Genomic DNA, 334,657 nt, shown 5'->3' with positions numbered 1-334,657 from the left:
TCATCGACTCCTAGTGCCAAGGCATCCACCGTGCGCCCTTAATAACTTAACCTTCAGCTTTCGATATACATCGCCATCCTGCGTCAGCTACTTTCGCTCATTCAGTCACGTACAGAGGTACGCTCCTTCATTCACTCAAGCTGCTTCCTTGGCTTGCTCGCATCTCGAAACCTTCATTTTCGGCTTCCAATACACATCGTATGACTGCGTCAGCTTCATTCACTCTGTCAGTCACGTACTTAAGTACGCTCCTTCCATCGCTCAATCGCTTCCTTGTCCTACTCGTGTCTTGAAACCTTCATGTTAGTTACAACTTATCTCATAAAAGAAATAAGATTTAAGAACTTACACGATCAATTACTTGATCTATTTAAAACTTGTTACTTTCAATGTCGTTTTATCCAGTTTTCAAAGAACAAATAGGCTACCTGCATTTGCTTCCTCGCGTATTTGCGACGAGTAACCGCAGGAGCACAATAAGAAGTATTCATCCGTTGATGAACCTTCAAAACTGAACAGCAATCCGTGAATGTTATCTCCGTAGGAGATATTCCGAAAATATCCTTAGAAAGGAGGTGATCCAGCCGCACCTTCCGATACGGCTACCTTGTTACGACTTCACCCCAATCATCTATCCCACCTTCGGCGGCTGGCTCCAAAAGGTTACCTCACCGACTTCGGGTGTTACAAACTCTCGTGGTGTGACGGGCGGTGTGTACAAGGCCCGGGAACGTATTCACCGCGGCATGCTGATCCGCGATTACTAGCGATTCCGGCTTCATGTAGGCGAGTTGCAGCCTACAATCCGAACTGAGAACGGTTTTATCGGATTAGCTCCCCCTCGCGGGTTGGCAACCGGTTGTACCGTCCATTGTAGCACGTGTGTAGCCCAGGTCATAAGGGGCATGATGATTTGACGTCATCCCCACCTTCCTCCGGTTTGTCACCGGCAGTCACCTTAGAGTGCCCAACTGAATGATGGCAACTAAGATCAAGGGTTGCGCTCGTTGCGGGACTTAACCCAACATCTCACGACACGAGCTGACGACAACCATGCACCACCTGTCACCGTTGTCCCCGAAGGGAAAACCATGTCTCCATAGTGGGCAACGGGATGTCAAGACCTGGTAAGGTTCTTCGCGTTGCTTCGAATTAAACCACATGCTCCACCGCTTGTGCGGGCCCCCGTCAATTCCTTTGAGTTTCAGTCTTGCGACCGTACTCCCCAGGCGGAGTGCTTAATGCGTTAGCTGCAGCACTAAGGGGCGGAAACCCCCTAACACTTAGCACTCATCGTTTACGGCGTGGACTACCAGGGTATCTAATCCTGTTTGCTCCCCACGCTTTCGCGCCTCAGCGTCAGTTACAGACCAGAAAGTCGCCTTCGCCACTGGTGTTCCTCCAAATCTCTACGCATTTCACCGCTACACTTGGAATTCCACTTTCCTCTTCTGCACTCAAGTTCCCCAGTTTCCAATGACCTTCCCCGGTTGAGCCGGGGGCTTTCACATCAGACTTAAAAAACCGCCTGCGCGCGCTTTACGCCCAATAATTCCGGACAACGCTTGCCACCTACGTATTACCGCGGCTGCTGGCACGTAGTTAGCCGTGGCTTTCTAATAAGGTACCGTCAAGGTGCCGCCAGTTACTACGGCACTTGTTCTTCCCTTACAACAGAGTTTTACGATCCGAAAACCTTCTTCACTCACGCGGCGTTGCTCCATCAGGCTTTCGCCCATTGTGGAAGATTCCCTACTGCTGCCTCCCGTAGGAGTCTGGGCCGTGTCTCAGTCCCAGTGTGGCCGATCACCCTCTCAGGTCGGCTACGCATCGTTGCCTTGGTGAGCCATTACCTCACCAACTAGCTAATGCGCCGCGGGCCCATCCTGTAGCGATAGCAGAACCATCTTTCAACTTTAAAACATGGGTCTCAAAGTATCATTCGGTATTAGCCCCGGTTTCCCGGAGTTATCCCCATCTACAGGGCAGGTTGCCCACGTGTTACTCACCCGTCCGCCGCTAGCGTTATTTCGGTGCAAGCACCAAAATAACGCCCGCTCGACTTGCATGTATTAGGCACGCCGCCAGCGTTCGTCCTGAGCCAGGATCAAACTCTCCATAAAAAGAATTTGAGTAAGCTCAAATTTGTATCTGTCGCTTCGCTTTCGATACATTAAAACATTTGCTGGCATCTTCATTCGATGTCCAAAATTGTGTTTCATCTATTCAATGAAACTTTATTCATTCACGTCTTGCTTGTTCAGTTTTCAAGGTTCATGTTACTATCATCGCATCGCTTTTTGGTAGCGACTTTTATACTATAACTCATCCTTAACTGGCTGTCAACAAAAACTTTATTGTGTTGTTTTCATTTCATTCTGTCGTTAAGGACAAGTAATAATATATACTATACAAAATTATAAATCAATAGTTTTTCTAAAAAAACTTTTAATTTTTTTAAAATCCATTACAAACAGCAGTATTCCTAATAGGACAACAACGCCTCCAATAATTTGAGTCGCAATTAAATATTCTTTAAAAATATAATACGCCAATATAGCCGCACCGATTGGCTCAAATAAAATAGCAATCGATAATACATTTGTGCTGACAAACTTTAATGACCAATTAAATAAGGTATGTCCAAGTAAATTAGGAATAATGGCTAGCAATAAAAACCACATCCACTCCATTCCCGGATACGGACCGAACGATTCTCCCTTAAATAGGACATAAAAGAACAGACAGACTGTGCTACTCATATAAACAACCATTGTATATGTAACAAGTGAAATTCTTTTTCGAACATCTTGGCCAAATAATAAGTAGCCAGTTACTAGCGCACAAGCAATTAATGCCAAGACATCTCCATACAAGGCTGTACCGCTAATTTGAAAGTCACCCCAACTAATTAAAATGCTGCCCGTAATAGCGATTGCTGCAGCAACAATCGTTTTCAATGAGATTTTTTCTCCAAAGAAAAAATACGTCCCTACAAAAGCAAATAAAGGTTGCATTGTCACAAGAACTGTTGAGCTTGCTACAGATGTGTAATTTAATGATTCAAACCATAAAATAAAATGAAACGCTAAAAAAATACCTGCGATGCAAGAAAATAGCCAATCCTTTTTCGTTAATAATTTTATTTCAGCTGTATACTTCCATAAAAAGATTGGGAGCATAAGTATAACTGAAAACAACATACGATAAAAGGCTATGACGCCTGCATCCGCGCTCGCTAATTTTACTAGAATCGCTGATAATGATACCGATATAACGCCAATAACAATTGGAATATAAGGATTAATAATTGGTTTATTCATAGATGGTAATCCTCGCTAAAATTTTTCTTGTACATCCATCCATTTTACAGTAATATAACGCATTATCAATAGATGATTTTGTTTAGAAGGAGGACAACGATTGTTATCCATTCTCACCGAAGCCTTTTCAATGGAAACTCTAATTAAACTAGCTATTGCTGCTGGATTAAGTTTAATTATAGGGATTGAAAGGGAACTAAAAAAGAAACCGGTTGGATTAAAAACAAGTTTAGTTATTGCTACATTTAGCTGTTTGTTAACGATTATTTCTATTGAAACTGCTTATACGACACCTGCTCGTGACGATATTAATATTACGATGGATCCGCTACGGCTAGCGGCGCAGGTTGTTAGTGGAATTGGTTTTTTAGGAGCCGGAGTCATTTTACGAAAAGGGAATGATAGCATTACAGGGCTAACAACTGCCGCTATGATTTGGGGAGCAGCGGGAATTGGGATTGCTGTCGGGGCAGGTTTTTATGCCGAAGCCTTTATGACAGTGCTAATAGTTGTTCTCGGCATTGAGCTACTCGCACCATTTCTAACTAAGATCGGACCTAAACGTTTACGGGCGCATGAATTTTCATTGAAAGTACAATTGAAAAACTACGATGATATTTCGATGCTCCTCACCTATATGCAACAACATGAAATGTATATTGAAAATGTTCGTATAAGTGACAAGTTAGTAGCAAATGATACAACTGAACATGAGGTTGCCATACGCTTTACTACAGTCCAGCAAAATACAATAACGCTCTACAAAGATTTGCATACGCAACATTATATAGAAAAAATCGAAATTGAGTTACTATCTTAAATAATTAAAAGGAGACGCTTATGCGAGAAATTCTCACACTACTTAAAAGTGGTAATAAACCTTCCTTGCTAGCCGCAATTGTCAATGCATTTTTAGGCATTATTAAAGGAATTGCTTTTTTCTTTACAGGAAATGTTGCAATGTTTGCTGAAATGATGCACTCCTTAGGTGATGCGGCAAATCAATTTTTCGTTTTCATTGGATCTGCTCTAGCGAAAAAATCACCTACAGCACAATTTCCTAATGGGTTTGGTCGTCTTATTAATTTAGTTTGTCTAGGAGCGGTCTTAATCGTTGGTATTTTATCTTACGAAACAGTAAAAGAAGGCTGGCATCACTTTTTATCTCCAGCCACAGAATCAAATGGCATGTTCATTGCACTTGGCGTATTAGCAATAGGTGGTGTAATGGAGCTGATAGTATTGCATAAAGCAGCGAAGGAAGTGCTGCATGAAGTCGGTGCCGAAGATGGTGGATTCGCCTCAATTCCAAAATCAGTAAAATATTTAAAGCGTGCCAAACCTGCTACAAAGCTTGTGTGGATGGAGGATTTAGTAGCTACTAGCGGGAATGTTCTTGCATTTAGTGCTATTTTAATTGCTTACTTTACAGGTTTTTATCGACTTGAGGGACTTGTTTCGATGATAATAGGCTTTATGATGTTCTACGTAGTTGGTCGTGTATTTTTAGACAATGCGAGAGGTGTGATTGGAGAAACAGACCAAGAAATGCTTAATCATATAGCCCATTTAGTAATGGCAGAGCCAAATGTAAAAGACATTGTTCGTCTAGAAGTTATTAAGGAAGGAGAGTTTTTACATGTAGAGCTTGAAGCAGAGGCAGACCCGAAACTCTCCCTTGCTTATTTAGATGACGTCCGAGATTATTTAACACATCTTATTTTAAGTCAAAAAGGTGTTACGGAAGTCGTCATTTTATTTGACGAGGATGACGGGCAAGTTAGCTGGCAGCACATCGATGAAAAGCCTACTTCCTAATAGATGTTAAAAACAGACTAGCAAGCACTGTACTTGCTAGTCTGTTTTTTATAATGCATTTTCTAAAATCATACGCACATCTTGCGCTTCAAGCTTTTTAAAGTTGCCAAATGGACCATTAAACATTGTGTGCTCAATTATTTTATCAAAATGAGTGCTATCAATATTGTAGTCTGCTAATTTATTTGGTGCTCCTATAGAAGTCCAAAAAGCAGCTAAGCGATTGATTCCTTCGTGGGCAATCTCCTCAGCTGATTTTCCATTTGCCTCAACATCAAAGACGCGAACTGCTAGCCTTGCAAAGCGCTCCGGATTTTCCGTCACTGCATGGCGCATCCAGTGCGGTTGAAGAATAGCGAGCCCACCTGCGTGCGGTATATCGTACACCGCTGATACGGCATGCTCGATATTATGTGTAGCCCAATCTCCGCGTGAACCCATTGATAAGAAATTGTTTAAGCCGATTGTTCCAGCTAATAAAATCGTTTCGCGTAGTGCAATATTATCCAAATCCTCCACTAATTTTGGCGCCGCCTCCATAATGGCACGCAATACCCCTTCACACATGCCATCCGTTACAGGTGTGTTTGTAGCATTGTGGAAATATTGCTCGAATATATGCGACATCATATCAACAATTCCGTATATTGTATGGTTTTTTGGCACAGTTACAGTATACTTAGGATTTAAAATTGAAAATTTCGGGAATACTGTTGGACTGCCCCAGCCGAATTTCTCTTCTGTTTCAATATTCGTAATAACAGAGCCCGAATTCATTTCAGAGCCTGTCGCAGCTAAAGTTAGCACAACACCTAATGGCAATGCTTGCTCCGCAACCGCCTTTTTGATAACCAAATCCCATGCATCGCCATCGTATTTCGCAGCCGCAACGATTAATTTCGAACAATCAATAACCGAGCCACCTCCTACTGCTAATACGAGGTCAATACCTTCTGTTTTACAAATTTCTGCACCGCGGCGCGCTGTTTCAACGCGTGGATTTGGCTCCACACCTGCTAATTCAAATACTTCCTTATTAGCTTGCTTCAATATTGTTAGCACATCATCGTAAACACCGTTGCTCTTAATGCTACCACCACCGTAGACAACGAGAACCTTGTCACCATGTTTCGCTAGCTCCTGTGGCAATTTTTCCATTGCATCGTTTCCAAAATGAAGCGTTACAGGGTTATAAAATGTAAATGGATTCATTGTTTTCTCTCCTTTCAAAGCTCCTTATATTGTCTCATGTTTTATCAAAAGAGCAAAGAAAGAAACCTTTATCCGTAGTATTTAGCGAATGCCTTGTTAGCAATGTTTCAAGATGGAAAATCAAGATAAAATTTGACTTGTTATGCTAAAAGTAATCGTTATATCTTCATCTAACACTGCCTTTAAACCGTTAGAACGATAATTTATTTTAGAAAACTTTAATGTCACAATGCGATTAGCTAGCGCATATTCTTGTCTATTTGTTAAAGGCAAGCCGTTAATATGACAGCCTAAAATGAACTTGCCATCAATAGAATGGCCGATAACATTTGGATGCATTGATTCATAGTGAACTTCTTCAATTAAACTGCCTTCATTTATTTTCCCTTCGGTAATTAAGTAATTTGCTAGCGCCCCCTTCAAATCAACCGCAACTGCTGTTTCACCTAATATAGTCCTAAAAAAGACAGGTACAACTTGTTTATTTTTTAGATAAGGTGTAATTTCCGTTATTATAGTTCCCGTGTTTTGCACAGTAAGCTTTATAAACGCTTTCTTATCCCCCTCTGCCAATTTAATTGTTGTTGTTCCGGGACATACAGCTTTCAAATAAATTTTTTTATCTACGATATAACCTACAACGACGTCCCTATCTAACACAGTTAATGAAGTTGCTTGAATACCAAATACATCTTGATTATTAACAAGCTCCTTTACATTGTTTTGAAAATGAGCAACCCTTTCCTGCAATAAGCTTTTCAACATTTTTCATTCCTCCAGCCTTTTTCTCTCAGTATAAAAAGTCCAACTAGACAAATACTGAACAAAATTCAACAAATTCCGCTTTTTTTCGTCAAAAAGAAACTGTCCAAAAAGCCGTGCATAGCCGGCATTTTGGACAGTGGCGATGATATTTGACAAAAGTGAACTCACCTAAATAGAGAAGACATCTTTTAAAAATGGGATGAACATTGGCTTTAGCAGTATTCTCCTTCAATAAAAGTGGAGCAATCAAAATCTTTATTTCAATGCGGTGTCAAACTTTTCGGATATCCTACTACCGCACGTATTTATGGCTATTTTATATGAGCTTTTCTATAAAGCTCAAAGCTGCTGTTTTTTCATATAGCCTTCATATAATTTTTCAATTTCTTCTGGTACAGAAACCTTCAAATCCACTTCTAGTTTCGCTTTTATTTCATGATAAAATTTCATGCATTCCATTTTCCGATTGTTCTGCACTAAAAATTGTAAAATTTTAAACATAAATCGTTCATTATATTCATCTAAAAGCAACATTTTTTGTAGGCAGCTCAGCTTTAACAATGTGTTTTCTGAAACTGTATTCTCCACATAACGCTCTAGGACATGTAAAACCTGCTGCTTCATATCATTTTTAATCTTTATTGCCCAATCATAATCTTCATTTTCTAAAAAATCACTTTGATAAATATTTAATATTCGCTGTATCTCTAGTTCATTATGATTCTCTTTATTTAATATGCTTTGTAAATTCTCATAATCACTCTTTACTTGAAGATTTAATTGATAATGGTTGTTGACAAGTTCTATTGGGTTTTCAACTCCCTTGTCTTTAAATAGTTTTCGCAGTTGGTAGACTGTCGTATATAAATTGGCGGAGCCTTTGTCATATTCGCTATTAGGCCATAAAATTTCGATAATCAAGACATTTAAGTTAGGTTTTTGCTGATTCAACCATAAATAGATAAACAATTCCTTTACTTTTTTCGTGCGCCATTTTATCGTCTGGTTGTTTTGGTCTAATAATTGAAAACTATCGAAGGTTTGTACATAAAATACAGGCTGCTCATCTATAACTTTTACCTTTTGCTGTAATTCTCTTTTCTCCTTTGCTTTCGTTAAAGCTTTGAGCAATCTTTTTTCATGTACAGGCTTTAATAAATAATCTGTTGCCTCTATTTCAAAGGCATCTACAGCAAATTGCATATGTGCCGTCACAAAAATAATTGAAATTGATGGCTGCTTTGCAAGTAGCTGTTTTGCTACTTGCAAACCATGCATATCAACCATCTCCATATCAAGTAAAACAACATCTATTGGCTCCCGTTCGAATAGTTTGATAGCATCGCTAACATTTGTAAAGGCACCTTTTATTGAAATTGGGAGTGAATGAATATTTTTCAGCATAATTTGCAATACATCAATCGCCATCTGCTCATCGTCGATTATAGCAATATTCATAGCCCTTCCTCCTTCGGTAATAAAATAATAATCGTTGTTCCATGCCCTTCCTTACTGTGCAAATTTAAACTTACGTTTTTTAGCAAATCGAATTTTTTCCATGGGTTTGTAAAACCAATACGCGAGCCTTTCCCACTTAATAATTGCTGAAGCTTTTTCTCCGACATTCCCGCTCCATTATCCGATACTTTAATGCGGACAAATTGACCCTCACGCTTTACACTCAGCTCAATAATACCGCCTTCTTTTTTCTTTGAAATACCGTGGACAACTGCATTTTCTATTAAAGGCTGAAGCGATAGAGCAGGAATCATTAAATGAATCGATTCATCAATATCATAATGTACAGTAAGCCGCTCGCCAAAGCGCATTTTTTCAATATATAAATAAGCTTTTACTAGCTCAATTTCCTCTTCTAATGGCACTTTGCTATTGCGATAGTGGACATTTAATTTTGCGCGGAAGTAGGTCGCTAAGCAGTAGAGCGCTTCTCTCGTATTCTCTATATTTGTATAGCTTAAACCGATAATCGTATTCAGTGTATTGTAAACAAAATGCGGTGTTACTTGTGCATATAAATAATTCATTTCCGTTTCTATTGCATCAATAGAAGATTGGCGTATTGCCAATAGTGACTCAATGCGAACAAATAATTCATCCATTACGATTGGCTTTTGTAAATAATCGTTTGCGCCAACTTGCAATGTCATTAACAAGTCGGTTTGCTTCATAATTGCCGTTAGTACGATAATCGGCAATTCTAGCATATCGTATCGCTTGCGTACTAGCTTGCAAAGTTCATAGCCGGACATATCCTTCATTAATAAATCTGTCAGCACGCACTCTACTTTGTTTTTCTCAATATAGTGCAATGCATCAAAGCCGTTATCTACTGCAATAGCAGAATAACCTTTTGCTACACATGCATCAAACAGTACTTTAATATTTGTGTGGTCATCATCAACAATCAGAATCGTTTTATCGTTCCCTTTATGGATTAGTGGTAATTGTAATTGTGGTAAAGCTGCATGTCTTGTTGTTAATGCTGTTGTAACCATTAAAGAATGCTGCTGCTCCTCTTTTGCAAAAGGCATTGTAAAAGTAAATGTGGTTCCTTGCCCTACCTTGCTTTCCACATAAATTTCACCATTTAATTTCTCCACAATATTTTTCGCAATACTTAAGCCTAAGCCTAATCCCTCTGCCTTTGATTCATTTGGCGCTTGATAAAACGCATTAAATATATGCTCAATATTTTGTTCTGCAATCCCAGCACCTGTATCACTCACTCGAATAGCTAGTTGCTGCCCCTGAAGAAAGGCAGTAACTGCAATTTCTCCTTCTTTTGTATGCTGGATAGCATTGTGTAGTAAATTATATAATACTTGCTTAAAGCGTAGCTCATCTGTCCACATAGAGGGTAGTGTCGCATCAATTGCCGCTAGCATTTGCACATGTGAATTGTTCGGCATGACACTTTTGATTTCTTCTACCACCTCATTTATTACTTTGACAGACACTACGGTCGGTGTAATTTTTATTTCCCCTGTCATATGATGTGATGAGAACAATAAATCATCTACTAAATGCCCTAAACGATTCGTCACATTATGAATTAAAATCGCTTGCTCCTGTTGCTCCCGCTTTAATGGACCCTCCAAGCCCTCCATTAAAGACTTTGATAAGTTCAATATGCCATTTAACGGCGTCCGTAACTCATGGGACGTTTTTAGTAAAAATTCATCCTTCATTTGATTATGTAAAACGAGCTCCTTCGTTAAATTTTCAACTTTTATTAATGCGGCATTTGCTCGATAATTTAACAATAAAGAAAAACTAATTAGCACTACAATGAATAGCACAAATTCACTATAATCAAACGGAAAATCCGTGATAAAATTGAGAGCCAATAAAAAACTGTAACACCCTACAGCCATCACAACAATTAATACATATTTAGCCTCCTCTAATCGTTGGATAAGTACACGTATTAAAATAATAGCATTATATATAAAGGTAGGAGCTAAAAGAGCAATGTATTGAAGCTTTCTAGAATTCAACTCCGCCCCTGTCGTAGCTCTCCCTTTGTAAAACGGATCATAAATACCGTATTTTACAAAAGCAATGCACAGCAAAAGAAGCAATAAATAAAGGATTGGCTTTTTCGTCATTTGTGGGTACATATTATGAATAAATAATGTCAAGCATATAAGAGCTAATGGGATAATTCCTAGCTGTAATTTCGTTTCCAGTGCCGTGGAATTTATAGATGTCAGCAAGAAAAATATTTTTTCGTTGATAAAGGACATATATATGCCAAATAAAATCGCAAATAAACCAAAGAACAACTCTTCTTTCCGTCTGCGATTCAGTATATAAGCAAAGCTATAAATGATTCCCAGCACAATATAGCCTAAACTAACAAGCGCACTTAATACTAACTTTTTCAAATAGTACGCTTGCACTTTATCCGCAGTGCCAAATTCGATTGGATACAATATACCTGCTCGTGGATAGTTATAAATACTAATATGAATCAAAATATGTAATTCTTTTTCCATACTTTGTGCAAAAACAGTATATTTGTCTGCACTTTCAGATTCATAGTCTTGTAAATTACGCGCAGGCTGCCCTCTTCCTCCTACCTCCACACCATTAATAAATATACGATTAGCTTGACGAATCGTATTAATATATAAGCCATACTGACCATCAGCCGGTACTTCTACTTTTACATAGTACGTCCCAACAGCTAATCCCTCTTTATTTGGCTCCATATAACTACTTAAATCGCTTGGTACCCTAACAGTTATGCGGTTATTTGCATAGTTTTCTAGCGATTCATTCGGTGCAATCAGTTCATTCGGATAAAAAGACCATTCCCCCTCAAGCTTTGTCGTCCTTTTTAATTGCTCAGTCGTTATTGAAGCAGCACCGTTTTCTACAGTTATTTTTTTGTCATCCCAAAAATATTGTTGATTGCCAATAAAAAAGACAAGCACAAATAGCATGATAATACTTACCGCAATTAAAATATATTTTTTCATCATCATGCCTTCCTTCTCCGTATATTTACTCCCTTTCAGTATAGCGGTTGTTTCCTATAAAGCAGTATCTTTCTTTGGATTTTCAGATGATGTTTTGGGCGGATTGGATTTTAATAAAATATCCAGACGCTGTATCATCACCTTCTTCTTTTCACGTCGTAATGCTTTTTGCTTCTGCTTGTATATTAGCCAGCTCAAGACTGCGCAACCTATGCATAACGTAATTATCATCATCATAAACAAACCCTTTTATTATGTATACTACACATATTTTCTTGACAAAAACTAGACAAGTTAATTAGTTAACAATATAAGTAGCTACCAAGAAGGGGCTGTCCGAAAAGATATTCCTTTTCAGACAGCCCTAACTTTTATAACCAACTATGCCTCGTCTAACTCTTGTCGGGATTTATATTATTTAACAAATAGCTCATGCTTATTTTCATCTACAATATAAGAATGCTTACGTGCTGCTTCCTCAATATCCATAAATGCACGATGTGTTTCTGGTACATCAGAGAAACTTGCATTTTGTACACCGTATAACGGTCCTCGCTCTAACATGCGATTCATCATACGCACTGCTTGTACACGTGTAATGGCTTCATTTGGTGCAAAGCGTCCATCTGGATAACCGCTAATAATACCCGCATCGCGATTTGCCTCAATAATCCACTGTGCCCAATGATTTTTTGTATCGCTAAATGTTAATGGAATGTTCTCTTCTACATGTAGCTTTTTGAAATTTGCCACGACTTTCGCCATTTGTGCACGTGTAATATTGTTCGATGCATTAAAGTTCCCTTTTTCATCACCATCCATAATTCCTGCTGCTTTAACAAAGGCAATTTCACTTGCCGCAAAATGCGTGCTTGGGATGTCTTTGAATGGTGCTACATTTATCACTGTATCTTCTTCATAGCCTAAAATACGAGCAATCATACGCGCCACTTGTGCACGTGTAATATTTTCCTCTGGGCGGAATGTACCGTCCTCAAAGCCACGAATATAGGCAGTATGCGTTCCTTCTTCACTTACTTGAATAATTGTAAATGTACTGAATTTCTCTACTGTAAAGCGTAATCCAATGTTGCCGTCATGCATCGTCACGACTTCTGGCTGAACTACTTTCTTTTCGCCATCCGTATGTTCGATAAATACAGCTAAGCTATTTAGATACGCCTGGCGCTCTGCATCTGCTGTTGGTAATGTGATACCACGTAACGGCAATGTTACAATCACTGGGCGGGAAGGTAGATTTGTTTCAATCGTCATCGGACGAGCAACTACATGTACGTTGTTGCTTTGTAAAGCTTCACGTACAACACGCTCCGCACGAGCACGGGCTTCAATTGCCTGACGCTCATCTTCCTTTTTCACAGGCACTAAACGGAAGTAGAAGTTGTCCTCTACCCCTCCCATAGAGCTGTTTGGTATTGCAATATGTGCATTATCTGTAGAAATTTCTAGGTCTAAGCCATTGTCACGTAAAATACGCAATGCATCTTTTGGTACTTCAACTGTCGTTTGGGCAACTACATCCTGTACATCCGGAATTACGATACGTGCAATTGTATTGCCAATTTGCTTCGCTTTCTCTACCGCTTCTAAAGCTTGTTCTGGCGTTAAATTCACAAGATCTGTAATACGTCCATCTGGATGTGTCGTGCGCTCAATTTCCACTGTTGTTTTTTCCAGTGGATTTTCACCATCCACTTCTAAATCAACATGAATAATTGTTTTTGTTTCTGCTGGTGCTTCTAGGCTTGGTGTTGGTGTTGGCGTTGATGTACCTCCACCACCCGTATAAGCAGCACGATATACAATGATTGTATAGCGCTTCACGAAGCCATTGGCATCGGTCACTGTAATAACAATTGTATTCGCCCCAACTTGTAATGGAATTTGCCCTAATGTACCTGGCTGACCATTCACCGTTGTCGTCACTGTCGCACCCGCTTGTACTGGTATTGCGTCAAAACCAATAACAGTCGTTGAATTTCCTACATTCATCATATAATCTGTGACATCTGTTTGGAAGCTCGGGCTTAATATACCTCCTGTTGAAGGTGTTAAACTATTTAACCCTTGCCCCACTGTTGTCACAGGGACAAGTGCATTTTGTGCTGCTGCCAACTCTGCTAATGCTAGATTAACTTCATCCTGTGTTGCATGTGGATTGTCTAACACATTTTGCGCTTGCAATAAGGCCGCTTGATAGTTTGTCCAAGTATTTGGTGTGTACTCACTAGCATTTAAACGAGTGCTTTCATCTACTTTGTTTTGTAATGCCGTTTTGTCTACCGTAATAATTGTAAATGTATGCTCTTTTATTGCCGTATTTGTACCGTCTGTTGCTGTCGCAATAATTGTGTACGTACCGTCTGGCAAATCTGTCGGTGGTGTAAATTCCCAAGTACCGTCCGAATTCACAATGACTGAGGCTGAATCGGCCGTTGCGATTACACGACCACCCGCATCCTTTAATTCAATTGTAACTGTTGATGGTGTCGTTATTGATGTCTGCACTGTACCGCTGATTGTTGGCTTTGAATTATTTATTATTTCAGCAGGTTGTGTAATAGTTAGTGCATCTTCATAGGAAACTGGTGTGATAGTATCTATCTTCAATGTTTTTGTCACTGGTGCAGATGTTTTACCATCTTTCTCAGCTATAATTTCTACATTGTAATCACCGTCAGGAAGGTCTGTATCTGGTGTAACGCTCCATTTTCCATCGCTCCCCGCTGTTACTTCTAACGTAATCTCATCAGAAATTTTCACAGTCACCTTTGCACCAGGGGTTGCTGTTCCTGAAAATTCCGGTCTCGCTGTTATAACTGTGTTGCCAGCTGGTTTTTCCACATTTAAAGCTAGCTGTTTATTGTCAATTGTTTTTTTGAAGTTTTCAACAGCTACACCATTTGTTCCTTGTATATTTCCTTGACTGTCATCATAATCAACAATGATTTCTTTATCAGTCACGTCTGTACCATTAGGCAATGTGATAATGACTTTTGTTGCATCGTCTGGGTCAACCTCAATTGCATTAGCGTCTAATGTAATTTGTTGACCGTCGATTTCTACTGTAAAGCCTTCTTCACCATCCGTTAGTTGAACCTCTTGATCAAATGTTAAAATAATTTGGTTGCCTTCAGCTATTACTTGCTCAAGGTGCGCACTTTCAACTTCAGGTATTGGTGCAGCAATCGTAAAGAATGTTCCATCAGTAAGTAGGCTACTGTTTAGTGTAATTTCCCCATCTATTAATGGATAGAATAAATCATTTTCATCAAACTGATTGTCTGAACTTACAACTAAATATAACGGATACTTTGTTGCATCCTGTACTTTATCTACTGCCAAAGTGATAATTGTATCATGCCAATTCGTCTTTTGAACTTTGTAAATACGCGCAATATGCTTTAGCTTTTCTTCATCTTTCTTTAACGAAGTAACAAAATTAGCTTCAGCACCATTATCACTGAATATGAAGAAAGATTTGTCATTTGCTATCGTATTTTGATTTTTAGCATTAGTTTCCTTAATCTCGCTACCTAATGCAATTGTGACATTCGCGTCGTCAATTTGAGCCTTCGATTGCTTTTGATTCAATGCTCCATTATCGTCACGTCCAATGCCTGTGATTCGGTTGCCGTAACCAATATTACTAGTAGCCTCCCACATTGGTGAGCTATCGCTAGCAAGATAATCTATTAAACTATCATTATCGTCCTTTAATGTAAGACCATATTTTAAAGCCAGATAGCTGTTAACTCTCATTCGTTCATCGACTTCTAATTGACGATTAAATAGAATTACTTCGGCAATCATGCCATTAAAACGACTGGAATGACCTGCACCAATATAGTATCGACTTCCAGAGGTACTAGTAGTAAAACTCGGTGTATTATCTTTTTCTTCATGCAATTTACTTCCATTTAGTGAAAGTGTCCAATCATCTTGCGCACTCCATATGTTTAACATTGCCCCGTTTTTCAAGTCGTAATTATCAACATTAATAGTTAAACTATCTTCTCTACCAAAATATGTTGCTATGCTATTTCCTGTACCATATCTAGCTGTCGATCCTTTTCCACCGAGCTCCCAAGGAAATCCTGTATAATTTTCACTTGCTTGTACAGAAAATACTTCACGCGCTGAATCGTTTACATTAAATTCACTTGCAGAACGAGTATACATTACTTTGTTTGTTTGAAGTCCACCATTAAAATTCATACCATTTTCATTATAAGAAGTGAGCGCTTCTCTTACCCAAGGTTCATTATCAGCTAAATCTGTTACCGCAGTCACGTCATTTCCTTCAAGCTCTGCACTACGCTCCACATCTATCCAAGAGATTAAGCCATTACTTACCCCTCCTGGTGCAAGTACATTGTCAGCCGCCTTTACTTCACTAGTCGGTACTGCTACTGAAAGGCTGCTAGCGACAAGCATAACGGAAAGCGCTGTCGGAAGTGCTTTTTGCCACCAACTTTTTCGTTCTTTGTATGTTTCCATTTTTATCACTCCTACCTTTTTCTATATTCAGTTGTATTTACGTCCCTCCCCTTCATTTTTTATCCCCGACCTTCTCCGACATTACTATAAAGTGACTGAACAAAATCTGAAAAATGAGAGCACTCTCTCATAGTTTCGCTACTGAAAGAATTACCTTAAAAAACACAAAAAAACTGCTGGCAGAGAATTCTCTAGCCAGCAGTCTTTCTTCTATTATATTACACCCAACCACGGAAGCGAGATGCTTCGGCAGTGCGGCGAACACCTACCATGTATGCAGCTAAGCGCATATTAATGTTGCGATTCGTAGCTGTTGTGTAGACGCTGTCAAAAGCATCTACCATTTTGCGAATTAATTTTTCACGTACTTCTTCTTCTGTCCAGTAGTAGCCTTGGTTGTTTTGTACCCATTCGAAGTAAGATACAGTTACACCACCAGCAGATGCTAGTACGTCTGGCACTAAAAGAATACCACGCTCTGTTAAAATTTTTGTTGCTTCTGCAGTCGTTGGTCCGTTAGCAGCTTCTACAACAATGTTTGCTTTAATATCGTGTGCATTATCTGCAGTAATTTGATTTTCAATAGCTGCAGGTACTAAAATATCACATTCTAACTCTAATAGCTCTTTGTTTGTAATCGTATTTTCAAATAGAGTTGTTACAGTACCGAATGAGTCGCGGCGATCTAATAAATAGTCGATATCTAAACCGTTAGGATCATGTAATGCACCATAGGCATCAGAGATACCAATAATTTTTGCACCTAAATCGCTCATGAATTTTGCTAGGAAGCTACCTGCGTTACCGAAACCTTGGATAACAACACGCGCTCCTTCAATATCAATACCACGTTTTTTTGCTGCTTCTTTAATAACAATTGTTACACCTTCCGCTGTTGCACGGTCACGTCCTTGCGAACCACCAAGTACAAGCGGCTTACCAGTGATGAAGCCTGGTGAGTTAAATTCGTCCATGCGGCTATACTCGTCCATCATCCATGCCATAATTTGAGCGTTTGTAAATACGTCTGGCGCTGGAATATCTTTTGTTGGTCCAACGATTTGACTTACTGCACGCACATAACCACGACTTAAGCGTTCGATTTCGCCCATTGACATTTGACGTGGGTCACAAATAACCCCACCTTTACCTCCACCATACGGTAAATCTACAATTCCACATTTCAATGTCATCCACATTGAAAGCGCTTTAACTTCCTCGTCAGTAACAGCTGGGTGGAAACGTACGCCACCTTTAGTTGGTCCTACTGCGTCATTATGCTGTGCACGATAACCTGTGAACACTTTCGTCGTACCATCATCCATTTTAACAGGGATGCGTACTTCTAACATACGAAGTGGTTCCTTTAGTAATTCATACATCGCTTCATCATAACCAAGTTTTTGTAACGCTTCTTGAATGACATCCTGTGTTGATGTAAATAGGTTTAAATTTTCAGCCATTATTAATTCGCCTCTTTAACATTTTTAATTGTTTTTTGATATCGCCAACATTGTAACATATTTCAACATAAATTTGTTTATAAAATTGTCACATTTTAAAAAGTCTTCAAGGAATTTTACGTATTCGCAAACATGACCTATGAATTTTACGCAAAATTCACTAATTTCACTACAAAACTTCGAAATTGAGCTTTACTTTTAAACACTGAAAATAGCGGGCATACCATTGTCTACCCGCCATTTTTCTAATCAATAACGCCTCGGCGTTATTGCGTCCAGATTTTTTCGAGCTTGTCAGTGGAAGTTAACCTAAAACCATCACGTCCTGTGACAACGGTTAACTAATCTGCGACATCCGCCGACACGATGTTGGTTGGTCACTCAGTCGTCGCCACAGAATGTGACGCTCTTAGACTGAGTTCCTCTTTTTCAACGGACATTTGAACACCCGCTAAATTATATTCATCTCACATTTGAAAAAACGGAAGATTTTTCTTGAAAAAAATTAAAGCATTTCTGAAGTTGTTTTCGCTTGCATGTGTAATTGTAAGTAGTCTGGACCACCTGCTTTTGAGTCTGTTCCTGACATGTTGAAACCACCAAATGGTTGGTAACCTACAATTGCACCTGTACAGCCACGGTTGAAGTAAAGGTTTCCTACGTGGAAATCCTCACGTGCTTTTTCTAGGTTAAGGCGATTATTTGTAATAACTGCACCTGTCAAACCGTATTCCGTATCATTCGCAATTTCGATTGCTTGATCGAAATCTTTTGCTTTTGCAATTGCAACAACTGGGCCAAAGATTTCTTCTTTCATAATACGTGCAGACGGATCTACATCTGCAAATACAGTTGGATGTACGAAGTAACCTACAGAATCATCTGCTGTACCGCCAGCAACTAAACGGCCTTCGCCTTTACCAATTTCAATGTACTCTGTTACTTTATTGAATGCTGCTTGGTCAATTACTGTTGCCATGAAGTTCGATGGGTCTGCTGGGTCACCGATTGTTAACGCTTTTGTTAATTCTTCTACACGATTCACAACTTGCTCGTAAACATCTTCTACGATAACCGCACGTGAACATGCTGAACATTTTTGACCAGAGAAACCAAATGCTGATTTCACGATTGATTGAGCTGCTAATTCTAAATCAGCCTCTTTATCTACAACGATTGTATCTTTACCGCCCATTTCTGCGATGACACGTTTAATCCAAATTTGACCTTCGTTTAATTTCGATGCACGTTCGTTAATACGTAAACCTACATCACGTGAACCTGTAAAGCTGATGAAACGTGTACGTGGATGATCTACTAAGTAGTCCCCAACTTCTGCACCGCTACCTGGCACATAGTTAACTACGCCTGCTGGTAAGCCTGCTTCTTCTAATACCTCGATAAATTTATAAGCAACAACTGGTGTTGTTGAAGCTGGTTTTAATAATACTGTATTACCTGTAACAACAGCCGCTACGGTTGTACCAGCCATAATAGCGAATGGGAAGTTCCATGGAGAAATAACAATTCCCACTCCTAATGGAATGTAGTCATAACGGTTGTATTCGCCTGGACGGCTTTCTACTGGTTGACCATTTTTAATGCGTAGCATTTGACGGCCATAATATTCTAGGAAGTCAATCGCTTCAGCAGTATCTGCATCTGCCTCATTCCATGGCTTACCCGCTTCTTTTGTTAATAAAGCTGAGAATTCGAATTTGCGGCGACGGATAATAGCAGCTGCTTTGAATAATACGTCTGCGCGAATGGCAGGATCAACTTTTTTCCATGTTTTGAATGTTTCATCTGCAATTTTCATTGCTTTTTCAGCAAGCTCACGTGAAGCTTTTGATACGCGACCAATCACTTCTGTTTTCTTTGCTGGGTTGTAAGAAACAATCTTGTCTTCTGTTGTGATGCGCTCGCCACCAATAATTAATGGATAGTCTTGACCTAAATAGCTGTCGACTAATTTTAAGCCTGCTAAATATGCATCTTTGTTTTCTTGTTGTGCGAAATCAGTGAATGGCTCGTGCTTATATGGAATCATGAAAAATCCTCCTAAATAATTTTTTTAATTATTAAATGCAATTTCACGCAAAAAAAATTTGCACTCAATCACACTTTATATTTATAATAATGCAAAAGATTATTGCTTTTTTCAAGTATTATCTTTTAAAAAATTTTAAGAAAATTTGAGGTGCTTGCATTGTTTGAACAGCAAAGACAGCTCATTCCCTTTTACATACATGCGATTGAGCATATTTCTGTAGGGATTCACGCGATTGATACTGAGGGGAAAACATTACTTTATAATGCAAAAATGAAAGAAATTGAAGGCTATGCATTTGAAGAAATGACTAGCCATTCCCTTTTTGAGCTTTTTGCATTCCGCAAAAAAGATAGTACATTGTGGCGCGTTATACAAACCGGGCGCAAAGAAATGAATGTGAAACAAACATATCGCAATAAAGATGGGCATGAAATTACAACACTAAACGATACTTTCCCGATTTTTGATCAAGATAAACTTATCGGTGCGATTGAATTTGCACGCGATATTACATCACTTGAGAAGCTGATTTATCAACCTTTAAGAAGATACGGTGAGCCGCTGACATTTGAGACAATTACAGCTGTTTCCGATGCAATGCAGCAAGTAATGACACATGCAAAAAAAGCTGCCCATGCACGTATTCCTGTGTTACTAATCGGTGATTCTGGTACTGGAAAAGATTTAGTTGCTGAAAGCATCCACAATGCATTATTGCCAAATAATGATGATTTTATTACATTTTTCAGCAGACGTGATGAGCGGATTGTCGAAAAAATTCGCAATCATTTGCAAGCTGGCGGCAACTTTACTTTCTTTTTTGAGCGCATTGAATTTTTGTCGATTGAAATGCAGGAGCAGTTACTTCAAATTTTAAAGGAACTATCCGTGACAAAGCATATGATTATTGGCAGTATAGGCAGCGACCCTATTGACTTAATTAGCGAAGGTCAATTATTGAAAGAGCTTTATTATTTTTTCGCCAATTTAGTCATTTCTATTCCGCCCTTATGCGAGCGTAAGGAGGATATTGAGCCATTTGTATCAGATTATTTCGCTCGCCATCGCGCACGTTTTGCTTCCTCTATCCAAGGTTTATCACCTGAAGTAATGAGGCTTTTTATGAGCCATGATTGGCCGGGGAATTTGAAGGAATTAGAGCTATTACTTGATGAAATTGCAGCAGTTATAACGAATGAGGAAATAGTCACATTTGAAATGTTGCCACTCCATTTCCGCTTTAAGGTACAGCAGTCTGGTACGCCGTCAAGTTTGATTTTGAATGATGAGCAATTGCTACCGCTTGATGAATATTTGCGTGATGCCGAAATATTTTACGTGCAAAATGTGTTGAAAATGCATAACGGCAATGTCACAAAAGCCGCTGCCGCACTTGGTATGAGCAGACAAAACTTGCAATATCGTCTGCGTAAATGGAAGCAGCTTGATTGAGACCGCTTTATGATGACCGTGCTGGCTGAAAAGATAAATCTTGTTCGGTCAGCTCCTTTTTATATTGCATCTAGTTAAAAAGTCACAATTCGCTCGTAAACATGTAAAATTCGCTCATAAACACCCTTAATTCGCTCGTAATTTTTTTCTGTAGCAAAAAAACATCATCAAAAACGCCCAAAAAGCCGATTATGCACGGCTTTTTGGGCGCCTTCTTCACTTTGTTATTTTTGTCCTGATTGTTCAATCCATTCCTGTAGCTTATCTTTTAATGGCTGAAAGCCTGCTGCGTCATCCTCATCAAGTCGCTCCTGCAATGTTTTGCGCTGCTCCTTTTTCAGATGGGTAGGCTCTTCTTGCAACGCACGAATGGATAAGCTTATTTTTTGGGATTCGGATTCAATTTCCAAAATCTTCACAGTAATTTCATCGCCAACTTTTAAGAAGTGACTAACATCCTTTACAAATCCATACGTAATTTCTGAGATGTGAACAAGTCCTTGAGTTTGCTCATCTAACGCCACGAATGCTCCGTATGGTTGAATTCCAGTTACTTTTCCAGTTAGCACGTCACCTACTTTGTATTGTTTTTCCATCATACGTTCCTACCTTCTGTGTCTATATACGAAAATGTCATGTTAAATTATAACATAATGCACTACACAGAACAAAGGAACACCCCAAGGAAAGAGGGGTTTTACATGATTTACAAAATCTTAAAAGGCTGTCCAAAAAACAGTTGCCTCTTTCAAAAGAAATCTTTTACTATTTTTAAGTAGTTTTTACTTCAATGAAAGACGAACAAAACGCAGGACTTTTCGAACAGCTCCTCCTTCCATATTCGTTAAAAATACTTGTAGCTGTCGCTTCGCTTTCGAAACAAAAAACATGTGCTCCTGCAAAAGGGACATCCCAAAATGACTTTCCAGACATCTCTTTGTTACATAATTGCGAATATAGTTTTATTTCTGTAAAAAGTATTGTAGAATAGGTACTTGTTTTAAATATTAAGGAGGGTTTTTATTGGCTTCTAGAGAGCATTTTGCATCAAAGATTGGTTTTATTTTAGCTGCAGCCGGTAGCGCTATCGGTATTGGCGCGATATGGAAATTTCCGTATATGGTCGGAACAAACGGAGGCAGTGTTTTTATTTTATTATTTATTATTTGCACATTATTAATAGGGCTCCCTATTCTAATTGCTGAATTTATGATTGGGCGTCGTGGGCAAGCAAGCGCCATTCAATCATTTAAAAAACAAGCACCAAATCGTCCATGGTTTTTAGTTGGATGGCTCGGCGTGATTACAAGCGGTTTAATTTTATCGTTTTATAGCGTTGTTGGTGGCTGGATTTTAAGCTATTTGCTGCGCGCACTAACATTTAGTTTATCCGGTCAAGGTACCGATTTTTCACAACTATTTCAGCAAATCATTGAAAACCCCATTGAAATAATCATTGCGCAAGGTGCATTTATGCTTCTAACATTATTAATTGTGCAGGCTGGTATTAAAGATGGGATTGAGCTAGCGAGCAAATGGATGATGCCGCTGTTATTTATCTTTTTTATTTTGCTTTGTATTCGCTCGCTAACGTTGGATGGTGCGATGGAGGGCGTGCGCTTTATGTTCGTACCAGATTGGTCCTATTTCAATGGCGAAACATTTTTATTGGCGCTCGGCCAAGCATTTTTCTCACTAAGCGTTGGAATTTGTATCATGATTACATATGCTTCATATTTACCGAAGGAAGAAAACATCGTAAGCTCAGGCATTAATGTGGCAACGATGAATATTATTATTTCTTTACTTGCAGGACTCGTTATTTTCCCAGCGGTATTTGCATTAGGCTATTCGCCAACAGAGGGACCAGGTCTTGTTTTCATGATGATTCCCGCCGTTTTTGAACAGCTCCCTTTTGGTCAGGTTCTGCTCATCATTTTCTTTATTTTACTATTATTCGCTACAATAACATCTGCGATTTCATTGCTTGAGGTTGTTATTTCAAACAGCATTGGCGAACGACTCCATTTGCGTAAAAAGGCCTCTTGGTTATTCGCTGCCATTATTTTTATCATTGGCATTCCAAGTGCCCTATCTTTTGGGGTATTGTCGAATATAACAATTTTTAATAAATCAATTTTTAATTTTATTGATTATTTAACGAATAGCATTGCTATGCCAATTGGCGCAATATTAATTTCATTATTTGTCGGCTATCACTACCGAAAGCCAATTGCACAGCAGGAGCTTCAAGCAACACCAGTACTATTTACAGTTTGGTATACAATCGTGCGCTACATCGCCCCAATTGTAATTGCTGTTATTTTAATTCGTGGAATTATAAATTAAAAAGCATAGACAAAGTGGCGCAGTTCAGTTCGCACTTTGTCTATGCTTTTTTATATTATGCATTTCGCTTCAAATTTAATTGCAATTAATTTATAGGCCATTTCCACACAACGCTCAAATGGAATCCATTGTTCATAAGAGTGTTCATAAACAGTTTGAATAACCTTTGCTAAGTCGCTCGGATCATCTATCCCCTGCAAAGCTGCAACTACATCCGCAGTTTCTGTGTCATAGCTGTCAGCACCCAACTGAAATGGGTCCCACTCCTCAAGCACTTTAACAGCCTTTTGATTCATTTCGATATTTTCCAATTTTCCTAGTCCCCTAAATTATTATGTTTATATGATTCGTATGATAACATATAATAAAGTCAAACTAAAATCAACGAGGAAATACTTAATCTTCGATGATTATTAAAAAAGCATGGATAGTTAATGCGAGTCTAAATCGATTGTGATGTGCTTTTACACTTCATCATCTATAGCTTTTTTAGTTTATGCAAAATCAAATTATTACAAAGAAAAGAGTGATTATGTATGTCAAATTTTAATGCAACTATCGATCGCCGTAAATCCCGTTCTTACAAATGGGACCGCATTGAGCAAATTTTTAATATTGAAGATGCTAGCGATATTTTACCAATGTGGATTGCAGATATGGATTTCGCAGCTCCAAAGGAAGTAATTGAGGCAATTGAAGAACGTTTAAAGCACCCGATATTTGGTTATTCATATGTCTGTGATGGCTGTAAAGAAGCGGTTGTTAACTGGTATGAGCGCCGTCATCAATGGACGATTCTTCCTGAAACAATTTTATTCCATCACGGTGTTGTTCCAGCAATCGCAAGTATCATTGAAACATTTACAGCTCCGAATGATAAAGTGGCGATTTCAACACCTGTCTATCCGCCATTTTCGAGCGTTCCAAAAAATCAAGGTCGTGAGCTTGTTTTTTGTGATTTAGTAGAGGTAAATGGCTCTTATACGTATGATTTTGCACAGCTTGAAGAGCTATTTAAGCAAGGAGTGAAGCTATACATACTATGTAATCCTCATAATCCAGCAGGTGTTGTTTGGAGCCGCGCGCAATTAGAGGAGCTAGTAGCACTATGCATTAAGTATGATGTTTATTTATTAGCAGATGAAATTCATGCAGATGTAGTGTTACCTGGTGCAAAATTCGTACCTGCATTATCTGTTGCAGGTAGCGAGCAAGCGAAAATAATTTCGTGTATTGCCCCTACAAAAACGTTCAATTTAGCTGGTATTCAGGCAGCTATGATGGTTGTTCCAAATGAAGATTTACGCAAGCAGCTAGAGGAAAATGCTACCGCACATGGCAAAATGGACTTAAATGCATTTGCTTCCGCTGCTGTACAAGCTGCTTACACATATGGCGATACATGGTTGGATGAATTAATTGATTATTTATCAGTAAATATGGATTACGTCAGCAAGGAATTAAATGCGCTTGATGGTATTTCTGTTGCTAAACCTGAAGGTACTTACTTAATGTGGATTGATTATAGAGGCACAGGCTTATCTGAAAAAGAAATGATGCAACGATTATTAACAATTGGTAAACTTGCTTTAGAGCCCGGCACAAAATATAGCGAGGCAGGACGAGGCTTCTTACGTATGAATGTCGCTTGCCCATTCTCTGTCGTTGAAGATGGCGTTGCCCGCTTTAAAAAGGCACTTGCCACTAATTAAGCTTTGTACAATAAGGGTTTGTCCGAAAGTAGGCTAGCGCGCCGCTTTCAGACAAACCCTTACTTTTTATTGTTGATTTTCTTGTTTCATGCGTTCGTCACGCTCTGCTAATGCACGCGCTTCGAGTTCCTTCGCCGCAAGCTCTTGCTTTTTCGAAAATTTACGTATAAGTTTAACGACAAATACGCAAAACACCATTAAGAGAAGGACTTCGATGGCAGCCGGCAAGTAGGAGGACTTATCCTCTGGGAATTGAATAAAACTAAAATTTAAAATGAATGAAGCCATTTTTTCACACTTCTTTCAATTAATTATTTAATACCGTAATTGATTCGATTTTAATATCTTCAAGTGGCTTATCACGCATATCCTTTTTCACACCTGCAATTTTATCGACAATATCCATACCCTCAACTACATGACCAAATACTGTATGTTTATGGTCTAACCATGGTGTACCGCCATGTTCAGCATAATACTCAATTGCTTCTTTCGGGAAGCTTGCTTGCTCCATTTGACGAATCATATCGCTTGGAATATGAGGCATTTGCACGATGAAAAATTGTGAGCCATTTGTATTTGGACCAGCATTCGCCATTGATAGTGCTCCGCGGAAGTTAAATAAGTCATGGTGGAATTCATCTTCAAAGGAACCGCCCCAAATTGATTCGCCGCCCATACCTGTACCAGTTGGGTCACCGCCCTGAATCATAAAATCAGTAATTACACGATGAAAAACAATCCCGTTATAATACCCTGATTTCGCATGACCTAAAAAGTTTTCAACTGTTTTTGGTGCATGCTCTGGGAATAATTTAATTTTAATTGAACCCATTGTTGTGTTCATTTCTACTAAAATTTCGCCTGCATTTAGCTCTGTCGTTAATTGTGGAAACATGCATGTCTCTCCTTTAAATTTAATCATTAATCTTTCCTATTCTAACATATTTCTTTTTACTTTTCCGCTTTTAGCAATCAAGTTGCTTCCTTCGTGTTACGAAATAAGTTATACTGTATGTCAATATCTTTTCTCAGCTAATTCCCCTATATGTTTAGTTGTCTCGAACTTCTGCTGAGTATTATTACTAAGTTGGAAAGAAAGTGACGCACAATGAAAAATCGGAAACACAATTTTATTATTATTTTAATCGCAAACTTTATCGTTGCAGGATCCACAACAATGATTATGCCATTCCTTTCACTATACATTGATACGCTCGGTAATTTTTCTGAAAGCTATGTGCAAAGATGGGCTGGTCTTATTTTTGCTGCGACCTTTATTACAGCATTTTTAATGTCACCAATATGGGGGCGGATTGCGGATAAATACGGTTATAAGCCTATTATGATTATTAACTGCTTCGGTATTGCAATAAGCATCTTTTTAATGGGCTATGTGCAAGATGTTGGGCAGTTTTTTGTATTGCGCTTATTTATGGGTGTTGTGACAGGATTTATTCCTACATCTATCGCATTTATTAGTAGACATACGCCAAAAGAAATCGCAGGAAAAACACTCGGCACATTACAAATGGGCAGCGTTGGTGGAACTCTATTCGGTCCGGTTATCGGGGGCTTACTTGCGGACACTTTTGGCTTTACGTATACATTTTTATTTACCGCGGCTGCTATCGTTCTTTCGGGCATTATTATTATTTTCGGTATTAAGGAACCTGAAATTATCAAAAAGAAAAAAAGTGCAATTTATTCACGCAAAAATGTTTTGTGGGCTATTTTCCACCACCGCCTTATGTTTAGCGTGATGATTGTCACTAGCTTAATTCAAATTGGCAATTTTAGCATCCAGCCATTACTTTCCTTGTATGTGACCCATTTAACCTCAGCCACCAATGTTGCAATGCTTGCAGGTGTTGCATTTAGTGCGGCTGGCTTAGGCAATATATTATTTGCACGCTTTTGGGGTCATTTAAGCGACCAAATTGGCTACGAGCGTGTGCTGACTGGCTTATTAATTTGCTGCGTTCTTTTTGTCGTACCGCAAGCTTTTGTTACTTCACTTTGGCAGCTTATTTTATTGCGGCTTTTATTCGGCATTGTAGCAGGTGGCTTAATTCCAATTACATCAGCACTTATTCGCCGTGATGCACCTGTTGCTGTTCAAGGAGAAGTAATGGGCTATAGTCAGAGCTTCCGCTTTTTAGGGAATATTATTGGTCCTGTACTTGGTGGAGTTGTAAGTGGATTACTTAATATTCCATCTGTTTTTTTTGTAACAGGTTCTTTATTCCTTATAGCCTTCGTTATTTTATACTTTATCCAAAAAGCACCAAAACAATATATGGATGACATGCTAAAGGAGCATGCCTAGGAGAAGCGCCTGAAAACATGCTAAAGCACTGTTTTTCGGGCGTTTAGCTTGGTTTTTATAAAGTGAAACTTCATTCAGTGGACGCTCTTCCCCACTGATTGTTAGTTGAACCATTCGGGCTTTTACGGGCAGTTGATTTCTCACTTTTCCTTAGGTCGATTTCACTTTATTCTTGAAGTGGGAGGCTTACTGCCCGTTAATGCGGGATAAAAATTAATTTTCTATGTACCAAAGATAGCTCGGTCTTTTTAGATGGCTATTTTATTAACCTTTAGTCATTCCCGAAAAACCCAAATTATGCTATGATAACAGGCGTATTGATTATGTAAATAATGTATATTAATTAGCGTGTTTTATAGGCGGAAATGCTTTTTATTAGGCATACGCTCGTTGATTGTAGTGGGGGCGACTCCATCGTGATAAAGTGTAGGGAGGCTAAAACCGCCGCGTCCTGCGGCAACGCCTCCATGACCAACATCCTGCGGACCTTGAGCTGAAAATCCATTTATTTCGGCGAATGCCGAAATAAATTAGTTGAAGCCGTCCCCCGCAACGGAAATCAACTAATTGCTAGGCTTTCTAAAATAAAGGCTAATAAACACACCTGCTATGATAAGTCATTATCGGAGGCATCATTTATGAAAAATTTTTTTGGCTTTCTTATTATTCTTAGCTGCTTTCCTCTTTTGTTTTATTTAAGCGGCGAAATATTTCAGGAAATTGAAGCAGCAAAAGCGTTTGAAAATCAAATGAAGCAATCTATCGAATTACCGACTATCACTTCTGCCCTACCTATTACATTATTAGATAAGGATAATAATGTATATAGTGAGGAATATGTAGAATGGCGGCAGCCAATGCCGCTTGAAAATATCCCTCAAATCGTCAAGGATATTTTCATCGCTAGTGAGGATAGTGATTTTTACGAGCATATCGGCTTTGATTTAAGTGCGATTGTTCGTGCATTTGTTATTAATACGAATGAACAATCTGTTCAACAAGGCGGTAGTACGATTACACAGCAACTCGTGAGAATGCGCTATCTATCTGAGGAAAAAACATACGAACGAAAATTAATGGAAATATTTTATTCTTATGAGCTCGAAAAACGTTATAGTAAAAAAGAAATTTTAAATATGTATTTAAACGAAATTTATTTTAGCAATCAAGTATATGGCATCGCTAGTGCAGCCACTTATTATTTTGGCAAACCACTAAATGAACTTTCATTAGCGGAAATTGCCTTTATTTCTGCTATTCCCAATAATCCGTCACTATACGACCCATTAAAAAATTTCGAGCAAACAAAGGCACGGCAGGAACGTTTACTTCAAACATTAGCTGAGCATCATATAATTACAAATGCAGAAGCGGAAACGCAAAAAAGCTTACCAATTCAGCTAAATGTTAAGCAAAAAATTCAGGCATATCCCGCATATAGTACATACGTCTTGCAAGAATTGAAATGGCTCATCGCTCAAAACGAAGGATTAGATATTTTAATAGCCAATGCGACGACAGAACAGGAAAAACAGCTGCTACAAACACAGTTACAGGATAAAGTGCAAGCACTGCTTCAGCAAGGTGCTGTTGTACATACTGCGCTCAATCCTACGAAGCAACTAGCTGATGAGCATGCGATTAATAACATCCTATCAATACCAGAGCTACAAGCGAGCGCCATTAGCATTGATAATGCCACACGAGAAATTACAAGCATTTATGGCGGCAAAAATTACAAAAAGTTTGATTTACATCGTGCCTACCAAGCACCACGTCAGCCGGGTTCTGCTTTTAAACCGTTAATCGTTTACGCACCGTATTTCGAAATAACAGATTACGCACCTAGCTCTACTGTAAGCGGCGGAGCATATTGTATTGGTACGTTTTGTCCGCAAAATTATGGTGGAGGGCTTTATGGTCAAGTGTCGTTATCAACAGCTTTTCGTTACAGCTACAATACGAGTGCATTGCGTCTTTATAATACAATTGGTATCGATGCAGCCTTTCATTATTTAGATAAATTTCATTTCCGCTCTCTCGATTCGAAGGACAAAACATATGCTGCAGCACTGGGTGGATTAACATACGGTGTCACAGCACTTGAAATGGCGGATGCTTATACAAGCTTTATCGATGGCTCTTATTCTCAAGTCCATGCCATTCGCAAAATAACGGACACAGAGGGTAATGTTCTTTATAAATGGCCGACTGAGCGCACCGTTATCTGGTCGCCAAAGACTGTGCGTTACATGCGCCAAATGTTAACAGAAGTTGTCACAAACGGAACAGGAATTGGACTTTACACAACAACAAATTATATCGGAGCAAAAACAGGTACAACCAATGATTTTAAAGATTTTTGGCTAGCTGGCTTAACAGATACAGAAACAGCTGCTGTTTGGATTGGCTACGACACGCCCCGCTCCATGGAGGCACTCGAACGCTACCAAATCCATTTTGCCATTTTCAATGCGATTGTCGACTGAAGTTGAGCGTGAAAAGAGCCGTGCAATTGCCGGCATTTTTCACGCTTTTGCTAGTGCTTTGATAAAGTGAACTTCAATCAGTGGGAGGTTTTCCTGCCCGTTAATGCAGGATAAAATATTTGCTCATGGAAATAGCGAGGGCTTCCTTTGAAAATGAAAGAAACATGGAGGCTAGCAATGTTTCCCCTAAGTAAAATAGAGTGGCATGAGGAAGTCGATTTACACCGTATATTGTGGAAAATCGACTTTTTTATTGCTATTTAGTAGGCGTTAGTTGAAGCGCTCCTCCGAACGGAAATCAACGAATTGTTAGGTATTCTTTATGAAACAAAGGCTGACTAAAAAATTTATAACTATAGGTGTATTGATTATGTAAGTAGTGTGTGTTTGGTAGGGAAACGCTTTTTATTAGGCACTTTCTTGTTGATAGAGGGGGGAAGGCGAATCAACACACCTGCCCCTTCCCTTTAATTCGCAAATGGCAAACTTGCTAACACACCATTGTAAAGCTTCATGACAACATAAAAGATTAAAACAATAAATAATGCCCAAACTATAATTTCAAAGAATATTAAACCAATCATCCCACCAATGGACATAAAATTACTCATCTTATATACCGTATAAATGAAGTATATGAAAATTGTCAGCAAAAAGATGACGAGTAATATGACGAAGGATTGTATACCGAATGCGGATAACAATGCACCGAAAAAGAAAATAACATAGCCTCCACGTGCTGCATTCATCATTTCTCCAGCTTTATCACTGGAAAAAAACAACATCCCTAACTCATGAATTGTTTCACCGATTAGCTTAAAAGCGGAAAACATCATAAAAAAAATAAGTGCAAAAACAATTAACAAAAACATACGCAGCTCTAAATCGGATAAAAATTCACGCATTCCAGTATAGACGCCAATCACTTTAAAAAACTCAATCGATTGTGTGACGGTAAAAATACCGAATGTCAAACTAAATAATAAAATGGTGAACAACGGTAAATAACCGTACAAATATGGATTTTTCATAAAAATTTTTTACCCTCAAATTTCGTTATTCTTTCCTATTTATAATAGCGAACAAATAGGTCAGACTGCAAGAGGATAAATACCCTAGAGCGCATGCAATTGCATGAAAAATCAGTTATAATGAATTTTGTTAGCATTTTTACACCGTTATGAAAGGAGGATTTTGATAGATGCAAGTTTTAGCGATTTTTATTCCTTTATTAGCTGCCATCTTTATTCCGTTTTTATTCCGTAATGTTCGAACTATACATACAGGTTGGTTTGTACTTATTGTGCCAATTCTACTTGTTGGCTATTATGCAACATTTATTTCCCGGGTAATGAATGGAAATGATGTTCTTGCTTCTTTTAATTGGATTCCATCTTTAAACATTTCCTTCATCTCGTATTTAGATGGACTTAGCTTATTATTTTCTTTATTAATAACAGGAATTGGTGCACTCGTTGTACTATATTCAATTTTTTATTTAGACAAAACGAAGGAGCAGCTACATAATTTTTATATTTATTTATTAATGTTTATGACAGCTATGCTTGGTGTTGTACAGTCTGATCATATGATTACTTTGTACTTATTTTGGGAGCTAACATCGATTTCTTCATTTTTATTAATCGCTTATTGGTTCCAGCGTGATAAATCACGTTTTGGTGCTTTAAAATCAATGATGATTACAGTAGCAGGCGGTTTACTAATGCTCGGGGGCTTTGTGCTTTTAGCTTTAATGGGCGGTACTTATTCTATTCGCGAGCTTGTTGCTCAGGCACCACAGCTTGTCAACGAATCTTATTTTGTTCTAGCACTTGTGCTTATTTTATTTGGAGCCTTTACAAAATCAGCACAGTTCCCATTTTATATTTGGCTACCAGATGCTATGGAGGCGCCAACACCCGTAAGTGCTTATTTACACTCTGCCACAATGGTAAAGGCAGGAATCTACTTAGTAGCACGCTTTACACCGATTTTCGCCGCATCAGAAGTTTGGATTTGGCTTGTAACAGGCATCGGTTTACTAACCCTTTTCTGGGGCTCATTATTTGCAGTAAAGCAGACGGATTTAAAAGGCATATTAGCCTTTTCAACGGTTAGTCAACTAGGCTTAATTATGGCTTTATTAGGGGCTAGTGCCATCGCCTTTCATGTAGAGGATGCAGCAAATACAGTGTTTAAATATGCAGCATTTGCAGCAATTTTCCATTTAATCAACCATGCAACATTTAAAGGTAGCTTATTTATGATTGCTGGTATTGTTGACCATGAAACTGGGACGCGTGATATACGAAAGCTTGGCGGATTAATGAGCATTATGCCATTAAGCTTTACTGTTGCTTTAATTAGTAGTTTATCTATGGCAGGTTTGCCACCGTTTAATGGCTTTTTAAGTAAAGAGATGTTTTTAACAGCTATGCTCACGCTTAAAGATTTTGAATTATTCGAATTCAGTACTTGGGGCATTTTGCTTCTTGTGATAGCAGTAATTGCAAGTATTTTTACATTTGTCTATAGCTTTTATTTTGTTTTTAAAACGTTTACAGGAAAATTACAAGCTTCGGAGCTACCACAAAAACCGCATGAAGCACCAATTGGCATGCTTGTAGCACCGATGATTTTAGCAGCACTCGTTGTTATTATTTTCTTTATTCCAAATTTAATCGGTGAGGTATTTATTAAGCCCGCTGTTTTTGCGATTCAACCATTTTTATATCAAGACCCATTTTTACAATTTACGCCAGCAGGTATTGATATTACAGTGAAGGCATGGCACGGCTTTACAGCACCTGAATTATGGCTAACAGTTTGCATTGTCATTGTTGGTGCACTTCTTTTTACAACGCTCGGAAAATGGCAGAAACTGTACCGTATCCAGCCTGCGAAGCTTTCATTAAATACATTTTATGATTTTGTGATGGATGGCGTTTTAAATCGCACAATGGTGAATGTATCAAAGCGTGTTATGCATGGCTCTATGCGCCATTATTTGATGTATATGTTTGCAGCAATTTGCTTCATCGTTATAGGTACTTTATTTTATAAAGATGCATTCAAAATATCCTTTGAAGGTGCTGCACCAATCGAATTATATCAATTAATACTAATTATCGTGCTCGTGTTAGGTACATTGACCACTTTAATTGCGAGGTCACGTATTACGGCAATTGTTGGATTAGGAGCTGTTGGCTATACAGTTGCACTGTTTTTCGTTATGTTCAATGCGCCAGACTTAGCATTAACACAGCTTGTTATTGAAACGATTTCAGTTGCGCTATTTTTACTTGTCTTTTATCATTTACCACGTTTAGGTAAAGTCCAAGAATATACACCTTTCCGCTTTAGACGTTTAGCAGTTTCTATCGGAATTGGTGCAATGGTCACACTTGTCGCTTTATCTGCACATTCACAAAAGCTAGTAGACTCTATTAATCAGTATTATAAGGACACTGTCTATTCTTTGGCAGGCGGTGGAAATATCGTCAACGTCATTTTAGTAGATTACCGTGGCTTCGATACATTGTTTGAAATTACAGTGCTTGGTATTGCAGGTATGGGCATTTATGCAATGATCAAATTGCGTTTAAGCAGAAAGGAGAAAACAAATGAAAGCGAATAAACTTAAAACGAATGACCTTATTTTGCAGTTTACAGCAAAAATCGTCTTTTTCATTATTTTCTTCTTCTCTATCCATATTTTCTTTGCAGGGCACTATACACCAGGCGGTGGGTTCGTCGGCGGTCTATTAACGTCCAGCGCCATCGTACTGCTAGTCATTGCGTTCGATTTAAAAACGGTGCGTAAAATCTTGCCAATTAACTATATGTATATGACAGCAACTGGGCTCATTTTAGCTTTAGCTACAGCTGCATTTCCAATATTCGTTGGCAAACCGTTTTTTACGCATTTTTTCGATTATTTCGATTTGCCGCTGTTTGGTAAAACCTCTTTACATACAGCCGCATTATTTGATTTAGGTGTATTTTTGGTTGTTGTCGGTGTAACGATGACCATTATTCAAACGATTGGGGAGGATGAATAATGGAGATTGTCATGGCATTTGTATGTGGCTTTTTATTTATGGCTGCCATTTATTTAATTTTATCGCGTAGCTTGCTGCGCATTATTATTGGGACAGGCTTGCTTAGCCACGGGGCTCATTTGCTTATTTTAACAATGGGTGGTCTTGGTGGTACTGCTCCCCCTGTTTTGGCTGAAGGTGTCACAGATTTTGCTGACCCAATCCCACAAGCTCTTATTTTAACGGCAATCGTAATTGCTTTTGGGGTAACAGCATTTATTTTAGTGCTTGCCTATCGTGCATATCAGGAGCTTCAAACGGACGATACAACGGCAATGAAAGGGAGTGGCATAGATGATTAACTTCCTTCTCTTTCCTATATTAATTACATTCTTCACTGGAATGATTCTGATTTTCTTCCAGAAGAATATTTTTATGCAGCGTAGCATTTCATTAATTTCGTTAGCTGCCGCAACAATCTGCGCCTTTTTAGTTATGTTACAAGTGCAACGCGAGGGCATTCAGTCTGTCACTTTCGGTAATTGGCCTGTACCCTACGGTATTACAATGGTTGCTGATGGTGTATCAACATTGCTCGTTTTTACCTCTTTATTGCTAGCATTTTTCCTTATTTGGTATAGCTTCGGCTCTATCGGTAAAGAGCGTGAGCATTTCTTTTACTATCCAGGTATTATGTTTATTTTAACTGGTGTCAATGGCGCTTTTACAACAGGTGATATTTTTAATATGTTTGTATTTTTTGAGGTATTATTAATGTCCTCTTATTTGCTTATTGTGCTTGGTGGAGAGAAGAAGCAATTACGTGAGTCAATTCAATATCTTTTAGTAAATATTATTTCCTCCGCCTTGTTTGTTATTACTGTAGCTTATTTGTACTCTGTTGTTGGTACATTAAGCATGGCCGATATTTCAGTGAAAATTGCAGAAATTAATCAACCTGGTATTATTACAACAATTGCAGTGCTATTTTTAGTGGTATTTGGCTTAAAAGCAGCCATTTTCCCACTTTACTTCTGGCTACCTAGCTCCTATGCTGCGCCACCAATTCCTGTTTTGGCATTGTTTGGTGCGCTATTAACAAAGGTTGGGGTTTATGCAATTATGCGTACATATACGCTGTTTTTCGTTCATGATATTTCCTTTACACATCAATTGCTATTGATTTTTGCAGTATTAACAATTATTGCAGGCTGTATCGGTGCTTTGGCACATTTCGATGTAAAGCAAATTATTATTTATAATATCGTCATCGCAGTTGGTGTCATTTTATTTGGTGCTGCACAAATGAATTTTGATGGATTAGAGGGTGCGATGTTTTATTTAATCCACGATATGATTATTAAAGCTGCGCTCTTTATGCTTGTCGGTATTATTATTTATATTACTGGCACAAGCGATTTGCGTAAAATGGGCGGCTTGATGAAAAAATATCCTTCGCTTGGCTGGTTTTATTTAATTGCAGCATTTGGCTTAGCAGGTATTCCACCTTTAAGTGGCTTTATTGGGAAATTATTGATTGTACAAGGTGGCTTTGCTGCTGGCAATACAGGAACTAGCATTTTCATTTTGACATCAAGCTTAATTGTTTTACTATCAGTCATTCGCATTTTTCTTTATGCATTTTGGGGTAAAGAAGGACAAACTGTACAAATTCAAGAAAAGACGTATAAGCAACTGTACTATCCAACTGTGATTTTAGTTGTTATTTCAATTGTTTACGGTGTTGGAGCAGAATGGGTAACACCATTTATGGATGCGGCTGCCCATGTATTAACAGACCCTTCTGTCTATATTGAAGCGGTCATGAAAGGAGCGCAACCTTAATGGCATTTCAAATATTATTAAATTTTTCACTTGCCCTATTATGGATGTTCCTTGGGGATAATTTTACAGCTAGCGGTTTTATTATCGGCTACTTACTTGGTTTAGCAGCTGTGCTTTTAATGCGCCGCTTCTTTAATGGGCGCCTATATACAGAGCGTGTTTGGGCTTTCATTAAATTAACGTTTTTATTTTTAAAAGAGCTAATATTAGCTAATGTCGCTGTTCTGCGAGTTGTACTAAAGCCTAATCTTGATATGCAGCCAGCATTTTTCAAATATGATACGACATTAACAGAAGAATGGGAAATTACGCTTTTATCTAGCTTAATTACTTTAACACCGGGCACCGTTGTTGTCCACGTATCAGACGATGCGAAAAGCTTATATATTCATGCAATTGATGCAAAGGATGTGGATGAGACGATTGATTCCATTCGTAACTCCTTTGAAAAAGCGATTTTGGAGGTGAGCCGTTCATGAGCTATTTTATTTGGGGTTCGATTGTCATTGTCATGCTATCGATGATTTTAGTTATTTATCGCTTAATTAAAGGACCAAATCCTTCAGATCGTGTTGTTGCGCTCGACTCAATAGGGGTTTCTCTTATTGCATTAATCGGAATGTTTTCGATAATGGTGGAGACGAGCTTTTATTTAGAAATTATTTTATTGCTCGCGATTTTATCATTTATCGGTACAGTAGCATTTTCGAAATTTATTGAGAAAGGAGACATTATTGAACGTGACAGTTCTCGCTAATATTTTAATTGTTCTCTTTATCTCGATAGGCGTTATTTTTATCGCAGTTGCAGCTATCGGTTTATTCCGATTACCAGATTTATATACGCGCGCGCATGCTGCTTCAAAAAGCGCTACATTAGGTGTTATGAGTGTGTTAATCGGCGTTTTTTTTCACTTCTGGTTAATTGAAGACCACTTCAATCCACGCATATTACTCGGCATTTTGTTTATTTTTATGACCGGCCCTGTAGGTGGACATATTATGAGCCGCTCCTCTTATATTGCAGGTGTCAAACCATGGTCAGGCACTGTCCGTGACGACTTAAAGCCTGAAATTGAACGCATGAAAAAAGAGCAAAACGTACAAGACTAAAAAAGTGTATGAAATCGAAGCTTCGATTTCATACACTTTTATTTTGTGAGCGAATCACGGTGTGTTATGAGCGAATTTTAGCTGTTTACGAGCGAATCATTACTTTTGACCTACTATCATCGATAATATGGTCCGTAAAATGGGCGTCTATACGGTGGGTATGGCGGGTATGGTCGGTATGGCGGATAATAGGGATAGCGTTGAGGATAAAATTGATTACCTAAAAATCCACCGAGAAAGCCACCTAAAAAAGGCGCACCAAAAGTAAACCACGGAAACATGAAAAACCCCTCCTTTGCTTTACTATATGACAAAAGCATAGGAAATGGTGACAAAATAGGATGGAGTTGTCCGAAAAGTCCATTTTGTTTTGCCACCGCATTGAAATAAAGGTTTTCATCGCTTCCCTTTTACTGAAGGAGTACACTGCTAAAGCGAATGTTCATCCCATTTTTAAAAGAGGCGTTCTCTGTTTATAGGAATCAACATTTTGCGAAACATCATCGCTACTGTCCAAAATGCTATGCACGGCTTTTTGGACAGCCCCATTTAATTAAAGTAGTAAATATAGTAAAGCAAAGAGCTACCCTTAAAGACCTCTAAGCTTTTTATTTTTCCTCAGCTAATTGCTCAATAAAGCTTGCTAAAGTTCGTACCATTACACCTGTACCGCCCTTTGGTCCAAGGTCATACGCCGCACCAGCATCTGAAGTGCCTGCAATATCTAAATGAATCCATGGTGTATCCTCTGCAAATTCACCGATAAAGCCCCCACCGAAAATCATATGGCCATCGCGACCAGGTGAGTTGTTTAAATCTGCTAATTCAGAGTTACGAATGCGTTTTTTATCGCTTTCTGTAAGCGGTAAACGCCATACAAATTCATTCGTATCTACAGTCGCTTCCATAAACTCCTCGAAAAATGCCTCATTATTTGTTAATGCGCCTGTCTTATCCTTTCCTAAGGCAACGATTACACCGCCTGTTAAAGTAGCAACATCAATTAAATAATTAGCACCCTGCTGCTTTGCGTATGTTACTGCGTCTGCTAAAACAAGACGACCTTCTGCATCGGTATTAAGCACTTCTACCGTCTTTCCGCTTAATGTTGTAATAACATCGTCTGGCTTCAACGCTTCACCAGAAACCATATTATCTGTAGCCCCAACTACGGCCATTACATTTTTATTCGGTCGTGTTTCACCGATAATTTTCATTGCGCCTAAAACAGCAGCTGCACCACCCATATCGCCCTTCATACCAACCATGCTTTCGCGAGGCTTTAGTGAATAGCCACCTGTATCATATGTTACACCTTTTCCTACTAAGCCAATTACATCTTCCCAAGTATCCTTTGCCTTATACTTTAATGTAATCATGCGTGGCTCTTGCACAGACCCTTTATTAACACTTAAAATAGCACCCATACCTAGCTCTTCCATCTGCGCTTTATTTAAAATTTCTACTTCAAAGCCGTATTGCTTGCCAAGCTCCTCCGCATAATCCGCTAAGTCTGTCGCCGTTAATAAATTTGGCGGCGTATTTACTAACGTGCGTGCCTCATTTGTTGCCTCCGCATAAATATGCCCTACCTCGTAGTTAGCAGCAACTTCCTCCGCTGGGCTAGCTGCTACAAAATGAACATCCTCTAAATATGTATCTGCTTCATTTGATGTTGTTTTGTAGTGTTTTACTTTGTAGAAGCCTAAGCCAATGCCCTCTCCAGCTAAAAATGCTGCTGCTTCTTCCGTAATATTTTCTGTTGTAAAGGACTCTAGCCAAATTGTATAAGCAGTCTTTTTTGACAGTTTTAATTGTTTACCAATTGAACCAAATGCGTTACGTAATACTTCTGCTGTTAAGCTTTTTCCTTCCCCAAGACCAACAAATAAAATATGCTTTACTGCTTTTCCAGCGATAGGTAGCTTTGTAATCGCTTTCGCCTCAAATGAAATTTCCCCACTACTCAACCACTCGTCAATATGGTCTCCAAAAGCACTCGGTAATGCTGACCAATTGTTCATTTGCTCACGGTGCTTTTGTACACCAACGATTAATACGTCTGTCGTCACTTGCTCTAATGTTGTCGATTGTTTTGCGATATTCATTGCATACATCCTCCAATTATTTTCTCTTGCATTAACAGGCTAAAAGCACTGTTGCCTGAAAATGTCTAATTAGCAAAAGCTAACAATCCATATGCTACAAGAGCATTTACTGATTGCAGTTTCAACTATATAGCTCTATTATACAATATTATAATTATTCGAATAGCGAAATATTTGCTTTTTTAAAATTTATAAAGTAAAACTTCAATCAGCGGAAGCTTTCCTGCTGATTATTAGTTGAACCAATCGGGCTTTTATGGGCAGTTCGGCTCCTACTTATCCTTAGGCTGGATTTCATTTAACTTGTGAAGTAGGATTTTTACTGCCCATTAATGCGGGGTAAATATGCTATACTTTAGATATTAGATAATTGGAGAGGTACGGTGAAGGATGGAGCTTTTACAAAACACCCCGCTTATAATCGGTATTTTTGCTATTTTACTGGCGCAATTTTTAAAAGTCCCGATTTATTTTCTTGCGACGAAAAAAGTTAATTGGAGCTTGCTCACATCAACAGGTGGAATGCCAAGCTCGCACTCTGCCGCTGTGGCAAGTATCGCAACCGCAGTAGGCTATGAAACAGGCTTCAACTCACCTATTTTTGCCGTAGCAGCAATGCTTGCTGGTATCGTTATGTACGATGCAAGCCACGTGCGTTTCCAAGCTGGACGACATGCCGCTGCATTAAATGAAATTCGCCATGATCTACAACATTTTTTTCGTGAAATTAAGCGCTGGCCGGAATTAAACGAGGAACAAAAAATTGAAGATTTGAAAACATTACTCGGCCATAAAAAAAGCGAGGTAGCGATTGGAGCACTGTCTGGTATTATACTGAGTGTCATTGTTTATCAATTTCTGTAAAAAAGACGCCTAAAAAGCGTGCTAGAGCACTGCTTTTTGGGCGTTTTGTTGATATTTGATTAAAAGTAAGTAGCTCATTATCAATTACACCGAAGTGTAATTACGTTCAGTTTTTTCAAGCTTGCTTGAAAACTCCTTTCAAAATCTGTGACATCCGCTGTCAGAAGTTGAAAGGTTGGAAACAGTTGAATTTAAGCTGGCATTTAAAACATGCGATAGCCATTTTTGCGTAATAAAATCATGACAATCCCTGCAATAATTGCCCCGACAAAGCCACCTGATAAAATAATAATATCCGCTAGCTGTAGTGCGAAAAATTTATCAACCAATGATGGATAAGCTGTGCCAGCGTTGAAAATATAATCTAAAAAGCTAATTTCATCCGCATCAATAATAAAGACAACGATAACCGGATACACGATTGCCATCAACCATGTCATGCGTAATAACATATTTAATAAAAAGCCGATGCCGAAAAACATCACTAAAAACAATAGTGTTGAAATAATTAATTCTGGAATTGAAACTGTCATTATGTAAACCCTCCGATATTCTCTCCATCAAGTTTACATGATTAAAGAAAGGCTTTCAATGTTAAGTCCTCACACAGCAAAAAGCCGTGTCAAAATCAAAATCATTTTGACACAGCTTGTTCACGATTATATAGCATCAACCGCCTTGCCTTTAACGAAGCGTGGACTGTTCCATAGGTCCTTCCATTTACGCGCTGCCGTCACAACGATAATCAATCCTAAAATCACCATAATAATCGATAAAATACCGTTTAATACGCTATAGCCACCTGCTGCCGAGTTCCAATACACATTTTTCACCATCCAGTATGCGGCTACGTTGACGGTAACATATAAATACGCCAATGGTATCATACAAGTCAAAACGTAAATACGTTTGTCTGCCATTTTCAAAATAATTGTCGCACCACATACTAGACCAATAGAAGCCATCAGCTGATTCGATACACCGAATAATGCCCAAACTGAGCTAATATCACCTGAGTAAAGAAGATAGCCCCACATAAAGCAGGCCAGTGCCGAAGCAAAAATATTCCCCGGTAGCCAATCCGTTTTCTTCAATGGCTTATAAGCTTGCCCTAAGAAATCCTGTATTAAGTAACGTGCCACACGTGTTCCAGCATCAATCGCTGTTAAAATAAACACAGCCTCAAACATAATAACGAATTGATAGAAATATGAAGTTAACTCGGAGAACCATTTAATACCTGTGAAAATATACGTCATGCCGACCGCTAATGTAACAGCTCCGCCCGTACGTCCTTCTAAATCCATACCGATTTGCTCAGATAGCATCGTTAAATTGACCGTATCCATACCAAGCGTTGCAAATACTGCTGGTGCAGAGTTAATAGCAAAATAGTCACCAGGATGTAAAGCCGTCGCAGCGATTAACGCCATAATACCAACTAAACATTCTACTAGCATCGCTCCAAAGCCAACAACGCGAATATCTTCCCATTTATCAATCATTTTAGGCGTAGTACCTGAGCCGACAAAGGCATGGAAGCCAGAAATAGCACCACAGGCTATTGTAATAGATACGAATGGCCAAACGGGACCTGCTACAACAGGACCTCCCCCACCTAAGAAATCAGGAATAATCGCTGGGAATTGAATTGCCGGATTAACGATAAAAACACCAATAATTAATGCAATAAATACACCGATTTTCATAAAGCTACTTAAATAATCACGTGGTGCAAGCAATAGCCAAACAGGCAATGCCGCCGCAAAGAAGGCATAAATCGGTAAAATAAGTGCTAATGTTTGACGGTCTAATGTTAATAAATCACCTAGCCAAGTGCCTTGAATACTCGGTCCTATGAAAACACCAATCATTAATAATATAAAGCCAACTGCTGATGTCATGAGTAAATTGCCTGTTTTCTTATAGGCAATTCCTACAAGCATGGCAATCGGAACCGTAATGGCTACCGCAAATGTCCCCCAAGGGTTTCTTTCCAGTGCGCCTAGTACAACCATTGATAAGCCGGCCATCGTAATTGTAATAATGAACAACATTGCCAGCCCTGTACAAAATCCAGCTACAGGCCCAAGCTCCTCTTTCATTACTTCAGATAATGATTTACCACCGCGTCGCATCGAAGCAAATAAGACGACTGCATCATGTACAGCACCCCCTATTACCGCTCCAATTAACAGCCATAGAAGCCCCGGTAAATAACCAAACTGTGCTGCTAAAACGGGACCAACTAACGGACCAGCCGCCGCAATTGCCGCAAAATGGTGCCCAAAAGCGACCCATTTGTTGGTGGGTACATAATCTTGCCCATCATTCAGCTTATGCGCTGGCGTAGGCTCGTTATCATTGATTTTTAAAACCTTTTTTGTAAAGAAATAACCATAAAGACGATACGCTATAACTAAGATACAGATTGCCCCTATAACAATTGAAATTGCATTCATCTTAACTTTCATCCCCCTTATTCTTTCTTTTTTACAAGAGTAGCAAAAAGATTAGGAAATTGGATAAAATCACATTAAAATGTCAGAATAATCTGTTAAAGCGTCAAATTTTACTGTTCAAATGCATATTAAGTTTCAAATATTTTTCGAATTTCCTTTGCATACATACGGCTCACAGGCACACTATGTCCTCCTTGTAAAATGACATTGTATTTGGACGTGCCCCATGATTCAAGCTCCTGCAAATGCTCTAAGTTAATTAAAAACGCGCGATGAATGCGTATAAAATTAGGGGTAAGTTTTTTTTCTAACATAATTAATGATTCTGCGCTGCTATAGCATTTTTGCTCTGTAATTACTTTTGTTTTACTGCCCTCTGAAGTGAAATACAGTACATCCTGCAATTTAATTAGTGCAATTCTATCCTCATTAGAAACAGCTATTTTCCCCATTTGCTTTATTTTTTCTTTCACCGCTGGTTCCTTGCACTCGCTTTTCTTTGTCATTGTCATTAATTTGAGGATGGTTTGCTCGATTCGCTGCTGCTCAAAGGGCTTTAAAATATAATCAAAGGCATTCATATTAAAAGCATCAATTGCATAATCGTCATATGCAGTAGCAAATACAATTAAAGGCTTGTCCTCTCGCTGTAGCAATTCCTTCGCTTGCTCTATGCCATTTTTATCAGAAAGCTCTATATCTAAAAATAAACAATCAATTTCTTCTATTAAGTTGCCCTCTAGCACTTGCTGTAAATCCTCTGATTCCCCTACTATATCAATTTCAGAAAATTGCGATAATAAATATTTCAGTTCATCACGTGCTAGAGGTTCGTCATCAATAATGAATACTTTATACATTTTTATCACCTAGTCATCTATCGGAACAAAAATCTTTACCGTTGTCCCTCTATTTTCTTTACTTTTAAACTCTACCTTTCCACGGTAATTATATATTTCTTTTAAACGCTCTGATATATTCCATAATGCTGTACCCGTTCCATTAGGCGAATCTATCACTTGATTGCCCAATAAAATTAATTTCGTCTTTTCTATACCGCAGCCGTTATCAGCCACAATAATTTCAAGCATCTCTACATTTTTTCTCGCGGTAATGCTGATTTCACCATTTTTAAGCTTTTTAAAGCCATGATGTATCGCATTTTCAACGAGTGGCTGTAACGTAAAAGGCGGTACAAGCACTTTTAATAAGCGTTCATCTATATCAAATTTCACCGCATATTTATTTGGGAAGCGCGCCTGTTCAATCGTTAAATAGGCTTCGATATGTTCTATTTCTTTTTCTAAAGGTATGCGCATTTGCCGCGCACCTTGCATATTGCTTCTGAAAAAAGAGGCAAGCTGTAATAGTAAATGACGTGCCTGCTCTTGGTCTGTACGGATTAAACTTGATATCGCATTAATGCTATTAAAGAAAAAATGCGGATGAATTTGTGCTTGTAGCGCTTTAATTTCAGCATCCTTTAATAATTTTCGCTGTTTTTCCACTTCTGCATACTCAAGCTGTGTAGAAAATAATTTACTTAGACCTTCAGCTAGCTCCTCCTCTACCGCAGTAATATGGGCTCCATCTGTAAAATACATTTTTAACGTCCCTACCGTTTGCTGGTGCACTTGTAAAGGTAGGACGAGGGCCGCCTGTAATTTACAATCTTTATGAGGGCAACTAATTTCTCCCTTTTTCGTTGCCTTAATAATTTTGCCATGTTTTAGCACATCATATGTTAGCTTTGTCATAATTTTTTGCTTCGTTAGGTGATGGTCTGCCCCTTCGCCAACATGCGCTAAAATACCATGCTGGTCTGTAATGGCAACTGCGACTACACCTGTAGCTTGCTTAATGATTTCCGCAGCCTGATAGCACGATTCCTCATTTAATCCTTGCCTAAAATGGATAACTGTTTTTTGTGCAATTTGAAACGCCTCATGTGTTTGTGTCGCCTTCGTACGTCGCTCCTCAGCAATTGATGTTTTAATAATAAGACAAAATAAAAAAATTCCAAATGCATTCATAAAAATCATCGGCACTGCGATAATTTGCACTAAATTCAATGCCATTTCAAAAGGTCGGGCAATTAGCAAAATGACAAGCATTTGCAGGCACTCCGCCAATATCCCAATGCCCATCGCGTGTCGGTAGGAAAATGTTTTTTCGACATGGAGCTTGCGCCCTAGAAACCCTGTAATAATTCCCGCTAAAATCGTTGAAATACCACAAGCAATTGCTGTATAACCACCTAGAAAAATACGATGGATACCAGCGATTAAACCAGCGCCTATGCCGACTGCTGGTCCGCCGAAAATTCCTGCAATTGCGACTCCTACTAATCTTGTATTGGCAATAGCTGCTGTTTCTTCAACCTGTATTCTTACAATGTTTGCACTAATATTCCCATTGTCAATGCGAATACCTAAATAACTGCTTATTATACCTAATGCGCCGAATACTACGATAAGTATGAGCTTCGATGAAGTATTTTGCTCCCGATACAATATGCTTTGGAACGGTCGCCATTTGGAGATTAAGAATGCAAAAATGACAATGATTCCAATACGCTCCAACATATAGACGGATAATTCAATCATTTATGGTCCTCATAATTGTTAAAAAATAAATGATAAGCTGTATAGCCAAATACTTTTCCGGGGTCAATATCTGTCCATAAGCCTAACTGGTGCTGTTTTACATGATATGTAGACATTTCTGCTAGCATTACAGATGATTTCGGATCTTGCGCCAACTTCTCTGGCGCAATCCAATAGGCTGCCACAATCTCCCCCTTCTGTATTTGTATATGCTCAGTTGTTGCTTTGCCATAAAATATCGCCATATTATCGCTTATATCCTCACGAATAACACCTGTTCGAAAGCCAATAAGTCCCTGTATCGTGCAATCAATGCCCGTCTCTTCCTTTACTTCGCGTCGTGCAGCCATATCTGCTGTTTCAGCCTGTTGCACAAAGCCAGCAGGTAAAGACCAACAGCCTTTTAAGCCACCGTACGATTTCTCCACTACAAGCCATTCCCCATCCCTGTTTTCAATAACGGCTGCGACGCCTAGCCATACTTTCCCACGCTCTTTTGACATACTCATTCCCCTTTCCTATGTACTATTATAAGCTTGCTTCTTTCAATAAGAAAAGCATATAAAGTGAAACTTTAATCAGTCGGAGGTTTTCCGACTGATTATTAGTTGAACCAATCGGGCTTTTACGGGCAGTTGGTCTACTGCCCGTTAATGCGGGATAAAGTGAAACTTTAATCAGTCGGGGGTTTTCCGACTGATTGTTAGTTGAACCAATCGGGCTTTTACGGGCAGTTGGTCTACTGCCCGTTAATGCGGGATAAAGTGAAACTTTAATCAGTCGGGGATTTTCCGACTGATTATTAGTTGAACCAATCGGGCTTTTACGGGCAGTTGGTTTACTGCCCGTTAATGCGGGATAAAAAAACGGCTATCTGAAAAGTTGTGCGTTAGCTCACTTTTCAAACAGCCGCTGTCTTAAAATAATTACATCTCGTCTAACTTTAGTCCAGATTTTTTCGAGCTCGCTCGAAAACGCTTCTTCAAAATCTATGACCTCCGCTGAAATAAATTAGATAAATTTAAACTTCCCTTTTTTCACTGTTAAGCCTACGCCACCTACTAAGTATAGTGCGCGGTTATCTACAATTTTCTTCAATGCAGATGCCGTTTTACCAGTAAGCTTGCGACCTACAGCATCAGCAATCGCATCATCATGCCCTAGAGAACAAACAGCGCCTTTGTCATCATAAACAAATGTTTCTGTTTCTTCACCATTCATCAAATGCTTAATGTTTTTCGCAATTGTAACAGCCTGCTGCATTGCAATTTGTGCAGTTGGTGGATACGGACGTCCAGCCTCTTCATTTAATAGGAAGGCACAGTCACCTACTACGAATACATCATCAAAGCCTGGTGCACGCATATCTTTACGTACAGCGATACGCGCACGATTTGATTCGATGCCAGATGTTTCAACAAGCTTGTTTCCACGTACACCAGCAGCCCAAATTACTGTACCTGCTTTAATGAATTCAAACTCATCTTCACCTTTTTTAATATTAACGCCTTCTTCTGTTGCTTCAACAACAGGTGTACCGATTGAAAACTCGATACCTTTTTTCGCTAATTGTGCTTTTGCATATTCTACTAAGTTTGGATCAAAGCCTGGTAAAACCATTGGTGCTGCTTCGACACATAGTACGCGCACTTTTTCTTGTGGAATATCAAACTCTTTGCAAAGCTCTGGTACACGGTTACCAAGCTCACCTAAAAGCTCAATACCTGTAAACCCTGCTCCACCAACGATAATTGTTAGCTTGCTATCATCCTTCACTTCATCTAATGACCATGAAGCAAATTGATATTCAATATGCTCGCGAATTTGGCGCGCAGCATTTAAGTTTGCTAATGATAAAGCATATTTATCTAAACCTGGAATGCCGAAAGTCTCACCTTCGAATCCTAAGCCTAAAACTAAATAATCATACGTCATTTCACCAGCAGTTGTTTGCACTTTGCGTTCATTAACATCAATGCTTTCTACAGATGCTTGTACAAAGCGAACATTGTTGTTAAGTACATTTGCAATTGGATAACGTGCAGCGTCAGGTGAAATTGTACCTGCTCCTACTTCGTGTAACCAAGTTGTTTCATAGTGGTAATCATTTTTGTTCACTAAAATAATTTCTGCTTGCTCACCACTAACCATTTTTTGAAGATTAACAGCTGTTGTTAATCCGCCATAGCCCGCGCCTAATACTAAAATTGTCGGTCTTTTCACTGAAATCAAAACCCCTTTAATTGTATTATACTAGCGCAAGGCAAATAAAAAAGAAGTACGAAATACTTCACTAATACTTACGCTAGGTCGACATATTTTCGACAAAAATCTCTCCCTACTATATTAGCCCTTTTATGCTACAATTTCAACACCTTAAAAGCAAAGTATTTTCATTTGATATATTGTTGTTTTCCCACTAACTCACAATGTTATTTTCATATAAATAATCGTACGATACATCCATAAACAAATATTCATTTTGAGGCAATGCCATTGAATATGTTCTTGTCAGCTCTGCTGTTTCAATATCGCTATATGTTTCGGAAAACTTGCTTTGACCGTCATGTCGCATTTTAATTAAATTTTGTAAAAAGTATGGTCGCCAGCTCCAATTTTTATGAATGGCATCCTGCTGAATTCGCCAATTTCCTTCTATTAGCATAATATTTGGTGTTGTTTGAAACCCTTCCCCATCACAAATATAGAGTCTAAAAATATACGGACGTAGCTTTTCGGCTAATTGTAATAAGCTATCAATATTTGTGCTTGTCGGCTCGACTTGTTCAACTGCTGCAATAATTTTCCTTTCTAACATTTTCGTTGCTTCATATTTTTGCTCTAATAGCTTCTTTTCCGTCATAATGAACTGCTTACATTCATCATGGAAGCGAGATTTTAGCGTATCTCTTGCGATAAATTCCTTTAAAGGCGGCTCTAAATAAACGCCTTTATAATAGCGTGCTCCATTTTTCCAGCCATGCTGTAGTTGATAAACCGCATCTACATTGCTTACTAGTAAAGATGCGCCAATTTTTAAAGCTAATGCGCGAAGCGTGGAGAATACATGGTTTTGCGCGCTCCAATGATTGTAATCTAATTGCTCCACTTTCATCTTTAATACATAGGGCTCTAATAATAGGATGTGATTCAAGTTGCTATGCGCTCCTATATCATCAAGCGCTATTTTAATTCCGTATGTTTTCATATATTTTACGACATGGTGTAATTGCTCGATATTCCCTTTATAATGGTGCTCGCTAATAACAAGAACAAGTTTTGACAATAACTGCTCTGGCAGCATTTCTTTTAATAATGTAAAATAACTCTCTCCAAAATCAAGCATTAATAAGTTTGGATTACACGGTATATATAAATCGACATCATTTATTTTATCCCCTACGATTTGCAGTGATTCGCGAATAATGAGCTGCTCAATTTCGGCACGAATTTCCTCTGGAATTTCTTCACTAGCTGAAAACATAGTTAAATTGATATTTTCATCCAACTGTCCCAGCACCTCATATGCAGCCACACTATGCTCATCTGCGCTATAAATAGGCTCAAACAATATTTCAATTTGATCGAGTTTATCTAACACATTTAATACATCCATTGCCAAGCCTCCCTATTTAATCTCTGCTCTTATCATAATCTATCTCACTTCTTTGTTCAAAGGTCTGCTATGTGTAAATCTATCAGAAAAAGCTGAGGTATCTTCGTTACCTTTTAAATTCAGTATTTAAGGTCTTTTAAAACAAATTATACATTATTTAATATAGTAATTATTTTAATAAAACACAAACGAAATAACTGAAAAACACTTCTCTGTATTACACTTTTGGCACCTTCAATCGCTATTTTTATCTACTACCATACAACATATTTTTCAATATGAAAATTGTATTGATTGAAGTAATTAAGGAAACCCTCTACCGATTAAAGAATTACAATTAAAAACCAATTTAGTGTTGATTTTGGTAATTACACATTTTATAATTCAATTATCGTTACCGAATTAAAATTAAGAGGTGTTTATAGATTATGAAAAAATCGTTTTTCTATATTTTAATCTTTATGTTTAGCTTAATAATTGGTGATACGATATATGCAAAAGAAACAAAAAAATAGCATTGAATCTTAAATATGACATAGGCGAAGACAGTGTAATATTTACTTGGGACGATTTAGGAAAATCATATGCAATATATGATGATAATGAGGAAATATGGTTTGGCGATGAAACTACCTTTGTTATGAAAAAGCTAACTAAAGATAATTATTCTCTAACTCTTATTGCATATAATGAGATTATCCCTATAGATATGGCTATAGTTAAATTCCAAACTAATTCAGAAAAAAGAAATACCCCATATCAGGTGTGTTGATTAGCCTTTATTTTACAGAGAAAACCTAGTCATTCGTTAATTTCCGCTGCGGGGGACGCTTTCCTCGGGGTGCGGCTTCAACTAATTTATTTCGGCATTCGCCGAAATAAATGGATTTTCAGCTCGCACTGATCCCGATGGAGTCGCCCCCTCCACTCCAATCAACGAGTGTATGCCTAACAAAAGGTGCTTCCTCTAAATAAAACATGCTAATTAATAGACAATATTTACATAATCAACACATCTGACCCCATATATTGATTCTTTAATAAGAGTAGATGAAATTAGCGAATTATCTAATGTCAATTTAGATGTAATTATGAGTAATAATTATGTACAATTAGAATTAAAAGGATCCATTCCAGATGACGATGGCATTTATGAGGTATATCGTGATGATATTTATATAGGTTCGTTGGACAATAAAAAATTAATTGATACAAATGTAATGGAGAAACAAACCTATACTTATAAGATTATAGGTAAAAAAGAGCGCAGTGATGTAGAAAAAGAAGAAGTTCAAAAATATATAAAAGAACATAATATTATAATAGATGCAATTCAATTAAAAGAACTTTATCAAAAACCATATGAAATGATTCGTGTAGTTAATGTTCCAAGTAGCCTGGATGAAACAATAGAGCAATTAACTTTAGAACCATTAGTATCTGCTACTCCACTGTATGTTTTTAGATATAAAACTTTTATTCCTGATTGTATGGTAAGTGCTTTATCAATTGTCCAAGGACTAGCAGGCTATCAATTTGGAGGAGATTGTAGAGGATTTTCGTTTAATGAAACAGAAAAGTATCGCACTTATGTAGAATCACCAATTAGCTTTACAGGAACGGGAAGTTCGTTAGATACAACTGGAAGGTTTGTAGGTTGGACATATTTGTACAATGGAAGCGGGACATTAGTTGAATCACGAAGAGCAAGTAATTCAGGGATTGTATATTCAAATATCACCAAATCATATAATCAACTTTCATATACTTTAACCCATGGTGTTGCAATTCCATTTGGAAATGCTCCGGAAATTAATTATAAGTATACAGTAACAATGAATCGTGGTGGAAGTTTTGTAGTTGAAGGCTCTCGTGACCAAGCACCCAATCATGAATTTTATGTATATAGCCCAACTAATGATATATGGTCTAGAACCTTGATACAAGCGACAAATAAAGGATTCGAGTATCTATTTCCTATATATCCCAATGCCACTTTTAAAATATCATATTGATTTCTAAATTAATTAACGGCTTGATCTAAGGTTAATTTATAGAATACGTTAAATTTCCTATTAGAAAATATTTTAATATTGTTGCCTTAAAATTTGATACGTTGGGGATGAGCACTATATTAAGACCATTTATCGATAAAATATTAACTGCATTTTTTTCAACAATACTTACCTCGTTTGCTTTGGCAAGTATCATGTACCGTCCAAAAGAATTAATGGCTCAGCAGCAAACATATTACGCAAGTTTTATTGAGCTATTTGTGTGGTATAGTATTTATGTATTTGTCATTTATATGACAGTTGGCATAGGCATATCTTTTTTAATTGAGCAGAGGACGTCTAATACATGGTACAGCTTGTTTTTACATGGTATTTTAGGCGGGCTAATAATCACTATTTTTTCTTTATTATCAGGAATACAGACAGATTTAGCTGAACTACTTGGCATCTTTGTAATAGGTGTTAGCGCAGGGGGTATATTTTATAGTGTACAAGCGATATTATTACGAAAGCGAAAAAAATAATGTGAGCGGAGGAGTTTTATGATTCATCAAATTGGACAAATTATGCTTTATGTAAATGACCAAGAGGCAGCAGCAAGGTTTTGGACAGAAAAAATAGGCTTTGTTTTAGTAAAGGATGAAGAAAACCATGGGATGCGCATAATTGAGATTGCCCCTGCAAAAGATGTACAAACATCTTTCGTTTTGCATAATAAAGCTATGATTGCGCAAATGCAGCCTGAGTTAAACTTAGGTACACCTTCCATTATGTTTTATGCAACAGATGTTGAGGCATTGTACGAGGAATTTAAAGCTAAAGGAATTACCGTTGGTGATTTAATTACCATTCCAGCAGGCAAATTATTTAATTTTGCAGATGATGAAAATAATTATTTTGCCCTAATTGAAAAAACGTTATAAACTACTCTTTGATGATTGACATGTAACCAAAAGGTGTTATATATTTATAACACCTTTTGGTTATACTTTTTTAAAAAAGGAGTTAGAATAATGACAAAGGATATTGTTAAAACGGTTTTACTAAACGCACCAATTACGAAAGTATGGGATATTGTATCGACCTCTGAAGGTATTAGCGCATGGTTCATGCCAAATGATTTTCAAGCTATTGAAGGGCATCATTTTACAATTCAATCCCCCTTCGGTCCTTCACCATGTAAAGTAGAAAAAGTGGAAGCCCCACATTTTTTGCGATTTGCTTGGGATGAGGATGGCTGGTATGTAATATTTGAGCTGAAAGAAGTTGATGGGCAAACTGAATTTACGTTAACACATGGCGGTTGGAAAGAAGGCGGTCATATTATTCCAAAGACGAATTTACCTGTTGATGCAGTGCGGAAGAATATGGATGGTGGCTGGACAGCGATTGTTGGTAAAAAATTAAAAGAGGTAGTAGAGGCTTAATGGCACAAACTGCCGAGAAATATGATGTATTCCAAGCCATTGCAGACCCAACAAGACGTCAAATTTTGCAATTGCTGGCGCATGGTAACCAGCCGATTACTAATATTTCCGCACAATTTGCCATAAGCCGCACAGCCGTTGTAAAACATTTAACTGTACTTGAGCAAGCACAGCTCGTAGCTGCCGAAAAAAAAGGACGAGAAAAAATATATACGCTTCATGTAGAGGGCTTAAAGGAAGTCGAGGATTGGCTACAATACTTTGAGCTGTTTTGGGATAATAAACTCCTGCAACTACAGCGTCTAGTAGAAGAATAATTAGAGCTGTCTTTAAAATGGAAAGCGAGCAATTCACTTTCCCGTATTTTAATTTCAAAGGAGGGCGGCTAAACTTAGTGCTTCTCACATTTTCAAAGAAAACTCTTACAAATATTTTACCAAAGCACCATTTTAAACGTTAAAAGAGCTGGCGACTGCACGGCTCTTTTAACGCTCCCCTATCGCTATTTTTTATCCACTACAACGTGCTCAAACTTCGTGCCTGAAGGGTTGACATCAAATGCTTTACCAAAACCAACAACGTAACGCCCTTCTATCGGTGTCAAAGAGAACAGTGAGAAGTCTAATGTTTTTAGGAGGGACATAATTTGATTGCCATGCGTATTTGAAAAGGCTTCAAAAATTGTCTCATGCCCCTCATTTCCTAAATTTTCTGGCGTACACTTAAAGCGTAATCGCTCTGTTGCAAAATGATTATGTGTACTAGCTTCATCTGCAATTAGTAGCATATCGACAACTTTACTATTTTCAATAAAGCGATAGTGGTCTGCTATACGACTAATATAAATATAGAAAGTATCGCCTATTTTCACGACAGGTGAATTGCTAATAAAAGGCTCGCCCTCGTCATTTAACATGCTCATGACACAAGTTTTTCTGCCTTCAATAAAATGTAGATAGTTTTCTTTTTCCTTTTCAATATTAATTGGCTTCATTTTTATTCCTCCTTATTTGACAGCACTTACTAAATGAATGCGCGGCGCTTGATCCCAAGCAACATACTCTACTTCTGATTCCATTTTGTATACTTCACGTATCATGCAAGTTGTCATAACTTCCTTTGGGTTGCCGATACATTTACAGCAGCCCTCTTGTATAACAATAATTTTATCGCTATAAGCCGCGGCCTGGTTTAAATCATGCAATACCATAACAACCGTCATCCCCATATCTTGATTTAATTCACGCACAAGCTGTAATACTTCATGCTGATGCGAAATATCTAAATAAGTTGTTGGCTCATCAAGCAATAGTATTTGAGGTCTTTGTGCTAAAGCCATCGCAATCCAAGCTCGCTGTGATTCACCGCCTGATAGTGCAGAAATCGGACGATCTTTATAATGCAATAAATGCGTCTTCTCTAAAGACCAGTGCACAATTTGCATATCCTCATCGTTTAAACGCTCAAACCACTTTTTATGCGGGTAACGCCCATAGCTTACTAAATTTTCAACTGTAATATCATTCGGTGCTTGGTTTCGCTGACTAAGCATACATAGTTTTTTAGCTATTTCCTTTGAGCTCATCGATTTCATATTTGTATTATTTAATGTAATCTGTCCTCGGTCATATGGATGCATGCGCGCAATCGATTTTAACAACGTCGACTTCCCTGACCCATTCGGTCCGATAATGGAGACAATTTCCCCGTCTGTTACTTGAAAGGAAAAATCTTTTACTACCTGCTTTTGCTCATAACGAATGCATACATTATCAACTGCTAGCATTAGAACGCCCTCCTACGCATTAAATATAAGAAATATGGACCGCCAATTACTGCCATTAAAATACCGGCTGGAATATCTAAAGGGGCAAATAATGTGCGTCCGCCAGTATCAGCTAATAGCAAGACAAGTGCCCCTAACAGCATACTCATCGGTAACATATATTTATAATCTGAGCCAACAAGGATACGAGCCATATGTGGCACGATTAGCCCAACAAAGCCTATCATCCCAATAGCTGCTACAGAAATGGCAGCTAAAAAAACAGCCAGCAATGATAATACGATGCGGATACGTGTGACATTTTCCCCTAAATTGATTGCTACTTGGTCACCCAAGCGGATAATATTCGCTTTACGAATGGCAAAAATGGATAAAATCCAGCCTACTAAGGCATATGGATAAATCATCAGCAAGGCGCCATTGCCTTTAGCTGCTAAGCTACCATTTAACCATTGCACTGCAGACGGCAATCTATCACTATATATAATAGAAAGAAAGCCGACAATTCCCCCACATAAAGCATTCACTGCTACACCTGATAAAATGATGGTAATTGGTGTGATGCCTGTACGACGCCACGCTAATAAATAAACAATAAAAGCAGCAATGACACCACCAATAAAGGCAGCAATCGGAACTAAGTATGTGTATTCTGGATAAACGAGCATAATGACTAGCACACAGGCTGCCGCACCTGCCGTTACACCTGTTAATCCAGGGTCTGCTAGTGGATTTCCCATCACCGCTTGTAGCAATGCACCTGAAATCGCAATATTAGCACCTATAATTAATGCTAGTAATACACGTGGTAAACGAATATCAAAAATAATCGTATGATATTTTGCTTCACCTGATGTTGTAAATAATGTTGATAATATATCTGGTACTGCTATTCGTACACTACCTAAACCGATTGCAATTACGGCAAAAAGCAGTAAGCAGCACAAGGTAATGATAATAATCGCACGACTTTTGGCTGTACTTACCATGTTGCCTCAAACTCCTTTTACTTATTTAACAAAATAATCTGCCACTTTCGTTAATGCATTTTCTACATTCATAATCGAAGTTACACCGAATATGCTGTAATCTAAAATATGAATTTGCTCATTTTTATAAGCGGATAGCTTTGTCCAAGCATCATTTTTCGCTACTTCTTCCTTGAACATTTCCTCACTAGCCCCATGGTCGCCAGAAGCTAATACTAAAATAACATCTGGGTCATATACAACAATGTCTTCTAAGTTGACAGCCGAATATGTCGATTCTACTTTTAATTCTGTTGTTGCAATATTCTCTGCACCTAAACGTTTTACTAAGCTACCTAAATAAGAATTTTCACTCATCACCATAAACGAATCAGATGTACCAATCATTAATAATACGCGAGGTAACTCCTTACCTTCTGCTAGTTTCATTAATTCATTTTCCTTATCAAGAATGGAGCTAAGTACTTCATTCATTTTCTCCTCTTGCCCTAAGTATGTGCCTAATACCTTAAAACTTAATTTCAAATCCTCAAATGAATCTGTCGGCAAGTAGGCTGTCGTTAAATTAAGCCCCTCTAAGCTTTTATCTAGCGAAGATTGCAATGATTTCGCACCAATTAATAAATCTGTTTCTAAATTCGTAATTACCTCTAAATCTGGCGCCATCGGTGAACCGATTTGTGCTATATGATTAAATGCTTCTGGAATTGGATTTGTAGAAGTTGGTACACCAACTGGCTCTACATCTAACAGGTGTAGCATTTCAGTTAACGGCACAGATGTCACGACAATGCGCTCAGGCTTTTCTGCTGGTAAAGCTGCTAATAGCTCTTGGAATTTCGCCTCATCAACCCCGTCATTTTCTAACGTTAGCCCTTCATCTTCAACCTGCTCCTCATTCTCTGTTTCAGTCGCTGCTTGTTCTTGCTCATTTGCTACAGCATCCTCTTTTTCAACTGGCTCTACCTCTTTTTCAGCACATGCGACTAATAAAAGTACGGCAAACATAAATACAACCATTATTTTTTTCAACTCAAAATCCCCCACTTAATTAATAATGAAAATCATTATCAATTATATTTCAAAACGTATGATTGTCAATATGAATTTTAAAAAGAATATTTTTTACGAACGCTCTCCTATGCTAAAATGACTTTACGCAAAGCAATAAAGGAATGAAATAAATGAAGAAAAAAATCCATATTATCGGTAGTGTCGGAAGCGGAAAATCAACTTTGGCAAGGCTGCTGGCAAGCAAATATGATATGTGCTATATCGAGCTAGATAATATCGTGTGGGAGCGCCATCCTAATGGGGATATACGCCGCTCAAATGAAGCAATTTCTCAACTAATTCAGCAAGTGGCGAGTCAAAATAAATGGGTTACAGAAGGCGCACATTATCAGCATTGGGTAACACCGCTTTTCGGACAGGCAGACTATATTATTCACTTACAGCCCCCTTATTTTACAAGGCTATGGCGCATTCATAAACGATTTTTCAAGCAAGTTTTAAGGCTAGAAAAATCGAATTATAAACCTACGTTGAGCATCCTACGCAATATGTATAAGTGGAATAAATCGTATGAAAAAACAGGTCAGTGGAAAATTAAAGAGCAATTACAGCCATTTCACGATAAAGTTGTAACGGTAAAATCACAAAAGGAGATGGAAAGGTTTATATATCAACTAGAGGGAGTAGTAGGATGAATTATCATATAGCAATTTCATTGAAGAAGAACGAAAAATTTTCAACCTTTTTACAGGAGAAAATTAGAGAATTTAATAATCAGCATTCCGTACACCATAAAGCAATAAGAAAAAAAGAAGCAATACAGCCACTTAATATTATCGTATCAGACGACGATAAGAATTGGATTGGTGGTTTAAATGCAGAGGTTTACTGGAATTGGTTAGAAATTAATAATTTTTGGTTTCATGAAAATTATAGAGGCAAAGGCTTAGGCGGAAACCTTCTTTCCCAAGCCGAGGAAATCGCGAAAGAGATGGGGGCAACGAAAGTACTTTTAACCACTTTTGAATTTCAAGCGCGCACATTTTATGAAATGAAAGGCTATCAAGTTGTTGGTGAAATTAAAGATTATCCCCCTGGAAGCGTCTACTACACAATGGTGAAAACGCTTATTTAACGGTTCAACGTCAAATGTTGGGGTGAGGTAAAATTCACGTCACCCCAAATGAACCCCGATATTTCTATACCGAATGTTTAATAAGATTTTTGCTTTGAAGTGATCGAAACGCCGAAAGCCATATGCGTTGCGTTTCATCACTTTTGTTCTGTTGTTAATGCCTTCTAAAAATCCATTGGAATAAGGGAAGTTAAAACTGTTCAAAATCTCTACCTGCCAGTTTCTAAAAGTTTTAATGGCCTTTAAAAACGCATGAATCTGCTTCGTTTCCACTTCCTGATAAAATACTTCTAACCGCCTTTTTACTTCTACTACATTTTCTGCTGTTTTAGCCCAGTCAAACCATTCGCAATAAGCTTCTTTCAGTTCGTATGCCTGCCGTAATTCTTCAGACATCCCCAAATAACGGTCCACATACCAGCGTTCTTTTCGGGTCAGTTTAGATGCCCGTTTATAGAGCACATGACGCATCCGCTTACACTTCTTCCGGTCATATGCGTGCCATTCCTTCTGCACTTTTCGCCGTACCTCATCCAACGCCCAGTAGATGTACCGGCAATAGTGGAACCGGTCTGCAATGATGACGGGCCGACTCAATGCTTTTTTGACTGCTGCTTTGAAGCTTGGATTCATGTCCATCACCACCAGCTCCACGCCCTGACCATATTGGCGCAGATAGTCCTGAATCGTTTCTTTCCGCCGGTTGGGTAGGATATCAAGCGGCTCCCGGGTTTTTGCATCCGCAATGATCAGTTGGAATTTTCCTTCGTCTGTATCTCCTTTATATTCATCAATCGCAATGGCTTTCGGCAGGCGCACGCCTTCTGCCATATGCGTTTTTGCGGCTGACTGAAAGCGGCGGATGATGGTGGAACTAGAGGCACCGAGAACCTCACCGGCTTCTTTAAACGTCTTGGCTTTCACGGAGCGCACCTGTGCCACCTGATTCCATTCCTTTGTGAAGCGCTGATACCTTTCCACAAATGGAGCGTGTTCAGAGAACCTTTTTCCGCAAGAACACGCATAACGGCGCCGTCTGTAAAACAGGCAAGTCAACCGTTCAAACCACTTCAAATGCTTGACTTTCTGCATGCGGTAATCATGGATTTTCTGTGTAGTTTCCCCGCAGTTCGGGCAGCGATGAGGTTTTTTAGGAAGAGACACATAAAGGCAAGTCCGCTCTCCAAGCTCCTCCACCTTCTCGATAATAACTCCTTTTAATCCAGGGATATTCATGATAAAATTCATATGCACGTCTCACCTTTCTCTTACTTGTTTCTCAACAATTCAAGTATAAAAGAAATCGGTGAGTACGTGTCTTTTTTTATCCAAATTGTGTGTACACCCCAACAAATATTATAGAACCTATTTAACTTATTTTCCGTAAATATACAAAAAAGCCACCTCAATTTGTGATGTTCTGTAACACACAAATCAAGAGGGCTCGATAAAACACAACCCTAAATAGGCTAATTTAAGGTTGTGTTTATATATTATTTGGATTGTGTATACTCAATTCACAATCCTACTTTGTCACTCACAAACCTCAGGCGTGCTCTCACGTCCTGCTGCACGGAAAGATGTGCCACAGCCGCATGATGCAAGGGCGTTTGGATTATCGATGGTGAAGCCACCACCCATAAGTGATTGTTTAAAATCGATTTTCGTTCCTTGTAAAATGCCTGCATCTTCCTTTGATACGACGATTTGCAAGCCATATTGCTCATCTAAAAAATCGTCCTCATGCTGTTCTGTATCAAAGGCCATTCCGTATGAAAGACCGCTACAACCGCCACCTTTAACCGCGACGCGCAAATAAGAGCCTTCTTCCTCATTATGTGTCATCATTTCCTTCACCTGAAACGCTGCCGCCTCTGTCAATTCAACAACTTGTTTTGTACTCATCACAGTCACCTTCTTTCTTACTCCTATCATATCAAGAGCGCCTCAATGTGCCAACAAAACTGTTTGTATTTCGACTTATTTCATACTTTCTTCTTAAATAAAAGTGTTATAATAATACTATGTATATAAATGAGGGGCGTGAATATTTGATGGAAATCTCACCTTTTTACGAGAAAAAAGTAGATTGTTTGCATTGTAAAAAAAGTTTTCCTACTTTTAAAATACGAACGAAATTTATTAAAGTCAAATCAACTGAATCCGACTTTCAGCCTATTTATGAGGATGACAATGTAAATGCGCTTTACTATAATGTTTTTGTTTGTGAGCATTGTGGATTTTCCTTTACAGAAGACTATTCAAAGTACTTTGCACCGGGTGTGTCTGAGCAAATAAATGAACAAATATCAAGTAAATGGGTACACCAATCCTTTAAAGGCGAACGCACTGTTTTTCAAGCAATTCAAGCATATAAGCTTGCTTGGCTTAGTGCTACAATCAAAAAAGAGCGCTTTGTCACAGTAGCTGGGCTGACACTTCGTTTAGCTTGGCTCTACCGGTCATTAAACAATAAAGAGCAAGAAGAGCGCTTTTTGCATGTGGCACGCGATCAGTATATGGAATCTTATTCTACTGAGGATTATGCCAATACACAAATGTCTGGCGTAAGAATTATGTATATGGTTGGTGAGCTGTCACGCCGAATAGGTGATTTCGAAATGGCAACACGCTTCTTTTCAAAGGTTATTGAAAGCCAACGTGTTGGTGGTGAAGCAAGGCTTGTTGACATGGCTAAGGAGCAATGGGAAATTATTCGCGAGGAGCGAGCAAAACAGTAAAGGGGTCGTCTGAAAAGTCATTTTTGAGACGACTTCTTTGCGACGTGTAACCGAGTTTAGTGCTGAAAGCGAAGCGACAGGTACAAACATTTAAGATAGAAGCAGGGGCTGTACGAAAAGATATACACTTTTCGTACAGCCCCTTTCTTATGAATTAGCGACAGCGCGAACATAGCGCTGTCGAGACAATCTAAACCCTTTTCAATTTTAAAGAACTATTTATATTTTCCACATAATAAAGCCGTTAAAAATTTAATATACCGATTGCATCTAAAAAGACAATAATAATAGCAATTGGTGCTACATATTTAATCGCTATGAGCCATATGGCAAATAACCTCTTGGCATAGCTTGCCCCATCACTAATTTCTGTTAGCAATGTGTTTCGAGGTATAGCAAAACCCGCGAAAATAGCAATTAATAACGCCCCTAATGGCATTAAAATATTGGAGACCAGATAATCCGCTGCATCGAATATTGTCTTATCAAAAATCGTAAAATCACTTAGCATACCGTAGGATAACGCTGAAGGAATACCAACGATAAAAATCAGCAGACCTGTAATCCATGTCGTGCTTTTTCGTTTTTTTCTATCTTGCTTTGTTACTGCTGCCACGATAATTTCTAGCATCGAAAATGCAGAAGTTAGTGTAGCAAATAGGAAAAGAATTAAAAAGACTAATAAGAAAAATGTCCCAAACGGCATTTGATTGAAAACAGCTGGTAGCACGACGAATAATAAACCAGGCCCCTCAGTCGGCTCAAAGCCAAAGGAAAAGACAGCCGGGAAAATAGCAAGCCCTGCTAATAGTGAAATAAATAAATTCATCAGCACGATTGTTAATGCTGATTTTGGTAAGTCCTCGTTTTTCGATAAATAAGAGCTATACGTTACCATTACAGAAACACCTACACTAATTGAGAAAAACGATTGCCCAAGTGCAAATAAAATTGTTTTCGAGCTCATATTTGAAAAATCCGGATATAAGAAAAAGTGAAGACCTTCTCCAACACCATCTAATGTTAACGAGCGAATAATTAAAATAAGGAAAGAAATAAATAATGCAGGCATCATAATTTTACCTGCTCGTTCAATTCCTTGTTGAACCCCTTTTGCCACGACGAAAATGGTAATTGCCATAAAAATAAATTGGAATAAAATTGCGTAGAGAGGATTCGCAATAAAATCATTAAATAGCGGCGCATACGCAGTTTCAGAAAGTCCAGATAAATTTCCAATTACCGCTTGAACCATGTAAAGAATAATCCAACCACCAACAACACTATAAAATGATAGCAAAATAAAGCATGTAATCATGCCGAGTATTCCAACAAAATGCCATTTTGAATTAGGTGCAAATGTTAAATAAGCTGAAACTGCATCCCTTTGCGAGCCACGACCAATGGCAAACTCCGCTAATAGGATTGGCAGCCCAACGAAAAGCGTAAAAATTAAAAAAATGAGGAAAAATGCTCCTCCACCGGAAACTCCAGCGATATAAGGGAATTTCCAAATAGCTCCCAGCCCTATTGCAGAGCCGGCAGTTGCTAAAATAAATCCTAATCTTGATGTCCATTGTTCTTGCTGTTGACCCATAAATAAACTCCTTTATAAAAAAACATACCTACTTATTATACATGATATTCAAACAAAAAAAGTGGCATTTGGATGCAAATTGCTTCCAATGCCACTTTTTCAGGTAAGCTATATTAGAATACTTGCTCTACTTCAACAATTCCCGGTACTTCCTCTAATAATGCACGTTCAATACCAGCTTTTAATGTAATTGTAGAACTTGGACAGCTACCGCATGCACCTAGTAAACGTAATTTTACGATACCTTCTTCAATATCTACTAATTCACAATCCCCACCGTCACGTAATAAGAACGGGCGTAATTTATCTAAAACTTCCTGTACTTGTTCGCGTTGTTCTAATTCTGTCATTTTTCTCGACTCCTTTCATTAAAATCATTATAATGTGAAGGAGAGAAAAAAGCCAATATTGTATTACGAAAGGTTGGATTTTATATGACAGCATCTAAAGCAGTAATCGAAATATACGGAGCAGATATTATTTGTGCGAGCTGTGTCAATGCACCTTCTTCTAAAGACACATATGAGTGGCTACAAGCAGCTATTGATCGCAAATATCCGAATCAACCATTTACAATTCGCTATATTGATATTGAAGGCGATTTAGGCGATAAACGTGATATCGACTATGCAAATCGCATTCAAGAGGATGAATTTTTCTATCCGCTCGTTTTAATTAATGACGAAGTCGTTGGCGAAGGCTATATCCAAATTAAGCCTGTTTACGCCGCACTCGAAAAACTAGGCTACACATCGGAATAAAAGTTTAGATGTTCAGTCGTACAGTTGCCAGCTAGTTAAACGCTTTTATCGGTATTGAAATAAAGTGAAGCTTCAATCAATCGGGTTTTTACGGGCAGTTGATCTCCCACTTATCCTTAAGCCGATTTTCACTTAAGTCTTGAAGTGAGAGTCTTACTGCCCGTTAATGCGGGATAAAATGTTGACTTAGCAAGACTTCCTTTGAAAGTGTGATAAACACTGGCTTTAACTATGCTTACCTTAAGTAAGGAAGATACGATGAAAACCTTCTTTTAATGCGTTACCACAAGAAAAGACTTTGAATCAACTGTTTTTAGCTTCTCAAAAAGAAGCAAGCCCTTTTTCAACCATCCTCCCTTCAAACTAACAGCAAAAAGGAAAGCGACGCGCCAGCCTGCTTTCCTTTTTGCCTTAATTGTTTTGACGCTTATACATCCAAAGCAAGCCTGATTTCATTAAACGAGCAATACGCCCGGTTACTGTTGTATCTGCTAAATGAACAAAGCCTTGTTTCTTCCCTAGCGAGCCCATAAAGCCCTTTAGTTTAATTTCTGGCATCGTTGCTGGTAGCGGTTCATTATTCCAACGATGGCGTAATACCTTTACAATACGCTCTCCTTGCTCCTCTGCAAGCTGTGCTGTTGGCGGTAAATCAGATGAAGCGCAGTCTCCAACAACAAAAACATGTTCATCATTTAGTAATGTAAAGTAGTTTGTGACAATTGGGCGACCGAATTTATCTTTCTCCACTTCCATGTCTCGTACAATTTTCACAGGCTGCACCCCTGCTGTCCAAACAACAGCATCTACTTCGATTACTTGATCATGATTATAAAGATGATTTTCTTCAACCTTTGTAATATTCGATTCAGCGATTACTTCAACATTATGTTTAATAAACCATGATTTCACATAATTACTTAGCTTTTCAGGAAAATCTCGTAAAATACGTGTTGAACGGTCAAATAATTTAATATTTAAGTCTGCACGGCTTTCACGTAGTTCACTAGCTAATTCAATACCTGACAAACCTGCGCCTACTATAGCTACCGTTGAGCCTGGTGGTAAACCACATAGCTTTTCAAATGTTGTTCGCGATTTAGCAATTGTTTGAATACTGAATGTGTGCTCCTTGGCACCAGGTACTCCGTGATATTTATCTTCACAGCCAAGCCCAATTACTAAATCATCATATTTTACTTCTTGACCGCCCTCCAAATAAACCGTTTTATCCTCTCGGTCAATGCGAATAACTTCACCAAAAATAGTTTTTAAGCGCGGATGCTCTGGGAAGGCTACACGAATCTCTTTATCCGTCGAAGTCCCTGCTGCAAGTGCATAAAATTCTGTTTTTAAGCTGTGGAATGATGTGCGGTCAATTAAAGTAATTTCGGTATCTTGTGGGAAATTATTCGGTAATAGGCGTAGCAGTATACGCATATTTCCATAGCCCCCACCTAATAGTACTAATTTTCTCATATGCTGAGCTCCTTTTACTTATTTTCATTAAAACAGAGTACCCATTTCTCCCCCTCAGTAGAAATGGCGTGCCCCCTTTCCTTCATCCAGCAAATGCCCAAATACCTACTGAACTAAAAGAATGCCTCTGGCAGTTGTCACAAATTTTTCAAAAATGTTAGCCGAGGCGAAATTGATATAAGATTAACTATTCAATAAGAGTATAGCTCATTGTGATATGTTTCACAATATGTTCCGAAATATTTTGTGAAACATTTCACAAAATATGTTGTTTGACGTAATTACTAAAAAAAAGTAGCATACAATTGTGAGGTGACTTGTAGTGAATCCAATGGTTGAATTTTGTATTAGCAATTTAGCAAACGGCGCACAAGAAACATTTGAGGTGCTTGAAAAAGACCCCAATATTGATGTTCTTGAATATGGCTGCCTAAGCTTTTGCACAAAATGCTCTGAATGCTTTTATGCGCTTGTCAATGGAGAGCTTGTTGAGGCTGACACACCTAGCGAGTTGACTCAAAAAATATATGCTTATATTGAAGAAAACCCTCTTTGGTAATAAATAAGAGGCCTAAAATTCAGTGTTTTTAATGATGCTGTTCGAAAACACTGAGGTGTCTTTGTGGTTATGGAGGTATGGACTTTATTTATTTATTTTAAAATGGCTATTCTTTCAATAAAACACAAACAAAACGTCCAAAAAGCAGTGCTATGCACGCTTTTTGGACGCTCTTTATTATTTCATCTGTTTTAACACTTCTTCTTTAATAAATGGCTCTGGACTATAAAAGTTTGGTGACTTAATAATTTTTCCATCTTCACGACATTTCGCGTATTTATTGCCATTCTCATCTGTGAAAAGCTTCGACATATTTGCGCCTTGTACAATATCAAAAACGGGCTCAATATCTACTCCGATTTCTACTGCCGAACCGAATGAAAAATATAATTGGTCTGCTAAAGCATCTGCTTGGGCAATTACTTTTTCTTCAGTGCTTTGAGGAAACTCGCCATTTAATGATTTTTCATATGCCTTTTGAATACCAGCTAAAAAATACTCGTAGCTTGCCGCAAACTCCTCCTTCGTTGAACAAGAAGCTGCAATAAACTCAATCGCCTCCTCGGCTGTCCAAACGCTACGGTTAATTGCTCGCTCTCGCTCCATTGGCACAAGCTGCTCTGGTGCAGGGTGTTTAAACGCGATATGAAAGTCGCGAACATGATTTTGTAATTTGTTTGCAAATTGTTTCATAAAAACTTCTACTCCTCTTTCAATATAATTCTAATCATACACGAACTATATCCAAAGAGGAACCTTATGTGCCAATTTAAAATTTAGGCTATGTGAACAAGGGGACTATTTCAAAAGTCGAACTTCTCCTCAGTGCAGTGAAAGGTTAGCTGTGCCCTTATTTTAAATTCAAAAGAAAGCAGCTAAGCTCTGAATTTAGCTCATTTTCAAAAAGCTCTTCTTTATGATTCCTTTGCTTAAGCATCACAAAAAGCGTCCAAAACATAGCAATGCACTGTTTTTGGACGCTTCTTTTTCATCAAATTACTTCTCTAAAAAATCAAAATTAAACGTTTCATCTGTAATTGGCTGAACTTTTGCTAGTGCATATGTTGAGCCTTTTTGAGAGAAGAAATCGTATGTTGAACCTTCGTTACGAATACCATTCATAACAATTGGGTTTACTTCCTCCTCAGGGAACATCGTATCTAAGCCCAAGTTCATTAACGCTTTATTTGCATTGAAGCGCACATAAGCTTTTACTTCTGGGGAAAGCCCTGTTTCAGCATAGATATCTTCCGTATACTTCATTTCATTTTGGTACAGGTCTAACAATAGCTCATAGCCCCATACTTTTAGCTCGTCTTGCTTTTCTGGAGAGAATTTACGGAAAATATTTTGTGCAAAGAAGCCAATTGCTACACCATGAATTGATTCGTCACGTAAAATGAGGGAAATAACTTCCGCGCTATTACGCAAAGTACCTTGCCCACCTAAATAAAGCGGGTAGAAAAAGCCGGAGTAGAATAAAAAGCTTTCTAGCATAACAGAAGCAAACATCGCTTTCCATAATGACTCATCATCGTTTTCTTTAATTGCTAAATAAACATCGCTAATGCGTTTCGCCTTATATTGTAAAAATTCGTTTTTCTTAACCCACTCGAAGACCGCATCAATTTCATCGTTATTACATAACGTTGTAAAAATATACGAATAGGATTTTGCATGAATCGCTTCAAAAGAGCCGAAAACAGTTAATACGGCTTTTTCCTGCAAATCATTATTATATTTCGCAATTTCGTTCATGCCGATATTCGTTTGCACCGTATCTAACAATGTTAAGCCACCGAATACTTTTTTGTACGTATCTTGGTGCTCAAAGTCTTTCCACTGTTTAATATCCTTTGATACAGCAATCTCCTCTGGCTGCCACATTTGCTTCCATTGCTGGTCCCAAAATACTTTCGCCAAATCGCTTGTCGGCTTATTCCAGTTAACCGCCTCATATGGTTTTAAATTGAGCATGATACACACTCCTCTAAAGTTTGTAATCGTTGACGCACGTAATATACTGTTTTAATGCCCTTCATCCAAGCATAAATATACACTTTCGCTAATTGTTCTGTTGTCCAACGATCAGTTACATATAATGTCATTGAAATTCCTTGATCGACATGCTTTTGTGCTGCTACATATAGGTCGATTAATTTATATGGATCAACTTCATATGCTTCCACATATAAATGACGATTATCATTATTTAAAAACGGCATCGGATAAATTGTACGACTATCTGCATAGTCTCGAATTTCCACGCGCTCTGTACATGGTGCAAGTGATGCTGTGCTGCTGCGAATATAGGAAATACTGCCTGTCGGTGCAACAGCTAGGCGGTAGGCGTTAAATACGCCATGCTCAGCTACCTGCTCTTTTAACTCCTGCCACATTGCAGCAGTAATTAGCGGCACATTACCTAATGCTTCTTTAACCGCTTTCGATGGCTCTCTCTCTTCTTTTGCTATATAAGAGTCAAAGTAATTACCGTTGGCGTATTCGCTCTCCTCATAACGATAGAATGTTTCACCCTTCTCTTTGGCAATTTGCATAGATGCTTGTAATGAATAGTAATTTAATGCTTCCATAAAGTAATCGACAAATTCAATTGACTCTGGTGAACCATATAAAATATTCGATTGCACTAAATGACCATGAAGGTTCATTACCCCAAGACCAACAGAATGCATTAATTTATTCGCCTTCGCTACAGATGGCACATTTTTAATATTTGTCATTAATGATACATTCGTTAAGAGCTGCATACTTGTCGTAATAAGCTCTTCAAAGTTTTCGCTTTTTGTTGCGCGGTAAATGTCGATAGAGCCTAAGTTACACGATACATCTAAGCCGTAAACATTTGGCTGATCCATATCTGTAATATCACTCGTCGTTTGTACTTGTAAAATTTCTGTACACAAATTCGACATTTTCACTCGGCCTAGGCCTTTTAATGCGTGATTTTCGTTGACATTATCATCAAACACCTCGAATGGGTAGCCCGATTCAAATTGTGTCTTTTTAATTTCCGTATAAAGCTTACGTGCATTAATGCGCTTTAGTTTTCGAATGTTCGGATTATCAAGCAATTCATAATACATTTCCGTCATGCTAATTTCGGACATGCGCTTGCCATATTCACGATAAATATCGTATGGGCTAAATAAAATAATATCTTTGTCACGCTTCATTAGCTCAAAGAAAATCGATGGGATAATAACCCCTGTCGATAATGTCGCTAAGCGAATTTTTTCGTCAGCGTTAGGCTTTTTCGATGAAATAAATTCTTCAATATCACCGTGGAAAATATTCAAATAGACAACGCCTGAGCCATTGCGCTGCCCTAGCTGGTTGGAATAGGAGAAAGAGTTTTCTAATAGCTTAGCAACAGGCATAACGCCGCTAGCACGATTTAAAATCCCTTTAATCGGGTCGCCTAATGGGCGTAAATCCGTTAACAATGTTCCTACGCCTCCCCCTAAACGAGAAAGCTCTAGGCAATAACCGATATTTTCTGCGATGGAATTCATCGTATCATCAACCGTCAATTTAAAGCAGCTTACTAGCTCACCACGCGCCTTTTTACCGCTGTTTAGTGCCGTTGGTGTCGCGGGCTGATATGCCTCCATAATACTGCGTACAGCACGCTCTGCAAGGCTTTGGTCTCCCTGTGCTAAATATAACGAAATAATCGTAATGCGATCCTCATATTTCTCTAAAATCTCTTGACCGTCACGGCTTTTCATTGCGTAGCTTTCATAAAATTTGCTGGCACTCATAAAGGATGGAAAACGGAATTTATAAGAATAAGCTATTTTGAATAACCTTTTAATAAATTCCATCGGATACATTTCTAAAAAATCTCTTTCATAGTATCCTTCATCGATTAAATATTTAAGCTTTTCTTCCAAGTCTATATAATAACGCATTTTCACATTGACATTTTCTAAAAAATACTTACGTGTCGCTTCTTTATCCTTGTCCAAATCTAAAATACCTGTCGAGCTATAACTATTCAATAAATCATTATTGAGCTTTAAATACTCTTTCAAATCTTTTCCCCACCTTCAATAACAGTTTGATAATATTCTCGAATTGCTTCATAATCGTGTGCAAATCCCCGAAGCTCTAGTTTGCGAACAATCGGTATTTGATAAGTGGCATTTATTTTATCGGCGGAGCCGCAAAAAACATTGTGCCCAAAATTGGAATTGCCGCTTGCAATCACACCTTTACAAAACGTAGCGTTTTCTTGCAAAAATTCCTCTACTATTTGTGGCACTGTACCAAGTCCATCCGTATAAGTAAATAATAAATAGGGCTCAGAAAGCTTGAGCCCCTTCGTCATCTCAATGTTCGGTAATTGGAGCTGATTGATGATAAAGCGCACATTTCCTGTCCTGCTTGCAAAGACAATCATCCAACTAGCTTGCTAATCTCTTCGTTAATTTGTGAAAAATCATGGATTAGCTGACCGTCGATTTCTAAAATCGGAACCGTTAAGAAACCTGCATTGACGATTTTCTCTTTTGCCGCAGCATCTAAATCTATATTAACTGTTTCGTAGCGCCCCTCTAAACCAGCTTCATTTAACTCCGATTTAACAAACATACATTTTGGACAAACTGTTTTTGTGTACAAGATCATTACGATAACCTCTTTCCATTTATTTTTTCATAGCATGTACCATTGTGCTTTGCCACATATACAAGTGAAACGATTATGTATTAGCATAATTATTGCGAACAATTCTTATTGCTAGAAAACTAAATTTTAATTTTCCATTTTTTTCTCGCCATGTATACTTATAATCTATACAAAATCTGAACAAGGTAACGCGCTAGATGTATGAGGAAAGCCCTTTATATAGCCATCCTCGCTATATTTCCTATATGTAGTGCGTTTTTCAGAAAAACAACACTATATATAGTGTTTATTTTGAACTGCATTTATTGTATCATACTCGATTTTAAAAAAACAACTCTTGCAATTTTTTTATTTTCATGAAAACATATATTCCATTTTGAAAATCATCATAAATACCTATTGCATTTAATTTATGAGTCAACAATTTTGAATAAACAACAAAAAGCTATATCAAAATAATTTTGATATAGCTTTTATTCTTCTGTTTTACAGCCACTCTTCCAACGAGCTCAAGCAATAAGTAGGTCGTTCTTTCTGCAATTGGGCTTGCTCTGTAGGAGTAACACCTGTATTCACATGAACCGTATCACAGCCAAAGCGAATGCCGCATAAAATATCCGTTTGATAATTATCGCCAATCAATACCATTTCATTTTTACAATAATGATGTGTTGAGGCAATCGCTTCTAACATAATTGGTGATGGCTTGCCAATGAAGACAGGCTCTACACCTCCTACGCTTGCTACAAGCCTTACAAAGGAGCCATTGCCAGGCACGAAGCCTTGCTCTGTTGGAAATTTAACATCTTCATTTGTAGCAATTAAATGTGCACCATTCTGCACAGCCAAGCAGGCATTTACTAGCTTTGAATAATTTACCTCTCGATCAATCCCCATCACAAAAACCTTTGCATCCGCTTCATCTGTAATATGTATCCCTTGGGATTGCAGGGCCTCTCGAATACCATCCGAGCCAATAAGCTGCACTTTTTGCTGGGGAAATCGCTCACTTATATATGTCGCCGTCACGACTGCGCTCGAATAAATATGCTCTAAAGGCGCAGCAATGCCTAATGCCGCTAATTTTTGCTGCAATTGCACAGGCGTTTTTGAAGAGTTATTCGTTACATAAAACGGTTCAATGCCCTCCTGTTGCAATTTATGAATAAAGGTAATGGCACTGTCAATCCCTTTGTTTCCACGATAAACCGTTCCGTCTAAATCAAAACAATATGCTTTATAGCGCTTCATTTATTTATCCTCAGGCAAAAATGCGGAAACAGGTCCAAGCTCATTCGTTAAATAATCTTGCACTTTGCCTGAAAACTGTTTTAAGGCCCCTAACGAGCCTGAAAGCACTTTTATGACTTCTTCATCATCCACTTGAATAAATTCGCGTACAAGCATTTTACGCAAGCCTACAACAGCTTTTAGAGACGCGTCCATATCTGGTGAAATGACTTTCTCATCTACTAATATATCGATAATATCTTCATAACTGCCCGGGTCGCGCATAATAAAGCCATCAATCATTAAATTACCAACGTCCATCATCGATTCCATTACATTATGACCGATACGCTCAAGTGCTAGCTTTGTCATATCATTTTCAAGCCAATTTTCTTGCTCTTCAAAAATCGCCAGCAATGTATCTAAATGTTGTAAGTTTAATGAAATTTTATTTCGATCTACGAAATACATTCAAAACGCCTCCTAGTACCTAAATAGTTGATAGTGTTTTCTTATCTATAGTAACATATTCTAGAGATACGAAAAGGAGATAGAAATTCAAATGGAAAGATTTTTCTTATATGATGATGTAGAGGATACGAAAACGCGCTTCGTTAGCTTCGCAGGCAAAACACAGCGTTATGATTTAGCGATATTACAAAGTGGACGCTTTTTTGGTAAAGTACTTGTTTTAGATATTCAGTTCGGTCGCTTTGCGATTATCGGTCCCGACGATGTAGAGGAGCCGGGCTATTTAGAGCACGTCTACAATCGCACCGAGGAAGAGACAGCTGATTTGCGTGCGTATTTGACAGAGCTACTAAGCTAAGGACTCACGCAGCATGCTAAAAGGGCGTGTTTGAAAAGCTTTTTTGAGACAAAGTTAATGACAATTTATTGTGACTACCGCAGGAGCAATTATTTTCTGCGACGAGTAATCGCAGGAGCAATTATTTTCTGCGACGAGTAATCGCAGGAGCAAGTATTTTCTGCGACGAGTAATCGCAGGAGCAAGTATTTTCTGCGACGAGTAACCGCAGGCGCAAGTATTTAGGTTCAACGTCAAATGTTGGGGTGAGGTAAAATTCACGTCACCCCAAATGAACCCCGATATTTCTATACCGAATGTTTAATAAGATTTTTGCTTTGAAGTGATCGAAACGCCGAAAGCCATATGCGTTGCGTTTCATCACTTTTGTTCTGTTGTTAATGCCTTCTAAAAATCCATTGGAATAAGGGAAGTTAAAACTGTTCAAAATCTCTACCTGCCAGTTTCTAAAAGTTTTAATGGCCTTTAAAAACGCATGAATCTGCTTCGTTTCCACTTCCTGATAAAATACTTCTAACCGCCTTTTTACTTCTACTACATTTTCTGCTGTTTTAGCCCAGTCAAACCATTCGCAATAAGCTTCTTTCAGTTCGTATGCCTGCCGTAATTCTTCAGACATCCCCAAATAACGGTCCACATACCAGCGTTCTTTTCGGGTCAGTTTAGATGCCCGTTTATAGAGCACATGACGCATCCGCTTACACTTCTTCCGGTCATATGCGTGCCATTCCTTCTGCACTTTTCGCCGTACCTCATCCAACGCCCAGTAGATGTACCGGCAATAGTGGAACCGGTCTGCAATGATGACGGGCCGACTCAATGCTTTTTTGACTGCTGCTTTGAAGCTTGGATTCATGTCCATCACCACCAGCTCCACGCCCTGACCATATTGGCGCAGATAGTCCTGAATCGTTTCTTTCCGCCGGTTGGGTAGGATATCAAGCGGCTCCCGGGTTTTTGCATCCGCAATGATCAGTTGGAATTTTCCTTCGTCTGTATCTCCTTTATATTCATCAATCGCAATGGCTTTCGGCAGGCGCACGCCTTCTGCCATCTGCGTTTTTGCGGCTGACTGAAAGCGGCGGATGATGGTGGAACTAGAGGCACCGAGAACCTCACCGGCTTCTTTAAACGTCTTGGCTTTCACGGAGCGCACCTGTGCCACCTGATTCCATTCCTTTGTGAAGCGCTGATACCTTTCCACAAATGGAGCGTGTTCAGAGAACCTTTTTCCGCAAGAACACGCATAACGGCGCCGTCTGTAAAACAGGCAAGTCAACCGTTCAAACCACTTCAAATGCTTGACTTTCTGCATGCGGTAATCATGGATTTTCTGTGTAGTTTCCCCGCAGTTCGGGCAGCAATGAGGTTTTTTAGGAAGAGACACATAAAGGCAAGTCCGCTCTCCAAGCTCCTCCACCTTCTCGATAATAACTCCTTTTAATCCAGGGATATTCATGATAAAATTCATATACACGTCTCACCTTTCTCTTACTTGTTTCTCAACAATTCAAGTATAAAAGAAATCGGTGAGTACGTGTCTTTTTTTATCCAAATTGTGTGTACACCCCAACAAATATTATAGAACCAGTATTTAATGTAAAAAATAAGGCTGTCCGAAAAGGAATACCCTTTTGGACAGCCTTATTTTTTAGACTGTGAAACTTAGTTACTTTATAGTTCTTCTATCAATTCCTCTGTATCAACTGCAACTTCCTGCTGTGGTGCTCGCCCTATTTTTTGAACGATAAAATAAGCGCAGCCAAAATTACAGTATTCAAATAAATAATCCTCAAATGTACTGATTTTTGTATCAAAGGTAGATTTGTGATTGCGATCATCAAAAAATCCTTTTAGACGAAGCTGACCATATCCCCAATCTCCTACGATATAATCATATTTCGTCAAAATATCTGAGAATCGCTCTAAAAATACTTCTTCATTAAAGCCTTCTCGCACATTTTCGATTACTTCATAAATATAACCTTCTGCAACAATCATTGAAATACCACCTATCTATTTGCACATGGCTATGCTTTCGCCTGTGCCTGACGTTCTTTTGTTGCTGCATTTACTTGCTCATCTGCATGGTAGCTACTGCGCACTAATGGACCTGCCTCACAGTGACTAAAGCCTTTTTCCATTGCAATTTTGCGAAGCTTCCCGAATTCTAGCGGAGAATAATATTTTTTAACCGACAAATGCTTTTTCGTCGGCTGCAAATATTGACCAATTGTCATAATATCTACATTATTTGCACGCAAATCATCCATCACTTCTAAAATTTCATCCCATGTTTCACCTAGACCAATCATTAATGAGGATTTTGTCGGGATATCTGGCTGCATTTCCTTTGAGCGACGTAAAAACTCTAAAGAGCGATCATATTTTGCTCGTGCACGAACTCTCGGTGTTAAGCGACGCACCGTTTCGATATTATGATTTAAAATATCCGGTTTCGCATCCATAACCATCTGTAAATTTTCTTCTATCCCACCTAAATCAGATGGCAATACTTCAACAGATGTCGCTGGACTTTTACGACGAATCGCACGAATTGTTTCCGCTAATACGCCCGCGCCACCATCCTTTAAATCATCACGTGCTACCATTGTAATAACAACATGCTTTAAATCCATAATTTTTACTGAGTCTGCTACGCGCTCTGGCTCTGCTAAATCGAGCTCTGTCGGTAAACCTGTTTTAACCGCACAAAAACGGCATGCACGCGTGCATACTGAACCTAAAATCATCATCGTTGCCGTACGACGCTCTCCCCAACACTCATGAATATTTGGACAACGCGCTTCCTCACAAACTGTATGCAAGTTGTTATCGCGCATTAATTTTTTTAAGCCTTTATATTGTTCATTTGTATTTAATTTAATTTTCAACCAGTCTGGCTTGCGTATGTGCTCTTCTTTTGCTGTAGGTTTACAAGATGTCATCCAATTTCGCCCCTATCATAAAATCAATTACGCCTCGGCTAGCTTTTTCAAGCATGCACAGGAAAGCTTCTTCAAAATCTGTGATATTTGCCGGAGGCTTTATTTTGATTTGCGCGAGAAGCTGAACATCCGCGCAAGTCAAAATAAAACTTTAGTACTTTTAGTCAATGTACCATATTCCATGCGCTACAACAACTTTATTTATAGCGGGGCATTCAAAAAGCGTGCTTAGGTACTGTTTTTCGAACGTTTGGTTAATCATAAGGGACAGGTACCTCTAACGATGGCTGTATGCCTTCTCCACCATTCGTATAAATATGTGGAACCGAACCTTGCACTAGGCCAATTGCTACAGGAATATACTGCTCTACTGTCGATGATTTCGTAGCAAACGGCACAATAATTTGTACATTCACCTCTAAATGAATACTTACCTCAACATAGGCATTATTTATACCAAATTCTCTAATAGTGGATTGTACATCACTATGTACATTCCCTATAATATGAAATCGAATCGGTATTTTTGGTCCTAAATTTCCGAGTAAAGGAAGATTAGCAGCTTGCCCGAGTGGTACAAAAAAAACGATACCATCGCCCGCTTCCATTTTCCCGACATCGTATTCGACATTTTCTAAGTTTGGTAAATGTGTTAAATCTCCATTTTCCGCTTGCTCTAAATATTCTTTCACCAAAGCCTGTGTTTCTGCGCGAACACGATTAATGATTTCCGTATTAAACTTTGTCGTAATCATTTCACTTGAGCCCGACGGTAAATTTTCAATAATATCATTCACATCTAATACGCTAGAAGTGCGTGCATTAATCGCTTTATTGACAACAAAAGAAGCCACTTTATTCGTTTGCACTTCTGCATATTGTAAATAGGTTGGCATTAAACGAGCATTCATCCAATATAAAAATAATATAATGACAACGATAAGTGTCAAAATGACAAAAACGGCTGTATTTCCTCGTTTTTTATGTTGCCTGAATCGCATTTTTCTTCGTTGTAGAAGCAGAAAAATCCCCCTTGCTCTATTCGTATGAGCAAGGAGGGGGAACTATTCAGAAGGGATAAATTCTGTTTCTATTTTTTCAATAGTAATATTGAATGTATTTGCTAAATTGATTTCATATGTAGCTACAAGCATCTCACCGTTTTCCTCAAAAATTCTTATGTATGGCAGGGATGGGTGTAACTCATTTTGTCGTGAAACAATACCTCGACGTCCGTCTGATAAAGTAAGTACGGTTCCATTCGGATAATGAACAACGCATTTTTTCAATGCTTCGACAACTTTTGCATCGTATAATGTCCCAGCATCTTTTTCTAGAACGGCAATACCTTCTGAAGGCAGTACTTTTTCACGATAAACACGATTCGATGTAACAGCATCAAATACATCTGCTACAGCAATAATTTTAGCAAATGGGTGTATTTCAAATTCGACTAGACCTCTAGGGTAGCCGCTTCCGTCTAAGCGTTCATGATGTTGGAAGGCACAGTGTGCTACCAAGAGTGAGATGGAATGTAGATTACGTAGCAAATCGAAGCCATAACGAGCATGCAATTTCATTTCATTATATTCGTCCTCTGTAAGAGCACCTGGTTTTTTTAAAATTTCAGCTGGTACTAATAACTTTCCAATATCATGCAAGATTGCACCAACGCCAATTAAGCGCAACTCTTCGTAGGAATATCCTAATTCCTTCGCAATGGCAATTGAATATAATGTAACTTGGAAAGAGTGATGATATAAGTATTGATCGTATAAATATGCATCTGATAAAATAGTTAAAAATTCATGGCTATCAACAATCGTATCAAGTAGCCCCTCTACAATCCCATTAATAGCCTTTGACTGTTGCTCGATAATATACGAAGCCTGTGCCCCTTTAAGGTTTCTAACCGTTTCAAATGTCTTTGTAATTTCTTTAACTACTCTATGACGAACAATTGGGTCGACTGTTTCCTCAATTTGTATGCCGTCAGATATTAAATCATCTATATAAATATATCGAATGTTTAATTGTTGCAATCTTTCAATGATTCGGTGATTGATGACAACGCCTTGGTGCAAGAGTGGATGACCCGCTTCATTCCATATCGTCTTCCCAATGACCATGCCTTCTTTCACAACATTTAATGATATTAATCGCATATTTATAATTTAACCCCAATTCTACTATATACATTATTTTTATTATATAAGTAATAAACAAAATAAGATAGATGTACAAATGAAAAAATCATGCATATTGATTGAGCCAACAACATTTCGACTCATATTTGCCGCAGTTTTTCATGCTCACATAGAAGTGCCTCAGCAAAAAAATGATAGCTCCTTCATAATCCAAGTAAAACAATACTCTCAAATTAAAAAGAAATCAACATACATGATAATTTAATTTCTTTCAGCGAATGTCTATACACTTGCTGATAAAGAGGAATTAGGTCGTTGTCACAGGGCGTGACAATTTTAGGTTAACTTCAACTAATTAGCTCAAAAAATTTGGAAGGGGCTGCCCGAAAAGTGTACATCTTTTCGGACAGCCCTTCTTCTTACCTCCAGTCAATAGTTTTTAAGAAAATAATTAAAGTTTTGAAAAGACTTTTTTGTGAGGGTGGGGGTACCCCCACCCTCACAAAAAAATTGCGCATGCCAAAGAGACCTCACGAATTTTCTTTTTTTCGAAAGGTCATTGTGCTATAGTTAATTTACTTTGGTTACGATTTCTGAGCTGGTAGTGCGGACTCATAATCGTACAGAATGCCTTGTGTCATTAACTGAAACGTCATTTTCAGAAACTTATTGATACAGGCGACAATCGCAACCTTATGAGGCTTTCTCTGAGGTTGCGTTTTTAATTTATCGTAATAATCTACCAGGTGATTGTTAGTCTTTTTCCGTAACGTAATCATCGTACAAATCATAAAAAATAAAATCTTTCGTAGCTTCTTATTTCCTCTTTTATTGATACGATCACGATACTGCGTGTTACCCGATTGATAACGCATAATATCAATACCTACATACGCATTTAGTTGTTTCGCATTCTGAAAGCGGCGAATATCCCCTAATTCACCGATTAATCGGCAAGCTGTTGTATCGCCAACGCCCGGAATCGAACGAAGCACTTGGTATTCTTTGCGTTCCTGTGACATCTCCACCATTTGTTTCACAAGTGTTTCCTTCTTCTCAACTAAATCCATGATACGAGCTGCGTAGTCACGAATTTGATCACAACGAATATCGGTAGCTTTAATGGCTGGATAACTATTTTGAGCAGCCTCTAGTAAACATTCTGCTTTTGCCTTAGCACGTGCGAATGATAGGTTTTTTCGTGTATTGGCTTTTAACCGATTTTTAATGACTGTTTTCGAATGCGCCAGTAACAGGGCTGGATGTGGATAGAGCTGAACAATATTTAAAAACAGGGCCGAACTTGGTGTAATGAGTGCTTCCAACTCCGGAAAACTCAAATGTAATAACGCATGCATTCGACTTTTTAATCGCGTGATTTCTTCATCAATCTCATCATAATAACGTGTAAGTCCACGCATCTGTTCATAATAATCATCCTGCACATAGGTCGGCTCACGCTCCATTTTAAAATGGGTTTTCGCTAACTCATGCGCATCACTACTATCGGTTTTATTTCGACGCATCGAAGCCATTTGTAGATTCGCTTCAAGTGGATTCATCCGACAATAGGTGTAGCCATAATCGATTAGAAACGTTTCCAATGGTTTTGAATAAACACCTGTCGCTTCAAAAACGATTTCAGGTGCTTGACCGTCACGCTCCGCTATTTCTTTCATTCGCTTATGTAATTGTTCAAAGTCCATACGTGTATGATTCAGTTCACCTTCAAATTCACATTGACGATACGGATTATAAATCGCAATGGTACTTTTTCCTTTACTCACATCTAACGCAACCACATGTTTCATCATACTTTCTCCTTTTTAGCCAATCATAGAAGTCTTCACAGTGCCTTACCGATTCCATTTTCTTCTACACGATCTCTTGGACCCAACATACTAAACTGATTCAAATAAGGGTGTGAAGTCAGTCGGTTTTTAATACGGATTCTAAAATGATCCCAAGAGCTGTTCGACTTTCCTTCACTTCTACTATAAAAAAATAGTAGCACAAACCATGGCCTTGGTTTGTACTACTAATGTTAGTATGTTTCTATATTAAATATTGACTAAAAATACTTGTACCTGCGGTTACTCGTCGCAAAGAGTTCGTCTCAAAATAGCTTTTCCGACGACCTCTTTCATCACTTAAATTTATTTTGTCCATAAAGTTTTAATATATCTCGTAAAAATAAAGGGAGGTAATAATGTTTTTTGGCATATTTAAAACTCGGGAAAAAATAACCAAATGTAAATAAATCAAGCGTCACCAATTTATATGTGCGTTGCAAATCTGCCACTTCACCATTAATAATTAGCTCACGCTGGGCATTCAAATCAAAATGATAGGTTAACAGCTTGCCAAATACAATTCCTCTAAAGCCCAGCCCTTTAAATTGGAGTTGTGGCCATTCCTCGTTCATTGATTGCATATAAATTTCCTTCAGCTCCGTACCGGTAAGCTCAATCGTACATAAGTTAATTGGATGAGGGAAAATCCGATGAAGGTCGTATGCTGATACATAGCCTTTTTGCAAGTCCTCTAAAAAAATACCCGCATTGAAAAGGGCACAATCTGCACTTGAATATTGAATCATTGCCTCTGCAAATAAATTGGAAAGCTGTGAATAATGAAACCATTCTTTATTATACGTTTTTGGTGCTGTAAAAATCGGTTTATCTAGCTTTTCCTGCGCTTCTTGCATTAAACCTTGCAAAAATGCTGGCTCCTCTTTCGGGCTAGGGAGCAATGCACACTCGATGACCTTTTCTTGCTTCGTTATCCTTTTCGTTTGATGGTCAAAGTCAATGGTTAAATGCCCTACATATTGACCGAATTTTCCACAGCCAGTTAGCAGCACCTCTCCAATGAATTTTCCTGTCTCGAATAGATGATGTGTATGTGACCCAAAAATTACGTCGATTTCAGGGCATTCATCTGCAAGTAGCTCATCCTCTGTCTTTCCTAAATGAGATAAGCAAATGAGAATATCCACCTGCTCCTTTAACTGCTCGACAATCTGGATAATCGCAATTCTCGGCTCCGTTACTTGCCAGCTTAACGAACGATAAAATGCTTCGAACTGTGCAGTTGCACCTACAACCCCAATTTTCGTTCCATATTTCGTCGTTAAAATAGTATACGGCTTAAGCCATGCAGGCTGCTCCCCTTTTGATGCATATAAATTAGCAACAACAACTTCAAACTGTGCATCTTCGTACAGTGCTTCTAAGTCTTCAGTAGCAAATGTAATTCCCTCATTGTTGCCAAGCGTCACAACATCATATTGTGCCTCGTTCAATAGTTGAACATTGCCTTTGCCTTTCGTTGCCTCCGTATAAATATTTGAACGATCAATATGGTCGCCAATATCTAGTAAAAAGCTAGGCTCACCTTGTGCAGCTAATAATGTACGTTGTGCATGAATATAATTCTGCGTACGCATCCAAAATTCAAAATGACTATGTAAATCGTTCGTATGAAAAAAATGAATTCTTTCTTGCACAATGCACACCAGCTTTCTTTAAAAATCGATAATATTCGCCTGAGGCTCCATCTGTTATTTTAGCATCAAAATAGCCCATCTATAATAGAACGAACACCTAACAACAATAGAATGATTCGCAATACAAGTACCAATGTTTCTGATTTTAACTTTTTATTTAATTTTGCACCATATTTTGCTCCAATATATGCTCCCGGAATAACCGGTAATGTATATAGCCACGGGACATTTCCTAAATAAATATGCGAAGCAGAGTTGACAATCGATGTTAAAAATACTAAAAACATCGATGTAGCAATAGCCACATGCGGTGGGAATAAGAATAAAATCAGCATTGCCGGAACTATCATCGAGCCACCACCGATGCCAAACAGCCCCGACATACAGCCGACTGCAAATGTTAATAAAAAGGCAAACCAAATGGGGTAACCATACACATATTCCTTGCCTTCACTATCTATATATGTTTGCTTCTTTCCATGCTCGACAAACCAATAAACAGGCTTTAATTTATCACGTACTAATAAAATAATCGATAGAATAATTAATAAAATACCAAAATATAAATTAAATGATGGCAAATCTAACCCTTTATTAATCCATGCACCAAGCATCGTCCCTGGTACACTACCCGCAAAGAAAATAAAGCCTGTTTTATAATCTACCGTTTTTGACTTCATTTGTGTTACTGTAGAGGCGAGACCTGTAAAAATCATCATCACAACAGATAGACCAACAACCGTTTGTGGTGTAATATCTGGAATCAGCCCTAAATTAATACCTATAAATAGCGTAGCAGGTACTAAAATAACTCCCCCACCTAATCCAACAAGCGCCCCTATAATACCGGAGGTCATCGCAATAATAAATAACAATATAAATTCCATTAAAATTCCCCTTCAAAAATATTTAGTTGTTTTGGTGATAAATTTTCAAAGTGCAAGCCCAGTATTTCCTTTAGGCGCTGTGCGTTTGGCGCGGCATGATAATCAGAGTTATTATTAAACAGTACATAAACTCCCTGCGCCTGCTGCCGCAATTGCCTTACATAGGATGCTATTGATTGTAGCTCATCTTCATTATAATCATATAGAAAACGAACTTTGCGCCAATTATGTGCATTGCCACTATTGCGCCAGCCATGCACATTGCGACCATGAATACGAAATAGCACCTTATCTGCTGTCGCAACAGGTACGAGCGGAACAGAGCCCGTCCCTGCCTGCGGTTCATCACAAACAGTATGAATAAAGTTGTGCTCCTGTAAAAAGTGCAATGTTTTCTCCCTCATTTGCGGAGCATACCAAGTTTGATTGCGAAATTCTATCGCTAATGGCAAATTCGGTAATTGCTGTTTGACATAGCGAATATAATTAACATTTTTCGTTGTGCAATCAAACCAAGGAGGAAATTGTACAAGCACCATCGCTAGCTTATTTAAGCGCTGAAATGTATGTGCACATTCTAAAAAGGCTTGAAACATATCATTCCGCGTCTCATATGGTAACTCATCACGCAAATGTCCTGTAATTCCTTGATAAGCCTTTAATATAAATTGAAAATTATCAGGTGTATCCTGGCACCATTTTTCGACATTTTGATTGGCTGGAATGGCATAAAAAGATGTATCTACTTCAACAATTGGAAAATGTCCACTATAATCAAATAGTTTATCACGTGCCGTCGTCACCGTTGAATATAGAGCAGGATGATCTCCCCAGCCTGTTAGCCCAATCGAAATCATTTCCTCTCCCCCTTCCTATATGCTCCTTTATCATAACATAAAGTAAAACTTCACTCAGTGAGGACAATACTTAACCGCTGCTTGAAGAATATTATGGCTTCAAAATATTATACATGCCGATTGTAAAACTGCTGTTACGTTCACTCAAAGCTTATGTAACAATCTTTATCCTAACTACATCATTACCCTTGTTGCATTGTGCGTAAGCAAACATCTGTTAGTATCTCAATCCCATTGACAATGGCTTGATGATTAAATTGCATATGTGGGTCATGCAACCCGGGCATTACATCTGCCCCTAGAGCAAGCATCGTCGCCTTTAAATGCGGCCTTTCAATCGTGTAAAAATGAAAATCATCTGCACCTGGCGTAATAATCGTTGGGAAGGCAGGTCTTTCTAACACATGCTCAATTGACTGCGCTAAAAGTGCTGCCGCCTCGTCATGCACAACTGCTGCTGGAACATAATCAAAAAACTCAATTGTAATGGGTACTTGATGCAACGCACTTAATTGCGTACATATTGTTTTTACCTTCTGCTGTAATTCCTCCATTATCGCATTCGTTTGTGCACGTAAATCTAAACCAAATGTTGCTTTGCCGGGTATAATATTAAAATTTTCAGAGCCTGCATATAAATTGGTCATTTTTGCAGTCGCCGCTATATGTGGGTCTGTGTAGGTTAACCCTAAATGATGCACAATAGAAGCAGCTACTTCAATTGCATTGACCCCTTTATGCGGGCGCGCACCGTGATGATCCACGCCACCAATTTGCCCTTTTACAAAGGCACATGAGCCATGCTGAATGCCTGCTGCACAATTTGGAAAAGCAATTTCATCAAATGGTCGTAAATGAACGCCGTAAAAATAATCTAAATCATCAATCACACCTTCTTGAATGACGCTTAAAGAACCATTGCCAAGCTCCTCTGCTGGTTGGAAAATAGCGCGTACTGTTCCGTTGAATTCACCTACTTCCTTTAGTCGATGCATAACGCCTGTCACAATCGTCATATGTGCATCATGCCCACATGAATGATTTGCCTTCATTTCTCCATCCACTTCCTGCCATAGTGCATCCATATCTGCGCGCAACCCTATTTTCGGTGAGCCCGAACCAATTTCAACAGAAAAACCAGGTATATTTTTAAATCTTTTTGGCTGAAAACCAGCTGCTTCAAATAATGCAACGAGATAATTAGTCGTTTCAACTTCCTTAAAGCTTATTTCACCATGTGCGTGTAAATGGCTGAAAATATTCAACATTTTTTCTTTCATAAAAAAACTCCTCACATAATGCATTGTCGTTTGTCTATACGTTCATCCTATAATCTTTTAGTTTGTTCTTGACTTCATCACTTTTGCTTTGTACGATACAATTAACGACCATTTAGCGACATGGTTTTATTGTAAAAAAGATTGCTGTCATATGCAAGAAATTTTCCGACAACAAAGTAGTGCATCACGTTATTTCACTAATGTTGGAAGCTGTAAGCGGTAAAGTGCTGAGGGACGACCTTTTTGGTGCGCAGATTGCTCCCCGATAATCGTTACATAGCTGGCATCATGTAATTTTTTCAACATGCGCTCAGCCGTTCTTCTTGTTACTTGTAAAAATTTCGCTAACTGTGCCGCTGTAAAGGGCTCACTAGTTTGCAATGCCGCATATGCAAAAATACGCGATATATTTTGTGGGCTTAAGCGGACTTCTTGTGCCAATGCTGCAAGCTGTGGATGCTTTACAGAAAATGCAGTTTGTTTTTCTATAATCGGGTAAGGTCCATGTAATGTTTGTTTAGCATCCATAAAATAAAACTGCTTTGATTGTGTAAAGGAGCTTGCTACAAGTGCATTATTATAAGCAGCTTCCATTGAATGCCCACTGCCGAAAGCAATTCGCACATTAGCATTTAAAGCGCCATGCCATTTTTCGAACAAAGGGTGCGCAATAACCGATTTGATTTTACCAACTGTCGAATAGACAACGGTGCCATGCTCCTTCTTCGTTAATGTCGCATCTAGTAACTGAGCAAAAGTAGCTAGCTCCTCAGGCAAACAATACTGCTCTTGAATGAGTCCAACCACAACCTGAGCAGCTTCAGCCTTCGCTAATAATGCCTGTTCTTTTGCCTTGGCTAGCGTATGAAGTATGTCATTGTCCGTATCAACAATGTGGATAGCTGGATAACCTTCCTCACATAATTGGTCATATACTGCATGAATGCTCGTAATCGCAAAATCTACTTGGCCACTAGCTAGTGCTTTGCGATGAAAGGCGACTACAGGCTGTGATGGCTGGGCATTTTGCAAACATAATGTATGAACAGTAGGTGGAGTATGCAGGTCGTTACATAAGTTTCGCCACTCTTCCTCATCGCGATAATCAAGAGAAATACGTGTTAAATTGTAGCCTAATTGAACAGCCTTTAATAAAGTAATTGCTAAAGCTTGTACATCTTGACGTAAATAAACAACAGGTATTTGTAGCTGCTCTACTTGCTGCTTGGCAAAAGCATAGGGCAGCGAACCTGAAAACATTAATACATCACAATGCTCAAGCATTTTTACTAGCTCAGGTGCTTCAGCTGGCTCTTTATATGCATAACATTTCAGTTGATAAGAAGAATCCGATTCAGCGAGTACTTGTGCTTGCTTGCAAAAGCTTGCTGAACCAATTAAAGCAATTGTCATCATAAAAAAGAAAACCTCCAAATCAGAAAGGATGTACAATATGAAAATAAAAAAAATTGAACTATTTGCTATTGAGCTCCCATTAAAAGAACCATTTATTATTAGCTATGCTACCTATTATACGATGCCTTCCTTAATCGTCAAAGTGACTTTAGATAATGGTGTTATCGGCTATGGCGAAGGCGTTGCAGATGAGCACGTAACAGGTGAAAGCATGTACGGCGCATTTGAAATTATCGAGAAAATTTTAGCCCCTCGCTTAATTGGTCTAAATCCGCTGAATATGGAAGCCATTCATGATGTCATGGATGCTGCAATATTGGCAGCTCCTACAGCGAAGGCTGCACTTGATATTGCGTGCTATGATGCCGCTGCAAAATCATTGAACATTCCTGTCTATGATTTACTAGGTGGACGCTTCCATGAGGCATTTCCAATTACCCACGTTTTAAGCATTCAAGACCCTTCAGTAATGGCACAAGAAGCAATGGGTAAAATAGAAGAAGGCTATCGTTCATTCAAACTAAAAGTTGGTGAAAAAATGGTAGAGGACGTTAAGCGTATTCAAGCAGTAAGAGAAGCAGTCGGCCCTGAAATCGCCATTCGCGTTGATGTTAACCAAGGGTGGAAAAATAGCGCAACCGCATTACAAGCACTTGCACTCCTTGAAAACTGTCATCTCGACTGGATTGAACAGCCCATTGTAGCACATGATATTGACGGCATGGTCGAAATTAAACAGAAGACTGCTACACCTGTAATGATTGATGAGGGACTTGTTGGCATGACAGAAATGCGCACAATTATCCAAAAGCAGGCCGCTCATAAAGTGAATATTAAGCTGATGAAATGTGGCGGTATTTATAAGGCAAATAAGCTCGCTATTATGGCTGAAATGGCCAATATTGAATGTCAAGTAGGCTCCATGGTCGAATCATCAATTGGCTCAGCAGCAGGCTATCACGTGGCCTTCTCTAAAAAATCAATGACTAGCGTTGAATTAACAGGTCCACTAAAATATAGCGAGGATGTAGGCAATCTGCAATTCGATATTCCATTTATTCGTTTAAGTGACAAACCGGGTCTAGGTATTGATGTGGATGAAATTAAGCTTGCGAAGCTAACAGTAAAACAAAGTGTTATAAGCTAAGTTAGTCGTCCGAAAAGCCAATATGAGCCCCATGCGATAGTGACAATTTATTATGACTATTGCGTGAGCGCACAAGTTTAGCAGCAAATTAATAAAGAAACATGTGATTGCCATACAAAATTACCTTAGCGGACAGTCCTCTTACGTACTAAAAAAATCGATTGAATTGCACCCCGATTGTTAGACATAACTAGAATCGAAGGTGCAATTTTTTATGGCTAAATTCGATAAACAAGAAAAAACAGTTTCTTAAGTAAATTATAGGATTTGTTATTATTGCCTAGGCAAGTAGATAAATATCTCTATTATAATACATTTATTGTATATTTAAACCTTATTTTGGCACTCTTGTAACGAATCCTATAATGGATTACTATTACTTTGGATAGTTAAATTTTCTGAACATTTAATACAAGGAGGATATTTTATAGTGAAAAAATTGCTAGGACTGCTTTTTTTAATGTTGCTATTAGCCGCGTGTGGCAATAATACACCAGAAGAAAGCTCGACAGATCATAGCGAAACAGAAAATAAAGAAGCTGCTGCTTCTGAAAATGAGAGCGAAGAAGTGGAAGCGGACGAAGAAGCCGTTGCTAGCTTAAGCTCCCTAGCCTCTTGTGAAGGTATTTTATTTGAGGTAGGGAAAACGATTGAAGGCAAGCAGCTAGCTGCATGTATGGCAGATGCGATGATAGCAGCAGGCACTGGCTCGCATAAAGCGATTTCATCAACGGGCACTACAATGGTCGATTTTCAATGGAATCCTGATTTTTCAATGCATGTCAAAAGCCAAGACATGTCTGTTATTGTTGATGGCGACACAGGTTGGATGAATATGCCCGACGTAGGCTGGGTAGAGGAAACAGACGAACCGAGGACAGGTGAGCAAGTCATTGCATCAAATGTTATAAAACTAACTCGTGTTTTAGGACACCCACTTATCATCGCTGAAAACTTTGCACAAGCACCTACATGGCATGTTGTCGAACAGGCCTCTGTACCCGATGCCGATGCTTTCGTTGATACAGCATGGCATTTAGTCCCAGAAGAACCGATTAATCTTCTTGGCACTACACTCACAGATGTACAGCTTTGGGTAACGAATAATTATTTAGGTGCCTATTACATTGCAACAGCAACAATTGGTGAAGTGTCTGAGACAACGAGCAATACCTTTACCCAATGGGGAGGACCTGTCCATATTCCAAGCCCTGAATAATAGGAGCTTAGCATTATGAAAAAAGTTTGCTTATTTTTTAGTATGTACTTTATTCATTTCAGCTTGTAGCAATCATAAGGTCAAAAATCAAACTGCCGCCTAAATGGCAAGTACAATTACCTCTAGTAAAAAACAAATCTTGACAGTTCAAACTACTTAATTTAAAAATACTTCAAGCTAGCCAAAAACGTCTGAAAAGCGTGTTAAAGCACGGTCTTTCAGACGTTTATTAGTCATTAATTAATTTCCGCTTTTAAAAATACTAAAACAAGATATTTGGAAGCATTTTCTGAAACGAATATTTCGAACTAATTCGCTTCATTATCCTCTAAAATTTGTACACGCTCCTCAAAGCTAACTACCCTATGCATTTCATGCAGCATCCAAAGATAGCCGAATTCATCACTGAATACAGCATTTGATACGCCAAAATCAGGCAGTTCAGTAACTGCTTGTACTTCCTTACAGCCTGCTTTCATTGCTTTTTCATATGTGTCTGCAATATTTGGCACTAAAATATTAAACCAAATTGGCTTTGGGTCATTAGGCTTCGGTGCAATCATTTGATATTCAGGATTTTCATCTAATAAATGAAACCTGACATCATATAATTTAAAAACTGCTTCATTTTTGCCAACAGGGAAATCTGTTACTTCCACACGCTCTATATCAAAAATTTTCTCATATAATGCTAATGCCTTCAAACTATCCGTTACAACCATATCGATTTCTACACCAACCATTTTAGACACTCCTTTAATTTTAATGAAATCCTATTATTAGAGTACCACAATGACCGTTAATTATTACATCATTCGCATTCGAGTTATTGCGATATGCATAAAAAAGACGTCCGAAAAGCAGTGCTTTGCATGCTTTTTGGACGCCCTGAGTAATCTATTAACCGATAGAACCTTCCATCTCATAGTTGATTAGGCGGTTCATTTCTACTGCGTATTCCATTGGTAATTCTTTTGTGAATGGCTCGATGAAGCCCATTACAATCATTTCTGTTGCTTCAAGCTCAGAAATACCACGGCTCATTAGGTAGAATAATTGTTCTTCGGATACTTTTGAAACTTTTGCTTCGTGCTCTAGTGACACGTTGTCGTTTAAAATTTCGTTGTATGGAATTGTATCTGAAGTTGACTCGTTATCCATAATTAATGTATCACATTCGATGTTTGCACGTGCGCCAGTCGCTTTAGGACCGAAGCGTACGATACCGCGGTAAGAAACTTTACCACCGTGGTGCGCAATCGATTTTGACACGATTGTTGAAGATGTATTTGGTGCAAGGTGAATCATTTTTGCGCCTGCATCTTGGTGCTGACCTTTACCTGCTAATGCAATTGATAATGTCATACCACGCGCACCTTCACCGCGTAAAATACATGATGGATATTTCATCGTTAATTTCGAGCCAATGTTGCCATCAATCCATTCCATCGTACCATTAGCGTCAACTACTGTACGCTTCGTTACAAGATTATAGACGTTGTTTGCCCAGTTTTGAATCGTCGTGTAACGGCAGTATGCATCTTTTTTAACGATAATTTCTACTACTGCTGAGTGTAGCGAGTTTGTTGTGTAAACAGGAGCTGTACAGCCTTCTACATAGTGTACATGTGCACCTTCGTCTACGATAATCAAAGTACGCTCGAATTGACCCATGTTTTCAGAGTTAATACGGAAGTACGCTTGTAATGGTGTTTCAACTTTAACACCTGGTGGCACGTAAATGAATGAACCACCTGACCAAACTGCTGAGTTTAAAGCAGAGAATTTATTGTCTGCATAAGGAATAACTGTGCCCCAGTATTGCTTGAAAATATCTTCATTTTCTTTTAATGCTGAGTCTGTATCTTTGAAAATAATGCCTAGGTCTTCTAAATCCTTTTTCATGTTGTGGTAAACTACTTCAGATTCGTACTGAGCAGATACACCAGCAAGGTATTTTTGCTCCGCTTCAGGAATACCTAATTTATCAAATGTTGCTTTAATTTCTTCTGGTACTTCATCCCATGAGCGCTGTGTTGCTTCAGATGGCTTTACGTAATAAGTAATTTCATCGAAGTTTAACGCTGAAAGGTCGCCACCCCATTGAGGCATTGGCATTTTATAAAATTGCTCAAGAGCTTTCAAGCGGTAATCAAGCATCCACTTTGGCTCTTCTTTCATATTTGAGATTTCACGAACGATTTCCTCTGTTAAACCACGCTCAGAACGGAAAACTGATACGTCCTTGTCGTGGAAGCCATATTTGTAATCGCCAATATCAGGCATCTTTTTAGCCATTTTTTCTCCTCCGTTCAGTCTAATTATTGTGCTTCGCTTTTCACGCCTTTTTCCATTGCCTTCCAAGCTAATGTCGCACATTTAATGCGGGCTGGGAATTGTGATACGCCTTGTAACGCTTCTACATCACCTAAATCGTATTTATCTAGGTCGTATTCCTCGCCAAGCATCATTTTCGAGAAAATATCTGCTAGCTCTAACGCTTCTTCAAGTTTTTTCCCTTTGATGATTTGTGTCATCATCGATGCAGAAGACATTGAAATCGAGCAGCCTTCGCCGTCAAATTTCGCATCTTCTACAATACCGTCAGTCAATTTTAATGTTAAATGAATACGGTCACCACATGTAGGGTTGTTCATATCAATTGTGACGTTATTTTCTTCCAAAATTCCCTTGTTACGAGGGTTTTTATAATGTTCCATAATAACAGAACGATATAGTTGGTCTAAATTATTAAAAGACATCGTTGAAATACTCCTTCGCTCTGCGCAGTCCTGCAACTAAACGGTCAATATCTGCTTCATCATTGTATAGATAGAAGCTTGCGCGCGCTGTTGCAGTAACTTGAAGCCATTTCATTAACGGTTGAGCACAATGGTGGCCAGCTCTTACTGCGATTCCATTCATATCTAATACTGTCGCAACATCATGTGGATGTACATCATCTAAATTAAATGTAACAAGTCCGCAACGTTGCATTGGGTCGCGAGGGCCAAAAATTTGTAAGCCTTCGATTTTCTCTAGCTCATCCATTGCATAGGCTGCTAATTTATGCTCATGTGCAGTGATATTGTCTAAGCCAATCTCATTTAAAAAGTCAATTGCTGCACCTAAACCAATTGCGCCTGCAATGATTGGTGTACCACCTTCAAATTTCCACGGTAGCTCTTTCCATGTTGAATCATAAAGACCTACGAAATCAATCATTTCGCCGCCAAATTCAATCGGCTCCATCTTGTCTAAAAGCGCCTCTTTCCCATATAGTACACCAATACCTGTTGGTGCACACATTTTATGCCCGGAAAACGTTAAAAAATCACAATCTAATTCTTGCACATCCACATTCACATGCGGTGCCGCCTGCGCTGCGTCAACGACCATAATCGCTCCATTTTCATGTGCAATTTTAGCAATGTCCTTAATTGGATTAATCGTTCCTAAAACATTCGATACATACATCATCGCAACAATTTTCGTTTTATTTGTAATTGTTGCACGTACTGCGTCTAAAGAAATAGTGCCATCCTCTTGTAAATCAATATATTTCAAAACAGCGCCTTTTTCTTTTGCAAGCTGCTGCCAAGGAATAATATTGGAATGATGCTCCATATACGTAATGACAATTTCATCACCTTCTTGAAGCGTTTGACGACCATAGCCTGCTGCAACTGTGTTTAAAGCTGTTGTCGTACCACGAGTAAAAATAACTTCCTTTGTAGAACGAGCATTAATAAATTGGCGTACTTTTTCACGTGCTCCTTCGTATGAATCTGTTGCACGGTTACCTAAAGTATGTACACCACGGTGAACATTGGAATTATCTAACTCATAATATTTTTTTACTGCTTCAATTACTTGAATAGGCTTTTGCGACGTTGCTGCACTATCGAGATAAACGAGCGGATGCCCGTTTATTTCTTGATTGAGTACAGGGAAATAATTTTTAATGTCTTTTATATTCATTATCGAACTTTCCTTTCGATAACCTCCGTCAGCTGCTTTTTAACGCCTTCAATTGGCAAGTTTGTAACAACTGGCGCAAGGAATCCGTGAATTACAAGACGCTCTGCCTCTGCTTTCGAAATGCCACGACTCATTAAGTAATAAAGCTGAATCGGGTCAACACGCCCAACAGATGCCGCGTGTCCTGCTGTTACATCGTCTTCATCAATTAAAAGAATTGGGTTGGCATCGCCACGTGCTTTGTCAGAAAGCATTAACACGCGAGATTCTTGCTCTGCATTTGCTTTTGTTGCACCATGTTCAATTTTACCGATACCATTGAAAATAGATTGTGCACCGTCTTTCATTACACCGTGCTTTAAAATTTGTCCATCAGAGTTTTTACCCCAATGACGTACTTCTGTTGTAAAGTTTTGCTTTTGTGTACCGCGACCTACAACGACTGTTTTCGTATCAGCAACCGAACCGTCACCAATTAGATGTGAAATATTTTCAGAAATTGTATCTGAATCATTCATTAAACCTAGTGCCCACTCGATTTTGCCATCACGTGCAACGTTAGCACGGCGATTTACATATGTTGTAAAGCCTTTTGCGAGAACATCTACAGCACCGAACACTACTTGCGCATTGTCTTTTACAACAACCTCAGCAATGATATTTGCTTGCCCTTTTGATTCCTCAATTGTTGATACATATGTTTCAACATACGTCACGCTTGAAGATTCTTCAGCTACAACTAATACGTGGTTGAATAATGAAGCCTCTGCATCATCGTTAACGAAAACAACTTGTAATGGCTCTTCTACGATAACGTTGCGTGGCACGTAAACAAATACCCCACCGTTCACAAGTGCTGCATGATAAGCCGCTAATTTATGCTCATCTACTTTAACAGCTGTTGTCATGAAATATTTTTGTACTAAGTCGCTATGCTCGCGAACTGCTGTTTGAATATCTGTGAAAATAACACCTTTTGCTTGAAGCTCTTCTGATACTTTAATGAATGCTGGTGTGTTATTACGTTGAATATAAAGATTTTGCTGACCCTCTACATCGATTAAAGCCGCTACCTCTGCGGATAAGCTATCTAATGATGTGTACGGTGCGCTTTCTACTGTATGTTTAGGAAATTCAGTGAAATTCCATTTTGTAATATTTGTTTTATCAGGCGTTGGTAATGCTAGTTCAGCCGCTTGTGCAAGTGCTGCCACACGGAAATCAGCAAACCAAGCTGGCTCATTATTGCTTTGTGAGAACGAGCGTACTTCTTCTGCTGATAACGCCAATTTTGTGTCAACCGTCATCTTGTTCGTCCTCCTCTACTTATAGATCTGCTTCTACAGTTTCTTCTTCAATACCTAATTCTTGCTTAATCCAGTCGTAACCTTCTGCTTCTAAGCGCTGAGCAAGCTCTGCACCACCAGATTTTACAACTTTTCCTTGCATCATTACGTGCACATGGTCTGGTGTGATGTAGTTTAATAAACGTTGATAGTGCGTAATCATTAAGCAGCCGAAGCCTTCACCGCGCATCTCGTTGATTCCTTTTGATACAACTTTCAATGCGTCGATATCAAGACCTGAGTCGATTTCATCAAGAATAGCGATTGCTGGCTTAATCATCATTAATTGTAAAATTTCATTACGCTTTTTCTCACCACCAGAGAAGCCTTCGTTTAAATAACGTTGACCCATTTCCTCTGGCATTTCTAAAAATTCCATTGTTTTATCTAATTCACGGATAAATTTCATTAACGAAATTTCATCGCCCTCTTCACGACGCGCATTAATTGCTGAGCGTAAGAAGTCCGCGTTTGTCACACCAGCGATTTCCGATGGATACTGCATAGCAAGGAATAAACCAGCTTTCGCACGCTCGTCTACTTCCATTTCCAATACATCTTCCCCATCTAATAACACTTGACCTTGTGTTACTTCATATTTAGGATGCCCCATAATTGCAGATGCTAACGTTGACTTACCTGTACCGTTAGGCCCCATAATTGCGTGCACTTCGTTTGTGTTGATTGTTAGGTTTACACCTTTTAAAATCTCTTTTCCGTCGATTTCAACGTGAAGATCTTTAATTTCTAAAGTTGCCATTAAATTACCTCCATAATGTTCATTGCATGGGTATCCCATTGCATAATTATTGTCATGTACAATCTTAACTGAAAAGGAGTATCGTTGCAAATAGTTTAGAATAATTTTAATTAAATGATGTAAGAAAGTTTATTAAGAGCTTCTATACTATGCATAATTTCCTAAGAATAACTTGAAATGCTTATCAATTAGGAGATTTTCAATAAGAATGATTTAATTGAGAATGGATTTCAATTAAAAATTCAGAATTGTTTGAGTGCCTGGCACCCTGTATAATAAAAATAGAGGTGATTATATTGGAGCTACGTCAATTACGCTATTTTGTTGCAGTTGCGGAACGTGAACATATTTCAGAAGCGGCAGAACATTTACATGTTGCACAATCCGCTGTCAGCAGGCAAATAGCTAACTTGGAAGAAGAGCTAGGCACGCCGCTCTTCGAACGCATCGGTCGCAATGTCAAGCTCACACCTGTCGGGAAAATTTTCCTCGAACATAGCATTACGGCATTGGAGGCAATTGATTTCGCTACAAAACAAGTAGAGGAATATTTAGACCCGAAAAAAGGAGTCATTAAAGTTGGTTTCCCAACGAGCTTAGCGAGCTATGTATTACCGACTGTTATTTCAGCCTTTAAGCGCGAATATCCTGATGTGGCCTTTCAATTGCGCCAAGGCTCATATAAGTATTTAATTGAGGCTGTGAAAAATCGAGAGCTGAATTTGGCGCTGTTAGGCCCTATTCCACCAAAGGATGAATCGCTAAATGTGAATGTACTATTTAGTGAAAATATGTATGCCTTGCTTCCTCTATCACATCCATTAACTAAAAACGAAACAATCAATTTAATCGATTTGCGAAATGATGATTTTGTGATGTTTCCTGAAGGCTATATTTTACATAAGGTCGTAATGGATGCTTGTCGCTCTTTAGGTTTTGCACCAAATATTACCTCTGAGGGAGAGGATATGGATGCTTTAAAAGGCCTTGTAGCAGCTGGCATTGGTGTTACGCTATTGCCTGAAAGCTCGCTCTATGATTCCACACCACGCCTCACAGTAAAAATCCCTATTGCGATGCCTGTTATCCGCCGGACAGTAGGCATCATTTATCCAACAACGCGAGATTTAGCCCCTTCCGAGCAAATTTTCTTGTCGTTTGTTAGCGACTTTTTCTCTCGTTTAACACAGTTTCAGTAATTTACTACGACGTGCTTTATTCGAAAAGCTTAAGTTTGCGGTTAATCAGTGCAAAAAATAGTTCAGCAGCGCACTACTCTCCGACTGAATTAAAGGGCATTGCCTGCCCAAAGAGTAATCCTCTTCACGGTTCGTTCATATATGTAAAACAAAGCCCGTACCATTTTACACAACATAAAGTGGTACGAGCTTTTTAGCTATAAGGGAGAACTTTCAAAATAGTTGTAAGCGATTTAGAAAGTTATCTATTATTTTTTAACTGGTACGACAGCGCCATCCCATTCTTTTAAAATAAAGTCTTGAATTTCTTTCGATAATAATACTTCCACTAATTTTTGAATCGCCTCATTGTTTTCATCACCGCTACGTGTCGCAATGATATTCACATATGGCGAATCCGAGCTTTCGATAGCAATTGAATCATTAATCGGGCTAATCCCTGCATCGATTGCGAAGTTTGAGTTGATAACAACAACATCACCTTCACCATTGTTGTAATACGTTACTAACATTTCTGGTGCAGAGTTTGCATCGATATTTAAGTTTTTCGGATTATCAACAATATCCTCTAATCTAGCCTCTGATTTTACTACGCCTTCTTTTAGCGTAATTAAGCCTAAGCTTTCAAATAATGTTAAAATACGACCTTGCTCTGTAACAGAGTTGGAAATAATAACTGTTGCCCCATCAGGTAGCTCATCAAGTGATTTATATTTTTGTGAATAAACACCGATTGGCTCGATATGAATACCACCTGCATTGGCAAAATCATAGCCCTTTTCTTTCATTTCATTCTCGAAATACGGAATCGTTTGGAAATAGTTTGCATCTAATTCACCAGAATCTAAATCTTGGTTTGGCATTACATATTCTTGATATGGGCGAACTTCAATTTCTACCCCTTGCTCAGCTAAAATCGGCTTTGCTTGCTCTAAAATAATATCGTGTAAGCCGTATGATGCACCGATAACTAATTTTGTCGGCTCGGCTGTTTCTGTAGTACCATTATCGCTTTCTGTGTTACTGCCTGTATTTGCTTCTTCATTACTGTCATCCTTTGCGCCACAAGCTGCTAGCACTAGCACAAGTGTTGATAATAATAAGACTGATAACCATTTTTTCATTCTTTTTCTTCCTCTCTTTTTTAACTTTCTATATGTCAACAAGTTACCTTGTAAAGACCTAACGCTTATCCACTTTTTTCGTCATCATATCGCCAATCCACTGAAAAACAAAAACGATAATGACAATTAATATTGTTGCCATTTGCGTCACATCACTGCGACTGCGCTGAAAGCCATCGATATAAGCTAATTGCCCTAAACCTCCTGCACCTATAATGCCCGCCATCGCTGTATAACCAACAAGCGCAACAGCTGTCACTGTAATACCCGAAATCAACGCGGGTAATGCTTCAGGAATAAGCACTTTAAAAATAATCGTCGATGTTTTTGCCCCCATCGAACGAGCTGCCTCGATTACCCCTTTATCAATTTCTCGTAGCGCAATAAGCACCATACGCGCATAAAATGGCGCTGCACCGACAATTAAAGCAGGCAGTGCTGCATTCGTTCCGCGAATCGTTCCAACGAGAAATAAAGTAAATGGAACTAATAAAATAATCAAAACGATAAACGGAATCGAACGGAAAATATTGACGATGGAGCCTGTTATAAAATGAACGATTTTATTCGCCCAAAGCTGATACGGACTCGTTAAAAATAGTAAAATACCAATCGCTAGCCCTAATATAAATGTAATTACTGCAGAAACAGCAGTCATATAAATTGTTTCATACGCTGCCTGCCACATTTTATCCCAATTGACGTTCGGAAATAATTGTTCAACCACGCTCAATCACCTCCGCTTGAATATTGTTTGTTGCTAGCAATTGCAGAGCACCTTCTATATTTTCCTGTGCCCCATCAATATGCACAATTAACGTACCGTAAGGACCATTTGCTGTATGCGATATAGCTCCGTGTACGATGTTTATCTCTACGTCGAATTGCTTTATTAACTGCGACATAATCGGCTCCTTTGTCGCTTGTCCAACAAATGTAATACGCACAATTTTCCCAGTTGGATAGTTTGCGATAATTTGCTCGATGGATTCCTTCGTTTCGCTCGAATCGGACACTTGTGATACGAAGTTTTTCGTAATCGTGGCCTGTGGGCTTTGAAACACCTCTAATACCTTGCCCTGCTCTACTACTTGTCCCGCTTCCATTACCGCAACGCGATGACAAATTTTGCGAATAACATGCATTTCATGTGTAATTAAGACGATTGTCAATCCAAGCTTTTTATTAATATCGAGGAGCAACTCTAAAATTGACTCTGTTGTTTCTGGATCAAGTGCTGAAGTTGCCTCATCACAAAGCAATACTTCAGGATTATTAGCTAATGCTCGTGCAATACCGACACGTTGCTTTTGCCCACCTGATAATTGTGAAGGATAGGCCTTTTCCCTTCCTTCCAAACCGACAAGCTTGATTAACTCTTGCACACGTATAGCTCGCTCACTTTTACGAATACCTGCAATTTCTAAAGGAAATGCAATATTCTCCTCCACTGTACGTGACCAAAGTAAATTAAAGTGTTGGAAAATCATACTAATTTTTTGGCGCGCTTGGCGAAGCTTAGTGCCAGAAATTTTCGCTATATCCTCGCCACTAACAATAACCTCACCTGCTGTCGGCTTTTCCAAACCATTTAACAGGCGAATAAGGGTACTTTTACCAGCGCCACTATAGCCGATAATACCGAATATTTCACCTTGCTGTATCGTTAAATTAACATCACGCACAGCAGTCAATTCGCCATTTTTCGTTTTATAAATCTTCGTTATATTAGTTAATTGAATCATCGTCATACTCCTTTAAGGGTGGGGCGTCTGAAAAGCGTGCAATACGCCGCTTTTTAGACGATTCAGTTGTATTTTAATCAATTACGCCTTGGCATAATTGCGTCCAGATTTTTTCAAGCTCGCTTGAAAACTCCCCTTTAAAATCTGTGACATCCGCCGGAGGCGATGTTCTTAGACTGAGTTCCTATGATTCAGCAAGTGTTTGGATACCCGCTGAAATAGGTCTAATGCTTGCATCCATCTCGACACCTATAGAGGTGGAAGACTACTGCTGAAAGACATTAAAATTAATTACCATGTATAAAAAATAAGTAACTGATTTTGAAATTAATTAAGTGAAAAGCAAATTTTTCACTACATCCAAGATGAATTAAGCCTTTCAGACAACCCCGTTTTCATTCGTGTTTTGTTACCGTTTAGAAAGATAAGAAATTAAGAAAAAGCAAAAAGCCCTTCTACTTTGAACAAGCAGAAAGGCTTACATAACAAAACATATGTTGAACCGTTCTCTCATCTTTCAAAGTGTTATACTTTGCGTGACTTGGCACCTTTTCACATATGTGATGGTTGCCGGGCTTCATAGGGCACTTCCCTCCGCCGCTCTTTATAAGAGTACTTTATTTAATTTGTAGTTTTAGTATGAATGTACTTTATCATGATATAAAAAGGGAGTCAACTACTTTTTAATATTTCATATAAATTTAGTACGGATTGAAAGGCATAAATTTTTTCAAAAACACCTTCACCTCTTGAAATAACTAGGCAAGGGACACTTTCGACTTGCAATTCAACCGCTAGCTTTTCAGAATAATTTAGATTCATTTTTCCAATAGGCATAGTAGGTAATAGCTGTTCTACTACATTCATCATTTTAGATGCTACAGCGCAAGTTCCACAAATTGGTGTATATAAATATAGTGTAACTATATCGTTTTTCGTCAACTGTTGTTGCCATTGCTCAATTGTCCATTCTTCCATTCTCATTGTCCTACTTTGTTCGTATATTTACTTTTTTCAGGAGCGCAGCTAATACCGTTGCTGGTGTTTTTGCTACCTCTTTATACTGTGCAGGTATTTCAAGTTGCACCGCCTCTGAGTAAATGCGCCTCATTAGCTTGCGCATTTTTTGCCCCGATAAATCTGCATCAAAAAGCGTATAAAGACTAAGATACTCATATGGTGCTAAAAGTTCAAGTAAACTGTCTTCACTCATCGTTCCGTTTGTACATAAAATAATCGCCTCTTCAGCAAGTACTTGCTCGAGCTTTAATTTATCCGAACGCCCTTCCACAACCATACAAATCATCGAAACTTCTCCTTCCAATATGATAAAACACCAAAATCCAGCATGGACTTTGGTGTTTTTATGTTTTATTCTGCAGTCATTCCATCGTATTGCTCAGCAGTCATTAACTCATCTAATTCAGATGGGTTTGCTAGCTCAACAACTACCATCCATGCTTGTTCGTATGGAGATTCGTTTACGAATTCTGGGTTATCACCTAGCTCTTCGTTTACTTCTACCACTTTCCCCGATACTGGCGCATATAGCTCTGATACAGTTTTAACTGACTCAACGCTACCAAATGGCTCATTAATTTGTAGTTCGTCGCCTACTTCTGGTAGTTCAACGAATACGATATCACCTAGTTCATTTTGTGCAAAATGCGTAATACCGATACGAACCTTACCATCTTCAAGTTTTACCCATTCGTGCTCTTTAGAATAACGTAATTCTGTTGGTGTGCTCATGAAAACCCCTCCAAATATGTAATACATTCAATTTCAGTTTGCCATATTTCTTGCTTAAAAACAAGTTACTATTCACGTTATTTCCACGATTCTAAGAAGTCAGACTCCTTGAAACCTAATGTCACTTTTTTGCCATCTGTTACAAGCGGTCGTTTAATCAGCATTCCATCAGATGCAAGCAATTCTAGCTGCTCTTCCTCCGTCATATCCTGTAGCTTATCCTTTAAACCAAGCTCCTTATACTTCATCCCAGACGTATTGAAAAATTTTTTTAATGGTAGCCTACTCGTCTCATAAATTGCTTGTAACTGCTCTTTTGTTGGCGTCTCCTCCACAATATGTATCGATTCATATGTTATATTATGATCGTCCAGCCATTTTTGTGCTTTTTTACATGTTGAGCATTTTGGATATTGAAAAATTGAAATTGTCATTTATCAGTCGCTCCTTTTCATTGCTTATTAAGCAATAATATCATAAATCATAGAAAATTCTTTTAAAAAGCGCTTGAAAAACATTTTATATCATATTACCTTACCTATGAAAGGTGGCTGAAAATATGAAAATAACCATTGAAGTATTACTTGAATCACGAATTGCCTATTTCCGAAATGTTGGCGAATATGGTGGAGAACAAAATCAAGCATTAATGGCATCTTGTAAAGAATGGGCAAAATTGAATAATGTTTTTGAGCATTCTACAATTTTAGGTATACCACAGGATAATCCAGCAGTTACTCCTAAAGAGGCATGTCGTTATGATGTTTGCGTTATTGTAAACGAAGACTTCCATGTGGCAGAACCCGCTCAGGTTGGGCAATTTTCAGGTGGGAAATACGCCGTTTTCTTACTTGACCATACTAAAGAAGCCGTTAGTGAATTTTGGGGCAATATTTTTTCTGAGATAGAAAAGAATAACTTGTTAATAAGAGAAACGCCAATTATTGAGAGGTATACTGCACAAATGATCGAGAACCATTTATGTGAAATACTAGTTCCTATTCAGTAACAAGAGAGTTAAATAAATGTTGTTAGGACAGACCTATTTGTTACTGGTCTTTCCTAACACACTCACAATTGCATAAAGCTTGCAACAATTTATCAAGCTGCTGTGCCTTATGATAAAAATAATCAATAGCTTGCTTCATTGCTTGTGCATCCTTTTGCACTAACATTAAAATTCCTTTCAAATACCACAGGCCAATAGTTCGGCTAAACATAGGAAAATCTATTTCTCTCTCATAAAGCGTAAAAAATTCCTCTATATAATTCTGTAATATTTCATCCTCTGGTAAATAAGACGTGAAAAGTGCGACTAAATCAAAATATTTTGTGCCTTGACGAGCTTCGCTAAAATCTATAAATAGTGCCTGCCCGTTTAATTGACATAAAACATTCCAGCGCCCTAAATCTCCATGAATCCAAACATCCTTCTGTTCATCTAATTGTATGAAACTGTCTATATTCGTGTTGAATGCTTGAAATATATGTGGATAATATTGCTTTAAAAGCTGCTTATTTTGATTCCATAATCTCGCTAATAAAAAGCGATTTTCATTGATATAATCTGTCTGAAAATGCTGCATACTTTTTTGTAAACCTTGATAAGCTGTTAGTAGTTTAGATAATGATATCGGTTGTTGATGATTTTCTATATATAGCTGTACTTGATAGATGCTTTCTTCAATTTGGATAAAGGGCTTATTTGATGCGGTACGTAAAATTTCTGCTACAATTGCGGGTTCTGTCCTTCTAATATGTGTAAGTAAATCATATTCAAACTGTGCCTTTGAAGTTGATTTTATCGTTTTCACAATATATTTGTGCTGGGTTTCTGTCGTAATTAAATATGTTGTCGCAGATTGCCCCTTTGTTATTTTTTCGCTATGGATAATGGAATCAATCCCGTATTCCTCCATTAACTGGGCTAAAAAATCCATCATTATCGCCTCCTTTAGATTGAAAAAGCACCTGATTCATTTATAAAATCAGGTGCTTTTATAGTAAATATTAAACGATATACTTCTCTGCTTCAATTAACTTGTCAGCAGCTTCACGTTTTTTCGTAATTAAGTTATATGGATTGTTACGTGTTAATTTACGTAGTGCTGATAAAGTCATGCGGCCTGCGTCGCCTTCAACTGAAGCAAGTAGCGTGTCTTTTGCTTCTTTTTCAATTTCAGCAAATGCTTCTTGGCAGAAGATTTGCGTGTATAGCAGCTTTTGTGCAGCTTTTTCTGCACCGTCGCGCTCGATTGCTTTTTGTGTACGAATAACAGCCGATTCCATTGCATAAAGCTGGTTCGCAATGTTGGCAATGTTCACTAAAACTTCTTGCTCTGCTTCTAATTTTACACCGAAGCGTTGAGCTGCTGCGCCCGCTGCTAATACTGCGATTTTCTTCGCGTTTTTCACTAAGTATAACTCTTGCGCTAATGGCTCATCGCCTACTTCTTCAGGCATCATCATTAACAGCTCAGATTGTAGGTTTTGCGCTACTTGTAATAGCGGTAATTCACCTTTTAATGCTTTTTTCATAAATGTACCTGGTACAATCATGCGATTAATTTCATTTGTTCCTTCGAAAATACGGTTAATACGAGAGTCACGGTAAATGCGCTCCACTTCATATTCAGCCATAAAGCCATAGCCACCATGTAATTGAACCGCCTCATCCGCTACATAGTCTAATGTTTCAGAACCGAATACTTTAGCAATCGAGCACTCAATTGCGTACTCTGCCACAGCGCCAGCAATCGCTTTTCCATCCTTTTGCTCTTCAGCTGACAATTGGCTTAAGCGATCCTCGAAATAGCCTACTGTACGGTAGTTTAATGATTCAGATGCGTAAATATGAGAAGCCATTGTTGCAAGCTTTTCCTTTGTTAAGTTAAAGCTTGAAATTGGCGTATTAAATTGCTTACGTTGATTTGCATATTGCACAGCTAGCTCAAATGCACGCTTTGAGCCACCAACTGTACCTACACCTAATTTATAGCGACCGATATTTAAAATGTTGAAGGCGATAATATGACCACGTCCAACTTCACCTAATAAATTTTCTACTGGAACTTCTGCATCTTCTAAAATTAATGTACGTGTTGAAGAAGATTTAATCCCCATTTTCTTCTCCTCTGGGCCTACAGAAACGCCTGGATATGAGCGTTCTACGATGAATGCAGAGAATTTATCGCCATCAATTTTAGCATACACTACAAATACATCTGCAAAACCAGCGTTTGTAATCCATTGCTTTTCACCATTTAATACATAGTGTGTACCAGCAGCATTTAATTTTGCTGTTGTTTTTGCACCCAATGCATCAGAACCTGAGCCTGGCTCTGTTAATGCATAAGCCGCAATTAATTCACCTGAAGCAAGCTTTGGTAAGTATTTTGATTTTTGCTCATGGTTACCGAATAATACGATTGGTAATGAACCGATACCAACATGTGCACCATGTGTAATCGAGAAGCCACCTGCTACAGACATTTTTTCTGCGATTAATGCAGAAGAGATTTTATCCAATTCTAATCCTTCGTATTCTTCTGGTACGTCAGCTGCTAAAAGCCCTAGCTCCCCAGCTGTTTTAAGTAAACGAACAGAATGCTCGAACTCATGGTTTTCTAAATGTTCTACAACTGGTAGTACTTCGTTCGCTACATACTCCTCAGTTGTTTTCGCAATCATTTTTTGCTCATCAGTGAAATCCTCTGGTGTAATTACACGATTAATATCTACTTCTTCTACTAAAAAGCTTCCGCCTTTAATAATATTTGTCATAACAAATTCCCCCTTGAAATATATATGAAAATTCATTCAGTAAAAAATTATAAAGTAGCTAGATGACTACTCCACTTCATCATCTAGCCTTATGGTTTAAAGTACTTCAAACACGCCAGCAGCGCCCATACCGCCACCGATACACATTGTCACAACGCCGTATTTGCCGCCGCGACGCTTTAATTCATGGATTAATTTCAAAGTTAAAATCGTTCCAGTTGCACCAAGTGGGTGACCTAATGCAATTGCTCCACCATTGACATTCACTTTGCTTTCATCAATGCCTAAATGACGCACTACTTGTAGTGATTGTGATGCGAACGCTTCATTGATTTCCCATAAATCAATTTGCTCCTGCGTTAATCCTGCAATTTCTAACGCTTTTGGCACTGCAACAATCGGACCAATCCCCATTACTTCTGGAGCTACTCCACCAACTGCAAAGCCTAAAAATTTAGCAAGCGGCTTTAAGCCCTGTGCTTCCGCTTCCTCGCGTTCCATTACAAGAACAGCTGCTGCGCCATCTGAAGTTTGCGAAGAATTCCCTGCTGTAACAGAGCCTTGAATGTTAAATGCAGGGCGTAATTTGGCTAAACCTTCAACTGAAGTGCCTGGACGCACACCCTCATCCGTATCGAAAATAAACTTCTTTTCCTGTAGCTTATTATTGGCATCTACATAATGCTGTACAACTTCGACAGGTACGATTTCATCCTTGAATTTGCCTTCTTTAATCGCCTTTTCTGCCAATTCGTGAGAGCGTACTGCAAATTTATCTTGGTCTTCGCGACTTACTTCATAACGCTTGGCTACTTCTTCCGCTGTATGACCCATACTCATATAATATTGCGGCGCTTCCTCAGCAAGCTTTGGATTTAAACGAATCGTATTTCCTGTCATCGGAATCATACTCATCGACTCAACACCGCCGGCTAGTATCGCCTTTGAGTGCCCAAGCATAATGCGCTCGGCAGCGTATGCAATCGTTTGTAAGCCTGATGAGCAGAAACGATTAACAGTTAATGCTGGCGTTGTATCTGGCAAGCCAGCTAATGCGCCAATATTGCGCGCTACATTCATCCCCTGCTCCGCCTCTGGCATCGCACAGCCCATAATTAAATCATCAATTGGCCCTGTATAACCTGCACGATTCAATGTTTCCTTTACTACAAGTGCACCGAAATCATCTGGACGAACTGTTGCAAGTGACCCCTTTTTCGCTTTTCCAATTGGTGTACGAGCACCTGCTACAATGACGGCTTCACGCATCATTATTCTCCCCCTTTTACTACAAGCTTTTATTAGTTACGTAATGGCTTCCCTTTTACAAGCATGTGCTGCATACGCATTTGCGATTTTGGATCAGCAACTAAATGTAAAAATGCCTCTTTTTCTAAATTTAATAAATATTCCTCAGTTACCTCTGTTCCATATGGCACTAAACCACCCGCAATAACATAAGCTAGCTTTTTAGCAATTTTCAAATCATGCTCGCTAATATAACCTGACTGGAACATGCCTTGCGCTCCGAGAAGTAACGTAGCATAGCCGGGTGCACCAACAACCTTTACTTTCTGTTTTAACGGTGCTGTATAGCCTGCTTCATAAAGTGCTAATGCCGCCTGTTTTGCATCGTATAATTGATGATCTACGTTGACAGAAATGCCATCTGCGAAGTTTAAGAAATTGTTTTCACGCGCTTCTTCACCAGAAGTCGATACTTTTGCCATTGCAATTGTTTCAAACACCTTCGTAGCGATTGCTTGATAGTCAATTTCTACACCATTCGGCAGCCCTTTTAATAGCTTTTGGTAGAGTCCGATATTACCGCCGCCACCTGGAATTAAGCCGACGCCCACTTCCACAAGCCCCATATATGTTTCAGCCGATGCTTGGATATGCGCTGCTGGTAAGCACACCTCCGCACCACCACCTAACGCCATTTGGAAAGGCGCTGCAACGACAGGCTTTTGACAATATTTAATGCGACGCATTGCATTTTGGAATGCACGCACCACGTAATCTAGCTCGAAAATATTATCATCCTGTGCTTCCATTAAAATCATGCCTAAGTTTGCGCCAACACAGAAGTTTTTACCTTGGTTGCCAATGACTAAGCCCTTATAATTCGCTTCCACTTCATCAATGGCAAAGTTAAGCATTTGAATAATATCTAAGCCAATCGCATTGGATTGTGAGTGGAATTCCAATAAGGCAATCCCATCGCCTAAATCAATTAAGCTCGCACCTGTATTTGATTTAATGACACCGTGCTTTTTCTTATAGCGCTTTAAATCAATTACTTTCGGATTTACCGGTACTTTTTCATATGCTGTACCGTTATAAAAGGCTAAATCGCCATCGATTTCTGAGTAGAATTTGTCAAAGCCCTTTTCTAATAAACCTTTTACAAATGCTGGTACTTCTCGACCTTCTGCTTCCATTTTCGCAACGGAATCTTTTACGCCGATTGCATCCCAAATTTCAAATGGTCCTTGTGTCCAACCGAAGCCCCATTTCATCGCATTGTCGATTGCGACGATATCATCTGCAATTTCGCCATGGAGCTGTGCGGAATAAATTAATGTTGGTGCAAAGACATTCCATAATAGCTCACCAACACGGTCATTGGCATAAACAAGCGTCTTCACCTTATTTGCTAAGCCCTTCACTTGCTTTGCCATTTCCATCGATGGTGTTTTCAATTTTTTCACTGGCTCGTATTCGAATGTTTGTAGGTTTAATTCAAGAATTTCCTTTCCTTGCTTTAAGAAGAAGCCTTGCCCTGATTTTGCACCGAGCCAGCCATTGGCAATCATTTTTTCCATCACTGGTGATTCTGTAAACACTTGCTGTTCTTCACCTGTCGTATTGTCGTAAACATTTTTTGCTACATGTGCAAACGTGTCTAAGCCTACAACATCTAGCGTGCGGAATGTCGCGGATTTCGGACGACCGATTAAAGGTCCTGTTACGGAATCCACCTCACCAATTGAAAAGCCGCGCTCCTGCATTTCACGCATCGTCACAAGTAGACCATATGTACCGATGCGATTAGCGATAAAGTTCGGCGTATCCTTCGCTATTACGACGCCTTTCCCAAGCACATCCTCACCAAAGTCACGCATAAACGCCACAACCTCTGGCGCAGTTGTTTCTGCTGGAATCACTTCTAATAGCTTTAAGTAGCGCGGTGGATTGAAGAAATGCGTTCCAAGGAAATGCTTTTTAAAATCCTCTGAGCGCCCCTCTGCCATCGCATTAATGCTAATGCCAGATGTATTTGATGTAATAATTGTGCCTGGCTGTCTAACTGCATCAATTTTTTCATATAAGCTCTTTTTTATATCTAAATTTTCAACGACTACTTCAATAATCCAGTCCACATCTTTTAATTTTTCTAAATCATCCTCGAAGTTCCCCGCTGTAATTAAAGCTAGATTTTGCTTTGATGAAAGCGGTGCTGGCTTTTGCTTCAATAATTTTTGCATTGCGCCTTGTGCAAAGCGATTGCGTACTGCTGGATGCTCAAGCGTTAACCCCTTCGCCTGCTCCTCTGCTGTTAATTCCTTCGGTGCAATATCCAACAATAATGTCGGAATACCGATATTCGCTAAATGCGCTGCAATACCTGAACCCATAACCCCTGAGCCTAAAACGGCTGCTTTTTTTATGCTGTAAGCCACGAGCAATTCCCCCTTGTGCAATCTTTTGAATGAACAGTCATTCATTTTGTAGTGAAAAAAAATAGCTCACTACGATATTATTTTTTAAAACATATTTTCTGTCTTTAGTGTAGTTTATTTCTTTTATTAAAGCAATATTTTTTTCGCATTATTTTCAAAAAATTGAAAAAGAAGCACCTCCCTCGCCGCATTAAGCTAAATTTCTTCCGTTACTTTGTGAAAATGTGTACACTATTCGTAAAAGGAGTGATATAACAATGGAACAAATAACGACATTAGAACGCTTTAATGAGCTGATTTCTACGGAGCAAGCAGTCATTATGAAATTTTTCGCCGGCTGGTGCCCAGACTGTACGCGCATGGATATGTTTATCGACCCAATTATTGAGGAATACAGCCAATATCAATGGTATTCAATTAATCGTGATGATTTCCCTGAACTGGCGGAAAAATATCAAGTAATGGGTATCCCATCATTATTAATCTTCAAAAATGGTGAAAAATTAGCGCATTTACATAGTGCAAATGCAAAATCACCAGCACAAGTAACTGAATTTTTAGATGCTCAGGCATAAATTAACCTTTCTGAAAAATAGACTATCATACCATTTCTTAGAAAGAAGTTAAAAGTCGTCAAAGCTAGGGGGTCATCTGAAAATTCATTTTGAGACGTCCCCTTGTGGCAAGTAATTATTTTCTGTGCTGACAGCGAAGCAACAAGTACAAGTATTTTTAGCAATTATTTAATATAGAAGCAGGGACTATCCGAAAAGATATACGCTTTTCGAATAGTCCCTCACTTTTCATTTTAGAAATGCATATTGCTCTTTATTTCTTTAATTCTCTGAAATATTTATGTGGTTCTTTATACACAAATGTCATATTCGGGATATTTTCGCTCTTTCGCTCGTATCCACTCAATTTATTTATATTTGACGCCAGTCTATTTTCAATATTTGTCTTCATATTAAAACGGATACCGTAGCCAAATACATCTGCACTCTTCTCTTCCCACCATCTGAGCTCACCGGCAATTTCAAAATGCTCGTTCATAATATCAAATGTTACATTAAACTTCATATCCTGATTAACAGGCAGTTTTAGGTTAGATAATATCTTCATCCCGCCTAAGCTTATATTCTCAATTAAAACGGGGGATTTCCCAACCGTTACTGCATGTCCATTAAACTCAACAATTGTTAAAAAGCCTAGTATTGGATATGGGAAACGATAGCGATAGTACCGCCGCCTTTCCACAGTTACAGCTTTATTATATTTGCTTTTCGGTATAACATAGCCAGTTTTTAATATCGCTTTGAATGTTGATTCTTTTGCAGGCTTTGAAAAAATATAGCCTTGCACAGAATCACATTCTATTTGCTTCAAAAATTCTAGCTGCTCTACTGTTTCTACTCCCTCTGCTACAACTTCCATCCCGAGTGATTTTGCTAAATGAATTGTCGATTTAATAATTACGTCATCAATGCTATTTTCTTCGAATAAATTTTGCACAAAAATTTTATCCACTTTCAAAATATTCGGTCTTATTTTTCGGATATAATCTAGTGAGGAATAGCCCTTGCCGAAATCGTCAACGACAATTCGAATTCCAAGTTGCTTAAATCTTTCAATGGATTCACTAATAATTATTTCCTCATGTAAGAACATGCTTTGGCTAATTTCAAAACGCAATAAAGCTGGATTGATTTCATATCGCTCTAATAAATTTGAGACCGAATCATAAAAGCCTTTCTTTAGTAAACGTAGCACTGGAATGATAATTGTAATCGGTTTTAATGGAATTTGCTCACTTTGCCATACTTGCATTGATTGAAGCACTTTTTCTAACAGCCAATCTGTTATTGGATTGATTAAATGATTCTCTTCAGCTAGAGAAATAAATTCCTCAGGCATAACAAGTCCCCAGTCTGGATGATTCCAGCGAATAAAAGCCCTTGCCCCCGTAAGTAATCCCTTTCTAGGGTCGACTTGAGGCTGATAAAATACCGCAAATTGCTTTTCAATAATCGCTTTTCGCATATCTCGTTCTAAAATATATTGCTTGAAAGTAGAGATGCTTGCAACATGCGACGAAAGCTGATAATTATTCTTTCCTTTTTTCTTTGCCTCCTGCAGGGCATTATGTGCTTTTTCAAGCAGTGTTCTCTCATCTAAAGCTTCCTCTGGGTAAAACGAAATACCGATGCTTGTCGTGACGCTTAACTCAAATTCTTGAATGGTAAATGGCTGTCGAATATTTTTTAAAATGTCTTCAGCTAACTTTAGTATGTTGTTTTTATTCGCATGATTATGTGCGAGAATCATAAAGCTATTATTACCCATTCGAGCAATTTCACCATCAGATGGTGTCATATTTTTCAGTTTTTGCGCTAGTATTTTTAAAGCTTCATTACCAATTGTATAGCCTAATGAATTGTTTATTATGTGGAAGCGGTCAATATCAATGTGTAAAACTGCAAATGGCTCTTTATTTTTCGTAAATTGCCCTAATGTTTTTCTCATTTTTGCTTGATTTGGGAGGCCTGTTAACGCATCATATTGTGCCAAATACAATAGCTCTTGCTCCATTTCAATTTCTCTCGTAATATCAAGCACAAGTCCAAATACATTCGTTACGTCGCCACTTTGGTTAAAACGAGGTATGATTTGTTCAAGCAACCACTTTTTTTGACCATTAAGACAAGTAATTGAATAAATTTCTTGTACTTTTTCACCTGCAACAACACGTGTCTTTGCTTGATTAATACTATTTATATATTCTTCATTAATAAGCTCAAACCAAGCATTATCATTCAAATAAAGCGTTTTTGTTGGAAGGCATAATATTTCCTCCAATCCCTTCGATGTGTAAATAAAGGGACCGTCCATTGATTCACGCATCCAAATCCCCGAGGTCAAATGGTCAAAAATATACTGGTATTCTAGCATATGCTTTTCTATGTTGCTGCTAACCTTCACATACACACTTGTTATTCTATCCCCTTCCTTAATCGGCACAAACGATAAAGTAAGCGGAAGTTCTTCAAGTTGCTTATTGCGAACTGTAATGTCGACTTGATTTGTTATTCCTTTTAATGCGTTAATAAAGCTTATTTTTAATTGTTTAAGTGTTTCAGGCGAAGTAAATTTACGAAAGTCATTTGTTGAAGTGATTTCTGTGCCGAAAAATGCTTCCATCTTCTCTCGGCTTGCTGCATACAATTCTCCTTGTCGTGAAAAGACAAAGACAATTTCCGGGTCATTTGTTACCAGTGAAGTATAAAACTGTAGTAAATCTTCGTGAGTGGTTTCCATTACATATGTCGAGCTGTTATCATTACTTTTTCTCTTAGAAAATACATTAAAAAAACGGCTTTTTTGGCTTGGTGTTTTCATAGTATATCCCTCCAAATGAAAAAGCATGCTCTTTCAATATCCATTATAGTATAAAAGGACTTTTTCTTTAATAAGTACAATAGACTAATTTGAGAAAAAGTTACCAAAAAACACGAAAAAAAACGGATATTTGCAAGCTTAAAATCATTAGAGTTCAATTTATATAGTTATTTTAACCTATCATTTTAATTAATTATGACTCAACTAACTTTTCCTATCAGTAAAGTTTTGCTGTAACCAATTGAAAAAGGGACATCCAAAAAGTCATTTTGAGACGCCCCTCGCGATGATTAATCGCAGAATCAAGCATTTTTAGTAAATATTCCAATATATAAGCAAAAGCTGTGCGAACAGATGAACACTTTTCGCACAGCTTACGCATTTATTAATTATGCCTCGACGTAATTGCGTCCAGATTTTTCAAGCCGTTTGGTAGAAGTTAGCTTAAAACCGTCATGACACGCGCTAACGGTTAACTGACCTGCGTCGTGCATGCCTCCCTTCAAAATCTGTAATATCCGCCGCACGATGCTAGTTGCCCAGTCGTTATCGCAGGAGGCGATGTTCTTAGACTGAGTCCTATGATTCAACGGGTGTTTGGACCCCCACTGAAAATAGCCTAATACTTGCATTCATCTCGTCACCTATAGAGTTGTGAAACTTCTGCCGAGAGAAGTTAAGCTTTCCTTCTATTTCCTAATGTCAAAACAATAATCCCTGCAAAAATCATTATAATACCTAGCCATGATGTCCACGCTAAATATTCGTTTAAGAAAAACGCCCCTAATAGCGCAGCCGTCAATGGTTCTGCTAAGCTCAATGTTACCGCAGCCGAAGAGGGGACCGCGCGCAAGCCATTCAAAAATAAAACATAGGCAACACTCGTAGCCATGATGCCCATATAAAGCATCGCTAAAGCATTCGATGGCATTGCTAGCCAGCTAACACCATCTGACCAGGCAAGCGGTATTAAAAATAACGCACATAACGAAAACGTCATCGCCACAGCTGGTAATGTCGCTACCCGCTCTGTTAAACGTTTGCTGACATTCGTGTAAAAAGCAAACATACAGCCACCAAGTAGGGCTAACATGACACCAAAGCTATTCACCGTTGCGTCTCCGCCAATTGCAAATAGCAATATGCAGCCGACAATCGCAAAGCTCGTCGATATTGCCCAAATGCGTGTCGGCTTTACTTTCCAAAAAAGCCATTCAATAATCCCTGCAAAAATAGGAGCACTACCAATTGTTACAACTGTACCAATCGCTACACCTGTATATCGGATGGATGAGAAAAATAAGCATTGGAACAGGGCAATCGATAATGCCGCAAGTATATTCCATTTCCATGGCCATGTTTTCCACTGAATTGCTCGTGCAAAAAGGACAAAAATAAGTAGTATGCCCCCTCCGATTGCCGAGCGTATGCACGCAACCGCAAAAGGTGAAATGCTTCCTTGTAAAAAAGTTTGAGTTGTACCTGTCGTTCCCCATAAAACAGCAGCTAATAACACTGCGATATATGGTAGTAAATTCATAGCTATTCCCTCCGTCTAAGTATCAATTACGCCTCCGCGTAATTACATCCAGATTTCTCGAGCTCTTTACTGAAAGTTAACCTAAAACTGTCCAACGGTTAACTGACCTGCGTCGTGCAGGCCACCTTTCAAAATCTGTGACATCCGCCGGAGGCTCTATCTAGATTCAGTGAGTGTTTGTACATCCTTGCAAGATAAAGGATTTGTCTCACTACCTGTAGCAATGGACGTTCTCAATATCTGTACCTGATAACTTGCTTTTAGTACAAATAAGCATTACTAAATCTAGATAATTCTTTTTAGCGAAGGTTTGCTGGTACATCCTGCTCAAATAATGGCTTCCAAAGCATTGAATTCCCCCTCCTTATTGGCTTAGCGCTTTTTCTAATGATTGCAAATGATAAAAAGTTGACGCTTGGAAATATTCTTCTTGATATTGTAAATAAAAGGCGTTCCCACCAATCATGCGCACAAATAAAAAATCTGTCAGCCATGCAGGACTATCTACCTCATCCAAAATAGCAATTTGCATGAATGTGCCATCCTGAATGAAGGCGATATTCGTACCCTTCCCATCGAAAGTATATAAAACTTCCTCTGTCAATTGCGTTTGATAAGAATTAGTCCCACTTAATTCGCTGAGTGCTCCTTTTGCATATTGAAAATTATTCATATGCTCATTATAGTAAATAACATAATATTCTGCACCCTCAAAATAGTTAGTCGTTATATGAATTGCACGCTTATCCTCTAAAATATAATATTCTGCCTGAGGGTTATCTTTTAAAGTACCAATTTCATAAAACTGCCCTTCTTTTTCCAATATTAAATAAATTTCGTTAACACGATTGTCCTTCTCAAGAGAGCGTTTTTTCATAAAATGAACAATCGTAGCTGAATGATTTAATTTTTGAGGTGATTGGACGTTAACTGTAGCTGTTATATAATCATTTATTTGTACAATTTGTGCTGCCGGTGCCTCTCTCGGTACTAGCTCTAATTGCTCTGGTGCTAAAAATGGCTCAAAAACCGACCATTCCTCATAAATATTTTCATATATTGTAAAATTACCATCCTCTAATTGCTTCACAAACAAAGGATGAATATATGTCAGCTCCTGTGTCACATCATTATGTGTAATATATAATTTATACATCTGCTCCTCAGTATGTGGAATCATCTTAATTATTTTCAATGTACTAAAATCAATAGCGTTGTACTTTAAAAAAAGCTCTTTATTCGAAGCAACTACCTCTGTCGTTGAAACTTCTTCTATTAAAGCATAATCCTTCCGTTCGATTGCTTGGAAATATTTAATCGCAGCATCAGCAGCTTGCTCTGGAAGCAATTTTTCAAACTGCTTTGTAATTAGCTCACTTGCCGGTTGCACTTGCTCATTAGCAGGTGGGAGCAAATAAATAATAAAGGCTAGGCATGTTATTGCTAGAACAGCAAAAAGTGGCTGAATGAAGCCTAAAGGTCGATGCTTTTTAGGTTTTGTTGCTAATTGTTTCACCTTGTCCTCTGTTAACCAATGCTTCTCACCAATGACTGCGTCAATTCCCTTTTTAATTTGTGAACCGCTCATCAAGCCCACTCCCCTCCAAACAATTTTTAAGCTTTTCTCGTCCTCTACGAAGTCGTGTTTTCACCGTATTGACAGAGCAATTTAAAATTTCCGCAATCGTTTCGACTTTCATGTCCTTATAATAATGAAGCACGATAACTTCACGATATTTGATTGGTAACGCTAACACAGCATGACCAATTTGTTGCTGTTCGCTATTCATAATCGCTTGTTTTTCTGCGGAATTTGCCCCTTGAAAGATTGTTTGAATTTTCATTGATAGTACAGTGTTTTTATAGCTCCAACTTCGTAAATAGTCGTAGCTGCGATTAATAGTCATACGGTATAAATATGTACGATAACTAGCATTGCCTCGAAAATCCTGCTGTTTTTCAAAAGCTTTTAACAGGACATCTTGAACGATATCCTCTGCTACTTCCTTGCTTTTCACATATGTAAAGGCGAGCCGCAACAGTTCCTCACCATGCTCACGAATAAATTGCTCTAGCTGTGACAACCGCTATCCCCCCTTTTTCGTTTCACGTTAGACGGAGCACCTGCTCATTTGGTTTCAAATTTTGAAACTATGTTTTATTTACAGCGTATAATAAAGTGAACCCCCAGTCTATAAAGGCTCTCACATACTTCTATGAAATTGATGATAAAAGAACGGTTAAAATTTGGGATTTTACAAATGGAGGGATGGCAATGCGTGTACTGCTAGAAATCAAAGGAACTTCACAATACGATGCGAGCGTTCAGCCAAATTACCAAAATTCTGCATGTGGTCCAACAACGCTACACGTTATTTTAAAGTATTTTCACATAGCCAAAGAAATTAATGATTTATATAAACAGCTAGGTACAACAAAAATCGGCTTATTTCAATGGCGTCTCATCAAAAGAATGCGCAAGTTGTTCGGTGCTAATTTTACTATTCAAGGTTGCTCGCTTGCAGAAGCATTGGCACAGCTTGAACAAGGAAATCCTGTGGCATTGAAATTCGACCAATATTTTAACCTACAGTGGCGGTCAAAAAAGAAGCCTCTATTCAAATATCATTGGGTTCCACTCATTGGCTATGAAAGAAAAGACGGGGAATTATATTTAATCATCCATGATAACGGTGGACGAGGCCGAAACAGCCAAATACGTTCATTTTGCTATGAGGACAATAAGCATGTGTTAAACTTTGTAAAAATAGAGCAGAAAAATACATAAGGGCTATATGAAAAAGCAACTGCCTTTCCATATAGCGCTAAAACCTGCTGCTCCGTTTATCCCGCATTAACGGGCAGTAAGACGCCCACTTCAAAACTTATGTGAAAATACGCTAAGGATTATTAGGAAGTCAACTGCCCGTAAATGCCCGAATGGTTCAACTAACAATCCGTGGAGAAAAGCATCCACGGATTGAAGGTTCACTTTATCCCGCATTAACGGGCAGTAAGACGCCCACTTCAAAAATTATGTGAAAATATGCTAAGGATTATTAGGAAGTCAACTGCCCGTAAATGCCCGAGTGGTTCAACTAACAATCAGCAAGGATGAGGAACATCCGCACTGATTGAAGTTTCACTTTATGATACAGAAGCTATGCCATGTAATTTTTTTGCGACGAGTAACCTTATTTTCTATATCGTTTCAAAACGCTTTGCAAATACAGTGTTGCGCAAACTTACTGCAATAATAACCCCTAGCACCGCACCAATTGCACTTGACACGAGGAAGGCTGGCATAAAAGCAAGTGCCGTAACAGATGTACCCATTAATATTTTTGCATATGGGACAGCTACTAATGATGCAATCACACCTGTACCAATCACTTCACCAATACCCGCCAGCCATACTTTATGGCTATATTTATAAGCTATAGCCGCTAAAAAAGCCCCGATGACACTACCCGGAATCGCAAGTAACGAGCCTGTTCCCGTAAAAATACGAACTAATGCTGTAACGAAAGCAATTACTACAGCTGGCACAGGTCCTAACAATATAGCACTCACAACATTGACAGCATGTTGAATAGGATATGCACGCGCAATACCTGTAGGAATCGCTACAAACATTGAACCTGCCACTGCAATGGCCACAAACAGCGCCATAACAGTTAATTTACGAACTGACATAAACAACACCTCTTTTAATTGTTATTTTTGAGCATTACTTATCAGCGGATTTGCGCAAATTATTTGCACATTTCTTTCCAAGCAAATTTTCCTCCTAAAAATAAATTTAAAAATGCCGCACCCATTGTAGAAAGGGAGCGGCATAGAGTGAGCAAATTCAATCAATGTCGCCACTTCCCTACGCTAGTGTGAGCTAGATCAGGTTCAAAGGGTCTGCATAGTACATATACATCTCAGCCTTTCAAAAGGCTCCCCTAGTGGTGCAAGCAATTTTCTTCTATTATTACGGTAATTTTGTTATTCGTCAATGTCTTTATAGACCAAGCGAACGTGCGTGGCGGATAATTAAGCGCAAGCCTTTATTATCCAGCTGTGATGCAACCGCCTCATTAAACGCAGGAACTACTAAGTCATTCAGCTCCGCTTCAATGGCTGCATCGCAATTAATTGTCGCGAGCTGATGCGAGAGCTTTAGCATGTCCATACTTTCATGGATTTTAGTACGCTGCGCAGGCTTTAGTTGGTCAAGTGCTGCTAGCACTCCCTCAATTGAATGATAGGTTTGAATGAGTTGCAGTGCTGTTTTAGGACCAATTCCTTTGACACCCGGATAGCCATCGCTCGCATCCCCCATAAACGCCTTCACCTCAGCAAATTGCTTTGGGGCGATGCCATATTCTTCGCGAAAGCGCTGCTCTGTGTACGTATCATATTCTGTATAACCCTTTTTAGTAAAAGCGATTGTTGTCTTATCATTTAATAATTGTAATAAGTCGCGGTCACCGCTAATGACAGTAATCTCCGCATCGTCTTTCCATTTCTCAATCATGGAGCCGATTAAATCGTCTGCCTCCAAGCCGCTAATGCCGAAGTTTTTCCAGCCCATCATTTCTGATACATCCTTCACCATATCAAACTGTGGCAGCATTTCTTCTGGTGGTGCAGGGCGGTTTGCTTTATATCCCTCGAATAAATCATTGCGGAATGTATGCATGCCCATATCCCAACAAACAGCTAAATGTGTCGGCTTCATCAAGTTTTGAGCTGTTAAAACATGACGGGCAAAGCCTTGTACTCCATTTGTTGGCGTGCCATCCTCTAAACGAATATATTGTTTCATCGCAGCGGAGGCGAAAAATGAACGAAATAGTAGTGCCATGCCATCAACAATAAGTAAATGTGGTTTTTCCATATGTATTCCTCCATTCCCCCTTAGCATAACATGACGCTAGCGAAAAAGTCATTTTGCGCCTGCTTCTAGCGTCTTACATAGGCGAAAAGAGTCATGCCTACACCTAGTGCAGCACAAACTAAATACATTTGTGAATAGGGCAGTAAATCTGCGACTGATCCCATCACTCCCCCTCCTAAAGTAATACCTATGTCTGCTGTCGCAATAAATAGACCAAGCAGTATGCTACGATTAGCGCTCGGCAATACAAAGGTTAAATAGGTTGTTAAAAAATGATTATCACAAACAATTGTCAATGCTTTTTCTAAGGGAAATCGAAAACAGCTGCTTACCTACTTATCCAAAGGATTTTCGGTAAACAGCTTCGTTAATAATCAATAACGCTTCAGCTAACTATAATCTAGATTTTCTTAAGCTTGCTTAAAAACTTCTCTTTATTAACGAGTGTTTAGCTACCCGCTGAAATCGGTCAAATGCTTACATTCACCTCCCCATCTTTAAAGGTAGGTGACCTCTGTATCTGTCGCTTAACTATCGGTACAGAAAGCATTTGCCCAAAAAATTAAGGCATTAAATATTGTGCAATTTTCTCTACATCTTTATTGAATACACGGTCCTCTGTAATACCTGCCGCAATTTCACGGATTTCTTGCCATTTTTCATATAACTTTGGAGCCATTTTCTTCACATCTCGATATTCAACAGCTGTCGCAGCACAAAATGCTTCAATAGCTAAAACACGTCGTGTATTCGCAATTATATTATAGGCATGGCGCGCGCCTGTTGTCCCCATGCTAACATGGTCCTCTTGATTTGCAGAAGATGGAATAGAATCAACAGATGCTGGATGTGCAAGTGTTTTATTTTCTGATACGAGGCTTGCTGCTGCATATTGTAAAATCATCGCTCCCGATTGCAAGCCTTGGTGTGCACTTAAAAATGCTGGTAACCCTTCGCTTAGAGCTGGATTGACAAGACGCTCGATACGACGCTCAGAAACATTCGCTAATTCAGCAACACCAATTTTTAAGAAATCCATCGCAAAAGCAATTGGCTGACCGTGGAAATTCCCTCCTGAAATAACGCAGTCCTCTTCATCAAAAATTAATGGATTATCTGTCGCCGCATTCATTTCAATTTCTAGCTTTTCCTTTACGTAGTTTAAAACTTGCCAGCTTGCCCCATGAATTTGTGGAATGCAGCGTAAAGAATAAGGGTCTTGTACACGCAATTCACCTTGCGTTGTCATGAGCTCGCTGCCTTCAAACCAATCGCGCATACGAGCTGCTACAGCGCTTTGTTCTTTAAAGCCGCGCACCTCATGAACAGTAGGATGGAAAGCATCTTTAATACCTCGTAAACTCTCCAATGTTAAGCCGCTAATCCACTCGCTCGCGTAGGCTAACTTTTCAGCTTCAATATAGTTTACAACACCCTGTGCTGTCATTGCTTGTGTTCCATTAATAAGTGCAAGACCTTCCTTTGCTTGCAAGACGATTGGCTCTACATCGTATTTATTCCAAACTTCACTCGCTGCAAGCACTGTACCACCTCGCAAAACTTCGCCTTCTCCAATTAACGTTAAGACTAAATGAGATAATGGAGCTAAATCGCCTGATGCCCCAAGTGAGCCTTGCTGTGGAATGGCTGGATGAATTTGTTCATTGACCATCATCGCCAAACGTTCCAATACTTCATAGCGAATGCCTGAAAATCCTTTTAATAGAGCATTTAAGCGTAACACTGTCATCGCTCGTGTCACCGTTTCAGGAAATAGTTCGCCAAAGCCACAAGCATGTGAACGAATTAAATTAATTTGTAATGCGCCAACCTCAGCTTCGGCAATTTTCACGTCACTAAACTTGCCGAAGCCTGTGTTAATACCATACACTGTTTTATCGTCGGCAACGATGCGCTCCACATGCTCACGGCTTTTTAATACGCGCTGTTTTGCTGCTTCATCGATGGCGATTTTTTCCCCTTTATATAAAATCGCTTTCATTTGTTCAATCGTTAAGTCACTACCATTTAAAATAATCATTTTCCCGTCCCCTTTGTCATTATCTCTCCCTTTATATTATTAGCTAAAAAATAATATTTTTCTAGTTATTTTTTTCAAAAACCCCTTCATTACAATAGAGTAAGAAAGTAAAATTTTATATTAATATAATTTTACTATAAACAATTATAAGCAAATTTACCGCACAAAGAGATATAAAGCTTGAATACGGCTACAACCTTTGATTATCTACTAAAGCAAAGTGATATTTTCCTCTCAACAATAAATTTTTTCATTTACGTGGAGTATTTTGCGAAAAGAAGTTCTCAAAAAATGAATCTTTTTAGCGGAAAAGAAAGTATACTATTCATATACAACGAAAAGAGAGGGGTTTTTTTATGGGCTTATTAAAAGCAGGTATTGGTGCAGCACAGGGAGTTTTAGCAGACCAATGGAGAGAATACTTTTACTGCGAGTCTATCCCAGCAGATGTCCTTATTACAAAAGGCATAAATAAACGAGGCAAACGCGGCTTTAACTTTAAAGGCAGCGATAATATTATTAGCAACGGCTCTATAATTGCGATTAACGAAGGACAGGCAATGATTATTGTCGACCAAGGACAAATCGTAGAATTTTGTGCTGAAGCTGGCGAATTTGTTTACGATACATCAACAGAGCCGAGCATCTTTTACGGCGATTTAAAAGAGAGCATTATTGAATCTTTTAAATCATTTGGAAAACGTGTAGCATTTGGTGGTCAGGCTCCAAAGGACCAACGCGTTTATTTTTTCAATACAAAAGAAATTACAGGCAATAAATATGGAACTCCGACCCCCGTTCCGTTTCGTGTTATTGACACAAATATCGGGCTAGATATCGATATTTCAATTCGCTGTAATGGTGAATATTCGTTCAAAATTGTAGACCCTATTTTGTTCTATACGAATGTTTCTGGTAATGTGCAAACAGAGTTTCGTCGCGAAACAATTGACAGCCAACTACGCTCTGAGTTATTAACAGCTCTGCAGCCTGCCTTTGCTAAAATTTCAGATATGGGTATTCGTTATAGCTCTTTACCAGGACGTACGATGGAGCTATCACAAGCTTTAAACGATGTGCTATCTGAAAAATGGGGTAATTTACGTGGTATTTCAATTATCTCGTTCGGTGTAAATACGGTGAAAGCATCTGAAGAAGATGAAAAGATGATTAAGGATTTACAAAAAAATGCGGTATTGCGTAATCCAAACATGGCTGCTGCCACAATGATTGGTGCCCAAAGCGATGCGATGAAAATGGCTGCCCAAAATGAGGCGGGCGCTTTCGTTGGCTTTGCAGGTATGAATATGGCTGCTCAGGCGGGTGGGGTGAATGCACAAGACTTATTTAAAATGGGACAGCAAACGCCAACGCCGTCTACGGCAAACGGAGCACAAGGTTGGACTTGCTCATGTGGTGCTGCAAATAGTGGAAAATTCTGTGTAGAATGTGGGAAGCCTCAACCTCAAAGTGGCTGGGTTTGTTCATGTGGTACACAAAATGAAGGAAAGTTTTGTAAGGAATGTGGGTCGGCAAAGCCTGCAAGCTTCAAATGTGATAAATGCGGCTGGCAGCCAGAAGGAGCGGTTCCTAAGTTCTGTCCAGAATGTGGTGATGTATTTGATGATAATGACCGCGCATAAATAATAGGGTTGTCTGAAAGCGATGCGCTAACCTGCTTTCAGACAACCTTTTTTCCATTTTACTAAAATATTAACCATTTAGAAAAAATATAAGCATTCTTTAAAGAGCATTTTTTCTAAGTTTTAAAATGGATACGTTTTTTAAGTACGCTTCATATCGCGAATCGCTTGAATTGATAAACGAACAAGTAAAATAGCACATAAAAATAAGCCGACATAAGCAACCGTATTTAGATAAATTGCGTAAGCAGTATGCATAAATTGAGAAATTGCTAATAGTGCTACCGAAATTAAGCCGAACGTAATGCCGACAAATAACAACACAAAGCGAGAAAATAATTGTGTTACAAACATAGCATTATGCTTATCTGAAAAGACATCGTGATGTAAAATAATTTTACCACTCTCTACTTTTTTAAAAAGTTGATTCATGCGACGTGGAATTTTTCGAATTGTTGGTAAAATGAGCGCTAACTCTTCCTCCAAGTATTTTTTCGTCGTTAGTGGCTCTTTAAATGGACGTTTCATTGCCGCTTGAATATAATGGCTAGAAAATGCCCTTGCTTCTTGGAAAATGTCGAAATTCGGGTCGATTGTATGAAGCGTGCCATCCAATGTTACAAGCGCACGTAATGCGGTGCTGACAGATGGATAAAAATGAAGCCCAAACTCCCGTGCAATGGAGAAAATTGAATAAATAAGCTCATCTGTTTGTACAGTTTCTGTATATGAAATTTTTAGCAATACTTGCCCAATTGCCTGCTCCATCTCTTCCTGATCGACTTCTGCTGCATTTTCAACTAATTCCGCAACCCCTTCATAGACAACACTTGCGTCATTTAATGCAATCCCAATTAAAAATTGCTTTAATCCGTCCTGTTGCTTCGCAGCCAGTCGTCCAACAGCTCCAAAGTCTAACAGCGTCATCGTCCCTGTACGTTTCGCAATATAAATATTGCCTGGATGAGGGTCTGCATGAAAAATACCTGAAATTAATGCCTGCTCCAAAAAGCTGTTGAATAAGTTTTGAGCAAATTGATGACGATTTATTTGAAACTGCTCATACACTTCATCAGCGACTGCTACCGACTTACCATCAATATACTCCATCACTAAAATATTTGCATTACTATAATGTGTATAAATGCGAGGTATATGCACCTTATCAGCGCTAGCACGAAGTACATTCGCTACTTGCTGGGTGTTACGTGCTTCAATTTGAAAGTCAATTTCCTCCATAAGTGAAGCAGCAAAGCCAATCGCTAAATCGCGAAATCCTAGATTTTCTGCCCATACCGACTTACTCGAAACCCACTGTGCAAATTCTACTAAAATGCTCAAGTCATCACGCATGATTTCTTTCACATCGGGACGCAATAGCTTTACTGCTACTTGCTCATTTGTTGCACGTAGCACAGCCTTATGAACTTGTCCAATCGATGCGGCCGCAAGAGGCTCCTCGCTAAAATATGAAAATACTTCTTCAACAGGCTGCGTTAAATTTGCCTGCAACACTTCATTTACTTGCTCTGCTGTTAAGGGGCGTACATTTTGCTGTAGCTTTTCAAGCTCATCAATAAAAACCGGTGAAAATAATTCCTTGCGTGTCGATAAAACCTGCCCGAATTTAATAAAAATGCCGCCACATTGCTCTAATGTGTCACGCAATGCAATCGCTAACTCACGATCATTATCTCGGTTACGTGCATACTTGACAGTGCGCGTAATGCCGTTTGTTACAGCAATTTGTACTACTTGTCGTAGGCGCTTTTGTCTGCGCCATTGTTGAATAATACGCATAATGAAGGATTTTCTATCTGTCATGCGTGCACCATTTTCATCAATAGCAATAGGGTCAAATAGCTCAAATAGCAAATAAAATAACATAGAAAGCAGAAGCATGCTACCAACCCATAGCAATGTAGCAATATTCATGACGTTTTGCATCACGTCACCCATTAAATAGTCCGTATCACGAACATAAGTGTACCAAAAGACAAATGTGGTTAAAATAACGCTTAATACAACGGATAATATACGGCGAAATAAATTGACCTGTGAACCAATCAACCGTCCACTAAGAAAAAATATAACGATGGAAAATAATACGACTTGTCCGATAAATTGTAGACCGTTCATCCTCTTCTCCCCTTACGCTATAGTCAATTGTACCAATACTTCCACATTGCCTCTTATTGCTTTACTAATCATACAAGTAGATTCAGCTTTTAATGCTAACCGTTCTGCCATCACTTTATTTTTTTCAGTGCTGTCAGCAAGCTGTATCGTTAAATTATGAATAATTTGCTTATATGTAAAGACGCCATTTGTCACATCTACGATGCCCTCTGATTGCATGTTTAAATTTGCTGCAATGCCCGTTCTTTCAAGCATTGCAGCAAGCGAAATAATATAGCATGTAGCTGCTGCCCCTAGCAACATTTCATCGGGATTTGTTCCGATGCCTGGTCCATCCATTTCAGGAGGAATCGAAATCTGTGTAGATAAACGCTCAGCCTGTAAAGTGCCAACTGCATTTCTCCCTCCGTCCCATCTTGTTTGTAACAAAAATGTATGATGCATCATTTATCCTCCCTTATTATTATTTTAGATTTTCTGGAACAATTACTTAATAAGATGTTGCTGGCAGAGTTTTAGTTTCTGTTACAACACTATTTTCTGAAATAGAATGAATGATAACTTCGTCCGTCCCCTTTGTCAGGACAATTCCATTTAGTTGACCATCCTTTAGGATGACACCACCATCAAGACCTATTTTTTTCCCACATGGAGAAATCCACAACTCCCCTGTGCCACTGTTATTCAAATAAGGCGTTGGTGTATGCCCAAATACAACGGTCTCTTTTGCTAAATGTGGTGTATGGTGGAATTTTTCACGAATCCATATGAAATCACGTGGCTCTGTTTGTGCTGCATCCTCTTTTTCTGGATCAATGCCACCATGTACAAAAAAGTATTTATCCCATTGGTGAAATAATGGCAATGCATCCATCCACTCCAGTAGCTCAGCATAATATTTTATAATACAACTTGCTATTTCTTCAGGCGTATTTGCATTCCATTCTGGTTGCTGTAAGCTAGCAAGTGTAGCCGTTCCCCCTATATTATTTCCTAGGTAATGTGCCCATTCTGGTTCTGCCAACCATTTTAAAAATAAGCACTCATGATTACCTGTTAAGGCAATAGCTCCTTGTTCTGTCAATGCCTTCACTTTCTTCAAAACAGCTAAACTTTCTTTTCCTCGGTCTATATAATCTCCTAAAAAAATGAGTTGTTCCTCCTCCGGTCGCCAAAACGTCAATAATTTTTCTAAACGATTATAGTGACCATGTATATCTGCTATGACAAATACCTTTTCCATTTTTACCTTATCAACACCTTTATGACTAGTTTATGTATGCGTTCTATCATTACCGCCTTCAAATCATCGGCAAATTCTCTAATTATTCTCGTATACAACTCATATAAACAGTCTAAACTATGATAATCAAGAAGGAAAGGCGAATGATATTTGTGAAAATTATAATTCGAACTTCATCTGCTAAATGGCACAAGAAAATTAATACAAAACATAGCCCTAACGCACAATATACTTTACAGCTCTTACATCTTCTATCCGACAATTCAAACGATATAATTTTCCAAAAAAAACAAACAAGTGAAGGGTTTGTAACAATTATTTATTCAAGCTCTCTTGTAGAAAAAATGACGCTACAAGCAGTTGTGCTTGTGCCGCTCTCGCATTCAATTTATCAAATTTATCAAACGGCAGAGCCAATACACTTTAAGCAAATCGCTGCACTTGAGCAAAAAATTAATGCGGGCAATACTATCTTATATTTTCATGAAACGCAGCAATATTTAGCATTAGACACATATAGCGCACCTATTCGCGCCATTACAAATACAGAAATCGAATCGACTGTGATTGGCCCACAAGACTCTTTTACAGAATCATTAGAAACAAATATTTCACTTATTCGACGTCGTATTCGAAGTCATTTATTAAAAAATGAAAGTATGTATCTTAGCAGTAATAAGCAATATCAAGTGTCCATTATGTATATTGATAATATCGTTAACAAAAAGTTGCTAAGGAAACTGAAAAAGCGCCTTCAGCACGTGAATCCAACATCACTATTAGACACCGCTATGCTGAAGCAGCTAATTGAGGATAATCCATTTTCCCCCTTTCCACAATATTATATGAGCGTGCGACCAGATACTATTGCACATTATTTATTAGACGGTCGAATTGCACTTTTAATAAACAATAGCCAAACCGTTATCGTATGCCCTACATCTTTTTTCGAAATGTTTACGAGCATTGAGGATTATTATAATCGTTGGACAACTGCTACATTACTTCGTTCTTTACGCTTTTTCGGCTTTTTTTTAACAATAATGATTACGCCAACGTATATATCAGCATTGACCTTTCACCCGGATTTATTGCCATATGAGCTATTGCTAAACTTGCAGGAATCTAGAAGTAAAGTACCCTTTCCACCATTATTCGAAGTATTATTTATCGAATTAATTATAGAAGTCCTGCGAGAGGCTGGTTCACGAATGCCTGCGAAAGTTGGACAAACAATCGGTATTGTTGGTGGTATCGTTATCGGAACAGCGGCTGTTGAAGCAGGATTAATTAGTAATATTTTAATTGTACTCGTTGCAACATCAGCGTTACTATCCTTTTTGCCTCCTACTTTTATAATGAGTAACACAAGTCGATTAGTACGTTATTTCTTTATTATTGCCGCGGGTTGCTTCGGCTTATTTGGGCAAATGCTTGTTTTTGTTTGGCTTTTCATCCATTTATTACGCATCCGCTCTTTAGGAGAACCTTATATGGCTCCTTTTATCCCACGTAAATGGACAGATTTATTGAACAGTGTCATTCGCTTTCCAATGGCTTTTTTAAAACATCGAATGGGTATATCCAAAAGCCAAAAAAGCTAATGTATTTACGAAAATGAGGATGAAAAAAATATGAGGTCAACACAAAAGAAAGTATTAACTAAAGTGCATGTACTGTTTTTAGTACAAAGTTGTTTAATTGGAACAGGGATATTACAGCTGCCTCAAAAATTAAGTTCCATGGGCTATAGTCAAGCATTTATGCCGATTTTATTCAGCATCATTGCTACCATTACTTTATGGCCTATGATATGGCTTAACTCTAAATTTCCAACTAACAATTTATTTCAAATAAATGAAATTTTATTAGGAAAAATAATCGGTAAATTTTTTAATTTTTTACTCGTTCTATTATTCACCATTATTTGTATAGATTCTATAAGTAGCTATATGCTATTAATTCAAAGCACTGCATTACCTGAGCAAACGATTACTCTACCTGTTATTTGTTTTTTGGCACTGCTTGTTTATTTAGTTAGAGGTGGTATTTTTGCCATTGCTCGTTTTTCAATTTTGACATTCTTTATAACGATTCCGATGGTTTTATTCACAAAATGGGCTATACAAAAAGGAGAGTTTAGTCATTTTTTTCCTTTGTTTAATTTCACATTCCAAGAGTTTTACGAGGCGACTAAAAACGGCTATTTATCTTTTTTAGGTTATGAGCTTATTTTGTTTTACTATCCGTTTATTATTCAGCAGAAAAGTGCCTTTAAATATGCAACAATCGGTATTTGGATATCTGGTGTTTTAATGCTGATTACGACAGGTGTGAGCGTTATGTATTTTTCTGAATGGCAATTAAGCAATATTGAATTTGCTGTTTTAAATATTTTTAAGGCTGGGGAATATTCCTTTATTGAGCGCATTGATATTATCGGAATGACGCTTTGGATTTTCTTAGTTTATTCCACTGTCGCTTTATATTTATGGGCAGCAAATCAGGGCTTTAAATCACTTATTTTAGCGAAATCTCAAATCCATTTATATATTTTAGTAATTGCCATCTTCATTGCGCTTATAATACCTCTTTCACAGCACTTGAAGGAAAAAATCTTTACAATTAATAACTATGTATTTTATTTATTACTGCTTTGGCCGATTTTTTTATCCATCATCTATTTTTTCAGAAAAAAGCAGGTGCAGCAATGAAGAATAGATTACTTCTTATTTTCCTTTTGTTATTTGTCACTGGGTGCTCTGAGCAAGAGAAGAAAATTCCAATTGAAGAAGTAGATATGATTGGGATTATGGCATTTGATTATGTTGATGAAAAAACAAAAAAGCTCACTGTCGCGATTCCGCAATATTCACCCGACGCTAAAAAAGACACGAAGATATTTTCTACAGAAACCGATTTAGTATCCCAAGGTATCGTCAAAATCGAAGCTTCTTCTGATCGTAAAGTTGTCTTAAACCAGCTTCGAGTTATTTTAGTCAGTGAAGAATTTGCTCGCAAAGGGCAGGTCAGGACAGTGATTGAGCATATTTATCGCAATGCAGAAGTGGGTAATAAAGCATTAATTGCTGTTGTAAAAGACCGTGCAGAGGGCATTCTTTATGCTGAATATCCTGATAAGCCAAATATTAATTTTTATTTAAACGATTTGCTACTACCTAGTCTTAATACAGCCTTTAATCCAAATACTAATATTCATGATTTTATTTATGGTACGACAAATACGACAAAGGACGCTTCCGCCCCATATCTTGAGCTACTTGGTGATAGAATTGAAATTGCAAATATCGCATTATTTAAGGATGATGTTATGGTAGACACCATCCCCCCGAATGAAGCAATCTTTATCCAGGCGTTACAAGGTAGAAAAAATCTTGCACCACTTGTAATTGATATACCTGATGATACAAAAGTATTGCTAAATCTTGTTAAAAGCAAAAGCAAAATCGAAAGCAATAAAGATAGGAATTATCCAAAGCTTACTATCCATTTAGAAATTAAGGCAACCTTAAGTGAATACAGTATTGAAGATACAGAAAAATTAAATTCATGGAAAGAAATCAGTGACTTAGAAAAATCAATCAATCAACAATTAGAGAAGGATATTAAAGCATTTGTAGAAAAATTAAATAAAAAACAAGTCGACCCAATTGGTTTAAGTGAATATTTCCGTAAATATACACATGGCAAATGGACACGCGAAATGACAGATGAAATACTAGATAAATTAGAAGTAGACATTCATGTAAAAACAATTATTGTTAGTACAGGGACACTAAAGTAAAAACGTAGGGAGTAACGACATAGAAAGCAGCATTTTCCCTTTTAAAAAACCATGCATTTTTCTAAGTAGCAAATATTTCAATCAAATAGCAAAAAGGTTATCTGAAAGCATGCTAGCGCACTGCTTTCAGATAACCTTTTAATTTAAAACTTTAATTTTCACTTTTTTTACTCCCCATTGCATTGCATTCTCATATTCAGGGATAAAGACGTCAATTTTATGCCCTTTAATCGCGCCTCCTGTATCACCTGCAATTGCCTCCCCATAGCCCTCTACCCATACCTTTGTACCAAGCGGAATTACCCTTGGGTCAACGGCAATTACTTTTTGATTTGGATTTGCGCGTAAATCAATGCCATAAGCTGTTGTTCCTGAACAGCCTTTACAATAAGCTGTATATGCAGTTGCGGTCACGACCATTTCGTCACCTTGCTGTTGCTCAAATACTTCTGTATTTTGTACTGGATTATTCGGTGGTGTAGCGGGCGTTGTAGCTACGACTTTTTCCTCATAGGTAGTAGCAGGCTCGTCCCCATCATTATAAATCGTCAACTGGTCTCCCGGGAAAATTAGTGTATTTGTAACACCGTTCCATGCCATTAAGGAATTAAGTGAGACGCCGTATTTTAATGCTATACGGTATAAATTATCTCCTTCTACAACTGTGTATGTGGTCGTTTCATCTTCCTGTAATTCCTCAATATTTAATGCGTCCCATGCGTGAATGCTGTAGTCATCAAATAAATGATCGCTTATAGGCAATGGAATAGCCGCCATTGGCGATATTGCTGCTATATTAAACAAAAACGACAACACTAAACTAATTACTGCTAGTTTGTATTTCAAAACAATGCTCCTCCTTTATGGATGCTATGAATTTTCAGTTAGTGTTGCCGCATATAAATAAAAATAAACATTTTTTCTCAAATTTGATTATTTATTTGGGTTTTCTTACAAAAAGGAGGACATATCGACATTACAATTAGCTTATGTATGATTGTAAAAAACGAGGAAGCGGTGCTTGCTCGATGTCTTGATTCAATTAAAGCAGTTGTTGATGAAATTAACATTATTGATACAGGCTCCACAGATGCAACAAAAAGCATTGCCGCAAAATATACTTCTCGAATTTTTGATTTTCAATGGATTCATCATTTTGCAGCAGCGCGAAATTTCTCCTTTCAGCAGGCGACAAAGGATTATATTTTATGGCTTGATGCGGACGACGTTATCACAAATGAAGAGCTGGTCAAATTGCAATATTTAAAATTGACGCTCTCTCCTACTGTTGATGCTGTCTCAATGCATTATCACCTCAACTTTGATACAGAAGGAAATGTCACCTACTCACTGAGACGTAATCGACTTGTAAGAAGACAGCGACAATTTCAATGGATTGGTGCAGTGCATGAATATTTAGCAGTGGATGGCACAATCATTCATAGCGATATTGCCATATCGCATCAGCCATTAAGCCGCGATGCTTCGCGCAATCTAGCTATTTATGAGCGATTGCTTACTGCTGGAGAAGTATTTTCAACGCGCGACCTTTATTATTATGCGAATGAGCTTAAAGACCACAGGCAATATGAAAAAGCAATATCGTTCTACGAACAGTTTTTAGCAACAGAGCAGGGCTGGGTAGAAGATTGTATACAAGCCTGCTATAAAATGGCTGATTGCTACAGCGCTTTACAAAACGAAAAACGTGCAATCCAATCAATTACTAGAAGTCTCACATTTGATTCACCACGCCCAGAGGCTTGCTGTCGCTTCGGTTTTTATTTTATGGAGCAGCATAAAAATCAGCAGGCAATTTATTGGTATGAGCAGGCACTCACTATAAAGGAGCCAAGTCATACACCATTCCGCAATCACATTTTTACAACATGGCTCCCCCATTTACAGCTCTGTGTACTGTATGATCGTTTACAGCAATATGAGCTCGCTTATGAACATCATATACAGGCAAAAAGCTTTTATCCAACGCATCCTCAAATACTTCATAACGAACAGTATTTTCAGCAGCTCTTTCCTGAACGATAATAGAAAATTTAATTAGGCTATTGAAAAAAACAGAGATAACTCTGCTTTCCCAATAGCCTTGAATATTTAGAAATTATAATTTAAAGAATATGAAATTTTCACATTAGCTACTGAAGCAGCCGTACCTGCTAATTGAATATCCGCAATATTATTTGCCGTTATTGATATAGAATTACCAGGAGTAATTGGGGGAATTGCTGGTGTTGCAGGGCTACTCGTAACTGTTAGTGTAACATCTCCTGTTGATGAGCTTGCGTTTTCCACTAAAATTGTGCCATTAATCGCGAAAGGCGTGGAATTCTCCCATACTGTAACTGCTGTCTCATCAGTTAATGTTAAGTCTTGACATACAGAATCATGGACACTTGTTTTACTACCGCAACAGCTTCCTAATTTCGCCATATTCTCACCTCCTTTTCTAAGCAATGAAAGCTTGGCATATAGATAGCTAGATTTTTGACGGAGTCCGCCTTCAAAATCTATGCTATTTGCCAAAAGCTTTATCCTGACCCAAAAGAGACCTTGTAATTTCAAGAGCTGAATCAGGATAAAATCATAGCTAGTATATGTGTCAGTGATTATGAAGCATTGGTCAACCGAACTACTAAAGGTAAATCTCTTGTAACTTCTTTGCTGTTATCGTTAATTCAATTGTGCTATTAGCCTGTGCTTTGATTTCTATTGCTTTCATATTGTGTAAGGTGAATGCTTTACATGTTTTATCTATTGTAACAATAGTAATAGCTCCTCCTCGCTTATAGAGCTTTAATTCAAGGGGTTGTTCCGTATGAACATTTAAGGTTACGGTATTATCTAAATTATGCATATTATTTATCCATGAAAAACTAGGCTTTCCTTCTGGATTGCCTGAAATTGTTGTGCAGATTTTTGTTTGTACAGCGCTGTTACATACGTAACTATCATAAATATGGAAACAAACTGGCATACAATAAAAGCAATTCAAATCGACAATAATCCTCTGTTTAGTGCGAACAAGCTTTTTTTGACAACAGCAAGGGAAAAGGATTTCAAGTATGGCACACTGACCATTTTCTATGACAGCAATTAATGAAAAAAACGCGAAATAAACGGACAGTTTTGTGAAAATCCTACAACTGTTAAAGGCTGACCATTTTCACCTAATAATATAAATGGTCGCCCCTTTTCTATTTTGGTCATGTCCATGCATTGCCCCTCCCCCCGTTTTCACTGCATTTTTTATAGTTTATGGAACACTTTTTAGGAAATATAGTTTTTTGTCCGTCCATTAATCAAATAAGGAGAATAAGTTAACATAGAGTGTCCAAAAAGCCGTACGTACCCAGAATTTTGGACGTTGGCAATGATACTTTAGCCAAAAATTCCCTTAGAGCTTTCTTTGGAAACGTGAGAAACAAATAGTTTAGCCGTATTTCTCACAAATTAAAATGAAGTAACGAAAACTAAAATTGCATAGTATTTGCAAAACAAGACAGTTTTTTAGATAGCTTCTCTCTGTATTCATCTTATCGCCTATAGAGAGAATGATTTCTACACCTATCACCTTGCTATCAGTATAAAGACATGTGCTCCTGCGCTTACTCGTCGTAAAAAAATTTGCTGAAAGAAATTGAAATATGCTAGAAAGGAGGAAACTTGATGGAAATACAAAATTGTAAAAAATGCGCTTCAAAAAATTGTAATTGCAACCGTCCCTTAGGTTGCAAAGGGGTCACTGGAGCTACTGGAGCTACCGGACCTACTGGACCTACCGGGGAAACTGGCGCTACTGGAGCCACTGGACCTACCGGAGAAACTGGAGCTACTGGAGCCACTGGGCCTACCGGAGAAACTGGCGCTACTGGAGCCACTGGACCTACCGGGGAAACTGGAGCTACTGGAGCCACTGGGCCTACCGGGGAAACTGGAGCTACTGGAGCCACTGGGCCTGCTTTTACCGAGGGATTCTCAGCCTTTAAACCCTCATTAGTAACAACTGGCTCAACTGTTATTACAAACTGGACAGTTTCCGCTCCTTATTACACAACAGCAGGCTTTAATGCGACATCAGGCGTCTTTACAGTGCCTACAACTGGAAAATACGCCTTTGCTGCTACGCTTAATTATTCGACAACTGCAACCATTAGTTTATCTTTAGGTAGTGGCATCAACCCTGCATTTTATCTTCGTCGAAATGGTTCTAGCAATGTAATTAGTGGATTGTTTCCATTGTTAAACGTGTCAGTCACTTTACTAACATTGCGTGCTATTTTAGGAAACGGTACAGTCACACTCGCTGGGGATTTATTGTTAAATGCAGGCGATACAATTGATTTATATTATGAGGCAAGTGGTTTAACAATTGGCTTAAATTTAGGAGGTGTCAACTCTGCAGGTATGGTATGGTCTTGTCATCGCATTGCTTAATCAAAAAGCGGCTATCGGGAAAATATGCGAATGCCTACATTTCCCGATAGCGCTGAAATTCATTTTTAATCTTGCTTTGGAAAGAGGATGCCTCCCCTATTTTCATGAGATATTAAAAACGGTACAAGCGCTTTTGATATTTCCTCTGGTGGATAAGGCTTTGTTAAATATTTTTCCACCTTATATTTCGCTACTAATTCCTGCGCTTCATCTAGTGCGGAAGAAATAACAATTGGTATTTTGCTTGTTTGCTCTGTTTCCTTTAATTGCTGAATTAATTCCCACCCACTCATATCATCACTTAACATTAAATCAACAATGATACCGATGAATGGTGTGCTTAACGCTTCTGTATATGCCTTTTGCGGGTCATTATGGTAAATAACAGTAAAGCCTTTACTTTTTAATTCCTCAGATAATAGTAAAGCTAAGCTAGAATCGTCCTCAACAAGCATGACATTTGCACCTTGTGATAGCAATAAATGGGATTGCTCATCTATCATGCTCTCATGCTCGTTTTCTAGAGGTAGTGTAAAGTAAACTATCGTACCTTGCCCTTCCTCGGATTCAATCCAAATATCACCGTTATGCATCAAAATGATTTCACGACAAATGGCTAGGCCAAGCCCAGTTCCTCCAATTTTACGTCTAGCACTATTATCAATCCGTTTAAACTTTTGGAATAACTGTGAAACATCTTCTTTTGCAATGCCAATTCCTTCATCTTGCACACCCACTTGCAGCATTTGTCCTTTATTTTCGAGTGTAATCATTACATTGCCACCATTCGGTGAAAACTTGATGGCATTGCTAATAATATTTACAAATACTTGAATTAGCCGTTCTTCATCTGCCTTCACCATAATAGCACGTGCTTTATCAATTAATTGGATATGATGTTTTTTTTCGTGGCGAAAACGATTAATGACATCCATAACAATCTCATTTACTTGCAAGGGCTTCATCATGTATTGCTGTCTACCAGATTCCATCCGTTGCAAATCAAGGAAGTCATTAATTAAATTTGTTAAACGCTGAGCCTCTTTATGAATGGTTTCGACATATTTTTGTTGACGCTCAGGCTTTAATGTTTTTGTTAGTAGTAGCTCTGTAAAGCCAAGCACACTCGAAAGTGGTGTACGCAATTCATGACTCACTGTGCTGACAAGCTCAGATTTCATTTTATCAATCTCGTATTCACGCGTAATATCTCGATGAACAAAAATTGTCCCTAGTTTTTCAGCACCTTCAAATAAGCATGTAGCATATACTTCGATGAATGTTTCCTGTTCTGTTGAAATAGAGTAACGTAGTTTGCGTGTATGCTTGAAGCTTTCCTCAATTGCCTTTTCAAAAAACGCACGCAAATCATCTGGCTCTTTGCTAAATGATTCAAAGTGGCTTAGCCACACCTTTTTGGCAGTTAACTGCGTATTTAGTGCTGATTGCATTTGCGTCATTTGTGCAAAGGCACGGTTAATTAACACGATATCACCTGCGCTTGAAACGAGCTGCAAGCCTTCATTAATCGTTTCGATAATATTTTTATTTAATTGTCTTGAGCGCTCTACTTCCTCATACATTAATATGCGGTCAAAGGCAATCGATACACGCTTTAACAAGCCATTTAGTCCACTTTGTTCCTCCGCTAAAAAAGCATGTCCTTCCCTTGTCGCCATTAATATTGCGACAAGCTTGCCTTGTGCATTTAAAATGGATGAATATAAGTCATAGACATAATATGGCTCCTGTGCTATACCGCGCTCTCCCGCTGCTACTTCCCGCTTTATAACAAAGAAACCTTCCTGCTCAAGGCGCATAAGCTTATTGCTGTCTAAATGCTGCATTAGATTAGTAGCAAACTCAATGCTAAGCCCCTTCATTGCATGAACATCGCCCTCAAGCCAAGTTAAAATGCTCGTATCAAATTGATAAATATCATTTAGATAATCATGCAAATTGTTAATCAGTTGCTGCTTATCTAACGTGAATGTTAATGCATGATTAAGCTGATTATATTTTTCAAGCTGATTCAACGAATGCTGTAGCTGCAATTGATTTCCCTGCAACTCATCCTGCTGCATTAATAATTCTTCATTTTGTGTCGTTAGCTCTTCTTCCTTATCCTGAATGGATAAAGTCATATTGACGAAGGCATTTGCTAAAATACCTAATTCATCGTCCATTTTCTCCAAATCTTTCGTATCGAAGGATTGTCCAAGAGCAAACGCATTTGTTGCAATCGTTAGCTGCTCAATTGGTCGAATTAAATTATCGAGCAGCCTTCTCACAATAAAGCTTATGAGTAGCACAATTAAAACACTAACGAGAAGTGATAAAGCTGCAGAACTTTGCCCATAGCTAATATTTTTTTCAAACAGGTCATCTAATTCCTTATCTGTTTTTTCTTTATATTCGTTGGTGAGATTAATTACTTTAGCAACAACAACATTCATTCGGTCATTCGAGAGCGTTCGTAAAGACTCATAATCCACTTTTTCTACATAGGAAACAGCCTCTGGCAATATATCATCTTGATAAATAAGCAAATAATTCATCAGCTCCTGATAAAGCTCTTGCTCTTCAAACGTTAGCTCCATCGTTGCAAATTGTTGGAGTTGTTGGTCAATTTCCGTTAAATCAGCATATGCTTGCTGTAAATATTGCTCGTTTTTATAGGCAAAATACCCTCGCGCTTGAAAAAAAGCATCCTTATACGTTTCAGTTAAAGAATCTACGATGACTGTTTTCTCTACGAGTAGCCTCTGTTCTTTTTCTAAACTTTTATTGCGTTCATTCATATAAAAGTAAAGTACAGCAATTAGCAGCAAAAAAAGGCTTGCTATCAAAAGCAGCTTTCTAAAAAAACGACTACGTATATTTTTCCTAAATAACAGCTTGTCATTGACCATTTAAAATATCCTCGACGACTTCCATTAACTTCACTGGACTAAATGGCTTTGACATAAAGTAATCCACCCCTTTTTCAAACACCTTTTGGCGATCCTCCTCCTGCGATTTAGCAGTCAGCATTAATATTGGTAGATTAGCCTTTATTTGTGCAGGTAAGCGTTCAATTACTTCAATGCCTGTAACATGTGGCATCATATAATCTAAAATCATTAAATCATAATGCTCTTGTGTCACTCTTTCTAACGCTTCCTGCCCATTCTCTGCTTCTTCAATTTCATACCCCATATCCTCTAGCGTATCGCGAATAAGCATACGCAAAATTTCCTCATCATCAACTACTAAAACTCTTGCCATCATCATACCTCCTTCTAGCAGCTTCTTTTTCTATCCTTTGCTGCCTTTAAAAATACGTTCTGCTAAATGTAATATACGTGATGATACATCAGCAATTTGGAATGGCTTACGAATATAGTCATCTGCACCATTTTTAAATGCTTCTAATACATACGTTTCCCCAATTCGCCCTGTCAACATGGAAACGATAACTTCCTTTGAGCTATAATTTGCCCTGATTTCTTTTAATACCTCAATCCCACTCATATTCGGTAGCATCCAATCTAATAAAATTACATATTTGTAGTTCGGGTCATACCAGCTTGATTGTAAAAATTCAAGCCCATCACCATATGTAGCTACTTCGATAATTGTTTCGCCGCTTGTTATGAGCCCTTCAAAATGCTTTGCGATTATATCGCGAATAATGTAAACATCATCAATGACAATGACTTTAATTTTTTCAGATTTTTTCATATCGATAATTGAATGGTCGAACAAAACAACGCAATTTCTCCCCGCTTCTTTTGCTGAATAAAGCGCATGGTCTGCTGCCTCTAATAATTTCTTTTCATGCTTATAATCTGGGCCCACTGTCATCATACCTGAAGAAAATGTTACATGAAAAACGGTATTATTTGCTGTAAAAGCCCTCTTTTCCATTGCTTGACGTACTTTTTCAACGAGCCTGTAGCCTTCCTCAACTGTCGTCTTCGGCATTAATAAAACAAATTCCTCTCCACCGTAGCGACAGAACACATCATGCTCCCTCTTCAATTCCTTGACGAGCGCTGCAAAGCCCCTTAACACTTCATCCCCAACTAAATGTCCATAAGTGTCATTTACTTTTTTAAAATAATCTAAATCAAGAATGGCAATCGTAAATACTTCTTTCATCCTCTCGTATTGCTGAATTAACATTTTTAATTGGCTTTCAAAATATTTTCGATTATACACTTGTGTTAATTCATCAATGACAATGGCATATTCAAGCTCTTTTCTATAAGCTAGACGATTCGTCACATATGCGAGCAAAACATCTTCATCAATCGGCTTAGCAACGAAATCCATTGCACCTAGCTCAAACGCTTTAATTCGATTTTCCTTGCTATGATGACTGCTCATAATTGCAATAAATGTGCGATCTTTTTTGATTTTTTTAATATTATTTAAAATAGAGAAGCCATCTATATCTGGTAACATAATGTCTAAAAAGACGATGGCAGGCTGTAACTCATAAATTAACTCAATTCCACGCTTGCCATTATGAGCAATCATCACTGAAAAACCTTTTTCCTCTAAAATATTTTTTAAATAAGAAATAAACACCATATCATCATCAACAATTAATATAAACTCTTTTGTTATACCACTCGTCACAAGGTTTAATGATGTTTCCTTTATTTCTTGTGAAGGATTATTCGTTTCATAAAATGAAAGAGCTTCAATTAGCGGACTTAAATAAAATGTCCACTCGCGCTTTCCCCATTCCTTCTCACTCGTATCATTAAGATTTACCAGCTTGTCAGTAGCGATTATCGTTAGCTCATTTAATCCAACTGAGCCAGCAGTTCCTTTTAACATATGTAAAAAAGAATATATTTCTTTTTCTATAATGGAGTCTGCCTTAGCCCATTCTTGAAATTTTTCGCGCATGCGTTGATACATCATTTGCTGGTATTTCTCTGCTCCCATTGTCAAACTCTCCAATCAACATAATCTTGTGTAAAGTATATCGCATTGCTATGAAAAAGATAGTTGATTTAATGAACAAATTATATATTTTCAATGGATATTATAGATGTATAATCAATTATAGTGCATAATTAATAGAGAGAATTTTATTAAGGAGATTTATATATGAACTTTTCAATTCGACAAGAGCGTCCGTCAGATTATGAAATTACTGAGGATGTAATACGTCAAGCTTTTTTAGATGAGGATATGAGCAATCAAAAGGAGCATTTCCTTGTACAGCGTATTCGTCAATCATCCGCTTTTTTACCGGAGCTTTCGTTAGTCGCAGTTGATAGTGAAGATAAAATAATCGGTCACATTTTACTATCGAAAATTACGATTGAAGATGGCGAGAAATCTATTGATTCTTTAGCACTTGCACCTGTCTCGGTTTTACCGGCATGTCAAAATAAAGGAGTCGGTAGTCAATTGATACAGGAGGTATTGCAAAAAGCAGCCGACATCGGTCAGCAATCGGTTATCGTACTAGGCCATGCGGCATACTATCCGAAATTCGGCTTCCGTCAAGCGCGAAGGTGGAATATTTTTGCTCCATTTGAAGTACCAAGCGAGATTTTTATGGCACTTGAATTAGTGCCAGATGCACTACAAAATGTGCAGGGTACTGTGCGTTATTCGGAGGCATTCGATAGCTAACTTAAGCACATCAAAAACAAATTTCCTATGAATACCTTTTACTTCCTTGTTCTAAAGAAAATACTTTTTTTAAGTCAAGGGCTGCCCGAAAAGGCAGCCCCCTCCTTTAAATCTAATATTTCCTTCATTTTCCAAAAACCTTTTTTCTCTTCTACCTTAGTAAGCTATTTTTTTAAAACACAGCTGCCAGCGTCCCAAACGTCCCACTAAAGCCTTTCAATAATCGTTGCATTCGCCATGCCCATACCTTCACAAATTGCTAGTAAACCGTAGCGCTGCTGCTCTCTTTGCATGCGGTAAAGCATTGTCGTCAGTAGCTTTGTACCTGTTGCACCAAGTGGATGCCCTAAAGCAATTGCACCACCGTCTACATTTAATTTGTCAATGCTCGCTCCTGTATCCCTTGCCCAAGCAAGAGGCACTGGTGCAAAGGCTTCGTTCACCTCATATGTATCCATATCAGCTAAAGATAAACCTGCTTTTAACAATACTTTTTCTGTTGCTGCCATTGGACCTGTAAGCATGAGTGTCGGGTCAGAGCCTACGACTGCACGGGCAACAATGCGAGCTAATGGCTTAATGCCTAGCGCCTCTGCTCTCTCACGTGACATTAGTAAAACTGCCGATGCACCATCACTCATTTGGCTTGCATTGCCCGCTGTAATAACGCCATCCTCTTGAAAAACAGCTTTTAAGCTGCTCAAGCTTTCCAGCGTCGTATCTTTTCTTGGTCCTTCATCCGTATTAAAAATAACGGTCTCACCTGTTTCATTTTGCACTTCAATAGGAATAATTTCCTCTATAAATTTCCCTTCAGCAATTGCCTTTAATGCACGCTGATGACTCATCACAGCATAGTTATTTAATTGCTTTGCACTCAGTCCCCACTTCTCCGCAATACGCTCCGCTGATAAGCCTTGGTGAATAATTTCATGCTGCTTTGTTAGCTGCTCACTAGGTGCTACTCCCATATAATTTGAGCCCATCATCATACGTGTCATACTTTCCACACCACCAGCAATAACAATATCCATATCGCCTGCTAAAATGGCCTGTGCCGCAAAATGAACTGCCTGCTGACTAGAGCCACATTGACGGTCAATTGTCACGCCAGGTACATGGACGGGAAAGCCTGCGATTAATAGTGCGGTCCGTGCAATATTCCCTGCCTGCTCCGCGCTTTGCGTCACACAGCCTAAAATAACATCCTCTACATCTGCCTTCTGAATACCAGCTCGCTTCACAACCTCTTCCAAAACTACTGCGGCTAAATCATCTGCCCGCATTTGACTAAGTGCCCCTTTACGTTTTCCAACCGCCGTTCGAGTTGCGGCTACAATGACTACTTCACGCATATTAAAAATCCCCCTTTGTTTAAATTATATATGCTGCGAATCATTTTCTAAAAACTGAAACATTAACGAAGCGTTCGTATACTGCTCAAGCGAATTAATGTTTTCCACAATAAACTCCCAGCTTTTTGCATATAACGTGCTATAATCCTCATTCTGCTCAAATGGCATATACTGTGCTAGAAATTGCTCAATTGGTATTTCTAGCTGTTCTAAAAAATCTTCTATCTTTTCTACCTTATCCTCTTTACATGGATTCATTTCATTAAACGTAACATGCTCTAAATGGCGCGAAAAATAATAAGCTTGATAGGCATATTGCGCAATATGAGTTGCTGAACTCATTATATGGACATTGCGCGACCTAATTTCATTGCGCTCCTCAATTCTGCTCTTTTGTTCCTCGGAATTAACCGTTATACAATCTTTATTATACTGTGTCAAAACGCCTTGCTCCGTATCGACTATAATATGCTCTGGCGCTATAAAACAGCCATCTGTATCAAGTATATGCAGCACTGCTAATATATTGGAAGCTTTAAATTTTCGCTTCATTAATATTTCTTTTACTCTGTCTCCGATTACTTCTTTAATAGCCAACTCTTTTTTCTCTCTTTGATAGAAGATATCGCCATTTTGTGGCTCAAAGCGAATTTCCTTCTCTTTAAATAACTGTCTTAAACGCTCAATTAGTAGTAATTCATCAGTGTCACCTTCGACTAATAAAATAACAACCTTTTTTTGTGCCCTAGCCAATTATTTTACCTGCTTTCCTAAAAGACTTTTTAATATCGTACATATTCGTTTCATTATAGATAGCCTCATCTTGCCCGCCTAATTGAATCGCTCTCAAATAAATATCACGCGCATTGCTTAATTTTTTCACACCTTTTAGCTGCATATAACGCTGTTCCTCATTTAATGTTGTAAACCATAAATTTTGAATTGGGAGCACCTCTAAAATTCTCAAATTATGCGACGTGAAAAATAATTGACCTTTCCCACTTTCACTAAGAACTTCTAGCATTTCCCCTAATAAGTATTCAAAAATACCCGCATCTAATTCATCAATCACAACACAAGCATTTGGATTATTATATACAGCGATTAATGTGCTTAAAATGGAAATAATTTTCAATATCCCTTGTGATTCGCTACGTAAAGGAAGCTCAATGTCCTCCTTTACCGACAAAAATTCAAAACGAACACCATCTTGTCCACTACTCATTTTTTCAATATTTATTTCACGTACTTTTATAAAAAGCCCTGGAATAATTGTTGTTAATACCATATTTGTTTGTTCCACAACTTTTTCAATTGTTGTAAACATTTCTCTAGGTAAAAGCATTGTATCCCTTAATTCATACGGTATGTTTCCTCTTACACCTTCCACATGAATACGAAAAGGCATAACGAGATTTGCGACAAGTAAACCGTAATGAATCGCATCAATTACATGGAAATTATCAGTAAAATCTTGCTTTAGATTTTTAATTATTTCATTTTCTGCTTCATTACAAAACGATGCCAACACGCACGCTAATTCTTCCCTAAAAATAAAGGATGTTGCATTTTCATCCGCTAAATGATTGGCTACTAGCAAGCTAACTCTTTGCTTTTCGCGAAACAATTCCATTGTTTTATTACGAATTGAAATTTTGTTATCCTGCTTCGATATTAGCTCTTTATAGCGTTTTCCACTTTTATTTTCCTTATAGGATAAAGTCTCCTTCAAAACCTTTAATGTTTCGTATCCCTCTTGCAATTCCACAAAATATTTAACAAAATATTGTCCTAATTGGTTGGTTATAAGAAATTCAATGTGTAATTCAATGCTTTTTTCTTTAAAATAAATAAGCTTTTTTCTATTATCAGGCAATGCTTTTGCTTGTAGCAATGTTTTTAAAAGACTAAATGCTTCAACAACAGCCGTTTTTCCAGAGCCATTTTGACCATAAAACCCGATGATATCAGCCCCATCTGGATTAAAAGTAGAATTCGTTTTAAATATGCCGTGTTTTACATTTTTTAAGCATTGAATTGTTACATGATTAATTCTTATAATTGTTTCCAATTTTATAGGTACTGTCAATATTATTGTGTAAATGACTTTTCAACTTCTCAAGGTAGATGATCACCTTCGTATTCAAATAGATTTGTTCGAAGTTTGGATTTGGGTGTCTAGGAAAGGGCTAGCCCTTTCCTAGACACCCAAATTTCGCGCTGGCACGTCCCGGTTAGTTTGTCGGTTCATGCAGCTGTTCAAACATTTCTTCTAGCTTGGCACGGGCCTGATTAAAGCCGATGTGGCAGCGTGTGGCGAAACGTTGATTGTAGTCCTCGAACTGCGTCACTAAAAAGCGTTCCAGTGATTCTTCATTCGGGAACTGTTCCTTGCGCTTTGTATATTTTTTGATTTGCTTATTGAACGACTCAATTAAATTGGTCGAGTAGATGCTTCGCCAAATTGCTTTTGGAAACTGATAAAACGTGAGTAAATACGGATTATCAAGTAAGCTCTGTGTAACTTTTTTATACGATTTGCTCCATTTCTCGCAGAACTGCCCAAGTGCTAGCGCAGCTGCTTCGGCGTCCTTGGCCTGGTGAATCGTTTTAAAATCTTCGCAGACTTCCTTGCGATCCTCTACGCGTACTTTATGCATGATATTGCGACCGACATGAACTAAACAGACTTGATATTTTGCCTTTGGAAACACATTGAAAACAGCGTCAGCCATGCCTTTTAAGCCGTCTGATACGAATAATAAGACGTCTTCTACACCACGGTCTTTCAGCTCTTCTAGTAGCTCTTGCCAGTTGTAAGCAGACTCGGTTGGGGCAATCGTGTAAGCGAGTACCTCTTTAGAGCCGTCTTCGCGAATACCAACAGCGATATAGACGGCTTCTTTAGACACCGTATCACGACGTACGGCAATATACGTCGCATCTAAATACACGCATACGTAACGATTATGCAACGAACGGTTGTTAAATGCATCGACTGTTTCTGAAACCGCTTTTGTCATATTCGAAATCGTTTGAGGCGTATAGTGATGGCCATACATTTTTTCGATTAACTGGGCAATTTCAGCCATCGTAATGCCTTTTTTAAACAGGTGAATCACCGTATCTTCAAGCGTATCATTCGAACGCTTATACGGAGCCACGGTCTGTTGTTTGAACTCACCATTGCGATCACGTGGAATTTGAATGGCTAAATCGCCGTACTCTGTGTGAAGCGTACGCGAATAAGACCCATTGCGTGAGTTGCCTGAATTAAAGCCCATACGGTCATATTTTTCATAATCTAGAAATTCCGTTAACTCTGTCACAAGTAGCGAGTTGATCGCCATTTCCAAGTGCGAACGAAAAACCTCGGTAATATCTTGTTTTTTTACTAGTGCATCGATAATTTCTGTTGTAAACTGATTCATAGGGAAGACCTCTTTTCTAGGATTGGTTGTGGTGACTTAATTCTACCAAGAAAAGGTCTTCCTTTTTACATGGAATTTTTCATTTACACAAAATATTTTATACTCTCATTTTATACCCCCAACAATTAATATCTGTAAATTCCCTTTTATAGAAAGGAATTATACTTCACTATGCTGTTTTGTTATCTCAAATCGTACATCCCCAGCAAATTGTCCATTTATAAAGCTGCGCTCTGCGATATCCCAGCCATTATTAGTGCTCTTCACGATGCTAGAAGCTCGCGTACCGTAGCCATCAAAATGGATGAAAATAGATGAAAGCTTTTGTTCCATTTCAAACGGCACGCCTGTGGCAGGTAAATCCCGATCCTCTGCTCTTATTGTGTCCTTTAAAATTGCAAATAATGCCTCATCTTCCGTAGTTGTTTCAATTGTTTCATTAAAAGCATTCTTTAAACGCATCACTTTTGGCCATGGTGTATTAAGCGTCGCATTTGATATACAATGAATACCTGGTGGAACAATCATTAGCTCATCCATCACCGTGTTGTAATGCACTAAATTTTCTTCATCATAAAGCAATACATTAAATGCTCCATACAAATGTCGCTCCTTCTGTAGCTGCTGTGCAAACTGTAGGGCGCTTAGCGGCGTATTCATAAAATCGACAGGCACTTCCCCCCTCGACTTTTCTCCAGTAAGCGGTAAGCGTGGGTCACGGTAATTTGTCACTGCTGCAAAGCGTCCATTATTACTTACAGCAAGCCATGTACCCATTTTTTCCAAATCTCTACCAGCCCAAATATGCGGTGCATCTAACCAATTTTGCATTGCTTGTGCTGGTCGTCTGTAAAACTCATCTCGATTCGCAGCTACAATTAACGAATGCGCTGGATGCACTTTATAACCTAATACGATAATACACATAAAAAATCCCCCTCTACTACTTGAGAGAAGTATAAAATACATTACATCTATGCGCAATTGACAGCGCTTACAAATAAGTGGAGAAAATATGATATAATAGAAATAATAATAGAATGAGGAGGGATTTTGATGCAAAAGCCGAACAAGCCCGTTACAGAAGTTTTAATTAAGCATAAGGAACAACAAAGTGTAGAAGAATTTGCTACAATGCTTGAAGCAATTGCTCAAAAGCTTAAGGAAAATGGAGAGTTTACATTTGTCCGAGGAACTGAACCAACAACTGTCCGCCCATCAGAGCAACTCAAAATCGAATACTCCTATACGAAAAAAGGTGAAAAGCATTCATTTGAAATTGAGTTTGATTGGTACACAGGTAACGAAGCATTAAAGAAAATAACGATTGAATAGTTGATTGAGGGCTAGGGCTGTCCAAAAAGCCGTGCATAGCCGGCATTTTGGACAGTAACGATGATGTTTCGCAAAATGTTGATTCATATAAGCAGAATATCCCCTCTTTTAAAAATGGGATGAACATGGGCTTTAACAGTGTTATCCTTCAGTAAAAGGGAAGCGATGAAAACATTGATTTCAGTGCGGTGTCAAAACAAAATGGACTTTTCGGAAAACTCCATTTTTCCTAAAATAAATTTAATGTATGCTTATTATATTTTTGGTTATAATCATCTAACATCTCTTGGAATTTCGTGACGAATTCAAAAACAGAGATGAAATCTGTATTGCTAATGCTAACACTTTTATCTGTGGCTGTAGCGCCGAGGTAATAGCCTAAAATTTGCGGATTAGTAAAGCGTACTGTCACACTATCGGCGGATGATTGTACACTTGAATTTCTGGACTAAAGTTAGCTGGGGCATAATTAATTGAATCAAGATAAACAATCAACATGGATTCCCCTCGCTGACAGTAAGTTTTGATAGTAATAATCCTTTCCTATTAATAGCACTCTGTCTGTAAATTGCTCTATTTCACTCATATCGTGAGAAGTATAAATTATCGTAGTTCCTTGTGTTTTAGCAAGCAACTGCAAAAAACGCCCAATTTCTTGCTTCGAGCGCATATCAATACCGACAGTTGGTTCATCTAATAGCAGTAGCTCTGGCTGATGAATAAGACTAATTGCTAAATTTAATTTGCGCTTCATTCCACCTGAAAGGCTAGAAACTGGCTCCTTCCATTGCATAAGCTGCATCTCTTCACAAATTTTTTTGCAAGCTTCAATACCGATATTTTTCCAGCTTAATTGCTCAAAATAGCGCATATTATCTTCAACTGAAAAATGCTCCCAAATTGCCAAATCCTGAGGAACAAAGCCAATCTTTTGCTTAATCTCTTGATAGTGCTGACGGTATGATAATCCGTTCCAATATATTTCACCCGCATCTGGTCGCATTAATGTGGATAACATATGCAGTAATGTTGACTTTCCAGCACCATTTTCACCGACAAGCCCAACGATTTCCCCACGTTCAATAGTTAATGAAATATTTTCTAAAACGCTTTTCTTTTTGTAACTCTTATTAATTGTTTGCACCTCAAGCATCTTTTAACCTCCTAAACAAAAGAAGAGATATACTGCAAAAGGCTAATCCTAACAATGGCACTTCCTGCTTCAATAGAGCATAAAGAGGCTGTGTCGCACTGAGTAATTGATGGATTATGCCGCTATCTCGAATCGGTACAATACCACTGCTTGTTAAAGTAAATAGCAAAGTAAATAAAATTGATAAAATATAATAGGTTAATACATTTTTACATAAGTGTGCGAGAACAAAAACGTAACCATTTAACGTCAATCGGAACAATAAAAGTGCCATTATTGCCCAGGCGGATATTTCATAACTAAATAGTAAAAGTGCTAATAAATCCATCATATAAAAAAAACTGAAATAAATTAAAGATAAGAAAAAGACGTATTTTTTATAGGACTGTGCACTTAGTGACCAACGTAGCATTGACGGTTCCTTTCGCTCCTTCACTAGCCAATCAAATAAAAAGAAGGTTGACAATATGGTGAAGCTAGACCAAATAACCCAAGCTGATATAAACGGCGATTTCTCCATATCATCTTGTTCCATCTGAAAAAAGGAAAAAGGAATGGAGATTAAATCGGTTCCATCTTGGCGAGCACTTACTTTCCCCTCAATTATTTGTTCATCAAATAAATGCATTAAATCATTATCTTGCAATAGCTGCTCAACATCACGTACTACCTTTGAACGAAGTGCCTGCTCCATTACAATCGAGCTAACGATTTCCTTTGCCGCCTCATATGCATAAGAGCGATTCGAGGCATACGCTTCAACGATTTTTTTTCTACCTAATTTCATATTTTCCTCGTACTTGCCACGAATGACAAAAACACTATCAAGCTCGTGCTGCTCTAAAAGACGTAGCATCTCAGACTTTTTCATAATGCGTACATCTAAATACTCTACTTGCTGTAAGTGCTCAACTACTTCCGCTGCATAAGTAGAATCATCCTCTAACGCAACACCTATCGGTATTTTGCTGTCATCTAAAAGAGAAAGCATCAAGTTGTAAATAACGATTGTCGCTATAAAGGGAAATAACAGCCATACGATTGTTGACTTCCATTCATATTTTAATTGCAATATTCGCAAATAAATAGCTCTTTTCATCGTTGTCTCCTCTCCAGAAGCCGTGCCAGTAGATGATAAAGTATGGCACTCACAGCCGCAAAAATAGCTAGACTACTATAGTTCGCATAGTTGCGATTTTCAAGTGCAATATCAATCATCCATGAAAAAGCTTCATAAGGAAATGTATATGTAATAAAGTGCTGTAGTGCGTATGGAAAATAAATAATCGGCAACACGGCTCCACTTATCAGAATAACAAACACTACTAAAGCAATTTGAAGCATAAGCCTCGCTTTAGCATCATGACAAATAAGCTCTACAAGCCCTAATAAATAAGTAAAGCAAATACAATAAAATAACACGAACAATAAAAGCCGCATATAATCAAGCGGATAAAGCGCTAGCTCCAGCCAGTAATTTGCCACGCTATAAAGCACAATTAAAAATACTAGCGAGCCGACTATTGCAACAATCCCCTTAGCAATAAAACCTTGTGCAACCGTCACACCAAACATTTGTAAACGCTTCTGAATACTAAGCGTTTCCTCTTTCATTAAAAGCATATGAAAGCCCACTAGCCAAACTGTTAGACAAATGAATAATGTTGAAATTGTGTAATAATAAACAGGCTTACTTGTGGCAATGTTATTGATTGTATTTTGAACAAGTAAATTATTTTTTCCTAATGTAAAAATAGCGTATTCAATAAATATTTCTTCTTGTAACTGCCTATATTTCTCTTTGCTTATCGACGTTTCTTGCGCATATTCATATACCGTCAAAATACTCGCTTGGGCTGATTCTATATAAGAAGACATACTGTGAAGCAAGTTTTTAATCATCGCATTTTCTACCGGCTTGTTTGGATTACCAACAAGCGGTAAAGCAATTGGATTCCCCGCATATAAATCATTTGTTAAACCTGTGGGAAATTGCACATAGCTTGTTATTCGTCGCTCTTTCATTGCTTGCTGCGCTTCCTTCTCAGACATGCGCTCTATCTCAATATAGTCATTGCCTTTGAGCGCCATCACAAGCAATTGTGTTAACACCTTCGTTTCTTCAGTGCGGTCATTGTCAACAATCGCTAGTGTAGATTTCTGTTGTTCACTAGGCATCATGAATTGTAATATGAGTAGAATAATTAAAGAAATCATGCAAATCGGCATGATAAAAAGAAGAAGAAGTGAGGACCACTTCTTCTTTAAATAACGTACATTTTGCGTTGTAAAAAAGAATATATTTTTCAGTACTTTCATGTAATATACCCCTTACTCGCCTAGCGCAAATAATCTATCTCTTTAATAATCATCTTGATTTTCTTCATAGTCTTCATCAAACTCGAAGTCATAATCTTCCCCGTAATATTCATCAAAATCGAAATCTTCATCATAGTAGTAATCATCATAATAATAGTCATCATAGAAGTAATCATTAAAGCCTGTTTCTTCCATAAAGTTTTCTGCCCAAACTAAAGCATTTTCAAGAACTGTAGCCATATAATCAGAAAGCTCTTCCTCTGATAAATTACTTACATCCTTTATTTTAGCTGGTAATTCGATAGCCTTCACTTTTTTACTGTCCTGCTCAATTGTTATAGCTATTTTACCAAGACCAGCCATTTCAATGTAGATTGTATGCTCCCCATTTACGCTATCTGCCCTATACTCCGATGTACCATCCCAATTTAACGTAACTGACTCGCCTGCACCTTCAAAAATAAATTTACGTTCGAAGTTGTGCTGATTTTTTTCCTTATTTTCCTCTGACTCATAAACAATTTTCACATCTTCTATAGCTAATTGAACACGGTCAGATGCTTTATCACTTTTTTGGAATTTCCCATCAATGGAAACCTGCTCTTCAGCACCTTTCAATTGATAGTCAAATGTAAACTCATTACCAAATGTTTGCTTTCCAGTAATGACAAAATCATCTGTTTCTTTAAATTTCAATTCTCGTTCAATAATTTTACCCTTTTCAACCCAAATTGTTGAAACAAAGCCGAACTCAATTTCACCCAATCCATCAATCAATTGCTTTTTCATTTCTGTAACGGTTTCATCATCACAAACACCTTGTGTTGCCATAACTTGCTTTAAAATTGTCTCAAGTTCAGGGTCTGTTTCTAGCTTTTTTGCAATGGCTTCCATCACTTTTTTCACATCTTGCTTTGATAAATCCATAACAATTTTATTTTTCTCTTTTGTAAAAGCTTCTTCCGGTAACTCTTTGAAAATAGTAGTAGCTAAGTTTTTCTTAATATATTCTTGTTGCTCCTTCGTCATAATTTCTGTTTCAAATAAAACATCTTGCCCACAGCTTAGTTCGCCATCGGCTAGTTCATTTAACTTTTCTGCTGAAACAGATATTGCCTCTGTTAAAAACGGTGCATTGAATACATATTCCTCCTGTGTCGCGAACAATTCAAAATTATCTACTTTGACATCTGCAATCTCCCCACCTAAACCGAATGCAAACTTTTTATTTTTCACATCTGATGTTGCCGAAATATTAATTGCTGAAGAGTTAATAATATCGAATATTGGACTTTCCTCATAATCACTTTGAATTTCACCAGTAATTTTTAGGTCATTTTGGATAACAGCCGTTTTTGCTAATTCGGACCATTTCAATTCTTCTTTATACTTATCTTCAAAGAAAGCAACCATTTCACTAGCAGTTTCAGATTCAGCAGCAAGATATGCGGCTTTCGGAGATTTCATAAATAACGCTCCTGCACCAACCCCTCCTGCTAAAACAAGTGCTGCTACACCTCCGCCGATTAGCCATTTCTTTTTTGAACCACTCGCTACTTTTTGTTCTTGCACTTCCATACATTCTCACCTTTCTCTGTATTAATACGCCTCGACTAACTCTAATCCAGATTTCTCCAAGTTCATGCAAAAAAACGCCATAAAACTTATGACTTCCACGAAAGGCTTCGGATTAACTTAAACTGAATTTCCCTCTATTAGCGAGTATTAAAATAATGCATTCTGAATCAGACAAGTATGTACTATATTTTTTGTCGAAATATTTCTAATTTCTATGTCAAAAGTTATGTCTGAAAAACAGAATAGTTCTAGTATACAAAAAATGGCGTAAAAATTATAGCAAAATTTGTTTATTTATCATACATTAGGTCCACATGTATATAAAAGGCTAAAAACAGAACTAAACTATAAGACCTGTTTTTAGCTCTACCTTTGTATTTAATTGTATTTTAATAAGGTCTTAAGATATTAAAACCTTCAAATACTAGCTATAAAATTCTTTTTAAATTTTTCTCAATTATTATCTAGGTATATAGAAGCGGTTTATCACGCATTAACAGGCAGTAGGGCTTCCACTTCAAGACTTAAGTGAAAATGATACTGCCCGTAAAAGCCCGATTGGTTTAACTAACAAGCAGTGGGGATGAGAAAAACCTCCACTGCTTGAAGTTTCACTTTATTTAATCAAGCCCCTTTTTACGTAACTAAACCTACTCCTATCAAAGCTCTGTGCGTAGCTGCCATAGCTCTGGGAAGAAATATTGGTCTAACACTTTTTTCAAATAGCTAACACCACCTGAGCCACCTGTTCCCATTTTAAAGCCAATAATGCGCTCAACCGTTTTCATATGGCGGAAACGCCACTGCTGGAATAAGTCCTCAATGTCGACAAGCTCCTCAGCAAGCTCATATAAATCAAAATATTTCTCAGGCTCGCGATAAACAGCCTTCCATGCCTCTTTCACACTGTCATTTGCCTCATACTTTGCTGTTACATCGCGTGATAATACTTCCTCATCAATAGTAAATCCGCGCTTTGCCAGCGTGCGAATCGCTTCATCATATAGGCTAGGCGCATTATAAGCTTCTTGAAGCATTGCTAATATTTTTTCATCATGTGCATAAATTTGCAAAATATGCGGTGTTTTATAGCCAAAATAAAACTCTAGTAAACGATTTTGATAGGATTGAAAACCTGATGAATTCCCGAGTTGGTCTCGGAAATTTAAGTAATCAGCAGGCGTTAATGTTGCAAGCACATCCCATACGTTTTTTAGCTGGTTTTGCACTTGTGAAACACGCGCTAGCTTTTTAAATGATTCAGGTAAGCGCCCATTATGAATATCAAGCGTTGCCGATTTGACTTCATGTAAAATTTGCTTCATCCAAAGCTCACTGACATGATGGACAACGATAAAAAGCATTTCATCATGCTCATCTGTTAGCGGCTTTTGACAAGCTAAAACCTCGTTTAAATGTAAATAATCTGTATAGGTCATACGGTCTTTGAAATCCGTAACGATTTTTTTCTCATCTTCAAATGGCTTGTAATTGTTCGACATTATTGCTCCTCCTCTTTGATGACTGCTCTTACAGGACTACCATCTGCTCCTTCTATTAATAGAGGTAAAATAATCATCTCATAGCGCCCTGCTTTGATATGCTCAAGCAATAAGTTTTCTACTATATAAATGTCACTTTCTACTAGCGCATGATGTATTGGTAGCTCCTTTGAAGTTACTTTATCAACTGATGGCACATCCACTCCAATTAAATTAATGCCGCTTTCTTTTAAATACGCTACAGTTTCTATTGTTAGTGTAGGTACTTCCTGAGGAAAAATATGTGCGTTAGCTAGCGTTTTTGTTTTAAAAAATACAGCATTTACTCCTGTAATTTTCCCTGCAACATGCGACATTTCAATAAATTCACTATCCAAGCATTCCACAACGACCACTTTTCCGATACAGCGCTCTAAATCAAGCTGCTCAAATGTCTGTCCATTGTTATCAAAATGAAATGGTGCGTCCATATGCGTGCCTGAGTGAAGGCTCATCTGTAGCATACCGACATTGACAGAGCCTGTTTGCTCCTTTGTTGCAACCGTTTCATAGATGAATTTTGTATCGCCTGCCCATGTCGCGATATTTTTGTTCAACGGCTGTGTAATATCAATCCACCCCATTACGCTACAATCTCTCTTTCATTCGTAAATTTCTCATATGCTTTCGTTTCCATAATATCCTTTAAAATTTCAAAACATTTATACACTTCTTCAAATGTGTTATACATTGCAACTGCCGCTAAGCGAATCCCCTGTGGTGCACGGAAGTCAGGAATAACACCGCGCTCCTTCAATGCCTTGCAAATGCGTGCGGCATCTGGATGCTCTAGATAAATATGACCACCACGCCTTTCATGCTCTACTGGGCTACACACTTTAAAGCTATATTCACCAAGCATATCCTCCACGCATTGCAGCATGTAATCTGATAATGCCAACGAACGCTTTCGCACATTATCAATGCCCATTTCATTAAACAACCCAAGCGCTCCTAACAATGGCGCCATACTCAACACATTTGGTGTTCCTACCTGAAAGCCCCCAGCCTCAAATGCTGGCTCAAATGTATGACTCATCGTAAATTGCTTTTCTTTATTTGAGCCAAACCAGCCAGCTAAGCCCGGTGCTGTCCCAAAATGCTTCTCATGCACAAAAAGAGCCCCTGTACTACCCGGTCCGCCATTCAAATGCTTATACGTGCACCAAAAAGCAAAATCCACATTCCAGTCATGTAAATGATGTACAACTGAGCCAACTGAATGACATAAATCAAAGCCAATTATAATACCACGTTCATGTGCTGCCTTCGTTAATTGCTCCATATTTAAAATTTGCCCACTGCGATAAAGCACACCCGGTAAAACAATTAATGCTACTTCATCTGTCATTGCCGCAATAATATCTTCTTCATCTAGCATTTGCCCATCTCGTGATGCCACACGAATTAAATGTGACTCATCATAACCCTTTAATGCTAGTTGTGATTTTAAAGCATAAATATCAGAGGGGAAATTTAATTCATCCGCTAAAATCTTCGTTCTCTTTCCCTCTGGCTTGTAAAATGTTGCAACGAGCTGATGTAAATTGCTCGTTGTCGAGCCAGTGACAACTACCTCTTCCTTTTGTGCGCCTACAATTTGTGCCATTTGTGCACCAAGCTTCTCGGCAAGGAAAAACCAAGCATGCTCGCCCTTTGTCCAACCATCAATACCGTATTCTTTCCATGAATTCATCAAGCTGTGTAACGTCTTTTCTGCGCGCTTTGACATCAGCCCTAATGAATTGCCATCGAAATAAATACGCCCCTCTTGCATATAAAACTCCTCCCGCATTGAGGCAATTTCATATGTTTCATCTAAGCGTTTGGCATATGCCCATGTGTTTGCTGTCATGCGTCAGCCACCCCTCTTCTTATTTTTAACACTCAAATTGATAGTAACATTCATAAGGATGTGAGAAAACCTTTATATTGAGCTATTAAATAGCCTTAATATTATGACAGGAAAAGAGAATGGAAATTTTGAGCCAAAAGTTCCATTAACTCATGGACAAACGGCAAAAATACTAAAAAGAACGCTACAAATTGCAAATATGATGTAATATTTTAAATTTAAAGGAGGCCATCTGAAACATTTATTATTTCAGATGGTCTTTTCTCTTTTTCTAACTATTTCGAAAACCAGAGAATTATGCTACACTTACCAATAAGTGAATAGTAACTGCAGAATAAAGGTGCTCAATTTATGAGCTTAATAGGGAATTCGGTGCAAAACCGAAGCTGTTTCCGCAACTGTAAGTGTAGATGACTACAGAGTATACCACTGTCCAACGAGGAAAAATGCCTCTAGTAGATGGGAAGGTTCTGAACTAGGATACACGAGCCAGGAGACCTGCCTTTATTTCATCGTATTAACTCTCTTCGGAAGCTAGGAGAACTTACGGCAAATAGACGGACAGGCACACTATGCCTATTTTCTGTTTTCCATGAGATGCTTCCCCTTTTTGGAGGAGCATCTTTTTATTTTTGAGTTAACTGCAAAACATTCACGAAATAAAAAATAGGAGGTTTTGTAAATGGTTCAATTCAAAAAATGGTGGCATCTAGCGTTTGCCCTGCTTTTGGCAGTTTCGCTCGTATCACCAGCAGCAAGTGCGGCGGTATTACAGCCGGTAAGTCAAGAAGTACTATCAGCAGACTTTGATGTTCAATTATCAGTGACTGGTTTGTACGATGAGATATTAGGAGAAACAACTGTAAATGTCCAAGACGGAACAACTGCACTAGAGCTTGTAGAGCAAACATTAGATGATGCTGGTATTCCTTATGTAGTAGTTTCTACTCAGTATGGTCCATATCTTCAATCAATTGATGGACGTGCTGCAGGCAGTTTGAATGGTTGGGATGGCTGGGTATACACAGTAAATGGCGATAGTCCTGATTATGGGTTAGCTGAGTATCAATTAGAGCCTGATGATGTAGTTCATATTTATTACACTACATGGGCTAAATTAGAAACAGCAAGTGCGATTGCTGTAAACGATAATAACCCGTCTATTACAGTAGATTTAACTGGTGATTTATTTATAACACCAGGCGCTTCGAATCTAGCAAACTGGACAATTAATACTGGAACAACGGCATTAACAGCTCAGTCTGTTACTGTGAATACCGACCAACAAGCAGTTATTACATTTGTAGGTCAAGCGCAAGCTGGCACTATTACCATTACTGCCTCAGCTAATGCATTATTAGGTGGTTCAGTAAGTGAGCCACTCGTAGTAGAAGTGCAATAACTAAGTAAATTAATACTGACAAGGTAAAATACTTTACCTTGTCAGTATTTAACTATTTTATCAAGGAGTGATTTTTAAATGGCTATATGGAAAAAACAACTACATATAGCGCTTGTCTTTATTTTAGTCTTATCGTTATTCTCTCCATCCAGTGTAATCAAAGCACAGCATTTTGAAGGAGAAATAGCCGAGCTAAATATTGAAAATGCTAATGATATCAGCGATAGTAATCTTGATAATTCGATAGAGCAAGATAATACTACGAAACCTGATAATGAAATAGAATTAGAAGATTCAACAAAGCTGGATAATGCACTTGAATCTGATAATGAGGCTGAATTAGAGCAGCAGACGCAAATAGATGATGCAGCAGGATTAACGTTTACTCCATTTATGGAGATTGCCCCCTTAGCAAGTAGCGATATTCAATTAAATAGAGAAGAACCATTACTATTACAAGTAGCTGAGACATTTGAACTTATAGCAACTACTTCAACAACAGATGATAGTGCAACAGTTGAATGGACTTCAAGTAATAACGGAATTGCAACGGTAGATAATGGGCTTGTAACTGCTAAGGAAATTGGTCGAGCAGTAATTACTGCTAAACTAGACGATACAACTAAAACAGTGGATGTATTTGTTATTTCACTTGAAGCGCAAGAAGCAATAAATTTCATTACCTCCTTACCAACAATTGAACGAGCAGATGATGCAACTTATCAACTATTGCTGGAAGCACGTGAACTAGATACGAAAGTAAAAGCACCCGCTCGTGCACTCTTATTGAATGACCTTCCTTATTTCGGTCTGTTACTTGAAAAAGAAATGGCATATTTTAAATTATATATGCAAGATCCTAATAATATTTTACCTGATCTTGAAGATATTATTTTAGATGATGGACTAAACAATAAGCTAGATGCATTACGTGAAAAATATGCTTCTCTTTTTAAATCTGGTTATAGAAAAGCTACAGATCCAGAAATACTTGCATTTAATGAAGTTCTTGTAGCTAAGGAAATCAAATACGCTATTCTTACTATCAACGAGCTTCCTCAATTAGAAGATATAGCATATAATTCAGCAACAAAAGAGCAACTAGAGCATGCGAGAAAAAAAGTTAAGGTCCTTTCTACGAATGATCAAAAAAAGGTAACAAATCATGAAGACCTTGTTAATAAAGAAATACGATATATTGAACTGTTCATTGATGCTATTGATATAAATGATCCGCTAGCAAAAGAATTAGTTGCAGAAGCAGAAAAAATTTGGAAAGCGTTACCTAATATCTATCCAAATGCCAAAGTTGATGGTGTATCAACTAAAGGGGTTGCCAATTATCCCGTTCTCCTTGATAAAAAGAAAATGCTTAGTGCTGAAGATGATATTAACAAAGTTATCGCTAAAATCGATGCATTACCTTCTGTAGAAATGCTCGTTTGGGCTGATATATTAAAAGTAGCTGAGGCCCAGCTTGCTTATGATAAGTTATTAACTATTCATAAAAATCAAGTAACTAACTATGCTAAGCTTGAAGCTTTACAAAAACGTCTATTAGATTTACAACCGTCTACAGTTGAGGCATACAATGCAGTTGCTGATTATTTGACGGCAGGTTCATATGAGCCATCTTATAACTCTGAATGGACGATTTTAACATTAGCACGTGGCGATATGAATTTAGATAAATATGCGACTTATTATGATAAATACTATCGCAATATCGTCAGTCATGTAAAAGCAACAAATGGTGAAATAGATACTCAGGCAACGGATTGGGCTCGAGTAATTATTGCGCTTACGGCTATCGGGAAAGACCCTAGAGATGTAGCTGGTTATAATTTAGTTAATAAATTAGCAGATTTAAGTTTTGCTACAAAGCAAGGTGTAAATTCAGCCACTTATTCATTGATTGCACTGGATACTTGGAACTTTGAATTACCTGAAACAGCGACAACAACGCGTGATAAATTAATTCAAAACATTATATCAAAGGAAATAAAAAATGGTGGTGGATTTGCATTTAGCGGTAACGTTGCTGATCCAGATATGACAGGTATGGTACTTCAAGCATTAGCACCATATCAAAGCAATCCACAAGTACAAGCGGTAATAGATCGCTCAATAGCTAAATTAGCTGCGATACAAACAACGAATGGTGGCTATATATCGACAGCAGGAAGTCCTGAAACTGCTGAAAGTGTTGCTCAAGTTATAACAGCGCTTGCTAGCTTAGGTATTGATGTGAACAAAGATGAACGTTTCAATAAGATTATTGACAATGCTATGTCATTTAGCACTGGTGACGGTGGCTTTAAACATATTCATAGCTTATCAGCAAATGGCATGGCAACAGTGCAAATGGGCTATGCATTAGCAGCCTACAACCGTTTACTAAGTGGACAAACAACGCTATACGATATGTCAGATACGAAAGATAATCCATCTAAGCCTGACGACGGGGATGATAGCGATGAGGAGGAGCCTTCCCCTCCTGATAATAATGGAAATCCACCAACTGTTCCTTCTGAAAAAGAGGAAATTGGCTATGCAACGGTATCTATTCGAATTTCTTCCAATGAAGTACCGTTAAGAGCAACAGCAACTAAATTATTTGCTGGAGAAACGGCTTTTGATGTTTTAAGACGTGTAACTGAGGAAAATGGCATTGCACTAAGCTATCGCCAAACAGAGTATGGCGTATATATTGATGGTATCGCGGGTCTTTATGAATTCGACCGCGGGGCTTTAAGTGGTTGGATGTATCGAGTAAATGGTCATTTCCCTTCATACTCTGCTGCCAATTACGTTCTCTCTGCAAATGATTCTGTTGAATGGCTTTATACAACTGATTTAGGAAAAGATGTTGGTGGTTATGTTGACGGAATTGAAAGTGGCGGCGCTGGTGGTACTGTCTGCGCTGAGGATGATGAGGAATGCAAAGAAAAGCAATGTCCTGAAGGCGTGGAAGATTGTGAAACTGAACAAGCTGAAAATGTTGGGGAAACAACTGTAGTGGACAGTGCAGTTACTGAAATTACAGTTGAAGCTGGCAGCAACAAAGCAGTCATTACATCGGAAAATATTCAAGAATATCTTGAAAAGAATATTCAAACGCTTATCGTTCAAAGTGAAAATAACTTCAAAGTAGAAATTCCGACAGTTACATTTGCAGGAATTCAACTTGCGGAAGATGAAAACGTAGTAATTTCAGTCACTAAGCAGCCTGAAAATAACCAATTCACTGTCAACTTTGGAATCGAAACCGCTGATGGCAGATTAAAACCACTTTCAACAAAGCAAGATTACTTAAAAGTAACGATTCCTTCTAGTGATATTTCGCCAAAGACAGTTGTTTTACAACTTGTTGGTGGTCAATATAAAGCAGTACCACATAAAATCGTGGATGGTCAAATTATTGTATTAACGAAAACAAGCGGTACATTCGTTGTTACGGAAAGCTCAGTTACATTTAATGATATTGCCCATCTAGCAAACAAAGAGGAAATTGAGTATTTAGCAAGTCGTCTTGTTATTCAAGGTGTAACACCTGATACATTTGAACCGAATAAACCGATTACTCGTGCACAATTTGCAGCATTGGTCAGTCGCGCACTTGGCTTACAGCTAACAGGTGAAAATCCATTTAGCGATACTGATGGCAAATGGTATGAACGAGATGTTCAAGCTTTGTTTGAAGCAGGTATTACAAATGGGACGACTACTTCAACATTTGACCCAGAAGCGCATATTACACGTGAACAAGCTGCTGCCCTAATGGCTCGTGTACTTGAATATGTGAACTATCAGGCACAGACAGCTAGCGATACAAATTACAATGATCAAAATTTAATTAGCTCTGAATACCAATCGTATATCGAGCTATTAAATAGCCTTGATATTATGACAGGTAAGCCTGATGGCTCGTTTGACCCAAAATCTTCATTAACACGTGATCAAACAGCCAAAATTTTAAAACGTACATTAATGATTATAGATATGATGTAATTTTCTCCGTAAAAAAGGGGAACCTTGAAAGCATTGATTTTCAAACGATTCATACGACCATTTAAAAGGTTGTAAATACTGAATTGAACACCTTTTCTTTATTAAAATGAATAAGTAAAAATCAATTTTTCATTGTATCAAAGACAAGTCAAACTTTTTATACAGCCTTGTTGTGACAATATAGAAGCTAGGGCTGTCCAAAAGGTATATCCTTTTTGGATGGCCCTTTTAAGATGGAGGTCGATTAAATGAAGCAAAAATTATCTATGTTATTTATGATGTTACTTGCTCTAATGCTAATTGTAGCACCCGTTTCTGCACAAAATGCTTCGACGATAGATGCTTATAAAACAACTGGGCAATTTATGGTGACGAAAGCGCCAAATCCCTCTTTTGGGGATGAGTGGTTTATTATTGCGCTGGCACGCGGTGAATATGCTGTCCCAAAAGGTTATTACGATAAATACTATGCCAATGTCGTAAAGCATGTACAGGCGGTCAAAGGTGAACTACATAGCCGCAAATATACGGAGTATTCACGTTTAATTATTGCCCTCACTGCCATCGGAAAAGACCCGACAAATGTAGGTGGATATAATTTAGTTGACAAATTAGCCGATTTTGAAAAAGTCGTATGGCAAGGTCCTAATGGGGCTTATTTTGCACTTATCGCTTTAGATACATGGAATTTTGAACTTCCTAAAACAGCAACAACAACACGTGCCAAACTAATCGAGCATATTTTAGAGAAGCAATTGCCTGATGGGGGCTGGGATTTATCAGGAACAAAGGCAGACCCTGATATGACAGCGATGGCTATTCAAGCCCTTTCAACATATAAGGAGAAAACGGAAGTTAAAGCATCCATTGATAAGGCTCTTAACGCATTACAAAATTTGCAAGATAAAAATGGGAGCTACCAAAGCTGGGGCACAACTAATTTAGAAAGTGTAGCACAAGTCATTACAGCGCTTGCAAGCTTAAATATTGATGCCAATAAGGAACAGCGTTTTAATAGACTATTTACAAGCTTTTTCACGTTCTATCACGCAAAGGATGGTGGCTTTAAACATGTATTGGAAGAATCCACAGCAAATGGAATGGCAACAGAACAGGCTGCTTATACATTAGCCGCTTATAATCGACTGCTTGCAGGCAAAACAAAGCTTTATGATATGTCAGATACAAAGCCGAATAATGCGTCGACACCAGAGCAACCAAACCAGCCAGCAGCTCCTCCTCAGAAAGTAAGCTTTAAGGATATCGGGTCGCATTGGGCAAAATCAGATATTGAGGCGGCAGTAGCACAAGGCTTGCTAAAGGGCTACGAGGACAACACATTTAAGCCAAATAATAATTTAACACGTGTACAAGCTGTATCCATTTTAGTTCGAGCACTCAATTTAACAAGCACAAGCAATGCTCCTTTCACAGATATTAGCTCATACAGTGAGGAGACAAAGCGAGAAATTGCAGCAGCCTATGAGGCCAATTTATTAGTAGGCAAGTCAAATAAATTTTCACCCTCCTCCCCTATTTCGCGCGAGGAATTAGCCGTAATGCTAGCAAATGCTTATACACATCAAAATGGCAAAGCCTATTTAGCTACAAATATCGCACCTTTAAGTGATATTGCAAAATTACAAAAGGAATCACAGCAGGCAATTACGTTTTTATATGATTTTGAAATTGCACAGGGTGCAGATGGTTCGTTTAATCCTGCTAATTTTATTACTCGTGCACATGCAGCAAAAATGTATGTCAATTTCTTAAAGGTAGTGAATGATTAATATGAAAAAAACGTTACAATTCATACTCGTATCATTGCTAGCTTTTATTTTAATAGCTTGTAATATTCAAACAGTGGAGCAATTCGAGCAGATGCAGGAGCAGGAACGGAGCGTTGATTCCCCTGCTCCGGTTGAAAAACAGGAGCCAGCTCCGCAGTCAGAAGAAGAGCCTTCACCACAAAACGAGGAGCTAGCAACACAGCACGAAACAGAGGAAATTGGACAGCAGGAAGTTGGAACCAAACAAGAGATTGAAACGAAGCAAGAAATTGAAAAACAACAGGAAATCATAAAACCTACAACACCTAAAAGTGAGCAGCAAAAAGTTGATACTAAACCAACAGCTAACACAGCAACTACACCAACAGAAAAGCCAAAGCAACAAGAAACAGAGCAGCAACAGAAGCCGGTGCCTCAAAAGCGCACTGTCACAATCGCTATTCGAGTGGATACATTGCTAAAGCATTGGGATATGTTAGACCCAGCCCTCCAAAGTGAGCAATACGTTCCGAAAGATGGCATCATTTTAAAGCAAACTACATATGAGCTGTTATCTGAGAAGGATACTGTTTGGGACGTGCTAAAGCGTGCAACAAAGGAGCATAAAATTCAAATGGAATACCAAGGAGCTAACGAAAACATTTATAGCAGTGTCTATGTAGAAGGCATTAACCATTTATATGAATTTAGCGCTGGCGAATTAAGTGGCTGGATGTATCAAGTAAATGGTGTCTATCCAAATTATGGCTGTAGCCAATATGTATTAAAGGATGGAGATGTGATTGAATGGAACTATACAGTCGATTTAGGACGCGACTTAGGGCATTATTGGGATGGTAATTGATGAAGGCATTTGAAACATTTCATCCAATCGTCCTCTTTTCCTTTTTTGTCGCTGCCATTGGCTTATCTATGTTTTTTATGCACCCAATCTATTTAGCGATAACTATTTTTTCAGCCATTAGCTTAAATATTGCTTTACGGAGACAGCTTTTTTTTAAAGATTGGAAGCTCTACGTCCCTCTATTTTTTTTAATGGCTATTATCAATCCTTTAATTAGCCATAATGGGCAGCTCGTCCTACTCTATATAAATGGCAATGCACTTACAGTAGAAGCCATTATGTATGGGATTGCCATTGCCACTATGATTGTAGCGGTTATGCTTTGGTTTAGTTGCTATAATGCAGTGATTACATCTGACAAGTTTATTTATTTGTTCGGAAAAGTGGCGCCAGCCTTATCTCTCACACTGTCGATTTCATTACGCCTAGTTCCGCGTTTTCGCCATCAGCTAGCACAAATCGTACAAGCGCAAAAAGTTATTGGCATGGACTATACGGCTGGCTCATTTTGGCATCGCATCAAATGTACTGTGCGTATAATATCTATTTTAATTACTTGGGCATTGGATAATGCTATTGATACTGCTGATTCTATGAAGGCGCGTGGCTACGGAATAAAAAAACGAACTGCCTTTTCACTTTTTATTTTTGAACGGCGCGATGGCTTCGTCTTGGCACTTATTCTATTGCTTTTTCTGAGTAATCTAGCCGCAAGCTTCATCGGTACAACATCTTTTTATTTTTATCCAACATTTGGAGCAATTAAATGGGATAGTGGAAGTATTTTATTTTATAGTAGCTATTTCCTTCTACTTTCCATTCCATTAGCAATCGAAATCTGGGGGGCATTAAAATGGCGTTCATTAAAATCGACAATATGAGCTTTACATACCCTAATGAAGCACATTCTGTATTAAAAAATATTAATCTAACAATTGAGCAAGGAGAATTTATAGTACTTATCGGTCAATCAGGCTGCGGAAAAAGTACATTGCTGCGCCATTTTAAGCGAGAGTTGCGCCCACACGGAAATAAGACAGGAACTATTTTCTACAAAGGCTGTGATATACAGCAGCTAGATGCAGAAGTTGCTGCTGCTGATATTGGCTATGTGTTCCAGCATCCCGATAATCAAATTGTGACAGATAAAGTATGGCATGAACTTGCCTTTGGATTAGAGAGCCTCGGCCTCGACTCACCAACAATTCGTCGTAGAGTAGCTGAGATGGCTAATTTTTTCGGCATCCATAAATGGTTTCATCAAAAAACAACAGCGCTCTCTGGGGGGCAAAAACAGCTCTTAAACTTAGCAGCAATTATGGTCATGCAGCCAAAATTATTGCTGCTTGATGAGCCAACATCACAATTAGACCCAATAGCTGCCTTGGAATTTATTCAAACATTGCATCGCTTAAATAAAGAATTAGGCATTACAATTATTTTAATTGAGCATCGTTTAGAAGAAGTGTTACCACTTGCCGACCGAGTATTTATTATGGATGAGGGCAGCATTTTATTCGACGGTCCACCAAAGGCAATTTTAAAGAAGCTACCAGCGAATCATGCGATGCTGACGGCACTGCCGACAGCAATGAAGATTTTCCATCTACTTAACGGAGTAGGGCCCGTCCCTCTTACAATCCGCGAGGGACAACGCTGGCTTAGCAACCAGCAATTCACCGTTGCCTCATCGCATTTGCTAGCAACAACAGAAAAAAATACAGCAAATATTGTATTGGAGGCAAAGGATGTTGCCTTTCGCTACGAAAAAAATGGTTTAGATATTGTCCAGCATTTTAATCTACAAGTAAGAGAATGTGAGTTTTTAACAATTATCGGTGGTAATGGCACTGGGAAATCTACAGTGCTTGCTATTTTAGCAGGACTCCAAAAGCCTTATCGTGGCAAATTATTATTATTTAATAAAGCTTTAAAAAGCTACAGCAACAAAGAATTGTATCAGCAATATTTAACTTTATTACCGCAGGACCCAAAATCATTATTTGTACAAAAAACAGTTCGCCAAGAGCTAGATGATATGGCTTATTTACATAAAATAGAAGAGAAAAAAATACAAGAGACGATTCAATCATTTAACTTAACACATTTGCTTCATCGACATCCGTATGATTTAAGCGGTGGGGAACAGCAAAAATTAGCACTTGCAAAGCTTTTATTAATGGAACCTAAAATTCTGCTACTAGATGAACCGACAAAAGGACTAGATGCACATGCAAAAGAAGAACTTGCGAAAATAATAAAGGATTTACAAGTAAAAGGTATGACCATTATTATGGTGACACATGATATTGAATTTTCTGCCCAATATAGCAGTAGATGTGCCTTGTTTTTTGATGGCAATATCGTATCAGAGGATGAGCCGCGCGCGTTTTATAGTGGAAACAGCTTTTATACAACGGCTGCCCATCGAATAACAAGAGAACAATTGAGCAATGCCATTACATGTGAGGATGTCGTTACTTTATGTCAAAAAACATTCGTTTAATCATCTCTCTATTTGTCATCCTAGTGTTAATTCCTCTTACTTTATATGCGGGTATTACATTATTTGCTGATAGGAAATATTATTTTATTTCGATTGTCATTATAATTTTAGCATCTGTTCCCTTTTTCCTGTCATTTGAACGGAGAAAGCCTCAGCCGCGCGAAATTTTAGTAATAGCCGTAATGTCTGCTATTTCAGTGGCGGGTCGAGCGTTATTTGTCATTACCCCCGGCTTCAAGCCGGTCGCTGCAATCACAGCGATTACAGGTTTTTCACTTGGAGCGGAGGCAGGTTTTTTAACAGGAGCCATTTCTGCATTAGTATCAAATATGTTTTTTGGACAGGGTCCTTGGACGCCATTTCAAATGTTTATGTGGGGAATGATTGGCTTTATAGCAGGTTTGCTCGGTAAAACAGGTATCATGCATAAAAAAATTCCTCTTATTTTATTCGGTATTTTTGCAGGCGTTTTCTTTTCCTTCGGTATGGACATTTGGGGAACGATTTCCATGTACGGTGTTTTCAGCTGGGAAGCTTATGTACTTGCGTTAACTTCCGCTGTACCATTTATGATTGTTTATGCTGTTTCCAATGTGATTTTTTTATTATTATTAGAAAAGCCTATAAGGGAAAAACTCGAGCGTATTAAAAATAAATATGGCGTATTGGCTGCCAAATAAGCCTAATTGAAAAATGAGAATGAGTTAGGCTTGCTTTCATGCTAGTTGAAATAGAAGTGACAAGTGCCCCCGTAAACCTTCTAACGAAAATACATTAGTTGGAGGAAATGCGCCAACCGTAATGGAAATCAGCGCTATCTTAGACATAGCCCTAAAATAAAATAGTTGAAATCTAGCTAAAATATGTTATCGTAAAATCATAATCGAATATGATGGTTAAATGAGTGCTTAGCAATGCTGAGGTAAAAGGGAAATTAGTGAGAAGCTAATGCAGCCCCCGCTACTGTAAGTGCAGATGAAATCACGAAAATCACTGTTCAAGCGAATGGGAAGATGTGAAAGTAAAAAGAAGCACGAGCCAGGAAACCTGCTCGTTTAATTAGTCACTTGCTTTTCGGAGGGAGAAGTGTAGGCGAGACATCAAATGTAAGGAATGTGTATATACGAATATATACGCACTTTTTAAACATGGAATCTCATAGCCTGTATCTCTTCACTTTTAGAGATACAGCTTTTTTATTTTTAAGCACGTTAGACCATGAGGAGGGCTCATATGATTTTATTTATAGAAGGAATAAATGAAACTCGAGAATTAGCTGTCACTTTACAACAACAAGGGCACACTCTTATCACAAAAGGTACTTGCCTAGCTGGCACCTTTTTAATTAGCGATTTATCAGTTAATGAAATAGTTGATATGATTACACAACACGAGATTACTTGTGTTGTCGATGCTAGTCATCCCTTTGCTGAAGAAGCATCAAAAACAGCTATGGAAGCTGCTATCAATTGCGGAGTATCCTATGTGCGTTATGAACAACCTCAATTGCTTATGTAATCAATTACAATGTGACGCAATTGATTGTTAGTTGAACCAATCGGGCTTTTACGGGCAGTTAATCTCTCACTTATCCTTTAGCGTATTTTCACTTAAATCTTGCAGTGGGCGTCTTACTGCCCGTTAATGCGGGATAAACTATAAGTGATATTTTTCATTGTCATCTTTTAATGTTTTAAGTAAGATAAAAACAAGCTTTCATATTACATTATGAGGGAGGATGGGTGAAAATGAGTGAACAACAATTAATAAACGCTGGTTATCGTAAATATAGTGGAGAAAAAATCGACGTTTTTTACTCAAAGGATTTATGTGAGCATGTTGGGAACTGTGTTAAAGGGAGCATTGATGTGTTCAATCCAAAAAGAAAACCGTGGGTACTAGTAGATGCTAAATCTGCTGATGAGGTAGCTCGTATTATTGACACATGCCCAACAAAGGCGTTGCAATATGTCTTTAGGAAGGAAGCAATTATGGAAATCACTATTGAAGAAAAACGAGTTATCGCTACAAAAGATGGTGTAGAACTTGGCGAGATGACATTCGTCAATTCCAACGATAAGTTTTATATTATTGACCATACGGGTGTTTATGATGCTGCACGTGGGTTAGGTGTCGGTAAAAAAATGGTACAGGCATTTGTTGAACATGCACGCACAAACAATATAAAGATACTTCCATTATGCCCATTCGCTAAAGCTGAGTTTGAAAAAAATCACGAGAGCTATGCCGATGTCTTGCATTCGTAATGTAGTAACGGCTCCGCATGCTTCTTCTGTGAAGAATGCGAAGCCGTAGCAAAGTGATATTGCTTTCCACGACAAAAAGAAGGTGTCTCAAAATAGCTTTTCAAACACCCTCTTTCTGTATATAAAATTCCATTGATTATAGGCTCACTTTATTATCAAGAATGTAAGTGACACGCTACTGCCCTTGAGTCATTTGTAAATTGTAGTTGTGGCTGCTCCGTTTTGCATTTTTCCATTGCAAATGGGCAGCGAGTATGAAAGTGGCAGCCAGTTGGTGGTGATGTTGGACTTGGCAAATCTCCTTTTATAATGATGCGCTCTTTACTTTTTTCCTCTGTTACTTGAGGTACTGCTGAGATAAGCGCCTCTGTATAAGGATGTAAAGGTTTGGAAAATATCGTTTCCGTATCGCCAATTTCTACAATTCTCCCTAAATACATAACCATTATTCGGTCTGCTATATATTGAACAACAGAAAGGTCATGCGTGATAAACATATAAGTTAAATCATATTCCTCTTGTAAATCCTTCAGTAAATTTAATATTTGAGCTTGGACAGATATATCAAGTGCTGAAACAGGTTCATCTGCAATAATTAACTTCGGATTTAAGACAAGCGCTCTAGCTATCCCGATACGCTGACGTTGACCGCCACTGAATTCATGTGGGTATCGCGATAAATAGGATTCGTCTAACCCCACATCTTTCATAATGTTTTTAATAATTTTTTGCCGCTCCTGCTTTGTTCCAATTTTATGAACAATTAATGGCTCTAATAAGGTTCTCTCAATCGTCCATCTAGGATTTAAGCTTGCGTAAGGGTCTTGAAAAATCATTTGCATACTGCGACGTACTTCCTTTAATTTTGGTCCTTTGCAATTCATTAAAGACTTGCCCTCTAGCAAAATATCACCTGTTGTAGCTTCTAATAATTGAATAATGACTTTAGCTAAAGTTGATTTTCCGCAGCCACTTTCACCAACAATCCCTAATATTTCGCCTTTTTTAATATGAAAATCGACATTATCAACAGCCTTTACAACTGTAGCACCCGCTTTGTTTTTTTTCATCGGATAATATTTTTTGAGCTCTTTTACATTTAGTATTACTTCATCCTTGATTTCCATTCGTACTCACCGCCTCGTTTTCATATAACCAACAAGCAACGCTCGTCTGATTTTCTTGAGTTATTAATTCAGGTGGTACTTCATGACATTTTTTCATTGCTTGTGGACAACGATCCGCAAATCTACAGCCTTTAGACCAATTTCCTGGTCTTGGCACGTTTCCTTTAATATACGATAATCGTGCTTGTCCAGCTGCTGTTGTTGGTAAAGATGCTAATAATCCTTGTGTATAAGGATGTAAAGGCTTATGCAATACATCCTTAACCTTACCTATTTCTACAATGCGCCCAGCATACATAACCGCTACACGATCACAGGATTCATGTACAACACCTAAATCATGTGTGATTAACATCAATGCCATATTATTATTTGCCTGAATTTCTTTAATTAAATCTATAATTTGTGCTTGTATCGTAACATCTAAAGCGGTAGTCGGTTCATCTGCTATAAGTAATTTAGGCTTGCATATAATTGCCATAGCAATCATAATTCTTTGACGCATACCACCTGATAATTGGTGAGGATAGTTTTTTACGATTTCTTCAGGTCTTGATATGCCGACTTGTTTAATTAATTGAATAATTTCTTCTTTTCGCTCTGATTTATTTAATTTCGTATGAATTTTTAATACTTCTTCGATTTGTTTCCCTATTTTCATTACAGGATTTAAAGCAGTCATAGGTTCTTGGAAGATCATCGACAACTCAACAGCTCGTATTTTTTTATATTCTTTTCGTGTTAATTGGCTTAAATCATATTGCTCCGCAAAGCATAATGTATCAGCCTGTATTGTTAGCGGTTTTTTTATTAAACCCATAATCGAAAGCGCTGTTAATGACTTACCACATCCACTCTCACCAACAATGCCTATCGATTCTCGTTCATATATATCAAATGAAATCCCATCAACAATATTCACTTTGTCCTTCTCTTTATGAAATGAAGTTGACAAATTATTTACCTCTAATACTTTTTGTGTCAATTGAATCCCTCCTCACCTTCATAGCACTGTTTAAATTTTTGCTACTTGTTTCAATGCCTTTTCCATTGCCGCCTCAAGTATCGTTAATTCCTTGTCCTCATGTGCCAATGAAATAGCATGATGAGACAATGGCTTTGCTAAGCAGTACAATTGGTCGCCCTGCATTGATTGAATAAAAGCGATATATTGCTCTGCATTCCCATGTGCAGCCTCACGATAATTTGTTGGCTTCTCTTTTGTAAAATACCAATGAATATGCCCACCCTTTCCAACCATATGCGCATCAATGTTTAGCTCGCTTGCCTTAGAATTAAAGAATTTGATTAATCTTTCTGTACGTTCATCCAACTTTTGTAATACATTTTCTTCTTCATATACTTCGAAAAATGCTAAAGCTGCTGCTAAAGAAGATTGATGACCATTGTATGTTCCAACAAACGCATAACCGCCTGGTTTCGCCTCCGCAATTTGCATAATTTCTTTTTTACCAGCTACCGCTGATAATGGAAAACCATTTGCAATTGCTTTACCAAAAGTTGATAAATCAGGCGTCACACCAATTCTTTTTTGATAGCCGCCTTCTGATTCCCTAAAGCCTGTTAATAGCTCATCGAAAATAAGAACAATATTGTATTTTGTACATAGTTCTCTTACAGCCTTTAAAAATTCAATATTTCCAGATATATAGCCTATATCAATTAATGTTGGCTCTAACACAAGCGCAGCTAAACGCTCATGATTTTCCTCAATAATTTTTTGTGTTGCTTCAATATTATTAAAAGGAATCACAACTGTACTTTCTACAATTTTTTGATTTAAGCCTGTCGAGCCTGGTAACGGATTTGGTTTATCTGCTTCTCCCGCCTGTGATAAATCTGCCCAAGTGCTGACATTGACTACATCACTCCAACCATTATACGCACCTTCCACAACAGCTACATCTTGCTTATTTGTATAAGAGCGAGCCATCATAATTGCATGTAGCACTGCCTCCGTACCTGTATTTGAAAATCTAACTTGCTCAGCAGTTGGCACAAACTCTAAAAACTTTTTAGCTACCTTTACTGATAATGGTGTTTCAACCCCTGTAATAATGCCAGATTCTAAATTGGCATGATATTTCTCCATAAATTTCTTATGATTATGCCCTAAAATAATTGCCCCATTGCCTAACACAATATCTAGATATTCATTGCCATCTAAATCCGTTAAGTATGCACCATTTCCCTTTTTATAATATGTAGGATGTGGTGCAACAAAACGGCTGTTTGAATTCACGCCACTTGGTGAATAATTCCTCATTTCCTCGTACATTTTACGCGATAATTGTAAGCTCATCAAAATCTCTCCTATCAAAATATTTTTAACTCATCAGCAGTTAGCATGTTTTCATATAATAAGTGATAAAAATCTTGTTTTTCCTCTATGGGAACACTTTGTACGATAGGTAGTAGACTTTCTAACCCTCGATAATAAGAATAAATAAAAGGCCCTCTAATAAAATCCTCAATAAACGATATTCTCGATTTAATCCAATTTTCTTGTCCAAAAGCTTGGCTAGCTAAATAATTAGCAACCTCTGATTTATCTAGCTGTAATTCATTTAATAGATAGCTTGCATTTAATGTCGTACACATCTTTAATTGCTGAGCTGTTTTTGCGATTTCATCGTGTTCATTTTCATCCCAGCCTAAAAAGATTTGACCACAATCTGCAATTCCTTCAAAAATAGGGCTGGATGCAGAGTTTGTAATAACTAAGCCTGCATCTAATGGGATTTTTCCGCATTTGACAGCCTGTTCTCTTTTATACATATGTGTGAAATGCCCTGGAAACACTTCATGCGTCACTAAATGCTTTAAATCCTCATATGTGTAGTGATAGTCAGCATTAATAAGCATTTCGCGTGATTTATAATCTGCATATGCGGAAAATGGTACATCTTTTACAAGCTTTGGCTTTGCTTCAATGCTATGAATATCATCGAACATTTTGCGACTTACATCCTCTTTGGCGGTTTGTATTAAATTTGTTAAAACAGCTAGCATATCATCTGTTTCAACTTTTCTGTCTTCAAACCATTTTTTATACATTTGCTGCACTGTGCCGCTATAGCCTGCTGCTTTCAATTGGGCTTCAAGTCTTTGCTGAATTCTATTTATTTTCCACCCTGCTACAGGATTTGAGTCTACAAATAATAAGTTTCTTACTATGTTGCGAAATGAATGCGCCTTGCCCTCTAAATAGCGAATATAGTACATCATTCCATTTATTTGCTTTGCCATATATTCACGTCTTAATTCATTTTGAATATTATTCAATCGACTATAAAGCGACCTATAATCCTCTAAAATATGTGCAAAGCTACCGTATTGATAGACCTGTGATTCAACAAGCTGTACAGGTACTAGCCCCTCTGTTTTCAAAAAGCCATTTTGGCTACTGTTTTGTGTTTTTTTATAAAACTCATCTAGACCTAATGTGATTTTCACGAATTCCTCTGATAATTCAAAATCTCCGTCGCAATAAGTGATGGTCATTTTAGTCATTTTCCTTCGACTCCATATTCCCAAGCATCCATCCATAATCACCCGAATTAACCGTTCCAACATAGCCACGCATTAATATCATCACATTTTTTTCAAATGGTGCTTTAATCGTTTCTAGTAGCTCAAATGTTTTAGGGTTATAAATTTCTGCAATTGTTTGCTGCCCTTCGATAATTTTATTTACATAGCTAAAATCAAAGGCGGGTACTAGCATCCCTCCCTGAGTTGGTCGAATACTAGCAATTTCAGTTAATACAACTTGATTTTCTACTGTTTTCAATTCCCCATCTATTACTTTTAAATAAACTAATTGATTAATAATTCCTTCTACACCACGTGCAATATCCTTTTCGTAGTTAGGTCCCCCACCAATTTCAATTGTGACAGAAGGTATATTTAATTCTGTCGTTACGGTAGCAGTTGTGCCTTCATAGCTTGCTGCTGGTCTATATAAATAAGGAGATAAAAAGGCTTTTGATAAACCTTCATCATTATGAATGTAGACATAATCGACAATCGGGATTTTACCACCAGCGTGAATATCAATAAATGCATCTGTTTTTTCTAATATTTCCTTCGTAAACTTAAAGGCAAGTTGGTCTGTAATCCAGCCTTTTTCATCACCAGGGAAAACACGATTTAAATTATTCATATCGAGTGGTGTATTGCGTGTAACACTTTCAAATGCAAGTTGGTTAACGATTGGGATAAGCCATACTTGCCCCTTTAGCTCATAGTTCTCTAACTCCTTTGCTACACGGCGAATAATTTCTGCACCAATTAACTCATCTCCATGCACAGCACCAGAAATAGCAACAATTGGACCTTCAACTGTACCTTTATATTTATGAACTCCAAATGTCACCTTCTCACCATTTGATAAATGTGTGATTTCGATTTCTTCATATGTTTTTTTCATTGCTATTCTCCTCTTCCATTTGTTATTTTTCTAGTTTATTGTCAGTTAAATCGCGAATGCCATCACCTAATAGGTTGAAGCCTAACACTGTAATGATAATAGCTAATCCCGGATACAATGACAGATGGGCTGTTTCGCGAATATATTTCATTCCAAATGCCAACGTCCAACCCCAGCTGGCTTCAGGTGGCTCTATACCTAAACCTAAAAAACTAAGAGTAGCTTCAGATACAATAGCAACACCTAAGCCTAAAGTAGCTATTACAATAATTGATGACATTGTATTAGGTAAAATATTGTAAAAAATAATTCTAAAATTGGATGACCCAATTGTTTTAGCAGCCTGTACAAATTCTTCTTCTTTAATCGAGAGGACATTCCCTCTCACAACTCGAGCGTAATTTGTCCAATAAACGAGTCCAATTGCTATAATTACGTTTTCAATACCTGGTCCTAATGCAGCGACTAATGCAATTGCTAAAAGCACTACAGGAAACGACAGGAAAATATCAACAATTCTCATAAAGAAGGCATCAATCCAGCCACCATAATAACCTGCTATCAAGCCAATCGCTACTCCAATTAGCATCGAAATAGCTACTGAACTTATGCCAACGATTAATGATACTCTCGCACCGTAAATAATTCGTGTTAATAAATCTCTGCCATATTGATCTGTTCCAAGAAGATGACCTTTTTCTCCTGGCTTCAATAATATTTCATTCATATTCATTTCATATGGATCATGTGTAGCTATCAAAGGAGCAAAAATTGCACATAGCACTAGCAATATAACGATTGTGCCCCCAATTACTATGGACTTATTTTTTAAAATTCTCTTTATGTCAACGCCATTCAAAATTGTCCCCTCCTTTATGAACGGATCCGAGGATTGATTAGGGTATAAAGTACATCTACGATTAAGTTAATAATTGCGAATAAAAACGCAATGACCAATACACCGCCTTGTACGACCGTAAAATCTCGTTGACTTATCGCTGTAATAATAAGTCGTCCTACCCCTGGCCATGCAAAAATCGTTTCTGTTACGATTGCGCCCCCTAGCAAATTACCAAATTGTAAGCCAATAATTGTGACAATAGGGATTAAAGCGTTTCTAAATGCATGTTTTAAAATAATAATGCTGTCTGAAACCCCTTTTGCATCTGCGGTGCGAACATAGTCCATCTGTAATACTTCCAGCATCGCAGCTCGCACCATCCGAGTAATAAAAGCAGCGCTCATTAAGCCAAGTGCGAGAGCAGGTAAAATTAAATACTTCAAGCTTTCGAAAATATAATATAAATTGCCCGTCGTTATTGTTTTTAGCAATGCCTCAACAACTGGGTCCCCCCTGCCGAACGAAGGAAGTATATTCAGGTGAATAGAAAAGCCTAATATCAATAATAAACCTAGCCAAAACACCGGCATCGACACTCCGATTTGAGCGAAAATCATTCCTAAATAATCAATCCAAGTGCCCCTTTTCACTGCTGATAAAATCCCTATCGGTATTGCGATAAGTAGCGCTATAATTAACGCTACTATCGCTAGTTCTAACGTTGCAGGAAGGGTAGATAAAACAATGTCCACTACCGACTCATTTTGAATATAGGATTTTCCTAAATCCCCTTGAGCAACGCCAGCTATATACTTCGTTAGCTGCTCTAAATAGCTAGCATTGAGCCCCATTTGTTCTTTAAAACGATTAATTTCCTCTTGTGTCGCATCTTGTCCTAATAAAGTAACAGCCGGGTCACCGGGAATTAAATAAAGCAGGGAAAATACTAAAATTGTTATACCTAGTAGTACTAAAATAAGCTGCAGAAGCTTGTTCATTATTTTTTTCATATTTATTCCCTCTCCTCTGCAGTAAAATTAATTTTCAACTTGTACATTAACCATGCTATAGAAGCTTCCATTTGGTGAAGATTCAAAGCCAATTAATTTCTTCGAATGAATAACAACATAGCCTTGATATAGTAAAACGTTATAAGCTACTTCTTCATTAACAATTGTTGCGACTTCTTTATAAATCTCTTTTCGTTTCGCTTGCTCGCTATTTTCCCGACCTTCTTCTAGCAATGCATCGACTTTAGGATTATTATATTTCCCATAGTTGTTACCACTTGATGAATGGAATTGATTGTACGTAGCACGGTCAGGGTCAAATAAATTTAACCAACCTAATAAAGCAACTTCATATTTACCTTCCATCATATTATTGCTAAATGTTGACCATTCTGTAGTTGTTACCCTTGTTTTAATGCCGTTTTTAGAAAATTCATTTTGCAAATACTCCACTACTTGAATTCGATTTGGGTCCTCCGTATGCGTAGCAAGCTCAATTTCTAAATTAACGCCATTTTTATCAACAATGCCATCACCATTTGTATCCTCATAACCCGCTTCTTTTAATAATTCCTTCGCTTTTTCCGGGCTATATTCAAAATCGGGTACATCATCGCTATATGCCCAAGACGATGGCACTAATGGTGATTTTGCAGGCTTGTCCATTCCACGATAAATCGCTGATGAAATCGTTTCTTTATCAATAAGATGTGAGATAGCTTGTCTAACTTTCAAATCAGCTGTTTTTTCATTTTTCATATTAAAGTTTAAATAAGTGTAGCCAACGCCTTCTTTTTCTTCAGTAATGAAATCATTATTCCCTCTCATGCGCTCGACATCGGATGCTGAAAGCGGCGAGTGAATAAAATCTATATCCCCCGATTCTAGTGAGGCTACTCGAGTAGAGTTATCAGGAATAATAAAGTAAGTTAATTTTTCTGTTTTAGGTGTGCCAGCGTAATATTCTTTATTCGCTGTTAAAACAATTTTGCTATTTTTATCCCAGCTATCGAATTTATATGGACCTGTACCAATAGGCTTCGTAATTAATGATTCACTATCCACTTCAGCAATATGTTTTGGCACAATGCCTATTTCTAAATAACTAAGTAATGGTGCGTAGGCTTGTGATAAATTAAATTGCACCTTATAATCATCTACTATTTCAACTGATTTAATCGGTGAAAATAACGCTAAAGAATTTGATTGGAAGGCTGGGTCAAGAATTGTATCAAATGTATATTTCACATCTTCGGCTGTTAATACTTCACCATCATGGAACTTTACGCCTTCTCTTAAATTAAAAATCCATGTTAGCTCATCAGGATTTTCCCAACTTTCAGCTAAATCTGGTGTTGGCTCTAAATTTGTATTCAGACGAATTAAACCGTTATATACAACTTCAGTTACACGCTTACTAGATGAGTCGCTTGCTAATCTAGTATCTAATTTTGTTGCATCGACATCTAAACCAATTTTTATTTCATTTTTAAAGCTAGTTCCCCCATTTTCTGAAGAAGTATTTTCTTCAGGATTACTAAAGCTACATGCTGCTAATACAGCAACTGCAAATAACATCACAAACAATAATTTAACTTTCTCTTTCATCATTTTTCCCCCTTAATAATTAATATTTAGCCATTCATTCGAAAGATTGCTTAGTTTTTTTGCTCTTTCATGTTGAACGTGTACAACGTCTTCAATTCGCAGTCCGAACTGCCCTTCAATATAAATACCTGGGCCAATTGTTACAACCATTCCCTCTTGAAATACATCATTTGAAAAGTGATTAATATATGGGTACTCATACGCTGCTAGACCAATTCCATGCCCTAGATTATGCGTATAATAATCTAGCAAATTTCTCTTTTTTAACTCTCCTCTAACAAATAAATCTACTTCTTTAATGCCTAAACCCGGCTTTATCATGTCAATCACCGTAGATTGTATCTCCTTCAAAATATCGAAATATTCCGTTATTTTAGCATCTAACAACTCACCACATTTCATCATCCTCGTCATATCTGAACGGTACCCATTATATTTGCAGCCAATATCAATCAAAATAGATTCCCCTTCTTGAATCCCTACTTCCCTTGACAGGTGATGCGGATTTACCGTATTTCTCCCTGTTGCTACAATCGGATTGAAATTTAACTGATGAACATTTGATTGTGCAAATAAAGTAATAATTTGATGCTTAATTGATAGTTCAGTTGCAGGTAAATGAATAAGCTCCTGCAATTGACAAAAAACAGCATCCGTTATTAAAGTCGCTTGGCTTAAACAATCAATTTCTTTTTCATCCTTAATGATTCTCATATCCTCAATGTAGCTAGTAATGGATAGTTGTAAATCAGAGCGTTTAGTCTGCAAATATAAATAATCATGTAAGCTAAGACCACAATCAAAAAACACTTTTTGATTTAATGGTATATGCTTGCTTAACTGCTCAACTCCCTCCTCACTATCTAAGTAATAAATAATATTTATATTGCTTATTTTTAGCGGATGTTGTTTATACAGCTCATTAATAAATAACTCAAACGTATCATCCGGCTTTAGCAACAAATAATAGGGTCTTGAAGAAAAAGACATATCTTCACCCGTAAGATATTGGATATTTTCGGCTGAACAAACGATGGTGCAAGTTTTAGAAAATATAAGCTTTTCATAAATTTGATTCATTCTAATTTCGTGTCTCATAACATCCTCCTTTAAAATAAAAAAAACAGAATTAATATACGCACCATTAAATAATCATAACGATACGAATATTATTTCTGTTTGGGTTTGAAAAATGAATTCATAGAAGGGTTACTTCTAGAAGGTTTTCCAAGCAAATCGAAATAGCTGTATTTAATTTTAACTCGCATTAAGCCTCCCACTTAAAAACTTAAGTGAAAATAGGTTAAAGGCTAAGTGGCAGTTCAACTGCCCGTAAAAGCCCGATTGGTTCAACTAACAATCCGTGCGGGATGAGAAACGCCCCGACTGATTGAAGTTTCACTTTATAATATCAGAATAGTCTGAACTCAATTAATTGTCAACTTTTATTTTATTTTTATAAATTAAAAATTGATTATATGCATCTCGAATCGCTACCGAAACCGCTTTCTTTCCTAGGGCAAAATAGCGATTTTCAAATTGTTCGATTTGTTCCTCTAAACCTAATTTCATATCATGCCCAACAAATATGGATTGAAGAAAATCGGAGCACATGGAAGTGACAAATGTGGAAGAAACATTTATTATACGATCAGTTTCTGAATCAATTTCAAAGCCAATTCCCATTACTCCGTATAAATTCTTAGCAGCCATTCCCTCCGGTAAACGAGCATAGCCTGTACAAATAATCGTTGTAGATCGCATACTCCTTCCCCTCTCTAACTATTTCAATATATTTTAATAACAATATTCTGAAAAGTCAATCAGTCGGGAAATCCTAAATATAACCGAGTTACCATAATTTATTTGTACATTAAAACTTACGTTATTAAGGTAAAATTCACCTTCGAATAAAGTGAACCTTCAATCAGAGGGGGGTTTCGCACGCCCCCCACTTAAACATCTCGATTTTATCTGTTGTTTTGAAGTGGGGGTCTGTGCTCCTGCGGTTACTCGTCGCAAAAGTACAGCCTGTTCCTGCGATTACTCATCGCAAACAAATTTGTTAATACGGGATAAACGATATCGCCTTTGAAATATGAATTAAAATTCTTCTTCCTCTTTGCCATACGTTCTTTTCCAATAGCTTTATGTTGCTGCAGATGCAGCCGCTGCATTATCTGCCTTTACACAATCAATCGCTACAACGAGCGCAATGATTAACTTCCCCAATTGCTCATCTAAAACTTCCACCTTATAGCTATCACCCCATGTAAACCATTCTTTATTCACTTTTCCAACAACTTCTCCATGCTTAAATATAGAAAAATTCATATCGAACCAATTGCCCCGCACCTCAATTCCTTCCGCTACAATGGAATAACGTGCTTTAAAAAAGCTGAATTCTTTTTTAATTCGCACCATTTCTCGTCCATCTACTTCAACAAAAAATGTTGGTAAAAAGCTAAAAACCTTTTTCGTAATAACTGCTACCTCAGTTCGTGATGAATTAAATATCGTAAACGTTTTTGGAATTTGGAGAAAGCTTCCCTCAACAAAGTACACATCTTCTCCCTGTGCATTTTTCACTGTAAACTTCCCACTCAAGCTAAATACTTTTTGTTTAATATAGAGCTGGTTCATATCTGTTCCCCCCTGTTCCGTATTAATTTACTAATATATACGTTTTTCATCTTCCAATAGATTCATTCATTTAATCTATCATATGTAAGCTGTTGAAAAACAAGCATGCTTCCGTTTTTCAACAGCTATAAGCAGCATTTATAAACTGCGCGTAGCCATTCTTTCGCAATCTGGTAATGTGGATAAATCAATCCCCTTCATCGGTGTACCTAAATCTTTTGATAAGCGAGCAATCAGGTCGTAATCTTGAAAATTAGCCGTTGCTTGCACGATTGCCTTTGCAATGAGCTCTGGCTTCTCTGACTTAAAAATTCCTGAGCCAACAAATACACCATCTGCACCTAGCTCCATCATGAGTGCTGCGTCTGCCGGTGTTGCTATACCACCTGCTGCATAATTTATTACAGGCAAACGCTTCGCCTCTTTAATTGCAAGCAACACCTCATAAGGAGCACCAAGCTTTCTAGCCTCTGTCATTAATTCTGCTCGGTCCATATGAATTATTTTTTGCATTTGTGCATTTACTTCACGTAAATGGCGTACTGCTTCAACAATATTTCCTGTACCCGGTTCACCTTTTGTTCGTAGCATTTTTGCCCCTTCACCGATACGTCTTGCTGCCTCCCCAAGATTGCGTGCACCACAAACGAATGGCACTTTAAATTCACTTTTTAATAAATGAAACTCTTCATCTGCTGGTGTTAGAACTTCACTTTCATCGATAAAATCAATATTCTTCGCCTCTAGTACACGCGCCTCCGTAATATGACCGATGCGTACCTTTGCCATAACGGGAATGGAAACAGCAGCCTGTACCTCCTCTACAATGCGTGGGTCTGCCATACGTGCAACACCACCAGCTGCACGAATATCTGATGGTACACGCTCTAAAGCCATAACGGCTACAGCTCCGGAAGCTTCTGCAATTTTCGCTTGCTCCGCATTTATAACATCCATAATTACACCACTATATTTCATCATTTTTATCTTCCTCCTTTTCCTAATTTTAGGTTAGCATATTTTGACCACTTCAAAATATCCAGTTTTGTATTTTTTTATAGTGTCAGCAAAAAATCATTTGAAAGAACTTTCAGAAAACTCATTGCACTCTCTTATTGTTTATGATAAATTGAAGTCTATACTTCAGTTTGTTAAAAATGAAGGAGTGACTTCTTTCGATGTCAATTAAAAAGAGAATTGAGCAGCATTTTAGTGCATTATCAAAATCACAGCAAAAAGTGGCAAATTTCGTACTAAATAACCCTACTTTCATTAGTATGCATTCTGCAGCCGAAGTTGGAAAAAAGGCTGGTGCAAGCGAAACAACCGTAATACGTTTTTGCTATTCACTTGGTCTTGATGGCTATGTACAGCTCCAAAAAGAATGGACAAAATATTTACTTGAACATAAGACGAATAGTACATTAGGCAATTATGTAACATCTAAAGAGGCACTTGTGAATGAGCAGCTTTGTGAGAAAGTGATGGGACAAATAAGCAAGCAAATTGCAAATGTCGCTAACGAAATTGACCCTCAGCAATTCCACGAAGCAACCAAAAAAATTCATGAAGCTAATACTATTTATTTAATTGGAGCTGGTGCCTCTGCCTTCGCTGCCCAATGGCTACAGTTCACACTCAATATGCTACGCCCAAATGTGAAGCTTGTTCAAACCGATACGAGTACACTTATTCGAACATTGCAGGAAGTCGATGAAACAGCAATTGCCATCGTTATTTCCTTACACCGTTATTATAAAGAGCCCCTCCAAATTGCCGAGCAGTTTCAGAAACGAGGTGCTTATATAGTGGCTATTACTGATACGAACGTCGCACCGATTCATCAATATGTACATGATGCATTTGTTTTACAACAGGTAGAGCTTTCGACAATTGATTTAATGCCTGTGCTGATGGCATTTCTCAATACGCTAGTTGCTGGCATGATGTCTCACGATATACCATACTATAATCAGCAACGAGTCAATTATGATGATTTTCAAAATAGCTTTTTAGCAAATAGATGGAGTTGATTACTATGACAGTACAAACAATTACAGAACAAATGGAAAAAGTATTTATTCATTTACATGCAAATCCAGAAATTAGCTGGCAAGAAGTTGAAACAACTGCTTACATAGCACAGTTTTTAACAGAGGAAGGCTTACAGCCACAAACCTTCGATAATATGACGGGACTTTATGTTGACATTGGTCAAGGCATTCCTAGAGTCGGCTTTCGCACCGACATAGATGCTCTTTGGCAGGAGGTTGACGGCGAGTTTAAAGCAAATCATTCTTGTGGACATGATGGTCATATGACGATAGCTATTGGCGTAGCATTATTATTAAACAAGCTAAAAGACACTTTACCTAGCGCAGTTCGTATCATCTTCCAACCTGCTGAGGAGAAAGGACAAGGAGCCAAAGCGATAATAGAACAAGGAATTACCGAGCCTCTTCAATATTTATTCGGCACACATGTAAGACCATTAGTTGAAATTCCAGATGGTGTTCATGCACCAGCACTTTATCACGGGGCTGCCAAAATGTTTACAGGCACAATTACAGGTATTGAAGCACATGGTGCTCGCCCCGAGCAAGGGATTAACGCAATCGAGGTAGCGGCTGCTCTTGTCGATGCAATTAAGCGTCATTGGATTAGTCCTACACAATCAGCATCAATTAAAATGACACAGCTTCAAGCAGGCGGTTCATCAGCAAATATTATTCCTGGTACTGCAACATTTAGTATTGATGCGCGGGCGCAAACCAATGACACAATGGAGGCACTGACAGATGGCTTCAATAAAGCTGTCACAGCAATCAGCACACTTTATGGCGCAAAAATTGAAACAAACTGTGCCGCTCATATCGTTGCAGCACAAGTGAACGATGAGGCGAAAGCGATTATGAAGCAAGCAATTATCAAAACAGTTGGTGAAGAAAATTGCGCTAGCGATGTTATTACGCCCGGCGGTGAGGATTTCCATTATTACGCTTACAAGCAGCCGCATTTAAAAACAACAATGCTTGGCTTGGGCTGTGGTGTGACGCCTGGTCTCCACCATCCGCTCATGACCTTTAATAAAGAGCGTCTATATGTAGGAGCCGAAATTATTACGAAAGCTTTATTATTAGCCTTACAGCAAGTAGAAAGAAGCGGACAATCATGATTTTGATTAAAGAATTAACAACGATTGAAGAAATGGAGCTCGTCCAGCAGCTAGAGTATAAAGTATGGGGAATCTCCCCTATTCCAACACACCAAACATTTACGGCTGTTAAAAATGGAGGGATTATCGTTGGGGCTTTTGATATGGAGCGATTAATTGGCTTTAGCTATGGCTTTGCAGGTATGAAAAATGGGAAAAGCTATTTATGCTCACATATGCTCGGCATTGATGATGCCTATCGCTCTCAGCAAATTGGTGAGCGTCTAAAGCTAGCACAGCGTGAGATAGCTATCAAAAAAGGCTATGATTTAATGACTTGGACATACGATCCTCTTGAAACACGTAATGGCTTTTTAAATTTATCGAAGCTTAACGGTATTTGCGATACGTATATTGAAAATTGCTATGGTGAAATGCAGGATGGCTTTAATAAAGGATTGCCCTCTGACCGTTTCGAGGTGCATTGGCATTTAACGAGCAATTATGTAGTGGAGAAGCATCAACCTTTAGTGCTGGAAACTATTCCTCTTGGCGAAATCTTAATTGATGAACATAGGCTGCCAGCATTACAAGTGATTGAGCTAGGACATTATGATGCTGTGAGTTATTCTTTACCTGTCCCACAGGATTTTCAAATGTTAAAAAAGCAAAGCAACGAGCTAGCATTGCATTGGCGACTCGCCACACGCAAAATATTTCAAGGTTTATTTGCGGCAGGCTATACGGCAGTTCGCATAGAAAAACAGCCAAAATGGAATGAATATATTTTCGTAAAAAAAGCAACTTTAGCACTGGAGGAAGCATAAATGAAGATTATTGAAATGACGATACGCCATTTACAAATGGAATTAAAATCACCGTTTACAACGAGTTTTGGCACATTTACAACGAAAAACTTTTTACTTTTAGAGGCTAAGGATGAGGCGGGTACAATCGGTTGGGGTGAATCTGTTGCCTTCGACTCCCCTTGGTATAACGAAGAGACGCTTAAAACGAATTGGCATATGCTAGAGGATTTTTTAATTCCTCTAATTTTAAATAAAGACATCGCTCACCCAGATGAAGTCAGTGAAATTTTTGCACCAATCCGTAAAAACAATATGGCAAAATCGACGATTGAAGGTGCTGTTTGGGATATTTACACACAACAAACAAAACAATCATTAGCACAGGCTCTTGGTGGTACGAGAGATAAAATCGAAGTGGGCATCAGTATCGGCATTCAAAATTCAATTGAAGAACTTGTTGAATTAGTAGACGGCTACGTGAAGGAAGGTTATAAGCGGATTAAAGTGAAGGTGAAACCAGGCTGGGATGTAGAGGTAATGCGTACTTTGCGCGAAACATTCCCTCATGTGGCAATTATGGCTGATGCCAACTCAGCATATCGTTTAGAGGATGCTGAATTATTAAAGCAACTGGATGAATTCAATTTAACAATGATTGAGCAACCTTTAGCTTCAGATGATATTATTGACCATGCGAAATTACAGCAGCAACTAACAACACCCATTTGCTTAGATGAAAGCATTCATTCACTTGAAGATGCACGTAAAGCTGTGGAGCTAGGCTCTACTAAAATTATCAACATAAAAATCGGTCGTGTTGGCGGCTTAACAGAAGCCAAAAAAATTCATGATTATTGCGCAACGGCAGGCATTCCTGTATGGTGTGGTGGCATGCTAGAATCTGGCGTAGGTCGCGCACATAATGTGGCTCTAACAGCACTTTCGAACTTCACCCTGCCTGGTGACACAGCAAGCTCAAGCCGCTATTGGGAAAAGGATATTATTGAACCCGAGGTTGTCGCTGAAAACGGCTATATCCAAGTACCTCAAACAGTAGGTATTGGCTATGAGGTAAATAGAGAAACAGTGGATGCTTACACGATAGCGTCAAAAATTTATCGTTAATTATTCATTGTGAAAGGGAGCTGTCCAAAAAGCCGTGCATAGCTGGCATTTTGGACAGTAGCGATGATGCTTCGCAAAATGTTGATTCCTATAAACAGAAAACGCCTCTTTTAAAAATGGGATGAACATTGGCTTTAGCAGCGCTATCCTTCAGTAAAAGGGAAGCGATGAAAACATTGATTTCAATGCGGTGTCAAAACAAAATAAACTTTTCGGACAGCTCCCGCTATTATTTATTGAAATATGTCTTATTTAGAAAACAAATAAATTTTTTAGAAGGTTGAAAATACTCCATATAAAGACTTTGCTTTAACATACAATCGTATAAGCAAAACTGTATTTTGTTAGCTTAGGAAGGTTTTTTACTTTCCAAACAGCCTCTAACATATTAACAGCCTATAAAAAATCCATTTAGTGAAACTAGCAATCTGTGAAAATTCCTATTCGCTGTTGATTCACTTTATATGGCATATGAAAAGTCAGAACTTTTAAAAAATATAAGTGAAGGTGAAAAAATGAGAAAAAGTTTACAAATTGGTGGCGCATTCGTTGGCTTAATTGTTGGTGCAGGCTTTGCCTCAGGGCAAGAAATTATGCAATTTTTTACGAGCTTTGGCTTAATTGGAATTGTGGGGGCACTACTCGCCACTTTTGCCTTTTCATTTTTAGGTATGACATTGGCTCAGCTTGGCTCACAGCTTCAAACTACCTCACATAAAGGTGTTATTTACTATATGGGCGGGCGCTATATTGGGCTTGCACTTGATTTTTTAATTACCTTCTTTTTATTTGGTGTAGCCGTTGTTATGTTTGCTGGCTCTGGAGCAACATTCCAGCAAATGTTTGGCATCCCTACAGCCATTGGTAGCATTATTATGGTTGTATTGACAATCGCTACGTTGCTATTAAATGTTAAAAATATCATTAATGTTATTGCCATTTTAACTCCTTATTTAATGGCCGTTATTTTCATTATTTTAATCTACTCTTTATTTACGATGGACCTATCTTTGTCAGAAGCAAATCAAATAGCAAAGGAACAAGCATCTGCGAGCTCCAATTGGTTTGTCAGCGCATTGCTATACGTTTCATATAATCTTGCGGCAGGTGCTGCTATGTTAATCGTTATGGGGGGTACTGTCAAAGACCGTAAAGTGGCGGGAATGGGCGGGATTTTAGGTGGTATTATGCTCGGCTTTCTAATTATTTTAATTAATGTCACTATGTTTGTGAAAATAGACATTGTTGCAGGTGTTGATATGCCCACACTAGCATTAGCGAAACAAATCCATCCATTTATCGGTATCTTAATGGCAGTCGCACTACTGGGCATGATGTATAACACTGCTGTCGGTATGTTTTATGCATTTACAGTGCGCTTTATTGCACCTGACCATCAAATGTTTAAACCAGCAGTTGTTCTTGTTGGTACTGCCGGCTTTGTGGCAAGCTTTATTGGTTTTACAAACTTAGTAAGTAAAGTATATGCTACAATGGGCTATCTAGGATTCGTCCTTATTCTTGTCATTATTTTTGCATGGTTACGGAAAGATAGGAAGGGTCTAGCAAATTAAAAATAGATTAATTCGAGAAGGGGTGGAGGGGCGTCTGGGAAGCAGGTAATGCACTGCTCTTCGGACGTTTTCGATGATACATAAGCAAAGTAAAGTAAATTAGCATAAAAGTACAATTAAACTTACAAAACAAGAAGCTATCTTTTCAGTAGCTTCTCGTTTTATTTGCGGCTTGTCCTGATTTATTTGGACTTTCCTCTATCAGCTCTTCGCCTCTATTATTTGATGAATCTGATTAATCGAATGACGTGCTGCAGATTTTCCAGCAGATATACAAAAGGCTAATTCCTTACCAAATCTTATTTGATTAAAGCCTAGGTCTGGGCGAATAATAACATCCGCTAATTGTAGCTCCTCTTTTACAAGCTTGGCACTCATCATATCAATCGTATTCATCAATGAATCAACAATATGTCTTGACGTCCCTTTAGCAAAGGATTCTGCGCAAATGTTGACACCAATCACAATATCTGCCCCCATACTTTTAACAAGTGCAGCTGGGACAGGATGAACAACTGCACCATCTACCAGTATTCTACCTTCATATTGAACAGGTCGCATCACTGCTGGAATACAAGAGCTCGCTCTTAACGCATGGGCTAAAGAGCCTTTTTTCATAATATGTGCCTCTCCAGTTAAGGCATCTGAGGCAACAGCAGCAAATGGAATAGGCAAATCTTCAATCATTCGCTGCCCGATATGCTGCTCAATAAATTGAATTACGGGTGTATTGTCAACAAAGGAGCGTAGCGACATCGCCGGACGTACTAATTGTCCCCATGTCACCTTTGACAAAATCTTTTTCATATCTGCCACAGAGGCTCCTGCTGCATATCCTCCCCCTACAATCGCCCCAACGCTCGTTCCAGCTATAATATCAATAGGTATCCCAGCTTCTTCTAGCACTTGCAATACACCGATATGCGCTTGCCCTCTTGCAGCGCCACTTCCTAAGGCCACCCCAATTTTCGGTCTTTCTCCTGGTTTACGATTTGTAGCAAAACGCAGATGCTTACTATAAATTGTTCTTCCCTCACTTAATACAAATGCTTTTTGTATTACCGCTTTTAATTCTTCCACATTGTTGCGCACAAACGGATATAGCTTTAACAGACGAATTGCCTCTTCTGAAATCGAATATTCTCGATTAACGCCCATTTTCTCTGCATAATATTTGGCTAGTAATGGAATATCCCCCACTCGATTACGTAAAGGTGGAATAGCAATTTCTATTGCCGTGCGTAGTATTAGCTTTTTCGTTGATATAAAAACAATCCTTGTTTGTTGCTCAAGCTTAGTCAATTCCTTTATTGCATTACTATCGAGTATTTCTGCATTTTCAACTACAAGTGTTCCTCCTTGCGCCAGTCGAGATTTTTCCCGCCATTCTTTCAATGTGAAATGCTGCGCATCAATTAAAATAAACGGATAATTCCTATATGTTGATAAATCATGTAAATGTTTAGCAACACTTAATTTTTCTGTTCCAGGCTCACCTATACATATGACCGGCATTGTTTGCTGCGAAGCAGCAATAATTTTTTTGCGTAGCTTCACCATTAAATCCGTTTCCCCAATCAATGCATCATATTTCTCCTGCACCTCATGCTCATGATGCTTAAGTAGCAATAAACTTTTCGTATGTTCCTCCACAACACGCTCATTAGAATTTTGAATACGCGTTACCATAGATTCAATAATTTGCAGTCTAAATGCAGCATTTTGGTCCATTAACAACATCATTCCGTCACGATTTAAACTCACAGTTTGTACCTCATCTATCGCTTCAACATGTGCACTGACAGGGTCGTTCGTTAAACAAGACATTTCACCAAAAAATTGGCCTTCACTTAAAGTAGCAAGCTCAATCTTTCTTTCCTGTGCAATAAAAACACGTACTTTTCCTGAAACGATAATATGAATCACCTGAGATACTTGCCCTTTTTCTAAAATTAGTTGCCCTTTTAAAAAAATATTCCTCTGCAAGTCAAGGTTCGATTGCTCTAGTTTCCTCATTATTTCTTCATTAATTAATGGATGTATTTCTTCTGATAACAAATTATTCCCCCCTAACTAGCTATTTCAATAATTATTTTCTGACGTTCCGCCCATAGGAACATAAAAGCAAAGTTATCTAGAAAATATTGCGCTTTCTGGACAGCCCAATCAAAGGACCTTTGCTTTTCATTTATCCTATGTGCCATCACACTCCCTGTGGTGGTGGGATATTCTCTCCTGGTGGTTGCTCCTCATATGGTGGTTCTTCTTCATACGGAGGACCTTCCTCCTCATTTGGTGGCTCTTCTTCATACGGAGGGTACTCTTCCTCATTTGGAGGATTTTCTTCGTATGGAGGGGCTTCCTCCTCATTTGGTGGCTCTTCTTCATACGGAGGGTCTTCCTCCTCATTTGGTGGCTCTTCTTCATACGGAGGGTCTTCCTCCTCATTTGGTGGCTCTTCTTCATACGGAGGGTCTTCCTCCTCATTTGGTGGCTCTTCCTCATACGAAGGGTCTTCTTCTTCATATGGAGGATTTTCTTCGTACGGGGGGTCCTCTTCCTCATTTGGAGGATCTTGCTCGTACGGAGGGTCTTCTTCCTCATTTGGAGGATCTTCTTTGTACGGAGGGTCCTCCTTGTACGTTAGTTCTTCTTCATATGATGATGGTTCTCCCTCTACTAGCGGTAAATCCTCCTCGCTTGTATGCTGTTCCTCATTTGGCAATTGTTCTTCTACTAGCGGTTGTTCTTCAATCGGCAGATTCTCTTCTACTAATGGAAGCTCTTCCTCATTCAATGGCGATTCTTCTTCATTTGCCGACAGCTCTTCGTCTAATAAAGGTAATGCTTGCTCCCCTACAGCCTGCACATTAAATAGGCTGTTTTGTTCTGACAAGCTATTATTTTGTACACTCCCTCGAACAGGAGAGCTATTGATAAACGTTTGTGAATTATTCTCTTGTTGACTTGTCGTATTTTCATTACTTTGTACTGGCAATTGTGCAGCCACAATTTGTATATCTTCATTAGCACTACTTATAATTTCCATATCAAACTTCTGAACTTGCTCCATGTCTAAATCGACAATCTCAATTTCCCCATCATAGCCGATAAATACACTTTTATTAAGTGGCACTAATAAAATGCGATTTTCACCAGTTACCACTTCAACCTGTCCTTCCAATACACCAACCCATGTGCCAGTCGAATCATAATAAACGAAAAATTCAGTACCCATTACACCCATAATGGCATTCGGTGTCTCAATATTAAATCTGGAGTCTCCCTTTAATTTTTCGTTGATTTTAATTTTTACTTTTCCTTCTCGCAAATATAAATAAGTTTTACCAGCTCCAGCATTCAAGCTTGTCACAAGCTGCGTAAAAGAAATATCAGTGCTTGGTGCAATTGAAATTTCCTTATTGTTATCAATAGCTAATTCCGCACGTCCATCGACGCCAGTCATGAGCGTGTCTCCCTCGGTAAAGGCCATATTCGCAAACACCTTCAATATTTTATCTTCCGTCTCTTTTTTCACTTCAACTAACCCACTGATTGACAAAACTTTCCCAACTACTTTTGTTTCTTTATTAACAAATAGATAGGCAAATAGTGAAAGGAAAACAATACTGGTAACTGCAACAACGATAATCACCATTTTTTTATTCATCCCTTTACCTCCACTAGCTCATAAATAGTAATACCTTCCATCTTTCCTTTTACATGAATTTCACCTAATGGTTTCACTACAACTTGTTCCTTCACTTGTTCATATACTTTATCACTCATAATAATTTGACCAGACTTCGCATTGCTTTCAAGACGGGCAGCCGTGTTGACTGTATCGCCAATTGCTGTATAATCCATGCGCGTTTTTGAGCCGATATTGCCGACAACTGCGGGCCCTGTATGAATGCCGATACCAAACTTTACACTTTTTCCATAGCGCTCCATTAGCTTATCCTCAAGGACTGCTGCACCCTCTTTCATTGCCCATGCTGTTTTCACAGCCTGTAACTCATGATTTTCCAATGGTAAAGGTGCATTAAAAATGGCCATTGTCGCATCACCAATAAATTTATCTAGTGTGCCACCATAGTCAAAAATACAGTTCGCAGTTAAGTTTAAATATTCATTCAAAATTCCGACAATCTCTTCTGGCTCAACGCTTTCAGACAATGTTGTAAAGCCTCGAATATCAACGAAAATAACAGTAATATCCTTTCTACTTCCACCTAATTTTAGGCCATCTTCCCCACTCTCTAAAATTTCTGAAACTACTTGTGGTGCGACATAGCGACCAAAAATAGATGTAATGCGCTTGCGTTCCATTTGCTCAGTAAAATAATTAAAGCCAACTGAGCTAATATAGGCAATAATGAACAACATTAAAATATAAACAAGGGAGATAATCCAGCCTTTGTCATATAAAATTTTACCACTGAACAACACAATCCCTGTGGTTAAAACGAATAATAGCAACGACAACAGTGAGGAGCGTATTTTGCAAATAATATAGGCGAGACTAGCCGCTATGAATAATAGCGCCATATTCCATTGCCAAGCAAACTCTTTTTTGAAATTACCTTCCAATAAATTTTGAATAATATTGGCATGAATCTCCACACCGTACATATGCTGTTTTTGACTCATTGGCGTTAAAAAATCATCCTTAATGCCAACTGTATATGGACCAATTAAAGCGATACGATTTTCAAAGTAAGCTGGAGGAACATCCCCATTTAACACCATTGTATAAGGGATTACTTCGAATTCATTTGGCTTTCCTGCATACTCAATATGAAATTGTTGAAACTCATTTAATGCTTTATCATCAATGACTAAAGCTTGATTTTGCTGCTCTAAATATTTTTTTGCAATCACTGCCGAAAAACTCGGTATAATTTCCCCTTGATAAGAAAATTGTAATAACGCCTTTCGAACAACCCCATCTTGGTCTGGAATCGTATTTAAATGTCCTAAGCCACTAGCTGCTTCCTTTAATGCAGGAAAGGGCTCTGCTAGTGCAACGCTTTCTATCATGCCTGTTGTCGCATAGTTATCAAACTGCCCATAACGAGCGAGCACGACATTATTCTTTGCGGTAATTTCTTCAATAAGACGCTCGTCCTCTTTAGCATCATTTGCTGGTGAGGGGAAGGTAATATCAAAGCCAATCACTGCTACATTTCCTTCATTTAAAATCTGTACTAATCGCGCATGAACATCACGTTTCCAAGGCCAATGTCCAATTTGCTGCAAGCTGGCATCGTCAATAGCAATAATAGAAATACGTGAATCAACAGCTCTTCCATCCTGCAACCATATATCTTGTAGCTTTAGTTCAAGATCTTTTAAACTTTCTTTATAAAGCAAAAAACTTAATATAACCGTGATGGCTATTATGATATAACTTAATTTTATTTTCATCTCCATCTCCTATGAAATTTTTTCTGACATAAAAAGCATAAAAATAACAAGTTGTAAAATATGAATCAATTGGTCTATAAATAATCCCATCCTCATTGGGTCTAGATTTTTATAAACTCCAATTGACCTTGCCTTTAAAAAGTCTGCTACAGCATGTACAGTAAATAAAATAAATACATCTGAAAGTTCCACTGAATAACCTATTAAATATGCGGCAATTAAAACCGTTCCAGTCCAAATACCTGCATGGCTACATAAAACAATAAAGTTTTTGCCTTTCATCGTCGCTAGAAATTCCCCTTGCAGAGGGTAGTCAGCTAATAAATGTGCAAATACTAATATTAAAAAGTCCAACACACACCTCCAACTATTATGGCTTCTTACCTGTGCTATTCTACTTGCTAGCAACATTCTAAGCCCTCTATTTAGTCAAAAAGTAAGTCCTCAAAATTAATATAACTTCACAAGGTTAAAATTAGGTTAAAAAAAATGATTATTAGAATTTTTTTTAAAAGTTGAGGAATATTTTCGTCATCTAATCTATGTAAACCACACTCTAACAAAGTTAAATGCTATTTTTTTGAATTAATGATTTTGAATTATTCGCTGTTATGTTAAAGTAAAAGTAATTATTGCCATTGTATTAATTAGACTTGGGGGAATTATTATGAAAATAATCGAAGCACTTGCAATGTCAGCACCTTATATCCACCTTGCACTAAAAGAAGAAGCAATTGTAGCTGTTTGTCGAAAAGAAGATAACAAAATTATTAAATATTTAGCTGGTAAGCAAGTGGACACTGGTTATAAAGACGGAGATCAAATTAACCCGAATGATGAAAATGTATTTATCGCCTTCAATGGAAAAAATGCAAACGTCATTATTCCGGAGGATGTATATGGTGTTGCGGTAAATGCTTTTTCATTCCCAATTCATGAAAATAATAAAGTAGTAGGAGCGCTTGCTTTCGGCTTGCCTATTGCAAATGCCATTAAGCTTGAGAAATATATGGAGCAAATGAATAGCATTGTTTCGGGGTTGCAGGACAAAGTACATACAATCGCTTCTCACTCTGAGGAATTGGCTGCAACAAGTGAGGAGATTAATCGTCAAGCTCAGCACGCATTAGAGGATGCTGAAAAGACAAATACAATTACAGACTTAATCAAAAATATTTCGCGTCAAACAAACTTGCTTGGCTTAAATGCCTCAATCGAAGCAGCGCGCGCAGGTCAACACGGTGCTGGCTTTAATATTGTAGCGCAAGAAGTTCGTAAAATGTCGCAAGAAACATCAAGTGCAACTGAAAATATTGAAGGTTCATTAAAAAATATTAACCGCAATTTAGAAAATTTAAAGCAAAACATGGGACAAGTAAATGAGGCAACAAATGAACAGGCTCAGTTAGTCCATGATTTCAGCGAAATTATCGAAGAATTAACCGTTCTCAGCCACGATATGAAAGCATTTATGCAAAGTACGTTTAAATAATAAACGAAAAGCGACTGTCCCCTTGTTCCAAGGTGATTAGCCGCTTTTTTTATTCACTCGTTATGATTTTTTTCGGGTGTTTCTTTTTTGAACAAAACTTCTTGCAATGTGAAAGATTTGTCCAAATATTAAAAAGACACTAATTGCAATACCACCAATGGCTAAAATAAACGCCATCCATTCAAATAATGTAAAGCCTAAAATACTAGACCATTTAAGCGGCTCGTCTAATTCTTCAATAACTAAATTCATCCCATAAATGCCTGAAATCATACTAAAAATCGTTAAAATAAATAATAATTGATTTAGTCTATCTGCTGCACGATCCTCCTGTACACGATAGAGCTCTTCCAATGTTTCTTTAATTTCACGATACTGTATGTCGATGCGAAAGACCTCACGAAAATAATGAGTTAGTTCATGACCTTCTGCGCGCATAGATACTTCTGTAAAATAATAGCGAGAAGCAAATTTCGTAATTTGCTCAATTAATTGTTCAACGATATGTTTATTTCTTGAATACTTTAACTCACTATTTTCAAAAGTTAATTTCAGAAGCGTTAATTTATAAAAATAATGAATGATGACAATATAGTAAATAATACTGTGAAATTGCGCTATCATTTGTTTCGTAAATTGACTATTTTGATTTGAAATATGCATGTGACTCTGTAATGTTGTTAGCATATAATAATGAGGTGCATACCTATCATAGCTATGCTTTTTCACAAATCGTTGAATATAGTCATGGTTACTAGTAAACATATATTGTTGACCATTCTTATCATATCCATTTAATTGTCCTGCCCTAAACAAAAATTCCTCACTGATTTCCTCCCCTTCTTCTAGCTGAATAAATGCACTTACATACATACGCTCATCCTCGAAAAAGGGAATTGTCGTCTGCAAATGTGTATAATCGACAAAAAAATCATTTAAAAATGGAGCAAGTAATTGAAAAATCATTTGTTCTGTATTTTCAAAAGACCATTTATCCAACTGTAAACTTGCTCCGCAATCCTCTTCGACTTTCGGGTTCAGTACACGAAAATAATGAGCAAATGATAAAGCACTCTGAATGTCTTTTACATTATGCAGTTGTATTCGAATAGACATAATACCAACACTAAAAGGACATAGCATTATATCTACACTATGAATTGTATACTTAATATTTTCAAAGCCTGTTATCATTTCTCCATCCAACTGAAATAATTTTGTATAGCGATTAAAATATATAATGGAAGTTTGCTCATTTAATAATTTTTCTTCGATAAAAGGATAAAAAAATTGCTTTAACGCTTCCCTCGAATCATCAACATTTTTTCCGTAATATTTTTGACTTTCTGAGTCGTTCTGCATTTTGAAGTGATAATATTGCTGCTCCTTCAACTTTTTCTCAAATCGGCGAAAATCATATTGCCTATAATTGAAAGGGTAATAAAAAATAAAATGTGTATTGTCGCATACCATAAAAGTCGCCTCCTACTGTTATATAGCCAAATAGCTCAAAAAACTAACATAAAGTGAAACTTCAATCAGTGAGGTTTTTCCTCCCCCCACTAATTGTTAGTTGAACCAATCGAGCTCTTACGGAATAAAGTGGCGACTTTTTTACACCTTTTCAGTAAAGTATTTTTCACACGCGCGTATCGCATTAAATAGAACGTATTATCTCTTCTCATATGACTAACGCAGAAGCGAAGCTTTTTAGCAAAAACTTAGGCTGGAATTGTCCGAAAAGTCCATTTTATTTTGACACCGCATTGAAATAAATGCTTTCATCGCTTCCCTTTGACTGAAGGATAACACTGCTAAAGCCAATGTTCATCCCATTTTTAAAAGAGGTGTTTTCTGTTTATAGGAATTGAAACATCGTCGCTACTGTCCAAAATGCCTGCTATGCTCGGCTTTCAGACAGCCCCAGCCTTGTAAATTTATTATCCAATAATCTCCTCGAAATACTGCACCGTTGTCATCGCAGTGCCAAATTCACGTAATTCCCAAGCTTGCTGTAAATAAATAATGGCTAGCTTTTCATATTTACCGCCGAATTTCTGTGCCCATTCAACTGCTACAACACTTTCATAAAGCTGCGCCATTTTTTCTGCTACTTGCTTTGCTTCAAAGGTTTTTGTTGCCTCATCTAATGAACTAAATGTTTGCAACATCACCTCTAGTTTATCTAATTGCTCCGCCACAATTTGTGTTAATTCATTCACCTGTAGTTGTGCTAAACGCTCACGCATCACGTTAACAAATAATTCATGCCCCTTAAATTTATCAACTAAGCGAATAAGCTCTAATGCCAAAATATTGGCTGTTCCCTCCCAGACAGTAAGCACCTGCGCATCCCTTAATAAACGCGGTGTGACAAAGTCCTCAATATAGCCGTTGCCACCATGTAGTTCGATTGCTTCACTTGCATAATGAACAGCCTGCTCCGCTGTTTCTTTTTTCATTATCGCAATGTTTAAGCGATTCATAATAATATCCTGCTCCGTACCATGCCCGCTCGTCACCTTATCATAAAGCTGAATAAGATCAAAAACTGTGGCGGTCTCAACATGTAATTTCGCTGCATATTTGCTAAGTGAATCTTGTATCATCGGATATTGCGTTAATGGCTTCCCAAAGGCATAGCGATTTGTTACATAATGCTTCGCTTCGATAAAGCCTCGTCGCATAATGCCAATCGATGCAACCGCATTGCAAATTCTTGATAAATTTAAAGCCTCTAGCATATAATAGATTCCTTTATTTTGCTCCCCCACAATATAAGCGTAGGCACCGTCAAACTCCACTTCCCCCGAAGGCACCGCTCTTACACCTAGCTTATCTTTTAATCGACGAATGCGTAGATGATTGAGCTGCCCATTTTCCTGGCGCCATGGTACTGCAAATAATGTTAAGCCTTTTGAGCCTGTTGGTGCGCCCTCCAGCCGCGCAAGCACCATCGCCACACCACACATCCCTGCATTGGAGGCAAAATATTTTTCGCCATATAGACGGAAACACTCTCCCTCCTGTCTAGCCTCCACAATATTTGCCCCAACATCTGAGCCACCTTGACGCTCTGTCAAAAATGTAGCCCCCTCATATAACTCTGTATCACCCGTTGCACAAACATGCGGTAAAAAGCGAGCCTTCACCTCTTCATTTGCATAATGGTCTAATAAATAGGCTGTCGCCATCGTCAATGTTACTGGACAATAAAAGCCAGGCTCCGTTTGAGATAATAAATAACCTTGAGCAAAGCTGTACACATAATTCCCCTTTCTACCGAGCTCGGGAATAGCTTTATGAACGTAGCCAACAATACCTGTTTTATATGTTTGCTCAAGTGTCTTTTTGTAGCCATCATTGACTAAAACTTCTGATACTTCTTCACCATAGGCATTATACCTTTGTAATCTTGGTTCCCCTTGGCGGTCTGTAAACTTTGCACGCTCATCAATTTCACCTGCACAAAGCGCACCAAAATGAGAAAGCTCCTTTGTTGCATATGCTAAAAATTCTGTATCCAGCATATTTTCCAGTACCTTTAGTAAAGTATCATCATCCTCAAAAAAATTAGTTGTTTTCGCTACATCTTGCTGTAAAACCTTCATATGCTTTCACCTCTTAGCTTTTTAAAGTTTGCTTTAATATTTTCCCCGATGCATTGCGTGGAAGCGTTTCCACTCGCTCGTAAATTCGTGGAATTTTATATTTTGCCAGATGCTTTTCTAAATAAGCCTTTAATGCTTCTTCGTCAATTTCCGTTTTCGCAGCGTAAACTGCCTTCACCGTTTCTCCCCATTGCGGATGCGGAATGCCAATCACTGCTACCTCAAAAATATCTTCGTAGCTTAATAGACAATCCTCCACTTCCTTTGGATAAATATTGACACCACCTGAAATAATGACATCCTTTTTACGGTCAACAATCCATATATAGCCGTCCTCATCGACAGTTGCTAAATCACCCGATTTCAGCCAACCATTAACAAATGTCGCCTTCGTTGCCGCCTCATCTTTGTAATAGCCAAGCATATTGCCCTCACCATATAAAACAATTTCGCCAATTTCACCAGTGACTATATCTTCCCCATTTTCATTGACAATGCGCAGCTCCGTCCCAAATGGCGCACGTCGTCCAATACTGCCTGCCTTCTCCGCATGCTCATAACCAAATAAGAGCGAGCCGCTAGGACCAGCCTCTGTTAAGCCATAGACACATGTTAAATTGTTAGTACGGAATGCTTTTTGTACGAGGTGAACTTCATTTTGTGATAGTGGTGCACCGCCGTAAACCCACCACTGCATTGAGGATAAATCAGCCTCCTGTAATCTTGGTAGCCCTGCTGTTAATAAGTAGGCAACTGGTGCTCCAAAGAAATGTGTTGTTTTTTCCTGTTCGATAGAATCAATAAATAAATCTGGTGTAAATGTCGGTGTGAGCACATTTGTTGAGCCTACTAGTACACCAGCCATTAAAAATAAATGTAATGGCGCTGAATGTGTTAATGGCATCATTAACAATATTCGGCTTTCTGGCTTTACTTCCATCTCAATCGCAATCATATGTGCAACTGCTAAAATGTTACGATAGCTAAATAGTACGCCCTTTGGTTTCCCTGTTGTACCTGATGTGTATAAAATTGTGGACGGGTCATCCTCCTTCAATTGACACTCAATTGTCTTAGTGCTTGCCTGCTCCAGTAATGTATCATAATGAAGCCAGCCTTCAGCGCCCTGACCTGTTTTAATTTTTACAGCTATATCCTCTATATTTTCAATAGCAGCAAAAATTGCCTCATGTGCTATTATTGCCTTTGCCTCAGAATGATTCGCTACATATTCCACATCCTGGAGCATAAATTTCGCATTAACTGGAACAACAATAGCTCCAATACGTTGAATCGCAAAATAACTTACAACAAACTCAGGTACATTAGGCATAAAAATAATAACCTTTTCCCCTTGTTGAACCCCCTGTGCTAATAAGGCATTAGCTAATCGCGTCGCCTGCTCATCCAACTCTTGATACGTCAAACGCTTGCCTAAACAAGCGACCGCTTCATTTGTTGGATACTTTCTTGCATTACGCGCTAATAAATTTGAACTATTCATCTTCCATCTCTCCCTTTAAATTCGCCAATTTTGTACTGAACTTATTATGCAATTGCTGCAATTCTTCTTTCATTTGGGTGAGCTCTTTTATTTTTTTATCAATTTCCTGCATTTTTAATGTACCGTATTCAACTGTACGCTCTAGCTGTTGAATGCCTGTGCGGTCCATATCAAAGAGCAGCACCATCTCTTTAATTTCCTCTAGCGAAAACCCATAGCGTTTCCCTCTAAAAATAAGCTTAAGCTTTGCTAGCTCCTTTTTAGAAAAGGTTCGTTGATTGCCTGTGGAACGCTCGGGATGAAGTAGCCCGAGCTCTTCATAATAACGAAGCGTCCTTGTCGATACATTAAATAACTTTGCTACCTCTTGAATCGTCTGCAAAATCATCTCCTCCCACCACTTTTTCATTAGTATAGCATTGACGTTTACGTAAACTTCAATATAATTTTCTGAATTAACTGAAATTTTGACGCAAAAAAAGTGCCTTGAAAGGCTTGACCTTTCAAAACACTATGAATCAATTATAATTGCTTGCGCTCTTTCGCATACTCCGCAGCTGCTGTAAATACAATATCTGACGATGAGTTTAATGCTGTTTCACAGGAATCCTGTACAACACCGATGATAAAGCCGATTGCTACGACTTGCATAGCAATATCATCTGAAATTCCTAATAGGCTACATGCTAGTGGGATTAATAATAGAGAGCCACCCGGGACACCTGATGCACCAGCAGCCGAAACTGCTGCTAAGGCCATTAAAATAACTGCTGTGAAAATATCAACCTCTATGCCTAATGTATGTGCTGTTGCCATCGTTAAAACGGAAATGGTAACGGCTGCACCCGCCATATTGATTGTTGCCCCTAGCGGAATTGATATCGCATACGTATCTTTATCTAGCTTTAATTTTTCAGCTAATGCCATATTTACTGGAATATTAGCTGCTGAGCTACGTGTAAAGAATGCTGTAATACCACTCTCTTTTAAACATGTTAAAACAAGTGGATATGGATTGCGGCGAGTCACAATAAAAACGATTAGTGGGTTAATAACTAACGCTATGAAAAACATTGTTGCGACTAAAATAACAATTAATCGACCATACTCCTGTAATGCCGATAAACCTGTTGTTGAAACAATATCAAAGACAATCCCCATAATACCAATTGGTGCTAAGCTAATAATCCACTGCACAATTTTCGTCACGGCATCTGATAAATTCGCCAATACAGTTTTTGTCGAATCGCTTGATACCCTTAACGCAATACCGAGTAAGACAGCCCATGCTAGGATGCCAAGATAATTGGCATTCATAATTGCACTCACTGGATTTGTCACGATATTAAATAATAATGATTGCAATACTTCCATAACGCCGCTTGGCGGAGCAATTTCCTGAGCACCTGTTTTTAATGTCAGCGCTGTTGGGAAAATAAAGCTCACAATTACTGCTACAAATCCAGCTAAAAATGTACTAATTGCATAAAGCACAATAACCGTCTTCATATTTGTTGCCTTACCGCTAACATGCGAGGAAAGGGCATTAATTACTAATATAAACACAAGGATAGGTGCAACAGCCTTTAATGCACCAACAAATAACGTACCTAAAATCGAAATACCACTTACAGTCTCTGGAACCACTAACGCTAAAGCAATACCGATAATAATACCGACAACAATTCTACTTACAAGGTTAATGCGATTCCATTTGTCGAACAATGTTTTCATTTCTTTCCCCCGTCAATCTAAGTTGTGATTTTTTTTTGTAAAATAATCATACATTGTATATTGAAATAACACAACTGTATTTTTGAAATGCACATAAAGGTGATTTCTTTGTATTTTTGAGATGAAATAAAAAGCATTTATTCGTAGATTTATTATAGATAAGATTATAATATTGTTAACAAAATACTACTACATTGTATCAAGCGTGTTGATTATCTTTTATTTTACAGATAATGCCTAGTAATTCATTGATTTTCGTTACGGGGGACGGCTTCAACTAATTTATTTCTGCATTCGCTGAAATAAATGGATTTTTAGCTCGAAATCTACACGATATTGATTATAGAGGCGTTGCCACAGGACATGGCGATATTAGCCTCTCTACCTTTAGTCTCCAATCAATGAGTGTATGCCTAATAAAAGGCATTTTCCCTTAATAAAACACGCTAATTTATAAACAATATTTATATATTTAACACGCTTGACATTGTATAAAATTATAGGGGTATATTTAGATACTTTATCTTACATAATCCAACATCTTCACATCCTCAAGATGGCGCTTCAAAATGAGCATTTGATGAAATTCTGTATCAAGTGACCAATACAATAAATATTTAATTGGCTGATAAATAACTAATAGCATTAAAACAAGTGAAAAAACCTGTAATACATAGTTAATTGTTTGCTCATAATTACCGATTAATGTCGATACAAAGGCAGTGCTCGGGATAAGAATGGTCGAAATAATACCGTATAGCCATTTTCTCAATTTTTCGCTTAATCGTAGACCTGTCAGCTCTGCCTCCGCTAAGTTTATTAACATATTAAGTTGCTCAAGTTTAATAATATTATTTTCTATTAATACCTTCCTCATTAATTGGATATTTCCCTGAAACGTTTCCTTTTCATTCCCTAGTTGAGTGTGACTGTTCTTATTTTTCTCATGCTTAAAATAAATTACTGAAGCAATACCACATACTATACTACCGATGATATATCTAAATTTTTGTGTGCTTGGATATGCATAAAGTATGAAAAACATCATAAGCATAATTAAACTTAATGAGCCTATCCACACATACCATCTTATACCTTTTATATGAAGTTCTCGGTCTATATAGTGCTTAAAAAATGCTTCACTCACTACTTTCAGCAATCCATTTCCCCCTTCTCTTACAAAACTTTATATCATCATATGTTGTTAGAAATTTTTTTGTGTAAGCAAAAAAGTGCCAAGCTGTTGGCGAGGCCACTGAAAAAGTCCCCATGAATCGGTATTACGCTAAAACGATTGATTTCCGTTCCGAGCGCACGCTTTCCGTGGGGCGGGCGGTGAGCCTCCTCGGTCGCTTCGCTCCACTGCGGGGTCTCACCTGTCCCGCTAATCCCACAGGAGTCGGCGCCCTACACTCCAATCAACGAAGTAGCTTTCATAGAGATAAAATAATACTTTAAAAACAGCGATTCATTCCTAATTTAAATTGGGAATACATCGCTGTTTTATTATATAGTAGCGTTATCAAATGTAAAGAGTCAGGAAACAGGTATGGAAATTGATACAGTGATTGGGGATGCAGCTTATTCAGAGAAGGATAATATTCGCTATGCGAAAGAAAACGAGCTTCAATTAGTATCGAAATTAAATCCGCGAATCACACATGGAAGTCGAGCTAAAGAAGATGAGTTTGAATTCAATAAAGATGCAGGGATATATGTTTGTAAAGCAGGGCATATGGCTATTCGAACAGCACGGACAGGAAAGAAAAACCAAGGGCAAAACCAAGCACAAACTTACTACTTTGATATTGAAAAATGTAAGGTTTGCCCGTTACGTGAAGGTTGTTACAAGGAAGGTGCGAAAAGTAAAACCTATTCCGTAACGATTAAATCAACAGAACATGAAGAGCAGGAAGCGTTTCAAAATAGCGATGAATTTAAAGAAAAAGCAACATCGCGCTATAAAATTGAGGCGAAAAATAGTGAGTTGAAACATAGACACGGGTATGAAACAGCCAATTCCGCGGGTCTATTTGGTATGCAGATACAAGGGGCAACAACCATATTCGCCGTGAATCTCAAAAGAATTATAACCTTAATGAAGGAAGCAGAGTAAGAAATACCACTGAAAAAGGAGTTAATTCGTTCAAATTTGAACGAATTAACTCCTTTTTAACATTACATTCACTTATAAGTTTTTCAGTGGCCAAGCTGTTGGCTTGGCACTTTTAAAAATTGTAGTTATTTTCTTTTTCTTTAATGTTTGATGGATAGCTTTATCCATCTTTTTAGTTAGAAGGCTCCCCGCTACATATATCCTTCCTTTGCAGTAGCAGGGAATGCAGAAACATCCCAAAAATGGTCTTTTGAAATTTGCTGGTCGGAAATTAAAAAATAATTATAAAACACTTTATTACCTTGGTCAGGCACTGGGTCATTCCAGGTAACATCTAAGTGATACCATTCACCATCAAGCTTTACTAAATTCCAAGCATGTAGCTCACCTGAAATAACCTCACCCGAAATATATTTTGTTTCTATCTCAAGCTCCTCTAATAAAAGCAATGCAGTTAATGCATAGCCCTCACATACACCTTCACCATTCACTAAAATGGAGTATGGTGTATATGGACTCGCCTCGCTATTCAAATTGTACACTGTATTCGTTACAATATAATCGTTTACATATTTAACCTTATTTACAGCGGATAAATCGCTTGGCATAGCATTCACAATTTCCTTCACCATTCCCTTTACAAGTGCATTTTGCTCGGCTGTCATATCGTATGTCGTTTCGACTTGAAATTCGATATATCCGTTGCGATAATCTTTAGCCCGCCAAGTTAACTCTCTACGCAAACGAGATAAATAAGGCTCATGCTCTCCAAGCCATTGCATCGCATCGTCCACGACTTGCTGTAAATTAGGTGCTACCCCGTAATAATCAATCTTAAAAGCATTTTCAAATTGTCCCATATAAAACGCCATCGCTTGCCCTAGCTGCTCTGCATTCGTTACAGCCTCTGGATAATCCTGTTCCTTATAAACAGGTGTAATATTCGTCGTTGCAACCTTCTCAATAGTAAAATTTGAACGCTCCGTAAACATATTAAAAAGCTGATTAAACTGCCTTTCAAAATCAAAATTAAAATCGCTGTCTAGCTTTAATGCGATTTGTGGATTAACTGTTGGTAATGTTAAAGAGGATGCCTTAAATTCATCCACAGCAATCGAGCCAAATAATAAGCTACTAAGCAATAAAAACAGCGTAGCAAATCCAAAGATAATTGACTTTAACCAAGAAAATAGTGCTGTAAACGGATTTTTAATCATCAAATTCAGCTCATCATTGACACGTTGCTCATACTTCCTTTGCCTCCGCGCCCTCCTAAAGCGACGCCCACTATAAATCGCACTATTATATACGCGCTTATATACCTCAAAGCGTTGTGCCCTGTTCCCCTTCGCCTGTCGAAGTTCTGCACGATTTCGCCGCAGCTCCCTCTTCAATTGACGCCGCACGCCCATTTGAGAAAAAAATGATTTCAATGAAAAAATAAATAGCAAAGTAGCGATGAAGCAAATTCCCGCAAATATGATTAAATTACTCAGTTCATCAAGTATCCTCATCACCCCTTTCTTATCTCCTATTATAAAGGATAGGCTGGAAAATACTTATTGAAACCTTCAACTAAAATTATTGAAACAACACTCCGTACTTTCTTTTTTAATTTTGATTGTTCTACCTTTTCCAAGAAATATAGAGTATTTTTATAAGTAGGTATATTATTATAGAAGTATATAAATATTTTGTACTATAAAGGAGGGACGTTAAATGACATGTAGAAAGTGTAATTCTCAAAATGAAGAGCAGGCTAATTTTTGTTCTTCCTGTGGAGCAGATTTAAAAAAGGCAAAAATGCCGATATGGATGCAAGTTTTTTTAGTAGTGTTAATTTTAGCTGTTGGAGGGCTTGGCTATGGAGTTTGGGAGGTTTATAAACTTACACAAGAAAACAACCACTCTCAAAAAGCAGTTACTAACATGCAGCCGATTGCTAACGATAAAATAATTGAACAAGTTTCTGATTCAACAGACCGTGTTACGCTTATTAAAAATGTTCAACAAAAAGTATTTACGATTATCACCTCTAATTCTCTTGGCTCTGGATTCCTTTATGCTAAAGGTGGTTATGTCGCAACAAATGCGCATGTAGTAGATGGCGAAATTGATGTTAGCGTGCGAAATTCTAATGGGCAAGAATATGCAGCAAAAGTCATTGGTATTTCTGAGCATTTTGATATTGCACTATTACATGTCCCTGACTACGAAAATGAGGAGCCACTTGCAGTTGAAAGTAAAGAGTCTCCCATTGGTTTAGAAGTCATTGCATTTGGTAGCCCCCAAGGCTTTGAAAACACAGCTTCCCCTGGCTATATTACAGGGCAAAATCGAGATGAGCAAGTTGACCGCTTTATTTACAAGCAAATTTATCAAGTAGATGCTCAAATAGACAAAGGTAGTAGCGGAGGACCTTTAGTTGATGCGACCTCTGGTAAGGTTGTTGGTATTAATTCATTAGTATATACATCTGAAACAAGCATGAACTTTGCTTTTTCAATTCCTCTTTATAGTATGACCTCCTATTTTGATGAATGGATTGCACAGCCAATGACACGCGAAAATATATTGGCTACAGCTGGTATATATAATTATTATTCATATGGAGAGAGCGATAATGAGGTGTATTATGAAGAGGATTATGATGCCCTATTAGCTGGTCAATTCGTTCAGTCTTTCCGCATGTACTATGAATATGCATTAAACGACAGTAATTTTTATTGGATTGCAGACATGGTAACAGGCGTTGCTTATGAAGAGCTAGAAGATTATGTTAATGATATCTCCTATGAGGGGCATTTTTTCCACTTCCTTAGTAATGATATTTTAAATGTCACATATGAAAGTGGAAAATACCTTGTTCAGACAAATGAAACCTTTGATTTCTATAGTGCCACTGGCGATTATGAATATTTTGACCGATACAAAACCTACACCGTCATCATTGACCAAAATGAAGCATTTAAAATTTCTAATATTTCAATTCATTAATTTTGAACAATGAAATTATCAGGTGCATTATACGAACCTATATTTATCGGAAGCTATGAGCAACATAATATATACATCACGTAATCATTGCTTGTGTGTAATGTATTTAGAATGAACTTCCCTTTCGCACAGCTGAAAAATATCATTTTAAAATTGGCGCTTACACCCTATTTTATCTAGTGATTCCTTTGAAAATACAGCGCAAAAGGCGTCCCAAAAGCAGGCAATGCACTGCTTTTGAGACGCCCCTCCAACCCTACTATTTATTCAGCATTTCCAAATCTGCACCTTAGGCTCAGACAACGTTATCCCTTTACCTGTTTTCTCAAATTTTAAAAACCATTATTTTGCTATATTGCCACTCCAGCTAATGGGATTTAACCTTGCCACAGATGCATCCTATAATTAATTTTTATTCCTTCAATGTAAATACTTTCACGTGCTCGTTTAATGTATGGGCCATTTCGTTTGTTTCGTTAGAGCTTTGTGCTACTTCGTCGATGCTATCTGTCGTTTGTAGAGTAGCGCTCGTTAGACTGTTCATCGCTGTTTCAATTTCCCCAATCGCAATTGTTAGATGTTGAATCATTTGTACGACATGCTCCGATTTTTCTGCCTCTGCTGTCATCATTGAGGAAATACCAATAATCTCTTCTACTGTTTCTGTTACTGCCTGCGAAATGGCATGTAAAGATTCAGTCGTAAGCTTTACAGTTTCTGTTCCTTTTTCGATATATTTCGTATTGTCCTTAGATGATGCAATCACATGCTCAATATTGACCATAATGTCCTGCACCAATGTTTCCACCTGTGACACTTCACGATTTGATTGCTCTGCTAGCTTCCGTACTTCCTCTGCCACAACAGCAAAGCCTTTGCCATGCTCACCTGCTCTAGCCGATTCAATTGATGCATTGAGTGCTAACAAATTCGTTTGCGCAGCAATCTCTGAAATCGTTGTCGTAATTGCTTGAATTTTTGTTGCAGATGCAACTAAATTTTCAACTGTCTGGCTTACTTCATCAGAGCCTTTTTGAATAAGGGCAATATCATTGTTAATGTCTAATGCACGCTGCTCCCCATCTCGTGCAATTTTCAATGTCGTGTGAGAATTTTCTACAGTATGGTCTGCCTTCGTTTTCATTATTTGCAGTTCTTTTGCTAAATCAGCAAGTGCATCGCTCGCTTTTTCTGCATTGTGCATCCCACCAGTAATTGAGCCTGTAACCTCACTAATATTGTCAGCTACGCTCTTCATTGTATCTGTCATGCTGTTCAACGTACTTGCTGACTTTTCCGCATTACTAGATAGCGTATGTGATGTCTGACGCATTGATAAAATCATGCTTTGCAAATTGTCTATCATTTGATTTAAAGTTAAAGCTAAATCGCCTACTTCATCATGGTTTTTAATCATTGTTTTATCAACGGCTAAATTACCATTTGCAATTTCTTTCGCTTGATTAATTAAAATGCTAATTGGCTTTACTTTACGACGAATTAAGAAGCCTGTAATTACCGACGCTAAAAACATTGGGAAAATGCTTATTAAAATACCATTGCGTACAACATCCCAAGTACGCTCTTTAACAATATTTGCATCAAAATCGATTACGCTAATAGCAATAATTTCTTTCGTTGGGTCATGGTCTTTGAAAATAGGCGCATAGCCTGATAAACGCTCCATCCCACCATAAGTGTATATTTCAGAATATGTTGGGTGCTTGTCCTGTAATAAAGCGCTTACAGCTTTCTCATCAACATAAAATGCATCGCCAATTTTAAAACCGTCCTGCACAAGATGCTGGTCAAGTGCTAGCAGTGTCCCTTCAAGCGTTAAAATATACTGTGTTTGAAAAATATTTTTATGTGCCGTTGTCCAATTCAAAGCATCGCTCATTTCTTGCTTTTTCGCATCGTTACCATTTAAAGCTTGCTCAACATCAGCAGCAGCGATTAAACCTGTCGTAATATTAGCACAGCCATAAGCTTCTATTCCTGCAGCCTCATATATTTTATTATATGCTGTGATATATGTAGCAAATGAACTAATGCTTAACATCACGACTAAAATACCAGCAATGATCGTACCAAGTTGGAAAGTCAATGAATTTCGCAGATTCATAATATATTTCTCCTTTTTTATTCGTATGAAGCAATCATACTATAAAAAAGATGTATTTCAAAAGAATCTTTTTAAAAGCATTTGAAAATTGCTATTTCCTTTTAATTTAGCACGCCGCTCCCCATAGTTCTAATTCCCTCTCGTATCATATTATTACTAATTTCTACAATAATAGAAATAGTATGTATATAATAAAGAAGGGGGGTGTGTTTTTGAAGAAAGAATATATGATTATACTGTTTGCTTTTATTATTTTTTTGAGCACTGCTCATTATGTAGATGCACGTTCTTTTTCAATTGACCGTGTACATATTAAAGCATGGATTGAACCAAATGGAGATGTGCTCATTAATGAAGTTTTTAATTATTCTTTTTCTGGGCAATACAAAAAAATCCAACGTTCCATTCAAGCAGATGGCCATGATGGTGTTGAATTTTTTGAAGCTCATTTATTGCAAAATCATAATGCGGAACCTGGCTTTATTGGGAAGGACCAACTACAGCCCTTAAATGTTGATTTAGAAGGCAATACATACAATGCTGAGCTTCCTAGTAATGATGAAAAGATAACGGTTTTTTTCCTATATAAACTAAAAAACGCCGTTCGCTCCTATGACACATATAGTGATTTGACAATCCCTTTCTTTGGCATGGGAAGCAATCATTCAGATGATTTGCATAATGTGACAATCGATTTCGTTTTCCCACAGGCAATGCAAAATTATTACCCATTCCTTCATGGAGCAGACGGAGAAATTACAGGACAAACAGAGGAAGTTGTTCGATTTTTTATTCCTCTCTCAGCAAAAAGACAATACACGGAAGCACGTTTGTTGTACCCTTCGAACATTATGATTGCACAGTCAAAACAGCCTGCTCCAATGTCTTTACAGCAGGCGCTCAAAGAAGAACAGCAATTGCAGCAAATGAAACTTGAGGGTGCACAATTTTTATTGAAAATGGCTGATTTTATATTCATAATCGCTATTTTATGTTTAAGTGCTGCTTTTCTATTACGATTAATACCACAGCGTATAGCACGTAGTACTCCATTTGACGATACCATATTGATGCACGACCCATTGACACTTTATATGATTGACCGCGTTGGTCAAAAAGATAACTATGCTTTTTTCGCTGGGATATTAGCGCTTGTCAGAAAGGGACTCGTTACGATAAGTGAGACGACTACACCTGTACGCTTTGCACATGATGAGGACGCACCGGCAAAAACGTTGAAATTCACTTTAAAAAAGGGGGATACAACCCTTTCGAGTAGTGAAATGACCTTAGTTGACTGGCTTTTTACACGAAAAGTTAAAGGTGGCTCTCTCATCTTTTCAATAAGCAATATTTATGGTGCGACATTGCAAGAGAAAAAAGAAAAGAAAGAAATGCATGGTCACTATATCCGCCGTTCTCGTTTTATGCAAAAGGAGCAAATTTGGTATACCGATGTTGTCAAAGAAATGAAAGAAGCAGGCATAATGAGCAATAGCATGAGCAAATTAATAAGCAAAATACTTTTAGCCATCGTACTTATTAGCATTATTTTTGCTAGTTTTGCTGAAGCCCTTTCAGGCCTGGCACTAACATTTTATATTATTAGTGCAGTCTATTGTTTGAGAAAAGGAAATGTCACATATAACCGAAAGCCAATGTATTTATTTTTTGCAATTTCCTTTATTATTTCTTACTTTTTTATAGATAGCCCATTACGTCTTTCTTATAGCTTTTTTATATTGGCAAGTGCTCTTCTTTTCACTGCACTTCCGCCGTTTTTTTTATCAAAAGAAGCAATAAAAATACGCAGGCATATTAACGCTTTTAAAAAGGTAGCTCCTTTTCCCATTTCATCTGTCATCACACTAGATGAACAGTTAGCACTAGCACTTCTTTTAACAACGGAGAAAATCGCAATTCATAAAGATAAAATTGACGAGACACCGCTAGCCACATTTATTTTGACAAATGGCGACCCTTTTGACTATCTACTAACAACATGGAAATTAAGTAACCCACCATTCGCTTTTATGTCCTCCGACAAATCAAGTAGCAGCAGTTATTCTGATGGGGGAGGATATAGCGGAGGTGGAGGGGGGAGCGGCGATGGTGGGGGCGGTGCTGGTGCAGACTAAAAAAATCCCAAACCTTTTCATCTCGTTGGGTTTTGAAATATGAATGGGACTGTAAGGGGGGATTCCAAATGATTTTTGGATACCCCCTTGCATTATTTTATTGCGTTTTCATCCATTATTCCTCAGCCGAAATTAGTAAAGGCTCAGCTAAAAATATTACTGTATTTATTGCATATATACTCGCAAATTAAACAAAAAGTAAGCAGTCTTCCTTGTACTTTTTAATGTATTTATATTCTAAACTGATATTTTGAATTTCTGAATTTCAACTTGTAAATGCTGAACATTTCCATTTAAAGCTATCGCAACACCATTAACTTGTTGCATTGTTGCAGATTGTTGCTCCATCGCGGCAGCAATCATTTCCAAACTTGCACTTATGCCTTCTGCACCATTTGCAATCTCACCTACAGATGCCGTTACCTCCTGTGAACTAGCCGAAAGCTGTTCAGACGTTGCTGAAATATCCTCAATTTGATTGGTCATATGATTAACTGCTTGAACGATTGTTGTGAATGAATCACCAGCTTCGCTTATAATGCGTACACCATCACTTACAGATGCTAGTGATTCCGTTACAGCTCGTTCTACATCAAGTGTATCTGCTTGAATTTCTGTCGTTAGATGAACAATTGAGTTTGCTGAATTTTTGGATTCCTCCGCAAGCTTACGAACCTCGTCCGCTACAACTGCAAAGCCTTTCCCATGCTCTCCTGCCCGCGCTGCCTCAATAGCAGCATTCAATGCAAGTAAATTTGTTTGATCCGTAATATCTGTAATAACTTTTGTGATGTTATTTATTTCTACTGTTTGTTGGCTTAGCTTTTGAACTAGCTCATTTACAATACTTGTCGTAGAATGTATCGCACTCATTTGATTTTTTGCTTGATTAATAATATTGCCACCATGATTTGCCGCATCTGATGCATCAATTGCGCTAGAGTTTAGCTCTTGTGTTGCCTCAGCAATACGCTGAACACCTATAGCCGTTTCTTCCATTGCACGGGCACTTTCCAAAGAAGAGGTAGCTGATATTGTTGCATTTTCTGAGGCATGCTCTACACGCTTCGCAACATCCTCTGATGTTGCTGAAATTTCCTCAGTGCTCACCGTTAATTCCATTGCTGAAGAACTTAAATCATTGGAATTCTGCTGAATATTTTTAATTAGATTCGACAGATTATTTTTCATCGTATTGAACGAAATAGCTAGCTGTCCAACCTCATCCTTCACTTTCATATGAATATCGTCCTGTGTTAAATCACCAGAGGCAACAATATTTACTTTATCTACAATGAAACGAAGCGGAGCCGTAATCGTTTTACGAACAAAAATGATTAAAACACTAAATATAAGTGCACTAATTAACAATGCAACAACTGCTACTATTTTTGTTAAATTAATTGCCTCTTGGGTTTCCTGCTTAATGTTCTCAAGCTGCTCTTCCTGATACGCCACAGCACTATCCGATGCAGCTAAAATTCCTAAGTTTGCCTCACGCATTTTTGTGCCTACTAGCTGTTTAGCTAATTCTAGCTGACCACTTTTATAAGCAGCAATCATCTCATCGGCACCCTCATTAAATATTTCATTAAAAGCTTTAATATCATTTACATATGCTTTCATATCTTCACTTTTCACTAAGCTCTCTAAGTGTTCAAGCTGCCCACGAAAATCTTGTCTATATCCTTCAAAAAGATCAAAGCTTGCTTGATCACCACTTAAAAGAATTGCTCGACCATACACTCCTTCCATTGCTAAATTAAAGCGAAGATTGTCAACCGTACGGATTTGCTCTACTCTTCTCTCTAGCGCCTCCTCCGTTTTAGTTTCAATATTATTAACACTGAAAAAATTAATTCCAGCCATTAATAATAAAATAGCGACCATCGAAAAAAACGATAGGTTCAGTTTTTTACCAATACTCATACAAATTTCTCTCTCCTTGTTTTACAGGCCATGTAAACCTTTAAAGTATGTATTTCTTAAAGCATTTATAGATACTATTCTCCTTAGAGAAACTATATCTACAATCGATTATTTAGCAATTAATCCCCCTTATCTATTAATTATATAATAAAAAACCAATTTTCCGAAAATTAAAATAATTCTAATTAAATAAAAAAATAGTCAAGGAGCGTGCCAAAATTAATTTTGGACGCCTCCTTGACAAATAGAAGAGTAATAATTCTTTATAACTATTACATTTGGACGCTGTTGGTAGTGCTTCTCCTAAGAATTCACTCGTTAAAATAGCAAGAAATTTCTTCGAAAACAGGAGAAAGACCGAGTTTAGCGACTTACTTTTAAATTTAAGATAAAGATAGAGTTAATTTTTCACTATACTGAGGAGAAATTTGAATTTGGAGATAGCCTCAGTAATTCTACTTTTCTTTAAAACTCAAACCGGATAAGCCCCGTCCCATACTACCTTCTGATAATGCTTTGCATCAGTATCGCCTTCTGTGCTAAAGAACAATATTTTTGAACTGCCATTAATATTTAACTGCTCCTTTAAATGCATGTACTCACTTTTCCTTAACATTTCACTCAATGCTCCTACACCAACAGCTCCTGATTCCCCAGAAATTACTTGTACATCACCTTTAATAGGTGCTGCTAAAATCCTCATCCCCTGCGCAGCAATATAATCAGGGCAAGATAAAAACGCATCGGCATAATCATTTAAAATTTGCCAGCCTAATGTGCTTGGCTCGCCACATGCTAGCCCCGCCATAATCGTATCCATATCACCTTTAACATAATGAAGCTGACCATCGTTTGCTTCGGCTGTTTTAAATAGGCAATCCGCCTTATCGGGTTCTACAACAATGGTAATTGGTCGTTCTTCCCCATAAACATCTGCAAAAAAACCTTGAACAGCTGCGGCCATTGAGCCAACGCCTGCTTGTATGAAAATATGGGTAGGCTTTTCATCTAATTGCTTTAACTGCTCATAGGCTTCTATAGCCATCGTCATATAGCCTTGCATAATGTTTTTCGGAATTTCCTCATAATTTTCCCACGCTGTATCTTGTACGAGCACCCAATTATTTTGTTCAGCATGCTCAGCTGCTAAGCGAACTGTATCATCATAATTGACATTTGTAATAGAGGCCTTTGAGCCTAAGTTTTTAATATGGTTCAACCTTTCTTCTGAAGAGCCTTTCGGCATATAAACAACTGATTTTTGCCTTAGTTGCTGTGCTGTCCATGCAACGCCTCTCCCATGGTTACCATCTGTTGCAGTAATAAAGGTTAATTCGCCCAGTTGCTCCTTCACTTCTGACGAAACAAGCTTGTCGTAAGTTAATTCGGCTGGCTTTATATTTAATTTTTTAGCTAAATACAACCCAATGGCATACGAACCACCTAATGCTTTAAATGCGTTTAAACCAAATCTGTACGATTCATCCTTAACAAATAATTTACTAACATTCAATTCTTTAGCTAAATTATCTAAAACAGCTAAAGGAGTTGCTTCATATTGCGGAAAGCTTCTATGAAATGCCTGTACTTTTTCCGCTTCCTTTAGCCCTAAAAAATCAATGCTTGTGCCCGGCTTTGTTTTGCGATTATGTTTTACTAATTTCATTCCCAATCCCCTCCTAGACGAAGTTTAACGATTTCTGCAAAAAATTCTGCACCTGTTGCTAATATAGCATCGTTATAATTATATAGAGCATTGTGGAGCGGTATAATTTCCTCGTTCGATACCCTGCTCCCTAGAAATACGAAGCAACCTGGAATCTTTTCTAAAAATTTACCAAAATCCTCTGATGCCATAAATGGCTCACAACTTGCATTGATATTTTCATTTCCTACGATATTGGTAGCTGCTTTGATGGCTGTTTCTGTGCAGCCTTCCTCATTAATTGTCGGTGAAAATTCATGTGTATATTGAAATTCACAGGTAGCGCCATGCATCGCACAAATTCCCTCACAAATGCTTCTCATTCTTTGTTCTAGCAGCTGCTGCACTTTTGGTGTGAAGCTACGCGTATCCCCTTTAATTTCTACATTTGAGGGAATTGCATTGCGAATCCCGTCTGTCCATATTTCTGTGCAAGAAATGACTGCCGTATCATTTGGATTGACATTACGGGCAACAATCGTTTGCAGTGCAATAATAATTTCTGCGGCAATTACTAACGGGTCAATTCCCATATGTGGACTTGATGCGTGAGAGCCCTTTCCTTTAATACGAATAATAAAATTATCCTCACTCGCCATAATGGGGCCCGGTCGGGTTTGTATTGTGCCCGCGGGAAGCCCCGGCATATTGTGCAAACCATAGATTTCATCTACTGGAAAGCGTTCGAATAGCTGGTCGTCCATCATCGCCTGTGCACCTTTACCAATTTCTTCAGCAGGCTGGAAAATGAAACGAACAGTGCCATTAAAATTCTTCCTAGTAGTAAGTAATTTAGCGGCCCCTAATAATGTTGTCATATGCCCATCATGACCACATGCATGCATTTTCCCATGATGCTTAGAGCGATAAGAAAGCTCCCTCACTTCCGTTAAATTCAATGCATCCATATCTGCTCGCAAACCAATTATTTTCTTTCCATTGCCGACAGTCAGGCTTGCCACAATACCCGTACCACCGATATTTTCGTGAACGTCCAACCCCATTTTTTTCAGCTCCTGTGCAATATAGGCTGAAGTTTTCACTTCCTCAAACGCCGTTTCAGGGTATTGATGCAAATGATGTCGCCATTGTAAAAGCTGCTTTTGCAATTCATTTTTGTTCATTTTTATCCTCCTTACATCAATGTTCTACCACGTAATGAATTAATCTTAAAAAAGCACGAATGCCTACTTGCAGCTTCGGTTCAGGTGTATGCTCCTCTTTCGTGTGCGATAAACCGCCTTCGGACATTATAAACATCATTACGGTTGGTACTACTTTTGCCATTTCAACTGCATCGTGTAGAGGGCCTGAATACATCTTCGTTGCCTCACCTGTTTCCTCCTCTACTGCTTGCTCACATAAACGAATCAATTGATTATCAAATAATTGCGGTGCAACTGAATAAACTTTTCGCCATTCGACAGAAACACCATTCATACTCGCTATTTTTTCAGTAGTAGCTTGCGCTTCCTCGTACATTTTTTGCAAATCCTTGATATCAATCGTTCGCATATCTAAGGAGATGGTACATTTTCCGGGCACAATTGTTACAACATCTGGCTGTACCTGCACTTGACCTACTGTGCAAACCGCATTATATTTTAATGCAATTTTTCTAAACGCTAATGCAGCCTTAGCCGCTGCTAAAAATGCATCTCGGCGCATAGGTACTGGAAATGAGCCTGCATGTGCTGCCTGTCCTGAAAAATCAATATAATGACGCTCTACTCCTGCGGCTCCAAATACGCAGGCAACATTCTTTTGCTCTTTTTCTAAAATAGGACCTTGCTCGATATGCAGCTCTAAATAGCTTTGAATATTTTTTATTAAAAACTCCTGCTGTGCTTGCAGCATTTTCTCTGGTGTAACTTGAAATTCAGTTACTGCCTTTTCAAAAGCTATACCACTTAAATCAACACGACCTATTAATTCATTAATATTTAAAGAACCACTTGCTGCTGAAGAGCCTAAGCAGCTATAGCCGTAGCGTGCCCCCTCCTCATCTGCCCAATCTACAACATAAATTGTTTTTTTCGGCTTCTTGCCATCAATTGTGTAACGTCTTAACGCTTCAAGCCCTACCAATACACCAAGCGCCCCATCAAGCCAGCCACCATTCGGTACACTATCTAAATGACTGCCAATAACAATAGCCTCGGTGCTCTCTCCTTCAATCTTCGTCCAAATATTGCCTGCGCTATCCATCGAAATCTCTGCTCCGAGCGCTTCAGCCTTTTGGCGGTACCAATCACGTGACGTTTGCCAGAGCGCTGTCCATGCTACGCGCTGTGCCCCATGCTCATTTGATGAGAGTGCAGCAAGCTCCTTTAAATCTTGAATGACACGCATTGCACCTTCATTTAAGCTATATTCCATCGTCCTTCCCCTTTCTTTTTCCTGTATTAACAATTCAGTCCATAAGGCTAACAATCCATCGAAAATAAAAAACTATAGACTAAATATTTATCACATTTAATAAAACACTAAATATTTAACGTCTGCCTCCCAATACGTTAAAATATTGCTATTGCAACTACTATAACTACAATCTGAATATTCTTTCTATAAATTTTGCAATTATTTTTATCAGATTTATCCTATATTCGTAATCTATAAAAATTCGATAACGACTTGCATATTAAATTTTCATTTTATGTAAAATCTAATGATGAAAGGAATGGATAACAGATGACGAGCTCAAAACCAATTGCGCAAAATATTATAGACGGTACAATCTTTGAAATTAAGTTAACAGAGGATTTAGAGGAACAAATTAATTATCATTTTGAGGACTATGCAATTGCTATATTTACGCAGGATTATCATCATTTACGTTCAGATTATATTCCTATCCATTGGCATAATGCGCTGCAAATGATTTGGGTGTATCAAGGCTCACTTGAGTATCAAATTAATAATAAAGTTATTACGATAACAGAAAATTCACTTTTACTTATTAATAATAAGCAGCTCCATAGCTCTAAAACGATTGACCAAAACGCCAATGTACTATGCATTAATTTCGATTTAAACTTTTTTCATCCAAAGCTGCTAACAGCACATGTGGAGCCATTTTTCGAGAAAAATCCGTTTGCCTATTATTTGCTACCATTATCGCTTGAACAAAAGGTTAAGCTATCTGAATGGATAGACAGCCAAAAACCAGCACTCTTTTCAGTTATCGCTTTTTTAACAATGTTGATAGAACATTTACTCACACATTATGATGCTGCAACGAAAAATAATGAGGAAAATGAAATAGCTGTTTTCAATCAAATGCTGCAATACATCCAGAAAAATTACAGAAATACTATTACAGTCAATGATTTAACAAGCTGCGCATTAATTAATAAAAATACTTGCACGCAGCTATTTCAAAAATACACACGTTTACCACCAATAAAATTTATTAACAAACACCGACTTTATATAGCGCAAGATTTGATTCTTCATACAAATAAATCAATTTCTGCAATTAGCGAGGAGATTGGCTTTAACCAAGTAAGCTATTTTGTAGAGCTATTCCGTAAAAATTATCATCTTGCGCCACTTCAATACCGCAATAAATATCGAGTACAAACAAATATTTAATTTCTTGGGAGGCGTTACTTTGACGGTAAAAGAAGATATTCGTATACAAAAAACTCGACAAAAATTATTCGATGCCTATATTGATATTTTAAAAACAACAGACTCCAATGACGTCACAGTACAAATTCTTGCAGGCAAAGCGCAAATTAATCGAGTTACTTTTTATAAGCATTATCAAAACTTTGCCAACTTCCATTCGCAATTTATCGAGCATCATATTTTAACCATCTATGAATTTATGAAGCCTCTAAATTATCAACCATATACAAGGGGCTTTGAACAGCAGGCATTATCCGATTTATTTTCATTTATTCAAGAGCATGGGACGACATACACAGTATTATTTACTTCGCCTCATATTCCAGAATTTAATCAAGCTTTATTAAGTTTTTTTCAGCAAAAGCTGACACAGCATACGGACGAATTATCACGCTTTGATTTTCCGGGTGTTGGTGTTAACCGATTGGTAGTTGCTTGGTACGGTGTCTCTGCTTTACTCGGCACAATTATTATGTGGGTACAATCTGGATATCCCTTTAGCCCACAGCAATTAGCAAATATGTTTTGCAAGCTTGCACCAAATGCGGAAGAAAAATAGGCTACATTTCTTTTGATTTTGTTTATTTTCTCCCATCCTTTCTCTCTTATACTTGTAGTAAGAAAAGGGGGAATCATGATGACAACTTATTATAATGCTGGTATTTACAAAGGTGCGAATTGCGTAGCAGTAGAGCAATGTCCAATGCCGAAAGTTGGTCCAAATGATGTATTGCTAAAAAATTTGCGCGGAGGTATTTGTGGTACAGATATTAATATTGTGAAATACGGCTCCGAAATGGGAATTCGCTTTGACAAAGAATTTGGTCATGAATTTGCTGGCATAATTGAAGCAAAGGGCGAGAATGTATTGAGCTTAGAAGTAGGTATGTTTGTTGCGGTGAACCCAATCACAGCAAAACGAGCAGGTCGTCGCTTTAGCCTTGAGGCAGGCGGATTTTCACAATATGTATTAATTGAAGATGCGAAGATTCATCATAACTTATTTCCATTGAACGACACTGTGTCACCTGATGAAGGGGCATTGGTTGAACCAATGAGTGTTGGAACACACGGTGCATTTTCGGTGAACCCGCAGGGGGATGAGAATATCGTCATTTTAGGTGCGGGACCAATTGGCTTATCAGCCGCCGCAATGTTAATCGGTGAAGGGATTACAAATGTTGCAGTTGTCGATATGGTGGACTGGCGCTTAGAAAAAGCAAGGGAAATTGGTGCACAAGTGATTGACACTTCGAAAATATCATTACAAGAAGGTTTAACAAATATTTTTGGGTCAGTTAATGTCTATGGCGTAGATGTACCAAATGTAGATGCCTTCGTTGACGCTGCTGGTGCTGCTCCATTGTTCCACCAAGTTATGCAAATAGTGAAGCCTAACGCCCGCATCGCAATCATCGCGGTATATAAAGATGAGATACCTGTAAGCCTAGCACAAGTTATGAGCAAGGAAGTAAAAATTATCGGTGCATCAGGCTACACGAATGAGGATATTTTAAAAGTAATTAATCATTTAAACAATAGAAAAACTTCGATTGCGACGATGATTACACATACGTATCCGCTGAGTGAAATTCAAGCAGCTTTTGATACCGCCATTGCTGCGAAAGATTCAATTAAAGTAATCGTTGATTTAGAGGGTGACGTATCATAAGCGGTGCGGTTGCCAGCTTATGATACGCTGTTGTTAGTGTTTTTATAAAGTGGTACTTAAGTGGAGAAGATTGGGCTTTCTTTGAAAAGCGGGATTGTTTTTTAGATAAAAAGAGTTCAATGCACTTTATGGGAGCGTGCTTTTGTAGAATACTAATCTAAAGGAGTTGTCCGAAAAGTCCATTTTGTTTTGACATCGCATTGAAATAAATGTTTTCATCGCTTCACTTTTATTGAAGGATAACGCTGCTAAAGCCAATGTTCATCCCATTTTTAAAAGAGGGGGTTCTCTGTTTACCCCGTATTAACAAATTTGTTTGCGACGAGTAACCGCAGGAGCACAGACCCCCACTGATTGAAGGTTCACTTTATATGAATCAACATTTTGTGAAACATCATCGCTCCTGTCAAGTTTAACTACTTATAAAGCGCAGTGCCTTACTTAATGTTGTTGGCACTACTGAGGCATGGTTTTCTTCTAGTGCGACATAAAATCGGGCTGGTAAACTAGCACTATGGCGATTATTATAGAAGGTCATGGCGTCATCCACCATTTCACCTTCCTCTCCGCCAACGTAAATTGCAACAGGTGTTAATCTTTTTTCTGTTGTTTCATGTAAAATTTGCAATAACTCATGGTTATTCCACCAAATTGAAGGGCTTACAGCTACATATTTTTCAAATAAATTAGATTCTGTTAAATAGCACCAAAGTGAAAATAAACCACCTAATGAATGCCCATATAAAGAAAAGTGTGCACGATTCACATTATAATTAGCACAAATATATGGGATTAACTCCTCAATAAAAAACTGCTTAAAATCTGCTGCACCTCCTACAGGAACTGGCTCTATTTTCTTTCCTTTATACGTAGGAAAATGATATTGCTCAGCCGGTGCAGTGAAATCATAAAATCGACGATTCCTATCTCCATCCTCATTATGTCCGACACTTACAATAATATTTGACTGAACCTCTGTTTTCTCGCTCATAAGCATTTGATTTTCCATCGCAATAAACATCATCTGTGCATAGCGCTGTCCATCTAATACAAAAATGACAGGAAAGCCACCCTTTGGAGCAGGTGTTTCTGGTACAAATACTTCGATTGGATAATCATACTTACAATAAGTTGAATACATGAATATACCTCCGTCTTAAATTAGTAAAGCTATGCGAGCACTTTTTCTTTTTTCGTATTTTCAAGTATTCCCTTGATTAGCTTATAAGAAAAACAAACTGGCGTCCCCTGCTCATCATATAAAATTTGTGCATCAATATTGAATACCTGTTTTAACACATCATTTGGCAAAAGCTTGACGACTTTCACTAGTCCTTTGCGAATACCCTTTTTAATACCTCCTGCCAATAATATATACTCGCCTCTTTTAAATACATGGCATGTAATCATTTTAGAAGTTTTTTCGAATTCCTCTGACTTCAAATTTTGAAAAATAGGTATATGTGAAAAACAATATGTTCTCGAACAAGTCACTATAAAGACCTCTTAAAATTCTATTTTTTGTAATGCACATCACAGCATAGACAACATCTCTTTCGTATAATTTTATCAATAATGATAATCATTATCAAATATTCTTTTCTGTGACACGCATCACATAATAGCAAAATAAAATAGGACCATCTGAAAAGTGCGTTCGCACTCTTTCAAACAACCCTATTTTTCCTATATAATTCGTAGTCGACTTAATATTCCGAGCTATGTGTGCACTGAGTATCGTCGTAATGAATCGTAAAGTACTTTGCAAAAGTACCTAAAATTGATGTTATCTTCATTGTCATTTCGGCTGGACTACTCATAAATCCACCTTCAATCCAATCTTGAATCATACCTGCAGTACCAAATGCCATATAGCGCTTTTGATATTGGTCGTCGGTATTGGCATCATTGTACTTAAATTGAAAATGACGTATTAGCATATGATATATTTTATCAGGTAATTGGCGATGAATGCTTGGCAAAGTATCTTCCACTAATAGCAAGGAAAAATAATCGCGATAATCATAAATAAAATAAAACAAATCAAAAGATAAATTACTCATTTTCATGACATCAATCGGAATGTCTCTTTTATATTTGCACATACTATAGTGCTGGATTAGCTCAGACATCTCCTGCATTAGCTCTTCTACTAAATCTTGCTTATCCTGATAATGCAAATAAAAGGTTGTTCGATTATAACCGGCATCTGTCACAATATCCTTCACTGTTACAGCATTGTAGCCTTTTTCGTGAACCATTTTAATAAATGATTTTTTCAAAAACTGCTTTGTTCTTTCTGCTTGAACTGAATGCGTTTTCAAATAATTCACCTCAAAATCGACACTTTTTCTAAAAATGTAGTATTTCTTTACATTTTAAAGGGTATTAATGATTGGTGAAAGTAATTTGATTGCCTACAATGAAATTGTAACAATTATATAACAGAAACGAGGAGATTAAGTGAAACGATTTGAAGATAAAGTGGTCATCATTACAGGGGCTGCTGGCGGAATCGGAAAAGAAATCGCCCGTAAATTAGCTGGTGAAGGTGCAAAATTAGCGCTTGTCGATTTAAACGAAGGTGCATTACATGAAGTGATGACAGAGCTAGAGCTTCCAGAGGATAAAACACTTTTAGTAAAAGCGGATGTATCAAAAGAAGCAGATGTTAAAAATTATGTTGAGCAAACTCTAGCGAAATTTGGAAAAATTGATGGCTTTGCTAATAACGCAGGTGTTGAAGGTCCAGCAAAACCTCTCGAAGAGCTTACAGAGCAAGATTTTGACTTTGTTTATAGTATTAATGTAAAGGGTGCATTTTTCGGCATTAAATATGTACTTCCTGTTATGAAGCAACAAAAGCAAGGCTCAATCGTGAATACGGCTTCAGTAGCAGGCTTAATTGGTTCACCAAATATGCTACTTTATAACTCCTCAAAACATGCATTAATGGGAATTAATAAAGTGGCAGCTATTGAGGCAGCGCCATTTAATGTCCGTGTAAATACAGTAAACCCTGGAGTTATCAATACGCAAATGATGCGTCATATTGAAGAAAAAGTTGCCCCAGGCGCAAGTGAGGCAGCACGTGCTGCTTATAATGATGCCGTACCTTTGAAACGCTACGGAGAGCCAGAAGAAGTGGCGAATGTTGTAGCCTTCTTATTATCAGATGAATCATCGTATGTAAGCTCTTCATCTTACACTGTTGATGGTGCATTATATAACGTTTAATCATTCTATACGGAAATAATTAAGGGGGAAAATGACAATGAAACGATTTGAAGACAAAGTAATTATTATTACAGGTGGGGGCTCTGGTTTAGGTCAAGCTTCTGCATTACAGCTAGCTTTAGAAGGTGCAAAACTTGTATTAGTTGACTTAAATGAAGCTGGCTTAAAGGAGACACAAGCAAAAATTGCTGAAGTCGAGCCAAGTGCTGAAACATTATTATTAACAGCAAACGTAGCCGATGAAAAAGCGGTCGAAGGATATGTACAAGCAACTGTCGACAAATTCGGCAAAATCGATGGCTTCTTTAACAATGCCGGCATAGAAGGCAAGCAAAATTTAACAGAGGATTTTGGCATTGAAGAATTCCAAAAAGTAGTTTCTATTAATTTGAATGGCGTGTTTTACGGAATGAAATACGTACTAAAAGTAATGAAGGAGCAAGGTTTCGGCTCCATTGTTAACACGGCTTCAGTTGGGGGTATTCGCGGTGTTGGTAATCAATCTGGCTATGCTGCAAGTAAGCATGGAGTTGTTGGCTTAACACGTAACTCAGGTGTTGAATATGGACAGTACGGAATTTCAATTAAAGCAATTGCACCGGGAGCAATTATGACACCAATGGTAGAGGGCTCACTCCGTCAAATAGGTGGAGACAATTGGGAAGAAGTTGGGAAGGAATTTGTAAAACCAAATCCAATGAGACGTTTCGGTAAACCAGAGGAAGTTGGCTATCTTGTAGCATTCCTATTATCGAATCAAGCAGATTTTATCAACGGTGTTGTTGTTCCAATCGACGGCGGTCAATCATATAAATACTAAAATGGGTGTGGCGCTAAACAAGCCGTGCGGTTGCCGGCTTGTTTAGCGCTTTTGATGGTGTTTTATAAAATGAAGATAAACACTGTTAAAGCTAATGTTCATCCCATTTTTAAAAGAGAAGGTCTCTCCCTATTTATTGGAATCCGCATTTTATCAAACATCATCACTACTCCCCAAAATGCCGACTAAGCATAGCTTTTCGAACAGCTCCGCCTTCAATTATTCAGCTACGACAGTAAATCGTTGCTTTAAATGTTGAGCATTCTCAATTTCATCCACCACTGCAATAGCATAATCTGCATAACTAATATAGCTTTCACCTTTTGAATTTATAAGGAGACGGTCTTTGCCTAATTGATATGCTCCTGTTCTTTTTCCTTCTGCATCAAAAAAAGCAGATGGGCTAATAAATGTCCATGTTAAATCAGTTGTTTGCTGTAATTCTTCTAAATTGCGCCCTTGTCCTTTTGCTGTTGGCTTCACTACTTCTGGAAATTCCTCTGTATCGATTAGCTTTAGCGTTTTATTTTCATCGACATATAAGCTACCTGCACCGCCGACAACGATTAGTCGCGTTGCTGAACCTTTTAACGCCTCTATTAATGTGCGTCCTACATTTATATGCGCTTGTTCTTCGCCAAGTGGCGCACCAAAAGCATTGACAACTACTTCAAATGAAGTTAAATCTGCTGCTGTCAGCTTAAGAACATCTTTTTCGATAACTGCTGTATTATTATTTTGTAATTTTACTTTATCTCTTACGATAGCAGTCATTTCATGCCCACGGCTAGCTGCTTCTTTTAAAATAAGATTTCCTGCTTTTCCACTTGCTCCAATTACTGCAATTTTCATTTTCTTTTCCTCCAATTTTATGCTGAATGCTATTGCTAATTACCTAGTATTTTACGAATTCTCGGTGCTACTTCTGTTGAGAGCAGCTCGATGTTTTTTTCAACCTTCTCGAAAGGCAATCCACCGATATCGACTTGTGCTAAAAAGCGTCTATGACCAAATAGCTCATATTGACGAAGTATCTTTTCAACTATTTGCTCTGGGCTCCCTACAAAAAGCGCCGTATTGGGGCTTGCCATTTGCTCAAATTCATTCCTCGTCATTTTCGTGCCAAATCCACGTTGACGATTTACATAGTACCAATAATTAGAATAATACGGATAAAATTCATTCTTTGCTTGCTGGCTCGTTTCAGCGATATACATATGGCCCGTTACAGCAACTTGCAAAGCTTCAGGCAAATGTCCCGCCTCCTTACCCGCTTGGCGGTAAAGCTCCACAAGTGGTTTGAAACGATTTGGGTCACCACCTAAAATAGCTAAAGCCATGCCAACACCAAACTTCCCAGCACGTACCGCACTTTCAGGAGTGCCTCCGACGCCAATCCATATTGGTAGCTGTTCTTGCAAAGGGCGTGGCGCTATTTCTGCATCTTTTAATGGCGAGCGGAAATTGCCCGACCAAGTGACCGTCTTATTATTATTTAATTGTAAAAGCAATTCCATATGCTCCGTAAACAATTCATCATAATCGTTTGTACTATATCCGAAAAGTGGGAATGATTCGATAAAGGCTCCGCGCCCAGCTAAAATTTCAGCACGACCATTTGAAAGTAAATCCAATGTTGCAAAATCCTCAAATAAGCGTACCGGGTCAAGCGTACTTAGCACACTTGTCGTACTCGTTAGCTTAATTTGCTGCGTCTCCCTTGCAATCGCAGCCAGTATTACGGCTGGAGATGAGACAGCATAGTCTAAACGATGATGCTCTCCAACCCCAAAAACATCTAGTCCAGCTTCATCAGCGAGCTGTGCAGCCTTTATAATCTCATTAACTCTCTGCTTAGCATTTACTGTATGGTCAGTAAATGGGTCAGGTCCCATATCCGCAAGTGTATAAATACCAATTTCAAAGTTGCTATTCTTTTCTTGACTCATAGTTTCCTCCATTCAAAATCTGTGACATCCACCGGAAGCGGAAGCCCTCACAAATGTTGGTCACTCAGTCATTATCGTAGAAAGCGATGTTCTTAGACTGAGCTCCTGTGATTCAGCGGGTGTTTGATTACCTACTGAAACGGGTCTAATGCTGGCACTCCTCTCTCATCTATAGAGGTAAAAGTTCTGTATCTCTCGCTAACGTTTTCGGTATAAAAAACATGTGCTCCTGCGGTTACTCATCGCCGTAAATATTGCCCAAAGGAGTTAAACAGCTAATATAATTGAATTTCCTGAAGGGTCCTGTGTTATAATGCGATTATTTTCTTCCACAACGCCACTTCCGATTTGTTGTAAATTACGAACTACCTCTTGACGTGCTTCTTCATTTGCATAAACAAGTGTAAAGAACTCAAGACCTACGCTATTTTTAGCTGGCTTTGGTGCTCCTACGCCATTCCACACGTTGACAGCAACATGGTGATGATATTTAGCATCTGAAAGGAATAATGCCTGCCCGCCATAGCGATTAACAACATCCAATCCGAGACCTTTCACATAAAATTCTTCTACTTCTTTTAATTCTGCAACATGTAAATGAATATGACCCATTACTGTTTTTTCAGGCATACCTTCCCATTTATTTGCTGTTACGTTTTTCAACAATCGCTCAAAATCTAATGGGTCGACTGTCATTGCTACCTCTCCCTCCAGCCAAGCCCATTCAGAAGGTGCTCTATCTATATAAATTTCAATTTGGTTGCCATCAGGGTCATTCAAATACAATGCCTCACTTACAAGATGGTCTGATGAACCAAAGCGAATACCGTGTTCCACTAAATGTACAACAATATTTGCTAAATCTGATTTTTCTGGTAACAGCAGTGCAAAATGATAAAGCCCCGTTGTTCTTCCCTGCTTCGCAATCACATTTTCAGGTTGCTCAAGTGATAAAATACTTGTTTTCCCATCTGTCGTAAGCTTTACTGCTGAAGCTGTTTGCTCTAAAATATCGAATCCAAGAATATCTCGGTAAAACTGTATTGATTGCTCTAAATTTGTTACTTTAATTTTGACATGTCCTACAAATGTTGTTGGCTTCGTATGAAATCTCATCGTAATCCCCCTAATTATTAGTTGAAAATTTTTGGTCTAAAGAAATTTTTGATTGATTTGTAAAAATGAAATAAACAGACATCGCTAATAAAAGCAATTCCAGCTCGTAGCCTGCCATTTGACCATCACCAAGAAAACCGGCTGAAAGCTTCACAGTAAAAATGGCACCTATCATAATAACTGCAAGTAACATCGAAACAACTCGTGTTCCTAAACCGAGAATCAAAATAATGCCACCTACCAATTCAATTACTGCTACAACATACGCCATGAATCCTGGAACACCTATGCTATCAAAAAACCCTGCGGTATTGGCAATTCCACCTTGAAACTTTGAAAAACCGTGAATAAAAAACGTAAGGCCTAGTATGGCTCTTAAAATAACTTTCCCTATTTCATTAGCATTCATTACTGTTTTCTCCTCCATAACTTACTTTATGTAACTTAGTTTACTTACGTAATTTTATTTTGTCAAGTAACTTAATTTCCTTTTGTAATTAATTTATTATTTTGTGTTATAATTTAATTAAGCGAGGTGTAATGAAAATATGAAACAGCCAACAATTTGCCCAAAATTTGAAAAAGCCATCTCATTATTAAGTCAAAGATGGACTGCATTAGTTATTTATCAATTACTATCAGGCTCGCAACGATTCAGTGAAATTCAATCTGCAATCGGCATTAGCAGCAAAGTATTGTCTGAGCGTTTGAAGGAATTAGAACAGCAAGAGGTCGTTAAACGTGAGGTTATACCAGAAACACCAGTAGTTATTGAATATTCATTAACAGAAAAAGGCCATTCCATAGAGCCGATTTTAAGAACAATCGAAAACTGGTCACAGCAATGGGTCGTCTCTGAATCAAAACAGTAGGCGTAAAAAGAGGCTGTTCGAAAACGTACGTTTTCGAACAGCCTTCGATTTTTTCCATTAATGCATATGTTATGAGCGAAAATTGCCGTTTTACGAGCGAATTCGGATGTTTTATGAGCGAATTTATACTTTTTATGAGCGATTCAGGAGTTTTTACTCTTTAATTAAATAATAAAGCTCAGTTAATTGATGCTTATCTAAAATTTTTGGTACGGGGTATAACGGATTCGCCTCTCGATATGCGCGCTCTACCATTAACGGAATATCCTTTTCTTCAATACCTTCGATTTTTTCGGGAATTCCCATCTTAGCATTTAATTCCCGAATTTCACTTATGAGCTGCTTTGCCTTTGCTTCATTACTATATTCTTTATTTGATAATCCTATAACGTCGGATAGCTTAGCTAACTGGTCATAAACTGCGTCCCCATAATATTCTAAAACATAAGGTAAAATCACAGCATTAGCTAAGCCATGAGGCGTTTTATAAAAACCGCCTAATGTATGAGCAATCGCATGTACATAGCCGACAAATGCCCTCGTAAAGGCTACACCTGCTAAAAACGAGGCTTTCTGCATATTTTTACGTGCTGCTATATTTTGTCCATCCTCATAAGCCGTTAAAAGATTGCTAAAAATAAGCCGCACTGCCTCCTCGCTACACATTTTCGTTTCACTCGTATTACTGCGACCAATATAAGCCTCAATCGCATGTGTTAAAGCATCCATCCCTGTTGTAGCAGTTATATGCTTTGGTAAATTTAGCGTTAACACGGGGTCAAGCACCGCAAAATGAGGAATGAGCGACAAGTCCATAAGCGCATATTTTTCATGTGTACGGCTATTCGAGACAACTGCCGCCAATGTCGTTTCACTCCCTGTACCCGCAGTCGTTGGAATCGCAAAAAGTAGTGGAATTGCTTTATTCACTTTTAGCTGCCCCTTTAATTGCTCTATCGTTTTATTTGGGCGTGCGACTCTTGCACCAACACCCTTCGCACAATCCATCGGTGAACCACCACCAAATGCAATAATCCCCTGACAACGCTGTGCCTTATAAAGCGCTAAAGCGTCCTCAATATTATCAATCGTCGGATTTGGCACAGTATCCTGATAAATTGTATATTCAATGCCAACTTTATCGAATGCGACTAATAAATGCTTCATCAATCCTGCCTTAACAATACCTTTGTCTGTCACAATCAAAACCCTCTTAATATCATTGTCGGTAATGATTTGCGGTAATTTCAGTAAGGCATTCTCCCCTTCGATTAAAACAGGCTTTCGCCACTTCATCACTTTCAAAGCTTGCTTATGAACCATTTGATAAGCACGAAAATACGTTTCCTTCATAGCAACTCCACCCCTTCAATGTAACATCTAAATTTAGTTTAATGGAATTCCGATGGGAAGGAAATAGAGTTGTCTGAAAAGTCTATTTTTAAAAGAGGTATTCTCTATTTAGGGGAGTTCACATTTTGTCAAACATCATCGCTACTGTCCAAAAAGAACCTTCCATCTCATAGTTGATTAGAAGGTTCCTCTTACATAAATTTATTTATTGAAAAATAGGATAGGAAAGCTTTAATATTTCATCCGTATGCTGCCGAACTTTTTTAATCACTTGCTCATTGATTCGATTATAAAGTACATGGTTATTACTATTTGGATAAAAAATTTTTTCTGTTCGAATCATTGCCTCACTAGCAGCGCTAAAGGTTTCATAAATATTTAAATACTTGGCTGTACAAATTGCTGCTCCTAAGCATGCACTGCTACTGCCTTTACGGCGCATCACAGGTAAATTAAATAGATCTGCAATAATTTGCGCAAGCACATCGCTTTTAGCTCCGCCGCCATTAATAATGATTCGTTCCATTTTCCCGTCCGTTTCATCAAGCATTTCATCTACATTATTTTTTATATTAAACGCAATTGCCTCTAAAATAGAACGATAAATATGAAATGCCGTATGCCTTTGGTCAAAACCAAGCATAATTCCTTTTCTATAAGGTGCTGATGGTGGTGGTAGCCAATCCAGTATTGTAATTAAACCATCACTTCCTACAGGTATGCCTTCTGCCATTTTATTCAAATAACCTTCTTCGCTCATCGAATTTTTATTTGATTGTAGCAATAGATTTTCACCAATTAATTTTTTAAACCAGCTAACTGTCCACATCCCCCGCCTAATCCCATTTGTTTCATACACATATTTAAACGGGATGCTAGCAAGCGTCGGAAAAAAACTCTTGGCATTATCAAAATAATAATCGCTTAGCGTCATTGCTGAAATAAATGTACCTAATGAAATCATCATCGTGGATTCATCATGGATACCAGAGCCGAGCACATCTACCGCTTTATCGTTAGCAGTTGCTACTACCGGAATCGCAGAGGGTAGCCCCCACTTCTCTGCTAGTTCTTTACGTAAATTACCTAATTTCTCTCCTGGTTTCACAAGCTCAAATAACATGCTACGCTTCAAACCAAAGGCTGCAATTTTCGCCTCATCTTCAAACCAATTTAATGTCCTATAATCTAATGGCCAATGAACCTCATAATTTGCTGCACTATCTTTTATTTCGCCAGTTAAGCGAAAATTAATATAACCCGAAGTCGTCGTTACATAATGTACATGCTCGTCCTCATGTCGATAAGGCGCATTTAACCGCGCATCCATCCAGCTCATGACAGGAGAAGCTAATTGAAATTGTTCGTTTAATAACACTCGGCAACAACGGATCGTACAAAGACCAATGCCAATAATATGCTCCAAATCACCTTGGAAATTCTTTAAGCATTGTTCAATCGCCTTCGTCACACTATGCCATAAATCATCATCTGGATGCTCAACAACACCTGGTGCTGGTGTTAAAGGTTCACGTAGCGGAAACGAGCCATATGAAGCCTCATTCCCTTCCAAATCATATAAAGCTACCTTTGTGCTTTGTGAACCATTATCAATAGCTAAAATATATTTTTTCAAACAGCCACCTCATTATTTAATGAACTTGTTAATTTCTTTTTGAGGGAAAATCGTACCATGATTCATAATACCATTCGGGTCAAAGGCAGCCTTTAATTGCTCCAACATATAGTATGCTGAGCCATGCTCTTCTTTTGTCCATTCAGAGCGATATTTACCAATACCGTGATGATGACACATCGAGCCTTCAAGTTTCAACGTTTCTTCCACAATAATTGTTTGAAGCGGATGATGATACGTAATCATTTCCTCATCAGGCTCGCAGTTAATATTGTAGTTATAAACAAAGTACATATTTGTCCCATTTAGATAGCTATGAGAAGAATGCCCACCAAGCATCGTTAAATCCTTTGCGTGAGGGAATTCCGTACGAATGCGCTGAATTACGTTATTGTATATTTTAGGAATCGTTTCCCAATCACCTGAAATTTCTGTTGTAAAGCCATCATGCTCACTTAATTTCACCATACGCTCAAATTCTGCATCTAAATTTTCCTGTGTCCAGTTTAATTGATTGAACCATTTTTCAATTAGTATAGGCTCTACTTCCTCAATGACATCGTCTTTGAACTGCTCCACTGCCTCTTCAATTGCTATACTTGTTGCCTCTACAATACTTTTCGGTCCTTCAGACATAAAGATGAGCACGCATTTTTCTTTATAGAAATGAGCAAAATGCTGCCTTGCATCTTCCTCTGAATAAACTCTTGCTACTGATGGGCGGAAGCCATTGACGATGACCTCACGCAAAATTTTGATTCCCGTTTCAATATCTTTAACTAAATAGCTTTGGAATACATGATTGCTTGGGTAATATTTAAAAATTTTAATCGTTACCTCTGTAATAACGCATAATGCTCCTTCATTTCCGATGACAATATGGCGAATATCTGGACCACCAGCTCGGCGTGAGACATTTTTAATTTTGGAAATATGCCCTGTTGGGAAAACACATTCTAGACCAACAACCATATCCTCAATAGCACCGTAAAGCGTTGAAAATTGACCAATACTACGTGTTGCTAGCAATCCACCATACTGTGCGACCGGTTTAGATTGCGGGGAATGCCCAGTTGTGTAGCCAATTTTTCTTAATTCATCTTCTAATATTTGTAATGGTACACCTGCTTGTACTGTTGCTTGCATATTATAAGGGTCGATTTTAATAATTTGATTCATTTTAGAGCAATCGATTACAATCGTTAAATCCTTCCAGTTCTCTAACCCTCCCTCTGTCGATGTTTTACCGCTACGTGGGATAACATTAATAAAATGCTCATTACAAAACATAAGTAATGCTTGTACTTCCTGCGCATTTATTGGGTAAACAATCGCAATTGGAAGGGGGGTATCTAACGCCTTTTTTGCCTTCGCATATTTTTTATAACGGTCTGCTGAAGCATCATATAAAGCTTCTTCCTCTGCATTAATTCGCTCTGATGCAATCACCTGACGCAATGCATCAAGTAAATGCTCTTTCTTTTGTAAAATTTCCTGTGTCATCGTCCATTCGCTCCTTTATTTTTTACTATGTGTATAATTAACAAGCCGATAATCATAGGTGTTACACCCATTTGATAAAGCGAAACTTCAATCAGTGGGGCTTACTGCCCGTTAATGCAGGATAAAGCAACATTCATCTATCTAACTAGATAACCACCATCAACATTTAATAAAGTTCCATTTACATAATTCGATGCTTCCGAGGCTAAAAATACAGCCGCCCCCATTAAATCTTTCAACTCACCCCAACGATTGGCAGGAATATGGTTTAATACGCGCTGATTCGCTTCTGCATTTGCACGAGTATCTGCTGTGACAGCGGTTGCAAAATACCCCGGGGCAATACCGTTTACTTGAATATTAAACTGAGCCAGTTCGTCACAATATGCTTTAGTAAAGCCAGCTAAACCATGCTTACTTGCTGCATATGCTGGGGACCATTGCCCACCTAAATAAGAAAATAAAGAGCATGTATTAATAATTTTCCCTGACTTTTGAGGTATAAAATATTTCGCTACTTCATGTGCTAATTCAAAGCTAGCCGTTAAATTAAGGGCAATCATTTTATCCCATTGCACACGCGTAAATTTTGTGACATCCGGCTCATTAATACAAATGCCAGCATTGTTCATTAAAATATCAATTTTCCCAAAATGCTCAACACAAGATTTGGCAACTTCCGCGCAAGCCCCCTCTGCAGTAATATCAGCAAACATCGCATGATATTGCACTCCCTCTGCCTCAATCAATGACTTCGTTTCACCATTGTCATCCGCGACACTAACCACAAAAATATTCGCACCAGCCTTCGCTAAAGCAAGTGCTAATGCTTGACCAATACCTGAATTTCCTCCTGTGACAATTGCAACCTTTCCTTTTAAATTAAAATAATCCATTGAAAACTGTGTGATAGTACTCAATTTTTTCATCTCCTTCACTTTTAATTTGCTGTTACTTTTTCATCTATTCACTAGCTATTTATCGCAATCCATAAAGTGAAACTCCAATCTGTGGAGGCTTTTCTCCACGGATTGTTAGTTGAACCAATCGGGCTTTTACGGGCAGTTGTTCTCCCACTTATCCTTTAGCCGTTTTTCACTTAAGTCTGAAAGTGGGAGGCTTACTGCCCGTTAATGCGGGATAAAGTGAAACTCCAATCCATGGAGGTTTTTCTCCACGGATTGTTAGTTGAACCAATCGGGCTTTTACGGGCAGTTGTTCTCCCACTTATCCTTTAGCCGTTTTTCACTTAAGTCTGAAAGTGGGAGGCTTACTGCCCGTTAATGCGGGATAAATTTGCAAACTACTAGCATGACAAAATTCAATATCCTTATAATTCATCTAATTTACCTTTCAATGATTAATGGCTTTTCTATTTCTCAAGCCATCATGCCCATGTCTTATCCTCCACTTCTTAAATCAAGTAAAATAAGTTCGTAATATGAACATATTTTTCGTAATTTGATTATTGATGAAATTATAAGACTATTTCGTAAATACTGTCAATATAGAAAAAAGCCAAAAAATAAAGAAAAAAATAGATTGACGAAGATAAATTATACAGTTTATACTTTTGTAAAGTTGCAAAATACGAATAACTAGTTCATTATGCGAACTCATTATTCTGAATATTATAATTATTAGGAGGTATGTATGGGCTATTTATTCAACAATTTGAACAGTATATTGAAGCTGTTAGGCGAGCACCTATTTTTAACCTTTGCTAGTTTAGGCATTGCACTTATTGTCGCGATTCCAATAGGCGTTTTAGTTTTGAAATACCGACGCTTCCACACACCTATTACATCGCTCTTAGGATTAATTTACACAATCCCTAGCTTAGCTTTGTTTGCAACATTAATTCCTTATACAGGATTAGGAAAAACAACTGCCATTATTGGGCTTGTTGCCTATAGTCAAATGATTTTAGTACGTAATATTGTTGCTGCGATTGATGGAATTGACCCATTAATTATTGAATCTGCAAAAGGGATGGGCATGACTAAATGGCAGATTTTAAGAAGAATCGAAGTACCACTTGCCGTCCCTGTCGTACTAGCTGGTATTCGAGTTGCAACTGTTTCTATTATTTCTATCGCATCTATAGCTGCTTGGATTGGTGCTGGCGGTCTCGGCTCTTTAATTTTCCAAGGCTTGCGCTCACAGCATACAGAGAAAATTATTGCAGGTACAATCTCAATTGCTTTACTAGCTATCCTTGCAGATATTATTTTCAGAATGCTTGATAAAGCGTTTAGACCAAAGATTAGTTAAAGGGGGGGGAATAATTTGCTATTTACCGAAATAAAAAATTATTTTGCAACAAATTCAACAACATTTTATACAAATTTAGGTTCACATATTCTGCTAAGTTTAACCGCCATTTTAATTGCTATTGTTATTTGCGTACCTCTCGGCATTTGGATTTCAAGGAAAGTAAATATAGCACCTTTTGTAATAGATATTATTAATATGATTCGCGTTGTTCCTAGTCTCGCTATACTAGCACTAGCACTTCCTATTTTAGGTGTTGGTTTTAAACCCGCTGTGTTAGCGCTTACAATTTTAGCGTGTCCACCGATTATCATTAATACTTATATTGCTTTCCGTGATATTAATCCGAATATTCGAGAAGCAGCGTATGGAATGGGAATGACTAAACTCCAAACGATTTTTAAAATTGAATTACCGCTAGCGCTCCCCATTGTATTAACGGGTATTCGTACGGCAAATGTTGAAGTTATAGCAAGTGCTACATTAGCTGTCATGATTGGAGGTGGTGGTTTAGGAAACTATATTATTAGTGGCGTAGGGATGATGAGCCAAAGTATTTTATTACTCGGGGCTGTCCCAGTAGCAATTTTAGCCATATCAAGTGAGTTTATTTTAAGTTTTATTCAAAAAAAGCTCGTATTCTACAACTAATATTTTAGGAGGATTTACTATTATGAAATTTAAAAAGCTTATTCTAATATTTATCACAGTAATGACTATTTCAGTTTTATCTGCTTGCTCTTCTAAATCAGGTGATTCAGACCAACCAACAGTTATTGTCGGTTCAAAAGACAACACCGAAAATCAACTGATGGGTGAAATGTATGTGCAAATATTAGAAGATGAGGGCATCAAAGTAGAGCGTAAATTGTTTTTAGGTGGTACAAATCCAACATATGAAGCGCTGAAAAAAGGAGATTTAAGCATCTATCCTGAATATACAGGGACAGCATTAACAGTGATGTTCCAACAGCCAGTGGAGCGTGACCAAGAAAAGGTTTTAAATTATGTACGTGAAGAATTCAAAAAAATCGGCTTAGAGTACTTAGAGCCCGCAGCACACAACAGCACATATGGCTTTGCAATGAAAAAGGACTTAGCATCACAGCTCGGAATCGAAACATTTAGTGATTTAGCTGACAATGCAAATAGCTTAATATTATCTTTCCCACAAGAATTCGATTTACGCGAGGATGGCTTATTAGGTCTTCAAAAACTATATGCTGACCAAGGTGGCTTCACTTTTAAAAAGCAATTCCAAATCGACTATAACTTACGCTACCAACCATTATTAGAAGATGAATCTGATGTAACAGTAGTCATTGGTACAGATGGCCAAATTAGCGGTTACGATTTAAAGTTACTTGCAGATGAACAAGACTTCTTCCCTGCATACAATGTTGCCCCATTGATTCGCGAAGATATTTTAAAAGCTTACCCATCCATCCAACAGCGCTTAGACGAACTTGCTCCATTATTAACAGATGAAGCGGTTCAAAAAATGAACTGGCAAATTGATGGCGATGCAAAGGAAGAAGTAGAAGATGTAGCAACAGCATTTTTAAAAGAACATAACTTATTAAAAAATAATTAACGTCAATCTATTTGATATGAATGGAGGTTCAAAATGAGTATCGTCTATAAAAATTTGTGCAAACAATATCCAAATGCACAAGCTCCTGCCGTAAATAATATTAATTTAACGATTAATGAGGGCGAATTCATCGTATTTTTAGGTCCTTCTGGTTGTGGAAAAACAACATTATTAAAAATGACGAATCGAATTTATGAACTGACTTCAGGCTCTATTGAAATAAATGGACAAGATGTAATGAAATTTAAGCCAGAGGAGCTTCGCCGACAAATTGGATACGTTATTCAACAGAATGGCTTATTTCCTCATATGACGATAGAACAAAATATTTCAGTTGTCCCACAATTATTAAAATGGGAACAAGAAGCAATAACGAAACGGGTAGATGAGCTTTTAATATTAGTTCATCTCGACCCTAATCAATTTAGAAAGCGCTATCCAAACCAGCTTTCGGGAGGTCAGCAGCAACGTGTAGGTATTGCCCGCGCAATGGCCGCTAATCCTTCGATTTTACTAATGGATGAGCCATTTGGAGCAATTGATGCGATTACACGAACTAGCCTGCAAGATGAACTGCATAAAATTCAGCGTCAATTGAAGCAAACGATTCTATTTGTCACTCATGATGTAGATGAAGCAATCAGATTAGCAGACCGAATCATTATTATGGAAAAAGGGGAAATTGTACAATTCGATACACCGTATGAAATCATTACAAATCCCCGAACTGAATTTGTCAAAAAATTAGTTGGCGATCGCGATATTTACCGACGTATGAATCTTCTTCGCTTATGTGATATAATAAATTATTCGAGCAGTAGTGAGTTAAGCTCCGTATTTTTCGAAGATGGATTCCATATAAATACTTCTGTTAAAGACGTTTTCGCAAGGTTTGTAGAAACAGGTAAAAAAGAGTTTACTATTTATGATGATACGAATACAAAAATTGATACGATTTCTTTTGATCAATTATTAAAGGCTTTAACACTTGATGAGAGTCAATCACCTTCACTACTATGAAATAAAAGGTGGGAAGCAAATTTGTTATGAATAATCGTATGAATAAAATCGAAGGCCCTACAGTACAGGCAGTGGATCGAGCAATTTCTTTACTAAAAATTATTGCAAATAATCGTTCTCCTATTCAATTAGCAGATTTAGTTAGTGCAACAGGCATGAATCGTACTACAGTTTGGCGCATGCTATCAACACTAGAAAGCCATAACTTAATCGAAAGAGACCCTTTAACGAAAGGCTATCAAATAGGCTATGAAATCATTCGATTAGCGGCAAACACGGATAATTATAGTCATTTAATTCGTCGTGCATTACCTAGTATGGAGCGATTACGTGATTTCTTCCAAGAATCTGTCTTGTTAGGTGTTCCTAAGTCATCACAAATACTGACGGTTGAACAAATTAATCCATCCCATAGTATTCGTATTGCAGATTATGTAAATGAAATGTCACCACTACACTCTTCTTCTAATGGAAAGTTATTTTTAAGCAGTTGGTCAGAAGAAGAATTAAATATTTACTTAGAAAAACCATTAAAACAAGTGACACCCTTTACAATGACAGACCCACAGGAGCTCAAAAAAGAGCTGCAAATCATTCGTGAACGCGGCTTCGGAACAACCTTTGGCGAACTCGATGAAAATGAAAATGGCATCTCCACGCCCATTCTCGACTCTGAAGGCAATATGATTGCCTTTCTTTCAATCGCTGGACCAGGCTTCCGTTTTACTCGAGACAAAGTTATGTCTGCCGGTGTTCGTGCCGTCCACGAAGCAAATGAAATTTCAAAAAGTCTTAATCTCCCATAGTTATAGAAAGGTGTCTGAAAAACATGCGAACGCACTGCTTTTCAGACACTTTTTGTTTTTATGGAAAGAGCTAACGTTTAGAAAATCATATGCCGTTATAAAAGATTGCAAACATGGATTTTCAAGCCATTTCTTGCTATTATCAATTACGCCTCTCTCCCAGATTATTTCAAGGAAGTTGAATTAAAACCATCACGACATGCACTAGCGGCTAACTGACCTGCATCATGCAAAGCTCCCTTCAAAATCTGTAACATCCACTGGCGCTTAGACCTACACGATGTTAGACACTTAGTTCTTGTTACGGGACGTACTTAGCTCCTCATTATCAGCAGGTGTTTGAACAGCCACTGAAACAAGTCTAATGCTTGCATTCATCTTGTCACTTATAGAAGTGGGAGATTTCTGTAGCTATCGGTATAAAAATAATATACTCCTGCGGTTACTCGTCGCAAATAACTTTACTAATAGCAGTTAAAATTACAAATGGAAAATGATTTTATCGTAATTTTCTCGTTTATAAGTCTTATTAATCGACTAAATAAATCTTACTTTTTGCTAAAAACTAATCATTAAAATACCCTTTCACCATAAATGAACTATTATAGTATACATAACATTATTAAGGACACTATATTAGTACATATTTTCTGGTACAAGTTCACTAATCTTAGTACTAGGAGAGGTGAACACTATGTCCAAACTGAATATTTTACTGGGAACTCAAATAAAACGCTATCGAAAACGTAAAAACCTTACTCAGGAGCAATTAGGTGAGAGGGCGGGTATAACACGACCACGTATTTCTGAAATAGAACGAGGAGTTGCTAATTTAACAATTAGCACTTTAGAAAATATACTTAATGCTTTAGAAATTGACTTACACGAACTTTTCAATTTTGGGGATGTAGCGAAATCACCAGATATTGAAACAAAGGAAACGTTGATATATTATCAGCAAGAGCTATTAAAGGGGCTTTCCACTAAAGAAATCCAATACATTTACAACACAACAAAAGAATTTATAGCCACTCTAAACGAGAAAAAATAACGGCTATTTCAAGAAGAATTACTATTTTACGTGTGCATTCTTAAAAAGGAGAGGTAGCGTGGGGCTGTCCAAAAAGCCGTGCATAGCCGGCATTTTGGACAGTAGCGATGATGTTTCACAAAATGCTGATTCATATAAATAGAAAACGCCTCTTTTAAAAATGGGATGAACATGGGCCTTAGCAGTGTACTCCTTCAGTAAAAGGGAAGCGATGAAAACACTGATTTCAATGCGGTGTCAAAACAAAATGGACTTTTCGGACAACTCCTTAGCCCTCCCCCCTTATTTAAGGTAAAATTGCAAATGAGCGCACTGGGAAGCCAGATGCTTTTTCCGGCTTTGGTACGATATTAAAAATAACGGCTCCCTTTGCTGGAAGCTGATCTAAATTGGTTAATAGCTCGATTTGATACGTATCTTGCTCAAGTACAAAATATTCTCCCTCAAGCTTACCATTTCTGAGGAAATCTGCAGCAGAATCAGTATCAAATGTTTCATGTCCAACAGCACTCACTTTACGCTCTTTAAATAAAAACTGTAGTGCCTCTAAACCCCAGCCTGGAATATGATTATTCCCTTCCTTATCTTTGTTATTAAATGCTTCTTTATCCGGCCAGCGCTTACTCCAATCTGTGCGCAAGGCAACAAATGTACCTGCTTCAATTTCACCATGCTCAGCCTCGAACGCTAAAATATCCTGTACACTTAAAGTGAAATCATTATCCTCCTTCGCTTCCTTTGACATATCAATAACAACGAGTGGTAGCACAAGCTCCTTCAAATCTAACTCATCTAAGTAGCGTGTATCACACACGAAATGAATCGGTGGGTCAATATGTGTACCATATTGACCTGGGAATGAAAATTGCTGCGCAAAAAAACCTTCATCATGTGAAAACAGCGTTTCAAACTTCGCATCCTCAAACATGAAAAAATGAGGGGAATCTGGCCCGAATGTATGTGTTAAATCCACCCATTTCTTCCCCTTTAATACTTCAATTGCCTGTAGTAAATCATTTGTCATTGTACATCCCTGCTTTCTTTAAAATAAAAAAGCCCCCTTTTTACAAAGAGAGCTTCGATTCCTATTAATCGTTTACGCTCATCTTTAAGGCTATCGCCTATTGGAATTAGCACCATACTACATGTAGCTGGTTGCTGAGACGTCATCGGGCCAAATCCCTCAATCTCTCTTGATAAGCTATGAAATTATTTTTTATTGTAGCATATCCCTTCTTATCCTACAAGTTTTATATGAATTAATTTTTTAATTTATTCCTCTTACTCTTATGGTGCTTTTTAGATAAAGGATAAATTATCGCTCCTACAATAATTGGACAAATTCCCCTTTATGCCTTTCCATATGCTAAATTCGGCATATTTTATATAAAATACTCCTATTATCTCTCGAGATAATCATTCCTTTGTACCCTATATATTACTACTATGTAAAAACAAATATTTCCATTGCTTGAACCTATCTAGAATAAAAGCAGTGATTATGAAACTATTCGCTAAAGTTAAGCGCCATAAAAACTTCTTTGGCAAAAACAACGTCAGTTTATTCCGTAACAAATTTATACCCCATTCCACGAACTGTTTGAATCCTTTTTGGCTTACTAGAATTCTCTTCAATCTTTTCGCGAAGTTTTTTTATATGTGCATCAATTGTTCTTTCCATCACCTCTTTTTCAAGATGTGGATATAAGTGCTCCAACAAGTTTTCACGCGGTATGACAATGTTTGGATTCTCCATAAAATAATACAATAATTGAAATTCGTGTTTTGTTAGGTGAATTTTTTGATTATATAAAACAACCTCCCCCTTTCTTGGTTTAATGCATAAACCACCGTATGAAATTTTTTGGCAAAATTGACCTGTCCTCCTTAATATCGCTTCTACATGAGCAAGTAATTCTTCTGGGTCAAACGGCTTTGTCATATAACCATCTGCACCTAATCGAAGCCCATGAATTTTATCAGCAGTTTGTACTTTTGCGCTTAACATAATAATAGATACTTCATTTCTTTCTTGCTCTTTAATCCACTCACATAATTGTTCTCCACTGATTTTTGGAAGCATTAAATCCAAAATAATTAAGCATGGATGCTCAGTTAGAAATACACGCTTCGCCATTTCTCCATCCGTTGCTTCCACCACTTCATATCCTTCTTTTTGTAAATAAATCTTAATTAAATTACGAATCATTTGGTCATCTTCAACTACTAAAATCTTTTGCTTCAAAATGACACCCCCAATTACTTTAACTTCCTAAACTCTTTAACCATCAAATCGTAATTCAGTGCACCTAATGCCACGTACTGAATTCTCCCGTTTGAATCAATCATATAAGATGTCGGATAGGCCTGAACCCGAAACAGTTCAGCGACTTCTCCATTTTTATCAATTAAAACTGGAGAAGTGAACCCTTTATCTTGAATGAAATTATTAACAGTTATTAAAGTATCTTCTGTATGCGTTAAATTAATAGCGAAAACGAGCACATCCTCGTCTTCAGAAAATTTTTGTATATCTGGCATCTCTGCTCGACAAGGTGGACACCAAGTAGCCCAAAAATTTAGGAATACCTTTTTCCCCTTGAATTCTGAAAGTGAAAGAGTCTCACCTTCCAGTGTTTCCAACGTAAAATCAGGCGCAATATTCCCACGTCTAATACCTACATCATTTGTCTCTGTAATTTCCATATCAGTATTAGAAGAAATAACAGGTGTATTTGTACTTACTCGACTAGAATGAGTTGATATGTATTCAACTAATGCATAACCAACCATTGCAATTAAAAATAAGCTTAATACTACTTTTTTCACTACTATATGCTCCCTCCTATCCTAAATTAGATAGCCATGTTCCATCAATTAACCTTAATAAAAAAGCGCTTAAACGAGGCATTAGCCCGAAGAATAAAAGGATGCCCATGAGAACCATCATAATCCCTCCCACTTTCATAATGATTCCCGTTTTGCCTACAATCCATTTGGATGAACCGATGAAAAATGTTAAAACAATAAACGGCACTGCAAAACCAATTACATACATAAACGTATAGAGAAGACCATGACTTGGATTTGTTGCAGCTAACAGCAAAATCGATGCGAAAATCGGACCGATGCAGGGTGTCCAGCCTGCTGCAAAACCTAATCCAACAAAGAATGTCCCTAAATAGCTCGTTGATTTTTTTGTATAGTGGAGTCTTCTTTCCTTCATGAAGGTTGGTATTGTTAACCATCCCGTAACGACTAACCCCATAAAGATTATAAATATCCCAGCAAGTCGCTGTATAAGTAACGCAATATTTCCTACGAATAACTGTTGTAACCACTGTCCTAAATAAGAAGCACTGGCACCTAAACTAATAAAAACAACGCCAATTCCAATTAAAAAAATAACAGAATGGCTTAATAGTTTTTTTCGAATGGCAGCGGTTTGTTCTGCTTGAATTTCCATCACACTAATTCCTGTAATGTAGGATAAATAGGCAGGAAATAAAGGTAATACACATGGTGATAAAAAAGAAATGGCCCCCGCCCCAAATGCTAAAAAAATTCCTATTAAAAGGACTGTATCTGTCTCTATAATCATTTCGTCACCTCTTTATTTGGATATAAATCAGTACACCAACATTGAATAAAAAGAATATTAAAATAAACGGCAAAGATAATAAATACCCTAAGAACAATACGTATGGCTGTGTAAAGAACATCATCATTGTTCCAACAAACCAACTCATTAAAAGAATTAAAAATAAAATTAACGCTGGCATACGTTCATTTAAGTAATAAAAAATGCTTAAGAGAAACATATAAAAAATCATATTTACTAAAGAGTATAAATTGCTATCCTGCAAAAATTGAATAAACTCAAACATAAATGATGCGGCTAAAATAACAGGAAGCAGGGCAGCTATAAAAATTGGAAGCTGTATCTTTTTTCGTTGATAAACTAATCGTAAAATGCTTCCTATAATTGCAAAATAAAACGAAGTTGAATCAGCTGGATAGGCCAAAACAGCAAGAGGGTCTTTTATAAAAAGTGGGAAATTCATTATTATTTTTCCTATCCACATAAAAATAATAAAATTCATTAAAAAATTAATAACTTCCTCCGGTTGTTGTTTCTTTTCCTCTTTATTAGATGAACTTAGCCAATAATAAAGAATTAGACCTGCAACAACGCTAAAGAAAATAGTAGCTATAGAAATAAGCTTTACAAAGATAGCCATTTGTCACCTCCAGCCTATACGTTAATATATAAATATGAAAATTTGATGAAAGCCCCTCAAAAAGGAAAACACGGGGTAATTTCTATTCCCCGTGTTCTTGGTCGTACATTCGAATTGCATTAACTATATCATCCATTATTTGTTCATCCATTGAGCCAATTATTTTTTGGAAAATTCGTCCTTCAGCATCTAAAATATAGCTCGTCGGTATCGTCATAATTTCGTACATTATCCCGACATTCCCTTTCTCGTCTAGTAATACAGGAAATGTTAATCCATAATCTTGCACAAATTGTTCAATCGCTTGTTGTCCCGAATCAAGATTCGTAAGGTTAACAGCAATTATTTCTATGTCATTCTCTTTATTTTTTTCATAAAAACTTTGCATATGCGGCATTTCTTCCCTACATGGCGGACACCAACTGGCCCAGAAGTTTAAAATCACGATTTTTCCTTTGAAGTCGGAAAGATTAACAGTTGCCCCAGTCAAATCTGATAATTCAAAGCTTGGGGCAACTTCAATTTTGGGTGTAGTTTGGCTAGATTCTATAAAGCTAGCTTCAGCCAAATCATCAGATGTATCTTTAGAAGGCTCATCCAAGATTTCTTGTTCACTCGATACTTCAGCTTCCAGCATATCTTCTTTTAATAAAAAGTCGAAAATTGCATAGCAACCTAATAATACTATGATTACGAGAGGGAAATACTTTTTAATCATAAGCATCCCCCTCTCCATAAGCTGGCTTAGTTTGAATGCTATAAGTAACATTTACAGAATCAATAATCGTTTGCAGCATCCCACAATTTTTTATTACTAGCTGTTCAATTTTCTCTAATTGTTCCTTTGCAATAACATTTTCAAATGTAATATATGCTGTAATTTTAATGGACTCAATTCGATTTGCTATATCAGGATTTCGATTTCCTTCTGCTTGAAAAGACACATCTGTAAATGCTATCCGTTTTTTTTGAAGTAATTTTACAAGTAATGCACCGCTGCACGTAACTAAAGATGTTACCATTAATTCATAAGGCTTATACCCCTTCAAACTATTTGGCGACGCATACAAATTACCAAATTCTAAATGCCCTACTAAACAATCATTTTCAAAGCTAAATTTCATTTTCACATCTCCCTTCTTCTGTAGTATGGAATGGAAATGTGAAAATTTCGTTAAAATCTAACTTCTTTCAGCAATATTTTTTGCGACGAGTAATCGCAGGAGCACATATTTTGTACTGGTAGTAAAGCGAAGTTTCCCACCCGCCTCTATAGGTAGTAAGATTACTGCATTCCTTAAGCCCATTTCAGCAGGTGTCCAAACACTCCCGCATGTCATCAATTCATATGTCTACTGTAATAAAGGAAGTTATTTAAAATTAATAACAGGAGCTTTAAATAGATTTGATATGTATCCATGAATTACAGCAACAGGTAAAAAAATAATAATGCTCATCAGCATTTTTATTTCATATAATAAATTGGTCTTTTCAATCTTTCTACCTTTCATACGACTTCTAAATGCGCTTATTGCAATTCCGTATATATTCCCGGCCATTATTGCTCGAATTGCTCCCAAAATGCCTAATGCCTTTTCTGTTCCATAGATTTTCACTAGATGATTCCATGCTTCCCTAGTAGGATTCCCTCTCGTATCTGCATAATGCTGCGCAAAAATAATCGCCGTCATTTCCTGTTCAGAAATCCCATCCGTATCCCCTGAAAGAAGCATTTTTATTTCTGTATTGCTCATACCTTGTTCTAAAGCATATTTTGTATGTGCATATGAACAAATCTCACAGCCATTCACTTCTGTTACAGCCAGCATAATCCTTTCAATAAAATGTGAGGACAGCTCATTGTTCTTTTTATTGTTTTTCATATATTTGAATGTTCTTAGTCCTTTATAAAGAGCAGTATAAAATTCATTTACGTCATAAATTTTTTTATAAAGTTCCTGTTCTACTATTTTCATCTCCTCCTATATCAAAGTTTAAAATCAACTCTATTCAGTCGAGGTAATTTTCTCTACTGAATAAAGTTGAATTTTTCAATCATTTTAGTTGTTGTTTACCGATTACGACCTATACTAAGATTAATTTTTTAATGCCTTCATAATATTATTTGGGTCATAGCCTACAAACCATTGACCATTCACTTCCGTCTGAGGAACACCCATTTGTCCTGTTGTGTTTAAAAGCTTTTGCACAATGTCGGGTTTCGTCTCAACATTCACCTCTTCAAATGCAATATTTTGTTCAGACAAAAAGTTTTTTAACATGACACAATACGGACATCTTGTTGTTGTATAAACCGTTACTGTATTCAATTTCATCTCTCCTCAACTAATATTTGTAGCCATTTTCACACCAAAAATTAACTGGTTTCCTATGTCCACTTCATACCTACAGGGGTATAAAAATTACTAAAAAAATAAATAGAAACTCCATTTATTAAAGTAGGCATTATTTATTTTACCCATACCCCTACCAGTATATTAGTTGATAAAAAAATGTATGTCAACTGAAAAAACTTATCTACTTTTTACAGGGAAATTAATGGCTTATTGCTTGTACTTCTAAAGGTGTAGCAGGAGCAAATAAGAATTACACATACAACGCAAAAAGTAGCGCCCCAAAGCTCTGCATAGCTAACATTTTAGACGCCACTGGTAGTGTTTCTTCAATTAAAATAACAAGAGGGTTCTTTGAAAATGCAAAAAAACAATGAGTTTAGAGGATTTTCTTCCGAGTCAAAGTAAAAAAGTAAATTTTCATTGCGCTCTCAAAAAAGTATGCACATTTTAGGCAACCATCGCTTCACTATTAAATACTCGCTAAAACCATTGTACCTATCGCTTTGCAATTGTCACTACCCCTACCGCAAAGGGGACGCCTCAAAATGACTGTTAAGACGTCCCCTTTCTTATAATTAATTATATTTTTAACGTTTCTTTAACATATTGTTTCACTTGCTCGGAAGTTTGCATTGTCAAAGCCGTTTCTACAAGTTGCTTCATTTTCGCTTGCGAAAGCTGATTGATTTGCTTTCTTGCTTTTAGCATGGACGGTGCACTCATCGAAAATTCATCTAATCCCAATCCAAGCAATAACGGAATAGCAATTGAATCCCCAGCCATTTCTCCACACATGCCTGCCCATTTTTTATGAGCATGTGCCGCATCGATGACCATTTTAACTAATCTCAAAATAGCCGGATGATACGGCTGATATAAATGGGCAACAGACTCGTTCATTCTGTCTGCAGCCATCGTATATTGAATTAAATCATTTGTGCCAACACTGAAAAAGTCCACTTCCTGTGCAAATTGGTCTGCTAATACTGCTGTCGAAGGGATTTCTACCATAATGCCAATTTCTATATCCTCTGATACGAATATTCCTTCTTGGTGAAGCAGTTCTTTTTCTTCTTGTAGTAGCCCCTTTGCCTCTCTAAATTCCTCTAAAGTTGCAATCATTGGGAACATGATTTTCAAATTTCCAAAATTACTTGCACGCAATAATGCACGTAGTTGCGTTCTGAAAATCGTCTGTTCCTCTAGACAAAGTCGAATTGCTCGAAAACCAAGAAATGGATTCATTTCCTCAGGTAAATCTAAATATGGAAGATGTTTATCTCCCCCAATATCCAATGTCCGAACAACAACTGGCTTATCTCCCATTTGTTCAAGCACTTGTTTATATGCTTGAAATTGCTCTTCCTCAGTTGGCAATGAATCTCGCTCCATATACAAAAACTCCGTACGATACAGTCCGATTCCTTCTCCGCCGTTTTCAAGTACGCCTGCTACATCTTTTGGCGTCCCGATGTTTGCCGCTACTTCAACATGTATGCCATCCTGTGTAATTGTTTGCTTATTTTTAAGCAATAAAAGCGCCTGCTTCTCAGCTTCTTGCTCGCTTCTTTTCGCTTTGTAGCGCTCAATCATATCAGCGTCAGGATTAATGATGACCTCGCCATTATCTCCATCGACAATTATTAAATCCCCTTGCTTAATAGTAGCTGTTACACTTTTTGTGCCAACAACCGCAGGGATTTCTAAAGAGCGAGCCATAATCGCGGAATGTGATGTGCGCCCGCCCATATTTGTTGTGAACCCTTTGGCGAATGCTCTATTTAGCTGTGCTGTGTCCGATGGTGCTAAATCTTCCGCAACGATAATGACTTCCTCATCCATTAATCCAAGATTCGGAATTTCTACATTTAACAGCTTGGCGATTACTCGCTTTGTAACATCGCGAATATCCGCCGCTCGCTCACGCATATACTCGTTGTCAAGCTGTTCAAACATAATGATAAATGTATCGGCAGTTTCCTGCAAAGCCGCTTCTGCATTCATTGCTTCGTCGTTTATTTTCCCTTCAACAGCTCCTAATAATTCAGGGTCACTAAGCACGAGTAAATGTGCATCAAAAATAGCAGCGTTTTCGGACCCTAAATCAATTTCCGCCCGCTTACGAATTTTTTCTAACTCTAATTTTGCTGCATTTACTGCCTCGTAAAATTTAGTGACCTCAGCTTCTTTACTTCCTATAGTCGTTTTCGTAATCGTTAAATCTGGTTCTATCATTAAAAATGCTTTACCGATAGCAACGCCACCAGATGCAGCAATTCCTTTTAAATTTCCTATCATAGCTCAATAATTCCTTCTGATTTAAGGTAACTTTCTATTGCCTCTATTGCTTCCTGCTGGTCAGTTCCTTCGGCAAATATAGAAATGCTTGCTCCTTGCCCTATACCAAGAGACATAACACCAAGAATCGATTTTAAATTCACTTTTTTCTCTTTATACTCCATGAAAATATCTGAAACATATTTTGAAGCGATTTGAACAATTCCTGATGCTGGTCTAGCGTGAATTCCTGATTCCGCTATTACTGTGTATGTGTGATTTGCCATAAGTATCCGCTCCCTTAAATCGTTTAATTTTTCTTAAAAGACATGTCATCATACTGTTTGTGAATCATTTTAAAAAGCCCTGTATCTGGCTGTAAACTCGTAACTTTTTCAATTGCAAATTCGATACCTTTTTGTTCAATCATTTTCTGTATTTCATTCGCCTCTGCATCCTCTTTAAAATCATAAAGTAAGGCTGCGGCTATTCCTTTCGTTAAATACTCTGGAATATCGTCGAACATTTCTACATATTTAATTGCAGGACGTACAAGTCTGTCATTGTTTTTAAGCTTACGCATTGGTGAACGCCCTACCCTTGTCGTGTCATCCGAAATATATGGGTTAGCGAAACGACCGATAATCTTTTGTACATATGCCGCATGCACCTTTTCATCAAAGGAGTAGGCTGCAATCAAATATCTGCCTGTTTCCTGCAAAACACGTTCAATGATTTCTCTTATTTCAGCATTTGCAAGCGCCTCATGCATATTGCGAATCCCAGCTAAATAACCAAAATAAGCCACAACAGCATGACCTGTATTGACAGTGAACAATTTACGCTCGATAAATGGCTCTAAGTCTTGAACAAATGTAACTCCTTGAATTTGAGGAGTAGCTCCATTTATCTCGGACTCATCCACAACCCACTCATAGAATGGCTCTACTGTTACTGCTAGCTTATCTGCATTTGTTTGGTTTGGAACAATTCGGTCCACTGCCGCATTTGGAAAGCTAAAGTATATGTCGAATTGGACTTTTTCGTCATTCGTCAACCCTTCATATACCTTTTCCTTTAAAAAAGCACTACCACCAATCATATTTTCACATGCAATGATTGTTAAAGGTGTTTTATATTGCGTTAGGCGTTTTTTTAAGCCCTTCGCAATTAATCCTGAAATTAATGGAAGAATGTTAGCTCCTACCGCAGCAGTGACAATATCTGCACTCGCAATCTCATCAACGACAAGCTCAGGATTTTTTAAACTATTAATCGCATGAACATTTTCGACTAGTAGCTCGTCCCCTGAAGCTTCTGCAAGCTTTACAGTATATTGTTGCTTATTATTTAATAAATCAACAATCTCTTCATTCACGTCTACAAAGCAAGTTTTATAGCCCGATTGATGTAGCAATAAGCCGATAAAGCCTCTCCCGATATTTCCAGCACCAAAATGAACAGCCTTCATATTAGTTCACTCCTTCGAAAAAGGAAAGGATGTCCTTCGCTGAAGTAGCGCTCACAATCTTCTCTACATTCTCTACTTCCGAAACAGCAATTGCGATATTCGATAAAATATCTAAATGGTCATCGCCTTTACCAGCAATACCAAAAATCAATTTCACGATGTTACCATCCCCAAAATCTACACCTTCTGGCACTTGAATAATTGAAATGCCCGATTCCTTCACTTCTTTTTTAGCATCATCTGTGCCATGTGGAATTGCTACAAAATTGCCCATAAACGTGGATAGTGATTCTTCTCTTTCTAACATTTTTTCGATATAGTCTGTTCCTACATAGCCACGGTCTACTAAAATTTGCCCTGCTAAACGAATTGCCTCCTCCTTTGTTGCTAATTGTTGATTAAGTAAAATATTTTCTTCTACTAAGATTGATAATGCCATTATAAAACGCCTCCATTAATTGATGTTTTCCCTGATGAATCGTTCAAATTCTGTTGCCAAAAATGAATGAATTTCAGATTGTTCACCTGTTTCAAATAATTGTGTGCTTTGTTCATTTTGAATGATTAATGTACTGATGAAACTTAGTACCTCTAAACCAGCCTTCCCAAAGGTTTCAGGTGAAAGTAATATTAGTAGTGTGTCCACCTTCACGTCATTTCCATCCATTCCTTTTATCCAAATAGCGGATTCAAGTTTATGAACAGTAAACGATGGTTTGTGAACATATTTGCTACGTGTATGATATAATGCAAGTCTCGTACCGGGGATACCGATGCCACCATTCTTTTCCCTTTCCAGCAATGCGCCTACAATCATATCTTTTTCTGCAATCACTTGGCGCTCCTCCAGCAGTGCACAAATTTCTTGTATATAGCAGCGCGCTGTCGTCTGCTCCTTTAACACAGAAAACTGAAAATTGCTTAAAACGGTTAGTATTACTTCAGAATATCCACCAAGCCTTTGCATTTTTTCTGTTAATGCATCTACAGTTACTGGACTTTCCTTTACAATCGAAGGAGCTTTTTGGACAAGCATTTTCCTTCTTGCATACAGTTGGACTTGGTCAATCTCCTCGGCAGTTAAAAATGGGTTCACCATAATATATTCTCTGTGGAAATCCTGCAAGTAAATCGTCGAAATAATAAGGTCTCTATCTGTAATCGTCGTTGCTAGTTTATTTAACTCGAATATAGAAATATTAGAGACCTCCGTTATCTCTGGAATTTCACGCAATAGCCGAGATGCCAATAATTTAGAGGTTCCTATTCCACTTGAACATATTACATAAGCCTTTAAATCTCCCTTGCTTAATACCTCGATTAAAACAGACCCAAAATGCATAACCAAATAGCCAATCTCCTCTTTAGGAACTTGTAATTTCGGAAACACCTTTTTCACAGCTATCTCAACTTGAACAAACAAATCACTATAATTCGATTGAATTTCTTCTAGTAAAGGATTTACTATCCCCATATTTTGTTCAATACGATGGATTGCAGGCTTTAAATGTGTTACTAATCCTTCCAAAAGAGATGTATGATTAGATAAATGGAAGCCTGTCTGCTCCTCCATCTCCTCTATAAGCTTTTTTGTCTGCCTATACAATTCGATATTAGTAGCGGCAACTAGTCCCCCTTCTTGCTGACGTAGCTTAGAGCCTTGAAGATGCATCATAATATACCCAACTTCCGCCTCTGGTATATCTACTTGGAAACAATCCTCTAGCATACTAATAATGCTTTTAGCGATAGGGTACTCTGGTTCAAGTGCTATTTGCTTTAAATATGCCTTATCAATCGTAATATTTTCGCCCTGCAATATACGTTCAATGGCTAAGGCGAGATGAACAATTAGCCCCACATAGGCACTATCTGTCATAGACAAAGCAAAATCTGGATATAAATCCTTCATCGCTTCTTCAATTATGCCTAATTTTTCCCTATCAACAAGCTGTATGAGTCTTTCCGAAATAGGGTCCTCATACGTATCTGATTTTTGGTGGATTTTTTCTTTTATTAAGGAAAATAAGCCCTCTTCCTTTAAGGTTTTGGATAATGCGTAACTAATTGCCCTGCGCTTTGCATTTTCCGTCCCTGATAGCTCTACTCCATACCCTCTTTTTTTCAATATAGAAAGCTGTACTGGACGTAGCTGCTCCTCTAGTTTCGTGAGATCTGCACTAACCGTTGAAATGGAAACGCCCAAATCTTTGGAAAGAGAATAGAGCTTAACTGGTTCTGTCGCTTCATACAAAATACAGAGGATTAGTGTTAATCTTTCCTCTAATGTATATTCCCGTTGCGTGAATTTTTTAAGCTGCTGCGCCAATTCTTGCTTTTTTTGTTCTTTCCCAATGATTTGAACCCCAACGCCTGATTTTCTAATTAGTTTAAGCTGATAGGAATCTAAAATGCTTTGAATATTACTTAAATCTCGTTGGATTGTTCGTGAGCTCACATCAATTTTTTCCGATAATTCTTTAATCGTTATTTCCTCTTGTTCCACAATCAATGCTTCAATAATCATTTTTTCTCTGCTCGAAATAAACGTAATCAACACCTCATTTCTAACAATCCAAAATCATTGGTAAAGGAGCGGAAACGGCTCCGTTATGATGAAATGCAAAGAATGGGAACGTCCAAAAAGCGTGCAAAGCACTGCTTTTCGGACACCCCCCTCCTTCAAATCTGTTTTACTTCTTTAATTGTTCTATTAATTCATCATATCTCGGGCTATTTAGGAAATTCTCAACAGAAATATGGTGTGCATTTGGCACTTGTTCTTTCGCACGATGTGTCAAATCCTTATGCGTGATAACTACTTCTGCATCTGCTGGAAGGTTACTAACAGACGTATTCGTTACTGTTACATCTAGCCCCTCTTTTTTCATTTTATTTCTTAAAATAGACGCTCCCATCGCACTTGACCCCATGCCTGCATCACAAGCAAAGATTACATGTTTTGTATTAGCAAGAGAAATTTCCTGAACAGCACCAGTTGTCGGCTGAATAAGCTCTGCCGCTCTGCTCTCTTTTCCTTTGAGTGCAGAAGTTTTTTCTGTTGCCTTTTGTAAATCGCCATCCTCTACATCTTTAGATGCTTTCAGAATAAGTGAAGCAATCAAGAAGGAAACTGCAGTTGCAACGATTACCCCTAATAAAACGCCAATATGATTGCCTTTTGGCGTTAATGCCAATATCGAGAATATACTTCCTGGTGACGGTGCTGCAACAAGACCTGCATTGAATAATTGCAATGTGAAGACACCTGATGCTCCACCAGCGATTGCCGCTAAAAGTAAGTACGGCTTCATTAAAATATAAGGGAAATAAATTTCATGAATCCCACCTAGGAAGTGAATAATCGCTGCCCCAGGTGCAGTTTGTTTTGCTGTCCCTTTTCCAAAGAACATAAATGCTAGTAATATCCCAAGACCAGGTCCCGGGTTTGCCTCTAATAAGAATAGAATGGACTTCCCTGCCTCTGAAGCTTGTTCAATTCCAAGTGGTCCTAATATTCCGTGGTTAATCGCATTATTTAAGAATAATACCTTTGCTGGTTCTATGAAAATACTTGCAAGTGGCAAGAATCCTGCATCGAAAATAAATTGTACGCCAGCCGCAAGGAAATTAGTTAATGCATTAACAGCCGGACCGATTAATTTGTAGGCAATTAGCGTTAAAATACCACCGATAATACCAGCGGAAAAGTTATTAACAAGCATTTCAAAGCCTGCTTTAATTTTCCCTTCAACTAACTTATCAAACTGCTTAATCGCCCATCCACCTAAAGGACCGACAATCATCGCACCAAGGAACATCGGAATATCTGCCCCAACGATTACCCCCATCGTTACGGTAGCTCCGACTACTCCTCCTCGCAAACCATGAACAAGTCTACCACCAGTAAACCCTATTAAAATTGGCAGTAAATAATTAATCATTGGACCGACTAGCTCAGCAAAATCTGCATTCGGAGCCCATCCCGTTTCAATAAATAAAGCAGTTATAAGTCCCCATGCAATAAACGCACCGATATTCGGCATAATCATACCACTTAAAAAACTACCAAAACGTTGTACTTTCACCTTGAATCCCGAACGCTCTTGTTGTTCTGTACTCATTTTTGAACCTCCCCTTTTGATTTTTTAACATTGTCTTGTTGTCTAACATATTAAAGCGTTTACATTGATTATTCAATAAAATGAAAACGCTATCATGTCATCTTTAATTACGACAAAATTGAAGTTGTGGAGTTGAAAATGCATGAGAATTAAGGGTTTTACTTTGTATTTCCGTGGGATTAGGTGCTCGGGTTTTTATGAATGAGGAGGAATAGATTTCTCTGTAATTAATTGTTTACTTAGTGAATCTTTCTTACTTTGGATAATTCAATAATTGTTTGTGGTAATTCAATTCGTACCCTAGCAGCTTCCCAAAAATACAACTTTCATTTAATGGAGGAATATTTCTACGCTAATTATGAAGGGAGGCCATTCGCTTGATTTTTGTGCGAAATGAGGACTCTTAATAGTGGTGGACACACAACAGTATTTTCTAACTACACTTTGGCAATGCCGTTAGTATAGCCATAAAAATCAGTTATTTTACAATTCACTTTTATTAACTCAAGTATGCCTCATCCCTCGAAAGTAAATTAAATAAAATCACCTTTCAGGGAATGAGCTATTTCAAACAGTTTACTCGTCATTTTTTTAATTGTTTGTCACTTTATTTTTGATAATAGTTATTTCTATTCACTTATCTAATGCTTCACTTGCATCTAAAATTTCAAACACGCTATATTAAAGACCTTGATTAATTAAAAAAATAAATAATTGGAATCAATTAATATCCCCTACATAAATTGTAGCTTTTCCGCTGTCAAAATAAGATATTAAATGTGCTCTTAGTGCTTGCGGATATAATCTATATTCTAATAAATCGTTAAGCGGTAACCATTCAACAGCTATTTGCCCCTTATCTGGATTGCTTCCATTAATAAATGTATTATGATGAACATGACACAAAAACATAAATTCTGTTTGATGTGCATGAGCGTGACGAGCGGCAAACTCATGATTTTTCCCAATATATTCACGTACAAAGATTAGTTCTCCAATTTCAACTTCCACACCTAATTCTTCTTTACATTCTCTTTCTAAAGCTTGGTGTAAATTTTCACCATGCTCTTGGCCACCACCCGGCAAAATATAATATGTACCACCATTTTCTTGTATCTTTATGGCCAATAATTTCTTGTCCTTCACTATTATTGCTTTTGCTGAATTTCTTATGCGAATTTTTAATTTCCTCCTTATGAAATTTTAAATTCCCCTCCTAATCAAGGCGGGGACCACTGTTTTTGTTAAGCTAAAACTGAGCCATCAACGCAATTGAAATGAGAGCCACTTTCTATCAAAATAATCCTAACTGTAAAAAGTTAGGGGGATATAGAGGTGATCAGTTTGGAGAAAAAGCAGTTAGTACTGATTGAGTACTATCAGCACAATATGAGCCAACGTCAAATTGCAGAAAAGCTTAAAATGTCTCGTAATACCGTAAAAAAATACATTGAGCATGATCTAGCAGCTAGACAACAAGACACAAGGAATTTACCAATCACAGATAATTACGTTACGCCTCCGGCATATAAAAAGCGTAATAGAAAAAAGAGAGCTTTAACAAATACCGTGATGAAACGTATTCGCGAAATGATGAAACAGAACAAAAATAAGCGTGAAGTGAATATGCATAAGCAACAATTAAAGATTATTGATATACATGAAAAACTTTTAGACGAAGGTTTTAAAATTGGCTATACAACAGTTCGCAATTTCGTGAATCGTGAGGAAAAGAAGGAAAAAGAAGTTTTCATTCGCCAAGAGCAACAGCTGGTCGTGAAATTGAGTTTGATTGGGGAGAAGTAAAATTATTCATTGATGGCAAGCTAAGAAGCCTTTCAATGGCTGTATTTACGCTAGCCTATAGCAATAATCGTTATGCCCGACTCTATGAATCGGAAACAATGGTTTGTGTACAGGACGCACACGTAAAATGTATTGAAGCCTTGGGCTTCGTACCGAATGTTTTTACATACGACAATATGCGTACCGTCGTCAAAAACTTTATTGATTACGAGCGTTTTATTACCGACGGTATGAAAAGTTTATCCTTGCATTATCATTTTCAGATTCGACTTTGTCAGCCTCGTAAAGGTAATGAAAAAGGCCATGTAGAGCGAAGTGTAGAATATATACGCCGGAAAGCATTTGCGCACCGTGATACGTTTACTTCTTTAGAAGAGGCACAGGAATATTTAGTTTCGATCATCGAAAAATTAAATCATCGTCCTCATTATTTGAAGGAGAAAACACATCATGAATTGATGTTGGAAGAAAAAGCTGAACGCGCTGGCAGCTTAACAGCTGCACCATTCGATTCGGCAGAATTAGTAGAACTACGTGTGGACAAATATAGTACTGTTACCTATCGTCACAACCGATATTCTGTACCTGAGGGGCATATAGGAGAATATATTAAGTTAAAAGCTCGTGCTGAGGAAGTGCTTCTGTTTAGCGAAGGTGAATGTATCGCAAAGCATAAACGAAGCTGGCAAGTGCATGCCTGGGTGATGAATATTTATCACTATTTAAACACGCTACAAAAGAAAAAAGGTGCCTTAGCCCAAAGTGAATGTTTGAGCCAAGCACCAAAACAAATAAAAAATATCTACCACCGTTATTATATCGGAAATGAAAAAGATTTTCTAGAGCTACTTGTTTATACCAAAGAACGAGATTGCCTTACAAGAGTACTAGAAGTTATTACTGAACTAGAAAAGAACCCTTTGGTTCAACTAACAACTGAAAAAATCATTTTCTTAGCAGAACAGTCAGCTGAAGTACGTACTGTTATAACTGGCCAAGATGATGTCACCAACCAATCTTTAGATAATCTATCTTCGTTAGCAGCGTTATTTCATTCTAAAGGAACAGGAGTGCTTCATTAATGGACAAGCAAAAAGAAATGATTGAAATGTGCAAAGAATTACGTTTACCAAGTATTCGTTCTTTACTTGAACAGGAAGCCTTGTTTGAACAACATACATCACCAGCTGATTTTCTTTATTTCGCTTTAAAACAGGAAATGGAGGACCGTTACGTGCGGGCAAAAGCTAATCGAATTCGATTAGCCAATTTTCCAGAGAAAAAACTGTTAGAAGAATTAGATGTTGAGGCACTGCCGCAAAATGCGGCGGTTCGCCTTCCTCATTTGAAAGAGCTAAAGTTTATTCAGGATAAGCAGAATGTGTTATTAATTGGCTCACCTGGTACTGGCAAAACTCATCTTGCGATTGGACTAGGAATCGAAGCCTGTTTAGCAGGCTATAAAGTGTATTTTACGAGTGTAGCCTCACTTGTGAACCAATTAAAGGAAAGCCGTTCTGCAAGAACGTTACGCTCGTTTGAACTGAAATTTGAAAAATATGATTTAGTCATCATTGACGAACTTGGCTACATCTCATTCGATAAAGAAGGAGCAGAGCTTCTGTTTACGCACTTATCATTACGTGCTGGTCGAGCAGCAACGATTATTACAAGTAATCTAACATTTGAACGCTGGGAAGAGGTCTTCCATGATCCAGTTTTAACATCAGCGTTAACCGATCGACTCACACATCGCGCGCATATCATCAATATGATTGGTGGTTCTTATCGAATTTTAGAAACGAAAGAATGGATGGAACAGAGCAACTTTTAGTGGCTCACATTTTAATTAACAATTGGCTCAAATTTAACTTGCGAAATACAGACCACCATTTGAGGCGAGCTTGTGACACGCCCCGTACTTCAATTCACTTTCTCTATACGGAGAGAGACTCAGTTGCAAAAGCATATTGTTGGGATTTAGAAACATTTCAATCCACTCTCTCCATACAGAGAGAGACTCAGAGATTTCAGAGGCCTTAAAAAGAGGTAAGATTTCAATCCACTCTCTCCATACAGAGAGAGACGTCGTTTGGTAGTTGTGCCATGTGATGCTGAGGTATTTCAATCCACTCTCTCCATACAGAGAGAGACAATACTCATTTCGAATTGAAGCGGATCTACAAGTATTTCAATCCACTCTCTCCATACAGAGAGAGACTCGCCGTGCTGCAGAACGCGGTTTACATCCACGTATTTCAATCCACTCTCTCCATACAGAGAGAGACGAAAATGGCAAGGAGTGGATGGTAGTTGGCGAAATTTCAATCCACTCTCTCCATACAGAGAGAGACCAGTAGCAAAGGAAGGAGCATGTATTCAGTTTATAATTTCAATCCACTCTCTCCATACAGAGAGAGACGTTAGAGGCATCGAAAAAAGCGCAAAAATTAACCATTTCAATCCACTCTCTCCATACAGAGAGAGACAGATTTAGAAGATTAAAATTACAGGTTAAATTTATTTCAATCCACTCTCTCCATACAGAGAGAGACGGTATTTATTATAATACTGGAGTGCATAGTCCTATTTCAATCCACTCTCTCCATACAGAGAGAGACAATTTTGGCCGCACAGATTGGACAATTCCAAACAATTTCAATCCACTCTCTCCATACAGAGAGAGACAGCCAACATTTATGAAAAGCTGAATCAAAATAATTTCAATCCACTCTCTCCATACAGAGAGAGACCCAATCTCACCAGAGCGTGACGCAGAGCTTAAATCGATTTCAATCCACTCTCTCCATACAGAGAGAGACAGCGAAAATGAACAAAAAATCATCCATCTTCGCAAAAAAGTACTCTTTCTAAAAATAAGCTAAAACTAAACTCCTAGTCGACTTAACAAAACACCATATAATCAAACTAAAATTTGGTGCGAGTCCTCTAGGATTTTCATGGGAGCTTGGCATTCGCACTCAACTATAATATTAGCACATCTTCCACTTCAATCGTTTCCTTCGCACCGATATGCTCTACTTTTGATTTATAATTATTGCCTAGTTGATAAAAACGTAAGCTATCTTCATTTTCATCAATTAAATCAACTAAACGCAATTTCAGTTGTTTAAACTGCGTTGCATCTACTACACATTCAAAAACAGAATTTTGAACTCGCACACCGTAATTTTCACATTCTTTTGCAACTTTACGCAACCGCTTGCGTCCTGCGGCTGTTTTTGTGACAACATCATAGGTAACTAAAATTAACAAACCAATCCCTCATTTCCATAAAAACGGTGGATACTCTTCCAAATCACCGCGTAAATGACGAGCTAGTAACATGGCCTGTGCATGCGGAACTAGCCCCCAATTTATTTTTTCTTTCAAAAAAGGATGTGTTAATGTTTCCTGTTTCCGTTCTTGCCAAGCCTGTAAAAACTTTTTTCGACCTTCATCTGTAAGTAAAACAGCGCCATCTTCTTTTCTTATAAAATCTTTTTCATCTAACATCTTCTTATTTATCACCTTTAATACGAAACGATCAGCTATGACACCGCGCAACTCCTCCATTACATCGAGTGCGAGAGATGCACGACCTGGTCGGTCTCGATGTAAAAAGCCTACGTATGCATCGAGCCCTACCGTTTCAAGGGCAGCAGAAACATCCTTTGCTAATAAAGTATAAGTAAATGATAATAAAGCATTTATATTATCTGTTGGCGGGCGTCGATTTCTCGTTTTGAAATAAAAAGCTTCTTTTTGTTGTAAAATCATTTGGTCGAATAATCCGAAATATGCACTCGCTGCCTGTCCCTCTAAACCTCGCAATAACTCCAAGTCTTCACAAGCTAATATTTTCTTTAAATCCTCCGACAAGCGCTCTGAAACTTGTTTGAAAGCTGGAACGTCAATTCGTAGCGGGTTATCACGTGTCGCCCGCTCCAATATCCACTTTTGATTGGCCACTTTAGCGAAGATAAAATTTCGAGCAATTTTGGCACTTGCGATTTCACTATCTGATATTCGATATTGTGTCTTTCGCAGCACTACATTTCCCTTGCTTTCTCCTATGACACGTGCTAAAAACTTGCCGTGCGCATTCAAAAATGTCAGAGATACATTTTTTTCAGCACATGCATGCATTAACATCGGGCTTGCACCTGCATAACCAAATGTGCAGATTGCCTCCAAATTATGAAGTGGAATTCGTCCTAAAACGTCTTCCTCTTGGGAAACTACGACTGTTTCCCCTTTCAATGTCAAATACACATTAGACGTTGTAATAAACAATGTATTCAGCAGTTTTCTCATACTAGATACCTTCTCATATATGACTTCACATCTTGTTTTTCATTCAATATCGGCATGCATAAATTTTCGAGCGAGCAGCTTTTACAATGCTTGCCCATCTTTACTTTTGGCGTATGCTGGCGTGTAAAATAATGATGCATTTGTTTAAATAATTGGCGTACTTCCTCCTTATGTGCCTCGGTAATTTGAATTTCTTTACGACGCTTTATTTCATCATAAAAGAAATAGCCGACAGGTACCTCACAAGCGAGCATTTCTTCTAGGCACATTGCTTGTGCCACGAGCTGCATAATATCCTCTTCCCCCTTTTTAGGCTTGCCACGCTTATACTCTACTGGTACAACACGAAACTTTCCGACTTCATTTATAAGCGAGATGCCCGCTGGGTCTTGAATAAATTCCACCACATCGCAAATACCTGTCGTCCTTAATTCATGTGACTTTACGGGCATTGCACGCACAATTAATTTATCGAGACGCTTTTCGCGAATAAAAGGTTGGTCGACCTTTTGATGAACATATTGCCCTTCAATCGTACGTACATTTTCCTCCCATTGTTGCTCGACATGGATTAATGCCCATTGCCGCGCACAAAAGCGAAAATGCTGAATACCCGATAGCATCAAATAATCTTCTTCATTAATGCCCATCGAAGACATATGCCTCTAACCCTTCTAACGTCGCTATTTCAATTACAGGTTTTGATGCCTCGGCAGTCACCTTAACAGAATTATGCACTTTTGCTGCGGAATATTGACCGAGCTTTGAATTATGCTCCCACCAAATGACCTTTATTACTTCTAAAGAGCCTTCTGGTCGTGCGGAAGATGCATCGTTTTCAAATAATGAAATGAGCGCTTCTTTTAACTTTTGAGCGTCTTCATACGTAAATCCTGTTTTTTCAGCGAGCTGTGTATTAATACTACCAACGAATTTATATATACCATGGTCAACTCGATGCTTCATCCCCATCGTATCAGAGCCTTTTTTATCACCCGTTACAGAGTTCACTGATTTTGTAATTTGCATACTTGTAATAGTGATAGGCTCAATACTAATAGCTGGATGAATCGAGACAGGGCCACGTACCCCAACAGATAATGAATCTCCCTTGAATGCAAACACTTGTCCAAAAGCACGTACATCATACCAAGTTTGAGCAGCGATTAATGCAAATGTATCTGCATTCCCTTTTTTATCTTTTTTAATTTTTTGTAATTCTGCCACAGATTCTGCGCGATCATTTAGCGATTTAAACCCATCATTGGCACGGTCATCCGATTGAACAAAAATAGCTTCGCCCATATCTTGTAAACGATTGCGAATTTTACGCTTTATCGCCACATCTGAAACCTCTCCATAGCCCTCAAAATTTTGACGTGGACGATTCCCGTTTAAAGGGTCTCCATTTGGATTGGCATTTGTTACTGAAAAAATAACGGCAAAATCAATTTTACGATCTAATGTAGTCATTCTGTCATTTCCCCTTCCTTATCCTTTTTCGTGTATAAGTCTTGACGTTGACTATAGTAACCTAATAAATAGCGTCCGCTTAACGCAGTGTCATTAAATTGCTCAATCGGTATTTCCGATGCAATTTTATCGATTAAGCTTGTATAATAATTTGCCTTGTCTCGCAGCTTCATTTGGTATGGCTGAAGATTTTTCTGAATTGTCAGCCACGTGCGCAATGGATTCGCTTGAAAAGCACTTAAATAACGCAGCGCATTTGTCGCCCTGTTCTCCTCTTTTCCTAATGCACGACGTTCGAGCACATCAGCAACCGCCAACATCCGGCCAAACAAATAATCACGATCCTTGCAATTTGTATCTAATGCCACTGTAAAGCCCTCCTGTTCATATGTTTTTCTCGTTAAAGAACATGCAACGGTCAGCGCTTGCTCCCATTCCCAGCTCTCACTATAAAACTGTGGATTAGACGCCCGTACAATCGCACTGCGCACAATGTCAATTGGAATCTTTCGATCATCCAACACACATGGAATTAAGCGCTCCATAACACCTTTGACAACCTTATCGCTTGGGCGTGGTCCATAGGCTGCATGTGCAATTGTATAAAAGGATGGTGCACCGTAAAAATGAATCCATTCATTATCCTTTTTACGTGTTTGACGCCAGCTCGCTTTAGTATGCCAATCTGCCAATCGGTCGAAATATAACTGAATATCGTATTCTCGATAATAAAGCACAGCCAGTCGCCCGGGCGTAGCTGCATCAATTGTTAAAATATACACTTTTTCCCCTTTACTTTCCTCTAGCTGGATATTACGTGAAAGCCCTGCAAGCAATGCCCCATATTGCTTCGCTAATTGCGTCTTTAATATATCCTTATTTTCTACTGCTTCAAATAAATCAAAATCCTTCGTCCAATCAATTTCCTGTTCAAATAAATCATCCGACATAACTGGGATATCTAACTGTGCCGTCCCCCATACTAAAAACACACGGCCGTCAATCGTTTTCCCCTGTTTCTCAATAAGCCATTTCAGCGCATTATGTGCTTTTTGCGATGCATCATAGCTTATATTCGCGGCTTCCAAACTTGAAGTGAACCTTCCACGATATGTAAAGCCCGCTGCATCATTCGCAGAAATTAGCTTCGCTTTATCACCTGAATTACGCAATTTATTCGGATGCCGTTCAATCCGCGGTATTTGCTCACCTGTTACATAACATAAATCTTTTTCTTTCAGTAGCGTATTATAATAATGAATAAACAATGAGAAAATTTCCTGATTGCGCCAAATTGGCGTCACTACCTCTCCAGGAATATGCACATTGAAACGAACAAATGCAGCTTCTTGCTCAGAAGCAATCACACTAAAAATTTTCGGGCGCTCACTTTGCTCTCCTGTCCACTTTTTCATTAGCAAATCTTGACTATCTGTATGCAAAACTCCCTCCCTTACTAAATCCTCAATAACCGTTCCTTTTTTAACATAATGATAAATCGCTTCAATATATGGATGGCTATAGGATGAAGTGCACCAGCCCGCGAGCTGCGTAATATATGCATCATAAGCGGCCGCTTTCTTCTCATCAGCCTCGACAAATTTTTTATAATCTCCCGCCACAAACATTAGCTTGTCATGCAGAAAGTGCGGGACATAGTTTTGGCCCGATCTTGAGCCAGACTCCTCTGTAAAGGGAAGTACCGTATTTTCTTTATCTAGCTCATAAGCATCATAAAAATTCCCTTCTAAATCGACTAACACTTCAATATGTGCTGTTTGTGTCGTATGTGAAATCGGTAACAGCATATACTCCGTTGATTGCCCGTTACGAAATTCTTTTCTCTGCGCTTTGCCAACTTCATCTAAATTCTCATCGTATGTCCTATACAAAGCTTGTAAATAACTCATTCTTTCACCTCCAATTGCTGTGCCAATAAATCGACTGATTCCACAGATTCGCCTAATTTGAAAGATTTCGGCTCCATCGCATGTAATGGTCGGACATATGGACATGCTTCGGGTTTAATAAATTGAATAATCCCCTTTTTCATAATCGGATGCCATAGCCTCGTTTCCAATTGATTTCTGCCCGTTTCATCTGGATAGTTTAAACCGTGCACCATCAGTCCAAAATGCATCTCGTCAATACCATCATAAAAGCCTTCCTCAGAATTAAATTCGCATGGCTCTACATAGCCTTGACATTCCCTCGTACCAAGAAAAATATCTCTACGTCCCCCTGCATTAACACAGCGCTTCGCAATATTATGATGCTTATGCTCATTAAAATCTTCCTTCAAATCTTGGCGTTGCTCATTAAAAATAAAATGTGCCCTCACTTGGTACTCGACATCCCGCAAATAACTATAGTTAGCAAGTGTATTACCACCTGATAAGTTAATTGGGCGCACACCTTTTGACTCCATGCGAATCGCCTTCATAACGCGCACCTCATCAATAATCCAAATAATGGATGGCTTCCAGTAAATCGACTCTGTTATTCCAACAAGTGCCTGATACGTTGGTATTTGCGTCGTCATTTTTTCGCCACCAAGCTTCATTAACGGGTCTGTAAATAATGCATAATCACCTCTAACAACATACTCGATTTGATTTCGAACTTTTGTCATTTGCTCACCTCCTCAAAGTGTTAATATATTTAAGCCTGCTTCTCCACTGACTGAAAGACCATATTCTTCATCATAGGCATTTTCCATCGCAAGCCAAATTTTAAATGTACCAAAGTCTACCGGGCGAATAAGCTGTTCCTGTTGAAGCGCTCTAAACTCATGCGGGAAAACATTGACCGAAAATTGCTGCGCTTTCTTTAAAAATACTTTATAATCAACTGGCTCGTGACTTGCCAACTGAGCAATTACCTCCTCACCTTCGCCATATGGTACAACAATAGCTTCTGTATTTGCTTCAATCACTTCAAAATGCTTTGCAGCAGTATCGAAGCTTGGTGATAAAACAATGTCTAATTTCCTTAATCGCTTTACATCGTTCGTAAACAATAATTGATGTAAAGTTTTATCTAAATTTCGCACGGGAAAATCTAGCTCTAGTGCAAGGTTTTCATAATACTGTTTAAAATAAAATTCAATCGCGGGGGAGGATAATAGTTCACCTTCAAATAAATTTCTTTCCTCAATATCCCGCAGTAAATGACTAGCACAGCGCTGTCCCTTTTCAATGGTCGGAAGCTTCGACAACACTTCCTCCGCATGCTTGAATACATAGACATCACGCTGCTGCACTTCCCCATTGCGATTACAGCGACCGGCAGCTTGTGCGATGGAATCTACACCTGCTAATGAACGCATAACACATTCAAAACTTACGTCTACGCCGGCTTCTATTAATTGGGTGCTCATACAAAGCACTAGCTTCCCTGCCTTTAAGTTCTTAGTCATTTGCTTTAGCTTTTCTTTTCGATGAGCTGGACACATGCCCGTACTCAAATGATAGACATAAGGTAAATCTTTAAATTTCTCATATAAATTTTTTGTTGTTTTTTTATTGTTAGAAATGATTAAAATACTTTTTACGTCCTCTAGCTTCTTTTCGATAAAGTCGGCAAGCTGTTCGGTATTCCATTCCAAATGCTCATCCATTCGGACAATATTTGTGCGCTTAAAAGCCTTTTCAATCATAGGCAAATTGTCAATGATTTCTTCATTAACCTCGATTCGCTGCTCGACATATTGCAATGCCGGTTGCGTTGCCGTGCACAGTAACACCGTTGATTTTGCGTATTTTGACAAAAAATTAATCGTTTCATTGAAAAGTGATACGCATTTGACAGGTACTGACTGCACTTCATCAAAAATCAATACCGCATTCGCCAAATTATGCATACGCCTTAAATTACGGCTCTTCCCACTATAAAAACTGTTTAAGTATTGCACCATCGTTGTAAAAACAATCGGTGAATCCCAATTATCCTTTGCTTGATTAAGCTTACGTTGCAGCAGCATTTCTTCATATGTTTTTGCAGGACCCACATCGTCTACCACATTGCTATGATGCTCCAATACTTCATCTGTTTTCAGTAGCTCGCGGACAGCCTGCGCGTTCTGCTCGATAATGGTTGTAAATGGAATAATATAAATAATGCGTTCTTTTCCGTGCTTTATCGCATGTTCTAATGCAAAACGTAAGCTTGCGAGCGTTTTCCCACCGCCTGTTGGGATAGATAAAGAATAAATGCCAGTAGGTAAATCTGCCTTATTCGCACAATTTTCCGACATTTCTTGGCGCAGTTTAGTAATTTCATTTGGAATTGCTTCCTCTTGCATCTTTTTTAAGCTACTCTCTAATTCTATTAAATATTGCTTGAACTTTTCTTGAATGGGTTGTTGGGAGGCTATCTGACTATTTTCATCAAACTCACGTGAATTCGTTCGGTCCGCGTCAATTAAACTACTATAAATGGTCATCGTTAATAATGGAGAGAATTTATATAAAATTTGCTGTAACTCATCTTTTTGAAAATGTTTTTGTAGAAAGCTTTGAAACTCTGAAGCAGCCTGCATCACGTATTTATCAAATTGTTCTTCAGGCATAACTTCATTAAAAAATCGCTCTCTAATTTGAAGCATCGGTATTTTTTCATTATCAGCTCGATTTAAAAAGGGAGAAGAATTCCCTTCACTATCAATAAAATCATGCAACTGCCCATGATGGGAATAAATAGCATTGGCAATCATTTCAATCATAATTGGTGTGAAGCGCGGTCCTCTATGAAACTTCTCCATCAAAAACCTTCCACCAGCAGTCGAATGATTGACACTTCCTCGTCTAGGTGGCTCCTCAGGATTTGCTATCGCATCACGTAAGTATATTTGAAAATCATCGCTATACTTCCCCACATCATGTAATAATCCTGCCAAGCCAAAAACCTTTGGCATCTGAAATTTTTCGCCAATCGCCTCGCATATTTGCTGCACTTCACATAAATGGTCCTTTAGTAATTGCTCCACACCATCTGATTTTCTTACATGTGCAATGTACATTTACCTACCTCCCTATTAGACTTTAGATTTATTTTAACAGGGTTTTTTTTAAAGTAAACTATTTTTGGTAAATACCCCACTATTTTAAATGATTTAATTGTTATACTAAATATGTCGTATTTTTTAATGCGTGGATTGAAAACTATTTTAGTATAAATGTAATTGTCTAATTCAATTAGCGAATTAGCCAATTAATGTTAAAAAGGGCATCTTAAAAGCAGACAAAACACTGCTTTCAAGATGCTCTTTTTCTTATGTCGATACTATATGTGAGAGGCTCCATCGTTCAGTCCGTATGCCCCCTAACATCCGCCAACATCAGCTCCAACCAGGCTTCCTGATACGATGCCTGTTTACATTGAATGATTTGTCTCACAACATTTGGAATAATGGTAACTTGCTCTAGCTTTGCTAATCGGTCAGCTGGTAATATATCAGATTTGCCTAAAGCATAGGTTTCTTCGTTCATATGCCATAGCTCTACTCGTTTGGCGTAGCGTTGAACGATTTTCTCGGCAATTCGAATGCCCTCTGGGTCCAAATCACCTGAATAATGAATTATTACATCTGAATCCAATAAATCTAATAGGCGCCAGCTTGCCATACGCAGCTGACCATGTGTACAAATAATGGGGGCGGTTGGGTTCGCATCCATCAGTGTGGAGGCTACACTCGAATTTTCCACAACCCATACTTGACGACCAATTGTTGGTTTCACACGTTCAATTGCCATTAGCTCACGCATTGGCATATTTAATGCACTCTTCGTTTCTATTGCAGCCTGCCACACTAGATGAACTTCATCTCTAATAAACCCCTGCAAACCTTGACATGTAACAAAATTCCATAAATCATCTTGGACAATTTGCAGTGTCGCTAGTAAATCAACTCGCTCCTCTGTCGTTTTCGGATACGCTATAGCATCCTCGCTTATACTATAGGCCGCATGTAATAACAGTTTGCCAGCTAATGTGTCAGCATCAAAAGCATGTGGATTGCCTGTTGTGCGCTGTGCAAAAATAGGGAGCCTTTCAAATTGATTATGAGGAAGCCTTTTGGCAATTGCATGTGCAACACATTCAATTTCAGGTAAAATCGACTTGTGCTGCTGCCAAATAAAGCGACTATCATGCGTCTTCTTTTCGATTTGCTCAAGCCATTTTGGACAAGCCGCTAAAATTTCCTGTAATTTTTGAGTAAAACCTTGTAGTGCAAGTTGTTTTTCAAGCTCAACCTGTTCTTTCGTTTGCAATTTTTCTTGCAAGACAGCCTCTACTAACTCGACTAAAGATAGATGGGCAAAGGCAGATGTTGCGAGATTTTCTTCAAATTGCTTGAGTGTTAAAGAGCCTTTTTGTAATAGTTTTTCTTGTGGTATCCCTAAAAACCCGGCAATTTCCTCAACTTCACTTTCACTGAAGTCTCTCAATGTTACACTCCCGCGCATAGTGCCAAATGAATAATATTTTTTCTTAAAGTGCTGAAAAAGCTTGAGAAACGCTGCGTGCTGAAAGGCTGCAAGCTTATTCATTTAACACACGCTCTTTCCCGTTCCAAGTATAGTTAAGCACCGTTACAAAATCGGCGTTTTTCGGGCGCACAAGCTCTGCGATCGCAAGACCTAACACCGTATCATAATCGCCCCAAATAACTTGTGAATTCATAATATAATTAAAGCCTAGCTGCTCAACCACCTCGAACATATCGCGAATATTTTGCTCATCAACACCAGCGAATGCCTCATCCAATGAGATAATATACGGCGCCTTAGCATCTGCTTCCTTATAACGTGAGTATGCGGCTGTAAATAAAGGAATGTACATAGCCATCGCTTTCTCACCGCCACTAAATTTATAAAAGGCATTATTCGTTAGCTCTTTTTTCGTTTCATTTTGGCGCGTGTACGAAAGCACAAAAGAGAACCATTTCCGGTAATCAAGCACTTCCTTTAATACTTGATGCAATGTATTTCCTTCATTGCGCAAGCCAATCGTTTCCTTCGCGCTTTCAATACGTGAACGGAAATGCTTCGTAATTTTTTGTAAGTCTTCATCACTTAAGAAATTGCTTTTCCGTTGCAAAAGCTGCACGAGCTCTTTCGTATCTAACTCATCCTCCGCCTCTGCTGTGCGTGGCTTCCAGCTAACAGAAAAAATAAGTCCTGATGAATTATCACGCTCTGACATAATTTTATCCATTTGCTTGACCCACTGCTCTGCTCTGGCAATACGCTGGCGTAAAATGCGCCCTACTGAATTGACAATAATATCTTCATATAACTCTCGGTCCTGCTCATCTAAATAATGACGGTTTTCCTCTAGCTCCTGCTGAAGAGCTCGGTCAACCGTATAAGGACTCACTCTTTGACCCCGATACTCTAGCTCTACAATCCGTCGCCCGCACAGTTGTATAAACGCCTCTAAACGATCATCTTGAAGAGTAACAAAGTGCTCTAGCATATCTGTTTCCTTTAAATGGCTACTTACATGATATTCAGCTAAAGCATTCATTTCTTCATTAATTACTTTCGTCATTTGCTCTTGTAGCTTAACACGATCTTGTTGCATCTTGAAGTGCTTTAAAATTTCTTTCGGGTCGCTGCTAGTTAGCTCAATAAAGCCTAAGTTTAACTCATCTTGAAGCGCAAGTTGCCATTGCTTGTAAAGCAGCTGCGAAAAACTTTCTTCTTCCGTTAAATGCTGGAGCTCATTTGCAATACTTTGTCCAGTTGCTTGTTTTTGAGGTAACTGCGTGCGAATTTCATCATCACGTGTTTTTAATGCCGTTAACTGTCCTTGTAGCTCACTAATGCGTTGCTGAATTTCATCGGCTCCTTCAAGCTGTAACTGCTGCTCCAGCGAGATAATCTCTGCTTGTAAAACATTTTGCTTGTTTTGCTCGGAAATGATTTCGGCATGATAGTCTGAAATCATTTCATCCAATTCTTCTAGCTGTTGCTGTAAATCATCGACACGAATTGCAGCATTACTTTTTTCAAGCAATACACGGCGCAATTTATTGAGCTCCTGTAAATAATCATCCATTGCTTGTAATGCCTCGTTTAAAGCATCCTTTGTTGGCTTGATATTGAGGAAACTCTGCTCCTGCTGCAGTTGTTGGCGCACTTCTTTTAAGTTACGGCGAATTTGCTGCCACTGCTGATCAATACGGGTCAATTGTTCCAGCACAATTTTTTGCTCTGTCCGTGTGCCATGCATTTCCGTATAAATCTCATGAAGTACCTTATCTTTTGGAATTTCACTTTCCCAATGCTTCGTATCGTCATATGCTTGCTGTAGCTCGCGTTGCTGTGCCCTTATATCTACTAATTGCTCCTCCATTTGCTTAATCGTCTGTTGCACTGCTTCAATTTGCTCCTGCTGATAACGTTTACGCGAAGTTCGCCCAATATATTTTGACGCCCCTTGCTGTGGAGCGTGACCTTTCATAATGCCTAAACGATAAAATCCAGCCTCGTCAATTGTAAATAAATCTTCGTCCGTAGCAATCGGGATGCTGCGCAATATTTCATCTACATGTTCATTAGAAATTCCCTCTGCTGCGACATCTGGCTTTAAAAAATCAGCTAATGTATGTCCTAGCAGTCTCGGATTGGCGAGTAAAAGCGCATCCTCCTGAACATCGAAGACACGTGGCGAAATTAAGCTATCTAAAATGCCTGTTGTCGCAAGCACCGCCTCTAAGCGAGCCTTCTCTTCATCGCTTACATGCGACTGAAATTCAACAGCAGCATAAAACGGAACAAATGGTATTTTCTGGTTATCTAATTGCTGTCTAAACTGCACTGTACCAGCCATTCGCTCTGGCTCTGCCAACTCCTCTGCACGTAGCCTTGTAAGCTGTGATTGCTGCTCTTCGATATGGCGCTGAATTTGCTGCTCTGTTTTTTTATAATCCGCCATCGTTGCTTTTAAATCCGCACGCACATTATTTAACGCACTCATTAAAACATTTGTCGCCTCATAGAAAGCGGTTTTATCATATAGTTGCTCTAAAACATGCGAAATCCTTTGCTGCTCTTCCACTGAAAATTGCAGTGCATCATGGCGCTGCATCCAAGCAAATATGGCCGTCTTTAGCTTATGAAGCTCCTCTGCAAACCAGTGCTCTGCTTGGTCTAACTCTTTTTGCAGCATATCAATTTTTTTCGTCGTTTCTGAGGACTCTCGCTCAAGCTGTTTATCCTGCTCCTGCAAGCTATTTAGCTGTGACACAAGCTTTTTAATTTGGCGTAGCTTTTCCTTATGTCCTTCGATTTCCTGCTCCCAATAATCAAATTGCACAGAGTGGCGCGCTAAGCTGTCAGCATTGATTTCATGCGCTGCAAAATTGGCTTCCTCAGCTAATAGCTGCATTTCTCGTAAAACACTCTGCTCCTCGCTATTTTTCAGCGCTAACTCATCCTGTTGCTTTTTTATATTTGCGAAAAGCTGTATACGCTTATTTTCACTATCATCTTTACGCTTTTCGAGTTTGTGACTATTTTGTCTAATGCTTTGTAATGATACTTTGTTTTCCTCTAATTTTTCACTAATTGCCCATACTTTATGGTCTGAAAGTGATTTTGCCTCACGCTGCGCTATGTCTAGCTCGTTTTGTACAGCCGTTTTCTCCTGCTGTAGCTGTTCAACCTCTATCTTCACTTGCTCCAGCGCTTGCTGCTGCTCATTCTTTTTATCAGCTGTTTTTTGCAGACGCTCCTCGGCTTGGACAACACGCTCTGCGCGCTCCGCTAATATGTATTCATTATAAGTATGATAGCGTCTGACGATTTTCTTATTGGCCTCATATTCTAAAGTTAGTTGCTCTAATTGCTGCTGTGTCTGGTCCATGCTTTCAATTGTATCCGATAAATGCCGCAGTTCGTCATCTGTTAAAGGTGGCAAGGCAGACTCTAAAATTTCATAAATAACGGTTGGCTTAAAATCCTTTGACAGCTTCGGTGCACGCAATTGGATTAAGAGCTTCACTAAATCCTCGTAGGCTTCCATCGTCTCAAAGCCAAATACATATTTATTAACAAGCTCCGCATATTCCTTTTGTGAATCAGTGACAATTCCACCGACGCCCATTCGATTTTGCAGTTCTTTTTGTGAAAATGGAATAAGCTCGCTACTACTGCGGTGCGCTAAATCAAAGTCTATTCCTATTCGGCGATTGTCTGTAATGACAAAATACCATGATTTCAAATCTTTATGACGGCGTGCCTGCATTCCAATGCCCGTTGTAATGTATTGCTCTGTACCTGCCATTTTATATTCTAAAAATAAATAGCCTGTCCGCTCTTCACGTTTTGAAATTTCCTCTTCACCAAGTAAATAATCGCTCATCTTTCGCGCCTTGGAACCGAATGGATCTAGTCGATCGGGCGATTTTTTACCATCTAATAGTACAGGAATAAAGCTTTGCATCGTTACCGACTTACCTGAGCCATTCGTCCCACGTAGCAATAGCTTACCGTCTACAAAGTCAAATATTTCTTCATCGTAATACCAAAAGCTAAGTAGCCCCGCTCGATTCATTTGCCACTTCGTCATGTCTGTTCCTCCTTTTTATAGTCTGCTGGATAACTACCTGCCAGTACACCGAGTAGTGCATATAAATAAATAAAGCCTTCCTCAAGCGATGCCATGCGCCAATTGATGAGCTCATCTATGACATCCTGCCTTACTGCTGCAATCGATTTTTCCCGATATAACTTAGCCCAGCCTTCTCCAAAATCATCTCGTAGCTGCTGTAGAATAGCATTCAGCTGCCCCTCCGTTAACACAATCTCGCCATTTTCACGCGGGCTGTACTCTGCTAAATGCAGATGTAAGTAATTTGATAACTGTAAAATAATATCTGTTACTGCTTTCGTGTTCGGAAATAGCTCATAATATTTTTTCGGCTCCGTTACGGATAAAAAGGCGGTGTTTTTAAATACATGTAACTTAAAATCACTATGCTTTTCAATATCATCACTAATGCGATTGCGGAAATTTCGAATATATAAAAAGTCCTGGTCCTGCCCATCTTGACGATAAATCGCTGGCCCCATAAACAATTGGCGATAAACACGCTTCCTGCGCTCATCCTCATTTGTAAACTGATGCTCTAAGCGCAAAAGTTGTTGCGCATTATCAAATGCTACAAACTCCTCAGGATGCACACGCATGAAATAACGGCTATAAATCGTCACCTCATATAGCACCTCTTGCTCTTCGTGATGGTCAAAAAGCCGCACATCGCCATCAATTGTTTCAATTAAATGTAAATCAACTAAAACCTTCATTACCCGTATTAACGATTTGCGATGCTGATACAATGTCCAGTCCAGCTCTATTTGCTCATAGCTAATTGCACGAATTTCCTCACAAAGTTCTGACAGTAAAAATTGCTCCTCGATACTTTTTCCTTCAATAAATGCCAGTGCATAGCAAAAAATTGTATAATCTAAAGTTGCTTGAAAATGCTGTATCCCCATCCAGCTTTGCGGCTGAATCGGCACTTTTTCGAGCTTAATAAAATGTTGGCGAACGTGCAACTGCAATCCTAACTTTTCATTCACATAGCGCTGTAGCACCTTTTGACGCTCTCGAATTTGCTGATACATAACTGGCTCTTCCTTGCGCAGTATCCAAAAATGATGCAATAAATAATCCAAGCCTTGTACAGCCTTTTCATCGAATAGCTCATCCATCACACTTTCGCCTCCTTCACTAGCTCAAAAACAACATCTCGCATATGTAAGTCGCCATCAAGCGCCTGTAAGACAATTTTTTGCTCTAAAGATTTTACGCGCAGTAGCATGCCGCTTTCTGTCAGCACAAGCCCTTCCTTATTCACCCTCGCCTTCGACATCCAGCTAAGCAGCAATTTGCGCATAAACGGTTCAATCACCTGTAGCTGTGAGAGCTGAACAGAGCCATCTTTAAAATAGGCTTGTACTGCTTGCTCCTGCTGCTGCCGCTCCTTTAAATAAAGCTCTCTTTGTGCTCTCTTTTGCTCGGTTTGTAAAGAAATAGAGGTCGCTTTCGTTTTTTCACGATAACGATTTGTTCTAGGCTTTATATTTATTTGCTCTGGCTTTTCATCCCATGTATCTGCATGCAGATCATCTGTCGTATACGTTTTAAGCTGGACATGCTTCACCTGCATTGCCCCAAAAACAATCGCAGAAACCTCATGCGCCTCCTCTAGCGTTTCGCATTGGATGAACCATTTGGCTAAATGTAAATAATCGTTGCGCCGACTTTTAAAATGATGCTGTCTTTCCCCTAGACGCTGTACGTAGCGCGTTATGCGACGAATCATTTCATTCGTCTGCCATTGCAGCACCTCAAGCTCGCTTTTTTGCCCATTAATTTCTAAAAACCAACGCTTAATCGACTGGAAATATTCCTCGTAATACGCTAATAGCTGTTCATCCGTTACCGCAACATCCTCTAGCCTTGGAATCGATCTCTCTTTTAGTATAAGCTGCTCAAAAAATGGCTGCATCCTTTGCTTTGTATACTTTTGCAGAAGCTCGATAATTTGCAGCGATGTTTTTTGCAAAGATACAATAAAATCTCTTAAATAATTTGTAAACTGTGCTTTATAAACTAAAAAGGCTTCTGTTTGCATACGTTGATCCGTTTTTTCACTATTAATATAGGCAATATAATCAGCTGTGCTCGTACGAATTATTTTAAAATGCCGCAATATATCTTCCCAAATTTGCATACATTGCTCAGGATGATTCGGTGCGGTTTCTAGCTTTTGCAAAGCATCTAACAGCCGCTCAAATTGCGAACGTTCCAAAGAGCCTTTAAAAGTATCATCAATTTTACTTTCTAGCTCAACTAGCATTCGCTCAATCTCAATCGTATATGGCGTCGGTTGATAGCGAAATCGCTTCTTTTTATATTCCTCAATCGTCCGCGCATTCGTCATATCTTGTCGCGCAGACAAATTATTCCATTTGACAAGCTGTGCCAATTGCTGATGCAGCTGCTCCTCATCATAATCAATAAATGGAGGAAGTGAGCGCAAATGCTGTAGCACTTCCTCTGGCGTTATATAATCACGCATTCGCTCATGTTGCCTATAAAAAAAGCGTAAAATCGTACGATATTGACCAGCAGATGGAGATGTTAAATACGTTGCCTCCACTACTTGCTTCATCGTTGAACTCATAAGCAGCCCCCTTTTATTTTATTCCCTACGCTCAAACCCAAGATAACGCGTCCCTTGGAAAGTGAGCTTTCCTAAATCTCCTTCTGCCAGCATGCCGTACTGCGTGCCAGTTAAGGAAAATTCCTTGCGATCACCACTTTCAAATTGAAAGGTCACATAATACCACGTTGAGGATGTGGTATGTGTATGATCATTTGTATGATGACGATTTCTCGACACATCTGTTCTTTTCGTCACAACTAGAGCTGGAACCGTAAGCTTTGGAGAATTGTTGTTTGCATTCCACTGAGAAATACCTTTCACAGCAGTAAAAATAAACATCCCAATAATGATAATAAAAACGACGAAAATAAATATAGGACCAATTGTAAACATCATATTCCCAAAAGGATCTTCATCAAAGTACATCTATTAAACCTCCCTATTGTTTTTACTACTGTCTACGCTTTAGGCGGAGGTATAGTTTCAACTTGTTACTGATTATAACAAAAATAGCAGTCAGCGAAAAATCCTCAGAAGCTCTCTTTTGAAAATAATAAAAAACGCCCAAAATGCCAGTAGCTGCATGGCTTTTGAGACGTATTTCATCTTTTATTTCAGCAATTGCCAAATTATTTACCAAAAAATCCTCAGATTGCTTCGATAATCTCTTTTTTTCTTGTTTGAGGTTTCTTCTGATTTTTCCATAAAGACATAGGTAATCTTCGTTTGATTAGGTGGTTCACTCATCATTTATCTTTATTAATAATTAAAAGTAAGCAGACCCATTTTTCGCTAGAAGGCACTCATACAAACAAAGCCTTCTTTACAAAGGCGAACGCCCACCTGAAGATATTGGCGGTTTACATGGCTTCAACGAATATTTAACAGTCATCAATGATCCCACTTCCCCTGAATATGAAAATATGATCGCCTGGGCTGCATCACAAAAGGAACGAGCTTTCTCCCTAGATTATACGAATCATCGTCTCAAGAGCATTTTGTACAACTATCGCTATAATGAGAATGAACAGATTTTAGATAATGAAGATTTTTTAGCAAGGTTTAAATAGGCATCATTTCCGTGCGATTTCACCGTACTAGACAATCTTAGACTTACGATTATTTAAATTAGTTGAGTGAGGGAAATTGAAATGGAATCATTATACGTTTAACCAGTTTGGGGCGTCCAAAAAGCCGTGCATAGCCGGCATTTTGGACGCGAATGATGGTGTTTTGGCAAAATATTTGCGCCTCTAAAATAGAGAGCTTTCTTTGAAAATGCTAGAAACATAGGGTTTAGCGATGCTTCTCCAAAATGAAAGAGAAGTAGCGAAAGTCCTCCTTCACATGCGATTTCTAGACAAAACCCTCTTTTTAGACAGCCCCAATAAATCGAAGTTTGTTTTTAGATAGGAATTATCTCTTCTAAACATGAATCACAAACTTTATAAGATTTAGGATTTTTACTTTGCAATTCTACAAATTCTACACTTTCAAGTTCACTCATTACTTTTTCTAATTTATATCTAGATAACTTAGATAACGTAATTAAATCTTGTGATTTAAGATGAATATTTTCGCTTACAAAAACACTAATTGTAACTAGTATATATAAGATTTTCTTTGATTCTTCGGAAAGATTATTAATATTTATTAAATATTTCTTTATCTTTTCTAGTTTCATTAAATTAATCTCTAAATCCTCGATTATTCCTTTTTGGCCATTAGATAACAGTTTAAGCATGTCCATTAAATAAAAAGTCATTTCTCCCTTGTTAGTTGGAAAAGGTATATCTTCTAAAGCTTTATAATAAACGCTTTTATTTTTATTTACTGCGTAAGAGAACGTTATTGCTGAATATTTTTCTAAATATCTTGCTAAATAGCTTCCTACCAATAATCTTCCTGTTCTTCCATTGCCATCATAAAAAGGATGAATATATTCATAAAAATAATGAGCCACCATGTATTTATACAGATTAGGTTGTTCACTTGTATCAAGATATGTGATTAGATTATTAAGTTCTAACGAAATATTTTCTTCACCTATTACACCGATATGTGTAGTATTATTACCATCATTTATTTCAACATATGATTTTCTAAAAAGATCACCATCAGGCTTATTATCTAATGAAATTTCTTCTGAAACTAATTCATCATATATATTTCTAAAATCTTCCAACTTCTCAAATGGATTAATATCTTCAATATGTAAATATGTTTTCATTAATCCAATGAATTTTTTGTTTTTGGGTTCAGATTTTTCTAACTCTTTTAAAGCCTCACCTAATTCTTTTTTTGTACTTTTTACACCTTCGATTTCATTATTACTTTGTGCTTCATTAATGATTAATTTATTAAAGTAAGGCTTTATTACAAATTCCGGCAACAAATGAACTAAAGATTTAATTTTCGAACTATTCATTAATACTTCATTATTTAAATTCATTAAACTTGGAATATTAACGTAAAAAAGTTCGAATTCATCTTTAGTAAATTGACCTTTTCTGAATCCTTTAATTTTTAAATTGGTCTTATAGGAACCATAGCTACTGAATCTTTTCTCATATTCAGTATTATATTCAGATTGACTCAATTTATAAAAAAGTTTAGATAGTTTTTCGTACATATAGCCAACCTCCCTTTAATTTTTAAAAAACGACACTTTTTTTAAAGTATATTTCTAATATATCCTTTTTACAAGTTAATTATTCACATTTTTTTAAGTTATTTTTCATTAGAAGCTTAATTTACATTTTGACTCCCCAATTGAATGTCACAGCACAAAATCGGCTAAAAACGCAAAAAGACCAAAACCCTTATATACCAAGGGTTTCGGTCTTTTTTGAAATTTGTTGATTCCTATGTATGGAGAACGGCGGGGGTGGATGAGTCCGCCGTGTTGGGTGTTGGTGTTGGTGGGTTTATCAGTGATTTTAATGAGTTTTTTATATTGTTGAATGCCAATTTGACTGACTTATGATTTATTATAAATTCCTGGACGTTCCGCAACTAATAATTGTTTTGTTTCTTTTCGTTCTTTATATACTTTTGACAAACGTGATTTTAAATAATTAGACATTTCCGAATCTGTACAATACACATAATAACCCTTTTGCCCGCGCGTCATCAAAGTACGATATGTATTTCGAATAATCGCATCCACAGCTTTCGACGCTTCTTCAGGGTCTTCCTTCATCCATTTTTTAATTCCTTTAATAGACTGATCTGTTTTGGCACGTTTCGTATAATCAGTTATGACTTGGCCATCTTCAAACCGTAAATCATCACCAATAATCACACCTACATAATCAAATTCTAGACCTTGGCAAGTATGGATACATCCCGCTTCATCGACCGATTCCTCTGCAATTGCCCAAATATCATTCCCCAAATTCCAGCTGATTGAAAAGTCGTGTTCCTCGATGACAATGTCGTGAATATCTGAGTTATTTTTCCCATCTTTAATCCATTCCCAGCAATAACCGGCTACTAGACGTGCTTTGTTACTAATCGCATTTTTCTCTCTTATCATTTCTCGTAATACGTTTGGTGAATCGACAATTTGAATGTCATAGTCCATACCTAAATCATTATTGTTAGCTGTTTCACGGATGCCCAACACATCATCTAGCCACGCAATATAGCCATCTGAGCCATCACATCTGAATTGCGAAGAGAGCTCATTTTCATAAACATCAACGCCTAATTCATCTGCAAAATGACGAATCAAACCGATACTTCCAATATCCTTTAACGTCACTCGTTGGGCTTCATCGATGAAAAACACACTGAACTTTGCACTGTTCATTAGTTCTTTTACTTGGTTTTCACCTAGATTACTGAATAAACCTGATTTTTCATTTAAACGGTGCGCTTCATCTACTATGACAACATCAAATTCATTTTTATCTGCTGCATGGAAGCTACCTGAACCTTTGAATAAGTTATCGATGCTTTTCTTTTTCATCGTTCCTTTTAGCTTGGTCGCGTATACATCGCGCGGTGCACTGTTTTTCGTTACGTACATCGCAAAATAATTATTTTGAATAAGTTGAACCAATAAGTTGATCGCCATTACAGATTTACCTGTACCTGGCCCACCTTTTACAATGAATACACCCTTTTTATTTTGCTGAATACACTCTGCTGCGTAATGTAAAATTTGCTCGTATACAACTTTTTGGTCATCAATCATCACGAACTCTAGATTACCTTGAAGCATTGCTGCCATACTATCCTGTAATGATTTGGACGGTTTAATACGACCGCTTTCGATACCAGCGATAACATCATTTTTGTCGCCATATTTAATGTAAGTTTTAATGAACTGACGAAGCTTTTCCATCTCACCTTTACGGAAAACAGGTGCTTTTTCAATATGCTCTGTGTAATGAGAAGCAGTTAATGGATCATTTTCTTCAATAAGGTAATTGTGTAAGTACGCACAAGGCTGCAAATGAATCGGTCGATTACGTACTTCTTCATTGAAATCCTCGATAAGCGCTGCATAGCTCCATGCTTGATACGATGGATGCGTTGTTTGACGTTTGCCCCACCTAAATATGTTTCTACAATAACGGCATCAAGTCGCTCATTTTTTTCAACACTTTCCCATTGTTTAAGTTCAACAATAACGGCATGATCTGCATCACCATCATTACCAGCAATGATAAAATCGACTCGTTTACCTGTGTTAGGAATTTTAAATTCAATCGCAGCCTTCGCATCTTTGGGAATATCTCGATCACGCAACACATTCGACATACATTGCAATGAATGATCCCATGAACGGATTTCACTCTTTGATGTACGACCTATTTTTTCTTGATATACATCATAAAGACGATCAACGATGACTTCGTTTGCTACGTCATCGAGGAATTCTGATATTTGGGCTTCATAGATAATCATTCAGGTGTAACCGTCAACCCCAATTGAACATTTTTTGCTCATTTACGATGAACACTTTTTACTCATCAAAAATATTTTGCTGATGCTTCATTCGATGACTTTCGTTGTTCATATGAATTACTTCTACTCGGTGTAACAGGCGATCTAAAATCGCTGTCATCATCCCTTGATTTCCCACTAACTCCGTCCATTCTTCTGGACTACGATTCGATGTTAGAATGAGGGAACTTTGCTCATACAGCTGATGCACGAGCTGGAAAAATAACGTAGCCTCTCGCTGATCTAAAGCCATGTACATGACATCATCAATAATGACCATATCAGAAGCCCTTAGGCGTTTTAATTGAATTTGAGAGCGATGCGTAAATTCCTCTGTTTTTAATAATTGGATTAATTCACCCATTGTCACAAAGTACACTTGGAATCCTTTTTGAATAGCTTCAATACCTAGACCTACGGCCAATAAAGTTTTACCAGCACCAGGTGGTCCTAATAAGATTAAATTGTAGCTTTGTTCTAGCCACTGAAATTCACGTAATTGCTTCATCTGACGTTCCGTAATCGCTGTCTGTTCATCTAAATGAAACATATGCAACGGTCTATGATAAGGGAAGCCCGCCCACGTTAATCGTTTTTCAATGCTTTTTTCTTCACGTCTTCTTAACTCTAATGTTGTCAGTTGCTCTATGAATTCTAAGTAAGTCCATGAGACTTGTTCTGCTTGGCGAAGAAGCTCTGGAAGCCCCTCCGCCGTTTCAGCTAACCTTAATTGTTTAAATGCTTGCTGAATATCTGCCACACTTTTACTCATTTTCTTTTCCTCCCATACGATGAATGTATTCTTGTAAGTCCCTTGTTTGCACTGCGATTGTCACGGGGTGTTTAAGTGTTACTTCAACGGTTGTTTCAATTTCAGGCTCTTTTTTCGTACGCTTCAAATAGTCGACAACATCGCGAAATTCATTGGCACTATTCAATTTTTCTTGAATACATTTTTCAAGCGCTAAAGAAATCCATTCAGGGCTTTCTTTCGCAACTTTTTGGAAAAGTAATAACTGGTCACGTCGATAACGACCATATGTATGACAGACATCCTGTATATATTGTGCTGCTCCTTCATAAGGAAATAGGATGAGCACCTGTTGTTGTAACTGATCGAGCGACTTAGAACGATCACGTCCATGATTTACGTTTTTGATCAGTTTCCCTTTTTCTAAACTAACTATATGATCCGCAAGGATTTCTCCAGTATGTGGTTCCACAACCCTTAATGTTTTCTCATTTACAATCAAATGTAGTTGTGGGTACTTCGTATACGTCCCTAAAGGAACCGAATATCGATTAGACGCATAGCGAACTGTATTGTCCTTGTTCACAATTCTTGTTATAATTTCTGTAGGGTTGCTTTCTGATATGGAAAGCAGTGAGGAGACTTTTTTTAAGTGTTGCTTTTCCAGGAGAAACACTTCAAAAGGTCTCTTTTTTGTCGTGTGATGGACTTTATAATTGCCTGTTCGATCCAACCATTTCAAAGCCCTTTCATTCCAATCCCCAAGCGTTGAATAAACACGGTTTTTCGCAAAGTTATTTTTCACGTACTTCACGACGTTTTCAATTTTCCCTTTGGACTCAGGATCTGCTTTACGGCAGAGATAAACTTTAAATTTGCGGTCTTTTACATACTGCTGAAATTCCTTTGTTAAAATAAGATCTCCTGCATTTTCACTCACTGCGATTAAATTATCTTGATCATAGACGATTTCTTCTGTTACACCACCATAATACTGAAACGCTTTTTCATGACATCGAATTGTATCTTTCGTAGTAAATGGGCAATCTTGCCATACCATATATTTCTGACGAGAATGGGCCAAGACAAAAGCGATAAAATACAATTTCACCTCTTTACCATTCGCCATTTTTTGAATCGTTTGTCCCCAGTCAACCTGTATTTGTTTACCTGGTGGCTGTTCCTCTACCGCTTCATATTCTCTCGGCTCATCTTTCTTTTCAATTTGATAAATCTCACGCATTTCATTTACATATCGTCTAACAGTACTTTCTCCCACATCAATCTTTGGGAAATGCTCCAGTAGCCAATCGTATACTTGCGCACCACTTAAGCTTGGAAATTCACGTAACCAATTCACAATCCAATCCTGATAAGGATCTAACTTTTTCTTTCGCTGCGTATGACCAAATTCGTTTACCGCTTCTTCAAATGACATTTCTAAATATTTGTACACGGTATTACGTGAAATTTTTAATCGTTTTGCGATTTGTGCAATTCGGAATCTCCGTTCACGCAATTGATGTATTTCAATATATAACACAAGCTTTTCCTCCATTAGTACAGCCTCCTGTAAACTGATATTTTCAGTTTACTAGAAACTATTAATTTAGCGAAAAAGTGTTCAATTGAAATGAGCAAAAACTGTTAATTCTATTTTAGCGTTTACATCAGGCACCTCCACCTTTAATAAATCAATAATTAAAATGTAATATATTAACAAAAATCTGTCTAGGTGCTCTAAAAATGAAAAGTTACTTGTTTTAATAAATTTTAGCGATTTGTTAATTCCAAAAGATAATTAAAATACCACACAATCATATTTCTAAGTAAAGAAAAATGAACTAAACTAAAACTTTAATTGTAAGTTTCAGTTTAGTTCATTCCATTTAAATATAAGCAATATTGTTATTCTTTTTTAGCAAAAGGCATCTCGTTATTAACAATTAAACCCAACCCATTTCTTCGTCAGTATACCAACGAATATACTGCATTGAATCGATAGTATGATGATTACTAAGTTCCTCTAATTCTTCATCTGTATACTTATCTTCCTGCATCCCTTTATAAATTACAGAACAAGTTAAATTTAATAATCCTTCGTGAATTGCCATATCAATAATTTCTTCATCATCGCCAAAGTATAAAACCTCAGGTGCACCACATGCACAAAGTGGCTTAACCTCTTCTAAATATTTTTTTACTTCTTTTAAATAACATTGGCCACATAAAGTATAGACTATAGCCCCTTCACCGTGTACTTGGAAATAATCTGTATAGATTGTTGCACTTTCTTCTAAACTTACTTTACAAGTTTTACATGAATTCAAGCTGATTTCCCCCAATATTATTATATTTTTCTCCTAAGAGAATGAACACACGCAAGGAATAGTGTCATCTGGTTGGAATAAATATTTTTCTACACCATGTAATTCCATATCTTCTCGATACTGCTTCAAAGTATATGGACCACCATTTTTCTTTAAAATTGAAACATCTTTTTTAAAATGCTCACGGAAACGGTTTTCCATATCTTCTTGTTCTTTGTATTGATCTGGCCAAATTGCATATAATGTAGCATAATGTTGGAATCCTCCACGTACACATCGTCCACCACAGTTAGCATGCGAGAATCCATTAATACCTTTTGCAACTAATTTCTGGGCTAAAATATTGTCTTCTAATTTAGCAGCTTCAACAGCAGCTGTATACATACGAGGTAATTCAATTCCCCATTCGTATTTTATAATCCCTTTTGCATCAATATCTTCACGTAAAGTTTCAATTAATGGGAAACGTGTTTCAATTGGCTCCAATGGAAAATGCGCATAAAACGAACGAATCCCAGCAGCTTTACGAATGTTCATATCGCTACTATTTTCTTCAACAATATTTTTAAGTCGCTTGATGTGACTATCGTCTCGACGATGTTTTTCATGTGGCGCAATACCGAAATATAGAATTGGTTCAACCTTTTCAACATCTCGTAACTCTTCTAAATAAATTAGCGTTTGTCTAACTTTTAGTTCCTCTGAACATTTAGCTAAACGAGAATTCCCTAGGTATTTCATATCAAAAAATACTTCTTCAGGTGTACGGCCATCTAAAATTTCCGTAATTTCCAAGCCAACATATTCAGCTACTTCATCCATGAACCGTAAATTATCTTCATCTTCCCAAAGGGTATTCGTAAAGAATAATTTACAATTTTCTTTACCATAAGCTTGCACCATATAATAAGATACATATGCACTCCCTGCACCACCTGAGAACATTGCAATATGCACTCTTTTACGTTCTGAACGTGGTAGTTCAATTCCCCATTCATTAGAAATCTCTGATTTAATATCTACTTTTTCAGATAGACTTTCTAAAGTAAACTGTATTTCTACATCTGGTAGAATCTGTGCGAATAGTTTTTTTAAATCATATTGATCTGCCCATTCATTCTCTACACTTTCTATACAATATTTATTTTGTGATTTTAAGATAGTTGGTGTTACAGGAAAATGCAAGATTAAGTTTGATAAATCTTCAAACTGTTCTTTTACAAATTCAGCAACAGCGCTTAATTTCGTTACAATATTAGAATCAATAAGAGTATCAACGTATTGATGATCCTGCTTTGTTATATCAACATTCAATAATTCTATATTTAAATATTGCGATACATTACTCATAAATTGAGCGTTATTTAGATATAAAGGCTCTTCAGAAATGTCACTAAACAAATCTACAAATGCTAATTTCACATTGTTAATATCATTCGACTTTAACAATTGTTTTGCAGTATATGCACTATAAATGCCTCCAAAACCTATTACTAATTGTGTTTTCATTACGGCACCTCTTTAATCAATATAATCTTTCATTAAGAGATAGATCATATATTCAATTTCATTTTTTGGAATGTTACGTCCAGCATTTTTAATTATACGATCAATATTCGAATAAACAGTTTTTGATTTAACAGAAAGTTCAGTTTTACCTATAATTTTCTTTTCATCATTTATGAATAAAGTAACTGAGTCTGACTGAACACCTAAATCAGCATCTGTTGATCTATCATATAGATCTTTATAACTTTCTTTTAACTCACTAACAAATTTTTCAAATGTTTTATCTGACCAATCTTCTAAACGAACCCCTGTAAATAATTCAATAAATTCGTCAATCCATTCAGATTGAGATTGTGCATAATTTAACGCTTTTACTAAGTCATTTGACTTTTTAAATTCATCAAATTGTTTTAACCAATTTAATAAATCTTTATCATTCTTGATATTGGTTATTTTTTCAAATTCTAAAACAGCTTGTTTACGTTTCATCTCTATTATAGTTTCCGCATACTTTTTCACTTTTACTAAAGATTCGATATCTAAGCCAAAGCAATTGTACAACTCATTTAAACTTTGTTGAGGTTTTACTTCAGTTTGCTTAATTAATGTTCTTAATAAATCAAACTGCTCAGATACTTCATTAGTTACTTGAACATAACGTGGTAAAGACCTTAACCATTTAACTAAAGTACCACAAGTTTGAACAATTCTTGAAACATTGTGACCTTCTAATCTTTCTTCAGTATGTTCTGCAAAAATCTCATCTAGTTTGTTATAGAATTTTAAATGTTCATCTTCAATCTTTTCATACGCATATTTGTAATTTTCTGCGCCCTCTTCTTCAAGAATCTCGTAAAGTTTTTCTCCATTTAAACCCGGAACAAATATGTCGTTTCTATACAACATAAATTCACTCCAACGATCTCTTAATAAAGCAACTAATAGAACTGGAACAACAGGCTGGCGAATTCCAAATGGAACACTTGTGAATATCTTAATTAAATCAGCAAAACTTCCTACAGGCTTTCTTTCCAACTGTTCTAATAAACTTTTTCTTAATTTATCGTATGGTTCATACTCAATTAATTCATAATCTAGGCTTTGTATATTATTTTCAAAATGATTATTGTTTTTAAACACAGACGCATAAATTGCATATGCAGGTCCTGTACCTGAAATACCAAATTGATCTTCTTTTGGACATTCTAATATACCGTTAATTAACTGTTTAGCACCAGATTTTTGTTGTGAAGAAAGATTCATTCTATTAAATAAGTCATTCACAATTTTAGGAGTTGAATCATATAACTCATAACATAATTTAGATAACCAGTCAGAAATTTCTTTTTCAGATTTAGGAGTATTTTTCTCTTTAACATGAAGCCACATTAAATCTGCATCTAAACGTTGTAATTTGTTAATATAATTCGAAATAGTATATCGAGCTTCGCTTAATAAAATATTTATTTCTTCCAGAATCCCTTTATCCTCAGCTAGTAAAGACTTATCAGCAGCAAACGATTCTAATATAGACGCATTAATTAATTCGTTCTTAATAGTTTTCACATGTTCTGGATGAACCACAAAAATTTCTTTATCAAAGCGCTGCATACTTTGAAGATATTCTAAAATCTTCTTTGATGTAGTTTTATCAGGAATGACATAGTAAATATTAATATCATACTTACTATTTTTTTGACGATATTGATTTAACTTAGACATCTCAGAATCTAAAATCATTGTAACTTTAGCAAATCGCGTCATTTCAACTTCATCATTATAGTAATTTGGGAAGAAATATTTAACTTTTGAGTTTTCAATCAGTTCATTACGCACGATCTCTTGATTTAATACAAAAGATTTTTTCTTTGCTGTAATTTTCTTTTGGATATCAATTACACTTCCCGAATGAATTTCCCACGCATTGACTAATGTATTAAATCGAATTGCTTTAACCTCTGATAAATACTTTAAAGCATAATCTAATTTTTCAGTATCAATTAATAATGCAAACTTTAAAAACTCTTTCGTGATTTTTTGGTCAATGAATGAACCACATACTTGCCATAATGAAATGAACTTCAAGATAGATTCCGCTAATTCAACTTCTATCAATGCTTTATCGATACGTGACAAAGCCTTACGATATAAGACAAATTGCTCTGAAACGACACTACTCACATCTGAATCTTCTTGAATATCAAAGAAGTAATCAAATAGTTTATGCGGTAAATAATAATCATTTGTTTTAGAAATATGATTCTGTAAACCGCCTGTTTCATTACTTTCTAAAAAAGTGAATAATGTACGTTCATTTTGTCCAAATACTCCAGATAATTTAGGCAATAAATATATTGTTACAGGATGTACTGGATATAATGATTCAACAATAACTTTTTGTCTATCATGTACGTTTAAAATAGGGAATAAAGGGAATTCTTGAATTCCTACAGTCATTTCTGGCACTAACTCTTTACTAATAGTCGGCTTCTCGACCAAGTTTTCCGTTAAAATAACTTGCGCTATTTTGAGAAAAGTTGCCTGATCACTTGAAATATTATACTGCCTTAAACGCTTTTCAACACGTTGGAATTCCTTCGCTACCTCTTCATTAAATCCTGTGAAATATTGGCGTAAATTTTTGTGAGTAATTAACAACACATGTAAGGCCTTTTCACGATCAGCAATTTCAGCTAAATCTTGAATATCCTGCATCGTTTCGTTCATCAATTCGTTCGGTAACCCTTGTAAGAAACGCCCAAATTCATCATAAATGACTATAAAGCCTAAATTATTTTTATTAGCGACTTCTAATACATATTCTAATTTGTTATAGAAATAATCACTATAATCAGCATCAAATTTTGCTCCCGAAGTTAATTTAGGATATGTTTCTATAAACCATTTAATTGTTTGTTCATCTTCTTCGACGATTTTTCTAGAGATATCCGTTACTTGAGAACCAACTAATTCAACTTCCTTTTTATATCCTTCATAAGTTAAAGGATAATCAGCTTCCCAAATATTAATTGCTTCAATAATTTTAGAAGAAATACCAGGTAAAATCACCTCAATTGATTCCTCGTGAAGCGCTTGAACAATTCCTTTAATAATAGTTCTTCTAAATCTTCCTTCGTTACCACTAAGTGCAATCGGAATATATTTTTTATCACTTACAGTAGCAGCAACTATTTTTTCAGCAATTTCATCATTAAAATGTCTAAATTTATTGCTTAACTTCGTAATATCTTTCGTTTGTTTAGACATTAACGTACTAACTACTGTTGCAAGTAGCGATTTTCCTGTACCGTATGCGCCTACAATAATATGCGAACGGTTACCAGTCCCTAAAAAACCATCAAGTAAACCAATCAACGCTTCAGTATGAGATGGCGTAGGGATATATCGATTAACAAATTCGTCTTTTCCTATATCAAATCTTATATTTACACTAGTTTTAAATGTCATTTTTTTCACCTATTTTATAGCTTAACTTTCAAAAATTCTAATGCTTCTATTTGTGGAACTTTAACATTATCTAAATTATTTGTGCGCACATATTCTAATGGATAATCTCGATCTAAAGTTAATTTATTTAAAATATCAATCGCCTCATTTTTAGAAATGTTAAAGGTTTTCCCCCATAACTCTGAATGTTCCAAAATTTCATCTAATTGAATGAATTCTACTTTTTCTTTATTTGCGTATTTTATTAATGTGTAGTAGAAAGCTACTAAATCTTCTTTATCATATTTAATTGCGCTTTTTCGAATTACATCACTCGAATTCCCCATACGTTCTTCTTTTATAAGCTGTAATGATGTAAACGGACTAAATATGGAATCCTCAGGATCATTTTCGTCAGCTTCTTTTGTATACAGCTGAATTAATACATCAATATCTCTATCAAGGGACTTATCAGATACTGCTTTAGGCTCCCTAATCTCTACCCAAGCTTTGAAAATAGTCTTTAACTCTACTTTTGTAATAATCGTTTCTTTAAAATCAACAAAGAACCAATTAAAAACTGTAGCTGTATCGCCTAAATTATTCAACAATTCAGAATGTAAAATAGCTTTGGTAGATTGTTTTTCTAACAGTCTGTCTTTTTCAAAAATCACTTCACCTAATGGTGTTAATTTATGAGTTTTATTATCTTCATATATTAAATTAAGAGCCATTAACCAAAACCTTAAAGATCTGACCATGTTTTTCCCTAAACCAATTTTTTCAAAATTGTCTTTTTCATAAAAGAAAGTAGGCATGTTATTCACATGCTTTAATCCTTTACTTATCCATTTGTTCCTCAAATAGAAACTTTCATGTCTCCCATAAGCCATTTATTTTACCTCACTTTTTTCTGGTTATGTTGACCAGAAATGAAAATATTAAATATATCTATTAAAAATTCTTACTGGAGGGACTCTCCAGTAATCTATTATAACAAGTAAAGTTGCATTTTGCGAATATACATTCGCTAAAGAAACCTTTAAAAATCCTTATTTTTTGTTAAAATTTATACTTTTCAAAAACATAACTTTCAGATTATATACAATAAAGAGTACCCGCAATTTATAAGACACAATAAAAAGGGTAGGTTGCCCTACCCCTTTATTATGCTAGTTCCTTCATTTTAGCTAATGCTATTTCTTTTTCTTCTTGAGTTAAGTTACTAAATAGACTGATTACTGCCTCGACATTTAGGCTCTTCAAACGCTCTTGCACGAGATTATTAGTATTCGATAACCTTTCAATTGATTTTTCAGTTAAATAATTTGGTGCTGTTTTTACTTTATTTAACCAATTCATGCATTCTTCAGTTGACCATTGAGAAATCACTTCTTTTTCAGCCAAATATTGTTTTAACCAGTCTTCCTCTTTTAAATCAAGTTTCTCTAGGACTTCCTGCTGATAGTTTTCAAGAATTACAATGAATTCTACCTCGGATTCTATTTCATTCCACCGACGAGAAAGTACATCAAACTCTCGTTCTAATTCGAAACGATTATCTTGAATAGCTTGGATAGCTTGAACATCATTTAAGAAGTTCTGTAAATGATTAGCAGCTTCTTCTATTCCTTCTCTATCCATAGGATTAATATCTTTATTTAAAACTGATTTAACTTTTTGGAAGAAGTTCTGACACTGGTTTAAAGTTTGAATATCGTAAATCGCATCATAAATATCTCCAACTTCGTCATTCAATAATTTAAGGGCACTTTTAGAAGCTTCAATTATTTTATTGACTTCCAATTCACACTTGTCTTTTTCTTTAGGTTGTAATTTACTTCTACCAATCTGAGGGATTAACTTTTCTCCTTCTTCTTGAATTTCCATTAATTTTGCGTAACCATAATATGGTTTCGGAATGTTTTTAGAAGTATAATCATTTACCTTATCTTGAATTGGATCTAGATTATCTAAAACTTGTTCTAATTTTGTAATTAACTGTTGCGCTTCTGTTTTATATCCATAATTATTTAAACGTTCAATCAAACGTTTAACCCATTTTTCAAAAGCTGTTGCTTGAGAGCGAGATTGACATTTTAATCCTTTTAAGAACAGCGGGAAAGTTTTTTCAAAATACTCTTCAGCTGCACTTTCTATTCTTCTCGCTTCTTCCAATTGTTCGAAATTATAAATGTATTTATCAGATTCACCAATATAATTTTGAATCTCTTTAGTCTTATCTAGAATATCGAAGACTAATCCTAAATCATCCGTTTTTGTTCTTTGATCAGATAATTTTTGTTTAAGCTCACCAAAAACACGTAGAGTTTGGTCATAATACTTATTACCCTCTTTAAGAATCATCTCCATATTCGTGACTTTGTCTTCTAACTCAGTTGGAATATCTTCTTCAACTCTTAAATCGTTGTACTCATCGTAGAGCTTCTTTGCTATATTTATATCTGTATTTTGAACAACCTTTTTATACAAGTTTAAATACTTATTTGCTGATTCCTCTGGCTTCACTTGCACAACAGTAGTATCAAACATGACTTTTAAACTAACCGTTTTATCAGTGAACACTTGTGCAGTCCACTCATCTAAACGAATACGTGTATCATTTAATTGTGTCTTAGTTTCTTCACGACGTGAAGCTAAATAAACGGCAACTAACAATGATAAAGCGTAATCATTAATTCCGTATGGAACTTTTTGGTACACATCGAACATCTTCTGAATATCAATTTTTCCTTCTTTCTCCAAAATTTGATCCCATTCAGTAAATATTGATTGGACTTTTGGATTTCTCGGAGCAATTAAATTGTAATCTTCATTCAAAACAGCCCATGATTGTACTGATTTTTCATATAACACCGATTCAATGCGGCCTTTAATATCACTACTTTCAGCGTGAATTGACTGGTAAATGACATTCGATAAAATGATGCGGCTAATACGTGATAAACCTTTTTTTGCTTTCGTAAGAGTGTTGTTCGAGAATTCTGTATAAGGGAATGGGATTACTCTTGTATAAAGCTTTTCAAAAATTTGTTGTGTAAACGCTATAAGTCGTTGATTAATTTTTTCGAATGAATCGCTTGTAAGTAATAATCGCTCTGATGCTAAATCTCTATAAACATCCTCTAATACCGACTGCGCTTTGAATTGATAATCCGTAATAAACCTTCTGTATTTTTCTGTTTCTTGAGCATTAAAACTTTGAGAAATACGATAATCTAGAACTGCTTCAGAGAAGCGATTTTCTTTATCATCTAATATGAAAAATGCAATTGGTAGCGAATCGAATTTTTCTGCTTTTAATAACATCTGAATAGCAGAAAGCTTATTTAAGTAATATCCACTCGGTACATAAACCCAAAGAATTTGTCCTTTAGATTTATCTGGTTCAAGTGCTTCCAAGTACTTCATTTTCATGTTTGACAATGTTCGTATATTAATATCATTTACGTGCATTATTGTCTGAGTAAACTTCCATTCACGTGTGCTGATATAATTTTCCTTGCCAAAAGCAGGCTCTATGTCTCCTAATCCTAATTCTTCATTCAAACCTACATCAAACACTGAAGACATATCAATTTCAAAATTTCTTTTTTTCTTTCTTAATAAAATTTTAAAATCATTAACCCCAATTGAATCTGCAATAAAATCATATACATTGGCTACTTCATCATAAGATATAACGCCATAATCATCTTCTAATAAAGTTATTGCCGCACTAACTTCTTTTGAAGTCGAATTACAAATATATGATAGTAATTCTATTGTTTCGTTTTTATTTTGAGTTTTAAATCTTCCAATACGACTAATTAAAATTGCTGCTAACGTCTCCAAAGTGCGTTCATCAAATTTATCACCATGCTTAGTCAAAATTTGATTATATAAAATACAATATTCACTTTGTTTACGCCCTTCTTGTTCTGCAGCTAATAATTCATTGAAAAACTCAGAACGTATAATTCGAGTTGCTGGAACTAAAGTTAAATCTCCAAATTCACTTATTTGTTGATCAGCCAGCGCATTAATCATTGTTTCTAAAAATGTTAGAGTTGAACGTTGTTGTAACCATGAAGATAAATTCGATAAAATCCATGATGTTAATGGGTGTAGTGGATATATTCCTTCTAAAATAACCTTTCTAAAATGAGTATAATTACTCCAAACACTAGAATTACCGACATCTGGAATCCATTTAGTGATTTTCTTATGGAACTTTTCCCACTCATCGCTATTCTTTTCAATCTTATTAATTACATAATTTTTGAATGCTACTTGATCTTTACGTTCGATTAAGTTAGCAAAAATGGTTTCTAAATTTGATGACAAGTGCATCTTCTCGCTGGATTCATAGCGACCTACATATCGATTAATGTTTGCTGTACGATCTACACGTGTTAAATACGATTTTAAATCCGATTGGATAAATCCTAAGAAGACTATTTTATCATCTGCATTTTGAACTGCTTCGTAAATTTGTTGTAACGCAGCATCAGATGCTTTTGTTGGATTGTTTGAAGCAAATTCAATATAACGCCCAAATTCGTCAAAGAATATAATAATTTTATTAAACTGTTCTCGATCTCCACAAAGTTTATCTGCAATTTTCTCTAGAACGTCCCCAGCGGAAACGCCTTCATCCCAACGAATATACGTACCATTAATTTCTTTATAAACTTTGTTGATAATTTCAAATACTTCCGTGTCCGCCAAAATATTCTCAATTAAATACTGTTTTAAATTTAATTTAGCATTTGAATTCGTTAATTCTGAAGCGAAACTTTCGTATTGATTTTGGTAATTATCATACGTATTTTCAACAAAAACTTTTGCGATATCATAAGATTTTGTTAGTTCTTTTAAAAATTCCGAATCAATATTATATGCATCTAAAGTTTTTTGAGTCGCATTTAAAATTTCATAGTTTAAGTTGAAATCGCGCATACCGTTTAACATTAAAACTAAATTTGGTTTCAATTCATGTTTAGCAACTTGATTAGCAATATTCTTATCCACTGATTGTAAGTTTTTTAAAACTACTTGTTGAGCTTTCTTATTACCACTTAAAAAACTTGCCATAGTCACAGATAAATGTGATTTACCTGTACCATACGGTGCAATTGTTAAGAAGAAATTTGAAAGTGGACTTTCACCATATACTTTATCCATTAAAACATTCATAAACGTTGCTGTATCAAGTAATTTATGGCTTTTAACTGTTATTTCACTAGAAGATACACCGAAATACTCTGGTCCATGAAAAACAAAACTTTTTGCTACATCATATTGTTTTATATCATTATAAAACCAGTCTACTTGCACTGCCCCGTTGAAATATAACTCTTTTTTAAACCTTAATAGATCTTCAAACTTAAACATAATTTCTCCTTCCAATTACTCTTTTAAATAAGTAATGAAAATAGTTTATTTACACAATAATTCGCATTCTGGTTTTTGATAATTGTAATAGGAGACAATTGTGCATTTAATTTAACTATACCTTTATCTTGCATAATATCTAAAGCATCTCTTACTTGTTTTTCATCCCAAACTAACGCTTTTCCAAAATGTAATGTACTTATCACTTCATCAATAGTTAATTCGGTACGTTCCCCTAATAATTGTTCCCATTTATTTAGAAGTAAATAAGCATATACATATAAAAACTCTTTTTTCATACGGTGAGGCTTAATACTATATGAGTTATCTTCAATCTCTAATAAATTTAAACTTTCAAAAGAAAGTTCACTCGTATAACACGTTCTAAAAGGAGACATATTTACTTTCTTTTCAAAATTTCTTTCTACTGCCTTCGTAACTTGGTCGTGTGTGAAACTCTCATTAACTTTAGGGAAAAATTCATTAAACATATAAGACCATAAAGTAGCAGGAGAACTACTATCGACAAGTAAACCATGCAGTAACAATTGGCTAACATTTTCAAGTAGATATGGATCTTCTAGTAATACTATCTCCCCCAACTTAGTTAATTCTATTTTGTATTTACCAGCACCTTTTTCAAATGTAACAAGGCCCATAGCAGCCGCATAATAAATATGCGGCTCTACTTTACCTGAAACTTTACCAGTTGGTATTGCTGTTTGTTCTGATATTTCTTCTTTCGTATAAGAACCCGAATTCTTATTTGCAAATGATAAAATACGGCTAATATACTCTCGTTCTGGTGTGAATTTCATATGAAAATCTAAATAATAAGGTTGTACTTGTATTTGAATTTGCATTGCTATTTCCTTTCATTTAGCGGTGTAACTGTAATTATATGCTTATTTTTGGTACTTAAGCTGCCATCTTGTAATCGATCTGCACCGACAACTACACATTCACCTTTTCCTAGCTTGGATAACTTACCTGCCCAATTACGTTGCTCATCAACCTCTGTACTTAGGAAGCTTGCAATATTTCTGTTATCACCTTCCGGTGGTAAGAAATGAACTTTTTGACTAGCATTTTGGAACCGTGTAATAGCATCTTTTGTAATTGGTGGTTGTAAAGTTTGTGTAGCAAATAAACCTGACCAGCCAAATTTACGCCCCTCAGTTAAGATTCGTGCGCTTGGAGATGTTTCAGATTGGTCTAAGTTTTGTGCTTCATCAAGAATTACTGGGAATGGCGTTTCTACGTTACCATGTGATAAATTGTAACTCCAAATATCCCATAAAATGAATTCCGTTAATAACACTTGTGTGAATCGATCAAAGCCAGTTAATTGGACAATATATACTTTACCTTGTTCAGATTTAGTTAACTGACCCCAATCGAACATATTCTCAATAACAAACGGCTTACGATCAATTAATGGCTCAATTTTTGATAATACCGTTTTAGCACTAGTTTTATCTAATGTTTCTAACTCTGTTCTTAAATAATCTAAATTCATATGATCTCCATATTTATTTAAACCATTTAATGTAGCTCGATAAATTGCATTTTTTTGTTGGTCGCCAATACCATTCTTTTTGTACACTGAGTAGAAAATCCCTGAAATTCGTTCAGCTACATCAATTTCAGACTCTAGATCATACTCATCTTCATCAAATTCTTTCATATTGCGCTTAAACGGATTAATCGGGAAGCCTGATCGTTGGACGTTAAATTGAATTATCCTTTCTCCTAGTGCAGCTTTGAAATCTTCATTTAATTGGCTTTTTTTGAAGCCATCTGTGTAATCAAAAATCAAAGTCGAAATCCCTTTATTCGCAAGTTCTAATAACAAACATTGCATAAAGTAGGTTTTACCTACACCTGATGTCCCTGTTATTAATAAGTGTCTGTTTTCCAACTTAGGATGGCCATACTCCCAATAAATCTTCTTATTAGTTCGATGCTCTATCCCTAAAAGTACACGTACTTCTTCTAAAGATATTTTAGAACCATCATCTTTTTTCGAAGTAGGAGGATCTTCTATTATTTCAGTTCCTTCACTATCGGAATCATTTGTTTTCTCATTAGAAACATCTGAATTCTTAGTAGAATCCTCTATTTTATCTTCATTATTAGGATGCTGTTCATGTCCATCTTCTTGAGAATCACTCTTATTTAAAGAATCATTATTTGAATCTTTTTGTTTGATTTGTTTAGGGGAACTAGAATCTTCAGGTATCCCGTCCTCTATTTCACCAAATACATCAACTTCTTCATCTTCAGAAATTTCTTTAGCTTTATTTTCCATAAATTCTTTAAATGAAATTTCATCATCAACAAAGTTATTAAATTCTTCGCTTAATACATTTTCGAATGCAATCGCTGCACGCTGCTCCTCAGGTAACAATTGCTTTTGGATATATAGTTGTCCATAAGTTCGATGATAGACATCTATATTATTCAAATTATGAATTTGTACTTCCTTTTCCTCAGCATTATGATCTAACCAATACGTTAACAGCGTTGTCTCCCATTCAATATTGAATTCACCATTAAGTATTTTCATCAAATCACTATTTAGTTTTTCACGGCTATTATGATCTTGAGTTATAAATAACGGTGAAAACGCTAGTAATCTGTATAATTGAGCAAACCAATATCTTCGGTCATGTTCAGTAGAATCTTTAGAGAATTTCTCTGATAAGAATTTATGTCCTATTTCTAATTGTTGTAGTCCCTTATCAACATGCACTACATTTTCTTTCCCCATTTTACATTCAACTAAGTTGGCTTTAATCAATAAGTCTTCATCTTCTGAAGCTACGACTTCTAACTCCAATAAATCTGGTCGATTAGATTCTTCATTAAACCAATGTCCGTATGAATCTAAGGAGATAAACGTTTTTAATAATGTCTTTTCATTAATCTTTTCAATTTCTAAAGATTTCACAGCTAATAACGTAGCTAAATAACTATGAATTTCATAGTCATAAGGATTTAAAGCTTTAAGTACTTTAATACCATCCAATACTGTTGAATCATTCAAGCAATATTCAGCAGCTCTAGAATACATATCAGGGAGCCATGAAGGAAATAGTTTTCTAAGTCGATTTTCAAGTCGAACTTTAATATCTTGCTTCATATCCTTTGAAGCTGAAATAGCAACATTTAGCTCTCCATATATACCTTCACCAGTAGAGAAACTAATAATATTCTCAGTATCAAAAATCTTTTTATCTAGACCTGTGTCAATGCTGACAACCCATCGAGCTTTTTCATGTAAAACTTTTAAAACATCGTTTAAACCGTTAACAACTTTTAGTACTTTTTCAACTCGATACATTTCATTCTCTTTTGCATAATCATGTTCCGCCCAAAATACTAATTGTGAGTGTGCAAAAGAAGCTTCAAATTGCATTTGACTAATAGAGACACGGCGTTCATTTTCATCATTTGGAGCTGGAATCGGATTAAATACCATTGGATACTTCATTTCTGAAGGAGCAATCTTCTTCCCTTTGTTAATTTGATACTTAATACTAGATGTTTCTAAAAGACTATCAACAAATACTAAATCAAAATCTTTGTATTCTAATAAATCCTTAAGTCGTTCAATTTCAGTTGTTTTATACGTATTAAAATGTAAATTTAAATCGACATTATCATCTACACTAAATGTTTCATCTAACCAGAGCTTCATATAATTTTGAGCTTTATAGTTTACACTTGTCGATAAAATATCAATACTTAGTGTAGTTTTATCTATTTGTTTTTGTTGTTCTTTAATATAACCTTTAACCCCTTCAATTAAAGGATATAAGTGCTCAAAATTAACAAAACATAATGAAAGTGAATCAACGCTCGATGGGAATGTTTTAATATATTCTTTAATATGCGAATCAATTATTATTGCTTTCGATGAATTCGCTTCGTATTCTTTCTTATCTTCTTGGTCATCTTCAGCGTCGACTGCTACTAAAAACGAACTGTCAATGATCTGTGACTTCTTAGAATAACCATGTATAGCATAATAACCTAATACATGTGAGGCTGCATGATGTATGTTTTCATCAGTCATTAATGTATCAACACCTGATAAAATAGCTGATTTATCTTTATAGCGATTAAACTGATCAAGATACGTACGCACATCCTCATCATCTTCACTATTCACAATTTCATCTAACACAATATATAATCCATGTCTTATATATGCTTGCTGTGCTTCAAATTTTTCAAGCATAGCTGGGTGGAATGGAGGTATAATTGCTCCACTTAATTTTTTACATAAGCAATTGAACGTATCTTCTTCAACAATCGTAAATAAATTAGAAACAAGTTTAAAATGCTCTTTTTCATAATTAGGGTAAGAACCATATGATTTCCATAATTCCGTTAAAACTTCTGTGTAGCTATTTACAAATTCTATAGCCTTCTTTGATTCTAGGATGTTCATCGAATGGTAAATCCCTTTATCACTTACAATCATTACAAATTTCATAAACGGCTCAATTAACTTATATAGTTTAGTCACAACTCTAGGATCATCAGTATTAGAACCTGCAGTCTTTTTAAAAATTGGAAGCGTATCCTGTAATAAAACTTCAGTGTTGTTTAGTTGATAATGGAACGACGAGATGTCAGTGCTCGTTAAAAGATTACCAATATTTTTACATGTAAAAATAGGTAACTTCATACTATCTTGCTCATCTAGTTGTTCTTTAAAGTAAGTCATTAAGTTAAATGATTGTAACCAATAATCATATGGGTTAAATAACCAATCGAATTCTATAGATTCTTCATAAGCTGAATTCGAGAATTTAAAATGAATTTTAGAAATCGAATTAGTTGTTTTACTAAATTCTAAGTTAGCTTTCGCAATATCTTTTTCTTCGAAAGGATCGATATTATCTTCATAATTTAATTCAAAAAGATTTTGTGTTTCAACATTTAGATAATTTACTAACCCACCAACCGCAATACAAAGTTCGTTCCAGCGATTCTCCTGATCTTCTGGTAATAATCCTTCAGCTAAGTATACTTTTAATACTTTTATAGTTACCGAGTCTGTAACGCTAATTTCTGGAAAATGAACCATTAAATCTATTAGCATATGTGAATATGCTTGTAACGGATCTCCATATACCTTTTTAACTTTTTCTTTTCGAGGTGGTGTATTAGTAATTTTAATTCCTAAAATATCAACAGTAATAGACTGATCGAATTGCGCTAATTTAGGCCTTAAAACCTCTAAACTTTCACCACGTGCAAAATCTATAATATCATTGCAATACTTATCATATGAACCGAATGTCGACTCAATTGTAGGTAAATACTCTAGATACTTTTCTTCTTTATCTGGATCCGACTTAAATTTATCAAACTTATCAACCAGTTTTTGATGTAAACTTTTACTTAACCCGCTTTTATAAGCATCACGCTTAATGAATTTCACACCACTATCTAGTATTTTTAACGCTTTCCCTTTAGATAATTCAGTTAACATCGCTTTAGTAACCGTTAAAATATTCGGCATATTAAAGTATGTCCATAGATTTCCTAAAATATATTTCGCAATTTGTTCTATTTCATATAATTCATTATTTTCAACATCGTCCGCGATTTTACTAACTACTAATAAATCCACTGGCACATGCCTAAAGATATTCACAAATAAGTTATTAATAATATTTACAGAACGCTCATCATCAATGTCTAAAGTTGGAAAGAACTCTGCATATCTTTTATTGAACTTTACATTCATATCTTCTGGTGTAATAGAGTAGAAGTCTGCTAAGCCGCCCGTGTCTTGTACACTCTCAGTAGCTAAGAGAACCACCGATTTTTTTGATTCGCCAAATTCATTTCTTAATTTCGTGAAACGCTGATTTAAACTTACAAAACCTAAACGTTTCATTTCATCCATTTCAGCAGGAAATTCTTCTTTCCATAATTCGAACTTTTCCTCCGAAAGTTGAATTTCTAATTCGGTATATTTTGATTTTAATATTTTTGCAACTTCTAAATAGATGCTTGGATGATTAAAATAATCTAAACGAATAAAAGAAGCTTCTTGATTGTTTTCTATATTTAATTGAATTAAATTGCTTAATTTTTTTATATATGTCTTCATTATCTTCACCCTTTGAATGGATTTTCAACAATTGATGTCGCGTCCGATAGGTTCTTTAAAAAACCACAATTACTTAACAGCTCTAAGAAATTTTGTTCATTTTCATTAAAGTCATTTAAATACGAAATTTCTTCAAAGTGTTTTTCTGCCTCTTTAGGCCCAATAATAATATTAAAATGTTCGTAACATTTTTCTAAAAATGTTGTAAACAATAATCTTTCGCCAGGTTTAATTAAGCTTAACACTAAAACCTTTACTAAATTTTCATTTAATGACATACGCATATTTGCACCTTTAGGTGGAATAACTAAACCAATATCTTTTGCTAATTTTCTAACTAATAAACTTGTATCTTTAGCTGCGTTAGTGATTGTGTTAGCTTGAGCTGTGTCTTCATCGTATTTAGTGAAAATTGCTCTAAACACATTTTCCTCTAATTGTTCATAACTTGAAACAGCTTGCTTTCGTATTGCTCCTTGTGGATTTTTCGTTAAATCCAATAGCCACGCTTGTTTATTTGGTAAATTTAAAATCATCTGTGAGCGATGAGTCATCATACGAATTATTTGAATCGCTACAAGCATCCCTAATAATTCAACTTTCTCAAAAGCATCTAGCTGACTATTTAATAAATTCTTTAATTCTATTACCGTAAATGGTGCTACATTTTCGTATTCTTTTGGTATCGCCTGTAGATTTTTTTCGATAAAATGAAAATTCTCAACAAAATCACCACTAGGATTTACAACATCTTCCCATTCACCTTGAATAAACTGTGCTAATATGCTCAATTGTGGAATCGAAGTAATCATTTCTTTTAGTTTTATTGAAATCTCATCTCTATAGGTTTCATCAATTTTATTTAACCCTTGCAGCACATGTAAATAATATACTTCTCCCCCTCGGGCCATGAACATATGTTGATTAAATTCAAACTTTCTATCGACTTCTAGCCAGTTATCACTTGTATAATCTAAACCTTCTGTACGTTTTTTCTTATTTCCAATAGATTCTGAAAATATAATCTCTGGAGCTAAAGATAACAATGATTGAGCAAACCATGATCGTTTCCCCAAGATCGCATTATATCCATAAAATAAATCCTGAATAACATCTAATGCAAAATCTTCATCATAGTTTGAAGATTCTACTTTAATTGATTGCTTCAAATGTTCTCTATGCAATTCTAAAGCTTGTCTATCCGCTTCGAAGCGTTTTTCAATATCACTACGATTAAAGAAAATAAAACGCTTTAACCCCATTCTTGGTGACGGATAATAATGTAACTGTTTAGATTCATCTTCTATTGCATCAAAATAATATCCTGAATCTTTAATAATAGAATAATCTCTGACTTTCCCTTCACTCTTAGGAGACATAAAAACAAGTAAAAACTCTAATAAAAACTCATATAATGTTTGATCTTTATATAAACGATGACCATAAACCTGGATTTGAGGATTATGATCAGTAATTTTATAATCTTGAAATTTCGGGAAATATTCTAATGTCATAGTTAACCTCCTATTTAAAATATAATTTATTGCTATCCGTATCGACTTCAATATCTATAATTCTCGGTCCAGTCAATGTTTTAATCAACACTTTAATCATATCTTCACCATCATTATATTTATATTGGTTATAAAGTTGAGATTTTAATTTATTAATACCGTGGGATAAGACAGGATTGAGTTTTGTTGATAATGACCCGTTAGCTATATGATAAAAATACTCTAGTAAAGGTAAAGTAATGAGTTGCTTATCATCAATCCGATTAAACTTCAAATACATCTTATATTTTGGTTCGTTAGAAATTATATTATCCACAGGTTCCGTTACAATTTCAAAATCTTCGTAATCAACCTTACCAACTAATAAATATACATTTTGATTATTTAGTCCACTTCTTTTTAAAGGTAAATATAATACCGAACTACCTAATGTAGGGTCGCTATCTCCAGAAATAACAATTTGTAAAGCTTTAAAAATCATTTCCTTTAACTGTCGCTTCGATCTACCTCTTAAGTCGTCTTTAGTATAACTAATATACTTTGGGTAAATAGGTGAATACATTGAGCTCAATAATAATTCATCTTGTTTTTCATTTGAGTTTGAAAATAAAATCTGCATCCTTCTAATAGCTCTACGTACAGTCATAGCTTTTTCGTTATATAAAGAATTCGAAACATCCGATAATAAACTTTTCGTATAGTTTGTCCACATTACTTTAGCAACATTTTGAATCTCTGGTACTAATACCGAAAAATTTTCTTTAACAAATAATTCTTGATCAAACGGTAGGCGTTTTTCATCTAAATTCAAATTTTGTATTTCTACAATCGATTTGATTTTTTGAGCATTTTTATCTTTTTTAGTACCTACATAGCCAAAGAATAAATTACTAATATGGTATTCTGCTAAAACTCTTTGTTTAGAAATTACGTTAATTTTGTCACACTGTACATTTCCTGTAATCGCAAATGATAAATGCGATAAAATTTGGCGTATTGTTAAACGTTTATCATTTTCCGCTAACCATTTATAATAACTAATAGCCATCTTCTTAAACTTCTCTTGATGAATTTTTAAGATTTGATAGTTATTATAAATTGGGCAAAAATCGTTTAAACAGCATTCTTCCACGCCTGACCACAAATCTTCTTGAAGGATATTATCTATTAATTGCGAAACAATCTCTGTATTATCTAATAATGCTAAATTGATTACTAAAATAGATTGGTCTCCAACAATCCCTTCATTAAATGAATTCTCATCCATCAATTTTAGAATATCCATTTCAATTTCATTATTAGAATATCGCGAACCCTTAAAGTAATTTTTTAATGCATCAATTAATGTACCTGTATTAGATACAATAATACTAGAGCCCCCATTTCCTTTATTCTCAAAACCTTTTTTGATACTTTCAACTTGCTTCTCACAATTCAACTCACTCATATCTTTTATATAATAGATACTATTATCTAAGTAATTTGTGTTAACTAAGTCCTCTTCTTTTAATATTTGTCCAGGCTTAATAGCTTCAAATTGACGTAACACCTGATGTAGTAAGCTAGTTTTCCCATCACCTGCATGTCCTGTTAAAAACACAAACGTCGGACTCGCTTTAATTTTTTCTACTAAGTAATTACCTACATTACTTTCAACTCTAATTTTTTCATAAAAAGGATTAGTAAATTGAGACTCAGCAATAGCGTTATCATTAGAACTATTAGCGTTATTTAAAGACTGCAAATATTTAATATAATTTATATGCACTTTTTTCACCTCATTAGGTACTGTCAATATTATTGTGTAAATGACTTTTCAACTTCTCAAGGTAGATGATCACCTTCGTATTCAAATAGATTTGTTCGAAGTTTGGATTTGGGTGTCTAGGAAAGGGCTAGCCCTTTCCTAGACACCCAAATTTCGCGCTGGCACGTCCCGGTTAGTTTGTCGGTTCATGCAGCTGTTCAAACATTTCTTCTAGCTTGGCACGGGCCTGATTAAAGCCGATGTGGCAGCGTGTGGCGAAACGTTGATTGTAGTCCTCGAACTGCGTCACTAAAAAGCGTTCCAGTGATTCTTCATTCGGGAACTGTTCCTTGCGCTTTGTATATTTTTTGATTTGCTTATTGAACGACTCAATTAAATTGGTCGAGTAGATGCTTCGCCAAATTGCTTTTGGAAACTGATAAAACGTGAGTAAATACGGATTATCAAGTAAGCTCTGTGTAACTTTTTTATACGATTTGCTCCATTTCTCGCAGAACTGCCCAAGTGCTAGCGCAGCTGCTTCGGCGTCCTTGGCCTGGTGAATCGTTTTAAAATCTTCGCAGACTTCCTTGCGATCCTCTACGCGTACTTTATGCATGATATTGCGACCGACATGAACTAAACAGACTTGATATTTTGCCTTTGGAAACACATTGAAAACAGCGTCAGCCATGCCTTTTAAGCCGTCTGATACGAATAATAAGACGTCTTCTACACCACGGTCTTTCAGCTCTTCTAGTAGCTCTTGCCAGTTGTAAGCAGACTCGGTTGGGGCAATCGTGTAAGCGAGTACCTCTTTAGAGCCGTCTTCGCGAATACCAACAGCGATATAGACGGCTTCTTTAGACACCGTATCACGACGTACGGCAATATACGTCGCATCTAAATACACGCATACGTAACGATTATGCAACGAACGGTTGTTAAATGCATCGACTGTTTCTGAAACCGCTTTTGTCATATTCGAAATCGTTTGAGGCGTATAGTGATGGCCATACATTTTTTCGATTAACTGGGCAATTTCAGCCATCGTAATGCCTTTTTTAAACAGGTGAATCACCGTATCTTCAAGCGTATCATTCGAACGCTTATACGGAGCCACGGTCTGTTGTTTGAACTCACCATTGCGATCACGTGGAATTTGAATGGCTAAATCGCCGTACTCTGTGTGAAGCGTACGCGAATAAGACCCATTGCGTGAGTTGCCTGAATTAAAGCCCATACGGTCATATTTTTCATAATCTAGAAATTCCGTTAACTCTGTCACAAGTAGCGAGTTGATCGCCATTTCCAAGTGCGAACGAAAAACCTCGGTAATATCTTGTTTTTTTACTAGTGCATCGATAATTTCTGTTGTAAACTGATTCATAGGGAAGACCTCTTTTCTAGGATTGGTTGTGGTGACTTAATTCTACCAAGAAAAGGTCTTCCTTTTTACATGGAATTTTTCATTTACACAAAATATTTTATACTCTCCCTCATTATTTTTTCTAAGAATTTTTTTAATATTAGTTCTTTGAATTTAATTAATATTTAAGTATCATAACTTTATTTTAGCTGATTACTATCTGTATATATAGTAAAATTCTCACATTTCCTATATTTTACACATAAAAATACTGCTCAACTATTTTAAAAGCAATGTCGTGTAGAAAACCAATCTATAGCGTTCAAAACAAACCTTCTACAAACGCAATTTTAATTAGCCAACTGTTTAACAGTTTTTTTGAAAGTGGTGTGCGCATTTCATTACTAAACAGATACTTTTCTTCATAAAAAAATCCCTCTCAACAACCAGAGGGGGATTTTACAGCTATAAATCTTTTTGAATCCTACATTATTTATTCCACCAACAACGCAAAATACTTGAAATGATCGCCTGTTAAATATAAGCTCACCCTCCAAGTATAAAACCGCAATGTGGTGCGTTTCAAAATAAGCATCCTTAGTTTTAATACGCACTCTCCGGTTGTGTAATGTTTTCTTTCACGCTGCCTGAAGCAGATGAATGTTCATGTTTTTTTGGTTGTCGATCATGTTTCGCGTTCAACAGCCTGTATGCCGCGCTCATTCTCTTGTTCTTCAAAATCAGTACTAAACTTTGTAAAATCGCTTTGCATTGGCGTTACTGGCTGCTGGTAAATAACCGCGATCAATTCTTCTTTTCACTTTTTATCAACCGTCGCTTTTACAATGCTTGCAAATTCTTTGTTGGTAAATTTTTGAATATTAAACTGAATTTCCTGGCTAATTTTAATGGCACGTATACAGGGCTCTTCTGTTGCACATACAGTACATGTGCAAGTTCAACAAAATACGGAATTTCTACCTTTTCGCTAAAGCGATAAATTCTTTTTTTTACGTCCTTTATCGTAAAAATTTTTTGCGTGAGTTTTTCATGCCGCCAAATCGTTGAAGCTTTTGCTGAAGATTATATTTTTCCTCTTCCTCTAACTCCTCATTTAAACGTTCAAAATTTCTAGGACTAACTGTGCTTGCTCAGCTGGGTAGCTTTCCTTTTCGATAATTACTGTTTCCGCTAAAGTATCTGCTAATGTAAATTCGAACACTTGTACAAGCTGACTAAAATGCTTTTTCTCTACTTGCGTACATGCTACATGCACCACAAATTGCTCATGCTGAACTAATTCGTTATACAGATTTTCATTGCCTAATACAATTACCAGACTAACATTTGCCGCTTCTTCAATAATATAAAGCTCTGAACGAATATAATTTTGATCCTTGCGCGTCAACTGATTAAAGGTCTTAAACAGTTCGATAAATGACCCGTTGTACGCTTGATCGTTATAAGCTTGTCCTACTCTCTCAAGTAACGGTTAATAATTGAAGAAGATTGATCTGGATTATTCTGAGGAGAGCAAATTAACGTACAAAGAGTTTGTTTAACTTGATGTTAAGCAAACCTCTTATAATTTGAAATTCATTTTTATCTTAAATCTATATCGTCACCTAACGCTTCGAATGCTAATCTAATTTTTTCTTTTAAATCAGGTAAGAACTGCTGGCGTTTATCTAATTCTATAGTATCTTTACTAGACCAAGTATATGTAATCCCCATACCTGGGCAAATATTTAATGTTTGATAATTCTTATCTAATAATTTTTCTTTCATGATGCTTCGGTCTTCTTCTGAAGTTAACCCTACTTTTTCAAACTCTGAAAAATGTTCATTAAATTGATCTCGCTTTATCTGCTTAAGATTTGATGCATTTTTTAACCAGTAATCTACATACGCTTCAAATGTTATCTTGCCATTTGCCCAAAATAAATTACTTGAACGAAACGAAAGGTGGAAATTGGGCCATAATGAAAATCCATGACCTTTGAGTTTCATTAATTTTTCATATTTTAGTTGACTAAACGTATATTTAGCTGAAGCCATCGTGTCACCTGCATAAAGGAAAAGAGTAACTTTCCAATCCTCTCCATCCACTTGCGCATCCATTGCAATTTGCTTCACCGTTTTGCGATTACTGTTTGCATAATGTTTCCAACCACGATGATAATTTACTTCTGCTTGTTCGCCATCGATAATGAATTGATTTAATAAATCCACACATCTCTTATTTAATAAATAGCTATTTCCTTTACATACACCAAATTGCGTATAAGGATTAATATACGAAAATTCTTCATCTACAAATTCTAAAAAATCTTCAACTAATTGAAGTTCAAGACCTGTAAGTATTCCATTAATAATAAGCGTATTCAAACGTTCTATTACATCACGCCATGAAAGAGCACATGGTTGTTTAATAATTTGAGCTCCTTCCTTTAATGAAGGATTCAATTGGTCTAACCAAATATTATAACGTAACGGTTTATTTTCAATAATAAACAGCAAGCCTGGATTTGCGAAAATCACGCCATCATACCTTGCAATGCGTTCAGAATTGTTAATCATACTGGTTTCATCCAAACGATCATCAGAAATAATAACAGATATGACTTTATAATCCTCTAATTCTGAAAACATTGCATTTGAATTACCCACCTGGGTATGCACGGTCTGTACCACTAGTTCACCTAAAGAAATTGAAGGAATTTGTTCATCACTCGGTAAATCAGAAAGCTCTTTTCGTATTAATTCAAAAAATAACATTTGTACCGCCGGAATATTTTTAACTAATGTCAAAAATATTCTTGTTAACTCGTCCTCATGATTATTTTCTTTATTTTTATATGAGTTAAATATATTTAAATGATCCAACATCATCGCTCCTCAAACTGCTTTTACTTCAATAATAGCAAATTACATTTATTAACAAAATATATCAGTTCATTATTAAAAATATCGCCCCTTCATTAATTTGCAAGGGGCGATCATTTCTTAATTAACCTTCTCTCCACAAACCATCTGCTCCATCAATAAATTCATTCCTACCGCTAATTCTTCTAGCTCATTATTCGAGTAATACAACACAGTTTCTTCGTTCGTATCAATATACATAAACACTCCCTGCTCCATTTGTCGCTTCATGTTAGCGATGTGGAATTGGATAAGGCGCGTTCTTTCCAGCATTTCGAAAAGCTTATCTGCATCCACATAAACTACGTTTTGTTGTGCGTTCATTGTATGACCTCCATTTTTAAATTAGGTGGATTGTTATTTATTCTTCGTCATCATCCTCTTGTTCCAAAAATTCTATCCTCATATTATTTGTAGCATCCTGCATATATTTTTGCGTTTCAAGTAAGTGATTGTTGATGTTATTGAATATATCTTGAATCGTAAACGCTGAATCTAGTCCATCGAAATACTCATTCATCTGATGTAACTGATCTCGCACAATGCTTAAATAAAAATCGGCTACTTCAAAGTGCTGCTTGGCTAATGCTGTATAGCGCTCGTATTCTTCCTGTAAATCATCGATATTTCTTGGCATAGTATTCACTCCTTCTCTTAATCTTGTAAATACACTAACGCTAATGCCCAACGATTCTCTCCGTGCCCTAACTCACTATGCACTTGATTCATCACTACCACCGTTTCTTTATACAACTGTTTTTGCGTAGCACTTATGATCCCGTAATCCGCCTTACGATTTTTTAAGCGGTTCTCTAAAATGCGCGCCATCATATCTTTCTGCTCAGCATTAGCGAGCTCTTGGAATCTTCGTCTTGCATAACTGTGACGGAAGCCATGACAGCCACGACCATCTTGATGAATGCCAGCTTTTAAGCAAGCTCGACGAACACCACTGCTTACGGTATTTGCTGTTACAGCAACTAAATATTCATCTTTGCCAAGCCAAAATAAATCATTTTGTAGTGCTTCTTTGAACTGCGGCTGCACTATGATTTTTCTGAAACGTCCACCTTTTGTCACGCCTGCCCCATCGGTAATTTCTAAATAATATTCACCGTTCTTTTTCGTAAAATGCTTGCCGCGAAGGTTGACGACTTCTTTTAAACGTAAGCCTAAATTGCTCATCAATTGCACCGCTTTTCGAACATCCTCCGAGCAATTTTCTTCGATCAATTCGATTTCTTTATCCGTATACGAGCGATTGCGGATCTGCAATTTTGACTGACCCGAGAATAATCGCTTCTCTGGACAAAATGTTACGTTCCACTGATTTTCCATTGCCACTTGCAGCAGTCGGAGGGACGTCTCAACATTCGACATATGCCCTTCCCCGCAGCCCTTTTCCTGCATGAAGGCAAAGTAGGCATGATAATGTTCGGGGGAAAGCTGTTGCAAAGCTGTAATTTGATAATGCTGTCGCACCCACTTCACAAAGTTTTGGCAATCACTAAACGTATTTTTCTTTTGCTTGTACGAGTGGATGCCTTTAATGCCTTGGCTGCGAAATGCGCGCTTGGACTGACCAATATAATCAATAGAATCGAGCGCCACTTTGACCTGAAATACAATCGTTTTCTTGCCTGAACGTACTTTTCTGTTCATGTTCTCACCTCCTTTCATGGTTGGTTTTTGCGAACACATTCTTTTAAGGTAGTGCATGTTTTACGTTTCAATTAAGCTGCTCACTTTTGCGAGAGGCAGAGCAATGATGCATCCTCCAATTAAAAAATCGCTAAGGGGTCCTTCTGACGCGCTGGTCGGATTCTCCAGCTGTCCCTTACCGATTTATACACAAAAAAGCTCAACGACACCGACCATAATTGGTCTTACCGTTGAGCTTTTAATCCACCTAACTTTTGCATCACAAAAGAGAGGCATATCTATTCAATTTTTACGCACTAGTCGCCACTAGTAAGCTTTTGTACTTTTGAAATTGCTCTGGTCTTCCCCAGAATCCTCATCATTTTTACCGAGTCTTTCCACCATGGAATATCCCGGCTATCACGCATGACTATTGTTTAAGATCAAACAATATCACCCGATTTCATTTTTTGACTGAATCTTCTACTAGAGATATTTCAGTTGACTCCGAAAATGGAGTTTGATGTGTTACTGATATGAATATACGATAATTTTCACGAAAATTCAAATAATAATCAAAAAATTATAAACTTAGATATGATATCCCTATTTTTATGTAAATAAATTGATTTTTTTCACTAAAATCAAATTTAATATATTCAAACTCTTCAATTATATTTATTTCATTATTTGTTATTCAATATACTATAATCAAAATAAGCCCTTCTAAAATTTTAATGAGAGTATAAAATATTTTGTGTAAATGAAAAATTCCATGTAAAAAGGAAGACCTTTTCTTGGTAGAATTAAGTCACCACAACCAATCCTAGAAAAGAGGTCTTCCCTATGAATCAGTTTACAACAGAAATTATCGATGCACTAGTAAAAAAACAAGATATTACCGAGGTTTTTCGTTCGCACTTGGAAATGGCGATCAACTCGCTACTTGTGACAGAGTTAACGGAATTTCTAGATTATGAAAAATATGACCGTATGGGCTTTAATTCAGGCAACTCACGCAATGGGTCTTATTCGCGTACGCTTCACACAGAGTACGGCGATTTAGCCATTCAAATTCCACGTGATCGCAATGGTGAGTTCAAACAACAGACCGTGGCTCCGTATAAGCGTTCGAATGATACGCTTGAAGATACGGTGATTCACCTGTTTAAAAAAGGCATTACGATGGCTGAAATTGCCCAGTTAATCGAAAAAATGTATGGCCATCACTATACGCCTCAAACGATTTCGAATATGACAAAAGCGGTTTCAGAAACAGTCGATGCATTTAACAACCGTTCGTTGCATAATCGTTACGTATGCGTGTATTTAGATGCGACGTATATTGCCGTACGTCGTGATACGGTGTCTAAAGAAGCCGTCTATATCGCTGTTGGTATTCGCGAAGACGGCTCTAAAGAGGTACTCGCTTACACGATTGCCCCAACCGAGTCTGCTTACAACTGGCAAGAGCTACTAGAAGAGCTGAAAGACCGTGGTGTAGAAGACGTCTTATTATTCGTATCAGACGGCTTAAAAGGCATGGCTGACGCTGTTTTCAATGTGTTTCCAAAGGCAAAATATCAAGTCTGTTTAGTTCATGTCGGTCGCAATATCATGCATAAAGTACGCGTAGAGGATCGCAAGGAAGTCTGCGAAGATTTTAAAACGATTCACCAGGCCAAGGACGCCGAAGCAGCTGCGCTAGCACTTGGGCAGTTCTGCGAGAAATGGAGCAAATCGTATAAAAAAGTTACACAGAGCTTACTTGATAATCCGTATTTACTCACGTTTTATCAGTTTCCAAAAGCAATTTGGCGAAGCATCTACTCGACCAATTTAATTGAGTCGTTCAATAAGCAAATCAAAAAATATACAAAGCGCAAGGAACAGTTCCCGAATGAAGAATCACTGGAACGCTTTTTAGTGACGCAGTTCGAGGACTACAATCAACGTTTCGCCACACGCTGCCACATCGGCTTTAATCAGGCCCGTGCCAAGCTAGAAGAAATGTTTGAACAGCTGCATGAACCGACAAACTAACCGGGACGTGCCAGCGCGAAATTTGGGTGTCTAGGAAAGGGCTAGCCCTTTCCTAGACACCCAAATCCAAACTTCGAACAAATCTATTTGAATACGAAGGTGATCATCTACCTTGAGAAGTTGAAAAGTCATTTACACAATAATATTGACAGTACCATTTTAATTGGAGTGAAACTTATGGAAGACAATCCACTTTTACTACCTGATAATAAAGTTGTAATAAATTTGGGAAATAGCAACAACCCCCATCATAATTCTAAATTTGAATTACCTTCACAATTTATCGAAACAATTAGTGAAATAGTAAAAACTAAATTTAGCTCCTCCACATCTCCTGAGATAGGCGAATTGTGGAAAATCACAATTAACCCTGAACTCACTAAAAATGTAGCTGATGGGACTTATTCAATATCCGAAGGGGCTTTAGAAATTCGTAATGTTAAAAATGGACAATTTGTAGGGAAAGCGAAGTTAGAAAAAGTTGACTTGGATAAGTATTTAAAAAAAGATACGTCTCAAGTATTAAGTAAAGTTTCATCTAGTATAGTTAGTGTGGCTGGCCAAATTCAAATGGCCGAAATCTCAAAAAAATTAGATGCAATCCAAGAAACAGTTAATAATATATCTAATTTTTTATGGCGAGAAAAGATAACTGAGCTTAGAGGATTAAACGATACAATAAATGACGCTATAGAGTCTCTTCCAAGTGCTCATGCTTATAACAGAATTAATGATAGTATTAAAGATTTAATTAAACTCTCACATTTCTTTGAAGAAAGTATTGAGGAAATTTTGTTAAAAGATATTAAAAGAAGTTTTGGCGCAGATATAATTGAAAGTTTTAAAATTCTTAATTTCAAAAACAAAACTAAAAATGAATACAACCAAAAGTATATAAGCGATATTAATACACTAATTCACTCAACAACATTTTTATTAGATTTGTATATTCAATCTCTACTCCTTATTGGCTCCTGCTACCAAGTTATCTCAGAAACAAAACATGCCAATAAGTATTATGACTTAGCTCAATCAAAACAAAAAGAATATAATTTAAAGATTTCAAATAAATTACGGTATCTTTTTAATATATTGAACCTTGATCAAATCGACATATCAAATATTAACTCAATTTTAAGTGAGAAAAGATTGCCTTTAGGGTTTATTGATAACCTAAATAATCTAGAAACCCAATTTGATAGATTTCATCAAACGCAACTAAAATTACAAAATCAGATTAGTAATACGAGTATAGAATATACAATCAATCCCAATACATTATTGGAGGAATAATACATGACGGAATTTAAATGTAAACATTGCAAAAAAATCACGTTATTTGAACGCAATGGAAAAAACCAGCTCACTTGTTCAGAATGTAATAACACTTTCACTAAATGCAAAAATAAGGAGTGTTCTAGTTTAATTAAATTCGGTGTTTATTGTAGTGATTGCATGGGTGATGGACTAAAAAAAGGAAGCGGTCCTGTAATAACTTTATTAGCAGGTGCTGCTGCACTTTTAATTAAAAAAGGACGCAAATAAAATTGATGTGCATGACAAAGCATGCACATCGTCGTTAAATATTATGAATAACTAAAACACTTCCGCCAAAGCACATTATGACTTCTCTCATTAATAAAACTCATAAAAATTTCCTTGTTCAAAATCAACACCGTATTATCCTCCAAAATACTTTCTGGCGGTAAGTAGTTGATAATCTATTCACGTTCTCGTTTCGTTCGTTTTCCTAATACTTCGCTGCGTACATACACCGTGTTGTCATTCCGTACGTCAAACGCTTCTTTAATTCTAGCCATCATGAAAAAAAGGACCACTCATAAAAGTGATCCCTTTCATCCCGCTCAGTTATATTTTAGAGGGCTTTGTCGAACTGTAATCATAATATTTTATGATGCAGAACTGTTATAAATTGTGGGGAATTACCCGCGTAACATATTACGACCACCGTTTACCGGAATAATTTGGCCATTAATGAAGCCTGATGCATCTGATGCTAAAAATACCATAACTGGTCCCATGTCGCGATCTACATCACCCATTTCACCACGGAAAGGCACTTTCAGACGTTCTGCTTTTAAGAACTCCACACGTGCTTCCTCTGATAAATTGTTTAAATATTGCTCGTACATTGGTGTTTTCATTGTTGGATTCACACAATTTGCGCGAATATCGTATTTTAATTCCCATTCGTATGCAATTGTGCGTGTCCATGCATATACAGCACCTTTAGAAGCTGCATATAGAGCACCTCCAGCCATACCTGAAGAAGCTGTATCAGATGAGAAGTTAATAATGTTACCTTCTCCTTCTTGCTCTTTAAAAATACGGCATGCTGCTTGGTTTGTATATACTGTACCGTTAATATTAACACCAAATTGGAAGTCTAAATCTTCTGGTTTATAGTCCTCAGCTGCAGCTAATTTTTCTACCCCTGCGATATGTGCTAAAACATCTAAACCTCCCATATCTTTTGCCGCTTGCTCGAATACCGTAAATACTTCTTGTTGGTTAGCAATGTTACAGTGATAGTACGTTGCTTTACCTGTAGCATCTGGTAATACATTTGCCTCTGCAACTGTTTTTTGACCAAGCTCATCATTAATATCAATGACTGCTACTGTTGCACCTTCACGTACATAAGCACGAACAGTACCTGCAGCGATACCACTAGCGCCTCCAGTCACGATAATACGTTTATCTTTTAATTGCATATCAAACACTCCTTCAATTTGTCATTAAATATAGTATAAGATGTGCTACATATGATAAACGATTCCGACTTTACGTTAAGTGTTACTCTAAAGGAAACATTTTAAACCATTTGTTACCTACCTTGCTCATCATAATTTTGAAAAATAGGAATTGTCCATCGCTCATAGTAAGATGCCATCAGCTTTGGTGGAATGAGCATACCGTCTTTCATCCATTTCACAAGTAACATTGTATGTGATGACGCATAAAAATAAGTCATATATTCATGTTCTAAATCAGACAGTTTTAACGGCTTTAATTTATTTGTTATGATTTCACTCGAATGCTTTAATACAAATTCATAAAAAGAATTTTGCCCTGTAAACGCACTAATTCGCTCATAAAATTTTCTATCCTTGTAAAATTGCTGATATTGCCACTCCAAAATCATTCCAGATGGTAAGTCCATATTTATATATAGCTCTCGCAACTTTTCCATCGGTGCGATAATGTCTTTAATTAATATTTGCTCGACGACATCATTTTTATCTTTAAAGTATTTATAAAACGTCTTTCGTGAAACTTGTGCGGCCTCGCAAATTTCAGCAACCGTAAGCTTCGTAAAATCCTTCTCCATGACAAGCTTATGAAAGCTACGCATAATTTTAAGCGCTGTTTCGTGCAAAACTTGTTCTTTTTCAACCATGATTGCACCACTCTTCTTAGTTCAAGATTATAAATTTAAAAGCATTAATTAATATCAATTATACTACACATAACATAAGTATCATGCACTCACACTATCTATACGATCTTTAGCATGTAAGATTTTTGAAATTAGCAATTAAAAATCGAATCGATACAGACGAAGACTACACTGTAAAATACTCAACTATATAGGATGGCTACTCACGTTCCTACAAGGAGAAACACCTTCATTTATTGCTAGCCTATTCTAATTTAAACTTATTTGTAACCGCACCATATCCCGACACTGAATACCGTTTTCAAAAATCGGTTCATCATAATTGTCGATAAAATAGTCGTGAATGATTTCTTTTAATCGAAAGCCGCATTTTTGATAAAGAGCAAGTTGCTGGATACTTGAATTGCCCGTTCCAATTTCAATTGATTCCATACCTAGCAACCTTGCACTTTTTATCGCATGTTGCACTAGTGCTTTGCCAGGCGCCTTCTCCATCAGTGCATATACCCCAACTACTAGGCCATCCTCAACTGCAACGAACACTTTACTTTTATGAATATACTTCTCAATACTCGTTTCAGATGGATCCGCTAATAGTAGTAAATCCATAGGGAGCTTTTCATTCAGCTGAAGTGCACGAATAACGTATTGTGATTCCGCATGCTCAATTGCTTCATGTAAACTTTTCTTTAAACTTTCGAATAACGCTTTGTCCATCTTAGCCTTCCTCCACTGCCTATCGATTAATCGATTATAATCGATTATTTTTTATCGGTACAAATAATCGATAGGCTATCTAATTAAAATGAACCGCCCATCTCAAACTTGATTAGGCGGTTCATTCGTCATTTAAATTCACTTATAATTACTTCAATAAATCCGCAAGTGTTCCATTTTTGGTAGCAGATTTCTGCTTATACTGTTGAATGGCATTTACTAAAATATCTACATCATAAAAATATTTCTTTGCAAACTCATACGATTTAATTTTACCCATTTTTAAATGCTGCTTTACGTAATCACTTGGTTTCATACGTTTACGGCTATAATCATCGTATTTTCCCTCAGCATGAATAACGAGCATTTCAATTTCAGGCGCTGTAATGATATTCACCACTGTTACACGTTTTAAATATGGGCCTGATAATTTAAAGTTTTCATTAGTCGAATCTAATATGCGATAGACTGTAATCATTTCATTTGTCGTTTTATTTAAGTAATCTCGTTCAAAATTCTTTGCACTTCGACAGCGTAGAATTTCTTCCTCTAACAGCTGCTCACGTTCGAAAATAAGGCGATTATTTTCAAGTAAAATTTCCATAATCTCTTGCTCCATTGACCCTTCACAAAGACACGCTATTAAATCTGGACTTCTCATACGCTATGCACCTGCTGCAAATACTTTTTCAAGTCCATATAGGCATTGTAAGAAGGCGCTGTTGGTCCGACATAGCTACTTTGATACACTTCACTTTTCTTATAGTCACTACGGTTCAGTAAATCATTTAAATTTTTAAAGCGTAATTTATCTTCTTTAAGCGACAAGTAAATACTATCATTGCGTTCAAAATCGTCTAACAGCTCTGAGTAGTGCGTTGTGAATACCAGTGTTGCCCCTTTAGGATTGGTACGATCGTTTCTAAAGAAATTAACAATTGTACGCACAATCTCTTTGTTGAAGTGGTTTTCAATTTCATCAATTAAAAGAACCCCTCCTGTTTTAAACACCTTTTCAACTGCGGCTAAGACATTTAACCCTTTAATCGTTCCTGATGATAAATATGCTTCTAAATGTTGGTGATTATTTAAATAAATTTCACGGTCCTGCCCTTTAAATTTTAAACGAATCATTAAGTTATTATTCGCATCTTTTTCTTCATATAAATAATCAATACTCTTATCAAGGAACCCGACCATTTGTACTGGAATTTTCCCTGCCGTTTTCATGACGTTTTTGTTTGTTTCATTAATTAAATCAATCACTTCAAGCTGCTCCTGATTTTTCATGTAAGCAATAATCATACTCATATCATCTGCTAAATATGGGGAATTTTCTTCACTACGAACGGTTTGTAACTGCTTATCAGTGAAAGAATAAAGCGATTTCTTTATTTTATCAATTTTCTTCACCCAAATTTTTTCCTCTTGAAAGATCAACTGACCATGATTGTTGCGAATAATTGTTGATTCAATTTTCATTAATTGGGATTCATTAAAGTGGAAGTAAGCCTCCATCGTAAAGCTCTTTTCGTTAGCTAAAAACTCATACTTCTCACTATTTAACTTCCCTTGTTTCATATACATATCTAGTACAAATGAAAGAGTTTTTAAAACCGTCGTCTTCCCAGAAGCGTTAATGCCGATAATGCCTAAAACATTTTGGCGATACACATTACCAGCAATGTGTGTTAAACCTTCATCATTTAACTCCGTAACACGCTGCTGCGCAATAAAATCTAGTTCAATGCCGTCTTCAAACAGTAACAACTCGTTCACTTTCATTTTTAATAGCCTCATCATAACCCACCTTTTAAACGTAACATCCGTTTTTATGTTAAATTCATTATAATATTATTGACTAAATACTGCAATTAATACAGATATACCGTTTAAAATTATAATTCAAACAAAAAATGAGCAACCTTCTTTGATCAGGTCGCCCATGTTTTTAAGTTAAAATTCTTTTTGTTCCAACTCCCCGAACCACTCAAAATCCTCCACCTCAATTGCTAAACTTTGTAATTCTCCTACATCCTCCTCCAGCAATCGCACATCTTCCCTCGACTCTAGCATCTGCACTGGCACCCATTTCATATCCTGCTCACCGTTATTTCGAAATTGCACGAGACACTTTTCCCTCTTTTCATCAATCGCCAATACAAATCCATAAATATGACTAAAGCACACCCACTGCCCTTCGCTAAATTTCATGTAATCTCCTCCAAATAAAGAAAACGCAAAAGCCTCAAGACCTTTGCGTTCACCGTTTAATTACTACGTTCTATAAAAAATCGATCAATTTCTGTTTTTGACACGCGTTTGACACCTTCGACTTCGCAAATCTTTAAGCCGTAAATGCGAAACTTCATGAAACTGTTATAAGAAACACCTGCGTATGCGGCTCCTTCCTTAAGCGTCATCCATTCCTTCATGTGTCCTGTTTTCTTGCTTTCTTCAATGGCTAGGTGCGTCGCTGCAATGACTATTTGCTGTAACTCTGTTTCAAAATGGTGCGGTAAATCAAAACGTAACTCCATTTCGTTGCCTCCTATGCTCATTTATTTTCAAGATTAATCTTGATGAACCAAGAATATCACAACCACACTTCAATATCAAGAATTTTCAAACTATTTATTTGAATATCAAAATCAAACGGTGTATGCTATGTACAAGGAGGGCTGACAATGAACGAAACAAAAAGCTTTGGCGCGTCACTTCGACAATTACGAAAATCAAAAATGCTATCGCTCGTGCAATTATCTGAGCAATCGGGTGTTTCAAACCCTTACTTATCGCAAATTGAAAACGACAAATTCGTCCCGTCACTCGAAATTTTGCGCAAGCTAGCGATAGCACTAGATCACGATATTTACTCGCTCGCACTCAATACGGGGATTTATTCTGAAGAAGATTTAACGATGCTCCAACGGCACGACCGCAAAAGCACATTCGCTGACGATGATTTCACGTATGAAGCTTACAAATCGCATTACCACGTGCAACTCGAAGACTTTATTAAAGACTCTGGGCGTAGCTTTTATATTGCAGGCCACAAATTGAACGACAATGAACTCCAAGCACTCGTGCAGCTATTCGAGGGCAAAGAAAAAAACTATCCAACTGACGAGGCATTAAAGGAAGGCTATGAAAAGTTAAAGTAACGACTGCTAATCATACGAAGGAGGAAACATCATGGCAGCTATCAAACCGTATGAGAAAAATGGCAAGACCTTTTACATGTTCCAACTTTACATCGGCACTGATCCACTGACTGGAAAAGTTCGTAAAACGACACGACGTGGCTTCAAAACGAAAAAAGAAGCCCAGCTCGAACTCGCCAGACTGCAACTTGAAATTGACAAAGGCACGTATGTACGCCCACCCGCTGAAACGTATCGGGAAGTGTATGATTTATGGGTTGTGCAATATGAGAATACCGTGGAGGAAAGTACCTTCATGAAAACGTTAAGCATTTTCAAAAATCACGTGTTACCGCAACTAGGCGATTACAAAATCGATAAAATCAACATCAAAATTTGTGAGCAAGCGATTAATCATTGGTTTAGAAAGCTCGCACGTTATCGTATGGTCAAAGCATACGCATCTAAAGTGTTAGATTATGCAATTAAACTTGAGCTCATTCAAACGAATCCCATGAAGCTCGTAACAATGCCAACAAAACGTGTAGATCCAACTGAAGATGAGGAAGAATTAAATTTCTATACAAAAGAGGAGCTACTGCATTTCTTAAAATGTATGGAGGAAGAAAATAACTTCAAGGCATACACCCTCTTCCGCATCCTTGCCTTCTCCGGCATGCGTAAAGGTGAAGCACTCGCTTTAACATGGGAAGATATTAATTTCAAAGACTGTGAGATCCGCATTAACAAAGCGCTCTCTCGTGGAAAAGATAACCGTTTGTACGTGAAAACAACGAAAACAAAATCATCTCGTCGTACATTGAAGATGGATGAAAAAACGATGGAGATTTTAGCGGACTGGCGAAAGAAACAAAAACAAGATTATTTAATACTCGGATTTAACACGCTGCAACCGAAGCAGCTCGTATTTAGCAGTCGCGAAAACGGGCTGATGCAACCAACAAAAACACGGAAATGGATGCTGCATGTACAACAAAAATATGGGTTGAAGGAAATCACAACACATGGCTTACGCCACACGCACTGTTCTCTATTGTTTGAAGCTGGCGCAACCATTAAGGAAGTACAAGATCGACTGGGACATGGCGATGTGCAGACAACGATGAACATTTACGCTCATGTGACAAAAAAGGTTAAAGCGGAGACAATACAGAAGTTTGTGGATTATTTGGATTTTTAAAGTTAATCTCAAACCAAAATAGAACTTGTTAAAACTAATTTGGTTTGAGATTATTATTAGACTCTGAAAAATTTATCGTTTCGTGACAATTCTAAAATGGTAGCTTCTTTTATTACTTTATCGTCAATGTCACTTATCCTTTCCTTTAAAATCGGGAAAATTATCTGACTATTTGTCTTTGTAGCTAAATCAATAATTGTATCCAATTGATTTATATGTGTATTTTCTAGTTGATCATATATTAAAAAGTCTGGTGAAGTGCATTTTATTTGTTTTATGTATTCTAAATAAGCTAAATCAAAAGCAATTATTAAACCTCTCTGTTTACCTGTCCCTAAACTCCCTACTAAGTTTCCTATGCTGAAAGGTCTACCATCTTTTTTTTCTCTCCAATCCGAATCGTAGTATAAAAGATATTTTTCCCCATACAATTTCTTTGAATATTCTTTAAAAAATCCGTTAAATTGATTTATCGGTTGAAGATGCTCATCTTCTTCGACATCAGCATTTATTTTTTCTAGAAAATCTAATACTTCATCAATTTCTTTTTTTAAAGATTCTTGTATTTCTTTTGCTTTTAACAATTCCCCTTTCTTAATACTTAATGTTTCAATTTCAAGATTAATTGTATTAATTTTTTCTAATAAGCCATGATCTAATAAATCCATTGTTAATTCTTTTTTCTCGCTTAAAATTTGTTCATATAAAGAATATAAATCAATTAATTCATGATTTAATCGGATTAATTTTTGATTAATAAAGTTATATCTATTGTCGACCATTTTATTATGAAAAATTACCACTTCTTCAAAAGATTTATTTAAATTTTCATTAAAAACTTTTGCATCTTGATAAATTTCTTTTATTCTTTTTATATCTATATCAGCTTTATTTTTCTTAACCATTTCTAGACTTTGAATAACAGTATTTCTTTCGAATTCTAATAAATCAATTTGATTTTTGATCGAATCAATTTTGTTATTTATCTCTGTTTTTTCATCCATATCAATCTTGTATTGCTCAAAATAATCAATCTTCGATCTTTGCTCACTTAATTCTTTTATCTCAGATTCAATAAAAAGAATCCCTTGTTCAATTTGATCTAAAGAAGGTAGATTAGAATCCTTATCATAAACTTCTTTTTTATTTTTTAGTTTTTTTAGCTTTTCTTCATAAACTTGCCTTTCACTAACAATATCTTCAGAGTTAATTTTAAGTAAGAAAAAATATATTGCTTCATAGACAACATAACTTGTTGAAGTTAAATAATAGATAACATTATTTAATTGAATATCATCAGTTCTTACAAATTTCGATATCAATTGTCTAAAGCTAGGTTTTGGTTCAACTGAATTAAATAAAACCTCCTTCAAATGAGATTCATAATCTGACTCTTTTACCTTAATATCATTAAAATATCTAGGTCCTCTACTGTATAAACTCCTAGTAAACTTGTACTTATTATTTCCGTTTATAATTTCTAGAGTTGCCTGCACTTTATTTTCTTCTAGTAGGTTTTTGATTATTATATTTTCGCCCTGTGCTTCTCTGTTTTTATACAATTTTGAGACACCACTTGCATTTAAACAAATATCAATTATTTGAATTAACGTTGATTTACCTACACTATTACCAGTATCTTGTTTTAAGTCAGTAGTTTTATCAACTACTAAATTTAGTCCATTTAAATTAAACCCTATACTTCTTATTACTTCTTTGTTAGGGTATGTCTTATAAACTTCTAATTTACTTAATCTCAATTTGAATTTCTCCCTTATCATTTATTTCGATTAAGTTTAATAAATATAACCAATCTAACGTATAATAGATATTATTTATTGAAACATCTCTTAATTGATTGGATATCCCTACGATAAATTGTTCAATATTCATTTTAGGATTACTAATTAACAAATCAATAAATACAGATGCTAAATAATATATAGTTGTGTCAGGCTTAATATCATTTCGAACAATTATCATATCAAACCGGCCTTTCTAAAATTTTACATTCACCTAACGCATAACAAATAAAGATATTTAGACACATTGATAGTTCTTCCAAGTTAAAATTTTCACCATTATAAGAGCTTTCTATTCGACATTTAACTTTATCAATAATTAAAGAAATTATTTTATCCGATTGTTTCTTTATCCTAACTTTTAACTCATCTAATGGATCGCTAGACTCTCTACATTCTTCAAAAATTTCAAACTTTATGTTTTTATAAAGTACATGTATGTCTTCAAGAATATTTCTTTTACAATTTTCATCAATATTTCTTAAAGAATCAAATGCTAGTTCACATATCGGATAATAGACATAATATTCATCAATCATTTCTTTAAAAAAAATTATATTGTTATATTCGATTTTTTCTTCAATAGTATATGGTTTATTATTATAGGAGTTTCCATTCTCTATCACTGGTGAATAGTTTTTTACTAACATTTCAATGAATTTAGGCAAAAGGGAAGGGATTTTTTTTTTATCACTTAGAATTTTTATATCACCGTATATATTTTCCGCAATTACCCCATGATTTTCACCAAAATTATTTACCAATTTCAACTCCACCCTTAATATTTTTTGCTATTACACCTGAATTTGTTCCATCATTAGTTATAGTGGTTTTATTTTTGTGCTGATTAAATAGATTATTTGTCTCATTGCGAATTACAATCATCTCTTCTTTAATCTTTTCACATTTTTTTGCTTGGATAAAAGCTATTACAGTTGAAATAACAGTTGCAACCATAGCTATAGTAGCAATAATCAAATTTGCATCCAATCATATTTCCTCCTCAATCAAGTAGATTAATATAATTTTACTTTTTTTATACTATATTGTAAATGTAAGGGTTTGTAGGTTTAATAGTTTGTTAGACATTTATTGATAAATTCTGACTCCCAAATTGAATGCCATTGAATGCCACAGCACAAAATCCCCTAAAAACACAAAAAGACCGAAACCCTTTAATATCAAGGGTTTTGACCTTCATTGATTTCCTATGAAATCGTATTTATGGAGACGGCGGGAGTCGAACCCGCGTCCAGAAGCTCCAATACGCCGGCTTCTACGCGTGTAGTTTGTCTATTTGCGGTTCGCGTGGCATTATGCCGACAGACAGGCGTCCTGCACGCTAGCTTGGGAATCTCTTGTCGGTGACTCAAGCGGCACCACCAGACCGTATCCCACTGAAAGTTGAGCCCTACGTAGTCCACATGGGCGATGGACAGGCAGAGCGCCTACGAGCTTACGCTGCGAAAGCTAAGTTTTGTTGTTTGCCAGTTATTATATAACTTCCGTTGATGACGGAGCCGAGACCTCCGACGCGCGACCAGAGCTTGAACCACCCCTGTCGAATCCGTAACGCCCCCGAATAATTATTCGGTTTGTAAACCGTGTACGGACAGCTTTGCAATTGGTTGCAGGCTGTAAAATGAGCAACGTATGAGTAGTTGCCCGCTGGCATTGTAGTCCTATTATAAGACAAAGATAGTCAAACAGCAAGCGATAGCGTTGATTTTTTTGCTGCCTAATTTTACATCTAGATGCAGCGTTTTCTTTCCGGCTAAAACTTTCATCAAACTCCCCCGCCATTCTCACTGTTTCCCCCCACTTTCAAAAACCAGCCTTCGCACTATTCAAAATAAACCCTATAAAAAAGCACCACCGACAGCGTCCAAAATGCCGTGTAGTTGCACGGCATTTTGGACGCTTCCTTCTAGCGCTGGCGGTCCTTGAAGACGCGTTCCATTTCGCGCTTTGCTTCTTTTTTACGGAGGTCGTCGCGTTTGTCATGGTCTTTTTTCCCTTTGCCTAGACCGATTAGCAGTTTGGCGTAGCCGTCTTTAATGTACATTTTTAGTGGTACGATTGTGTAGCCGTCGCGTTTGACTGCGCCTACTAGCTGGTTAATTTGCCTTTTGTGCAATAATAGCTTGCGGTTGCGTAGTGGGTCGTGGTTGAAGCGGTTGCCTTGGTCGAATGGGCTGATATGCATATTGTATACCCATGCTTCGCCGCCCCTTACGCGGATATGTGAATCCTTTAGCTGGACTTTGCCTGCACGGATTGATTTGATTTCTGTGCCTGTTAGGACAAGACCTGCTTCGTATGTTTCTTCAATAAAATAATCATGTCCTGCTTTTTTGTTTTGGGCTAGGACTTTGCCTGTTCCTTTTGCCATTTGTTACACCTCACAGCGAGCTACTCGAATAAGCAGCTCCTTCTCATCTCAGGTTGTGCTAGCCGACATTGTGAGCGCGGCTAGCGGTCCCCTTTATTATCTTTTCTTTTTCTTTTTGCCTTTTTTGGCGATGCCCTCGTAGAATTTTGGTTTGTCCTTTGTTTTGCCATCTTTACGGCGACCGCGCGGGTCACGCTCATCTGTTTTCCCTTTTCTGCGACTTGGACGTTCGTCGCTACGCTTTCTGTTGTCGCGTCGTTCTGAGCGTTCGCCACGTTTCTTTTCGCTGCGCCCTGCATGGATAACCTTTGGTACAACTTTGCGTGAGCGTCCACCATAGGATGTCACCATGCCAACAACTTCAAAGTCGATGGAGGATTCTTCGATGACTACGTTTGCCATACGCACTGTTATTTCATCACCAATATGGAAGCCACGCCCTGTGCGCTCACCGATTAATACCATATGGCGGTCATCGAAACGGTAATAATCATCGGTCATATTGCTAATATGGACAAGTCCCTCTACCGTATTTGGTAGCTCCACAAACATGCCGAAGTTTGTTAACGATGATACCATACCAACAAATTCCTCACCAATTTTATCAGACATAAATTGTGCCTTTTTCAGCGAGTCGGTGTCGCGCTCTGCCTCAACAGCACGGCGCTCACGCTCTGACGTATGGTCAGCAATTTCATCCATTGCCTGCTGCCATTTCAATATCGTTTCCTTCGATGTATCGCCATTAATTAAGTATGTGCGAATTAAGCGATGCACAATTAAATCTGGGTAGCGGCGAATCGGCGATGTGAAGTGCGTATAATAATCTGTCGATAAGCCGAAATGCCCTAGCGATTCTGGATAATATTTTGCCTGCTGTAACGAGCGCAATAGCATCGTTGAAATAACAGGCTCCTCAGGCATACCTTCAATTGAGCGAATAATTTCCTGTAATGCCTTAGGATGTACTGAATTACCTGTTCCTTTAACAACTAACCCAAAATTCGTTACAAACTCGAAGAAGCGCTGTAATTTTTCAGGCTTAGGGTCCTCATGTATACGATAAAGGAAAGGTAACTCCATCCAGTGGAAATGCTCTGCAATCGTTTCGTTTGCCGCAAGCATAAATTCCTCGATTAAGCGCTCCGCCACTGTGCGCTCACGTAACACAATATCAGTTGGCCAGCCTTCCTCGTCCACTAGCACCTTTGACTCCTTGAAATCAAAGTCGATAGCTCCGCGCCCCATGCGTTTTCTGCGTAAAATCGATGCAAGCTCCGCCATTTGCTGGAACATCGGCACAAGCTGCTCATAGCGTGTCACTACTTCTGGATGCTCATCTGGCTCCTCTAATATTTTATAAACGTCAGAATAAGTCATACGCTCGGTCGTGTTAATTACGCTCTGGAAAATTTCATGTTGCACAACTTGACCGCTACCATCAATAATCATTTCACAAGATAGCGTTAAGCGGTCTACTTGTGGGTTAAGCGAGCAAATGCCATTTGATAGACGGTGCGGAATCATCGGGATAACACGGTCTGTTAAATAAACAGAGGTCGCACGGTCATATGCCTCTTGGTCTAAAAGTGAGCCCTCTGTTACATAATGACTGACATCGGCAATGTGTACGCCTAGCTTGTATGTGCCGTCCGCATTTTTCGTTACCGTTACGGCATCATCTAAATCCTTCGCATCCGCTCCATCAATCGTTACAATTGTTTCATTGCGCAAGTCGCGACGTCCAATTAAATCCTGCTCCGCCACTTCGTCAGGTACTTGTCCTGCTGCATCTACTACTTCGCGTGGAAATTCGGGTGGAATATCATATTTATAAAGAATTGATAAAATATCGACACCTGGGTCGTTTTTATGGCCTAATATTTTCGTAATCATGCCTGAAGCTGATTTGATTTCATCTGGCCATGATGTTACTTCCACCACGACTTTATGTCCATCTACTGCGCCGAGTGTATCCTCTTTTGCAACATAAATGTCCATATTTAATTTTTTATCGTCAGGTATGACGAAGCCAAAGCCACGGTTCGCTTGGTATGTGCCGACAAAAGTCGTTTTGCTACGCTCAACAATTTTAGTTACCGTTCCTTCACGGCGGTCTCCCGCTGATTCATTTAACACACGAACTAATACGGTATCGCCATTTAACGCGCCATTAATTTCATATGGCGGGATAAAAATATCATCCATGCCTTCTTCCTCTGGCGTTACAAAGCCGAAGCCTTTTGTATGTCCGATAAAGCGACCGCGTAATAAATTCATGCGCTCAGGTAAACCGTAGCGATTGGAGCGCGAGCGCACTATATAGCCCTGTGCTTCCATTTTGACTAAAGTTTTTACAAGCTCTTTAAATTCATCTGCTTCAATCATTTCAAAGGTGTCTTCAATTTCTGAAACAGTCATTGGCTTGTACTCAGGCTTTTTCATCAGCTCTAGCAAGCGCTGTTGTAAATCATTATTTTGCGTCATCATTGTCCCTCCCTACTAACAAACATCTCTATTTCCATTATTCAACATGCCAATCAAGTGATTGTAAAAAGGCGTACACATCCTCATGCAGTTGCTCCTTTTCTTTATCTAGCGTAATGACATGTCCTGAATTGTCATACCATTTAATCGATTTCTTTAAGGATTCCACACCTTCGTAAATCATATTCGCGGAATCTGGATTAATTACGTCATCTTTTGTTGCTTGCACGACGAAAATCGGTGCATAAATCATATCAATTTCGCGGTACACATCGTCAACGAGCCCTTGCAAATCCTTTAAAGACGGCATGCCCTGATGACGAATTGCTTGCAATTCTATTTCGATTTGCTCGTCAGTTTTTCCTTCATATTTTTTATATTGTTTTGCATAGTCTAGCACACCATCAAACATAATATCTAATGTGCGCATCGTCATCGGTGAACACATTGTCACGATACCTTTTACTGGGAAGCTCATCGCCAGCTTTAATGAAAAAACACCTCCAAGGGATAGTCCTGCAACCGCTATTTCTTCATAGCCCTGTTCCTTTAAAAATTGATAGCCGTCCTGCACATCCTGCCACCACTGCTTTGGATTCGAAACGAGTAGCTCCTCTGGTGGCACACCATGCCCTCTATAATGTGGCGCATGAGAAGTGTAGCCTCTTTTTTCTAAAAAGCGCCCAAGCATGCGTACATCAGCGGAAGTACCAGTAAAGCCATGTAATAGCAATACAGCTCGCTTCCCTGCTTGAAAGAAAAATGGTTTTGGCTGTGTTAATTTCATTTGTCTTACCTCCATACTTTTCAACAATTACCCGTCTATTTTACATTATAAAGTAAAACAACCAATGATGGCGAAAAATCAAGTTTTTCTTTTATTGTTTACAGTTTTTTTGATTCTATTGGCGATTTCTCATATTTTATTGACGCTTGCCCTGTTCAATCGGCTTTTCAATTGCTCAAATGAAATAAAAAAACTGCCTCATAAGCTTTCACACTTATAGGGCAGTTTTGTCTTATACTAATTAAATTTTTGTAATCGCTAATGCTAAAAGAAAGAAAATTACAGCTAAAACGATTGTTGTGCGATGTAAAATTAAATCCATCCCACGTGCTTTTTGTTTGCCGAAAAGTTGCTCTGCTCCACCAGAGATGGCCCCTGATAAACCTGCACTTTTACCTGATTGTAATAATACAGCAGCAATTAAAGCAATCGAAACGATAATAAGTAAAGTTAATAATAACGTATGCATACGTCCACCTCCTGCATCCCAAACATTGCAACAAACTACATTATACCAAATGCTTCACTGTATGACAATGTGAAATATTTTAACAGGCGTGTTGATTTCCGTTGCGGGGGACGCTTTCCTCGGGGTGCGGCTCCAACTAATTTATTTCGGCATTCGCCGAAATAAATGGATTTTCAGCTTGGGGCCAACACGATGTTGGTCATTGAGGCGTTGCCACAGGACGTGGCGACCTTAGCCTCCCTACACTTTTGTCCCGATGGAGTCGCCCCCTCCACTCCAATCACCGAGCGTATGCCTATGAAAAAAGCATTTCCTCTATAAAATACGCTAATTAATATACATTATTTACATAATCAACACACCTAATATTTTAACCTACTTGCATCTATGTTTTTTATCTACTAGGATAATGATAAGATTGGAGGTCCTAATCGTGCAAAAAATTTTAATTATAGAGGATGAGCCGCAAATTGCACGAGTTCTGCAACTGGAGCTTGAATTTGAAGGCTACGTAACGAAAGCCGCTTATACAGGAACTGAAGGATTAATTGCGTATCGCGAGGAGCATTGGGATTTAGTACTACTTGATGTCATGCTACCAGAGATGAATGGCTTCGAAGTGTTACAACGCATTCGTAAAAAGGACATTACACCTGTAATTTTATTAACAGCAAAAGGGCTTGTACAAGATAAAGTGACGGGTCTTGATTTAGGTGCGAATGATTATGTGACAAAGCCCTTTGATTTCGAGGAACTACTCGCTCGTATTCGGGCAGCGTTAAGGGTATCTCCTATGGCACAAATGCAGCAGGATGAGCTATGCTTTGCGGATTTGTCGCTGAATGAACAAACGCGAGAAGTGATACGTGCAGGACAAGCGATTCATTTAACACCGCGCGAATACGATTTATTAGTACATTTTTTGAAGCATCCCCAGCACGTACAAAGTAGAGAGCAAATTTTAAATGCCGTATGGGGCTATGAATATTATGGTGATACAAATGTTGTTGATGTCTATGTTCGATATTTGCGCCAAAAAATCGATGCGACTGGCACATCGCTTATACATACTGTACGCGGTGTGGGCTATGTATTGAAGGTAGTAAATGATGAAGCTTAAAACGAAAATTAATTTATTTTCGACATTGCTGACGCTAGTTATTATGGCAACGAGCTTTACTAGTATTTTTCTTGTTTACAAGCAGTTCGCCTTTCAAACGGAATATACACAGCTACAAAATCGTGCTGATGAATTAATGAGTACGATTAGTAAAGTGGATACAAGCATAGATATTAGCTCCTTTCTACGTGCTTATATCCCATCTAATGGTGCTTTGCGCATTGTCGATGAAAACGACAAGCAGCTTATTTATATGCAGGCAACGACAACAGTGGAGCGCATCCCTTTCACATTAGAAAAGGGCGCTGATTATACCATTTCCTCTTGGAAAGATACGCCTGTTATTTCGATGAACTACCCTCTACTTTGGCCAACCGGGGAGATTGTTACACTAGAATTGGTTGAACCATTATACGGTATTGCGCAAAATATCGCGTTGTTAAAATGGATTTTAATCGCGATGGCACTTATCGCCATTGTACCTATTTATTTAGCAAGCTCTGTCTTAGCGGGAGTGATTGCCAAGCCTATTCAGCAGCTAACGACAACGATGCAACAAAATATTAAGACAAATCGCTATGAGCAGCTACCTTTAAAGGAAAATAAAAAAGATGAGATTGCTGAAATGACGACTACCTATAATGCCTTGATGCATCGTTTAGAGGACAACTATATGAAGCAGCAACAATTTGTTGGCAATGCCTCACATGAGCTGAAAACACCGCTAACTGTTATCGAAAGCTACGCAAAGCTGTTACAACGTCGTGGCTTTCAAAATGAGCAAGTTGCTTATGAGGCTTTAGCTGCGATTACAAAGGAAACTGCGAATATGCAGGATATGATTACACAAATGCTACAGCTTGCCTCTGTCAATGAAACTATCGAGATTAATTTAGCTACTACACATATAGAGCCACTGTTACAGGAAATCACAGCGACGATACAGCAGGCTTATGCACGTGAAGTTCGCATACAGGGACAGAACTTTATATTGACAACAGATGCAGTAAAATTAAAACAGCTTCTCTTTATTTTCGTTGATAATGCCCGAAAATATAGTGAGCAGCCAATAATAATTACGATGAAGCCTACAAAGCAAATAATTATTCAAGATGAGGGTCAAGGCATCCCCAAAAAAGATTTGCCACATTTATTCGAACGCTTTTATCGTGTTGATAAAGCACGTAGTCGCAAAACTGGTGGTACGGGGCTCGGCTTAGCTATTGCCAAAGAGCTTGCAGATTTACTCAATCTTGATATAGAAGTTAACAGTACAGTTGGTGTTGGTACAACTATTACAATTTCAGCTAAGGAAGTGATAATACGTGAATAAGAAAATGATTATAATACTGATTGCTACATGTATCATTAGTTACGTATTATTTACTCGGTTAAATAGTGTTAACCAAAAGCAACCGTTAAGTGAGGCGGATGTGCAGGCTCATATCGACAAGCTTTATGCGGGTGAAGTGAAATCAATTGTCATGCAGGAGGATATTGCAGTTGTTTCCTTTGCAACACAAGAGGGCATCTATCAGGTGAATATTAACTTAGAAAATAGTCGTCCTTCCAATTTAGCAATAGTACATCAATTTGTAGGACAAACTGATGATAAAGAGGTTGCCCAAGAGAATTTAGCAGAGGAAGAAAGCGAGTCAAAACCTTCGGAGCAGCAAGCGGCAAAGCCTGAGCAAAATAATAATCAGAATAAAAACTACCTAATTTCCGAGCAGCAGGCTATCCAAATTGCCTTAAAGGAACAGGCTGGTGTCGTAGATAATGTTGATTTTAAAAAGACCGATGATGGGGGCATATATGAAATCGATATTGAGCATGGTGATTATGAAACGACATTTATTATTCATGCAATTACAGGAAAAATTCTATCTGTAGAGTTTGATGATTAAATTCTCATGAAATTCTAATCTTTCTCTAATAGTCATCTCATTTTCACTTTTTATAATTAAGCTATAACTAATTTGAGGAGTGAACTTGAAATGAAAAAATATTGGATTATCCCGACTGTATTTGCGGGAATATTAGTTGGCTATCTTTTCGCTCAAAAGGATTTAACAGGCTCAGCAGAAAAATCAAATGCTATTACAGCACAGGAAGCTAAAAATATCGCCTTAAAGCAATTTGATGGTCAAATTATTGATTTTGATTATGACAATGACGATAATATCCCACATTATGAAATCGAAATCAAAACAGCGACGGAAAAGCTAGAACTTGAAGTAAACGCGAAAACAGGCTCATTAACTGTTGTTGAGCGTGAAACATTAAATACAGTAAAACAACAAACTAGCAAAGCTTCTGCAAATATAATGACAAAGCAGCAGGCAATGGATATTGCGCTAAAGCAAGCTTCTGGTAACGTCACAAAAGCGAAGCTAGACGATGGTGTTTATGAAATTATCGTTCGTGATGGTAGCATCGCAAACGAATTTAATATTGATGCACAAACAGGCGCAATTTTAAATCATACGAAATGGGATAATAAAAACATTTCTTATAAAAATGACAATGATGATTATTCGTATGCTAAGCCAGGCAACTTGATTTCATCAGAGCAAGCGATTGCGATTGCACAAAAGCAAGCATCCGGTCGCGTAATAAAAACTAAGCTCAATAAAGATGATGGTCTGTACGTATATGAAATCGAAATTAGAGATGGTCATATTGAGCATGAGTTCGAAATTGATGCTCAAACTGGGAAAATTTTAGAATATAGCATTGATGATTAACATTTCATATTAAAGGAGCTGTCGGGAGGGTTTTACCTTCCTGATAGCTCCTTTTTAAAAATTCGTTCTTCTATAGAATTTGAAGTTCTTTTGTTAGTTTCTGAATTGCATCCATTCATAGCGAGGTACCATCCATGTATGGAAATGATGTGTTGTATCTTCATTGTAGAAATAATACACATGTTCTATATATCAATTACGCCTCGGCGTAATTGTGTCGGGATTTTGAATTGTACTTGGACGATTGACTCCTTTCAAAATCCCTGACATCCGCCGGAGGCTTTCACTTCTTTCAGCGAGTGTTTGGCACCCGCTGAAATCGGTCTTATACTTGCATTCATCTCGCCATCTAAAGAGGTGGAAGGCTTCTGCTGAAAGACGTTAAAACCTTCCTTTGCGCCGCTCTGATTTTTGTCAAAATATTTATATAATCAACCTTTTCATCCTCAGTCAATTCATCAAAACACTTTATATGTCTTTTAGAGGCTACTATAATTAATCCTTTTATTGGATACGCGACATCTTGATGAGCATGAAAATATGCTGTTTCAATTACAGTTCCTCCATCTGGCTTAACGTCCCCGCTTGTTAATGCGCAGCTTAAACATTCGACTTCAACTATTTTTCCATTTGATAAAGTAATCTTCTTCATCGGCATTTCCCTTCCTACTGCAATTGAGTTGAATTTTTCTATAAATACAAAACAGGGCAGTCGGGAAATGCAGGTGTTCCCTGCTTTCTCGACCGCCCTTTTCATTTTATTTTAAATTATAGAACGTATCTAAGCCTAAATATTGTGCAGTTGCATCTAGTTGGTCTTCGATGCGTAGTAATTGGTTGTATTTTGCTACGCGGTCTGTACGAGATGGTGCACCTGTTTTAATTTGACCAGCGTTTGTTGCAACAGCGATGTCTGCAATTGTTGCATCCTCTGATTCACCAGAACGGTGAGAGATAACTGCTGTGTAGCCTGCGCGTTTTGCCATTTCGATTGCGTCGAATGTTTCTGTTAACGTACCGATTTGGTTTACTTTAATTAAAATCGAGTTGCCTACGCCTTCCTCGATACCGCGAGAAAGCTTTTCTGTGTTCGTTACGAATAAATCGTCCCCTACTAGCTGTACGCGGTTGCCGATGCGCTCTGTTAATAATTTATGACCAGCCCAGTCATTTTCATCTAAGCCATCTTCAATTGAGATGATTGGGTATTTTGCTGTTAATTCCTCGTACCAGTCAACCATTTCTTCCGATGTTTTAACGACGCCTTCTCCATCTAAGTGATATTTGCCGTCTTCTTTATTGAATAGCTCTGAAGAGGCAACGTCCATTGCTAGGCGCACTTCTTCACCCGGCTTGTAGCCTGCTTTTTCAATAGCTTCTAAAATAACTGTAATTGCTTCTTCGTTTGAGCCTAAGTTTGGAGCGAAGCCTCCTTCGTCACCAACAGCCGTATTATAGCCTTTTGCTTTTAATACCGCTTTTAAGCTATGGAAGATTTCAGTGCCGATGCGTAGTGCATGTGTGAATGACTCTGCACCGACAGGCATTACCATAAATTCTTGAATATCGACGTTGTTATCCGCGTGTGCTCCACCGTTTAAAATATTCATCATTGGTACTGGTAATTGTTTCGCGTTGAAGCCGCCTAAGTATTGGTATAATGGCATATCTAAATAGTTTGCTGCTGCATGAGCAACCGCCATCGATACACCTAAAATAGCGTTAGCGCCTAGTTTCCCTTTGTTTGCTGTACCGTCAAGCTCAATTAATGCTTTATCAACTACTACTTGGTCTAATACAGAGAAGTTATCCTCTAATGCTTCTGCAATAATTGTATTGACATTTTCAACTGCTTTTAGTACACCTTTACCTAAATAGCGTGTTTTGTCGCCATCACGTAATTCAACTGCCTCGTGCTCACCAGTTGATGCACCAGATGGCACGATAGCGCGACCAAATGCACCTGATTCTGTAAATACTTCTACCTCAACCGTTGGATTACCGCGTGAATCTAATACTTCGCGAGCATAAACTTGTGTAATAAATGGCATGTTTCATTCTCCTTTTTAAATAAGCTTATTTTGTTGTCATCATTAATGACTTTCCTGTCATTTCAGCTGGTTGCTCCACTTCGAGAAGCGCTAGCATTGTTGGCGCAAGGTCTGCTAAAATGCCGTTTTGCTCAAGCACTATATCTCTCTGTGTCACAATAATTGGAACAGGATTTGTTGTATGAGCTGTCATCGGTAAATCATTCAGTGTAATTACCTCATCTGAATTACCGTGGTCAGCCGTAATAATTGCTGCGCCACCTTTTGCAAGAATTGCATCAACAATTTTACCGAGGCATTCATCAACTGCTTCAATTGCCTTTATCGTTGGCTCAAGCAAGCCGCTATGTCCAACCATATCCGGATTTGCAAAGTTTAATAGGATAGCATCAAAGCGCTCCTCTTCTATTGCGGAAAGCAGCGCATCTGTTACTTCATATGCGCTCATCTCTGGCTTTAAGTCATATGTTGCTACTTTCGGAGAAGCAATTAAAATACGCTCCTCGCCTGGGAATTTGTCCTCACGTCCACCGCTCATGAAAAATGTTACATGTGGATATTTTTCAGTTTCAGCGATGCGAAGCTGCGTTAAGCCATTTGCTGCAATAACTTCCCCTACAGTATTCACTAAATTATCGTTTTCATAAGCAACGAGTGCATTCACCTCATCACTATAATGTGTGAATGATACGAACATCACATTTTCAGGATGCTTTTCTGATTGCTCAAATCCGTTAAATGCTGGATTTGTAAATACTGTCGAAAGCTGAATTGCACGGTCTGGTCGGAAGTTGAAAAAGATAATCGCATCATTCGTATCAACTGTCGCAGTCGGTTGCCCTTCTTTCGTAATGACAAACGGCACAACAAATTCATCAACAACTTCACGCGTATAGGAGGACGAAACACCCTCCTTTGCAGTTGCCGCTGTTTGACCAACACCGTCTACTAATGCTTTATAGGATAGTTCCACACGTTCCCAGCGCTTATCGCGGTCCATCGCATAATAGCGACCGTGAATTGTTGCAAATGAACCGATGCCGATTTCAGCCATTTGCTTTTCTGTTTCCTCAATATATTCTAACGCAGTCGTTGGACCAACATCACGTCCATCTAAAAAGCCGTGCACGTATACATCCTCGGCTCCATTTGCCTTCGCTAAATTGAGCAATGCAAAAAGATGCTCATAATGGCTGTGTACACCCCCATCGGATAAAAGTCCCATTAAGTGTAGCTTTGAGCCATGCTTTTTCACATGTTCTACCGCTTGCAAAAGTGCCTCATTGCGGAAAAAATCACCTTCACGGATAGACTTATTAATACGTGTTAAGCTTTGATAAACGATTCGACCTGCACCGATGTTTAAATGTCCAACCTCTGAATTACCCATTTGACCATCTGGCAGGCCTACCGCCTCACCACTTGCTGTTAATGTCGTATGCGGATAGACGTTCCAGTAACGGTCAAAGTTTGGTTTGTTTGCCTGCGCCACTGCGTTTCCTTTTACTTCGTCACGTAGCGCAAAGCCGTCTAAAATAATTAATGCTACTGGCTTTTTAGGCATTTGCCCCCGCCTCCAATAATTTTAAATATGATTCGGGCTGTAAGCTTGCGCCGCCAACTAATGCACCATCGATATGTTCCTTAGAAAGTAGCTCGACAATATTATCTGGTTTTACAGAGCCACCGTATTGAATGCGAATTGCCTCCGCTACGTTGTTTCCATATAGCTCCTCTACAACTGCGCGAATAGCGCCACATGTCTCATTGGCATCATCAGCAGTTGCTGTTTTCCCTGTACCAATTGCCCAAATTGGCTCATAGGCAATAACCATATGTGCCACTTCTTCGCCTGTAAAGCCTTGCAATGCCGCACGAATTTGTGCTGACACTTTCGCTGTCGTTTGCCCCGCTTCTCGCTCCTCTAGCGTTTCACCACAGCAAATAATTGGTACAATGCTATGCTCTAGAGCTGCACGCGCCTTTTTATTAACTGCTTCGTCTGTTTCATTAAACATTTCACGGCGCTCTGAGTGACCTAAAATTACATAGTCCACACCTACACTCGCTAGCTGTGCTGGGCTTATTTCCCCTGTAAATGCACCTTCATTTTCGAAGTGCATATTTTGTGCGCCAATTGCTAGCTCTGACTCAGCCTGAATTTGCACAAGTATTGGCAAATAAAGAGCAGGTGCACAAACGACTGCGTCCACTTTATCACTTGATGGAATTTTATCTTGTAGTGCTTCTACAAATTCAACTGCTTCATCAAATGTTTTATACATTTTCCAGTTTCCTGCAATAATTGGTTTACGCATCTTTTTGCCTCCAATAAATAAGTTATTTTATTTATCATTTAACGCGACGATACCTGGAAGTTCCTTACCTTCCATCAACTCTAAGCTTGCACCGCCACCTGTTGAAATATGATTCATCTGGCTTGCTACTTCGAACTTTTCAACAGCTGCTGCCGAATCGCCGCCACCAATTACAGTGTAGCCCTCTGTTGCAGCCATTGCGTTTGCAACTGTTTTTGTACCGTTTGCGAATTTTTCCATTTCGAATACGCCCATTGGCCCATTCCAAATAATTAGTTTTGAATTTGCAATAACATCTGCGTAGCTTGCCGCTGTTTTTGGTCCAATATCAAGTCCCATCCAGCCTGCTGGAATTGCATCAATATCTACTACCTGAGTAGCTGCATCCTTTGAAAATGCATCTGCTACAACAGCATCAATCGGCATATGTAATTGCACGCCTTTTTCCTTCGCCTTATCAATAAAGCTTTTCGCTAGCTCGATTTTATCTTCTTCTAGTAAAGAGTTTCCGATATCATGCCCTAGAGCTTTAATAAATGTAAACGATAGACCGCCACCAATAATTAAGTGGTCTACTTTTTCTAATAAATTTTCGATTACACCGATTTTATCCTTTACCTTCGCACCGCCGATAATTGCTGTAAATGGACGCTCTGGATTCGATAAAGCCTTCCCTAAGACATCCAGTTCCTTTTCCATTAGAAAACCTGATACCGCGGGGATATATTTAGCAATCCCTTCTGTCGTTGCGTGTGCACGGTGCGCTGCACCAAATGCGTCATTTACATAAACATCAGCTAGTTTAGCAAAGCTTTGTGCCAACTCTGGGTCGTTCTTCTCCTCGCCTTTATGGAAGCGAACATTTTCTAATAATACGATATCGCCCTCTTGCATTTTAGCAATCGCTGCTTCTACCGTTTCACCGATTGATTCGTCTAATTTTGTTACAGGACGCTCAATTAATTGTGCTAGGCGTGTTCCTACTGCTGTTAGACGCATTTCCTCATTTATCTCACCTTTAGGGCGACCTAAATGCGATGCTAAAATTACTTTTGCACCTTGCTCAACTAAATATTGAATTGTCGGTAATGCCGCGCGAATACGCGTATCATCTGTAATGTGACTATCTTCCATAGGCACGTTAAAATCAACACGTACAAAGACACGCTTCCCTTTTATATTAATATCCTTCATCGTCTTTTTACTCAACATAAAAAAGCTCCCTTCAACTTTTAGCGCACTTAGTTTTATAGTAGCAAAAGTTACATTCAATGTCTTGCCATTTACGAACTAAATATGAACGAAAAATGAAAATTCGGCTAGCGTCCAAAAAGCCGTGCAGTTGCCGGCATTTTGAACGCTGGCAGGTAGTGTTTTGGTAAAATGTTTGCTTATTAAAATAAAGAGGGCTTTCTTTTAATACAATGCCGAAACAATTGTACCTGTAACTAAGCTATTAGTACAAAAAACACCTGTAGTAGTCACAATCAATTACGCTTCGGCGTAATTGCGTCCAGATTTTTTCGAGCTTGCTCGAAAAAAATCTGTGACATCCGCGGGAGGCTTTATCATGATTCAGCAGGTGTTTGAACACCCACAGAATAAAAAGCAAGATAAGCATTCCTCTCGCCACCTATGGAGATGGGAGTTTCATGATAAATTGTCATTATCCTCGTCGCAAAAGGGCCGTCTCAAAATGATTTTTCAGACGACCCCTTTCTTCTTGTTGACTCAGGCTATATTATTTTTTGAAACCTTTGCTTGCTACATATAGTGCAAGATCTAATAAACGTGCAGAGTAACCACTTTCGTTATCATACCATGAAATAACTTTTACTAGTTTATTTTCTAGCACCATTGTAGATAGGCCATCAATTGTTGAAGAGCTTACGTTGCCATTGTAATCAGTTGATACTAATGGTAGCTCATTGTAATCTAAAATACCTTTTAATTCGCCTTCTGCTGCTTCTTTTAATGCTGTATTTACTTCTTCAACTGTTACGTCTTTTTTTAATGTTGCAACTAAGTCTACACAAGATACGTTTGGTGTTGGTACACGCATTGAGAAGCCATCTAATTTACCTTTTAACTGAGGTAATACTTTTGATACTGCTACTGCTGCACCCGTTGTAGTTGGAATCATTGATAACGCGCCAGCACGCGCACGACGTAAGTCAGGATGTGGTAAGTCAAGAATGCGTTGGTCATTTGTATAAGAGTGGATTGTTGTCATTAATCCGCGCTCGATACCAAATTTTTCGTCTAATACTTTTGCCAATGGTGCAAGACAGTTTGTTGTACAAGAAGCATTTGATAATACATCATCTGTTTCTGGATTGTAATCTTCGTGGTTTACACCCATTACATATGTTGGTACATCACCTTTTGCCGGAGCTGAAAGAATCGCTTTTTTCGCACCTGCTTGTAAATGATAGCTTAACTTTTCTTTATTGTTAAAAATACCTGTACATTCAAGTACAATGTCTACACCTAATTCGCCCCAAGGTAATTGTGTTGGGTCTTTTTCTGCATATACTTTAATTTCTGTACCGTTAACAGTGAAAGAATTTTCCCCTGCTTTCACATCAGCATCATAGATACCGTGTACTGAGTCATACTTTAATAAGTGTGCAAGCTGACCAGCATCTGTTAAGTCGTTGATTGCAACTACTTCCACTTCACTGTTATTCATTGCTTCACGAAATACTTTGCGTCCAATACGTCCGAATCCATTAATTGCTAATTTTACTGCCATGTGAAATTCCTCCAAAAATTTATTTATAAGAGCTTATTTGCCCATTATAGATTTTCTAAAATTGCATTTGCTGCACTTTCATCGGTAATAAAAATTGTATTTTTTACTGCATTTTTAAAATATGCCTGTACCGATTTTGCCTTACTTGCTCCCGCTGCAATCGCGATAATTAAATCACTTTGCTGCACTTGTTCTAGCTGAATTCCGATTGTTCGAATATGGTGCACAATTTGCCCTTGTTCGTCGAAATAATAGCCAAATGCTTCACCAATCGCGCCTTTGTTCAGCAATAATTGTTTGTCTTGTTCTGTACTTTGCCTGCGGTCAGCCATTTCCATTGCATCACCTATGCCATGAATTACGATATTAATATTGTCGTAAAGTTCAATCATTTCCTTAACAATTGGTTCATCTTTCATAGCACTGTATGCTTGTTCGCTTAAATGCTCTGGTAAAAATAGCGTGCGATACGTTGCGTGACACCGCTCGGCAAATTGTGCAACGAGCGTGTTCGCTTGCATTGTCATTTCATCACCAATCCCACCTCGTGCAGCAATAAATTGTGCACTTTGCAAAGCTTTAGAAGGTTGTAGATATGGCCCAATCGAGCCAACTGAGCTACCTCCTGTCACCGCTATTTTGCAGTTCGGCTGTGCTTTTTGCATAACAAGTGTTGCAGCCTCTTTTCCTATTAAAGAATAAGTGCTCACATCTTGCTCAATATCACTTGGGACGATAATAACTTTGCTAATTTGAAGCGCAGTCTGAAGTTGTTGCTCTTTTTTGGAAATACCCATTAACTCATTAAACAATGTTTTTAATTGCTCTAAAGCGGTATACCCAAGTTCTGTGCAAACCATGCCTTTGACCTGAATTTGAATTAATTGCTGGTCATTTAAAATTTGCGTCTCTTTACGAACATCGCGTTCTGTAAGCTGTAAAATATCAGCTAAAGCTCTTCTTCCGATAGGGCTTTGTAATGCAATTGCCTGCAATAATCGAAAGCGCTTCGTCAGCAAATCATCCATTTCCGGCACCAATTTGCGCTGCATTTCATATAAAGAATTACCGTTCAACAACATCACCTTCCATAAAGTGAAGCCTCAATCAATTGTTGCTTAATATAAGTAGGTATATCTTCGGGTCATTTTTTGTCCCGCTAATAAAAAATCGTCCCACTTAGAGTAAAAAAAATTACCTTTCGACTATATTATATACACATCTATATTTTTTAGCAAATTATTTTGTCTAAAAATTTCGAATCAATTATAATAACGACTACTTGAAGCACCGTTACTCGTGCAGTGCTTCAAACAGTGTTACATAATCAAGCTGACCGTATTGAAGAATCTGCTCATCACAAGTAACAACTGGAATCATCAGCATATACTTCTCATGTAGTGCCTCGTTTTCTTCAATATTAATAACAGTGAGCTCAAATGCACAATCCTCTTGTACAAGCTTTAGTGTCAGCAAGCCTTCCTCACATAACTGACAATCAGGTCTTAAGTAAAAATTAACTGTTTTCATTTGCATCCCTCTTTCAATTCACTATGTATAAAATAACACAAGTTAGGCAACCTATAAAATGTACGACATTTCGATAGGAGGAAAAATTAATGACAGGTGATTTTCAACAGCAACAGCAGGAACAAGCAATGGGACCACTTTCGACAAATCATGGCGGACATGAATTATTTGATGTGCATGAAGTTTTAAGCGCAATGATTGGTGGTTTAAATCAATGCGTTTTGCTGCGTGACCATGTGCAAGACCCAGAGCTACTTTCTATTATGGACAAGCAATATGCTTTTATGCTCGATGAATATAATATTACTGTCGAAGCATACAAAACGGGGCACGACCCACAGCATCCTACACGCACATACAATATGCAAACAGGAAATGATTTCAAATATGGTATCACACCAGGTGAACCAAAAAAACCAATGCAAGCTGCTAACGAGCTAGACGATGCTATCATCGCTGGCTGCTTATTAAGCGTTCATAAAGTTGGTGCTACAGGCAAAACAAAGGCTGCACTCGAAACGTGTAACCCTGTGTTACGCCGTGTCCTACAGGATTCTGTACCAAACTGTATTGAAATGGCCTATGAAATATCTATTTATCAAAACAAAAAAGGCAATTATCAAGTGCCTCAATTGTCAGGCCCTGATATGCAAGCGATGCTTAATATGTATGGTCAAGGTCAAATGGCAAAAAACATGCCAAACTAAAAGAGCGTCCCACAAGCAGTGCTTTCGCCTGCTTGTGGGACGTTTTTTGGGGATGCTTTTAAAAGATATGCTTATGGAAATAAAGAAGACTATCTTTAATAGTGAGGGTAACAGTGTTTCTTCTAAGTGAAGATGGGCGAATTAGGATTTTTCGATAAAAAAGCAATAGTTCTTACATATACCATGAAAATTTGCTTTTCACCTTCACTCGAAAAAATCTGTGACATCTGCTGGAGACCTTATCATGATTCAGCAGGTATTTGAACACCTACTGAATCAGCATTCATCTTGCACCTGTGGAGGTGGGAGTTTCCTGCTGAATCGTGATAAAATCTTCTTGCGTTTCTCCCTGTGTGAACCCTTTGAAGAAACATTAACAAAAGCGTCCAAAACGCCGGCAATCGCACGGCTTTTTTGGACGCCTCTATTATTTCACTTGGTTGCGCTCAATAATTTCATCAATTAAGCCGTATGCTTTTGCTTGCTCAGCCGTCATGAAGTTATCGCGGTCTGTATC

Annotated in this window: 288 protein-coding genes, 2 rRNA genes, 1 other RNA gene, 6 pseudogenes, 1 CRISPR repeat array and 5 riboswitches (2 of these 303 only partly in view); of the genes and pseudogenes, 86 read left to right on the top strand and 211 right to left on the bottom strand. The window is 37.5% G+C overall.

The genetic code is table 11. The features are described 5' to 3' along the window. From MHB51_RS17745 to MHB51_RS17735, 3 genes are all read right to left on the bottom strand, one after another. A 23S ribosomal RNA gene (locus MHB51_RS17745) occupies positions 1-52 on the bottom strand (it extends 2,876 nt beyond the left edge of the window). Between the two features lie 516 nt (positions 53-568). Then, a 16S ribosomal RNA gene (locus tag MHB51_RS17740) occupies positions 569-2,123 on the bottom strand. The 16S and 23S rRNA genes sit together here, the layout of an rRNA operon. Positions 2,124-2,417: 294 nt before the next feature. After that, positions 2,418-3,323: a DMT family transporter gene (locus MHB51_RS17735; protein ID WP_342558718.1), complete on the bottom strand. Its 906-nt coding sequence runs from the start codon at positions 3,321-3,323 to the stop codon at positions 2,418-2,420. Between the two features lie 130 nt (positions 3,324-3,453). Between MHB51_RS17735 and MHB51_RS17730 the strand changes: the two genes are divergently transcribed. After that, complete coding sequence (locus MHB51_RS17730; RefSeq protein WP_066167412.1) at positions 3,454-4,143, top strand: MgtC/SapB family protein; 690 nt, start codon at positions 3,454-3,456, stop codon at positions 4,141-4,143. Positions 4,144-4,163: 20 nt separating this feature from the next. After that, a complete protein-coding gene (locus MHB51_RS17725) occupies positions 4,164-5,141 on the top strand; it encodes a cation diffusion facilitator family transporter (RefSeq protein WP_342558717.1) in 978 nt (325 codons plus the stop codon). Positions 5,142-5,189: 48 nt separating this feature from the next. On the opposite strand, the gene MHB51_RS17720 is transcribed toward MHB51_RS17725, so the two are convergent. The 7 genes from MHB51_RS17720 to pruA form a co-directional block, all read right to left on the bottom strand. After that, a complete protein-coding gene (locus MHB51_RS17720; RefSeq protein ID WP_066166400.1) occupies positions 5,190-6,353 on the bottom strand; it encodes an iron-containing alcohol dehydrogenase in 1,164 nt (387 codons plus the stop codon). Between the two features lie 120 nt (positions 6,354-6,473). Continuing rightward, positions 6,474-7,118, bottom strand: coding sequence for a hypothetical protein (locus MHB51_RS17715; protein ID WP_342472114.1), 645 nt, complete (start codon positions 7,116-7,118; stop codon positions 6,474-6,476). 339 nt (positions 7,119-7,457) lie between these two features. Beyond that, positions 7,458-8,576 (bottom strand): response regulator, encoded by a 1,119-nt coding sequence (locus tag MHB51_RS17710; RefSeq protein ID WP_342558716.1) that lies wholly within the window; start codon positions 8,574-8,576, stop codon positions 7,458-7,460. Further along, entirely contained in the window at positions 8,573-11,629 is a 3,057-nt protein-coding gene (locus tag MHB51_RS17705; protein WP_342558715.1) for an ATP-binding protein, read from the bottom strand. The genes MHB51_RS17710 and MHB51_RS17705 overlap by 4 nt, the downstream gene beginning before the upstream one ends. A 408-nt stretch (positions 11,630-12,037) precedes the next feature. Continuing rightward, on the bottom strand, positions 12,038-16,144 hold the full coding sequence (locus MHB51_RS17700) for an S-layer homology domain-containing protein (protein WP_342558714.1): 4,107 nt from the start codon (positions 16,142-16,144) through the stop codon (positions 12,038-12,040). A 218-nt stretch (positions 16,145-16,362) separates the two neighbouring features. Continuing rightward, positions 16,363-17,607, bottom strand: coding sequence for a Glu/Leu/Phe/Val dehydrogenase (locus MHB51_RS17695; RefSeq protein WP_066166416.1), 1,245 nt, complete (start codon positions 17,605-17,607; stop codon positions 16,363-16,365). A 505-nt stretch (positions 17,608-18,112) separates the two neighbouring features. After that, positions 18,113-19,657 carry an L-glutamate gamma-semialdehyde dehydrogenase gene (gene pruA, locus MHB51_RS17690; protein WP_107943119.1) on the bottom strand — a complete coding sequence of 515 codons (1,545 nt, stop codon included), beginning with the start codon at positions 19,655-19,657 and terminating at the stop codon, positions 18,113-18,115. A 159-nt stretch (positions 19,658-19,816) separates the two neighbouring features. On the opposite strand from pruA, the gene MHB51_RS17685 reads away from it, so the two are divergent. Beyond that, positions 19,817-21,112, top strand: coding sequence for a sigma 54-interacting transcriptional regulator (locus MHB51_RS17685; protein ID WP_107943120.1), 1,296 nt, complete (start codon positions 19,817-19,819; stop codon positions 21,110-21,112). Between the two features lie 224 nt (positions 21,113-21,336). On the opposite strand, the gene yugI is transcribed toward MHB51_RS17685, so the two are convergent. Next, on the bottom strand, positions 21,337-21,708 hold the full coding sequence (gene yugI / locus MHB51_RS17680) for a S1 domain-containing post-transcriptional regulator GSP13 (RefSeq protein ID WP_066167415.1): 372 nt from the start codon (positions 21,706-21,708) through the stop codon (positions 21,337-21,339). 194 nt (positions 21,709-21,902) lie between these two features. Here yugI and MHB51_RS17675 point away from each other — a divergent pair, with 194 nt between their 5' ends. Together MHB51_RS17675 and MHB51_RS17670 are read left to right on the top strand one after the other, a co-directional pair. Next, on the top strand, positions 21,903-22,103 hold the full coding sequence (locus MHB51_RS17675) for a hypothetical protein (protein WP_342558713.1): 201 nt from the start codon (positions 21,903-21,905) through the stop codon (positions 22,101-22,103). 32 nt (positions 22,104-22,135) lie between these two features. Then, on the top strand, positions 22,136-23,461 hold the full coding sequence (locus MHB51_RS17670; RefSeq protein ID WP_066166425.1) for a sodium-dependent transporter: 1,326 nt from the start codon (positions 22,136-22,138) through the stop codon (positions 23,459-23,461). A gap of 50 nt (positions 23,462-23,511) precedes the next feature. Here MHB51_RS17670 and MHB51_RS17665 read toward each other — a convergent pair whose 3' ends face one another. Next, entirely contained in the window at positions 23,512-23,772 is a 261-nt protein-coding gene (locus tag MHB51_RS17665; RefSeq protein ID WP_342558712.1) for a DUF1871 family protein, read from the bottom strand. A gap of 225 nt (positions 23,773-23,997) precedes the next feature. On the opposite strand from MHB51_RS17665, the gene MHB51_RS17660 reads away from it, so the two are divergent. After that, positions 23,998-25,173, top strand: coding sequence for a MalY/PatB family protein (locus tag MHB51_RS17660; protein ID WP_066166428.1), 1,176 nt, complete (start codon positions 23,998-24,000; stop codon positions 25,171-25,173). Positions 25,174-25,239: 66 nt separating this feature from the next. Here MHB51_RS17660 and MHB51_RS17655 read toward each other — a convergent pair whose 3' ends face one another. Both MHB51_RS17655 and MHB51_RS17650 read right to left on the bottom strand, forming a co-directional pair. After that, entirely contained in the window at positions 25,240-25,461 is a 222-nt protein-coding gene (locus MHB51_RS17655) for a hypothetical protein (RefSeq protein WP_066166431.1), read from the bottom strand. A 19-nt stretch (positions 25,462-25,480) separates the two neighbouring features. After that, positions 25,481-26,071, bottom strand: a complete 591-nt coding sequence (locus MHB51_RS17650; protein ID WP_066166434.1) for a peptidylprolyl isomerase — start codon at positions 26,069-26,071, stop codon at positions 25,481-25,483. Positions 26,072-26,284: 213 nt separating this feature from the next. Between MHB51_RS17650 and MHB51_RS17645 the strand changes: the two genes are divergently transcribed. After that, positions 26,285-27,502 (top strand): MFS transporter, encoded by a 1,218-nt coding sequence (locus MHB51_RS17645; RefSeq protein ID WP_066166437.1) that lies wholly within the window; start codon positions 26,285-26,287, stop codon positions 27,500-27,502. 638 nt (positions 27,503-28,140) lie between these two features. After that, positions 28,141-29,991 carry a transglycosylase domain-containing protein gene (locus tag MHB51_RS17640; protein WP_342558711.1) on the top strand — a complete coding sequence of 617 codons (1,851 nt, stop codon included), beginning with the start codon at positions 28,141-28,143 and terminating at the stop codon, positions 29,989-29,991. A 467-nt stretch (positions 29,992-30,458) separates the two neighbouring features. Here MHB51_RS17640 and MHB51_RS17635 read toward each other — a convergent pair whose 3' ends face one another. Then, positions 30,459-31,022 (bottom strand): DUF5366 family protein, encoded by a 564-nt coding sequence (locus MHB51_RS17635; RefSeq protein ID WP_107943124.1) that lies wholly within the window; start codon positions 31,020-31,022, stop codon positions 30,459-30,461. Between the two features lie 170 nt (positions 31,023-31,192). On the opposite strand from MHB51_RS17635, the gene MHB51_RS17630 reads away from it, so the two are divergent. Genes MHB51_RS17630 through mnhG form a run of 7 tightly spaced genes read left to right on the top strand, consistent with a single transcriptional unit; the run spans position 31,193 to position 36,988 of the window. Next, the gene (locus MHB51_RS17630; RefSeq protein ID WP_107943125.1) at positions 31,193-33,628 is read left to right on the top strand and encodes a Na+/H+ antiporter subunit A; all 2,436 of its coding nucleotides are present in this window, start codon (positions 31,193-31,195) and stop codon (positions 33,626-33,628) included. After that, on the top strand, positions 33,615-34,052 hold the full coding sequence (locus tag MHB51_RS17625; protein WP_066166449.1) for a Na(+)/H(+) antiporter subunit B: 438 nt from the start codon (positions 33,615-33,617) through the stop codon (positions 34,050-34,052). The genes MHB51_RS17630 and MHB51_RS17625 overlap by 14 nt, the downstream gene beginning before the upstream one ends. Further along, positions 34,052-34,393 carry a Na(+)/H(+) antiporter subunit C gene (locus MHB51_RS17620; protein ID WP_066166452.1) on the top strand — a complete coding sequence of 114 codons (342 nt, stop codon included), beginning with the start codon at positions 34,052-34,054 and terminating at the stop codon, positions 34,391-34,393. The genes MHB51_RS17625 and MHB51_RS17620 overlap by 1 nt, the downstream gene beginning before the upstream one ends. Beyond that, on the top strand, positions 34,386-35,876 hold the full coding sequence (locus MHB51_RS17615; RefSeq protein WP_342558710.1) for a Na+/H+ antiporter subunit D: 1,491 nt from the start codon (positions 34,386-34,388) through the stop codon (positions 35,874-35,876). Before MHB51_RS17620 ends, MHB51_RS17615 begins: the two co-directional genes overlap by 8 nt. Then, positions 35,876-36,355, top strand: coding sequence for a Na+/H+ antiporter subunit E (locus MHB51_RS17610; protein ID WP_066166461.1), 480 nt, complete (start codon positions 35,876-35,878; stop codon positions 36,353-36,355). Before MHB51_RS17615 ends, MHB51_RS17610 begins: the two co-directional genes overlap by 1 nt. Continuing rightward, positions 36,352-36,633, top strand: coding sequence for a Na(+)/H(+) antiporter subunit F1 (locus tag MHB51_RS17605; RefSeq protein ID WP_066166464.1), 282 nt, complete (start codon positions 36,352-36,354; stop codon positions 36,631-36,633). The genes MHB51_RS17610 and MHB51_RS17605 overlap by 4 nt, the downstream gene beginning before the upstream one ends. Next, positions 36,617-36,988, top strand: a complete 372-nt coding sequence (mnhG, locus tag MHB51_RS17600; RefSeq protein ID WP_066166467.1) for a monovalent cation/H(+) antiporter subunit G — start codon at positions 36,617-36,619, stop codon at positions 36,986-36,988. Before MHB51_RS17605 ends, mnhG begins: the two co-directional genes overlap by 17 nt. Before the next feature lie 116 nt (positions 36,989-37,104). On the opposite strand, the gene MHB51_RS17595 is transcribed toward mnhG, so the two are convergent. Both MHB51_RS17595 and MHB51_RS17590 read right to left on the bottom strand, forming a co-directional pair. Continuing rightward, on the bottom strand, positions 37,105-37,308 hold the full coding sequence (locus MHB51_RS17595) for a hypothetical protein (protein WP_066167421.1): 204 nt from the start codon (positions 37,306-37,308) through the stop codon (positions 37,105-37,107). Positions 37,309-37,596: 288 nt separating this feature from the next. Beyond that, positions 37,597-39,096 (bottom strand): leucyl aminopeptidase, encoded by a 1,500-nt coding sequence (locus MHB51_RS17590; protein WP_342558709.1) that lies wholly within the window; start codon positions 39,094-39,096, stop codon positions 37,597-37,599. 390 nt (positions 39,097-39,486) lie between these two features. Here MHB51_RS17590 and MHB51_RS17585 point away from each other — a divergent pair, with 390 nt between their 5' ends. Next, positions 39,487-39,960 carry a divergent PAP2 family protein gene (locus tag MHB51_RS17585; RefSeq protein ID WP_082799023.1) on the top strand — a complete coding sequence of 158 codons (474 nt, stop codon included), beginning with the start codon at positions 39,487-39,489 and terminating at the stop codon, positions 39,958-39,960. Between the two features lie 203 nt (positions 39,961-40,163). Here MHB51_RS17585 and MHB51_RS17580 read toward each other — a convergent pair whose 3' ends face one another. The 7 genes from MHB51_RS17580 to MHB51_RS17550 all read right to left on the bottom strand — a co-directional run bounded on the left by MHB51_RS17580 (position 40,164) and on the right by MHB51_RS17550 (position 48,644). Beyond that, the gene (locus MHB51_RS17580; RefSeq protein ID WP_066166473.1) at positions 40,164-40,493 is read right to left on the bottom strand and encodes a YuiB family protein; all 330 of its coding nucleotides are present in this window, start codon (positions 40,491-40,493) and stop codon (positions 40,164-40,166) included. Between the two features lie 126 nt (positions 40,494-40,619). Beyond that, on the bottom strand, positions 40,620-42,422 hold the full coding sequence (locus tag MHB51_RS17575) for a carbon starvation protein A (protein ID WP_342473228.1): 1,803 nt from the start codon (positions 42,420-42,422) through the stop codon (positions 40,620-40,622). Positions 42,423-42,550: 128 nt separating this feature from the next. Then, positions 42,551-43,282 (bottom strand): LytTR family DNA-binding domain-containing protein, encoded by a 732-nt coding sequence (locus MHB51_RS17570; protein ID WP_342558708.1) that lies wholly within the window; start codon positions 43,280-43,282, stop codon positions 42,551-42,553. A gap of 9 nt (positions 43,283-43,291) precedes the next feature. Beyond that, positions 43,292-45,028, bottom strand: a complete 1,737-nt coding sequence (locus MHB51_RS17565; RefSeq protein WP_066166482.1) for a sensor histidine kinase — start codon at positions 45,026-45,028, stop codon at positions 43,292-43,294. After that, positions 45,025-45,531 carry an NUDIX hydrolase gene (locus MHB51_RS17560; protein ID WP_342558707.1) on the bottom strand — a complete coding sequence of 169 codons (507 nt, stop codon included), beginning with the start codon at positions 45,529-45,531 and terminating at the stop codon, positions 45,025-45,027. Before MHB51_RS17560 ends, MHB51_RS17565 begins: the two co-directional genes overlap by 4 nt. A 508-nt stretch (positions 45,532-46,039) precedes the next feature. Continuing rightward, a complete protein-coding gene (locus MHB51_RS17555) occupies positions 46,040-47,251 on the bottom strand; it encodes an NAD(P)/FAD-dependent oxidoreductase (RefSeq protein WP_066166487.1) in 1,212 nt (403 codons plus the stop codon). A 196-nt stretch (positions 47,252-47,447) separates the two neighbouring features. Then, positions 47,448-48,644 (bottom strand): EAL-associated domain-containing protein, encoded by a 1,197-nt coding sequence (locus MHB51_RS17550; protein ID WP_066166489.1) that lies wholly within the window; start codon positions 48,642-48,644, stop codon positions 47,448-47,450. Positions 48,645-49,161: 517 nt separating this feature from the next. On the opposite strand from MHB51_RS17550, the gene MHB51_RS17545 reads away from it, so the two are divergent. From MHB51_RS17545 to MHB51_RS17520, 6 genes are all read left to right on the top strand, one after another. Continuing rightward, a complete protein-coding gene (locus MHB51_RS17545) occupies positions 49,162-49,416 on the top strand; it encodes a hypothetical protein (protein WP_342558706.1) in 255 nt (84 codons plus the stop codon). 319 nt (positions 49,417-49,735) lie between these two features. Continuing rightward, positions 49,736-50,659, top strand: coding sequence for a DUF3238 domain-containing protein (locus tag MHB51_RS17540; RefSeq protein ID WP_342558705.1), 924 nt, complete (start codon positions 49,736-49,738; stop codon positions 50,657-50,659). 107 nt (positions 50,660-50,766) lie between these two features. Continuing rightward, positions 50,767-51,183: a hypothetical protein gene (locus MHB51_RS17535; protein WP_342558704.1), complete on the top strand. Its 417-nt coding sequence runs from the start codon at positions 50,767-50,769 to the stop codon at positions 51,181-51,183. 18 nt (positions 51,184-51,201) lie between these two features. Then, on the top strand, positions 51,202-51,582 hold the full coding sequence (locus MHB51_RS17530; RefSeq protein ID WP_342558703.1) for a VOC family protein: 381 nt from the start codon (positions 51,202-51,204) through the stop codon (positions 51,580-51,582). 90 nt (positions 51,583-51,672) lie between these two features. Next, positions 51,673-52,086: an SRPBCC domain-containing protein gene (locus MHB51_RS17525; protein WP_342558702.1), complete on the top strand. Its 414-nt coding sequence runs from the start codon at positions 51,673-51,675 to the stop codon at positions 52,084-52,086. Next, positions 52,086-52,403, top strand: coding sequence for a metalloregulator ArsR/SmtB family transcription factor (locus MHB51_RS17520; RefSeq protein ID WP_342472101.1), 318 nt, complete (start codon positions 52,086-52,088; stop codon positions 52,401-52,403). The genes MHB51_RS17525 and MHB51_RS17520 overlap by 1 nt, the downstream gene beginning before the upstream one ends. Before the next feature lie 185 nt (positions 52,404-52,588). Here MHB51_RS17520 and MHB51_RS17515 read toward each other — a convergent pair whose 3' ends face one another. The 4 genes from MHB51_RS17515 to MHB51_RS17500 are packed head-to-tail and all read right to left on the bottom strand — an operon-like array spanning position 52,589 to position 55,893. Beyond that, on the bottom strand, positions 52,589-53,080 hold the full coding sequence (locus MHB51_RS17515) for a pyridoxamine 5'-phosphate oxidase family protein (RefSeq protein ID WP_342558701.1): 492 nt from the start codon (positions 53,078-53,080) through the stop codon (positions 52,589-52,591). 12 nt (positions 53,081-53,092) lie between these two features. Continuing rightward, positions 53,093-53,872 (bottom strand): ABC transporter ATP-binding protein, encoded by a 780-nt coding sequence (locus tag MHB51_RS17510; protein ID WP_066166503.1) that lies wholly within the window; start codon positions 53,870-53,872, stop codon positions 53,093-53,095. Next, on the bottom strand, positions 53,872-54,861 hold the full coding sequence (locus MHB51_RS17505; protein WP_066166506.1) for an iron ABC transporter permease: 990 nt from the start codon (positions 54,859-54,861) through the stop codon (positions 53,872-53,874). The genes MHB51_RS17510 and MHB51_RS17505 overlap by 1 nt, the downstream gene beginning before the upstream one ends. A gap of 21 nt (positions 54,862-54,882) precedes the next feature. Then, a complete protein-coding gene (locus MHB51_RS17500) occupies positions 54,883-55,893 on the bottom strand; it encodes an ABC transporter substrate-binding protein (protein WP_066166509.1) in 1,011 nt (336 codons plus the stop codon). Positions 55,894-56,045: 152 nt separating this feature from the next. On the opposite strand from MHB51_RS17500, the gene MHB51_RS17495 reads away from it, so the two are divergent. Both MHB51_RS17495 and MHB51_RS17490 read left to right on the top strand, forming a co-directional pair. Next, complete coding sequence (locus MHB51_RS17495; protein ID WP_342558700.1) at positions 56,046-56,570, top strand: DNA topology modulation protein FlaR; 525 nt, start codon at positions 56,046-56,048, stop codon at positions 56,568-56,570. Next, positions 56,567-57,010: a GNAT family N-acetyltransferase gene (locus MHB51_RS17490; protein WP_342558699.1), complete on the top strand. Its 444-nt coding sequence runs from the start codon at positions 56,567-56,569 to the stop codon at positions 57,008-57,010. Before MHB51_RS17495 ends, MHB51_RS17490 begins: the two co-directional genes overlap by 4 nt. Positions 57,011-57,049: 39 nt before the next feature. Here the strand turns inward: MHB51_RS17490 and MHB51_RS17485 are convergent, their stop codons facing one another. Together MHB51_RS17485 and MHB51_RS17480 are read right to left on the bottom strand one after the other, a co-directional pair. Further along, complete coding sequence (locus MHB51_RS17485; protein WP_342558443.1) at positions 57,050-58,264, bottom strand: ISL3 family transposase; 1,215 nt, start codon at positions 58,262-58,264, stop codon at positions 57,050-57,052. A 279-nt stretch (positions 58,265-58,543) separates the two neighbouring features. Then, positions 58,544-58,915, bottom strand: a complete 372-nt coding sequence (locus tag MHB51_RS17480) for an iron-sulfur cluster assembly accessory protein (RefSeq protein ID WP_066166518.1) — start codon at positions 58,913-58,915, stop codon at positions 58,544-58,546. Positions 58,916-59,064: 149 nt separating this feature from the next. Here MHB51_RS17480 and MHB51_RS17475 point away from each other — a divergent pair, with 149 nt between their 5' ends. Next, positions 59,065-59,751 carry a DUF2225 domain-containing protein gene (locus tag MHB51_RS17475; protein WP_066166521.1) on the top strand — a complete coding sequence of 229 codons (687 nt, stop codon included), beginning with the start codon at positions 59,065-59,067 and terminating at the stop codon, positions 59,749-59,751. A gap of 244 nt (positions 59,752-59,995) precedes the next feature. On the opposite strand, the gene MHB51_RS17470 is transcribed toward MHB51_RS17475, so the two are convergent. Continuing rightward, a complete protein-coding gene (locus MHB51_RS17470) occupies positions 59,996-61,348 on the bottom strand; it encodes a sodium-dependent transporter (protein WP_342558698.1) in 1,353 nt (450 codons plus the stop codon). A gap of 113 nt (positions 61,349-61,461) precedes the next feature. Continuing rightward, positions 61,462-61,698 carry a NifU family protein gene (locus MHB51_RS17465; RefSeq protein WP_107943137.1) on the bottom strand — a complete coding sequence of 79 codons (237 nt, stop codon included), beginning with the start codon at positions 61,696-61,698 and terminating at the stop codon, positions 61,462-61,464. 84 nt (positions 61,699-61,782) lie between these two features. On the opposite strand from MHB51_RS17465, the gene MHB51_RS17460 reads away from it, so the two are divergent. Further along, entirely contained in the window at positions 61,783-62,109 is a 327-nt protein-coding gene (locus tag MHB51_RS17460) for a YuzD family protein (RefSeq protein WP_066166528.1), read from the top strand. Between the two features lie 411 nt (positions 62,110-62,520). Here the strand turns inward: MHB51_RS17460 and MHB51_RS17455 are convergent, their stop codons facing one another. Continuing rightward, positions 62,521-63,588 (bottom strand): NAD(P)/FAD-dependent oxidoreductase, encoded by a 1,068-nt coding sequence (locus MHB51_RS17455; protein WP_066166531.1) that lies wholly within the window; start codon positions 63,586-63,588, stop codon positions 62,521-62,523. 322 nt (positions 63,589-63,910) lie between these two features. Here MHB51_RS17455 and MHB51_RS17450 point away from each other — a divergent pair, with 322 nt between their 5' ends. After that, on the top strand, positions 63,911-64,147 hold the full coding sequence (locus tag MHB51_RS17450; protein WP_066166534.1) for a YuzB family protein: 237 nt from the start codon (positions 63,911-63,913) through the stop codon (positions 64,145-64,147). A 177-nt stretch (positions 64,148-64,324) separates the two neighbouring features. On the opposite strand, the gene MHB51_RS17445 is transcribed toward MHB51_RS17450, so the two are convergent. The 7 genes from MHB51_RS17445 to MHB51_RS17415 all read right to left on the bottom strand — a co-directional run bounded on the left by MHB51_RS17445 (position 64,325) and on the right by MHB51_RS17415 (position 70,501). After that, on the bottom strand, positions 64,325-64,840 hold the full coding sequence (locus tag MHB51_RS17445) for a hypothetical protein (RefSeq protein ID WP_342558697.1): 516 nt from the start codon (positions 64,838-64,840) through the stop codon (positions 64,325-64,327). A gap of 303 nt (positions 64,841-65,143) precedes the next feature. Next, positions 65,144-66,124 carry a class 1b ribonucleoside-diphosphate reductase subunit beta gene (nrdF, locus tag MHB51_RS17440; protein WP_066166540.1) on the bottom strand — a complete coding sequence of 327 codons (981 nt, stop codon included), beginning with the start codon at positions 66,122-66,124 and terminating at the stop codon, positions 65,144-65,146. Next, positions 66,112-68,205, bottom strand: coding sequence for a class 1b ribonucleoside-diphosphate reductase subunit alpha (gene nrdE, locus MHB51_RS17435; protein ID WP_107943138.1), 2,094 nt, complete (start codon positions 68,203-68,205; stop codon positions 66,112-66,114). Before nrdE ends, nrdF begins: the two co-directional genes overlap by 13 nt. Beyond that, a complete protein-coding gene (nrdI, locus tag MHB51_RS17430; RefSeq protein WP_107943139.1) occupies positions 68,202-68,573 on the bottom strand; it encodes a class Ib ribonucleoside-diphosphate reductase assembly flavoprotein NrdI in 372 nt (123 codons plus the stop codon). Before nrdI ends, nrdE begins: the two co-directional genes overlap by 4 nt. Continuing rightward, positions 68,570-68,800 (bottom strand): glutaredoxin, encoded by a 231-nt coding sequence (locus MHB51_RS17425; protein WP_066166549.1) that lies wholly within the window; start codon positions 68,798-68,800, stop codon positions 68,570-68,572. The genes nrdI and MHB51_RS17425 overlap by 4 nt, the downstream gene beginning before the upstream one ends. 486 nt (positions 68,801-69,286) lie before the next feature. Continuing rightward, the gene (locus MHB51_RS17420; RefSeq protein WP_107943140.1) at positions 69,287-70,051 is read right to left on the bottom strand and encodes a TIGR01457 family HAD-type hydrolase; all 765 of its coding nucleotides are present in this window, start codon (positions 70,049-70,051) and stop codon (positions 69,287-69,289) included. Beyond that, positions 70,052-70,501: a DUF86 domain-containing protein gene (locus MHB51_RS17415; RefSeq protein WP_107943141.1), complete on the bottom strand. Its 450-nt coding sequence runs from the start codon at positions 70,499-70,501 to the stop codon at positions 70,052-70,054. Positions 70,502-70,592: 91 nt separating this feature from the next. Here MHB51_RS17415 and MHB51_RS17410 point away from each other — a divergent pair, with 91 nt between their 5' ends. Beyond that, on the top strand, positions 70,593-70,859 hold the full coding sequence (locus tag MHB51_RS17410) for a DUF3055 domain-containing protein (RefSeq protein ID WP_066166557.1): 267 nt from the start codon (positions 70,593-70,595) through the stop codon (positions 70,857-70,859). A gap of 262 nt (positions 70,860-71,121) precedes the next feature. Here MHB51_RS17410 and MHB51_RS17405 read toward each other — a convergent pair whose 3' ends face one another. The 11 genes from MHB51_RS17405 to MHB51_RS17355 all read right to left on the bottom strand — a co-directional run bounded on the left by MHB51_RS17405 (position 71,122) and on the right by MHB51_RS17355 (position 83,902). After that, positions 71,122-72,336: an ISL3 family transposase gene (locus tag MHB51_RS17405; RefSeq protein ID WP_342558696.1), complete on the bottom strand. Its 1,215-nt coding sequence runs from the start codon at positions 72,334-72,336 to the stop codon at positions 71,122-71,124. A gap of 197 nt (positions 72,337-72,533) precedes the next feature. Beyond that, on the bottom strand, positions 72,534-72,860 hold the full coding sequence (locus MHB51_RS17400) for a YutD family protein (protein WP_066166560.1): 327 nt from the start codon (positions 72,858-72,860) through the stop codon (positions 72,534-72,536). Between the two features lie 29 nt (positions 72,861-72,889). Further along, positions 72,890-73,807, bottom strand: coding sequence for a lipoyl synthase (gene lipA, locus MHB51_RS17395; protein WP_066166563.1), 918 nt, complete (start codon positions 73,805-73,807; stop codon positions 72,890-72,892). A gap of 254 nt (positions 73,808-74,061) precedes the next feature. Beyond that, on the bottom strand, positions 74,062-74,808 hold the full coding sequence (yunB, locus tag MHB51_RS17390) for a sporulation protein YunB (RefSeq protein ID WP_066166567.1): 747 nt from the start codon (positions 74,806-74,808) through the stop codon (positions 74,062-74,064). 63 nt (positions 74,809-74,871) lie between these two features. Continuing rightward, a complete protein-coding gene (locus MHB51_RS17385; RefSeq protein ID WP_066166569.1) occupies positions 74,872-75,972 on the bottom strand; it encodes an HD-GYP domain-containing protein in 1,101 nt (366 codons plus the stop codon). A 566-nt stretch (positions 75,973-76,538) separates the two neighbouring features. Next, positions 76,539-77,765 carry an IS110 family transposase gene (locus MHB51_RS17380; protein ID WP_342473200.1) on the bottom strand — a complete coding sequence of 409 codons (1,227 nt, stop codon included), beginning with the start codon at positions 77,763-77,765 and terminating at the stop codon, positions 76,539-76,541. A 335-nt stretch (positions 77,766-78,100) separates the two neighbouring features. Next, positions 78,101-79,462 carry a bifunctional UDP-sugar hydrolase/5'-nucleotidase gene (locus tag MHB51_RS17375; protein WP_066166572.1) on the bottom strand — a complete coding sequence of 454 codons (1,362 nt, stop codon included), beginning with the start codon at positions 79,460-79,462 and terminating at the stop codon, positions 78,101-78,103. Positions 79,463-79,527: 65 nt separating this feature from the next. Next, entirely contained in the window at positions 79,528-80,349 is an 822-nt protein-coding gene (locus MHB51_RS17370) for a sulfite exporter TauE/SafE family protein (protein WP_066166576.1), read from the bottom strand. Next, complete coding sequence (locus MHB51_RS17365) at positions 80,349-81,206, bottom strand: DUF72 domain-containing protein (RefSeq protein ID WP_107943142.1); 858 nt, start codon at positions 81,204-81,206, stop codon at positions 80,349-80,351. Before MHB51_RS17365 ends, MHB51_RS17370 begins: the two co-directional genes overlap by 1 nt. Before the next feature lie 182 nt (positions 81,207-81,388). Next, positions 81,389-82,486: an amidohydrolase gene (locus MHB51_RS17360; protein ID WP_342472081.1), complete on the bottom strand. Its 1,098-nt coding sequence runs from the start codon at positions 82,484-82,486 to the stop codon at positions 81,389-81,391. A 189-nt stretch (positions 82,487-82,675) separates the two neighbouring features. Further along, on the bottom strand, positions 82,676-83,902 hold the full coding sequence (locus MHB51_RS17355) for a helix-turn-helix domain-containing protein (protein ID WP_342558695.1): 1,227 nt from the start codon (positions 83,900-83,902) through the stop codon (positions 82,676-82,678). A gap of 37 nt (positions 83,903-83,939) precedes the next feature. Between MHB51_RS17355 and MHB51_RS17350 the strand changes: the two genes are divergently transcribed. Together MHB51_RS17350 and MHB51_RS17345 are read left to right on the top strand one after the other, a co-directional pair. After that, positions 83,940-85,049, top strand: coding sequence for a dipeptide epimerase (locus MHB51_RS17350; RefSeq protein ID WP_107943145.1), 1,110 nt, complete (start codon positions 83,940-83,942; stop codon positions 85,047-85,049). A 430-nt stretch (positions 85,050-85,479) separates the two neighbouring features. Beyond that, positions 85,480-86,268: a hypothetical protein gene (locus tag MHB51_RS17345; RefSeq protein WP_342558694.1), complete on the top strand. Its 789-nt coding sequence runs from the start codon at positions 85,480-85,482 to the stop codon at positions 86,266-86,268. Positions 86,269-86,576: 308 nt separating this feature from the next. Here the strand turns inward: MHB51_RS17345 and MHB51_RS17340 are convergent, their stop codons facing one another. The 6 genes from MHB51_RS17340 to sufC form a co-directional block, all read right to left on the bottom strand. Then, a complete protein-coding gene (locus MHB51_RS17340) occupies positions 86,577-87,011 on the bottom strand; it encodes a VOC family protein (protein WP_066166592.1) in 435 nt (144 codons plus the stop codon). Between the two features lie 157 nt (positions 87,012-87,168). Beyond that, the gene (sufB, locus tag MHB51_RS17335) at positions 87,169-88,566 is read right to left on the bottom strand and encodes a Fe-S cluster assembly protein SufB (protein WP_066166595.1); all 1,398 of its coding nucleotides are present in this window, start codon (positions 88,564-88,566) and stop codon (positions 87,169-87,171) included. A 23-nt stretch (positions 88,567-88,589) separates the two neighbouring features. Continuing rightward, entirely contained in the window at positions 88,590-89,030 is a 441-nt protein-coding gene (gene sufU, locus MHB51_RS17330) for a Fe-S cluster assembly sulfur transfer protein SufU (RefSeq protein ID WP_066166598.1), read from the bottom strand. Then, positions 89,020-90,249 (bottom strand): cysteine desulfurase, encoded by a 1,230-nt coding sequence (locus tag MHB51_RS17325; RefSeq protein ID WP_066166601.1) that lies wholly within the window; start codon positions 90,247-90,249, stop codon positions 89,020-89,022. Before MHB51_RS17325 ends, sufU begins: the two co-directional genes overlap by 11 nt. Then, positions 90,249-91,556 carry a Fe-S cluster assembly protein SufD gene (gene sufD / locus MHB51_RS17320; protein ID WP_342472077.1) on the bottom strand — a complete coding sequence of 436 codons (1,308 nt, stop codon included), beginning with the start codon at positions 91,554-91,556 and terminating at the stop codon, positions 90,249-90,251. The genes MHB51_RS17325 and sufD overlap by 1 nt, the downstream gene beginning before the upstream one ends. Positions 91,557-91,575: 19 nt before the next feature. Then, entirely contained in the window at positions 91,576-92,355 is a 780-nt protein-coding gene (sufC, locus tag MHB51_RS17315) for a Fe-S cluster assembly ATPase SufC (protein ID WP_107943146.1), read from the bottom strand. A 296-nt stretch (positions 92,356-92,651) separates the two neighbouring features. Between sufC and MHB51_RS17310 the strand changes: the two genes are divergently transcribed. Next, entirely contained in the window at positions 92,652-93,554 is a 903-nt protein-coding gene (locus MHB51_RS17310) for a LysR family transcriptional regulator (RefSeq protein ID WP_066166609.1), read from the top strand. 248 nt (positions 93,555-93,802) lie between these two features. On the opposite strand, the gene MHB51_RS17305 is transcribed toward MHB51_RS17310, so the two are convergent. The 7 genes from MHB51_RS17305 to MHB51_RS17275 all read right to left on the bottom strand — a co-directional run bounded on the left by MHB51_RS17305 (position 93,803) and on the right by MHB51_RS17275 (position 98,609). Then, complete coding sequence (locus MHB51_RS17305; RefSeq protein WP_342472076.1) at positions 93,803-94,678, bottom strand: MetQ/NlpA family ABC transporter substrate-binding protein; 876 nt, start codon at positions 94,676-94,678, stop codon at positions 93,803-93,805. A gap of 58 nt (positions 94,679-94,736) precedes the next feature. Continuing rightward, the gene (locus MHB51_RS17300) at positions 94,737-95,405 is read right to left on the bottom strand and encodes a methionine ABC transporter permease (protein WP_342558693.1); all 669 of its coding nucleotides are present in this window, start codon (positions 95,403-95,405) and stop codon (positions 94,737-94,739) included. After that, positions 95,398-96,423, bottom strand: a complete 1,026-nt coding sequence (locus MHB51_RS17295) for a methionine ABC transporter ATP-binding protein (RefSeq protein WP_342472075.1) — start codon at positions 96,421-96,423, stop codon at positions 95,398-95,400. The genes MHB51_RS17300 and MHB51_RS17295 overlap by 8 nt, the downstream gene beginning before the upstream one ends. A gap of 507 nt (positions 96,424-96,930) precedes the next feature. Beyond that, positions 96,931-97,036, bottom strand: a riboswitch (SAM riboswitch). A 59-nt stretch (positions 97,037-97,095) separates the two neighbouring features. Beyond that, positions 97,096-97,401 (bottom strand): thioredoxin family protein, encoded by a 306-nt coding sequence (locus tag MHB51_RS17290; protein ID WP_107943151.1) that lies wholly within the window; start codon positions 97,399-97,401, stop codon positions 97,096-97,098. 10 nt (positions 97,402-97,411) lie between these two features. Continuing rightward, complete coding sequence (locus tag MHB51_RS17285) at positions 97,412-97,729, bottom strand: toprim domain-containing protein (protein WP_066166625.1); 318 nt, start codon at positions 97,727-97,729, stop codon at positions 97,412-97,414. Between the two features lie 65 nt (positions 97,730-97,794). After that, positions 97,795-98,175, bottom strand: a complete 381-nt coding sequence (gene gcvH, locus MHB51_RS17280) for a glycine cleavage system protein GcvH (RefSeq protein ID WP_342472074.1) — start codon at positions 98,173-98,175, stop codon at positions 97,795-97,797. Positions 98,176-98,252: 77 nt separating this feature from the next. Next, complete coding sequence (locus MHB51_RS17275) at positions 98,253-98,609, bottom strand: arsenate reductase family protein (protein ID WP_342558692.1); 357 nt, start codon at positions 98,607-98,609, stop codon at positions 98,253-98,255. Between the two features lie 125 nt (positions 98,610-98,734). On the opposite strand from MHB51_RS17275, the gene MHB51_RS17270 reads away from it, so the two are divergent. Continuing rightward, positions 98,735-99,184, top strand: coding sequence for a GyrI-like domain-containing protein (locus MHB51_RS17270; protein WP_066166634.1), 450 nt, complete (start codon positions 98,735-98,737; stop codon positions 99,182-99,184). Between the two features lie 40 nt (positions 99,185-99,224). Here MHB51_RS17270 and MHB51_RS17265 read toward each other — a convergent pair whose 3' ends face one another. The 4 genes from MHB51_RS17265 to MHB51_RS17250 all read right to left on the bottom strand — a co-directional run bounded on the left by MHB51_RS17265 (position 99,225) and on the right by MHB51_RS17250 (position 105,644). Further along, positions 99,225-100,118, bottom strand: a complete 894-nt coding sequence (locus tag MHB51_RS17265) for a phosphotransferase (RefSeq protein ID WP_082799025.1) — start codon at positions 100,116-100,118, stop codon at positions 99,225-99,227. Between the two features lie 67 nt (positions 100,119-100,185). Beyond that, positions 100,186-101,958: an acyl-CoA dehydrogenase family protein gene (locus tag MHB51_RS17260; RefSeq protein WP_066166640.1), complete on the bottom strand. Its 1,773-nt coding sequence runs from the start codon at positions 101,956-101,958 to the stop codon at positions 100,186-100,188. Positions 101,959-102,054: 96 nt separating this feature from the next. Continuing rightward, positions 102,055-103,227 carry an acetyl-CoA C-acetyltransferase gene (locus tag MHB51_RS17255; RefSeq protein WP_066167427.1) on the bottom strand — a complete coding sequence of 391 codons (1,173 nt, stop codon included), beginning with the start codon at positions 103,225-103,227 and terminating at the stop codon, positions 102,055-102,057. Positions 103,228-103,259: 32 nt separating this feature from the next. Next, positions 103,260-105,644 (bottom strand): 3-hydroxyacyl-CoA dehydrogenase/enoyl-CoA hydratase family protein, encoded by a 2,385-nt coding sequence (locus tag MHB51_RS17250; RefSeq protein ID WP_342558691.1) that lies wholly within the window; start codon positions 105,642-105,644, stop codon positions 103,260-103,262. Positions 105,645-105,901: 257 nt separating this feature from the next. Between MHB51_RS17250 and MHB51_RS17245 the strand changes: the two genes are divergently transcribed. Beyond that, complete coding sequence (locus MHB51_RS17245) at positions 105,902-106,219, top strand: thioredoxin family protein (RefSeq protein WP_066166646.1); 318 nt, start codon at positions 105,902-105,904, stop codon at positions 106,217-106,219. 253 nt (positions 106,220-106,472) lie between these two features. On the opposite strand, the gene MHB51_RS17240 is transcribed toward MHB51_RS17245, so the two are convergent. The 4 genes from MHB51_RS17240 to MHB51_RS17225 all read right to left on the bottom strand — a co-directional run bounded on the left by MHB51_RS17240 (position 106,473) and on the right by MHB51_RS17225 (position 112,664). Then, positions 106,473-109,040: an EAL domain-containing protein gene (locus MHB51_RS17240; protein WP_342558690.1), complete on the bottom strand. Its 2,568-nt coding sequence runs from the start codon at positions 109,038-109,040 to the stop codon at positions 106,473-106,475. Between the two features lie 676 nt (positions 109,041-109,716). Continuing rightward, the gene (locus MHB51_RS17235; protein ID WP_342472071.1) at positions 109,717-110,580 is read right to left on the bottom strand and encodes an EamA family transporter; all 864 of its coding nucleotides are present in this window, start codon (positions 110,578-110,580) and stop codon (positions 109,717-109,719) included. Between the two features lie 364 nt (positions 110,581-110,944). Continuing rightward, on the bottom strand, positions 110,945-112,168 hold the full coding sequence (locus MHB51_RS17230) for a hypothetical protein (protein ID WP_066166660.1): 1,224 nt from the start codon (positions 112,166-112,168) through the stop codon (positions 110,945-110,947). Next, entirely contained in the window at positions 112,149-112,664 is a 516-nt protein-coding gene (locus MHB51_RS17225) for a sigma-70 family RNA polymerase sigma factor (RefSeq protein WP_066166663.1), read from the bottom strand. The genes MHB51_RS17230 and MHB51_RS17225 overlap by 20 nt, the downstream gene beginning before the upstream one ends. 191 nt (positions 112,665-112,855) lie before the next feature. Between MHB51_RS17225 and MHB51_RS17220 the strand changes: the two genes are divergently transcribed. Further along, a complete protein-coding gene (locus tag MHB51_RS17220; protein WP_342558689.1) occupies positions 112,856-113,368 on the top strand; it encodes a C39 family peptidase in 513 nt (170 codons plus the stop codon). A 413-nt stretch (positions 113,369-113,781) separates the two neighbouring features. On the opposite strand, the gene thiW is transcribed toward MHB51_RS17220, so the two are convergent. From thiW to hutH, 4 genes and pseudogenes are all read right to left on the bottom strand, one after another. Further along, positions 113,782-114,276, bottom strand: coding sequence for an energy coupling factor transporter S component ThiW (gene thiW, locus MHB51_RS17215; protein ID WP_066166671.1), 495 nt, complete (start codon positions 114,274-114,276; stop codon positions 113,782-113,784). Between the two features lie 158 nt (positions 114,277-114,434). Continuing rightward, a riboswitch (TPP riboswitch) is annotated at positions 114,435-114,542 on the bottom strand. Between the two features lie 47 nt (positions 114,543-114,589). Then, on the bottom strand, positions 114,590-115,468 hold the full coding sequence (locus MHB51_RS17210; protein WP_066166674.1) for a 5'-3' exonuclease: 879 nt from the start codon (positions 115,466-115,468) through the stop codon (positions 114,590-114,592). A gap of 65 nt (positions 115,469-115,533) precedes the next feature. Next, positions 115,534-115,737: pseudogene (locus tag MHB51_RS17205) on the bottom strand (MFS transporter); the annotation flags it as partial. Between the two features lie 293 nt (positions 115,738-116,030). Further along, complete coding sequence (gene hutH, locus MHB51_RS17200; RefSeq protein ID WP_066166677.1) at positions 116,031-117,509, bottom strand: histidine ammonia-lyase; 1,479 nt, start codon at positions 117,507-117,509, stop codon at positions 116,031-116,033. 356 nt (positions 117,510-117,865) lie between these two features. Between hutH and MHB51_RS17195 the strand changes: the two genes are divergently transcribed. Further along, entirely contained in the window at positions 117,866-119,152 is a 1,287-nt protein-coding gene (locus MHB51_RS17195) for an SPFH domain-containing protein (RefSeq protein WP_066166680.1), read from the top strand. Between the two features lie 141 nt (positions 119,153-119,293). Here the strand turns inward: MHB51_RS17195 and MHB51_RS17190 are convergent, their stop codons facing one another. From MHB51_RS17190 to MHB51_RS17180, 3 genes are read right to left on the bottom strand one after another with little or no spacing between them, the layout of a single operon-like run. After that, positions 119,294-121,291 (bottom strand): AarF/UbiB family protein, encoded by a 1,998-nt coding sequence (locus tag MHB51_RS17190; RefSeq protein WP_066166683.1) that lies wholly within the window; start codon positions 121,289-121,291, stop codon positions 119,294-119,296. Between the two features lie 12 nt (positions 121,292-121,303). After that, the gene (locus tag MHB51_RS17185) at positions 121,304-121,738 is read right to left on the bottom strand and encodes an OsmC family protein (RefSeq protein WP_066166686.1); all 435 of its coding nucleotides are present in this window, start codon (positions 121,736-121,738) and stop codon (positions 121,304-121,306) included. A 43-nt stretch (positions 121,739-121,781) separates the two neighbouring features. Beyond that, positions 121,782-122,534, bottom strand: a complete 753-nt coding sequence (locus MHB51_RS17180) for a metallophosphoesterase family protein (RefSeq protein WP_342558688.1) — start codon at positions 122,532-122,534, stop codon at positions 121,782-121,784. 143 nt (positions 122,535-122,677) lie between these two features. On the opposite strand from MHB51_RS17180, the gene MHB51_RS17175 reads away from it, so the two are divergent. The 3 genes from MHB51_RS17175 to MHB51_RS17165 are packed head-to-tail and all read left to right on the top strand — an operon-like array spanning position 122,678 to position 126,339. After that, positions 122,678-124,138 (top strand): spore germination protein, encoded by a 1,461-nt coding sequence (locus tag MHB51_RS17175; RefSeq protein ID WP_342558687.1) that lies wholly within the window; start codon positions 122,678-122,680, stop codon positions 124,136-124,138. A gap of 30 nt (positions 124,139-124,168) precedes the next feature. Next, on the top strand, positions 124,169-125,248 hold the full coding sequence (locus MHB51_RS17170; RefSeq protein WP_066166695.1) for a GerAB/ArcD/ProY family transporter: 1,080 nt from the start codon (positions 124,169-124,171) through the stop codon (positions 125,246-125,248). After that, positions 125,245-126,339 (top strand): Ger(x)C family spore germination protein, encoded by a 1,095-nt coding sequence (locus MHB51_RS17165; protein WP_066166698.1) that lies wholly within the window; start codon positions 125,245-125,247, stop codon positions 126,337-126,339. The genes MHB51_RS17170 and MHB51_RS17165 overlap by 4 nt, the downstream gene beginning before the upstream one ends. Before the next feature lie 138 nt (positions 126,340-126,477). On the opposite strand, the gene MHB51_RS17160 is transcribed toward MHB51_RS17165, so the two are convergent. Further along, positions 126,478-127,185 carry a 3D domain-containing protein gene (locus MHB51_RS17160; RefSeq protein ID WP_066166700.1) on the bottom strand — a complete coding sequence of 236 codons (708 nt, stop codon included), beginning with the start codon at positions 127,183-127,185 and terminating at the stop codon, positions 126,478-126,480. 147 nt (positions 127,186-127,332) lie between these two features. On the opposite strand from MHB51_RS17160, the gene MHB51_RS17155 reads away from it, so the two are divergent. After that, a complete protein-coding gene (locus tag MHB51_RS17155) occupies positions 127,333-128,385 on the top strand; it encodes a glycosyltransferase family 2 protein (protein ID WP_342558686.1) in 1,053 nt (350 codons plus the stop codon). A 66-nt stretch (positions 128,386-128,451) separates the two neighbouring features. Here the strand turns inward: MHB51_RS17155 and MHB51_RS17150 are convergent, their stop codons facing one another. Both MHB51_RS17150 and MHB51_RS17145 read right to left on the bottom strand, forming a co-directional pair. After that, positions 128,452-128,787: an S-Ena type endospore appendage gene (locus MHB51_RS17150; RefSeq protein WP_066166707.1), complete on the bottom strand. Its 336-nt coding sequence runs from the start codon at positions 128,785-128,787 to the stop codon at positions 128,452-128,454. 202 nt (positions 128,788-128,989) lie between these two features. Then, a complete protein-coding gene (locus MHB51_RS17145; RefSeq protein WP_342473226.1) occupies positions 128,990-129,331 on the bottom strand; it encodes an S-Ena type endospore appendage in 342 nt (113 codons plus the stop codon). Between the two features lie 692 nt (positions 129,332-130,023). Between MHB51_RS17145 and MHB51_RS17140 the strand changes: the two genes are divergently transcribed. Further along, positions 130,024-130,791, top strand: a complete 768-nt coding sequence (locus tag MHB51_RS17140; RefSeq protein ID WP_342558685.1) for a hypothetical protein — start codon at positions 130,024-130,026, stop codon at positions 130,789-130,791. 65 nt (positions 130,792-130,856) lie between these two features. Here the strand turns inward: MHB51_RS17140 and MHB51_RS17135 are convergent, their stop codons facing one another. The 3 genes from MHB51_RS17135 to MHB51_RS17125 all read right to left on the bottom strand — a co-directional run bounded on the left by MHB51_RS17135 (position 130,857) and on the right by MHB51_RS17125 (position 135,732). Further along, positions 130,857-133,592, bottom strand: a complete 2,736-nt coding sequence (locus MHB51_RS17135; RefSeq protein WP_342558684.1) for an ATP-binding protein — start codon at positions 133,590-133,592, stop codon at positions 130,857-130,859. Between the two features lie 100 nt (positions 133,593-133,692). Further along, positions 133,693-134,058, bottom strand: coding sequence for a response regulator (locus tag MHB51_RS17130; protein ID WP_066166719.1), 366 nt, complete (start codon positions 134,056-134,058; stop codon positions 133,693-133,695). 30 nt (positions 134,059-134,088) lie between these two features. Further along, positions 134,089-135,732, bottom strand: a complete 1,644-nt coding sequence (locus MHB51_RS17125) for a diguanylate cyclase (RefSeq protein ID WP_342558683.1) — start codon at positions 135,730-135,732, stop codon at positions 134,089-134,091. Positions 135,733-135,897: 165 nt separating this feature from the next. Between MHB51_RS17125 and MHB51_RS17120 the strand changes: the two genes are divergently transcribed. Next, complete coding sequence (locus tag MHB51_RS17120; RefSeq protein WP_342558682.1) at positions 135,898-136,431, top strand: N-acetyltransferase; 534 nt, start codon at positions 135,898-135,900, stop codon at positions 136,429-136,431. A gap of 206 nt (positions 136,432-136,637) precedes the next feature. On the opposite strand, the gene MHB51_RS17115 is transcribed toward MHB51_RS17120, so the two are convergent. The 5 genes from MHB51_RS17115 to MHB51_RS17095 form a co-directional block, all read right to left on the bottom strand. Further along, complete coding sequence (locus MHB51_RS17115; RefSeq protein ID WP_066166727.1) at positions 136,638-137,786, bottom strand: thiolase family protein; 1,149 nt, start codon at positions 137,784-137,786, stop codon at positions 136,638-136,640. Positions 137,787-137,810: 24 nt separating this feature from the next. Then, the gene (locus tag MHB51_RS17110) at positions 137,811-138,539 is read right to left on the bottom strand and encodes a hypothetical protein (protein WP_342558681.1); all 729 of its coding nucleotides are present in this window, start codon (positions 138,537-138,539) and stop codon (positions 137,811-137,813) included. Continuing rightward, positions 138,532-139,875 carry an AAA family ATPase gene (locus MHB51_RS17105; protein ID WP_342558680.1) on the bottom strand — a complete coding sequence of 448 codons (1,344 nt, stop codon included), beginning with the start codon at positions 139,873-139,875 and terminating at the stop codon, positions 138,532-138,534. Before MHB51_RS17105 ends, MHB51_RS17110 begins: the two co-directional genes overlap by 8 nt. A gap of 145 nt (positions 139,876-140,020) precedes the next feature. After that, a complete protein-coding gene (locus tag MHB51_RS17100; RefSeq protein WP_342558243.1) occupies positions 140,021-141,217 on the bottom strand; it encodes an IS256 family transposase in 1,197 nt (398 codons plus the stop codon). 159 nt (positions 141,218-141,376) lie between these two features. Then, on the bottom strand, positions 141,377-142,144 hold the full coding sequence (locus MHB51_RS17095; protein WP_342558679.1) for an NRDE family protein: 768 nt from the start codon (positions 142,142-142,144) through the stop codon (positions 141,377-141,379). Positions 142,145-142,273: 129 nt separating this feature from the next. On the opposite strand from MHB51_RS17095, the gene MHB51_RS17090 reads away from it, so the two are divergent. Then, entirely contained in the window at positions 142,274-142,552 is a 279-nt protein-coding gene (locus MHB51_RS17090) for an amphi-Trp domain-containing protein (RefSeq protein WP_066166736.1), read from the top strand. Positions 142,553-142,781: 229 nt separating this feature from the next. Here MHB51_RS17090 and MHB51_RS17085 read toward each other — a convergent pair whose 3' ends face one another. From MHB51_RS17085 to kynU, 8 genes are all read right to left on the bottom strand, one after another. After that, positions 142,782-142,964, bottom strand: a complete 183-nt coding sequence (locus MHB51_RS17085) for a hypothetical protein (protein WP_342558678.1) — start codon at positions 142,962-142,964, stop codon at positions 142,782-142,784. Positions 142,965-143,030: 66 nt separating this feature from the next. Further along, positions 143,031-143,705: an ABC transporter ATP-binding protein gene (locus MHB51_RS17080; protein ID WP_342558677.1), complete on the bottom strand. Its 675-nt coding sequence runs from the start codon at positions 143,703-143,705 to the stop codon at positions 143,031-143,033. Further along, positions 143,698-144,804 (bottom strand): ABC transporter permease, encoded by a 1,107-nt coding sequence (locus tag MHB51_RS17075; RefSeq protein ID WP_342558676.1) that lies wholly within the window; start codon positions 144,802-144,804, stop codon positions 143,698-143,700. Before MHB51_RS17075 ends, MHB51_RS17080 begins: the two co-directional genes overlap by 8 nt. Continuing rightward, positions 144,801-146,024 (bottom strand): ABC transporter permease, encoded by a 1,224-nt coding sequence (locus MHB51_RS17070; protein WP_342472053.1) that lies wholly within the window; start codon positions 146,022-146,024, stop codon positions 144,801-144,803. The genes MHB51_RS17075 and MHB51_RS17070 overlap by 4 nt, the downstream gene beginning before the upstream one ends. 42 nt (positions 146,025-146,066) lie before the next feature. Beyond that, a complete protein-coding gene (locus MHB51_RS17065; protein ID WP_342558675.1) occupies positions 146,067-147,602 on the bottom strand; it encodes a hypothetical protein in 1,536 nt (511 codons plus the stop codon). A 659-nt stretch (positions 147,603-148,261) separates the two neighbouring features. Beyond that, positions 148,262-149,104, bottom strand: a complete 843-nt coding sequence (kynA, locus tag MHB51_RS17060) for a tryptophan 2,3-dioxygenase (protein ID WP_066166753.1) — start codon at positions 149,102-149,104, stop codon at positions 148,262-148,264. Further along, on the bottom strand, positions 149,104-149,727 hold the full coding sequence (gene kynB, locus MHB51_RS17055) for an arylformamidase (RefSeq protein WP_066166756.1): 624 nt from the start codon (positions 149,725-149,727) through the stop codon (positions 149,104-149,106). Before kynB ends, kynA begins: the two co-directional genes overlap by 1 nt. After that, on the bottom strand, positions 149,727-150,998 hold the full coding sequence (gene kynU, locus MHB51_RS17050; RefSeq protein ID WP_066166759.1) for a kynureninase: 1,272 nt from the start codon (positions 150,996-150,998) through the stop codon (positions 149,727-149,729). Before kynU ends, kynB begins: the two co-directional genes overlap by 1 nt. 321 nt (positions 150,999-151,319) lie before the next feature. Further along, positions 151,320-151,519, top strand: a riboswitch (cobalamin riboswitch). A 161-nt stretch (positions 151,520-151,680) separates the two neighbouring features. On the opposite strand from kynU, the gene MHB51_RS17045 reads away from it, so the two are divergent. The 10 genes and pseudogenes from MHB51_RS17045 to MHB51_RS17000 all read left to right on the top strand — a co-directional run bounded on the left by MHB51_RS17045 (position 151,681) and on the right by MHB51_RS17000 (position 163,818). After that, a complete protein-coding gene (locus tag MHB51_RS17045; RefSeq protein ID WP_342558674.1) occupies positions 151,681-152,400 on the top strand; it encodes a DUF4430 domain-containing protein in 720 nt (239 codons plus the stop codon). 78 nt (positions 152,401-152,478) lie between these two features. Then, positions 152,479-156,411, top strand: coding sequence for an S-layer homology domain-containing protein (locus tag MHB51_RS17040; protein WP_342558673.1), 3,933 nt, complete (start codon positions 152,479-152,481; stop codon positions 156,409-156,411). 248 nt (positions 156,412-156,659) lie between these two features. Next, entirely contained in the window at positions 156,660-158,201 is a 1,542-nt protein-coding gene (locus MHB51_RS17035) for an S-layer homology domain-containing protein (RefSeq protein ID WP_066166768.1), read from the top strand. Position 158,202: 1 nt separating this feature from the next. Continuing rightward, positions 158,203-159,045, top strand: coding sequence for a DUF4430 domain-containing protein (locus MHB51_RS17030; RefSeq protein ID WP_342558672.1), 843 nt, complete (start codon positions 158,203-158,205; stop codon positions 159,043-159,045). Beyond that, positions 159,045-159,926, top strand: coding sequence for an energy-coupling factor transporter transmembrane component T (locus MHB51_RS17025; protein WP_066166773.1), 882 nt, complete (start codon positions 159,045-159,047; stop codon positions 159,924-159,926). Before MHB51_RS17030 ends, MHB51_RS17025 begins: the two co-directional genes overlap by 1 nt. Next, a complete protein-coding gene (locus tag MHB51_RS17020; RefSeq protein ID WP_342558671.1) occupies positions 159,899-161,551 on the top strand; it encodes an energy-coupling factor transporter ATPase in 1,653 nt (550 codons plus the stop codon). The genes MHB51_RS17025 and MHB51_RS17020 overlap by 28 nt, the downstream gene beginning before the upstream one ends. Then, the gene (locus MHB51_RS17015; RefSeq protein ID WP_066166777.1) at positions 161,530-162,231 is read left to right on the top strand and encodes an ECF transporter S component; all 702 of its coding nucleotides are present in this window, start codon (positions 161,530-161,532) and stop codon (positions 162,229-162,231) included. Before MHB51_RS17020 ends, MHB51_RS17015 begins: the two co-directional genes overlap by 22 nt. Positions 162,232-162,436: 205 nt before the next feature. Further along, positions 162,437-162,621: riboswitch (cobalamin riboswitch) on the top strand. Positions 162,622-162,784: 163 nt separating this feature from the next. After that, the gene (locus MHB51_RS17010; RefSeq protein WP_066166780.1) at positions 162,785-163,069 is read left to right on the top strand and encodes a precorrin-6A/cobalt-precorrin-6A reductase; all 285 of its coding nucleotides are present in this window, start codon (positions 162,785-162,787) and stop codon (positions 163,067-163,069) included. Positions 163,070-163,299: 230 nt separating this feature from the next. Continuing rightward, a pseudogene (locus MHB51_RS17005) lies at positions 163,300-163,512 on the top strand ((4Fe-4S)-binding protein); the annotation flags it as partial. Between the two features lie 30 nt (positions 163,513-163,542). After that, positions 163,543-163,818 carry a GNAT family N-acetyltransferase gene (locus MHB51_RS17000; RefSeq protein ID WP_082799043.1) on the top strand — a complete coding sequence of 92 codons (276 nt, stop codon included), beginning with the start codon at positions 163,543-163,545 and terminating at the stop codon, positions 163,816-163,818. Positions 163,819-163,973: 155 nt separating this feature from the next. Here MHB51_RS17000 and MHB51_RS16995 read toward each other — a convergent pair whose 3' ends face one another. The 12 genes from MHB51_RS16995 to pdxS all read right to left on the bottom strand — a co-directional run bounded on the left by MHB51_RS16995 (position 163,974) and on the right by pdxS (position 176,505). Then, positions 163,974-164,945, bottom strand: coding sequence for a dipeptide ABC transporter ATP-binding protein (locus tag MHB51_RS16995; protein WP_342558670.1), 972 nt, complete (start codon positions 164,943-164,945; stop codon positions 163,974-163,976). Then, entirely contained in the window at positions 164,929-165,930 is a 1,002-nt protein-coding gene (locus tag MHB51_RS16990) for an ABC transporter ATP-binding protein (protein WP_066166789.1), read from the bottom strand. The genes MHB51_RS16995 and MHB51_RS16990 overlap by 17 nt, the downstream gene beginning before the upstream one ends. A gap of 30 nt (positions 165,931-165,960) precedes the next feature. After that, positions 165,961-167,268 carry an aminotransferase class III-fold pyridoxal phosphate-dependent enzyme gene (locus MHB51_RS16985; RefSeq protein WP_066166791.1) on the bottom strand — a complete coding sequence of 436 codons (1,308 nt, stop codon included), beginning with the start codon at positions 167,266-167,268 and terminating at the stop codon, positions 165,961-165,963. 14 nt (positions 167,269-167,282) lie between these two features. After that, complete coding sequence (locus tag MHB51_RS16980) at positions 167,283-168,479, bottom strand: hypothetical protein (protein ID WP_342558669.1); 1,197 nt, start codon at positions 168,477-168,479, stop codon at positions 167,283-167,285. After that, positions 168,472-169,398, bottom strand: coding sequence for a M14 family metallopeptidase (locus MHB51_RS16975; RefSeq protein ID WP_342558668.1), 927 nt, complete (start codon positions 169,396-169,398; stop codon positions 168,472-168,474). The genes MHB51_RS16980 and MHB51_RS16975 overlap by 8 nt, the downstream gene beginning before the upstream one ends. Before the next feature lie 22 nt (positions 169,399-169,420). Then, complete coding sequence (gene nikC / locus MHB51_RS16970; RefSeq protein WP_066166800.1) at positions 169,421-170,257, bottom strand: nickel transporter permease; 837 nt, start codon at positions 170,255-170,257, stop codon at positions 169,421-169,423. A gap of 14 nt (positions 170,258-170,271) precedes the next feature. Then, positions 170,272-171,249 (bottom strand): ABC transporter permease, encoded by a 978-nt coding sequence (locus MHB51_RS16965; protein WP_342558667.1) that lies wholly within the window; start codon positions 171,247-171,249, stop codon positions 170,272-170,274. Positions 171,250-171,276: 27 nt separating this feature from the next. Then, positions 171,277-172,860 (bottom strand): ABC transporter substrate-binding protein, encoded by a 1,584-nt coding sequence (locus MHB51_RS16960; protein ID WP_082799030.1) that lies wholly within the window; start codon positions 172,858-172,860, stop codon positions 171,277-171,279. 9 nt (positions 172,861-172,869) lie between these two features. Then, on the bottom strand, positions 172,870-173,955 hold the full coding sequence (locus MHB51_RS16955; RefSeq protein WP_066166807.1) for a Xaa-Pro peptidase family protein: 1,086 nt from the start codon (positions 173,953-173,955) through the stop codon (positions 172,870-172,872). Positions 173,956-174,288: 333 nt separating this feature from the next. After that, positions 174,289-174,621 (bottom strand): DUF3870 domain-containing protein, encoded by a 333-nt coding sequence (locus MHB51_RS16950; protein ID WP_066166812.1) that lies wholly within the window; start codon positions 174,619-174,621, stop codon positions 174,289-174,291. A gap of 384 nt (positions 174,622-175,005) precedes the next feature. After that, positions 175,006-175,500, bottom strand: a complete 495-nt coding sequence (locus tag MHB51_RS16945; protein ID WP_342558666.1) for an LURP-one-related family protein — start codon at positions 175,498-175,500, stop codon at positions 175,006-175,008. 138 nt (positions 175,501-175,638) lie between these two features. Then, positions 175,639-176,505 (bottom strand): pyridoxal 5'-phosphate synthase lyase subunit PdxS, encoded by an 867-nt coding sequence (gene pdxS / locus MHB51_RS16940; protein ID WP_342559498.1) that lies wholly within the window; start codon positions 176,503-176,505, stop codon positions 175,639-175,641. A gap of 173 nt (positions 176,506-176,678) precedes the next feature. On the opposite strand from pdxS, the gene MHB51_RS16935 reads away from it, so the two are divergent. The 5 genes from MHB51_RS16935 (at position 176,679) to MHB51_RS16915 (ending at position 182,162) form a co-directional block, all read left to right on the top strand. Beyond that, positions 176,679-177,533, top strand: a complete 855-nt coding sequence (locus MHB51_RS16935; RefSeq protein WP_066166821.1) for a MurR/RpiR family transcriptional regulator — start codon at positions 176,679-176,681, stop codon at positions 177,531-177,533. Positions 177,534-177,538: 5 nt separating this feature from the next. Beyond that, positions 177,539-178,675 (top strand): amidohydrolase, encoded by a 1,137-nt coding sequence (locus MHB51_RS16930; protein ID WP_342558665.1) that lies wholly within the window; start codon positions 177,539-177,541, stop codon positions 178,673-178,675. Then, a complete protein-coding gene (locus MHB51_RS16925) occupies positions 178,672-179,481 on the top strand; it encodes a GNAT family N-acetyltransferase (protein WP_107943197.1) in 810 nt (269 codons plus the stop codon). Before MHB51_RS16930 ends, MHB51_RS16925 begins: the two co-directional genes overlap by 4 nt. Beyond that, entirely contained in the window at positions 179,482-180,588 is a 1,107-nt protein-coding gene (gene menC / locus MHB51_RS16920; RefSeq protein ID WP_342558664.1) for an o-succinylbenzoate synthase, read from the top strand. It begins immediately after the preceding gene. Positions 180,589-181,103: 515 nt separating this feature from the next. After that, positions 181,104-182,162, top strand: a complete 1,059-nt coding sequence (locus MHB51_RS16915; RefSeq protein WP_107943322.1) for a hypothetical protein — start codon at positions 181,104-181,106, stop codon at positions 182,160-182,162. A 201-nt stretch (positions 182,163-182,363) separates the two neighbouring features. Here MHB51_RS16915 and MHB51_RS16910 read toward each other — a convergent pair whose 3' ends face one another. The 4 genes from MHB51_RS16910 to MHB51_RS16895 form a co-directional block, all read right to left on the bottom strand. Then, the gene (locus MHB51_RS16910; RefSeq protein ID WP_342558663.1) at positions 182,364-184,220 is read right to left on the bottom strand and encodes a patatin-like phospholipase family protein; all 1,857 of its coding nucleotides are present in this window, start codon (positions 184,218-184,220) and stop codon (positions 182,364-182,366) included. A gap of 145 nt (positions 184,221-184,365) precedes the next feature. Further along, on the bottom strand, positions 184,366-185,832 hold the full coding sequence (locus MHB51_RS16905; RefSeq protein WP_342558662.1) for a FecR family protein: 1,467 nt from the start codon (positions 185,830-185,832) through the stop codon (positions 184,366-184,368). Continuing rightward, positions 185,829-187,592, bottom strand: coding sequence for an adenylate/guanylate cyclase domain-containing protein (locus tag MHB51_RS16900; protein ID WP_342472038.1), 1,764 nt, complete (start codon positions 187,590-187,592; stop codon positions 185,829-185,831). The genes MHB51_RS16905 and MHB51_RS16900 overlap by 4 nt, the downstream gene beginning before the upstream one ends. A 9-nt stretch (positions 187,593-187,601) precedes the next feature. After that, positions 187,602-187,946, bottom strand: coding sequence for a DUF3307 domain-containing protein (locus tag MHB51_RS16895; protein WP_066166839.1), 345 nt, complete (start codon positions 187,944-187,946; stop codon positions 187,602-187,604). A 313-nt stretch (positions 187,947-188,259) separates the two neighbouring features. On the opposite strand from MHB51_RS16895, the gene MHB51_RS16890 reads away from it, so the two are divergent. Next, a complete protein-coding gene (locus MHB51_RS16890; protein ID WP_066166844.1) occupies positions 188,260-189,084 on the top strand; it encodes a methyl-accepting chemotaxis protein in 825 nt (274 codons plus the stop codon). Positions 189,085-189,144: 60 nt separating this feature from the next. Here MHB51_RS16890 and MHB51_RS16885 read toward each other — a convergent pair whose 3' ends face one another. The 6 genes from MHB51_RS16885 to MHB51_RS16860 all read right to left on the bottom strand — a co-directional run bounded on the left by MHB51_RS16885 (position 189,145) and on the right by MHB51_RS16860 (position 197,092). Beyond that, on the bottom strand, positions 189,145-190,557 hold the full coding sequence (locus MHB51_RS16885; protein ID WP_066166847.1) for a sugar phosphate isomerase: 1,413 nt from the start codon (positions 190,555-190,557) through the stop codon (positions 189,145-189,147). 467 nt (positions 190,558-191,024) lie between these two features. Beyond that, on the bottom strand, positions 191,025-192,695 hold the full coding sequence (locus MHB51_RS16880) for an acyl-CoA dehydrogenase family protein (protein ID WP_342558661.1): 1,671 nt from the start codon (positions 192,693-192,695) through the stop codon (positions 191,025-191,027). Between the two features lie 13 nt (positions 192,696-192,708). Next, positions 192,709-194,199, bottom strand: a complete 1,491-nt coding sequence (locus MHB51_RS16875) for a long-chain-fatty-acid--CoA ligase (protein WP_342558660.1) — start codon at positions 194,197-194,199, stop codon at positions 192,709-192,711. Further along, complete coding sequence (locus tag MHB51_RS16870; RefSeq protein ID WP_342558659.1) at positions 194,192-194,608, bottom strand: MerR family transcriptional regulator; 417 nt, start codon at positions 194,606-194,608, stop codon at positions 194,192-194,194. The genes MHB51_RS16875 and MHB51_RS16870 overlap by 8 nt, the downstream gene beginning before the upstream one ends. Before the next feature lie 113 nt (positions 194,609-194,721). Beyond that, positions 194,722-195,933, bottom strand: a complete 1,212-nt coding sequence (sstT, locus tag MHB51_RS16865; protein ID WP_342558658.1) for a serine/threonine transporter SstT — start codon at positions 195,931-195,933, stop codon at positions 194,722-194,724. Between the two features lie 520 nt (positions 195,934-196,453). Beyond that, positions 196,454-197,092 (bottom strand): hypothetical protein, encoded by a 639-nt coding sequence (locus tag MHB51_RS16860; protein WP_342558657.1) that lies wholly within the window; start codon positions 197,090-197,092, stop codon positions 196,454-196,456. A gap of 372 nt (positions 197,093-197,464) precedes the next feature. Between MHB51_RS16860 and MHB51_RS16855 the strand changes: the two are divergent. Beyond that, positions 197,465-198,049 (top strand): annotated as a pseudogene (locus tag MHB51_RS16855) (transposase); the annotation flags it as partial. A 191-nt stretch (positions 198,050-198,240) separates the two neighbouring features. Here the strand turns inward: MHB51_RS16855 and MHB51_RS16850 are convergent. After that, complete coding sequence (locus tag MHB51_RS16850) at positions 198,241-199,563, bottom strand: transglutaminase domain-containing protein (protein ID WP_342559497.1); 1,323 nt, start codon at positions 199,561-199,563, stop codon at positions 198,241-198,243. Positions 199,564-199,768: 205 nt separating this feature from the next. Here MHB51_RS16850 and MHB51_RS16845 point away from each other — a divergent pair, with 205 nt between their 5' ends. Next, a complete protein-coding gene (locus MHB51_RS16845; RefSeq protein WP_342558656.1) occupies positions 199,769-201,046 on the top strand; it encodes a trypsin-like peptidase domain-containing protein in 1,278 nt (425 codons plus the stop codon). Positions 201,047-201,458: 412 nt separating this feature from the next. Here MHB51_RS16845 and MHB51_RS16840 read toward each other — a convergent pair whose 3' ends face one another. Next, positions 201,459-203,171, bottom strand: a complete 1,713-nt coding sequence (locus MHB51_RS16840; protein WP_066166863.1) for a methyl-accepting chemotaxis protein — start codon at positions 203,169-203,171, stop codon at positions 201,459-201,461. A gap of 212 nt (positions 203,172-203,383) precedes the next feature. Between MHB51_RS16840 and MHB51_RS16835 the strand changes: the two genes are divergently transcribed. Then, positions 203,384-205,309 carry a DUF2207 domain-containing protein gene (locus tag MHB51_RS16835; protein ID WP_342558655.1) on the top strand — a complete coding sequence of 642 codons (1,926 nt, stop codon included), beginning with the start codon at positions 203,384-203,386 and terminating at the stop codon, positions 205,307-205,309. 237 nt (positions 205,310-205,546) lie between these two features. Here the strand turns inward: MHB51_RS16835 and MHB51_RS16830 are convergent, their stop codons facing one another. The 4 genes from MHB51_RS16830 to MHB51_RS16815 form a co-directional block, all read right to left on the bottom strand. Continuing rightward, positions 205,547-207,238 (bottom strand): methyl-accepting chemotaxis protein, encoded by a 1,692-nt coding sequence (locus MHB51_RS16830; RefSeq protein WP_342558654.1) that lies wholly within the window; start codon positions 207,236-207,238, stop codon positions 205,547-205,549. A 472-nt stretch (positions 207,239-207,710) separates the two neighbouring features. Continuing rightward, the gene (gene dpaL / locus MHB51_RS16825) at positions 207,711-208,904 is read right to left on the bottom strand and encodes a diaminopropionate ammonia-lyase (protein WP_066166870.1); all 1,194 of its coding nucleotides are present in this window, start codon (positions 208,902-208,904) and stop codon (positions 207,711-207,713) included. Further along, positions 208,901-210,067, bottom strand: a complete 1,167-nt coding sequence (locus MHB51_RS16820) for a M20 aminoacylase family protein (RefSeq protein ID WP_066166872.1) — start codon at positions 210,065-210,067, stop codon at positions 208,901-208,903. Before MHB51_RS16820 ends, dpaL begins: the two co-directional genes overlap by 4 nt. 16 nt (positions 210,068-210,083) lie before the next feature. Then, positions 210,084-211,322 carry a hydantoinase/carbamoylase family amidase gene (locus MHB51_RS16815; RefSeq protein WP_342558653.1) on the bottom strand — a complete coding sequence of 413 codons (1,239 nt, stop codon included), beginning with the start codon at positions 211,320-211,322 and terminating at the stop codon, positions 210,084-210,086. Between the two features lie 312 nt (positions 211,323-211,634). Here MHB51_RS16815 and MHB51_RS16810 point away from each other — a divergent pair, with 312 nt between their 5' ends. From MHB51_RS16810 to MHB51_RS16800, 3 genes are all read left to right on the top strand, one after another. Then, complete coding sequence (locus tag MHB51_RS16810; RefSeq protein WP_342558652.1) at positions 211,635-212,537, top strand: AraC family transcriptional regulator; 903 nt, start codon at positions 211,635-211,637, stop codon at positions 212,535-212,537. Between the two features lie 19 nt (positions 212,538-212,556). Beyond that, positions 212,557-213,135, top strand: coding sequence for a TetR-like C-terminal domain-containing protein (locus tag MHB51_RS16805; protein WP_066166881.1), 579 nt, complete (start codon positions 212,557-212,559; stop codon positions 213,133-213,135). Positions 213,136-213,210: 75 nt separating this feature from the next. Then, positions 213,211-214,248, top strand: a complete 1,038-nt coding sequence (locus MHB51_RS16800; protein ID WP_235616058.1) for a zinc-binding dehydrogenase — start codon at positions 213,211-213,213, stop codon at positions 214,246-214,248. A gap of 412 nt (positions 214,249-214,660) precedes the next feature. Here MHB51_RS16800 and MHB51_RS16795 read toward each other — a convergent pair whose 3' ends face one another. The 3 genes from MHB51_RS16795 to MHB51_RS16785 all read right to left on the bottom strand — a co-directional run bounded on the left by MHB51_RS16795 (position 214,661) and on the right by MHB51_RS16785 (position 216,572). After that, positions 214,661-215,389 (bottom strand): alpha/beta hydrolase-fold protein, encoded by a 729-nt coding sequence (locus tag MHB51_RS16795; protein WP_342558651.1) that lies wholly within the window; start codon positions 215,387-215,389, stop codon positions 214,661-214,663. 29 nt (positions 215,390-215,418) lie between these two features. Next, positions 215,419-215,691: a hypothetical protein gene (locus MHB51_RS16790; protein WP_342558650.1), complete on the bottom strand. Its 273-nt coding sequence runs from the start codon at positions 215,689-215,691 to the stop codon at positions 215,419-215,421. Positions 215,692-215,954: 263 nt separating this feature from the next. After that, positions 215,955-216,572 carry a TetR/AcrR family transcriptional regulator gene (locus MHB51_RS16785; protein ID WP_066166893.1) on the bottom strand — a complete coding sequence of 206 codons (618 nt, stop codon included), beginning with the start codon at positions 216,570-216,572 and terminating at the stop codon, positions 215,955-215,957. A 139-nt stretch (positions 216,573-216,711) separates the two neighbouring features. Between MHB51_RS16785 and MHB51_RS16780 the strand changes: the two genes are divergently transcribed. Next, entirely contained in the window at positions 216,712-217,485 is a 774-nt protein-coding gene (locus MHB51_RS16780) for a glucose 1-dehydrogenase (RefSeq protein ID WP_066166896.1), read from the top strand. 37 nt (positions 217,486-217,522) lie between these two features. Beyond that, positions 217,523-218,305: an SDR family oxidoreductase gene (locus MHB51_RS16775; protein ID WP_066166900.1), complete on the top strand. Its 783-nt coding sequence runs from the start codon at positions 217,523-217,525 to the stop codon at positions 218,303-218,305. A gap of 219 nt (positions 218,306-218,524) precedes the next feature. On the opposite strand, the gene MHB51_RS16770 is transcribed toward MHB51_RS16775, so the two are convergent. From MHB51_RS16770 to MHB51_RS16755, 4 genes are all read right to left on the bottom strand, one after another. After that, positions 218,525-219,157, bottom strand: coding sequence for an NAD(P)-dependent oxidoreductase (locus MHB51_RS16770; protein ID WP_342558649.1), 633 nt, complete (start codon positions 219,155-219,157; stop codon positions 218,525-218,527). A gap of 35 nt (positions 219,158-219,192) precedes the next feature. Next, on the bottom strand, positions 219,193-220,254 hold the full coding sequence (locus MHB51_RS16765; protein ID WP_066166905.1) for an LLM class flavin-dependent oxidoreductase: 1,062 nt from the start codon (positions 220,252-220,254) through the stop codon (positions 219,193-219,195). Positions 220,255-220,521: 267 nt separating this feature from the next. Continuing rightward, positions 220,522-221,370, bottom strand: a complete 849-nt coding sequence (locus tag MHB51_RS16760; RefSeq protein WP_342558648.1) for a VOC family protein — start codon at positions 221,368-221,370, stop codon at positions 220,522-220,524. Positions 221,371-221,380: 10 nt separating this feature from the next. After that, a complete protein-coding gene (locus MHB51_RS16755) occupies positions 221,381-221,779 on the bottom strand; it encodes a DoxX family protein (RefSeq protein ID WP_342558647.1) in 399 nt (132 codons plus the stop codon). A gap of 139 nt (positions 221,780-221,918) precedes the next feature. Between MHB51_RS16755 and MHB51_RS16750 the strand changes: the two genes are divergently transcribed. Further along, on the top strand, positions 221,919-222,242 hold the full coding sequence (locus MHB51_RS16750; RefSeq protein ID WP_107943222.1) for a helix-turn-helix domain-containing protein: 324 nt from the start codon (positions 221,919-221,921) through the stop codon (positions 222,240-222,242). Positions 222,243-222,395: 153 nt separating this feature from the next. On the opposite strand, the gene MHB51_RS16745 is transcribed toward MHB51_RS16750, so the two are convergent. The 4 genes from MHB51_RS16745 to MHB51_RS16730 all read right to left on the bottom strand — a co-directional run bounded on the left by MHB51_RS16745 (position 222,396) and on the right by MHB51_RS16730 (position 227,663). Next, complete coding sequence (locus tag MHB51_RS16745; protein WP_342558646.1) at positions 222,396-223,595, bottom strand: iron-containing alcohol dehydrogenase; 1,200 nt, start codon at positions 223,593-223,595, stop codon at positions 222,396-222,398. 205 nt (positions 223,596-223,800) lie between these two features. Beyond that, on the bottom strand, positions 223,801-225,231 hold the full coding sequence (locus MHB51_RS16740; protein WP_342558645.1) for an FGGY family carbohydrate kinase: 1,431 nt from the start codon (positions 225,229-225,231) through the stop codon (positions 223,801-223,803). Between the two features lie 12 nt (positions 225,232-225,243). Beyond that, complete coding sequence (locus MHB51_RS16735) at positions 225,244-226,734, bottom strand: FAD-binding oxidoreductase (protein WP_342558644.1); 1,491 nt, start codon at positions 226,732-226,734, stop codon at positions 225,244-225,246. 137 nt (positions 226,735-226,871) lie between these two features. Then, positions 226,872-227,663 carry an SDR family NAD(P)-dependent oxidoreductase gene (locus tag MHB51_RS16730; protein ID WP_342558643.1) on the bottom strand — a complete coding sequence of 264 codons (792 nt, stop codon included), beginning with the start codon at positions 227,661-227,663 and terminating at the stop codon, positions 226,872-226,874. A gap of 724 nt (positions 227,664-228,387) precedes the next feature. On the opposite strand from MHB51_RS16730, the gene MHB51_RS16725 reads away from it, so the two are divergent. From MHB51_RS16725 to MHB51_RS16700, 6 genes are all read left to right on the top strand, one after another. Continuing rightward, entirely contained in the window at positions 228,388-229,008 is a 621-nt protein-coding gene (locus tag MHB51_RS16725) for an ABC transporter permease (RefSeq protein WP_107943227.1), read from the top strand. A gap of 15 nt (positions 229,009-229,023) precedes the next feature. Next, on the top strand, positions 229,024-229,659 hold the full coding sequence (locus tag MHB51_RS16720; protein WP_201261940.1) for an ABC transporter permease: 636 nt from the start codon (positions 229,024-229,026) through the stop codon (positions 229,657-229,659). Positions 229,660-229,681: 22 nt separating this feature from the next. Then, positions 229,682-230,602 carry a glycine betaine ABC transporter substrate-binding protein gene (locus tag MHB51_RS16715; protein WP_342558642.1) on the top strand — a complete coding sequence of 307 codons (921 nt, stop codon included), beginning with the start codon at positions 229,682-229,684 and terminating at the stop codon, positions 230,600-230,602. Positions 230,603-230,635: 33 nt separating this feature from the next. Further along, positions 230,636-231,622 carry an ABC transporter ATP-binding protein gene (locus MHB51_RS16710; protein WP_342558641.1) on the top strand — a complete coding sequence of 329 codons (987 nt, stop codon included), beginning with the start codon at positions 230,636-230,638 and terminating at the stop codon, positions 231,620-231,622. A gap of 26 nt (positions 231,623-231,648) precedes the next feature. Beyond that, positions 231,649-232,428: an IclR family transcriptional regulator gene (locus MHB51_RS16705; protein WP_235616059.1), complete on the top strand. Its 780-nt coding sequence runs from the start codon at positions 231,649-231,651 to the stop codon at positions 232,426-232,428. Positions 232,429-233,122: 694 nt separating this feature from the next. Continuing rightward, positions 233,123-233,479: a helix-turn-helix transcriptional regulator gene (locus tag MHB51_RS16700; protein WP_066166926.1), complete on the top strand. Its 357-nt coding sequence runs from the start codon at positions 233,123-233,125 to the stop codon at positions 233,477-233,479. A 286-nt stretch (positions 233,480-233,765) separates the two neighbouring features. Here the strand turns inward: MHB51_RS16700 and MHB51_RS16695 are convergent, their stop codons facing one another. The 16 genes from MHB51_RS16695 to MHB51_RS16620 all read right to left on the bottom strand — a co-directional run bounded on the left by MHB51_RS16695 (position 233,766) and on the right by MHB51_RS16620 (position 249,122). Then, positions 233,766-234,503 carry a cyclase family protein gene (locus MHB51_RS16695; protein WP_066166933.1) on the bottom strand — a complete coding sequence of 246 codons (738 nt, stop codon included), beginning with the start codon at positions 234,501-234,503 and terminating at the stop codon, positions 233,766-233,768. Positions 234,504-234,578: 75 nt separating this feature from the next. After that, positions 234,579-234,682, bottom strand: a riboswitch (SAM riboswitch). Between the two features lie 358 nt (positions 234,683-235,040). Then, a complete protein-coding gene (locus MHB51_RS16690) occupies positions 235,041-235,724 on the bottom strand; it encodes a response regulator transcription factor (protein WP_066166937.1) in 684 nt (227 codons plus the stop codon). Between the two features lie 14 nt (positions 235,725-235,738). Beyond that, positions 235,739-236,308, bottom strand: a complete 570-nt coding sequence (locus tag MHB51_RS16685) for a TlpA disulfide reductase family protein (RefSeq protein WP_342558640.1) — start codon at positions 236,306-236,308, stop codon at positions 235,739-235,741. A gap of 16 nt (positions 236,309-236,324) precedes the next feature. Next, the gene (locus tag MHB51_RS16680; RefSeq protein WP_342558639.1) at positions 236,325-237,080 is read right to left on the bottom strand and encodes a cytochrome c biogenesis protein CcdA; all 756 of its coding nucleotides are present in this window, start codon (positions 237,078-237,080) and stop codon (positions 236,325-236,327) included. Between the two features lie 4 nt (positions 237,081-237,084). Then, positions 237,085-237,720: a hypothetical protein gene (locus tag MHB51_RS16675; RefSeq protein ID WP_342558638.1), complete on the bottom strand. Its 636-nt coding sequence runs from the start codon at positions 237,718-237,720 to the stop codon at positions 237,085-237,087. 82 nt (positions 237,721-237,802) lie between these two features. Next, positions 237,803-238,438 carry a TlpA disulfide reductase family protein gene (locus tag MHB51_RS16670; protein ID WP_066166949.1) on the bottom strand — a complete coding sequence of 212 codons (636 nt, stop codon included), beginning with the start codon at positions 238,436-238,438 and terminating at the stop codon, positions 237,803-237,805. Next, positions 238,431-238,844, bottom strand: a complete 414-nt coding sequence (locus MHB51_RS16665; protein ID WP_066166951.1) for an OsmC family protein — start codon at positions 238,842-238,844, stop codon at positions 238,431-238,433. Before MHB51_RS16665 ends, MHB51_RS16670 begins: the two co-directional genes overlap by 8 nt. 246 nt (positions 238,845-239,090) lie before the next feature. Further along, a complete protein-coding gene (locus MHB51_RS16660) occupies positions 239,091-239,696 on the bottom strand; it encodes a carboxymuconolactone decarboxylase family protein (RefSeq protein WP_342558637.1) in 606 nt (201 codons plus the stop codon). 120 nt (positions 239,697-239,816) lie between these two features. After that, positions 239,817-240,050, bottom strand: coding sequence for a glutaredoxin family protein (locus MHB51_RS16655; protein WP_066166957.1), 234 nt, complete (start codon positions 240,048-240,050; stop codon positions 239,817-239,819). Between the two features lie 606 nt (positions 240,051-240,656). Next, entirely contained in the window at positions 240,657-242,375 is a 1,719-nt protein-coding gene (ptsP, locus tag MHB51_RS16650; protein ID WP_342472004.1) for a phosphoenolpyruvate--protein phosphotransferase, read from the bottom strand. Next, positions 242,372-242,641: a phosphocarrier protein HPr gene (locus MHB51_RS16645; RefSeq protein ID WP_066166963.1), complete on the bottom strand. Its 270-nt coding sequence runs from the start codon at positions 242,639-242,641 to the stop codon at positions 242,372-242,374. The genes ptsP and MHB51_RS16645 overlap by 4 nt, the downstream gene beginning before the upstream one ends. Positions 242,642-242,664: 23 nt before the next feature. Then, on the bottom strand, positions 242,665-243,825 hold the full coding sequence (locus tag MHB51_RS16640) for a mannitol-1-phosphate 5-dehydrogenase (protein ID WP_342558636.1): 1,161 nt from the start codon (positions 243,823-243,825) through the stop codon (positions 242,665-242,667). A gap of 1 nt (position 243,826) precedes the next feature. Next, on the bottom strand, positions 243,827-244,264 hold the full coding sequence (locus MHB51_RS16635; protein ID WP_066166969.1) for a PTS sugar transporter subunit IIA: 438 nt from the start codon (positions 244,262-244,264) through the stop codon (positions 243,827-243,829). A gap of 15 nt (positions 244,265-244,279) precedes the next feature. Beyond that, positions 244,280-246,382 (bottom strand): BglG family transcription antiterminator, encoded by a 2,103-nt coding sequence (locus MHB51_RS16630; RefSeq protein WP_342558635.1) that lies wholly within the window; start codon positions 246,380-246,382, stop codon positions 244,280-244,282. A gap of 136 nt (positions 246,383-246,518) precedes the next feature. After that, positions 246,519-247,949, bottom strand: coding sequence for a PTS mannitol transporter subunit IICBA (locus MHB51_RS16625; RefSeq protein ID WP_342558634.1), 1,431 nt, complete (start codon positions 247,947-247,949; stop codon positions 246,519-246,521). Positions 247,950-248,669: 720 nt separating this feature from the next. Next, positions 248,670-249,122: an NUDIX domain-containing protein gene (locus tag MHB51_RS16620; RefSeq protein ID WP_342559496.1), complete on the bottom strand. Its 453-nt coding sequence runs from the start codon at positions 249,120-249,122 to the stop codon at positions 248,670-248,672. Between the two features lie 162 nt (positions 249,123-249,284). Between MHB51_RS16620 and MHB51_RS16615 the strand changes: the two are divergent. The 3 genes and pseudogenes from MHB51_RS16615 to istB (MHB51_RS16605) form a co-directional block, all read left to right on the top strand. Next, a pseudogene (locus tag MHB51_RS16615) lies at positions 249,285-249,389 on the top strand (hypothetical protein); the annotation flags it as partial. A gap of 132 nt (positions 249,390-249,521) precedes the next feature. Next, positions 249,522-250,837 (top strand): annotated as a pseudogene (gene istA / locus MHB51_RS16610) (IS21 family transposase). After that, positions 250,837-251,589: an IS21-like element helper ATPase IstB gene (gene istB, locus MHB51_RS16605; protein ID WP_342558633.1), complete on the top strand. Its 753-nt coding sequence runs from the start codon at positions 250,837-250,839 to the stop codon at positions 251,587-251,589. The pseudogene istA (MHB51_RS16610) and the gene istB (MHB51_RS16605) overlap by 1 nt, the downstream one beginning before the upstream one ends. 86 nt (positions 251,590-251,675) lie before the next feature. Then, a CRISPR array of direct repeats spans positions 251,676-252,577; the repeat unit is 33 nt; unit sequence ATTTCAATCCACTCTCTCCATACAGAGAGAGAC. Between the two features lie 163 nt (positions 252,578-252,740). Here istB (MHB51_RS16605) and cas2 read toward each other — a convergent pair. The 33 genes from cas2 to MHB51_RS16440 all read right to left on the bottom strand — a co-directional run bounded on the left by cas2 (position 252,741) and on the right by MHB51_RS16440 (position 302,471). Continuing rightward, positions 252,741-253,031, bottom strand: coding sequence for a CRISPR-associated endonuclease Cas2 (cas2, locus tag MHB51_RS16600; protein WP_342558632.1), 291 nt, complete (start codon positions 253,029-253,031; stop codon positions 252,741-252,743). Between the two features lie 9 nt (positions 253,032-253,040). Next, positions 253,041-254,072, bottom strand: coding sequence for a type I-C CRISPR-associated endonuclease Cas1c (gene cas1c / locus MHB51_RS16595; RefSeq protein WP_342558631.1), 1,032 nt, complete (start codon positions 254,070-254,072; stop codon positions 253,041-253,043). After that, complete coding sequence (cas4, locus tag MHB51_RS16590; protein WP_342559495.1) at positions 254,069-254,722, bottom strand: CRISPR-associated protein Cas4; 654 nt, start codon at positions 254,720-254,722, stop codon at positions 254,069-254,071. Before cas4 ends, cas1c begins: the two co-directional genes overlap by 4 nt. Next, on the bottom strand, positions 254,712-255,545 hold the full coding sequence (gene cas7c / locus MHB51_RS16585; RefSeq protein ID WP_107943244.1) for a type I-C CRISPR-associated protein Cas7/Csd2: 834 nt from the start codon (positions 255,543-255,545) through the stop codon (positions 254,712-254,714). The genes cas4 and cas7c overlap by 11 nt, the downstream gene beginning before the upstream one ends. Further along, the gene (gene cas8c, locus MHB51_RS16580; RefSeq protein ID WP_342558630.1) at positions 255,542-257,455 is read right to left on the bottom strand and encodes a type I-C CRISPR-associated protein Cas8c/Csd1; all 1,914 of its coding nucleotides are present in this window, start codon (positions 257,453-257,455) and stop codon (positions 255,542-255,544) included. The genes cas7c and cas8c overlap by 4 nt, the downstream gene beginning before the upstream one ends. Next, on the bottom strand, positions 257,452-258,177 hold the full coding sequence (gene cas5c / locus MHB51_RS16575; protein WP_066166991.1) for a type I-C CRISPR-associated protein Cas5c: 726 nt from the start codon (positions 258,175-258,177) through the stop codon (positions 257,452-257,454). Before cas5c ends, cas8c begins: the two co-directional genes overlap by 4 nt. A 12-nt stretch (positions 258,178-258,189) precedes the next feature. Beyond that, the gene (gene cas3 / locus MHB51_RS16570) at positions 258,190-260,565 is read right to left on the bottom strand and encodes a CRISPR-associated helicase Cas3' (RefSeq protein ID WP_342558629.1); all 2,376 of its coding nucleotides are present in this window, start codon (positions 260,563-260,565) and stop codon (positions 258,190-258,192) included. Positions 260,566-260,851: 286 nt separating this feature from the next. Then, positions 260,852-262,096, bottom strand: coding sequence for a TIGR02679 domain-containing protein (locus tag MHB51_RS16565; protein ID WP_342558628.1), 1,245 nt, complete (start codon positions 262,094-262,096; stop codon positions 260,852-260,854). Continuing rightward, the gene (locus MHB51_RS16560) at positions 262,089-266,123 is read right to left on the bottom strand and encodes a TIGR02680 family protein (protein WP_342558627.1); all 4,035 of its coding nucleotides are present in this window, start codon (positions 266,121-266,123) and stop codon (positions 262,089-262,091) included. Before MHB51_RS16560 ends, MHB51_RS16565 begins: the two co-directional genes overlap by 8 nt. Next, positions 266,120-267,268, bottom strand: a complete 1,149-nt coding sequence (locus tag MHB51_RS16555; RefSeq protein WP_342559494.1) for a TIGR02678 family protein — start codon at positions 267,266-267,268, stop codon at positions 266,120-266,122. Before MHB51_RS16555 ends, MHB51_RS16560 begins: the two co-directional genes overlap by 4 nt. Beyond that, on the bottom strand, positions 267,268-268,746 hold the full coding sequence (locus tag MHB51_RS16550) for a TIGR02677 family protein (protein ID WP_342558626.1): 1,479 nt from the start codon (positions 268,744-268,746) through the stop codon (positions 267,268-267,270). Before MHB51_RS16550 ends, MHB51_RS16555 begins: the two co-directional genes overlap by 1 nt. An 18-nt stretch (positions 268,747-268,764) precedes the next feature. After that, positions 268,765-269,154 carry a DUF2500 domain-containing protein gene (locus tag MHB51_RS16545; RefSeq protein WP_342558625.1) on the bottom strand — a complete coding sequence of 130 codons (390 nt, stop codon included), beginning with the start codon at positions 269,152-269,154 and terminating at the stop codon, positions 268,765-268,767. A 979-nt stretch (positions 269,155-270,133) separates the two neighbouring features. Next, entirely contained in the window at positions 270,134-271,360 is a 1,227-nt protein-coding gene (locus MHB51_RS16540; RefSeq protein ID WP_342558624.1) for a Fic family protein, read from the bottom strand. A 348-nt stretch (positions 271,361-271,708) separates the two neighbouring features. Continuing rightward, positions 271,709-273,079, bottom strand: a complete 1,371-nt coding sequence (locus tag MHB51_RS16535; RefSeq protein WP_342558623.1) for a DUF2075 domain-containing protein — start codon at positions 273,077-273,079, stop codon at positions 271,709-271,711. 56 nt (positions 273,080-273,135) lie between these two features. Continuing rightward, positions 273,136-273,645 carry a hypothetical protein gene (locus tag MHB51_RS16530; protein ID WP_342558622.1) on the bottom strand — a complete coding sequence of 170 codons (510 nt, stop codon included), beginning with the start codon at positions 273,643-273,645 and terminating at the stop codon, positions 273,136-273,138. Positions 273,646-273,703: 58 nt separating this feature from the next. Continuing rightward, entirely contained in the window at positions 273,704-274,456 is a 753-nt protein-coding gene (gene istB, locus MHB51_RS16525) for an IS21-like element helper ATPase IstB (RefSeq protein ID WP_342558621.1), read from the bottom strand. Further along, positions 274,449-275,978, bottom strand: coding sequence for an IS21 family transposase (istA, locus tag MHB51_RS16520; RefSeq protein ID WP_342559474.1), 1,530 nt, complete (start codon positions 275,976-275,978; stop codon positions 274,449-274,451). Before istA (MHB51_RS16520) ends, istB (MHB51_RS16525) begins: the two co-directional genes overlap by 8 nt. Positions 275,979-276,381: 403 nt before the next feature. Beyond that, a complete protein-coding gene (locus tag MHB51_RS16515) occupies positions 276,382-276,765 on the bottom strand; it encodes a hypothetical protein (protein ID WP_342558620.1) in 384 nt (127 codons plus the stop codon). A gap of 33 nt (positions 276,766-276,798) precedes the next feature. Beyond that, complete coding sequence (locus tag MHB51_RS16510) at positions 276,799-278,274, bottom strand: hypothetical protein (RefSeq protein WP_342558619.1); 1,476 nt, start codon at positions 278,272-278,274, stop codon at positions 276,799-276,801. Positions 278,275-278,286: 12 nt separating this feature from the next. Beyond that, complete coding sequence (locus tag MHB51_RS16505) at positions 278,287-281,742, bottom strand: hypothetical protein (RefSeq protein WP_342559493.1); 3,456 nt, start codon at positions 281,740-281,742, stop codon at positions 278,287-278,289. 14 nt (positions 281,743-281,756) lie between these two features. After that, on the bottom strand, positions 281,757-282,614 hold the full coding sequence (locus MHB51_RS16500) for a DUF4007 family protein (protein WP_342558618.1): 858 nt from the start codon (positions 282,612-282,614) through the stop codon (positions 281,757-281,759). A 274-nt stretch (positions 282,615-282,888) separates the two neighbouring features. Continuing rightward, the gene (locus MHB51_RS16495) at positions 282,889-287,118 is read right to left on the bottom strand and encodes a hypothetical protein (RefSeq protein ID WP_342558617.1); all 4,230 of its coding nucleotides are present in this window, start codon (positions 287,116-287,118) and stop codon (positions 282,889-282,891) included. Positions 287,119-287,141: 23 nt separating this feature from the next. Continuing rightward, positions 287,142-287,981 carry a DUF4007 family protein gene (locus MHB51_RS16490; protein WP_342558616.1) on the bottom strand — a complete coding sequence of 280 codons (840 nt, stop codon included), beginning with the start codon at positions 287,979-287,981 and terminating at the stop codon, positions 287,142-287,144. 2 nt (positions 287,982-287,983) lie between these two features. Then, complete coding sequence (locus MHB51_RS16485; RefSeq protein ID WP_342558615.1) at positions 287,984-293,254, bottom strand: DUF87 domain-containing protein; 5,271 nt, start codon at positions 293,252-293,254, stop codon at positions 287,984-287,986. 5 nt (positions 293,255-293,259) lie between these two features. Next, positions 293,260-294,768: a hypothetical protein gene (locus MHB51_RS16480; RefSeq protein ID WP_342558614.1), complete on the bottom strand. Its 1,509-nt coding sequence runs from the start codon at positions 294,766-294,768 to the stop codon at positions 293,260-293,262. Positions 294,769-294,778: 10 nt separating this feature from the next. Then, a complete protein-coding gene (locus tag MHB51_RS16475) occupies positions 294,779-296,563 on the bottom strand; it encodes a hypothetical protein (protein WP_342558613.1) in 1,785 nt (594 codons plus the stop codon). Positions 296,564-296,708: 145 nt separating this feature from the next. Further along, positions 296,709-297,905, bottom strand: coding sequence for an IS256 family transposase (locus tag MHB51_RS16470; protein WP_342558243.1), 1,197 nt, complete (start codon positions 297,903-297,905; stop codon positions 296,709-296,711). Between the two features lie 664 nt (positions 297,906-298,569). After that, positions 298,570-298,692, bottom strand: a complete 123-nt coding sequence (locus MHB51_RS16465; protein ID WP_342558612.1) for a hypothetical protein — start codon at positions 298,690-298,692, stop codon at positions 298,570-298,572. 306 nt (positions 298,693-298,998) lie between these two features. Next, positions 298,999-299,292 (bottom strand): hypothetical protein, encoded by a 294-nt coding sequence (locus tag MHB51_RS16460; protein WP_342558611.1) that lies wholly within the window; start codon positions 299,290-299,292, stop codon positions 298,999-299,001. A gap of 194 nt (positions 299,293-299,486) precedes the next feature. Continuing rightward, positions 299,487-300,776, bottom strand: coding sequence for a hypothetical protein (locus tag MHB51_RS16455; protein WP_342558610.1), 1,290 nt, complete (start codon positions 300,774-300,776; stop codon positions 299,487-299,489). Positions 300,777-300,890: 114 nt separating this feature from the next. Beyond that, positions 300,891-301,133 carry a hypothetical protein gene (locus tag MHB51_RS16450; RefSeq protein WP_342558609.1) on the bottom strand — a complete coding sequence of 81 codons (243 nt, stop codon included), beginning with the start codon at positions 301,131-301,133 and terminating at the stop codon, positions 300,891-300,893. Positions 301,134-301,170: 37 nt separating this feature from the next. After that, positions 301,171-301,446, bottom strand: coding sequence for a hypothetical protein (locus MHB51_RS16445; RefSeq protein ID WP_342558608.1), 276 nt, complete (start codon positions 301,444-301,446; stop codon positions 301,171-301,173). Between the two features lie 17 nt (positions 301,447-301,463). Continuing rightward, positions 301,464-302,471: a site-specific integrase gene (locus MHB51_RS16440; protein ID WP_342558607.1), complete on the bottom strand. Its 1,008-nt coding sequence runs from the start codon at positions 302,469-302,471 to the stop codon at positions 301,464-301,466. Between the two features lie 825 nt (positions 302,472-303,296). Between MHB51_RS16440 and MHB51_RS16435 the strand changes: the two genes are divergently transcribed. From MHB51_RS16435 to MHB51_RS16425, 3 genes are all read left to right on the top strand, one after another. Next, positions 303,297-304,493 (top strand): IS256 family transposase, encoded by a 1,197-nt coding sequence (locus tag MHB51_RS16435; protein ID WP_342558243.1) that lies wholly within the window; start codon positions 303,297-303,299, stop codon positions 304,491-304,493. A 177-nt stretch (positions 304,494-304,670) separates the two neighbouring features. Next, complete coding sequence (locus MHB51_RS16430; protein ID WP_342558606.1) at positions 304,671-305,786, top strand: hypothetical protein; 1,116 nt, start codon at positions 304,671-304,673, stop codon at positions 305,784-305,786. A gap of 3 nt (positions 305,787-305,789) precedes the next feature. Further along, on the top strand, positions 305,790-306,038 hold the full coding sequence (locus tag MHB51_RS16425; protein ID WP_342558605.1) for a hypothetical protein: 249 nt from the start codon (positions 305,790-305,792) through the stop codon (positions 306,036-306,038). A 398-nt stretch (positions 306,039-306,436) separates the two neighbouring features. Here the strand turns inward: MHB51_RS16425 and MHB51_RS16420 are convergent, their stop codons facing one another. The 7 genes from MHB51_RS16420 to MHB51_RS16390 form a co-directional block, all read right to left on the bottom strand. Further along, a complete protein-coding gene (locus MHB51_RS16420; RefSeq protein ID WP_342558604.1) occupies positions 306,437-307,228 on the bottom strand; it encodes an SDR family oxidoreductase in 792 nt (263 codons plus the stop codon). A gap of 113 nt (positions 307,229-307,341) precedes the next feature. Next, on the bottom strand, positions 307,342-307,914 hold the full coding sequence (locus MHB51_RS16415; protein ID WP_342558603.1) for a TetR/AcrR family transcriptional regulator: 573 nt from the start codon (positions 307,912-307,914) through the stop codon (positions 307,342-307,344). A gap of 249 nt (positions 307,915-308,163) precedes the next feature. Beyond that, a complete protein-coding gene (locus tag MHB51_RS16410) occupies positions 308,164-308,523 on the bottom strand; it encodes a GNAT family N-acetyltransferase (RefSeq protein WP_342559492.1) in 360 nt (119 codons plus the stop codon). A gap of 256 nt (positions 308,524-308,779) precedes the next feature. Continuing rightward, complete coding sequence (locus tag MHB51_RS16405) at positions 308,780-309,250, bottom strand: hypothetical protein (protein WP_342558602.1); 471 nt, start codon at positions 309,248-309,250, stop codon at positions 308,780-308,782. Between the two features lie 38 nt (positions 309,251-309,288). Continuing rightward, positions 309,289-310,416, bottom strand: coding sequence for an ATP-binding protein (locus MHB51_RS16400; protein WP_342558601.1), 1,128 nt, complete (start codon positions 310,414-310,416; stop codon positions 309,289-309,291). Positions 310,417-310,587: 171 nt separating this feature from the next. Continuing rightward, entirely contained in the window at positions 310,588-310,845 is a 258-nt protein-coding gene (locus tag MHB51_RS16395; RefSeq protein WP_342558600.1) for a hypothetical protein, read from the bottom strand. 56 nt (positions 310,846-310,901) lie between these two features. Further along, on the bottom strand, positions 310,902-311,171 hold the full coding sequence (locus MHB51_RS16390) for a DNA-binding protein (protein WP_342558599.1): 270 nt from the start codon (positions 311,169-311,171) through the stop codon (positions 310,902-310,904). Between the two features lie 147 nt (positions 311,172-311,318). Here MHB51_RS16390 and MHB51_RS16385 point away from each other — a divergent pair, with 147 nt between their 5' ends. Further along, positions 311,319-311,795, top strand: a complete 477-nt coding sequence (locus tag MHB51_RS16385; RefSeq protein WP_342558598.1) for a helix-turn-helix transcriptional regulator — start codon at positions 311,319-311,321, stop codon at positions 311,793-311,795. Positions 311,796-311,826: 31 nt separating this feature from the next. Then, positions 311,827-312,975 carry a site-specific integrase gene (locus MHB51_RS16380; protein WP_342558597.1) on the top strand — a complete coding sequence of 383 codons (1,149 nt, stop codon included), beginning with the start codon at positions 311,827-311,829 and terminating at the stop codon, positions 312,973-312,975. A 56-nt stretch (positions 312,976-313,031) separates the two neighbouring features. Here the strand turns inward: MHB51_RS16380 and MHB51_RS16375 are convergent, their stop codons facing one another. The 8 genes from MHB51_RS16375 to secG form a co-directional block, all read right to left on the bottom strand. Further along, a complete protein-coding gene (locus MHB51_RS16375) occupies positions 313,032-314,735 on the bottom strand; it encodes a DUF2326 domain-containing protein (protein ID WP_342558596.1) in 1,704 nt (567 codons plus the stop codon). A 224-nt stretch (positions 314,736-314,959) separates the two neighbouring features. Beyond that, positions 314,960-315,541, bottom strand: a complete 582-nt coding sequence (locus tag MHB51_RS16370; RefSeq protein ID WP_342558595.1) for a hypothetical protein — start codon at positions 315,539-315,541, stop codon at positions 314,960-314,962. Further along, positions 315,531-315,767 carry a hypothetical protein gene (locus MHB51_RS16365; protein ID WP_342558594.1) on the bottom strand — a complete coding sequence of 79 codons (237 nt, stop codon included), beginning with the start codon at positions 315,765-315,767 and terminating at the stop codon, positions 315,531-315,533. The genes MHB51_RS16370 and MHB51_RS16365 overlap by 11 nt, the downstream gene beginning before the upstream one ends. Before the next feature lie 232 nt (positions 315,768-315,999). Beyond that, positions 316,000-316,357: a transfer-messenger RNA gene (gene ssrA / locus MHB51_RS16360) on the bottom strand. Positions 316,358-316,704: 347 nt separating this feature from the next. Then, positions 316,705-317,169 (bottom strand): SsrA-binding protein SmpB, encoded by a 465-nt coding sequence (gene smpB / locus MHB51_RS16355; protein ID WP_066167037.1) that lies wholly within the window; start codon positions 317,167-317,169, stop codon positions 316,705-316,707. 96 nt (positions 317,170-317,265) lie between these two features. After that, entirely contained in the window at positions 317,266-319,656 is a 2,391-nt protein-coding gene (gene rnr, locus MHB51_RS16350) for a ribonuclease R (RefSeq protein WP_342559491.1), read from the bottom strand. A 37-nt stretch (positions 319,657-319,693) separates the two neighbouring features. Next, positions 319,694-320,443: a carboxylesterase gene (locus MHB51_RS16345; RefSeq protein WP_342558593.1), complete on the bottom strand. Its 750-nt coding sequence runs from the start codon at positions 320,441-320,443 to the stop codon at positions 319,694-319,696. 241 nt (positions 320,444-320,684) lie between these two features. Next, on the bottom strand, positions 320,685-320,912 hold the full coding sequence (secG, locus tag MHB51_RS16340) for a preprotein translocase subunit SecG (RefSeq protein WP_066167045.1): 228 nt from the start codon (positions 320,910-320,912) through the stop codon (positions 320,685-320,687). A gap of 430 nt (positions 320,913-321,342) precedes the next feature. On the opposite strand from secG, the gene MHB51_RS16335 reads away from it, so the two are divergent. The 4 genes from MHB51_RS16335 (at position 321,343) to MHB51_RS16320 (ending at position 324,779) form a co-directional block, all read left to right on the top strand. After that, on the top strand, positions 321,343-322,032 hold the full coding sequence (locus MHB51_RS16335; protein WP_342473221.1) for a response regulator transcription factor: 690 nt from the start codon (positions 321,343-321,345) through the stop codon (positions 322,030-322,032). Continuing rightward, a complete protein-coding gene (locus MHB51_RS16330) occupies positions 322,019-323,365 on the top strand; it encodes an ATP-binding protein (RefSeq protein WP_342558592.1) in 1,347 nt (448 codons plus the stop codon). Before MHB51_RS16335 ends, MHB51_RS16330 begins: the two co-directional genes overlap by 14 nt. Continuing rightward, complete coding sequence (locus MHB51_RS16325) at positions 323,358-323,939, top strand: PepSY domain-containing protein (RefSeq protein ID WP_066167050.1); 582 nt, start codon at positions 323,358-323,360, stop codon at positions 323,937-323,939. Before MHB51_RS16330 ends, MHB51_RS16325 begins: the two co-directional genes overlap by 8 nt. 90 nt (positions 323,940-324,029) lie before the next feature. After that, on the top strand, positions 324,030-324,779 hold the full coding sequence (locus tag MHB51_RS16320; protein WP_342558591.1) for a PepSY domain-containing protein: 750 nt from the start codon (positions 324,030-324,032) through the stop codon (positions 324,777-324,779). Between the two features lie 105 nt (positions 324,780-324,884). Here the strand turns inward: MHB51_RS16320 and MHB51_RS16315 are convergent. From MHB51_RS16315 to MHB51_RS16275, 9 genes and pseudogenes are all read right to left on the bottom strand, one after another. Beyond that, a pseudogene (locus tag MHB51_RS16315) lies at positions 324,885-324,968 on the bottom strand (diadenosine tetraphosphate hydrolase); the annotation flags it as partial. A 160-nt stretch (positions 324,969-325,128) separates the two neighbouring features. Beyond that, on the bottom strand, positions 325,129-325,431 hold the full coding sequence (locus MHB51_RS16310; protein WP_342558590.1) for a hypothetical protein: 303 nt from the start codon (positions 325,429-325,431) through the stop codon (positions 325,129-325,131). Positions 325,432-325,537: 106 nt separating this feature from the next. Further along, the gene (eno, locus tag MHB51_RS16305) at positions 325,538-326,830 is read right to left on the bottom strand and encodes a phosphopyruvate hydratase (RefSeq protein WP_342558589.1); all 1,293 of its coding nucleotides are present in this window, start codon (positions 326,828-326,830) and stop codon (positions 325,538-325,540) included. Positions 326,831-326,855: 25 nt separating this feature from the next. Continuing rightward, on the bottom strand, positions 326,856-328,394 hold the full coding sequence (gene gpmI / locus MHB51_RS16300) for a 2,3-bisphosphoglycerate-independent phosphoglycerate mutase (RefSeq protein ID WP_342558588.1): 1,539 nt from the start codon (positions 328,392-328,394) through the stop codon (positions 326,856-326,858). Then, positions 328,387-329,148, bottom strand: coding sequence for a triose-phosphate isomerase (gene tpiA, locus MHB51_RS16295; protein WP_066167061.1), 762 nt, complete (start codon positions 329,146-329,148; stop codon positions 328,387-328,389). Before tpiA ends, gpmI begins: the two co-directional genes overlap by 8 nt. Before the next feature lie 27 nt (positions 329,149-329,175). Continuing rightward, positions 329,176-330,357, bottom strand: coding sequence for a phosphoglycerate kinase (locus MHB51_RS16290; protein ID WP_342559490.1), 1,182 nt, complete (start codon positions 330,355-330,357; stop codon positions 329,176-329,178). Positions 330,358-330,889: 532 nt separating this feature from the next. After that, positions 330,890-331,903 carry a type I glyceraldehyde-3-phosphate dehydrogenase gene (gap, locus tag MHB51_RS16285; protein WP_342558587.1) on the bottom strand — a complete coding sequence of 338 codons (1,014 nt, stop codon included), beginning with the start codon at positions 331,901-331,903 and terminating at the stop codon, positions 330,890-330,892. 44 nt (positions 331,904-331,947) lie between these two features. After that, entirely contained in the window at positions 331,948-332,955 is a 1,008-nt protein-coding gene (locus tag MHB51_RS16280; RefSeq protein ID WP_342558586.1) for a sugar-binding domain-containing protein, read from the bottom strand. A gap of 241 nt (positions 332,956-333,196) precedes the next feature. Then, positions 333,197-333,433 (bottom strand): glutaredoxin family protein, encoded by a 237-nt coding sequence (locus tag MHB51_RS16275; RefSeq protein WP_107943271.1) that lies wholly within the window; start codon positions 333,431-333,433, stop codon positions 333,197-333,199. A gap of 89 nt (positions 333,434-333,522) precedes the next feature. Here MHB51_RS16275 and MHB51_RS16270 point away from each other — a divergent pair, with 89 nt between their 5' ends. Further along, the gene (locus MHB51_RS16270; RefSeq protein ID WP_201261942.1) at positions 333,523-334,140 is read left to right on the top strand and encodes a spore coat protein; all 618 of its coding nucleotides are present in this window, start codon (positions 333,523-333,525) and stop codon (positions 334,138-334,140) included. 427 nt (positions 334,141-334,567) lie between these two features. Here the strand turns inward: MHB51_RS16270 and clpP are convergent, their stop codons facing one another. Beyond that, positions 334,568-334,657: the final stretch of an ATP-dependent Clp endopeptidase proteolytic subunit ClpP gene (clpP, locus tag MHB51_RS16265; protein WP_066167087.1), read on the bottom strand. 501 nt of this gene lie beyond the right edge of the window; the window shows 90 of its 591 coding nt (coding positions 502-591); its start codon lies off the right edge, out of view — the gene reads right to left on this strand; its stop codon occupies positions 334,568-334,570.

The sequence above is a fragment of the Metasolibacillus sp. FSL K6-0083 genome (assembly GCF_038630865.1).
GTDB classification, from domain to species: domain Bacteria; phylum Bacillota; class Bacilli; order Bacillales_A; family Planococcaceae; genus Metasolibacillus; species Metasolibacillus fluoroglycofenilyticus.
Note: the sequence above shows the minus strand (reverse complement) of the source record. Positions and strands in the feature narration are given on the sequence as shown.

What these genes read in the sequence shown, in the direction of transcription:
- MHB51_RS17735 (WP_342558718.1), bottom strand. Translation starts at nt 3,323, where the DNA reads ATGAATAAACCAATTATTAATCCTTATATTCCAATTGTTATTGGCGTT.
- MHB51_RS17730 (WP_066167412.1), top strand. Translation starts at nt 3,454, where the DNA reads ATGGAAACTCTAATTAAACTAGCTATTGCTGCTGGATTAAGTTTAATT.
- MHB51_RS17725 (WP_342558717.1), top strand. Translation starts at nt 4,164, where the DNA reads ATGCGAGAAATTCTCACACTACTTAAAAGTGGTAATAAACCTTCCTTG.
- MHB51_RS17720 (WP_066166400.1), bottom strand. Translation starts at nt 6,353, where the DNA reads ATGAATCCATTTACATTTTATAACCCTGTAACGCTTCATTTTGGAAAC.
- MHB51_RS17715 (WP_342472114.1), bottom strand. Translation starts at nt 7,118, where the DNA reads ATGTTGAAAAGCTTATTGCAGGAAAGGGTTGCTCATTTTCAAAACAAT.
- MHB51_RS17710 (WP_342558716.1), bottom strand. Translation starts at nt 8,576, where the DNA reads ATGAATATTGCTATAATCGACGATGAGCAGATGGCGATTGATGTATTG.
- MHB51_RS17705 (WP_342558715.1), bottom strand. Translation starts at nt 11,629, where the DNA reads ATGATGATGAAAAAATATATTTTAATTGCGGTAAGTATTATCATGCTA.
- MHB51_RS17700 (WP_342558714.1), bottom strand. Translation starts at nt 16,144, where the DNA reads ATGGAAACATACAAAGAACGAAAAAGTTGGTGGCAAAAAGCACTTCCG.
- MHB51_RS17695 (WP_066166416.1), bottom strand. Translation starts at nt 17,607, where the DNA reads ATGGCTGAAAATTTAAACCTATTTACATCAACACAGGATGTCATTCAA.
- pruA (WP_107943119.1), bottom strand. Translation starts at nt 19,657, where the DNA reads ATGATTCCATATAAGCACGAGCCATTCACTGATTTCGCACAACAAGAA.
- yugI (WP_066167415.1), bottom strand. Translation starts at nt 21,708, where the DNA reads ATGGAAAAACAATACAAAGTAGGTGACGTGCTAACTGGAAAAGTAACT.
- MHB51_RS17675 (WP_342558713.1), top strand. Translation starts at nt 21,903, where the DNA reads ATGAAAGACGAACAAAACGCAGGACTTTTCGAACAGCTCCTCCTTCCA.
- MHB51_RS17660 (WP_066166428.1), top strand. Translation starts at nt 23,998, where the DNA reads ATGTCAAATTTTAATGCAACTATCGATCGCCGTAAATCCCGTTCTTAC.
- MHB51_RS17655 (WP_066166431.1), bottom strand. Translation starts at nt 25,461, where the DNA reads ATGGCTTCATTCATTTTAAATTTTAGTTTTATTCAATTCCCAGAGGAT.
- MHB51_RS17650 (WP_066166434.1), bottom strand. Translation starts at nt 26,071, where the DNA reads ATGTTTCCACAATTAACGACAGAGCTAAATGCAGGCGAAATTTTAGTA.
- MHB51_RS17645 (WP_066166437.1), top strand. Translation starts at nt 26,285, where the DNA reads ATGAAAAATCGGAAACACAATTTTATTATTATTTTAATCGCAAACTTT.
- MHB51_RS17640 (WP_342558711.1), top strand. Translation starts at nt 28,141, where the DNA reads ATGAAAAATTTTTTTGGCTTTCTTATTATTCTTAGCTGCTTTCCTCTT.
- MHB51_RS17635 (WP_107943124.1), bottom strand. Translation starts at nt 31,022, where the DNA reads ATGAAAAATCCATATTTGTACGGTTATTTACCGTTGTTCACCATTTTA.
- MHB51_RS17630 (WP_107943125.1), top strand. Translation starts at nt 31,193, where the DNA reads ATGCAAGTTTTAGCGATTTTTATTCCTTTATTAGCTGCCATCTTTATT.
- MHB51_RS17625 (WP_066166449.1), top strand. Translation starts at nt 33,615, where the DNA reads ATGAAAGCGAATAAACTTAAAACGAATGACCTTATTTTGCAGTTTACA.
- MHB51_RS17620 (WP_066166452.1), top strand. Translation starts at nt 34,052, where the DNA reads ATGGAGATTGTCATGGCATTTGTATGTGGCTTTTTATTTATGGCTGCC.
- MHB51_RS17615 (WP_342558710.1), top strand. Translation starts at nt 34,386, where the DNA reads ATGATTAACTTCCTTCTCTTTCCTATATTAATTACATTCTTCACTGGA.
- MHB51_RS17610 (WP_066166461.1), top strand. Translation starts at nt 35,876, where the DNA reads ATGGCATTTCAAATATTATTAAATTTTTCACTTGCCCTATTATGGATG.
- MHB51_RS17605 (WP_066166464.1), top strand. Translation starts at nt 36,352, where the DNA reads ATGAGCTATTTTATTTGGGGTTCGATTGTCATTGTCATGCTATCGATG.
- MHB51_RS17595 (WP_066167421.1), bottom strand. Translation starts at nt 37,308, where the DNA reads ATGCTTTTGTCATATAGTAAAGCAAAGGAGGGGTTTTTCATGTTTCCG.
- MHB51_RS17590 (WP_342558709.1), bottom strand. Translation starts at nt 39,096, where the DNA reads ATGAATATCGCAAAACAATCGACAACATTAGAGCAAGTGACGACAGAC.
- MHB51_RS17585 (WP_082799023.1), top strand. Translation starts at nt 39,487, where the DNA reads ATGGAGCTTTTACAAAACACCCCGCTTATAATCGGTATTTTTGCTATT.
- MHB51_RS17580 (WP_066166473.1), bottom strand. Translation starts at nt 40,493, where the DNA reads ATGACAGTTTCAATTCCAGAATTAATTATTTCAACACTATTGTTTTTA.
- MHB51_RS17575 (WP_342473228.1), bottom strand. Translation starts at nt 42,422, where the DNA reads ATGAATGCAATTTCAATTGTTATAGGGGCAATCTGTATCTTAGTTATA.
- MHB51_RS17570 (WP_342558708.1), bottom strand. Translation starts at nt 43,282, where the DNA reads ATGTATAAAGTATTCATTATTGATGACGAACCTCTAGCACGTGATGAA.
- MHB51_RS17565 (WP_066166482.1), bottom strand. Translation starts at nt 45,028, where the DNA reads ATGATTGAATTATCCGTCTATATGTTGGAGCGTATTGGAATCATTGTC.
- MHB51_RS17560 (WP_342558707.1), bottom strand. Translation starts at nt 45,531, where the DNA reads ATGTCAAAAGAGCGTGGGAAAGTATGGCTAGGCGTCGCAGCCGTTATT.
- MHB51_RS17550 (WP_066166489.1), bottom strand. Translation starts at nt 48,644, where the DNA reads ATGGATGTATTAAATGTGTTAGATAAACTCGATCAAATTGAAATATTG.
- MHB51_RS17540 (WP_342558705.1), top strand. Translation starts at nt 49,736, where the DNA reads ATGAGTAATAATTATGTACAATTAGAATTAAAAGGATCCATTCCAGAT.
- MHB51_RS17535 (WP_342558704.1), top strand. Translation starts at nt 50,767, where the DNA reads ATGAGCACTATATTAAGACCATTTATCGATAAAATATTAACTGCATTT.
- MHB51_RS17530 (WP_342558703.1), top strand. Translation starts at nt 51,202, where the DNA reads ATGATTCATCAAATTGGACAAATTATGCTTTATGTAAATGACCAAGAG.
- MHB51_RS17525 (WP_342558702.1), top strand. Translation starts at nt 51,673, where the DNA reads ATGACAAAGGATATTGTTAAAACGGTTTTACTAAACGCACCAATTACG.
- MHB51_RS17520 (WP_342472101.1), top strand. Translation starts at nt 52,086, where the DNA reads ATGGCACAAACTGCCGAGAAATATGATGTATTCCAAGCCATTGCAGAC.
- MHB51_RS17515 (WP_342558701.1), bottom strand. Translation starts at nt 53,080, where the DNA reads ATGAAGCCAATTAATATTGAAAAGGAAAAAGAAAACTATCTACATTTT.
- MHB51_RS17510 (WP_066166503.1), bottom strand. Translation starts at nt 53,872, where the DNA reads ATGCTAGCAGTTGATAATGTATGCATTCGTTATGAGCAAAAGCAGGTA.
- MHB51_RS17505 (WP_066166506.1), bottom strand. Translation starts at nt 54,861, where the DNA reads ATGGTAAGTACAGCCAAAAGTCGTGCGATTATTATCATTACCTTGTGC.
- MHB51_RS17495 (WP_342558700.1), top strand. Translation starts at nt 56,046, where the DNA reads ATGAAGAAAAAAATCCATATTATCGGTAGTGTCGGAAGCGGAAAATCA.
- MHB51_RS17490 (WP_342558699.1), top strand. Translation starts at nt 56,567, where the DNA reads ATGAATTATCATATAGCAATTTCATTGAAGAAGAACGAAAAATTTTCA.
- MHB51_RS17480 (WP_066166518.1), bottom strand. Translation starts at nt 58,915, where the DNA reads ATGAGTACAAAACAAGTTGTTGAATTGACAGAGGCGGCAGCGTTTCAG.
- MHB51_RS17475 (WP_066166521.1), top strand. Translation starts at nt 59,065, where the DNA reads ATGGAAATCTCACCTTTTTACGAGAAAAAAGTAGATTGTTTGCATTGT.
- MHB51_RS17470 (WP_342558698.1), bottom strand. Translation starts at nt 61,348, where the DNA reads ATGGGTCAACAGCAAGAACAATGGACATCAAGATTAGGATTTATTTTA.
- MHB51_RS17465 (WP_107943137.1), bottom strand. Translation starts at nt 61,698, where the DNA reads ATGACAGAATTAGAACAACGCGAACAAGTACAGGAAGTTTTAGATAAA.
- MHB51_RS17460 (WP_066166528.1), top strand. Translation starts at nt 61,783, where the DNA reads ATGACAGCATCTAAAGCAGTAATCGAAATATACGGAGCAGATATTATT.
- MHB51_RS17455 (WP_066166531.1), bottom strand. Translation starts at nt 63,588, where the DNA reads ATGAGAAAATTAGTACTATTAGGTGGGGGCTATGGAAATATGCGTATA.
- MHB51_RS17445 (WP_342558697.1), bottom strand. Translation starts at nt 64,840, where the DNA reads ATGAAACAATTTGCAAACAAATTACAAAATCATGTTCGCGACTTTCAT.
- nrdF (WP_066166540.1), bottom strand. Translation starts at nt 66,124, where the DNA reads ATGCTCAATTTAAAACCATATGAGGCGGTTAACTGGAATAAGCCGACA.
- nrdI (WP_107943139.1), bottom strand. Translation starts at nt 68,573, where the DNA reads ATGATTGTCTTTGCAAGCAGGACAGGAAATGTGCGCTTTATCATCAAT.
- MHB51_RS17425 (WP_066166549.1), bottom strand. Translation starts at nt 68,800, where the DNA reads ATGATCTTGTACACAAAAACAGTTTGTCCAAAATGTATGTTTGTTAAA.
- MHB51_RS17420 (WP_107943140.1), bottom strand. Translation starts at nt 70,051, where the DNA reads ATGAAGCGCTATAAAGCATATTGTTTTGATTTAGACGGAACGGTTTAT.
- MHB51_RS17415 (WP_107943141.1), bottom strand. Translation starts at nt 70,501, where the DNA reads ATGTATTTCGTAGATCGAAATAAAATTTCATTAAACTTACAACATTTA.
- MHB51_RS17410 (WP_066166557.1), top strand. Translation starts at nt 70,593, where the DNA reads ATGGAAAGATTTTTCTTATATGATGATGTAGAGGATACGAAAACGCGC.
- MHB51_RS17400 (WP_066166560.1), bottom strand. Translation starts at nt 72,860, where the DNA reads ATGATTGTTGCAGAAGGTTATATTTATGAAGTAATCGAAAATGTGCGA.
- lipA (WP_066166563.1), bottom strand. Translation starts at nt 73,807, where the DNA reads ATGACATCTTGTAAACCTACAGCAAAAGAAGAGCACATACGCAAGCCA.
- yunB (WP_066166567.1), bottom strand. Translation starts at nt 74,808, where the DNA reads ATGCGATTCAGGCAACATAAAAAACGAGGAAATACAGCCGTTTTTGTC.
- MHB51_RS17385 (WP_066166569.1), bottom strand. Translation starts at nt 75,972, where the DNA reads ATGCGATTAATATCATTAAATGTTGTGAAAGAAGGCATGGTCATTGGG.
- MHB51_RS17380 (WP_342473200.1), bottom strand. Translation starts at nt 77,765, where the DNA reads ATGAAACATGTGGTTGCGTTAGATGTGAGTAAAGGAAAAAGTACCATT.
- MHB51_RS17370 (WP_066166576.1), bottom strand. Translation starts at nt 80,349, where the DNA reads ATGGAATTTATATTGTTATTTATTATTGCGATGACCTCCGGTATTATA.
- MHB51_RS17365 (WP_107943142.1), bottom strand. Translation starts at nt 81,206, where the DNA reads ATGATTTCGATTGGGCTAACAGGCTGGGGAGATCATCCTGCTCTATAT.
- MHB51_RS17360 (WP_342472081.1), bottom strand. Translation starts at nt 82,486, where the DNA reads ATGAAAGAAAAAATGTTGAATATTTTCAGCCATTTACACGCACATGGT.
- MHB51_RS17355 (WP_342558695.1), bottom strand. Translation starts at nt 83,902, where the DNA reads ATGATGACAATTGCTTTAATTGGTTCAGCAAGCTTTTGCAAGCAAGCA.
- MHB51_RS17350 (WP_107943145.1), top strand. Translation starts at nt 83,940, where the DNA reads ATGAAAATAAAAAAAATTGAACTATTTGCTATTGAGCTCCCATTAAAA.
- MHB51_RS17340 (WP_066166592.1), bottom strand. Translation starts at nt 87,011, where the DNA reads ATGGTTGGTGTAGAAATCGATATGGTTGTAACGGATAGTTTGAAGGCA.
- sufB (WP_066166595.1), bottom strand. Translation starts at nt 88,566, where the DNA reads ATGGCTAAAAAGATGCCTGATATTGGCGATTACAAATATGGCTTCCAC.
- sufU (WP_066166598.1), bottom strand. Translation starts at nt 89,030, where the DNA reads ATGTCTTTTAATAATTTAGACCAACTATATCGTTCTGTTATTATGGAA.
- MHB51_RS17325 (WP_066166601.1), bottom strand. Translation starts at nt 90,249, where the DNA reads ATGAATATAAAAGACATTAAAAATTATTTCCCTGTACTCAATCAAGAA.
- sufD (WP_342472077.1), bottom strand. Translation starts at nt 91,556, where the DNA reads ATGACGGTTGACACAAAATTGGCGTTATCAGCAGAAGAAGTACGCTCG.
- sufC (WP_107943146.1), bottom strand. Translation starts at nt 92,355, where the DNA reads ATGGCAACTTTAGAAATTAAAGATCTTCACGTTGAAATCGACGGAAAA.
- MHB51_RS17305 (WP_342472076.1), bottom strand. Translation starts at nt 94,678, where the DNA reads ATGAAAAAATGGTTATCAGTCTTATTATTATCAACACTTGTGCTAGTG.
- MHB51_RS17295 (WP_342472075.1), bottom strand. Translation starts at nt 96,423, where the DNA reads ATGATTCAATTAACTAATATAACGAAGATTTATAAAACGAAAAATGGC.
- MHB51_RS17290 (WP_107943151.1), bottom strand. Translation starts at nt 97,401, where the DNA reads ATGGAAGAATGGACAATTGAGCAATGGCAACAACAGTTGACGAAAAAC.
- MHB51_RS17285 (WP_066166625.1), bottom strand. Translation starts at nt 97,729, where the DNA reads ATGATTTGTATGGTTGTGGAAGGGCGTTCGGATAAATTAAAGCTCGAG.
- gcvH (WP_342472074.1), bottom strand. Translation starts at nt 98,175, where the DNA reads ATGAGCACACCAACAGAATTACGTTATTCTAAAGAGCACGAATGGGTA.
- MHB51_RS17275 (WP_342558692.1), bottom strand. Translation starts at nt 98,609, where the DNA reads ATGACAATTTCAATTTTTCAATATCCAAAATGCTCAACATGTAAAAAA.
- MHB51_RS17270 (WP_066166634.1), top strand. Translation starts at nt 98,735, where the DNA reads ATGAAAATAACCATTGAAGTATTACTTGAATCACGAATTGCCTATTTC.
- MHB51_RS17265 (WP_082799025.1), bottom strand. Translation starts at nt 100,118, where the DNA reads ATGATGGATTTTTTAGCCCAGTTAATGGAGGAATACGGGATTGATTCC.
- MHB51_RS17260 (WP_066166640.1), bottom strand. Translation starts at nt 101,958, where the DNA reads ATGACAAATATTATTAAAGGCGGAAGCTTTTTAGTAGAAGAAGTAGAT.
- MHB51_RS17255 (WP_066167427.1), bottom strand. Translation starts at nt 103,227, where the DNA reads ATGCGTGAAGCCGTCATTGTAGCAGGTGCTCGTACACCAATTGGAAAA.
- MHB51_RS17245 (WP_066166646.1), top strand. Translation starts at nt 105,902, where the DNA reads ATGGAACAAATAACGACATTAGAACGCTTTAATGAGCTGATTTCTACG.
- MHB51_RS17240 (WP_342558690.1), bottom strand. Translation starts at nt 109,040, where the DNA reads ATGAAAACACCAAGCCAAAAAAGCCGTTTTTTTAATGTATTTTCTAAG.
- MHB51_RS17235 (WP_342472071.1), bottom strand. Translation starts at nt 110,580, where the DNA reads ATGAATTTACTACCATATATCGCAGTGTTATTAGCTGCTGTTTTATGG.
- MHB51_RS17230 (WP_066166660.1), bottom strand. Translation starts at nt 112,168, where the DNA reads ATGAGCGGTTCACAAATTAAAAAGGGAATTGACGCAGTCATTGGTGAG.
- MHB51_RS17220 (WP_342558689.1), top strand. Translation starts at nt 112,856, where the DNA reads ATGCGTGTACTGCTAGAAATCAAAGGAACTTCACAATACGATGCGAGC.
- thiW (WP_066166671.1), bottom strand. Translation starts at nt 114,276, where the DNA reads ATGTCAGTTCGTAAATTAACTGTTATGGCGCTGTTTGTGGCCATTGCA.
- MHB51_RS17210 (WP_066166674.1), bottom strand. Translation starts at nt 115,468, where the DNA reads ATGGAAAAACCACATTTACTTATTGTTGATGGCATGGCACTACTATTT.
- hutH (WP_066166677.1), bottom strand. Translation starts at nt 117,509, where the DNA reads ATGATTATTTTAAATGGTAGTGACTTAACGATTGAACAAATGAAAGCG.
- MHB51_RS17195 (WP_066166680.1), top strand. Translation starts at nt 117,866, where the DNA reads ATGGGCTTATTAAAAGCAGGTATTGGTGCAGCACAGGGAGTTTTAGCA.
- MHB51_RS17190 (WP_066166683.1), bottom strand. Translation starts at nt 121,291, where the DNA reads ATGAACGGTCTACAATTTATCGGACAAGTCGTATTATTTTCCATCGTT.
- MHB51_RS17185 (WP_066166686.1), bottom strand. Translation starts at nt 121,738, where the DNA reads ATGATGCATCATACATTTTTGTTACAAACAAGATGGGACGGAGGGAGA.
- MHB51_RS17180 (WP_342558688.1), bottom strand. Translation starts at nt 122,534, where the DNA reads ATGGAAAAGGTATTTGTCATAGCAGATATACATGGTCACTATAATCGT.
- MHB51_RS17175 (WP_342558687.1), top strand. Translation starts at nt 122,678, where the DNA reads ATGATATTTGTGAAAATTATAATTCGAACTTCATCTGCTAAATGGCAC.
- MHB51_RS17170 (WP_066166695.1), top strand. Translation starts at nt 124,169, where the DNA reads ATGAGGTCAACACAAAAGAAAGTATTAACTAAAGTGCATGTACTGTTT.
- MHB51_RS17165 (WP_066166698.1), top strand. Translation starts at nt 125,245, where the DNA reads ATGAAGAATAGATTACTTCTTATTTTCCTTTTGTTATTTGTCACTGGG.
- MHB51_RS17155 (WP_342558686.1), top strand. Translation starts at nt 127,333, where the DNA reads ATGATTGTAAAAAACGAGGAAGCGGTGCTTGCTCGATGTCTTGATTCA.
- MHB51_RS17150 (WP_066166707.1), bottom strand. Translation starts at nt 128,787, where the DNA reads ATGGCGAAATTAGGAAGCTGTTGCGGTAGTAAAACAAGTGTCCATGAT.
- MHB51_RS17145 (WP_342473226.1), bottom strand. Translation starts at nt 129,331, where the DNA reads ATGCCAGTTTGTTTCCATATTTATGATAGTTACGTATGTAACAGCGCT.
- MHB51_RS17140 (WP_342558685.1), top strand. Translation starts at nt 130,024, where the DNA reads ATGGAAATACAAAATTGTAAAAAATGCGCTTCAAAAAATTGTAATTGC.
- MHB51_RS17135 (WP_342558684.1), bottom strand. Translation starts at nt 133,592, where the DNA reads ATGAATGAACGCAATAAAAGTTTAGAAAAAGAACAGAGGCTACTCGTA.
- MHB51_RS17130 (WP_066166719.1), bottom strand. Translation starts at nt 134,058, where the DNA reads ATGGCAAGAGTTTTAGTAGTTGATGATGAGGAAATTTTGCGTATGCTT.
- MHB51_RS17125 (WP_342558683.1), bottom strand. Translation starts at nt 135,732, where the DNA reads ATGGGAGCAGAGAAATACCAGCAAATGATGTATCAACGCATGCGCGAA.
- MHB51_RS17120 (WP_342558682.1), top strand. Translation starts at nt 135,898, where the DNA reads ATGAACTTTTCAATTCGACAAGAGCGTCCGTCAGATTATGAAATTACT.
- MHB51_RS17115 (WP_066166727.1), bottom strand. Translation starts at nt 137,786, where the DNA reads ATGCGTGAAGTAGTCATTGTAGCCGCAACTCGAACGGCGGTTGGAAAA.
- MHB51_RS17100 (WP_342558243.1), bottom strand. Translation starts at nt 141,217, where the DNA reads ATGAATCAGTTTACAACAGAAATTATCGATGCACTAGTAAAAAAACAA.
- MHB51_RS17095 (WP_342558679.1), bottom strand. Translation starts at nt 142,144, where the DNA reads ATGTGTATTATCGTATTAGGTTATAAAGTGCATCCAGCGCATTCGTTA.
- MHB51_RS17090 (WP_066166736.1), top strand. Translation starts at nt 142,274, where the DNA reads ATGCAAAAGCCGAACAAGCCCGTTACAGAAGTTTTAATTAAGCATAAG.
- MHB51_RS17080 (WP_342558677.1), bottom strand. Translation starts at nt 143,705, where the DNA reads ATGCTTGAGGTGCAAACAATTAATAAGAGTTACAAAAAGAAAAGCGTT.
- MHB51_RS17075 (WP_342558676.1), bottom strand. Translation starts at nt 144,804, where the DNA reads ATGAAAAGAGCTATTTATTTGCGAATATTGCAATTAAAATATGAATGG.
- MHB51_RS17070 (WP_342472053.1), bottom strand. Translation starts at nt 146,024, where the DNA reads ATGAAAGTACTGAAAAATATATTCTTTTTTACAACGCAAAATGTACGT.
- MHB51_RS17065 (WP_342558675.1), bottom strand. Translation starts at nt 147,602, where the DNA reads ATGGAAGTGCAAGAACAAAAAGTAGCGAGTGGTTCAAAAAAGAAATGG.
- kynA (WP_066166753.1), bottom strand. Translation starts at nt 149,104, where the DNA reads ATGTCGAACAATTACAAGCCATTTGAAGATGAGAAAAAAATCGTTACG.
- kynB (WP_066166756.1), bottom strand. Translation starts at nt 149,727, where the DNA reads ATGGGGTGGATTGATATTACACAGCCGTTGAACAAAAATATCGCGACA.
- kynU (WP_066166759.1), bottom strand. Translation starts at nt 150,998, where the DNA reads ATGACAGCAAACACATGGGCATATGCCAAACGCTTAGATGAAACATAT.
- MHB51_RS17045 (WP_342558674.1), top strand. Translation starts at nt 151,681, where the DNA reads ATGGTTCAATTCAAAAAATGGTGGCATCTAGCGTTTGCCCTGCTTTTG.
- MHB51_RS17040 (WP_342558673.1), top strand. Translation starts at nt 152,479, where the DNA reads ATGGCTATATGGAAAAAACAACTACATATAGCGCTTGTCTTTATTTTA.
- MHB51_RS17035 (WP_066166768.1), top strand. Translation starts at nt 156,660, where the DNA reads ATGAAGCAAAAATTATCTATGTTATTTATGATGTTACTTGCTCTAATG.
- MHB51_RS17030 (WP_342558672.1), top strand. Translation starts at nt 158,203, where the DNA reads ATGAAAAAAACGTTACAATTCATACTCGTATCATTGCTAGCTTTTATT.
- MHB51_RS17025 (WP_066166773.1), top strand. Translation starts at nt 159,045, where the DNA reads ATGAAGGCATTTGAAACATTTCATCCAATCGTCCTCTTTTCCTTTTTT.
- MHB51_RS17020 (WP_342558671.1), top strand. Translation starts at nt 159,899, where the DNA reads ATGGCGTTCATTAAAATCGACAATATGAGCTTTACATACCCTAATGAA.
- MHB51_RS17015 (WP_066166777.1), top strand. Translation starts at nt 161,530, where the DNA reads ATGTCAAAAAACATTCGTTTAATCATCTCTCTATTTGTCATCCTAGTG.
- MHB51_RS17010 (WP_066166780.1), top strand. Translation starts at nt 162,785, where the DNA reads ATGATTTTATTTATAGAAGGAATAAATGAAACTCGAGAATTAGCTGTC.
- MHB51_RS17000 (WP_082799043.1), top strand. Translation starts at nt 163,543, where the DNA reads ATGGAAATCACTATTGAAGAAAAACGAGTTATCGCTACAAAAGATGGT.
- MHB51_RS16995 (WP_342558670.1), bottom strand. Translation starts at nt 164,945, where the DNA reads ATGGAAATCAAGGATGAAGTAATACTAAATGTAAAAGAGCTCAAAAAA.
- MHB51_RS16985 (WP_066166791.1), bottom strand. Translation starts at nt 167,268, where the DNA reads ATGAGCTTACAATTATCGCGTAAAATGTACGAGGAAATGAGGAATTAT.
- MHB51_RS16980 (WP_342558669.1), bottom strand. Translation starts at nt 168,479, where the DNA reads ATGACTAAAATGACCATCACTTATTGCGACGGAGATTTTGAATTATCA.
- MHB51_RS16975 (WP_342558668.1), bottom strand. Translation starts at nt 169,398, where the DNA reads ATGAAAAAAACATATGAAGAAATCGAAATCACACATTTATCAAATGGT.
- MHB51_RS16965 (WP_342558667.1), bottom strand. Translation starts at nt 171,249, where the DNA reads ATGAAAAAAATAATGAACAAGCTTCTGCAGCTTATTTTAGTACTACTA.
- MHB51_RS16960 (WP_082799030.1), bottom strand. Translation starts at nt 172,860, where the DNA reads ATGATGAAAGAGAAAGTTAAATTATTGTTTGTGATGTTATTTGCAGTT.
- MHB51_RS16955 (WP_066166807.1), bottom strand. Translation starts at nt 173,955, where the DNA reads ATGAGACACGAAATTAGAATGAATCAAATTTATGAAAAGCTTATATTT.
- MHB51_RS16950 (WP_066166812.1), bottom strand. Translation starts at nt 174,621, where the DNA reads ATGCGATCTACAACGATTATTTGTACAGGCTATGCTCGTTTACCGGAG.
- MHB51_RS16945 (WP_342558666.1), bottom strand. Translation starts at nt 175,500, where the DNA reads ATGAACCAGCTCTATATTAAACAAAAAGTATTTAGCTTGAGTGGGAAG.
- MHB51_RS16935 (WP_066166821.1), top strand. Translation starts at nt 176,679, where the DNA reads ATGTCAATTAAAAAGAGAATTGAGCAGCATTTTAGTGCATTATCAAAA.
- MHB51_RS16930 (WP_342558665.1), top strand. Translation starts at nt 177,539, where the DNA reads ATGACAGTACAAACAATTACAGAACAAATGGAAAAAGTATTTATTCAT.
- MHB51_RS16925 (WP_107943197.1), top strand. Translation starts at nt 178,672, where the DNA reads ATGATTTTGATTAAAGAATTAACAACGATTGAAGAAATGGAGCTCGTC.
- menC (WP_342558664.1), top strand. Translation starts at nt 179,482, where the DNA reads ATGAAGATTATTGAAATGACGATACGCCATTTACAAATGGAATTAAAA.
- MHB51_RS16915 (WP_107943322.1), top strand. Translation starts at nt 181,104, where the DNA reads ATGAGAAAAAGTTTACAAATTGGTGGCGCATTCGTTGGCTTAATTGTT.
- MHB51_RS16905 (WP_342558662.1), bottom strand. Translation starts at nt 185,832, where the DNA reads ATGAATAAAAAAATGGTGATTATCGTTGTTGCAGTTACCAGTATTGTT.
- MHB51_RS16900 (WP_342472038.1), bottom strand. Translation starts at nt 187,592, where the DNA reads ATGAAAATAAAATTAAGTTATATCATAATAGCCATCACGGTTATATTA.
- MHB51_RS16890 (WP_066166844.1), top strand. Translation starts at nt 188,260, where the DNA reads ATGAAAATAATCGAAGCACTTGCAATGTCAGCACCTTATATCCACCTT.
- MHB51_RS16885 (WP_066166847.1), bottom strand. Translation starts at nt 190,557, where the DNA reads ATGGTATGCGACAATACACATTTTATTTTTTATTACCCTTTCAATTAT.
- MHB51_RS16880 (WP_342558661.1), bottom strand. Translation starts at nt 192,695, where the DNA reads ATGAAGGTTTTACAGCAAGATGTAGCGAAAACAACTAATTTTTTTGAG.
- MHB51_RS16875 (WP_342558660.1), bottom strand. Translation starts at nt 194,199, where the DNA reads ATGAATAGTTCAAATTTATTAGCGCGTAATGCAAGAAAGTATCCAACA.
- MHB51_RS16870 (WP_342558659.1), bottom strand. Translation starts at nt 194,608, where the DNA reads ATGAAAAAGTGGTGGGAGGAGATGATTTTGCAGACGATTCAAGAGGTA.
- sstT (WP_342558658.1), bottom strand. Translation starts at nt 195,933, where the DNA reads ATGAAAACATTGTTCGACAAATGGAATCGCATTAACCTTGTAAGTAGA.
- MHB51_RS16850 (WP_342559497.1), bottom strand. Translation starts at nt 199,563, where the DNA reads ATGAGGATACTTGATGAACTGAGTAATTTAATCATATTTGCGGGAATT.
- MHB51_RS16845 (WP_342558656.1), top strand. Translation starts at nt 199,769, where the DNA reads ATGACATGTAGAAAGTGTAATTCTCAAAATGAAGAGCAGGCTAATTTT.
- MHB51_RS16840 (WP_066166863.1), bottom strand. Translation starts at nt 203,171, where the DNA reads ATGAATCTGCGAAATTCATTGACTTTCCAACTTGGTACGATCATTGCT.
- MHB51_RS16830 (WP_342558654.1), bottom strand. Translation starts at nt 207,238, where the DNA reads ATGAGTATTGGTAAAAAACTGAACCTATCGTTTTTTTCGATGGTCGCT.
- dpaL (WP_066166870.1), bottom strand. Translation starts at nt 208,904, where the DNA reads ATGAAATTAGTAAAACATAATCGCAAAACAAAGCCGGGCACAAGCATT.
- MHB51_RS16820 (WP_066166872.1), bottom strand. Translation starts at nt 210,067, where the DNA reads ATGAACAAAAATGAATTGCAAAAGCAGCTTTTACAATGGCGACATCAT.
- MHB51_RS16815 (WP_342558653.1), bottom strand. Translation starts at nt 211,322, where the DNA reads ATGGAATATAGCTTAAATGAAGGTGCAATGCGTGTCATTCAAGATTTA.
- MHB51_RS16810 (WP_342558652.1), top strand. Translation starts at nt 211,635, where the DNA reads ATGACGAGCTCAAAACCAATTGCGCAAAATATTATAGACGGTACAATC.
- MHB51_RS16800 (WP_235616058.1), top strand. Translation starts at nt 213,211, where the DNA reads ATGATGACAACTTATTATAATGCTGGTATTTACAAAGGTGCGAATTGC.
- MHB51_RS16795 (WP_342558651.1), bottom strand. Translation starts at nt 215,389, where the DNA reads ATGTATTCAACTTATTGTAAGTATGATTATCCAATCGAAGTATTTGTA.
- MHB51_RS16775 (WP_066166900.1), top strand. Translation starts at nt 217,523, where the DNA reads ATGAAACGATTTGAAGACAAAGTAATTATTATTACAGGTGGGGGCTCT.
- MHB51_RS16770 (WP_342558649.1), bottom strand. Translation starts at nt 219,157, where the DNA reads ATGAAAATTGCAGTAATTGGAGCAAGTGGAAAAGCAGGAAATCTTATT.
- MHB51_RS16765 (WP_066166905.1), bottom strand. Translation starts at nt 220,254, where the DNA reads ATGAGTCAAGAAAAGAATAGCAACTTTGAAATTGGTATTTATACACTT.
- MHB51_RS16760 (WP_342558648.1), bottom strand. Translation starts at nt 221,370, where the DNA reads ATGAGATTTCATACGAAGCCAACAACATTTGTAGGACATGTCAAAATT.
- MHB51_RS16755 (WP_342558647.1), bottom strand. Translation starts at nt 221,779, where the DNA reads ATGAATGCTAATGAAATAGGGAAAGTTATTTTAAGAGCCATACTAGGC.
- MHB51_RS16750 (WP_107943222.1), top strand. Translation starts at nt 221,919, where the DNA reads ATGAAACAGCCAACAATTTGCCCAAAATTTGAAAAAGCCATCTCATTA.
- MHB51_RS16745 (WP_342558646.1), bottom strand. Translation starts at nt 223,595, where the DNA reads ATGAAGGAAACGTATTTTCGTGCTTATCAAATGGTTCATAAGCAAGCT.
- MHB51_RS16735 (WP_342558644.1), bottom strand. Translation starts at nt 226,734, where the DNA reads ATGACACAGGAAATTTTACAAAAGAAAGAGCATTTACTTGATGCATTG.
- MHB51_RS16730 (WP_342558643.1), bottom strand. Translation starts at nt 227,663, where the DNA reads ATGAAAAAATTGAGTACTATCACACAGTTTTCAATGGATTATTTTAAT.
- MHB51_RS16725 (WP_107943227.1), top strand. Translation starts at nt 228,388, where the DNA reads ATGGGCTATTTATTCAACAATTTGAACAGTATATTGAAGCTGTTAGGC.
- MHB51_RS16715 (WP_342558642.1), top strand. Translation starts at nt 229,682, where the DNA reads ATGAAATTTAAAAAGCTTATTCTAATATTTATCACAGTAATGACTATT.
- MHB51_RS16710 (WP_342558641.1), top strand. Translation starts at nt 230,636, where the DNA reads ATGAGTATCGTCTATAAAAATTTGTGCAAACAATATCCAAATGCACAA.
- MHB51_RS16705 (WP_235616059.1), top strand. Translation starts at nt 231,649, where the DNA reads ATGAATAATCGTATGAATAAAATCGAAGGCCCTACAGTACAGGCAGTG.
- MHB51_RS16700 (WP_066166926.1), top strand. Translation starts at nt 233,123, where the DNA reads ATGTCCAAACTGAATATTTTACTGGGAACTCAAATAAAACGCTATCGA.
- MHB51_RS16695 (WP_066166933.1), bottom strand. Translation starts at nt 234,503, where the DNA reads ATGACAAATGATTTACTACAGGCAATTGAAGTATTAAAGGGGAAGAAA.
- MHB51_RS16680 (WP_342558639.1), bottom strand. Translation starts at nt 237,080, where the DNA reads ATGATTATAGAGACAGATACAGTCCTTTTAATAGGAATTTTTTTAGCA.
- MHB51_RS16675 (WP_342558638.1), bottom strand. Translation starts at nt 237,720, where the DNA reads ATGGCTATCTTTGTAAAGCTTATTTCTATAGCTACTATTTTCTTTAGC.
- MHB51_RS16670 (WP_066166949.1), bottom strand. Translation starts at nt 238,438, where the DNA reads ATGATTAAAAAGTATTTCCCTCTCGTAATCATAGTATTATTAGGTTGC.
- MHB51_RS16665 (WP_066166951.1), bottom strand. Translation starts at nt 238,844, where the DNA reads ATGAAATTTAGCTTTGAAAATGATTGTTTAGTAGGGCATTTAGAATTT.
- MHB51_RS16660 (WP_342558637.1), bottom strand. Translation starts at nt 239,696, where the DNA reads ATGAAAATAGTAGAACAGGAACTTTATAAAAAAATTTATGACGTAAAT.
- ptsP (WP_342472004.1), bottom strand. Translation starts at nt 242,375, where the DNA reads ATGATAGGAAATTTAAAAGGAATTGCTGCATCTGGTGGCGTTGCTATC.
- MHB51_RS16645 (WP_066166963.1), bottom strand. Translation starts at nt 242,641, where the DNA reads ATGGCAAATCACACATACACAGTAATAGCGGAATCAGGAATTCACGCT.
- MHB51_RS16640 (WP_342558636.1), bottom strand. Translation starts at nt 243,825, where the DNA reads ATGAAGGCTGTTCATTTTGGTGCTGGAAATATCGGGAGAGGCTTTATC.
- MHB51_RS16635 (WP_066166969.1), bottom strand. Translation starts at nt 244,264, where the DNA reads ATGGCATTATCAATCTTAGTAGAAGAAAATATTTTACTTAATCAACAA.
- MHB51_RS16625 (WP_342558634.1), bottom strand. Translation starts at nt 247,949, where the DNA reads ATGAGTACAGAACAACAAGAGCGTTCGGGATTCAAGGTGAAAGTACAA.
- istB (WP_342558633.1), top strand. Translation starts at nt 250,837, where the DNA reads ATGGACAAGCAAAAAGAAATGATTGAAATGTGCAAAGAATTACGTTTA.
- cas1c (WP_342558631.1), bottom strand. Translation starts at nt 254,072, where the DNA reads ATGAGAAAACTGCTGAATACATTGTTTATTACAACGTCTAATGTGTAT.
- cas4 (WP_342559495.1), bottom strand. Translation starts at nt 254,722, where the DNA reads ATGGGCATTAATGAAGAAGATTATTTGATGCTATCGGGTATTCAGCAT.
- cas7c (WP_107943244.1), bottom strand. Translation starts at nt 255,545, where the DNA reads ATGACTACATTAGATCGTAAAATTGATTTTGCCGTTATTTTTTCAGTA.
- cas8c (WP_342558630.1), bottom strand. Translation starts at nt 257,455, where the DNA reads ATGAGTTATTTACAAGCTTTGTATAGGACATACGATGAGAATTTAGAT.
- cas5c (WP_066166991.1), bottom strand. Translation starts at nt 258,177, where the DNA reads ATGACAAAAGTTCGAAATCAAATCGAGTATGTTGTTAGAGGTGATTAT.
- cas3 (WP_342558629.1), bottom strand. Translation starts at nt 260,565, where the DNA reads ATGTACATTGCACATGTAAGAAAATCAGATGGTGTGGAGCAATTACTA.
- MHB51_RS16565 (WP_342558628.1), bottom strand. Translation starts at nt 262,096, where the DNA reads ATGAATAAGCTTGCAGCCTTTCAGCACGCAGCGTTTCTCAAGCTTTTT.
- MHB51_RS16560 (WP_342558627.1), bottom strand. Translation starts at nt 266,123, where the DNA reads ATGACGAAGTGGCAAATGAATCGAGCGGGGCTACTTAGCTTTTGGTAT.
- MHB51_RS16555 (WP_342559494.1), bottom strand. Translation starts at nt 267,268, where the DNA reads ATGGATGAGCTATTCGATGAAAAGGCTGTACAAGGCTTGGATTATTTA.
- MHB51_RS16550 (WP_342558626.1), bottom strand. Translation starts at nt 268,746, where the DNA reads ATGAGTTCAACGATGAAGCAAGTAGTGGAGGCAACGTATTTAACATCT.
- MHB51_RS16545 (WP_342558625.1), bottom strand. Translation starts at nt 269,154, where the DNA reads ATGTACTTTGATGAAGATCCTTTTGGGAATATGATGTTTACAATTGGT.
- MHB51_RS16540 (WP_342558624.1), bottom strand. Translation starts at nt 271,360, where the DNA reads ATGTACGAAAAACTATCTAAACTTTTTTATAAATTGAGTCAATCTGAA.
- MHB51_RS16535 (WP_342558623.1), bottom strand. Translation starts at nt 273,079, where the DNA reads ATGGAAAAGCTTCGTCAGTTCATTAAAACTTACATTAAATATGGCGAC.
- MHB51_RS16530 (WP_342558622.1), bottom strand. Translation starts at nt 273,645, where the DNA reads ATGATTATCTATGAAGCCCAAATATCAGAATTCCTCGATGACGTAGCA.
- istB (WP_342558621.1), bottom strand. Translation starts at nt 274,456, where the DNA reads ATGAGTAAAAGTGTGGCAGATATTCAGCAAGCATTTAAACAATTAAGG.
- MHB51_RS16510 (WP_342558619.1), bottom strand. Translation starts at nt 278,274, where the DNA reads ATGAAAACACAATTAGTAATAGGTTTTGGAGGCATTTATAGTGCATAT.
- MHB51_RS16505 (WP_342559493.1), bottom strand. Translation starts at nt 281,742, where the DNA reads ATGACATTTAAAACTAGTGTAAATATAAGATTTGATATAGGAAAAGAC.
- MHB51_RS16500 (WP_342558618.1), bottom strand. Translation starts at nt 282,614, where the DNA reads ATGGCTTATGGGAGACATGAAAGTTTCTATTTGAGGAACAAATGGATA.
- MHB51_RS16495 (WP_342558617.1), bottom strand. Translation starts at nt 287,118, where the DNA reads ATGTTTAAGTTTGAAGATCTATTAAGGTTTAAAAAAGAGTTATATTTC.
- MHB51_RS16490 (WP_342558616.1), bottom strand. Translation starts at nt 287,981, where the DNA reads ATGCAAATTCAAATACAAGTACAACCTTATTATTTAGATTTTCATATG.
- MHB51_RS16485 (WP_342558615.1), bottom strand. Translation starts at nt 293,254, where the DNA reads ATGAAGACATATATAAAAAAATTAAGCAATTTAATTCAATTAAATATA.
- MHB51_RS16480 (WP_342558614.1), bottom strand. Translation starts at nt 294,768, where the DNA reads ATGACATTAGAATATTTCCCGAAATTTCAAGATTATAAAATTACTGAT.
- MHB51_RS16470 (WP_342558243.1), bottom strand. Translation starts at nt 297,905, where the DNA reads ATGAATCAGTTTACAACAGAAATTATCGATGCACTAGTAAAAAAACAA.
- MHB51_RS16455 (WP_342558610.1), bottom strand. Translation starts at nt 300,776, where the DNA reads ATGATGTTGGATCATTTAAATATATTTAACTCATATAAAAATAAAGAA.
- MHB51_RS16450 (WP_342558609.1), bottom strand. Translation starts at nt 301,133, where the DNA reads ATGAACGCACAACAAAACGTAGTTTATGTGGATGCAGATAAGCTTTTC.
- MHB51_RS16445 (WP_342558608.1), bottom strand. Translation starts at nt 301,446, where the DNA reads ATGCCAAGAAATATCGATGATTTACAGGAAGAATACGAGCGCTATACA.
- MHB51_RS16440 (WP_342558607.1), bottom strand. Translation starts at nt 302,471, where the DNA reads ATGAACAGAAAAGTACGTTCAGGCAAGAAAACGATTGTATTTCAGGTC.
- MHB51_RS16435 (WP_342558243.1), top strand. Translation starts at nt 303,297, where the DNA reads ATGAATCAGTTTACAACAGAAATTATCGATGCACTAGTAAAAAAACAA.
- MHB51_RS16430 (WP_342558606.1), top strand. Translation starts at nt 304,671, where the DNA reads ATGGAAGACAATCCACTTTTACTACCTGATAATAAAGTTGTAATAAAT.
- MHB51_RS16425 (WP_342558605.1), top strand. Translation starts at nt 305,790, where the DNA reads ATGACGGAATTTAAATGTAAACATTGCAAAAAAATCACGTTATTTGAA.
- MHB51_RS16420 (WP_342558604.1), bottom strand. Translation starts at nt 307,228, where the DNA reads ATGCAATTAAAAGATAAACGTATTATCGTGACTGGAGGCGCTAGTGGT.
- MHB51_RS16415 (WP_342558603.1), bottom strand. Translation starts at nt 307,914, where the DNA reads ATGGTTGAAAAAGAACAAGTTTTGCACGAAACAGCGCTTAAAATTATG.
- MHB51_RS16410 (WP_342559492.1), bottom strand. Translation starts at nt 308,523, where the DNA reads ATGGATTTACTACTATTAGCGGATCCATCTGAAACGAGTATTGAGAAG.
- MHB51_RS16405 (WP_342558602.1), bottom strand. Translation starts at nt 309,250, where the DNA reads ATGGAGCAAGAGATTATGGAAATTTTACTTGAAAATAATCGCCTTATT.
- MHB51_RS16400 (WP_342558601.1), bottom strand. Translation starts at nt 310,416, where the DNA reads ATGAAAGTGAACGAGTTGTTACTGTTTGAAGACGGCATTGAACTAGAT.
- MHB51_RS16395 (WP_342558600.1), bottom strand. Translation starts at nt 310,845, where the DNA reads ATGAAATTTAGCGAAGGGCAGTGGGTGTGCTTTAGTCATATTTATGGA.
- MHB51_RS16390 (WP_342558599.1), bottom strand. Translation starts at nt 311,171, where the DNA reads ATGGAGTTACGTTTTGATTTACCGCACCATTTTGAAACAGAGTTACAG.
- MHB51_RS16385 (WP_342558598.1), top strand. Translation starts at nt 311,319, where the DNA reads ATGAACGAAACAAAAAGCTTTGGCGCGTCACTTCGACAATTACGAAAA.
- MHB51_RS16380 (WP_342558597.1), top strand. Translation starts at nt 311,827, where the DNA reads ATGGCAGCTATCAAACCGTATGAGAAAAATGGCAAGACCTTTTACATG.
- smpB (WP_066167037.1), bottom strand. Translation starts at nt 317,169, where the DNA reads ATGGCAAAAGGAACAGGCAAAGTCCTAGCCCAAAACAAAAAAGCAGGA.
- rnr (WP_342559491.1), bottom strand. Translation starts at nt 319,656, where the DNA reads ATGACGCAAAATAATGATTTACAACAGCGCTTGCTAGAGCTGATGAAA.
- MHB51_RS16345 (WP_342558593.1), bottom strand. Translation starts at nt 320,443, where the DNA reads ATGAAATTAACACAGCCAAAACCATTTTTCTTTCAAGCAGGGAAGCGA.
- secG (WP_066167045.1), bottom strand. Translation starts at nt 320,912, where the DNA reads ATGCATACGTTATTATTAACTTTACTTATTATCGTTTCGATTGCTTTA.
- MHB51_RS16330 (WP_342558592.1), top strand. Translation starts at nt 322,019, where the DNA reads ATGATGAAGCTTAAAACGAAAATTAATTTATTTTCGACATTGCTGACG.
- MHB51_RS16320 (WP_342558591.1), top strand. Translation starts at nt 324,030, where the DNA reads ATGAAAAAATATTGGATTATCCCGACTGTATTTGCGGGAATATTAGTT.
- MHB51_RS16310 (WP_342558590.1), bottom strand. Translation starts at nt 325,431, where the DNA reads ATGAAGAAGATTACTTTATCAAATGGAAAAATAGTTGAAGTCGAATGT.
- eno (WP_342558589.1), bottom strand. Translation starts at nt 326,830, where the DNA reads ATGCCATTTATTACACAAGTTTATGCTCGCGAAGTATTAGATTCACGC.
- gpmI (WP_342558588.1), bottom strand. Translation starts at nt 328,394, where the DNA reads ATGCCTAAAAAGCCAGTAGCATTAATTATTTTAGACGGCTTTGCGCTA.
- tpiA (WP_066167061.1), bottom strand. Translation starts at nt 329,148, where the DNA reads ATGCGTAAACCAATTATTGCAGGAAACTGGAAAATGTATAAAACATTT.
- gap (WP_342558587.1), bottom strand. Translation starts at nt 331,903, where the DNA reads ATGGCAGTAAAATTAGCAATTAATGGATTCGGACGTATTGGACGCAAA.
- MHB51_RS16280 (WP_342558586.1), bottom strand. Translation starts at nt 332,955, where the DNA reads ATGCAGCGCAAATTGGTGCCGGAAATGGATGATTTGCTGACGAAGCGC.
- MHB51_RS16275 (WP_107943271.1), bottom strand. Translation starts at nt 333,433, where the DNA reads ATGAAAACAGTTAATTTTTACTTAAGACCTGATTGTCAGTTATGTGAG.
- MHB51_RS16270 (WP_201261942.1), top strand. Translation starts at nt 333,523, where the DNA reads ATGACAGGTGATTTTCAACAGCAACAGCAGGAACAAGCAATGGGACCA.